This is a genomic window from Glutamicibacter sp. NPDC090743 (assembly GCF_044769125.1).
Lineage (GTDB): Bacteria > Actinomycetota > Actinomycetes > Actinomycetales > Micrococcaceae > Glutamicibacter.
In genome coordinates, this window is sequence record NZ_JBIVXE010000001.1 from 112,216 (window position 1) to 573,588 (window position 461,373).

Consider the following 461,373-nt stretch of genomic DNA (forward strand, 5'->3'; position numbering starts at 1 on the left):
CGGTGGTCCATGGTCGCAGGCAATACTGCCATCGCCGCATTTTTCACCGGCATCAAGGGGCGCAGTGACGCGGACTTGCTCTCCGGGATGGATATCCCGGCCTGGCATTTCCAGCTGCTGACCGTCCTGTGCGTAGTTCTGCTGGCGGTGTGCACCCTGACTCCGCTCAAGAACGTCCAGGGCAAATGGCTGGCTGTGGCCGGTTCATTGACTTACCCGGTGTACCTGGTGCACCAGTTGTGGGGTTGGTGGCTAATCAACCAGCTGCACGGTTTCGTGAACAAGTACGTGCTGCTGGCCGGTTTGCTGGTGCTGATGCTAGGAATTGCCTACCTGGTGGCACGCTTCGTCGAGCAGCCGCTGGGTCTGCTGCTGCGCAACGCGACGATCAAGGGATTGACCAAGTCGCAGGCCTGGGCCAAGAAGGCATTGGCTAAGCCAGGGCTGGTTATTCCGGAGTCGAAATATCAGCAATCGTGGCATCAAATCCGCTAACCAAATCCTTGGCGCGAACCAGCAGTCCATGGGCTCGGTCTCCGCTGCCCAGTCCTATCTGTTCCGATACGGGCTCTTCGAAGACGCTGGCATCGATGTAGACAGGCAGTACCGTGTGCGAGCCAAAAGGCGTAATGGTTCCGCTCTCGTAGTGCGTGACATCCCAAGCGATATCTGAAGATGGCAGGGAGAGCTTATTGACGCCCATGACTCCGCGCAGCTTCGCCCAGTCCAGTTTCCGCCCGCCGGGGATCAGCGCGAAGACAAAGGTGCCGTCTGTGCGTTTGATAACCAGCGTCTTGAGCAAGGCCGAGGCCGAGATTCCCAAGGCGTCCGCAGCCTCTTCCAGCGAGCGGACCTTGTCGCGCGGCACAATCTCGATTGGGATGTTCCGGCGCGAGGCGTCCAGGGTAACTCGGGTCAGTGCTTCATCTGACTGCAGCTTATTCACTTCGTCTCCTAACCGTGGATGTTTGCTCGATCATAGCTAGTGGCGAAAGAAGAAGCCACCGGACACACGAGGTCGCAAAGGCTTATATCTGCTGGGGGAGCGTGTAGCTTCAAGCCTCCCGGATACCCGGAAAAAAATCTCCAAGAACGTTCGCCATGCGGCTGAAGCGGAGAAAAATTGGGGTTTCTGATGCCTGCTGAGGAGAATGTGACAGAAAGCATAACGTTGCCTGATGCCCGGAATCCGGAGACTGCGTTCAGCGGGCCGAGACCTTTGGCAATTCGCAAGAATCCGCGAAAACAAGGGTATCAGTTGGGAAAATGCATGCACTTTTCGGTGCGCGGTACGACCGGGTTGCGCGCTGGCGCGGTGCTTGGAAACCTGAGTGGCAGCCCGCGCGAAAGTGGGGGCGAAAACTATAGCACGAATTTCTGCACCGAGTATCGACAACCGGATTTTCCTCCGGTAGAGTAGAAATTTGCGCCTTACTGTTTGCGCGCGCGGCCTTCATATAGCGGTGGGTTCGTGCGGACGAAAAAAGAGGAACTGTCCTATGGCAGGAACCTTAGCACGGTAAGCGTTCGGAAACCTGACGGTCTTTGGAAGGATCCATCTTGGTCGCCTCGAGCAACCCTAACAACCAAACCGCTAGTTCGGCTCGCGATGCTGCATACGCTGGCCGACTTTCTTTTGCAAAGATTCACGAACCCCTTGAAGTGCCTAACCTGCTGGCATTGCAGACCGAGAGCTTTGACCGCCTCGTCGGCAACCAGAACTGGGTAGAGCGCCTGGCCAAGGCAGAAGCCGCTGGTGACTTCAGCGTGCCCAACACCTCGGGCCTGGCAGAAATCTTCGAGGAAATCTCCCCAATCGAGGACTTCCAGGACACCATGTCCTTGAGCTTCTCGGATCCGGAGTTCGCTGATCCTAAGTACTCGATCGCAGAGTGCAAGGACCGCGACGCCACCTACGCGGCACCGCTGTATGTCAAGGCCGAATTCATGAACAATGAAACCGGCGAAATCAAGCAGCAGACCGTGTTCATGGGCGATTTCCCGCTGATGAGCGAAAAGGGCACCTTCATTATCAACGGCACCGAGCGTGTCGTTGTGTCCCAGCTGGTTCGCTCCCCAGGTGCGTACTTCGAGTCCACGCCGGACAAGACCAGTGACAAGACGATCTTCTCGGCACGTATCATCCCATCGCGTGGTGCATGGTTCGAGCTGGAAATCGACAAGCGCGACCAGATCGGCGTACGCCTTGATCGCAAGCGCAAGCAGTCGGTCACCGTCTTGCTCAAGGCCCTTGGCTGGAGCGAAGAGCAGATCCTGTCCGAGTTCGGCCAGTACGATTCGATGCGCGCAACCTTGGACAAGGACAGCATCAAGGATCAGAACGAAGCCTTGCTGGACATCTACCGCAAGCTGCGTCCAGGCGAGCCTCCTACGGTTGAGGCCGCCCAGGCACTGCTGAAGAACATGTACTTCGAGCCTAAGCGCTACGACCTGGCAAAGGTTGGCCGCTACAAGATCAACCGCAAGCTGGGCGTGGAGACTCCGGTCAACGCCGAGAACGCTTCGGTGCTCTCGCTGGACGACCTGGTAGCGATGATCCGCTACCTCGTTGCGCTGCACGCAGGCGAGAAGACTGTTCAGGGCACCCGCAAGGGCGAGATCGTTGACGTTCCCGTTAACGTCGACGACATCGACCACTTCGGCAACCGCCGCATCCGCGCCGTGGGCGAACTGATCGAGAACCAGGTCCGCACCGGCCTGTCCCGCATGGAGCGTGTTGTGCGCGAGCGCATGACCACCCAGGACGTCGAGGCGATCACCCCGCAGACCCTGATTAACATCCGCCCTGTCGTGGCTGCCATCAAGGAGTTCTTCGGAACCTCGCAGCTTTCGCAGTTCATGGACCAGAACAACCCGCTGGCCGGCCTGACCCACAAGCGCCGCTTGTCGGCTCTGGGCCCAGGCGGCCTGTCCCGTGACCGCGCAGGCATGGAAGTACGAGACGTCCACCCGTCCCACTACGGACGCATGTGCCCAATTGAAACCCCTGAAGGCCCGAACATCGGCCTGATCGGTTCGTTGGCTACCTACGGACGCATCAACTCCTTCGGCTTCATCGAAACCCCGTACCGCCGCGTCGCCAATGGCGTCGTGTCCAACGAGGTCGACTACCTGACCGCCGATGACGAGCTGCAGCACTACATCGCACAGGCCAACGCGCCACTGGATGAGAACGGCCGCTTCGTTGAAGAGACCGTTCTGGTTCGCGAAAAGGGCGGTGGCGGCGAGCCTGTTATCGTCGACTCCGATGAAGTGACCTTCATGGACGTTTCGCCGCGCCAGATGGTTTCGGTGGCAACCGCGCTGATTCCATTCCTCGAGCACGACGATGCCAACCGCGCACTGATGGGCGCCAACATGCAGCGCCAGGCTGTGCCGCTGCTGAAGTCCGAGCGTCCGCTGGTGGGTACCGGCATGGAGAAGTTCGCCGCGGTTGACGCCGGCGACTCCGTTGTCGCCGCCAAGCCAGGCGTGGTCACCGAGGTATCCGCTGACCTGGTTGTCGTCATGAACGATGACGGCACCGAGTCGATGTACCCGATCATGAAGTTCGCCCGCTCGAACCAGGGCAACGCCTACAACCAGCGCGTTCGCGTGTCCGAAGGCGACCGCCTGGAATACCAGTCGATCATCGCTGACGGTCCTTCGACCGACTCCGGCGAGCTCTCGCTGGGCAAGAACCTGCTCGTGGCATTCATGTCCTGGGAAGGCTACAACTACGAGGATGCGATCATCCTCTCCCAGCGCATGATCTTCGACGACGTGCTCACCTCGATTCACATCGAAGAGCACGAAGTCGACGCCCGCGACACCAAGCTCGGTGCCGAGGAAATCACCCGCGACATCCCGAATGTCTCGGAAGACATCCTCTCCCAGCTCGATGACCGCGGCATCGTCTACATCGGTGCCGAGGTCGAGGCCGGCGACGTGCTGGTAGGCCGTGTCACCCCTAAGGGCGAGACCGAACTGACCCCGGAAGAGCGCCTGCTGCGTGCCATCTTCGGTGAGAAGTCGCGCGAAGTGCGCGACACCTCGCTGAAGGTTCCGCACGGCGAGTCCGGCACCGTCATTGGTGTTCGCATCTTCGACCGCGACAACGACGATGACCTTTCCCCTGGTGTCAACCAGCTGGTCCGCGTCTACGTTGCCCAGAAGCGCAAGATCTCGATCGGCGACAAGCTCGCAGGTCGCCACGGTAACAAGGGTGTCATCTCGCGCATCATGCCGCTGGAAGACATGCCATTCCTGGAAGACGGCACCCCGCTGGATGTCATCCTGAACCCGCTAGGTGTGCCAGGTCGTATGAACGTCGGCCAGGTTATGGAAATCCACCTGGGTTGGGCTGCCAAGCAGGGCTGGAAGATCGAAGGCGAGCCTGAATGGGTCCGCGATCTGCCGAACCTGCCACGCGAGTCCGGTTCCACCACCGTGGCAACCCCGGTCTTCGATGGCGCTTCCGAAGAGGAAATCCGCGGCATCCTGGATTCGACCAGCAAGACCCGTGACGGTGTGCGCCTGATTGGCAACTCCGGCAAGGCGAAGCTGTTCGACGGCCGCTCCGGCGACCCGCTGCCGGATCCGGTTTCCGTGGGCTACATGTACATCTTGAAGCTCCACCACCTGGTGGACGACAAGATCCACGCCCGTTCCACCGGTCCATACTCCATGATCACCCAGCAGCCACTGGGCGGTAAGGCCCAGTTCGGTGGCCAGCGCTTCGGCGAGATGGAAGTTTGGGCACTGGAAGCATACGGTGCCGCTTACACGCTGCAGGAAATCCTGACCATCAAGTCGGATGATATCCACGGCCGCGTGAAGGTCTACGAAGCTATCGTCAAGGGCGAGAACGTTCCAGAGCCTGGTGTTCCAGAATCGTTCAAGGTGCTCATCAAGGAAATGCAGTCGCTGTGCTTGAACGTCGAGGTACTCGGTACCGACGGCAACACTATCGAAATGCGTGAGTCGGACGAGGAATCGTTCCGCGCCGCTGAAGAGCTGGGCATCGACCTTTCACGGTCGGAGCCGAACTCCGTAGAGGAAGTGTAATCTGGCGCCCTGCCTGCAGGACCTGCAGGCAGCGGCGGCAAATTCCCACCCTCATTCGTATCGACTTCAGACACCACAGAAGAGAGAAAAGGACCATATGTCCAGCGATTCCTCATTCGGCCTCATGCGAATCAACCTTGCCACCGCGGATGAAATCCGTGGATGGAGCTACGGCGAGGTCAAGAAGCCGGAAACCATTAACTACCGCACCCTGAAGCCGGAGAAGGACGGTCTTTTCTGCGAAAAGATCTTCGGCCCTTCCCGCGACTGGGAATGCTACTGCGGCAAGTACAAGCGCGTGCGCTTCAAGGGCATCATCTGCGAGCGTTGCGGCGTCGAGGTGACCCGCGCGAACGTACGCCGTGAGCGCATGGGCCACATCGAGCTGGCAGCTCCTGTGACCCACATCTGGTACTTCAAGGGCGTTCCATCGCGCTTGGGCTACCTGCTCGATCTGGCTCCGAAGGACCTCGAAAAGGTCATCTACTTCGCTGCCTACATGATCACCGGTGTCGACGAAGCACGCCGCCACGCCGAAATGCCTAACCTGCAGGCCCAGCACGACCTGGAACTGCGCAACCTTGCGAACAACTCGGAAGCTGACAAGAAGGCTGTTGCAGCCGACCTGGAAGCCGAGCTGGAGCGCATGGAAGCTGACGGCGCCAAGAATGCCGAGCTGAACAAGGCCCGCACCTTGGCCGAGAAGACTGTTCTGCAGATCGACAAGCGCGCCAAGGCCGAAGCCGAGCGCCTGCGTGCGGTCTGGGAGCGCTTCAAGAACCTGAAGGTCGCCGACCTCGAAGGCGACGAAGGCCTGTACCGCACCATGCGTGAGAAGTACGGACTGTTCTTCGAAGGCTCCATGGGTGCAGAAGCTATCCAGAAGCGCCTTGAGAACTTCGATCTGGCGGCTGAAGCTGAAGAGCTGAAGACCATCATCGAAAACGGCAAGGGCCAGAAGAAGGCTCGTGCGCTCAAGCGCCTGAAGGTCGTCAACGCGTTCCTTGTCAACGGCAACTCGCCTAAGGGCATGGTCCTTGACGCCGTTCCGGTGATCCCGCCAGAACTGCGCCCGATGGTCCAGCTCGACGGTGGCCGTTTCGCTACCTCGGATCTGAACGACCTGTACCGCCGCGTGATCAACCGCAACAACCGCCTCAAGCGCCTGCTTGATCTCGGTGCGCCAGAGATCATCGTGAACAACGAAAAGCGCATGATGCAGGAAGCTGTTGACTCGCTGTTCGATAACGGCCGTCGTGGCCGTCCGGTGACCGGGCCAGGCAACCGCCCGCTGAAGTCCCTGAGCGACATGCTCAAGGGCAAGCAGGGTCGTTTCCGCCAGAACCTGCTGGGCAAGCGCGTTGACTACTCGGGCCGTTCGGTCATCGTTGTCGGCCCGCAGCTGAAGCTGCACCAGTGCGGTTTGCCAAAGCAGATGGCCCTGGAGCTGTTCAAGCCTTTCGTGATGAAGCGCCTGGTTGACCTCAACCACGCACAGAACATCAAGTCGGCTAAGCGCATGGTCGAGCGTTACCGCCCGCAGGTTTGGGATGTTCTCGAAGAGATCATCACCGAGCACCCGGTACTGCTCAACCGTGCACCTACCCTGCACCGCTTGGGTATCCAGGCCTTCGAACCACAGCTGATCGAAGGCAAGGCCCTGCAGCTGCACCCATTGGTTTGCGGCGCGTTCAACGCTGACTTCGACGGTGACCAGATGGCAGTCCACCTGCCGCTGAGCCCAGAAGCACAGGCTGAAGCCCGTATCTTGATGCTGTCCTCGCACAACATCTTGAAGCCTTCCGATGGCCGCCCAGTGGCACAGCCTTCGCAGGATATGATCATCGGCTTGCACCACTTGACCACCAAGCGTGCAACCGAAAAGGGCGCCGGCCGCGTGTTCGCTACCGTATCCGAGGCCATCATGGCCAAGGATCTGGGCGAACTGCACCTGAACGCACCGATCAAGGTCCGCGTGGAGAACTTCGTTCCTTCCGCAGACCAGCCAGCCCCTGAGGGCTGGGAGCCAGGTACCCCGGCATTGCTGGATACCTCGCTTGGCCAGGTGCTGTTCAACGACACCCTGCCTGCGGACTACCCATGGGTAGCCACCGTAGCGGGCAAGGATGCGCTCTCGGAGATCGTCAACGATCTGGCAGAGCGCTACCCGAAGATCATTGCCGCAGCTACCCTGGATAACCTGAAGGACGCCGGTTTCTACTGGTCGACCCGCTCGGGTGTCACCGTGGCGATCTCGGACATTACCTCGAACATGGATAAGGCAGCCATCTTGGCTCCTTACGAGGTAAAGGCCGCCAAGGTCCAGGCTTCCTACGACAAGGGCCTGATTGCAGATACCGAGCGCCGCCAGGACCTGATCGACATCTGGACCAAGGCTACCGACGAGGTTGCCGAGGCAATGAAGAACGGCATGGAAGAGCTGAACACCATTAACCGAATGGTGACTTCCAAGGCTCGTGGTAACTACCTGCAATTGCGTCAGATCGCGGGTATCCGTGGTCTGGTGTCCAACCCTAAGGGTGAAATTATTCCTCGCCCGATCAAGTCTTCCTACCGTGAAGGCCTGTCGGTTCTGGAGTACTTCATCGCGACCCACGGTGCCCGTAAGGGCCTGGCGGATACCGCGCTGAAGACCGCTAACTCGGGTTACCTGACCCGTCGTCTGGTGGACGTTTCGCAGGATGTTATCGTTCGCGAAGAGGACTGCGGCACCAAGCGCGGCTTGACCGTTGCCATTGCAGATAACTCTGCCGGCATCCGCGTCAAGCACGAGACCGTGGAGAACTCGGCGTACACCCGTACGCTGGCTACCGACGTCAAGAACACTGAAGGCACCGTGCTGGCTACCGCCGGTTCGGATGTCGGCGACGTGCTGATCGACGAGCTGTACGCTGCAGGCGTGGATGAAATCCGCGTTCGCTCCGTGCTGACCTGCGACTCGGCTGTTGGAACCTGTGCTCTGTGCTACGGCCGTTCGCTGGCCAGCGGCAAGACCGTGGACATCGGCGAGGCTGTTGGCATTATCGCCGCGCAGTCCATCGGCGAGCCTGGTACCCAGCTGACCATGCGTACCTTCCACACCGGTGGTGTAGCGTCGGCTGACGATATCACCCAGGGTCTGCCTCGTATCCAGGAACTGTTCGAAGCCCGTACCCCTAAGGGTGTGGCTCCGATGTCCGAGGTTTCCGGTCGCGTGTCGATCGAAGACGACGAGAAGCAGCTGCGTGTTGTAGTGACTCCGGACAACGGCGACGAGAAGCAGGCCTACCCGGTTCTGCGTCGTGCTCGCCTGTTGGTTGAAGAGGGCGAAAGCATCGTTGCCGGTACCCAGCTCACCAGCGGTACCTTGGATCCGAAGCAGGTTCTTCGAGTCCTCGGCCCACGTGAGGCACAGAAGTTCCTGGTCCGCGAGGTCCAGGATGTGTACCAGTCCCAGGGTGTGGGCATCCACGATAAGCACGTGGAAGTCATCGTCCGCCAGATGCTGCGCCGCGTCACTGTCATCGAGTCGGGCGAGACCGACTTGCTGCCAGGCGAGTTGGCCGATCGTTCGCGCTTCACCGCGGCGAACCGCAAGGCTGTCTCGGAAGGCAAGCGTCCAGCTGCCGGCCGTGACGAGCTGATGGGCATCACCAAGGCATCGCTGGCCACCGATTCGTGGCTGTCGGCTGCTTCCTTCCAGGAAACCACTCGCGTCCTGACCCAGGCTGCGATGGAAGGCAAGGAAGATCCACTGCGCGGTCTGAAGGAAAACGTGATCATCGGTAAGCTGATCCCGGCCGGTACCGGTCTGGATCGCTACACCCAGGTCAACGTCGAGCCAACCGATGAAGCAAAGGCAACTTTGTTCACCGGCACCTCGGCCTTCTCCTCGGGCCTGTACGACGATGCGCTGGAAGGCGGGCTGTCGCCTGAATTCCGTGCCATCTCGATGGATGACTACGATCACGGCTCGGACTTCCGCTAAACCGGAGAAGCCCGAATCGAGCAGTAGCTAGCCGGCAGGGCCCGTTGCACGCAGATGCGTGCAACGGGCCCTGCCGCATTTAAGCTGTTTCGCTTCTGTTCACCCTCGGGACACGCAATTATCACCGGTGCATGAAAAAGTTCAGTTGCCGGAGCGATGCGTTCCATGGGACGCCTTCCACCCATGCGGCGCGGCCGAGCCGGCCAGACCTCGGGGACATCAGCAAATTCCGCTCCCGTCGCCGATTGATGCCAGAAAAAGGTGAGAAGTTGAGTAAAACATTGAAAGCCGCTGCAACCGGCGCCATGATCCTCGCGCTGCTGTTCAATTCCATGCCGGCCCATGCCACGCAGCGGATCGAAACTGGCAAGCAGCCCGAGACCCCCTGCGCGGCAGCGCCGTTGGCCAAGGTTGAAACCGGAGCGGTCTTCTCCGATCCGCTAGAAGGCCGGGCCGGAGCAGTGTCCGAGCGCCTGTGCTCGTACTTCAAGCAGGCCGATGCAGGATCAACCATTAAGCTGGCGGCTTTCGTGATTTCGGGGGAGAGCGGCGAAGACTACGTGGACCAGTTGCTCGCAGCACATGCGCGCGGGGTAGAAATACAGGTGGTCATCGACGGGTGGCAAATCTCCAAGGCTCCGGCAGCGAGGCTCATCAATACGCTGGGCACAGATATGAGCTCAGGATCGTGGGTAGCGGTGTGCTCCCACCAGTCGCCTGAGGGAAACACCAGTTCTTGCCAGGGAACCAAAGGCATGCACAACAAGTTCGTGCTGTTCTCAGCGCTGGGTGGGCAGGAAAATGTTGTAGTGCAGGCTTCTGCCAATGTCACCGACGTGAATCACACCAGCTACTGGAACAACGCGCTGACCGTGACCGGCGATGATGGTTTGTACGATGCCTATCGGTCCTACCATGCCGATTTGGCGCGCATGGAACAGTCGCCAGACTACAACAAGACAGTGGCTTCGCGCGGCCCGGCTGGGGCATCGGTAGTCCGGTTCTTCCCAGCTGCCGCCGATGATCCGGTAGCGCAGCGGCTCGCGCGGCTGGAGTGCAAAAACAGGAACAGCTCGGCGGCAGTGGTCATGAGCGAATGGGACGATACACGCACCGCCATCGCTGAGGAACTGGCCCGGCTGAAAACCCAAGGCTGCGCTGTCTCAGTAGCTGCTGGGCCGGTCGGGGCGCAGGTTGCCAATATCCTGGATGCCGCAGGGATCAGCCGTCGCTCAGTAGAGGACAGCTCGACTACAGGGCGCATTCATTCGAAGTATCTGGTGGTTTCCGGCCTTCGGGAGGTGGCTTCTTCGGAAGGCTGCCGCGGGGATGCGTCTTTCGTCTTCACCGGTAGCCATAACTACAACTCCACCAGCCTGCGCCGCAATGACGAAGCCATCCTGGAACTGCATAACCGGAATGTCGTGAAAGACTACCATGCTAATGCCCAGCGTCTGATGCAGATTGGCGTGCCTGCCGCCGGCTAGTAGAGCAAGTTTAGGGTGATTTGTCCTCTGGGCGATGAAACATCTGGTGTGACGTGGCTACGGCCACAACACGCCATTGGCGGCGGCTGTGGATTCAGGTGGTTTTCATCTGGCGGTCCCGTGGCGTTCAGCTGGGGTCGATAGCGTAGTCACTACCCAAACCGTCTCGATGGCGGCGGGGGCCAAGAGTTGCCAGGTCGGTGAGATAGCTTACTGTACATGGTGGCTCGGTGGATTAATGCTAGACTGGGATCAATTGTTTTATGTGTGGCAAAATGGACTCCGTCCGGGTTGCGGGTAGGTTGCGCAACGAATGCCACACTTTCGCACGCCTAGGGACTTTTGATTCTGAGTGCGCGGTAAAGCAAGCAGCTAGCTACATTGCGAAGCGCTAAAACTTTTCTAGGCTTAGGCGTTTTCGTCGTGTTGCCGAAGAACTTAGACAATGGAAGGACACGAAAGTGCCTACTATTCAGCAGCTGGTCCGCAAGGGCCGCTCGCCTAAGGTCGTCAAGACCAAGGCCCCTGCCCTTAAGGGCAACCCAATGCGCCGTGGCGTGTGCACCCGTGTGTACACCACCACCCCGAAGAAGCCAAACTCGGCTCTGCGTAAGGTCGCACGTGTGCGCCTTGCCGGTGGCGTCGAAGTGACCGCTTACATTCCAGGTGTCGGACACAACCTGCAGGAACACTCCATCGTGCTCGTTCGCGGTGGTCGTGTAAAGGACCTTCCAGGTGTTCGCTACAAGATTGTTCGTGGTGCTCTGGATACCCAGGGTGTGAAGGATCGTAAGCAGGCTCGTTCCCGCTACGGTGCAAAGAAGGATGGTAAGTAATGCCTCGTAAGGGTCCGGCGCCAAAGCGCCCACTAGTTTCTGATCCAGTCTTCGAATCCCCATTGGTCACCCAGCTGATCAACAAGGTTCTCGTAGACGGCAAGAAGTCCACTGCAGAGCGCATTGTTTACGGTGCACTCGAAGGTGCCGCAGCAAAGTCCGGCGCCGACGCTGTTTCGACCCTCAAGAAGGCTATGGACAACATCCGTCCAGCCCTCGAGGTTCGTTCCCGCCGCGTCGGTGGCGCTACCTACCAGGTTCCTGTTGAGGTCAAGCCAGGCCGTGCAACCGCACTGGCTCTGCGCTGGCTGGTTGGCTACTCGAAGGCTCGCCGCGAGAAGACCATGATCGAGCGTTTGATGAACGAGATCCTGGACGCATCGAACGGTCTGGGTGCCGCTGTGAAGCGTCGCGAAGACACTCACAAGATGGCCGAGTCCAACAAGGCCTTCGCACACTACCGCTGGTAAGAACCGCTCGGAAAAGCTGGGCATCAACCGATGCCCAGCAATTCCGGCCTCACCTTATAGGGAGACAACGTGGCACAGGACGTGCTTACTGACCTTAACAAGGTCCGCAATATCGGCATCATGGCTCACATCGATGCCGGTAAGACCACTACTACTGAGCGCATCCTTTTCTACACGGGTGTGAACCACAAGCTCGGTGAAACCCACGACGGTGCTTCGACCACCGACTGGATGGAACAGGAAAAAGAGCGCGGTATCACCATTACCTCCGCTGCTGTTACCTGCTTCTGGAACAAGAACCAGATCAACATCATCGACACCCCGGGCCACGTTGACTTCACCGTTGAGGTGGAGCGCTCGCTGCGCGTGCTCGATGGCGCCGTTGCCGTCTTCGATGGCAAGGAAGGCGTTGAGCCTCAGTCCGAGACCGTTTGGCGCCAGGCTGACAAGTACGACGTTCCACGTATCTGCTTCGTCAACAAGATGGACAAGCTGGGCGCTGACTTCTACTTCACCGTAGATACCATCATCCAGCGCCTTGGTGCCAAGCCGCTGGTTATGCAGCTGCCAATCGGCTCCGAGTCCGAGTTCACCGGTGTCGTTGACCTGCTGTCCATGAAGGCATTCGTTTGGGAAGGCGACTCCAAGGGTGACGTCACCATGGGCGCTGCTTACGAAACCCGCGAAATCCCTGCCGACTTGGTTGAGCGTGCTGAAGAGTACCGCGCCAAGCTGGTTGAAGATGTCGCTGAGGCATCCGAAGAGCTCATGGAGAAGTACCTCGAAGGTGAAGAAATCTCCGTTGAGGAACTCAAGGCTGGCATCCGCAAGCTGACCGTGAACTCGGAAGCTTACCCAGTATTCTGTGGTTCGGCCTTCAAGAACCGCGGCGTTCAGCCAATGCTGGATGCAGTCATCGACTTCCTGCCGAACCCACTGGACGTTGGCGCCACCATCGGTCACGATCCGAAGGACGAAGAAGTTGAGCTGACCCGCGAGCCTTCGGAGGACGCACCGTTCTCGGCACTTGCGTTCAAGATCGCCGCTCACCCGTTCTTCGGCCAGTTGAACTTCATCCGCGTTTACTCCGGCAAGGCAGAGTCCGGCGCACAGCTGCTGAACTCCACCAAGGGCAAGAAGGAACGCGTAGGCAAGCTCTTCCAGATGCACTCCAACAAGGAGAATCCGGTAGACGAGATCCACGCAGGTCACATCTACGCTGTAATCGGACTGAAGGCCACCACCACCGGTGACACCCTATGTGATCCAGCCCACCCAATCGTTCTCGAGTCGATGAGCTTCCCGGATCCAGTGATCTCTGTGGCCATCGAACCAAAGACCAAGGGTGACCAGGAAAAGCTGTCGACCGCTATCCAGAAGCTGTCGGCGGAAGATCCAACCTTCACCGTGTCCCTGAACGAAGACACCGGCCAGACCGTCATTGGCGGTATGGGTGAGCTTCACCTGGACATTCTGGTTGACCGCATGAAGCGCGAATTCCGTGTGGAAGCAAACGTTGGCAAGCCACAGGTTGCATACCGCGAAACCATCAAGAAGGCTGTGGAGAAGGTTGACTTCACCCACAAGAAGCAGACCGGTGGTTCGGGTCAGTTCGCAAAGGTCCAGGTCTCGTTCGAGCCTCTGGAAGTTGTTGACGGCGTCACCTACGAGTTCAAGAACGCCGTGACCGGTGGTCGTGTTCCTCGTGAGTACATCCCATCCGTTGACGCTGGTATCCAGGACGCAATGCAGTACGGTATCCTCGCAGGCTACCCACTGGTCGGTGTCAAGGCTACCCTCATCGATGGTGCTTACCACGATGTCGACTCCTCGGAAATGGCCTTCAAGATCGCTGGTTCGCAGGTATTCAAGGAAGGCGCACGCCGCGCTAACCCTGTTTTGCTTGAACCGCTGATGGCTGTTGAAGTCCGTACCCCGGAAGAGTACATGGGCGACGTTATCGGCGACCTGAACTCCCGTCGTGGTTCGATCAGCGAGATGTCCGACGCTGCTGGCGTCAAGGTCATCCGCGCTGGTGTGCCACTGTCGGAAATGTTCGGTTACATTGGTGACCTGCGTTCGAAGACCCAGGGTCGCGCAGTTTACTCGATGACCTTCGACAGCTACTCTGAGGTCCCGAAGGCAGTTGCCGACGAGATCATCCAGAAGTCCCGCGGCGAGTAATCGCCTCGGTATAAAAACCTGGCCGTGACCCCCTTAGCGGGGAAGTGGCCGATCGCGGGCCGGTTCCGTTGAAAAACGGAGCCGGCACCGCAAACGGCCAACGAGGGATTTGCATCACAATGCAGGCCCCGCAGAGGACCGGAATTTCCTAAATTATCCAAGCCCCCAGTAGACTATTTCTAGTTCGTTTGCGAACCGCGCAGACGAAGAATGTCTTCTGTAAATGTTTCTAGGAGGAACTTGTGGCAAAGGCAAAGTTCGAGCGCAACAAGCCGCACGTCAACATTGGTACCATCGGTCACGTTGACCACGGTAAGACCACTCTGACCGCGGCAATCTCCAAGGTTCTGGCTGACAAGTACCCAGACCTGAACGAACAGCGCGACTTCGCTAACATCGACTCGGCACCGGAAGAGCGCCAGCGCGGTATTACCATCAACATCTCGCACATCGAGTACCAGACCGAGAAGCGCCACTACGCACACGTAGACGCTCCAGGTCACGCTGACTATGTCAAGAACATGATCACCGGTGCTGCTCAGATGGACGGCGCAATCCTCGTTGTTGCCGCTACCGATGGCCCGATGGCTCAGACCCGTGAGCACGTTCTGCTGGCCCGTCAGGTTGGTGTTCCAACCCTGATGGTTGCACTGAACAAGTCGGACATGGTTGATGACGAAGAGCTGCTCGAGCTCGTGGAGATGGAAGTTCGCGAACTTCTGTCCTCGCAGGGCTTCGATGGCGATGACGCTCCAGTGATCCGCGTTTCGGGCCTGAAGGCTCTGGAAGGCGACGCAAAGTGGGTTGCAGCTATCGAGGAACTGATGGATGCAGCTGACAGCTTCATTCCAGACCCAGTTCGCGACCGCGACAAGCCATTCCTGATGCCAATTGAAGACGTCTTCACCATCACCGGCCGCGGTACCGTTGTTACCGGTCGCGCCGAGCGTGGCACCCTGGCTATCAACTCGGAAGTTGAGATTGTTGGCATCCGCCCAATCCAGAAGACTACCGTTACCGGTATCGAGATGTTCCACAAGCAGCTCGACGAAGCATGGGCTGGCGAGAACTGTGGTCTGCTGCTTCGCGGTCTGAAGCGCGACGATGTTGAGCGTGGCCAGGTTATCGTAGCCCCAGGCTCGATCACCCCACACACCAACTTCGAAGCTAACGTCTACATCCTGTCGAAGGACGAAGGCGGACGTCACAACCCGTTCTACTCGAACTACCGTCCGCAGTTCTACTTCCGCACCACCGACGTAACCGGCGTTATCACCCTCCCAGAGGGCACCGAAATGGTTATGCCTGGCGACAACACCGAAATGTCGGTTGAGCTGATCCAGCCAATCGCCATGGAAGAGGGCCTCGGCTTCGCAATTCGCGAAGGCGGCCGCACCGTTGGTTCGGGCAAGGTAACCACCATCACCAAGTAGTCTCTACTTGATGAGGTAGTTCCCTAGTGAACTGAAAAGAATCCCCCAGCACTTTTGTGCTGGGGGATTTTTTTCGTTAAATACGAGCCTCAGCTAGTGAATATATCTAGAAGGTGGTCTAATTGGAGGGCGCGACAATTCGCTAAGTGGGGGAGTGGCATCAATGATGGGCTGGATCATCGTTTCTATCATCTTGGTCCTATTGGCTTTCGGCCTCGGCCGGCGCCAGGGGAGTCGGGATAAATCGCAAAGCCAGCAGCAGCTTGATGCGCTGGGCGAAGCGTGGCAGCAAGGCTACGACGAGGCAGTGAAGTACCTGGGGCAACCCGGGCCGCCGGGTGCCTCGGCACCGGCTGCTGCCCAAGCGCCGGGGGTCCCCGCACAGCCGCTCGAAGCGCAGCCTGCAAGCCGCAAAGATGCAGCGCCGGCCGCATCGATGGCACCTTCCAGCCAGCCATACCTCCAGCCATCGGCGGCCGGTGCTGCCCCCGCGTACCGCGCGCCGCTCCCCACGGCCACTCTCCAGCCTGCTGCACCGGTTAAGCCAATCAAGGTGCTCACCAAACGCGAGCGCGAAATGCGCAACATCAACATCACGCTGTACGTCGCGGCCCTGATGATCGTTGCCGCCGGCGCACTCTTCCTGAGCTTCGCGCTTCCGCCACTGTCAAAGCTCATCGCCTTATTCCTGCTGTCTGCCGCTTTCTACGGCGGAGGCCTGGTCACCTTCGCAGTGAAACCGTCCTTGCGTCCGGCAGGAGCCGCCTTTGCCGGCACCGGGCTGGCTTTGTTGCCGCTGTGCGCCATCGCTACCTACAGCACGGTGAACATATCCGGCCCGGCGACCTGGCTGGTTTTCTCAGCCATCGGCACATTAGCCGTGGGCTACGCAACACTGACGTTCAAGTCCCGTGTTCTGGCGTGGGTTGCCGTGCTGATTCTGGTCAGCAGCGCCATGGCCGGCGCGGCCGCGATGCAGCGTGGCGTCCTCTACTACATGCTGATCCTGCTGGTGCTCTCAATTGCGCTGATGCTCTTGGCGGTACGCAGCGAAAGGATCCGCCACTCAATCTTCTTCCGGGCCCTGCACGGCACCGCGCAGCTGCTGCCTGCGTTTGTCTTTGCGCTCTCGGTGATCCTCTTGGAGATGCTCGCCAGCCGGGATTTGTTCTGGATCTTCGCGTTGCTCACCGCCCAGTTGCTGCTCAGCGTCAGGCTGTTGCCCAACCTGCGGCTGCTGCGCACCTACGCTGCCCGCGCTGCTTTCATGGCGATGCTCGTGGCCGGCTGCAACTACCTCGGTTTCTCCGCAACGAGCAGCTGGCTGGTGCTCGCCTTCGCCTTCGGGCTCCAAGCCGTAGCGGTATTGCTCTGCTCCACCGGCTACCAGCAGAGGCTGGGATTGGCACGCAGGCACCTGCAAAGTGAACGTGCGGTGCTGTGGTGCTTAGCGGTGGCTTCGGTGATCGGCGCGTTTCTCTACGCGCAGGGCTTCGAGGCCTTCGTGCTCAGCTACATCGCGGTTCCGATCTTCATGGCGCTGGGCATTCCCGGCTTGCTGCGCAGCGCCAAGCTGGAAGTTGGAGTCATCGCGGTTCTTCCCCTGGTGGCGCTGGTAGATATGCAGAACCACAGTTGGCGCCCGCTGGTGGTATTCGCCCTGGCCCTGCTCGGGCTTTCGCTGGCTCAGCGCAACGCCCGGAACCTGCGCGGGGAAATGACGCTCCATGCGCGCTGGGTCGTTACCCTGGTTGGCGCAGGCGTGCTTGGTGCTGCGCTTGATGAGCTCACGGCTGGGGACTATGGAAATCCTGACGGCTCATCCCCGTTGATTGCGGTGCTCTTCGTGCTGTTCATCTTGTGGGCGGCGAATCTGGCGAGCCGTGCCGTGCTGGATTCCGGCATGGCGCAGGGGCACCGGCTGGGACGGGTGGGCGCTTCGGCTTTGCTTGGCGTGGTGCTGCTCTTCAGCCTGCGCCTGCTGACAACCGCTGGCGACTATTCCTACGCCAGCGAAAGCACCGTGGTGTTCCTGGGTATCGGCGGGCTGGCGTGGTTCATCACTGGCCTTGTGCTCGCAGTTGGCCTGGTCATTGCCTCGGGTTGGCGGCTTCGCGATATTCCTGCACAGCGCCCCGAGCTGGAACAGCCGATCAATGTCGTTGCGGCCTGCCTGCTGATGGGGCTTTATGCGCTCAGCTTCGGCAAGGAGATCTGGCCGCTGGCAATCCTCATCGGGGCGGCAACCTTGGGCTATTTCATCTGGAGCTTGCGCCGCAGCACAAATACGCGGTGGAAGATCCTCTATGCAGCGTTGGCCCAAGTGCTCTTCAGTTCCATGGTGTGGTGGATTGCCTACAGCATGGAATTCGACATCCATGGCCGGTTCTGCCTGCTGCTGGTTTCGATAGCCGTCCCGCAGCTGCTCCGCTTGCTGGCTAGCATCCGCGACGGCAAAGCACTGCGCCGGGAATTGCGCTGGATGGCAGTGGGACTGCTGGCTGGCATTCCACTGGCGACGCTGCCCTACGGGCAGTTCGCGGGCGGCATGGATCGGGGAACGATCCTCTTGGCCTGCTTATTCTTCGGGCTGCACGGGCTGGCCGCGTTCAAGGCCGAGACCAGCTTGACGGTGGCCAAGCGACAGCTCTATCTATTTGCCCCGATCCTGGCACTGATCCTGCTGATCAGCATTCCGGCACTGGCCATGGAAGATGCGACCGGATGGGTCCGCTCTACGTGGTGGAGTTCCCAGGTTGCTTGCGCCATGCTGCTGGCCCTGAGCCTGGCGGCACTCGTGCTTGAACGGCGGTTGCGCGCCAACAAGTCGTACTCGATAGCCCTGGGCCTGGCCATCTTCCTTCCGGCGGCGTGGGCCGCCGCGTGGCAGGCGGGGTCGTGGTGGGCAGTGGGTGCGCACCTGCTGCTGGCCCTCGGCTTCATCCTGCTGGTGCACACGCGCAAGAGCGCCTGGTACGCGGCCGGAGCCGCCATCATGCTGTGCGTCGCTATCCTGCGTGCAGTCTTCGAGGTGCGGCAAGCCGGTGGGGCAGTGGTGCTAGCACCGATGGATGCCGCATGGGCGCTGGTTGGCGCGGGCCTCGCGCTGTACCTGCTGGCAATCTTCCATGGGCGAATGAAGGATCCAATTCCCGGCTATCCGGAATCCGGCTACCTCCATGCCGATCCGCCCGGCAGCTCCTCGCGCTTGTACTTCGCGGCAATGCTCCTGGCCCTGTTGCTGGCCGGTGGCATCGCCCATCTGGATGGCGGTGCGATTTGGCAGGTGGCTGGCGGAGCGCTGCTGGTCTTCGGCGTTGCGGTGCTGGTGCGGCTCTTTGAACTTCCGCGGCGGCTGGTGCCCTACGCGGTGGACGGCTTCATCCTCCTGGGCGCGCTGCTGGCGCTGGGCAGCTATGCCCAGATCCTTGGCACACCGCGGGCCAGCAACTTGGCGGCCTACGCCTGCATTGTTGCAGTAGTGCTGGTCGCGTGGCGCAATATCAGGGCCAACGCGCGATTGGAGAGGGCATACCTGCTGGCCGCCTCGGTGGCCGGCAGCCTGGCCTTGCTCGCCGCACTGGTCCAATCCAATGGTGTTGCGCAGGCGATCGGCCTGGTCTTCTTCGGTGGATTGGTGGCCTGGGGCTTGAAGCTGGGGGAGCGGTTGTTCATTTGGTGGGGTGCGGCGGCTATCACCTTGTCCGTCTTGTGGTTCCTGCGCGATTTGGCATTCCTCTGGCTGGTGGTCATTGGCTTGGGGCTGATTGCGGCCGCGGTCTTCAAGCTGGTGAAGGTCGACAAGCAGAATTCGCTGCCGGTGAGGCCGCAAAACCCTGTTGATCCACCGATCCCTGCGGGGCAGGAGCCGTCCGGGCAGGACGGGCCGCGCCAGGTGTGAGGTCAAGATCACGGGCGCGGATAGGCATAAAAGATTTGCGCGATCGTTGCCGACCTGTCAGACTAGATAAGTTGCTTCAATGCAACCCGGTCCCCATTTATGGGGTAACCGGTCTGGTTTGAACGACCGGGATCGACTCTCACGCAGGATAATGCCTGGGGTTCGGGATCGATACGACTGCTTCAAACTATAAGGCCCTTCGATAAAGTGAAAACTTTGTGGGAGTGTTGTGACTGAAAATTTCACGACACGCCCGAGCGCGGGGGTCGGAGCCTCCTGCGGGTGAGGAACCCGGATCTGATCCGGATTCAGCCGCAGAGCAAGGCGTGCCGGTCTGCAAGGACCCGTATATAGGCACAGAAACTTTAGATAGTGCTAACAGAAAGAGGCATGACGCCATGGCGGGACAGAAAATCCGCATCCGGCTGAAGTCGTATGACCACGAGGTCATTGACGTTTCGGCCCGGAAGATCGTTGAGACGGTCACGCGCGCAGGCGCAACCGTAGTCGGCCCAGTGCCGCTGCCAACGGAGAAGAACGTGTACTGCGTTATCCGTTCGCCACACAAGTACAAGGACAGCCGTGAGCACTTCGAAATGCGCACGCACAAGCGTCTGATCGACATCGTCGATCCGACCCCGAAGGCTGTTGATTCGCTGATGCGTCTCGACCTGCCAGCGGATGTCAACATCGAAATCAAGCTTTAAGGGGAGGTGGCGAGAAAACTATGACCGCAACCCGTAATTTCAAGGGCCTGCTGGGCACGAAGCTCGGCATGACCCAGGTTTGGGATTCGAACAACAACCTGATCCCTGTCACCGTCGTGCAGGCTGATAGCAACGTTGTCACCAAGCTCATCAACGAAGAGCGCGATGGCTACACCGCAGTTCAGATCGGCTACGGCCAGATCGATCCTCGCAAGGTCACCAAGCCACTGGCTGGTCACTTCGAGGCTGCTGGCGTCACCCCACGTCGCCACTTGGTAGAACTGCGCACTGCAGACGCTGCCGAGTACACCGCAGGCCAGGAACTTTCCGTAGAGGTCTTCGAAGCCGGCCAGAAGGTCGACGTCGTAGGCACCTCGAAGGGTAAGGGCTTCGCCGGCGTTATGAAGCGTCACAACTTCCACGGTGTTGGCGCATCGCACGGTGCTCACAAGAACCACCGTAAGCCAGGTTCCATCGGCGGCGCATCGACCCCAGGTCGCGTTTTCCGTGGACAGAAGATGGCTGGTCGCATGGGTGCTGAGCGTGTTACCACTCAGAACCTGACCATTCACGCTATCGACGCTGAGAAGAACCTCCTGCTGATCAAGGGTGCCGTTCCAGGCGCCCGCGGCCGCGTCGTTCTCGTACGCAACGCCGTGAAGGGAGCATAAGTAAATGACTAAGGCACTTAACGTCGAACTGCCTGCAGAGATCTTCGACGTACAGACCAACGTCCCGCTGCTGCACCAGGTTGTCGTTGCACAGCTTGCTGCTGCCCGCCAGGGTACCCACAAGACCAAGGACCGCTCCGAGGTTTCGGGTGCAGGTCGCAAGCCGTTCAAGCAGAAGGGTACCGGCCGCGCCCGTCAGGGTTCGATCCGTGCTCCGCACATGACCGGCGGTGGCATTGTCCACGGTCCAACCCCACGTGATTACTCGCAGCGTACCCCGAAGAAGATGAAGGCTGCTGCACTGCGCGGCGCCCTGTCTGATCGCGCACGCTTCGATCGCGTTCACGTGATTGAGAACTTGGTTGCTGGCGAAACGCCTTCGACCAAGGATGCTCTGGCTACCTTGCGTTCGCTCACCGAGCGCAAGAACCTGCTTGTCGTCATCGATCGCGCCAACGATGTTGCAGCCCTTTCGGTTCGCAACCTCGTCAATGTGCACGTTCTGTACGTCGACCAGCTGAACACCTACGATGTTCTGGTTTCGGATGACGTAGTCTTCACCAAGGCTGCCTTCGATGCCCTGGTCCAGAAGGAGGAAGCCAAGTGAGCGCGTTCTCAAAGGCTCCACACGACGTGGTCATCGCACCTGTCGTATCGGAAAAGAGCTACGGTCTGATCGATCAAGGTCAGTACACCTTCGAGGTGGCACCAAGCTCCAACAAGTCGGAAATCAAGTACGCCGTTGAAGCGATCTTCAACGTCAAGGTTGACTCCGTAAACACCATCAACCGAGCTGGTAAGCGCAAGCGCACCCGCTTCGGGTGGGGATCGCGCAAGAGCACCAAGCGCGCCATCATCACCTTGAAGGACGGCTCGATTGACATCTTCGGCGGTCCGCTTTCCTAAGCGGAGACCACTTTAACGAGGAATATTAATAATGGGAATTCGTAAGTACAAGCCGACTACCCCGGGCCTTCGCGGCTCGTCGGTAGCCGACTTCGCAGAAATCACCCGATCGACTCCGGAAAAGTCGTTGGTTCGTCCCCTGACCAAGTCAGGCGGCCGTAACAACACCGGTAAGATCACCACCCGTCACAAGGGTGGCGGACACAAGCGCGCCTACCGTGTTATCGACTTCCGTCGTCACGACAAGGACGGCGTTCCGGCAAAGGTCGCTCACATCGAGTACGACCCGAACCGTACCGCTCGTATCGCACTGCTCCACTACGTGGACGGCACCAAGCGCTACATCATCGCACCGAACAACCTCAAGCAGGGTGACCCAATTGAGGCCGGCGCAAGCGCCGACATCAAGCCAGGCAACAACCTGCCACTGCGTAACATCCCGGTTGGTACCGTGATTCACGCTGTTGAGCTTCGCCCAGGCGGCGGCGCTAAGATGGCTCGTTCCGCTGGTGCATCGATCCAGCTGGTAGCCCGTGAGGGCCGCTACGCCCAGCTGCGTTTGCCTTCGGGTGAAATCCGCAACGTTGATGTGCGCTGCCGCGCAACCATCGGCGAAGTTGGCAACGCTGAGCAGATCAACATCAACTGGGGCAAGGCCGGCCGTATGCGCTGGAAGGGCGTACGCCCAACCGTTCGCGGTGTTGTCATGAACCCAGTTGACCACCCACATGGTGGCGGTGAGGGCAAGACCTCCGGTGGTCGTCACCCGGTCAACCCTAACGGTAAGCGTGAGGGACGCACCCGTCGTCCAAACAAGGAAAGCGACAAGCTCATTGTGCGTCGCCGCAAGACCGGCAAGAACAAGCGATAGGAGCCTGGAAACATGCCACGCAGCCTGAAGAAAGGCCCCTTCGTCGATCAGCACCTGTTCCTAAAGGTCGTTGCTGAAAACGATAAGGGCACCAAGAACGTCATCAAGACGTGGTCCCGCCGTTCGATGATCATCCCGGACATGCTGGGACACACCATCGCCGTACACGACGGTCGCAAGCACATTCCTGTGTTCGTAACCGAATCGATGGTTGGACACAAGCTCGGAGAGTTTGCCCCAACCCGTACGTTCCGTGGCCACGTGAAGGACGACAAGAAGGGCAAGCGCCGCTAGGCCCCGCAAGGGTACTAGTATCGCTTAGCACTTCTTCGATAGACGAGAGAAGGATAGCAATGGAAGCCAAGGCAATTGCGCGTCACATCCGCGTAACGCCTATGAAGGCCCGGCGCGTCGTCAACCTTGTTCGTGGTCTGCAGACCAACGAAGCACTGGCCATCTTGAAGTTTGCCCCACAGGCAGCTTCGGAGCCGGTATACAAGGTTGTCGCATCGGCAGTGGCTAACGCCCGTGCCGCCGCGGACCGCGCAGGTGAAGCATTCAATGAGGACGAGCTGTTTATCAGCGAAGCGTTTGTTGACGAAGGTCCGACCATGAAGCGGTTCCAGCCGCGTGCACAGGGTCGCGCATTCCAGATCAAGAAGCGCACCAGCCACGTGACTGTGGTTGTTTCAACCACGCAGAAGGGTGGGGAGAACTAAATGGGACAGAAGATTAACCCGAACGGTTTCCGTCTCGGCATCACCACCGATCACGTTTCCCACTGGTTCGCTGATTCCAGCAAGCCAGGCCAGCGTTACGCTGACTACGTGAAGGAAGATGTCCAGATCCGCGCCCTGCTGTCTAACGGCATGGATCGCGCTGGCATCGCCCGCGTCGAGATCGAGCGTACCCGTGACCGCGTACGTGTGGATATCCACACTGCACGTCCAGGTATCGTCATTGGTCGTCGCGGCGCAGAAGCTGACCGTATTCGTGGCGAGCTGGAAAAGCTCACCAAGAAGCAGGTTCAGCTGAACATCCTCGAGGTCAAGAACCCTGACATGGAGGCCATGCTGGTCGCCCAGGGCATCGCCGAGCAGCTTGCTTCCCGCGTGGCTTTCCGCCGTGCGATGAAGAAGGCAATGCAGTCGGCAATGCGCGCTGGTGCCAAGGGCATCCGCGTTCAGTGCTCCGGTCGACTTGGCGGCGCAGAAATGTCCCGCAAGGAGTTCTACCGCGAAGGCCGTGTGCCACTGCACACCCTGCGCGCGAACATCGACTTCGGCAAGTTCGAAGCCAAGACCACCTTCGGCCGTATCGGCGTGAAGGTCTGGATCTACAAGGGTGACGTAACCGCCAAGGAACTGGCTGCACAGCAGGCTGCTGCTCCAGCTCGTGGCGGCCGCGGTGGCGGCAACGACCGTCCACGTGGCGGCGAACGCCGTCGTCGTAACGATCGCAAGGGCGCTGCAGCTCCGGCTGCGGAAGGAGGACAGGCTTAAATGCTTATCCCACGTCGTGTGAAGTTCCGCAAGCAGCACCACCCAAAGCGTTCGGGTGCTGCCAAGGGCGGTACCACCGTTGCTTTCGGTGAGTACGGCATCCAGGCGTTGACCCCGGCTTACGTGACTAACCGTCAGATCGAAGCCGCTCGTATCGCCATGACCCGTTACATCAAGCGTGGCGGTAAGGTCTGGATCAACATCTACCCAGACCGTCCGCTTACCAAGAAGCCTGCCGAAACCCGCATGGGTTCCGGTAAGGGTTCGCCGGAGTGGTGGGTCGCCAACGTAAAGCCAGGACGAGTCATGTTTGAACTCGGTGGCGTCAGTGAAGAGGTAGCTAAAGAGGCATTGCGTCTTGCAATCCACAAGCTGCCAATGAAGGCACGCATCGTGCGTCGTGAAGGTGGTGAATAGGGATGTCTATCGGCTCGAAAGACCTTAGCATTGAGTCCCTGGACGGCTTCGATACCGCTCGTTTGAACGAGGAATTGAAGAAGGCCAAGGCAGAACTGTTCAACCTGCGTTTCCAGTCGGCTACCGGCCAGCTGGATTCCCACGGGAACCTGAAGACCATCAAGCGCGATATTGCACGCATTTACACTGTGCTGCGCGAGCGCGAGCTGGGCATTCGTCAGGATGTCGTTGTTCCGGTTGAAGAAACCAAGAAGGATTCCAAGTAATGAGCGAGAAGGAGAACGGTGTGGATAACGCTACCGAGCGTAACGACCGCAAGACCCTCCGTGGTTACGTGGTATCTGACAAGATGCAGAAGACCATCGTCGTTGACGTTGAGGACCGTGTTAAGCACGCCCTTTACGGCAAGGTCATGCGTCGCAACAAGAACGTGAAGGCTCACGACGAGAACAACGACGCCGGCATCGGCGACTTGGTTGTCATCGCTGAGACCCGCCCGCTGTCTGCTGACAAGCGCTGGCGTCTCGTTGAGATCGTGGAGAAGGCTAAGTAAGCTTTCGCTTCGATTTCACGGATCTCGTGATTGAAGAATGCCCCGAACACTTCGCAAGAAGAGTTCGGGGCATTTCTGTCTTAAAAAGCAGTGAATAAAATGCCACACTGGACTATGGAACAGATCAGGAAACTGCGTCCCGCTGGCCTTGTCAACTCCCCAGCTTTCAGCCACGTAGCCATCGTCCCGCCGGGTGCCACGACTATCTATGTTGGCGGGCAGAACGCTGTAGACGGCACAGGGCAGCTGATCGGAGCCGGGGATGCCGCAACGCAGGCGACCAAGGCACTGGGAAACGCCAAGCTCGCACTGGCGGCGGCCAGCGCGGGATTCCAGGATGTTGTGCAGTGGAACGTGCTGCTGGTGGAAGGAACCGACGTCATCAGCGTCTATGGAGCCATAGGCGAACAGTTGGCAGCCACTGAACCACCCCTGGTGTCTGCAGCCTTCGTCGCGAAGCTCGGTGTGCCAGGTGCGCTGGTTGAAATCAGTGCCGTGGCGGCGGTACTGCCGGACTAGGTCCGGCCCTTTCGATAGGTATCAGGGGAGTAGCCCAAGACTTTGCGGAAGTCTGCCGCTAGATGGGCTTGATCCGCATACCCCATTTCCGCTGCGATGCCAGCGATAGAAACTGCAGTGTCTGCGCGCAGCCGATGAGCAGCCTCTTGCAAACGGTACCGCCGAATCACCGCCAGCGGAGCCAGTCCCAAATACCTTTCCGAAATCCGTTGCAGACTTCGTGTACTGAGCGACAAGCGATGGGCCAGTTGGGAGACCCTTACGATTCCGCGCTCCGCTGCGACGGTGTCGAGCAGCTTATTAGCTTGGAGGCCAGAACTTGTGGCTGCTGGAAGGTGAGCGGTGAGCCACGAATCGAAGAGCTCGGCACAGGCCGAACCGGAGTTCCCGTGGCCGGGTTGAGTCTTCATCCTTGTTATCGAGGCCAGCAGCCCAGGTGCGCTGAACTGGATTTCCTGGTCCAGCATCTCTGCGGGGGACACATTGAGAGCCTGCGCAGCCGCTGGGCGCAACAAGGCGGAGACTGCCCAACTGCTCCCGGCCAGGTCGCGGTGCGAAGCGCCGCTGGCCGGGCCGGAAAGCGTAATGCCTCCTGGCTCAATAACCAGATTCATTTGCGGAAAGGGCAGGAGTTCTTGCCGTGAGGTACGTCCGGGCGCGATGTTCCAATCCACCAGCCAAAACCAGGAGACCAATTCCTGCAGTCCTGGACCGGGGGAGAATCGCTCGATTGCCGGTAGCCGGGCAGGATAGAGAACGCCTCGCGGATCCGGTGCTGATTCCATGGCCTCTACCACCCGTGCAGGTTGTCGCATATCTACAAGAACCAGCGTGCCACACAGACTTAGCCTAGGGACATGGAAAATCAAGATGAAGTCACGCAAGGTGTGACGGGAATGCATACAACTGCCGGTGTCCCTCATGGATTCACCAGTCTGACGCCATTCTTGGCTGTGCCCAACGCAAGGGCAGCGCTGGGATTCTATGAAGAAGTATTCGGTGCGACAATGGTAGATTCCACCGAAATGGGAGGCGTTGTCGTGCATGCAGAAATTGCATTCGGCAATGGCCGTTTGCAGATCGGGGAACCTTCGCCGGCCTACGGACTAGTCAGCCCGCCAGCTTCGCCGAATGCCTGCTATTCCTTGGGTTTCTACTGCGAAAACGCAGATGAGGTGGTGGCCAGGGCCGAGGCTGCCGGTTCCAGTATCCGAGAACCACTGGGCAACTTCGTCTCGGGTGACCGCTTCGCTTCGATTCTGGATCCCTTCGGTGTGCGCTGGTCCATCATGTCCAGGGTGGAAGACCTGTCGCTGGAAGAGAGCGCCCAGCGCGTCGCGCAGTGGGCCTCGCAGCAGTCATGAAGAAGCCAAGGGCAGTCGCAATCGCATCGAGCCGCTATCGTACCTAGGCGGAAGTGTCCTTGCCGGAATTGTCATCTGCTTCGAATAGGCTCGGATGATGATGACGATGACGCGTGCCCGAAAACCTTCCCTGGGATGGCCTATGGGTTCGCTTCTTGTTGCTTCCCTAGCTATTGGCATACTCCCGTATCTGGGTTTCCCCGGTGCAGGATTGATTCCCAAGCTTCAGGCATTCCAGCCATATCTGTTGCTCTTCCCGGCAGTGGTTCTGGTTATCGGGCTACTGCGCAAGCAATGGCTCATCAGCGGGTTCGTGCTGGTGTTCCTGCTCTGCGGTACACTGCCCAACGTGCAATGGAGCTCTCCCGCTGGCCAGACCGGAAACGGCAGCTCCGAGCTGGTTCTCCTATCGTTCAATGCCCTGAAGGCAGGAGCGAATCCGGCGCAGCTCGCTGAACTGATCAGGGACACGGATCCGCAGATTCTCGTCCTTGTTGAAACCAGCGAACCAATGCACCAGCAACTCGCAGGGCTGGACGCGCTGGATGGATTTGGCTATCGGAGCCAAGAGGCACCCGCCGGGGGAGAACGGGATACCGTGATTTTCTCAAAGTACCCATTGCAGGAACGCTCCACCGATCTGGATTCAGCGGACACCGGTTGGTACTCCTTGCCGGTTGCCGATGTGCAGGCACCCGGTGGGATCGTGCGGGTGGCCGGCATCCATGTCTATCCGCCGGTTGGCGATGCGCAACGATGGAGGCAGGGCTTGGAAGCAGTCATCGACTGGTCGAATCAGCAGCGTGATCATCCCGTTATCCTTGCTGGCGACTTCAACTCAGTTCGCTCCCATCCAGGATTCTGTGCCCTGGGACACGGGTATGCGCAGGCTGATGGAATCTGGCCCCGCGCGACCTGGCCAGCCAGCCGGAGCTTCCCGCCATTGATCGGCATTGACCATATCGTGGCGAGGGGCCTGTCCATCACGGGCTCTTCTTCTCACATCATCGACGGCTCGGATCATCTTGCGGTGAGCGCCACGGTCGAATTCCGTCGCTGAGCAATGATTCCTGCCGGTGACGGCCGGATGCTGGAGCTGCCCAGGGCTGACCGAAAAATAGTTTCACTTTTGGCGATTCAGCCGCTTTTTATCTTCTGTGGCGCATGGGCTACCTCGAATGGCACTCTGATGCCACCGCAAGCGACCAGTTGCCCAGCTGGATGGCAGTACCAAAACCCCGAAATTCAGCGAATCTGCGGTGTCCTTGGTGTGACGAACGACGCTCGCTTTTCTCTTACCACACCATTTCGGATTCGCGCCACTCTAGGCTAGACTTAAGAATCTGTGCGCATCATGCCCGGGGACTATCCACCTTCGACATAATGCAGTGCGGTCCAAATCCGTTTGGCCGCGCAAGTGCAGCCTCGATATTTTACGCCTCGGCCCTGCCGGCATTTGGGATCAGCATTCGGTGCGCCCGCGCCAGTGGGGGTAAGCGATACGTATCGTGGAGACCATATCCGTTCCGCAAGGCTCATTCATGAGAACCAGCGAGACGACAGGAGTAAGAAGTGATTCAGCAGGAGTCGCGACTTAAGGTTGCCGATAACACTGGTGCTAAGGAAATCCTTACCATTCGTGTTCTTGGTGGCTCGAAGCGTCGCTACGCAAGCATTGGCGACACCATTGTCGCTACCGTCAAGGATGCAATTCCTGGCGGCAACGTAAAGAAGGGCGACGTCGTAAAGGCAGTCGTCGTTCGCACCAAGAAGGAAATCCGTCGTGCAGACGGTTCCTACATCAAGTTCGACGAGAACGCTGCAGTGATCCTCAAGGGTGACGCTGCCGATCCTCGTGGTACTCGTATTTTCGGCCCAGTGGGCCGCGAGCTTCGTGACAAGAAGTTCATGAAGATCGTTTCGCTGGCTCCGGAGGTGCTGTAACCATGGGCGCAAAGATCAAGAAGGGTGACCTGGTTCAGGTCATCGCTGGCAAGGAACGTGGCTTGCAGGGCAAGGTCCTGAAGGTCATTACCGAGTCCAACCGCGTGCTGGTCGAAGGCGTTAACCGCGTCACCAAGCACACCAAGGCAGGTCAGACCGAATCCGGTTCGACCACCGGCGGCATCGAGGTTGTCGAGGCTCCAGTGCACGTTTCCAACGTTGCAGTGGTTGACCCAGAGACCAAGAAGCCAACCCGCGTCGGCTTCCGCGAGGAAACCGTAGAAAAGAACGGCGTGTCCAAGACTGTACGCGTTCGTTACGCCAAGGCTTCCGGAAAGGATCTGTAATGACTGAAGCAGCCACCAAGATCCAGCCACGTCTGAAGGCTAAGTACGCAGCTGACATCCGCCCTGCCCTGCAGGAGCAGTTCAACTACGCCAACCCAATGCAGGTACCATCCCTGACCAAGGTTGTCGTGAACATGGGTGTTGGCGAAGCAGCCAAGGACTCGAAGCTCATTGAAGGCGCCGTACGCGACCTGACCGCAATTACCGGTCAGAAGCCAGTGGTTACCAAGGCCCGCAAGTCGATCGCACAGTTCAAGCTGCGCGAAGGCATGCCAATCGGTACCCACACCACCCTGCGTAACGATCGCATGTGGGAATTCGTCGACCGCCTGATCACCCTGGCACTGCCTCGTATCCGCGACTTCCGCGGCTTGAGCGACCGCCAGTTCGATGGCAATGGCAACTACACTTTCGGTCTGACCGAACAGTCGATGTTCCATGAAATCGATGTGGACAAGGTTGACCGCGTACGTGGAATGGACATCACTGTCGTTACCACCGCCAAGACTGATGACGAAGGCCGTGCCTTGCTTAAGGCTCTGGGCTTCCCATTCAAGACCAACAACTAATCTCACTACGTTACAGGTCCGCTAAGGAAACCGTAACGAGGAAGGGCTGAAGCCCACATGTCTATGACAGATCCAGTCGCAGATATGCTGACTCGTCTGCGCAACGCCAACTCGGCTTACCACGACACTGTGTCGATGCCGTCGAGCAAGCTGAAAGTGCGCATTGCTAACATCCTCAAGGAACAGGGCTACATCGCCTCGTTCGAGGAAGTAGCAGCAGAAGTCGGCAAGACTCTGACTATCACTTTGAAGTACGGCCCATCGCGCGAGCGTTCGATCGCTGGCGTACGCCGTATCTCCAAGCCAGGTCTTCGCGTTTACGCAAAGTCCACCAACCTGCCTCACGTGCTCGGTGGTCTTGGTATCGCTATCCTGTCCACCTCCTCCGGTCTGCTTACTGACCGTCAGGCTGCAAAGAAGGGCGTGGGTGGGGAAGTCCTCGCCTACGTCTGGTAACGGGAAAGGGGAAACATACAATGTCACGTATTGGACGTCTTCCGATTTCCGTACCTGCCAACGTTGAGTTGAACGTCGACGGCCAGCTGGTCGCCGTCAAGGGTCCTAAGGGTGAACTTTCGATCACCGTTAAGGCTCCAATCACCGTTGCCAAGGACGAGAACACTGTTACCGTCAGCCGCCCGAACGACTCCCGCGAGGCTCGTTCGCTGCACGGTCTGACCCGTACCTTGATCAGCAACATGATCACTGGTGTAACCGATGGTTACGAGAAGAAGCTCGAAATCCACGGTACCGGTTACCGCGTACAGGCTAAGGGTGCCGAGCTGGAGCTTGCTCTGGGCTACTCGCACCCAGTGAAGGTTGCTGCCGTTGAAGGCATCACCTTCTCGGTCGAGGGCAACAACAAGATCACCGTTGCCGGTATCGACAAGCAGCACGTCGGTGAAGTTGCCGCTAACATCCGCAAGCTGCGCAAGACCGAGCCTTACAAGGGCAAGGGCATTCGCTACGCTGGCGAGATCATCCGCCGCAAGGTCGGAAAGGCTGGTAAGTAATCATGGCTATCGGAATCAAGGGCAAGAGCAAGTCCGCTCAGCGCGGTCGTCGTCATCAGCGTTTGCGCAAGCACATCGTTGGTACCTCCGTTCGTCCACGCCTGGTTGTCAACCGCTCGGCTCGTCACATCTTCGTACAGATCGTAGACGACTCGCAGGGTATCACCCTGGCCAGCGCATCGACCATGGAAGCAGATCTTCGCGCAAGCGATGCCGACAAGACCGCAAAGTCCAAGCGCATTGGTGAGCTCGTTGCAGAGCGCGCCAAGGCTGCTGGCATCGAAGCAGTTGTCTTCGACCGCGGTGGCAACAAGTACCACGGTCGCGTGGCTGCTGTTGCTGACGGCGCACGTGAAGGTGGGCTGGCACTGTGAGCGAAGCAACTAACAAGAAGGAAACTCAGGTGTCTGAAGCTACTGAAGCAGTCGAGACTGCATCGGCTCCCGCTACCGAGAACGCAGGATCCCGTCGCGGCGAAGGCCGCGGTCGTGGTGAAGGCCGTGGACGTGGCGAAGGCCGCGGTCGTGGTCGCGACCAGAAGGATAGCCGCAACGAAGACAAGGACAAGTTCCTTGAGCGCGTTGTAGCTATCAACCGCGTCTCCAAGGTCGTCAAGGGTGGTCGTCGCTTCAGCTTCACCGCACTTGTGGTCGTTGGCGACGGCAACGGTATGGTCGGCGTTGGCTACGGTAAGGCCAAGGAAGTTCCTGCTGCTATCGCAAAGGGCGTAGAAGAGGCCAAGAAGTCCTTCTTCCGCGTTCCACGCGTTGGCACCACCATTCCACACCTGGTCAAGGGTGAGGCCGCCGCTGGCGTTGTCTTGCTCCGTCCAGCAGCTCCTGGTACCGGTGTTATCGCCGGTGGCCCAGTGCGCGCCGTGTTGGAATGCGCAGGCATCCACGACATCCTGTCGAAGTCGATGGGTTCGCAGAACCAGATCAACATCGTTCAGGGCACCATTGCTGCACTGAAGGCTCTGGAAGAGCCTGAAGCTGTTGCAGCTCGCCGCGGTCTTCCGCTGGACGAGGTTGCACCAGCAGCAATGCTGCGTCACATCCAGGCCCAGAAGGCAGGTGCTTAATCAATGGCTAAGAACATTGTTCCAAGCGATGCCAAGCTGGCAATCACCCAGGTCAAGTCCATCATTGGTGGAAACCAGAGCCAGCGCGACGTTGTTCGCTCGCTGGGTCTGAAGCGCATCGGTCACACCGTTGTTCGCACCGCCGATCCTGTGACTGTTGGCATGGTCAACAAGGTCCCACACCTGCTGAAGGTCGAGGAGGCGAAGTAGAGATGGCTGAAGAAAAAGCACTTAAGGTTCACCACCTGCGCCCAGCTGAGGGTGCCAAGACCGCTAAGACCCGCGTGGGTCGCGGTGAGGGCTCCAAGGGTAAGACCGCAGGTCGCGGTACCAAGGGTACCAAGGCTCGTTACCAGGTGAAGGCAGGCTTCGCAGGTGGTCAGCTTCCGCTGCACATGCGTCTGCCAAAGCTGCGCGGCTTCAAGAACCCATTCCGCGTCGAGTTCCAGGTTGTAAACCTGGACAAGATCTCGGAACTGTTCCCAGAAGGTGGCGAAGTCACCGTCGAGGCACTGGTTGCCAAGGGCGCCGTTCGCAAGAACCAGCCTGTCAAGGTGCTGGGCACCGGCGACATCACGGTTAAGGTTGACGTGAAGGTTAACGCCTTCTCGACTTCCGCTTCCGAGAAGATCGCTGCTGCTGGCGGCTCGGCAAACACCCTCTAATACAGGGTCAAGCCTTTGAATGGTCCCGGTTCGCGTTGAGCAATCAACGTGAACCGGGACTTTCTTTTTCTCTCGGCGAAACATTCTAAGATTTCTTATAATTGCTTGGCTGATTAGTCGGTTTAGGATCATTCCTGCAAACATTTGTGTGCATTTCGTGTGGCGCATTTGGCAGGATTGCCTAACAGACCGCTAGAATCGTTAGGTCTGGGAAGAATCTCTTCCTCAGGCTCAAGCACTTACTTCAGGAGGACGCTTGTTCAGCGCCATAGCCCGAGTTTTTCGGACGCCTGATCTGCGCAACAAGTTGCTGTTCACGCTTGGGATCATTGCGATCTATCGTGTCGGTGTATTCATTCCCGCTCCGGGCATTGATTACAGCAACGTTCAGCAGTGTCTGGCAATGGGTGAAACCACCGGTGGACTTTATTCATTCGTGAACCTGTTCAGCGGCGGCGCCCTGTTGCAGGTCTCGGTTTTCGCAATGGGAATCATGCCGTACATTACTGCGGCAATTATCGTCCAGTTGCTGCGTGTGGTGATCCCGCACTTCGAGGCCCTGCACAAGGAAGGCCAGGCCGGCCAGGCCAAGATGACGCAGTACACGCGTTACCTGACCATCGCCTTGGCACTGCTTCAGGGAACCACCTTGGTCACCCTGGCCCGTACCGGCAGCCTGTTCCCAAGCTGTACCCTTCCGCTGGTCCCGGATGACTCGTTGATTGTCATCCTGCTGATGATCATCACCCTTACCGCAGGCACCGGCCTGATCATGTGGATGGGCGAGTTGATCACCGAGCGTGGCATCGGCAACGGCATGTCCATCCTGATCTTCATCTCCATCGCTTCGGGTTTCCCATCCTCGATGGGCGCCATCTTCCAGGCGCAGGGCATCATGACCTTCATTGGCGTGCTGCTGGTGGGCTTGTTGATTGTTGCTCTGGTGGTCTTCGTCGAGCAGTCCCAGCGACGTGTTCCGGTGCAGTACGCCAAGCGCACCGTGGGACGCCGCACCGTGGGCGGCACCTCCACCTATATTCCTTTGAAGCTGAATATGGCGAACGTGATCCCAGTGATTTTCGCCAGCTCCATCCTGGCTTTGCCGCAGATGATCGTTCAGTTCAACCAGAACGATGATGGCACCTTGCCCCAGTGGGCGATGTGGCTGCAGGAGCACTCGGCGACTTCATCGCCGTGGTACATGCTGGTGTACACCTTGATGATCATCGGCTTCACCTACTTCTATGTTGCGATTACCTTCAACCCTGAAGAGGTCGCCGACAACATGAAGAAGTACGGCGGATTCATTCCGGGCATTCGTGCTGGTCGTCCGACCGCCGATTACCTGCAGTACGTGATTTCCCGTATTACCTTCCCGGGCGCGTTGTACCTTGCGTTCGTTGCGTTGATCCCGCTGATTGCCTTCGTGCTGTTCAACGCTGACCAAAGCTTCCCATTTGGCGGTACATCGATCCTGATTATGGTTGGTGTGGGTTTGGAAACCGTCAAGCAAATCAATGCTCAAATGCAGCAACGGAACTATGAAGGGCTTCTGCGATGAGTCGACTGCTTATTATTGGACCACCGGGTGCCGGCAAAGGCACCCAGGCCGTAAAGATCTCCGAGCGCTTGGACATTGTCGCCATCTCGACCGGCGACATCTTCCGTGCCAACGTCAAGGGCGGCACCCCGCTGGGTCTCGAAGCCAGCAAGTACATTGACAACGGAGACTTTGTACCTGATTCGGTCACCAACAACATGGTTGAAGACCGCCTGAACCAGGACGATGTCGCCAAGGGCTTCCTGCTCGATGGCTACCCGCGCACCAGTGCGCAGGTGGACGCGCTGGATGCGATGCTGGCCAACAAGGGCATCGCCCTGGACGCAGTGCTGCAGCTGACCGCTGATGACGACGAGCTGGTAGCCCGTCTGCTGAAGCGTGCGCAGATCGAAGGCCGCGCCGATGACACCGAAGAGGTCATCCGCCACCGCCTGGGCCTGTACAACGACGAGACTCGCGTCGTTGTGGAGCGCTACGAGGAACGCGGCATCGTGCGCAAGGTCGACGGCCTGGGCGCTATCGACGAAGTCACCGAGCGTGTTCTTGCAGCGTTGAACGTCAACGCCTAGACACAAGCGTTACAACGCGCAGGGACCGTGCAGCAACAATGGATGTTGCAGCCCGGTCCCTGCGCACTTTTTGCATTGATGGACCTTGCGGTTGCCGGCAGCGGCACGCGGCAAGGACATCACACTTTGAGGCAGGGGAATCACATTGGCTTTAGGACAGCCGAAAATCGAGTACAAATCCAACTCCGAGATCCTGAAGATGCGCCAGGCCGGATTGGTGCTGGCTGAAGCGCTGGACGAAGCCGTTGCGATGGCTCGGCCCGGGGTGCGGACCGAAGAGATCAACCAGGCCTTTGGCAAGGTGCTCGAACGCCACAACGCGACCAGCAACTTCCTTGGCTACCATGGCTTCCCAGCGAACATCTGCGCTTCGGTCAATCACGAGGTAGTCCACGGCTTCCCATCGGACTACGAGCTGAAGGACGGCGACGTGCTGAAGATCGATGGCGGCGCCATTATCGACGGCTGGCACTCCGACTCGGCACGCACCGTGCTGGTGGGCGAGAACATCGACCCAGCTGACCAGCGCCTGAGCGACATCACCGAGCAGGCCATGTGGGCCGGCATCGCCGCGGCGGCCAACGCACGCTTCATCGGCCAGATCGGCCAGGCCATCGATGACTTCGTCACCAGCCAGCCAGGCGACGAGCTGGGCATCCTCGAGGATTACTGCGGCCATGGCATCGGTTCGCAGATGCACATGGCACCGGATGTGCTGAACTACAACTCGGGGCACCGCGGCCCGCGCATCAAGCCGGGCATGTGCTTGGCCATCGAGCCAATGCTGGTTCGCGGTGGCATCGAGACCTCCGTGCTGGAAGACGACTGGACCGTTGTCACCAACGACAAGTCCAACGCCTCGCAGTGGGAGCACACCGTGGCATTCCACATGGGCGGCATCTGGGTATTGACCGCGCACGATGGGGGAGCGGCCGGGCTGGCCCCATTCGGCGTCACCCCATCGCCGATCCAGGGCTAGCACCAGCCGGCAAATCATCGGATCCAGTACGCCACATGGCTGTGGCGTGCTGGATCTAACATTTTAAATGTCAATGAACGATTGGCACTGTGTGGACTAATGCCGTATCGTTGTTTGTTGGTTCCTGATTTAATTGCGCCTAAAACCCTCGGGTTTTCGGTACAGGGATCAAGGACCAGAACCAATTACTTGTTGGTGGAAATTGCCAACAAAAAAAGTTAGCGGGGAAAATGGGCAAGAAGGAAGGCGTCATCCAGGTAGAGGGCACCGTCTCGGAAGCACTGCCGAACGCGATGTTCCGCGTGGAGCTGCCGAATGGACACGTAGTGCTCGCCACTATCTCGGGTAAGATGCGTCAGCACTACATTCGAATCCTCCCAGAGGACCGAGTGCAGGTTGAAATGAGCCCATACGACCTCAACCGAGGTCGCATCGTTTACCGCTACAAGTAAATCTGCAGAATCCAAGACTTTCCCAGCGTGCGAAGCACAATCTTGTGCTACGGCCGCTGAATGATGTTCTTGGACAAAGCTTTTTACTGCTCCACATTTAACTGCAACCGCAAAAGGACAAAGCCTTGAAGGTTAACCCTAGCGTGAAGCCGATCTGCGACAAGTGCAAGGTGATCCGTCGTAACGGCGTGGTCATGGTGATCTGCGAGAACCCACGCCACAAGCAGCGTCAGGGCTAATTCCGTTTTTACGGGATTCCCACGCGTAGTCAATTAGGCAGTATCAGCTAGGACGAAAGTCCTGGTGTACCCCCGGATTCGGAGGCCGGGGCCGTGAGCAATCACGGAAGGTACTGCTCCAGACCTCCGTTCGTTGAAAGGTAGCCACTTGGCTCGTTTAGCAGGCGTGGACATTCCACGCGAGAAGCGCGTAATTATCGCGCTGACTTACATCTACGGCGTGGGCAAGACCCGTGCAGAAGAGACCATCGCAGCGACCGGCATCAGCCCGGACACTCGCGTCAAGGATCTCACCGATGACCAGCTCGTGCAGCTGCGCGACTTCGTCGAAGGCACCTACAAGGTTGAAGGTGACCTGCGCCGTGAGGTTCAGGCTGACATTCGCCGCAAGGTTGAGATCGGATCCTACGAAGGTATTCGTCACCGTAAGGGCCTGCCGGTCCGCGGTCAGCGCACCAAGACCAACGCACGTACCCGTAAGGGCCCGAAGCGTACCGTCGCAGGTAAGAAGAAGACTCGCTAAATCTTAGCGATCTAGTTCAAATACTTTTTTCGTAGGAGAAGAAATGCCCCCAAAGACTCGTGGAGCGGTACGTAAGCCGCGTCGCAAGGACAAAAAGAATATTGCGCAGGGACAGGCGCATATCAAGAGCACCTTCAACAACACCATCGTATCGATCACCGATCCGACTGGCGCTGTTATCTCGTGGGCTTCGGCCGGCGAGGTAGGCATGAAGGGTTCGCGCAAGTCGACCCCATACGCTGCCCAGATGGCTGCTGAGTCCGCTGCAAAGCGCGCTCAGGAGCACGGCATGCGCAAGGTTGACGTTTTCGTCAAGGGCCCAGGCTCGGGACGCGAAACCGCGATCCGTTCGCTGCAGGCTGCTGGCCTTGAGGTTGGATCCATCCAGGATGTTTCCCCAAGCGCTCACAACGGTTGCCGCCCATCGAAGCGTCGCCGCGTCTAATTGATTCGCTAGGCTTAGCCTAAGAAGTCACCGAAGCATTCACTCGTGGGTGCTCCGGTGACTATCTTGGACTTATTAGCCTGCAAAAAGACGAACGGCCACCTCAGGCTACCGTCGTTTCCACCCCCGTGAGGCGTCATATAGCGGACGCTCGCTGAAAGGAAATGTAAGTGCTCATTACGCAGCGCCCAACCCTGACCGAAGAAGTAGTTGCCGAAAACCGCTCCCGGTTCGTTATCGAACCACTGGAGCCAGGCTTTGGCTACACCCTTGGTAACTCGCTCCGCCGTACCCTGCTCTCTTCGATTCCTGGTGCTTCTGTCACCAGTGTTCGAATTGACGGTGTACTGCATGAGTTCACCACCGTAGCCGGTGTCAAGGAAGATGTCACCGAACTGGTCTTGAACATCAAGAACCTGTCGGTATCTTCCGAGCACGACGAGCCAGTCGTTGCCTACCTGCGCAAGCAGGGCCCGGGCATCGTTACTGCAGCGGACATCACCCCTCCAGCAGGTGTGGAGTTCCACAACCCTGATCTGCACATCGCCACCCTCAACGCCAATGGCAAGTTCGACATGGAACTGACCATTGAGCGCGGCCGTGGCTATGTGTCTGCCGCTCAGAACAAGAACATTGATGGCGAGATCGGTCGAATCCCAGTTGATTCGATCTACTCCCCAGTGTTGAAGGTGACCTTCCGCGTGGAAGCAACCCGTGTCGAGCAGCGCACCGACTTCGATCGTTTGATCGTTGACGTGGAGACCAAGGAATCGATCACCCCGCGCGATGCAGTTGCATCCGCAGGTACCACCCTGGTTGAGCTGTTCGGTTTGTTCCGCGAACTGAACACTCAGGCTGAAGGTATCGAAATCGGTCCATCGCCAACCGATGCAGCTATGGCTGCTGACATGGCGCTGCCGATCGAGGATCTGGAACTCACCGTTCGTTCGTACAACTGCTTGAAGCGTGAGGGCATCCACTCTGTGGGTGAACTCGTAACCCGCTCCGAGGCCGACTTGATGGACATCCGCAACTTCGGTGCGAAGTCCATTGACGAAGTCAAGGCCAAGCTGGTTGAACTGGGTCTGGCCCTGAAGGATTCCCCTCCAGGCTTCGATCTGGCCGCTCGTAGCGCCATCGACGATGGCGACGAATACGACGAAGGTCTGTAAGACCCGCGTCTAGCGACACACTACTTCATCCGACTGAACGAAATATTCGTCCAGTACGGGTTATTCATCTAGGAGAACCACAATGCCTACCCCTACCAAGGGTCCGCGTCTCGGCGGCAGTGCAGCACATGAGCGATTGATTTTCGCTAACATGTCGGCACAGCTCTTCGAGAACAAGAAGATCACCACCACCCTGACCCGTGCCAAGCGTCTGCGTCCACACGCAGAGCGCCTGATCACCTTCGCTAAGCGCGGAGACCTGGCTTCGCGTCGCCGCGTCCAGGCCGTCATCGCTTCGCGTTCGCGCACCAACAAGTCGATCGTTCACGAACTGTTCGAGAACATCGCACCAGCAATGGCAAACCGCGAGGGTGGCTACACCCGCATCACCAAGATCGGTAACCGCAAGGGCGACAACGCTCCTATGGCTGTTATCGAGCTCGTGATGGAGCCAGTTTCGCCAAAGCAGGCTGTCGTCAAGGAAGCCACCAAGGCTACCGAGAAGGCTGCTGAGACCGAAGAGGCCTAAGCCCCTTCGAGCTAATGCTCTCTCGCCTGCAAAGGCGAAAAAGATTCCCGTTGGATCCGCAAGGAACCAACGGGAATCTTTTTTTATGCCTGTTTGCGTGAAGACGCGGGTGATCTTGCCCGTCAGTTGGAGGGCAGGGGCATCCGCATCTTGGAATTGCCTAGCTGAACGAATCCATGTCCGGGCAAGCCGTATTCAGGTATTCGGTAGCCTCGGAAGCCTCAGCCGTATCCAGTTCGGCGATCTTCTGCGAAATTTCCATCATGTTGCTGCTGTTGCCCTCAGCCATCAGGCCAGCCATTTTCTTGGTCTGTTCCGATGCCGCATTCAAGGACGTGGCAAGCTTGTTGTCCTTCGTGTTCTCAGCGGCTTCGCCCAGGATGGAATCGAACTCGTTCATGATCTCGGCATAAGCCGATGTATCGCCAGCCAAGAGCTCTGCGCTGGAGTCCTCCGCCTTCTTCTGCAGTCCGCGTTCAGCCACCTGGTCGTTGATGTAAACGCAGGTTTCCTCGGTGGACAGTTTGCCTGCACTGCAACCAGTGAGCATGACAGATGCAAGGGTGAGCGCAGCGGCAGATGCCGCGAACTTTTTCGACATTGAGATCCTTAGACGATGATGATCCGATGGCCCAGCACGTGAGGCACCGATAAGTACCTGTTTATTCTATAATCAGGAGTTATTACAGGCAGTGTATGACATGAGCGGATCGGCAAGCAGCGGTTTCCTAAGAAGCGGACCGATCAGGTTCAGAAGCGGAAGCTGGGCACGTTTCACGCACATAGTCGGTGTATTGATCTTGCAGTCCGCCCTCGGCTGCCTCAACGTCTGACGCGAGCGTTGGATCGTCAAAGGAGCGATTGGCAATGAGGTCAATGAAGTCTTGGTAGTTTTCGATTTCGGACCGCAATGCAGTGCGCAAGTGCCTATCGCCAGTTTGCTCGGAGACTTCCCGGTAGATGCCGATGGCTGTTTCCATAGCCTCAATCGCAGGTTGTGAATTCTGCGCAAGAATTCCCATATATGCCAGCGCCCACTTTTCCTCTATGGAATGCTCTACGGCCAGTTCATTAATGAGGGCGCATGATTGCTTTGTGCTCAGCTGTCCCGAACTGCAACCGCTTAAGCAGAGCGGGACAGCAGCGGATATCGCGATAAAGCTAACTGCATTCCTGAACATGGCGAGTCCTTAGAATGGTGCTGGTGAACCAGCCGCCTGCGTGGCAGGTCCGTGGAATGCACATCGGCTACTTCCGGCAGCAGCTCTCGTTTTGGCGCCTGTGGATAACGGCGTGAAGGCGGGCACTTGATTCGACGGTTGCGCGTCTGCTTACGCATAATTGAATACATGAGTACTCAGCCAGAAAGCATCGATCCAATGGGCACCACCGCATTGGGGGCCACTGCAGCACCAGCATGGATCCGCATGCGCATGGTGCTCGGATACGACGGTGCCGCCTATAGCGGTTGGGCTCGCCAGCCCAATGTCTTGGGCGTGCAGCAGCTGGTTGAAGAGGCCCTGGAAATGATGATCCGGCGCCGCGTGCGCGTGGTTGTTGCCGGACGCACCGATGCAGGTGTGCATGCCCGCCACCAGGTGGTGCACTTCGATTTGACCGAGGAAGAATACGCGGGACTGCCACGCAAGGCGCCCTTGGCTCCCGGTCCTGCGCTCGTACGCCGCATCAACGGCATCCTTGGCCGTCAAGATGGTGCCGTTTGGGTGCATGAAGCCGAACGCGCACCAGAAGGCTTCGATGCCCGCTTCTCCGCGCTGGCCCGCCGCTACTCCTACCGGATTGCCGATGGGCAGCAGCGCTGGGATCCACTGACCCGGCACCTGACGACGTGGCACCGTGAAGAGCTGGATGTCGAGGCGATGAATCGCGAGGCGCAAAGCGTGCTGGGCCGCCACGACTTCTTGACCTACTGCAAGCCCCGTCCGCATGCCACGACCATTCGTACCCTGCAGGAATTCACCTTCACCCGTGGAGCCGACGGCTTGGTACTGGCCCATTTGAAGGCCGATGCCTTCTGCCACAACATGGTCCGTGCGCTAATCGGTGCCGCGATGATGGTGGGGGACGGGCGTGAGCAACCGGGGTTCCTGGCCCAGCGGCTGGAACAGATGGTCCGCGACTCCAAGACCAAGCTTTCGCACCCGCGGGCCCTGGTCCTCGAAGAGGTCTACTACCCAGAGGCTGAAGAACTGGCAGAACGAGCACTCCTGACCCGCGCACGGCGAACCGAAGCTGAGGTTGACGAAGCCTGCATGGAAAGCTGATTAGCCGATAATCCCCGGGATCTTAAGGGTGTTGTTGCTCACGACGTACATGCTTTTTTGGCCGGAAACACTTTAATCCGCTAAACTTTTATGAGTTGTGTATGTCCACGTTCGACACTACACGCCCAAGCGTGACGGCTTAGTTGCATAGTCGCTGGTCTGCTGGGTGTGCGAACAATATATGGACGGCCGGTTATCATCAGTCCTCACCTGGCGTACTGGTCTAAACACAAGAACAACACGACAGTGCCTGTCACTGGGGGATCTCACCGCCTTCAGCCAAGCGACTGTTTGACCAGAAACGAATCAACGTAAGGCAATTACTGTGCGTACGTACACCCCAAAGCCGGCTGACCAGACTCGTCAGTGGTTTGTCATTGACGCCACCGACGTAGTACTCGGCCGTCTCGCCGTCCAGGCCGCAACCCTGCTGCGCGGCAAGCACAAGCCAACCTATGCTGCACACATGGACATGGGCGACCATGTCATCATCATCAATGCAGACAAGGTTGCACTGACCGGTAAGAAGCTGCTGAACAAGCGCGCTTACCGCCACTCCGGTTTCCCAGGTGGCCTGAAGAGCATCAACTACGCAGACCTGCTGGAAAAGAACCCAGTACTGGCTGTTGAGAAGGCCATCAAGGGCATGCTGCCTAAGAACAAGCTTTCCGATGCCCAGCTGTCGAAGCTGAAGGTCTACCGCGGCGCCGAGCACCCACACGCTGCTCAGTCGCCAAAGGCACTGGAAATCACCCAGGTCGCTCAGTAGTCCTGGCCCCGAGAAGAAATACTTAATAGGAGATTATCGTGGCTCAGAACGCTGAAGAAACCACTGAATTCGAAGGCGAGACCCCTTCGACTTACACCACCGAGACCTCTGCTTCGGCTGTAGTTGCCGAAACCGAGCGCGCTCCGCTGACCGTTCCAGGTGCAGCAGTTGGCCGTCGCAAGCAGGCTATCGCCCGCGTTCGCCTGGTACCAGGCACCGGCAAGTGGACCGTTAACGGTCGCACCCTGGAGAACTTCTTCCCTAACAAGCTGCACCAGCAGGACGTCAACGAGCCTTTCAAGATCCTTGGTCTTGAGGGTGCTTACGACGTTATCGCTCGTATCAACGGTGGCGGCATTTCCGGCCAGGCCGGTGCACTGCGTTTGGGTATCGCTCGCTCGCTGAACGAGATCGATCGCGATGCAAACCGCGCAACCCTGAAGAAGGCTGGCTACTTGACCCGTGACGCACGCGTCATCGAGCGCAAGAAGGCTGGTCTGAAGAAGGCACGTAAGGCTTCGCAGTTCTCGAAGCGCTAAACCTTGCTTCAAGGTCTTTCCAAAGGCCCTGGCATCCTGCAAAGGACGCCGGGGCCTTTGGCCTTTTAACGCAGAAGACTGCAAGATCCCATTAATCTTTTTTCATCTCACTGCCAATGCGGGACCTTAAGCCGTTTAAATCAATGCAGAGGGCATATGATTGAAGGCGATGGCAAGGTTATTTGGGACCGATGGGGTCCGAGGAAAAGCAAACGAACTGTTAACTCCCGAGCTCGCGCTGGAACTGGCGCAGGCGGCATCGGTGGTGCTGGGCTTGAGCCAGCCAGAGGACGGCTACAAGCCGGTCGCTGTGGTTGCCAAGGACCCGCGCATCAGTGGTGACTTCCTGTCTGCCGCAATTGAGGCCGGCCTGGCCGCCTCCGGCGTAGACGTCATGGATGCCGGCACGCTGCCGACTCCTGCGGCGGCATTCCTGGTAGGGGACCTGAACGCCGATTTCGGTGTCATGATCTCCGCCTCGCACAACGCGGCTCCGGATAACGGTATTAAGTTCTTGGCCCGTGGCGGCAAGAAGCTGGACGATGCGCTGGAAGATGCCATCGAAGCCTGCTTGAAGATGCCAAAGCCACGCCCAACCGGTGGTGAGGTAGGTCGGGTCTCGCGTTTCGCCGACGCTGAGGACCGCTACATCATGCATCTGCTGCAGGCACTGCCCAACCGGCTGGATGGCATGAAGGTAGTTCTGGACTGCGCCCACGGCGCTGCTTCGGGCTGCTCCCCAGAGGTGTTCAAGGCTGCCGGCGCCGAGATCGTCGTGATTGGCGCAGATCCAGACGGCATCAACATCAATGATGGCTACGGCTCCACCCACCTGGAGAAGCTGCAGGCCGCTGTGCTGGAGCACGGCGCGGACCTGGGCATCGCGCACGACGGCGACGCTGACCGCTGTCTTGCAGTAGACCATGAAGGCACCGTCGTCGACGGTGACCAGATCATGGCCGTGATGGCACTGGACATGAAGGACCGCGGCGAACTCAAGGACAACACCCTGGTTGCCACCGTGATGAGCAACCTCGGCCTGACCCTGGCCATGGAAGCAGCAGGCATCACTGTTAAGCAGACCGGCGTGGGTGACCGCTACGTGCTCGAAGGCATGCGCGAAGGCGATTACTCCCTGGGTGGCGAGCAATCCGGCCACGTGATCTTCTCCAAGCACGCCACCACCGGCGACGGCGTGCTGACCGGCCTGATGATTGCGGCCCGCGTGAAGGCTACCGGCAAGACCCTGAAGGAACTTGCTGCCGTGCTGACCGTCCTGCCACAGGTGCTGATCAACGTACGCGGCGTAGACAAGGCCAGCGTTCCAGAATGCGAACCGCTGCAGCGGGCAATTGCCGCTGCTGAGGCACGCTTGGGCACCACCGGCCGTGTGCTGCTGCGTCCGTCGGGGACCGAGCCAGTAGTTCGCGTCATGGTCGAGGCGGCTACCCACGAGCAGGCCCAGGCCGAAGCCGAAGCTCTGGCAGGATCGGTCAAGGAGCATCTGGCCCTCTAGGCCCAGTAGCTTCCCAGCAACCAACACGTAAATATCAAGAAAACTCACACCCCCGCAGCGCGTTCCACGCCGGAACAGGCTGCGGGGGTGTGGCATGCTAACTAATAGAAACTGATATCGGTTCGCGTTCTCGGAGAGAAGGACTTTCGTGACTTTACGCATCAGCGTGATCGGCACCGGCTACCTCGGTGCAACCCATGCCGCCTGCATGGCTGAACTGGGCTATGAAGTCATTGGACTGGACGTAGACAAAGCCAAGCTGGAAGCACTGGCCGCTGGCGTTCTGCCCTTCCACGAGCCAGGCCTGCCAGAACTGCTGCGCAAGCATGTGGCCTCCGGACGCCTGCGCTTCACCGACAGCTACGCAGAAGTCGCTGCCGGCGCGGATATCCACTTCATCACCGTGGGCACCCCGCAGCGCGCCGACTCGCAATCAGCAGACATGTCCTACGTAGACGGTGCAGTGGATTCGCTGCTGGAGCACATCACCGGCGAAGCGCTGATTGTCGGCAAGTCCACCGTGCCGGTGGGCACCGCACGCCGGCTGAGCGAGAAAATTGCCCAGGACGCCAAGAACGGAAGCAGCATCGCGCTGGCATGGAATCCGGAGTTCCTTCGCGAAGGCTTCGCCGTCCAGGATACCCTGCGCCCCGATCGCCTCGTCTACGGCCTGGAGCATAAACGCGGACTGGAACTGCTGCGCAAAGTCTATGCACCGATCCTTGCCTTGGATACTCCGGAGATCGCCACGGACCTGGAGACTGCAGAACTGGTCAAGGTTGCAGCCAACGCCTTCCTGGCTACCAAGATTTCTTTCATCAACGCCTTTGCGGAGGTGACTGAAACCGTAGGCGGCGACATCAAGGTCCTTGCCGACGCCATTGGCCACGATAAGCGCATTGGACGCCGTTTCCTGAACGCTGGAGTGGGCTTCGGTGGCGGTTGCCTGCCCAAGGACATTCGAGCCCTCCAAGCACGCGTCAGCGAACTTGGCCTGAGCCAGACCATGGGCTTCTTGGCTGAAGTCGACCAGATCAATTTGCGACGCCGTGACCGCGTGGTCTCGCTGGCCTCGCACATGCTGGGCAATGAGCTGGCAGGCAAGCATGTCTGCGTACTCGGCGTGACTTTCAAGCCGAACAGCGATGATGTGCGGGACTCGCCAGCACTGGATATCGCCGTCCGCCTGTACAACGAGGGCGCTGAAGTCTCGGTCTACGACCCAGAAGGCAACGCCAACGCTGCCGGCCGTTTCCCGCGCTTGAACTACGTTGATTCCTTCAAGGAAGCGGCGAAGGATGCGGACCTGACCTTGGTGCTGACCGAATGGAATGAATTCCGCGAACTGAATCCGTCGGATCTGGCGGATGTAGTGGCCAACAAGCAGCTGATTGACGGGCGCAACGTCCTGGACCGCCCTGAATGGCGGAATCAGGGCTGGACTGTTACCGGTCCGGGTGAATACTTCGAGCTGGGCAACATGGCTCTGGCAACTACCTCGATTCCGGTACAGGCTTCCTGAAGCTAGCTGCGGTACGCGACCGCAACTGCAAGAGAGAGCGAGCCTCATGGCATACACTGTGGTCACCGGCGGTGGTCGTGGCTTAGGAGCCGCGATTGCGGTGCGTCTAGCCACCGACCGCAACTTGATCATCGGCTACAGGCAGGATGAGAAATCGGCGCAGGCAGTGGCAGATAAAGTCCGTGAGCTCGGCGCTATTTGCCATGTCCTGCAGATCGACTGCGCCAATGAAGAATCAGTGGCAAGGTTCTTCGCCCGAGTGAAGGACATTGGTGAACTTGAAGGACTGGTAAACAACGCGGGATCAGCGACGGCCATCGGAAATCTGGCAGACAACGAGTTGACCGATATCGCCGCGGATCTGAACGTGAACCTTCTGGGCCCAATTACCTGCATTAAATATGCGCTGCCCCTGCTCCGGTCACATGGCGGTGGTGCAATCGTGAACATTTCATCGGTGGCGGCTGAATCCGGAAGCCCCTTTACGTACGTGCATTACGCTGCAGCCAAGGCCGGAGTAGAAGCCTTGACAGTGGGACTGTCCAAGGAACTGGCTAAGGACGGCATCCGAGTGAATGCGGTTAGCCCGGGAACGCTTTGGACTGAATTCCATGAGGATCCACAGCGCCCTGCGCAAATCGCCGAGACGATCCCGATGGGACGCGCAGGCAAGCCGACAGAAGTAGCCGGTGCGGTGGCTTGGCTATTGTCTAGCGAAGCCGCCTACACCACCGGCAGCGTTCTCAAAGTTTCTGGCGGCCTCTAGAGGGACCCAGAGCCTAGAAGCCGAACTGCTTCATGACCTTAGGCAGGTTCTCGATCAGGCGCGAAGCATTGACAGTTCCCTCTGAAGCGGTCACCCGGCCCAGGTGGCCATGAATGTAAGCGGCACACGCGGTCAGTTCCATCATGCGGCGGTTAGGCACGGTTCGCAGGCCTTCGGTGCCCGTGAGCGAGCTGTCGGAGAGCATGTAGCCCAGGATGCCGGTCAGGACATCGCCGCTGCCTGCAGTGGCCAATTCTGGTGCCGAGTGGCTCACCATCAGGCTGTCGCCATTGGGGGCCACAATGTAGCTGGTTGGTCCCTTGAGCAGGACCACGGCGTTGTATGCCAGGGCGGCCCACCGGGTCCAGCGAATCGGGTCCTGGGAAATCTCATCGGGAGTGATCTTCACTCCAGCGCGGCTGAGCAGCATGCGCAGTTCCTTGGCATGAGGCGTCAGCACGCGAGGCTGCTCGCTTGGGCCGGCAGGAACGACTTCCAATCCGGACGCGTCAATGACGGCCGGCTGCGGGCTGGCAAAGACATCAGCGATGGCGCCAGTCGGGGGAGTGCGTCCATCCAAGCCCGGGCCAATGGCCCAAGCCTTGATCTTGGCGCCCTTGCCGTGAATCTGACGGCGGGAGGAAGACAGCGCTTCCTTGATCTGCTCATCATCCAGTGGCACGGACTCCGGCACGGCGACGGCCATGAGCGGCTGAATGGATTCTGGCACGTGGGTGCGAAGCAATCCGACGCCGCAGGCTACAGCGGCCTTGGCGGTCAGCTGAGCAGCTCCGGGATAAAGGCCGGAACCGGCGATGAGTCCCAGGACTCCACGCTGGTACTTGTGCCGTCCGGCATCCCGCCAAGAGCGGTGCTGGTCCAGCAGCTCGCGAGTGGCCACCTCGTCCACAAGCTGCGTTCCAGCTTGGACGGAAGAAAAGTCGAATTCGAGATCTGCCACGGTAATGTCACCGGTAACCAGCGGTCCGTCTACAGACAGAAGACCGGATTTCATGGCACCGAAAGTTACCGTGCGTTCTGCGCGAAGAACAGAGTCCTGCGCAACGCCCGTTTCAGGATCCAGGCCTGAAGGAATATCGCAGGCCAACACCCGTGCGCCAGCAGGAAGCTTCGGCAAATCAGAGCCGGCACGGTATCCAAGGCCGTAGATGGCGTCAATAATGAGCGAGGCATTAGCTAATTCGCCTTGACCGTCGGAGAGGTCCAGCACGGTACCGCCGGCAGCTTGATATGCTGCAGCACCTTCGGCATGGATCTGTTCGTGGCACTGCAGAGCCAGAGTGGAAATCTTCTGCAGTTGGAGCTCTGCCAGTGCATACAAGCCATCTCCACCGTTGTTGCCCGGGCCGATAAGCGCCACCACGAAAGCCGGATCGGCGCTGGAATTCTCGATCAGCATGGCGACTGCCGTTGAAGCCAAATGGGCGGCTGCTTGCTTCATTAAGCTGGTCTCGCCCCGCTTGGAGTTCTCCTGGGCTTCAACCGCACGAATTTGCGCAACACTGTAGACAGGAATCATAAGACAAACAATACTCAAGGCACCTGTGCGATGCCCTATTTAATGAGATGCGTGTCGTTATTCTTTCGTCGTGGCGTTGGTGCCTAGCGTTCTGCAACCACCATTGCGATAGCCATATCTCCATCGTGGGACATGGTCAGATGCCATGATTTGATGCCACGCAGCTCGCTGGCAGCGGCCACTGAACCAGTGTTGTGAACCTGGGGATCACCGGCTTCATCTTTGCGGATAGTGCAGTCCTGCCAGTTCATGCCCGCAGGAGCTCCCAGCGCCTTGGCGATGGCTTCCTTGGCCGCGAAGCGGGCCGCCAGGGATCGCAGGGGCAGGCCCCGCTCTTCTTCGGTGAAGAGCCGTTCACGCAAGCGTGGAGTCTTCTCGAGCTGGCGGCCAAAACGCGGCACATCAACGATGTCCACTCCAATTCCTGCAATCATGCCTATCAGTTTATCCAGTGCTTGCAGGGCATAAAAATTGCGGGCATTCTCGGAAAGGGAATGCCCGCAATTCTGGTGCTCGGTGGATTACTCCACGGTCACCGACTTGGCCAAGTTGCGTGGCTGGTCGACATCGAAGCCCTTGGCGGATGCCAGTTCGCAAGCGAAGATCTGCAGTGGCACGGTGGCCAGCAGAGGCATCAGCAGGGTTGGGGTTTCTGGCACGTAGAAGACCCACTCGGAGAAGTCCTTGACCGCAGCATCGCCATCTTCGGCAATAACCAGGGTCTTAGCGCCACGGGCGCGCACTTCCTGGATATTGGAGACAACCTTGGAGTGCAGCGAGTCGCGACCACGAGGGGAAGGAACTACGACGAACACTGGCTGGCCATCGTCGATCAGGGCGATAGGTCCGTGCTTCAGCTCGCCAGCGGCGAAGCCTTCAGCATGGATGTAGGCGATTTCCTTGAGCTTCAAGGCGCCTTCCATTGCTACCGGGTAGCCTACGTGGCGGCCCAGGAACAGCACGGAGTTGGCATCTGACATGTTGCGTGCCAGATCCTTGATCTCTTCCGCGCGGTCCAGGACGTCCTGGATCTTGGAAGGGATCTTGCCCAGGTCGGCAAGGATGTCCTTGATCTGGCCCTGGAACAGGTTGCCGCGCAGCTGCGCCAGGTACAGGCCCAGCAGGTAGGTTGCGGTGATCTGTGCCAGGAATGCCTTGGTGGAAGCCACAGCAATTTCCGGACCAGCGTGGGTGTACAGCACCGCATCCGATTCGCGTGGGATGGTCGATCCGTTGGTGTTGCAGATCGACATGGTCTTGGCGCCCTGCTCCTTGGCGTAACGCACAGCCATCAAGGTGTCCATGGTTTCGCCGGACTGGGAGATCGAAACGATCAGGGTCTTCTCGTCCACGATTGGCTCGCGGTAGCGGAACTCGTGGGAGAGCTCAACTTCTACCGGGATACGGCACCAGGACTCGATAGCGTACTTGGCCACGGAGCCGGCATATGCCGAGGTGCCGCAAGCAAGAACAACAATCTTGGAGATTTCGGCCAGTTCCTCTGGAGCGATACGCAGTTCGTCCAGGGTCAGTCGGCCATCAGCGTCCGAGCGGCCCAGCAGGGTGTCGGCAACAGCTGCAGGCTGGTCGAAGATTTCCTTCTCCATGAAGGATGGGAAGCCGCCCTTTTCAGCGCTGGCTGCATCCCAGTCAACGGTGAATTCCTTGCCTTCGGCCGGGTTGCCGTCGAAGTCGGTGATGGAATGGTTATCCGGGGTGATGGTTACGATCTGGTCCTGGCCCAGTTCTACGGCACGACGGGTGAAGTCGATGAAGCCGGAGACATCCGAACCCAGGAAGTTTTCGCCATCGCCCAGACCGAGAACCAGAGGGGAGTTGCGGCGAGCCGCAACGACAACACCTGGGTGGTCCTGGTGAACTGCCAAGAGGGTGAAAGCACCTTCGAGCTGCTGAACAGCAAGCTGCATGGCGCGGGTCAAATCGCCTTCGGCCTCGGAGCTGTAGAGCTTGCCCAGCAGAGCTGCGGCAACCTCGGTATCGGTATCCGAGAGGAATTCAACGCCCTCGGCTGCCAAGCCGGCCTTGATGCCGGCGAAGTTTTCAATAATTCCGTTGTGGATCATGGCAAGCTTGCCACCATCGGCCAGGTGTGGGTGAGCGTTCTGATCGCTCGGACCACCGTGGGTTGCCCAACGGGTATGCCCAATGCCGGTCATCGACTTAGGCAATGGGGACTCGGCAATTTCATTTTCCAGATTGACCAGCTTGCCGGCCTTCTTACGAGAATGAATTGCGCCATCGGCAACAACAGCGACACCAGCCGAGTCGTAGCCGCGGTATTCCAACCGACGCAAACCTTCAATTAGAACGTCGAGGGCGCCATGATCGGCGACCTGGCTCGAGGTTCCTGCATATCCAACAATTCCGCACATGGGAAAAATCCTACCGGTTCAATGCCCATCGATGGGAATAATCGTGTCGGAGCACTCAAAATTACCTATGTCTTAGATCACCAGTCGGCCGTTTTTTGACTAATCCAATTGCCTTGTTGATGTTGTTAATTGGGATGTGGAGCATATTCTTGGCAGAATTTACCCTCGTGGAACCACACGGAACACTTGAAACGCCTATCTCGCCTTTCGTTGAACTGGAGCGCGAGACATGGGCGCGCCTGTCCAATCAAATGGAACAGCCGCTGAATTATTCGGACATTGAGCGGCTACGCGGCCTCGGCGACCAGCTGGACTTGCAAGAGGTCCGGGACGTCTACCTGCCACTGAGCCGCCTGCTGTCGCTTTATGTTGAGGGTGCCGGCGCGACGCATCAGGCAACCACTACCTTCTTGGGCGAGCAGACCAGCCGCACACCTTTTGTCATCGGCGTCGCCGGCTCGGTTGCCGTGGGAAAGTCCACAACTGCCCGTGTTCTGCAGGAAATGCTGCGCCGCTGGCCGCATACGCCTGATGTCCAGCTCATAACCACTGATGGCTTCTTGTACCCGAATGCCGAGCTTGAGCGCCGCGGGATCATGCACCGCAAGGGGTTCCCCGAATCCTATGACCGGCGGGCGCTGCTGCGCTTTGTCTCGGCGGTAAAGTCTGGTGCCCCAGAAGTAAGTGCTCCGGTCTACTCGCACCTGACCTACGACATCATCCCGGGGGAGCGCAATGTAATCCGCTCACCGCAGGTATTGATTGTCGAGGGACTGAACGTATTGCAGCCTGCTCGAACCCGTTCCGATGGAACCGTGGGCCTGGCCCTGAGCGACTTCTTCGACTTCTCCGTCTATGTGGATGCGCGTACCGCGGATATCGAAGAGTGGTACATCAAGCGGTTCATGCGTCTGCGCTCCGGTGCCTTCTCCGACCCTGCCAGCTACTTCCACCGCTATGCCCAGCTCACTGATGTCGAGGCACGGGAAACTGCTCACGGTATCTGGAAGCGCATTAACGAGCCGAACCTCAGGGAAAACGTCTTGCCTACGCGCGGGCGGGCGCAATTAGTACTGCGCAAGGCGGCGGATCACTCGGTGCGCAGGATGCTATTGAGGAAAATCTAGGCTTCTTCAGCTGATATTTAAGCTAACGATTTCTGTGAGCTTGCCGAACTATTACAGATCGGAGCCCAAATTCGTAGTCGTGCTGTGATTTTCCTGTGTATGCTCTAACCATGCTAAAAGGTTTCCGCGATTTTATTATGAAGGGCAACGTTGTCGATCTGGCCGTTGCTGTTGTTATCGGCGCTGCCTTCGGCGCCGTAGTCACCGCCTTGGTCGATAATGTGCTGATGCCATTGATCGCCGCCCTGGTTGGATCTCCAAACTTCGACAGCTTCTTGTTGCTAACCATTGACGGCGTTGACATCAAGTTCGGTGTCTTCCTGACTGCACTGGTCAACTTCCTGCTGATTGCTGCAGCTGTCTACTTCGCGCTGGTTCTGCCAATGACCAAGCTCAACGAGCGACTGGCTGCACGCCGCGCTGCCGGTGCAGAAGAGCCAGAGGAAGAAGTAGATCCACAGCTGGAGCTGCTCGCCCAGATCCGCGACGAGCTGAAGACTCTGCGCTAAGCCCTGACAAATATCCGTCTCCAAGGGGCGGACCCAGCAACACAGTTGCTTGGGTCCGCCCCTTCCGACTTTAACTCGCACTATGTGCCGAACTGCGCACGGGTGGACAAGGCAAGCGGAACCGAAAAGTGCGAAGATGATTAGGTGAACTCTGAAGCGCTTGAAGAAAGCAACCTGACAAACAGCACCAGCGGTGCACAGGCTATCGGATTTGAACGTCGTGCAGTCATTGACTTGTCGGCCATCCGCAACAACGTCAAGCAGATTTCTGATGTTGTAGCCCCAGCTGCAGTTATGGCCGTCGTCAAAGCAGACGCCTACGGCCATGGAGCTATTCCCGTAGCCAAGGCCGCCTTGGAGGGCGGCGCCCGCTGGATCGGGTGTGCCCATGCCACGGAAGCTCTCGCCCTGCGTGAAGCGGGCATCGATGCTCCCATGATGGCCTGGCTGCACACCGAGGACACCCCATTCGAGGCCGCCATTGATGCCGGTCTTGATCTGGGAGTCTCAGGCTGGGAGCTGGAATACGTTGCCGCCGCAGCACGTGCCGTGCAGACACCGGCACGTATCCACATCAAGGTGGACACAGGACTTGGCCGCAATGGCTCCACTATGGATGCCCTGCCTGATCTGTTGAACCGCGCCAGCGACTTCCAAGAAGAAGGACTGCTGCGCGTAGTTGGCATCTTCTCCCACCTCGCGGTCGCAGATGAGCCAGAGCGGCCCGAAACGGACGAGCAGCTGGAAATCTTCAACAAGGCCATAGAACTGGTAGAAGCAGCCGGCTTCGATCTTGAAGTGCGCCATATCGCCAATACGCCGGGTATCCTTTCGCGACCTGATTCGCACCACGACATGGTGCGCTTGGGGTTGGGCCTGTATGGCCTGAGCCCCTTTGAAACCGACTCGCCAGAAAGTTTCGGCCTGCGTCCAGCCATGACAGTGAAGACCCGCGTGGCTAACGTCAAGAAGGTCCATCCGGGGCAGGGCGTGTCCTACGGCCTTAATTACAAGACTGAAGCGGAGACCTACCTCGGGCTGATCCCCATGGGCTATGCAGACGGTTTGCCGCGCATCGCAACAGGTGCGCCGGTAACAGTTAACGGACGCACCTACCCGGTACGCGGACGCATCGCCATGGACCAGTGCGTCATTGATCTGGGCGCGGACATCAAGCCTGAGGACTTCCTCGGCGCCGAGGCGATTATCTTCGGTAAAGGCGGGCAGTCGGTGAACACTTGGGCCTATGCGGCGAACACCATCAACTACGAAGTGGTAACCCGCATTTCTCCGCGCGTGCCCCGCTACTACATCGAGGGCAGCTGGGGTGAAGCCGGTGAGTAACCCGGTGCGGGAATTCTCCTGCCAACTAGATGACCTCACTGTTACCGAAGCGCTGGGGGAAGCTCTTGGTGCCCAGCTCAAAGCCGGAGACTTGGTGATTCTTACCGGGGCCTTGGGCGCTGGTAAGACGACCCTGACTCAGTCACTGGGCGTGGGACTGAATGTACGCGAGGGAATCATCTCGCCTACATTCGTTTTGGCCCGCCAGCACCCGGCGCTAGGCGATGGCCCCGGACTGATCCACGTGGATGCCTACCGCTTGAAGGGCCACGACGACGTGGACACCCTGGATCTCGAATCAACGCTGGCTGATTCAGTCACCGTTGTGGAGTGGGGGCTGGGCAAGGTGGAACATCTCACGGACTCGCGTCTGGAAATCCAGCTGGACCGCGAAGCCCTGGCCGCACCGAGTGCCAACCCGTGGGAAGAATCGGAGGAAGAGCTGGACGAGCCGCGGTTGTTCAGCCTGAAGGGGATCGGCCCGCGCTGGGACGAGGACACCTTTGCCCAGTTGAAAGACACTTTGCTGTCTGCAGTAACTGCGCAGCACACGGAAGAGAAGCATGCCTAACTACTTAGCTATCGACACCTCCGCCAACGCATCGGTGGCACTGGTTGACAAAGCCACCGGTTTAGTTGTCGACCAGCGGGTTTCATCCAAGGGGAACGACCAGACCGAAACCCTGTCGGCATACGTCAAGGAACTCTTGGACGCTCATGGAAAGAAAGGCCAAGACCTTGCTGGCATTATCGTTGGCGTAGGGCCGGGCCCGTTCACCGGCCTGCGCGTTGGCTTGGTTGCCGCGCGTACCTTCGGCTTCGTATGGCAGGTACCCGTGCATGGTGTGATGTCCTTGCATGCGCTCGCCGAACAGGTGCTGGATGCAGGCGAGGCTCCGGCACAGTTCATTGTGGCTTCCGATGCGCGCCGCAAAGAAGTGTACTGGGCTCGCTACGACCAGGACGGAGCCATGGTTGATGGCCCGCATGTTTCAGCTGCTTCAGCCCTTCCTGCATTCCCGGTCTACGGCATTGGCGCCGGAATCTATGCCGAGCAATTGGAAGAAGCCGGGGCCAAGCCCATGCCTGAGTCCTTTGAATGGATTGCAAACGCTGGCTACCTCGTCCGCCGAGGCATAAGCGATCTGGCTGCGGGCAAGGATCTGTCTGACACTTCGCCGCAGTACCTGCGTGAATCCGATGCACAGGTTCCGGCGTTCATGAAGCAGGCTAAGTGATGAACGAGGCGAACCAGGTCATCCTGCGTCCCATGGTTGCCGAGGATCTGCTGGCCGTCCACGAGCTGGAACAGCAGCTGTTTCCCGAGGATGCATGGCCACTGGCTGGTTTCGAATCCGAGCTAGCGCAGCGCGACACCCGCACCTACTGGGTCTATGAAGACTCTGGTCGAGTTATCGGCTATGCCGGCCTGTGCGTGGTTTTGCCGATTGCCGATGTGCAGACCATCGCCATGCACCCTGATTACCAAGGTCGAGGCCTGGGACGCAAGCTATTGTCCCTGCTGATCAAGACGGCTGGTGAGAAAAATGCACTGGATGTGATGCTCGAAGTCCGCTTTGATAACCCCACTGCTATTGGCCTGTATGAATCCATCGGATTCACCACCATCCACCGCCGCAAGGGGTACTACAAAGGCGGGGTTGATGCACTAATTATGAGACTCCCGCTGGATGCACAGCAAGGACAAGAGGAAGAACGCAACGCATGAGCATCACCGAACCCGTAGTACTAGGCATTGAGTCCTCCTGCGATGAAACCGGCGTGGGCATCGTACGCGGCAACAAGCTTCTGGCTAACGCTGTCTCCAGCTCCATGGATGAGCATGTACGCTTTGGTGGCGTGATTCCCGAGATCGCTGCGCGAGCTCATTTGGAAGCCTTCGTGCCTACCTTGCAGTCCGCCTTGGATACCGCGGAGCTGACTCTTGAGGACATTGATGCCATCGCCGTGACCAGCGGTCCCGGCCTGGCCGGCGCCCTCATGGTTGGCGTATCAGCGGCCAAAGCCTTGGCCCTGGCTACCGGCAAACCGCTGTACGGGATCAACCACTTGGTTGCTCACGTAGGTGTTGGCGTTCTCGAAGGAACCGTATTGCCGCCTACTTTCGGGGCACTGCTGGTCTCAGGCGGGCATACCGAAATCTTGAAGGTCACTTCGCTGACTAACGACGTGCAGCTGTTGGGCTCCACAATTGATGATGCAGCCGGTGAAGCCTATGACAAGACTGCTCGTTTGCTGGGTCTTGGGTATCCAGGTGGACCGGCTATCGACAAGGCGGCCAAGGATGGAGACCGAAAGGCATTCCGGTTCCCTCGTGGCTTGTCGCTGCCGAAGTTCGTGGGCAGTGCCGAGAATCCTGGCAAGCACCGCAACAACTTCTCGTTCTCAGGACTGAAGACTGCTGTAGCCCGCTGCGTCGAGCACTTCGAGGCCAACGGAGAAGAAATTCCTGTCGCTGATATTGCTGCGTCATTCCAGGAAGCAGTCGTTGACGTGATCACGTCGAAGGCAGTCCGGGCGATGAAGGAACAGGGACTGAAGACTCTGCTTCTGGGCGGGGGAGTGGCGGCGAATACCCGCTTGCGTGAACTTCTGGCGGCCCGATGTGCCTCTGCGGGCATAGCCTTGGTGGTTCCTCCGTTTAGCTTGTGCACGGACAACGGCGGAATGGTTGCAGCTCTCGGCGCGCAGCTGGTTGCTGATGGCGTTTCTCCGTCTGGGCTGGAATTCGCAACCGACTCTTCGCAGCCGGTAACGAACATCGTTTTGAATTCTCGAAGCTAGACACCTGAGCAACCTCAGTTTGGGGCCACCACGTACAGGCGGTGGACCCCAAACTAATTTCTAGGGTTGTCCATCCTAATCGGCATTCGTAGTCAAGATCTGTCGGTCCAAGACTAAACAAAACTCCTAACGGGGTCATGAGCCACTGAGTGGAAAAGCGAACAGCAAGACCTCTTGCACCTATGTACGTCTATGTGTCTCAGGGTAATGATTCGTCATAGCATCACGTTGCGAAGGCTTCCTAGCCCGATCTTGCAAACCAGTCGCAAGAAGAAAATGAACTATCTCGTCCGGGGCATCCACCTCTAGCTAGGCATTGATTGCCTTTTGCGTCCTTCTCCCGAGGTGTAGGTGATCTTGTCAATAGTCTCGGGAAGACTTGGCGATGAACTGAAATCTATCGGTCCATTTGCAATCGCTTCACGTTGTAACTGCTCGTGTGGTTCGGCGTGCGCATGATCGATTCGACGGCATTGATTTGGTCGTCGTCGCTGATTCCGGTGTCTTCGAATAGCTCGTTGATCTGCTTAATCTGTCCGTCGAAAGTGCGTAGGGTCGTCTCCCGCACAACGCCCGAATCGGCTGCAGTCACCTCTCGATTCCCTTGCCTTGCCCACCCACTAGCTCCAGGTCCTGTGCTTCTTGCACCTCAGGGCATAGTGGGTGAGCGCCGCATCGGAAAGGTCCAAGCTGTTGCCGGTGGCTGTGGTCTGCAGTGCCTTGGCCAGTAGCTTCAGGTAGATCGCGAATTTCTCGATTCGGGTGCTGCCGTAGTCGATGACCTGCGAGAAGAAGTCGTAGGACTTGTTGAAGGCGCCCGCGGTTTTGCGGAATTCGACTGGTTGTTCCGGTTCCAGAGTGTTGTTATCCTGCGTGGCATTCCTGCGGCGGTCGTGGAATACGTCGATGGGAGGTTGCAGGTGTGAGTCCGAGCCCTTGTGGTTGTGTTGGGCTACCCACTTCGTGGCGACCTGGTCCACGTCCTTGTCGCTGTAGCTCCCCATCGAGTCCGGTTTCATGATCATGTCGAAGATGATGCCGGGTTGGATTCCTCGTGGATGGAGGCGTCTTCGTAGAAGGTCTGGAACGCTTTACAAATACGCCGGCCATGGTTTCCAGCTGTTCGATAATTTGCCGTTACCAGTTTCGCTGCGGTAAAAAAGTCTGGGCAAGACGAAATCGCTCATTCGTCGGTCGGTTTCGTCTTGCTCAGAACTTGTCTTGGCTATGGAAGCGGCAGTGGCCCTTCGATCGGTTGTCCCTGAGTACCCATGTCGATACCCAGATCCTTGGAGAACACGGTGCGGGTTCCGGCGTAAACGCTGTTCTTGTTCTCGTCGAGTTCGAAGACCCGGGCGCCGCGTAGGTGATGGTTCTCGGTCCCACCGAGGCCGTAGGTGCCGAAACCGGTACCTGGACCGTAGCCGAGCTCGATGCCGTAGTAGTCACCCATGTAGGTGTTGATGTGGTTGTGCTCCCACAGTGGTATGTGGAAGAACATTAGCGACTGAACCTTGCCGTAGCGGTTTTCGGTGGCTATGGAAGCTTCGCGATACCAAGCGATCTGCTCGGGACGGATCCAGTCGTAGGACATGAGGCCCTCGAAGTCCTGGCCGCCAACAGTCTTTGGAGCGTAGCGGTTCGAATCAAGCAGCCAGATGCCAAAGACAGGTTTGGCGCTCTTCGAGGAAGCGAGCAGCAACTGGGAATTCGATTCGCCAACAATCTTGTCATTCTTCGAGTTGGCATTGAACTCATAGCCTCGGATGAAGTTCAGGATCTTTGCCTCGTCCATGCCTGTGCCATTGGGCATTGAATCTTCATCGTGATTGCCGAAGGTAAGTGCCCAAGGGATACCGCGGGACTCCATCGGCTGCACGACGTTGTTGATAGCCTGCTTGCCTTCGGTAACTGTTTGAGAGGAGCCATTGATTACATCGCCGTTGATCAGGGCGAAGCCGGGCTTCTCGGCATCCAGAACCTTCTCCATCAGCTCAATGGTGCGACGATCGGTGCGCGGTCCATCCTGGGTGTCATTGAACTGAACGATCTTGAACTTGCCATCTGCCGCGAATTTCAGTTTTGGCCTGGGACCCGTTCCCGGATTCTCAGCCGGTGCTGGGGATGCAGTTGCGCTGTTGGCGGCGAAGAGTCCAGTGATAGCGGCTGCGGTGCCGGCAACCAATATCCCGCGACGTGGAACAGAAGACGATGTTTTCATGGAGACCTTTCAAAATGATTCTGTGATTCGCCGTGTAATTATCGTGGCGACAATGTTTAGATCGTAGGAAGCCAGAGTGACGAAATGAAGAAATTAAGTCATCGACAATAGGTGTGCAACATAAATAAACCCAATGCAGAAGTTGCGCATTTTTGACATTCCTTACTCAAACGAGAGCGGGGTGGGATGTCGTCGAATTCGACAACATCCCACCCCGCTTCGCCTAATAGTCAGCTATGAGTTCATGGCAGCTTTTGAATGACGCATGAACGGGTCACCATCTACCTGCTGATCATCTTTTTTGAGAGCGAAGAATCCGTAGATCCCAGCTAATAGCACAACTAGAGAAATCACGATGAAGGTCTGCTGGTAGCCCATACGGTCATGGAGCGCACCGAGGGGAGTGGACAGAATGACGTTGCCAATCTGTGCCGATACTTGGAACCCAACCATGTATAGGGTTGCCGACAGTGCCGGATTGAAGTGCAGCGTGAAGTAACGGAAGATCGGCAAGATGAATAGCGGTGTCTCAATGGCATGCAACATCTTGATTGCCGAGACCAGCACCGGATCGTCAACCAGGGCGCAGCCGATGATGCGGACAAACATGATGGCCACTCCCAGTAGCAATGCTGAACGAATGCCTATCCGGCGCATGACCAGGGGGATGATGCCAAGCATGGCTGCTTCAACGAACACCTGAACTGAGTTCAAGATTCCGTATACCCGCTGTCCGGTCTCGGGTGATTCAAATAGGCCGGTGTAGAACTCGGGGAACATCTGCTGGTCGAAGACGGTGTAGAACGTCCAAGAGAGCATGACGAACAAGATGATCAGCCAGAGACTCGGCAGACGGAATAGCCTGAACATTTCACGAATTGTCGGTGTAGTTGCGGGGGAAAGAATTTTCCTGCCGGAACCGGCGGCGATCACTGGCTGTCTATTGGTACGGCCCAGCACCAGCAGCAGGAGATGGGCCAGGCCCAGAACGGACCCGATCCAGAAGTTCAGCATGGGGTTGATAGTGAACAGGAAGCCGGCCGCCAATGCGACCAGAGCGTAGCCAAAGGACCCCCACATGCGGGCCTGCCCGTATTCAAAGTTGAAACGGCGACTGTAGCGTTCGGTCAAGGCTTCAAATAGCCCAACTCCGGCTAGGAAACCAGTTGACAAGACAATGGCGCCAATGAGCACGCCGGCCATGAACTGGGACTGCAATAGTGGCTGGTAGACCCACGTGCAGAATGGCCCGATCAGGGCGGTCACCGAGGCAAGAATGGTGGCCAGATGCTTTCTGTCGCCAAGCCGATCCTGAATGGCCCCGTAGGCAAACATCAGGATCAACGTTGCCAGCGAGTTTACCGAGTAGAGCGTGCCGACCTGTGCCCCGGTGAGCCCCAGACCTGCTGATTCGCTGGTGAGCCAGATCTGGAAGAAGGACCACCAAATGCCCCACGATGCGAAGAACAGGAGCATCGAGAAGGAACTCTGGAGGTAAATAGGATTCTTGTAAGTAGTCGTAATGCCAGCCATCTTTGTCCTGGATTCTTTCGTGAACGCTGCGAAGCGTAGTTACTGAGCGATTGCGAGGGAGAAGTCTTTAATCCACGGGGGATTGGCTCCGGCTTGTGCCACTGTCAGTGCAGCTGAGGTTAAGGCCTGACGAAGTGTCTCTTCAACATCTTGAGACTTAGCCGTTGCGCCGTGACGAAGAGCTTGAGCGAATTCTGGATTAGCCAGCACTCCAAAGAGCAGCCCGGACATGAAGGCGTCCCCGGCACCTATGGTGTCCACAAGATTGGTGGGAGAGGCAGCGACATCAAATTGCCGTCCCGAGGAAAGCGCCACGCAACCATCGCCGCCCTGAGTCATCACTGCCAAGGCTGGGCCGAGGCTGGCTACGTGCTTCAGAACCTCCCATGGCTCTAGGCCTGGGTATAGCCACTGACCATCAACGTCGCTGAGCTTCACGATGTGGCTCAGGCCCATCAGCAGCTCAATGCGTTGCAAAGCCGAGTCCCTGTCCTCGACAAGATCCGGACGGAGGTTAGGGTCATAGCTTCGAAGTGAATCGTCTGATGCATTCTTGAAAGCATCGACAATAATTTGACCCGAGGGTTCAATCCAAGCAGCGATGGAACCGGTGTGCAGCAATTCGCTGGAATCATCAGCGGGGACAGCAGGAATCTGCTGGTGGATGTCGAAGTTGTAACGAGCATTGAAGTGCTCATCCATCACTACCTGGGCTACGGACGTGGGATGCCCAGTTACTGAGCCGGCGGCAACATGCACTCCCGCCTGATCCAGGTGCTCCGCAATTTGAATGCCGTAGGAATCCTGACCGAATTCCGTATAGAACTGAACATCATGTCCCAGCCGGGCAAGCCCGACGGCGACATTCAGCGGTGATCCGCCAGGATGCGCAGTTTCTTCAACAACGTCGACGAGGGATTCGCCCATTACGCTAATGCGGCTCATGCCTTGGGCTCCAGTGCGTTATCAGAGAGTTCTTGAACTTTGAAAGACGCATTCGCACCAGTTGCGACGCGCAAGGTCGCGTAGGCCAGCGCTGCCTCACCGGTGAGCTGATCCGTAAGGGAACGTCGACCACCAGCAGCTAGGATTTCGATAGATCCGTGATCCACGAGAACTTTCACATCTAGTTCATCCGAACCAGCGGGCAGAGGCATGCGCTGGTTGGAGGCGTAGAGCTCGTGGTCTACCTTGCCTGCTTCGCGGCGGTGCTGAATCAATTCGGATTCAACGGTGAGTTCGCTGATAAGAGTGTCATCGGCGCGGAATAAGGAAAGGACTGCTGGTTCGGTTGGGCTGGTAGCAAACGTCAGTTCAACCAGAGCGGGGGAGCCCAGCTCAATACGATTTTCGCCAGCGTTGGCCTTGCTTGATGCAACGTCGGCTTTTGGCAATCCGAGAATGCGCTGGCGAATGTCAAACTTGCCGTTGGAGTCTTTCACCAAATCCAGCCGGCGTGCGGCGCTCATGGATCCGCGCCATCCGTCGTGGGGGAGCTCGCGGGCGTAGTCCCAGTTGCTCATCCAGGCAATGAGAGTTTGCTCGTCTAGTGGCAAGCCGTGGAAGCTGACACCTGCATAGAAGTCGCGTCCCCAGTCCAGCCAGTCGCCCTGCTTCAAGGATTCGTATCCGAAGCTATCCCAAGTTTCCTGAGTCTCATCAGGAGTGAAGGTGGTGCCGTTGAATTCACCAATGAAGTACTGGGTACCTGAGCCGCCGGCCACGCCGCCTGGGTTCAGCGAAACAATTAGAACCCACTTCAGCTGGTCTGTGCCGGCAACTGGTAGCTGGAATAGATCTGGGCATTCCCAGATTCCGGCAACAGCAGCCTGGGGTCCGAAGCTGGAGAGCTCGGTCCAGTCCTTGAGGTTCTCAGAACGGTAGATCATCACTCGGCGATCAATGGCTTCAACAGCAACCATGACCCAGAAGGAACCCTGCTCGGATTCGTATCGGATGACCTTTGGGTCGCGGAAGTCCTTGGACCCTCGATCCAGAACTGGATTCTGCCCGTATTTGGTGAAAGTGATTCCACCATCCAGCGAGTAGGCGATGGCTTGGGACTGGTTGGTCTCATCCTTGGCTGCCGCGGTGTAGATGGCAACGACCGGCGCAACCGTGCCGTCGCCGAAGCCGCTGGTATTTTGGTGGTCCACCACGATGGAGCCGGAGAAGATATCAGCCATGTCGCCGTGCAGAATCGCGATAGGAAGTTCTTCCCAGTTCACCAGATCGGTGCTGACCGCGTGGCCCCAAGACATGAATCCGTGGCCTACGCCGTGAGGATTGTGCTGGAAGTACAGGTGGTATTGCTTTCCGTCAAAGAACAATCCATTGGGGTCATTGATCCAGTTTTTCTTCGCAGTGAAATGTAGCTGTGGTCGCTTCACCGCGACCTGTTGAGTTTCGGGCAACGCTGCCATCCTTCGATATGAGTTGGCTAAATGGATTTAGCACAAGACTCTAACAGCGTGGCCGAATCACTGCAATAGGCTAGGGTCGAATAATTGCATTCGAACTGTCTCAAGAGGGAAATGTGGAATCGCCTAAAGCCAAGCGGATAACAATTGCTGACGTTTCAGAAGCTTCGGGGATGTCCAAGGCTGCCGTCAGCATGATCCTGAACAATAAGCCGGGCACGCGACTGTCCGCCGAAGCCACGGAACGAGTGCGCGCGGCCGCCAAGAAACTGGGTTACCGGCCAAATGCGGCAGCCCAATCCTTGCGAAGCGGGAAGACGCGCACCCTGGGGTTCATCTCTGATCAAGTTACCGTGACTCGTTTTGCTTCCGAAATGATCACCGGCATCCTGCGCGCAGCGGAAGAGCGAGACCATACGGTGCTCATTGCTGAGACCTTCGGCAAGCCAGAGCAAATGGCTGAAGCAATAACGCAGATGACCCACCGGGACGTTGACGGGCTGATTCTTGGGTTCATGGATTCTCGCCAACGTGATTTGAAGATCCCGAAAACTGGATTGCCCACCGTGCTGGTCAACGGCATTGACGACAGCCCTTGCGTCGCAGTGCTTCCCAATGAGATGGATTCGGGGGCTAAAGCCGTGCAGAGGGTTATCGAATCCGGGGCGAAGGGTGTTGCGGTCATCGGTGAACTTGAAAACGCCGAAAAGGATCCGCGAACCTATCCAAGTATCTCTCGCCGCTTCGGCTCCCTGCGCAGAGCCTTAGCGGAATCAAACCTCGAAGTACTGGGCCACTGGGTGCTCGACGACTGGAACCCCACCGACGGATATGAAGCAACAATCCGGATGCTAGCCGACGGGTACAACCCTGACGCCATCATTTGCGCCAATGACCGCGTGGCCATGGGTGTCTTCCAAGCGCTCGCCGAAAATGGCCTGAAGCCAGGAACGGACCTGTCCGTGCTGTCTTTCGATGACGAGATCATTGCCAGCTACCTTCGCCCGCAATTGACCTCTATTCGACTTCCATATGAGGGGATGGGTGCTCTGGCCGTTGAGCTTCTGCTCGATGGAAAGCTGGAGCCCGGGGAGCATCAGATCGACATGCCGCTCATTGAGCGCGAGTCCATGAAATCCCGCTGACTCGTGGGCACAACCGAGCCGGCCGGTTCCGCGAACCTGATTTCCACGATTTCCTTTGTGTCCACCAGTGCCATTTCGGGGAATGGCTGCCATGCTTCGGGGTGCTGATTACGCCTCTGCCCTGTGGCATCGTGCCCCATTTGCCCTACTCAGCTGAATGAAGCAAGGGATTCCCATGTCTTGGATCCATGGCCTTGACGGTCAGGAATCGATCCTGTCAATGATTTTCACTGCCGCAAAACTTCTTCCTTGACAGCCGTAAGTGATGTAGGTTACCTTATTTCACAGCGTAGTAACGCGCGTTACTGAATCGTGTTAGCAAACCGTTGGCACGACGCGAAACGCACTGATCTCGAAGGGGAGGAGGGGCATGTCTCAGCAGTCAGTGACCATGGCCGACGTTGCCAAAGCAGCCGGGGTGAGCCGAACAACCGTCTCATTCGTACTCAACGGCCGGATGGAATCAAGCATCCCCGAAACCACAAGAGAACGAATCAACCAAACGGCGCGCGAACTGGGCTACCGCCCCAACGCAGCCGCACGAACCTTGGCCAGCAAACGCAGCTCCTGGTTCGGGCTGGTGACCGAAATTGCCACCTCGCCCTTTGCCACTGACGTGATCAAGGGAGCGCAGCAGGCAGCTTGGAAAGACGGCAACTTCCTCCTTATCGCACCCAGCGACGATGATCCAGGCATGGATAACCTCGCCGTTGAGAAGCTGCTTGAACAGCAGGTTGGCGGATTGATCATCGCGACTTCCTGGCACCGCCAAATCACGGTGCCGGAAAATGCAAAATCAGTTCCCTGCGTACTGGTCAACTGCTTCGATGCCGGAGGCCAATTGCCATCAATTGTTCCGGATGAATTCGGCGGCGGATACGCTGCCGCTGAAATCCTGGCCAAGGCCGGGCACACCAGCATCGGGCACATCACTCTCAAAACAGGAATTCCTGCGCAAATCGGACGCCAAGCCGGTATGAAGCAGGCCCTGCGCGATCACGGAATTGAATTCGATGATTCCCGGATCGTGCCTGGTGATGGAACTGCCGACAGCGGGTACCACGGTACGCAAACGCTGCTAAGCCAACTGGATCCGCCTACCGCAATTTTTTGCGGAAATGACCGGATCGCCATGGGCGCCTATGACGCAATCAAGGAACGCGGATTGCAGGTGGGAAAAGACATTTCAATCGTCGGATTCGATGATCAGGAAATTCTGGCACCGCATATGCGGCCAAAGCTGACAACCATTGCCTTGCCCTTCGAAGAACTGGGCATGGCGGGGGTGTCCCTATTGAATCAAATGGTAGAGGGCTCGCCGATCGAGAATCGCCAAATTACCATCGGCTGCCCCCCACGCATTCGTTCGTCTGTGGCCATGCACGGCCGCAGATGAACTTCCCCTCCGCTACACATCACATGAATGGATGAGGAACTTCAATGATAATCAAATACTTACGTCGCGCGCACCTTGCCGTGGCCGCGACCGCTGTGGCCGGCACCCTCGCCTTGAGCGGATGCGTCTCATCGAATCCAGGCGGAACTGAAGGGGGCGACGGATCAGCCAACGCCGCGTTCCTGACCATTCCGCGCGAGGACATGGGAACCTTCTCAAAAAACTTCAACCCCTTCTCGCCCAATGCTGCGCCAATGACCGGGCAGTCCATTTACGAATCCATGCTGGTCTACAACCCGGCAGGCGGCGACACCGTGCCTTGGCTGGCCACGGAGTGGAGTGCAGGCAAAGACGGAAAGTCGCTGGCCTTCAATCTGCGTCCGGGCGTTAAATTCTCCGATGGCACCCCGCTGACGTCCAAGGACGTCAAGCTCTCAGTTGAACTGCAAAAGGAACTGCTCGGCGGCTATGACTACCTGAAGTCCATCAAGACTCTCGATGACTCGACCATCGAGTTCCACTTCAAGCAGGCATTCACCCCGGCCCTCTACGAACTGGGCCAGCAGGTGATTGTCCCGGCCCACATCTGGTCCAAGTTCGACAAGCCCGGAAATGAAGAGAACCCGAAACCGGTAGGCACCGGACCATACACCGAAGTAGCCAATTTCCAGGCGCAGTCCTTCGAATTGGGCAAGAACCCATACTATTGGCAACCCGAGAAGCAGAATATCGGCGGCATCCGCATGCTCGCTTTCGCCGGCAACGACGGAGCCAACCTCGCCGCCATCTCCGGCGATGTTGACTGGACGCAAACCTACATGCCGGATATCCAATCGACCTACGTGGACAAGGATCCGGAGCACCGTCATTTCTGGTTCCCGACCACTGGCGCCGAAATCAACTGGCAGCTGAACACTACCAAGAAAGAATTCTCGGATGTTCGCGTACGCAAGGCGTTGAGCATGGCCGTAGACCGCGAACAGGTTGTCAAGGTCGGCATGTCCGACTACGCCAAACCAGCGGACTGCACCGGACTGTCCGGCAACTATGACAAGTGGCGCGACGCTGCGGTCGTCGAACAGTGCGACTGGACCACGCGGGATGTGGAAGGCGCAAAGAAGCTTCTTGATGAAGCAGGCTTCAAGGAGAATGCACAGGGGCAGCGCACCACCGCCGCTGGCAAGCCATTCACCTTCGATATCTCCGTGGGTTCAACCTCCTCGGATTGGCTTTCGGTAGCGAATATCATCGCCCAAAACCTCCAGGACGTGGGCATCAAGGCGACTGTTGATTCGCCGGATTGGGCCGCGGTGACCGCAAGCTACGAAACCGGTGAATTCGACACCGGAATCGTTTGGACCGCTAACGCTCCGACTCCTTACCAGTACTACCTCAACCTCATGGGCAGCCAGAACGTCAAGCCCGTGGGCAAGCAGACCTTTGACAACTACCACCGGTTCAGCGATAAAAAAGCAGATGAGCTGTTGAACAAGTTCGTGGCTGCCGGCGATGAGGGAGAACAGAAGCAGATCGTTAACGACCTGCAGGCTCGCTACAGCGAACTGGCACCGGTAGTACCGCTATTCGCCGGACCGGAATGGGGTGCCTACACCACTGAGAACTTCGTGGGTTGGCCAACCGAAGATAACCCGTATGCCACGTTGAGCAACCGGGCCCCGACCACCGTTCTGGTGCTCACCAGCCTGGAACCAGCGAACTAGCAACATTTTCCCTTCGCAGCGGGCGGATACCGTCCGCCCGCTGCGTTGCGATCCTTAGCCAAGGACACACAACATGAGTTTCCTCCTACGGCGCTTGGGCTTTTATCTCCTAGCCTTCTGGGCGTCAATCACCCTGAATTTCCTTCTACCGCGGCTGATGCCAGGCGATCCCGTCACCCGCATGCTGTCCCGCTCGCAGCAACGGCTTGAGCCACAACAAGTCGAAGCACTTCGAACCCTGATGGGAGTGGACGGCGGCCCCATCATCCCCGAATACTTTGGCTATCTTAGCCGTGTCTTGACCGGCGACTTTGGGATGTCGATTTCCCGTTTCCCCACTCCAGTCTCCGAGGTCATCGCCTCGCAGCTGCCGTGGACCTTGCTGCTGGGACTGACTTCATTGATTTTCGCCGTGATCCTCGGAAACCTCCTGGGCATCCTTGCCGCCTGGCGCCGTGGCGGCTTCTTGGACTCGGTTGCTCCACCGCTGCTGGTGTTCATCGGTTCTTTCCCGTATTTCTGGCTAGCCATGGGGGCCTTGTACATCTTCGGCATCAACATGGGCGTCGCCCCGATGCGCCATGCCTTCTCCGTAGGCCTGGTTCCCGGATTCAATCTCGAATTCATCCTGGACGTTGCAGCGCACCTGGTCCTGCCCGCGCTGACCATCGTGCTGGTTTCCCTGGGCGGCTGGATGCTGGGCATGCGCAACACCATGATTGCCACCAACTCCGAAGACTACATTTTGATGGCCGAGGCCAAGGGGCTGCGACCGCACCGCATCATGCTGAACTACGCGGCACGCAACGCGATGCTGCCATCGGTCACCAGCATGGGCATGAGCATCGGCTTCATCGTCGGCGGCGCACTGCTGACCGAAGTGGTATTCGCCTACCCAGGCGTCGGCTACCAGCTGCTCGGCGCTGTCCAAGGCCTTGACTACCCGCTGATGCAGGGCATGTTCCTGACCATTACTGCCGCGGTGCTGATAGCCAACTTCCTCGTAGACCTTGTCTACGTCCGACTCGACCCTCGCGTGCGGAAAGGCTGATCGCCATGACCCAGAATGCTACAGATCCACAGACTCTGGCTGCCTCGCAACCAGCGGAGGAAAGCGGATCCGCGCGTGCCAGAGTCAGTGCTACCCGGTTGCTGCGGACTTTGCTCCGCAACGGCAAGGCCGTGGCTGGGCTCAGCATCCTGCTTGCCTTTATCATCCTGGCCTTGCTTGCCCCGGCGCTCTTCCCCGGGGATCCGTCGCGGATTACCTCGGCCGGTGCCAGCGCACCAAGCATGGAGCATTGGCTGGGTACCACCAGCAAGGGCCAAGACGTTTTGGGGCTGACCCTGTGGGGTGCCCGCTCGTCGCTCTTCGTCGGCTTCGCCGCCGGCATCCTCTCCACCATTGTCGGCGTGCTGGTCGGGTTGAGCGGGGCCTACTTCGGCCGCGGCCTGGACGAGGTGCTCTCCCTGGTTACCAACGTCTTCCTGCTGGTGCCCGGCCTGCCGTTGCTGGTGATCCTGGCGGCATTCATGCCGCCTGGTCTTGGCACGGTGATCGTGGTGCTGATGATTACCGGATGGGCAGGCAGTGCACGCGTCATGCGTTCCCAGGCCATGTCCATCCGCGGAAAAGACTATGTTGCCGCGGCTTTGGTATCGGGCGAGCGCCCGCTGCGCATCATGGTCCGCGAAATGCTCCCCAATATGGCCTCGGTCGTCATGACCACGCTGCTTGGCTGCATCATCGGCTCCATCGGCGCACAGGCTGGGCTTGAATTCCTGGGCTTGGGCGACGTGAACACCATCTCCTGGGGTACCAACCTGTTCTGGGCGACCAGCGACGGATCGCTGATGCTGGGCCAATGGTGGATTTTCGTGCCATCGGGCCTGGCCATCGCCTTGGTCGCCTTCGCCTTGGCCCTGTGCAACTACGCGGTGGATGAAATCACCAATCCGCGCCTGCGCCGCCCGAAGCATGCAACGAAAAGCACCGCGGCGACTACCGTGGTGCGAAAGGAAGAAAAATGAGCGTCCCGGTATTGGAAGTCCAGGACCTGACCGTCGAGTACGTCAGCGACGAGAGAGCTGTGCGCGGCGCTGACCGGGTCAGCTTCGCCATCCACTCCGGTGAAATCTTCGGTTTGGCGGGGGAGTCCGGCTGCGGCAAGTCCACCATTGCCAACTCGATCATGCGCTTGCTGAAAGATCCTGCGCGGATCACCCACGGCAAGATCCTCTTTGAAGGCCAAGATGTGCTGGGCATGGACGAAGCGGAACTGCGCGCCTGGCGCTGGAACAACGTCGCCATGGTATTCCAGTCGGCGATGAACTCATTGAACCCGGTCACCCGAATTGGCGAGCAGTTTGTCGACGTGATCCGCACGCACCGTGGCGGCACCCGTGCTGCCGCGGTGCAGCGCGCCGAAGAGCTGCTCACCATGGTGCGCATCGATCCGGCGCGATTGCGGGCCTATCCGCACCAGCTTTCAGGCGGACAGCGCCAGCGCATTGTCATTGCCATGGCCTGTGCGCTGAACCCGCGGTTGCTGATCCTGGATGAGCCCACCACGGCGCTGGACGTAGTGGTTCAGCAAGAAATCCTGGAGCAGATCAGGGAACTGCAAAGCGAACTCGGATTCGCCATCCTGTTCATCACCCATGACATGTCGCTGATGCTTGAGCTCTCCGATCGCATTGGCATCATGTACGGAGGGCGCATCGTGGAGCTGGCACCGGCGCCGTCGTTGCGCCATGGTTCGAAGCACCCCTATACGCAGGCGCTGCTCGGGGCGTTCCCGCCCCTGCACGGACCGAAAGTCAAGCTCACCGGCTTGGCCGAAGGCACCAGATTCACCAACATCAAGGACCTTAGGCAGGTAGGCGAAGGCCATTGGGTCGCCCCGACCCAAGCCCCGGTCCTCACTCAAGGAGAACTGCCATGACCTCGACAGCTGCCAAGCACGCCTCTATGGTGCCAGTGGTGCGTATCCGTTCGCTGAGCAAATCTTTCACCAGCACCGCACTGTTCCGTCGCACGAAGGTTCCGGCCCTGAGGGGTATCGACCTGGATCTGCACCGCGGTGAAATCGTGGCGCTGGTGGGCGAATCAGGTTCCGGTAAATCGACGTTGGCCCGCTGCTTGGCATTGCTTGAGGCACCGGATTCCGGGGAAATGCTGGTCAATGGAAAGGACATATCCGGGCTCAAGGGATCAGCGGCCCGGAACTACCGCAGCGAAGTGCAAATGGTGTTCCAAGACCCTTTCGGTTCGTTGAACCCGGCCTTCCGAGTGGAGCACATCCTGGAACGCGCCTTGGCGCTGCACCAGCCAAGCATCAAGTCCAAGCGCGCAGAAATGGCCAAGCTGGTGTCCACCGTCGGGCTGAGCCCGGATGTGTTGTCCTCATTCCCGCACGAGCTCTCCGGCGGACAGCGCCAGCGCATTGCAATCGCCCGCGTGCTGGCCGCCAAGCCGAAAGTCATCCTGGCCGATGAGCCTACCTCCATGCTGGATGTCTCGGTGCGGATCGGCGTGCTGAATCTGCTGCACAAGCTGCGCGATGAGCATGGGATCTGCATCCTCTATGTCACCCACGACTTGGCATCCGCCCGCTATCTCTCGGACCGGATCGCGGTACTTAACGAGGGGCGAATAGTCGAGTCGGGCGAGTCCGTGCAGCTGCTGGACAATCCCCGGCATCCATACACCCGGCTGCTGGTGGGCGCGGTACCCGACCCGGACCGCGACAGCAGCCAGGATGCGTCGAAGCGCGCGGACCTGCGTGAACAGATCCACCGCTGGTCGGCCAGCACCACCCTGAAAAAGCACATGATCGATGAATCACGCCAGCACTGGGTGCTGGCCGGCGAAAGCGAAATGAATTGAATCTGGATATGAATGCCGCCTACGGCAGCGCCTCCCGGAGAAATGTTGTCAAAACCCTGGCTGCAGCCACCGCTTTGGGGCTGGCCGGGGTTGGCCCAGATGCAGCCCATGCCGCTCCCGCAGGCAGCTCCAAGACCAAGAAGGGCGTTTCCCCGGCCATGAGCTACCGTCCCAGCTACCACTTCAGCGTCCCCGACAATTGGAAGAACGACCCGCAGCGTCCGGTGTATCTTGATGGCGAATACCTGTACTACTACCTCTACAACGAGGACTACATTCTCGGCGGCAATGGGACCAGCTGGCGCATGGCGAGTACCACTGACCACGTGAATTTCACTGACCGCGGCGTAGCTATCAGCAAGCATGAGAGCCCCAACGGAGACTGCTGGTCCGGATCAATTGTCATCGACCAGCAAAACACCGCAGGATACGGGAAGGGCGCATTGATTGCGTTGGTCACCCAAGCACCCAATGGCATGCAGGCCCAGTACCTCTGGTACTCCACCGACAAGGGGCGCAGCTTCAAGCCCGGAGGGACCGAACCGGTTCTGGCCAACCCGGGCACCGATGCCTTCCGAGACCCGAAGGTGATCTGGCATGAGCAGAGCTCTCAGTGGGTCCTGCTCAATGCCGAGGGAGACCGCATCGGAATCTATGCTTCGGCGGATCTGAAGCAGTGGACGAGAACCAGCGAATTCGTGCGCACCACGCTGGGCATTCTTGAATGCCCGGATCTCTTCCAGATCCAGGCTTCGGATGGTTCCAGGCATTGGGTGCTGGGAACCAGCGCTAACGGCAAGCCCCGCGATTTGCCCGCTACCTACGCCTACTGGATTGGCGACTTCGACGGAAAGGCCTTCACTGCTTCTCAGGCCGAGCCGCAATGGCTGGATTGGGGCTTCGACTTCTACGGCGCGGTGACCTATCCAGACCACCACGTTGATGGCAGCGAAAATCCCGGAATGCGCCGCGCCATTGGCTGGAACAACTTCTGGGATTATCCGCATAATGCTCCGAGCATGGCCACCGATGGCTACAACGGAGACGACATGATTGTGCGCGAGGTGCGGATGGTTGCCGGACCGAATGGCAACTACCTCGCTTCTGTTCCGGTGGCGCAACTGGACAGGCTAGCCCGTGCAACCACCAAGTTCGGCAGCCCTGTGGTTTCGGGGGAGAAGATTCTCCCGTTCTCCAGCAGTGCTTATGTGCTGCAGTGCGAATTGCGGTGGGACCCGGCCAATCCGCCGGAAAACATCGGTTTCGAGCTGTGCCGGGCCGTATCCGGAACGCGTCATGTGGCAACCGGGCTCTATTTGGCCGGCGGGTTCGCCTATGTGAATCGCAAGCCGGGCTTCCATCCGGGGGATAAGGGCGAATCCAAGAGCCCATTGGAGGTACCGAGCGGGAAACTCGACGTGCGCATCCTGGTGGATCGCTCTAGCGTCGAGGTGTTCTTCGGCGACGGGCGGCTCGTCCACTCTCATCGCGTGTTCCCGCTGTCCACTGATGCCGGGATCAAGCTCTTTGTCTCCGGCGGGAAAGCGTCATACAAGAATCTCACGGCGCGCGAGCTGGGCTTCGCATAGGAGGCTGGCTGCTGCCAGGATCCAGGAAGCCCGAGGGTGGCTTGGGGTAAATCGGGTCGCGGGCCATCCTGCGGTGCTTGCCAAGTGCACGACGTAGCCGGCGTTCTGTCCCGAGCAGCAGCACTTGGCGGACGGAAGCGGGCACGCCGCGAGGTTCTGATGCGCTGGATCACAGGATTCGCCGCGTGAAACATCAAACGTCTAATGTTTAAACGTGATCGACAACGCATCAGAATCCGCGGCCCCGCCTCCTGCCAGCAAAGCCGCCAAGCATCCCTGGCGGGCAAGCGCACTGGCAGTTGCGGCGGTGATCCTCGTCGGGCTGAACCTGCGCATGGGTATTGCCTCGGCATCTCCGCTCTTCCATGACCTGCAGGAGATGATGGGGTACGGCACGTTCATCGCTTCGCTGCTGCCGACGATCCCAGTTTTGTGCTTTGCCGTGGCTGGCGCGGCAACGAGCTTGGTGATCCGCAGGACCGGACTGGAACTGGGCATCGCCCTGTCCTTGCTGCTGCTCACCGCTGGGCTGGCCTTGCGCATTGTCGATTCAACTTGGGCTTTGCTGGCCGGCACCGTGGTAGGCATGTGCGGCTTGGCCATCTGCAATGTGGCCATGCCCTCATTTATTCGAGAGCACCATGGGAACCGCGCCGCGTCGATGACCGCGGCCTACACGACCACCATGTCCATCGGCGCGACGCTGGCCTCCGCAATCAGCGTCCCGCTGGCGGTGAAGGCGGGTTCGCCGACGACGGCATTGGCTTTGTGGGCGATTCCCGCCGGCCTGGCTTTGCTGGTCTTTGTGCCGCTGTCCATCTCCGGGAAGCGTTCCGCTGTTCAGAAGGGCACGCATGTTTCTCCATGGCCGCTACTGGCCACGCGCAAGGGCTTGCTGTTCACCACTGTTTTCGGCATCCAGTCGCTGCTGGTCTATACCGTGGTCAGCTGGTTGCCGCATATCCTCATTTCGCGCGGGCTGGAGCCAGTTGATGCCGGCTTGATGCTGGGCATCGTGCAGGGAGTCAGCATCCCGGCAGTCATGATCATGCTCTGGATGGCTTCGAAGCCGGCCCTGCTGCGCAGTGCCTTCGTGCTGACTACCAGCTGCTCGGTACTCGGTTTTATCGCTCTGCTGCTCTTGCCGGTAGAACTGTCCTTGATCAGCTCGGTCTTAATTGGCCTGGGCTTCGGGGTGTTCCCGCTGGTGATGCTCATGCTCAGCCGCAGTGGCGGCAGCGCAGAAGAAACGACAGCAATGTCCACGGTGGCCCAATCTGTCGGCTACCTGATTGCAGCCATTGGACCCTTCGCCCTGGGGCTCATGCAGGGCGCATTGGGATCTTGGACGGTTGGCTTGGTGATCATCCTCGCCTTCGCTGTGGTGCAGCTTCTGTTCTGCTACAAGCTGGGCGGCCTGCGTACCGAAGCCGATTCGCATCCGTTGATCGAAGTGGACGGCTCGGCTGAAGCGGAGCGGCCATGAGCAAGACCCCATTGCGTCCGCCCTTGTCCGAAGAGGTTGTGGCGAAGCTGCAGAGCGCCGTAGCGCAGGGCCGCTGGAAGGTGGGGGACCGCATTCCGGCTGAACCCGAGCTGATGGCGGAAATGGGCGTCTCCCGCGGGACCTTGCGCGAAGCCATCAAGGCGCTGGCCAGCACGGGGATCTTCGAGGTCCGCCGTGGAGATGGCACCTACGTGCGCGCGACCAGCGAGATCAGCGGCACCGCCCAACGGGTGTACCGCGACCACTCCGACCAGGACGTGCTCCAGGTGCGATTCGCCCTGGATACCCAGTCGGCCCGGCTCGCTGCCAAAGCCGCTGATGCAAAAGTAGTCGAACAGCTGCGCGCTTTGCTGGGCCAGCGAAGCGAAGCATGGGGAAACCGGGATTATCCTGCGTGGGCGAAAGCCGACTGGAAATTCCATCTGGAAGTGGCGCGGGCTTCCGGTGTTCCGCTGATGCATGAGATCTATGAGAGCTTCGGGGATGTTTTCCACGGAACCAAGATGGTCCAGAGGCTTTCCGACGGATTCGATGGCTGCCTGCACGAGGGCCACGAATCACTGGTAGACGCAATCGAAGCAGGCGATCCCGAAGCAGCAGCTCGAACTGTTATCAAGAATCTTGATTACTGCATGAGCTGGATGCCTTAATTCCTGACTTCAAGGGCTCTGCCCGGACTAAACAGCCTTCATGCGCCGGACGTTTTCCTGCACCACTGCCTTGAAATCCCCGCCCGAAGCCGCAAAGGTATTGCGCTGCAACTGGTATTCCGCCCCGCGTTCGATCAAGCGGATGATGCCCTGCAGTTCCTCGGCGCATCCCAGCTGCTCGGCAATCGGTGCCAGGCGCTTGACCTCTGAGCGCAGGTGGTCGGTCACGAGCATCTCGTCGCCTTGGGCGTTGAGGATGATGATGGCATCCAGCCCGTAGCGGGCGGCGCGCCACTTGTTCTCCACTCGGAACCAGGCCGGCATGACAGGAATCTTGTAGCCGGCTTCGATTGATAGCGACATGTCGTGCACCAGGCACTGGGTCAGTGCGGTAAAGGCGGCAATGTCATCCAGAGAGCTCACGCCATCGCAGATGCGCATTTCCACGGTGCCCAAACGAGGTACCGGACGCACATCCCAGCGGATCTCGGAGACATCATCAATAACCCCGGTGTGCAGCATGTCTGTAACGTGGGATTCGTATTCGGACCATGAATCGAAGTGGAAGGGGATCCCGGCAGCTGGCAGCTGCTGGAACATCAGCGAACGCTGCGAAGCGTAGCCGGTGTCTTCCCCGCCCCAGTAGGGGGAGGAGGCGCTGAGTGCTTGGAAATGCGGCTGGTAGTTGATCAAACCGTCAGTGATTGGAAGCGCTTTTTCGCGATCGTCCAAGCCCACGTGCACGTGCACGCCGTAGATCACCATCTGGCGGCCCCACCACTGGGTGCGGTCAATCAGCTTGGCATAGCGGTCCTTGTCCGTCACCGGCTGCAAGGTCGGCGCGGCAAAAGGATGGGAGCCCGCGGAATACAGGTCCACGCCGTGGTTTCCGGCGACCTCGTTGAGCATGCGCACGTTGGTGCGCAGTTCCTCAGCCGCGTCTGCCACGTTGGTATGGACACCGGTGACCACCTCCACGGTATTCATCAACAATTCCGGCTTCACTGTCGGATGCTCATCTTCGCGGTCAAGACCGGCCTCATCCTTGAGCTGGTCAAGGATACTCTCGGCAACCGAGCACAAGTCCGCACTTTCGCGATTGACCAAGGCGATTTCCCATTCGACACCGATAGTGGATTGGGAAGAGTGGGCGAACTCGATTTTCTGCACGGCGCTCCTATTGATGACGTCTCGGACGGAATGCTCCGGAGCCGAACAAAGTGGATGGAGCGTCCACCGATTCCTCGATGTTTCTCCATACTCATTGTATGTATTGCGCCGCTCCTGCCGGGACAATGCTCCGGTGGGACCTGCGTCACCCCAGACTAGTGCGGGATGACCTCGAAAGCTACGCGTTTGTCGCCGAGGCGAGCCAGGATCAGCGTTGCCTTGTTCTTGGCGCTCTTGGGGGAGCCTGCCAGCAAAATGCGGCGCAATTCTTCGGGCGTGACGTCGACTCCGCGCTTCTTGATATCCAATGTGCCGATGCCGTTGGATTTCACCCAGCTGCGCAGCTTCTTCACGTTGTAGTCATGCACTGCCATGACTTTGTATCCGCGGGCAAACGGCGTGGAGATCTGCTGGTTATGGGTGAAGTAGGCGATGTGCTCATCGAGCAGGTGGCCGCCAGTGCGCTCCAGCAAGGTCGAGATCAGGTGGGAACGGATCACTGCGCCATCGGGTTCGTAGATGTGCGCTTCCAATTCGCCTACCGGGGCTGGCTGATCATTTGCCGCGGCAGCTGCACTGGCCAACTCGTGGGCGCCGTCCTTGTCGATGACCAGCGCGGCACGGGCGATGTCCTTGCGCTTGAGCTTGCCGAACCAGAGGCAGGCCTCGATGACCGAGCCGTGGTCCGAAATCCAGACAGCCTCGGCGTTCGCCGGAATCGCTTCATGGGGCAGGCCCGGACCAAGTTTCACTCCGACGTCCAGCCCGGAGTCCACCAGCTTCTCCACGAAAGACAGGGGCGGGGAAAACGCCTCGGGGTCAAAGAGTCGGCGGGTGCTTCCCTTCACGTCGGTACGCCGGGCTGGATCCAGCCAGACGCCGTCAACCCCGGTCAGATCGGTGTCCTCGGCGCTGCCGTGGATCACAGTGGCATTGTCGAAGGGCATCAGGTTCAGTGTTGTGGCTGCCGCGGTGGTTTCATCCATCTCTACTGCGGTGACCTGCACGCCAGCGCTGGCCAGCGCAATGGAGTCGGTGCCGATGCCACATCCGAGGTCGGCGACGTGGGTGGAACCGGCATTGGTGTAGCGGCGGGCATGCAGCCCGGCGATGGTCAGGCGCGTGGCCTGCTCCAGTCCGGCCGGGGTCAAGATCAACGAGTCTGCAAAGGGGCCGAATTTCACCCTCGCCCGGAAACGCAGCTCGGCCTGCGCCATGACGGCGCGAACCACCTGGGCGTCGTGGCCTTCCTTGCGCAGCTTCTCATTCAGCGACCAAGCAGCATCCTTGGTGGCCACCATGGACGGGTCGATGGTGGAAAGCAGCTTCCAGCCGTCTTCCGAAAGCAGGGCGGCGAATTGTTCATTGAGCGTGGAGTCATTTGAAGCCTGGGCCATGATCCAAGACTATCGTTGATGCGTCTTGGAACAGACTGGCCCTCTCGGTGTGCCCAGCCCGCAGGGCCAGTGATCTATGTGACAAAAACGCGTCACATTCAGAATTCGCAGAATTGCCAAGCGGGCTTCGCCAAGCTCCGGGATCCGGCCGCCCAGCAGTTGCGCCAAGAGCAGTTCGAAGCCGGGAGGTGTGAAGCACTGAAACCAAAAGACTAAGTATCACTATCTCATGGGCATTGATTTGGTTAGAGAGAGTAATGCTTGTTGCTAATTGGATCATCTGGCTAACGAGTAGCCCTATCGCTGTTTTACAGTTCTCCGCCACTAGGAAACGGTTCGCTGGACCAACTCGCCCCGCTTGCTGCAAGCGGCTGCATGTCCTCCGCAAGACCTGAAGTGATCCACGTCGCATTCCCCTGTGGAACTGGTGTTGTATGGCACCTGTGATGAAACCTATGCAGCGAACGACAGTGACGTCGACAACCGGTCCAAAGGCCGTGGATCCCGCACCCCTGGTGCAGAACCAGCTTAAGCGCGGCATGAGCAGCCGCCACCTGCAGATGATCGCCATTGGCGGTTCCATCGGCACCGGGCTGTTCGTGGCCTCCGGCGGCACTATTGCCCAGGCGGGTCCCGGCGGCGCGCTGCTGGCCTACGCCGCGGTGGGTCTCATGGTGTACCTGCTCATGCAGTCCCTGGGCGAGATGACCGCGAAGATCCCGGTGGCCGGATCCTTCCAGACCTTCGCTACCCGCTTCGTTTCCCCCTCCTTCGGCTTCGCCATCGGCTGGAACTACTGGTTCAACTGGGCCATCACTGTCGCGGCGGAACTGGTGGCCGCTGGCATCGTGATGAGCTTCTGGTTGCCTGATGTCCCCGGTTGGGTCTGGGCCGGCTCTTTCCTGGTGGCCTTGACCGCCTTGAATGCTTTGTCCGCCAAGGCCTTCGGCGAAGGCGAGTTCTGGCTGGCCATGATCAAGGTGGTCACCGTCATCGCCTTCCTGGCCGCCGGCGTGCTGATGATCTTCGGGGTGCTCGGCGCGCACACCGATCCGCTGGCCAACTGGCGCGAAGGCAACGATGTCTTCCATGGCGGCTGGCTGTCCATCGTCTCGGTCTTCATGATTGCCGGATTCTCCTTCCAGGGCACCGAGCTGGTGGGTGTCGCCGCAGGCGAAGCCAAGGATCCGCGCCGCGAAGTGCCCAAGGCCATCCGCCGGGTGTTCTGGCGCATCATGCTCTTCTACATCGGTGCCATCTTCATCATCGGCTGCCTGATTCCGTTCACCGACCCGAGCCTGCTGGCCAGCGGCGAAGCCGACGTGGCTTCCTCGCCCTTCACCCTGGTCTTCGAGCGGGCCGGCATCGCTTTTGCCGCTGCTGCCATGAACGCGGTCATTCTCACCGCCATCCTCTCGGCTGGCAACTCGGGGCTCTACGCCTCAACCCGCATGCTCTACTCCATGGCCCACGATGGCAAGGCTCCGAAGATCTTCGGGCGCACCAACTCCCGCGGCGTGCCGATCATGGCTCTGCTGGCCACCGCTGCGGTAGGCCTCTTCGGGTTCCTCACCGCCCTGGTGGGCCAGGGTGCGGCCTATACCTGGCTGCTGAATGTCTCGGGGCTGTGCGGGTTCATCGTCTGGGTGGGTATTGCCGTATCCCACTACCGCTTCCGCCGCGGTTATCTCGCCCAGGGCTACAGCGTGAAGGACCTGCCCTACTTGGCCCCGCTCTTCCCGCTAGGACCCATCGTGGCCTTCCTGATGCTGATTGCCGTGATCGTCGGTCAGAACTACCAAGCGGTGCTGGCCGGCCACGGGCTGGAAGTGCTCTCGGCCTATATCGGGCTGCCGCTGTTCCTCGGACTGTGGCTGGTGCACCGCATGGTGACCAAGTCCAAGATGGTCAAGCTCACCGAGATGGATCTGGACGCTCCGGAGGATATCGAAGAGTCCGCGGCTGTGCGCTCTGCGCGAACCGGTGTGAAGAAGTAGGGCAATGATTAGCACTCGCCTTGACCGAGTGCTAAAGCTCGTCCTAAAGTCATGTGTGGGTGTCACGATGGAAGTCGCATCTGCAGCTTGCAGCGTTACACACCGCCTGACTGGATACCACCAACTGGCACCGCGACGACGGTTGGTCCAATGCCATAGGGCGCACCCCTACAACCATTGGTTCATACACGAAAAGGAGAGACCATGTCTGTCTCCATCAAGCCGCTCGAAGACCGCATTGTCATCAAGCAGGTCGAAGCCGTAACCACCACCGCTTCGGGCCTGGTCATCCCAGACTCCGCTAAGGAAAAGCCACAGGAAGGCGCCGTAGTCGCCGTAGGCCCAGGCCGCATCGATGACAACGGCAACCGCATTCCCCTGGACGTTGCAGAAGGCGACGTAGTCCTGTACTCGAAGTACGGCGGAACCGAGGTCAAGGTCGGCAACGAAGAGTACCTGGTGCTCTCGGCTCGCGACGTACTGGCAGTCGTCGTAAAGTAACGCCAACCTCTCTAAAGTTTCAGGAGAAAATGCATGGCTAAGCAGCTAGCATTCAACGAGGAAGCGCGACGCGCCCTCGAAGCGGGCATTGATAAGCTCGCAAACACGGTGAAGGTCACCCTCGGCCCACTCGGCCGCAATGTGGTGCTTGCCAAGACCTGGGGCGCCCCGACCATCACCAATGACGGTGTCACCATTGCGCGTGAGATCGATCTGGAAGATCCATACGAGAACCTTGGCGCGCAGCTGGCCAAGGAAGTAGCCACCAAGACCAATGACGTAGCAGGCGACGGCACCACCACCGCCACCGTGCTCGCTCAGGCCCTGGTCAAGGAAGGCCTGAAGAACGTCGCCGCAGGCGCCGCTCCGGGCGATGTCCGCAAGGGCATTGAACTGGCTGTGGAGATCGTCTCGGACGCATTGGCCGCTAACGCCGTTGCCGTAGAGGACAAGGTTGCTAACGTAGCCGCGATCTCCGCGCAGTCGGATGAAATCGGCGAATTGCTGGCCAAGGCCTTCAAGACCGTGGGCACCGATGGCGTGATCACCATCGAGGAGTCCTCGACTACCGCTACCGAGCTGGTCCTGACCGAAGGCATGCAGTTCGACAAGGGCTACCTCTCGCCACAGTTCATCACCGACCAGGAGCGCCAGGAAGTTGTCCTGGAAGACGCACTGATCCTGATCAACCCAGCCAAGATCTCCACCGTGGCAGAATTCCTGCCACTGCTGGAAAAGGTCCTGGAAGCGAAGAAGCCGCTGCTGATCATCGCCGAGGATGTCGAGGGCGAAGCCCTTTCCACCCTGGTGGTCAACAAGCTGCGCGGCCTGCTGAACGTGGTAGCCGTCAAGGCTCCAGGCTTCGGCGACCGCCGCAAGGCAATGATGCAGGATCTGGCTATCCTCACCGGTGCCCAGGTTGTTTCCCCGGAACTGGGCCTGTCCCTGGACCAGGTTGGCACCGAGGTACTCGGCTCGGCACGCCGCGTGACCATCACCAAGGATTCCACCACCATCGTTGATGGCGCTGGCACCGAGGAAGATGTCGCAGAGCGCGTAGCCCAGCTGAAGGCTGAGCTGAACCGCACCGATTCGGAGTGGGACCGCGAGAAGCTGTCCGAGCGCCTGGCCAAGCTGTCCGGCGGCATCGGCGTGATCAAGGTGGGCGCTTCCACCGAGGTCGAGCTGAAGGAACGCAAGCACCGCATCGAGGATGCTGTGTCCTCCACCCGTGCTGCCCTGGAAGAGGGCATCGTTGCCGGCGGCGGTACCGCCCTGGTTGACGCGCTGGCTTCGCTGGATACCGATGCCCGCATCGCAGCCACCGAAGGCGACGTAGCAGCAGGCGTTGCGATTGTCCGCCGCGCGCTGGTGCAGCCGCTCTTCTGGATCGCTACCAACGCCGGCTTCGACGGTGCGGTAGTTGCTTCCAAGGTGGCGGAGTCCCCAGCCAACGAAGGCTTCAACGCCAAGACCGGTGTCTACGAGAACCTGCTGCACGCAGGCGTCATCGACCCAGTCAAGGTAACCCGCTCGGCACTGCGCAACGCAGCATCGATCGCGGCCTTGGTTCTGACCACCGAGACCTTGGTGGCAGAGAAGGCTGAAGAAGCTGAAGAGGCGCACGGCCACTAGGGTTTAGCCCGTCACCGAAGCATTGCTTCGTGAGCGAAAGCCGCCGTTGGATCCAGGATTTATCTCCTGGATCCAGCGGCGGCTTTTTGTTCTCAGAAAACGATCCACCCGGGGTGACCCAGCTCATTGACACGATAAATGAGTGCGCTCATAATTGAACTCAGTCAAAGATTGATGCCCATTTCATATCCGTACAGGAGATCTTCCATGCACGCGTTCGTTCTCGAAAACTACAAGGGTGCCCTGGTGCAGGCCGAGGTCGCTGAACCTGAGTTGGGGGAGCGGGAGGTACTCATCGAGATTGCGGCCGCTGGCGTCAACCAGCTTGACGAGAAGATCCGCGCAGGCGAATTCAAGGCAATCCTGCCATACAAGATGCCGCTGGTTCTCGGCCACGACGTCGCAGGGACCGTGATCGGGCTCGGCTCAGGAGTCCGCGGCTTTACGGTAGGGGACCAGATTTTTGCCCGCCCTCGAGATCATCGGATCGGAGCTTTCGCCCAGCGCATTGCCGTGAATGAAATGGATATTGCGAAGGCGCCTGTCTCCATCGACCTGGTGCAAGCGGCCTCGCTGCCCCTGGTTGCACTGACTGCGTGGCAGGCACTAGTTGAGCGGGGAAATCTGCAGCCGGGGCAGCGAGTACTCATCCACGCTGGCGCTGGCGGCGTCGGAACCATCGCCATCCAGCTGGCCAAGCACCTGGGCGCTTACGTCGCGACAACAGCGTCGGCGACGAACGCCGAATTCTTGCAGGATCTCGGAGCCGATGAAGTCATCGACTACAAGACCGAGGATTTCCAGGTAAGTATCTCGGGCTATGACCTGGTGCTTGACAGCCTGGGCGGCGAAACGCTTGCCAAGTCGCTGGGAGTCCTGCGCCCTGGAGGGAAGGTCATCGGCATCTCGGGTCCGCCGACTCCGGCATTCGCCAAGGAAGCAGGGCTGAATCCGGTGATGGGCTTGGCGGTCCGCGCGCTAAGCCGGTCAGTTCTCAAGAAGGCCAAGAAGCTGGGTGTCGGGTACGAGTTCCTCTTCATGAAGCCCAGCGGCCAGCAGCTGCGAGGCATTGCCGAACTGGTGGACTCCGGGGTCCTGACGCCCGTGGTGGGCCAGGTCTTCGGTTTTGCGCAAACTGCAGAGGCCCTTGAATCGATGGAGGCTGGTGGCCGGCGCGGCAAGACCGTCATCTCCATGCAGCAGAAGTAAAGCGAGCGCGTTCGCCTGGGCGGTGGGCGCGCTTTGCTCGTCAGTGGGGGAGGATTGCAGCAATCTGAGCGCGGATGCCCCGGGCGACTTCAGCTGTGGCCAGTGCCGGGTCCGCAGCAGTAGCCATGGCCAGGAACTGGATGGAAGTGATGGCCCGCGCAATCGTGGCTGCCTCCGGCGCCTCCAGATTCCTATGCGTGCCCAGGAGCTCGGCAATCGCCTGTTCGGTCAACGCCGCTATGCGCAGGGCTTCGGCATGATGCGGTTCCGCCGAATCGCCAAAAACCATTTCGCGCAGATAAAAGCGCCCGTTGTCGACATGCTTCCGATTGCAGTCGATGATCGGTACCAAAAGGGCCATGGTTGCCTCCAGCGCGGTCTTTGCTGATTTAGAGGCCTCGATGCCTTGCTCCAAGGAGCGTTCGTAGCGGTGGTTCTGCACCATGAGCAGCAGCTCGGATTTGGACTTGGCGTAGAGGAAAAGGGTTCCGGTTCCGATATCCGCCGCGTCGGCGATCTGCTGCGTGGTGACCTCATCGACACCGTGTGCCGCGAAGAGTTCGCTGGCCGCGGAGATGATCCGTTCAAGCTTCTGCTGCTTGTTGCGTTCGCGTCGTCCTGGCATAGGAGTTGAAGACGTCACCCGGGAGCCTCTCGGCTAGAACTGATCAGAGTTATTCATGAGTCTAATCAAGAAAGCTGCTGTTTCAGAATGCGCGGATTGACTTCGCTCACCTGGCCAAGCAACAATTTGCCGCCGTGCCGACGATGGCTGGGCGGCAAACCGCCGTGGAACTTTGCGCCAGTTCTCGAATTTCGACAGCTAATCCTGAGCAGGTCAGGCCAATACGGTCAATCTATATACGCTGCTTTACAGCGGCAGCAGCGTCAACTCGCACGGTGTGGCCATGGCGAATTGATAAGATGGTTGGTTGTCTGACGTGAATCAAGTAGAAAACGCCGAGGACAATAACCTGTCCCCGACGAAAGCGCAGCCAGTGAGCCATACCTTGGATCAGTCTCGGACAAGCACCCAGCGTGCCGGTTTCCGAGTTGATTTGCAGGGACTTCGCGCCCTCGCAGTCCTGCTGGTGATGTGCTACCACATCTGGTTCTCCCGGGTCTCCGGCGGTGTGGACATCTTCTTGATGCTCTCCGCCTTCTTCCTCACTTCTTCCACCGCACGGCGCATCGCCCGCGGGCAGCGCCCGCCTCTGCTCGACGGCTGGCTGCATCGATTCTCGCGCCTGATACCGCAAGCGGCGGTAGTCATCATTGGCGTGGTCATCGCGGCATGGATCATCCTGCCTAGTACGCGCTGGCTGGAGCTGATCGACCAGTCCAATGCCGCGCTGTTCTACTGGCAGAACTGGTACCTCTCGGATCACCAGGTGGACTACTACGCCTTCAACACAGCCGCCGCCTCGCCGCTGCAGCACTTCTGGTCCCTGTCTGTCCAGGGACAGATCTTCATCATCTGGCCGCTGGTTCTTGCCGGCAGCGCACTGCTCTGGAAGAAGTTCTTCTCCCGGCACAGCTTCGCCGCCGTAGCAGGCGGCGCCTTCGGAGCCATCTTCCTCGGCTCGCTCGCGTATTCCATTCACATCACCGCCACCAACCAGCAGGTGGCCTACTTCCACACGGGCGCGCGCCTATGGGAATTCGCCCTCGGTTCGCTGCTCGCCTTGGCATTGCCGTGGCTCTCCAGCCTGCCCGAGAAGATCCGCCGCATCGGAGGCTGGGCCGGCCTGGCCACCGTCATAGGCAGTGGCGCCGTACTGGATGTGCAGGGGCAGTTCCCGGGCTTCATGGCTTTGGTGCCCACGGTCGCCGCCGCCTTGGTGATCTCGGCTCCGGCACCGCGCAGCTGGGCCAACCCGTCGGGCCTGCTTTCCTTGCCCCCGCTGGTAAAGCTGGGCGACCTGTCCTACGGCATGTACCTGTGGCACTGGCCGTTGCTGGTCTTCTACCTTGAGGTCTCCGGGAACGAGAAGGCCTCCTTCGCTGCCGGCAGCGTCTTGATTCTTGCCTCGATTCTCGCTTCATGGGCTACCACCAAGTTCGTCGAGAAACCGGCCATCGCCTGGCAAGCCAGTGCCAGCTTCTCGCGCCTGATTCCGCAAACCGGGTTCAAGCTCATTGCCCAGTTTGCCGTGGTCGCCGTGGGGCTTGGCGTAGCCAGCCTTCCGGTGATGGCCTGGGAGAACAACGTCGAGCACCGCAGGGCCATGGCCGCGGCGCAGACCGCCACCGACAACCCCGGGGCCAACGCCGAAGATGACTGGGATCCGTCACCTGCGGCTTTGACCCTGCCGCTGGCGACCGAACTGGATAGCGAATGGCAGACTCCCGGCGATGTCTGCGAAGGGGCGAACGCTCCAGATGACGAGCGCATCCACTTCTGCGAGCAGGGCGGCACTTTCGACGGGGGAGCGCCGGACCTGGTAATGCTGGGCGATTCGCACATGCAGCACTGGTCTGCGGCGGCTTCGGCAATGATCGAGGAAGCTGGCGGCAGCTGGATCTTGGTGTACGAACCGGGTTGCCGCTACGGCTCCGATGCTGACCGCGTGGAAGAAGCCTGCTCCGGTTTCCAGGACGCGGCGCAGGAATACGTAGCGGATCTGGCTCCGCAGATGGTGCTGACCACGGCCAGCAAGACCGTAGCGGACCCTGATGACATGCTTCGCAGCCCGGGGGAGCAGGAGATCCTGGTGGACAACTACGCCGAGATGATCCAGCCGCTGCTCGATGCCGGAAGCCGGGTCATCGCGATGCGCGATACCCCGCGCTATACCTACTCCATTCCGGAATGCGTGGATTCGAACAAGGGACTTCCTGCCAACTGCGATGGTTCGGCCGGCTACGCCTTGAACAGCGTGAATCCAGTGGAGCAATTCCTGGATTCCAATGATTATGGCGACCAGGTTGTTTCCCTGGACATGACGGGGTTGCTCTGCCCCGAGGGGGTCTGCAAAGCTGTCATAGGCAACGTCTTGACGTACCTGGATGATTCGCACCTGTCCAAGACCTTCGTGCTCAGTGCCAAGCGCCAGTTCGCTTCTTCTTTCAAGGATGCAACAAACTGGGAATAAATCACCCCTGATGCGGGATGGGACATGAGGTTGAACACAGTGCGCCAAGAAGGAATAACCGGAACGCCAAAAGAGCTCTACCATTTAATCAACCTCCGCTGTCGCCCCGAAAGGTTCCCCCGTGACTGAGTTCAACCCCTTTGCCTTTGAAGGACTCACCTACGACGACGTTCTGCTGTTGCCTGGCCCGACGGATGTGATTCCTTCGGAGGCGGACACCACCACCCGCTTCACCAAGCGCATCAACATCCAGGTGCCCATCAGCTCCGCTGCAATGGACACGGTGACCGAAGCACCCATGGCAATCGCGCTGGCACGCCAGGGCGGTATCGGCGTGATCCACCGCAACCTTTCCATTGAGTCCCAGGCCAAGCAGGTTGACCAGGTTAAGCGCAGCGAGTCGGGCATGATCACCGACCCAGTCACTGTGCACCCGGGTGCCACCTTGGCTGAATGGGATGAGCTGTGCGCTCAGTACCGCGTCTCCGGTCTGCCAGTGGTAGATGAGAACCGCAAGCTGTTGGGCATCATCACCAACCGCGACACCCGCTTTGTTCCTCGCGAACGCTACATGACCACCAAGGTCTACGAAGTGATGACCGGCATGCCGCTGGTGACCGCTCATGACGGTGTAGCTCCAGAGAAGGTAATCGAGCTCCTGTCCAAGAACCGCATCGAGAAGCTTCCACTCATCGATAACGACGGCAAGCTCACCGGCTTGATCACCGTCAAGGACTTCGACAAGGCCGAGCAGTACCCGCTGGCGACCAAGGACGACGAAGGCCGTCTGCGTGTTGCAGCTGCTGTTGGCTTCTTCGGCGAAGGCTACGAGCGTGCCATGACCCTGATCGACGCCGGAGCTGACGCACTGGTTGTCGACACCGCCAATGGCCACTCGCAGGGCGTGCTGGAGATGATTGCACGCCTGAAGAAGGATCCAGCGGCCGCGCACGTGGACATCATCGGCGGCCAGGCAGCCACCTATGACGGTGCCAAGGCACTGATCGATGCTGGCGCTGACGCCATCAAGGTCGGCGTTGGCCCGGGCTCCATCTGCACCACCCGCATCGTTGCCGGCGTGGGCGTTCCCCAGGTTACCGCTATCTACGAAGCAGCCAAGGCAGCTATTCCAGCTGGCGTTCCATTGATCGCTGACGGCGGCCTGCAGCACTCGGGCGATATCGGCAAGGCCCTGGTGGCCGGCGCCGACTCGGTCATGCTCGGCTCCCTGCTGGCAGGTACCGCTGAGTCCCCTGGCGATCTGGTCTTCATGGGCGGCAAGCAGTTCAAGGCCTACCGCGGCATGGGCTCGCTGGGCGCAATGGAAACCCGTGGCAAGAACACCTCGTACTCCAAGGACCGCTACTTCCAGGCTGACGCGCCATCGAACGAGAAGCTGATCCCTGAAGGCATCGAAGGCCAGGTCCCTTACCGCGGCCCGCTGTCGGCTGTCACCCACCAGCTCGTGGGCGGCCTGCGCCAGACCATGTTCTACGTTGGCGGACGCACCGTTCCCGAGCTGAAGGCACGCGGCAAGTTCGTCCGCATCACCGCAGCAGGCCTGAAGGAATCGCACCCGCACGACATCATGATGACCGTTGAGGCACCGAACTACCGTTCGCGCTAAGGCTCATCTGATGCGGAAAACCCCATCACCACTGGCGCATTGCCAGAGGCGATGGGGTTTTTCGCATCTCTGCTAGCTGATTCAGGAGGCCAGCCAGCCACCGTCGACGTTGAGCATCTGTCCAGTGATGTACCGGGATGCTTCCGAAAGCAAGAAAACCACCGGTCCGGCAAAGTCATCAGTGTGCCCCAGCCTATTCATCGGGATCCGTGAGAGGATTCGTTCTCTGTCTGCCGGTTTGGCCAGGAGATCTGAAGTGAGCTGCGTTTGGACGTATCCGGGAGCAATGCCGTTCACGCGGATGCCTTGTTGCGACCATTCCCGGGACAGCGCGCGGACAGCTCCGAGTACGGCTGACTTCGACATGACGTATGGTGCGACATTGGGCAGCCCAATGGTGCTTGCCAGGGAGCAGAGGAAGACGTGGCTTCCGACCGCGCTGCCGCGGGAGATCTCCCGCCGCGCGATCTCGGTGCTGAGGAACAGAGGGGCTTCGGCATTGACCTTCTGTACCCATCGCCATTCCTCAGGATCCAAATCGATGGCCTGCTTGCGCAGCTGCACACCCGCAGCATGGATCACGGAATCAACCGGACCGTTGCCTTCGGCAAGGTCTACAAGTTCATTGGCTTTGCCGGTTTGCGCTACATCCCAGGTATAGGTGTGCAGGCGTTGCCCATCGAGTCCGGCAAGCTGCCGTGTTTGCTCCAGCTGGGACTCCGTGCGGGACACTGCGCTGACACGTGCGCCGGCTTTGACGGCTGCCAGTGCCATAGCCTGCCCGATGCCGCGGCCAGCTCCGGTCACCAAAACGTGACGGTTGGCCAGTGAAAACTGTTCAAGACTCATGGGAATTCCTTGTTTGCGTGCTCGTTAGAAAATGTAGGTGGGCAACAGCAAGATGAAGAGGAATACCGCACCGCTGATGACCAATGAAACAAAGGTGTACTTCAAGATGGATCTCACTCCGAGCCCCGCGATCGCCAAGATCGGCAATGCGAAGAACGGCTGGATCATGTTGGTCCAGGTGTCGCCGTAACCGATTGCCATGATGATCAAGGCGGGATCCGTGCCCAAGGCGTTGGCCGCTTCGATGAAAATCGGTCCCTGAATGGCGAATTGGCCGCCACCACTGGGCACGAAGATGTTTACCAAGCCGGCGGCGAGGAAGGCGACAATCGGCAATGAGTTCGCGTTGGACATCGAGATGAACGCATCGCTGAGCACGGTGATCAGTCCCGTCGTTGTCACGATCCCCAGGATGCCGGCGTACAGCGGATACTGCAGCAGCACTTCGCCGGTGACTGTCGAAGCGTTCTTGATCAGCCCGGCCAACGCTACAGGGGAGTCAACCAGCAAGAGGATGATCGCGAGCATCGACCAGTTCACGATGTCGAAGGTCAAAACGAAGCCCAGGCGCATGAAGTGCCCGACGATGAAGACGCTGAGCAGTAGTCCCAGTCCGGTCGTGACGTAGCGCTTGGATTCAATCCAATCTGCCGGGCTTTCCGGTTTCCCAGCTTGACGGGCCTCCGTCTGGGAATCCGGGTTGCTGAGCGGGATCTCCAGGATCTCCTCGTCGGTCTTAGGCCGGGACATCGCCATGCCGATGACCAGCGCGGGAATCATGATGAGCAGGCCAGTCATATTCCACCAGCTGAAGACCGTTTCCGTAACCGGGACCGGAGCACCCAGGAATTCCTCGATGAAGCTGCCAGGAGTGGCCGAAGTCAGCGGGGCTGCCCCTGAATATCCCATATGGTAGGGAATAAAGCCGGTGTAGGCGGCAGCGACCAACAAAGGGAAGTGGACTTTGATGCCGCGTTCGCGGCAGCTGGTGGCGATACCCTTGGCCAGAATCGCTCCGACGATTAGTCCCAGGCTCCACTGGGCCCAGGACACCAAGCAGGTCAGCAGGGTGACCCAGGCGTAGGCCTGCACCGCGTTCTTTGGAATGCTTGATACTTTCGACAGCACCCCCTGGACCTGGCGGGTATGGGCCAGTGCATGCCCGAAGAGCAGGGCCAGGCACATCTGCGTGATGAAGGCCAGTAGCCCTGTCAATCCTTCGCCCCAAGCATTCACCACGGCGACCGGAGACGAGTCGGTCATCGTCAAGGCCATGAGCATCACGATCAACGTCAGCAGGACGGCGAATACCATTGCTGAGGGCATCCATCGTTCGACAAGACGAGTCACAGGCTTCATTGCGGTTGTGAGCATCGTGCACCTCCAAGAGTAGGCCGATCAATTTGCTGGAGAGGAATATGACTGCCGTCACATCCTTTCGAGGACGCTACTAGTGCGGTTCGGCATTAAGCAATCGTAAGTGGCTAGGCGTCCTATCTCCGGTTGCACCCGGTGCTTCAGGTGCATGAATAAGGTGATTCAGAAGATTTAGCTTTTGAAGCTTAATGTTGCTTAACGTATTTCCATGCCATGTAATGGTGATCACAAGCATTCGCAGGTTCTTATCCGATTTCACCAATGGAGGTGCGCGTTGACCACCCAGTCGCATTTATCGCTTCGACCAGCGCGTGTCTCTGCTGCTGCTGTTGCCCGAGCTGCAGGGGTCTCTTCTGCAACGGTCAGCTACATCATGAACGGTCGACCCGGTGCCTCGCCTGAGACCCGGCGCCATGTGCTGAAGGTGGCGAACGAACTTGGCTACCGTCCCGCCAACCATGGGCAGCAGCAGGACCCGCTTCTGACCCGCGTGGTCGGCCTAGTGCTGCCGAACATCGTGAACCAGATGTATACGATCTGGGCACAGCACATCATCAATGCCACCGCCGCGGCCGGGTTCGATGTCTTTGTCGCAACAACGGGGGACGACCCCGAGGCGCTGGATCAAGTTGCTCGTACCCTGGCTGCCCGGAATGTTGATGGCGTCATTATCGCCGCTGCAATCAAGGAAGATTCGCGTTCTCTGAGGACCTTTCGCCAGAAACGAATTCCCTATGTCTGCCTGTCGCGCAATTCCGAGCATCTGCCTGGTGATTTCGTCGGGATCGATGACGACGCGGCTGCGGGGGAACTCATGTCCCACGTTCTGGATCACGGCTATTCGGAGGTGGCCACTGTCATCGGGCCGCGTTCCTCTACTGCGTCTTTGTTGCGCGAACAGGCTTTTGTCCGGGTTGCCCAACAAAGGGGTGTCCGGGTTGCGGGAGAACGCCTGATCAGTACCAAGCTCAGTTCGGAAGGCGGGCAGCTGGCCGCCAAAAGATTGTTCAGCTCGGCGCATCCGCCACGGGCTGTGGTCTGCGGATCGGATGAAATTGCCATTGGTGTCATGGAGCATGCGCTGTCGCTGGGCCTGCGCATTCCACAGGATGTCGCGATCGTCGGCTGTGACGGACTCAGGCACAGCCGCTCGAAAATCATCGGGCTGACAACAATTGTCCAGCCGGTGAAAGACATGGCGGAAAGGTCCTTCGAGCTACTCCTGGAACAGATCGTCGAGCCGCGGAACACCTACAAGCACACGATCTGCGAGCACAGCCTCCATATCGGTAGGACTTGCGGGTGCCCTGCTACAGGGCGAATGCCTGCCCTCTAGCTCACCACTAGACATTCTCAAAGCCAAGGGCCTGGTGCCCTCTACTCGTCATGCCTGCATGCGGAAGGAACTGACCGTGCAAACTACCAACGCGACACGTCGGATGCGCTCACCGGAAATGCTCAACAAGCTGATTTTCCGGCGCATCATGCCGCTGCTGATCGCAGCCTATGTCATGGCTTTCATTGATCGCACGAATATCGGCATGGCCAAAGACCGGTTGGAAATCGATCTGGGTATCTCGGCTACAGCGTACGGCGTGGGTGCCGGGCTGTTCTTCTTGACCTACGCGCTTTCGGAGATTCCCTCAAACCTGATCATGCACAAGGTCGGCGCACGGTTCTGGATCATGAGGATCATGATCACTTGGGGAATCCTGTCTGCCTGCATGGCACTGGTCCAGGGGGAGTGGTCCTTCTATATCCTGCGCATGCTGCTGGGCATCGCTGAGGCGGGCCTATTCCCGGGAGTCATCTACTTCATCACCCAGTGGTTTGTCGTCAAAGACCGCGCCCGGGCCAACGGACTCTTCTTGCTCGGCGTAGCCCTGGCGAACGTCATCGGGGCGCCGCTGAGCGGCCTGCTGCTGACTATGGACGGCGTTGGCGGGTTGCACGGATGGCAGTGGATGTTCATCATCGAGGGGTTGCCAGCGTGCTTCTTGGCTATCGCAGTTTGGAAACTCCTGCCCAACAAGCCCACCGAAGCTAAATTCCTCACCCAGGCCGAGGCCGAGGACTTGGAAGCGCGAATCGCGGCTGAGGAAATCGCCGGCGCGCAGGCTGCTGGAAATTCCAAGCTTCTCCATGTTCTCAAGGACAAGCAGATCCTGTTGGTCGTTGCGATCTACTTCTCCCACCAGATCGCAGTCTACGCATTGAGCTTCTTCTTGCCTTCGATCATCGGTACATACGGAGAGCTATCCACCATCCAGATCGGCTTGCTCACCTCGATACCGTGGGTCTTCTCTGCCGCAGGCGCCTTGCTGATCCCCAAGCTTGCCACCAATGGCTCGCGATCGCGGATCGTTGCCAGCGCAACCATGACCGGCATCGTTGCCGGGTTCACCCTCGGTGCGCTTGGCGGACCGGTGCTCGGACTGATCGGCTTCTCGCTAGCCGCGTTCAACTTCTTCGCGTTGCAGCCGATCCTGTTCACCTACCCGGCAACCCGCCTTTCCGGTGCGACTCTGGCTGGCGGCATTGCTTTCGTGAACACCGTCGGGCTGTTCGGCGGATTCCTTGGTCCCTACATCATGGGGCTGATGGAAGAAGCTACTGGAAGCAAGATGTCGGGCCTCTGGTTCATTGTCGCGATCTGCGCCGTTGGCGCACTGCTCACTCTCAAGCTCAAGCAAGGCACCGAGGATCCCGCTAAAGCCGCTGTGTCCGGCCACTAGGCATCTAACTAAGGAGCAACGAACTCTAATGAATACCCATAACATGAAAATGGACTTTGACGGACTCCGGGTTCTCGTCACGGCTGGAGCTGCGGGCATCGGCCTGGCGATCGCTCAAGAGTTCAGGAACCATGGCGCACAAGTCTTCGTTACGGATATCAATCCTGAAGCAGTGCGTGCCGCCGCGTCGGCGGGTTTTGCCGCCTCCGTGAGCGACGTGTCGGATGAAGATCAGGTACGTGGATTGCCCGATCAGATCCAGCAGTCTCTAGGGGGACTGGACGTCCTGGTGAACAATGCCGGAATCGCCGGTCCTACCGGGCCTATCGAGACTCTTGAATCCGAAGATTGGATGACGACTTTCGATATTAATGTCCACGGACAATTCTTCTGCATCAAGCACTTGCTCCCGTTGCTGCGCCAGTCCACCCGCGGATCCATCATCAACTTGTCCTCGGCCGCTGGCCGTCTGGGCATGGCAGGTCGCAGTCCGTACTCGGCATCGAAATGGGCAGTGATCGGGCTGACCAAGACGCTTGCCATCGAGCTCGGCGGTGAAGGAATCAGGGTCAATGCCATCTGCCCGGGGGCAGTCAATGGCCCGCGCATCCAATCCGTCATCGAGGCGAAGGCGCGAATGCTCCAGCGTCCGGTGGACGAAGTCTCCGATCTGTACCACGCGCAGTCATCGCTCAACAAGCTGGTCGAGGCCGAGGACATCGCCAATATGGCGGTGTTCCTGGCCAGCCCGATGGCACTTCGGATCAACGGCCAGGCCATGGCAGTCGATGGCAACACCGAGAAACTGTACTAGGAAGGCGTATTGTGAAAAACAAGCGAAAAGTCATCATTACCAGCGCTGTCACCGGCGCTATCCATACCCCCAGCATGTCGCCGCACCTGCCGGTGAGCGCCGATGAGATTGCCGAAGCTGCGCTTGGCGCCGCCAAGGCTGGCGCGGCCATAGTCCACATGCACGCGCGTGATCCCAAGGACGGCCGCCCATCTCAGGATCCCAAGCATTTCGAACCGATCTTGGAGAAGCTCAAGAACGGCACCGACGCCATCGTCAACATCACCACCGGTGGCTCCCCGCATATGACCGTCGAAGAACGCATGCTTCCGGTGGCAACCTTCGAACCTGAACTCGCTTCGCTCAATATGGGATCAATGAACTTCGGACTGTATCCCATGCTGGACCGGTTCACGGAGTTCGAACACGATTGGGAACGAGAAGGCCTGGAAAATTCACGGGATCTGGTCTTCAAGAACACCTTTGCCGATATCCAGAGGATCCTGGAAATCGGTAACGCCAATGACACCCGGTTCGAATTCGAATGCTACGACATTTCCCACCTAAATAACCTGAGTCACTTCCACCAGCGCGGGCTGGCCCGTGGCCCGCTTTTCGTGCAGTCGGTTTTAGGTCTGCTCGGCGGCATCGGGGCGCATCCGGAAGACTTGATGCATATGCGCCGCACGGCTGACCGCCTGCTGGGAGAGAACTACGAATGGTCCATCCTCGGTGCAGGCAAGAACCAGATGCCGTTAGCTACCATTGGAGCGGCCATGGGATCGCATGTACGTGTTGGGCTGGAAGATTCCTTGTGGATCGGACCGGGGCAGCTCGCCGCTTCCAATGCCGAGCAAGTGACCCGTATCCGGACCATACTGGAAGCACTGAATTTCGAGGTCGCGACTCCCGAGGAAGCCCGGGAGATGCTGGAGCTCAAGGGGCGCGACAAAGTCGGTTTCTAGGCGCCAAATGCCTTCGGCCTGAATAGCAGCACAAAATCAAACAGACTCGAGGCTCCATCTGTCCTGCCCCATGCAGGCATAGATGGAGCCTTGTTTTGTCCTAGTCCCAGTTTGACGCCGCGCATTGGCGCGCGCCGTGGCGTATCCAATCCCACTAGAACATCGCGGGACTCGCTCGCCGCGGACACGTAGACTTGTTCGATGGCGGCGCTTCCCTGCGCGTGCGGGAAACCTCGCGCCAATGCGCCGGTGACGGAAGGACAATCAGTACATGGGCCAGCCAGCCAACCTGAAGAAGCAAACCCGACAGCGTATGGAACGCACGGGGGAGAGCTACACCACCGCGCGCAAGAACATCTTGGCCGGCAAGCCTGAAAGCCCTCGGGCCGCTCGCGCTGCCGCCGCACGCGACTACGCCAAGGAAGCACGCGAAAAGGCCAAGGCGCAGGAGCAGAAAGGCAAGAACGCTCCGGCTGCTTCGCCAGCTGACGAACTGCCTGAGTACCCAGCGCCAAAAGATGTCATCCAGTACGATGCTGCGCTCTGGCACCGAGTCCTAGTCCAAGCTGGCGTCACCAACAAGCACACCGGCGAACCGCTGAGCCAGGCATTGCTCGCTGGCCTTGCCGGCGGTATCGGCTTCATGGCTTTTACCCATGAAGGCGGCGAAGAGACTGCAGTAACCTTGGTGACCCGCCACAACCCGGAACCCTATACACAGAACCTGCTGGCTCGTTGCGGTGCTACGGTGACCGAACGTACCACCGGCTCAGCCGAACGCGCTGTCGAATACATGGACGCTGCCCTGGACGCAGGCCGCACCGTGGTGGTTCGCGTGGCAATCAGCGCGCTGCCATGGATTGACGGCAACACGGTTGATGAGGCCGAGACCCTGGATCTCGTCGTCGTTGGCGAGCACAAGAAGGACCTGATGGTAGATGACGGTTCAGGTGCGCTGAACCTTATAAGCCCCAAGGAACTGGCCATCGCCCGTGCGATGCGCAAGAAGGAAAAGCACTGGCAGGCATGGATCCCGTCCTCGCGCTCGCCGAAGGCCGAGACCCTGGCCGCCAATGCTGTCGAGGCGATTGGGGAAACCACCGCTCGCCTGCTGGGCACCAGCGAGCTTTCCGGGGTTCCAGTGCACTTTGCCAAGAACTTCGGCATTACCGGCATGCGCACCTTGGCCACGCGACTGCGCGATAACGAGTCCAAAACCGGTTGGTCCCAGATCTTCGCAAGCCAGCAAGCGCTGGCCAACGGCTTGGACCAGCTCGCAGGTTTCTTCTCCGACACGCGTTTCAGCGGCGAGGGCGCGTTGCGCGGCCTGTACGCGGAGTTCCTTTCGGAAGCGGCGGAACTTCCAGGCCTGGCGGCGCTGGCAGCTCACGTAGATGCTTACCGGCAGCTCTCCACCCAGTGGGATGAGTTCGCGGACCTGATTGATCCAGAGACCGAGTTCGCCAAGCGTGCTGAGCACTTCGCCGTATTGGCTGACGCGATTGAGCGCATTGCCGATTCTGAAGAGCGGGCCGCCACCTCCTTGGCCGCGACCGCCAAGAAGCTTGCATACGAGGCAGCCAAGTAAACCTGGCTCAACATAGGCCCTGCCATCCGGTGATCTTACTCACCGGATGGCAGGGCATTGTTGTCCCGGTGTGCCACTTGCGGCCCCATGCGCCAGAGCCAGCGCAGAAACATCGCCTAAAGCCAATGCGCTATCAAAAGCGGGATTATCCGGGAATCTTGATAACCTAGTTAGGTGAGTAACGAGATTGAGATCGGCCGCGGCAAGCGGGCAACTAAGGCATATTCCCTGGACGACGTAGCGATCGTACCGAATCGCCGTACCCGTGATCCGAAGGACGTATCGGTGTCCTGGCAGATCGACGCCTTCCAGTTCGACACCCCTATCCTGGGCGCACCAATGGATTCGGTGACCTCCCCATCTACTGCAATCGCCTTGGGCAAACTCGGCGGCCTGGGCGTGCTGAACCTCGAAGGCCTGTGGACCCGCTACGAGGACCCGGAAGCAGTGCTGGCTGAAATTGCCGGCCTGGAGTCCGAGGCGGCAACCCGCAACGACCCGAAGATCACCGCAAAGCTGCAGGAACTGTACTCGGCTCCCATCCAGCCTGAGCTGATCACCTCGCGCATCTCCGAGATCCGCGACTCCGGCGTTGTCGTTGGAGGCTCGTTGACCCCGCAGCGCACCCAGGAGCACTACAAGACCGTTGTCGCTGCCGGCGTGGACATCTTCGTCATCCGCGGCACCACCGTTTCGGCCGAGCACGTCTCGAAGACCACCGAACCGCTGAACCTCAAGCAGTTCATCTACGAACTCGATGTCCCAGTGATCGTGGGCGGCGCAGCAGGATACACCCCGGCCATGCACCTGATGCGCACCGGTGCAGCCGGCGTGCTCGTTGGCTTCGGTGGCGGCGCGTCCTCCACCACCCGCCGCACTCTGGGTATCCACGCGCCGATGGCTACTGCCATCGCCGACGTTGCAGCCGCACGCCGCGACTACATCGAAGAGTCCGGCGGACGCTATGTCCACGTCATCGCCGATGGCGGCATGGGGAACTCCGGCGACATCGTCAAGGCCATCGCCATGGGCGCCGACGCAGTGATGCTCGGTACCGCACTGGCCCGTGCCGATGAAGCACCAGGCGCCGGCTACCACTGGGGCATGGAAGCAGTTCACGAGGCCAGCCCACGTGGCGACCGCGCCAAGGTCGGCACCGTCGGCTCGCTGGAGAAGGTCCTGCACGGCCCATCGCACGAGACCAACGGCACCTCGAACCTGGTTGGTGCACTGCGCCGCTCGATGGCCACCACCGGCTACTCGACCCTCAAGGAATTCCAGCGCGTCGACGTCGTGCTGTCCCCGTACGAATCCGATCGCTTCTAGCGGATCCTGATCTGGCCCTGCTCTTCTTTCGAAGGGTGGGGCCAGTGTCGTTTAAGCGCTTGGTCTCAACGAATGAATAAGCAAGTTGGTTCCACCAGCGGAAAATAAGGCAACAGGGCTAATCTCACGCCATCGCATTTCGAGTTCTACGCCAAATAGAAGTACCGTTAGAGTGTGCTTAAAACCGCTCTGAAGCCCAAATGGATCGGCGCCCTCTTTGCCGCGCTAGCTCTCGCCACCGGATTCGTTCTCTTGTCCGGATGGCAGTTCGGCGCCTCCGAAACCGAGCCGCCGGTCAAGATCGACAAGACCGAGAAGCCGGTCGCGCTGATCGAGCATCAGGAAGTCGGCAAGGAGCTGCTGGGTATCAAGGCAGACCAGATCGTCACCATGTTGGGCGAATTCGTCCCCGGCACCGATCAGCTGATTGCGCCTCGGCTGAATGGCGATCAGCGCGGTGTCTGGGTCATCACCCAATTCAAGGTCGAGGGCGCGGCCCAGGACGCCGGTATTGCGGTGGTACGCGGCTGGCAGCCTGAAGCAACCAAGCCAGCTCCGGCACCTGAAGGCGAACTGGAGATCACCGGGCGCCTGCTGCCTAGCGAAGGCCCGGAATTCCGCGAAGACCTGCGCAGCGCAACGCTGCCAACTCTCGCCTCGGCACAGCTGGCGAACATCTGGGATTCGGTCCTCTTTGAAGGATTCGTCACGGCCCACGAAATCACCACTGCCAAGGGCGAGACCGTAGCGCAGCCGGGCCTGGAAATTGTCGACGTCGGTCCGCAGCCCCAGGAAGCGCAGATCAACTGGCTGAACGTTTTCTACGGCTTGGAATGGGTCCTCTTCGCAGGGTTCGCCATCTTCCTCTGGTACCGCATGGTGCGCGATGATTACCAGCGGGATCTTGACGAGATTGCTGAGCGCGCTGCCGAAACACATATCAAGGGCGGCAACGCCACCCAAGCTGGAAACAGCAACGAATAGCATTTCACGCACACCGCACTTCTTACCGAAATCGGAAGGAATCACCAACGATGTCCAGCACCACCCCGGCACCGAAGCCCCGGAAATTCGGCGGCACCCCTAAGCAGATCCGTGCAGCCGCAACCTTCTACAAGGTCTTCGCCTACATCACCGGCGTGATGCTGCTGCTGCTCGTGCTGGAAATGATTTTCAAGTACTTCTGGTCCCTGGAACTCTTCGTGGGTGGCACCTTGGTAGATGGCACCTCCAACGCCGTCGGCATGTACAACCGTGCCGAGGTGGCCGGGGGACTGAACCTCTCGCTGGGCATCCTGATCGCCCACGGCTGGCTATACGTGGTGTACCTCTTTGCAGACTTCCGCCTGTGGACCTTGATGCGCTGGCCATTCATGCGCTTCATTACGATCGCCCTCGGCGGCGTCGTCCCGTTCCTTTCCTTCTGGACCGAAGCCAAGGTGCACGCAGAAGTAGACCGCGAGCTGGCCGCGCATCCAAAGGCCGCCAAGCGCTACTGACACGTGGCTGCATTCATTGCCAAAGGGCAGATCCGTTCATCGAAAATGAACAGATCTGCCCTTTGCCTTTGCCAAAAATCCACTAGGTGACGCTGATGACATCACCTTGGCTGTCTCGCGCGCAGTGAACCGCGTAGACTGTAACGGTGACTACTGCTCCCCTCAATCCAGAACATAAGCCGGTTCTGGTCGTCGACTACGGGGCCCAATACGCGCAGCTTATCGCTCGCCGCGTACGTGAGGCCCGTGTGTACTCGGAGATCGTTCCGCACACCCTGTCCACCGAAGCCATCCTGGCCAAGAACCCTGCAGCGATCATCCTCTCCGGTGGTCCTTCCAGCGTTTACGCCGATGGCGCCCCTTCCGTCGGGGCTGACCTGTTTGAAGCCGGCGTGCCGGTCTTGGGCATCTGCTACGGCTTCCAGGCCATGGCTAACGCCTTGGGCGGTACCGTGGCCGAAACCGGCCTGCGCGAGTACGGCCGCACCGCAACCAACTTTGAGGGCGATGCCCGCTCCATCCTGGCAGGTGCCGCTCAGGCCCCTACCGTCTGGATGAGCCACGGCGACTCCGTCTCCAAGGCCCCAGAAGGCTTCGAAGTGCTGGCCACCACCGCTGGTGCTCCGGTTGCCGCTTTCGCAAATGAAGCAAAGCGACTGTACGGCGTGCAGTGGCACCCAGAGGTGAAGCACTGCGAGTTCGGCCAGGATGTCCTGGAGAATTTCCTGTACAACGGTGCTGGCCTGAAGGGCGACTGGACCGCTGACAACATCGCTGACGAGCAGATCGAGCGCATCCGCGCCCAGGTCGGCACCGGCAAGGCCATCTGCGGCCTGTCCGGCGGCGTGGACTCCGCTGTTGCAGCTGCCCTGGTGCAGCGCGCCATTGGCGACCAGCTCACCTGCGTGTTCGTCAACCACGGCCTGCTGCGCGAAGGCGAAGCCGAGCAGGTTGAGAAGGACTTCGTAGCTTCCACCGGCGCCAAGCTGTACATTGCCGACGAGCGCGAGCGCTTCCTGACTGCTTTGGACGGTGTCACCGACCCGGAGACCAAGCGCAAGATCATTGGCCGCGAATTCATTCGCGCCTTCGAAGCAGCGGAAGCGGCGATCATCGCCGAGGCCGCTTCCGAGGGCGAGCCAGTGAAGTTCCTGGTCCAGGGCACTTTGTACCCGGACATCGTCGAATCCGGCGGTGGCGAAGGCACCTCGAACATCAAGAGCCACCACAACGTGGGCGGCTTGCCAGAGGACCTGGACTTCGAGCTGGTTGAACCACTGCGCACCCTGTTCAAGGACGAGGTCCGTGCAGTGGGCCGCGAGCTCGGCTTGCCTGAGGAAATCGTTGGCCGCCAGCCATTCCCTGGCCCAGGCCTGGGTATCCGCATCATCGGTGCCGTCAACGAAGAGCGCCTGTCCATCCTGCGCAAGGCTGACGCGATCGCTCGCGCCGAGCTGACTGCTGCAGGACTGGATGACGAAGTTTGGCAGATGCCAGTAGTGCTGCTCGCTGACGTACGCTCGGTAGGCGTACAGGGCGATCACCGCACCTACGGCCACCCAATCGTGCTGCGTCCGGTTTCCTCCGAGGATGCCATGACCGCTGACTGGTCGCACCTGCCATACGATCTGCTCTCGAAGATCTCCAACCGCATCACCAACGAGGTAGATGGGGTGAACCGCGTGGTGCTGGACGTTACGTCCAAGCCACCTGGAACCATCGAGTGGGAGTAAATCCCCAAGACTGCTAATTCACTGCGCTTTGGCGAGTGAATGGGAAGCGGATCCGGTACGCCGGTTCCGCTTCCCGCAGTTAAAACGTGTTTCGCGCACCGGTTCTGCACGGTGCGTGCACTACGTTAGAAAGAGGCGTATCTGCACCTGTGGTGCGCCCGAATGTGGTCGGTTCAGTGAAGGGAATGACTGTCGTGACTAGTGGACAGAATGCTGCCGCCGAGCGTGTAGCTGCCTGGGTGAAATCCCTGGGACAGAGTGCCGGGGCGGATACCACCCTGCGATTTGCTCCGTCGACCTCCAATAGCATCGACATAACCCATGCCAATCCATCGGGATTGGCCCAGTTCCTTGCCGGACGGCGTACCCGCCTGTCCACGCTGCTGCACGATGCGGACCAGTACGCTACCGCGCGCCGCACTGCCCGTGCGCTCTCGGCCAAGATCAATGAACTGTGGGAAGAACGCGGCATCGACGTCGGCTACCTGGCCGCCGGTGTCGCCAACTGGCGCGCGGTCCACGATGGCAAGAGCGAGCCTGTCTCGGCTCCCATCATGCTCGGCCGCATCACACTGACCAAGCACGTTGATGCTGACGACTACGACCTGCAGCTGGTCGGCCGCGCCACCGTATCCCCGGCCTTCGTGCGCCAATTCGAAGCCGACCACAACGCCAAGGTCGATGTCGCCGCGGTGGACGCCGAAGCGTACTCCATCGCCCGTTTCGACCCGGTCCGCGGAATGGATGCCCTGCGCCACCAGATGTCCGAGGTTCCCGGCGTAGTGGTGGGCCACCGCCTGCTGCTCTCCACCTTCTCCGAGCTGATGGACCCAGCTGACCCGGCCAAGCTCAATGGGTCCCACCCGGTCATCGAGGCGCTAATTCGTCACGACTCCGCGGAAAAGCAGGCTGGGAACAGCCAAAGCAGCAAGACCTCCGAAGCGCTGGCCAACCTGGTCGCTTCCAAGCCGGGCGCTTCCAAAACCGAGGGCTCAAAGCCTGAAGAAGCCAAGGACGAGTCTGCCGCTGAAAAGAAGCAGGACGAAGAGCAGCCTGAAGCGCAGGCCGCCGATGCCAAGGGCCATGAAGCTGCCGGCTCCCGCCTGAGCCGCGTGAAGAACATTCTCAAGGAAACCGCGCGCTCGCGTAAGCAGAGCCTTGCCTCCGAAGGATCTTCTGCCCGCAAGGTCCACACCGGAACCACCACCATTGCCAAGTCTTCTGATGACCGTGATCCGGAAGATGAACTGTTCTTGCTGGACGCGGATGAGTCCCAGTCCAAGATGCTTGACTACATCGCTGCCGGTGAATCGGTGGCCATCAACGCCGCTGCCGGTACCGGTGCTACCCAGACCGCGCTGAACGCAGCCGCGCTGCTGGCCGCCCAGGGCAAGCGAGTACTGGTGGTTGCGGAACAGCGTTCTGCCGCCGAAGAATTCGTGACCCGCTTCAACGAGCACCTGGATGCAGGCAGCATGCTGCTGGAACCCAACGAGGATCCAGAAGCGCTGCGCGCGATGATGACCAAGGCAATTCTGCGCAACGAACGCGCTGCCGAGCCGCAGCTGGGCTCCATGTTCAAGCGCCTGCGCGAATCCCGCCACGCACTGCACGAGCACGTGAAGTCGCTGCACTCGGTGCGCAGCCGTTGGGGTTGCTCGCCATACCAGGCAATGCAGGAACTGGCACGTCTCTCCGCACTGGAACCAGCGCCATCCACCACCGTGCGCCTGAAGCGTTCGGTGCTGGATTCCATGGGCCAGCGCGGACATGTTGCCGCACAGCTCAAGCGCGCAGCGCAGCTTGGCGCCTTCTCCAAGATGCACACCACCAGCCCATGGCATGGTGCACCGCTGCGCAACACCGAAGCCACCGAAAAGGCCTTGAACCTGGCCAGCGGGCTGGGCCGCGACCTGCCCATCCTGCATGAGCACATGCTGCAGATCGCCGAGCGTTCGCAGATCCGCCTGGAAGAAAGCTACGACAAGTGGGGAGACCAGCTGCAGTTGCTGGTCGCCGTCCGCGGATCGCTGGACAAGTTCGAGGCCGACATCTTCGAGGGCGACATCGATGATTTGATCGCCGCTACCGCAACCAGCGCATGGCGCCGCGAGCACGGCGTGGAGATGGGCTCCATTGTCCGTTCCCGGCTGCGCAAGATTGCCAAGGAATACGTCCGCCCGGGCATGCACGTAGCTGACCTGCAGTCCGCTCTGCAGGCGGTGGCGGTCCAGCGCGATGCCTGGCGAGCCATTGCCACCAGCCAGCGCAACCCGCAGGTCCCAGGCGGCCTGCTGGATGTTGAAGCCGGATACCACGACGCCGGTGCCCGCATCGACAAGCTGGCCGAAATGCTGCCGTCCTCCCTGGGCTCGCGCCTGCGCGAAATGCCCATCAAGGAGCTGCTCTCGGTGATTGCAGCGCTGGTCGAGCGCCGCGAGGACCTGGGCGAGCTGCCCGAGCGCACGTTGATCTCCGAGCAGCTGGCTGAAGCCGGGCTGGGCGACCTGCTCGATGACTTCGCCGAACGCGAGATCGACGCCGACCAGGTAGACAGCGAATTGGAGCTTGCCTGGTGGCAGTCCGTGCTGGATGCCATGATCTCCGGTGACGACTTCCTGGCCATGAATGACGGCTCCAAGCTGGAGAAGATCGAGGCTGACTACCGACTGGCTGACGGCGCGCACATCGCTGCCGGCCCGCAGCGCATCCGCTGGGCGCTGACTCGCAACTGGAAGGCAGCGCTGGCTGACCACCGAGCCGGTTCCCGCGCGCTGCGCGAGATGCTCAAGGGCGGAACCCCGAGCATTGCCGGGCTGCTGGATCTTGGAGCACCGCTGGCCAATTCGCTGACCCCGGTCATCGTCTCGGCTCCGCTGCTGCTGGGCAGCGCCCTGCCGGAGGACACGAAGTTCGATGCGGTCATCCTGCTGGAAGCCAACTACCTCACCCTGCGTGAAGTCCTGGATGCGATCCGCCGCTCCGGCCAGGTCATTGCCATTGGCGATGAAATGCTGGGCGGTCCGAAGCGCTTCGAGGTCTCCGTAGACCCGACCGCACGAGTTCGCGAGCAGAGCGTGGACCGTTCCGCGCTGGAAGCCCTGAACAAGGTCCTGGTGACCGGTTCGCTGTCCACCGTGTACCGCGGCATTGACGAAGGCCTGGTGGAACAGCTGTCCGCCACCTACTACGATTCGGCGCTCTCGCGCCTGCCAATGGCGGTGAACCTCACCGGCGACTCCTCGCTGCTGCGCGGCGAATACGTGCCAGATGCCACCGGCTCACTGTCCAGCAGCGAAGACGGTGTGCAGACCACCGCAGCAGAAGTGGCGCGCGTGGTGGATCTGGTCTTCGGCCACTTCAAGAACCACGGGGGCGAATCGCTGGCAGTCATTGCCTCGAACCGCAGCCATGCCTCGGCCATCGCCGAAGCGATCCGTGTCCAGCTGCCAAACCACAAGTACGCGATGGAGCACCTGCGCTCCAAGCGCGAACCATTCGTGGTGACCACCATGGACCGGCTGATCGGCCTGCGCCGGGACTCGGTCATCTTCGCTTGGGGCTACGGACGTACTCCGCACGGCAAGACCCTGCACGAATTCGGTGCACTGTCCCGCGAGGGCGGCGAACAGCTGTTCGTCGCCGCCATGACCCGATCGCGGACCCGCATGACCTTGGTGTCCAGCCTGTTGCCCGAAGACGTGGACCTGAACCGCGTCTACCGTGGTGCCCGACAGTTCTTCGAACTGTTCGGACGCGTGCAGGCAGGGGATTCCGGAGTCAGCTCGATGCGCAATCCGCGCTTCGATCCATTGGTCTCCGATCTGGCCCGCCGCCTGCGCGAAAGCGGTGCCATCGTTTCCGAGGACTACCGCGGTGTGCTGGACCTGTCGGCTCACGCCTACGACTCTGCGCACAGCGGCATCCGCCCATTGGCAGTGGTCTACGACGGCACCGAGCACTATGCCGGACTGACCGTGCGTGAACGCAGCCGACTGCGCCCGGAATTCTTCGAGAAGCACGGCTGGCGCTATGTTCCGCTGTGGACCATTGACGTCTTCACCGATCCGGGTGCTGTCACCGATCGCCTGGCCCATGCACTGGGATTGAAAAAGCCTGCGGCCCCAGCCCAGGCTTCGACCCGTACCGGTGTGGCCGCCGCTCGGCCGGTGTCGGCCCGTGAAGTCACCACCGAGGCGGAAACGCCGAAGGAAAAGTCCAATCTGCTCAAGTCCGCCAAGGCACGACTGGAACCAAAGGCCGAGACCAAGCAGGAAGCGCCAGCTGCTGAAAGCGGTGCCAAAGCTGAAGCTGCCCAAGCACCTGCAAAGGACAGCGCGGATAAGCCACTGACTCCAGCCCCTGTCCCGGCTACCAGCAAGAACGAGGATCCGGAGCCAAAGAAGTAATGACTTCTGAGCAAGAACCAACGCGCGGCCGCCGCAAGCGGCCGCGCGTTGTCGCACCCCCGCAGCATCTGACTGCTCGCGTTGAACTCACCGGCAGCTACGCGCCAGTGCCGCATTCAGACTCCGTGAACCGGGCACTAGCCGGCCACCAGCCCGCCGAGACTTCTGCTGCGGCGACGGCGTCCCGCGCTAAGCAGCCGGCCGCCGATCCGCTGTCCGAGTTGCTGGCCAAAGACCAGGACCCGAGAAACTGGGGCGACGCCAAGGAAGACCTGGCTGAGATGATGAAGCGCGAGAAGCCGCCGCACTGGGGCTGATTTCCTAATTCACCAAGACGGCTGAAACCTTGCCGCGCGATACTGCCCCGGCCAGATCATCCGAGAGGCTGCTGGCAGCCGCGACCACCACAATTCCTTCACCGGTCGGAGCCGCGCCGCTGAGCATGCCGAATTCGGAACTGCTGGCATTATCCGGAACCCAGAGCACCGGCACCGCCTTGGCGATGGTCTGCGAGCTGATTTCCTTTTCAAAGCCATCTCCGGTGGTCAATACGATATCCACCAGTTGCCCTGGATGGAGCAGCGTCACGGTGGCAGGATCGCTCAAGCGCAAGGGAACGGCCACGGTGCCTTCCGGCGAACCGGTCAAAAGTTGAGGCCCCACCAAGGAATAGTTGCGCAGCACCGTTCCGGCAGTCAGTGCCACGGCTGCCCGTTGCCCCGAGATGGCATCGATGCTTTCAAAGACTTCGGCATCTTCCGGGGCCAGCCGCACCGTTTGCACCGTCAGCTGGTTGGCGGATATGCGGGACCCGGCAGGAATGTCGCTCAGCGCCACCACGACTTCGCGCTGCGCTAATTGCCCGGAGGAAAACACATTGAGCACGCCCGCCAAGGCCAGCAGCGCGCAGGCGATGGCCAAAGGCTTCCGGTAGCGGCGCAACAATTCATTGCGGTTGCGCACGGGACGGATCTTCGGCTTGGGAATCACCGGGGGCCGGGAGGCAGCATGCGGTCTGGAGAAGAAGCTCATAACCCCATGCAACCTTCAGGTCCAGCGGCCCACTGCGAGCTGCCAGCGAGCTGTGGGTAAATCAGATGATTTGATGCACCTGCTGCGGAGTGAACACCAAGTCCACGGGTTGGTCATGCTCATCGATCTGGAAGGAACCGGCCGGAACATACTCGTGCTCATAAACCACGGCCGCCACACGGACCGGCGCATCGTCGATCAAGGGCAGGAAGCGATCGTAGTAGCCACCGCCTTGGCCTAAACGCAGCCCGTTCGAATCGATGGACAGCGCAGGCATGATCAGCGTATTGATCTCGTCAAAGAGCTCTGTGCCCATCCGCTTGCCCACCGGCTCCATCACCGGGGCCAAGGTACTTGGCTGGAATTCCATGCCGGGGGAGTACTCAACCCACGAGAGCGCGTACTCCGGTTCGCACACTGGCAGGTAGACTTCAATGCCTTCCTTGGCCAAAGCATCCAAGAGCGCCTCGGTGGACGGTTCATCCGGACCCGAGCAATAGGCCGCGACCTTCTGGACGACACCGGTGCTCTGGCTCAGATAGCCAATCACCGTGTGCGCCAGATCCAGTCCGAACTGCTCACGCTTGCTCGGATCAAGTGCCCTGCGCCAAGTGCGCACAGCGGCACGCGCGGCCTTCTTGCCTGCGCCAGAATTCAGATCAGCGGTGGGATTCATGCCTACAGCTTACGTGCAAGAAACGAAACGCTGCCTGCTAGCGCTGTTGCCAGCTGCAAGCATGACGAAGTAATACGATGTGCACATGTTCTTCTCTCGTCGAGCAAAGCGCCTGGTTCCGGATCTGGCCTCGGAACGGCTGTTGTTGCGCCAACTGACTGCCAGTGACGAAGCCGAGTGGATCAATCTGCGCTACGCCAATTCCAAATGGCTCAAGCCATGGGATCCCACCAGTCCCTTGGGCCCGCCAGAAGCCATGACTTTTCGCGAGATGCTCAGGGCCAAGGATGAATCAGCAGTTGACGGCAGCGGATTCACCTGGGCCTTGGCTCTTCCCCAGCTGCACAAGGGCCGCCCGCCATTAATCGGGCAGGTTTCCGTGGCGTCGGTGCAATATGGTGCCGCGCGCACAGCGTCCATCGGCTACTGGCTGGATCGCAACCATGCCGGCTTCGGCCTGATGCCCGAAGCCTGCGCCTTGGTCATAGACCATTGTTTCGAGCAACTGCAGCTGCACCGCCTGGAAATCAACATCCGTCCGGAGAATTCGGCCAGCCTGCGGGTGGTGGACAAGCTCGGGTTCCGCGATGAAGGGCTGCGCAAAGGCTATCTGCACATCGATGGGCAGTGGCGGGATCACCGCACCTTTGCGTTGACCCGTGAAGAGGTGGAAACGACGCTGCTCGAACGCATCTACGAATACTGAGGCGGATTTCGTGCTATTTCGTTCAATCGAGCTCTGATATGAGAGAACTGCATTGAAAACATGCAGACACGCCAAGGGATGTGCATGAGCGCGCACCCAAGGTTGCATAGTGTTGATTCGAAGGAACCATATTTAGTTCCACAACGATTTGACCGACTCAATCGGTGATGGAGGACCCACATGGCTGGCACGTCACAGAGCGCTTCGCAGGAAAGTGCTGCGACCAAACTCAAGATTCGTGTGCGCTATGGCCGGTTGTCCGTCGCGCTCGTCGGTGCCTTGGCTGTCCTCGCGACCGTCTTCGGTCTCATCCTGGCTCCTTTCACTGCTCTGACCTTCGGCACCGTAGGCCTGTTCGCGCTGATTGCTGTAGCATCCTTCGCCACCCTGCGCGGGCTGGCTGTCCGCGACCGCAATCGCAAGCTGCTCGAGCACCTCGAAGCCACCCGGCAGCAGGCGCTGCGGACTCCCGCTTTTGACGACGCGGCTAACCAGGTCATCTCGCGCAAGCATGAGGATGACGAGGTCTTCGACGCTCGCCCGGGTTCGTCCCGCCGCGCTCCAGCGATTACCGCTGAAGAGCTGCGCGCCGAAGCGCTGCGAGTGGCCCACGGCTATGGCGGTGTAAAGCAGCCAGGTACTTGGGAACCAACGCACGTGCCCAAGCCAACGTACGTGGAAGCCAGCGAGCGCATCGCCAAGACCGCGGAGCTGGCAGCTGAACAGGGTGCCAAGCGGACCCACAAGGCAGCACTGCCGGTGGAAGAACCGCTGCGTCCGAGCAAACAGATCAGCCTGAAGGCATCGGAAGATGCAAAGCGCCTGGCCACCGAAGTTTCGGCCGAAGAGCGCGCAGCGGTCGCTTCGGTAGTTGCCAAGCGTACCGAGAGCGCACCAGCTGTCAAGGAAACCGTTGCAGCGCCATCCCCCGCACCGGAAGCCGCACCCGTGGCTGCCGCGGGTACCAAGCCTCGCCTGAACCTGGACGCGGTCATGCAGCGCCGCCGCGCATAAGCATTCCAAGCACAAAGACTTGTGGCCCGGACCTCGCGAGGTCCGGGCCACAAGTCGCTTAAGCGCTGCTAGCTGATCATGTCATCGAATGGCAGCGGGCCGCGGTTGCCGCGGTGGTGCGCGAAGACCAAGGTGGTTTCGGTATGGCCCACCGACTCGTCGGTGGCGAGGTTGTCCAGCACCCAGTCACGCAGTGCATCGGTGGAACCGACCGCGATATGCAGCAGGTAATCGGTGCCGCCGGAAACATGGAACATGGACAGCACCTCGGGCAGCTGCGGGATGCGTGCCACGAAAGCGTCAATCTTCTCGCGGTCGTGGGCGCGCAGCTTGACCGAGATCAGTGCCTGCACGGTACGGCCTACAGCGCCCAGCGATACCTCGGCGTGGTAGCCGGTGAGGATGCCGCGCTCGACCAGCGAACGGGTGCGCAACAGTGCGGTGGATGGAGCGATGCCCGCACGCTGTGCGAGGGTCGCATTGGAGATACGTGCATTAGCGACCAATTCGTCGATGATGATTCGATCGATTTCGTCCAGATCGACGTTTGATGAAAGCTCTGATTGCTGGGCCATAAGAATATTTCATCATATTCGCGAGATATCAGTGGGATCTTTGGCAGAAAAATCGGCGTATGCCGTCCGCGTACGAGTAAATAATCGGTGAACAAACGGATATATTGGGGATATGACACGTCGTTCTGAGCACACCGGTGAATCCTTTGATACCAGGCTGGCGGCCTATTGCTTGGTGGAACATGAAGGAAAGGTACTGCTTACGCTCTGGGATATGCGTCATCGCGATCCACGCTTCACCCCGCGCTGGTCCCTTCCCGGCGGCGGCATCGACTTGGGGGAGCCTATCGAAGAAGGCGCGCGCCGTGAAGTCTATGAAGAGACCGGCTACGCAGTGGGCGAGCTGGCGCTTCTGGATGTCAGCACGGGAGTTATTCCCGGTTCCAAGCGCTACTCGGGCGAAGGCCATGCCATGCAAACGGTGGCGGTCACCTATCGGGCCAAGCTGACCGGTGGAGAACTGCGCCATGAAGTCAACGGTTCTACCAGCCAGGCCGCCTGGTTTACCCGCGAGGAGATAGCCAAGCTGAACTGCATTGAACGCGTTGAGAGCATCTTGCGACTGACCGCACCCGGCAAGTAGCGGCGGATCGCCGCTGGCCTGCCCTAGAATCAATAGGGACATGAACTTGCGAAATACCATCACCGTTGGCGCACTCAGCGCAACCCTGCTGCTAACCCTGTCTGCTTGCACCGAAGAGGCAACGCCGACGGCCGAGCCAAGCAAGGCCATCACCTTGCAGATTGCTGCCGGTTCTCAACCTGCAGACCAGGCCTTGGTCCATGTCTATGCCAATGCGCTGAAAGCCGAAGGCTATAAGGTGTCGTTGAACAAGCCCAGTGCTGATCCTTACCAGCAGGTGGTCGACGGAAAAGCCGATTTGGCGGTGGACCAAGCGGCCAAGGCGCTACCCCTGGTTGCTGACCCGGCGGCCATCACTGGTGAAGATCAATTGCTGAGCGTCGAGGAATCCAAGAACCTGCGCAGCGCCATCAATGACGCTGAGGGGGAGCTCTCTGCCTTGGAACTCAGCCCAGCTGATGCGGGAAAGGTCTTGGTCATGAGCCAGGCCCAGGCAACCTTGCACAAGGTCGATTCGGTGGAAACCCTGATTGCGGCTTGCACAGATCTGACGATCATTAGCGATGAAGCCAACGCCGCATCCTTGAAGGCATCATTGGAGGACGCTGGCTGCGAGAAGCCGAAGGTCGTGGCTGAGGAGCCGGCGAAACTGGCCAGCAAGCTGCGTGCCTCGGTGGACAGCGCGGTGGCGCTCGGGTCGGGAGATGCAGTCATCTCCGATGAAGGCTTCTACAGCATTCCGGGAAGCGCCGCCTTCTTCAACGCCGAGCAGTACATGGTGCTGGCCAACGGCGACGTGGATGACAAGGCCCAGGCAGAACTGGACAAGATCACCGGCGAATTCTCGCAGCAGTCCCTCGTGGACCTGAACCGCATGGTCAGCCAGGCCGACGGACTGAGCCCAGAGCAAGCGGCCACCCGTTGGGAATGGATCATCGAAGAGTAGGCCCCAGCCAGCTCTCCCAGGATTTCGACCGCTGACCATAGCGGTCGAGTAACAAGGTGTGTCGATCGCACCTGACGTGAGAAAGTGTAACCATGGCAGAATTCAAACAATCAACGAAACTGCACAACGTCCTCTACGACATCCGCGGCCCGCTGCTTGAGCACGCCACGCGCATGGAGTCCGAAGGACACCGCATCCTGAAGCTGAACATCGGCAATCCCGCGCCGTTCGGCTTCGAGGCCCCCGACGCGGTGCTCGTTGACATGATTCGCAACCTGCCTAACGCCCAAGGATACTCCGACTCCCGCGGCATTCTCTCGGCACGTACCGCCGTCTCGCAGTACTACCAGACCCGTGGCATCCAGACCATCGGCGTGGATGACGTCTACCTGGGCAACGGTGTCTCCGAGCTGATCACCCTCTCGTTGAATGCGCTGCTGAATAACGGCGACGAGATCCTGATTCCCGCCCCTGACTACCCGCTGTGGACCGCTTCGGTTTCACTGGCCGGCGGCACCCCGGTGCATTACATGAATACCGAGGAAGAAGGCTGGCTTCCTGATCTTCAGGACATGGAAGCGAAGATCACCGATCGCACCAAGGGCATCGTGATCATCAACCCCAATAACCCGACCGGTGCGGTGTACCCCAAGGAAACCTTGGAGGGGATCCTCGAGCTGGCGCGCAAGCACAACCTGATTGTGTTCTCGGACGAGATCTACGAAAAGATCCTCTACGAAGACGCCGTGCACATCAACACCGCTTCGTTGGCAGATGACGTGCTGATACTGACCTTCTCCGGCCTGTCCAAGGCCTACCGCGTGTGCGGCTTCCGTGCTGGGTGGATGGCTATTTCCGGTCCCAAGCACCAGGCCGGCGACTACATCGAGGGCATCAACCTGCTGACCAACATGCGCCTGTGCGCCAATGTGCCGGCACAGCACGCAATCCAGACCGCCTTGGGCGGCTACCAGTCGATCAATGACTTGATCCTGCCTGGCGGACGCCTGCTTGAACAGCGCGATGCGGCCTACAACCTGCTCAGCGCGATTCCTGGCGTGAGCGTCCAGAAGGCCAAGGGCGCGCTCTACATGTTCCCGAAGCTGGATCCCGAGGTCTACCCGATCCACAACGATGAGACCTTCGCCCTTGAACTGCTCAAGGCGCAGAAGATCCTGATCTCCCAGGGCACCGCCTTCAACTGGATCCGTCCGGATCACTTCCGTTTGGTCACCTTGCCCAACGTGCGCGACCTGACTGATGCGGTTGGACGCATCGGACAGTTCCTGGAGGACTGGCGCGCTCGCGCATAGGCTGCCCGGATGCTGAACCGGCCCAGAATCACCCACGTGATTCTGGGCCGGTTGTGCGTTAAGGCGGCCACCGGGGAATGCGGCCCCCGGAACTTCAGGGATATCGCCTGCCAGCGACTGCGACCGGAGAATTTGGTGTCCTGAGGATTTGGCGTATCGGCCCGTTGCCGGCGCTTTCGCGAGGCTTAGCGATCCTGTGCATCGAGCCGTGATGGGTGCTTCGCCGTTGACGAATACCGCTTCTCACGGCGCCTGCAGTGGCAGTAGGCTGGCAACAACGAATCGCATCACTTCGACACACGCGTGAGGACTTAATGATGAGCGCCTATCCTGCCAACCTGTTAGAAGCGCTACGTGCAGAACCGGGCGTGAAGCTTTCAGAGCGCGCAACCAAGGATGCTGATTGGTGGCCCGGCGACGCCCCGCAGGATAAGAAGGCCGCCGAGAAGCGCATGGAGCAGCTGGCTGAACTGCTCTCGGATCTGCAAGAGAGGCTCTTCGCCGCCTCGGTAGCTGGCGGGCAAGGCCCAGCAGTCCTGCTCATTTTGCAGGGAATGGATACGTCCGGCAAAGGAGGGACTGTTCGCCACGTCCTTGGCATGCTGGATCCGCAGGGCGTCAAGCACCATGCCTTCAAGGCGCCAACCGAGGAAGAAGCAGCCCATGACTTCCTCTGGCGCATCACCAAGCAATTGCCCGCCGGGGGACTAGTGGGAGTCTTTGACCGTTCCCACTATGAAGACGTTCTGGTCGCCAAGGTGAAGGGCTTCGCCACCCCGGAGGCGGTCGAGTCCCGCTACGGGAAAATAGTCGACTTCGAGAAGCAGCTGATCGAGCAGGGCATCCACCCGATCAAGGTGATGCTCCACATCAGCCGAGAAGAACAATTCGAGCGCCTCTCGGCACGCCTGGAGCGTGCCGACAAGCATTGGAAGTACTCGCCGGGCGACGTCGATGATCGCCTGCTGTGGGATGACTTCCAGTCCGCCTACGAGGTGGCGATTAACCGCACCGATAACCAGGGCGCACCATGGCATATCGTTCCCGCTGACCAGAAGTGGAAAGCCCGCTTGTGCGTCGCCGAGCTGCTGCTGGCTACCCTGGAGCGCGTCGCTCCCGACTGGCCCGTTGCCACCTTCGATGTGGAGCAGGAGAAGGCCCGGCTGGTGGCCACGAAGTAGGTCCGGGTGAGGACAGGCTATTCGCCGGCGGCCTGCTCGTGGTTGGCGCGGGCCTGCTCCAGACGCTGAGAGACACCGTTGAGCCAGTTCTCGCAGTGGGCTGCCAGTGCTTCGCCACGCTCCCACAACGCCAGCGAGGCTTCCAGCGCAACTCCGCCGGTCTCGAGCTGGTTGACCACGGCCAGCAGTTCTTCGCGAGCCTGCTCGTAGGAAAGCTTGGCAATGTCTTCAGGGATTTGTGCAGTCATGATTACTCCAAATTGGTATTCGTGGTGATTAGCTTGCGTTGTCGCCGGCAGGGAGGGATTCAAGGGTTCGTGCAACCAGCTGCCCGGAAGCCACCCGGATGAGCACCTTACTGTCTGCTGGCGCCTGGGCTGCCTCGCGCACGATGCTTCCGTCCTCCAGCTGGGTGACCGAATAGCCGCGGTCCAGGGTCTGCTGCGGGGACAGGGCACGCATCTGGTTCTTCAGATGGTTGATCTCGTCGTTGGCGCGCATCACTCGGTGGCGCAGCAGATCCGTCGAGCGCTGCTTCCAGCGCTCCAGGTCTTCGGCACGGGAGGTGACCATCACCTGCGGGTTGGCCAGCACCGGGCGTTCGCGCACCGAGGCCAGCAGCTGGGCTTCGCGCTGGAGAAGATTGTTGATGGAACGGTCCAAGCGATTGCGGGCGATTTCCAAGCCGGCGAATTCTTCTTGCAGATCCGGGACAATGCGCTTGGCTGCATCGGTGGGGGTCGACGCGCGAAGATCGGCCACATCATCCAGGATCGGGCGGTCCGCTTCGTGGCCGATGGCCGAAACCACCGGCGTCTGGGCTGCGAAGACCGCACGCACCAGATCCTCATTGGAGAAGGGCAAGAGGTCTTCCAGGGCTCCGCCGCCACGGGCGATGACGATGACATCGATGTCCGGGTCCGCATCCAGCTGCTGCAGGGCTGCGATGACCTGGTTGGCGGCATCCATTCCCTGCACGGCGGTATTGATGACCTTGAATTGCACGGATGGCCAGCGCAGGCTGGCATTGCGCAGCACGTCCTTCTCCGCATCCGAATCACGCCCGGTAATCAGGCCGATGCGGTGGGGAAGAACAGGCAGCGGGCGCTTGTGCTCAGGGGAGAAGAGGCCTTCTGCTCCCAGCGCCTGGCGCAATCGTTCCAGGCGCACCAGCAGCTCGCCCAAGCCTACCGGTCGCAGGTCCGTGGCATTCAAGGAAAGCCGGCCGGTTTTCGCGTAGAAGCTCGGTTTCACCTGGGCCACCACGCGGGAGCCCACCTGCGGGGTGGCATCCAGCTTGCGCATCGTCGAGGCCCAAATGGTCACCGAGAAAGAGAAGTCCGCATCGACATCGCGCAGGGTGAGGTAGGCGTGGCCGTTGCGCACATTGGCTTCCAGCAATTGGCCTTCAACCCAAACCACCGGAGAGTTCTCGATATGGATTTTCAGCTTTTCCGAGAGCAGCCGCAGCGGCCAAGGATTGTCCGCGGTGGTCTGCCCGGCGGTCGCCGGCAAACTGGCGGGGGCTTGGGGATCCATCGGTGCCGCTCCTTGGAAAGTCGAATCTCTGGTGCATCTGTGAGACTACCGCATGGCACCGACGGCTGGCCGGATCCCCGGGGGCTGGGGCTAGGCCGCGGCAGGTGGAGCGCAGGTATCGCAATGGGCGATTTTCATACCCGATTGGCCCCGCAAGACCCGGGGAAACGGGGTTTTCCAACGATTGGGACAAGCCTGCCTGCGGGCATTGCGAGGGGCAATGTGCGGGTGGACACTATTGAGCATTGGGGAAGCACTCGAGAAGGATGCAGGGCCATGCGTGGGGCATTGGGGAATAAGAATATTGCGCGTTCTGGGTGGACTTGGGTGGCAGCGCTCAGCTTGCTGGCCGGTTCCATTCCGCTCTCCGCCGCGGCCCCGATGCCCGTGCTGGCGGCTGCGGCAGTGCCGGCCGCAACGGTGGGCGTTGCCAGTGCCATATCCATCGACTTGCCGGTCCGGGTGCGCACCACGGCGGATCTGAATATGCGCACCGGCGCCTCGACCAGTTACCGGATCCTGGTGCAGATACCCACGGGGACCTCGGTTCCTGTATCCGGGCGTGCCTCCAACGGCTGGTACAAGGTCAGCTACAACGGGTACACCGGGTACGTCAGCGGCTACTACGTGGTCGCCGCTTCGGTGCGCACGCTCGATGACCTGAATCTGCGCACCGGCACATCCACCAGCTACCGGGTCCTGCTGAGCATCCCGAAAGGGAAGACGGTTCCCGCCTACGCCCGCGCCTCCAACGGATGGTACAAGGCCAGTTACGGAGGGTACACCGGCTGGGTCAGCGGCAGCTACGTGACCACCTATCCGAAGCCGCCCTCCGCCCCGCAGTCCACCGGTCCCAACCGGACATCGAGGGTGGTGCTCACCTTCGATGACTGCCCGCGCACGCTGAGCGCCTTCACCTCGGTCATCGATTACGCCGCCAGCAGCAACATCGGCCTGGTGATCGCTCCCACCGGCGATTGCCTCGGCTCGTTCAAGTCGCGCTACGGCGTGGACCTGGCCGCGCTGGCCCGGGCCAAGGGCCAATGGGTGATCAACCATTCGATCAGCCACCCGGATCTGCGCCCGCTGTCCTGCCAGCAGGCCGGTGCGCAACTGGGCGGCTCCGGCGTGCACACGAATTTCGGGCGCCCGCCCTTCGGAGCCATCGACGCTTCGGTGCGTTGCGGCTACGACAGCCGCGGGATGGCCATCTGGACCTGGTCCCGCGACACCCGCGACTGGGACGTGAAATCCAAGTCGATTACCGTCTCTCGGGCCTCGGCCGCGGTGCCCGGGGATACAGTGCTGATGCACATGCAGTGGTACGGCTTCTCGCCCGATGCGCTGCGCCAGATCAAGGCGAACCTCGGCGCCCGCTCGGTGGGCGTGTGCCGGGCCTACCACGGGTCCGATGGCACCGGCGCGGTGGTGCGCACCCCGGTGCTGCTGCCCAGTTCGCTGCCCTGCTGAACCGGCAAGCACCCTTCGGAGGCAGATCTCACAGTCCCCGGAGGGTGGCGCGCATCATATGAGCATGGGCTAACTTGCATGCACTTCGTAGACTAGAGGTATGGCTACTTCCACTTCCACTACGGTCTCGCTGTCAATGCCTCGGATCCCGCGGGTGCGCCGCACCCCGGCCGAGATTGCAGCTGCCTCCCCAACGGTCACCGAGCGCAAGGTCCTGCTGGCCGCTCCTCGCGGCTACTGCGCAGGCGTGGACCGGGCAGTGGTTGCCGTTGAAAAGGCGCTGGAGCACTACGGTCCTCCGGTGTACGTGCGCAAGCAGATCGTGCACAACCTGCACGTGGTCTCCGAGCTGGAATCCCGCGGAGCGATTTTCGTCGAGGAGAACGAGGAAGTGCCCGAGGGCGCCCTAGTGGTCTTCTCCGCCCACGGCGTCTCCCCGGCCGTGGTGCAGTCCGCGGCGGACCGCAACCTGCAGACCATCGATGCCACCTGCCCGCTGGTCACCAAGGTGCACCGCGAAGCCGTGCGCTTCGCCAAGAACGACTACGAGATCCTGCTGATCGGCCACGAAGGCCATGAAGAGGTCGAGGGCACCTACGGCGAAGCCCCGGAGGTCACCACCATCGTGAACAACCCTGAGGAAGCCGACACCGTCCAGGTGAAGAACCCGGACAAGCTGATCTGGCTCTCGCAGACCACCCTGAGCGTGGACGAGACCATGGAAACCGTGCGCCGGCTGCGCGAGCGCTTCCCGAACCTGCAGGATCCACCCAGCGATGACATCTGCTACGCAACCACCAACCGCCAGGCCGCGATCAAGAACATTGCGCCGCAGTCGGATCTGGTGATCGTGGTCGGTTCGGCGAACTCCTCGAACTCGGTGCGCCTGGTCGAGGTGGCACTGGACCACGGGGCAAAGGCTTCCTACCGCGTGGACTTCGCCAACGAAGTGGACGAGGCCTGGTTCGAGGGCGTCTCCACCGTCGGCGTGACCTCCGGTGCCTCGGTGCCAGAGGTGCTGGTCCGCGAAGTCGTGGCGCTGCTGGCAGAGTACGGCTTCACCGACGTTTCCGAGGTCACCACCGCGCAGGAAGACATCATCTTCTCGCTGCCCAAGGAAATCCGCGGAAAGCTCAAGGAAGCCGGGGACGAGGAACGTGCCCTGGGCGGACACGCCCGCCCGCAGGCCTGATTTCTCCATAAGAATTCAAGCGCCAGTACACCATTGCGCGCTCATCACTAGTAAAAGGTAGAATTTCCTCCCGTGGCTCTTACTATCGGAATCGTCGGACTGCCAAACGTCGGCAAGTCCACCATGTTCAACGCGCTGACCCGTGCCCAGGTGCTGGCAGCCAACTACCCGTTCGCAACCATCGAACCCAATGTGGGTGTCGTGCCGTTGCCTGACTCGCGGCTGAAGGTGCTCGCCGGAATCTTCAATTCCGAGCGCATCCTGCCTGCGACCGTCTCCTTCGTGGATATCGCCGGCATCGTCAAGGGCGCTTCGGAAGGCGAAGGCCTGGGCAATAAGTTCCTGGCGACAATCCGCGAAGCTGATGCGATCTGCCAGGTCACCCGCGCATTCGTGAATGACGACGTGATACATGTGAACGGCAAGGTGGACCCGGCCTCGGATATCGAGACCATCGCTACCGAGCTGATCCTCGCGGACCTGCAGACCATCGAGAACCAGCTGCCTCGCCTGGAAAAGGAACTGCGCACCAAGAAGATCGAGAAGTCGTTCCTGGACGCAGTGCTCAACGCGCAGAAGGTGCTCGAAGAAGGCATCACCTTGTTCGCCGCCGCGAAGACCAAGGGCGTGGACCTTGAAGAGCTCGCGCCGATGCAGCTGATGACCACCAAGCCATTCATCTACGTGTTCAACACCGATGAGGCTGGCCTGGCCGATACCGAGATGCAGGCCAAGCTCTCCGAGCTGGTTGCCCCTGCCGAGGCGATCTTCCTGGATGCCCAGTTCGAATCCGAACTGGCTGAACTGGAAGAAGACGAAGCGGCCGAAATGATGGAAGATGCCGGCATCGTCGAGTCCGGCCTGGGCAAGCTGGCCCGCGTCGGCTTCGACACCCTGGGCCTGCAGACCTACCTGACCGCTGGCCCGAAGGAAACCCGCGCATGGACCATCGCCAAGGGCGCCACCGCGCCTGAGGCAGCCGGTGTCATCCACACCGACTTCCAGCGCGGCTTCATCAAGGCCGAGGTCATCGGCTTCGAAGACCTCGTTGCCGCTGGTTCGGTGGCTAATGCCAAGTCTGCGGGCAAGGCCCGCATCGAAGGCAAGGAATACATCATGAAGGACGGCGACGTCGTGGAGTTCCGCTTCAACGTGTAGTCGCGTTCCGCTTCAATGTCCCGCTCAAGTGCCCGGATCTCCCTGTGGAGATCCGGGCACTTGATCTATGTGCGACCAGCAGGCGAGTCGCCGTGCCTGGGACTAGCGAAATGTTCGGCTGATCGCGCTGCCGGTCTGGAACAGGGTGATCCACACTAGGAACTTCTGGACTGGACGCAGCGGCCATGCGACAAGTCCTCGCCACCCTTGGCGTCGCGACCAGGACCTGCTGATCCGCAGCTGTGTGCCACCGGTCGCGTTCGCCAAGGTGAATTCAGCCAGAATCGAATTACCCTGCGCGACGTCGGGATAGCCAAAGCTCCATGCGATCCTGTCCGGTTGGTGAATTGCGATGAGCTCAACACTGCGTCGACGAAACTGAGGCTTGATCTTCACAGGTTTGCCGTCTGGATAGATTGCGGGTGCCGTGCCCTCCCAGACCGTACCCGGCATCGCTTCTTGACCGGTCTGGTCGAGGGTGCCGATGCTCGGTTCCCACTCGGGGATACGTGCGGGATCTGTGAGGAACGCCCACACTTCGTCCAGTGGTGCGGATACGAAAGTCTCAATCGTTCCCGTGGTCCGCCCCTTCACTTTCGCTGCAAAGGGCATGGACTTCATAGAGGGCGAGTCGGCCCGATCGAGGCGTTCGATGAGCGCATCGGATGTTGTGCCAAGGCGGCCGAGGATATCCGTGATCAGGCCGCTGGGCTCTCCGACGAGTTCCCGGAGAACGGCGGCAGCGTCGCCCGACTTGCCTTTGCTGCTGGATTTCGCGATGAGGTCCCGAGCGGGACGAGTCCACTCGTACCCATCCGTCTCATGGAACACGATGCGCCCGGCCTCGGGGAACGACGCCTCGATGCCGAGTGAAGCCAGCTGTGCATCACGTTGGTCCTCGACGGCGAGACGGGCGCTGTCAATGTCGATACCCAGCTCGCGCAGTGCGCGGCCGGCAGACTGGTCGTTGATGACCAATGCGAGGAACAGGTGGTCGATGTCGGCTTCGCGGAGCCCGAGCCGGGATGCTTCCTCCATGGCGGCCAGGGAAAGCGATTGGCTGGTCTGAGCGGCGCGGACGAGTTTGTTCATCTGTTCCTCCTGGGTGTCGAGATCGCGGGGTCAATTCTTTTGGAGTGCTTCTTGTGGGCAGCTTGTCGCGTCACTCCGAGCGCGTCGGCGATCTCCTGCCAACTCATGCCCGAACGCAACGCGGCCTCGACCTGCCGAAGTTCCAAGGTGTCCGCAAGCACGCGCAAGGACGCTACGGCCCGCAATCCTGCTTTCGGGTCGCTGGTATCGGCTGCTACTGTTGCGATCCGCGGAGACTCCATGTCGTCAACCTATGTTGCTAAGTGGCCGGATGTCAACCTGGGTTGCCTATTTGCTCGGCGAGTTTGGTGTTCGCAGGGCCAAGAGAGGGTCGACGCTTCGGGGATTCGCCGGGTACTGAGAGGTTGGTAAGAGCGGCGACGTGGTGGAGTTTAGATTTTCGAACTAGAGTGCGGACTTGAGGACAGCCCAGAAGCGCGCTTCCGGGCCTGTCGAGCCCGGACGCTCTTCAAGCATCAGCCTGAGCGCGGTTGAGCCCCATGGAGACATACGCGGAGAACCCCGCTCGCTTCGCGAACTTGATGCGTCGCCGCTGTGTCTCGGTGAAGCCGAGCTTGGCGTACAGCCCGAGGGCGGGGGTGTTGGTGTCCTTGATGTCGCGCAGCACGAACTTGTCGGAGGGCAGTTCCAGGAGCCGGCGCATCAGCGCAGTGGCTACGCCTTTGCCCTGATGCTGCGGCGCTGTCGTGACGAACGCAATCTCCGTCAGACCGGTGCGGGCACCGTCATAGGCCCCCATGAATCGACTGCGGATGATCCGATAGCTGATCATGCCGTGTATTGGACCGAGCACGCGCTGGAGCTCGCGCCGATCCGGCTCGAAGCACTCCTGCTCGCCTTCGGTGACGACCGCGACCGCGGCGGGCTCGCCGTCGACGAGCGCGACGTGGAAGCGCTCCAGGATGAGCATCGGGGCGAACGCGTCGGCAAGCACACTGGGGTCCTTGGAGAAGAACGCGAAATCCTCGGCGAACCCTTGCGTGAGAACTTCAGCGATCCTGTGCCGATACCCCTCACCCAGTTCGTCTGCGCGCGCGACTTCGATCTTCATCGGGGTCCTCCTGTGAACATTCGTAGGATCAGCTCGACATCGGGCTCCGCAAATCCCTCCCGAAGAGCAACGTGCATCGTCGTTATACCGGCAAGCATGGCGAAGTAGTGAGAAGTCATTCGGGTTGGGTCTCCCGCGGTGATTTGGCCTGCGGCCTGGCCTCGACTGATGAGCAAGGCGAAGGCCCGCCAGAGCGTCCCCTGCGTTGCGGCCAGTCGCGCCGCAGTCCCCTCAGGAGTGTCCGTCGAGAAGCCCTGGTTGATCACCATGTAGAACTCGGCCGCGCCGTTGTTCGCTGCGAGGTCTGCCACGTATACCTCGGTGAAGGATCGGATCATGGAGAGCGGATCCCCTTCGGTCGAGAGCTGAACGGCGACAGCCCCGAGCCCGCGTGAGGCCTGATCGATTAGTTCATCGAACAGTTCTTCCTTGCTCGCATAGTGCCGGTAGATCGACCCAGTGCTGATCCCCGCCTCGACGGCGATCTGACGCATGTTCGTGGCCGCGAAACCACGGTGCGCGAAGACCCGGACGGCGGCCGTCTCCACAGCAGCGCGTGTGGCTGAACGCAACGCTTCATTCTGTTCCGTCGTCCGCGGCACGAAAATCCTTTCAATGAATTTCTGTTCATTTTATGCTTCGATCGCAGACGGCACAACTCTGTGCTCTTCCTGGGCTGGTGCCCGCGAGGTGCCAGGTGGTCGGTGGATTGATTCGTGGCACCGGTTCGGCACCCAGCGGTTGGTAGTGCCGGAACTCGGTGGAGTTCCGCTTCAACGTGCAATTCTCATGTCTCAATCGCCCTCGATTTCTTTTGGAGCCGGGGGTGATTTTTTGCCTCGTGCCATTGATTCATCACGAAGTGGCGCCGGAAGGAAAGCTCCTCCACATTAGCGATGCCGTTCAAGGTGCATGGGCCTTTTCCCTTATGGGGCAACGCCGCAAGCAGGCTGAGGAACCAGGTCCCGCGTTGCGGCGATTTAACCGACGGTCTGGGAGCCGGATCCGCGCGGCAATCCGGACGAACTCCGCCCTGCGCTCTAGAGCTCTTACTTGGGTGGAGCCCCGAAGCGCGATTAGGGACCTGTTGAATTCATGGGCACTCAAGTATCGGCCTGAGCTCCCTGCGGCCACTGCCCGCGGCGCGCAAGGAGCTGCCCTGCCGATCATGCCCCGCAGGGGACGGGATTCTCCGGCGCCTTGTGCGTGCGGAAGTCAGGCGCGATCCATCGCGTCGATGTATCGCGTCAGCGCGTCGCTGTTCTGCTGGAGCAGGACGATGCGCTCGGCCAGCTTGTCGCGCTGTTCGACGAGCATCGCGCGCAGTTCGGGATCGGGATCGGCAACGATCGTGCTGCCAATGTCGTTCAGGCACGGCAGCATGTCGCGGATGATCCGGGTGGGGACCCCTGAGTCGAGCAGCCTGCGGATTTTCAGCACGCGCTCCACGAGATATTCGTCGTAATCGCGGTACCCGTTCTCCAGCCGCAGCGGCGTGATGAGTCCCTGCTCCTCGTAGTACCGGAGCATGCGCGTGGGCACCCCAGTTCGATTGGCCAGCTCGCCGATCCGCATTCCAGTTCTCCTTCACATCCATGTCAAGGATAGGGTCGGAACCGCCTCCCGGCCACGGCAGCTCTCCGCGAATCCGCCCGCAGGCTGCGCAGTCTGCCTTGGTGCCAGAGTCCGCGGGCCTGCAGGCACGGTAATTTGACCTTTACATGGATGTCAATCTTCGATGATGGTTCCATGAACAAGGAACAACGCAAGATGATTCTCGGCTTGTCGCTGACTGACGGCTACGGCACCCTGCCCGGTGCCTGGCGGGCACCGCACGTCGACCCCGGAAACTACTCGAAGGTCGAGGCGAACATTCGCTACGCCCAAGCCGCCGAGCGCGGTGGCTTCTCGTTCGTATTCACGCCCGACTTCCCGGCCGTGCGGGGCAGCCTCGAGCATTCGACCGTCAGCAACATCATGGATCCGCTCATGGAGGCGGCCGCGATCTCGCAAGCGACGAACAACATCGGTTTCGTGCTCACGGGGTCCACAACGTTCCAGGAACCGTTCAACACGGCCCGGCAGTTCAAGACGCTGGACATCATGAGCCGTGGCCGCGCCGGCTGGAACGCCGTCACGACGAGCGACCAGCTCGTCGCGTCGAACTACGGCAAGCCCGTCGCGGACCGTGCCGAGCGATACCAGCGCGCCCATGAATCGATCCAGATCGTGCAGTCGCTCTGGGGCAGCTGGGAGATGGATGCCTGGATCAAGGACCAGGAATCGGGCCGCTTCATCGACCCCGCGAAGCTGCAGCCGATCAACCTCAGCGGCGAGTACGTCGCGTCCCGCGGGCCGCTCGCGTTGCCGCCGTCGGAGCAAGGCCAGCCCGTCGTCTTCACCTCGGGAGGACCGAGCCCGCATCTGCTCGAGCTGGCGGGGCGCTATGCGAGCGGCTTCATCACGGAGGTGTGGACGATCGAGGAGGCTCGCGCTGCGCGCAGGGCGCTGCGCCGGGCCGCCGAGGAAGCTGGCCGCAACCCCGACGACGTGAAGTTCATCGTCGGCATCATGACCACAGTGTCCCCAACGGTACGTGAAGGGCTCGACCGGCGCCTGTCGATGTCAGGCAAGGTCATGGAGGCGCGCCTGCCGCACCTCAGCGCGATGATCGGTGTGCCGATCCTGCCCGAGCGCATCGACAAGCCGCTCACGCCCGAACAGCTGGCCAGCGCTCACGCCTCACCGCAGGACCCGCGCTCCGGGATCGCGCTCAAGGTGGCGCGCGAGGGGTGGTCGCCGCGCGACATCCTCGCGCACGGCGTGATCGACTACCATCCCGTGACCGTAGGGCCGGGAACGGTGCACGCCGATCACCTGCAGGAATGGTTCGTGGCCGGTGCCGCCGACGGCTTCTGGCTGTCGCCCGATGTCTATGAGGACGGCGTTGACGCGTTCGTCGACGAGGTCGTGCCGATCCTGCGCGAACGCGGCCTGTATCCCGAGGACTACGTGGGATCCACGTTGCGCGAGAACCTCGGCGTCCCCGGCCAGTACGGACTCGGCGAATGGCTGAAGTAATCACGTCTGATCGGATGCCTGCGAACTCGCTCGTGTTGGTGCCGCTGGTCGCGCCGCTCGTCTGATTGCGGGTCGTGAGAGCCGAGGTTGGCCTGTGCCGGAACCTCGTGGAGTCCAGGGATAATGTATAGTCGCGTTCCAGGCTGACTACTGGATGAGCTGCGCCAGACAGAGGGCAGGATCCGCGCATTGGTGCGGGATGCGGGCAAGGGAAATATGGCAGGAGACAGGAATCCGTATCGCACGCATACTCCTGATACTTGAAGCAGTTACCGGAATCCAAAAGGAGGCCTGTCGTTGACGCGAGCAGACGATTCGAGCGAAGCCCCGATACTTGAAACTGCGCTGGAGATTGTTGCGCACGCAGAACTGGCAGAACAAGATGCCGCAGAGCTTCGCAGACTGTTCGATGCCGAGTACCTGCGGGATGCCGGCATCTGGGATCCGGATCTGCCATATGGCTATGCCCCGCATGATTTCCACATCATGGCCCGGTGCAAAGGCGAGGTTGTCGGCCATGTCGGGTGGGCGCGACGCACGATCGGTGTGGGAGGCCGCGGCCTTGTCGTTGCAGGTGTGGGTGGAGTGCTGGTTTCCGAGCGCGCGCGGGGCCGCGGCCTAGGCGGGATCCTGATGAATCTCGTGGCTTCGTCGATGGTTGATGCCGGCGGGATTGCGTTCGGCTATCTCGGTTGCCGCGAGGAGGTGGCCGCTTTCTACAGCTCGTGCGGATGGACTCGGATTTCCGCTGCCGAGCGTTCGATTAGCCGTGGAGGCCACGCAATTTACGACCCGCCGGGCCAACCTCTGCTTATTCTGCCCATCGAGTCCCAGCTTGCTTCCTGGCCAGAAGGTGAAGTCGACCTTCGCGGGCGGGCGTGGTGACGCCCAAGCGGTATCCTGCGCAGGATATGACCGGGCTTGGCGATAGCCCGGGCTATTTTTCACGGTCGATGTTGTCTATCCCCACAGCTCAACATACCGTTGGAAGAAATAGGACCGAGCGCTAGGGAAGTGGAGGCAGATCGAATGAGGAAACTTCCCAAGGTAGCCTGGCTACGAGTCTCGGTGTACCTTGGCATCTCGATTTTGGGGCTGGCCTTGTTCCTTGCGTGCTATTGCATGATTTCCGGCCGGTCGCTCGCCGAGGCTCTTGGCAGCTTCTGGATCGCGATAGCAATTGCTCTTGCTACATCCGCTATCACTGCGGTCCGCGACCAACGGCAAGACACTGGAACCGAGTACTCCGAGCCGGAACTATAGCCCCTGCCTTTCGGCTGGTTCAGTTGGAAGGCTTAGTTGCGATGCCGTCGAGCCACAGAACATCTGATTCGTCATTGTGCTTGCCTCCGGATCCAACGTGCTTGCTGGAGATATTCGGTCCCTTTTGAATGACATGGACCATCGCCATGCCGTGGCCCCGGCCCAGCTGGTAGTCCTCCTTGAGCCATGCCAGGATCTCTGCTGCTTTGACCCCTTCTTGGCCAAGGCCTTTCTCACGGGCGATCTCGATTAGCTGGCGAGCAGTGAGCCCGGTCTTCATTTCTATGGTGTCCAGATAGGCTTGAAATGACATGGAGAAACCTCTCGAAGGCATGAATAGGTGCCTCGAATACTAGACCTAATCCCACGCCGCGCATAGAAGTAGTAGCCGGAGGATGCCACGCGGCCAGCGCACGAGAACCACGGTGTGCTCCACGACTGGCATCCTTGCGGCCTTCCGCGTCTAATCGCCACCAGTGATGGCGCCCTGATCGGCAGCAACCAGGCTGGTTGAAATGACCCGCAGGCAAGTAAAGACGCATTTCTCGGGACAGTGGAGAACAGCTGCCCGCAAGTGCTGAAGCCTAGTTCCGTTCGCTGAATTCCAACGTGTAATTCTCCGCCGTTGGCAGGTGCCCGGGATCGTCTTCAAACGGCCTGTAATCGACTGAATGCAGGTATCCGGCAACAACCCAGAGATCCAGATGCCCCAGCTCCTTGCCATCTTTTGAAACGAGAACAGTGGAGAATGGGCCACCACCATGCCGGACGCTTTGGCAATCGCGTTTGCTTGTGAAGGAAATCGAGAAGCACTCGCATTCTTTGAACTGGTAGCCGCCCCAACGCGCAAACTTCAGTTGCTGTCGAGCCTTTGCTGATACAGCATCTGTGCCGCTGCAGAGCAAGGCCAGCAGCTCTAGTTCAGCAGGTCGAAGTTCTCCGCCTGGGACTCGCTTAGGTCGGTTATCCATGGGGACAGCCTATATTGCCCTGTGACTAGGAATTGCATCGCTACGTTCCTAGAGCAGCAGCATCGAAGAAGCTACCTCGGGGATCGCCGAAGACGGAATGGCAGTTGAAGCGTTTTCAAGGACGAGCAAGGAAGCGTTCGGGATTTCTTCGGCTAGCACTATGCCGTTGCCGACGGGGAAGAACGGATCCTTTGCACCGTGAACCACCAAGGTGGGGATATCGAGCTCGGACAGCCGCTCGCGCCAGCGCGGAGTGCAGTCCAGCTTGGAAAAGACGATCCCGATTTGGTTTGCCAGATGGGCTTCTGCCTCTGCGCTTGCCGTACGGTCCCAGATGCGGGAGGCCAAGTCCATGGCAACTTCTGGATCATTGCCTAGAATTTGCGAACCCTCGGCGGAGAATTGGGCAACGGCCGCGCGGTCTGCCCAATCCGGCATAGGGCGGGAAAACAGCTTGCCCATGGTTGCCTGGTCATGATCTGGCAAATCTTTGTCTACCGGTCCGGGAGCTACTGGTCGTGTGCCTATCAGCGTCAGGGCGCCGAATGATTCGGGATGATCCAGCGCCGCAATCTGCGCGATCATGCCGCTGACTCCGATACCGGCTACATGCGCTGGACGGCTATCCAGTAATCTGGCCAGCGCTGCGGCATCAGAGGCCAGATCGCGCAGGTTGTATTCGGGTTTCATCGGGTTCCCGGCCGTTGATTCACCGCAATCCCGCAGGTCGTAGCGAACCACATGGCGCCCGCCAGCGGCCAGGGCCTGGCACAGGGCATCTGGCCAAGCAAGCATGGTGGTTCCGCCGATGAGGAGAACCAATGGATCACTTTTGCTGCCGAAGGATTCGGCACCGAGCTCCACACCGTTGGCTTCAACCGTTCCCATGCGCGACCTGCCTTTGCTATCAGAATCCAAGGATGGCTTGCCTGCCGCCTTGAGGTCAATAGGAATCGGAGTTCTAGAAGAGCGGCCAGGGCACGGCGGGCATCTGCCCCCTATGAGCAGGGAAGTGCCCTTCGCTGCGCAGGGTAGCGCAGCGCTCGGCGAGCGCCGCGATTTCTTCATCGGCTAGCAGCTGGGACAGTTCTTGGCCAAGTTCTGCGTCCAGGGCATCGCTGACCGTCCGGAGGCCGGCCAGTTCTTCTTCACCCAGCGGTTGGCCAACCCAACCCCAAAGCACGGTGCGCAGCTTGTGCTCTGCGTTGAAGCAGAGCCCATGATCGACTCCGTAGCGGTGGCTACCTGGCATGGCTAGAATGTGGTCGCCCTTGCGGTCTGCGTTGTTGACCAGTGCATCGAAGACCGCCATGCGCCGCAGCACAGGTGTATCCTCGTGGATCAACGTCATCTGCTGCCCCGATTCATCCTGCCCATGCAGAATGGTCTTCCAACCGCCAGCTGGCACCATGTCCGCGGCTACGATGTCTACTGGGCGCTGTCCTCGATCAACATCTTGCCATAGCTGCACCATGCCTTCGCCAAACTGCCCTTCGCGCAGCCAAGTGCGCGGGACGAGGTTCCAGCCCAGGGCTTCAGATACGAGGAAGGCGGCAACTTCGCGGTATGCGAGGGTGCCATGGGGAAAATCCCAGAGGGGTTTCTCGCCAGCAATGGGCTTGTAGACCACGCTGTTCTCGCCGATGCTGCCCAGGAAAGTTGCATTGGAGGCGGTGGTGATGCGGCCGGTGAGTTCCAGCTGCGCGGTCAGCAGATCGGGCGAGCTCATTCGCCAGTCTCATCTTTGCAAGTATGCCCATCCGGATCAATCGGATAACCGCAGTTGGCGCACATAGGCCGCCCAGCAGCCACGATCTCATGGGTGCGCATGGCGAAAGCGCGTGCAGTGCCTACGGGCATGCGCACGCGCAGCAGCGCGCCCGGTCCATCTGGATCAAAGTCGGCTTCATCTTCTTCGTTCAAGGAGAAGGCTTCCAGAACTACCTGCGCTACGGTGGCATCCCATCCGAGATTCATGGAACCCACCCGGAAGGACTCGTTGACTTCTTCCAGCGGATCGTTGTCAACCAGTTCCACCGGAGTATGTTCGGGAACGCTGAAGGGGTTGCCCTTGACGGTGGAGAGCTGATCGAGAATCTCGTCAATCATCTCGGCAACCACCGCGGCTTGCTGTTTTTCCAAGGCGATGCTGGACAGTTCCTTGCCGGCTCTTGCCTGGAGGTAGAAGGTGCGGGACCCGGGCTCGCCGATGGTGCCAATGACAATGCGGTCTGGCCAATTGAATTCGTTGACTGTTGCCGTCATTTCGCTCTCCTTAGTGTCCTGCTCCGCCGCCGACTGGGGCATCGGTTGTCTTGATTCCTGGGGCTAGCCAGGAGAGGTCTCCGGCGTCGGTGTTGATGGAATACACGCGAGGCGCACCGGTCCCGTAGTGCACAATTGATGCGGAAGCCGGGCCCACATTCAGTCGCTGGAACAGATCCAAATGCATTCCCAGCGCGTCAGCCAGTACCGACTTGATGATATCGCCATGGCTGAAGGCCGCCCATACCGCTCCGGCACCATGCTCGGCCTCGATGGCCGCGTCATGGCGCCTGATGGCTGCTACTGCCCGGGATTGCATTCCGGCCATGGATTCGCCATCCGGGAAGGTCACCGAGGACGGAGCTGACTGCACTGCTTTCCAGAGGTCTTCGGCGGCCAAGTCCTGCAGCGTGCGGCCTTGCCACTGGCCGTAGTCGCATTCCGAGAGTTCGGGTTCAATCAGCAATTGCGCCGCTGGGCTTTGCCGCTGCATGGCGAACTCCGCCGTCTGCACACAGCGTTCCAGCGGGCTTGAGACAACGCCAGCCAAGGGGAGCGCTGCTAGGCGTTCGGCGGTACGAATCGCCTGTTCTTCGCCGGTTTGGTCGAGGAATACTGAGGGGGTGCGTCCGGCCAGTACGCCGGTGGCGTTGGCGGTAGTGCGTCCGTGCCGCACAAGGATTACTGTGGCCATGAACCCAGCCTAGTCATGGAGATGGTGGCAAGCGACTCCTGGGCTGAAAACAGGACCGGGGCTTCGAAGAGCCCGGCAGGTTCTGGAGGTGCGGTACCTTCACCCGTTGCACCCTTGCTGCAACGCGAGGGTCAGGGCTGATCATTGGTTCGCCGAGCGAACGCTATGGCTCGATGAGCGCCGGGCGAGGTGTGAGTTCAGTCCTCATAACAGCGCCTTTGTTCGTACCGGCTCACGGCATCGGGGTACCATGAAAGTTGGCCAATTCGGGGCGGCAGCTCCCGGAAGTCCCTTGCAAATGACTCGTCGAAAGCGGCGACGCCATGATCCACCACTGGATGTGGCCTTATAAACGGAGTGATAATTCTTGTCTGGAGTCCTCCAGCAGCCAGCGTCAGAACAGCGGTCTGATTCCAAGACACGCACCATCCTTGTCGACGGCGAGCATGCTGGCCGGCGGATCGAGAAGTTCCTCCGGGTCCAGCTCAAGACGGTGCCCGCCGGGCAGCTTTTCCGGCTGATGCGCAAAGGGCAACTGCGTGTTAACGGCAAGAAAGTCCAGGAAGGCTACCGGCTAGCCGTAAACGACCAGATCACGCTGCCGGCGCTATATGCAGAACAGGGCGTGGCACCAGCCTTCGATGTCCCGGCACCATTGCTCAATCGGCTACGCAACTGCGTCCTGCACGAAGACCGGGACGTCCTGGTGATTGACAAGCCTGCCGGCGTCGCCGTGCACCGGGGAACCGATGTTCCTGCGGGGGTTATCGAAGCTTTCCGCCAGTTGCGCCCCGAGCTGCCGGACCTGGAATTGAGCCACCGGCTGGATCGCGATACTTCCGGGCTGCTGGTGTTGGCGAAGACCCCGAGCATGCTGCGCTACCTGCATGAGATGCTTCGGGAGAGCGAAGAGGAGATAGAACGCCACTACCTTGCGCTCGTTGCAGGGCATTGGAGCGAAAAGACCGAAACGATCCACTCGCCGCTGCTGCGCCGTGCCGACAAGGTCGTGGTTGATCCGAACGGTCAGCGAGCCGAAACCCATGTCACCGTGAAGCAGCGCGTAGGCCAGCGCGCCACCATTCTGGATGTGCAGCTGATGACCGGACGCAAGCACCAGATCCGGGTCCACCTGCAAAGCGAAGGCCATCCGATTGCAGGAGACGACCGGTATGGCTTCGCGAAGTTCAACCGCCGCGTCGAACAGCTTGGGGGTCGCGGGCTGTTCCTGCATGCGACTAAGCTGGTGATTCCCAAGCCCGACGGCCAGGAACTGGTGATCGAGGCACCCATGCCGCAGCGCTGGAAGCAGTTGCTGAAGGCAGGGCTATAGCCCGAGCAAGGCTGGCAAGAGGGGAAAAGATGGCTGAAGGACCCTGGAAGCACGTTGCCGAGGGAGTATTCCAGCGCAGATATGATCCGTTGGATATTACCGTGGGAGCGGTGCACGGCGGGCAAGGCGTGACGATCATCGATACCCGCAACAACGCACCCGAAGCACAAGAAATCCTTGACGAAGCCACAACGCAATTCGGACTGCCGATCGTTGCCGTGATCAACACCCACGCGCATTATGACCACACCTTCGGCAACCAGCTCTTTGCCCAGCGGGGAATCCCGATTTACGGCCATCACCGGATCCCCGCGCACTTCGAGCAGTTCGAGAAGCCCCGGCTTGAAATGGTGCAGCGCTCGCCGGAAATCGAGCCTGAAATGAATTGGGGCGGTGTAACGCTGACGCCGCCTAGCCACTTGCTGGCCGAACCCTGCACGGCAAATCTAGGCGGACGGGAAGTTGAACTGATCCCGCTGGGTGCTGGGCATACCGACACCGACCTTGCGATCCATATTCCTGATGCCAAGGCATGGTTCCTTGACGACATCATCGAGCAGTCTGGTCCACCGATGTTCGACTCGGACGCCTATCCGATGAAGTGGCCTATGGTGCTCCAATCCCTGCTAGCGCGCATCCAGCCGGGAGACGTGATTGTTCCAGGCCATGGAGAGCCCGTCGACCGGGAATTCGTCGTTCGGCAAATGCACTGCTTCGAGCTGCTCGCCACGACCCTGGGTTCGGCTCATGAGAACGGTGCGGCAATCACGGACATTGCGTTCCCTGCAGAGCTGCAAGAACTGTGGCCTGCCGATTTCCTTCTCGAAGCTGCCAAGGATGCCTACGCGCAGCTGCCGGGTAACGCGAAGGAATCAAGAAAGCGCGGCGATTGAAGCCAGAGCACTAAATGACCTCACGGCCGGCACGCGCCTGAGGGCAGCGGCGGAATGGGCGAAATGTCAGTATTCGTTCTTGATCACGAAGTACGAGCCGCGGATGGTCCCTGCAAGCTTGGACTTCTGGCGGGCGAACTTGAACTTCCCTTCCAGCTCGTTGGGCACAGCCATGCCATCGGAAAGCTTGAAGCCCACGGCGCGCTTCTCGCTGGGATCCAGGCCGTAGAGAACATTGATGGATAAGCCGGACTCGTAGAAGACATAGGCGCGCTTGGCGCCATCCGCCTCGAACACAGTTGCCTGCAATGGCTTCGATGCGATGTGCAAGTCGCGTTCCTGCGCCAGAATCGTGTGCACCCAAGCTATGGCTTCCCTAGCGTCGTCTGCTTGCTCCACGGCAAAGTCGTGGTTGAACTTGTTCTTCAGATAGCGCGCTTCGTTGGCGCGCAAGCCTGCCAGCGCGTCAGCAACAGGCGAAGTCTCAAGACCGTGGGTGGATACGTCTTTGAAATCGACAAGGTATGGCATGGGCATCCCTTCCGGCGTTGGCCCCGTGGATTCGGTAATTCGTTGTTATCGTACTCCGCGAAGCTAGCCGAAGGCACTGAATCCGGTCAGATCCCTGCCGAGGATCAACGCCTGCACAGACTCGGTTCCCTCATAGGTATGCAAGGCTTCGATATCGCCGAAATGGCGAATCACGTGATTTTCCAGCAAGATTCCATTGCCGCCGAGCAGGTCGCGGGCGGCGGCTGCCACCCGGCGGGCAGCCCTGGTGTTGTGGTACTTCAGCAGCGAAGCTTGCGTGTCTTTCAACCGGCCGGCAGCCTGGGCGCCGGCCACGGCCACGCACTGCAACTGCATATTGGTGATTTCGGCGAGCATCTGCGCCAACCGTTCCTGCACCATCTGGTGCGCGCCCAGGGGTTTGCCGAACTGCGTGCGCTGCTTGGCGTACTGCAGGGCCGCTTCGAAGACGAACTGGGCATGGCCTAGCGCCGACCAGCCAACATTCACCCGGGTTTCAACCAGCGCCCGCGAGACATCCTTGAATGCGCCGGCCCCGGTGAGCCTGGCGGATTCTGGAACGCGAACGTCCGTGAGCCGGATCTCTGCCTGTTCGATCGCGCGAAGCACGCCCTTGCCGCGCACCGGGGAAGCCTCGTAGCCAGGGGCCTGCTGGTCGAGAATGAACCCCTTGACCCGGGAGTCGGCGACGTCGCGTGCCCACACAATGGTGATGCCTCCGGCGGCTCCATTGCCGATCCATTTCTTGTGTCCATTGATGATCCAGTGATCTCCATCGCGCCGGGCACTGGAATCCAGGCCAACAGAGTCCGAGCCATGATGCGGCTCGCTGAGGGCGAAACCACCGAGCAGCTCACCGGAGGCCACGGGTTCCAGATACCTCTCCTGCTGTTCGGGGCTGCCGAAGAATTTCAGGCTGCGCAGCACCAGGCCGCCCTGCACCGCGGCGGCCGCGGCCATCGAACCGTCCGCGCGCGAAAGCTCCATGGCCACTAGGCCCGCGGCCAGCGGGGACAAGTGGGCATGGCCTGGAATCTCAAGACCGTCGGTGAACAAATCGAGTTCGCCCATACGGCGAACCAGATCCAGCGGATAATGCGCGTTCTCCCAATGCTGGTTGATGCTGGGCAGGATCTCTTCTCCGTAGTGCCGGGCGCGGGCCCAATGCTTGCGATCCTCGTCGGTGGCAGCATCGAAGGTGGATAGATAATCGATGTCCAAAGCCGAGGCCAGGTCGTAGGGTGCCCATGGGTCCCGGGTCACTGGGCGCCGCCCGAAGTCTTGTTGCGTTCGGCACGCAGCTGGCGCTTGAGCAATTTGCCCGATTGGTTGCGGGGCAGCTGTGCGGCAAAGTCCACGCGCTTGGGAACCTTGTAGTGCGCCAGCTTGGACTTGACGTGCTCGCGCACCTCTTCGGCGGTGAGCGTGGCGCCGGCCTTGAGCACAATGACCGCGGTCACCGCCTCGATCCAGCGTTCATCATCGATGCCCACCACCGCGACTTCCGCAACTTCGGGCAATTCGTAGATGCAGTCCTCCACTTCGCGCGGGGCCACCAGCACCCCGCCGGTATTGATGACGTCCTTGATGCGATCCACCACCTGGATGTAGCCGCCCTGGTCCATGACCACTTGGTCGCCGGAGCGGAACCAGCCGTCGGCAAATGCCTGCTCGGTTTCCGCCGGCTTGTTCCAGTAGCCGCTCATGACCTGTGCAGAACGGTATTGGATCTCGCCGGGCTCACCGGCACCGGCGAGCTTCCCCTCGGCGGTCATCACGCGCGCCTCGATGAAGAACACCGGGCGGCCGCAGGACGCGGGGCGTGCATCGTGCTCCTCGGGGCGCAGCACCGTGCACAACGGGCCGAGCTCGGACTGGCCAAAGCAGTTGTAGAACCCGATCTGCGGATAGCGGTCGCGCAAGCGGGCCAGCACGGTCACCGGCATGATCGAGGCACCGTACTGCGCCTTGGCCAACGAGCCCAGATCGCGGGTGTCCAGATCCGGGTGATTGCTCAGAGGCACCCAGACGGTGGGGGCCAAGAACAGCGAGCCGATACGTTCGGCTTCCACACGGTCCAGAATTTCGCCGATATCGGGTTTGGCGAGCAAGCGGATGCTGGCACCCAATGACAGATAGGGAAGCAGGAACACATGCATGGCCGCCGAGTGGTAGAGCGGCATCGCGATCAGCGGCCGGTCCGTGCCCTCCAGATCCAAAGCAATAATGGCTGAGACGTACTGGGCCACCAGCGCCGAATGGGTCATCATTGCGCCCTTGGGTGCCGAGGTGGTTCCGGAGGTATAGAGCAGCTGGGCCAGATCCGTGCCGGCCACCGCAGCTCCAGGCGGCGCGGCCTCCACGCTTTCATCCATCGCCGTTTCCAGCACGCTGGTTCCGGTTCCGGGCAGCAGCGGCCAAACATCCTTGACTGCCGGCAGGCCACCGGCATCACGCAGTTCCTGGACCAGTTCGAGGCGGGACTCATCGGCGATGACCAGTGCGGCCCCGGAATCGTGCAGCAGGTAGCGCAACTCGTCGCCCCTGAGCGCGAAGTTCACCGGCACGTGGACCAACCCGGCACTGGCGCAGGCGAGGAACAAGATGGCATAGGCGTCGCTGTTCGCTGCATAGGCAGCAACGCGCGAACCGGCCGGCAGGCCTGCCTGCCGCAACCGGGCAGTCACCCGATTCACCCCGCCGGCCAGCTGGCTGTAGGTCCAGTTCCGTTCCCCGAAGGCCAGAGCATTGTCCGCGGGGCAGCGGGCCACCGAGCGGCGCAGCAGCGCGCCAATGGTGTTCTGGTCATCGGGATTCATCGCCGAGGTGGCGCGCAATGCACTCATGGTAGTTTCCTTTGCGGCGGGTGCGGGTAGCTAGAGGCGTTCGATGATGGTGACGTTGGCTTGGCCGCCGCCCTCGCACATGGTCTGCAGGCCGAAGCGGGTATCGCTGCGTTCCAGCTCATGGAGCAAGGAGGTCATCAGCCGTGCACCGGTGGCACCGATGGGGTGGCCCAGGGCGATGGCGCCGCCATTGACGTTGACCTTGGACATGTCGGCGCCGGTTTCCTGCTGCCAGGCAAGCACTACCGCGGCGAAGGCCTCATTGATTTCAATGCGGTCCATGTCTTCGATGCCCATCCCGGCGCGTGCCAGGGCATGCTTGGTGGCGCGGATCGGGGCCGAAAGCATCATGACCGGGTCATCGCCTCGGGCCGAGATGTGGTGGATGCGGGCGCGGGGTTTCAGCCCATAGCGTTTGACCGCGGCCTCGGAAGCAATGAGCAGCATCGCGGCGCCGTCAGACATCTGCGATGCTGTGGCTGCCGTATGCGCGCCGCCTTCGGCAATCGGTGCCAATGACTGCATCTTGGCACGGTCCACGGGGCGTGGCCCCTCATCTGCAGCCAGGGAATCCAAAGCAAGGATCTCGCGGTCGAAGTATCCTTGCGCCTGGGCGTTCAATGCCCGCTCATGGGAGGCCGCAGCGAAGTCCTCTAGCTGGGTGCGGGTGAGGCTCCAGCGTTCTGCCATCATCTCTGCGCCGCGGAACTGCGAGATTTCCTGCTCGCCGTAGCGCGACGCCCACAGCGTGGAGCCGGTGTAGGGATCGGGGAAGCCGAAGTCCTTGGCGGCGGAGTTGGAATAGGACAGGGGAATGCTCGACATGGACTGGACGCCACCGGCAACCACGAGGTCGCTGCTTCCGCTCATGACTGCTTGGGCCGCGTAGGAGATCGCCTGCTGCCCGGAGCCGCACTGGCGTTCTACCGTTGTCCCGGGGACGTGTTCGGAAAGGCCGGCGGCCAACCATGCGTTGCGGGCGATGTCCATGGCCTGGGGTCCCAGCTGGTCGATGCAGCCGAGGATGATCTCGTCGTATTGCTCGGAATCAATGTTGTTGCGGTTCACCAGTTCGGCCAGCGGCGCGGCGGCGAGATCCAGCGGATGCGTCTGCGCCAGCGATTTCCCACGGCGTCCGACAGGTGTACGCAGCGCATCGATGATGTAGGCCTCGGGCATGGGCTCCTCCAGGAAGTTTTCGAGAAGACTGGAAACGTCTGTTGAACCAACAATGCCCAATTCACCACCGGTTGTCTAGGTCACAATTGCCACGCTTGGCTTGGGAAAATGCCATTGCGCCAAATCCGCTTCCGATAGGCGCGGCTTGGCTGGGGAATATGCTCCGGAACGGAAAACGGATGCGCGGGCGAAGCGAGCCGGGAAATTGCCTGCGACCGGAATAGCGCCCAGTCCGGGTTCAGCGACCCCAACCCGGACCTGCTAAACGTCGCCGAGTCACGGGCACAAGACCGTCTGATCGTTTTTGCTTCGGGAAGCCTGCAGCCGATGCCGGGACTCATCCGGCCTCCGCTGGACCTGCGGTGCCCAAGGCCGCGGTCAACTCGTGGCGCGATTCCGGGGACTGCCAGGTGGAGACAGGGCATGGAAGGCAGCCAATTCGGTTCCGCGTTTTGCCAAGGCTGCAGTCCTGGAAGGTCAAAGCAGGAGCGTGGTGCCCTCGGTGTTGACGCGAGGACTCGGCGTGGTGTCCGGCGAATTGAACACGCCTGATGGAAGTACTTGCCAATGGGCGGGCTGCACCTAGGCAATGCAAGAATTGATGGAGCACGCTGCACCTCGACGGAAAACTCTGAGAACGGAACAGGCCCAAGTGAGCTTCGCTGACTACGATCCACGAATCATTGCGCTCTACGATACGGATAATCCCGACGGACCGGATCATGACTATTACCGTGCCTTGGCGGCTGAAACCAAAGCGCACCGGATACTGGATCTGGGCTGCGGCACCGGCCTTTTGACGGTTACGCTTGCCATTACGCAAAGAACTGTCGTTGGAGTTGACCCCTCACCGGTAATGATGGACTACGCCAGACAACGGCCCAACGCTGAGCAAGTCACATGGATTCACGGTGACGCTTCGGCAATCGACGGCGGACCCTTTGACCTGATGGTGATGACCGGCAACGTAGCCCAGCACATCCCGGATCCGCAGTGGGCGCAAACCCTGGAACAACTACGCGCTGCCGCGGCGACCGGGGCCGTGCTGGCCTTTGAAAGCAGGAACCCATCGACTCGCGCCTGGGAGCAATGGAATGACGAAGAAGCAGTAACCCGGGACACGCAATTCGGTCCGCTGACCGAGTGGAGCGATGCGGAAGAAACCAGTCCTGGCCTCGTCAAACTACGCTTCCACAACAGGTTTGAGGAGACATGCGAAGTGCTGGTTGAGGAGCTGGACCTGGCTTTCCGCAGCGTCGAGCAGATCAGTGCAGATCTAGTTGCCGCAGGGTTCAGAGTTCGCGCAATTTGGGGTGACTGGCAGAAGAACCCCTTCAACGGAGAACAACCCCTGATGATCTTCGAAGCTGAAGCGATCAGGAAAGTGGCCGGGGAGACTGCTCATGGATAGGCAACCTTCCAAGTTGCCGGTTACCCTGCTTTCCATCGAGCATTCAGCTTGCCTGCAACGGCTGATGGAAAGCAACCCGGGATATTCGCAACGTGTCACCGGTGCCGGGCCTGCATCCGATGCCGCAATTCAGGCATTGAGCGCCCTGCCGCCGAAGGCGCAATCCGAGCAGAAAATTGATCTTGGCCTTTGGGAAGGCGAAGAACTGTCCGGATTCGCGGATCTGATTGTCGGCTGGCCGAGATCAGATACAGTCCACATCGGATTGCTCATGGTCGACGGCGCCAGGCAGGGACAAGGCCTGGGGAAGCGGATCCATGAAGCGGTGCTCACTGTGATCCAGGATCATCCGTCAATCACCGCCTGCCGGATTTCGATTGTCGATACAAATGCCGCAGAAGCGGAACCGTTCTGGAAGAGCCTTGGCTATGAGCCTACCGGAGAAGCCAGCAACTATGCGGTGGGGGACAAGCAGTCATGCGCACGCACGTGGTCGCGCCCGATCACCAGCATGAGGAAGGAGAACCTTGATGAGTAGGTCCCCGGACAACATTTTGCTGCACCTTCCAGCAGAGCAGGAGCAGCAAGTGCAGGAGATCTTTGCCCAGTTGGAGATGCGCGGCTTCCCCACCCAACACCAGACTCCACATATCACCATCACCTTTTCGCCCAGCATGAGCGAGATCGTGACGCAGCGGGCCGCAGAATCACTGCCTGCGCTTATCCCCGCGAGCTTCCAACGGGTGGGCACTATTGTCTTTGGCACGAAGCGCAAGCAGACGGTTGCGTGGCTGCTGGAAACCACGGATGCCTTGGAAATGGCAGCCCGGGAAATCAGCGCACTGAATCACGATGGACGCGGACCACGGTGGACCCCGCACCTGACCATGGGGTTGCGGCTGCCACGCGAAATTGTTCCCGACTATATCCGGGCACTTGATGAGCTGGCCTCAACACAGCTCAGGGAACTGAGTGCCTGCCGGGCAGCCTTGTGGAAGCCGCGAATACCCGAACTGACGCTCCTGGCCGGAGCAATGCAGCAGGAAAACCGCGACTAGTTGGCCGATGCCCCTTGCTCTTTGGCAGAAGCACGCATGATGCGCAGATAGCCGAACCCGACAAATAAATGCAGCACCGTACCGGCAGTCAAAATGGCTACGCCCGGGATTGCCAGCACCGAAAAATCGGGGATCCTGCCACACGCCACGCAGGCCAGCCCCAGCATCATGATGGCGGTGCGGATCTTTCCCAGCCACGTGGAAGCCGGCGGGGAGCCCAGGCGCAAGAAGAAATAGGTGCACAGCAGGATCAGGTCAGTGATGAAAATGGCCAGGCCAACCCATACGGGGATCGCCCCATTGGCCACCAGGGCGATCGCGATAGCCACGATGCCCAAACGATCAGCTATGGGATCCAGCAGGACGCCCAGATGCGAAACCTGATTGAACTTGCGGGCAATAAACCCGTCAACCCAGTCGCTCAGGCCGAAGGCAAGAAGCAGAACCGCTGTCAGTGCCGGTTCGGTATCGGCCAGCAAACAGCCGATGATGGGAACCACCAGGAGAAAGCGAATAATCGTGATGGCGTTCGGAATCGTCGCCCACTCATGTTTGCGTACCGCGCGCGTTTCCACTGCTTTCCCCTTTCCCTTAGTTGAACGATGACGCACTGCGTCGCAATATACAAGGGTGCGGGGCATCTGGCCTGCAAATATGATCCGTCCAGCGTACCGGTGCAGGGAGATTGTTAACGAACTGCGGGGGCCGTCCCGAAGGACGGCCCCCGCAGCCAAAGCTAAAGAGCAGGGTGCAGAATTAGCCCTGCTCAAGGAGCTGGAAGCTTACGCCACCCTGCTCATCCACCGCCGCGTCGAGTACTTTGCCCTCCAAAGCGTCGGCAATCGCTTCATCCACGTAGACTGGGCTGCCTTCGGAAGCCACGACGCCGTCGGTGCTTTCGGGAGCGGGGACAATCTGCAGGCCGAAAGCGGCATCTTCCGGGTGTGTGCTGTCTGCCTGCATGATGCGCAGACCAGCGGTTTCTTCCTCGGCCTGGTTGGTGACGATCGCGGTCACGATCGATGCTGCTTGGTCGGTCAGTGCGAGCACGAGGCTCTCCTTCCGGTTGAGGACATACCAAGTTCAGGGCATGTGGGTGCCACGATTCCAAAAAACGCAACGAATCTCAACACCGCTTAACAGCTGCGCAACATGCTTGGACTTGAACCCCGCCAGCCCGATAGGGTCCGCCCCAACACATAGACTGGCGTTGCCCTGCAAAGGAGAAATAGTGCGCGACGCTCAGGCAGCCAGCGGCAGGAGTGCCGCTGGGCACGGAATACGCTTGGCTGATTTTCAACCGCAGGACTTGCCTGCAATCCATGCCTTTGCCGCTGACCCAGTGGTGTGCCAGTACTCGACATGGGGACCCAACCAACTGGCCGACACCCGGGAATTTCTCGCCGATGCACTGCTCGAGCAACCGCATAGGGTCCTGCAGGCGGTCATGCTCGGTGATGTTCTCATCGGTTCAGCGTCGGTGTGGGTCACCGACCGGAAAGCCAAGGCAGGGGAGATCGGCTACACCCTGAATCGAGAATACTGGGGAAACGGATACGCCACCGAAACCGCTGGACTCCTGCTCCGTCGGGGATTCGAGGATCTTGGTTTGGAACGGATCAGTGCAACCTGCGATGCGAGAAACGCAGCTTCCATCCGAGTCCTTGAAAAGACCGGATTCAAGCTGGAAGGACGCCGGGTTGAAGATCCAGACAGTGACGCAGCACGGGCTGAAACCCTGATCTTCAATATTGGCCGAACCTAGCCCTGGGCAGTCTCCTTGCAGGTATATTGGCAGCAACAGCGACGAGGAAGGCCCAGATGAGACTCCATCACGTTCAGTTGCCGATGCCACGCGGCCAGGAAGCTGAAGCCCGCCGGTTCTACGGTGAAGCCCTGGGCCTAAGCGAAGTCCCCAAGCCGCCTTCCCTTGCCGGCAGGGGAGGTTGCTGGTTCCGCGCTTTCAACGCAGATGCCGTTGTGGCGGAAATCCATCTGGGCATAGACGATCCATTCATTCCAGCCAAGAAAGCGCATCCTGGAATGGTCTGCGACTCGGTAGAGGAGTGGGAAACCCTCGCTGGCCGTATCGATTCCATGGGCTATGAACTGTCTTGGGCAGAGCGCGAAACCTTTGAAGGATATCTGCGGTTCCATGCCCGCGACGGTTTCGGGAATCGTCTGGAAATCATGACCCCACTCTAGCTAGCGCAAGTACTATCCGGTCAGGAGCCATCGTGGAACAATCCAGCTTTGCAGCAACCAGGGACCATCCCGTGCCAGACGACGTTGCGCGGTTGCTTGCCACCGTTCCTGAATGGTTTGGCCAACCTGAATCAAACGCAGAGTACATCCAGTCCGCGCGGACCAAGGAAACCTGGACCGTTCGCAATGCCCAAGGCGCAGTGCTCGGTGTGCTCTTGGCAGAACGGCACTACCACCACTCCGTTGAGATCCATCTGATGGTGGTCGACCGTGGATACCACGGCGGTGGAATCGGTTCGGCTTTGTGCGCAGCCATTGAAGCCGAGGCGCTCGCCGGCGGAGTGCAGCTCTTGCAGGTCAAGACCCTGGGTCCTTCGCACCCGGATGCCGGCTACGCGAAAACTCGGCGATTCTATGAAAAGCAGGGCTTCCTTCCCCTGGAGGAAGCTAGCCTCTGGGGAGCTGGGACGCCCTGCTTGATCATGGTTAAACCGCTACCTGGCAAGTAGCAATAGAATTGAAATGATGCCTGGTTCCAGCGCTCATGCCGAATCCTGGGAGTTCATCTTCCAGTTGTTTCCATCGTGGACTCCGAGCCGTAGACTGGGTGGATTCCGTCACGACTCTAGGAGATATCCTTGACTGAAATTTCAGCTCTCGCCCAGAACCTCGCCAAGCAGCACGCCTCAGGTGAACTGCTGGTCATGCCAACCGTGTGGGATGCCTTCAGCGCCAACATCGCGGCATCCGCTGGCTTCGCCTCGCTGACTGTCGGAAGCCACCCCGTCGCCGATGCCTTGGGCAGTGAAGATGGCGAGAAGATGGACTTCGCAGACTATCTGGCCGCGGTTCAGCGAATCACCAGTAGTGTCGATGTGCCGGTCAGCGCTGACGTTGAATCCGGCTACGGCCTGGATCCGAAGGAACTCTTCGAACGCGTTGCGGCAGCGGGCGCTGTCGGCGTGAATATCGAAGATGTTCTCCACCGTGAAGGCGGCCGTGTCCGTGAACGCCAGGAGCATGCGGACTACATTAACGGCGTCCGCCAAGCAGCAGATGCAGCAGGCATCGAATTCGTGATCAACGGACGCACCGATGCAGTGAAGCTGGCCGATAAGTTCGCAGACCCGCTGGGCGAGGCAATCGAGCGCATTAAGCTGATGGAGCAGGCTGGTGCGCGTAGCGTGTATCCGGTGGCCCTGGCCAATGCCGATCAGGTTGCGCAGGCCGTGCGAGCAGTCAGCATTCCGGTGAACGTGACGGCCCACCCAGTCAACGCGCACCCCGCCGGGGACCTCGGAACCTTGCGTGAGCTAGGGGTTCGTCGCGTGAGCTTCGGACCGCTGTGGCAAATGTGGTTGGCGGAGATGTCCGGCAAGCAGCTCGGACCTTGGCTCTAGGCCTTCCCCGGATCAGGCAGTGCGCGCCAGGCGGGCGACGGCCGCACGCGGGTTGCATCAAGGAACGGCAACCCGGGCACAGCCCGGCACCTCTCAGGACATTTGTGTTCTGTGAATAGTTGGAAAATCTGCCGCCAGGGCATTTCGCCTTGGCGGCAGGCTCCGGCATTGCCGGGACTGGCCCGCACCAAACGGGTGTCAAGGGCCCCTGGCTTTCCGCAGCCGAACTAGTTGCTGATGCCGTAGGCCTTGCTGATGCTCTGGTTGCTTTGAAGTGTTTCGAGCATGAACGCGGCAAGATCATCACGCGTAATGCTTCCACCCAGCCGGCCTGGTTCACCAACTTGCAGTGCGGTCCACTTGCCGAGGGCAGGCTTGCTGCCCAATCCGGTGGGGCGCACAATGCTCCAATCCAAGCCAGAATCTTCCACTAGCTTTTCCTGCTCGGTGTGGTCGGACAAAGGCTTGGCCAATAGCATTTTGGAGAGGAAACCGATGACGCCGGGAAGTTGCGAACCGGAGTTTCCGGCGCCCAGGGAAGACTGGATCAACAGGCGCTGGGGACCGTTCGCCTGCATCGCGTGGACAACACTGCGAGTCACGCTAGTGCGGGCATTTTTCTTTCCCTTGCTGCCACCCACGGTGATAGCTACGGCGTCGGCGCCGGCAATCGCCTGCACCGCGAATTCAGGATCAGAAGCATCGCCGTTGAGCTGAATTATTTGCCCATGCGCGGTGCGGGAACCGCTTCGCGAGACGACGGTAACTTCATGGGATGCCTGGCGCGCGAGTTCAGCCAGCGCAGCGCCGGTTCCGCTGTTGCCACCGATAATAACGAGTTTCATGAGTTCTTTCCTTGAAGCGTGAAGGCATCAGGTGCCCTGCACTATTCTCCCGCAATGCGGTTGAGAGTTTTCATCAGTTTCTTGAAGGTGCGCTGGCCAGTCTCCGACAGGCACACGAGGGTGATGCCGTAGCGGTCTTTGCGTTCCTTTGACAGGTGGATTAGTTCACGATTTTCCAGATCCTTGAGGATCTTTGAAAGGTCGGCGGTGGACAGCCCCGTCGCTGCTTGGAGTCCAGCGAAATCCGCCCGTTCGACCTGGCTCAGATGCGCCAGCGTAACGAATCTTTTGGGCGCCAGAAGCAAGGGATCAAGTTCTTGGTAATTCATGGAGCTCAGCGCCGAATTAACAGGAAGAGGTAGTATCCAAGCCACAGCACCGGTGCGAGGCCTGCCAGCAGCAGTGCTTCAGGCCAAGGTGCGGTTTCATGATGGACGATGCTTCGCCAAATAGGCAGGAACAACCAGGTGGCAAAAAGGACCAGGATCGTGCGGGCACCGCGAAAACGCGGTTCATTGATGCGGCGTTGCCGCGCAGAGAACCAGTGATTCGCTGACAATAAGGCAGTGATTGCTGGCGCTACGGCGATCCATCCGTATCCGGACAGCGCCAGCAGTCCTGCCGCCAATGATGCGGCAACGACCAAGATCGCTATCGCATGATCGACGGCCTCGAGTTCTCGGCGGGGGCGGTGGGGGACCGAGCCCAGCAGTTGCTGCGCCTTGCCGGGCGATAGCGGGGTGGATGAACTGGAATCTTTGCTCATGCCTCAATATTTGCAACTAGTTGCAATAATTGCAAGTAGTATTTTGTTTCAATTCCGTATCTGTTCATGCTTTTTATGATCGGACGGTTGAGGAACTGCTATTCTCGGACGGAGCCAGCTAAACCAACCCACGGCACCGAGGCACGTCAACATGAATGCTTTTTCTGCTCGATCTGAAACAGCCATGGGCCACCGTCGGAGTGCATTCGCGTGGCGACCTGAAGCCGATACGCTCATTGCCTTGGCCACGTTGCTGGCGTTTTCCCTGTGCTACTACGCGGGGACCGCGATTAATAGCCTTTTTCTCTGGCTCGGCATCTTGGTCTTCGGAACCTTTGTCCCCCTCTGGACGGTGCTGCACCGGCGCCGAGAGACTCTTGCAGGGGTGGGGATCACGAGAAAACTCCTGCTGGCATCCCTCGCTATTTCCCTGGTGCTGGGTGCCGGGTCCGCCTACCAGCTGGTCACCTTGGCCAACGCCAGTGGCGCCGATATCGCAAGCCATCTGGCGGCGAACTTCTTGGCCTTGTGGGAACCGTTCTTTGTCTTTGGATGGTTGTATCTGCGGTGGGAACGCGCTTTCGGATGGTTGCCAGCTATTGCGCTGACTGGCCTCGGCTTTATGGTTCAGCACCTCGGTTCGGTTCCGGCGGCAGCTGCAGCAGGATTCGGTGCTTTCGCGATCTTGTTCGCGATTGCCTTTGCCATGATGCGCAACCTCGCGGTGTTGTGGCCGCTGTTCTACCCAGTAGCCAGTGGAATCGGGACCTTGCAGGCTGGGTATTCGATGGGATGGGGCGATGCCGGCATCTCGGCTATCGTACTGGTGCTCCAGCTGGTGATCTTCTGGTGGATCGCCAAGAGGGCCAAAAGCCTGCCTGCAGCCTAGCCCAAGGCGCCAGCGGCATAGGCAGCCTGCCCGACATGGACCGAGGCGTCGTCAATGATCGATACCAAGCGCACCCCACGGGTAACCGCCGGGTCCCAGCTTCGATCAATGATTTCGTCGAGTTCTTCCTCGCGCAGTCTGGAGGCGTAGCCGCCGAGCGCGGAAAGGCACGCCTCCAAATAGTCCAGGAGCAGCTGCTGGTCGTTGACGATGATCGAGCGAGCCTGCTCGGCACTGTGCCCGAAGCCCATCGAATCGCCGAGCTCGCCCAAATTGAAGCGGTCCCGGAACTGCTCCCAGAGTTCAGGCTGACCGCTCAGCGCCGAGAGCTGGATATCTGCTTCGCGCCCTGAATGCCATAGAAGCCATGCAATGGAGTTGGGGTGGTTGCCCGGGTGCGCGTTGAGCTGTTCACTGCCCAGCTGCGGAAGCGCGCGTACCGCGTCACTTGTCCGCTGGGCCAAGTCTGACAGGAGCTCGGAGACTTTCATGATTCCTCGTTCTTCCCGCGATGCCAGTCGCAGGATTCGTTATCGGCAATGAATTCGGCGGCGAGATAGGTGGCAACGGCGGCAGTGTTGTCGCTGGCAGTGCATACCAAGGCGCTGGATGCTCCCATGGATCGCAGTTCTGCAGCGGCCGCCAGGCTGATCGCCGTGCCGTACCCTTGGCCGCGGGATGCCGGATGCACCGCTATGGGCTCCAGCAGCCCTGGCCGTCCGGGACCAGCAGACCAGACCGCTGCGACAGCCAGCGGGTTCATGTCGCTGTCATAGGCGGTCAGGCATTGCCCCTGGGCATAGATGGGAGTACTGGCCATGGTATGCCAGCGCTGCACCGCACGCGCCAAGTCTTCTGCTGAGAAATCGGCGCCGCGAAAGGCATTGAGGTGGACTTCCATCCATTGGCTGGCTTGGGCAGAATCCACCCGTCGAAAGGTAAGCTCCGGCAGATGCACCGGAGTGTCCAGCGAACGGCGCAAGGGAGTCCATGCTTCGCCCGGAGCCCACCCGTTGGCCTGCAGGACCTGGCCCAAGGCCGTCGCGCCGCGGGCTTCGATGCTGGCGGATGAGGAAGGGAAGATCCGCTGTTGCGGCGAGAGGAGGTCGGTGTGGATCTGCTCGGCCAGCGGCTGGATGCCGACGTAGTCCGGATGCAGGGCCATTCGCATGAGATCCGGGCCATCGAGCAGGCCAATGGCATAAATCGATTCGCGATCCGCCCAGACCCGCAGGCTTTGCGCAGTGATTTCCAGACCCCGCATTGCGTACCAGCCCACATCCCCGGGATGCAGCTGCAGGGGCAGGCCATCGCGTTGCCAACTGGCGAGCTCATCGACGAGGTCGGCAACCTGCGCCGCGGCGGGGGTAAGCATTCTAAGGCCCATTGGCCCATTCAAGCACTGGGCCTGCCATGGGACAAGGGTTCGCGACAGGCAGCGGGCCAGCAGCATCCGCCTGATGCTGCTGGCCCGCTGCCTATGGGCGTGCAAGTTGCATCGGACTACAGGTCGGCGGTGGCCTTCCACGCCGAATGCACGGCACCGTGGATGTAGTTGACCGCACTGGCATCGCCGATGACATCGACGCTGAATCCGGCACCGCGCAGCTGATCGGCTACCGGCGCGGCACTGGTGGTGCCATCGGCGTAGATGACCATGTCGACCGGGGCGCTGAACTGCTCTTCGCCTTCGGTCCATTCCACGGTCTTCTCGGTGATGCGGGTGACCGAGACATTGCGGTGGATCTTGACGCCATGCGCGAGATTCTCCTTGACGCCGGTCCAGCGGCGCGGCATGGCCAGCGGCAAGCCCAGCTGCTGGCTCTCATGGACCAGAGTGACGTTGCGGCCGCGCTCGGCCAGGAACTCGGCCAGTTCCAGTCCCACCAGCGAGCCGCCGATGACTACAACGTCCTTGCCCATCGGCAGCCAGAACTTGGTGAACTGGCGGACGAATTCCGGGGACTTGGTCAAGCCCGAGAGCCGTCCGAGCTTGCCCATGGTGCTCAGCACCAGTCCGGCTTCCTCGGCTGTAGCGGTACCCAGCATCATGGCGCGCAGGGTGTCGCCGGTCTGCACGTTGGGCAGGTCGCCGCCTGGCATGTCCGGCTTCGGGCGCACGGCGCCGGTAGCGACAATGACGTGGTCGGGGTTCAGCCCGCGGATGGTTTCCGCGGTGGCTGGGGTATTGAGCTTCACCGCAACCCGCAGGCGCTTGAGCTCGGATTTCAACCAGCGCAGCAGGCGCTCGTTATCCGGGGTGGTCATGGTGGAGAACCACATGGTTCCGCCCAAGCGGTCGGCCTTGTCGACGATGGTCACCCGGTGCCCGCGCTCGGTGAGCACGCGTGCGCTCTCCATGCCCGCAGGGCCCGCGCCAACGACAACCACATGCTTCGAGGCGCTTGCCGGCTTCAACGGCAGCAGCTTCTCGTTACCCAGTGCCGGGTTCACTGCGCAGAACGGGGTGTCATCGAAGAAGTTCTCCGCCACGCACAGGTAGCAATTGATGCATGGGCGCACCTGGTCAAGCTTTCCGTCGCGCAGCTTGTTGGGAAGCTCCGGGTCGGCCAGCAGCTGGCGTCCCATGGCAGCGAAGTCCACCTTGTTCTGGGCGATCGCCTTCTCGGAAATGTCCGGGAGCATGCGGCCCACGGCGATCACCGGAATGGAAACATGCTTCTTGATCTCTGCGGCATTCTCCAGGTAGGCCCCGACCTTGTTCGGCAGCGGCCCGTCGGTGAAGTTGTCGAAGGGGTTGCGTCCCCAACCGGTCACGTGGATGCCGTCAGCGCCTGCGGCTTCGAACATCTTGGACGCCTCGATGGATTCGGCAAGGCTCAACGCGCCTTCCTGGCCGTATTCCTCTCCGGCTACGCGCACCAGGATCGCCAAGGAATCTCCCACGCGTTCCTTGACGGCGGCGATGACCTGGCAGGCCAGGCGGGCACGGTTCTCCAGCGAGCCGCCGTACTGGTCGGTGCGCAGATTATCGCGCTGGTTCAGGAAGACGCCAAGGATGTATCCGTGCGCCGCATGGATCTCGATGGCATCTGCTCCGCCCTTGGCTACGCGTTCTGCCGCGTCGGCCCATGCGGCGATCAGCCAGTCGATGTCCTCTTGGGCCATCTCGTGGTAGCTGGCTTGCTTGCCCTTGGTGGCAGCACCCATCTTCGCGAGTTCCTCGGGGGTGCAGTCGGCCAGCGCGCTCATGGAGTAGCTGTAGTCCGGCTTGTTCGGCGCCATGACTGGACGTCCGTTGGCGGTGTCTACGCGCGCTACCTTGCCATGGTGGGTGGACTGGATGCACAGCTTGGAGCCTGCAGCGTGGATGGCGTCGGCCAGTGCCTTGATGCCCGGGACGTATTTGTCCTCTGACAGTCCCGGTTCTTTCATCGAGGCCGCTCCGTAAGGGAAGGCGATAGCGCATGCGCCGGTGATGACAAGTCCGGCTCCGCCGGCGGCACGCGCGACATAGTGGTCGATTTCCGACTGCTCGATTTCACCGCCTTCGGAAACGTTCATGTCCATAGCGGGAAGGACAATGCGGTTGGCGGTGCTCATAGGCCCGATCCGGCCTTCTGACATCAGGTGGGGAAAATCCGTGTTGCTCATGGCAACATAATACCGGCGGAAAATGCTCCAATTTCCGCCAGGAGAATCTTGGAATCGGAATTAATGGCACTAAGATAAACAACTTGCTCAAATTCAAGCATGTAATCATGGTGTTAGAAATTAGCATTGCAACTAATTCTTGTGGAAATCCTGCAAAAAGAATTCTTGTTTCCATTGCCTAAGTCAACGATAATCAATTTCCATATGTGGATATTATTGGCCGGTTCAACGAATGCGCGAAGTGACCGGAATCACCCCAGCGGTAGGCTGGAAGCATGTACTGGGAAAATATCGTCTTCGATGCCGAAAGCCCGAAACAGCAAGGGGAATTCTGGGAGGTCCTGCTCAAGTGCCAGATGCTGACCGATAACGCCGACGGCTATGAAACCCGGCTGCAGCTGGCCGGACCGAGATACCTGGATTTGTGCTTCCCCGCTGTCCGGAACCCGGACCGTGCTCAACAGCGCGTGCACCTGATCCTCGGATCCGGCACCCATTTCAGCGAACGCCTTGGCGATCGGCACCGGCATGCCATGGAGTCCAGGCTCGATGCCGCAGGCAACGAATTTCTGCTCCGTGCCCACGACCAGGACGCAAGCGGCTTGGAGCTTGAAGCCCTGCAACTGGCCTGCGTTGACCCGGCCGGAGATGCAGAATTCTGGAAGCAGCTGCTGGGATGGGACATCGTTGCGCGGTCTCCAGTGGTTCTGGCTCATCCATCAGGCGCGGGCCCGCGGCTGGTCCTTGTCCGGGAAGCTTCACCCAAGACTGCGGGGAAGAATGCGATCCATCTGGACCTGCGTCTCGAACAGGCCGAGAGCATGGAGGACGCGTTGGGAATCATCTGCGCATTGGGCGGCAAGGAACTGGACCGTCCGTGGGGTACGCTGCCATGGCGGGTATTCCAGGACCGCTCGGGCAATGAATTCTGCGTCCTGGCCCCGTCGGCTTCCAACCGGTGACGGATCCGGCAACGCCCCGAGGCCGCTAAACGCAATTATCGGCACTACCCAAGGAAGAAAGTGCAACCACACCTAGGCAATGAGCACACCGTTGCGGTGATCCCGGGGCAGTCACGCCGCGGGATCGCGGCTCTGGCGCTCCTGCTCGCAACTGCCACCCATTTGCTGGCACAACTGTTCTGGCCTTCGGGGCTGCTGGCGGACGTCACGCAGATCCTGCTGATGCCGCTGTTGGCAGGAACGGTTCTCGCCCTCACCACCTCGCCGCGTGGCACACTGATCCGGCTGGTGCTCATAGCCCTTTTCTTCTCCTGGGTCGGTGACACCTTGCCCCGGTTCATGGACGGCGATTCTGTATTCCTGGCCATGGTTAGCGCATTCCTGGTTGCGCAGTTCTTCTACATCGCCGCTCTGGCAAGATACTGGAAATCTTCGATACTGCGCCATTGGTGGATGCCGCTTCCTTATCTTGCCGCATTTGCCCTGCTGCTGGTCCTCTGCTCACCCGGTGCGGGAGTGCTGCTCGCCCCGGTGATCATCTATGGCTTGGCATTGATGATGATGGCCATCCTCAGTACCGGGCTGGGTCCGATCGCAGGCTTCGGCGGCGCAATATTCTTCCTCTCCGATTCCTTGATCGCGCTGCGCTCATTTGCGGATATCGATGTCCCCGGAATGGGATTCTGGATTATGCTCACCTACGTAGCTGGCCAATGGATGATCAGCTACGCTGCGAGCCAGCGCGAGGCACAGGAGAAGAGCACGGTGAAATGCGAGTAGCCCCAAAGAGCAGGATCCCGTTGTTCATGGTGCATGGCAACGGGGTAGACCACCGTATCCTCAAGCCGCTGGAAGCAGAGCTGGCCAACGCGCAGATCTTCGACTTGCACTACGTCGACTTGCCCGGCTTCGGAACCTGTCCACCGCTAGGGAACCCCGGGGGACTGCCAGAACTTGCAAACTGGTTGGAGGAACTGATCAGGCAAACCGCGGGAGAGGGGCCGTTCGCACTGCTGGGCAACTCTCTTGGCGCCTTGCTCTGCCAGGAGATGGCCGACAGGTTTCCCGGCCAGGCCCAAGGACTATTCCTCCTGGCCCCAGTGGTCTTTCCCGATGCCTCGCGGCGCACTGTGCCCGAAGCGCAGGTAGTCGTAGAGGATCCCGGGCTGTTGGCCCGGATAGATCCCCGCCAAGCACAGCAATTCTCCGATATTGCCGTGGTGCAATCGCAGCAGGCGTGGCAGAGCTTCGCGCAGTGGGTGCTGCCCGGGCTGGACTGCGCGAACTTGCGCTCTATGGCCAAGCTATCCAAGCGCTACTTCCTGGATCCTCTGCCCGTGGAGCGTAAACGCCAGCTGGATATTCCGGTAACCATCCTGTGCGGGAAACAAGACCACATCACCGGATACCGGGATCCCGAGCAGCTATCGCGCCGGTACCCCTCGATGAGGATCCGCGTGCTTGATTCTGCAGGGCATAACGTGCACCTTGAGCAGCCCGAGCAGGCCGCGGCCGAATTGCGGGACTGGGCCCACCGCACGGGCCGCATGAACGAGCCGGCTTGAGCCGGGGAAAAACCGCATGCTGGTGTGCCGCAACGATCCATGAAAACTTGAGGAATCGCTGGCACCCGGCTACATTTCGAATCAGCAAGTACGGATTCGCTTGAGCATGAAGGAATATGGCATGGAAGAGACTCTCCTGCTGCGCGAGCTGTCGAGCGTGGATGAAGTGCCTGACCTGCTCGACATTTGGCGCAGTTCGGTGGAACGCCGGGGAGACTTCCTCTCGGCTGCTGATATTGATGCGGTGGCCGTCGCCCTGGAAGCTGTCTATAGCCAATCGGTCTCAGTCAGGATTGCCCAGCATGGTCGACGCATTGTTGGCTTTGCGGCATGGAGCAGTACACGCATCGAACTGCTCTGGGTGAGGCACACTGATCGCCAGAAGGGTGTGGGCCGCATCCTGCTGGATGAAATCATCGCCAGCATTCCCGGGATCAGAGTTCATCTCGATTGCCAGCGCCAGCCTGCCATTGCGTTCTTTGGCGACTGCGGATTCGTGCCTGTGCCCGGGGAATCTGCATCGTCGCCGCAACGAGTCGTATTGCGCCACGTGTAGTCTTCAGCCTGGATCGTGGCACGATAGTTTCATGAGTGAAAATAGCCGTGAGATCCGTGAAGTCAGCATCGAACGCGTCGAGGCACGCAAGTACAGGGCCACTAGCCTCGAATCGGGAGCCAGCCTAGAATTCGGCCAGGGCGAAGGATTGCTAACCCCGGTGGAGTTGCTGCTTGCTGCCATCGCAGGATGTTCCGCAATTGATGTTGATGTGGCGACCACCAGGAGAAGCGAGCCTGAGAAATTCGAAGTCAAAGCGGGCGGCTACAAGGTCTCTGAGAACTCGGCGAGCCGGATGGAGGATATCCATCTTGGTTTCGATTTGAAGTTCCCCGATACCGAGGAAGGCCGCAAGGCAGCCAGCATGGTGGAGCGCATCGTCAAGCTTTCGCATGACAAATACTGCACCGTCTCCCGCACCGTTGAACTGGGCGCTTCCGTGCGGAGCGAAGTCATCAACTAGGTAGCGGGACTTCCGGCAATTCCCGGATGAATAAAGGTCAATGGCTGAATCCGCAATAGCTTCCATGGCAATTCACGGGTTTGGACGCAACCGCGAACTTTCTAACATTGCGTGGATCAGTTGTCGGCAAGGTCTTATTGTTCGGAATTCGTTGAACACATCGGGATATAGTCAGCTTTTCGCAATTCGAGCTGTGAAAGTCCAATGATTCAAGCTGGGAGCATGGGTCTTTGCCCTAGTCAGCGGAGAACCTTCATCGTAGGGTCGGACTGTCCCTACGTTGAAGGAGCAGCAATGCAGTCTGAGAACGTTTTAGGCAATATCGACTGGGCGTCGATGCTACAAAAGGTTGGCATCGCGCTAATCATCCTCATCATTACGTGGCTAGTTGCACGCATAATTCGTTGGGCTGCCGCCAAACTGGTGAACAGGGTGAAGTTCCTGCAAAAGCAGGGCAATGACGGAGAACAAATAGGCCAATCCCTAGGCAAGGTCGCGGGGTTGATTGTCTGGCTCTTCGGCCTCGTGGCAATCCTGCAGGTCTTCGCTCTATCCGAAGTGCTATCGCCGGTGCAGGGCATGCTCGGCGGCGTCATGGCCTTCATCCCCAACCTCATCGGTGCGGGCTTCATCTTCTTCATTGGCTACGTCATCGCGAATATCGTTCGCCAGCTGCTGAGGACCGGTTTGGGAACTGTCGATTTTAGCGGACTGGTCCGCAAGGTCACCCCAGGCAACGAACCAGTAGATGAAGTTCAGTCTCGCGAATCCCAAGCGAAGATCGTTGACATCATTGCCAACATCGTCTTCGCCTTGATCCTGCTAGTCGTCGCAATATCAGCCCTGCAGGTTCTGGGCATCGCGGCAATTTCGGTACCTGCCCAGCAGATGCTGCAGCTGGTCTTCACCGCAATCCCGCAGGTCATCATGGCCTTGGCGCTCTTGGCCGTGGGTATCCTGATTGCCAAGTTCGTCGGGCAGCTACTTGAATCCACCCTCCACGGCGTGGGTACCGACACTGTTGTTGCCCAGTGGGGCGTAGTTCCCGAGGGCAAGAGCGCTTCGGGAATCATCGCTGGCATCGTCAAGATTGCTATCGTGCTGTTCTTCGGTGTGATGGCGGCCCAGATGCTGAACTTCCCAGCGATCACCAATATCCTCAATGAGATCCTGGCCTTGGGCGGCAAGATCCTCTTCGGCGCAGCAATTATCGCCGCAGGTTTCGTCATCGCCAATGTGATTGGCCGCTTCTTGGGTGACACTACTGCTTCGAAGATCATCCGCTACACGGCAATTGCGCTGTTCGTGGCGATGGGCCTGAAGTACATGGGTATCGCCGATTCGATCATCAACATGGCCTTCGGCGCAATCGTCATTGGCGCAGCATTGGCAGCGGCTCTGGCCTTTGGCCTCGGCGGTCGTGATGCTGCGGCCCGCACGCTGAAAAAGATGGAGGCCCAACAGGCCACCAATGGCCCGGACTCGACGCCACCGGCATCGAACCCAGGCATCTAACCACGCATCACAAAACCTGAGGGACAGATAAGAAGTCGCGGAATCCAAAACCGGATTCCGCGACTTTTTTGATGCCCGCCAAGCTACTGCTGCGTGCCCCACGGCAAGGGCATGACCGCAGAGCCGCCATCGGTACGCAACCGCGCGTAGGTGTGCACATCGATGCGTTCTCCGGCAACCAGGAATTTGCCCCGCTCGACACCTTCGTGCAGGAAGCCGTTGCTTTCTGCCACATGCTTCGACCCGGGATTATTTGCCCGCAAGCCCAGCTCCAAGCGGTACAGTCCCAGCTCGTCGAACAGGTAATCCACCAAGGTTGCCACGGCGCGGGTGGCCAGCGACCGGCCCCGGTAATTCTGGTTCATCCAATACCAAATCCACGCGTTCCGATTGGCCGGGTCGACCGTACCGCACACCAGTCCCACCAGCCGATCCCGATATGCGACGGCCATCGCCTGCTGGCGTTCCCCGGCCTCCAGCAGTGCGCGCACATACGACTCAGCCTTTTGCGGGGAATCGGCGTCGCCTTGGCGCAGCATGTCGGGGTTCGAGGAGAATGCCTCGAAGACCGCTTCGGCATCCGAAAGGCGCAGCCGGCGCACCGTGAATTCACCGTCGGCATGCACGGTTTCCTTCGGTCCTGCAGATGGCTGCGGATGAGCGGCGACCGTGCCCTGGTGGAAGAGCAGCTGCCAGCGGCCCTGCTCATGGATCCACAGTGAACTGCGTTCGCTGGGGGAACCGGAGAGCAGCTTCCAGCGCAGCAGCACCAGCTGGTCTGAAAGCTGGAGAGCCACCGGGCTTTCGACTTTCAACGCCCCGGCAGCCCGTGCCGGCTCCTGGGCCAGCTGGGCAATGATGGCCTCGCGATCATAGACTCGCCCGCTGGCTCCCACCTCGGCGAACCGAGGATGCAAGCGCCGCTGCAATTGCTCCTGGCTATGGCGTTGGCTAGATTCCAAGAGTTCTTGCTCCAACGAGATGATGGTGCTGGATAGCGCAGAACCTTGGGAAAGCTCGATAGGGAAGTCATGGAATGCCATGTCAGCAAGTACATCACAGAAGATGACGGAACTGCGTTCAGTGAAGTTCGACTTTATGAGCTGCATCATGCTTATAATCGCTGTAATCCGCGGGAGCCTGAATCGACCAGGCTGAGAGGGCACCGAGCCGACCGCTACACCTGATGCGGGTCATGCCGCCGTAGGAAGGAAGCGTGCCCTTGTGCATGTCAACATTGTTGGCGCCGGGATAATCGGCCTGGCCGTCGCGTTCGAGCTGGATTCACGCGCACACACCGTCACCCTCATCGATCCGGCACCCGGCCAAGGTGCAAGCTACGCGGCAGCAGGAATGCTGGCCCCGGCAGCTGAAACGGTCTGGGGCAATGGCCCGTTGCACCAGCTGCTTGCCGCCTCGAATGCCGCCTATCCGCAGTTCATCGAGCGCATCGAATCGGCCACCGGGCAACGCCCGGACTACTTGCAGAACTCCACGCTCGTTGTCGCCGCAGAGCCTGCGGACCGCGAAGCCCTGCACGAGCTGGCCGAACTGCAGATATCCCTCGGCCTGTCAGCGCAAAAGCTGCTGCCCAGCCAAGCCCGCAAGCTCGAACCAGCCTTGGCCGCCAATATTGCTGGCGCGGTCCTGTGCCAAGATGACCACCAGGTCGACCCTCGATCCATCGTCAAGATCCTGTTGGAGCATCTGCGTCCGCACCTGGTCGAGGAACGGGCGCAGGCACTGGTGACCGACGGGAAGCGGACCACCGCTGTGTGCACCGCATCGGGCCGAATCTTCGAAGCGGAGCAGACCATCGTGGCCACCGGTCTTGGCACCCTCGATGGCTTGAACGAACTTCCGCTGCGTCCGGTCTACGGAGACATCCTCCGGATCCAGGGACCAGCAGGCCCGCCGCTCATCACCCGCACCATCCGCGGCATCGTGCACCGGGAACAGGTGTATCTAGTGCCGAGAAGGGACGGCAGCCTCGTCCTTGGCGCCAGTGTCCGTGAAGACCGGCAACAAGCGGTGAACATTGGCGCGATGCACCTGCTGCTGGACAACGCGAGAAAGCTTGTCCCCGGCATCAGCGACTGCACGCTGAACGAGGCAACGGCCCGGGCACGTCCCGCCACGCCAGATGACCGGCCGCTGCTTGGACGCCTTGATCCAGGGCTGCTGCTCTGCACCGGGTACTCCCGGCACGGCGTGCTGCTGGCTCCGCTGGGCGCAACGCTCACTGCGGATCTCGCCCACGGCCACCAATCCCACCCCTTGCACCAGGCTGTGGATCCCCACCGCTTTGCCAACGCAACCTAGACCGCTCACCGAACGGAGCAGCAACCATGACAAGCATCGGCATCAATTTCAATTCACGGCAACTGAACCTGGACGAAGGAACCACCCTTCGCGAATTCATCAGCACGCAAATCGGCAAGGAACTGGACGCCAACTCGGTGGCCGCTGACGGCAGCAAGCTCGGAGTTGCCGCCGCCGTCAATGGCGCTGTCGTTCCACGCAGCGCCTGGAATAGCTACCTGCTGGCCGAAGGGCACAGCATTGAACTCGTTACCGCGGCCCAGGGAGGCTAGGCATGGAAACGCGCAACATCACCGAGCTGGACATCCACAGCGACCCATTCCAAATCGCCGGACGCTCCTTGTCCTCGCGCCTGATCCTCGGCACCGGGGGAGCGAGTTCGCTGACCACCCTGGAAAGCGCGCTGCAGGCCTCCGGAACGGAGCTGACCACCGTGGCCATCCGCCACTTTTCGGCGGCCGGCGCAGGCAACGTGTATGAACTGCTGCAGCGCAACAACGTGATTGCGCTGCCCAACACCGCTGGATGCTTCACCGCCCGCGATGCGATCCTCACCGCGCACCTGGCCCGTGAAGCTCTGGAAACCAATTGGATCAAGCTCGAAGTCATTGCCGATGAGCACACGCTGCTGCCGGACCCGCTGGAACTGCATGCGGCCACCGAGCAACTAGTGGCCGACGGGTTCCAGGTTTTCGCCTACACCAATGATGATCCGGCACTTGCCCAGCGCCTGCAGGACGCCGGGGTTGCGGCAATCATGCCGGCCGGAGCACCGATCGGCTCGGGCCTGGGGATCCTGAATCCGCACAATATTTCCACCATCGTCTCGCGCGCGCAGGTACCGGTGATCCTTGACGCCGGGGTGGGCACCGCCTCGGATGCGGCCCTGGCCATGGAGCTCGGCTGCGACGCGGTGCTGCTGGCCAGCGCGGTGACCCGGGCGCACAACGCGCCGCTCATGGCCAGGGCCATGAAGGATGCCGTGCGTGCCGGGCGCGCCGCGCGGCTCGCTGGCCGGATCCCGCGCCGCGATACCGCACTGGCCTCCTCGCCGGCCGAAGGCATGATGCAAACCCTGGTCGGTGACTTCTCGTGAGCCGGGAAGCCTTGGTAGCACCCGGCGCGGAGCTGGAACCGGAAGAGCTGGCGCGCTATTCCCGGCACTTGTCCTTGCCCGGGGTGGGAGAAGAAGGGCAACGCCGCATCGCCAACGCCAAGGTGCTGGTTATCGGAGCCGGGGGCCTGGGCAGTCCCATTGCCAGCTACCTGGTCGCTGCGGGAATCGGCACCCTCGGGATCATCGACGATGACACCGTCGAGCTGTCCAATCTGCAACGACAAACCATGCACCGGCAACAGGATGCAGGGCGCCTGAAAGTGGATTCGGTGCGGCGGATGGCCCACGAGCAGAACCGGAACGTCCAGATCATCACCGTGGATGAAAAGCTGGATGAATCCAACGCAGTGGCGCTATTCAGTGAATACGACTTGGTCATCGACGGCAGCGACAACTTTGCCACGCGGTACCTGTCCAATGATGCCGCGGAAATCACCGGCACCCCGCTGGTGTGGGGAACCCTCTTCCAGTTCTCCGGGCAGGTGTCCGTCTTCGATCCGCGCACCGGCCCGATGCTGCGTGATCTTTTTCCTGAAATCCCCGACGCGGACTCCGTGCCCAGCTGTGCCGAAGGAGGAGTCTTCGGCGCACTGTGCGGCGTTATCGGTTCGGTGATGTGCGCCGAAGCCCTGAAGCTCATTACCGGAATCGGGACCACACTGAGCGGCAAGCTCTGGCTCTATGATGCGCTGGAAGCCAGTGTGCGGACCCTCGATTTCGTCAGGGATCCGCAACGTGAGCCGGTGACCGGGCTGGGGGAGTACCTGCCGGTTTCCTGCGCTGCCGAAGGGCATGTCCCGGAGCTCACGGTTCAGCAGCTAGCGGAGCTGGAAGCGGACGAACCGGTATTGCTGGTGGATGTGCGCGAATCCTGGGAGCGCGACATCATAGCGATCCCGCACAGCCAGCACCTCCCGCTCGCGCAGCTCAAAGAACGGGGTCTGGGAAAGCTCGCGCACAGCGCTTCGGCGGTCGTATTCGTGTGCAAAACCGGTGCCCGTTCGCAGCAGGCGGCGCGGATCACCATGTCCGGTCGGGATGCAGGCATTGCGGTCTACAGCCTTAGCGGCGGAACCGTGGAATGGGCCAGGCAAGTGCGGGGCCAGCAGGTGGCCTACTAGGGCTCAGGCGCATCTTTGGCGCGCAATTCACCGGTGGGAGGCGAAGGCGCTCTGGCATACTGGCGCTATGACGTTGGGAAAGACGCTGGAGATCCGTGAATTGGAAAGCCAGGACGAACAGCAGGCAATCGACGCCCACCACTTGATGCTTCGCGAAGACTTCGAGTTCTTGCCAACTTGGTCTGCCGCCGAGGACTGGGAAGACTATATCTACCGGATGAAGGCAGGGCGCCGAGGCGAGCACATTCCAGAAGGCTGGGTTCGCTCGGCGCTGTTCGCCGCCTTTGACGATGGGGATCTGGTAGGTCGGGTTTCCGTCAGATATGAAATCAACGAGAGCCTGTTTCAGGTCGGCGGACATATCGGCTATGGTGTAATTCCCGAGTATCGTCGCCGTGGTGTGGCACAGGAACTGTGCAAATTCGGGTTGCAGGAACTTCGCGAATCAGGAATTGAACATGCGCTGGTTACCTGTGATTCCGATAACATCGGTTCAAAATCCACCATAGAAAAATGCGGCGGCTTGCTGGACGCTGAACTCCCGGAAATTGAAGTCAACTTTGGGCCTAGCAAGCTGCGTTTTTGGATGCCAACGCGGTCAATCCGCTGAATTCTTTGCGACTGATACATGAAATTCCTGTATGTTCTGACACAGATCAACAGACTATGAGTCTCGAGCGCGTAAACTGGATTGTTGGGTCGACTTTGGCCCCGACTCCACAGACCCAAATTTTCGAGCGGAAGTGAGCCTTCACGCATGTCAGCAAACACCATTACTCGCGATGAACTTCGCAATGTAGCCATCGTTGCGCACGTTGACCACGGCAAGACCACCCTCGTCAACGCCATGCTCCAGCAGACTGGCGCATTCGACAGCCATGGTGAAACCGAAGATCGCGTGATGGACTCAGGTGAGCTGGAACGCGAGAAGGGCATCACCATTCTTGCTAAGAACACCACCGTGTTCTACAACGGCCCAGCAGCCGAGGGCAAGAAGATGACCATCAACGTCATTGACACCCCAGGCCACGCCGACTTCGGTGGCGAGGTGGAACGCGGCCTGTCCATGGTTGACGGCGTGGTTCTGCTCGTTGACGCATCCGAGGGCCCGCTCCCGCAGACCCGCTTCGTGCTGCGCAAGGCATTGAGCGCCAACCTGCCAGTGATCATCGTGGTCAACAAGACCGACCGTCCCGACTCCCGCATCGATGGCGTCATCTCCGACTCCATGGACCTGCTGCTGGGCTTGGCTTCGGACTTGGCTGACGAAGCTCCGGATCTGGATCTGGACGCAATCTTGAACGTTCCTGTCGTCTTCGCCTCGGGCAAGGCCGGCTACGCTTCGATGAACCAGCCTGGCGATGGCACCCTGCCGGACAACGAAGATCTTGAGCCACTGTTCGAGACCATCATCAAGCATGTTCCTGCACCGACCTACACCGAAGGTGAAGTCCTGCAGGCCCACGTCACCAACCTTGACGCTTCGCCATTCCTTGGCCGCCTGGCGCTGCTGCGCATGATCAACGGCACCTTGCGCAAGGGCCAGCAGGTTAACTGGGCTCGCCAGGACGGCACCATGAAGCAGGTCAAGATCACCGAACTGCTGGCCACCCAGGGCCTGACCCGCGTTCCAGCTGACGAAGCTGGTCCAGGCGAGATCGTTGCAGTTGCCGGTATCGAAGACATCATGATCGGCGAGACCCTCACCGACCTTGAGAACCCTAAGCCGTTGCCATTGATCACCGTTGATCCACCTGCGATCTCGATGACCATCGGTATCAACACCTCGCCACTGGCTGGCAAGGTCAAGGGTGCCAAGGTCACCGCACGACAGGTCAAGGATCGCCTGGACAAGGAACTGATCGGCAACGTTTCGCTGAACATCCTGCCTACCGAGCGTCCAGATGCTTGGGAAGTCCAGGGCCGTGGCGAATTGGCACTGGCCATCCTCGTTGAGCAGATGCGCCGTGAAGGCTTCGAGCTGACCGTTGGCAAGCCACAGGTTGTTACCAAGATGGTTGACGGCAAGGTTCACGAGCCAATGGAACGCATGACCATCGACGTGCCTGAAGAGTACCTGGGTGCTATCACCCAGCTGATGGCATCGCGCAAGGGCCGCATGACCGACATGGCTAACCACGGCACCGGCTGGGTTCGCATGGAATTCATGGTTCCAGCACGTGGCCTGATCGGCTTCCGTACCCGCTTCATGACCGAAACCCGCGGCGCCGGCATTGCTGCTTCGCTGGCTGAAGGCTACGAGCCATGGGCAGGCCCAATCGAATACCGCATCAACGGTTCGATCGTTGCCGACCGTTCAGGCGTTGTGACTCCATTCGCGATGATCAACCTGCAGGAGCGCATGAACTTCTTCGTGAAGCCAACCGAAGAGGTTTACGAGGGCATGATCGTCGGCGAGAACTCCCGCGCCGACGACATGGACGTGAACATCACCAAGGAAAAGAAGCTCACCAACATGCGTGCTGCTTCCTCGGACTCGTTCGAGAACCTGACCCCACCACGTAACTTGACTCTGGAAGAGTCGCTCGAATTCGCTCGCGAAGACGAGTGCGTTGAGGTTACCCCGGAAGCCATCCGCATCCGCAAGGTTCTGCTGAACGCCAACGACCGTGCCAAGGCTACCCGTGCACGCGCTCGCTCCTAATAAGCGCAAATCCCTCGGCAGCAACTTCTCCGCGCTCTGGCGCGGTGTTGTTGCCGCCGTGGCAGCAGGATTATTCGGGACCGCAATCCACGCCTCCATCAGCTATGTCGGAAACGACATCCCGCTGGTTTGGGGTGTGGGTCTGGCCTGGCTCCTGCTCGGAGTTCTGGTGTACTGGGCTGCGGTGTCTTCATCGAAGCTGTGGGCCGGTGCGCTGGGGTTCATCGGTTGCTATGTGACCGTTGGTCTGATTTCCTATGTGGGCGATGACCAGCTGATCTTGGGCATGGAGTACTACAAGTACCTGCCCGGGCCAACGCTGGCCTCGGCCTTGTGGATGTATGGAATGGTTATTCCATCGGTGATTGCCCTGCTGTGCTCCTTGCGAGTGCTGCGCAAGCAACAACGCCAGAACTGAAAACAGAAGGAGCTCTTCCCAACGGGAAGAGCTCCTTCTGTGTTTAATTAGGCGAAAAGCAGGCTACTGGTCTTTGCGCGCATTGCCGGTGATATCCAGGTGGTGGGCCAAGAACAACGAGGTGGCAACGCCGTCTGGATCCGGATCTCGCATCGCGTAGTCCTCGATCACAGCGCGCAGCCGGCTCATGAGATCCTTCTGGCTTTCTTCATTGAGCTTCAGGCCCAAGCGGATTACCTGTATCTCCTGGGGATCAAGTCCCTCGATTTCCTGCAGGAAGGTGTCCACCAGCATGGGGGCCGCGTCGGGAATGCGCGTGCCCCAGGACTGCTTGGTGCTGCGGTAGGGCACTTCTTTGGCGCCACGGTTGCCTCGGCGCGATTCTTCTGCCGCGAGGTAACCGTTGCTGACCAGGGTTCGCACGTGATGCAAGGAGGTGGCGGGATTCAAATCGAGAATGTCCGCAATTTCCTTGTTCGTTCGTGACTCATGGAGGCACAAGCGCAAGATGCGAAGCCTCAGCGGGGAGCTGAGAGCTCGTGCTCGCGATTGGACAAGTTTATCGGAGGGCATGGAAACAGCATACGCGAAAAGCGCTGAGTGATTGGCAGTTTCAAATCACATGTCGTCCCAAGCGGTATGGGTGTGCCCGCGGCAGCAACACCTGGAGGCAGGAAAATTGCGCGGCTTGCAGGCTGCTACTCGGCGCGAGGGGCACGGGGCCTGCGGCGCGTCGGAGCCGGCGGTACCCGCTTGGCGTGAGTGATCGCCGCGCGGGGGATGCATACCAGTTCAGCTCGGGTTTGGATGCTCACCGATTCCTCCGTCACTTCCTGCAACTCGCCCAGTGCATCGGAAAAATGCTCACCGGCCCGCCCGTCGGCCAAGCGGTAGCGGACAACAAGCCGTTCACCGGGCGTCACATCACTGAAATTAAGCATTTGGAAACGTCATCTTTTCGTAAGAAGAATTCATCTGGACCCCGGGAAGCTGAAATGTGAATGGTCGATTACGTCACAGCGAGCCAATGGGCGGTCCGATGCATGGGTATCAGGACTAGACTGTAGTTTGAGCTGGTAAAGGATTCAAAGAGCATCTGAGGAAACCACTAGCTCCTGTTGAAACCACCCAGTGCAAGGAAAGGTCTCGGCCCTCGTGACTTACATCATCGCTCAGCCGTGCGTCGACGTTAAAGACAAGGCGTGCGTCGAAGAGTGCCCGGTAGATTGTATCTATGAAGGTGAGCGCTCGCTCTACATTCACCCGGATGAATGCGTTGACTGCGGCGCCTGCGAACCTGTCTGCCCCGTTGAAGCCATCTACTACGAAGATGACGTGCCGGATGAATGGGCCGACTATTACAAGGCAAACGTCGACTTTTTCGACGAACTTGGATCCCCGGGCGGCGCCGCTAAAATTGGTAACACCGGCACTGACCACCCACTGATCAGCGCCTTGCCACCACAGAACCAAGGCTAGGTTTTCACTTTTATGCTTGAGCTCCCCGATTACCCCTGGAACCAGCTTGCCCCATACCGCGAGCAAGCATCCACGCATCCGGGGGGAGTCGTGGACCTGTCGATCGGCACGCCGATCGATGGCACGCCGCAGCTGATCCAGCAGGCGCTGGCCGAGGCGGCGAACTCGCACGGATACCCGACCACGCACGGCACCATTGAAGTTCGCCAGGCCATCGTCGACTGGTTCGCCCGTCGCCGCAATGTCACCGGTTTGAGCACCGATGATGTCATGCCAACGGTCGGCTCCAAGGAAATGGTGGCATGGCTGCCGCTGTTCCTGGGCCTGGGTGCCGGCGACATCGTGGTCCGTCCAGAGATCGCCTACCCCACCTATGACATCGGCGCCCAGCTGGTCGGCGCGACCGCCATCGCCACCGACGACCTTTCGGAATTGACTGCTGAGCAGCGTGAACGCGTGAAGCTCATCTGGGTCAACTCGCCAGGCAACCCGACCGGCAAGGTCCGTGCTACCGCCGAGCTGGCAAGCATCGTGGCCCAGGCGCGTGAAATGGGTGCCGTCGTGGCCTCCGATGAGTGCTACGCCGAACTGGGATGGGATGAATACGAGGGCCAGGTGCCAAGCATCCTGGACCCGGCGGTCAACGGAGGAAACCTCGATGACCTGTTCGCCCTGTACTCGCTGTCCAAGCAGTCGAACCTCGCCGGATACCGCGCCGCTTTCGTTGCCGGCGCCCCGAACCTGATGCCAACTCTGGTCAACAGCCGAAAGCATGCGGGCATGATCGTGCCCGGTCCAATCCAGCACGCCATGGTGGTGGCATTGAATGACGACGAGCATGTTGCGGCGCAGCGCGAGCTGTACCGGGCACGCCGGGCCATGCTGCGGCCAGCGCTGGAGAACTTCGGCTTGGCCATCGATGATTCGGTGGCAGGACTGTACCTGTGGTGCACCGCTGGGCGGCCAAGCTTCGAAACCATCGGGGCGCTGGCGGAACTGGGCATCGTTGCCGGTCCTGGCGTCTTCTACGGCACCGCGGGGGAACGCCATGTACGCGTGGCCTTGACCGCCTCCGATGAGCGGATCGCGGCTGCCGTTGAACGGTTGAATTCTTCCGCCAACCGGTGAAGATGACACCCTAATTAGCTTGAATGGGTCAAATCGCGGTATGTTCTACGGTGACGACTGACCTTTCGGAACTACACGCTTTCCGGTTAGGAGATGCAATGACAGATACCACATCTGCACAGCTACACTTTGGAGAATCCAACCTCGAGCTGCCAGTAATTCAGGCAGCAGAGGGCAATGACGGATTTGGCGTAGCCCCACTTTTGAAGACTACCGGGAACGTGACCTACGATCCCGGCTTCATGAACACCGCGGCTACCAAGTCCGCGATTACCTACATCGACGGCGACGCGGGCATCCTGCGCTACCGCGGTTACCCAATCGAGCAGCTGGCCGAGAAGTCCAGCTTCATCGAGGTAACCTACCTGCTGATCTACGGCGAACTGCCGACTGCTGATCAGCTGGCCGAGTTCGACAATTCGCTGCGCCGCCATACCCTGCTGCACGAAGAGCTCAAGGGCTTCTTCGGCGGCTTCCCGCGCGACGCGCACCCGATGCCGGTATTGTCCTCGGCTGTTTCGGCCCTGTCGACCTGGTACCAGGATTCGCTGGATCCGAAGGATGACGCACAGGTTGAGCGTTCGACCCTGCGCCTGCTGGCAAAGCTGCCGGTATTGGCTGCGTACGCGCACAAGAAGTCCATCGGCCAGGCATTGCTGTACCCGGACAACTCGATGAACATGGTCGAGAACTTCCTGCGCCTGTGCTTCGGCACCGCTGCCGAGCCCTACCTTGCGGATCCGGATGTGGTCAAGGCCCTCGACTTGCTGCTGATCCTGCACGCTGACCACGAGCAGAACTGCTCCACCTCCACCGTGCGCCTGGTCGGTTCCTCCGAAGCCAACATGTTCGCTTCGGTTTCTGCAGGTATCCATGCACTGTCCGGCCCAGCCCACGGCGGCGCCAACGAAGCCGTGCTGAAGATGCTGCGCGAGATCCAGTCCTCCGGCATCTCCCCAGAAGACTTCATGCAGAAGGTCAAGAACAAGGAAGACGGCGTACGCCTGATGGGCTTCGGCCACCGTGTGTACAAGAACTACGATCCACGCGCCAAGATCATCAAGAAGACCGCTCACGACCTGCTGGCAAAGCAGGGCAAGAACGAGCTGCTTGAGATCGCGATGAAGCTGGAAGAGACTGCGCTGAATGATGAGTACTTCATCTCGCGTAAGCTCTACCCGAACGTGGACTTCTACACCGGCTTGATCTACACCGCAATGGGCTTCCCGGAGAAGATGTTCACCGTGCTGTTCGCCATCGGCCGTCTGCCAGGCTGGATCGCACAGTGGCGCGAAATGATCAAGGACCCAGAGCTGAAGATCGGCCGCCCACGCCAGCTGTACATGGGTGAAACCGCTCGCGACTATCCCGGCTACCAGGCCTAGGGCGAGTTTCCGGATCCCGGCGGCAGGACCTGTCTTCCCACACAAGTGGGGCGACAGGTCCTTCCCTGTTTTAAGCGGTACTTCGGGAGTATCCTATGAGGCAGAGGGAACGACAAGTGTGCCGAAGAGTCAGGTGGTATGCATGTACCAACGTCGTGGAAATAATTGGTCGCTAGCCATAAATACCAATCAGAATATGCTGATGGCGTTGTACCTGCGCGAACTGTCAGGCGTCCACCCCGCGGAGGCCGGACCCAATAGCCGGCTGGCTTCCAATATCAAGAACCGCAACAAGATCGACGACTCGCATGGACAGCTCAAGCAGGAATGGAGCTCCTGGTGGGATTCGCTGACCGCAATAGCGCCGGCCAAGGAGCCGGCGGCCAGCGATGCACTGATTGAACGGCTTCAAGACGACGGCTACCCGGCCCTGGCCCGGCTGGCCCGCGCGCACTACGGCCAGGCCACGGTTTTTGCCCAGCAGCATGCCCAGGACTTTGCAGAAAACAGTGGCAAGTACGTGCCGCACCGCATGGATGAGCTGGAAAGAATCCTCATCGACCACGGGGTGGAGCACGGCATGCAATCCACCCGCCAGGAAATCCAGCTCATTGACGTGCCCCTGGACGAGCCCAGGGCATGGCTGACCGGCACGGCTACCATCGTGGCCAGTACGTCGCTGCTACGCGACTCCAAGGCCTTCCACGGCTTCATCCAGCCGATGGTGACCATCATCTTCCCCGGCGGATAGCCCAGCAATAAAAAACTGGCAGATCACTTCCGTGATCTGCCAGTTGGACTGCAGGGCAAGAACTAGTTGGCGTGCAGTGCGCTGTTCAGCTCAACGGTCTGGCCGGCGCGCGGCAACGCCTCAACGGCGCCGGTGATGGAATTGCGGCGGAAGAGCAGGTTCGGCACGCCGGAAAGCTCCAGCGCCTTGACCTGCTTCTCGCCCAGAACCACACGGGTGCCGGCGGTCACATACAGGCCAGCTTCCACTACCGAGTCGTCACCGATGGAAATGCCTACACCGGCGTTGGCGCCCAGCAGTACGCGTTCGCCAATGACAATGCGCTCCTTGCCGCCACCGGAGAGGGTGCCCATGATCGAGGCGCCGCCGCCGACATCCGAACCATCGCCGACAACGACCGAAGCGGACACGCGGCCTTCCACCATCGAAGTGCCCAAGGTGCCGGCGTTGAAATTGACGAATCCTTCATGCATGACGGTGGTGCCTTCGGCCAGGTGGGCGCCGAGGCGCACGCGGCCAGCGTCGGCAATGCGCACGCCGGCTGGGACCACGTAGTCGACCATGCGCGGGAACTTGTCCACGCCGTACACGGTGACCGCTCCACGGGCGCGCAGCTTCAAGCGAGTCACCTCAAACCCCTCTACCTGGCAAGGCCCGGAGTTGGTCCACACGACATTGGCGAGGTGGCCGAAGATGCCGTCGAGGTTGATGCTGTTCGGCTGGACCAGACGGTGCGAGAGCAGGTGCAGGCGCAGCCACACATCGGCGGTGTCAGCTGGTGCTACATCAAGATTAATGGTCAGTGAAACGACCTTCTGGGTGGTGCCGCGGGCTGCATCGTCCTGCGCGGCGGCAGCGAGTTCACCGGAGAGCCCTTCAGCCTTGGCGAGTTCGCCCAAGACTGGAGCCGGGTACCAAACATCAAGGATCGTTCCATCGGATGCGACCGTTGCCAGGCCATGGGCTGAGGCTAAACGGACAGATGATTCGCTGGATGTCACAGATTCTGAAGTCATACACTGATCGTATCTTTGTTGCCCGGAGTAACGTTGATAAATGACAAAAAAGTGAAGCTAGAGACTCAGGACGTAGCCAGCCGTGAACGAATTGGACCTGCAGCAAGACGTTGCCCTGCTTACCGAGCAGATCATGAACATTGAATCCGTTTCCGGCAACGAGCAAGAGCTGGCCGACAAGGTGCACCAGGCGCTGCGGAAGCTGGCGCACCTTGAGGTGCACCGGGACCAGGACGCCATCGTAGCGCGCACCAACTTTGGCCGCGAACGCCGCGTCGTGCTGGCCGGGCACCTCGATACCGTGCCTTTGCCGCGCACCGAGGGCGCCAAGGGCACCGTGCCCGCAGAAGTCATCGACGGGGTGCTCTATGGCCGTGGTGCCACGGACATGAAAGGCGGGGTCGCCGTGCAGCTTGCGCTGGCTGCAGAACTGACTGAGGCCAAATACGATATCACCTACGTCTTCTACGACCACGAGGAAGTAGAAGCAGCCAAATCCGGTCTGGGCCGCCTGGCCAAGAACAGCCCGGAACTTTTGGAGGCCGACTTCGCGATCCTGCTGGAACCGACCGACGGCACCGTCGAAGGCGGTTGCAACGGAACCAGCCGCTTCGTCATCCGCACCCGCGGCAAGGCAGCCCACTCGGGACGTGCCTGGATGGGGCATAACGCGATCCACGATGCGGGGGAGATCCTGCAGCGCTTGGCTGCCTACCAGCCCCGGACCATCACCGTTGAAGGCTTGGACTACCGTGAAGGCATGAACGCGGTCCGTGTTGCCGGCGGCATTGCCGGCAACGTGATTCCCGATTACTGCGAGGTGGAAGTGAACTACCGCTTCGCTCCGGACAAGACACTGGCCCAAGCTGAAGCCGTGGTTCGTGAGCTTTTCGACGGCTTCGACATTGAACGCACCGATGGCGCTGATGGCGCCAAACCCGGTTTGGACCAGGAGATCGCCGCAGACCTGATCAAGGTACTGGGCCAGGAACCGAAGCCGAAGTACGGATGGACCGATGTTTCCCGCTTCTCCGCCCTGGGCATCTCTGCCGTGAACTTCGGCCCGGGCGATGCGCTGCTGGCGCACAGCGATGATGAGCATGTGCCGCAGCAGGCCATCCGCGATTGCCTGCAGACCCTGCGCACTTGGTTGGGCTAGCGCAGAGGCTGGGATGATCAGCCTTTGAAGAGACAAAAAATCTCCGTACCGCGTGAATCATGCGGTACGGAGATTTTTTGTTTCAGCTGCTAGGCCTTGGGATCGGAAGGATCCTGTGGCGCTGGCACGTCGAGGCCGGCTGGGGCGCCGACTATAGCTGCGGCCGGGCCGGCCGGGGTATTCTTCTCCTTCTTCACCCGGCTGCTCAGCCGGCGCGAGACAATCACGGCAATCTTGCTCAAGGTGAAGTTGATGATGATGAAGATAGCTGCCGCCACAATCAGCGCCTGCAGGACGTTGCCGTTAGGCGAGGAGTAGGTGCGGGCGAAGAACAGCAACTCGTTGAAGCTGATGATGTAGCCCAAAGCCGAGTCCTTCAAGATCACAACGAACTGGCCGATCAACGCCGGCAGCATGGCGACCAGCGCCTGCGGGATCTCGATGTGGCGCAGCGACATGCCACGGGTCAGGCCGATCGCTATGCCTGCCTCGCGCTGTCCCTTGGGCAGATTGTGCACGCCGGAACGGACCAGCTCCGCAACGACCGAGCCGTTGTAGAAGATCAGCGCCGCGACCACGGCCCACATCGCCGTATCACCTGACAGCTGCAGGGAACGGGAGAAGAAGACGTTGAAGAACACGATCATCAGCAGCACTGGTACCGCGCGGAAGAATTCGACAATCACGGTGGAGATTCCGTTGATCAGCTTATTCTGCGCCAAGCGGCCGACACCGAAGATCAGGCCGAAGATCACCGAGCCGATGATGCCCAGGACTGCTGCCTTGGTGGTGTTCCACAAGCCCGGAAGCAGGTAGTTCTTCCAGGTGCTGCCTTCGATGAAGTCATCCCATTGCGAAGGCTGCATCTGGTCCTTGGCGGCCAGGCCGAGGACGATCCACGCCACGATGCCCAAGGCAATCAAGGCGCCGACTATGTTTACCGCCAAGATGCGGCGGCGGGCCTTTGGCCCGGGAGTATCAAAAAGAATCGACGCGCTCATCGTGCCACCGCCAGTTTCTTAGAAGCCCAAGTAGTCAACAGGCCCACCGGAATGACGATGATCACGAAGCCCACTGCGAAGGTCAAGAAGATCGGGATCACGATATCTGCGCGGAACTCGATCATGGTCTTCATGACCGAGGAGGATTCCGTGGCAACCGAACCGACCGCTGCGACGGTGGAGTTCTTGATCAAGGCGATCAAGGTGTTGCCCAAGGGGACAATCGCGCCGCGGAAGGCCTGCGGCAGAATCACCAAGCGCGCTGCGGGCAAGAAGCTCAGGCCGATGGCACGAGCAGCTTCTGCCTGTCCCAGGGGAACCGTGTTCACGCCCGAGCGGATCGCTTCGCACACGAACGCCGCGTGGTAAACCGCAAGGCCAAGGACGGCGAGGCGGAAGAAGTTTCCCTGGAAATCGCTGCTGAGCACGAATCCGAGCTGGCCGTAGAGGGCCAGCACGCAGAACAGGATGATGATGGTCAGCGGGGTATTGCGAATCAGGTTAACGTAGCTGGTGCCCAGGGCCTGGAAGCTCCCTACGGGGGAGATGCGCAGCAAGGCCAAGATGGTGCCCAGCACGAGGGCGCCAATGGCAGCCCAGAAAGTTAGTTGGATATTGACCCAGAAAGCTCCGGGAATGTCGTACTCAGTGAATATGGATAAGTAATTCTCCACTGCAAGCCTCTGTCTCGATGGCCGGAAAACCGGCCAAGCGGCTATGGGTCCGGTACCTGCATTAGCTGGTACCTGGGAAACGCAGATTGCAGATGGGGGCCAAACACGCTGCGTTTGGCCCCCATCGCATCAGATGCTGCTAGGCGCAGGAATCCGAAAGGGTTGGCGGGTTGGTTTCAGCGTTCGGCTTGTAACCGGTGCCTTCGGTGTTCTTGTCCAGGGCCTTCTGCCACTCGCCGGACTCGATCATCTTGGTGATTGCCGCATTGATGTCGCCGCACTTGTCGGTGCCATCAGGCAGGCCCACGCCGTAGTTCTCTTCGGTGAATGGCGCGCCGACAACCTTGAACTTGCCCTTGTAGGCAGGCTGCGCAGCCAGGCCGGCAAGGATGATGTCATCGGTGGTAACCGCGTCAATTGTGCCGCCACTCATCTGGGTGGTGCACTCTGCATAGCCCGGAAGTTCCTGCAGGTTGGTGTTCTGGGCGTAGTTGTCCTTGACCTTCTGGGCCGAGGTGGAACCGGTGACCGAGCACAGGTTCTTGCCATCGAGGTCTTCTGGGCCGGCGATATCCGAGTCGGATGGAACCAGCAGGTCCTGGCCGGCGACAAAGTATGGACCAGCGAAGTCGACAACCTTGTTGCGCTCATCGGTGATCGAGTAGGTTGCGAAGATCATGTCAACCTGGTTGTTCTGCAGCATGGTCTCGCGGTTGGCCGACGGTGCCGAAATGAATTCGATCTTGTCCTCGGTGTAGCCCAGTTCGCTGGCTACGTACTTGGCGACGTCAACGTCGAAACCGGTGTAGTTATCGCCGTCCTTGAAGCCGAGTCCCGGCTGGTCGTACTTGATGCCGATGCGGATCTTGTCGCCGTCGGCTTCGCTGTCGCCGGAGCCGCCACATGAAGTCAGGGCCAGGGCTGCGACGGCGGCCATTGCGGCTACAGTGCCGAAACGAGTCTTGCGCATTGTTCCTCCTATTGGATGCGTGATGATGAAATTAGTGGTTGGTGATCAACTTGCCAAGGAAATCCTTGGCACGGTCGGATTTGGGATTGGTGAAGAATTCCTCAGGAGTGGCCTGCTCGACGATCTGGCCGTCGGCCATGAAGATCACGCGGTCCGCCGCCTTGCGGGCGAAGCCCATCTCGTGGGTGACCACGAGCATGGTCATGCCTTCCTTGGCAAGACCCACCATGGTGTCCAGGACCTCGTTGATCATTTCCGGGTCCAGGGCACTGGTTGGCTCGTCGAAAAGCATCACCTTCGGCTTCATGGCCAGTGCGCGGGCGATCGCCACACGCTGCTGCTGGCCGCCAGAAAGCTGTGCGGGCAGTTTGCCGGCCTGATTGGCCACGCCCACACGCTCCAGCAACTGCATCGCCAATTTCCTGGCCTCCTCCTTCTTCATGCCCTTGACCTTCATCGGACCGAGGGTCACGTTCTCCAAGATCGACTTGTGGGCAAAGAGGTTGAAGGACTGGAAGACCATGCCGACATCGGCCCGGAGATTGGCCAGTGCCTTGCCCTCTTCGGGAAGGGTCTTGCCATCAATCTTGATGGTGCCTTCGTCGATGGTTTCCAGTCGGTTGATGGCGCGGCACAGCGTGGACTTGCCCGAGCCCGACGGGCCGAGGATCACAACGACCTCGCCCTTGGTCACTTCGAGATTGATGCCGTTGAGCACATGCAGCGCACCGTAGTGCTTATTGACCCCAGTCAGCTGGACGATAGGGCCTTCAGAAGAAGCTTGAGCCTGATGATCGCTTTTCATGTTGTAGACATTACTTGATGTGACGGCGACTACGCGACCCGTCGACCATGTCACACCTAGTTGTTATCAAACTGTTCTCCAATCCGCGGTAGGTCACATCCGAAGATGCGCAGGAGTAACCGATAGAGTGAAGCTATGGTTCATCAGCGTAAGAGTGAAGAAAATGCCCGGGTCGGGCAAAAGCGCCACATCGAAGCGAGCTGGCCAGGAAAGCAACCGGAAGATCAGCTTGACCACCATCTTCTGGAAAGCCCGCAGGTCGATGTCACGCATAGCGACGTGTGGCGCGTGTTGCGAATCCAATCGGAATTCGTCTCTGGCTTTGGAAATATGGCCGGCACCGGTCCTGCCATCGCGGTTTTCGGTTCCGCGCGCACGGATCCAGGCAGCCCGTACTATGCGATGGCCCAGCGTGTCGGCAGCCGCTTGGCCGAGGAAGGCATCACTACCATCACCGGTGGCGGCCCCGGCGCCATGGAAGCGGCCAACAAGGGAGCTGCTGACAAGGACGGCGTTTCCGTAGGCCTGGGCATTGAGCTGCCTTTTGAAACCGGACTGAATGCCTGGGTCAACAAGGGCCTGAACTTCCGCTACTTCTTCGTGCGCAAGACGATGTTCGTGAAGTACTCGCAGGGCTTCATTGTGCTCCCCGGGGGTTTTGGCACCCTGGACGAACTGTTCGAAGCGTTGACCTTGGTCCAGACCAAGAAGATCACCAGCTTCCCGATTGTGCTTGTGGGCACCGAATACTGGGGCGGCTTGGTGGACTGGATGACCAAGACGCTCGTTGCTGAAGGCACCATTTCCCCCGGTGATCTGGACTTGTTCACTATCACCGATGATCCTGATGAAGCGGTGGATCTGGTGCTGCGTGCGCATGAAGAAAACCTGAAGGTCGGCGACCTGGCGAAGGGGCAGTAGGCGATGCCGTTCCTCCTTGTTGCCATCGCAGTATTGCTGGTGGGTGCTGTTGCGCTGCTGCTGTCCAGCCAGCGGAAGAATGTACCGGCAGGTCGCCACTTCGAATCCACTGGGGAGCCCATCACGGGATTGGTAGAGCACCAGGCTTCGTTGCCGCCGGTGCTGCTGGCCAAGAATCCGCGCGCTGAAGATGTGGAGAAAGTTCGCTTCTCCTTGGGCTTGCGCGGTTACCGCTGCGACCAGGTGGATGAGGTGCTCGATGTCCTCGCGGCAGAAATTACCGAGCTGGAGAATACGGTTCGTGACCTTGAGTCACGGCGTGTGATTAGCGACACGGGCGAAAATTAGTAATAATAAAAGATAAGTGTCCCAACTCAGCAGGGAATCCTTGCTGAGGATGGACTAGGCATTCGGTTGTATGCACGGCAAGCGCCAGTGCATGCGTTAGCCACAGACGAAGGGAACAGCTTAATGGCTGCTATGAAGCCACGCGCCGGTGATGGACCAATGGAAGTCGCTAAGGAAGGCCGCAGCCTCATCTTGCGCCTGCCAATCGACGGAGGCGGACGACTGGTAGTCGAGTTGAACAACGACGAGGCAACCGAATTGCGTGAGTGCCTGCTCAAGGTAACTGAGTAAGCTTGCCCAAGTTCTAGCTTTGGCCGCACGGGTTGCTGGTGCGGCAATCGAGGACCGACAGAAATGTCGGTCCTTTGTCTTTCCCGAAATCAGCGGCTAGAGGCGGGTCGCGGCCTTGGCAGGAAGGACAGTGGCCACAAACAGGCCCTGCTCGGTAGGGAACAGGTGGGTCTGCAAGCGCGGGTCCTCGCGCAGCATGCGCAGGGCATCTCGGGTCGTGACGGTGGAGGGGCGGCGAACCGCGGGTTTGGCCAGGCGGTGCTCGTCATAGGCGTTGTTCACTATGATCACCCCGCCGGTTCCGACCAGCCGCTTGGCCTCGGCCACGTACTCGAGCAGCAGCTCAGCGCCGGCGTCGATGAGTACCAGGTCGTAGGCGTGGTCGGCCAAGCGCGAGAGCACGTTCTCTGCGCGCTCATTGATAATGCGGGCGCGGGCGGTGGGGATGCCTGAATCGCGCAGGCCCTGGCGCATCGCGTTGGCGTGCTCCAGATCCGATTCAATCGCGGTCAACGTCATGGCGTTGCCCATGACCTCGAGCATCGCCAGCGATGCGACACCCACACCGGATCCGATCTCCACGATATTGCGCGGCTGGCGCAGGGTGCAGAGCATCTGCAGCATCGAGCGGCCGGCCTGATCGATGCAGCGCACGCCCAGGTCTTCCGCACGTTCGCGAACCGGGGCGACATGCTCTGGTTCGTTGACGTGGTTCTGGGTGTAGGTCCAGCTCGCGAAGAGTTCTGGATTCATCGATGGCATCGGCGGAGGTCCTCAAGGGTTGAATTGGCGGGGCCAGTTCCCATCGTACCTACGTCGTTACCTGAAGTTGTTGAACTTGGAGGTTCTCGCGCAGGGTATTCTTAGCTTCAGCTCAGCTTCCCATTTCATACTTGGAGTGTGAACAATGCACGAAGTGAAACAGTTTCTTCTACGGTGACTGCCGAAACCACGACTCCGACATGGGATCAGATGGTCCAAGAACATGGGCAACGGGTCTTCCGTTTGTCCTACCGTTTGACTGGTAACCGCCAAGATGCCGAGGACCTCTCGCAGGAGGCATTCGTTCGCGCATTCAAAGCCTTGGAAAATTACACCCCCGGAACCATGGGCGGGTGGCTGCACCGCATTACCACCAACCTGTTCCTGGACCAGGCTCGGCGCAAGAGCAAGATCCGCTTCGACCGTTTCGCCGAGGGATCCGAAGACCGGATGCCCGGTACCGCGGTAACCCCGGAACGCTATTTCGAATTCAACAACTTGGATGTCGACGTGCAAGAAGCCCTGCGTGCGTTGTCGCCGGAGTTCCGTGCCGCTATTGTCCTGTGCGATATGGAAGGCTTCTCCTACGAGGAAGTCTCACGCATCCTGGATGTCAAGCTCGGGACCGTGCGTTCTCGCATCCACCGTGGCCGCGCCATGCTTCGTGATGCGCTCGCTCACCGCAATCCAGCCAACCGCCCTGCAAAGACCATGTCGTTGCCGCGCATCCCGCGAGGCTTGCGCGCCGCCAGCTAACCCCGTTCATCGCGTGTTCACCGTTGGCGTGGCGCGGTGACTTCGTCAGTGGCACTGTAACAAGGTAATCTTCTTACGTGGATCTTTTTGGTATTAATGGTGGCGAGTTTATCGTTCTCGCCGTGCTGGCGGTCGTTATTCTGGGCCCCGAAAAGCTTCCTGAGTACGCCAAAAAGCTAGCGAACCTGGTCAAGGAAGTGCGGCGCATGGCCAATGGCGCCAAGGAGCAGCTGCGCGAGGAAGTAGGCGACGAGGTTGCCGATATCGACTGGAAGAAGCTGGACCCGCGCCAGTATGATCCACGTCGAATCATCAAGGAGGCGCTTGTCGATGAATTCGACGACGCCGTGAATGCCGCAAAGGGTTCTCCAGCCAAGACCGTGGCCCCAGCACCGGTGCGCACCGCGGTCCCTTCGGCTACCGCGCAGCAGCTGCAGCTGGGCGCCAACGAACCGGCACCCTTCGACTCAGAAGCCACCTAGGCCCAGAAGTCCTCAGAAAGACATCGGCAGCGATCGCCCGGCAAGCCCGCGCGGTCGCTGTTCCAATTTCCCGGCCAATTCACGCATCGCTGCCGCGGCCGGTGCCCCCGGGGTGCTGAGCACTACCGGCTGGCCCTGATCCGAACCCACGCGTACGGACTCTTCCAGCGGAATCTGGGCCAGCATCCCAACAGGGTAGCCCAGCTGCTGGCTCAGCGATTCGCTGAGCTTGGCACCGCCACCGGAACCGAAGACCTCCATGCGCGACCCGTCGGGCAGCTGCAGGAAGCTCATGTTCTCAACCACCCCGATCACCTTCTGATGGGTCTGCAAGGCGATGGTGCCGGCGCGTTCGGCAACCTCGGTAGCCGTGGACTGCGGAGTCGTGACCACCAGCAGCTCGCTATTGGGCAGCAGCTGGGACACGGAGATGGCCATGTCCCCGGTGCCTGGCGGCAGGTCCAGCAACAAGTAGTCCAGGTCCCCGAAGTAGACATCCGAGAGGAACTGCTCCAGGGCCCGGTGCAGCATCGGGCCGCGCCAGATCACCGGCTGGTTGGAATCCAGGAACATGCCAATGGAAATGACCTTCACTCCGTGCGCCACCGGCGGCAGGATCATGTCATCAACCCGGGTGGGGTTCTGCGAAATACCCATCAGCGAGGGAATGGAGAAACCATGGACATCGGCGTCGATCAGGCCGACCTTCAAGCCCTGGGAGGCTAGCTGGCAGGCCAGATTCGCGGTAATCGACGACTTGCCCACGCCGCCCTTGCCGCTGGCCACAGCGATCACCCGGGTCAGGGAAGCAGGATCGGAGAACGGGGTGCGGCGGCTGGCCAGTGACTCGCGCAGCTCCGCGCGCTGCTGCGGATCCATGACGCCCAGGCTCACCTCAACGCGCTGCACCGCTGCTACGGTCAGCAGGGCCGCGGTGGCCTCTTCCTCGATGGTGGAGCGCATCGGGCAACCGGCGATGGTCAGCAAGATCTTGACCTTGGCGGTGCCATCGGCCAGGACAGCTGATTCCACCATGCCCAATTCGGTGATCGGCCGGCGAAGCTCCGGGTCGTTGACCTTTGCGAGGGCGGCTAGGAGTTCTGGGGTGGTGCTCAATGCTTATTTGCTCTTCCGGTGCTGGCCCTGCTGGGGCTTGACGGTTTCGATCATCCCGGTTTGCGGGTGCGAATTCTTATTGCCGCCCTTTTTCTTCGCGCGCAGGTGCAGCTCTTCGCCATCAGAGGTTTCCAGCAGCTCTTCAAGCACATTGCGCAGTTCGGAACGCACGTAGTCGCGGGTGGCAACATCGCGCAGTGCCAAGCGCAGGGAAGCCAGCTCGCGGGTCAGGTACTCGGTGTCGTACAGATTGCGTTCAGCACGGGCGCGGTCCTCGGTCAGCGAGACGCGGTCGCGGTCATCCTGGCGGTTCTGCGCCAGCAGGAGCAGCGGAGCGGCGTAGGAGGCCTGCAAGGAGAGCATCAAGGTCAGCGCGGTGAAGCCGATGGTGGCATCGTCAAAACGCCAATTGATCGGGGCGACCGAGTTCCAGATCAGCCAGAAGGCGCAGAACACCGTCATGTACAGCAGGAAGGTCGGGGTGCCCATGAAGCGGGCGAACTTCTCCGTGGCCGAACCAAAGAGGTCAGGGTTCGGGGAGAACCGGGGCCAGAAGCGTTGTCGTGCTGCAAGCGGGGTATCCAGGCCGTTACTCTTGCGCTGCTCAGCCATAGCTGGAACTCCTTTGCTGCTGATGGGTGGGTGGGGCGTTGGCTAGTCTTGGGAACGCCAGTCATCCGGGAGGATGTGGTCCAGCACGTCATCCACGGTGATGGCCCCTACAAGCCGGCCTTCCTTGTTGGTCACGCCTACGCTGGTGAGGTTGTAGGTGGCCAAATGGCGAACCACTTCGGTGATATTGGCCAGATCCGACATGGGCTCCAGCTCCGTATCAAGGATATCGCCCAGCGGCTCCGGGGGAGCGGCACGCAGCAGCGCCTGGATGTGGACTTGGCCCAGGTAGCGTCCCGTGGGCGTCTCCAGCGGCGGGCGCACCACATATACGGTCGAAGCAAGCGCCGGGCTCAATTCCTCCAGGCGCACCGAGGCCAGGGCTTCAGCGACCGTGGATTCAGGGGTGAGAATCACCGGAACCGGGGTCATGATCGACCCGGCGGTACCTTCCGGGTAGGCGAGCAAGCGGCGGACATCCTTGGCCTCTTCCTCGTTCATCAGATCCAGCAGCTGGTGCTTGGTCTCTTCGCTGACTTCAGCCAGAAGGTCGGCCGCGTCATCCGGGTCCATTTCCTCAAGCACGTCCGCGGCACGTTCCAGGCCCAGGGCGGAAAGGATCTCCACCTGCTCGCGGTCCGGAAGTTCCTGGAGCACGTCGGCCAGGCGCTCATCTTGCAGATGGGCCGCGATTTCCAGGCGGCGCTTCTCATTCATTTCATGCAGGGCGTCAGCAAAGTCGGCAGGCTTCATCTCATCGTGGGCGGCCACGAAGGTGTCAGCGGACTGCGGTTCATTCTTCGAACCGTGGCTGACCTCGTCCCAGGAGACCAGCACCTTGTTGCGGCGGCGCGAACGCAGTCCCAGCAAATTGGCCGTCGGTTCTCCACGCTGGACATAGTATTCGTTGATTTCCCAGTCCCCGCGACGGGTCTGCGCCAAACCGATGTCCTCGATGACACCGCGACCGGAACCATCAACGAAGGTGATGGTGCGGTCGAACATTTCGGCGACAACCAGAATTTCCTGGCCGCGCTGCTGGAAGCGGCGCATGTTCACCAGGCCGTTGCAGATCACCTGGTTGGCTTCCATGGACTGGATGCGGGTCATCGGAACGAACACCCGCCGTTTGCCGGGGACCTCGACGACCAAGCCCACGCAGGCGGCGGGTTTCTTGGGGCCGCGGGAGACCACCACGACATCGCGCAAGCGGCCTAAGCGGTCGCCCAAGGGGTCAAAGACATCAAGCCCGAGCAGCCGGGCGACGAAGATTTTAGACACTTGTGCGCTCACCCTCCTAGACTATCGCGTTTCAGCCCCGTTCCCGGTGTGCAAAGCCACAGGGCCAGTGCTGTTTCTTTCACCCTCAGCGATAGTTGCTTCACAACTAGGCAGGCTCACAGTAAACCTGTGCACAATATAGATATGACCTCGCCTCATGGAGTAAATTCGATTAGCACCAGCGGCCTGCCGCGCGGAGAACTGCTTGGACGTTACACCAGCTATCTCGACGCGCAGAAGCTCGTGGATTACCTGGCCGATAATGATTTCCCGGTCGCCGCGGTAAGCATCGTCGGCAATGACGTACGCACCGTGGAGCGAGTCACCGCGAAACTTTCCTACCCGCGCGTGGCGCTGGCTGGCGCGGCCCAGGGCGGCATGATGGGCCTGTTTGTCGGCCTCCTCCTGACCCTTTTCGGCGGTGGCGGCAACGGGCTGTACCAGATTCTCTCCGCCATCGGCCTGGGCATGGCTATTTGGATGATCGCCGGCGTGATCAGCTATTCGACGCGTCGCGGCAAGCGCGATTTCGCGTCCTCCAGCCAGTTCGTTGCCACCAGCTTTGACGTGGTGGTGGATTTCGAGCATGCGCAGTCGGCCCGCACGCTGGCCTCCAAGCTGCCCATGCGTCCGCAGCAGGCACCTGCGCAACCAGTTGCCCAGGCCCCGCAGCAGCAGCCTGCCGCAGCTGCCGCGCCGTCGGCCCAGGCAGCCGCCGCAGTGCCGGCCACGCCTGCGCAGCCGGCCGCCGAGGAAGAGCGCAGCTCGCAGTTCCCCGACCTGCCAGATGGGCGTCCCCGCTATGGCGTGCGCGTCAACGAGGCCAAGCCAGCTGCGCCAGTCGCGCCAGTCGAGCAGCCAGCCAAGGACGAAGCGCAAGCACCGGCCGCCGAGGCCAAGGACACGCAGGACCTGTCGCAGGTAGAGCCGCGAGTGGATACTTCGCAGCAGCCGCAGGCCCCGGTCCAGGAACCAGCGCCTCGCAAGGATCCTGAAGCATAGGGACCAGCTAGGCCAAAGAAAGGCATGGGCGCAGTTACCTCGGTAACTGCGCCCATGCCTTTCGCTGGTTAACGCTGCGGGACGAATTAGCCGCGCAACTTAGCCATCCACGCTTCAACTTCCTCAGGCTTGCGTGGCAGGGCAACGCTCAAGTTCTCGGCGCCATCGGCGGTGACCAGGATGTCATCCTCGATGCGCACGCCCAGGCCGCGGTACTCCTCGGGGATCGCCAGATCCTCGTCCTTGAAGTAGAGTCCGGGCTCGATGGTGAAGACCATGCCCTCCTCCAGCTCGGCATCCAGGTACAGCTCGGCGCGTGCCTGGGCGCAGTCGTGCACGTCCAGACCGAGATGGTGGCTGGTGCCATGCGGCATCCAGCGGCGGTGATGCTGCCCCTCCGGATCCATGGCTTCTTCCACAGATACCGGCAAGATGCCCCACTCGGAGAGCCGCTCAGCCAAAACGCGGGTAGCCACCAGATGCAGGTCGCGGAACTTCAGGCCCGGCTTGGCCGCAGCGAAGGCGGCATCGGCGGCATCCAGCACGGCCTGGTAGACCTTGCGCTGCACCTCGGTGTACTTGCCGGACACCGGCAGCGAGCGGGTGATGTCTGCGGTGTACAGGGATTCGGCCTCGACACCTGCATCCAGCAGCAGCACCTCGCCCTGCTTGACGGTTCCGGTGTTGCGGATCCAGTGCAAGATGGTGGCGTTGTTGCCCGAGGCGGCGATGGTGTCGTAGCCCAGCTCGTTGCCTTCAAGCCGGGCGCGGGCGAAGAAGGCGCCTTCGACAACGCGTTCGCCGCGTTCGTGCGCGACGGCCTTGTCCAGGTTGCGCACCACGTCTTCGAAGCCGTTGATGGTCGCGGCAACCGACTTGCGCAGTTCGGCGATTTCGTACGCGTCCTTGACCAGGCGAAGCTCGGAAACGAACTCGGCCAGCTCGGTATCCAGGGCATCGCTGGCTTCCAGGTCCTGGCCGGTGTTGATGCGCGAGGTATCCACCAGCGCCTCGATGTTCAGATCCACCTCGCGCACCAGACGGATGCGGATGCCGCCCAGGGCCTGCGGGCCGGAATTCTTGGTGATCGCGATTTCCAGCTGTTCCAACGAATCAGTGGGCATCCCGGTGCGCGCCGACAGCGAGGACAGGGTTGGGCGCGGGCCCACCCAGAATTCGCCGGAACGCGAATTCAAATAGAAATCGGTGGTGTCGCGGCCGGCCATCGGCGCGAAATACAGGGTGGAAACGTGGTTGGAGCCGTGCTCGCCCACGCCGTCATCGGTCGGTTCCATGACCAGTACGGCGTCGGGCTCGTGGTCGACGCCCAGGCCGGTCAGGTGGGCGAACGCCGAATGCGGGCGGAAACGGTAGTCCGTATCGTTGGAGCGGACCTTGAGCGGGCCTGCCGGAATGACGATGCGCTCACCGGGGAAATTCTCCGAGAGCTTGGCACGGCGAGCGGCTGCGTAGCTGGCAGCGGCATCTTGTTCTGGCAGATCAGAAGTGTCTTGCGCCCACGAGGAGGCCATGAAGTCCTGGAATGCCTTGGACGTTGGACGCTGGGAACGGTTGTTCACGCGGTCTTCCAACGGCTGATCAGTGCTTGGTGCAGATGAATCTTGATTGGTCATGTTCCAAGTGTGTCACCATCAGCTGTATCCCAGCAAAGAATCAGCGCAGGGGATAACCTAGGCATATGCGAATCGACCTGCACACCCACTCCAATGTGTCCGACGGAACTGAAACTCCGGCCGAGCTCATGCGCGCCGCTTCGGTTGCGGGCCTGGATGTCGTGGCGTTGACAGATCATGACCAGACCACCGGTTGGGCCGAAGCCGCGGCGCAAGCCGGGAAGCTGGGACTGGGATTCATACCGGGCATGGAAATCACCTGCCAGGATACCCACGGCATCAGCGTGCATCTGCTCAGCTACCTGCATGACCCCACCTACCAGCCGCTGCTCGATGAGCTGGATATTGCGCTGAACTCGCGGATCGTTCGTGCCCGCCGCATTGTCGACCTGCTGGCCGAGGACTATCCGATCAGCTGGGAGCTGGTGGGGGAGCATTGCCTGCCGGGTTCAACCGTGGGCCGCCCGCATATTGCCGATGCGCTGGTGACCGCGGGGGTGGTGGATAACCGCAATGAAGCGTTCGCCAACATCCTCTCCTCGCGTTCGCGCTACTACGTTTCGCATCCAGCGGTGAATCCTGCCACTGCGGTGCAATTGGTGCGGGAAGCCGGTGGCGTTCCGGTGTTCGCGCATCCCAAGGCCTCTGCACGCGGACGGGTAGTTCCCGATTCCACCTTCTACGAGATGATCGATGCCGGGCTAGCGGGGGTCGAAGTGCACCACCGGGACAATACCGCCGAGGGAAAGGCCTGGTTGCTCCAGCTGGCCGCAGATCGCGATCTGATTGTCACCGGATCTTCCGACTACCACGGCACCGGAAAGCTGAACCGGCTCGGCGAGAATCTCACCGAGCCGGAAATGCTGCATAGGATTATTGCCCAGGGGACCGGAACTCAGGCCTCGATATAGCTGGTGCTTCCAGGCAAACGAGCCTTCATCACCTCGATGGCCTCGGGGTTCTGGTCAATCAGCACATACTGGCGTCCCAGCTTCGCGGACACCGCACCGGTGGTGCCTGAGCCGGCAAAGAAGTCCAGCACCCAATCGCCGGGGCGCGACGACGCGGCCACAATCCGGCGCAGCACGCCTTCGGGCTTCTGCGTCGGGTAGCCGGTCTTTTCCTTGCCAGTAGGCGAGACGATGGTGTGCCACCAGACATCGGTCGGCAACTTGCCCAGGGCGCGCTTCTCCGGGGTGACCAGGCCGGGAGCCATATACGGCTCGCGGTCCACCTCGGCCGAATCGAAGTGGTACTTCTTCGGATCCTTCACGTAGACCAGGATGGTGTCGTGCTTGGCCGGCCAGCGGCTCTTGGCGCGGGCACCATAGTCGTAGGCCCAGATCAGTTCGTTCAGGAAGCAGTCCCGGCCGAAAATCCCATCGAGCAGCACCTTCACGTAGTGCACCTCGCGGTAATCGAGGTGCACATAGAGCGTGCCGTCCTCGGCCAGCAGGCGGTGGGCCTCGCGTAGCCGCGGCTCGATGAAGCTGAGGTAGTCGTCGAAGGTATCGTGATACGAACGGGCGATCCCCAGCTCGGTGTTGTACTCGCGTCCCTTGAATCCGGTGCGGTCGCCTTCGCCTTCGGCAGCGCGAACCATGGTGCGCTGGGCACGGGTCTGCTTGCGCCCGGTGTTGAACGGCGGGTCCACATAGATCAAGGTGAAGCTTTGATCGGGCAGGGTGCCAAGGATGGAGAGGTTATCACCGTGATACACGGTATTACCCGAGGCTGGAACGACGGACGCCGGGGCATCCTGCGTTCCAGCGTCGGGCAAAGCTGGTTCTTCGGGTAGAGCGAGCACCGCTGGTGTAGGTTCCTTTCGGAAAAGTTGGCTGACCGGTTGGACTGGGAATTAGTCCTGGCCGCCTGCTTCGGTGCTGCGGGTGCGACGGCGCGGACGGCGTCGGCGGGCAGCGGATGCGCCCTCGGTCGCCTCCTGCTCCCCGCCGGAAGCATGGGTTTCGCGGTGGCGCTCGTTTTCGCGTGCCGGACGGTCCTGTTTGCCCTTGGAGTGGCCGTGGCGTGCGCCCTCCTGTTCGGCGCCGGAGTCCTGCGCACCGCGCTGCTGGGTCTGCTCGCCGTTCACGGTGCGGGTGCGAGTACGCGAATTGCTGCGGCGGCGCGGGGTGCGCGCCGAATCCTCGCGGCGTGGCGAGCCATCGCCCTCAGCTGCCGCGGTCTTCTTGGCACGCTGCAAGCGGCCCTTGGTGCCCTTGGGGATTCCCAAGTCGGCGAAGAAATGCGGCGAGGACGAGTAGGTCTCTACCGGCTCGGGAACGTTCAGGCCCAGCGCCTTGTTGATCAGCGACCAGCGGGGCACCGAATCCCAATCCACGAAGGTGACCGCAATACCGGTGTTGCCGGCACGACCGGTACGGCCTACGCGGTGCAGATAGGTGTTCTCATCATCCGGGCACTGCAGGTTGACCACGTGGGTGACGTCATCCACGTCGATGCCGCGGGCCGCGACATCGGTAGCTACCAGGATGTCGACCTTGCCGGCGCGGAAGGCCTTCAAGGCCTGCTCGCGGGCGCCCTGGCCCAGATCGCCGTGCAGCGAACCGGCGTTGAAGCCGCGGTCCACCAGCTCATCGGACAGCTTGGCAGCCGAGCGCTTGGTCTGGGTGAAGATGATGGTTTTGCCGCGGCCTTCTGCCTGCAGCAGGCGGGCCACCATCTCGTCCTTGTCCATGTTGTGCGCGCGGTAGACCAGCTGGCGGATGTTGCGCTTGGTCAGCGAGTCATCATCGCCGGGATCCTGGGCGCGGATGTGGGTGGGACGGGTCATGTAGCGGCGGGCCATGGTGATCACGGCGCCGGGCATGGTGGCGGAGAACAGCATCGCCTGGCGTACCGGCGGCAAGGCGGCCAGAATGCGCTCGACATCGGGCAGGAAGCCCAGGTCCAGCATCTCGTCGGCCTCGTCCAGTACCACGGTGCGAACCTGCTTGAGGTTCAGCACGCGCTGGCGGTTCAGGTCGATCAAGCGGCCCGGGGTGCCGACAATCACGTCGGTGCCGGCCTTCAGGGCATTGATCTGCTCTTCGTAGGGGCGGCCGCCGTAGATGGTGGTGATCGAGATGTTCGAGTGCTTCGATGCCTGGGCCAGGTCGGCGCCGACCTGGATGGCCAGCTCGCGGGTCGGGGCCACGATCAGTGCCTGCGGGGCACCGGGGAATTCAAGATCCCCGTAGCCCTTGTCGCCTTCGCGGATCACGCGCTGCAGGGCAGGGATGCCAAAGCCCAGGGTCTTGCCGGTGCCGGTCTTGGCCTGGCCGATGATGTCGTTGCCGCCCAGGGCAACTGGCAGGGTCAGGGCCTGGATGGGGAACGGGTACTCGATCCCGGCTTCCGAAAGCGAAGCAACGATGTCTTCGCGAACCTTCAAATCGGCAAAGCTCTGCTTGATCGGCTCTGCGATGGTTGGCTCATTGTCTTGTGGTTCGGCCACTGGGGCCGAAAGCGTCGTGTCAGTCACGATGTCTTTGTTCTCGTTTCATGTGGGCACGGTACCTGCTCCATTCCGGCTTGCAACAAGCCAGGAGCATGCGGATACCGCACGAATCCAGCGGAGCCGATCGCTACTTTCACGTTAGGTGGCTTGGTCAAGCACCTGCGGGATGGCGGCCGCTGGGAAGTCGCCATAAAACTGTTTCATCTATCAGCCCATTGCGATCGGGCATCCTATTTACTAATAGGCCAAGCATAGCCGGTTTTGCCCGGAAACCCGGGTTTAGGAGTCTCAGGCCACGATTTCGAAGCTGATCTTGCGGGCCGCGGGATCAGCCTGGACCAGCTTTACGCGCACCAAGGTGCCCGGCTGGGCGGAACCGGAAAACTCTCCGGTGACCGGTTCATCGGCCAGCTGCAGCACTCCGGGACGAATCTTTCCATCTTCCTTTTGCTCGGCTGACTTCAGCACGATGGCCTGGAATTCTTCCCCGACACGTGTTTTGAGCACATAGGCTTCGAGCAGGTCGACGGCCGCATTGTTCACCCGGTTGGCGGCAATGCTGCTGGTACGCATCAGCCCGGGCAGCTCCTCCAGGGCCGAGGCGAGCTGCTCGGGGATCGGCTGGCCGGTGGAAAGCAGGTGGCAGGTGAGCAGCACGAAGCGGTCCACGAGCCGACGCAGCGGCGCGGTGGTGTGCGCGTAGGGTGCCGCCAGTGCCGCTTGGATCAGTTCCTCTACAGGCTGCCCGGCTATGACCCGGTAGTCCGCACCGCGGAACAGCGCGGCGGCTCGATGCATGATCACCAGTTGCTTCGGGTCGCTGACATCCAATGCATGCAGGTACTGCCCATAGCTTTGCGTTGCGTCCCACGGCGTGCCCAGCAACTGGGTCTGGGTGCGGAATTCCTGCTGGTCCGCTTCATCCGGTGCGGGCATGGTGCGCAGGATGCCCACACCGGCCTCGAGCATGATGCGGGCTGCGGCTATGCCGGTGAGCAGGGAAATCTGTGCGTTGTGCCCTTCCAGGGGCAGCGGGGTGCGGCTGACCAGCTTGTAGCCGTCGCCTGCTTCTTCAATTTCCTGGTCCGGCAGGTTCAATGAGGCTCCGCCGCGCAGTTGCTCTTGCCGCAGGCGCGCAGCACCGATTTCGGCGAGCAATTCCAGCTGCTCATCGGGTTCCCCCGAATCCAGCCGGGCCTGGGCCGAGGCGTAGTCGAGCTGGGCGCGGGAACGGATGCGCGCGCGGTTCAGCTGGACCTCGCCCAGGGCGCCATCGGCATCCAGGGAAATTTTCCAGTGGAAGGCTGGCCGGTCCTGGTCTGGCAGCAGCGAGCCCTGGTCTTCGGAAATCAGGGGCGGGTGCAAGGTGATCTTGCGGTGCGGCAGGTAATAGGTCTGACCGCGTTGGCGGGCCACCTGGTCCAGCTGGCTGCCCAAGGTCACGAATGCGGGAACGTCCGCGATCGCATAGTGCACGGTATAGCCCTGGCCGTTTCGTTCAAGGAACATCGCCTGGTCGAGATCGGTGGCGCCGAGCGGGTCAATGGTGAAGAACGGGATGCCGGTGGCGTCTTCTTCGGGGTGCTGGACCTGGGCTACCGCCAGTTCCGCGGCTTTCAGGGTTTGCTCGTCGAAGGGTGCCGGTACCTCGAACTCTGTTTCAAGGCCGAGCAGTAGCTGGGCCAGCGAGTTGGCGGGAACCGGGCGGGGGCTGCGGATTCTTCGTTCAGTCACCCCTTAGCAATACCATGACTCGGTGAGTCAAATCACCATTTAGGCGAAGAAATAGCCGGTTTCGCTTCTAAGCGAAACCGGCCACCAGCTGCCGAAGCGATGCCTCGGCGCGCAACAAGCTCTACTGTGCGAAGCCGACGCGGCGGACTTCTTCCGGGCCAACCTCAACGTAAGCGATGCCAGCAGCAGGCACCAGGACCTCGCGGCCCTTTGGATCCTTCAGTGCCAGAACGGTGCCGTCGGCGATCGCCTTCGAGACCAGCTCATTGACTTCGGCGTTGCTGAGCTCGGATTCAAGTACAACTTCGCGGGCTACATTCTGAATGCCAATGCGGATTTCCATGATTGTCGCAGATCCTCTCGAACGAAATAGGTGTCCCGTATGGGGCCTCTGAACACTAATTTAGCTAGTTTTCTTTCGGGAACTGCGAAATTCCGCGCCAAGCTAAACGGGAGATGAGATCCACGGCGGCATTCTGGTCCACCGAGGAGCTGCTGGTGGCCCAGTAACGCGCCGAAACCTGGGAGAGGCCTGCCAGGGCACGGCCTGCCAGCAGGCCTTCCTCCTCGCTCATGTCGGTATCTTCGACCACGACGCGGGCGATGGAGGAAGCCAGCGAACTGTTGAACTGCTCGATGCGATGGGCGATCAGCGGGTCCGAGAGCACATCGGATTCGAAGATCAGGCGGTACGCCTGGGATTCGCCCTTGATGTAGCTGTAGTAGGTGTTGATGGTGGCGAAGACGCGCTCGCGATTGTCGCTGGTGGAGCGGATCGCTTCATCCAACTGACGGCTGAAGTCGGCCAGGTGCGAATCCAGCAAGGCGAGGTAGAGTTCGCGTTTGCCGGGGAAATGCTGGTAGAGCACCGGTTTGGAAACCAGGGCGACTTCAGCGATTTCGTCCATGGACGCACCATGGTACCCATGGGCCACGAAAACCTGGTGCGCTGCCTGCAGCAGCTGGCGACGACGCGCTTCACGGGGCATCCGTTGCGGGCGGGTGCCTTTGATATTTTCGAGTTCCGTCATGTCGAATGGGGCCTTTCCAGCTGCAGAGTGATCAGCTCCCAAGTCATCAAAGGAATTCTCGGGTGGATAATCTACTTGGAAGTAGTATTCCATGCTTCTGTGCGGAAAGTGGAAATATGCTGGGGGAAATCAGGTTTTCTACGCTGATTTGGCTTCCGGGGCGGCTGGACAGTTGCCCGGGGCCTGCGTAGTCTCCGATTTCCCGGGCTCCGGCTGCGAGAGCTCCAAGCCGTAGAGGGTTTCCAGGGCCGAGACATATTCGCCGGTGCGGCCTTCGCCTGCCAGTTCGCGGGCACGCACGGTAGGCACATGCAAAAGCTGGCGCACCATGCGGCGCATGGCCAGCTCGACTTCTTCGGCCGCGGCGCTGCAGCCGTGCTGGGCACGGACCTTCGCGATCTCGGCATCCAGAACGGCTTTGGTGTGCTGGCGCAGCGCGACAATCGCGAAGTCGGCCTCGCGTTCACGCTGAGCGGCGGCAAATTCTGCGGTGGCTTTCTTGACGATGCGGCTAGCCGCGTGAACGGCCATGGCCTGCTCGGTCGGGGCGGCCATGCGCACCGATTCCAAGGTAATCAGTTCAACATCGGGCAGTTCGACCATGGTCGGATCGAAGTCGTGGGTGAGCGCCATGTCGATGGCGATCAGCGGGTGCTTCTTCACGCGCAGCGCTTCAAGCTCTGCACGGGCCAACTGGTGACCGCCGCCGGAGCAGCCAACGATGATGTCAGCTTCGCGCAGGGCCTGCGGCAGCAATTCGTCGCTGAGCGGGAAGCCGCCGCGCTTCGCGGTGAAATCTGCGGCGCGCCCGGAATGCGAGTAAACCGAAATGCGCTGGACGCCGCGTTCCTTGAGCAACGCCATGGTGGCGCCAGCGTAGGAACCGGTGCCAAAGAGCACAACATCCTGCTCGGACCAGTCGCGGCCTTCAGTGGCCAGTTCTTCGGCCAGATCGAGGGCCACCGAAACCACGGACTTGCCCTGGGTGCCAAGGTCGGTATTCGAACCGACATCCTTGGCCGCGCGGGTGGCGTTCTGGAACAGGCGGGTGAGGTTGCTGGTTGTGGTCTTCTCTTGCTGCGCCTGGGTCAGTGCTCGACGCACCTGGCCAGCGATTTCGCGTTCGCCGACAACGGCCGATTCCAGTCCGGCGCCTACGGAGAAGAGGTGCTCAACTACCGGGTCGCCTTCCAGCGTGGTGAGACGGCGGGCCAGGAATTCGGGGGAGAGGTCGGTGCTTGCTGCCAGCTCGTTGACCAGATGTTCTGCTGCGTCCTCCACGTGGTCCACGTCTGCGTAGACTTCGAAGCGGTTGCAGGTGGCCAGCACGACGGCGCCATTGATAGCCGCCGAACCGTTAACGGAGGCAGCTGCCAGCCCGTCGGCCGAAGCACTGATTTGTGCGACGGTCTCCAGATCGAGCTGGGAATGCGATGCGACAAGAGATAAGAAAACCACAGTGACCCCAGAATAGGCCGGAAAATACCGGCAGACAACGCAGGTGTGCCTAAATCCGCATGGTTCCAAGGGGTTAGTTTGCTCACCTTCCCCTGCGGGCGAACGCAGTAAATGGGCTTTTAATCTGAAGAGTTGGCAGAATTGGGGCATGACCCTGTCGCAGAACCATCCGTTGATTGATGGACGTACCCAAGATTCCGCTTTGATCCACGCTTTGACCGGCAAGAAGCCGTCGCATCACCCGGTGTGGTTCATGCGCCAGGCTGGCCGTTCGCTGCCTGAATACCTGAAGCTGCGTGAAGGGGTGAGCATGCTCGACTCCTGCCTTGACCCTGCCATGGCCAGCGAGATCACCTTGCAGCCGGTGCGCCGCCACAAGGTGGACGCCGGCATCTTCTTCTCGGACATCGTCATCCCGCTGCGCCTTGCAGGCATTGGCGTGGACATCGTGCCAGGCGTTGGCCCGGTGCTGGACACCCCGATTCGCACCAGGGAACAGGTAGCTGCCCTTCCGGAGCTGACTGACGAGTCGCTGGAACCCATCCGCGAAGCCGTGCGCTTGACCGTGGCCGAGCTGGGCAAGACCCCGCTGATCGGTTTCGCCGGTGCGCCATTCACCGTGGCCGCCTACATGGTCGAGGGCAAGCCAAGCCGCGACCACCTGGGCCCGCGCACCATGATGCACACCGACCCGGACGTCTGGGACGGACTGATGACCTGGGCGGCCGACGCCTCGGGCAAGTTCCTGCGGGCGCAGGTTGAAGCCGGCGCCTCGGCCGCGCAGCTCTTCGACTCCTGGGCTGGTTCGCTCTCGCTTCCGGACTACCAGAAGCACGTCGCTCCGTACTCGGTGAAGTCCCTGGACTACGTCCGCGACCTGGGCGTGCCGTTGATCCACTTCGGAACCGGCACCGGCGAACTGCTCACCGCCATGCGCGATGCTGGCGTGGATACCGTGGGCGTGGATTACCGCATCCCGCTGGAAACCGCGATTGAACGCTTGGGCCAGGACGTTTCGGTCCAGGGCAACATCGACCCGGCGTTGCTCGATGCCCCGTGGGAAGTCCTCGAGGCGCACGTGCGCGAAGTGGTTGCAGCAGGCAAGAAGGCCCGCGGACATGTGGTGAACCTGGGCCATGGCGTTCCGCCAACCACCGACCCAACCGTGTTGACCCGTGTGGTGGAGCTCATTCACTCGCTGTAATTCAACAGGTCTAAGCTAGGTTTAACGCTGTGTTCCAGCTGGCCCCCGAGGCCATGGGCAGGGAACAGGGCATCGGCATATTGTGAAGGTAGAAGGTGCTAGGCACGTGAGCGAGGAACAGCGCAATCTGCGCGCAGGGGATTCAGCTGAAGCCACCGGCGCGTCCAAACCGCGACGCGATATTGCCAACGATGCCGCAGCGCATGCCTTGCGCCTGCTGGAAAAGGTGCGCAGCGCCAGCGAAGCACGCCTAGCGAAGAGCGAATCGGCCGATCAGGCCCAGAAGCCATTGGCCCCGCATGCGGTGGTGATCGGTGGCGGCATCGCCGGCCTGGTCGCTGCCCGTGAACTTCGCCAGACCGGACACGAAGTGACCGTGCTGGAAGCAACCGCGAACTTCGGTGGCTGCGTGCGCACCACCGAAGTTGCCGGCATGGAGATTGATGCTGGCGCGGAATCCTTCGCCCTGCGTGGCGGCATTGTTTCCTCCTACCTCGACGAGCTGGATCTGGGCGGGCAGATCGCCAGGACCTCCGGAGAGCGGGCCTGGCTCATCCAGGGGGAAGAGCAGGAAATTCATGCTCACCAGATGCCTGCCACCGCAATGCTGGGCATCCCGGGCAATGTGCGCACCGACGAGGTGCGCGGCATCATTGGCCGACCGGCCACCGTGCGTGCCGCAGCGGATCTGATCACGCCAATGAACAAGAAGTGGGCCACGGAGAACCCGACCATCGCTGAAGTGGTCCGTTCCCGCATGGGACAGGCGGTACTGGACCAGCTGGTGGCCCCGGTCATCAACGGCGTCTATTCCACCGACCCTGCCAAGATTTCCATTGACGCCGCCGCGCCTGGCCTGCGCCAAGCCATGCAGGAGACCGGTTCGCTGGCCCGCGCCGTCACCCGACTGCAGGCTTCGGCTCCGGCTGGTTCCCGTGTGGCTGGCCTCAACGGCGGCATGTACACCATGGTCGAAGCCCTGGTGTCCCAGCTGGAGCAGGCTGGCGTTGCGCTGGTGCGCAATTCGCCGGTGACCTCCTTGCGCCACGATGCGCAGTCGCCAAATCCGTATGCAGTCACGACCTTGGGCCATGAACTGCTCGCTGACCGGGTAGTTCTCGCGACGCCGGCCGAGCCGGCACTGGACCTGCTGAACCCCCTGCTGGCACCAGAAGAGCGGATCGCCAGCGAAAGCGGTGCCAATGCCATTGCCTTGGCGATCCTGGTGGTCGATAAGCCGGAACTCGATGATGCCCCGCGCGGATCGGGTGTGCTGGTCTCTAGGAACGCCCCGCTGACGGCCAAGGCGCTGACCCATTCCACGGCCAAGTGGCCCTGGCTCGCCGCAGAGGCCGGCCCTGGCACCCACGTACTGCGCCTGTCCTTTGGACGAATCGGCGAACATGAGCAACTTGTCGAATCCGGAGATGATTCAGCTCTCATCGACCAGGCAATCAAAGATGCTTCAAAGATTCTCGGTGTTCAATTGCATCTTGATGATGTCTTGGGCAGCACCGTTTCACGCTTCAGCGACATGGTTCCGCTGCAGGGCCAGGCCGCTACCGCGCGCCGCGCGCAACTGCAGCGCAGCCTGTCGGGCTTCGAAGGGCTCGATGTGGTTGGCGCATGGATTGCCGGCACCGGACTGGCGCGAGTTATCGCCCAAGCCCGCAGTGCCGTCGCGATCAGCGCCCGCTAACCGCACCCGGGCCAACTATCCTGGACTTTTGTCCGAAACCAGATCAAGGAGAATATCAAGTGAGCAACGCACCGGAGCATAATTCCCCAGTAATTCGTGAACGCGAAAATGCAGGAGAAAACCCGACGTTCTTCTACACTCTCTGGACCATTTTCAAGCGTTCGGAAATTGTCGAGCGTTCCGAGGCTGCTGCCGCTGAATTCGATGCGCTGGTCGCCGAGCTGGCCGCCGAAGGCGCCACCGTGCGCGGCATCTACGACGTTTCGGCCATGCGCGAGGACGCTGACGTGATGTTCTGGGTGCACGGGCCATCGGCCCAGCTGCTGCAGGCATCGATGCGCAAGATCCGCCGTTCGGCCCTGCTGGCCGGCACCGAAATCGTTTACTCCACCATGGCCGTGCACCGTGAAGCGGAATTCGCCAAGGACCACTCGCCAGCGTTCGCGCGCGGCCTGGATCCGAAGGAATGGATGACCGTTTACCCATTCGTCCGCTCCACCGAGTGGTACACCCTGGATCCAGCGGCCCGCGGCAAGATGCTGCGCGACCACGGCATCCTGGGCCGCGAATTCCCGAACGTGCTGGCCAACACCGTAGCGGCCTTCTCCTTCGGCGACTACGAATGGCAGATCTGCCTCGAAGCCGACGACATGATCGATCTCGTCGACATGATGCGCCACCTGCGCTACACCGAAGCCCGCCACCATGTGCGTGAGGAGACTCCGTTCTACACCGGCCGCCGCATCTCGGCAGCTGAAGCGCTAGAGGTACTGAAGTGAGCCAGGCCTTTGACCCCCGCGAGGGATATGACCGCAACGGCCAGATGATTCCCAAGTTCTACGATGCCATCTTGCTGGCATCCTTCGGCGGACCGGAAGGGCAGCATGATGTCATCCCGTTCCTGCGCAAGGTCACCGAGGGCCGCGGCATCCCTGACGAGCGCCTGGAAGAAGTTGCGGTGCACTACCGCAAGAACGGCGGCGTCTCGCCAATCAACGCGCAGAACCGTGCACTGAAGGCCGCGCTGGAGGCAGAGCTGGCTACCCGCGGCATCGACCTGCCCATTTACTGGGGCAACCGCAACTGGCACCCGTTTATCGACGACACCCTCAAGCAGCTGGCTGCCGACGGCCACCGCAAGGTGCTGCTTATGGGCACCGGCGCCTACTCCGGCTACTCGGCCTGCCGCCAGTACCGCGAGGATGCGGGCATGGGCCTAGTCAACACCGGGCTGGACGGTGTGGTGGAAGTGGACAAGCTGCGCCAGTTCTTCGACACTCCTGCCTTCGTGACGCCCTTTGCACAGTCCTTGCGTTCCTCGCTGGCCAATGTGCGTGAGCAGCTGGCCGAAGCGGGCAAGGAAGACGGGGCGATCAAGATCGTCTTCGTCACCCACTCCATTCCGATGGCCGACGCCGAGGCCGCAGGACCCGAAGGTATCCGGGCCGCAGGCTACGGGAATCTCTACACCAGCCAGCACCAGGCGGTGGCCAACTACATCCTGTCCCAGGTAGAGGAGGCCAAGGGCCTGGAGCACAGCCTGGTCTACCAGTCCCGCTCCGGGGCACCGCATGTGCCATGGCTGGAACCGGATATCAACGACGCGCTGGAAGAGGATGCCGCAGCCGGTGTCGCCGGCGTCGTGGTCGTGCCCATCGGCTTCATCTCGGACCACATGGAAGTCATGTGGGATCTGGATACCGAAGCCAAGGACAGCTGCGCCCAACTGGGCCTGGCCTTTGACCGCGTCGCCACCCCGGGCACCCACCAGGCGTTCATCTCCGGACTGGTGGACTTGGTCGAAGAACGCCTGGCCGGCCCCGATGGCAAGGCCCTGCGCGCCGGCCGCACCTCGGTTCTCGAAGGCGGCCCATGGTTTGATGTCTGCCGTCCGGGCTGCTGCGAGAAGCGCGCCCTGGACGGAACCTTGCGCCCGACCATCGGCGCAGTCGATTCAGAAGTTGGTGTACCCCAGCCATGACCGAAGCATTTCGCGTAGGAACGCGCGGCAGCGCGCTGGCGACCACCCAGACCGGATGGGCCGCGCAGAAGCTGGCCGGGATTTCCGGGTTGGCCGTGCAGACCGTGCTGGTCAAGACCGAAGGCGATGTGGTGACCGGCTCGCTGGCCACCCTCGGAGGCACCGGCGTCTTCGCCGCCGCGCTGCGTCAGCACCTGCTCGATTCCGGCTGCGACCTGGCCGTGCACTCGCTCAAGGACCTGCCCACTGCGCAGCCCGAGGGCCTGGTCCTGGCCTCGATCCCGCCGCGCGAGGATGTCCGCGATGCCCTGTGCTCGCGCGACTCGCTGGGCTTGGACCAGCTGCCCCAGGGTGCGAAGATCGGTACCGGTTCGCCGCGCCGTGCAGCCCAGCTGCTGGCCTACCGCAGCGACTTCGAGATTGTCGATATCCGCGGCAACGTCCCCACCCGCTTAGGCCGGGTCGAGGGTGTCGGGAAGACGCTGGATGATGGCAGCGTGGGCCGCGGCACCCAGGGTGACCTGGACGCGGTGATCCTGGCAGCTGCCGGGATGCGCCGCCTGGGCTTGGACAAGCACATCACCGAGTACCTGGATCCCTCCATCATGCTGCCCGCCCCGGGCCAGGGCGCCTTGGCGCTGGAAACCCGTACCGCGGGCACCGGCCACGGCGCATTGGATGCGGCTCTGGCGCAGTTCGATGATGCCGCCACCCGCATGCAAGTGGAAGCCGAACGTGCGCTGCTCTCCGAACTGGAAGCCGGCTGTGCTGCCCCGATTGGCGCCTTGGCCCATATCGAGGGCGATGCGCTGGTCCTCGAAGCGGTCGCCTGCAACCCCGACGGCTCGCAGACCATGCGCCGCAGTGCGCGGATCTCCTGCAGCACGGCGGATGCAGCACAGCAGCTGGGCCGTTCGCTGGCGCAGTCGATGATCGCTGATGGCGCTGCCGTAGTTGCCGGGCTGGCCTAGTTCCGGACCATGGCTTATCAAGCACTGATCCTGCGCAACCCGGCACGTGCCGCGGCCACCGTGCAGGAATTCGATCGGCTGGGCATCACCTCGTGGTGCGCCCAGCTGATCGAAACTGTTTGGCCCGCCGACCGCAGCGCATTGCAGCGCATGGCCAGCGATCTGGTCGCCGGAGACTACTCCTGGCTGGTCTTCACCTCGGTGAATACCGTCAAGGTGGTGCAGCAGGTCCTGGCTGGAGCGCTCCTGCCGGAGCAACTGCGTCTGGCCTCGGTTGGAGAGAAGACCACCGAGGCCATCAAGCGGCACTTGGACCGCAGCGTGGACTTCGAAGCTGAAGAGCAATCGGCTGCCGGCATGCTTGCGGCATGGATCCCTGAGCCGGGTGCCAGGATCTGCTATCCGCACGGCGATCTGGCCAGCTCCACGCTGGCTGATGGGCTGGGCAAATACCCGGTGCAGGTCAACGAATTCATTGCCTATGAAACCGTGGATGCCCCGGCGCCCGGCACCCCGGTGACTGAGCCGGAAGCGGCAGCCGGACTCAACGTCCTACCGGCGAACCGGATCGGTGACAGACTGGAAGAACAGGATTTGGTGGTCTTCTCGGCGCCCAGCGTGGTCCGCCGCTTCGTGCAGCTGGCAGGGACGCAGCTGCCCGGGAAGCTGCAGACCATCGCGATTGGCCATCCAACGGCCCGGGCCATGGAGCGTGCCGGGCTGCCGGTGCATGCCGTGGCCTCCGCTCCCACCCCGCAGGGCCTGGCCCGTGCGGCCCAAGATTTGCTCCGGCACCGGTAACTCCGGGACCGGAAGCGTGCACAACGGAATAAGAAGTTATGAGAACTGGAGAAAGAGGAGCCATGGGTTTCCCTCAGCATCGCCCGCGCCGGTTGCGGCAGAATCCTGCCATCCGCCGCCTGGTGGCAGAAAATGAGCTTTCGGCACGCCAACTGATCTTGCCTGCCTTCGTGCGCGAGGGACTGGGCGAACCCAACGAGATCACCTCCATGCCAGGGGTCTACCAACACACCATGGACTCGCTGAAGGCTGCCGCGGCGAACGCGGCCGAGCTGGGCCTGGGTGGCATCATGCTCTTCGGCATCCCGGAAGTACGCGACGAGAATGGCTCGGCCGGTCTGGACCCGCAGGGCATCTTGAACCGCGGCATTGCCGCGGTGCGCGCCGAGGTGGGCGATGAACTCGTGGTCATGTCCGATGTCTGCCTGGATGAATTCACCTCGCACGGCCATTGCGGCGTGCTCGATGCCCAGGGCAACGTGGATAACGATGCGACCTTGGAAATCTACGGCCAGATGGCCGTGGCCCAGGCCGAGGCCGGCGCCCACATACTGGGTCCGTCGGGCATGATGGACGGCCAAATCGGCGTCATCCGCCAGGCACTGGATGCTGCCGGGCGCCAGGACGTCTCCATCCTCGCCTACAGCGCCAAGTACGCCAGCGCCTTCTACGGCCCGTTCCGCGAGGCAGTGGACTCCCAGCTGGTGGGGGACCGCCGCACCTACCAGATGGATTCGGCCAACCGCAGCGAAGCGGTGCTAGAAGCTGAACTGGATATTGCCGAAGGCGCGGACATGATCATGGTCAAGCCGGCCATGAGCTACCTGGATATTGTGCGCGATATTGCCGATATTTCCCCAGTTCCGGTCTCCGCCTACCAGATTTCCGGCGAGTACTCGATGATCGAGGCCGCTGCCGCCAATGGCTGGATTGACCGCAAGGCCTCCGTGCTTGAATCGCTGCTGTCGATCAAGCGCGCCGGTGCCCAGCAGATCCTCACCTACTATGCAGCCGAAGTTGCCGGCTGGCTCAAGGAAGGCAAATAATAACATGTCGAACTCTGAAAAGCTTTTCGCCGAAGCCCGCGAAGTCATGCCAGGTGGCGTGAACTCCCCGGTGCGCGCCTTCGGTTCGGTCGGCGGTGTTCCTCCATTCATGGTCGGCGCCAAGGGCGCATACCTGACCGACGCCGACGGCAAGGAGTATGTCGACCTGGTGTGCTCATGGGGTCCGGCACTGCTGGGCCACGCCCACCCGGAGATCCAGGCTGCCGTGCACGCGGCCGTGGACCGCGGTTTGTCCTTCGGCGCATCCACTCCGGATGAGGCCAAGCTCGGCGCGCTGATCAAGTCCCGCATGGGCGGGGTGGAACGCGTGCGCATGGTCTCCACCGGCACCGAAGCCACCATGACCGCCGTCCGCCTGGCCCGCGGCTACACCGGCCGTGACCTTGTCATCAAGTTCTCCGGCTGCTACCACGGCCACCTCGATGGCCTGCTGGCCGACGCCGGCTCGGGTGTTGCCACCCTGGCCTTGCCAGGTTCCGCCGGCGTGACCGCTGCCACGGCAGCAGAGACCCTGGTGCTGCCCTATAACGACCGCGCCGCCATCGAGGCCGCCTTCGCCGAGCACGGTGCGAATATCGCTGCGGTGATTACCGAATCTGCTCCGTGCAACATGGGTGTCGTAGTTCCAGAGGACGGATTCAACAAGTTCCTGAAGGAAACTACCGCCAAGCACGGCGCGCTGCTGATCCTCGACGAGGTCCTCACCGGCTTCCGCGCTTCCTCATCGGGCTACTGGGGCCTGACCGGCAAGGAGGAGGGCTGGAACGCAGACCTCTACACCTTCGGCAAGGTCATCGGCGGCGGTTTGCCCACCGCGGCCCTGGGCGGACGCGCTGAGGTCATGGACTACCTGGCACCATTGGGTCCGGTCTACCAGGCTGGCACGCTGTCGGGCAACCCGGTAGCGATGGCTGCCGGCATCGCCCAGCTGACACACGCGACCGAGGACGTCTACGCGCACCTGGCCAAGCAGTCCGAGGCGCTGCAGGGTGCCATCACCGAATCCTTCAATGCCGCTGGCCTGGACCACTCGATCCAGCGCGCCGGTACCTTGTTCTCGGTAGCTTTCGGCACCGCCGAAAGGGGAGTGCGCAACTACGCTGATGCGCAGGGGCAGGAAGCCTTCCGCTATGCACCGTTCTTCCACTCGATGCTGGACTCCGGGGTGTACCTGCCGCCAAGCGTCTTCGAAGCATGGTTCGTCTCGGCGGCCCATGACGATGCCGCAATGGAGAAGATCTTCGCGGCCCTCCCAGCAGCTGCCCGGGCCGCTGCGGCCGCCACGGCCTAATCGCAGGCTCCCGAGGGCAACAGCCAGGGCCAGGCAGGCACCGTGAGGTGCTTGCCTGGCCCTGGCTTATTTAAGCCTGGAAAGACGGCGGGAAACGGAACTGCCCGAGTTCCGTATATGGAACTCGGGCAGTCAAGGTTCACGCGTTCGGGAATGCCCCGTGGCTGGAAACCGGATTAGAAAGCGGCGATAACGCTGCCGTCGGTCCAGGTCTTCTCGATGTAATCGCGGACCTCATCGGAGTGCAACAGCTCTTCAAGCTTCGCAACAGCCGGGGTCTCTTCGCCGTCGCGCCAGGTAAGGAAGTTGGCGTTGGGGTTGTTCTCGCCCGACTCCTGGGCAAGCATCTCTGCTTTGTCCAGCTTGGCCTGGACGATGTAGTTGCCGTTGATGACCGCCAAGCCGATGGAATCATCGGACTTGTAGTACTGGACGACCTGCTCGGCGTTGGCGTCAGTGATTTCGAGGTTTAGCGGGTTCTTGTCCGCGTTGCCGTTGACGGTCAGCAGGGAATCATCATCGCTGAGGTTCTGCAGCAGCCCTGCTTCTTCCAGGACGCGCATGCCGCGGATCTGATTCACCGGGTCGTTGTTCAGCAGTACCTTGGTGCCTTCTGCGACGTCCTTGGCGTCCTTGAACTTCTTCGAGAAGACGGTCATTGGCTCCACATGGACGCCAGCGCCGTGCGCGAACTCGTAGCCCTTTTCCTTCATCTCGGTAGCCAGGTAGGCCTCGGTCTGGAAGTAGTTGGCATCCAGCGAGCCGTCGGCAAGTCCGGTGTTCGGGGTGACGTAGTCATCGATCTCCATGACTTCCAAGTCGATGCCGGCTTCCTTCGCCAAGTTCTCATCGATGAAGTTCAGGATGTCTGCCTGTGGGACCGGGCTGGCGCCTACCTTGATAACCGTAGGGTTTGCCGGATCCAGGGTCGCTGCAGCATCAGCAGTTGGTTCGCTGCTGCCGCAAGCGGTCAGGGCGAATGCGGTGGCAACACCGGTGATGGCGAGTGCGAGTTTATTGCGCATAACTTGTCTTTCCTTAGGTAGAGCCGTGAGGCACGATGCGAGTGGATTTGCCGTGTCCTCAGCGGTTCCACGGCTCCGCCGGATAGACCGGCGGAAGTTTTGACTAGCGGTGATCGACCTTGCGGGCGATCGCATCACCGATGACCTGCACCAGCTGGACCATGATCACGATAATCACGATGGTCGCAAGCATGATGGGCATGTTGTAGCGGACGTAGCCGTAGTTGTAGGCCAGACGACCCAAACCGCCACCGCCTACCAAGCCAGCCATCGCGGAGTAGCCGATCAAGGTCACCAGAGTGGTGGTGACGGCTGAAATGATGCCGGGCATGGCTTCAGGCACCAGGATCTTGCGAATGGTTTGCAGCTTGGTGGAACCCATCACCAGCGCGGCATCGACCTTGCCAGCGGAAACATCGCGCAAGGCGGTTTCCACCAGCCGGGCGAAAAATGGGACCGTGCCGATGGTCAAAGAGACCGAGGCAGCGATCGGGCCCAGCGCGGTGCCGATGAGCATCGCGGCGAACGGAATCAGGGCGACCATTAAGATGGCGAACGGGACGGAACGGGTGATGTTCACGATCACCGTGGAGAGAATCGCGTTTAGCCAGCGGACCGGCGCCAGTCCGCCTTTGCCAGTGACATGCAGCAAGATACCCAGCAGCAGTCCGATGATCACGGTGATCACACCTGAGATCAAGACCATCTGCAGGGTTTCGACGGTCGCTTGGCCTACGGCCTTGAGTACGGTGGGGGTGAAGAAATCCATTGCTTACTTGGCTCCCTTCACGGTTACGGCGATGCCGGTGGACTTCAGGTGGTTCACGATTGCATCCAGATCCGCGTCGGGAGCCAGCTGCAGGCGCAAGTGCGCGTACTGCTGGTTGCCAAGCTGCTCGACCGAACCAGCCAAGACATTGACATCGGTATTGAACAAGCGGGCAATGGAAGAGATGACAGGCTGGGTCGCCTGGCCGCCGGTGTAGAGCAGGTCCAGGATCGGTCCTTCGCCCTCGACGCGTGGTGCGTCGCCCGGAAGCGGGAGCAACGTGGAAGCCAAAGTGCCTTCGGCGTTGGTGATGACCTGTTCGATATTGCCGTGCTCCACGATCTTGCCGCCTTCCAGCAGCGAAACGGAATCGCAGGCTTGCTTCACGACGTGCATTTCGTGGGTAATGATCAGCACGGTGATGTTCAACCGATCGCGCAGCTTCTTGACCAAATCGAGGATTTCATCGGTGGTCTTCGGATCCAAGGCACTGGTCGGCTCATCACAGAGCAGGACATCCGGATCGGTGGCCAGCGCCCGGGCGATACCAACGCGCTGGCGCTGCCCACCGGAAAGCTGGGATGGGTACCCTTTGGCGAACCTGGTCAGGCCCACGAGCTCCAGGAGTTCAGCGACCTTGGCATCAATTTCGGCTTTGGGCACGCCACCAAGCTCCAGCGGGTATGCCACATTCTGCTCGGTGGTGCGCGAGTCGAAGAGGTTCGCGTGCTGGAAAACCATGCCAATTCGACGTCGCGCATTCCGTAACTCGTCGGTGCTGACGTTGGTCAGCTCCTTGCCGTTAACGGCAACGGTTCCGGATGTGGGCTGGTCGAGCAAGGTCAAGCAACGGACGAGAGTGGATTTACCCGCTCCGGAATGTCCGACGATGCCATGAATTTTCCCGGTAGGGACTTCAAGGCTGACACCATCAAGGGCAACAACATCCTTGCCGTCTTGCTGGTAGACCTTGCGCAGGTCACTGACTGTGATCACTAGGCGTGTTCCTTCAGATTCTCAAAGGGTGTAGAGAGTACCCTCCATTGAATCATCATCGAACAAAATCGCCCGAATCAAGGGGAAATTACAGTCAAGATTCTTAGTATGAGGCCTTAATGGGCGAGCCTTCGAATATAATTTGTTGATTTATGACAGAAAATGAACGATTGGCTTCCGCATGGTGGTCGCGAGGCCTGTTGACCCCATGTGAAACGGGGCACAAGAAGCTGATTATTTCAATCTTTACGACTCGGTGATAGGCCAAGCGCCGTCGACAACAGCTTCAGGCTTCGTCTTGCGCAAGTATTTCTGGAAACTTTCTGCCTGTTCTTTCGCCCAACCGATCTGCCAGCCGTGCAGCACCATCGGATCTACTTGCAACTGCGGATAGCGTTCGCCCAGCTGGCGAGCGACCTCGACGCAGGCAACTGCATCGGCCAACGAGGTGTGCGCATTTTCGAGGACTACACCGTAGAACTCGCAAGCCGCCGCAAGGGTGCGCTTCCCCTTGCGGAACTTGTCAACCTGCTTGTCGATGATGAACGGATCGATCACATTGCCCGGGAAAAACGGCTCAAGGTCGTAGCGAACGGCTTCGCTGTAGAGCACTGAGAAATCGTACGAAGCATTAAAAGCAACGATTGGCGCTTGCTCCGAGGCGAACTTCAGCAAATTCAAGATCTCCTGAACGGACTGTTTCGCCGGGGCACCGTCGGCGCGGGCTTTCTCGGTGGAGATTCCGTGAACTGCGGCCGCGGCCTCTGGAATCTCGACCCCGGGGTTTACCAGCCACTCGCGGTTGTTCACCACTTTGCCATCGGCATCCAGCAAGACAACCGATGCCGTAACGATGCGTGCAGTATTGGTATCAACACCAGTGGTTTCCAAATCAAAGCCAATTGCCAGGCCCTTGTGCCATTCAGTCATGGATATAACGCTACAGCCAAGGCGGGACAGGACGGCCCTGCGAATTGCGTGTTGTGGAGTCCTGCAAGCTAATTGGCAGAATAGGGCTATGACATCTGACGCAGCCGAAAAACCCCTGGACTATTCAGAGGCGGTGCATCGCCTCGCAGCACTCGTCCCGGCAGGGGCGGTGCTCAGCTACAAGGACGTGGCAGAACTTCTCGGAAGCGGGGGAGCACGCCAAACGGGCAAGGCGATGGCAAGCGCGCCGGAAGGGACACCATGGTGGCGGATTATCCGCTCCAACGGTTCCATGGCCGATGCGCTTGCCGAAGCAGCAGAACGGCACTGGATCGCAGAAGAACTGGCAGCACCTGGCCGTCACGTGAACATGAATAGATACCGCTGGAACCCCAACGACTGGGCGTGGGAAAAAATTGACGCGCTGCGTACGGCGCTGGGCAACCCTAAAATGTCCGAGATGGATGATCAACTATGAGTATGGAAGAGACCCGAAGCCAGCCCCGCGAAAAAGCCACCTCGGTCCGTGGCCACTTGCATTCGGTGGAAAGCCCGGTCCTGGTCACTGGGGCGCCGGGTACGGGCAAGACCCATCTGCTCATCGACACCGCCGTTGCGCACCTTGACGCCGGGCTCGATCCGCAGGCCCTCTTGATCATCGGGCCAACTCGACTGACCGCTGCCTCGATCCGTGATGAGCTCAGCCGCCGAGCAGAACGGACTTTCACCGAACCGGTGGTTCGCACCTGGTCGGCTTATGCCTTTGATTTGATCCGCCGTGCCCGCGTTGAAGGACTCTTGCCCCAGCTCGAACGCGTTCCCCGCTTGCTCTCCGGTCCGGAACAGGACACCCTCATCGGCCACCTGCTGGAGGGCCATGCCGAAGGCCTCACCGAAGGACCGCAGTGGCCAAGCGAGCTGGCGCTTGCAGTAGGGACTCGCGGCTTCCGCAAGGAAATCCGCGAGTTCTTCGACCGTGTTTCAGAGCTGGGATTGGAACCTGCCGACATCGCTGACCTCGGCCAGCAAGCCAACCGCCCCGAATGGCACGCTGCGGCGCTGTTCTACCAGGAATACCGCGACCTGCTGGACTTGGGCAGCGCCGAAGCCTTCGACCCGGCAGGGCTGATTACCCGGGCGGCACAAATTCTGGAAGACAATGAAGCGTTCCTGCACGCAGAACAGGACCGGTTGGCCCTGATCCTCGTGGATGACCTGCAAGAAGCCACCCTGTCGCAGCACCGCCTCCTGGCTCTGCTCGGCAAGGACCGCGCCATGGTCGCTTTCGCTGCACCCGACAGCGTAGTTCAGGGATTCCGCGGTGCCCGCACCGATGAATTGCATCGTTTCGCACAGAATTACTCGAGTGCTGGCGAAGCGACGTGCCTCGAACTGACCCACGGCTATCGAATGTCTGGACAGATCACCGAGGCATGGAAACGGATCGTCAGCCGCGTGCCGCTGGCTGCAGGCTTGCGCGGACGGGCTATTGAGCCGTTGAACGTGCCGGAACACGAACTGTGCCAGGTATTGGTATTCGAGAATTCCACCTTGGAAGAACGTTTCATTGCCCAGCGGATAGTGCATCTGAACCTCTATGAGAACCGCAGCCTAGCTGAAATTGCGATTGTGGTGCGCAACGGTTCACAGGTGCGCTCCTTCAGCCGTTTTCTTGAAGGCCAGGGAATCGGCGTGCAGGTGCCGCCGGCCGAGATTCCATTGAAGGATGAAGGTGCGGTCCGTCCGCTGCTTGACCTGTTGAATTTGGCGTTCAGCGATTCTGTCACCGATGACCCGCTCCTGATGCAGAACCTGCTGCTGTCGCGTTACGGGATGAGCACCGCCTTGGAAATCCGCCGGATCCGCCAGCTCCTGCGCCAGCAGGAAGCCGCAGCCGGCGGACGCCGCTCCAGCCAGGAGTTGCTTGAATCCTGCCTGCGTGAACCGGTAATGGCCGAGAAATTGGGCAAGCCGGGTTACGGACTGAACCGGCTGCTGAAAATGTACTCTGCGCTGCAAGACGAACTGGCCAGCGGAACCGCTACACCGGAAACAGCGCTCTGGGTGATGTGGGAGGCCTCGGGCCGGGCCAAAGCCTGGCGCGAAGAGGCCCTGGGCACCGGCACTGCCGCCCGCCGCGCCGATCATGACCTGGATGCTGTCCTGTCGCTTTTCCAAGCCGCAGAACGTTTTGTGGATCAGCTTCCCGGCGCCAGCGTCCAGCAGTTCATCGAGCACATCTTGCAGCAGGAATTGCCCATGGACTCCTTGGCAACCCGTGCTGCCGGTGGGCAAACCGTCACGGTTCTCACTACCGCTGCCGCTGCCGGAAAGCAATGGCCAGTGGTCTTTATCCCCGGGCTGCAAGAAGGCTCCTGGCCCAACCTCCGGCTCCGTGGCGAGCTGCTCGGTTCCAATGCGCTCGCCGACGCCGCGGAGCATGGCATTGAATTCCTGGCCACCCGAACGCCAACGCATTTGGTACGCCAAATCCGCAACGACGAATTGCGCAGCTTCAGCAATGCCGTCTCCCGTGCTGGAGACCAGCTGATTTGCACGGCGGTCGATAACGAGGACAACCAGCCTTCCTCGTTCCTGGACCTGGTCGAGCCACCGGGGCCAGAAGGCAGGGAACCAACCGCGGTTCCGCGCATCCGTTCGCTTCCAACCTTGGTGGCAGAGCTGCGCAGCACTGCCGAGAGAGCCAGGGCCGCCGGCCTTGGGGCAGTGCCAGCGCCGGACGATGTGGAAGCAGCTAGCCTGTACCAGGACGCCACCCACGTGCTTGGACGCCTGGCTCAGGCAGAGCGCCCGGTGCGAGGAGCGCATCCAAGTTCCTGGTGGGGGTTGCGCGAACTGACTACCCATGAACCGGTTATCCCGGAAGACCAGCCTCGGCGGGTGTCACCGTCGAAGGTGGAAACCCTGGTGAAATCGCCGCTGAACTGGTTTGTGCAAAGCGCTGGTGGAACCGCTGCCCGCGATTTCGCGGCCTCCTTGGGTACGCTGATCCACTCCATCGCCGAAGAGCATCCCGATGCAAGCGGAAGCGAGTACCAGCAGATCCTGGAGCAACGCTGGCCAGAGCTGGAAAAACTGGTGAACTGGGAAGGTCAAAGGGACTTCGACCGTGCCAATAGCATGCTCAAGAAGTTCGCCGCCTACTGCGTCACCATGCGCCAAGAAGGACGCGAACTGGTGGCTCGCGAGATGCCGTTCCAGATCGAGGTCCCAGCCCCTGACGGTACGCATATCCAGCTTCGCGGAATTATCGACCGCGTCGAAGCTGACGCCAACGGCAAGGTGAGGGTCGTTGACCTGAAAACCGGTTCCACTGCGCCATCCAAGGACGCAACCTTGGAACACCCGCAGCTAGGCGTCTACCAAACCGCAATCCAGCTCGGTGCATTGCAAGATCACGAGGAAACTGCAGGACTCCCGGATGAGCCAGCCGGCGCATCCTTGGTCTACGTCGGTACCAGCACCAAGGGCGCCTCGGTCCGTGAACAACCATCAATTGGTGAAGAAGATTGGGCCCGCACGCTCATCTTCGAAGCTGCCTCGCTGATGGGAAACAGTGAATTCATCACCCGGCACGTTTCGGGAGCCGCGGGAATCCTCGGCAACTGCACGCTGCCCGAAATCTGCCCTTTGTGCGCCCAAGGACGACAGGTCACCGAACCATGAGCAATATCAGATTCACTCCAGAAGAACTCTCCGCAGCCCTGGGCGAGCAGTTTCCGCCCACTGCGCAGCAGGCTGAGATAGTCGCTGCGCCATTGGAACCGATGCTGGTCATCGCCGGCGCCGGCTCGGGCAAGACCAAAACCATGGCGGATAAAGTCGTCTGGCTGGTAGCCAACCAGCTGGTCCGGCCGGAAGAGATTCTCGGGGTGACCTTTACCCGCAAGGCAGCGGGAGAGCTTTCCGTGCGTATCCGTGCCAAGATCGCGCAGCTTGTGGCCACCGGTCTGCTCAGCCCAGAAGAAACCCGGGACTTCCTGGACCCTGCGGTATCCACCTACCACTCCTACGCCAACACCCTGGTCCAAGACCATGGGCTGCGGCTTGGCCTTGAAGAAGACAGTGCCTTGTTGGGCGCGGCCCAATCATGGCAGGTGGCCCACTCGGTGCTGGAAAGATACACCGGCAACTACGAGCACCTGAACAGTGCCACCAGCACACTGATTGATGCCATCGTTTCCTTCAGTTCCGAAGCATCCGAGCACTTGGTCACCGCACCGGAGGCCCATCAGTGGATTGATGAACTGGTGGCACGCCTGCGCACCTTGCCGATGGACGCAGAGAAGCCCAAAAAAACTACCCAAGCAGCCCTCAAGCTCATCGACAAGCTGGCTTCACGTGCCACCATCGCTGAGTTGGCTGAAGAGTACGCCCGGGAAAAGAAGCGCCTCGGGGTGATGGACTACGGCGACTTGGTGGCCCACGCAGCGCGTATCGCCCAGGAGGTGCCGGCAGCTGCGCTCGCCGAACGGGCTAGCCACAAGGTGGTGCTGCTGGATGAATTCCAGGACACCTCGCACGCGCAGATGGCGCTTTTCTCTCAACTCTATGGCGAAGGCCATCCGGTCACCGCGGTGGGTGACCCTAACCAATCCATCTACGGATTCCGCGGGGCCAGTGCCGGACAGCTGTTCCGATTCCCAGAAGTCTTCCCGATTGTTCGGGACACAGGCCGGGACGTCGCCCACGTGAAGCACCTGACCATCGCATGGCGCAATACCGTCAACGTGCTCGCGGCAGCGAATAGCATCACCGCCGGCGGGCCGCAGCATCAAGGCCCGGTCTCGGTCAAGCCCTTGGATTCCTCGGCGCATGCCAAGCCAGGTCGTGTGGTGCTCAACCGTTGCGCAACGGTTCGCGACGAGGCAGAAGCCATAGCTGACATGATTGTTGCCGAGAATAGGGCATCTTCCGAGCCGAAGACCAGTGCGGTGCTCTCGCGAAATCGTGCCCAGTTGAGCATCATGGGCGAGGTGCTCGCTGAGCGGGGCATCAAATACCAGCTCGTGGGACTATCCGGATTGCTGAGCACCCCTGAGCTCACCGACCTGGTCTCGTACCTGCACGTGCTGGTTGACCCTCTGCGCTCCGACAAGCTCATGCGCTTATTGGCTGGAGCGCGCTGGCGGCTGGGTGCCGCAGACCTGATGGCCTTCGCCGATTGGTCCCGCCAGCTGGAACGGCGGCGAGCCCGCGGGCTGCAGCCAGACCCGGCAGAAAGCGAAGAGGCACAGAGCCCCGAAGAAGCAGTGACCGAGGCGGCCCGCGCCGAACTCAATGATGCGGCCAGCCTCGTCGAAGCACTGGACTTCCTGCCCAGGGAAGGGTGGACCAGCAATGACGGCAGGACCATTAGCGCAGCGGGCTACGAGCGCTTGGCGGCTCTGCGCGATGAACTCGCCGGCCTGCGGCTGCTGGCCAATGACGACCTTGAAACGCTGATTCGCGAGACCGAACGCGCCATGAACCTGGACATCGAGGTGGCTGCCCGTCCGTGGATATCTCGAGACAAGGCGCGAGCCAACCTCGATGCCTTCGCCGATGTGGTGCGCGAATACTGCCGCAATGCGCCACGCGTTGAACTGTCCGGCTTCTTGATGTGGCTGGAACAGGCCGCCGAAAAGGAAAAGGGACTACCGCTGCCAAGCGAAGATGCTGACCCCGCGGCAGTCCAATTGCTGACGGTTCACGCGTCCAAGGGATTGGAATGGGACATCGTGGCGGTGATGACCTTGAACGACGGGGTGTTCCCGGGTTCCAAATCCGACCGGTGGACCAGCGGTGACAAAGCGCTGCCCTGGGAAATCCGTGGCGACGCCCGCGACCTGCCCCAATGGGACACCGAACAGCCGGCCTTGAAGGAACTGCTGGAAGCCGAATCGGTCTTCAAGGACCAGGTAGAGGACCACCACATTGCCGAAGAGCGTCGCCTGGCCTATGTTGCGGTGACCCGCGCCAAGTCATTGCTGATTTGCAGTAGCAGCGTCTGGACGAGCACCCGTACCAAGCCAACCGAGCCATCAGAATTCTTCACCTGTTTGCTTCCGCTGGCCGAAGGCGAGGAACCCCAGGCGGAGATCGGGGTCTGGGTGAAGGACGAAGAAGCGCCGGAACAAAACCCGAGCACTTTGACGCCCCTTGAAGCGCTGTGGCCGTACGATCCATTGGAAGGCCCCGTCGTCACGGGGGGAGTGCAAAAGACTCCATACCCGTATTCACGGCGCAATGTCATTGCGGAAGTGGCGAAGGATCTCGAATCCGTTCCAACAGATCATGAGCCGCTGACCAGCTTCGGGAGGCAGTGGGCTGAAGAAGCCGAGAAACTTCTAGGCCAGCGCGAGTTCTTGGCTGGCCGTGAGCGCAGCATCGAGGCACCAGAGCATGTGCGTGCTTCGTTGTTTGTCGAGCTGGCCGAGGACCCGGTTGGGGTACTGGAAAACCTTCGACGCCCGGTGCCGCGTCGACCGGGGCTCGCTGCACGGCGCGGTACCGCGTTCCATGCCTGGATTGAAGAGTTCTACGAGAAGACGTCAATGCTTGATCTGGGAGACCTGCAGGATCCGGCAGATGGCTATCTTGATGAGGCGCTGGACCTTGAATCCATGAAGGAAGCGTTCCTATCCAGCGAATGGTCCAAGCTGCAGCCGGCCTATGTCGAGGTTCCATTGGAGACCCGTGTGGGTCCGGTGGCTGTGCGTGGCCGCATTGATGCCGTCTTCCGGATGGACGACGGTACGTGGCTGATGCTGGACTGGAAAACCGGTCGAGTTCCTAGCGGCAAGGATCTGAAGAGCAAGCTGGTCCAGCTCGCGGTGTATCGTCTGGGCTGGTCACGCCTGCACGGAATCCCGCTAGAGGAGATCAAGGCCGCCTTCTACTATGTGGCGGCGGGCATTACGATCCACGCGGAGTATCTCTCCGATGAGCAAGAACTGGAACAGATGATCAGCAGCGCGTTTGAACAGCTCGAAGGCTAGCCGCTCAGGACGCTGGGAAGTCTTTACTTCTCGGCGTCCTCAACAGGCTTGTTGTTCTTTTCAGCAGGCTCAGCCGTGCTCATTGGCCGTGCGGCAGCTGACTCGGCCTCCGCTGCATCACTATCGTGTTCGGCGGCCTTGGAGGCGGGTTCATCCTTCGCAGGCGAACTGTTCTTGGCATCAGCCTGAACAGCATCAGATTTTGGCTGGTCACCAGACTCCCCTGGCGCGGCCTGGACATTGGACGCTGTGCTTCGGGGTGTTGCGGAGTTCGGCGATTCCGCTGCCAGGGGAGTGACCTTGTCGGTGTTAATGCTTGGCGCGGCGACGGCGGCCGGCTTTTCCGGAGCCTTCTGGGCCGGTGCTTCTGGCTGGGGAGCCAAAGGGCGCGGAGCTTCCACGACCGACAATGGCTGGCCACCGTACTCCGCGATGTTCTGGTCCAATTCGCGTAGCATCTCTTCGGCCTCGGCGATGCGCTCGTAGTCCTTGGAATCCAAAGACTTCACCAGCCACTGCGCCAGCGCGAATTCGGCGGCCAGCGCGGCGCGACGCATGATGTGCGGATCCGCAGCCTTGCCGCGGGCTTCGACATAGGCGGTGAAAACGCGCTCGCTGAAGCTCTGGTCTTCTATGGCCGAAAGCCAAGCGAAGTCATCAGCGGGATCACCGACGTGCAAATCTGTCCAGCCCTTGACTGCAGTGATGCTGGAATGGGAAATCTGCAGCTGCTCTTCATCGAAGTCGCCGTGAACTACGGCAGCGTTGAAACGCCACAGCGCCACGTCCTCCATGGCGTGTTCCCAACGGCGCAGCAAACCGCTTGGCACCTTGCCCGTAGCCGCGGCGGTATCCAGTTCGTTGAGTTTGCGCTGGCGAATCTCGTCGGCAGTGTAGGTCGGCAGGCCTGCCACTTCAACAGCTTCATCTGGGATCTGGTGGATGGCAGCCATGCACTGGCCCAGCGACTTGGCCAGGTTGCTGCCGACATCAACCAATTCATCGAGGGTCGGAACGTGTCCGGGCATATCCTTGTAGACAAAGGTGCGCAGTGGGCCCTGGCGCACGGTGCCGGCTACGGCAGGCAAGGAAAACGGCAGTGAAGCGCGGACCTTGGCGGAGAAAGCGCGCAAGGCCGAAAGCTCTGCTTCCAGACGCATGCTTGCCTCGTCATGCCGAGGTGAACGAACGCGCCAGCGATGCTTGAGTGCGTCGACGATCAATGCTGAGTCAAAATCTTCTGCATCGTCGGACAGCGCCGCGAAGCCTACCGGAGTCAATCCGGGGACGGCGGCGGTGGCAATTGCGGCGAGTTCCATGGCAGTGCGTTTCACAAGTTCCACCGTATGCGAGATTCCCTTTTCTATCGTTGAATGACGCACGGAATATGGCGGGATTCACCGGCAACATTCAGAGTTGCGACGAATCTCATTGATCAACAGCTATCCACATTGAGCAAGCATCAAGATTCTGGAGCGCTACGTGCATTAGGTTAGAGGTATGGCTCTGGCAGAAACTTATCGAACCCCACTTACCGGACTCCACTTCGGACAGTCTCTGATTGAGCGCCCACTGACCGAAAAGCAAGACCCGATGCTTTTGCCTGGCCTATTTAAGCAGCGCAGCACCAAGGTGCTGCTGATCAGTGGTGGTGGCGCGGCAACTATCGGCTCTGATCTCTTCTTTCTCAACGGCACGGACTACCTCGCAAAAGACTCCGAGCGCCAGGTGTACCTGGGGCGTGCATCAGGCACGGAATACGTTCTGGCTCTCGTTGATGCCGCGGACTATGCCTCCAGCGGCATCGAGCGCTGGACGACGCTACGTGAAGGCTTCAACCTGCTCAATGAACTGCATGCAGAACTCTTCGTTGAAGCGCAGGCGATCGCCAATTGGATCCGTTCAGAGAAATTCTGCCCACGCTGCGGTTCACCCGTTAGGGCTGCCACCTTCGGGTGGGGCCAGCGTTGCGTGAACAATGACCACGAGCTTTTTCCACGTACCGACCCGGCAATCATTGCCTCGGTGATCGACAGCCAAGATCGATTGCTGCTCGGATCCAACGCCACCTTCAAGCACCGGATGTACTCGGTGCTTGCAGGATTCGTCGAAGCAGGGGAGTCCCTGGAGTCTGCTGTGCGCCGCGAGATCTTTGAAGAATCCGGTGTGCGTATTGGAGAGGTCGCCTACCGCGGTTCCCAGCCCTGGCCAATGCCGCGATCGCTGATGCTCGGTTTCGCTGCTGAAGCCTTGAGCGAAGAGCTGGTTCCGGATGGTGCAGAAATCATGGACCTTCGCTGGTTCACACGAGCCGAACTGCGTGAAGCTCTGGAATCAGGAACAATAGATATACCGCGCGGAGTCTCGATAGCCCACGCATTGATCCGTACCTGGTACGGCGAACCCCTTCCGGAGGCCCTGAGCAAGTGACCGAATACGACAATCCGCCAGCAGACAATTTGCTAGCGGGACTGGATGCTGAACAGCGGCAAGCAGCTGAAACCCTCAGCGGTCCACTGTGTATTCTGGCGGGCGCAGGAACCGGCAAGACCAGAGCAATTACCCACCGGATCGCCCACGGCGTGCATACTGGCATCTACAACCCGACCAGTGTTCTCGCGCTGACTTTCACCACGCGTGCAGCTGCGGAGATGCGTACCCGCTTGCGTCAGCTCGGCGCACCCGGCGTGCAGACGCGTACCTTCCACGCAGCTGCCTTGCGCCAGCTGCAGTACTTCTGGCCGCAGGCCGTTGGCGGTACCCTGCCGAACTTGGTAGAACACAAGGCCCCGCTCATTGCGGAGGCAGCGCGTCGCCTGCGCATTTCCAGCGACCGCGCCATGGTCCGTGATCTGGCTGCGGAAATCGAATGGGCCAAGGTCTCCATGCATACCCCGGAAAGCTACGCCAAGATTGCGTCTTCCCGAGAACTGCCCAACGGTCTCGAAGCAGTGAGCATGGCCCGCATCTTCCAGACCTACGAAGAGCTCAAAGATGACCGCGGAGTTATCGACTTTGAAGACGTACTGCTGCTGACCATTGCAATTCTTGAAGACAATGAAAAAGTCGCAGCCAGTGTACGCCAGCAGTACCGCCACTTCGTCGTCGACGAGTACCAGGACGTTTCGCCGTTGCAGCAACGGCTCCTGGATCTCTGGCTTGGCCAGCGCAACGAACTGTGCGTGGTGGGCGATGCCTCCCAGACCATCTATTCTTTCACCGGTGCACGCCCAGACTTCTTGCTGAACTTCGGCACACGGTTTCCGGAAGCAAAGGTCGTGAAGCTGGTACGCGATTACCGCTCCACTCCTGAAGTCGTGAACCTGGCGAATAAGGTGCTTGCTAATCGGCGCATTGAATCCCAAGTCCCTGACCGTAACGTGACCTGGCCTGAACCACTGGAACTCATCGCGCAACGCGATCACGGTCCGGCCCCTGAATTCTTTGAAGCGACGGATGACGAAAATGAAGCCGAGGAAGTCGCCCAGCGCATCAAGCAGCTGCTCAAAAACGGCCAGGACATCTCCGAGATTGCCATCTTGTACCGCACTAACGGGCAGTCCCAGGCTTTTGAGCAAGCACTGACGGCGTATTCCATCCCCTACGTAATGCGTGGTGCCGAGCGGTTCTTCTCCCGTCGCGAAGTCAAGGAAGGGATGCTGGCCTTGCGGGCCGGCTTGAGCGTCGCCGCAGATACTCCGGTTGCGCAGATGGTGCGCGATGTGCTCTCCTCGCACGGCTACTCGGCGAATGCCCCAAGCGGCGGCACTGGTGCGGTGCGCCAGCGTTGGGAATCGATGTCGGCACTGGTTCGCCTGGCCGACGAAGTCGTTGCGCTTAAAAAAGAACAAGACATTGATGCCACATTGCACGATGTGGTCAAGGAATTGGAAGACCGCGCAGCGATCCAGCACGCGCCAACTCTGGATGGCGTCACCTTGGCATCATTCCACGCAGCCAAGGGGCTGGAATGGGATGCTGTATTTCTGGTTGGATTGAACGAAGGCCTGGTCCCGATCTCCTATGCCAAGGACCAAGCGGGCTTCGATGAAGAACGGCGGCTGCTGTACGTGGGTATTACCCGCGCACGGAAGCACCTGTACCTGTCCTGGTCGCTGGCAAGGACCCCGGGCGGACGCGCGCACCGATACCCATCACGATTCCTCGATGGAATTAAATCGGTACGCCAAGCCAGCAGCAGGCAGCAGACCACCTACCGCAAACGCGAACAGAAAATCACGCCCGCAGTCTGCATGACCTGTGGATCCTTCTTGACCAGTGCAAAAGAGCGAAAGCTCAAACGTTGCGCCTCGTGCCCTGCTGCCTATGATGAAGCGTTGTTTGAGACTTTGCGTGAATGGCGATCGGAGGTTGCCCAATCCAACGCGGTCCCGGCATTCGTCATATTCACCGATGCAACCCTCATGTCCATCGCGGAGCACCAGCCGGATTCAATCCAGGGATTGTCGAAGATTCCCGGGGTGGGACGTAGCAAGCTTGAACGATATGGCGAGGCGGTGCTTGCGGTCGTTGGCGAGCGCCGCGCATAGGGTTCTCCACAAGTTGGCGAATTGGTCCGAAGCTGTTCAGGCTAGGACGTAGCTTAGAGATCACGTAGTGAGCGGACAGGAAGGTCCCCGGCCGCTGCCATAGATGAGGAAAGAGGCGCAATGCAATGCCAGCTTTTCCAAACTCCGTCGACTTCGTAGCGCCGGATGAGATTCCAGTGCGGGTTCTCCGCTCGGCCAAGCGCAAGAAGACCATTTCCTCCCAGTGGCGCGATAACCGGCTGATTATCCAAGTCCCTGCAGCGCTGGACGAAAAAACGGAACGCGCTTTCGTTGATGAGATGATCTCGAAGTATCGCAGGGGACGCCAAGCGCGTACCGCGGGTCATACCGATGATGCGCTGGAGCGCCGAGCGGCATCTCTTGACCAGCAGTACTTCGCCGGCGAAGCCGCGCCGCAATCCGTGCGTTGGGTAGCCAACCAGAATAAGCGTTGGGGTTCGGCTTCATATCGGCAGCGCAGCATCCGCTTATCGGTCACGTTGCAGCATATGCCCAGCTGGGTGCAGGACTATGTTCTAGTCCACGAGCTTGCGCATCTGGTGGTCCCGCGGGCCGGCCACGGACCTAGGTTCCAGGCTTTGCTGAACCGGTTCGAACGCCGAGCGCAGGCGGATATTTTCTTGGAGGCATTCCACGCAGGCTACAACGCTCACGCCAAGGAATTGGGCCGGGCCCAGGATGAACTTTCGGGTTTCGGCCATGACGAGGAACAGTAGCTCAATGCACGAAGGAGGGATGTGCACTCGTGCACATCCCTCCTTCGAGGTTTCGATCTAATCAGTTCTTCGGATCCTCTGGATTCCCTGAGCCGTCATCGCCTTCGGCTTCGGGTTCAGCGTTGTCGAAGCCGCCGTCCAGAAGCTTACCCAGTGCTGCGTCAAAGTCGTCGAACTCGGTCGCGGCAACTTCTAGGCGATGCGTGAAGCCCTTGGGATCGGTGAGGTCTTCCGCGGTAGGCATCAGATCTGGGTGATCCCATACGGCATCACGGCCCTCGATTCCACGTTCGTCGTACAAGTGCTCCCACAGGGCAGCCGCTTCGCGCAGCTTGCGTGGGCGCAATTCAAGGCCAACCAGAGATGCGAAGGCAGTCTCAGCTGGGCCACCCGAAGCACGGCGGCGACGCATCGTCTCGCGGAGGTGACCAGCAAATGGAAGGTTCTGGGCGGCCAAGGAGACCACATGATCAACCCAGCCCTCGATCAATGCCAACGTCAGTTCTAGGTTTTCTAGAGCCTTCTCCTGAGTGGGGGTGCGCTGCGGGGTGAACAATCCTTCACCCAGCATCGACTGCAGCGCTTCGGGGTTGGACGGATCGATACCGCGTACTGCTTCTTCAATGCGCGACATGTCGATATGGATGCCCCGAGCATAGGATTCCACGGCACCAATCAACTTGGAGCTTAGCCAAGGGACCCGGTTGAACAATCGTGCGTGTGCGTTCTCCCGCAGAATCACATACAGCAGGACTTCCTGCTCTGGGATTTCAAGGCCATCGCCGAACTTGCTGACATTGGCCGCGATAATGCCTGGAGTGGTTCCTGCCAAAGGCAGGCCGATATCGGTGCCGCCAAGCACATCGGTTGCCAAGCCGCCCAGTGCAGTGCCCAGCTGCATGCCGAACATGCTGGCTCCGAGATTGCGGAACATGCCATCGGAATTGCCGAGCATGCCCTTCATCTCTTCGGGAATCTGATCCTTCATCGCGGTGGTGATTGCGTTAGCTACCGACTCGGCAACAGGCTCGGTGACCTGCTTCCAGGTGGCCAGGGTCTTGTCATACCATCGTTTACGAGTCCATGCCTCGGTCGAGCGGCCGTTCGACTCGAACACCGTAGCGTTGTTCAGCCACAGTTCAGAAAGGTTTGACGCATCGCTGATGGCGTTGTTGCGCGCGTCCGATACCGCCGGATCATCGCTGGCATATGCCTGCAAAGCGGTGTCGGATGCAAGCTTCCAGTTCACCGGACCGGAAGACGCGTTATTGCTCATCATCGCGGACATCATGGCCTGGGCCTGCTGCATCATTTTCTGCATCGCAGCCGGATCGCCTTGAGCACCAAGGGCATCACGAAGCTGCGGCGGGAGGTCATTCGGGTCGAACCCGCCACCGAAGAGCTGACCAAACATTGCAGAAAATGGGTCCTGCTGATTGTTTTCGTCGTCATCGCCGTTAGGGCGGTTATTCGGGGGGTTCTGTGCCATGCCTTTAAAACTACCGCGAGTAGCTGATAGTTCCCATGAATCTGGGCTTCAGTTCGCTTTCGGCACATCGAATACGCCTTGATGCTGATGCTTTTAAACCCAGGGCTTCAGTAGGCTAAGGGTGGGGATGTCTGCAAGGACGGATCCGCGTATTTTTTGACAGTTGGCGGGAGCAGGATCAGTGCACGTACAGGAACCACAAGACTCGACTTTGGAGCCAGGCGATTCCAGCCGTACTCCGCGAGGTTCCAAAACCATGAAACGCACCAGCTCCGGCGTCGTTGCGCTCCTCCTGATCGGCGTCATGATGTTTCTCCCGACGAATTTCATGATCCGGTCGCCTGGCCCAGTGTTTAACACTCTTGGCGAGGACAACGGGCACGATGTGGTCTCCATCAAGGGAGCCCAGTCATACCCTTCGGAGAGCGTCTTGGATCTGTTGACCATTTACGTCCAGGGTGGCGGGCAGAACCGAATCACCATACCTGTCGTACTTGAAGCATTGGTCAATCCGGCCAAGGATCTAGTTCCTGAAGAAACCATCATTTCTCGTGGTGTCTCTTCGGAAGAGAAGAATGAACAAAATGATTTCATGATGACTTCATCGCAGGACTTGGCTGTGGCAGCGGCTTTGGCCGAGCTGGATCAGGGCTTTACCGAGTGGCTTACGGTCGCTGAGTTCTCCACCGGCACGAATGAAAAAGTGCTTGAGCCCAAGGATCGCCTTCTGAAATTCGAAGGAGAGAGGATCACTTCGCTGGAACAGCTGAAGGAAGAACTGAATTCCCGCGGTGCAGAACCAGCAACCTTGACCGTTGGCAGACCGGATAAGCATGGCGTCTACAGCGACGTAGATGTCACTGTGAACACCAAGGAAGCCGAGAATGGCGAACGCCAGTTGGGTGTCTTCCTGGGCAACGAATACGAGTTCCCTATCGATGTGAGCTTCGGGTTGGAAAATGTTGGCGGTCCCAGCGCCGGCATGATGTTTGCCTTGGCGATCATTGACCGCCTGACGGAAGGCTCATTGGCGGGGGACCACCACATCGCGGGTACCGGTGAGATTTCAGCCGATGGCAAGGTCGGTCCAATCGGTGGAATCGCCCAGAAGATGGTGGCGGCGAAGAATGCCGGAGCAACCGTCTTCTTGGCCCCAGCCGACAACTGCGCTGAAGCCATAGGGCGTATTCCTGCCGGACTGGATGTCATCAAGGTTGCAACCCTGTCAGAAGCTCGCCAGGCATTGGAGAAGATCGCCGCAGGTGAAGACCCGGCGACTTTCACGACATGCGAATAGATTTAGCCGGGCATCAAGGGAAGAATGTGATGCAAGGAAACCAGTCTCGTACACAACGCCCGTACAAGAATTAGGTACACGAGTTCTCTTGTTGGGAACAACGGGAAGAACCCAAAGTAAGGAATAGATAGTGTCTTTCGGATCGGATAGTCCGTTCGGGGGTCCGCCGCGGCCCCAAGAACCACAACGACCTTCCAACCCTTCGGGCAAGAAAGCCTCGCCGCTGACCCTGACCATCTTCGCGGTGGTCATTCTCGTCGCAGTCTTCGTTTTCTTGTCGAATTTCTACGCTGATATCCTCTGGTTCAACCAGCTGGGTTTCTCCGAGGTCTACTGGACTGAGCGGATCTCCAAATTAGTGATCTTCCTGATCGCTTTGGTGCTGATGGCGGTTCCAATGTGGTTCTCGATGCGCAGTGCCTACAAGCACCGCCCTGTCTATGCGCCAAACTCGACCCGACCTGATTCCATGTCGCGCTACCAGGCCCAGCTGGAACCAGTCCGCCGATTCCTGATGGTTGGCATTCCATTGGTGATCGGCATTTTTGCTGCCGTTGCCGTGGCCGGACAGTGGCAGACCATCTTGCTGTTCTTCAACCAGGTCGGTTTCGGTAGCACTGACCCCCAGTTCAACATGGATCTGGGCTTCTTCGTTTTCTCCCTTCCATTCATCGCACTGGTCAACGGCTTCCTGATCTCGGTCGTGCTGCTCAGCGGCGTGGCTGGTCTGCTGACCCACTACCTCTACGGCGGAATCCGCGTTGAAGAGCGTGGCGGCATAACCGTTGGCAAGGCCGCTCGGGTGCACACCGCAGTTGTTGTCGGAGTCTTCTTGATCTTCCAGGCTGTGAACTTCTGGATCGGCCAGTACGAGACCCTCACCGACCAGTCCGGCCGTGTCGCCGGTGCACTGTACAAGGATGTCCACGCTGTCATCCCTGCACAGATGATTCTGGCCATTGTGGCAGTCCTTATCGCCATCACCTTCGTGATTGCGGCAATCAACGGTCGCTGGCGTTTGCCATTGATCGGCACCGCCATGCTGGTAGCAACGATGATCGTTGCCAGCGGCGTCTACCCGTTCCTGATCCAGCAGTACAAGGTGGTCCCTTCCCAAAGGGCGTTGGAGAGCGACTATATTGAGCGCAACATCGAAATGACGCGCTTGGCTTTCGGTCTCGACGATGTCGAAGTTACTGACTACGATGCGAAGATCTCGACTGAGAAGAATGCGCTGGCCGAGGAAACCTCAACCACCGCGAATATCCGCCTGCTGGATCCAAACCTGGTTTCGGCTGCTTTCGCGCAGCTGCAGCAGTTCCGCGGCTACTACACCTTCGCCGAGACCCTTAACGTCGACCGTTACGAGATCGACGGCAAGGTGGAAGATACCGTTATTGCCGCCCGTGAAGTGAACGTGGACCCAACCGACACGTGGGTGAACCAGCACATCAACTACACCCATGGCTACGGCCTGGTGGCTGCCTACGGTAACCGCGTGGCTGCCGGTGGTCGTCCGGACTTCATGCTCGGTGGCATCCCGACCTCTGGTGATTTGATTACCGACGAGGATTACGAGCCGCGGATCTACTTCGGTGAGAATTCTCCGTCCTACTCCATTGTCGGCGGGCCGGATGAGGGATGGACCGACCAGGAACTTGACCGTCCAGGTACCGGTGGCGAGAACCAAGACACCCGCTATACCTTCCAGGGCGATGGCGGTCCGAACGTTGGCAACATGTTCAACCGCTTGGTCTACGCACTGAAGTTCGCCTCCACTGACCTCTTGCTCTCACAGAACGTCAATAGCGAATCGCAGATCCTCTACGATCGTGATCCTCGAGATCGCGTGAGCAAGGTTGCTCCGTACCTGACGTTGGATTCCCAGGCGTACCCTGCCATCATTGATGGCCGCGTGCAGTGGATCATCGATGGCTACACCACCTCCAACGACTTCCCGTATTCGCAGCAGCAGCAATTGGACTCGGCAGTGACCGACTCGCTGACTAATGCGCAGGACCTGTCTTTGACCGGCCGCGTGAACTACCTGCGCAACTCGGTGAAGGCCACCGTCGACGCCTATGACGGAACGGTCAAGCTTTACGCCTGGGACACCGAAGACCCGATCCTGCAGTCCTGGCAGAAGGTCTTCCCTACGGCATTGAACCCGTTGGATGACATGTCGGCTGAGTTGATGGAGCACGTACGTTACCCTGAGGACATGTTCAAGGTGCAGCGCGAAGTGCTAACCACCTACCACGTGGACAACCCGGACGCGTTCTACGAGTCCAACGATGCGTGGGCTGTACCGGATGATCCGACCTCATCCGCCGCTGGCGTGAAGCAGCCGCCATACTTCATGTCCTTGAAGATGCCGACCCAGGATGAAGCGTCGTTCTCGCTGACCTCGACGTTTATCCCTGCTGCCGCGGCCAACGGCCAGCAGCGCAACGTGCTCTTCGGCTTCCTTTCGGCCAACGCCGATGCCGGCTCCGAACCTGGGGCGAAGGCCGAAGACTACGGCAAGCTGCGCCTGCTCGAGCTGCCACGAGATACTGCGGTTCCTGGCCCAGGCCAAGCACAGCAGAACTTCGATACCAACACACGCGTGACCACTGAATTGAACCTGCTGCGTCAGGGTGCTTCGGAGGTCAAGAACGGCAACCTGCTGTCGCTGCCAGTTGGCGGCGGTATCCTCTACGTTCAGCCGGTCTACGTTCAGTCCTCGGGACAGACCAGCTACCCGACCTTGCGTAAGGTCCTGGTTTCCTTCGGCGACAAGGTTGGCTTCGCCGATACCTTGGCTGAAGCACTGGATGAGGTCTTCGGCGGTGAGTCCGGTGCAGTGACTGGTGAGACCGAAGGCGTTACGCCAGAGGATGATCCAAAGGGCGAGAAGGAACCAACCAAGACTGATACCCAGAAGCTCTCCGAAGCTCTGGCTGATGCGAATGAAGCCATCAAGAATGGCCAGGAAGCGCTGGCCAAGAGTGACTTCGGAGCCTACGGCGAATCGCAGAAGCAGTTGGAGGATGCCTTGACCCGCGCGATGGACGCAGATGCGGCCATCAACGGCACCGAGGTTGACGGGGATGTGAAACTGGACGACGGACAAAATCAGGACGCAGCCCAATCGCCAGCACCCCAGGACGGTGCTGAAGGCTAAGCACTAGCACCAGCTGACCGATTTGCTTTCACTCCGCGATGATGCAAGAATTGTCTAGTCATCGCGGGGTGGAGCAGTTCGGTAGCTCGCCGGGCTCATAACCCGGAGGTCGCAAGTTCAAATCTTGCCCCCGCCACGAATGGCAAAATGGAGATCCTAACGGATCTCCATTTTGTGTTAATCTGCAAGTTGCCCGTTGCCGGATCAGTACCCGTGAATTGATGCGGGAACTGCCGTCAACCCATGTACGGGAGGGGGCGGTCGTCGGCATATGTGTAAGTTGGGGCCGAAGGCTGACGCAGTTCCAGGCCGACCGCAGTGCCCCGGGCGCTGGAAGGCCCGAGAATCTTCCCCTGAGCGGGCTAGGGCGATCGCAGCAGACTCTCAGGCACCTTGTGGCGACGGGCTACCCGCCGGAGTGTGCAATCATGCGGCGGAAGACCCTGGGGTCTTTGAAACCCGGGTAACGCCGGGCCGAGGCATCTGGATATAACCAAAGGATAATTCGGATCAGGTCGGACATTTAGGCGTAGTGCGATTAAGGACACTCTTTTCGATTCGCTATTGAGTTCACCAGTTGGTAATGTTGTATTTACCGACGCGGGGTGGAGCAGTTCGGTAGCTCGCCGGGCTCATAACCCGGAGGTCAGAGGTTCAAATCCTCTCCCCGCCACGAAAGTGGAAACGGAGATCCGGAAGGGTCTCCGTTTTTGGTTTAACCGGACTTCTCAGGCCTGCGCCAATGGGCGACCGCGGCGTTGATTTTATTTCAAGCTCGCCGGATGGGTCTGAAAAGCAATCCCTTCATCCGGGGGAGAACCTGTGCAGAGTTGGGCGGTTGCCCTGCTTCACGAGCCAGGGGTGTCCTGGTGATGCAATGCACTATCCCAGGATTGGCCAAGTCATTCACTGATTGGTAATATTGTATTTACCGACGCGGGGTGGAGCAGTTCGGTAGCTCGCCGGGCTCATAACCCGGAGGTCAGAGGTTCAAATCCTCTCCCCGCCACGAAAGTGGAAACGGAGATCCGGAAGGGTCTCCGTTTTTGGTTTAACCGGATTTCTCAGGACGGCGCCAACGGGTGAGCGTGGCCAAGCGCCAGTAGGCACATGATCGACTTCCCGATGGGGGAGCAACTAATATGTCCGCATCCACTGGGCCGAGGCGGACAGGCAGCGGACCCATGGCGTTGATTTTGTTTCGAGCCCGCCGGATGGTCCTGAAAAGTTTTCCCTTGCCCCTGGGGAGATGCCGTGGGGAGTGGGGCGATTTCCCTGCTTCACGAGCCAGGGGTCTCTTGGTGACGCAATGCACTATCCCAGGATTGGCCAAGTCATTCACTGATTGGTAATGTTGTATTTACCGACGCGGGGTGGAGCAGTTCGGTAGCTCGCCGGGCTCATAACCCGGAGGTCAGAGGTTCAAATCCTCTCCCCGCCACGAAAGTGGAAGCGGAGATCCGGAAGGGTCTCCGCTTTTGGTTTATGCATTAATGAAGTTGGCTGGCAATGCTTTCGCAATGCCAGCCAATTGAGACAGTTCAGAGAGCAGAAAGTTTAGCTCTCCAAAGCATCGGTTTGTTTGGCCTTCAGAGCGGCCAGACGGGCTTCCACCTCGGTCTGCTCACCCAGATCTTCCAAAGACTCGAACTGGGAGTCCAGGCTTGATGCCTGCAATTCTGCAGCACCGCGAACGCGGGCTTCTTCGCGACGAACCTTTTCTTCGAAGCGACCAATTTCGCTGGACGGATCCATGATGTTCACGGACTTGATGGCTTCATTGACCTGGTTTTGAGCGTGTGCCGACTTGGAACGGGCGACCAGCTCGTCGCGCTTGCTTGCCAGTTCGGTACGCTTTTCCTTCATCATGTTCAAGCCGCTTTTGAGCTTGTCCACGATCTCGCGTTGCGAAGCGATCGTCGGCTCGGCGGTCTTCATCTCGGACTCGGCCTGCATCTGGCGCTGGATGGCGACCTTAGCCAAGTTGTCGAACTTCGAGGCATCATCGGCATTGCCTGCAACACGGAACTCTTCTGCCTTGTTGGATGCTGCCAGAGCCTTGTTGCCCCACTCGGAAGCTGCCTGCTCGTCTTCGCGGAAGTCGTCTTCCAGCATGCGCAAGTTGCCGATGGTCTGGGCAATCGCCTGCTCTGCTTCAGCAATATTGTCGTTGTAGTCGCGCACCATCTGATCCATCATTTTCTGGGGATCTTCAGCTGAGTCGAGCATTGCATTGATATTGGCCTTGGCCAACTGGGAAATGCGTCCGAAGATTGACTGCTTGATCATGGTTGGACCTTTCTGTCCGTCAAGAAAACACTATGAACTTGAAACCTTCTGGTGAAACTGGTCCGGCAAGCTAGAAGTTGCCGCCTCCTCCGCCTCCGAAGTCACCTCCTCCAAAGCCGCCTCCGCCGCCACCGAAGCCACCGAAGCCGCCCCCGCCAAAGAAACCTCCACCGTCGCCGCCATCGGAATGACCGCCATGGCCTCCGCCGCCGAGGATGGTATTGATCAGGATGCCTCCGAGCATCGCGCCACCGATGCCATCAAACATCCCGCCCCCGCGGCCACGGCCGTAGTTCCCGTAACCGCGCGAGTCGCCGAAGCCGTCGAATCCGCTGACGTCGCTTTCGGCCATCTGCGCAGCTTGGTCAGCTAGCTGAATGGCACGCTGTGCGGAACCTACAGCACGCAGCGGATCGCTGCCAGAAAGCGAGCGCGCCTCATCGAAGGTGCGCTGGGCCTCAGCAAGGCGGGTTCGAGCTGAAGAGCGGACGCCGCCGCGACGGGCACGGATGTAATCGTCGGTACCGCTGATGCGCGACGCTGCGGTGTGCAGCAACGAATCCAGTTGTGCACGGGCTGATTGTTCCTGCTGGGCCTGGTTACGCGTACTTGAAAGAGCTTCTGAAAGCGGGCGAACGGACTCATCGAGCTGGGTGATCAAAGCCAGCGGGTTGTATTTGCCGCTGCTCAGTGCTTGCTTGGTATTCGCCAGAGTGCTTTCGACACCGGCCGCGGCGCTGGAAAGGCGGGGATTTGCTCCGTTGCCCACGAAGGCGTTCGCTTGAGCCAGGTCGCGTTCGGCCAGCGCCATTGCGGACTTCAAGTCTTGCTGGGCCTGCCCCAAGGCTTCGCCAGCCTTGTTGATGGCCTTGAGCAGTACATCGGCCTGGTCGTGGGCTTCTTCCGCATTCTGGATCAAGATCGCGGCATTGGATCGGTCAGTGGCCAGTTTCTCTGATGCCTGCTTCAAGGCGGAAGAAGCAAAGGTCAGGCGCTCGGCGGCCTGGTCGGCGTTGTCCTTGATCTGCGATACTGCGCTGGCGTCATATTGGCCGGCAAGGCGTTCCAAGTCTGCCACGCGGGCCGACAGCCTCTGGTTGAGCGGTTCCTGGTTCGCCGATACCTCTGTAATGCGATCCTCGGCATTCTGCTCCAGCTGGCGCAATTGCTTGAACTCGTCGGCATGGGCCTGCAGGGAACTGTTGACCTTCTGGCAACGGTCGATGATTTCATTCAACCATGAACGCTGATCTTGCTCGGTATCGGGGATATCGTCATCCAACTGCTGCTGCAGGCGGAAAGATTCAGTCAGGTGGTTCTTGGCTTGTTCAATATCCTCCACATAGACCTGGACAGCCTGCTTGCCGTATTGTGCTTCGGCGAAGCCCAATTCTTGCTGCGAAGAACGGATCGAGTCATCTGCAGCCACCAGCAATTGGTCTGCCTGCAAACGGAGCTTGTCCAGGGGGACCAGTTGCTGCTGCGGAGCAGGGGCGCCGTACTGTCCTGGGTGTTGGCCTTGGCTCTGGCCGAGCTGCGCGGTCTTCTTCTTGCTGCGCCGTGAAAGGAAAAGGAACCCAACCACAGCAACGGCACCAATGGCCAGTACGACGGTTAGGAAACCACCGCCAGAGGATGAACCATCTGGGCTGCCTCCACCTTCAACGCTGCGCATGCCAGCGATGGCCCCCTCGACTGCACCGGCCCAGTTTTTCTCACTGAGTGCCGGGCTGATTTGGCTGCTGTAGATTTCAGTATCGGCTTTGGCAATCGGACCGCCTTCGGCGCCAGCAAAATATGCTTGGCGGGTCTCGGTTGCCACCACCAGGATGGAGTCAGCGCTGCCCAAACCCTTTTGGTTGGCAACTTCGGCAGCCCATTGATCTGCCTGGTCTGGGTTGGAGAACTCGTCGACGAATATCGCAAACAGGTTTAGTCCGGTATTGCTGCGAAGTTCCTTAATTTCGGATTCCAAACGCGCTTCGTCGGAGCCGAGCACGCCTGAAGAATCGACGACGAAGTCGCCAGGTGGAATCGTTACAGGCGATTCAGCCATCGCAGGTGCCGATAAGCCGAAAGAGGCTACCGTTGCCAATATTGCTCCAGCAATGAGCCGTCGAGCTTTCATACGCATGTCTTGTTCCCCACCTGAAATGCATCAGTCAATCTAAAATCGGGAGAATCCCGATCTGGTGATCCCCGAGATTGGGTTCACACTTATGATTGATTCTATTTGCCCTAATGAACAACGTCTACGACATTCAGCTGGCAGAATAGTTAACTCACAGCCGGTGCTCAGACACCACAATTCGATGCCACAGACCAGAGTTGGATAATAGAACTCAAGAGATTCGACAGTTCGAAAGAGGCAAGCCATGAGCCAGACACCGAATGAGCCACGTGGGAACGATGCGGGCGATTCAGCAGAGCCAGATTCAGCAGAGCCAATTAACGACACCAATAACGACCCAATTGCTTCGGCCGAACCTACGGTGCGCTACCCGCGAGTGAATCAGGCTCCAAGCGCCAGCGAGAATCCAACCAGCGTTTACCCCGCGCCGTCCGTTGACAGAACGCAGAACGCGGCCCACTCCCACGGACAGAATTCCGACGCCCAGCAAGTCCAGAGCGGCTCTCCCTACGGTTCCCCTTACGGCCTTCCGTCCAACGAGCCTGCGAATTACCCGATCCCGCCCGAGAAGCCTTCCAAGGACAAGAAGTCCTTCTCTGGCAGCACGCTCATCGCCGGAATGGTTGCCGCGGCCTTGGTAGGTGGCGTCACTGCCGCTGGCACGACCTACCTGATGAATGACGACGCGGGGTCTTCCTCGGTGAGCAGTTCGCCGCGTGAGGGCGTGGTGATCAACAACCCGGACAAGGTCACCGAAGTCACCGCGGCTGCCGCCAAGGCAAGCCCCAGCGTGGTGACCATCGAGGTTTCCGGCAACGGTTCGGGCGGTTCCGGATCGGGCATCGTCATGGACGACAAGGGCAATATTCTGACCAACACCCACGTGGTTACCCTGGGTGGCGAAGTTGCCAATCCCAAAATTTCGGTCCAGATGAACGACGGTTCAGTGCATAGTGCCACCGTGGTAGGCACAGATCCTCTATCGGACCTGGCAGTCATCAATATCCAGGCCGACGGCCTGGTGCCTGCCACCGTGGGTTCCTCGGCCGAGCTGAATGTCGGGGATACCGCTGTCGCTATCGGCGCGCCGCTGGGTCTAAGCGGCACCGTCACCGACGGCATCATTTCCACCTTGAACCGCACCATCTCCATCGCTTCTTCGGCCGTTCCGAAGGAAAGTGACCAGAGCGAGGGCGGGGATGGCAACCAATTCAACTTCCAGTTCCCGGGACAGGAACAAGAGCAGCAGCGTTCAAGCGGTTCGATCTACGTAAACGTCATCCAGACTGACGCGGCGATCAACCACGGCAACTCCGGCGGCGCATTGGTCAACGCCAATGGTGAAATCATCGGTGTCAACGTTGCTATTGCCTCGGCAGGTAACAGTGAAGAAGGCGGATCGATTGGCGTGGGCTTCGCGATCCCTATCGACTACGCAAAGCGTGTTGCCCAGGAACTGATCGATAACGGCGTGGCTACCCACGGCCTGCTCGGAGCCACGGTGACCCCGCAGGGCGCAGCTGGATCCAACCAGCAGAACGCTTCGGCGTTCTCGGTGGGTGCCCGCGTTGTTGAAATTAGCCCTGACTCGGCAGCTGATAAGGCCGGCCTGAAGTCCGGTGACGTGATCACCGGCGTCAACGGCCGTGCAGTCCAGGACTCGCAGACCGTGACCGCGGCCATCCGCGAGATTCCCGCCGGGGGAGAAGTGGAAATCAGCTACCTTCGCAATGGCAAGGAACAGACCGCAACAGCAACTGTCGGAGCGCTGTCAAATAACTAAACAAATCGTCATGATGACGCTGTGAAACAAGTGTCGCGGGCTGGTGATCGACTAGCCCGCGTCACTTGTTGATCTGAGAGCGATAAACACCCAGTGAACTGCATTGTGTCGATACGATAGACACTGAAGGAATTAGCCTGCCCCGGTGCCCCGCACCGGTGCGGGCATCGAAGCTCGTAGGAAGGCGCGAATGAGCGAGGAAAGCACCACTCCACTGAAAATAGTGGTCCTGGTCAAACACGTCCCAGATGTTCAATTTGACCGTCATATCGATTCGGGAACGCTGCGCCTTGACCGTGCAGAATCAGTACTCTCCGAACTTGACGAATACGCCGTGGAAGCTGCTGTTTCCATCGTGGAAGCCAACGGCGGATTCACCGCCGGGCATGAAGTCATCGCCGCGACCATGGGCGGCAAGGGATCGGGCAACTCCGTCAAGAAGGCCCTGCAGATGGGTGCCAGCTCAGGGCTGCATCTGAACGATGACGCCTTGGCCGGTTCCGACACCGTCGCCACGTCGAAAGCGCTTGCGGCGCTGGTTGAGCATGCCGGCAACGTGGACCTGGTTATTACCGGGATGTCCTCGACCGACGCTGAAACCTCGGTCGTTCCAGCCCAGCTCGCAGAACGGCTGGGCTTTGCGCAGCTGACTCACGCGCTGGCCGTTGAGTTCGATGCCGCACAGCGTGAACTGGCCATTAAGCGTGATCACCTGGACCGCACTTTGACCCTGAAGGCGAACCTGCCGGCAGTGCTCTCGGTCACCGACCAGGCCAACGAGCCGCGCTACCCGAATTTCAAGGCCATCATGGCTGCCAAGAAGAAGACTGTCACCGAGCTGGACCTGGCCGCTATCGGCCTGGATGCAGCCGCGGTCGGCGTCCTCGGCTCGAACACCGAAGTTATCGCAGCTGAAGCCCGCCCTGCGCGCGAAGCCGGAACGGTCATCAACGACAGCGGCCAGGCAGGTATCGCCTTGGTTGATTTCTTGGCCGAACAGAAGCTGATCTAAGGAATATTGAACATGCCTTCAGCACTAGTATTTTTCACTGAGCTTTCCGCGGCTCCCTCCAAAGCCCAGCGCGAACTGCTGACCCTGGTCTCTGGTTTCGAGAACCCGGCCGTGGCCGTTGCCAACCAAGTCAGCGACGAAGCCCAGCAGGTTCTCGCTTCCTATGGCGTGGTGAAGCTATTCACCGCCTCCGGCGATGCCCCAGTTTTCGGCCAGCACGAAATTTCCGTGCTTGACGCAGCCGTGCAGGCTACTGCCGCCGAATTGGTCTTGCTTGCTAATGACAATTTCAGCCGTGAGCTCGGTGCCCGTTTGGCTGTGCGCCGCAACGGTGCGATTATCACCGACGTCATTGGCATCAGCGGGGATCTTGTAGCTACCAAGGATGAACTGGCAGGAAGCTACAGCGTTCAGGCCAGGGCAACCAACGGCACCCTGTTTGCCACCTTGAAGCCGAACAGCATCGAAGACGCGCCAGCGGCCTCCAGCACCGCCTTGGCAGTTGAGGAATTGGCTTTGGAGAACTCCAACGATGCCAAGGTCCGGATTGCTGCGACGGAGGCGAAAGTCGCAAGTGATCGACCTGCCCTGACCGAAGCGCGCGTCGTGGTTGCTGGTGGTCGTGGTGTCAACGGAGACTTCGGCCCGGTTGAAGACCTTGCCGATGCCCTGGGAGCTGCCGTGGGCGCTTCTCGTGCAGCTACCGATGCCGGCTGGATCTCGCACGATGCGCAGATCGGCCAGACCGGTGCCACCGTCGCACCGCAGCTGTACATCTCTGCCGGCATCTCGGGAGCGATACAGCAGAAGGCCGGAATGCAGACCAGCAAGTTCATCATCGCGATCAACAAGGATGTCGACGCCCCGGTGTTCGAGATCGCAGACCTGGGTATCGTTGGTGACCTGGCCAAGGTCCTGCCGCAGGCCGCCGAAGAGATTCGACGTCGCAAGGCATGATCGATACAGCGCAATTCATTGGTGCAGGCGCCCAACGGGTCCTGGCCTTCGGCGCCCATCCCGATGATCTGGACTTTGGGGCAGCCGGGACGGTAGCGGCCCTGACCGCGGCGGGGGCAGAGGTTCAGTATTGCATCATGACTGACGGCGACGCCGGCGGTTTTGATGACCGGGATCCTGAGGAAACGGCTAAGCTGCGCCACGAAGAGCAGAAACAGGCCGCCGCCAAGGTGGGTGTGAAAACGGTCCACTTCCTTGGCGAACGCGATGGCTTCCTGGAAGCCAACCACGATGTCATGCGCAAGGTGGTCCGGCTGATGCGCCAGGTGAAGCCAACCATCGTGATTGCAATGCACCCGGAGCGCAAGTGGGATCGGATACAGGCCTCGCACCCAGACCATCTGGCCTGCGGTGAAGCGGTCACCCGTGCGATCTACCCGGCGGTGGAGAATCCGTTCTCCTACCCGGAGCTGCTGCATGGCGAAGGACTGGAAGCCTACAAGGTGCCTTGGCTCTGGTTGTGCGGGGCTCCGCAGGAACGCGAGAACGCCTATGTGGACATCACCGAATTCTTCGAGAAGAAGATGGACGCCTTGCGTTCGCACTTCACCCAGCACCCGGATGTTGCCGCCATGGAAAACTACGTTTTGCAGCAGTGCGAGGAAAACGCCGAGCGTGGCCAGCTGGGAAAGGGCAAGCTTGCCGAAGCATTCCACGCAGTTGCCGTGAACGCCCGCGACACGATAGCCGGGTTCTGAGTATCCAGGCAAAGCAGACCGGAAAAGTTCGGGGCGAAGATCAAGAATTGATCTTCGCCCCGAACTTTTTGGCTGGCCAGAGGTGAGCTGCTAGCTCTCGTCTTCCGGTGCCTTGTCTTGAGCCAGTGGCAGGTCGACCGATGCTTCAGCATCTTCAGATGGAGCGTCAGGGATCTTGGATCCCTCAATGGTGATGTGGAGGGCAATCACGTCTTCAGCTGGAGACAGCCCAGCCGCGGCATCTTCACCGGTGCTGGAAACGATCACGGAGACGCTGCCGGACTCATGCACGGCCCATGCAACGTACTGTTCCGAACCGTCCAGGGCAGGCAGCTCGGAGAGCTCGACACCCACAGCGCTTTCGGACTTCGACGAGCTGAGCACCGCTTGGCCGCCGCTCTTCAATTCGACGGTCTCGGTGACTGCATCATCGGCCTTGGATGCTTTGGACGCCTTGGTGCCTCCATTGAGCAGGGAGAAAATGACCACCGCTAGGACAACGATGATGGCAAGTCCCGTGACAGCGAAGATCCAGCGCTTAGGCTTTTTCTTGGCTGCACGTGAACTGCTGGCCACTTGGCTCACCAGATCTAGACCCAGGTTCTCGTCCTGGGGCTCGTCGCGGTGCTGAGAATGGCTACCGTTCATTGTCTTGGATTCTCCCGAAATGTAGTCGGCACAGTTCAATACCCGAAAACTGCGGGTACAGACTCGAGCCTACTTTATAAAGATTAGGTAAAGCTGTATGCGTGGCGCGGGCTGGCTGGTACTTTATGCGCCAGCGAAGCCGTGCTGGCGCCAAGCTTCGAATGCTACCACCGAAGCGGTATTGGCCAGATTCATCGATCGGCGGCCTGGAAGCATCGGCAAGCGGACCAGGTCGTTGATGCGCGGATGCTTCTTGTCTTCTGCGCTCAAGCCAACCGATTCACGGCCGAAGAGCAGGATGTCGCTGGCCTCGTAGCTGATATCCGAATAGACAGTAGTTCCTTCGGATGTGAAGGCAAAGACCCGGCCTTCTCCCAGTGCTTCAAAGGCTGCGTCAAGATTTTCATGCACCGTGACGTAAGCCAGATCGTGGTAGTCCAATCCTGCGCGACGCAGGTTGGCATCCTCGAAGTTGAAGCCTAATGGCTTGACCAAATGCAGTTCTGCGCCGGTGATGGCGGCTAGTCGGATAGCGTTGCCGGAATTACCCGGGATCTCTGGGGCATTGAAAACGATACGAAACACTCAACCAGTTTAAGCTCTCACCAACAAGAAATAGGCCATTGACCTTAGTACATCGCTTCACGTAACTGCGCCAGGGCTAGGCGATCGACGACATTCGGCGATGGGCCAGAGCCCAAGAAGAGTTTCAACTCGCGAATCAATCCCGCTGCATTGAGCACATTCGGAGTCGATGCAAGTGTTGGATCGGCATTGCGCCGGTACTCAATGACCGGTTCGTGGTGATTGCCGTTGGCAGAAAGCACCAAGGTGAACGCAACTACGTTCATCTGCATGAATTGCCGTTGCAAACCGGAGATGGAGAACTGCGGAGGCTGCGTCAGTTTATTGCCGTGGCGCAAGACATTGCCATCGAATGAATAGTAGCCATCGGGCAGAGTCATCGTATTGATCACCGCCATGCGGTAACCGGCAATCAGCACATGATCGTAGTGCCCCGACGCGGGCGAACGCAGGCCGTTGACCAAACGGGCAGCTGGCAAGATATTCAGGACGTTCTTGGAAAGCAGGTTGATGGTCTGCGCCTCGCGGATCAGCCGTGCACGGTTGGAGAACAGACCGCGTTTTCGGGGTTCTCCATGAACGCGCTGCTCACAGACTTTTCTGTCCAGCAATGTAGGAGACGTATCCGAGAACGGTGGAACATATTCGGTGGGCAACTGCGCCTTGGGCTGCTGAGGGCTCTTGCGCAGGCGCTCGTCAAAAGGACGGGCGCTGAACCCGGCGCGTGGAGCGTTGCCCGGAGACTGGAAGGTCTGCTCATAACCCAGCGGAGACGCCATCTCGCTGAGCTGCTGGAAAGCGCGCTGTACTTCTTTGAACTTTTCTTCGCTGCCACCGAGATCGGGATGGGTCGCGCGAGCGGCCCTTCGGTAAGCGACCTTGATATCTTCCATGCTCGCAGTAGGCGCGACACCAAGAATTTCGTATGGGCTTGGTGTACTCATTGAACGGAGGAATCCTCTCGGTGAAAAAGACCGGATGGCCAGTGTTCCCCAGTTTAGCGAATCCAACCCAGCAAATTCTTTGTAGAAGCGTCAAGTTGCTGGGTAATCTCTATGGTCATGAGCTCGTTTGGTCGCACCGCAGAAATCCGCGTCATCTTCCACCCCGCCTCAGGCCGAGGCCGGGGGATGCGCCTTGCCCAGCAGCTTGCCTACGCGCTTGGCAAGCTCGGGCTGGAACATGGGCTAGTTGATACTTCAAGGACGAGCGTGGAACTGGTGGGGGACCAGCTCAGAGCTTCGCGGGCGATCGTCATCATTGGCGGTGATGGGCTGATCCACCACTGCATCCAGCACGTTGCGGGAACTTCGATTCCCATCGGTGTCATCCCCGCAGGCAGCGGCAATGACTTCTGGCGCATGACAGGGGACGCGAATGCAGAAGAATCCTTGGCCAAGGTGATTGCGTTTTGCAAGCAGCCGGGAGCAACTATGCCCATTGACGTGCTGGAGCTGCGGTTTGACCAGGCCGGCAGAACACCGCGCTATGCACTGGGTGCCGTGTCCTGGGGATTTGAAGCCACCGTCAACGCGAAAGCCAACGCGTTGCCGCGGCAGCTGGGAGCACTGCGGTATATCGCCGGTTTGATCCTGTGCCTTCCCCAGCTGCGCGGATGCCCCAGTGAGGTGAGGGCCGACGGGCTGCGATTCAGCGGAAGCGTCCTGGCCGCCAGCGTCGCGAATATCAAGTCCCTTGGTGGCGGCATCAAGCTCTTTCCGCATGCTGATTTCACCGACGGTACCGCGGAATTGGCTATCGTACGCGGACCAAATATTCTGCGTGTCCTTCCGTATCTGGCAAGGATCCTCACCGGAGCGCCGCATCCATGGAAGGTCAGCGCAAACCTCACGCGGGCCCGCATCGAGACATCCCGGGACAGCTATGCTGACGGGGAATGCATGGGGGCCGGGTCCTTTGAGCTAGCTGTTATTCCCGCGGGGATCCAGCTGATTTCCTAAGTCGATAGTCGCAGAAGAGCATGCTGTCCTCTTCAAACAAGGAATGCAGCTCGAAGGCGTGGAACCCCTGCCGATCGTGAACCGCTATTCTCATGCCATCACCTGCCACAAGGACAGGGGAGTAGCTGATGCAAACCGAATCCACCGCGCCAGCCGAGGCGAACTGCCCAAAAACGTGAGGACCGCCTTCAGCGTGGATGAAGCCGTATCCCTTGGAATGCAGATATGCGATGATTTCGGTCGGATCACACCCGCCCTCGGTTTCGGAAACCTGCACGAGAGTGGCATTGGGTCCAAAGGACCGACGCTGTTCGTCGGTGACCTGAACGCTGGTGAAAAGCAGAACCGGAACCGGGGATTGGGCAAACACCGGGGCCGTTGGCTCCAGATGCAATCCTCGTGAAATGAGCGCCAGCACGGGCTGTGGCGGCAGGCCATGTTCGATACGCCACGCCATGTCCTCCGCGGACAGGAGCTGGCCTTCGTAGCCCTCGGCACGAACCGTTCCAGCACCCACCATGATCACGTCGGCAAGCCGGCGCAAGAGTGCGAAAACCCTCTGATCGCCTGGAGAGCCCAATGCTTTGGAGAGCCCATCAACCTGGGCACTTCCGTCAATGCTGCTGACGAAGTTGAAACGCACGAATGGGCGATGCTCGCTGGAATAGCGCTCAAGCAGGAACTGGTCATCAACCTGATCTGCTGGTTGGGGAAGCAGGGCACGCATCTGGGAAACTCCTTACTTGCTGACTTCGGGTTCTGGGTGAGCAGGAGGATTGATATCCCCCATGTTGTGTATCTGGTAGGCAGGCTCCCGCCACCCTTGTGCTGCTTCGAGCAGGCGTACTGTCTGCACCGATTCAGGAATATTGTGCATCCGCAATATGCGGGCACCGTTCATGGCACAGATCGTTGCTGCCACCATAGAACCAACCATGCGCTCAGTCTTCGGCAAGTTCAAGGTTTCACCGATGAAGTCCTTGTTCGAGACCGCTGCCAAGGCCGGATAGCCCAAATCAGCAAAGGCCTGGAACCCAGCGGTCAAATCCAGAGTGTGGCGGGTGTTCTTGTTCAGATCGTGCCCCGGATCAACAATGATCTTTGCCGGAGAAACACCAGCGTCCAACGCAATCTGGATTTTCTCCAGCAGATATTCGCGGATCTCGGCCACCACATCGTCGTAGCTAGGGCGAGGGTAAACGGTGCGGGGCTTGGCTAGCGAATGGGTGATCACCACATGCACGTTGTTCTTGGCTACCACCCGGGCCAAACCGGGATAGGAAAAGCCTGTGGTGTCATTGATGACATCAGCGCCGGCATCAATGGCAGCCTGCGCCACCTGTGGATGGAAAGTGTCTGCAGAAATAATCACCGAACTGCGGCTACGCACTTGACGGATAACCGGCACAATTCGCTCTGCTTCCTCCTGCCACGGGAGCTCCGGGCCCGGAGAGAAGGGGACTCCGCCGATATCCACCCAATCAGCACCTGCCTCGACCGCACGCATGGCAGCGGCCACAGCATCATCCAAGCCAAAGGTCGACCCGGCATCGTAGAAAGAATCCGGGGTGCGGTTGATCACGGCCATCACCGCGATCCGCTGTGAGAAATCCAGGGAGCGCTGGGAGAAATCATGGACTGGAACCAAGAAATCAGGCTTGAACATGCAGGAAGGCTCCCTTAGCTGGAATCGACACGTCATCAGTTGTTCCTCTATTCATACCACCGACCACGGTTCGGAGGAGGAATCCGCCCGTTGCTCTCGCTAGGCTTGGACCATGCAGTTTTCACACCTCTCCGCAGCCCACGGGCAATGGATCGCCGCAGCTTGTGCATCAGCCGACCCCAGCACGGTAGTAGCCCAGATCCCGCATGGCTACGAACGCTACGTCCGCATCCTTCACCCAGCACTGGATGAAGATGACCAGTTGGTGCGCTGGGAGACGGTGGCACAGAGCCGCAAGCACATCATCACCGCCGCGGATCTTTTTGAAACCGTGGCCGGACTGGACGCGCAAGGCAATCCTGCGACCGAAGACGCCTGGGTAGATACCGACCTGCCGCTGGACCAGCTCCCGGAATCGCAATGGCAAGCACTAGCCGCCGAAATGGTCCGGGTTTCTGCCAAAGACCAGAAGTTCGTGGTGGGCTTGTGGGCCGGTTATGCATTTATCGAGGGCGGAGAACGCATACAGATTGAGCGCGAGCCGGATCCTGCATTGAGCGATGACGAGAACCAGCGGGTGTACGAGTTGGCGCTCGCCGAGGCGCAGAAACCTGCCTTTGGCCCCGAGATCATCCAGGCAGAACCGTTCGACCTGGGTGGCGGATACCGGAACTACCACCTGTTCGAAGCGGACGCGGAGTTCCTGGCGCAGCCCGAATGGGCGAGAACTGCCGACGGCGCCCAACGCCAGCGCCCGGCGCTGGCGTTTGCGGCGGACCATTCCTGGATGCTGTCGACTGAACCGTTTGATGATTGCACCATCCTGGGTGGTCCTGCTTCATTGATTGAGGCGGTCTTGAACAATCCGGCGCTGGAGGCCATTGAGGTTGGCCAATTCACACGGATCGGCCATTCAAACTAGGGCGCCCCACCCCGTACCATTGAAGTGTTATGAAAACTTCCGCCGTATACCTGGATCACGCGGCAACCACCGATCTGAATCCAGCAGCTCTGGCTGCCATCACCGAACAGTATTCCCGCACCGGAAACCCGTCTTCTTTGCATGGGGCCGGACGTCGCGCCAACCGTGCGGTGGATGATGCCCGCCAAGCTATCGCCATGGCCGCCGGGGCGCACTCCAGCGAATTGATCTTCACATCTGGTGGGACTGAATCGGATAACTTGGCGCTGAAGGGACTGTTCTGGAACCGCGTGGCGGCCAATGAACAGGCGCGGGCCATCGTGCTCACCGGCATTGAGCACCACGCGGTCCTGGATACGGCTACCTGGCTGCAGGACCATGAGAATGCCACCTTGCTGTGGCTCGCCGTGGATGAAGACGGTGTCGTTGATCTGCAGGCGGCCGAAAAGCTATTTGAAGAGCAGCACGAGCAGATCGCTTTGGCCACCTTGATGTGGGCCAACAATGAAGTCGGCACCGTTCAGCCGATCCGTGAATTTGCTGCCCTAGCTGGCAAGTACGGGGTCCCGGTGCATTCGGATGCGGTGCAGGCCTTTGGTGCGCTCGCGGTCGACTTCGGCTCCTCGAATCTGGCCACCATGGCGATTAGCGCGCATAAGATCGGTGGCCCGGTAGGCATCGGCGGGCTACTGGTTCGCCGCGATATTGTGCTCACCCCGGTCCAGCACGGCGGTGGACACGAACGCAAGCTGCGATCGGGAACTTTGAATGCTGCCCACGCGGCCGGCTTTGCCGCCGCGGCTACCGCGGTGCGTTCTGGATTGCGGCAGGAAGCTGCGCGGCTGAGCGAACTGCGTGAATATGCGATTGAGAAGATCACCGGCTTGATTCCGGAAGCGGTGCTGAACGGACCACGGGATCAGGGCAATGAGGGCCAGCGCCTCCCGGGCAATCTGCACTTCACCTTCCCGGAATGCGAGGGGGACTCCTTGCTATTCGGCTTGGACATGGTTGGCATCGCATCATCCACCGGTTCGGCGTGCACCGCTGGTGTTCCGCAGCCTTCGCATGTTTTGCTGGCTATGGGACGCGATGCGCGCACCTCGCGCAGTGTGCAACGCTTCACATTGGGGCATACATCCACACGCGCCGACGTTGACGCATTATTAGAGGCTTTGCCCCAAGCGTATGCTCAGGCAAAGAAGGCTGGCATGGCAGCCGATGAAAGCAGCATCCACACGGCAGGAACAGGTTTTACACGATGAAAGTACTAGCAGCGATGTCCGGAGGCGTGGACTCGGCGGTAGCCGCGGCCCGCGCAGTTGAAGCCGGCCATGATGTGGTCGGCGTGCACCTGGCCCTGTCTCGCATGCCGGGGACCCTTCGCACCGGTTCGCGCGGTTGCTGCACCTTGGAAGACTCCAATGATGCATGGCGTGCCTGCGACAAGCTGGGCATCCCATACTACGTCTGGGACTTCTCGGACCGCTTCGCAGAAGACGTGGTGCAGGACTTCGTGGATGAATACGAAGCTGGCCGCACCCCGAATCCCTGCATGCGATGCAATGAGAAGATCAAGTTCGCTGCCTTGCTGGAAAAGGCATTGGCCCTGGGCTTCGACGCGGTATGCACCGGGCACTACGCCAAGGTGCTGCGCGATTCCGAGGGCAACCCGGAGCTGCACCGAGCCGCAGACTGGGCCAAGGACCAGTCCTACGTTTTGGGCGTGCTGACCCACGAACAGCTGGAACACTGCATGTTCCCGCTAGCCGAGACTCCCTCCAAGGCGGAAGTTCGCGCCGAAGCCGCAGCGCGCGGACTGACCGTGGCGAACAAGCCAGATAGCTATGACATCTGCTTCATTCCCGATGGCGATACCCGCGGTTGGCTGGCTGAACGCATCGAGATGAAACCAGGCGAGATCGTTGACCACGAGGGCAACCAGCTCGGTGAGCACGAAGGCGCCCAAGCCTTCACGGTTGGCCAGCGCAAGGGTCTTCGACTGGGTCGCCCGGCCGCCGACGGCAAGCCGCGCTTCGTCTTGGAAATCCGTCCGAAGGACAACAAGGTCATCGTCGGTCCAGAGGCCCTGCTGGCTGTGGACCAGCTGCGCGGCATCCGCATTTCCTGGGCTGGCCTGCCGATCGCTGAAGTTTTCAGCGGAGACAAGTTCGACTGCATGGTGCAGGTGCGCGCGCACGGCGATCCGGTCCCCGCGGTAGCTCACATGGAGCGCTCGGAAGAAGGCCGCGACGAGTTGGTTGTCAACCTTCCCGAAGGCATGCGTGGAGTCGCGCCGGGGCAGACCATGGTCGTCTACCAGGACAGCCGCGTGCTGGGCCAAGCGACCATCGATTCTGCTCGTTCCAGCGAATGGGACTCCAGCATGGTCAATTAATTAGCCATCCAAAAACCCTTGGTCCAGTTCAAGATAATGAACTGGACCAAGGGTTTCTTCGCGTCGTGATCCAAGTTAGACGAACGGCTGGTTGCAACGGACCTCGGCCGCCATCCGTTTCGGCCATGGGCGTCCGGCACGTATTCGCCCGGCATTGCCGGCGATTACCGGTGGTGTGTGGGATTCGGCCTGTCTTCAAGGGCCGCTTGGGGCTTGCTGGCTCACTGCATTGGTTCGACCCTCTTGGTCTCGCTATTGAAGTGGGCTGCCGACCCTGTTGCGCCACCGGATGTCCTGGCTTCCAATGCGCTCGCTGCGGTCTTCTCGAGAATGCTCACCAGCGATAGCTGGGCGGATAGGGGTGCATCGGCCAGAACAACGGATCATTCCAGTCGGCAGAACCAATTCGTACCAATCCGGAAGGCCTCAACGAGCTAGATGCCCGAGGGGCTCGGGTGGCAGTACTCAAGGCCTTCGCAAGCTCCGGCCGACGGCCGGTGCGTGGACCCTGCACTGGACGATGCTGGACTCTGTCTGGTTGCGCGCTGCTTGCATTCCCGCGGTGGAAATGACGCACAGGGGGATGAACCGAGTGAAGAGCACGAGCTTGCGCGACAGCGAAGGGTGCCGGACCAATATCGGTCCGGCACCCTTCGCCATTGTGTTGTCGTCAGCTTCTAGCCTTCGTCGACGATGCCGAACATATGAGCTGAAATATCTTGGTACTCCGCGCGGGTCTTGCCCTTTTCCAGCTTCGGAAGCTGTGCAGGGGAGTGGGTGTGGCAGTGCACGAAATCGAAGGCAGGCCACCACTTCTTGGGACGTTCGTACTCGCTGAAGCCGCAGACTTCGCAGACCAGATGAATCCACACAGGGCGTTTGCCGGTACGGTTGGCGCGCGACTGCTCCAACCAAGCTGGTGGATTGGTGTTCAGCTCACGGAATTCAGCCTCGCTCATTTTGGAAGGAATGCCGTGGCGCTTGGCCATTTCTACTGGGATATCCAACGCGATTGCCGCGTCTCTACGAGTCATCATTGACATCTAGCTTATGCCATCTAGCCAAAAGGCCGGAAGGAATCCCCGCGCATCTCACCGTTGAGCAAGGAGCGGTATGGGCTGAGGCACAAAAAGCGGGCGTCGAGACCGCGCTTTTGCCTGTTTCCGCCGCCCCCATTCGTATTTTGTGCCTTGCATCACTTAGGATATGTGAAGCATGTGCTAATCATCACAGCCCATGCATGTACCTAGACGAAGGATGACTCATGGCTCGCAAGAAGAACGGGCTGCGACTCGCAGCAGCCGTTGTGGGTATCTCTGCCCTGGCACTGACCGGCTGCACCCAAGCCGCAGACAGCGGCAATGAAGAGGGCGGCAATGGCGAAGCCAGCGCCCCAATCACCCTGGGCACCACCGACAAAGTGACCTCCCTGGACCCTGCCGGATCTTACGACAACGGTTCGTTCATGGTCATGAACCAGATTTACCCGTTCCTGCTCAATTCCGAGCCGGGCAGCCCGGACCCATCGATGAGCCTTGCCGAGTCCGCGGAGTTCACTACCCCGACTGAATACACGGTCAAGCTGAAGCCGGGCTTGAAGTGGGCCAACGGCCACGATCTTGACTCCAAGGACGTCAAGTTCACCTTCGACCGCCAGCTGAAGATCGCGGACCCTAACGGCCCATCCTCGTTGCTGGGCAACGTTGAATCCATCGAGGCTCCTGACGCCACCACGGTGGTCTTCAAGCTGAAGGTCGGCAATGACCAGACCTTCCCGCAGGTGCTGACCTCCCCGGTCGGCCCGATCGTCGATGATGAAGTGTTCTCCGCAGACGCAGTCATGGACGACCAGAAGATCGTTGAGGCCAAGGCCTTCGGCGGCCAGTACGTCATTGATTCGTACAACAAGAACAACCTGATCTCCTTCAGTGCCAACGAGTCCTACCAGGGCGTTCTGGGCCCTGCAGCCAACGACAAGGCAGCGATCAAGTACTACGCGGACGCCAATAACCTGAAGCTCGAAGTCCAAGAAGGCAAGATCGACGTCGCATGGCGTTCGCTGACCCCAACCGACATCGAAGACCTGGGCAAGGATGAGAATCTGGCGGTCCACAAGGGACCGGGTGGCGAGCTGCGCTACATCGTCTTCAACTTCGATTCCATGCCATACGGTGCCAAGACCGATGATGCTGATGAAGCGAAGTCACTGGCCGTACGCCAGGCCGCGGCGCACCTTGTGGACCGCGAGGCCATCGCGAAGAACATCTACAAGGACACCTACACCCCGGCTTACTCGTACGTGCCGCAAGGCTTCACCGGCGCCACCGAGCCGCTGAAGGACATGTACGGCACCGACGGCAAGCCGGATGCTGCCAAGGCCAAGAAGGTTCTGGAAGATGCCGGAGTGAAGACCCCGGTCAAGCTCGCGCTGCAGTACAACCCGGATCACTACGGCCCGAACTCCGGTGACGAATACGCACTGGTTGAAAAGCAGCTTGAAGCTGATGGCCTGTTCGAAGTGGATTTGAAGTCCACCGAATGGGTGACCTACCAGAAGCAGCGCGTCACGGATTACCCGGCCTACCAGCTGGGCTGGTTCCCGGACTACTCGGATGCCGACAACTACCTCTCGCCGTTCTTTGCCAAGGAGAACTTCCTTTCGAACAACTACGACAACCCCGAGGTTGACAAGTTGATCTCCGATCAGCGAGGAATGGTCGACGCGGCGGAGCGCACCAAGGCCATCGAAGAACTGCAGACGATGGTGGCTGAGGACTTGTCCACGCTTCCACTGCTGCAGGGTGCCCAGGTGGCCATTGCAGGCAAGGACGTCAAGGACGTTGACAAGACCTTGGACGCATCGTTCAAGTTCCGTCTCGGTGTGCTGAGCAAGTAATTCGGCTCTCGCCTCGCAGACACCAAACCTGAGGGGATCTGCCACGCGCCAACCCTTGGCGCGCGCGGTGGATCCCCTTGGCATGCGCCGTCATTGACCGCTCAAGGCGGCGCATTGCCACGCATCCTGAACCATAAGGACAGACGATGACTATCACGTCGCCACCGGGCCAAGAAGCAAGCCCGCTAGCAACACCCAAACCAGCAAAGCAAAAAGGCGGAGGATTCCTCCGCTACTTGATTACCCGATTCTTGCTGATCATTCCCACTGTCTTCATCCTCATCACAGTGGTCTTCTTCCTCATGCGCGTGACCGGCGACCCGATCACCGCAGCCCTGGGCGGACGGCTCACCCCGGACCAGCTGGCCCAGCGCATCCATGAAGCCGGATACGACCGGCCGATCCTGATCCAGTACTTCGAGTACCTGGGCCAGATCTTCACCGGCGATCTGGGCCGCACCATGAGCGATAACCGGGCGGTCACCGAGGTGCTGGCCACCTACGGCGCGGCAACTTTGGAACTGGCCATCAACGCGGTCCTTGTCGCACTGCTGGTCGGCATCCCGCTGGGCCTGGTTGCCGCGAAGTTCCGCGACCGCTACCCGGATGCCGTCCTGCGCATCCTTGCAATCCTCTCCTACGCCACCCCGGTGTTCTTCGCCGGCTTGCTGCTCAAGCTGGTCTTCGGCGTATGGCTAGGCTGGCTGCCGATCAGCGGCCGTGCCGACTGGCAGACCGAGCTTGAACTGACCGGCCTGCAGAGCCCATCGGGCATTTACTGGCTCGATGCGCTGCGCAGCGGCAATAGCGCTGCCTTCTGGAATGTCACCGAGCATGCGATCCTGCCAGCCCTGGCACTGGGCCTGCTCACCGGCGGCGTGTTCCTGCGCCTGGTGCGCACCAACGCAATTGGCACGCTGGGCCGCGAATACGTGGAAGCCGGCCGTTCGCGCGGCGTCAGCGAATTCCGCCTCACCACCAAGCACGCCTACCGTCCGGCGCTGATTCCGATTATCACTGTCATGGGCCTGCAGATTGCCATGCTGCTCGGTGGAGCAGTGCTGACCGAGACCACCTTCGAATGGTCGGGATTGGGCTTCAAGCTCGCCGAATACCTCACCGCCCGCGACTTCGTGGCTGTGCAGGGCATCGTGGTGCTGCTGGCCATTATCGTCGCCGTCACCAACTTCATCGTTGACGTGCTGGCCGCCTTGATCGACCCGAGAGTCAGGTACTAATCATGAGTACAGCTACCTTGCCGGCTTCGAACAAGTCCTGGCTGGACCGGCTCCCGGTCATCTCCCACCTGCGCATGTCCTCGGGCCTGCAGCGGGGCATGCTGGTTGCCGGTCTGGCGCTCTCCGGCCTGTTCATCGTTACCGCCCTGTTCGCGCCGCTGATTGCGCCTTTCGATTTCGCGCAGTCTTCGGATGCATCCGGGGACTTCCCGCGCCAGGCGGCTCCGGACAGCAAATTCATCTGGGGCACCACCGCCACCGGCTATGACGTGTTCTCGCGGACCCTCTTCGGTGCGCAGACGGCCATCTGGGTGATCCTGGCGGCCGTGGTCATGTCCCTGTTCCTGGGCGTATTGCTGGGCTTGATCTCCGGCTACCTCGGCGGCTGGTTCGACCGCATCGCCGTGGTGTTGGCCGATGCAATCTACGCGTTCCCATCCTTGCTGCTGGCCATCGTGATGTCCATCGTGATTTCCCAGGGCCAGTCTTCGCTCTTCGGCGGCGTGATGGCAGCGGCCATCTCCATCACCGTGGTGTTCATCCCGCAGTACTTCCGCGTGGTCCGCGCCGAAGTGATGCGGCTGAAGGCGGAACCCTTCGTGGAATCCGCACAGGTGATCGGCGCCAGTCCATGGCGAGTGATGTTCGCGCACCTGCTGCGCAACGCCACCCGCACCTTGCCGCTGATCTTCACGCTGAATGCCACCGAGGCATTGCTGACCCTGGCGGGCCTGGGCTTCCTGGGCTTCGGCATCGAACCGACCAGTGCTTCGGAATGGGGCTACGACCTGAACCGCGCGATGTCAGATGCCACTAGCGGAATCTGGTGGACCGGCCTGTTCCCGGGCTTGGCCATCGTGCTCACCGTGATGGGCTTGACCCTGGTTGGCGAGTCCATGAATGACCTCAATGACCCGCGCCTGCGCCGCTTCAGCCGCAAGAAGGCCAAGCGCATCACCCAGTCCGGACAGGTAGGAGCAAGCAAATGACCAACAGTCCTCTCCTCGACTCCGAGGCCAACATCGGCACACCCGCTGTCTTGCGCATCGAAGACCTGAACATTGATTTCGTCACGGACGCCGGCGCAGTGCCGGCAGTGCGCGGCGTTGATTTGCAAGTCAGGGCCGGCGAGATCCTGGCCATCGTGGGCGAATCCGGATCCGGCAAGTCCGTCACCGCACGCACCGCCCTGGGCATCCTGGCTGAGAACGGTGCCTCGCACGGCGGGGTCTACCTCAAAGGCAAGAACATGCTCACCCTGCGCGGCCGCGAGCTGCGCGCGGCTCGCGGCCGGGATGTGGCCATGGTCTTCCAGGAACCATCCACGGCACTGAACCCGGTGTACACCGTGGGGTGGCAGATCATGGAGGGCATCCGCGCGCACAACAGGATTTCCAAGAAGGAAGCCAGGACGCGCGCCATCGAGGCGATGCGCCAGGTCGGCATCCCGGATCCAGAGCAGCGCGTGGACTACTACCCGCACCAGTTCTCCGGTGGCCAGAAGCAGCGCGTGGTCATCGCCGCGGCGCTGGCCCTGAAGCCGGAACTGATTGTGGCAGATGAGCCAACCACCGCATTGGACGTCACGGTGCAGGCTGAAATTCTCCAGCTGCTGCGCGACCTGCGTGATCAGCTGGGTACCGCCATCGTCATCATCACCCACAATATGGGGGTGGTAGCCGATATCGCCGACCGCGTGATCGTGATGAACCAGGGGCAGATCGTTGAGCAAGCACCATCGATCCAGCTCTTCGAAGCACCGCAAGAGGACTACACCAAGTCCCTGCTGGCTGCCGTGCCGCACCTGGGGCGCGAAAGCGCCTCGGAGGGACTAGTCGAACGTCCGAACCAGGATGCTGAATTGCTGGTGGAAGCCAAGGGCCTGAAGGTGCATTTCCCGGGACGCCTCGGGGCCCCGGGCTTCACCGCGGTCGATGAGGTGGATCTGAAGATCCACGCCGGCGAAGTCTACGGACTGGTGGGCGAGTCCGGTTCGGGGAAAACCACCATCGGACGCAGCATCGCGGGATTGAACCGCATCACCGGTGGCTCGCTGAAGGTGCTGGGCTACGAGATGGCCCACTTCAAGGAACGCACCTTCAAGCCGCTGCGTGAGCAGATCGGCTTCGTGTTCCAGGATCCAGCGGCAAGCTTCAATCCGCACTTGACCGTAGGCGAATGCGTGGCCGAGCCACTGGCCGTGCACCGTGATCTGAACCCGCTGCAGACCCGCAACAAGGTGGCCGAACTGCTTGAGGCCGTGCAGCTTCCAGCCGGTTTTGCCAACCGCTACCCGCACGAACTCTCCGGCGGCCAGCGCCAGCGCGCGTCGCTGGCCCGCGCACTGGCCTTGGAGCCGAAGCTGCTGATTGCCGATGAGCCAACCAGCGCACTGGACGTTTCGGTGCAGGCCAAGGTGCTGGAGCTGTTCCGCGAATTGCAGACCGAACTGGGCTTCGCAGCCCTGTTCGTCTCGCATGATCTGGCAGTGGTGGACCAGCTGGCTACCTGGGTGGGCGTCCTGTTCCGGGGCACCTTGCTGGAAGAAGGCTTGGGCTCCAAGGTCCTGGCCAACCCGCAGCATGAATACACCCAGCGCCTGATCGCCTCGCTTCCGGTTCCGGACCCGCGCGAACAGGCGCAGCGACGCAAACTGATTGAACAGCTGAACGCCTCCTGAGCAGCTGGCAATCAAGGAACAACGGGCATGCCCCGGGCACGGTCAGGCACCGTGTCTGGGGCATGTCACCTTGTGGGTAATCCGTCATGCGAACCCGTAAACTGGTGATCATGAACGAGCCGAAGAACACTGAGACCACCCAGTCATTCGACCCGCACGCCAGCTCGTTGCAGGGCGAGGTCCAGAATGAAGTCCTCGAAGAGCTGTACGCCATCCGCGGCAGCATCGACAACTTCGATGCGCAGCTGGTTTTCCTGTTGGCTGAACGCTTCAAGGCGACCCAGCGCGTAGGGGTCCTGAAGGCCGAGCACCAGTTGCCGCCGAGCGACCCTAGCCGCGAGAAGGCGCAGATCGAGCGCCTGCGCGCCCTGGCCCACGAAGCGCATCTTGATCCAGAATTCGCCGAAAAATTCCTGAATTTCGTGATCTCTGAAGTCATCCGCCACCACCAGAACATTTCTGACTCGCACAACAATGACTGAGCAGGAACACGAGGCCGCTGAACGCCGCGATGTTCACGCCACCGCTTTCTGCCAGTTCCCGGGCAGCGACCCGTCGGCCATCCACGAAGTGGTGCGCGGGGAATTGGGAGAACCCAACCTAGCGGTCTTCCCGCAGCTGCCGGATCGTGGCGTCGGCGCCGATGCGGTAGGGCGCAGCGCCACCTTGCTGGCAGACCTCGGCTTCGATCTGCAGCCGCACGGCTGGAGGATCGGTGCCAAGGACGGTATCGATGCCCGTCGTGCCCGCAGCATCCTGCGCAGTGACGAGAATCTGCTAGCTGATGTACTCGGTGCGGAAGCGAAACCTGCCCAGCGCCTCAAGCTCACCTTGCTCGGTCCGTGGACATTGGCCGCCAGCCTGTACCTGTCGAACGGGGAGCGGGTGATCAGCGATCATGGGGCGCGCCGCGACATCATCGAGTCCTACGCCCACGGAGCACGCGAGCATCTGGACCGACTGGCCCGCATTACCTCGCTGGCGGACTTCACTATCCAGATTGATGAGCCGCTGCTGGGCGACGTGCTCGACGGCACAATCAGTACCGCCAGCGGATACCGGACCCTGCGCTCGATCCCACGCGCCGAAGTGCGAAGCGCCTATGCGCAGTTCTTCAAGGTGCTCGCTGGCGAGGCCGAAGGCCAACGGGTCACCTCGCTGCTGAATCTGCCTACCCAGGATGAACACTGGATTGAACGGGTGGATCTGCTGCACCAAGCCGGTGCCGGCGCGCTGGTCATCGACCCTGGAGGCTTGACGCACCGCAAGTGGGAGCGGGTAGCGGGACTTGTCGAAGGCGGGGGCCGCGTCTTCTTGCAGGTGCTCGCCCCCGGAACCCGGGCACAAGGTGTTGTAGAAGGGGTGAACTCCATTCTTCGTCCTTGGCGTCAGCTGGGCTTGGGCTTGGGGCAGCTAGGTGCACTAACCCTGATGCCGCGTGGAGACTTCTCGCGCAGCAGCTCGGCGCAGGCCATCGAGAACCTGCGACGGCTGGCCAGTTATGCCCAAGCGTTGGAGCAGACACGCGTCGATGCGTAGCTAACTGCCTGATTTCTGCCGGTCACAGCCCGAAAAGGGCGGTTGATCATGTATCTTAGGAATAGTGGGGTAGCGGATCTACCCGGTTTGGCCAGTTGGCTGAAACCTCAAACCTACGGTTTCAGGGGGACATGGGATGAAGGCACGGATTTTAGTCGTTGACGATGACGAAGCGTTGTCGGAAATGATTGGCATTGTCCTGCAAAATGACGGCTTCGATGCCTCATTCTGCTACGACGGTTCCGGTGCTCTGGAAGCATTCCGTGAAGCGAACCCCGACCTGGTGCTCCTTGACCTGATGCTGCCTGGCATTGACGGCATCGAGGTATGCAAGCAGATCCGCGCGGAATCCGACGTTCCCGTCGTGATGCTCACCGCCAAGTCGGACACTGCCGACGTTGTCCGCGGGCTGGAATCCGGTGCCGATGACTACGTGCCCAAGCCTTTCAAGCCAGCCGAGCTGGTGGCCCGCGTGCGAGCCCGTTTGCGTCCAAGCGAAACCCACGCCGCGGAGACTTTGCAAGTTGGCGAAGTGACCATCGACGTGGCCGGGCACCGAGTGACCCGCGGAACCGATGTCGTGTCGCTGACCCCGCTGGAATTCGACCTCCTGGTCACCATGGCCCGCAAGCCATGGCAGGTCTTCAGCCGCGAGCAGCTGCTGGAAGCCGTCTGGGGCTACCGGCACGCTGCAGATACCCGCTTGGTCAACGTGCACGTGCAGCGCCTGCGCTCGAAGATTGAAATTGACCCGGAGAAGCCGCAGATTATCGAGACCGTTCGCGGTGTCGGATACAAGGCTGGTTCGGCAAGTTGAGTTCGCACACGTCGACCGGTGCAGAGTTGGTTCCGGTCGATGTGCATGCCCAGTCGCAGTCCAAACCCGCCCGGTGGAGCAAAATCGAGCAGTGGATCAAGCGTCCTTGGCACACCGCCAAGCTGCGTTGGCAACGCCACCTGCTGTTCCGCACCGTCATTTCGACGCTGCTTTTCACCGCGCTGGCTTTGGTTGCCGCCGGCGCCTTCCTTTCCAACCAGATCGCCTCCACGCTTTTCGAAGAGCGCGTGAACCAGATATCCAAGGAATCGGAACGCGGCCTGGTCCAGGCCCGCTCCATTCTCGAATCGGCTTCCACCACCGATCGCGCCTCCACCCAGGCCCTGGTGAATTCGACCTTGGCTTCCCTGGAAGGCGATGGCGCAACCGTAGTCCGCGATTTCGTGCTGATGCCCATTGCCGGTGACCAAAGCCTTTATGTTGGGCCAATGGCTTCCGGTTCCCTGACCACCCGCGTGATCCCTGGCGATCTCGCGGAGCGGGTTGCAGGGGAGCAAGGCATCTATTGGCGTTCCATCGAGCTGGGTGCCGATACCGCAACCAAGCCCGGTCTCATTGTCGGCACCAAGGTACTGATTCCGCCTGGACGCGAGTACGGACTGTATCTGGTCTACGACCTGTCCAGCGTGCAGGATACCCTCGAATTCATCAATCGTGCGATGGCTTTCACCGGGCTGATTCTGCTGGCAGTGGTTGGCTTCGTTGCGTGGTCGGTCGCCCGTACCGTGGTCCGCCCGGTGGCCGATGCCGCGTATGTTTCGGAGAGGATTGCTTCTGGTGACCTCGACCGCCGAATGAAGGTCGCCGGCAAGGACGAGGTGGCCCGATTGGGTACGGCCTTCAACCACATGGCCCACTCGTTGCAAGAGCAGATCACCGCATTGAATAATCTCTCGGCCATGCAGCAACGCTTCGTTTCCGACGTCTCGCACGAATTGCGCACCCCGCTGACCACCGTGCGCATGGCTGCCGAAGTGATCCACGATGCCCGCGAGGACTTCGATCCGCTTACCGCGCGGTCCGCCGAACTGATGTACAACCAGATCGAGCGTTTCCAGCACCTGCTCAATGACCTGCTGGAAGTGTCCCGCTTCGATGCCGGCGTCGCGGTGCTTGACCGTGAGTCAACGGACTTGAACGTCATAGCCCGCAAGGTTATCGATACCGCCACCCCGGTGGCTGATGAATACGGTTCGCTCATCCGCCTGAACGCGCCCAGCGACGGTTGCGTCGCAGAAGTGGATCCGCGCCGCGTCGAGCGTGTGATCCGCAATCTGGTGCTCAACGCGGTGGAGCACGGTGAAAGCAAGCCAATCGATATCACCATCGGCGCCAACCAGAGCGCGGTGGCGATCACCGTGCGCGACTACGGCATCGGCATGTCCGAAGAGGCGTGTAACCACGTCTTCGACCGATTCTGGCGCGCTGATCCGGCCCGTGCACGGACCACCGGAGGTTCCGGCCTGGGCTTGTCGATCTCGATGGAGGACACCAGGTTGCACGATGGCCGATTGGAAGCGTGGGGCAAGCCAGGGGTCGGCTCGGTCTTCCGCCTGACCTTGCCACGCAGCGAGGACCTGGAGATCGCTTCGTCGCCGCTTCCACTGGAACCGCCAGTTCCTGAAAGCCTGGCTACGGTGATTTTGGGAGACAGCTTCCCGCTGACCGGTGAAGTGCCAAAGATCGGATACACGCCGCTGGTTCTTGATCCGGATTTGGATGCGGATTCGCCAGATGACGATGTCACCAATCCGAACCTGGGCAGCAACGAGCAGAAGAAGGAAGGGGAGAGCTGATGCGGAAGAAATTCTTTTCCAGCCTCGCGATCATCCTTGCTGCTGCGCTTGCGATCTCTGGCTGCGCCTCGATTCCCAGAACTTCCACCGTCCAGCAGATTGAAGCCGGAACCGACACCAGCGGGGCTGAAAGCTACAGCTATGCGGCCGATGGACCGGCAGCAGGTGCTGATGCCAGGGCCATCGTCGAGGGGTTCGTCGAGGCTGGGCGTTCGGTATCCGAAGATTATGCTGTCTCCCGCGAATTCATGGACGCGCATCTGAGCAACACCTGGCGCGGTGATACGCAGACGCTGATCTACGATGCCTTCAATGTGGTCAACGGGGCCGATGCGAACAAGTACACCATCCAGCTCGAAATCACCGGTGAAGTCGACGCGCATGGCGTGCGCACCGACTACCCGGATCACTCGACCCGTGCAGTGGATATCGAAGTCGCCAAGGTAGACGACGAATGGCGCATTACCAAAGCCCCGGACGGCACGATGCTCGAAGCCTCGACGTTCACCAAGATCTTTGCCGCGCAGACCCTGTACTTCTACGATGCGAGCTTCGCCTATTTGGTTCCCGACATACGGTGGTTCACCTCGGGTTCGGGCACCACCACGTCGATGGTGGAAGCCTTGTTGGCAGGACCAGCCCCGTACCTGCAAAATGCTGTCGTCTCCGCTTTCTCGACGGCCAGCGGACTGGTGCGTTCAGCGGTGCCGGTGCGCGATGGCGAAGCGACCATCGATTTGAACTCCAATACCTTCGCAGATGCTACCGACCGGAGCATCTTGCTGATGAAGCAGCAGATGGAAGCCACGCTGACCAGCCTAGCTCCGGTGGACTCGGTAAAGCTGCTGCGGGAGGAAAACGAAGTCAACCTTTCGACCGAAGACACTAACTTCGAGCCGGCTACGTCCAACCCCAGCACGCAAGATACGCTGATCGGCATTTCGGACCAGTACTTGGTCTACGTCAAGGGACTCTCGATCATTCCGGTGGGCGGCGTCCCGGATATTTCCGGATACAACCCACGGGACCCGGCCATGTCTCCGGTCGGCAATCGCTATGCCTTCCTCAACGGCCGCCGCACCCAGCTGTGGGGGATTGACGACAAGGGCAGCCTGCGCCTTTCGCTGGAGGGCGAGGAGCTCATCCAGCCGTCCATGGATCTGGCCGGCTGGACCTGGACCGCGGATAACGGGGCAGCTACCCCGATCAGGGCGGTCCCTGCCGACACCGAAATGAAGGGTGAAGCCCGTCCAATCGATGTGGCCTGGCTGGAAGATGCCCAGATCGATTCCTTGCGGATTTCCCGTGACGGCGCGCGAGCGCTGATCGTGGCAACCATCGGCAAGACCACGTCGGTTTACGTCGCCGGCGTGATCCGCGATGCTGAAGGTGTGCCCCGCGGACTCACGGATTCGCCAATGAAGATCTATCCAGAAGTTCCGGTGAATACCGCGCTATGGGATTCGGACAGATCCATTATTGTTGCCGAGCTCGGTGACGACCAAGCTGTTGAAGCGGCCCAGATCACCTTCGAAGGCGGCAGCGAGCACCTGCAGCTGCTGTTGGGCATGGTCGGCATCGCTACCGGTGTCGGCAGCCGCCGCGAAGTGTATGCCGAGACCAACGAGAAGCTGTATACCCGCGTGGGCAATTCCTGGCACGAGCTTGAGGATTTTGCCCAGGACGTCGCCTATCCCGGCTAAGCAGGACCTTGCTCCACAACTCGTTGGCGACCAGACCGATCGACGCGGTTCATCGGCCAGTCTGGCCGTATGGAAATTCCCGAAGAGTGGCTGCGGTGCGTCGATGAGCTGTCACGCAGCAGGCCCATGCGCTGGCTGGGATTCGGCACCAGGGAAATCGCGAACTTCCTGCTTCCGGCCTGTTGCGCGGTCTGCGCCCGGGCAGATTTTCGGCTTTGCCCCGAATGCCGCAGTGAAATCCAACGCCAACTGAGCCTGCCGCCCCTGCCGGACACGCATCATCTCTATGTCGAGCTTCCCGTGCTCGGCCAGCAGCTTGCCGTTAGTTCCTGCGGCGCTTACGGCAAGGAGCTGGCTCGGGCTTTGCTGGCATTCAAGAACAAGCAGCGCTACTTCCTCGTCTCGCTCTTCGCCCCTTATCTTGCTGCCGCGCTGAACGCCGGATGCATCCCGCAGCGCGCGAATCTTCCTACCCTGGTGGTGCCGGTGCCCAGTTCGCTCAAGGCAACAGCGCAGCGTGGCTACTCTCCGGTGAAGACGATGCTCGACCACGGCTTCGCTCGCGGGCTGCTGTCGGCAGATCTAGAGTGCCGCACGCTGCTGCACTACCGCCTCGGTTCTGCCTTGGGCGGGGCGCAGAAAACCAAGAGCGGTTCAGACCGGCGCGGCGGCCGGACCCATTTCGTAGCCGAGCGTGCCAGCGCTAATGGCCAGCCGGTCATCCTGGTCGACGACGTCCTAACCACCGGTTCTACGTTGCGGCACGCGGCCATGGCCTGCCATGAGGCAGGATATGACGTCACCAGCGCGGTGGTACTGGCTTTGACGAGACCGCCAAATAATGCACCTGAACAGTAATTACGCTTACCGCGATCGGAAATTGTGAGCCCGGATACTTGAATCTTGGCCACGGTGGCATAAGGTGAAGTATGGGATGCATCACAGATGCAGCTAAAAGCCCATCTTCAGTCCGAAAGGATGGAATTTTCGGACTGTTGTGTCACCCGACTCCCTATTGGAGGACACCATGGAGCTGAACTACAGCGGACGCAACATCACCATTTCGGATCGTTTCCGTGAGTATGTTGACGAGAAAATCACCAAGGTTGACCAGCTGGCCACCAAAATACAGCGCATCGACGTCAAGGTCCTCAAAGAAGCACACGCTCGTGATCAGAGCACTGCACTGTCCGTTGAATTGACCGTTGTTGGCCGTGGCCCAGCAATTCGAGCCGAGGCTCGCGGCGCTGACAAGTTCGCGGCTTTCGACATCGCGTTCGCAAAACTGCTTGAACGCCTGCGCAAGGCCCGCGACAAGCGCAAGGTGCATCGCGGCAACCACACCCCGCTGGCTGTCCACCAGGCAACTGGCGGCCTGCCTACCGCATCGAGCGGCAAGTCGTTGGTTGAAGAAACCATCGAAGCCCAGAAAGCCGCGGAAGCTGCCGAAGTCGAGGCCAACGCCGAGTACTCGCCAGTGGTCATCCGCCGCAAGTCCTTCCCTGCAGAAGTGATGAGCGTAGATGACGCAGTGGACCGCATGGAACTGGTCGGCCATCCGTTCTACCTTTTCATCGATGAAGCCACCGGCGAGCACGCTGTGGTCTATGGCCGCACCCAGTACCAGTACGGTGTCATCTCCTTGGATCCATCACTGAACTCCAATGAAGAAGCCACCAGGGAAACTCGCGGCTACCGTGACAAAGCCTTGGCAACAGAAGGCTAGTCATCGGAACCACAACTAGCGTGGGCGGCCAACGCATTCTCAGCCTCAAGCAGGCACGAAGAATCGCGTTGGCCGCCCAAGGCCTGTCCAAGGGCAGGAAAGAACAACCCGTCACCGCGCGGAGAATCGTCAGCGCTATCGGCAGTATCGCGCAATTGCAGATTGACTCGGTGAACGTCGTTCGCAGGGCCCATTACATGCCGATGTTCGCCCGGCTCGGCGCCTATGACACCAAGGTGCTGGACCAGCTTCTGGCCAAGCCGCTCAGCCCTATCACCGAATATTGGGCCCATGAGGCCTCGGTGGTCAGCTCCGAACTCATTCAAGACCTGCGGGTATGGCAGCGCCGAACCTGGATCGATAAATCAGATGGGTTCTCCGCCGAACAGCATGACCTCTCGGATCGCGTCCTTGAATACCTGTCCAATAATCCAGGCTCCAGCGCCCGGCAAATCAGCCAGGCTTTGGAGGTCGCCCCGGTCGGGGAGAAAAAGCATTGGGGGTGGAATTGGAATGACACCAAGTTCGTCACCGAGTCCCTTTTCGCCCAAGCCAAGATCTTGACGCTGGGACGCAACTCCCAGTTTGAACGCCGTTACGCACTAGCCGCGGATGTGGTGGGCAGGCAACAGGAACTCGATGCGGCGCAGCGGCACGAGGCCCTCGCCCGGCTGGTTGTCCGGGCCATGGATGCCCTTGGCATCGCCACCGCTCACTGCGTCGCAGAGTATTTCCGTCTTCCGGTGCGCGCGGCGAAAGAAGAGCTCGCCCAGCAGGCACGTGCTGGTCTCATCGAAGAAGTACAGGTTGCCGGCATTGCCGAGCCTTGCTATTTGCAGGCCGGCACCAAGATTCCGCGCAGGATCGATCCTGACCTGCGTTTGCTGTCACCTTTTGATTCGATGGTTTTCAATCGCCGCCGGCTGGAGAAGTTCTTCGGGTTCGAATACCGCATCGAAATCTACGTGCCGGAAAATCAGCGCCGCTACGGCTACTACGTTTTCCCGATGCTTTTCGGCGAAGAGTTCGTGGGCCGAGTGGATCTGAAAGCTGACCGGGCCAGGTCGGTGCTGCACGCAAAGCAGGTGCATTACGAGCCGGGTGTCGACGCCAGTGTCGAGGCTGGATTGCGAGCCGAGCTGGATCGCATGGCGCGCTGGCTGGAACTTGAACGAGTGGAAATCGGGCTGTGAAGGGCCTGTTGATCAAATCGCTGTTCGCTATAAGAACAGCGCAAATGGGATTGAAATAGCCAGATGTGCTGTTTTCCTCACGTAGACTGAAGACGCCAGAAATTACTGTGCTTGAGATATTGGGAGCTACCACGTGGCATCATTGCTAGAACGTATTTTGCGTACCGGCGACAAGAAGATTCTGAAGACTCTTCGTAAGTACGCCGACACGATCAATACGTTGGAAGTCGAAATTCGCGAACTTTCGGACGAAGAGCTCAAGGGTGAAACCGACAAGTTCCGCGAACGTTTGGCTAACGGTGAGACGTTGGATGACTTGCTCCCAGAAGCTTTTGCGGTGGTCCGCGAAGCCTCGGACCGGGTCCTTGGCATGCGCCACTTCGATGTCCAGCTCATGGGCGGTGCTGCCCTGCATCTGGGAAACATCGCTGAAATGCGTACCGGTGAAGGCAAGACCCTGGTCGCTACCGCACCGGCTTACCTGAACGCGTTGACCGGTGACGGCGTGCACGTGGTGACAACCAACGACTTCCTCGCCCAGTACCAGTCGGATCTGATGGGTCGCGTCTTCCGCTTCCTCGGTCTGACCTGCGGCTGCATTCTCTCCAGCCAGAAGCCTGCCGAGCGGCGCAAGCAGTATGAAGCCGATATCACCTACGGCACGAACAACGAGTTCGGATTCGACTACCTGCGCGACAACATGGCGTGGAGCAAGGACGAGCTGGTCCAGCGCGGACACAACTTCGTCATCGTCGATGAGGTCGACTCGATCCTGATCGATGAGGCGCGTACCCCGCTGATCATTTCCGGACAGGCTTCGGGAGATGTGAACCGCTGGTACACCGAATTCTCCAAGATCGTCTCGCGACTGAAGCGTGAAGACGATTACGAGGTCGACGAAAAGAAGCGCACCATCGGCGTGCTGGAGTCGGGCATCGAAAAGGTCGAGGACTACCTGGGCATCGATAACCTCTACGAAGCGAACAACACCCCGCTGATCGGCTTCCTGAACAGCGCCATCAAGGCCAAGGAACTGTTCAAGAAGGACAAGGACTACGTCGTTGTCAACGGCGAAGTCATGATCGTTGACGAGCATACCGGCCGTGCACTGGCTGGCCGCCGCTACTCCGAGGGCATGCACCAGGCCATCGAGGCCAAGGAAAACGTTGAGATCAAGGCCGAGAACCAGACTCTGGCCACCGTGACCTTGCAGAACTACTTCCGCATGTACGCCAAGATCTCGGGCATGACCGGTACGGCGCAGACCGAGGCCGCGGAATTCATGGGTACCTACAAGCTGGGCGTGGTGGAGATTCCCACCAATAAGCCAGCAATCCGCATGGACCAGTCGGACTACATCTACAAGAATGAAGTCGCCAAGTTCAATGCTGTGGTTGAGGACATTGCCGAGCGCCATGCGACGGGACAGCCGATCCTGGTGGGCACCACCAGCGTGGAAAAGAGCGAATACCTCTCCCGGCTGCTCTCCAAGAAGGGCATCCGCCACGAGGTGCTCAACGCCAAGCAGCACGCTCGCGAAGCTGCCGTGGTCGCGATGGCCGGCCGCAAGAACGCGGTGACCGTTTCTACCAACATGGCCGGCCGCGGTACCGACATCATGCTCGGCGGCAACGCTGAGTTCCTGGCCGTGGCCGAGATGGAGCGCCGTGGCCTGGATGCGGAGAACAACCCGGAAGAGTACAACACGGTCTGGGACGAAGTCTTTGACAAGGCGAAGGAAACCGTCGCCAACGAATCGAAGGAAGTTGCGGCGCTCGGCGGCCTGTACGTGCTGGGCACCGAACGGCACGAATCACGCCGCATCGATAACCAGCTGCGTGGTCGCTCCGGCCGTCAGGGCGACCCGGGCGAATCGCGTTTCTACCTGTCGATGACCGATGACCTGATGCGCCGGTTCAACTCCGGGATGGCCGAGCGCATCATGAACAACCCGTCGATGCCAGATGACGTGGCGCTGGAATCCAAGATGGTTTCGCGCGCCATTGAGTCCGCCCAGGCACAGGTGGAAGGCGTCAACGCCGAGCAGCGCAAGAATGTGCTGAAATACGATGACGTGATGAACCGCCAGCGTGAAGCGATCTACGCTGACCGCCGTTCCATCCTGGAAGGCGACGACCTCGAAGAAAAGGTCGGCCACTTCCTGGAAGATGTCGTCAAGGCAATGGTCCTGGAAGCGACCCAGGTCGGCGACCCGGACGATTGGGAGCTCAAGTCGTTGTGGACCAACCTCAAGCAGCTGTACCCGATCGGCATCACCATCGATGAAGTTCTCGAAGAGGCCGGCGGAGTGGGGCACCTCTCCGCGCAGTTCCTGGAACGCGAAATCCTCTCGGATGCCCAGTACCAGTACGAAGAGCGGGAAAAGCTTGTTGGTTCTTCCACCATGCGCGATCTGGAGCGCCGTGTAGTGCTCTCGACCATCGGTCGCAAGTGGCAGGAGCACCTGTACGAGATGGATTACCTCAAGGAAGGAATCGGACTGCGTGCCATGGCCCAGCGCGACCCGCTAGTGGAATACCAGCGTGAAGGCTACACCATGTTCCAGACCATGATGGAAGGCATCCGCGAGGAAAGCATCGGAACCCTCTTCAACTTGGAGATCCCCACCGGAGCTGAAGCAGCTGCCGCGCCAGCGGTTGACGAATCGGCGAAGCCGAAGAACCTGCAGTTCACCGGCCCGGATGAAGATGGCGAAGCCAGCACCACTCGCGCCCAGGCAACGTCGAGCAAGAAGAAGAACAAGAAGGCCAAGCGCAGCTAGATTAGCTCCACATCGGTCACCTGCCACCGTCCGTGCCAGGGCTCAATTTTCAGAGCCACGGCACGGACGCGGTATTTAAAGCCCAAGATGACTGTGCATTCCCAAGAACCTGATATGCACCGGTCCAGGTGCAATGAGATGATCTGCCCGTGTGCCGTGCCCGGCAGCGGCTCGAGCGTGTAGCACTGGGTCTCCAGGAGGGCCCGGCGCCGGAGCTTGGCAATGCAAGAGGGCTCCATCACGAATGCCAGCTGATTCACGGTGCGGTACCCAGCCACGATTTCGAAGACCGCGCGGGCTACTGCATGCGAAATCTCAACGATGGCCCGGTGCTCGCTGCGGTAGACAGCAGAGCGATGGAAGATATTGTCCATTGCCCGACGCAGGTGAGCCGGAGCCTGGCATGGATCGGCAGCCGAGGTGGCGCCAGCCGGGTTCGGGTCTGGGAGGTTGGCTGCGTAGATGTCCGGTTGATAGTAGCCGGTGTTGGCGCTACGGGGGCTGATGGCGATGGTGCTCATGATGACTCCTAGTTGGGCGTGGGGAAGTTCTTGAATGCGCTTAGCCGGCTGGCGGTAGTTCAAGTACCGTTCCAACTCGCAGCAGGTCCGGGTCGGTGCCGATGGACTTCTTGTTGCGTTGATAGATCTTTGGCCAATAGGCAGAAATTTCTTCCACGGTGGCCTGGGCACCTAGATGTTCTGCCGCTATGGTCCACAGATTCTGCCCTTTAGCGACGACAACTTCTGTGCGTTGCACCGAACGTTGGCCTGGATTCCTGGCCCCGGGGGATACCAGTGGGCTCAGGGGAACGCTCATGGATTCGGGGAACCATTGCGGGCTCGGTACGGAGTTTTGCTGCGGGCCTGCATAGCTGGCTAGTTCTTGGCTGGCGTTTTCCGCCGGGACCTGTGCCAGGGAAACTGCCAGTGGTTCACCCGCGTAGGCTGCAGCGACTGAAGAGAGGGCAATCGAGGTTCCAAGCATTGAGCCTAGAATTCTCCTGCTGAGTGCGGGGGCGATTCGTTCGAAGAACCGCGCTAGCTTCGGCTTGCGGTGGGTGAAGGCCCAGCGGATCATCTGGGCCAAGGCCACGCGCAGCAAGTACAGCGTAAGTAACGCCAGGAACGAAAGGCTGACGAGAATCCTTATGTGGTCCGCTGTGGCGAGCCCATCGACTGGGGACCGGAAGTAATCAGATATCCACTGGATTCCCACATAGATAATGACCAATGACGCTGCCGAAAAGAGCAGCAGCACGAATATTTGCCGTTGGCGAGACACCCGAATCACTTCCTTGAATGAATTTTGATGTCATTTGATGGTGTTTGATGTTCATAGTGACACTTAGAGATCGTTTTGTGAATAGGGTTACGCAAAAATGTTTATTCTCGTACAGTGGGCGCATGCGGTGGGATTCACTCTTCGACGACTTGGAGGCTCAGCTAGCAGAACAGAGCCGGGCGCAGCTGCGTGAAGAAATTGCCGAAAACATCAGGGTTGAACGGGCAACTGCCGAACTGCTGCCTACTCTGATGCGGTTCTACGGACACGAATTGAGCCTCCGGCTGGCCGGGGGAACCGAACTCCGCGCGAAGCTCGGCCCTTGCGCGACCGATTACATCTGCCTGGAAACAGAGCAGGCCCAATGGGTGATCCGCAGTGGAGCGATTGAATCCTTCGCCCTTCCGCCGGGGCGCGCACCTGCGGTGGAACGGCGCGCGCCGGGCCGCTCGGTGAAGTTTTCCTCGGTTCTTCGGGGATTGCTCCGGGACCGCGCACGATGCCATGTTTTTGGCCGTGCGGGCAGCTCCATGGCTGAAGGAACGCTGACTCAGGTAGCCAAGGATTTTTTGATAATTCTGGTGCATCCTCGCGATGAATTCGCCAGAGCACAGCAGGCCTCAACGCAATTGCTGATTCCCCTGGATGCTATCGGATGGGTCGAAGCGATCACTCTTTCGTGATCCACAAGTGCACGCAAGGTCTTTCCAGCAGGACCAAGTTGTCGTAGGATCACCATCCATAAGCACCTATGCTGGCGGAAGGTCAGAGCCTTGATCACAGAACAGATCGCCCAGGACGCGCGGACAACCTCGGCCTCGCGTGTGCGACGGCCGAGTTGGAAGGACCCACGCCTGGCTCTCGGCGCGGTGCTCGTAGTCGCTTCGGTCGCGGGAACCGTGTACCTGGTCGGCGAATTGCATCAGACGTCCACGGTGTATGTCGCCAGCACCAATATCACCCTCGGAGAAAAGCTGACCAGCGAGAACATGAAAACTCAAGAAGTCCAGCTTGGCGAAACTCTCGAGAACTACCTGCACACAGATGCGCAGCTCGGCCAGGACGCCCGAGCGAACACCTTTATCAGCGAAGGGCAGCTGATTCCAGTCACCTCGATAATGCACAGTGAAGTGGGGTCGCGCAGGCCGGTCAATGTCGATCTTCCGGCAGACCTTTCTTCGTCGATTACCCCCGGTAGCTTTGTTGACGTATGGATTGCCAAACGCGAAACCGGCGGCAGCACCTACGAAGTCCCGGAAAAGCTCTCCTCCATGGTCGAAGTCGCCGCACGCGTTGAAAGCGGCGGGGGACTGGTGGGAACCCAAGGCACCAACCTGGAACTGCTGGTGGAACCGAATCAGCTTGAACCGCTGCTTCAAGCGCTGGCCAACGAATCGAGAATTATCGTCGTCTACAACCCGGCCGGGACCGAACAATGAGTATTTCGGTCGTAGTGCTCGGCGACCAGGAGAAAATCGTCCGGCAAATCGAAGGGTACCGCGGGGAACTGATGGTCACCCGCGTCTGCTCCGGCATAGCCGAAGCCATTGCCGCTTGCGATACCGGAATGGCTGATGTGCTGATCGTTGCCGACGCCCAGCTGGTGCCGCCCATGGAACAACTTGATGCGTTGCTGATGCGCCAGACAGCGGTTGTCCTGTTCTTTGACCGGCCCGAAGACTGGAAGCCATTGCCTGATGTCCTTCATCTGCCTGCGGATTCCGGCATGGCCGAGCTGGAAGGACGCATCAGGGGCGTAGTTCAGTCATTGAATCATTCTGGAACCAACGGAACGCTCGCGGTTCCCGAACCGGAGGACGACTCTACGGGCCGGAACGGAAGAATCGTCAGCTTCTGGAGCGCCCCTGGATCTCCCGGGCGCAGTACCGTCGCGCTGAATTATGCGGTGGAAACGGCGGCAGCAGGAAAAACCGTGGTGCTTCTGGACGCAGACACCTACGCCGCCAGCATCGCCATTCAATTGGGGCTCATGGACGAATCGGCATCCATCGCGCAGTTGTGCCGTGCCATCGACGCCGGCTCGTTGGATGTTGCCCGACTCAACGCTGCATGTTCCTTGGTCCAGGTCGGGGAGGCGACCATGCGCGTGGCGACCGGAATCCCGCGTGCTAGCCGGTGGCCCGAGGTCCGGGCCTCGGCGCTGCGGCGAGCGGCCATGCTGCTCAAAGTTCACTACGACCTGGTCGTATTGGATTTGGCTCCGTACATTGAATTGGACGAACAGCTCAGTTTCGATACCCAAGCACCACAGCGAAACGCTGTCACCGTCGAGATGCTCCAGTGCTCCGATGAGCTTTTCATGATCGTGCGTGCCGACAGCTTGGGAATTCCGCGTGCACTTCGCGCCATCGACGAATTGGAGGATGCACTGCCCGGGCTGAATCCGAAAATCGTCTTCAACCGCGTGGGAGCCAGCAGTACCGGGCGCAGCCCGAAGCGCAGGTTGATTGAAGCGTGGGACCGGTTTGGGCCGACGCACCAAATCGCAGGGTATCTGCCCGAGGACAGCGCCGCGTGCAACGCGGCAGTGCTGGGAGGAAGCCCATTGCTCGAAATCGCACCTCGGGGCCTATTGCGTATGGAAATACGGTCTTTGGCCGGCATAAATTCCACGGATTCACCCAAGAAATGGAATAGTCGTCGATTTCGCTCCGAAGCTTGAACCCCAGAGGTGAAAACCGAGTAGTGTGGGTAAAACTAGAGATCCGCAAAGGCGCGGGTTGATCGAACTTTGTTCTTGGAGGCGTTCTTTTGAACTCGTCGGAATCCAGCATGTCAGAATCATTCATGGATGAGACACTCACCTCGAAATTGGTGAGCGAGTACTATGGCCAAATTGCGACCGAAGACGTGGCGGCCTACCGGCCAGACGAACTCGAAGCTCGCGTAGCAGCACATCTGGAAATCGGGTTTCAGCGTGATGCTGAAAACGCTAATGTCGCCATTACCCGCAACAACGGAATTTCAGTGGTCCACATCGTCACCGATGACATGCCATTCCTTGTTGATTCGGTAACTGCCGCACTAGTGCAGCTGAATTCACCAATTCAGCTGGTAGTGCATCCGACGTTCGTTGTCTCCCGCAAGACCGAGACCGGCGAAATTTCAAAGATCAGCCATGCTGGTCTGCAGCATGTTGCCAGCGGTGACACCGCTGCGCTCTCGGATTTGAGCACCCTGATTTCGGCCGGTGCAGAAACCCGCATCGAATCGTGGATTTCAGTCGAGCTCGCTCGCGAGCTCAGCGATGAGCAGGCCAAGGAATTTGTTGAGCGCCTCTATAGCGTTCTGGCAGATGTGCGTGTTGCAGTGAAGGACTGGCCGGCCATGCTGGACCGGGCCAAGGATATTGCGCAGAGCCTTCCGCAGACTCCGAAGGCTGAGGAAATCGCCGAGGTGCAGCAGGCATCGGAGCTGCTGGACTGGTTAGCTGACGGAAAGTTCACGTTCCTGGGCTACCGCGACTACTCGCTGGAAACCATCAACGGCGAAGACGTCCTGGTCGCCCGCCCAGGCAGCGGCTTGGGACTGATGCGCGATCTGGCGGACCAAGGTCCACAGCACCTGACCAAGCGCGGCCGCATCACCGCTCGCGACAAGCGTGCGCTGATCGTGACCAAGGCGAACTCCCGTTCCACCGTTCACCGTGGCGTGTACCTGGACTATGTCGGAGTCAAGAGCTTCGATGCCAATGGCGAAGTCAACGGCGAACGCCGTTTCATCGGCCTCTTCTCCTCCAGTGTTTACACCTCGAGCGTGAAGACCGTCCCGCTGGTACGCGAAAAGGTTGAAGCGGTGCTGAAGCGCACCGGCTTCGCGCCTGATTCCCACTCGGGCAAGGACATCACCACTATTCTGGAAAGCTACCCACGCGATGAGATGTTCCAGATCTCCGTCGACGAGTTGACCAAGATTGCCCTCGGTATCCTGCGCCTGCAGGAACGCCGCCGCACCTCGGTCTTCCTTCGCAAGGACGACTACGGCCGCTTCGTCACTGCCATGGTGTTCCTGCCACGTGATCGTTTCTCCACCGCAGTGCGCCTGCGGGTGGAGCAGGAGCTGCAGCGCAGCTTCAACGCAGAATCCGTTGAATATGAAGCGCAGCTGGGTGCGGGCGCGCTCGTTCGCTTGTTCTACCGGCTGCGCCTGCAACGCCACGGACTGGCCCCCGTGGTTGACCGCAAGGCACTGGAGAATCGTATTGCCAAGGCCGTGCGCTCCTGGTCTGACGCCATCGTTGACACCGCCCGCGCGCGTCTGGAACTAGGCGATGCCAACACGCTGTCCAACGCTTGGGCCGAAGCTTTCCCGGCTTCCTACAAGGTGCAGTTCGAAATCGAAGATGCGCTGAAGGATATTGACCTGCTCACCGAGTTGAGCAGTCCAGAAGTCGATGGCCCGGTTGTCTCCTTCTACGATGACGAGAAGCAGGATGAGGATTCTGCTGTTTCCAAGCGCATGAAGATCTATGTGACCAAGCCGCTGCTGCTCTCGCGCATACTGCCAGTTCTGCAGCATCTGGGTCTGGAAGTCGTCGATGAACGCCCCTACGAGCTGAATCCAGAAGGAATCGGCGAACGCTACATCTACGACATGGGCCTGAAGATCGATGAGGAGATCAACTTCCAGGCCGTGGAAGCCAAGCTGGCTGAGGCCTACTGCGCAGTGGTCCGCAACCTCGCCGAATCCGACAGCCTTAACGCACTGGTGCTGCACGAGGGACTCACGTGGGAGGAAGTCTCGATGCTTCGTGCCTACGCCCATTACCTGCTGCAGCTCGGGGTTCCGAACTCCACTGGCTTCATCGCCAGCACCCTGGTTGGCAACCCGTCAGTCACCCACGCCATTGTGGAGCTGTTCCAGGCCACCTTCGACCCGCAGCTGAGCTCCGTGGCTTCGGAAGCTGCTCGGCAGAAGGCGCACGCAAAGGTCGCCGAAGCGCTGGAATCCGTGCCAACGTTGGATGCCGACACCTTGCTGCGCCGTTTCGTGAAGGTGATCGAAGCGACCAAACGCACCAACTACTTCACCACCCATCAGGCACTGGCATTCAAGCTGGCCCCGGAAGAGATCGATTTCGCGCCATTCCCGCGTCCGAAGCACGAACTGTGGGTCTACTCGCCGCGTGTTGAGGGTACCCACTTCCGCTTCGGCGCCGTGGCCCGCGGTGGCCTGCGCTGGTCCGATCGCCGAGAAGATTTCCGTACGGAAGTGCTGGGTCTGGTCAAGGCCCAGATGGTCAAGAACTCCGTCATCGTGCCAACTGGTGCCAAGGGCGGTTTCTACGCCAAGCAGCTTCCCAATCCAGCTCTCGACCGCGGTGCATGGATGGAAGAAGGCAAGGGCGCGTACAAGGTCTTCATCCGCACCCTGCTGGAGCTGACCGACAACATGGTTACCGACGAAAACGGTGAGCACATCGAAGCCCCTGCCAACGTGGTTCGTCGCGATGGCGATGATTCCTACCTGGTGGTCGCTGCCGACAAGGGCACCGCGAGCTTCTCCGATATCGCCAACTCGATCTCGGCCGACAAGGGCCACTGGCTGGGCGATGCCTTTGCTTCGGGCGGCTCGGTGGGCTACGACCACAAGGGCATGGGCATCACCGCACGCGGCGCCTGGGAATCGGTGAAGCGCCACTTCTTCGAGTTGGGCATCGACACCCAGAAGGACGAATTCACCGCCGTCGGCGTGGGCGATATGTCTGGAGACGTGTTCGGCAACGGTTTGCGCCGTACCCCCACCGTGAAGCTGGTGGCGGCCTTCGACCACCGTGATATCTTCCTGGATCCGAACCCGAATCCCCAGGTCGCCTTTGACGAGCGCCAGCGCCTGTATGATCTGCCACGCTCCAGCTGGGCAGACTACAACAAGGAGCTGCTCTCGGCCGGAGGCGGCGTGTACTCGCGCAGCCTCAAGTCCGTGCCGGTTAGCGCCGAGGTCCGCGAGGTCCTGGGCTTGGATGCCGGCACCACCAAGCTGAGCCCTAACGAACTGCTCAAGGCCATCCTCTCAGCGCCAGTGGACCTGCTCTACAACGGCGGTATTGGTACCTACGTGAAGTCAGCGGCTGAAACCCACGGCCAGGTCGGCGACCGAGCCAACGACGCCATCCGCGTCGACGGCGCAGATCTGCGCGTGAAAGTTGTTGGCGAAGGCGGCAACTTGGGCATGACCCAGCTGGGCCGTATTGAGGCAGCCCGCAAGGGCGTCCTGCTGAACACCGATGCCATTGACAACTCTGCTGGCGTGGACACTTCTGACCGCGAAGTGAACATCAAGATCTTCGTGGACCGCCAGATCAAGGCGGGCAATCTCACCGAGGCAGAACGCACGGAGTTCCTGCTCTCGATGACCGATAACATCGGTGATCTGGTGCTGACGACCAACTTCGAACAGAACGTGTTGCTGCTCAATGAGAAGCATGCGGCACTGACCTGGACACCAGCGTACGAGCGCCTGATGCAGTGGCTGGAAGCCCATGCTGACTTGAACCGTGGCTTGGAGTTCTTGCCAAACGCGGATCAGCTGGAAGAGCGCCGCGCCGCTGGCGAGGCGATGACCACCCCAGAGCTCTCGGTGCTGGCCGCATACGCGAAGATCCAGCTGGCGAACGCGCTGACCGAATCCGATCTCGCCGATGATCCGTACTTCACCCGGACCCTGCGCCGCTACTTCCCAACCAAGTTGGTAGAGCGTTTCGGGGATCAGCTCGAAAGCCATCCGTTGCGCCGAGAAATCATCGCGACCGTGATCGCCAACGACATCGTGAACATGGGCGGCATCACCTACGTCTTCCGTGCCATGGAAGAAACCAGTGCCAGCGAAGTCCAGATTGCCAAGGTCTTCTGCGCGCTGCGTGAGATCTACGGATTCGACCGCCAGTTCGATGCGATCAATGCACAGCCTGCCGGAACCGATCTGGAACACTGGGGCCGCCAGCACCACGACATGCGCCGCCTGCTGGACCGTGCCACCCGCTGGTTCATCAACCGCGTCGATCAGGAACTGCTGGTCACCGAAGCGGTCAAACGCTACGAAGCGACGGTTACCGAACTGCGTGAGGCCCTGCCAACCTTGGTTCGGGGCACTGACCTCCAGAGATTCCAGGAGTGGCGTGAAGAGGCCATGGACCAGGGGATCCCGGAGCGTCGTGCCAGCATGTGGGCGACTCAGTTCGAATCCTACGCGCTGCTGGACGTGGCAGAATATGTGCACCGCACCGGGACCGCTCCGGTCAAGGTCGCAGAAACCTACTACGTGCTCTACGACTTGTTCGATGTGGACAGCCTGCTGAATCGCATCACCAACCTTCCTCGCTCGGATCGTTGGCAGGCGCTGGCTCGTGCCGCAATGCGCGATGACCTGTACACCACGATCATCGACCTGACCGGCAACATCCTGGATGCCCACGGCGATATTGCTGACCCGGCAGAGCGTGTTGCTGCATGGGAAGAGGCAAACGCGGCTAACCTTGATCGTGCGAAGACTATGTTCGCGGAAGTGAACAGCCTGGAACGAGACGACATGGCTTCACTTTCCGTGGCACTTCGCCTCTTGCGTTCCATCGTCCGAAGGTAAATACCGCCAATGGCCCTCATCACCGAAGAATTACGTCAACGTGCTGCACTAGCGCCCGGTGATGAGGATTGGCTCCACCTCCTGGTGGGGGACTGGCAACTGGTCTCGGATCTAGCATTCGCAGACCTGGTGCTCTGGTTCCCCACCGGGGACGGTTCCTATACGGCTTTGGCACACGTGCGCCCTTCTACCTCGCATACCGCCTTCCATAGCGACTTCGTGGGAGAACGGATCCGCAAGGATCTGCGCATTATGGTGGACCGCGCTTGGGAAACCAAGCAAGTGCAACGCTCGGCCGAACAAGCCGGCAAAGATATCATCATGGGGTTGACCACGGTGCAGGCGATTCCGCTAGTGCGCCAGAACCAACCGGTTGCGGTCATCACTTCCCACTTCGATCCGAACCAGTCCCGCACACCCAGCAATCTGGAATTGGTCTACCGGCAAAGCGCTGATGACCTGTTGCAGATGGGTACCCAAGGGCTGTGGCCGGACTTCGCCAGCCCTACCGGCTCCCGCCGTGGCGCGCCGCGCGTCGGTGATGGTTTCATCCGGCTCAACGTTGATGGAGCCGTCGAATTCGCCAGCCCGAACGCTGTTTCAGCTTTCCGCCGATTAGGCGCAGCTGATGTCCTCCAGGGCCAGCCACTGGCTGATCTGACGATGGCACTGGTCAGCGACCGTCGTGTAGTCGACGAAACTCTTCCGCTGGTGCTCCAGGGCAAGATGCCATGGCGTACCGAGGTGGAACATCGCGGAGTCACCCTCTCCCTGCGTGCCATTCCGCTGCGCAACGAATCAAAGCGCTGGGGCGCACTGGTGCTGTGCCGCGATGTGTCCGAACTGCGCCGTCGCGAAAAAGAACTGGTCACCAAGGACGCTACGATCCGTGAAATCCATCATCGCGTGAAGAACAACTTGCAGACTGTCGCGGCGCTGTTGCGCATGCAATCGCGCAGGATGAGCTCAGAGGACGGCAAGCAGGGCCTGGAGCAGGCAATGCGACGAGTCTCCACTATCGCTTCGGTCCACGACTTCCTGTCCAAGGGCCTGAACGAAACCGTCAAATTTGATGATCTGATGGATCGCCAGTTCCGTCTGATCGTGGAAATCGCTTCTCCGGAGCAAAGGGTATCCACGCGTCGTGAAGGCGAATTCGGCATGCTTGACGCTGATTTGGCGACACCGTTGTCACTGGTGATCAATGAGCTGGTGACTAATGCCGTGGAACATGGACTAGCGCATCGCAACGGTGAAGTCGCGCTGGTTGCCGAACGCTACAAGGGTGCCGATAGCAAGGATTGGCTCCGGGTTGTCATTGAAGATGACGGCCACGGGTTGCCAGAAGAGCCACGCCGCGAGGGACTTGGGCTGCAAATTGTCCGCACTCTGGTTACCAGCGAACTATCGGGTGAAATCCGTTGGGTACAGAGCGAGAAGGGCGGGACCAAGGTGGTAATCGACATGCCATTGGATCTTGACCACCGTACAGGCTAGGAGCAGCCTGATCAGCTGCAACAAAAAAAGAGGCGCTTCCAACACACCGTGTTGGAAGCGCCTCTCCTTTTGGCTATTTAGCGGTAATTCTTCATGTGAGCCTTGATGCTGGCTACATAATGCTTGGTGTCTTCGTACATGCCGTTGTTACGAACACCGGCCAGACCCTGGTAGTACGATGCGATTGCGTTGTCCAGGTTGTCGGTGTTGTCCAAATTGTAGGCAATTACTGCGACGCCAGCGACAACGTTATCCCGTGGGTTCAGGACGTTCAGGTCCTGGCCAATGACCGATGCGATCCAGTCACCGGTGCTTGGCAGTACCTGCATGGCGCCAACGGCGTTAGCAGGGGAGACCGCACGCATGTTGAAGCCAGACTCCTGGTACGCGTGAGCCAACGCCAGAGCCGGGTCAACGCCCATGCTCTTTGCAGTGGAACGGATGAGGTCCTGCATCTCGCCGCGGCTCGGGACGCTGATCGAGTCAAGGTAGTCCTTGTTCGAGTTAGCATCTCGCACAACGTGATCTGCGTAGGTACGACCAGCGAAGCTATTGCCGATCTTCTGCTTCTTGACCTGACCCGACGGTGCAACCGAGGAGCCCGAAACCTTCAGCTTGGCGCCGATCTTCAATGGCGTGCTCGAGCTGTACTCGGGGTTCAAGTCCAGCAAGGTGGCCAGCTTCATGTCGTGGCTGGTCGCGATGCCACTGAGAGTATCGCCGGACTTCACGGAGTAGGTCGACGTCTTGGCCTTGGGCGCAGCAGTGCTCTTCGGCGAGGAGCTCGAAGACGACGTGCCACCCGAGACCTTGATCTTGCTGCCTGGGAAGATCGGCTTGCTGGCAGAGATGTCATTGGTCTTCAACAGATCGGACAAGCTCATGCCGTGCTTGGCCGCAATGCCGCTGAGCGTGTCACCGGACTTGACGGTGTAGCTTGAAGAACCGGAGGAGGAGGACTTCTTCTGGGAGGACTTCGACGAAGAGCCAGAGGACGAAGAACCCTTGACCTTGATCTTGTCGCCAGGGAAGATCACCTTGCTGGCCGAGATATCGTTCTTGCTAAGGAGCGAAGACAAGCTCATATTGTGCTTGATGGCGATGCTTCCGAGGGTGTCACCGTTCTTCACAGTGTAGGTTGAAGAACCCGACGAAGAAGAAGTTTTCTTCGTCTGCGTCGTGTTGCTGGAGCTCGACGCCGAACCCTTGACCTTCAGCTTATTGCCGGGGAAGATTACCTTGCTTGCAGAGATGTCATTCTTCTTCAACAGATCAGACAAGCTCATGTCGTGCTTGCTCGCAATGCCGCTGAGGGTGTCACCGTTCTTGACGGTGTAAGTGGCGGTACTTGAAGATGACGAGCTCGAAGACTTGCCCTTGGAGCTGTTCTTCAAAGCATGACCGGAGACCTTGAGTGTCTTGCCGGCGACGATTGAATCATTCTTAAGATTATTGAGCTTCTTCAGCTCTGACACGGTTGTGTCATATTCCCGAGCGATGCTCCATAGGGACGCACCTGCCGGGATCTTGATTTCGGAAACATCTCGTTTAGCTGGCAATCCCAGCGTAGATACTCGCGAAGCGATCAGGTGGGCCTTGATCTGGTCTTCAGCGACCTTGATGGTCTCCGGAGTTACCGACTTGGCAAAGCTTCCTGAGGTGTTGGGAACAGTCATCGGTGCTGCCTGCGCTGCGGGAGCTAAGGCGAGGCTGCCAATGACCGCAGCGGGAATGGCCGCGCCTGCTACAACGCCTAACGCATGCTTGGAAGCATGTTTGGATTCGTGGGGCATGGAGTCAATCCTCATTTATACGGTGAAAATAACGGGCTTTGCTCCGCAGGTAACAGAGGGGAAGTGGTTCCCCATGTTGACTGTGATGCAATTGTTATCAAAGTGATACAAGAAAATTTACACTACTCCTGTGACTCATGGGAACTGCTGAGGTGAGTTTCATCCAAATTTCTGCGCGGATCAGGAATTTGTGGGAACCTTAAGGGGTGAAGGAAACCGTAGATCTCGTCGGCCAGTGGCTGACCCTGCCCGATGTGGCTGAAGAATTAGATGTAGATATTCGCCGCGTGCACCGACTGCTGGATGAGCGTGCCATTGTTTCGTTGAGAATTGGCGCTCGCAATGTCCGTTCGATCCCTGCAGATTTTCTCCAAGACGGAGTAGTGGTGGAAAGCCTGAAGGGCACTCTTTCGGTACTCTTGGATGCCGGCTTCTCCGATGAGGAATCGGTTATTTGGCTGTTCACCGAGGATGAATCGCTGCCCGGCACTCCAATGAATGCTCTGCGCACCGGACGTAAAACTGAAATCCGTCGGCGGGCGCAGGCCATGGGCTGGTAATGGCCCGGACGAACTAGCCTCAGTAATAACAAAAGGTCTCAACCGTATTCCATATCGCATGGATGGTTGAGACCTTTCGTTATGTCTTAGTAACGAATCGCTATTTACTTCTCTTTGTCACTGCATCACTGAGCTGCTGCATTCCCGCTAAGGCGAGGGGCGTGACGTGCAATGCGTTCAGGGCGAGATCTGATTGGGTGGTCAACTCACTAATGCTCTGCTCGGTGGCCGCCAGGGCGCCGCTATCGCGCAGAATACCGCTTAGTCTCAACACTTCTTCTTCGCTGAGATCCACTGCGCCGAGGCGACTCTGAATGAAGTCCTGTTCCTCAGAAGTTGATAGCAAGAGGGCGTGGGCAATCAATTCCGTGCGCTTGCCTTCTTGCAAATCGCCGCCGGTCGGCTTCCCTGTGACTGCTGGATCGCCAAACACGCCCAGAACATCGTCACGTAGCTGGAATGCCTCACCCAGCGGAAGCGCGAATGCGGAGTAGCGCTCCATAAGAGCCTCGCTGGCGTCGGCCAACGCGCCGCCAAGCAAGAAAGGGTTTTCAGTGGAGTATTTGGCTGACTTGAAGCGCACGATAGTGCGAGCTCGCTTGACCGCTTCCTTCGGATCGTAGGCGGGGCCCGCAGACTCTTCTAGAACATCAAGATACTGCCCGGCCATCACCTGGGTGCGCATCTGATTGAAGATGGTACGCGCCCGAGCGTTGAGGGAAGCAATACCTGAGAAAACTTCCTCGCTCAACGACAGGCATAGGTCGCCGGTAAGGATTGCGCTGGCCATGCCGTAGCTCGCTGCGCTCCCCGCAAGCCCAAGTTCTCGGTGCTGGGCCTCGAAGCGCTTGTGAACGCTCGGCTGACCGCGTCGTGTATCGGAATTGTCGATGATGTCGTCATGAATCAGCGCGGCTCCTTGGAAGAGTTCCAAGGCCACCCCGAGTTGGACGATGTCGCGTTCATCGGGCCGACCACCTGCACCGAGGTAACCCCAGAAAGCGAACAGGGCGCGAAGCCGCTTGCCGCCACGGGTCAGTGACGTGATCGCATTGACGATTTCGACGGCGCTGCTAGTAATCTGACCAACTTCAACGCTTTTCGCAGCCAGGAATTCTTCCAATAACTGAGCAACGTCAGAAGTGTAGGTACGGCTCAAGCTCTGGGCTTCAGTGTTGAGGTCCGGCACAGAATCAGGCATCGACATGCAAAATCATTTCTACGGGTAAACAACTAGTGGTTAGCAACAACTCTACCGGTGATTCACGCCCGGCGAAGAAGGCACCCAAAGTACACGGGGTGCGAACGGAATCCGAATATACATTCGAGTAAGCTGGTGGTGCAGCCGAACGAGGGGAGAGGAATTGAAATGGTGGATCGTGCAATCCTCCATGTCGATATGGACGCCTTCTTTGTTTCAGTGGAACTGCGGGACCGCCCCGACCTAGTAGGCAAGCCAGTTATTGTAGGCCACCGTTCAGGCCGGAGCGTGGTGCTCTCTGCGTCTTATGACTGCCGAGCTCGCGGGATCCATTCGGCGATGCCGATGAGCCAAGCCATCCCGCTGCTACCACAAGCTACCGTGATCGAGCCGAGCCATCACAAGTACTCGCAAGCCTCGGCCCAGATCATGGCGTACTTCCGCACATTGACGCCTCTGGTTGAGCAAGTCAGTGTCGACGAAGCGTTCCTAGACGTTACTGGAAGCATGCGCATGCTTGGCGGGCCAGTGCAGATCGCTCAGCAGATCCGCGAATATATACGCAAAGAAATGGGACTGCCGGCCAGCGTGGGCATTGCAAGGAATAAATTCGTTGCGAAACTCGCTTCGACGTACGCCAAGCCTGACGGCATGGCGGTAGTTGCACCCGAGCGAACCGAAGAATTCCTGCACGAATTACCCGTGTCGAAAATGTGGGGCGTGGGAAAACGAACCGCTAGTCAGCTTCACTCCTTGGGGATTGAGACCGTGGGGCAACTCGCTGGCGAGCCAGAAGCAAGATTGATTAGCCGGTTGGGGGAACACGGCCGCGCCCTTTATTTGCTCTCGCGGGGGATCGATAACCGTCCGGTGGAGGTTAGCCGGGATGAGAAGAGCATTTCATCGGAACATACCTTTGCGGTGGATATCACCGATCCCCAGGTGCTTGAGGGCGAACTTTTGCGGCTGAGCCATAAGGTCGGTCAACGGCTGCGGCGGCACGGCAAATCAGCCAACGGTGTTGGGCTCAAGATCAAGTACAAGGACTTTTCTGGAATTACGCGTTCGAAGGCGCTCGCAGCTGCGACAGATTCTTCAACGAAAATTAGCGAGTCCGCGCTGGCCCTTCTGCGAAAATTGACCCCTATGCCGCAACCGGTCCGGCTGATCGGGGTGAAAGCTGAACGGTTGCAAGATTACGAGTTGGGTCTGCAATTTAGCTTGGACCCCCGCGAAGAGAAAGCCCGAGAAGCGGAACGCATCGCTGACCAGATCGGACAGAGATTCCCGCAGTCCATCGTGACCCCAGCACGTTTTCTGCGCCCCAAGGAATAAACACATTCTGTGTAGAACGTATGGATATCTGGACAGTGGGGAAGATCAACTAGCAGGGCGGGTGCAAAAGAGACTATCCTTGAATTAAGTTCGATCGAATTCAGGGAACTTTTCCCTTCGACCCGACGTTGAACTTGAAGACGGTGGACGACCGTCGAGATTGCCTTTGGAAGGAGAAGACGATGCCGCTATCGGAACACGAGCAGCGTTTGTTGGAGCAGTTGGAAAAGCAGCTGCATGAAGACCGTCGCTTCGCTTCGAGCATGAAAGGCCCCTCGGGCACGGGACGTTTGTCGACCCGAAATATTGCTCTGGGTATCTTGCTGGTAATCGTCGGCCTAGCGGGACTCATCTTTGGAATCTCGCAGCACATCATCATCGTAGGCGTTCTCGGATTTGCGGTGATGTTCGCGGGTGTACTGCTTGCCCTGACTAAATCGGCTACTGGAAAAATTGGTCCGTCCAACGGAACGGGATCAAAATCTGCAGCCAAGAACAATTCGCAGTTCCTTTCCGGCCTGGAAGAAAAATGGAACCAGCGAAAGCGTGATCAGTCCGATAGCTGATCTGCATTGATATTGAGGTGTGACCCCTAGGGTTGCACCTCTTTTCTTGTTTAAGCCCCGCTTCTCACGTCCCTACGGTCACCGTGCACCTCATGCCGGGGCGCATGGGTTTCGTTCAATTCGGGAAGTTGGATGTCCTGGATATTCGGTGCGCCTATCTGAGGGCCGCGCGACTTTGCAAGTGATCTTGAATTCTCTGCAGATTCCAAGGTTCACGTCCACCTCGCCGGTCAGGCAGGCCCCCACTTCCCTCCCCAGGTTCCTCCACTTCCCACCACCGCGCCTAAAAATAGCTATATTCCGCGGATTTTGCGTGTGGAATCTCTGAAAAATACTGGATCATGCAGCGGGACGATTCCCATCCCTCCACCTGAACATAGGCTGAGCATCCGCTAGATTCAGGTGTTTTTTAAGTCCAGACCCTCGCGAAACCACTGAAATTGCATTGACAGTGGAGGGTTGTGGAGTAAAGTGGAGGCAAGTAGAGGAGAATGGGGCTTCTGGCCACTTCACGGGAAAGGTGGTGTGCATGTTCCTTGGAACTTACACACCGCGTCTTGATGAAAAAGGTCGGTTGATTCTTCCAGCTAAATATCGAGATGAGCTGTCCTATGGGCTGGTTCTCACTCGCGGCCAAGAGCGTTGCATATACGTTTTCAGCCAGCGGGAATTTGAGAAGCAGCACGAGCAGCTGGCGCAGGCATCCTTGACCTCCCGACGAGCACGCGACTATGCGCGTGTGTTCCTCTCAGGGGCCTCGGATGAAGTTCCAGATAAGCAGGGGCGCGTAACGATTCCGCAAGTGCTGCGCACTTATGGAGGCCTTGATCGGGAGGTCACAGTTATCGGTGCGGGTAACCGTATTGAAATCTGGGATTCGACCGCATGGCAGCAGTACTTGGATGAACAAGAAGACGTGTTCTCCGATACTGACGAAGATTAGGGCCTTGTGCCCTACACCGACAAAACACCACGTTTGTTGAGATGAGATCTCCAGCCACCTTGGGGCAGAAAATCGTCTGGCTTCACTTCCCCGGAGCCAGAAGGTTGGATCGCCACTCGGTTGGAGGGGGATCTGATCTCAACAGCAGATCGAAAGCGAAAGGGGGCGCAGTGCCAAATCAGGATTCCCAGCGACCAGCATCCGAACGCCACGTTCCAGTACTTCTGGACCGATGCGTTAATTTGCTAGCTCCAGGTATTGAGCGAGCCAATGCTGAAGGCCGTCGGGCAATTGTGGTTGACTGCACCCTCGGGATGGGTGGGCACTCCGAAGCCATCCTTAAGCGGTTCGACAATTTGCACCTGATCGGTCTAGACCGTGACGAGCAGGCTCACGAACTTGCCGGTGCACGGCTCGCCCCGTTCCAGGACCGCATCGACCTCGTGCACGCGGTGTATGACGAAATTGCGGATGTCGTAGAAGATCTGGGGTTCCCGGGGGTCGACGGCGTTCTGTTCGACCTTGGCGTTTCCTCGCTGCAGCTCGATGAGCGTGAACGGGGTTTCGCCTATTCGTATGATGCACCGCTGGACATGCGCATGGACACCTCTGTTGGCCCAACTGCCGAGGACCTGGTCAACGACTTGGAACGCGACGAACTGCTTCGAATTATTCGACAGTGGGGCGAAGAGAAGTTTGCTGGACGCATCTCGACGGCAATCGTCGAGGCACGCGCCAAGAGCCGCATCACTACCACTGCTGAACTAGTTGAAGTGATCCGCAGCGTTGTGCCCGCGGCGGCAGCTCGAAACCACGGACACCCGGCCAAGAGGACCTTCCAAGCATTGCGTATTGCAGTGAATGAGGAACTTGACGTCTTGGAACGTGCGATCCCGGCGGCAATGGGAGCTTTGAACGTCGGCGGAAGAGTCGTCGTGATGAGTTACCACTCTTTGGAAGACAAAATCACCAAGCGGCACTTCGTCCATGGATCTACCTCGTCGGCCCCTCCGGGATTCCCGGTGGAGCTGGACGAACACAAAGCTGAATACAAGGTGCTCACCAAGGGCACCGAGAAGCCAAGCGACCACGAAATAGCAGAAAATTCACGTGCAGCCTCAGCCCGCTTGCGAGCTGTGGAACGAGTGTTGAAGAGGAGCTAGCATGAGCCAACGAGCCCAGCGCCGCGTGCAGAAGACCGCAGCCGTGAACAACCAGCCTGTTGTCGACGGTAATACTGCGCGTGCAATGCGACCCGAGCCCGTCCCAGCTAGCAACCTGCCTAAAGGCGATTCGCGTCAGCGCGTAACTCTTTCGTTGGTTCCTAAGATGAACGAAACCAGCAAGCGCTCCATGTTCACAATGTCTGCGGTGCTCGTTGTCTTGGCATTCAGCGTGATCGTTACGTTGGTGCTGCTCAATACTTCTGTAGCTCAGCGGCAGTACGACATCGTGAACTTGCGTTCGCAAGAGCGTGCGCTTTCCCAAGAGAATCAGGCACTGCTGAAGGAGGCCCAGTCCTTGGCGGCGCCACAGGCACTGGCCGCCAAGGCAAAGGACCTCGGTTTGGTTTCGCCAGGTGCTCCAGGGCTGATCAGCCTGTCTGAGGGCAAGGTTGCCCAAGACGCTGAGAAGGCGGTCAAGGCAAAGAACAGCAAGCAGGAATACGGAACTATTCCGCTGCCGGGCGACAGCATCCGCAAGGGTGAAAGCAAGACTGAAGCCAACGCATCAAACACGCCGAAGACCACTGTGGGTAAAGCCTCAGCAGATTCACAGAAGGAGTCCGGTGCCACTGAAGGTTCCAAGGAACCAGAGGTGAAGCCGGAGAAAGCTGAACGTGAAGTTGCCAGTGATGGCCGCCCAGTGTTCAATGACGCTGAGCTTAACGGGGGCACGATCCCTGCACCAAGCATCAAATCCCCAGCAGAGTAGTTAGCCCTTTCTAAGCTAGATACAGGTGGCCTACGCTGCTGGAAAACCACGCTGAGGGAAAGTTAGGTTCTTTTGTGAGCTCGACGGCAATCGACACTGCGAAAAAGCGAATGCGCTTTGTGCTGCTCCTCTCCGTGGTTTTGCTGCTGGTGATCCTGGGCCGGCTGGTCTGGGTCCAGGGCATCAACTCGGCAACCATTGCCAACGCTGCACAGGAAAACCGCGAACGCGTTGAAAACATTGCGCCAAATCGAGGATCCATCGAAGACCGCAATGGCACCACCCTCGCCGTCTCAGTAGACCGCTATGATCTGGTCATCGACCAGCGCGAGCAGGGTGAGAACATTCGCCGTGCGAAGCGGGATGGAACCAATGGCCAGGAACGCATCACGTGGGACCAAGCCATTGACGAACTAGCCGATGCCCTTGACCAGGACCGTGAGGAACTTGCCACGAAGGTTCGCCCGCAGGGCGACGCCAAGCCTAAAGGGTACGTCATGCTCGCCAAGAGCGTGACCCCGGAAGTACGCAACGAAGTCCTCGAAATCGGCATTCCGCGACTTGCCTCATTGCTGCGCAGCGAACGCCAGTATCCGCAAGGCGTAATTGCAGGACCACTGCTGGGGTTCGTGCGCAACTCCGAAGACCAAACAGCCGTGGTGGGAGCCGAAGGCCTGGAACTGAGCCAGGAGGAACACCTGGCCGGCACGGCCGGCAGCCGCAAGTTCGAGATCAGCGCCGATGGCGTGCGCATTCCCGTCACCGAGGTCGAAGAAACTCCTGCCGTCGATGGCCAGGACGTCATCCTGACCATCGACTCGGACATCAACTACGTTGCCCAGCGTGCAGCAGAAAAGAAGCAAGCTCAGTTCAACGCTGAGTGGGTTTCCGTGGTCGTCATGAAAGCGGATACCGGCAAGATCCTCGCCATCGGCGACTCCGCTGAATTGGACCCGAATGATCCAGGCGCTACCAAGCCGGAGTTCCGCCGCTCCACCTCCATCACCCGTGCTTTCGAGCCAGGGTCCACAGGCAAGGCCGCGATCTTCGCGGCGGCTATCGACCAGGGCGGAGTGGATCCGCTGACCGAGATGCGTGTGCCGAATAAGAAGACGTTCACCAAGGAAACCATCAATGACTCGTTGGAACACCCAACGTACGACATGACGGTCTCGGGCATCTTCGCCCGTTCCTACAACACCGGCACCGTGATGGTCGGAAATACCATGAGCAAGCAGACCCGTTACGACTACATGCGTGCCTTCGGATTGGGTTCGCCCATCCGCGTCGGCTTGAATGGCGCTAGCGCTGGCCAATTGGCGCACCCCGATAATTGGGACCGCCGCCAGCAGTACACCACCATGTTCGGCCAGGGCTATTCGCAGACCGTGCTGCACACCGCTTCAATTTTCCAGTCCCTGGCCAACGGCGGCGTTCGCCTTTCGCCAAGCCTGATTGAGGGCTACCGCAACGAAGACGGTACCATCACCAAGATCCCCGCACCGGAAAAAAAGCGCGTGGTCAAGAAAAGCACCGCTGACGAAATGCTCAAGCTCATGGAATCGGTCGTTGACGACGGTACCGGCTACAAGGAGCGTATTCCCGGGTACCGCGTGGGCGGCAAGACCGGTACAGGCCAGGCGGCAAGCGCCAAGGGCTATGACGGATATACTTATTCCTTTGCAGGTGTCGCTCCCTTGGAAGATCCGCAGTTCGTCGTCGTGGCAACCATGTACAGGCCAAAGGGCAACTGGAAAGACTTCTCGGTAGCTGACACGTTTACCGATGTTATGAGCCATACTCTCAACACATTCAATGTGCCACCGAGCACGACAAAGTCAGAGGCGTATGACGTCTTTGTAGGTGAGGATCAGAAGAAATCTTGGTAGTCCAGAACCCCGACACTCCGCGTGAGCTAGAACGGTACCTACGCCCAGAGAGCATCGCCGGTCTTGGCTTCGACCAGCTCTGCGGCACAGCTGGCGCGGTGCGAACTGGAGCGCTGCTCAATGCCGCTCCGCAAATCCTCGGCGTCAGCCTCAACCCGCAGATCGTACAGAGTGGTGACGTCTTCCTGGGTATTTCCGGCGCCAAGCGCCACGGTGCCGAATTCGTGGAAACCGCCATCGGCAACGGTGCTGTCGCACTGATCACCGATACTGCAGGACTCGAATTCCTCAGCGATGACCTCTCGATCCCGGTGGCAGTCGTTGCAGATGTACGCAAATCCGCAGCCGTGATCGCGCAGAGCGTCTACGGAACCGACCAGCGCAGCCCGAAGCTGTTCGCTGTCACCGGCACCAACGGCAAGACCACCACAACCTTCATGATCCGCGCGATCCTGGACGCACTGGGCGAAGAAACCGGCCTGATCGGCACGATTGAGATGTCCGCCCGCGGGCAGATCATCCCCAGCGTGCTGACCACCCCGGAGTCCACCCAGCTGCACGGCGTGCTCTCGCGCATGGCGCAGCAGGAAGTCACGTCGGTGGCCATGGAGGTATCCAGCCACTCGCTGAGCTATGGCCGCGTTGACGCCCTGCGCTTTGCCGTTTCCGGTTACACCAACCTGACCCAGGACCACTTGGACCTGCACGGCACGATGGACGAGTACTTCGAAACCAAGGCCGAACTATTCACCGCGGAACGCTCCGAGCGCGCAGTGGTCATGGTAGACGATGAATACGGCCAGCGCCTGGCCGAGCGCGCCCTGGTGCCTACCGAGACCCTGAGCCTCGACGGCGAACACCCTTCGGCGCACTGGAGGGTTGCCGAACTGGCGCACTGCGGATTGGGCCACAGTTTCACCCTGGTGCACCGGGATGGGCGCCAGCTGCGGACCCGCACTCTGCTTCCAGGCATGTTCAACGTCGCCAACGGAGCGCTGGCGGCCTTGATGGTGCTGGCCGGCGGTGCGGACCTCGAAGCCCTGCAGCAGGCCTTGGACTCCAAGGATCCGCTGTCGGTCGCCGTTCCAGGGCGGATGCAGGTCGTAGCCGAATCTCCGGTAGCCGTAGTCGATTTCGCCCATAATTCGGATGCACTGGCAAAGGCTTTGGATTCCATCCGTCCGGGGGAGCAGGGACGCCGGATCGTCGTCTTCGGCGCCACCGGAGAGCGCGATAAGACCAAGCGCCCGGATATGGGAGCGGTGGCAGCCCGCCACGCGGATATCGTCATTGTGACCGACGACGACCCGCACAGCGAAGACCCGGCTCCGATCCGCGCCCAGGTTGCCGCCGGAGCACAGCAAGTTCTCGATTCCGAGCGTCCGCAGGTGCAGCTTCACAACATCGCGCCACGCGCCAAAGCCGTAGAGTTCGCTGTGAGTTTGGCCGAAGCCAACGACGCGATTCTCGTGGCCGGGCGGGGACATGAAGTCAGCCAAGACGTCGCGGGAATTGACGTGGAACTGGATGATCGAGTGGAACTAGCGAAAGCACTGAATCTTCATGGATTTGTGACCAATTCCTAGAACGTACAAGTCCACTATCGCCACCGCTCAAGTGTAAAGTCCTTATTGCCATGATTGAACTGTCTCTGACCGACCTGCTGGAAATCACCGGCGGAAAAGCGACTGCTACAGCCGCCTCCGACACGGTGATCACTTCCGTGACCACTGACTCGCGCGAAGTCGTCCCGGGTGCCTTATTCGTCGCCAAGCCCGGAGAATTCTCCGACGGGCACGCCTTTATCGACCGTGCACGCGCCGCCGGCGCAGTGCTGGCCCTAGCCGAACGCATTACCCACGATGAAGACCGCAGGGAACACCCGGCGATCATCATTGAAGACGCGGTAAAAGCAATGGGCAAAATTGCCGCGCACATCGTTGCCCTTCTCAAGGAAAAGAACGACGCTAAGGTCGTGGGAATCACCGGTTCGGCCGGCAAGACCACCACCAAGGACCTGCTCGCCGGTATTCTGTCGCAAGTGGCGCCGACCGTGTCGCCAATCGGCTCGTACAATGGCGAAGTCGGCGTCCCGCTGACGGTATTCAGCGCCACCGAAGAGACCAAGTACTTTGTCATCGAGATGGGGGCCACCGGCATTGGCCACCTGACGTACCTGACAGATATGGTGCACCCGCAGGTCGGTGTCGTGTTGTGCGTCGGTACCGCCCACGCCGGCGAATTCGGCGGGGTGGAGAACATCGAGAAGGCCAAGGGCGAACTCGTTGAAGCCCTGCCAGCCGATGGCACGGCCATCTTGAATGCTGAAGACCCCCGCGTGGCACGCATGGAGTTGCGTTCCGGGGGAGTCGTGCGCTTCTTCGGCACCGGAAAGAACAAGCCGGAAAACGCTGGGGTCTGGGCCACCGACGTTGTTGTTAATTCCCACGGGCAGCCAGAGCTCACTCTTGAATTCCCTGGCGGCTACAGCAAGCGCATCACCTCGGGCCTCCTGGGACGCCATCACGTCTCGAATATCCTCGCCGCGGCCAACGCTGCACTGGCCCTGGATATCGCCCCGGAAGTGATCGCCGCAGGCCTGGAAGGCCGCGCTGCCGGCAGCCGCTGGCGCATGGAGCGCATCGAGCGCGCTGACGGCGTGAGCATCATCAACGACGCGTACAACGCGAACCCTGAATCAATGCGCGCTGCGCTGGTGACCCTGGCCGAATTGGGCCTGGGCGCCGACGGCGCACCGGGCCGACGCACCTGGGCAGTCCTGGGCGAAATGCTGGAACTGGGCGATGACAGCATCCACCAGCACGACCTGCTGGGCCGCATGGCAGTTCGCATGAACATCAAGAAACTTGTAGTGGTAGGCCGTGGCGCAAAGCCCGCCTACAACTCCGCTGTGCTCGAAGGCAGCTGGGGCGACGAGGCCTTCTACGTTGAAGACGTAGATGAGGCTCGCGCGCTGCTGCAAGAGCAGCTTCAGCCAGGCGACATCGCCTTGTTCAAGTCCTCTAACGGGGCCGGTCTACGCTTCCTCGGCGACGACATTGCAGCATTCGCGAAGGAAGGCGACAACGCATGATCGCATTGATTCTGGGGGCCGGCATTGCCCTCGTGCTGACCATGGTGGCCATGCCGCTGTACATCCGCCTGCTCACCAAGAAGCAATACGGCCAGGTCGTGCGCGACGACGGGCCGAACTCGCACGCCATCAAGTCCGGCACCCCGACCATGGGCGGAGTGGTCTTCGTCCTGGCCGTGTTCGTGGCGTACTTCGCCACCCATGGCATCCTTTCGCTCATGGGACGCACTTCTTCGGGAATTACCGCCAGCGGAATGCTGGTCCTGATGCTCTTCGGCGGCATGGGGCTGGTCGGCTTCCTCGATGACTTCATCAAGATCTTCAAGAAGCGCTCATTGGGCTTGCGCGCCTGGCAGAAGATTGTCCTGCAGGCATTCTTCGGCATCAGCTTCGCCGTGCTGGCCTTGCAGTTCCCCAATGACCAGGGCCTGACTCCGGGCTCTACCGCGATCTCCTTCCTGCGCGACACCAACATCGACCTGGCCTTCGCAGGCCCGATGCTGGGCATGATCCTGTTCGTGCTCTGGGCGAACTTCATCGTTACCGGTGCTACCAACGGCGTGAACCTGACCGATGGCCTGGACGGACTGGCTACCGGTGCCTCGATCATGGTCTTCGGCGCCTACACCCTGATGGGAATCTGGCAGCAGAACCAGGCCTGCAGCAACATGGACTCGCTGGACGTCTGCTACTCGGTACGCGACCCGCAGGACCTGGCCCTGCTGGGGGCCACCCTCTCCGGTGCGCTGATCGCCTTCCTCTGGTTCAACGCCAAGCCGGCGAAGATCTTCATGGGCGACACCGGATCGCTGGCCATCGGCGGCGCCGTGGCTGCCTTCGCGATCCTCTCGCGCACCCAGCTGCTGCTGGTGGTAATTGCCGGCCTGTTCGTGATCATCTCCCTGTCGGTGATCATCCAGGTGGGCTACTTCAAGCTCTCGGGCGGCAAGCGCGTGTTCAAGATGGCGCCGCTGCAGCACCACTTCGAGCTTTCGGGCTGGTCCGAAGAAAACGTTGTTATCCGATTCTGGATCCTTGCCGGCCTGTTCGTGGCCGCGGGCCTGGGTCTCTTCTACTCTGAATGGGTTGTCGCACTGTGAGCGTAGACGCTGGCAAATCTCTTGACTCGCTAACCAGCTGGGATGCTGATTGGAAAGGCCTGCGCGTAGTCGTCGCCGGACTGGGACTCTCCGGATTCTCTGCGGCCGACACCCTCATCGAGCTGGGTGCCATCGTCACCGTCATCGACGGCCGCGATGACCAGCTGAACCAGCAACGTGCCGAGACGCTGAAGATCGTCGGGGCCCATGAGGTGCTGCTGGGCGACGGGAACGTCCAGGCCCTGCCGTTGGTCGATGGCAAGCCGGCCCAGCTGGTCATGGTTTCCCCAGGCTGGAATCCCCGTAATCCGGTCATCGCAGAGGCCGAGTCCGAGGGCATCGAGATCTGGAGCGATATCGAGCTGGCTTGGCGCGTGCAGAACCGTGCCGGCCACACAGCACCACAGTGGCTGGCGATTACCGGCACCAACGGCAAGACCACCACTGTGGGCATGACCGAGGCGATCCTGCGCGCCGATGGGCTGAAGGCCATCGCCGTCGGCAACGTCGGCACCCCGATCCTGGATGCCGTACGCGAACCGGTGGACTATGACGTATTCGCCGTCGAGCTCTCCAGCTTCCAGCTGCACTACACGCATAGCATTTCTCCGCTTGCCTCGGTGGTCTTGAACCTGGCCGAAGACCACGTGGACTGGCATGGCGGCTTCGACAACTACAAGGCCGCCAAGGCCAAGATCTACGAACGCACCCAGGTAGCAGCGATCTTCAACGCCGCCGATGAGCGCACCATCACCATGGTGGAAAACGCGGAAGTCATCGAAGGCTGCCGTGCTATCGGCTTCACCACCGATACCCCAGCAGTATCGATGGTGGGTGTTGTCGAAGGCCTGCTGGTGGACCGCGCCTTCATCGAAGAGCGCAAGACCAGTGCCGTGGAACTGATCGCCCTGAAGGACATCGGCGAGATTGTTCCGCGCCACACCGCCGCGAACGCGGCTGCCGCGGCGGCGCTGACCCGCGCGTACGGAGTGAATGCAGAAGCTGTCGCTGCGGGTTTGGCGAACTTCGACTCCGGCGATCACCGGATCCAGGCCGTCGCCCGCAAGAACGACATCCTGTGGATCAATGATTCCAAGGCCACTAATCCGCATGCGGCCGATGCTTCGTTGGCCGCATTCACCCGTGTGGTCTGGATTGCCGGTGGCTTGTCCAAGGGCGTGGAATACGGCGACTTGATCGCCAAGCACGCGCAGCGCCTGGCCAAGGTCTTGCTCATCGGCACCGACACCGCCGGTTTGCGCCAAGCACTCGCTGCCCACGCGCCAGAGGTTGAAGTCATCGACATCACCGGAGCAGCGCAGGGCGGTGACGGTTCGGTTCCAAGCGGCGCCCAGGTCATGACGCGTGCGGTCTCCAAGGCTGCCGAAGTAGCCGAAGCAGGGGATACCGTGCTCATGGCTCCCGCCGCGGCCTCGATGGACCAATTCAGTTCCTACGCCCAGCGTGGCAACGCATTTATCTCTGCCGTCAGTGATCTGATGGATAAAACTGGCGAAGACCAGTAATCGAAAGCTGACCGAATAAACGACACCGAGGCAGGAGGCACCGATGGCGATGAAAATGAACAAGAAGCCAGCAGGTTCCAAAGCCGAACTCCCTTGGTACGTGAGATTCGGCAGGATGCTCGGAACCGTCGAGAACTCCAGCGGCCGCATGGCCTCCACCGACTACTGGCTGGTGCTCGTGGGCTCCATCGTGCTGGCCGTTTTCGGTGTGGTCATGGTCCAGTCATCGGCGTCGGTTGAAGCGATCGCGAAGGGCAGGGACGGTTTCACCGTGGCGCTGTCCCAGGGTGGCTTTGCCGCCTTGGGTATTCTCTGCATGCTGGTCATGCAGCGGATCAAGCCGGAAACGCTGAAGCGGCTGGCCTGGCCTTCCGTTATTGCGGCAGTGGTCCTGTTGTTCCTCGTGGCGTTCACGCCATTGGGCCATACGGTGCTCGGCAACCGAAACTGGATCCGCATCGGCGGCTTCGGCCTGCAGCCCAGCGAGTTCGCCAAACTGGCGTTGTCTGTTTTTGCCGCGTTCATGCTGGAAAAGAAGCAGCATCTGCTGCACGACATCAAGCATTTGGTCGTCCCAGTGGTTGCCCCGGTGGGGGTCTTCATTGTTGGCCTCATCGTGGTCGGCAAGGACGTAGGTACAGCGCTGGTCTTGTTGATGATCATTGCCTCGGCGATGTTCTTGGGCGGCATCCGGATGAAGTGGCTGGCGGCGTTTTCGGTGGTCGGTGTCCTGGGCCTGTCCGTGGCGATCTTCGCTTCCTCCAACCGCCGCCAGCGCATCCTCGCTTGGCTTGATACCGATTGCGGCCCGAGCAGCGACCTTTGCTACCAGGCCAGCATGGGCCTTCACGCCTTCGCCTCCGGCGGCTGGTTCGGTGTGGGCGCAGGCCAGTCCCGCATGAAGTGGTCCTATGTGCCTGAGGCGCAGAACGACTTCATCTTCTCCATCCTGGGTGAAGAGTTCGGCCTGATCGGCGTGCTGTTCGTCCTGGTCATGTTCATGCTGCTGGCCTTGGCGATGTATCGCATTGCAGCACGCGCCAAGGACTTGTACACCAAGGTGCTCATGGGTTGCCTGATGTCCTGGGTCATCGGCCAGACCTTCGTGAATCTGGGTACCGTCACCGGCGTACTTCCCGTGATCGGTGTTCCGCTGCCGTTCATTTCCTCCGGCGGCTCGGCGATGCTCGCCATCATGCTGGCAATGGGCTATGTCCTCTCCTCGGCCCGGGCACAAAAACTTGAATTCGAAGCAATGCTGGAAAAGAAACCGGCAAAGAGCAAGAAAACCAAATAGTGCGCCGCTAGCGGCCGCTATCAGAAGCAGAGGCCCATCGCTGAATCTGCGGTGGACGTTGATCCTGCCCATTGGCAGGACTAAGGAGTACAGCAACAGATGAGCGAAGCACTTCGTCTAGTCGTCGCCGGCGGCGGAACTGCCGGCCATATCTCGCCCATGCTGGCCATAGCTGATGCCGTGAAGGCCGAGCATCCCGAAGCAATGGTCACAGCACTGGGTTCTCCCGGTGGCCTGGAAACCAAGCTGGTGCCGGAAGCCGGCTACCCGCTCGAACTCATCCCCAAGGCCCCGATGCCACGCAGCATCAACGTGGATCTGCTCAAGTTCCCTTTCCGTTTCATCAAGGCCATTAACAACGCCAAGAACGTTCTGCGCACTACCAAGGCCGAGGCCGTCCTGGGCGTCGGCGGTTATGTCTGCACCCCGGCATATCTTGCCGCGAAGCAGCTGAAGCTGCCGATCTTCGTGCATGAGGCCAACTCCGTTGCCGGCATGGCCAACAAGCTCGGGGCAAAGAAAGCGGCATTCGTCGGAACCACTTTCGCCAACACCGGGCTGCCCGGTGAGATGCAGGTGGGCATGCCGATGCGCTCCAACGTTGCCACCATGGACAAAGCCGCGCTGCGAGGCGAAGCACGCGGGTACTTCGGTATCACCGGGCAGAAGCCGGTACTTCTGGTCACCGGTGGATCCTCCGGAGCGCAGAGCATCAATACCGCCATCGAGCAGTCCCTGGACGAGCTGAACGCAGCTGGCATCCACACTATCCACATCACCGGACGCGGAAAGCAGATTCTGGACGCCTCGGGCAATCTGCTGTCCCATGAAGGCTACAGCCAGACCGAATACGTGGACCGCATGGACTACGCCTACGCCGTCGCGGATTTGATGATCTGCCGCTCCGGCGCGGGCACCGTCTGCGAACTGGCCGTAGCTGGCACCGCCTCGGTACTGGTTCCGCTGCCCATCGGCAACGGCGAGCAAAAGCTCAACGCCCGTGAGCTGGTCGCTGCCGGGGGAGCCGTCCTGGTTTCCGACGCGGAGTTCACAAAGTCCTATATCACCGAAAATGTCATCAATCTGCTGACCGATCAGCATAAAATTGAAAAGATGTCTCAAGCCGCTGCCTCATTGGGGCAGCGCGACGCCGCGCAGATCATGGCGCGACGGATTATTGATGAAGTTTCAACCCGCCGCCGTGCGGGTCAGGAAGGCTAGAACCATGGCACTGCGAGCCGACGAACTGAACGCCGATCTGGGCAAGGTACACCTGATGGGTGTAGGCGGGGTTGGCGTATCAGCGGTTGCACGGCTGCTGCTCGACTACGGCCTGGCTGTCTCCGGCACCGATGCCAAGGATCTTCCGGTGCTCGATGGCTTGCGTGAGCGCGGCGCGCGCATCCACGTAGGCTACGACCCAGCGAACCTCGGCGACGCCGACACCGTGGTGATCTCCTCGATCATCAAGGCCGGAAACCCGGAATACGACGAGGCACTGCGCCGCGGACTGCGAATCTTGCACCGCTCCGAAGGCCTGGAAGCTACCATGCGCGGCCACGAGAAGATCGTGGCCATCGCCGGTACTCACGGCAAGACCACCACCACTTCGCTGACCGCCCATATGCTCAAGACCATTGGCGCGCGTCCGAGCTTCGCCGTGGGAGCGAATATTCCAAGCCTGGGCACCAACGCCGAGCTCGGATCCGGATCCTACTTCGTGGCCGAAGCGGACGAATCCGACGCTTCCTTCCTCAACTACCGGCCGGATGCCATCATCGTGACCAACGTCGAAGCCGACCACTTGGATCACTACGGTACCGCTGAAGCAGTGCACCAGGCCTTCGTCGACTTCGCCCGGCTATTGCCGGCAGACGGCTTGCTGATCTGCTGTGCAGATGATGAGGGTTCCAACGACTTGGCGCACAAGATGCGCGCAGAGCGTCCGGAAATCCGCGTGCAGACCTACGGCTTCAGCGATCACGCCGACCGCCGCCTTTCCGATGCCCGCGCCACCGAAGACGGCCGCTTCACCGCAACCATCGAATGGGGCAGCGGACAAAGCCGCGTCCTGGATCTGGCAGTGCCCGGCCAGCACAACCTGCTTAATGCTGCCGCCGCATTGTCTGTCGGCATTGATGCAGGTGTGGACGTTGACGAAGCGCTGCAGGCGCTCTCCAGTTTCTCCGGGGCAGCTCGCCGATTCGAATTCAAGGGTGAAGCCGCAGAGGTCCGTGTCTACGACGACTACGCGCACCACCCGACCGAGGTGCAGGCAGCGCTGACCGCCGGCCGTACGGTGGCCGGCACCGGCCGGCTGCACATTGTCTTCCAGCCGCACCTGTTCAGCCGTACCCAAGAGTTCTTCCGCCAATTTGCCCAGGCCTTGTCCCTGGCCGATTCGGTGGCCGTGCTGGATATCTACCCGGCACGTGAAGAACCTATCGATGGCGTGGACAGCGAACTGATCGCATCGCGCATCGAGGTTCCTGCCCAGGTACTTTCGCCGGCAGCCGCTGTAGCGCACGTGGTTGAGCAGTCCGAGCCGGGCGATGTCATCATGACCATTGGCGCCGGCGATGTCACAGCGCTAGGTCCAGACATCGTCAAGTCGCTGAGCTGACGAATTCCGTCCCGAGTCCGAGGCCATCGCAGTTGGTCCACTTCCGTCTACCAAGGTGATCCATGGGTGAAGCAGCAAAAGTCGTAGAACTTCCGGAGAGCCCGGAGAAAAAACGGCGCAAGATCCTGATTATTCTCGCGGCATGCATCGTCGTGCTCAGCCTCGCTGCGGTTTTGATCTTGAGCTTCTCACCGGTGATCGCTGCCAAGAAGATCGAAGTAACCGGCACCAAGCTGGTCAATTCCGAGAAGCTGGGGAAGTCCCTTCAACCATTGAAGGGCGTTCCGCTGCCGCGGATCTCTGAATCGAGGGTCCAGGAGCTGATCGGCGAGCAGCCGGCCATCGACGAAATCGTGGTCAAGGCCCAGATGCCCAACACCTTGGTCGTTGAGGTAATCGAAGCTGTGCCGGTGGCCATCTTGCTGGAGGGCAAGAAGCAGTACCTGGTCTCCGAGACCGGCAAGAAGCTTCGCACCGTCGGCAAGAATGACAAGGACAAGTTGCCCAAGATCAAGGCCACCGACGTTACTGCTGATCCGGAGCAGTTCAAGCTGCTGACCGGAATCTTGAGCACCGTTGACAAGAAAGTGCTCAAGGAAGTCTCAACGGCATCCTTGTCCAAGGCAGGGTTCGCCGAACTGGCGTTGCCGAAGAACCGTACTTTGATTTGGGGAGACGCCAAGAAAGCGGCCCTGAAAAATGAAGTGGCGACGATCTTCTTGAAAGAGCTTGAGAAAAAGCACGCGGCCAAGACGACCATCGACGTCACCAACCCAGAAAATCCCGTGGTCTATTAAGTCGCGGTGCTCTGGGCGCGGGAAGACCAATAAGCCAAGAAATTCTGGAAAGATAGTTTTGAATAAGCGACACGCCTAGGCGGTCGTTGCAGAAAGACCACACGACTCATAGCGTTTCTAATAACGACAGCTTGACAGAATCTTAACCTTAAGGCTAAAGGTGAAGGTCTTTAGCTGGAGTCGTGAAATATGTAGCACATCTAACAAGGGAAGCGGGACGTGGCAGCTCCACAGAATTACCTCGCGGTCATTAAAGTCGTCGGAATCGGCGGTGGCGGTGTAAACGCAGTCAATCGAATGATCGAAGTCGGTCTCAAGGGCGTAGAGTTCATCGCCATTAACACCGATGCCCAGGCTCTGCTTATGAGTGATGCCGACGTCAAACTCGACGTAGGACGCGAACTGACTCGTGGCCTGGGCGCTGGCGCCAACCCTGATGTGGGACGCCAGGCAGCGGAAGATCATGTAGAAGAAATCGAAGACGTCCTGCGCGGCGCGGACATGGTCTTCGTGACCGCTGGCGAAGGCGGCGGTACTGGTACCGGCGGCGCGCCGGTCGTGGCCCGCATTGCCCGCTCGCTTGGCGCGCTGACCATCGGCGTGGTGACCCGTCCATTCACCTTCGAGGGTCGCCGCCGCGCTAACTCCGCCGAGTCGGGCATCGAAGCCCTGCGCGACGAAGTGGATACCCTCATTGTGATCCCGAACGATCGACTGCTGTCGATCTCGGATCGCAACGTATCGGTGCTCGATGCATTCCGCCAGGCTGACCAGGTTCTGCTCTCCGGCGTGCAGGGCATTACCGACCTGATCACCACCTCGGGCCTGATCAACCTCGACTTCGCCGACGTGAAGTCCGTTATGCAGGGCGCAGGCTCGGCATTGATGGGCATCGGTTCGGCGCGGGGCGAAGACCGTGCAGTGAAGGCAGCGGAGCTGGCTATTGCCTCGCCACTGCTCGAAGCTTCTATCGATGGTGCCCACGGCGTCCTGCTCTCCATCCAGGGCGGCTCCGACCTCGGCTTGTTCGAAATCAACGAAGCTGCACGCCTCGTGCAGGAAGTTGCCCACCCGGAAGCCAACATCATCTTCGGTGCCGTCATTGACGACGCCTTGGGCGACGAAGCACGTGTCACCGTGATTGCAGCCGGCTTCGACGAGCCAGATGTCACCAGCAAGCCAATGGCACCGGTCGCAGCAAAGCCAGCTGTCTCCGCGCGCCCGGCTGAGCAAGTGCCAGCGAGCATTCCCGAAACACCAGCACCTGCTGCAACCGAAGCTGCGAAGCCAGCCCAGGTTGCTCATGAGAAGCCAGCTGCCGCAGAGCAGGCTAGCTCCTTCCAGGACCTTCCAGATGTTGTCGACTCGGACCTGAACGGTTCGAACGACGACCTGGATGTCCCGGACTTCCTGAAGTAAAAACAGCAAGAAGCTGAGCAGTGCTACATTTCGCGTCGAACCTCGATCCGAGCATCCAACTGGCATTCACATCGCAGGCTGAGGGAAACCTCGCCCTGCACGTGAATGACGATCCCCGCCTTGTGGCGGAGAATCGAGCCAAATTGGAGGACTTGATCGGGGTTCGACGCTTCTCGCTTAACTTCATGAACCAGGTGCACTCCGCCGATGTATATGAGGTCACGCCGGTGCGGCGCACCTCGTGGCTAGAGCCGGCAGCGCCAACCTGCGATGGATTGCTGGACCCAACTGGCACCCAGCCCCTGGCAGTGATGGTCGCCGACTGCCTTCCGGTGCTCTTTGTCGGAAGAAACACGCGCAATGGGCAAACCCTGAGTGCCGCAACCCACGCCGGCCGGCGCGGGCTGCTCGACGGGATCCTGGCAAAAACGGTCGAGGGCCTGAAAGCTCATGGTGCCGACACAGTGGAAGCCGTGATCGGCCCTTCGATCTGCGGCCGATGCTATGAAGTTCCAGAAAGCATGGCCCAGGAATCCGAAGAGTTGCGCACCGGGATTCGCACCACGACTCGCTGGGGGACCCATGGGCTGGACCTTCCGGCCTCAGCCGAACAAGAACTGCGCGGCCTCGGGGTGGACGTGCGGCAATCCGGTGTCTGCACCTTGGAAGACGAAAGCTACTATTCCTACCGGCGTTCAAGCCGTGCAGGACGACTTGCCGGACTCATCTGGACCGCCGCGTAGGCGTGCGCGACACACCGCCAAGAATTGATCGAATGAACGATGCCTGCATTATTTTGTGCGGTAGCGTCGAAGTAGCGGAAGCGTGCAATGGGGTTGCATGCATGGGATAAACGAGGAGAAACATCGTGGCTGACGGACTGCGTAAGGCAATGGTATATCTCGGCTTGGCGGACGCCGTCGAGCAGGAAGAGACCCAGACACAACACGCTGAGCCCAAAACCCAGGTTCGGGTAGTTGAGGACACAGCTCCAAAGCGACCTGCCGAAGCCCCACGCCCACAGCCTGTTGCAAGGCAGGCTGCGCCGCAAACTCAAGCTAGAGAACCAGAGACGGAATACCGTGCTCCGGTCACCCCTATTAAGCGTGCCCCTTCAGTACGGGATGAGGATTCCGAATTGCGTCAGATTACTACCGTCCACCCTCGTTCTTATAACGATGCCAAGATCATCGGTGAGAACTTCCGTGACGGCATCCCGGTGATTATGAATGTCACCGACATGGGTGAAACCGATGCCAAGCGCCTCGTCGACTTCTCGGCAGGACTTGTTTTCGCCCTGCACGGCTCCATTGAGCGAGTCACGAACAAAGTCTTCTTGCTCTCGCCAGCGACCGTTGAGGTCCTCGGTGAAGATCGCAAGCAGTCCGAAGCGCAAGCAACCTTCTTTAATCAGAGCTAAGACACCAGGAGCAAAAGCACAAAATGGTGTTCGGGATCATCTATCTCGCGTTAGCCATCCTCCAGATTCTGCTCTTGATGAGAATTGTGTTGGATGTAACGGAAAGCTTTGCTCGCCACTGGCGACCCAAAGGCATCGCATTGATTGTCGCAAGTGCAATCGTGTCGATTACCGATCCTCCGCTGCGCTGGTTGCGCCGGAAGATCAAACCCCTGGATCTCGGCGGAATCCGCCTTGACCTGTCCTTTCTTGTGTTGTTCATCGTCGTAATCATTCTTAAAGCGGTGGTAGCCAACCTGGGCCTCAGGACAGGGATCTGATTAGGGCATTTCCGTGCTTCACGGGGATTGTCCTGAGCAGTCAAAAGCTGTAGATTCAAATAATAAGAGACTCGCGCGTAAGCTCGATTTCGTAATAATTGTCCAAATCGTTATATCCTTTAGGAAATGGTGCTCCGACTTCACCGGTCGCGACACTGACAAAAACGGTAAGTGTTTCGCAAGGCAAGACAATGGTCGTGCGGAAATGATCCCAGTATTGAGGTGACCCAATGGCTCTGACGCCAGAAGACGTAGTCAATAAGCGGTTTCAGCCGACCAAGTTCCGTGAAGGCTACGACCAAGACGAGGTAGATGACTTCCTCGACGAAATCGTTGTGGAGCTGCGTCGCCTAACCGGTGAGAACGAGGCTCTGCGCAGCCGCCTTGCCGAACTTGGCGAAGATGCGGGTTCGGTATCGAAGGAGCAGGCTGTTCCTGCACCTGTTTCGGCCGCTCCAGTTACTCCTGCTGCTCCAGCTGCTAAGCCAGCTGAAGAGAAGAAGGCAGAAGCTAAGCCTGCAGAGCCAGCGAAGGCAGAAACCCCAGCTGCCAAGCCAGCTGAGGAAAAGAAGGCAGAAGCTAAGCCAGCTGCCGCTGAGAAGGCACCTGCAGCTCCGGCCGCAGCAGCAGCGCCAGCTGCAACTCCTCGCTCCGAATCCGCAGAGTCGGCAGCCAACGTGCTGTCCATGGCTCAGCGTCTGCACGACGAGTACGTCGCTGCCGGTGTCGAGCAGCGCGACAAGATCATCTCCGAAGCGAAGACCGAAGCTAACACCTTGGTCACCACCGCTGAAGAGAAGAGCCGCAAGACCTTGTCGGCCTTGGAGCAGCAGAAGTCGGTTCTGGAGCGCAAGCTCGAGCAGTTGCGTGGCTTCGAACGCGATTACCGTGCTCGCCTGAAGACCTACATCGAAGGACAGCTGCGTGACCTTGAGTCCCAGGGTTCGATCGATGCTGGTGCGGCAGGCAAGACCAGCTAGTCGCTGACAGTTCATAACTTGATCTAGCTATCAAGTAAGATCAACGGTGGTGAACGGATACATTCCGATCACCACCGTTGACGTTTAAGAGGAAATAATGGGTACCACTGTGGACGCAGTTCAATCCGGAAACGCGGGCGCGAAGGCGAAGAAATACGTTGGCCTTGGCCTCGTGATCGCTCTGATCGCGCTGGTACTGGACCAAACCGTCAAAATTGCCGTTGAACAGAACATGCGGCTTGGCCAATCGATTGAAGTGATTCCCGGATTCTTCAACATCCACTACATCCTGAACCCTGGTGCCGCCTTCTCCATCGGCGAAGACTTCACCATAGTCTTCGCGATCCTGCAATCGGCAGTCGCGGTCTACGTCATTTACCTGTTTTTCCGCAAGGTGCTGTCCAGAAGCTGGGCCATAGCCCTGGGCTGCCTGCTCGGCGGTGTCCTGGGCAATGTCGTGGACCGGCTGTTCCGTGAACCGGGCTTCGGATTCGGCCATGTGGTAGACATGTTTTCCGTCACCCACTTCGCTATCTTCAACGTCGCCGACTCCTTCATCGTCTGTTCCATGATCGCGGTGGCGTACATGCTCATCCGCGGGCGCAACCTCGATGGCAGCATTGGCGATCCTCCAAAGAAAGACAAGTCCAACAAGGACGAAGCAGAACCAAACGCATGATCTCGAACGAAACCACCATTCACGAACTGCTTGTTGACCCAGCCGATGCCGGCGCACGCCTTGACGCCTATATCTCCCGGTCCCTGCAGATCCCGCGCACCTTGGCTTCGAGCCTTTGCAAGGATTCGCAGATCCAGGTCAACGGACGAACCATTGCCAAATCTCTGAAGATCAAGGCGGGGGACCAGCTGGTAGTCACCATCCCGCCGCAGGCAGACCCATTAGAAATTAAGGTTGAGAAAGTGGAAGAGCTGAAGATTATCGCGGACGACGATGACTATGTGGTCATCGACAAGCCCGTGGGTGTCGCAGCCCATCCATCCCCGGGGTGGGTGGGCCCGACAGTTGTCGGCGCACTCATGGCCGAGGGCTACAACATCACCACTTCCGGTGCCGCCGAACGCCAAGGCATAGTGCACCGCTTGGACGTGGGCACCAGCGGCCTGATGGTCGTGGCGAAAACCGAACGCGCCTACACCGAACTGAAGCGCGCCTTCAAGGAACGCACCCCCAAGAAGATCTACCATGCGGTGGTGCAGGGCCTGCCTGACCCGCTGGAAGGCACCATCGACGCGCCGATCGGGCGCCACCCGGGCCACGACTGGAAGTTCGCTGTCCTGGATGGCGGGCGGGACTCGGTCACCCACTACAAGGTGATCGAGGCCTTTGGCCGCGCCTCGCTGGTCGAGGTGCAACTGGAAACCGGGCGCACCCACCAGATCCGCGTCCACTTCTCAGCCTTCGGGCACCCTTGTGCCGGAGACCAGACCTACGGAGCGGATCCCAAGCTGGGTGCCGCTCTGGGCCTGACCCGGCAGTGGCTGCATGCAAAACGTCTTGGATTCTCCCATCCGGTCTCCGGCCAGTGGATGGAATACGAAAGCGAATATCCTGCGGATCTGGCAGGCGCCGTCGAGCTGCTGCGCGAAGGCGGATACTGAGTTCCAAGGTGCTGTTGACCACTGGCCGGCAGCACCTTGTGTCGTGCTAGCCACAGCACCGCGCCGGGGTGGGCCCAAGTCCGGGTTTGATCGCTAGACTGGTTGGGTGAGTGCTACACGTGACGGATTTGTCCATCTTCATACCCACACCGAATACTCCATGCTGGACGGTGCGGCGCGCCTAGGCGAACTCTTCGCCGAAGCTAACCGGCAGGGCATGGAAGCCATGGCGATTACCGACCATGGCTACCTGTTCGGTGCCTTCGATTTCTGGCGCCAAGCCACCGGAGCTGGCGTTAAGCCGATCATCGGCGTAGAAGCCTATGTCACCCCGGGCACCGCGCGCGACGACAAGACCCGCGTGAAATGGCGTACCGACGAATCGCAAAAGGGCGATGACGTTTCCGGTGGCGGCCTGTACAACCACATGACCCTGCTCTCGTACAACAACAAGGGCATGGACAACCTTTTCAAGGGTTCGTCCCGCGCCTCGCTGGACTCCGTGTTCGGCAAATACCCGCGCTGGGACCGCGAGCTGCTCAACGAGCACCACGAAGGCCTCATTGCCACGACCGGCTGCCCTTCGGGTGAAGTCCAGACCAAGCTTCGCCTGGGCCAGTACGATGCGGCGAAGGCGGCCGCGGCTGAACTGCAGGATTTATTCGGCAAGGAAAACTACTTCTGCGAGATCATGGACCACGGTCTGGAGATCGAACGCCGCATCACCAAGGACCTGCTGCGCCTGGCCAAGGAACTGGGCATTCCGCTGGTGGCTACCAACGACCTGCACTACACCCATGAATCCGATGCCAAGGCCCACGAGGCGCTGCTGGCCATCAACTCCGGCTCCACGCTTGACGAGCCCACCTATGACCAGGGCGGCAGCCGCTTCGCTTTTTCCGGCACCGGCTACTACCTGAAATCGGCGCGCGAAATGCGCGATTTGTTCAAGGAATTTCCTGAAGCCTGCGACAACACCCTGGCGATCGCCGATCGTGTCGAGGTCTCCTTCGACACGAACGCCAACTACATGCCGAAATTCCCTTGCCCGCCGGGGGAGGACGAAACCAGCTGGCTGATCAAGGAAGTCGACAAGGGACTGCACTACCGCTACCCGAACGGCATCCCAGAAGCTTCGCGCAAGCAGGCAGACTACGAGCTGGACGTCATCATCAAGATGGGCTTCCCGGGATACTTCCTGGTCGTGGCCGACTTCATCAACTGGTCCAAGGACCACGGCATCCGTGTTGGCCCGGGGCGTGGTTCGGGTGCAGGCTCCATGGTCGCCTACGCCATGCGCATCACGGATCTCGATCCGCTGGTGCACGGCCTGATCTTCGAGCGTTTCCTGAACCCGGAACGTGTTTCCATGCCCGACTTCGATGTCGACTTCGATGATCGCCGCCGTTCCGAGGTCATCAAGTACGTGACCGAGAAGTACGGTGATGAGCGCGTATCGATGATCGTGACCTACGGTTCAATCAAGACCAAGCAGGCGCTGAAGGACTCATCGCGCGTGCTCGGCTACCCGTTCAGCATGGGCGAGACCCTGACCAAGGCGCTGCCGCCGGCGGTGATGGCCAAGGACATCCCGCTGAACGACATCGAGAACCCGCAATCCAAGCGCTATTCGGAGGCGGGGGACTTCCGCAACCTGGTGGCCAATGACCCGGAGGCGGCCCGCGTCTTCGAGACGGCCAAGGGCCTGGAAGGCCTGAAGCGCCAGTGGGGCGTGCACGCCGCCGGCGTGATCATGAGCTCGGACCCGATCATCGACGTCATCCCCATCATGCGGCGCATCCAGGATGGACAGGTCATTACCCAGTTCGACTACCCGACCTGTGAAGGCCTGGGGCTGATCAAGATGGACTTCCTGGGGTTGCGCAACCTCACCATCATTTCCGATGCCCTGGAGAACATCGAGTACAACACCGGCACCAAAATCGACCTCGAGACCCTGAGTATCGAGGACCCCGAGGCCTACAACCTGCTGGCCCGCGGCGACACCCTGGGCGTGTTCCAGCTCGATGGCGGTCCCATGCGCTCGCTGCTGAAGATGATGCGCCCCGATAACTTCGAAGACATCTCCGCAGTGATCGCGCTGTACCGTCCGGGCCCGATGGGCGCCAACTCCCACACCAACTACGCCCTGCGCAAGACCGGGTTGCAGGAAGTCACCCCAATCCACCCGGAGCTCGCTGAACCGCTGGCAGAGATCCTCGGCGGCACCTACGGCCTGATCGTGTATCAGGAGCAGGTTATGGCTATTGCGCAGAAGCTGGCCGGCTACTCGCTGGGCCAGGCCGATATCTTGCGCCGTGCCATGGGCAAGAAGAAGAAGTCGGAACTGGATAAGCAGTTCGCCGGCTTCAAGCAGGGCATGAACGACAACGGCTACTCGGACGCCGCCGTGCAGACCCTGTGGGACATCTTGCTGCCATTCTCCGACTACGCGTTCAACAAGGCCCACTCGGCCGCGTACGGCGTGGTCTCCTACTGGACCGCCTACCTCAAGGCGCACTACCCGGCCGAATACATGGCCGCGCTGCTGACCTCGGTGGGCGATGACAAGGACAAGCTGGCACTGTACCTGAACGAATGCCGCCACATCGGAATCACCGTGCTGCCGCCGGATGTCAACGAATCGGCGTTGAACTTCACCCCAGTGGGCAAGGATATCCGCTTCGGCATGGGAGCCATCCGCAACGTCGGCACCAATGCGGTGGCCGGCATGGTCGAGGCCCGCACGGAGAAGGGCAACTACAACGACTTCAACGATTTCCTGGGCAAGGTCCCGGCCGTGGTCTGCAACAAGCGAACCATTGAATCGCTGATCAAGGCCGGTGCCTTCGACTCCATGAAGCATCCACGCCGGGCGCTGGTGGCCATCCACGAAGAAGCCGTGGATTCGGTGATCCAGGTCAAGCGCAACGAGGCGGCCAACCAGTTCGACCTGTTCAGCGCCCTGGGCGCGGATGAGTCCTCGGAGTCGATGCACGTGGCGATCCCCGACATGCCCGATTGGGACAAGAAGGAAAAACTGGCCTACGAGCGCGACATGCTCGGCCTGTACGTTTCCGACCACCCGCTGCAGGGACTGGGCTCGGCCCTGGACCAGTACGCTGACATGCCGGTCACGCACGTGCTCTCGGATGACGGCCCGCAGGATGGCCACATTATTTCCATCGCCGGCATGATTTCCGGTCTGCAGCGGCGCATCGCCAAGAAGAGCGGCAACCCGTATGCGCGCTGCGAGATCGAAGACCTCTCCGGTTCGATGGAGGTCATGTTCTTCGGCCAGGCCTACCAGCCGATCGCCGAGATCCTGGCCGATGACCTGATCGTGGTCATCAAGGGGCGCGTGCAGCGCCGCGATGACGGCTCCATCACCCTGAACGCGCAGGAAATGATGATCCCGGAAATTTCCGAGGATGCCAACGGGGGACCGGTAGTCATCGGCATTCCGACACACAAGGCCACCGAAACCCTGGTGCAGAAGCTGGGTGATGTGCTGCGCACGCACAGTGGCAACACCGAGGTGCGGGTGAAGCTCACCGGCAGCCGCGGCACCTCGCTGCTGCGCCTGGGCATGAACTTCAGGGTAAACCCCAATCCTGCCTTGTTCGGCGATTTGAAGGTGCTGCTGGGCCCGCACTGCCTGGACGTATAGGTAATCGGATCACGGCTTGGATGACCGTGGAAGGTAACTAATGAACCTTCCCCGGTCATCGGCGTTAAACTAGGTAGGTGAGCACTATTCCAGAAACCGAATTCTCAGCACTCGCCACCCTTGATTGGCGCAACGAATCCCTGGGCTACGCACAGCTGAAAGCCAAGCTGCCGCGCCCGGAGATGAACTCCCAGACCGCTGCCGAAACCGTGCAGCAGATCATCGATAATGTCCGCGCCCATGGCATGGAAACACTCAAGGACCTGGCCCAGCGCTTTGACCACGTTGAGCTGGAACATACCCGTGTGCCGCAGCATGAGCTGGACCGCGCCCTGGAAGAACTGGACCCTCAGGTCCGCCTGGCGCTGGAAGAATCCATTGACCGCGCCCGCGTATTCGCCAAGGCCCAGCGCCCCGACGACGCCGAAGTCCGCTACGCTACCGGGGCAACTGTCACCCAGCGCTGGGTCCCGGTGCGCCGCGTCGGCCTGTACGTGCCAGGTGGCCTGGCCGTCTACCCGTCCTCGGTCATCATGAACGCCGTACCTGCCCAGGCAGCCGGCGTCAGCTCGCTAGCCCTGGCCAGCCCGCCGCAGAAGGAATTCGCCGGACTGCCGCACCCCACCATCCTGGCTGCCGCCAAGCTGCTGGGCATCGACGAGGTGCACGCCATGGGCGGTGCCCAGGCTGTTGCCGCGTTCGCCTACGGGGTGGACCTGCCGAACGATGAGCGTGGCGGGATCGAACCGGTTGACGTGATCTCCGGTCCAGGCAACGTGTTCGTGGCAACCGCCAAGCGCTTGGTCAAGGGCGTGGTAGGCATTGACGCTGAAGCTGGTCCTACGGAAATCGCGATTCTTGCCGACAAGGGAGCTAACCCGGGCTTCGTCGCTGCCGATATGATTTCGCAGGCAGAACACGATGCCAACGCCGCGGCCGTGCTGATTACCGATTCACCTGAACTGGCTGCTGGCGTGCGCAAGGAACTCATGGTGCAGGTTGCCGCCACCAAGCACTCCGCCCGTGTGACAGAGGCACTGTCAGGATCCCAATCGGCCGTCATCTTGGTCAAGGACCTGGAACAGGGGATCGAGGTGTGCAACGCCTACGCCGCCGAGCACCTGGAAATCATGGTGGCCGAGGCGGAATCCACCGCGGCCCGCATCACCGCTGCTGGCGCCGTGTTTGTCGGCGCCTATGCCCCGGTTTCGCTGGGCGACTACTGCGCAGGATCCAACCACGTGCTGCCGACCAGTGGCACCGCGCTGCACGCCTCGGGGCTGAACGTGAATACCTTCTTGAAAGCCATCCAGGTGATCAACTACGACAAGGCCGCGCTGGGCGAAGTGGCCGCTCACGTGATTAATCTTGCCAATGCCGAGGACCTGCCAGCCCATGGAGACGCGGTCGCGGTGCGAAACGCGCAATAGACGCTAAACTGTTAGGTGACATGAGTTGATTCTTGCCACCATGGGTGAACCGAGAATGCTTCTTAGGCTACAGATGGAGGTGCCGTGAACTGCCCGTATTGCCGCAATGCGGATTCCCGAGTGGTCGATAGTCGAGTTGCCGACGACGGCGTCTCGATCCGCCGCCGACGCCAGTGCACGGCTTGTTCGCGCCGTTTCACCACCACCGAAACTGCCAGCCTCAACGTGCTCAAGCAGTCCGGTGCCGTAGAACCGTTCTCGCGCAACAAGGTCATTAACGGTGTTCGCAAGGCCTGCCAGGGCCGCCCGGTCACCGATCACGATCTTGCCGTCCTGGCCCAGGAAGTCGAAGAGGCAGTCCGGACCTCCGGGGCTGCTGAAATCCCGGCCCACCAGGTGGGCTTGGCCATCTTGGAGCCATTGTCGCGCCTCGACGAGGTCGCTTACTTGCGCTTTGCCAGTGTCTACCACAACTTCCAGTCGCTGACTGATTTCGAGACCGCCATTGCCCTGCTGCGCGATCGCCGTGGCAAGGTTCCGCAGGGAAACCAGCGTCCGCTCTCGGCCGACTAGCAGTTTTCGCATAGAGCAAACGCCAGTGCCCCAGACCTTTCGAGGTCGCGGGCACTGGCGTTTGGCGTAGGCGTCGCAGCGGCTATGGCAGGGTGAGAATTTCCGCGCCATCGTCGGTGACCAGCAGGGTGTGCTCGAACTGCGCGGTGCGCTTCTTGTCCTTGGTGGTCACGGTCCAGTCGTCTTCCCACATGTCCCATTCGACGGTGCCCAAGGTGAGCATCGGCTCGATGGTGAAAACCATGCCCGGCTCGATGGGAGTGTTGTAGGCCGGCGCCGCATCGTAGTGCGGGATGATCAAGCCGGAATGGAAGGCCTCGCCGACGCCGTGGCCGGTGAAGTCGCGGACCACGCCGTAGCCGAACCGCTTGGCGTAGGTTTCAATGCTTCGGCCGATAACATTGATCTCACGCCCTGGCATCACGGCCTTGATAGCGCGCTTCAGCGAGTTTTCGGTGCGCTCGACCAGCAGGCGCGATTCTTCATCCACGTCACCGACCAGGAAGGTGGCGTTGTTATCTCCGTGAACGCCACCGATGAAGGCGGTGATATCGATATTGATGATGTCGCCATCTTGCAACACGGTGGTGTCCGGGATGCCGTGGCAGATGACCTCGTTCAACGAGGAGCACAGCGACTTGGGGAATCCGCGGTAGCCCAGGGTTGACGGGTAGGCGTTGTGATCCATGAGGAATTCGTGGCCAAGCCGATCGAGCTGGTCGGTGGTGGCTCCCGGCTGGCAAGCCTTGCCAACTTCCTGCAGTGCCTGAGCGGCAATTCTTGAAGCTATGCGAATGCGTTCGATGACTTCTGGGCTTTTGATTTCCGAAGCCGTGTTGCTGGCAGGTTCCTTCTTGCCAACGTATTCGGGGCGTTCAATGTGTTTCGGTACCGGAAGTTCCGGGGAGACCGTGCCGGCGGTGAGATTTCCAAGGGGTGCAGTTGAAGCAATAGCCATGCTTTTATTCTAGCTTCACGTATCTGCCGCTTCGCTAGGAGATAGCCGATAGATCAGGTGGTGTTGCACCTATTTTCCGCCGGTTGGGATACCGTGGAAGAAGCAGCAAGAATCGAGAGTAGAGGAGTTTTCCATGAGCTCAGTTGGCACCCCGGGCGAGGGGCAGTACTGGTACAACGTCTCGACCAAGACCGTGGAGAATGGCCCGCAGTCTGATTGGTCGCAGTTGCTTGGCCCATATGACACGGTTGCTGAAGCCGAAGCGGCAATGGCGAAAGTCCAGGCACGCAATGAGGCGTGGGACGACGCAGAAGAAGACGACGAGTAGAAGTCAAGGGCACCGAGCCAGGCCGGTGCGGCGAATGGCAAAGCGGTGCGCTGCCACGATGGATGACATCGAGGCAGCGCACCGCTTTGCGATATGGCGTGAGCCGGCTTCTATTCCTTGAACTCGTACTCTGCCGAGGGGAAGGTGCCGGAAACTACGTCCTGGTGGTACTCGCGCACCGCGTTGCCGATAACTTCACGCAGATCAGCGTACTTCTTCACGAAGCGCGGGGTGCGCCCTCCGCCAAGACCCAGCATGTCCTGCCAAACCAGGACCTGTCCGGTGGTGGAGTTGCCAGCGCCGATGCCGATGGTCGGCACCTTCAGCGCGGCATCGATTTTGGCAGCGACCGGGCTTGGCACCATTTCCATCAGGATGCAGAAGGCGCCTGCATCCTGCAATTGCACAGCGTCGTGCTTCATCTGCTCTACAGCGTCGCCACGGCCCTGCACGCGGTACCCGCCCAATGCATGCTCGGACTGCGGAGTGAATCCGATGTGCCCGATAACGGGAACTCCGGCAAGGACCATGGCGCGGACATGCTCGGCGTATTGCGCGGTGCCCTCCATCTTGACCGCGTGGGCATGGCCTTCCTTCATCAGGCGCACCGCAGTGGCAACGGCCTGGGCAGGGGACTGCTCGTAGCTGCCAAACGGGAGGTCGGCAACGACCATGGCGCGTTTGGCCCCGTTGGCGACAGCTTTGGTGAACATGATCATTTCGTCGAGGGTAATGGGCAGCGTGGACTCGTAGCCGAGTACGGTATTGGCAGCGGAGTCGCCAACCAGCAGCATCTCGATCCCGGCCGAATCGAAAATCTCTGCCATCATTACGTCATAAGCAGTTAACATCGCGAATTTTTCGCCATTGTCCTTGGCCTGCTGCAAATGATGAAGTCGGATACGGGACGGGCCTTTTTCAGGGTTCCCTAGGTATGGTTGTGGCATGAATCGACTTTATCGCACTTGCACAGGGCGATGCTGATCGTTGGGACGGTTCTGAACCGATATAGTGTTGCCACAGGTCAATTTTCTTACCGGTTGTGATCAGCGCCGGATATCAGAATCCCAAAGGTGGTGGAAAATGGATCGTCAGCAGGAATTTGTACTGCGCACCATTGAAGAACGCGACGTTCGATTTGTGCGAATGTGGTTTACTGACGTCGTTGGTTCGCTCAAGTCGGTGGCGTTGGCTCCTGCTGAAGTTGAAGATGCTTTCGAAGAAGGTCTGGGATTCGATGGTTCCTCCATTGATGGACTGTCCCGGATCTCCGAGTCTGACATGTTGCTTCAGCCAGATCCTGCCACCTTCCAGATCCTGCCGTGGCGCGGCGAAGTCGAACCGACCTCCCGCATGTTCTGCGACATCCTGACCCCTGAGGGCCAGCCGTCAAATGCAGATCCGCGCCAGGTGCTCAAGCGCCAGCTGGCCGAAGCATCGAATATGGGTTTCACTTGCTACACCCACCCGGAGATCGAATTCTATTTGCTGGAGAACGATCAGCTGGATGCCAATGGCCGTCCCCAGCCGATCGACAACGGTGGCTACTTCGACCACGTGCCAGATGGCGTTGGGCAGGACTTCCGCCGTGCTTCCGTGACCACGCTGGAAGCGCTGGGCATTTCGGTGGAGTTCTCCCACCACGAAACAGGTCCAGGCCAGAACGAAATCGATCTGCGCTACGCAGATGCCTTGCAGACCGCCGACAACATCATGACCTTCCGTACCGTCATCAAGGAGATGGCGATGCAAAAGGGCATCCACGCAACCTTCATGCCCAAGCCATTTGCCGACCATCCGGGCAGCGGCATGCATACCCACTTCTCCTTGTTCGAAGGTGACGCTAACGCGTTCTTCGAAGCTGGCCGCGAATACCAGCTCTCCGATGTGGCCCGGTCCTTCATCGCCGGCATCTTGCACCATGCGCCGGAAATGACCGCCATCACCAACCAGTACGTGAACTCGTACAAGCGGTTGTGGGGTGGAGGGGAGGCGCCGAGCCACCGTTCGTGGGGGCACAACAACCGCTCGGCACTGGTCCGCGTGCCGCTGTACAAGCCAGGCAAGGGACAGTCCGCCCGCGTGGAATACCGCGGTATCGACTCGGCAGCCAATCCGTACCTGGCCTACGCAGTATTGCTGGGCGCTGGGCTGAAGGGCATCCGCGAAGGCTACGAGCTGGAAGAGCCAACCGAGGATGATGTCTGGAGCCTGTCCACGGCAGAACGCCGCGCCTCGGGCCACGTTCCGCTGCCTGGCAGCCTGCACGACGCATTGCGCGCCATGGAAGAGTCGGAACTGATGGCCGAGATCCTCGGCGAGCAGGTATTCAACTCGTTCCTGTCGAACAAGCGCACCGAATGGGAAGAATACCGCCAGGTCATTACCCCATACGAACTGAACAAGTATTTGGGAATCCTCTAGAGACTTCGCCGCGTGAAGCTGCGCGGCGAAATGCGGGAGAACACGAGACGCCATGCCGGAAGTACCCTCGCGAGCATTGCTCAACGCTGGCTTCAGCGACATCGAAAGGGCCAAGAAATTCCTTCAGGCCGAGGAACTGTCCCGGATTGATCCCAGCCTGATCGTGAGCAAGATGGCGCATGCGCCAGATCCGGACCAGGCACTGCTGCTGGCCCTGCGGTTGGTAGATCGGCACCCGGAAGTCATCGATATCTTCCTGGAGCCCGATAGCTGCCAAGGGCTCGTCAGGCTTCTGGGCAGCTCTTCTGCGCTCGGGGAGTTCCTCATGCGTTGTCCCGAGGCGCTGGAGATCGTCCGCCACGCCCCACCCGGTGAATTCGTCCCCGTGCCCGCGGAACAGCTGGTCGAGGACTTGCTGGCATCGATCGAGGCCAAGCAATCAGACGGCGGGCACTGGGTCTCTTCCTGCACCGGTGCTGAAGCGCGTCAGCGCTTGCGCACCGCCTACCGCAAGGCATTGCTCTCGCTGGCCCACCGGGACTTGGGTTCCACCCAGCCTCAACGCATTCTGCCCCTGGTCGCCGCCGAACTGGCCGACATGGCTGGTGCCGCGTTGGAGGGGGCATTGGCCATTGCCCGGGCCGAAGCCGCCGAACAATATGATGCTGGCGACGTTGATCGGGTTAAGATCACCATCATTGGCATGGGCAAGTGCGGTGCACGTGAACTGAACTATATTTCGGACGTCGATGTCATTTACGTCCACGATTCCACGCTGGGAATCGATGACGATCTGGCGGCCGCGATCGCGACGGTGATCTGCGGGAACACGGCACGTGCACTGATGGTCTCTGGCCCTGAGCCGATGCTCTGGGAAGTGGATGCGAATCTTCGCCCCGAGGGCAAGGACGGGGCCTTGACCCGTACGCTCTCATCCCATGAAGCGTATTACCGCCGGTGGGCCCATTCATGGGAATTCCAAGCCCTGCTCAAGGCCCGCGCGATTGCCGGCGACAAGGAACTGGGACGCTCTTATGAGCGGATGGTTTCGCCAATGGTGTGGTCCAGTTCCGAGCGTGAGGGCTTCGTTGAATCCGTCCAGGCCATGCGCCGACGCGTCAGCGACAACATCGACAAGCAAGATGTTGCGTGGCAAATCAAGCTGGGCCCCGGTGGGCTGCGCGATGTCGAATTCACCGTCCAGCTGCTCCAACTCGTCCATGGTCGAGTCGACCCCGCCATCCAGGTGCCAACCACCACCCTGGCCATCCAAGCGATGAGCGATATCGGCTACATCGGCCGTGATGATGCGACGAATTTCGATGACTCATACCGTTTCCTGCGCTTGCTGGAGCACCGGATACAGCTCAGCCAATTGCGCCGTACCCACTTGATGCCCCGGGCAGAAAGCGCCCAGCGCGTGCTTGCACGATCGATCCGTGGTGCCGGAGACCTGCAGCTCAGCAGCCCGGAGAAGCTGATGCGCCGCTGGAATGAAACCAAGCGCATGGTGCGTTCGCTGCACGAGCGTATTTTCTACCGTCCGCTCCTGGTCAGTAGTTCCAACCTCTCGGCCGATGACGTCAAGCTCACCGCCGAATCGGCGCAAGCCCGCTTGCGCGCCCTGGGCTATCTCGACCCGAAGGCGGCGATGCGGCACATTGAAGCCCTGACCGGTGGGGTCTCGCGCAGTGCGTCATTGCAACGGCAATTGCTGCCGGTACTCCTGGACTGGTTTGCCCGCGGGGTTGACCCGGATGCTGGATTGCTGGGCTTCCGCCGGCTCAGCGAAGCACTGGGCAAGTCCCATTGGTTCCTCGGCATGCTGCGCGATACCAACGCTGCCGCTGAACGGCTGAGCCACTTGCTCTCCAATACGCGCTTCCTGACCGACCTGCTGGCCAACGAGCCGGCGGCGGCCGCTTGGCTGGGCTCCGACGCCTCCTTGACGCCGCAGACATTCGAGAACCTGCTGCAGCAGAACACCTCGATCATCCATCGCACGAAGCAGCCAGAAGCTGCCATCCGCATGATCCGCATGGTGCGCCGCCGCGAATTCTTGCGTGTCGCGCTTGCCGACGGCGCTGGCCTGCTGACCGTTGAGGAAGTTGGCGTAGCACTCTCGAACATCGACGCCGCCATGGTTGACGGGGTGCTGAAGGTCCTCTTGGCTGCTGACCAGGCCAAGCACGGGGAACATGCTGTCGTTTCGGTCATTGCCATGGGCCGCCAAGGCGGTCGGGAAATCGGTTACGGCTCTGATGCGGACGTCCTGTTCGTGCAGCGCCCGGTTCCTGGCGCCACGGCCCAAGCTGCTCAAGAACAAGCGCTTCGGGTAGTTACCGACCTGGTGTCGTGGACCGCCAAACCGTTGAAACCGGCCATTCCAGCTGAAGTGAAATTGAAAGTGGATTCGGATCTGCGCCCCGAGGGCCGCCAGGGAATGCTGGTCCGTTCTCTCGACGCCTACGCCACCTATTACCAGCGATGGGTGGAAATCTGGGAACGCCAGGCGTTGCAGCGTGCACGCCCGTTTGCCGGCGATGACCAGTTGGCTGAAGATTTCATGGAATTGATTAGGCCGGTGCGCTACGGCAAGGGACTGGACGAGTCGGAGATCCGGGATATCCGCAAGATCAAGGCCCGCGTTGAATCCGAACGGCTCCCGCGAGGTGCCGACCCCAACCGCCACCTGAAACTGGGACGAGGCTCGCTCTCGGACATTGAATGGCTGGTGCAGTTCTACCAGTTGCAATACGCCTGGAAGCACGAATCCCTGCGCACCACCTCGACGCTCCAGGCGTTGGAAGAGCTGGCGAAATTGGAGCTCATTGCGCAAGACGATAGCGAACTGCTGGCGATTGCTTGGCGGCTGGCTACGCAGATTCGCAGTGCTGAAATCATCACGTCCGGACGTTCCAGCGATGTCTTGCCGAGTTCGGCGCGCGATATGGAAGCCGTGGCTCGGTGGTGCGGCTATGAGCCGCACTTTGGCGTGGAACTCGAAGAAGACTACTTGCGTGCAACCCGGCACGCGCGTGGCATCTTTGAACTGCTGTTCTACGGCTTTGAGGACTAGGAACCGCGGTGGCCGTTGAAACGCTGCTGGAACGTTCCTGGAGCCCGCTGGCTGCTTCATCCAGGCCATGGCAACGCCGCGTGCTGCTGGGCGGGGGAGCAGCCCTGTGGAACGATGCGTGCGTTGCTTTGCTCCGTTGGGAAGTCAAGACACGCAGCGGGTTCAGCCTCCAGCCGCAGTTGCCGGTCGCTGTGGGCCAGCAACCCTTGATCACCATCGGTGTCGGACCGTTGCGCATCCATGAACCTGTGGAGGTAGTTGACGTCATTGCGGAAAGTGATTGGGTAGGGTTTTCCTACCGGACGCTGCCGGGGCATCCGGTTCAGGGTGTGGAAGCTTTCATTCTTGAACGCGCGGACGAGCAAGTTTTCCTGCTGATCAGGTCGGTCACGGAACCTTCTGATGTGCCTGCTTGGCGTCGAGTCTTCAAGGTGCTGCTCCTGGCGCAGTGGGTGACACGTCAGCGTTACCTTCGTGCGCTGAAACCTTAGTCCGCAACCGGCAATTTCCTGCGCTTCCCGCCGGAACAGGATGCGGGGGACTAGGGTGGGGATTGTAATCTCTACGCGAATAATGAGTGCAGGGGAGCTTCGAAAATGCTGGACCCAAAGATGCTGCAGGCTGCCATTAATCAGTCCTTGCTGGCCCTGGAATCCAATGACAGCGGACCATTTGGCGCGGTGGTAGTCCTTGACGGAAAAGTCGTTTCCGCTGGCTACAACTCGGTGGTGGGTAGCCAGGATCCAACGGCGCACGCCGAAATCAATGCCATCCGCGCAGCGGGACAAGCACTGGGAACCTTCGATCTGTCGCAATGCGAGCTCTACACCAGCTGCGAGCCATGTCCCATGTGCATGGGTGCCATCTATTGGTCCCGCTTCAAGCATGTCTACTACGCGAATACGCGCGAGGAAGCCGCGAAGATCGGCTTCGATGATGATTTCATTTACAAGGAGCTTGAGCTTCCCATGAGCGAGCGGAAAATTCCGTTTACCAAGGTTGAAGATTCCGGTGCGCTCAGGGCATTTGAGCTTTGGGAAGCAAAGAGCGACAAGCAGGAATACTAGTACTTGTTATCGGGGCGGCACTTGCCCTGAGCGCGATGGCCGCCAATGTGCGGGCCCGCACTGATGCTTAAACAGAGGAGTCCGCACAAGTGCTAGAACATAGTTCTTGCGCTTTGTGCGGACTCCTCTGCAAACTACACGGGGCGATGCCCCGTCAGCTGATTAGCAACCGTAGTAGAGCTCGAACTCGTATGGGTTCGGGCGCAGGCTCAATGGCTTGATTTCGTTTTCACGCTTGTACTCAACCCAAGTCTGGATCAGGTCTTCGGTGAAGACGCCGCCTTCGAGCAGGAACTCGTGATCAGCTTCCAGGGCCTTGAGCGCCTCTTCGAGGCTTTCAGGTGCGCGCTGGATTTCCTTGGCCTCTTCGGCAGGAAGCTCGTAGAGGTCCTTGTCGATTGGCTCTGCAGGTTCAATGCGGTTCTTGATGCCGTCCAGGCCAGCCATCAGCTGGGCTGCGAACGCCAGGTATGGGTTCGAGGAAGCATCCGGAGCGCGGAACTCGATACGCTTCGCCTTAGGGTTCGAACCGGTGATAGGGATACGGATACCGGCAGAGCGGTTGCCCTGCGAGTAAACCATGTTCACTGGAGCTTCGTAGCCCTTGACCAGGCGGCGGTAGGAGTTCACGGTTGGGTTGGTGAACGCGAGCACGGCGTCTGCGTGCTTCAGCAGGCCGCCGATGTACCAGCGTGCGGTATCGGACAGGCCAGCGTAGCCCTTTTCGTCGTAGAACAGCGGTTCGCCGTTGGACCACAGCGACTGGTGCACGTGCATGCCCGAGCCGTTGTCGCCGAAGACTGGCTTTGGCATGAAGGTTGCGGACTTGCCCCACGCGTCAGCGACGTTCTTCACGATGTACTTGAAGAGCATCAGTTCATCAGCGGAGTGGACCATGGTGTTGAACTTGTAGTTGATTTCTGCCTGGCCGGCAGCGCCCACCTCGTGGTGGCTGCGCTCAACCTCAAGGCCAGCCTTGTCCAGCTCGACGCAGATCGCGTCGCGCAGGTCAGCCTGCTTGTCAGTCGGTGCAACTGGGAAGTAGCCGCCCTTGTACGGGGTCTTGTAACCCTGGTTGCCGCCTTCTTCCTTGCGGCCGGTGTTCCAAGGTGCCTCGTCGGAATCGATCGAGTAGAACGCGCCCTGTGGCTTGGATTCGTAGCGAACGTCTTCGAAGATGAAGAATTCTGCTTCTGGGGCGAAGAACGCGGTGTCAGCGATACCGGTCGATTCCAGGTAAGCCTCGGCGCGTTCGGCAACGCCACGTGGGTCGCGGTGGTAAGGCTCACCGGTGCGTGGGTTGATGATCGAGAAGTTGAAGGCTAGGGTCTTTTCCAGGCGGAAGGGATCGATGAAGCCGGTGGTGACGTCCGGGATCAGCTGCATGTCGGAATCAGAGATGCCGGCGAAGCCGCGGATGGAAGAACCATCGAAGAGCTGGCCGTTGACGAAGAAGTCGGCATCCACGGACTTGGCAGGCACGTTGAAGTGCTGCTGTACACCTGGTAGGTCGGTGAAACGGATATCGACGAACTTGATGTCCTCTTCGGCAATATATGCCAAGACTTCTTCTGGACTGGTAAACATGTGCAGGTGACTCCCTGGTGAGATATAAGGTTTGGTAAACGGAACCGGTAGCCGGAATGATCCGGCTGGTCCTCTTGCTTACGTATCAAGCTTACCTATAATCCATTTCTGAATGGTGTCTCTATTGTTTCCAACCTGTTACAAGCGGAGAATCCGGGCGTGTCGTATCGCGCTGATCTGCGCTGATTGCCTGCTGTAACAATCTGACTTGCATACTTGCTACCTGGTTATCGCGTTCTAACTGGCGCACAGAATCGCTGGATAGACTGTATTGGTGGAAAGAAAAGACTTCAGCTCGTGGCTTGAAGGGCCGCCGCAGCATAATACGCAACAATGGCCCGGGCAGGATATGGGGCGCCCCGAGAAGGGCCCCGGCTCAATTGCCAGATTCCCGCGACGGGTCGGTGCACTGCTCTTGGACTGGGGGCTCTCGATGTTGCTGAGCTGGTGGCTGTTTGACAGCCACGATCTGGCAACATTGAGCCTGTTCTGCGCCGGGCAGATCATCGGTGTCGGATTCACCGGGCACACGATTGGGCACCGTACCTTTGGAATGCAGGTGCAGTCGCTGGATGGAACCGCAATCAAGCCGTTGCAAGGCCTGATTCGTTCCTTGCTGCTTTGCTTGGCTATTCCGGCCTTCGTCACCGACAAGGACCAGCGTGGACTGCATGATCGTTTGCCCAAGACCATCCTGGTGAATATCTCCTAGCAATAGATCCGGACAGCAAGAAAGAAGCCGCAACTAGAAATTCCAGTTGCGGCTTCTTTAGTAGTTGTCTTTAGCGTCCGCGCGTAGCGCGGCGGTTTGGACGGACGCGGTTCGGGTCTACGCCCTTGGGGATAGGCAGACGATTCGCGGTCAACGTGCTCAAGCGCTTGTCGATTGCGCTGACTTCCAGCTTCGTAATCGACTTTGGAAGCTTCTTCATTGCCTTGCCGACTTCAGCCAACGGAGTCTGGCCTTCTTCGGAACCAGCGTTGATGATGTGCACGGGAACGTTCGGCAGAACGCGGGCGATGCGCTTGCGCTCGGAAGAGGCAAGCTCACGAACCCGGCTCTTTGGTCCCTCAGTGACCAGGACGATGCCCGGGCGACCGATGCCGAGGAACACCAGATCCTGGTGGCGGTTGTAGGCAACTGGTTCCTGCTTCAGGATCCAGCCGCGACGCAGCACGCTCATGGCGGCGCCGGCAGCGCCAGGACGGCCCTCAAGCTGCGAGAACGCAGCTTTCTCTGCGCGGCGGGACATCACGAACATTGCAGCAAGGAGCGCCAGCGGGATTGCGATGATCAACATCGTGATCCAGTTTTTGATCAAGAAGCCGATGACCAAGCAGACAGCAATGACGGCCAAGGCTGCCAATGCCATCCACCACACGACCATCGGGTCATTGCGGCGAGTCATCTGGAAGACCTGGCCAATTTGCTTCAGGCGGCCCGGTTCTTTGTTCTTCTTCTCAGCTTTTGGTTTACGCGAAAACAAGCCACGCTTAGGCGCGGCTGCGTCGTTGTCGGAGTTTTTGGCCATAGTGCCTTAATTCTACGCGATGAAGTTGATAGTTCTAAGCCGAGCCGGATCGAACACGGCATTTTCAGCTGAATTGCCCATGGACGGGCAGTGGGAAAGCCCCGGAACCCTCGATGGATTCCATCAGGAGTTCCGGGGCCTTAGCCGTGGGGTCCACTGGACCGAGCTACTGGATCAGCGAAGCTGCTTCCTGGCGCGTGTTGCCCGAGGACTCGATATGTGCCAATGCCTCTGGGATTTCGCGGCCCTTCTTGCGCATGGCGCCGGCCCACAGGCGGCCAGCGCGGTAGGAAGAACGGACCAGCGGCCCAGCCATGACTCCGGCAAAGCCGAGTTCTTCGGCTTCTTGCTGAAGCTCCAGGAACTCCTGCGGGGTGACCCAGCGGTCGACTGGCAGATGCAGGTCGGTTGGGCGCAGGTACTGGGTCAAAGTCAGCAGATCGCAGCCTGCCTCATGGAGATCACGCATGGCCTCGGAAATTTCTTCTCGAGTTTCGCCCATACCCAGAATCAGGTTGGACTTGGTGATCAAGCCACGCTTGCGGCCATGGGTGATCACATCCATGGAACGCTCGTAACGGAAAGCCGGGCGGATGCGCTTGAACAGGCGAGGCACAGTCTCTACGTTGTGGGCGTAGACTTCTGGCTCCGAATCGCAGATGGTATCCAGGTTCTCCGGCTTGCCGCTGAAATCGGGGATCAGCAGCTCTACGCCGGTGCTTGGATTCATCTTGTGGATCTGCCGCACAGTCTCGGCATACAGCCAGGTGCCCTCGTCTTCGAGGTCATCACGGGCGACGCCGGTTACGGTGGCGTAGCGCAGATCCATCTTCTTCACGCTCATGGCGACCTTGAATGGCTCTGAGCGGTCAATTGCCAAGGGCTTGCCGGTGGCGATCTGGCAGAAGTCGCAACGGCGGGTGCACTCTGAACCGCCGATCAGGAAGGAAGCCTCGCGGTCTTCCCAGCACTCGAAGATGTTCGGGCAGCCTGCTTCTTCGCAGACCGTATGCAAGCCTTCGCTCTGTACGAGATTTTTCAGGCCAACGTATTCAGGGCCAATGCTCAACTTGGCCTTGATCCATTCTGGCTTACGCTCCACAGGTACGGCAGCGTTGCGCTTTTCTACGCGCAGCATACGGCGGCCTTCTGGTTCGACGCTCATTAAACAGCTCTTTCTTTGGTGAGGGCGTGACTGTCTAGACGACTTGAGGGGTGAGCAGACGCTCTATTTCGGTTTGTACGCGGTCAACGACGTCTTCGGGGGTGACGGTACGGCCGAGTTCTTCGGAAATGGTGGTGACACCTGCATCGGAGATGCCGCAGGGGATGATCTGTTCGTAGGCGGAAAGCGCGTTCGAGCAGTTCAATGCGAAACCGTGCATGGTGACACCGTGGTTGATGCGGATTCCAATGGCTGCGATTTTGCGGTCCTGAGCGCCATCTTTGCCCGGTACCCAGACCCCGGAGCGGCCCTTGATCTGGGCCGTCGGAATGCCTAGCTCGCTGACCACGTTAATCAGGGCTTCTTCCAAGGTCTCCACGTAAAGTCGGATTGCGCTGATCTTGCGTAGCTTGACGATGGGGTAGCCAATGAGCTGTCCCGGGCCATGCCAGGTCAACTTTCCACCGCGATCCACATCCACCACGGGGGTCCCGTCCATCGGGAGATCTTCAGGTTCAGTTCGCTTGCCTGCGGTGTAAACCGCTTCGTGCTCCAGGAACAGGACTTTTGGGGTTTGCGTGTCCGCGGCTACCGCATCATGCAGTTGGATTTGGTAATCCCAAGCTTCCATGTAGGGCACAAATTTTGAGCCTAGTCCGACTCGTTCGAATTCGATCGCCATGACGGCTAGCCTACGCTCTTGAACGATCGGTCGCTAATTCAGAGCCGTCGAACCCATCTGTGGATATCCAGCTTGCAATTTACGATTCTGGGTTACAACGGAGTCATGGATGATTCTACGAATGTTCTAGCGTGGCCGACAAGCCCCGGGCATGTCACGGTAAGGCCGCTAAGTTCCAAGTCACCGTGTAAAGTTTGGCTGATCCGGAGGGAAAGCGACCAGTTGTACCTCACGCTAAAACTTAGCCTGACTATGGAAAACATCATTTCGCTTCGCCAAGAGCAGGTAACGCAGTCAAGGAAATATGTCGTTGATTTCTACGGAACCCTGTCGACACAATTGGGCGAGGGGCTGGTTATGGAATATTGCCCCGGTGGCAGCGTGGCTGATCTTGTGGCAAGTCGAAGCGCCTTTGGCCTGGGGGAGTGCGTGACCGCGCTGGCACCCATCGCGCAGACACTTTCGGTGATGCATGCGCAGGGCCAACGCCATGGAGACTTATCGCCGGCCAATATATTGCTCACTGCCAAGGGAATGCCGAAGATCATTGACTTCCAGGAATCAGCTTCAGCACGGCAGGCGCTCACCGGCTCCGGTACGCCAGGATTCATGGCCCCTGAAATGCAGGCCGGGGTACGGGAAAGCCAAGTTGGAGAGCAGGACGTGTTTTCGCTGGGCGCCTGCTTGTGGTTTCTCCTATCCGGACGGATTCCCGAAGAGGAACTGATGCGTCCACCGGCAAGCGTGATGTTCCCCGGAATCCCTTCGATCATTCATGAACTCTTGATCGATTCGCTGAATCCAGATCCGCAAGCACGACCGACCGCAGATCAGTTTGCTCGAACGTTGTTCGCAAGCTGTCCGGCAGAGCCCATCAGCTGGGAAGGGCATGTAGCTCCAGAAGCTACTCATCTGATGGAGACCATCCATCCATCCGCGGAACAGAATGCTGCGCACAAGCGCTTCAAGCGCCAGGCCGATACCGCAAGCAGGCAGCGAAGCCCCAGCCGCGATGACTCCTGGCATAGCCATCGATTGCGCCGGACCCCCGGGGCCGTGAAATTGGCCGGTGCCGCAGCACTGGGCTCGTTGGTTATTATCGGGAGCCTCGTGGGCGTCAATCATTTCCGTGCGGCTGTGGCCACCGAAACGACTGCGGCTACGGCAGTACCGTCAGCAGAGCAAAGCTGCAGAATTGAAGACGGGGCGCACGTTCCAGCTTGTGCCTTGAATCGGGACACCGTGATCTCTGCATTCCTCGCGCTTTCAAGAGAGCGCGATGAAGCGATGGGGCAGCTGGCGGGGGAGAAGCTCAAGGGGCTCTACACTTCAGGAGCGGAGCAGCTGCAACGAGATCTCGAAACAATCGATCAGCTTCGGAAAATGGGTTTGGAATTTGCGGGATTGCGCACGAGACTCACGGACGTCACGGTATCGGCGCGTGGGCAGGGGGACTCTGTCATTCTTGCTGCCACTTCTACCCAAGAGGAATACCGCTACGTGGATGCCCGCGGAGCCACGGTTCACGCCGTCCAGGCCGCGCAGCCGCAACGCATCGAAGTGGAACTAGTGCTGGAAGACGAGCGCTGGAAAATTGGCAAGGTATTGCGCCGTTAAAAGCGAAACGGCGGGAGGTGCAACCACAGCTTGCTCCAAGCTGATGGTTGCGGCTCCCGCCGTCAATGCTAATGCTGATTAGTTCCAGAGTACCGCGATGGCGATGTTGATCAAGGCCATGCCACCCACGGCGTGAGCGATCCCCGTAGGAACTTCCTCGCCGTTCTTCATCTTCTTCCGGCCAAGGAACGCTGCCACCAAGATAATGATTGCAATCAGCGACTTGATTCCAATCTTCATGTGGTTTGGCGAACCGTCGCCAGCCTCGAGAATACCGACCATGGCCAGACCCGTTACGACCTGAACGATAGCGCCATACCACTGCCATACGGAGACGGTTGGAGTCTTGAAATTAGCAAGCCAGCCGCCGAAGATAGCTGCTGCACCCAAGATATGCACGAAAATCAGGATTGAAAGAAGAATAGTCATGATACTAGCCTAATCTATTTTCGACTGATCGTAGAAAACGCAGAATCGCCCCTGTCGAATCAACGACAGGGGCGATTATCCACCTAGGCTGCGAAAGCGAAAGCTGTATCTTTACAGTCCCAGTTCGCCTTCGAAAGCGCCGCCTTCAAGGCGAGCCTTGACGGTCTGCAGGAAGCGGCCTGCATCGGCACCGTCTACCAGACGGTGATCGTAGGTCAGGCACAGGTACATCATGTGGCGGATGGCAATCGAATCGTTGCCCTCTGCGTCGGTAACGACCATTGGACGCTTCACGATCGCACCGGTGCCCAGGATGGCTACCTGTGGCTGGTTGATGATCGGGGTGTCGAACAGTGCGCCAACCGAACCGATGTTGGTGATCGAGAAGGTGCCACCGGAGAGCTCATCCGGACCGATCTTGTTGCTGCGGGTGCGTGCAGCAACATCAGCGATACGCGAAGCCATGCCAGCCAGGTTCAGATCGCCAGCGTTCGATACAACAGGAACCAGCAGGCCCTTGTCGGTGTCGACTGCGAATGCCAAGTGCTCGGCATTGTGGTAGGTGATCTTCTGGGTCTCTTCGTTGTACTCGGCGTTCAACTTAGGGTGTGCCTTCAGGCCCTCGGCAACAGCCTTGGCGATGAATGGCAAGTAAGTGAGGTTCACGCCGTTGGTGGCCTTGAAGTTGGCCTTTGCCGAAGCACGCAGCTTCACGATGCGGGTCATATCGATCTCGTGGACCTGGGTCAGCTGAGTCGATACGTCCAGGGATTCGCGCATGCGGCGAGCGATGACCTGGCGGATACGTGGAGCCTTCTCCTCGGTGCCGCGCAGCGAGGAAACCTCGACTGCAGGAGCAGCTGGCTTCGCGGCGGCAGGGGCAGGGGCGGCAGCTGGTGCAGCGGCTGGTGCAGCAGCTTCCTGGGCGGCAACAGCGTCCAGGACATCCTGCTTGCGGATGCGACCGCCAACGCCGGTACCCTTCACCGAAGCAATGTCGATGCTGTGCTGGTTAGCCAAGCGGCGGACCAGTGGGGTGACGTAGCCGGACTCATTGGTTGCCTCAGCAGCCGGTGCCTCTTCCTTTGCAGGAGCGGGAGCAGCCGGAGCGGCAGGTGCTTCTTCCTTAGCGGGAGCCGGAGCGGCCGGAGCCTCTTCCTTTGCAGGAGCCGGAGCAGCAGCTGGTGCTTCTTCCTTGGCTGGGGCGGCAGCTGGAGCAGCGCCAGCTGCACCGATAACAGCCAGAACAGCGCCAACTTCAGCGGTCTCATCTTCTGGAACGCGAATTTCCAGCAGGGTACCTGCAACGGGGGAAGGAACTTCGGTGTCAACCTTGTCGGTGGAAACCTCAAGCAGTGGCTCGTCGACGGAGACTTCCTCGCCAACTTCCTTCAGCCAGCGGGTGACGGTACCTTCGGTAACCGACTCGCCCAGAGCTGGAAGGGTCACTTCGGTGCCTGAAGCAGCGCCGGCGGCTGGTGCAGCTGCTGGAGCTTCTTCGGCTGCAGGTGCTGCTGGTGCTTCTTCGGCTGCAGGTGCTGCTGGTGCTTCTTCAGCGGCTGGTTCGGCAGGTGCTTCTTCAGCGGCCGGAGCTGCTGGTGCAGCTTCGTCAGCGCCGGAGCCATCGCCAATGCGAACCAGTGGGGCGCCAACTTCAGCGTCCTCGTCTTCGGCTACGAAGATTTCCTCGATGATGCCGGCAACCGGCGAAGGAACTTCAGTGTCAACCTTGTCGGTGGAAACTTCCACCAACGGCTCGTCTACCTCTACACGGTCGCCGACCTGCTTCAGCCAGCGGGTTACCGTACCTTCGGTAACGCTTTCACCCAGTGCGGGTAGGTTTACGGTTTCAGACATCGTCCCGTATCTCCTTGTTTTATAAAGCTTGAAAAGTGGTGGGAGGCGTTGCCTCCGAGCCTAGTGCATACAGGCAGCGCGTTGAACTAACGCGCTGCCTGTATGACCAAAGCGTGATTAACCGTGCAGCGGGGCGCCGGCCAAAGCCATTGCGGCTTCGCCCAGGGACTCGTTCTGGGTTGGGTGTGCGTGGATCAGCTGCGATACGTCCTCTGGGTAAGCTTCCCAGTTCACGATCAGCTGGGCTTCACCGATCTGCTCGCCAATGCGGCCGCCGATGCCGTGAACGCCAACGATTGGGCCGTTCTTGACGCGAACCATCTTGATGATGCCGCTGGTGCCCAGGATCGAGGACTTGCCATTGCCAGCCAAGTTGTACTCGGTGGTTTCAATCTGGTCGGCACCGAACTTCTCCTTGGCCTTCGGCTCGGAGTAGCCCACGGAAGCGATCTCTGGCTCGCAGAAAGTCACCTTCGGGATGTTGATGTCCTCGACGATGGTTGGCTTCATGCCGTGGATTTCCTCGGCTACGAAGCGGCCATGCTGGTAACCGCGGTGTGCAAGCTGTACGCCTGGAACGATGTCGCCGATTGCGTAGATGTTGCCAACGCCGGTGTGCAGGCGCTCATCGGTGATCACGAAGCCGCGGTCAATGGTGATGCCCTGCTCTTCGAAGCCGAGGCCCTCGGTTACCGGACCGCGACCCACTGCAACCAGAACGATCTCTGCTTCCAGGACCTTGCCGTCAGCCAGGGAGACCTTGGCGCCGTTAGCATCCTGCTCGACCTTCTCGAAGAAGACGCCGGTGTTGAACTTGATGCCGCGCTTCTTGAAAGCGCGCTCCAGGTTCTTGATGATGGCTGGGTCCTCGTTCGGAACCAGCGAAGGCAGGCCCTCGACGATGGTGACGTCGACGCCGAAAGACTTCCATACGGAAGCGAACTCGACACCGATGACGCCGCCGCCGAGCACGATGGCGCTCTTTGGCAGGTCTTCCATGTTCAGTGCTTCGGTGCTGGTCAGTACGCGGCCGCCGATTTCCAGACCCATGGTCTTGGAGGTGGAGCCGGTAGCCAGGATGATGTACTTGCCCTTGTAGACGGTGCCATCAACGTCGATGGAATCCTGGGAGACCAGTCGGCCGTTACCGGTGATAACGTTGACCTTCTTCATCTTCAGCAAGCCCTGGAGACCCTTGTGCTTTCCAGCAACAATATCTTCCTTGTACTTGCGCACGCCAGCCAGGTCGATCGACTCCAGCGAGGAGTTGATGCCGAACTTGGCACCCTCGCGAGCGTTCTCGGCCAGCTCTGCTGCGTGCAGGTAAGCCTTGGTTGGGATGCAGCCGGTGTGCAGGCAGGTGCCGCCCAGCTTTTCCTTCTCGATCAATCCAACGGTGTAGCCCAGCTGGATGGCGCGCAATGCTGCCGAGTATCCAGCGGATCCGCCGCCGAGGATGAGGACATCAAATTCTTGCGTTGCTGCCGAATCGGCCACGTGAACGCTCCCTCGTATTCGCTTAGTGAGGCCGGCTTAGGCCGACCAGGGGATCGGGTGTGGACTTCCTGGAGCGTGACACATGCGGGCGCGCACCATTAATCCACGGTGATGTTTCAAAACTTACCTTAGTACCGTCCAATGGTTGCAGTCACCTTCGGGGCATTAAAAGTCAGGTATGTCTCTTATTTTTAAACTCATCCCGGCATCGTGCAGATAGTTCTGGCGATACCGGGATGAGTTCCAGGACACAGGAACTGCCATTAGTCCTGCGTTGCTGCGGCTAGTTTGCTGCAGCGAGCTGCTCTGCGTAGGCAACCAGGGTGCGTACCTGGGAGCCGGTGCCGTTCTTCGGAGTGTATCCCCAGGCGCTGCCTTCGTTGAACGCAGGACCAGCGAAGTCGATGTGGGCCCAAGGGATCTTCTTGCCATCCACTTCACCCACAAACTCTTCGAGGAACACGGCGGCAGTCATCATGCCGCCCATGCGCTCACCGATGTTCGCCAGATCGGCAACCTGCGACTCGATGGACGGGCGCAGCTCCTCCGGAAGCGGCATGGCCCAAGCCAATTCGCCCACCTTGTCCGAGACGGCAACCAAGTCGCTGGCGACCTGCTTGTCGCCCATGACACCTGCGGTGCGCAGGCCCAGGGCCAGCATCTGCGCGCCGGTCAGCGTAGCGATGTCGATCATGACATCCGGCTTCTCCAAGCTGGCAGCTGCCAGGCCATCGGCCATGACCAAGCGGCCTTCGGCGTCGGTATTGAGCACTTCAACGGTCTTGCCGCCGAACATGGTCAGCACATCGCCCGGACGGGTCGAGGCGCCGCCAGGCATGTTTTCTGCCAGGCACAGCCAGGCAGTGACCTTGACGTTCAGGCCAAGCTCGGCGACTGCGGCAACGGTCTGGAAGACCGCGGCGGCACCGGACATGTCGGACTTCATGGCGTGCATGCCGGCAGCAGGCTTCAGCGAGGTGCCACCGGTGTCGAAGGTAATGCCCTTGCCGATCAAGGCGATGTGCTTGGCGGCCTTCGACGGCGCGTATTCGATCTTGACCATGCGCGGCTGGCGAACCGAACCGCCGCCAACACCGATCAGGCCGCCGAAGCCGTCCTTGGCAAGGCGCTTCTCGTCGAAAATGGTGACCTTCAGCGGCAGGGGCTTGGAGTGGTCCTTCACTGCTGCGGCGAAGGACTCCGGGTACAGCACGTTGGCTGGGGCGTTGATCAGATCGCGGGTGCCGCGTACTGCGCGGCCCAGGATGGCAGCGCGCTTGAGTACTGCTGGCAGGTCCTTGGACGTCGCTACCGAGGTGACGATCTGGGCTTCGGCCAGTACCGGCTTCTCGCTCTTCTTCGAACGGTGGTTCTCGTAGCGGTAGCTGCCCAGCGCGATGCCTTCTGCGATGGCGGCCACGCGCTCCACGCTGTCAGCAGGCAGGGCGAAAATGGCGCTCTTGGCGTTGCTAAGCTGGCGGGCAGCCGAACCGGCGGCACGGCGCAGCTTCTCCTCGGTCAGATCAGCTAGCTCGTCAACGCCCAGGCCGATGAACTGCAAGGTCTTGGTCTTGGCACCGTCTACCCCTGGCAGCGCGGTGATTTCGTCGGCCTTCCCGGCAACGCCCAAAGCTGAAAGCGACTGCTCCAGGGAAGTGGTGGTTTCGGCGGTGAATGGGGATGCCGCGATGGACACCTTTTCGCCGTTCTTGAGTACACCCAGGATGAGGGTGTCAGCGCTCTTGCGCTTGATGTCGGCGCCAATGGCGCTTAAAGTGAGATCACTGGAGTTGATCACAAAATCATTCCTTCTATGCCTTTGTAGGGTCTAAGGTCGCGACAGCCCCTGTGGTTTTCCGGAACAGGTCATGCCGGCGGGCTGTGCGTCTCCTACCCCAAGGTTATCCGAGGTTCCGCGTCATCGTGCGTTACTTCACAGCGAGCGAAAGCCAAGTAGCGATAAGATGGACCATTGATCTGTACTTGAAGTGCAGTCCCAGCCGATGGTTGCCGCTCCCGCTTTGCCGGATGCCGACCCTGAATGAGGAGAAAATGTCCAAGGAATCGTTGATGACGCTGGTCGCAGACGACTTGGATGACTCGCGCCTTCAAGGTCTTGGCATGTTCGTCTCGCTGAAGAGCATCAGCGATGCCGGGCATAACCATTCGCAGGTCTCCAACGAGCTTTTCGGACGCCTCGACTCGGAGCTCTTCGCCACTTTCGACGCCGATGAGCTGATCGCCTACACCTCCCAGCGCCCGCGGGTCTCTTTCCTGGGTGACCACTTCGCTGGATACCAGGCTCCACGCATGGAGATCTACCTGATGACCGATGAGATGGACCGCAAGTTCTGGTTCCTCACCGGTGTAGAACCCGACTTGAAGTGGGAACGCGTGATCGCGGAACTGCATTCCTTCATTGAAGCCTTCAACGTATCGCTGGTTGTGGGGACCGCATCGTTGCCGATGCCGGTGCCGCATACCCGCCCGGTAGGCGTTACCGCACATGGAAACCGCAAGGATCTGATCGAGAACATCTCGACGTGGAGTCCTACGGTGGAATCGCCAGCAGGTCTGGCCTCGCTGCTCGAAATTCGCCTGAGCGAAGCTGGCCGTGATGTCGTGGGATACTCCCTGCACACCCCGCACTACCTCGCCGAATCCGAGTACCCGGCCGTTGCCGTTGCGACGCTGGAATACGTAGGAGCGGCACTGAAGCTGGCTTTGCCAACGGACAAGCTGCGTGAGGCAGGTCGACTGGTCGACCAGCAGCTAGCCGAACAGCTTGAAACCAATAGCGATGTTCGCCAAATGGTCGACGGATTCGAAGAACGGTTCGATGCGCATGCCAAAGAGCATGAACCGCGCTCGCTGTTGCTGGATGAAGACGAGCAGATGGCGGATGCCGAGGAATTGGGCGCCAGCGCCGAGCATTTCCTTGCGGCCATTGAGAACACTGAAGATTGGTTGAAAAACGGTCACATCGAACCGTTGCCAGGTGATCACGACCAGTGAGCCAGGCCCATCTGAATTCACCAAAGTCGTGGGTTGTCTTCGGCTTCGCAATTCTTGCCTACATTTCTGCAATTTCGCAGCGCACCAGCTTCGGCGTCGCTGGCATCCAAGCCACCGAACGATTTGATGCCAGCGCGCAGATTTTGGCGACCTTCTCCGTCGTGCAGCTGGTTGTCTATGCCGGCGCGCAGGTGCCCGTAGGGCTGCTGCTGGATAAATTCGGTCCGCGCATCCTGATTACCTGCGGCGCCCTGCTGATGGCCGCAGGTCAAGCGTTCCTTGCGATTTCAGTCAACGTCCCCATGGGGTTGGCCGGGCGCGTCATGGTTGGCATGGGCGATGCGATGGTCTTCGTATCGGTGCTCAAGCTGTTGCCCCTATGGTTCTCCGGCTCGCGAATCCCGGTGCTGACCCAGCTCACCGGTACCTTCGGCCAGCTCGGCCAGCTCATCAGCCTCTTTCCTTTCCATATGATCTTGCTGGGCGTCGGCTGGTCCGCGGCGTTCTCGGTCATGTCCGGTTTCGCTTTTGCCACCTTCATCACCACGATCGCATTCGTGCGCAATGGCAGGACCTGGGAAGGGTCCGGCCAGGGGGAGCAGGAGACCGGCTCGCGGATTGCCCGGGCCTGGAAACAGCCAGGAACCCGTTTGGGGTTCTGGACCCACTTCTCCACGGCATTCATGATCAACACCTTCATGATGACCTGGGGCTATCCTTTCCTTGTCGAAGGCCAGGGCATAGACGGTGCGCTGGCATCGGGCTTGATGGCGGTGTTCGTTGTCGTTTCTATCGTGGTGGGACCGATCCTCGGCGCCCTGACCTCGCGCCATGCCAGCCAGCGTTCCAACTTTGCCCTGGGCATTGTCGGCTCAATCCTGGTGATGTGGGCAGTCGTCCTACTCTGGCCAGGGCAGGCCCCGCTATGGATTCTGGTGCTATTGATGATCGCCATTGCCGCCGGTGGCCCGGCCTCCGTAATCGGCTTCGACTTCGCCCGAACGTTCAACCCGCCGCAGGTGCTGGGAACGGCCACCGGCCTGGTGAACACCGGCGGGTTCATAGGTGCCTTTGTCACGATCTACGTCATCGGATTCATCATGGACATGCTGTATAAGGCCAACGGCTCGGTGGGCGAGCTCTACAATCTTCAGGCCTTCCGCGTGGCCCTGTCAGTCCAGTTCGCCATGGCATTGCTCGGTATGGTGTTCATGGTCGTTGAACGCCGCAAGGCACGCCGCTTCCTCGCCGAGCAGTAAGCCCGCACCGGGGCGATCCGAAAGGTTCTCCACAGCTCGCAGCCTCTGACCTCATGCGCCAAGCGCAGCGTTGCACCGTGGAGCCATGACAACTACACCGGAACGCCACCCTCTCTCGCTGTCCAGTTGCGAGGACATCTTGGCGTATGTGCCCCATGCCCTAGGTTTCTATCCTCAGAATTCGGCCGTGCTGATGCTGATAGACGAGGACCATCTGGAAGCGACCTTGCGAGTTGATCTGCCCGAGGAAAACACGGCTGCAGAGCGCGGGACGTGGACCGCGCAGCTGCTGAGCCTGCTAGAACGAATGCCCCATATCCAAGGGGTGGTTCTGGTGGTCTATGCGCCCGAAGGAACGTCGGCCGGCTCCGGTATTCCCTACGCGGATCTGGTCGCGCAGCTAGAGCAGGGGCTGACAAGCAAAAAGGTCTTGCTGCGTCACAGCTGGTGCCGGCAGGATCGTGTGGTCTGGAACTACGCGACCGATGATTACGCAGAGCCGACGCCCGTGCGCCCGGTGGAAACGAACGAAACGCATTTGTCGTTGGTCTTCGCCGGGTCGGCTCCGTTGGATATTCCATGGGACGGTAGCGGAATCCCGCAATGGCCGCAGGCTGCTGAGATCCTGAAGATCATCTCGAATCAGCAGCACAACGTCGTCAACTGCTTGGAAGCGTGGCTGCAGACCATGGACCTAGCTGAGCCAGAAGCCCGGGCCTGGATTCACGATGAGTATGAGCATGCCGCATTGCTACTGGGTTCCTTGGAAGTGAAAATCGTGCGTGACCTTCTTCCGTACCTGGCTGGTCAAGGACTTGAAGCATCACTGGATGTGTTGTTCGGCGTGATGCGCGGGGATCGCGAAGCTGCCGCCGCGCCGTTGACCAACTATTTGCTGGGACGTGGTTGGCATGCTCCGGACTGGCAGAGGATTGACCGGTTGTGGCTGGTCGCCAGAGACCTGCTCGGCGTTGCTGAAGGCAACGCGCGGCAGGCCCTGCTGTGCATTCTTGCGTGGATCGAGTGGGCGCGAGGCAGGGGATCCATGGCGTTGTGCCTGTTGGGGCGAGCGGTCGAGGAAAACCCGAATTACGAGCTGGCCAGGCTGCTGCAAAAGCTGATGTCCCATGGAATCATGCCAGAATGGGCGACCGACCAATTGCGGGCATGGCGTGCTAGTTTCAGCTGAGCAGCAACAGCCGGAGTGTCTCAAGTGGTGTCCTGGTGGCAATTCATGGATAATGGGACAACAGACCCGGTTAGGTTCGAATTGCCTATGTCTTGAAATCTCCGGATTTCGGGAACATTAGGCGGGCTTGATGCGTTGATATCAATGTGCCAGCCCTCGGTGTTTAGTCAATGATTAAACGCCATCGGACTTGACAGGGTCATAGTGGTGTTACCGGCAGGTGCATCCGGAACGCATCGTTAGAAAGGTTATTCGTGTCATCTTCTGAGACGAACGCTAATCGCAAAGCAACTGAGGCCGAGGTTGAAGCGGCCGAGGTCGAGGCAGCCGCCCCTGCAGCGAAGAAGCGCGCTACCAAGGCCAAGCCTCGGACTAAAAAGGTCGCTGCTGAAACTGCAGCGCAAGACGAATCAACCGGAGCGTCGGCTGACGCCGATGACGATGTTGAGCAAGGCACCGATTCGAAGGACTCGAAGTCTGAGGATGATTCGAAGGGCTTCACACTTTCAACCGGTGACGATGATGCTCCACAGCAGCAGGTCATGGTCGCTGGAGCGACCGCTGACCCAGTCAAGGATTACCTGAAGCAGATCGGCAAGGTCGCGCTGCTGAACGCTGAGCAGGAAGTTGACTTGGCTCTGCGCATCGAAGCGGGCCTGTTCGCAACTGACAAGTTGGAAAAGGACGACGGCTCGATGGACCAGCGCTTGCGCTGGGACTATGAGCAGATCATCCACGACGGCAAGATCGCCAAGAACCACTTGCTGGAAGCCAACCTTCGCCTCGTAGTTTCGCTGGCCAAGCGCTACACCGGCCGCGGCATGCTGTTCCTGGACCTGATCCAGGAAGGCAACCTTGGCCTGATCCGTGCAGTGGAGAAATTCGACTACACCAAGGGCTTCAAGTTCTCGACCTACGCCACCTGGTGGATCCGCCAGGCAATTACCCGTGCCATGGCTGACCAGGCACGTACCATTCGTATTCCAGTGCACATGGTTGAAGTCATCAACAAGCTGGCACGTGTCCAGCGCCAGATGCTCCAGGACCTGGGCCGCGAACCAACCCCAGAAGAGCTGGCCAAGGAATTGGACATGACCCCTGAAAAGGTTGTCGAAGTCCAGAAGTATGGTCGCGAACCAATTTCCTTGCACACCCCATTGGGTGAAGACGGCGACTCCGAATTCGGTGACCTCATTGAAGACTCGGAAGCAGTAGTCCCAGCCGATGCAGTTTCGTTCACCTTGTTGCAGGAGCAGCTCCACTCGGTGCTCGACACGCTCTCAGAGCGTGAAGCAGGTGTGGTGGCCATGCGCTTCGGCCTGACCGATGGCCAGCCTAAGACCTTGGATGAAATCGGCAAGGTCTACGGTGTGACTCGTGAACGCATTCGCCAGATCGAGTCCAAGACGATGTCCAAGCTTCGTCACCCATCGCGTTCCCAGGTACTGCGCGATTACCTAGACTAAGAATCTGAGGATGTGGCCAGTAGTTCATTCATTGAACTGCTGGCCACATTTTTATTTGCCGTTAATGCAAGAAGAAGATGACCCAGAATTGGGTCACCTTCTCGAATTAGTGGCTGGCCACGAGTTTAGTCGTTGGCGTCCACCTTGGGCTTTTCATAGAGTCGCGAGGACTCATCCTGCCAGACCGAAGTCTGCGGACGCAGTTTCGGTTCTACATCGCGGGCATGGTGAGCGCAGAAGAGCAACTCACCGCCTGTCGAAGCCAGCACGGCTCGCACGTAGGCCTGTGCGCCGCAGCGGTCGCACCGGTCGAGGGCGTTCAGTTCACGACTAGCGGTCGTAGTAGTCATTGCCAGCCTCCTAAAGTTGATGGTTACTCTATACAACCAGCTTGGGCTCCGACTTTATCCCGATTTGCCTGTTCTTTCGCTCACCGCGTAGCGCATGTGGATAAGGTCATAGGAGACCGGCGTGCTGGGCAGCACCGGAAAATAGCGGGTATTCGAACACATTAACGATTAGAATATGGAATAAGACGTACTTTCTCATGCAAGTAGGAGACAACAGCTCAGTGGCTTCATCCGACAATTACAGCGCCCGGCACCTTTCGGTCTTGGAAGGCCTGGAAGCGGTTCGTAAGCGCCCAGGCATGTACATCGGCTCCACCGACTCCCGTGGCTTGATGCATTGCCTCTGGGAGATCATCGATAACTCAGTTGACGAAGCGCTGGGCGGTTTCGGCCAGGCAATTGACGTCATCTTGCACTCTGACGGCTCCGTTGAAGTCCAGGATGACGGCCGCGGCATTCCTGTCGATGTTGAACCCAAGACAGGCTTGAGCGGTTTGGAAGTTGTCTTCACCAAGCTGCACGCCGGCGGCAAGTTCGGTGGTGGCTCCTACAGTGCTTCGGGCGGTCTGCACGGCGTGGGCGCCTCGGTCGTCAACGCCTTGTCGGCCCGTTTGGACGTCGAAGTTGACCGCGGTGGCAAGACCTACGGCCTGCAGTTCCGTCGTGGAGAGCCAGGCAAATTTACCGATAAGGGCCGCAAGAAAGCGGACGCTTCTTTCAAGGCTCATGAGACGGCGACGGCTCCGGGCGTTATCGGCAAAGCCAAGCGGGGCGTGACTGGAACGCGCATTCGCTATTGGGCGGATAACCATATCTTCACCCCGGATGCGAAGTTCTCCTATAAGGATTTGCAGGATCGAGCGCGCCAGACCTCCTTCTTGGTTCCTGGGTTGCGCATCACCCTGCGCGATGAACGTGGATTACCGGATACCCCGGGTGCGGACGGGCCTCATGAGGAAGTGTTCCAGCATGATGGCGGCATCAGCGAGTTCGTCGAATATCTGAGCAGCGACTCGCCGGTCACGGACATCTGGCGTTTCCATGGCAGCGGATCGTTCCATGAAAAGGTTCCGGTCATCGATGGCAGTGGTCGCAGCCATATTGAAGATGTGCAGCGTGTCTGCGAAGTTGACGTCGCGGTGCGTTGGGGAATCGGCTACGAAACCTCGCTGCGCAGCTTCGTGAATATCATTGCGACCCCCAAGGGCGGTACGCATACTGCCGGCTTCGAACAGGCCATGCTCAAGTCCTTCCGCAAGAACGTGGAGGCCAATGCGCGGAAGCTCAAGTTCGGCCAGAAGGACAAGCTGGAGAAGGACGACGTGCTGGCGGGCATGACTGCCGTGCTGACCGTCCGACTGGCAGAGCCGCAGTTCGAAGGGCAGACTAAGGAAATTTTGGGTACACCGCAGGTGCGCCAGATTGTTTCCAAGGTGCTGGAGAAGGCACTCAACGACCGACTGGGATCCAACAAGCGCAACGAGAAGGCTGAAGCGTCCACGCTGCTGGAGAAGGTCGTCAACGAGATGAAATCTCGCGTGTCGGCACGTATGCACAAAGAAACCCAGCGTCGCAAGACCGCTTTGGAGTCTTCTTCGCTGCCAACCAAACTGCTCGATTGCCGCAGCAAGGAAGTTGGAAAGTCTGAACTGTTCATCGTCGAGGGCGACAGCGCATTGGGCACTGCCCGTCTCGCGCGCTCCAGCGAGTACCAGGCGCTGCTGCCAATTCGAGGCAAGATCCTCAACGTGCAAAAAGCCTCGATTTCGGACATGCTCTCGAACGCGGAGTGCGCAGCGATGATCCAGGTGATTGGGGCCGGTTCGGGGCGCAGCTTCGACATTGAGCAAGCCCGATACGGCAAGATCATCTTGATGACTGATGCTGATGTTGACGGTGCGCACATTCGGACATTGCTGTTGACGTTGTTCTATCGCTACATGCGGCCCATGATCGAGCACGGTCGCGTCTATGCAGCGGTTCCGCCGCTGCACCGCATTGAGGTGATCAATCCGGGGTCGAAGCAGAATGAGGTTATCTACACCTACTCTGAGGCGGAAATGACCAAGCTGCTGGCCAACTTGGAGAAGGAAGGCCGACGCTACAAGGAGCCGATCCAGCGCTATAAGGGCCTAGGCGAAATGGACGCGGACCAGCTGGCTGAAACCACCATGGACCTGCGTCATCGTATGCTGCGCCGTGTCGGCATCGAGCATGCGCAGGCAGCCGAGGAGGTCTTTGATCTGCTGATGGGCTCCGACGTAGCGCCTCGCAAGAAGTTCATTATCGACGGCGCCGACGATCTTGAACGAGATCGTATCGACGTCTAGAGCAATGCAAACGGCGAAGTCCCTGGCCCTAACGGGGTCCAGGGACTTCGCTGTTTGCGCCAAGAGAGTGCTACCAGTCCAGCAACCGCGGTGCGATGAGCAGGACTGTCGGGCAGATCAGCAACATGATGGTGCTCAGGAGCACTAGTGCGCGCTGCGGGCGGCCCAACGGATCCTGCGGGGAGAGCAAGCGTTGCAGCCGGCGGGAGGAGACTTCACCATCTGGCATGCCAACTAGGCCGGCACTGGACGAATGATTCTTTGACGACGAATCATCCATTGCTGCGGCGGTGGCGACAGTGACAATGGCTTTGAGCAACATGTGCCTATTGACCTTTTCCAGTGCTTTGTCGTCGGCGAGCATTTCAATCAGTTGGCGCACTGCATCGAGCGCAAGGCGTGAAGTCGGTAGCCAAGGCAACGCTTCGTGCCACGCCGTGAATGCCAGGATCAGCAGATCATGCCGTTGATCCAAATGGGAGCGTTCATGGGCAATAACCGCCTGCTGCTCTTCGGCAGAGAGCTGGGTGAGCAATCCGCGCGATAGCACGGTCACTGATTGCGAGATCCCCGGCACGCAATATGCAACAGGCATGTCGTGATCAATCACTAGGGTATTTGGCCGCGTCTGGGACGGGTTGCTCAAGAGGCGCAGCAGATGCCGGTGCTTGGCTCGTTGGCGAGAGATGCGCCAAGCCGCTCGTATGAGGGTTAATACCAGGTGAAATCCGAAGAGCAGTGCTGCGCTCAAGGCGAACAGGTGCACTTCGCCGGGGTCGGGCACACTGGGATCTCCCATTATCAGGAGCCAGCCGCCATGAAGCGCGGATATGAGGTCTTCGCCCAATGGGGCCAAGCCCCAGACAAGCATCGAGCCGATCATGGAAAGTCCACCGCCTAATGCGATGGCTTGCCAAAGGAGTACCGCTTGCACTGGTGAGCGGGCGGTCCATTTAGCCTTGGATAAAGCCAACGGCGTCGGCCACGCCAATGCGATAGCCAACGCCGCTAGGAAATATGAGGTGAGAAGCACTCAGTCCCCGAAGTTCTTCTAAATTATGCGGACTTTACTGAGTCCAAGATAGCACGCAGGGATGCTGCCTCGTCGGGGGAGATGCCCCCGATGAATCGTGCCAGGACTGCTTCACGGTCCTGGGCGGTGCCCAGGGCGTCGTTGAGCAGTCCAACGGTGTGATCCTCACGGGAGGATGAAGCTGCGTACCGGTGAGGGCGGGTAGTGCGCTCGCGCTCTACCAAACCCTTCTTTTCGAGACGGGCTAGCACAGTCAGCACCGTAGTGACTGCGAGTTCTTTCGCGTCGGTGCCAAGCGCCGCCAAGTCATCACGAAGGTCATTCGCGGTGAGTGGTTCTGCAGAATCCCACAGAAGATCCATGACGGAGCGTTCCAGATCGCCAAGGCTGGCCACTAGGTCGTACCTCACTTGCATTAGTTTTGACGCGGTTGCTTGACTCATGGAGTGCAAGCACACTGCTTGGGTTCTTAATTGTAGCCATCTTTCCACAATATTTCTACGGCATGTAAAAGAGAGGGGTGAGTACATGCTTTACCCGTTTCGCCATGAGTTGCGAGAATGTGGCGGGTGAAACTTGTTGACTTGGGTTTTTTAAGAACCGTAGACACAACCCTGTCAATAGGCTTAGTATTTGCGCCCACGTGCGCGCTGGCGAAGTTTCCAGTTTCGGAAATTGCTCATCGGCTCGATTTCTACACGCTGTCGAAATCGTCTATGGTGGCCTTGGAGAACTTTTCTACGGAGTGTAGAAAAGTGATTGAACTTCGATCCCACGATAGTTGAGGAATCCATGGATGCTCTAGAGATTGCCCGCTGGCAATTCGGCATTACGACGGTCTACCACTTCCTGATGGTGCCCCTGACCATCGGACTAGGCCTGACCGTGGCCACGCTGCAAACCATGTGGCATCGCACCGGCAACGAGCACTGGCTGCGAATGACAAAATTCTGGGGCAAGCTTTTCCTGATTAACTTCATCATGGGCATCGCCACGGGCATTGTCCAGGAGTTCCAGTTCGGCATGGCTTGGAGCGAATACAGCCGCTATGTAGGGGACGTATTCGGAGCGCCGTTGGCCATGGAAGCACTGCTGGCCTTTTTCGTAGAATCTACATTCCTGGGGCTCTGGATCTTCGGCTGGAAGAAGCTTCCCAAACGCGTGCACCTGGCAACCATCTGGTGCGCATCCCTGGCAACCATCTTTTCCGCCTACTTCATCCTTGTTGCGAACTCATGGATGCAGCACCCGGTTGGAACGAAAATAGTTGACGGCCGAGCCGTGATGACCGACGCATGGGCGGTGTTCACCAACAACACCGCGCTAGTGACGTTCCCGCACACTATTTTCGGCGCCTTCGCCGTTGCCGGCGGCTTCCTGCTGGGTATCTCATGGTTCCATCTCTACCGCCGACGCAAAGAAGGCATCGACACGGTGGATGCCAACGGATATGTTGTCGTGGGCGAAGATCCCAGCCGCGGTAAAAGCCGTGACAAGGTGGACTACCAAGTCTGGATCAAGTCCCTGCGCATCGGCGCAGCGGTAGCAATGGTCGCGTTCCTCGGTGTGGCACTGAGCGGGCACGAACAAGCAAAGCTCATGTTCGAGCAGCAGCCGATGAAAATGGCTGCTGCGGAGGCAGCTTGCCATGATGGAACAGGCTTCTCGGTGCTGTCCTTGGGAGATATCACAGCCAAGGGTTCAACCAACTGCGACAACGTCGTAGCGGTCTTCGAAATCCCGGGCATTCTCTCGTATCTGGCCAATGGGGATTTCACCACCGAAATCAAGGGCGTGAACACGCTGATTCCGGAATACCAAGAAAAATACGGCAAGTACTATCCGAATGATGAATCCTTCGGCAAGTACGCAGGCCAGGAAATCAACTACCTGCCAGTGATGGAAGTGACCTACTGGGGCTTCCGCTTGATGATCACCCTCGGCGGGCTCTCGGCATTGGCTGCAGGCATTGCGCTATGGATCACCCGCAAGGGCACCGTCCCAGAAAACAAATGGCTCTCGCGCCTTGCCCTGCTAGGCATTGCCGCACCCTTCGGCGCAAACGCCACTGGCTGGATTTTCACCGAAATGGGCCGGCAGCCATTCACTGTAGTCCCCAACCCGCAGATGGGTGGCGTGGACCAGGTGTTCATGTACACCGCAGCATCGGTCTCTCCGACAGTGAGCGCAGGAGAACTGCTCTTCTCGCTGATCGCGCTCACGACAATCTACGGTGTGCTGCTGGTCGTGGAGCTGGTGCTGCTCAGTCGCTACATTCGTGGCGGCGTGGCATCGGCAATGCCAGAGCTTGAACCGTCAGATCATTCACCAGCGGACGGCCCATCGGGCCCGGACAACGATGACGACGACGTACTGGCCTTCGCCTACTAGTGGCACGGACTAAGGAGAACATCAATGGATTGGCTTCCAACACTTTGGTTCATCGTGATCGCGCTGCTCTGGTGCGGCTATCTCTTCCTCGAAGGCTTTGACCTCGGGGTGGGCATGCTCATCGGTCTCGGCCGTTCCACCGAGAAGCGCAAACGGCTCTTGCTCAATACCATCGGCCCGGTCTGGGATGGCAACGAGGTATGGCTGCTGACCGCCGGCGGTGCGACCTTCGCAGCGTTTCCGCACTGGTACGCCTCGCTGTTCTCGGCCCTCTACATTCCGCTGACCTTTGTCCTGCTGGCGTTGATTTTCCGTGCCGTTGCCATTGAGTACCGTGGCAAGGCGATTACCGCAGCAACCCGGAAAGCCTGGGACCTGGCCTTGGGGATCGGATCGCTGGTGGCCGCCTTCGGCGTCGGTGCCATGCTGGCATTGACCACCTTGGGTCTGCCTTTGAACGAGAACGGCGACCGAATCGGCGGGGCTTTCGCGTGGCTGAACTGGCATGCCGTCCTCGGCGGCGCAGCAGTGGTGGCGTTCTGCTGGATCCATGCGTTGGCATTCCTGCGGTTGAAAACCGACGGAAAGGTCCGCCATGAAACAGGAAAGCTCGTAGGCCGCTGGATGCCGCTAGCAATCCTGCCCTTAGTCGCGTGGGTCCTGCTGGTGTTGCTGGACAACGATTCCACCATCGCCTGGGCGGTGTTGGGCCTGGCAGGGGTCTGCCTGGCTATTTCGATAGCCAGCGGCCGCGCTGGGCGCGAGGGACTCTCCTTCATCGCTCTGGGCGCTACCTTGCTCGCCGGGGTCGCAGCGATCTTCACCGCCGCTTACCCGGTAGTGCTGCCATCGACCATCGACCCGGCCTTCGACCTGACCGTGGCTAATGCGTCCAGCACTGCCTACACCCTGAAGCTCATGAGCGTCGTGGCCGCCTTCGGCGTGCCAATGGTCTTGGCGTACCAGGCCTGGAGCTACTGGGTCTTCCGCAAGCGCTTGCGCGAAGAGCACATTCCAGAAACTCACCGAGTCGTCTCCATCATCAAGTAACCGCATTTCCGAGGGAAAGAAGTAGTGATGCCAGCCCCGCGATTCCTGCCGCGTGAACTGATCACGCCGCGACAATTCCTGGTTTTGGCGCTGTTCTCCGCGCTCAAAGTCGTCGGGCTGGTATTCGTCGCCTACGCGCTGGGCCAATGGATCGCCACCATGGCCGCTGGAGGCGCCAATGGATCGGACCTGCTGATCCTGGCCCTGGCCGGCGCCGCGCTTCGAGCGCTCAGCGCATGGGGATTGAACGCCGGCGCCCGCCGCATGGGCCTGGGCGCGAAGGAACGGCTACGGCTGAACCTGGTGCGCAGGCAAGCCGCGCAACCAGCCATCGTCCCCGCGGCGGAACAGCATTCCATACCGGTCACCGCCACCTTGGCCAGCCATGGCCTTGAGAAGCTCGATGACTACTTCACCAAATTCATTCCTGCGCTCATCGGCGCCCTGGCCGTCCCGCTGCTGCTTGGCCTCTACATTCTGCAGCTGGACTGGATCAGCGCGGTTGTGCTGCTCCTGACGATCCCGCTGGTGCCGGTGTTCATGGCATTGATCGGCATGCACACCCAGGACACCCTCAACGAATCCCAAGCCACCTTGGATCGGCTTGCCCACCAGCTCTACGAACTCGCCCAGGGCTTGCCCGCACTGCTGGGCTTGGGCCGGGCACGGGCGCACGGCAGCGCCATCGCCGCCGTCAGCAGCAAATACCGGGCGGCCACCATGGCCAACCTGAAAACCGTATTCATGTCCAGCTTCTGGCTGGAACTGATCGCAACCCTTTCGGTGGCGGTACTCGCGGTGATGATCGGCGTGAGACTGGTCAGCGGGAATATGGATCTCGCCGCCGGGCTGATAATCCTCATTCTGGCACCCGAGCTGTTCTCGGCACTGCGCGAAGTGGGCTCTGCCTACCATGCGGCCGATGACGGGCTGGCTGCCTACCAGAAGTACACAGCCATCACCGCTGCCACCCCGGTCCATCAGCTTCGTGCCAGCACGGCCAGGAACGCAGATAGCGTCCTGGACGTCGCGGACCTGCGGATCAGCTACGATGGCATGCATCCAATCCACCAAGCCGTGAATATTCAGTTGCGCGCGGGGGAGCGCCTGGTATTGTCCACTGCCAGCGGTTCGGGCAAGAGCACGCTGCTCAAGCTGATCGCCGAGGCGCACAGCAGCGACAACACCTTCGATCCGGCCTTGGCCACCGGGCGGGTCTTCATAGCCGGCCAGCTTGCAGTAATTAGCCAGCATCCGCAATTCAACGCAGCAACCGGCAACGGGCAACTGGACCAGGACGCCCCCGCGGCATCGGCTGAACTGCGCCGAGAGCTCAGCTCCCGGCTATCGATGGAGTCCATGCTCGAGCGCCCGATCGGTGAATATTCACCCGGCGAGCTGCGCCGCCTGGAAGTGCTGCGCGCGTTGCTGCGGGTTCACAGCGACGACCACTGCACCGTGCTGCTGGCCGATGAGCCTACCGCGCACCTCGATGAGCGCAACGCCCAGCAAGTACGCGAACTGCTGAGTGAACTTCCAGCCCGCTGCGCGATGCTGGTCGCCAGCCACGACCCCGCCTTCGGGCAGGACGAACGTGCGGGCAGCATAGCGCATGGTGCTGGCCCTGCCCACCGTGAAGAATCCGCAGGCAACCGGTCGCGAGCCACCGCGGCAACGCAGCCTGGCGCCACTGGCCAACGGCCGGTGAAGTCCAAGTTCACCCCGATGCGCGACTTGCTTGCCGGGTACAAAGCTGCCCCCAAGGGCGTGCTCTGGGGGACAGTCAGCGTGCTATGCGCCGTGGCGCTCGCGGCCCTGAGCGGTTGGCTGATCGTTGAAGCCAGCTACCAGCCTCCCATCTTGCACCTGACCGTAGCCTTCGCGATGGTCCGCGGCCTGGGCATCGGACGAGCTGCCTTCCGCTACCTGGAACAGCTCGCGATTCACGACGCGGTGCTGGCCTATGCCTCGGATTTGCGCGAGAAGATGTGGAACGCGATGGTGGCCAACCCCGCACAGTGGGGCTTGCTGACCCGTTCCTCGGTCATCCTGCGATTCTTGCTGGCCGAGGTCGATGAACTGCGCGACCTATTGGCCCGGGTGCTGTTCCTGCCGCTGCAGGCAATCGTAGTGTGGGTTGCAGCAGCAACGGCCTTGTACTTCATCCAGCCCGAATTCGGATATCTGGCCCTCGGTGCGCTGCTGGTGCTGGTCTTCCCGGTGCGTTGGCTTGTGCAGCGCATTGAAGGCGAACACCTCGTGCATCAGCTCAGCCACCGGATGCAGATGAACCAGAGCGTGCTGGGCATCTTGCGGCACAAGTCCGCACTGCGCAGCAATCAGGCCATGGAACGGACCATTGGCCGGTTCCAGGACGCCGAAGCACGCAATACGCAGCGCGCTCGCCGGCATGCCCTGGGCCAAGGCAGCGCCACGGCCCTGGCCACGTTGACCAGCGTATTGCTTGCCATTGCCATCACCGCGCTATCGCACAGCAGCGCATCGTTTACGGCACTGGCCGTGCTCCTGGGCCTGGCCTTGGGGGAGAGCGCTGGCAATGCCCTGCTGGCGGTGCAGCAGGGGCGGGCGCTGAAGGTACTGTCATCGAAGCTGGAAGAACGCGGCATGCAAAGCCACGGCGCACGAGCAGCGCAGCACAACCCGCCGGTGAAGCAAAGCAGGATCGCCGGCTTCGATGCGCAAGCGCTGAGCCTCGGGTACGAGCAGGGAACGCCAGTTCTGCAGAATCTGAACGCCCGCATCCCGGCAGGGCAATGGACGGCCATTACCGGTCCATCGGGTTCTGGCAAATCGACGTTGCTCACCGCGTTGCTGGGCGCGTTGCCAGCGCAGTCGGGCACGTTGAAGGGCATCGATGCCCGCGGGAACCTGCTGGATCTAGAGCAGGCAGACCTGTCATCGGTTGCCTGGTGCCCGCAAGAGGCGCACCTCTTCGACTCCTCGATTCGCCGGAACCTGATGCTGGGCGTCACTGAAGGCCAGCTGCGCAGCGATGCGCAGCTGGAAGAAGTGCTGGAGCAAGTCGGGCTGTCGGACTGGTTGGCAACACAGCCAGAAGGCCTCGAGGCACGCATCGGTTCCGGCGGGCACCAGCTCTCCGGCGGTCAGCGGTGCAAGCTCGCCGTGGCCCGTGCCATGGTGGGCGGCCACCAGATCATCTTGCTTGATGAACCGACTGCCCATCTGGGGGTGGATGAAGCCCAGGAGCTGCTTTCCACCTTGCATCTCGCCCTTGCCGGACGAACCGTCGTCTTGATCACCCATGACCAGATGCTTGCCGGGCAGTGCACCCACCGCATTGAACTGGGAAGCCAGAAGCCCAGGGTCAGCGCATAGGACTGCGGCGTCGCTTCCACCCACGGATAGGAGGTGGAAACGACGCCGCGTTCAGTTCTGGCGCTGCTGGATTAGAGGATTACTCCGCCGTCGTCGAAAGGCAGCGCGTCTTCGCCCGGCGTGATGGCCGGGGCCGCTTTTGCCTTGGTTGGCTCGGGAATCAACGCTTCTTGCCGCGCGGTTGCCTGGAGGTCCTGGGCAGCAGGTGCTGCAGAAGCATCGTGCCCGCCGGCAATGGTTCCGCCAATGATGTTCACTGACTGGGCCAAAGGCGCGCCCGAACCATCGCGCTTGCCATATTCGGTAGGCAAAGCACGCACTACGCCTGCCGTGGAGCTGGCACGCGCAGGACCCTGGCCGGCATAGCCTAGCTGCAGGTAGTCCTCACCCTTGACAAAACGGTGAGCGCGCACGCCCGCGGTGGCGCGGCCCTTCGCCGGGAACTCGGAGAAGTCGGTGAGCTTCACCGACTGGCCCGAGGTGCCAGGAAGGGTCTGCGAACCGGCAGCGATCGTGGCTACCACCGCGTCGCCAGCACCGGCAGGAACCACACCGAAGAAGATCACCTGGTCATCGGCGGCGAGCTTGATTCCGGCCATGCCTTGTCCGGTGCGGCCCTGGGCACGCACCGCCGAAGCGCTGAAACGCAGCAGCTGAGCCTGCCTGGTCAGGAACACCAGCTCATCGGCATCCTCGGCCGGCGCCGCGGCAATCACGACGTCGGTGTCCTTGAGCGTGATCGCCTCGAACTCGTCACGGTTCAGCGGGTAGTCCGGGGTGACCCGCTTGACCACACCGTTCTTGGTGCCCACGGCAATCACCTGGTTCAGCGGAACCAGTGCCACCGCGCTTTCGCCCTTGCCCAGCTTGAGGAATTCGGAGATCGGCACGCCGTGGGCCAGCTGCGGGAAGCCATGGGATTCGGGAAGCACCGGAACATCGATCAGCGAGATGCGAATAATCCGTCCGGTACTCGTCAGCGCTCCGATCTCACCACGGGCGCTGGAGGCAACCTGCGAGGTGAGCACGTCGTGCTTGATGCGCGCCGAGGAGTAGTCCACGACGTCCCGATCAGGAGTCCGGGCGAGCTGCCCCGTGGCCGAGAGCAATACCCAGCACGGGCTGTCGGAGACTTCCATGGCCAACTTGGCCTTCTTGCCTGTCCCGACTTCTTCAGGCAACGCGGTGCCTTTCAGCGGGGCCAGCTGAGCAGACTTCAGTAGCTTGGTCCGGCGCGGGGTGCCGAAAGTGTCGGCCATTTCCCCGAGCTCATCGGAAACCAGGGTGCGCAGCAGCTCATCGGACTCCAAAATGGCGCGCAGTTCCTCAATTTCATTGCGCAGCTGCTCGGCTTCGGTCTCCAGTTCCAGCGTGGAGTACTTCGTCAACTGGCGCAACCGCAGTTCCAGGATGTGGCTGGCCTGCGGCTCGCTCAGGTCGAAGACCGTCATCAGGCGTTCGCGTGCTTCTGCGGTCTGCTCGGAGGATCGGATAATGGCAATGACATCGTCAATATCAACGATGGCAATCAGCAGGCCCTCCACCAGATGCAATCGGTCTTCACGCTTGGCCAGGCGATGCGCGGTGCGACGGCGTACAACATCCAGCCGGTGGTCCACATACACGGTGAGCAGCTCGCCCAGCCCCATGGTGCGTGGCTGGCCGTCGACCAGGGCAACGTTATTGATGCCGAAGGAGTCTTCCATCGGGGTGTACTTGTACAGGCTGGCCAGGACAGCGTTCGGGTTGAAACCGTTCTTCAGCTCGATAACCAGCTTCAGGCCGTGATGCCGGTCGGTCAGGTCGACAACATCGGAGATGCCGGAGATCTTCTTGCTGTTGACGCCATCCTTGATCTTCTCGATGACCTTTTCAGGGCCCACGCCATAAGGCAGTTCGGTGACTACCAGGCCCGACTTGCGTGCGGAGATCTTCTCCAGGGCCACGGTAGCTCGGGTGCGGAACAAGCCACGACCGGTGCGGTAGGCATCCTTGATGCCGTCCAAACCGGTAATGCTGCCGCCCGAGGGCAAATCCGGGCCCGGAATGAACTTCATGAGTTCTTCGACGGTGGCGTCGGGTTCCTTGAGCAGGTGTTGCGCAGCAGCGACAACTTCGCCCAGATTGTGGGGAGCCATGTTGGTGGCCATGCCCACGGCAATGCCGGTGGTGCCATTGACCAGCAGATTGGGGAATGCTGCCGGCAGCACTTCGGGCTGCATGAACTGGTTGTCGTAGTTCGGGACGAAGTTCACGACGTCTTCATCCAGGTTAGCGGTCATGGCAACAGCGGAGGCTGCCAGACGGGCCTCGGTGTAACGCGGGGCTGCCGGGCCGTCATCGAGCGATCCGAAGTTTCCGTGGCCATCGATCAACGGCAGCCGAAGGGAGAAGTCCTGGGCCAGGCGGACCATGGCGTCGTAGATCGCGGTGTCGCCATGGGGGTGCAGCTTGCCCATCACTTCGCCGACCACGCGGGCGGACTTGACATGGCCCTTCTCCGGGCGCAAGCCCATTTGCGCCATCTGGAAGAGGATGCGGCGCTGAACTGGCTTCAGCCCATCACGGGCATCGGGAAGCGCGCGGGAGTAGATCACCGAGTAGGCATACTCCAAGAAGGATGATTCCATTTCATTGGTGACGTCTATATCGACGATATTTTCAACGAAATCCGCTGGAATCTCTTCAGACTTCTTACGAGCCATTACTCTGTTCGTCCTTCATCTACTGTCTTAGGGCCGGAACTGCCGAATCTTCGTGTTGCATCTGGGCGCAACGCCGAACTGCCGACTATCCTAAGCCTATGGTGGATCGTAAACTTTCGGCGGCATATCCGGCGCATTGGGAAGCAGATGTTGTGCTTCGCGATGGGACAACTGCACACCTGCGGCCAATTACTCCGCAGGATGCCCAAGCGCTCCAGGAGATGCACAAGCAGCAGTCTGAGACGTCAGTCTACTTACGCTATTTTACGTATAAGTCGTCACTGACCCCTAAAGAGCTCGAACGGTTCACCAATGTCGACCATGTGAATCGCGTCGCCTTCACAGTGGTTCGTGGCGCAAGGATCATCGGCGTCGGCCGCTACGACCGCTTGGATGACCCGCGGGAGGCGGAAGTCGCCTTCAACGTCTCGGACGAATACCAGGGCACCGGTATCGGCTCGATCCTCTTGGAGCATCTGGCCGCGGCGGCCCGTGAAAACGACATCGAGAAGTTCTCGGCCGAGGTACTTCCAGAGAACCGGAAGATGCTCACCGTCTTCTCCGATGCCGGGTACGCGGTCGCACGGCATTTTGAAGACGGCGTGGTCATGCTCGAATTTTCCATCAGTCCCACCGAGAAGTCCCGCGAAGTGACCGAGGCGCGAGAACATCGCGCCGAGGCGAGCAGTGTTGCTGCTCTTCTGGCGCCTAGGTCCGTTGCCGTCATCGGAGCCAGCCGCACCTGGGGCAAGCTGGGGCACGACGTGCTGGAACAAATTGTGGAATCCGGGTACACCGGTGCCGTGTATGCGGTGAACGATGCGGCCTTGGAAGTGGGCGGCATGGTGGCCTATGGGAAGGTCACCGAAATCCCGGGACCGGTGGATGTCGCCTTCCTGTGCATTCCGCGCGAAGGGGTCATGGAAGCCATCGGGGACTGCGCCACCCACGGGGTCAAATCCCTGGTCATCATGACCACCGGCTACGAAACTCCGGAAGGGTTGAGTGCCCAGCGTGAACTTGTGTCGCTGGCTCGTGCCAACGGCATGCGGGTGGTCGGGCCGGGTTCCGCCGGGCTGATGAATACTGACCCGCAGGTGAAGCTGTATGCCACCGGAAGCCACCACGTTCCGCCATCCGGAAACGTCGGATTCTTCACCCAGTCGGCCGCCATGGGCACAATCATCCAGGGTGTGGCCTTGCAGCAAGGTGTTGGCCCCAGCAGCGCCATTTCCGCAGGCCTGCGCGCTGACGTATCCGGCAACGACGCGATGCAGTTCTTTGAAGACGACCCGCGTACCCATGTCGTCGCGTTGTACCTGGAATCCTTTGGCAACCCACGCAAGTTCGCACGCATCGCCCGGCGTCTGGCCCGCAGCAAGCCTGTGATCGTGGCTAAATCTGATGTGATGGGCCGCCGGCTTCCACCGGGCCACTCGGTGCGCGTAGGCCAAGCGCCACCAGGTGCAATGAACGCAATTCTTCGCCAGTCTGGCGTGATTCGCGTGCGTTCATCAGAAGAGCTGCTGGATGTCACGGCCCTGCTTTCGGTCTTCCCTGCGCCGAAGGGCCCGAACGTTGCGATCCTGTCCAACTCCTCGACCATCGCAGAGGTGGTGTGCGACGTCGCCGAGGACAGGAACCTGAACACCGTCGTGCAGAGCGAAGAGCTGGACTACAGCATTGGCCAGTCCAAGGCCATTCCGGTGCTGCGCGCCCGGATCAAGGAACTGGTGGAAGACCCGCAGGTCCACACCATCTTGCTGGCGCACCTGCCCTACTCGGAGCTGGATACCAGCGCAGTTCTGAAGGTCGCCAAGGAGTTCATTGGCCAGCCAAAACCAGTGGTGGCATTGGTTCCGGGCCTGGCGGATACGAAAATTACTGGCGGCCTGAAGCAGGGGATTCCGGTATACACCTCGCCAACCACCGTCATCGGCGCCCTGGCCAAGGCCTATGGATACCAGCAGTGGGTTGACGTTCCCTACGAGCCGATGAAGGATCCAGCTGGAATCGACGTGGACGGTGCCGCGGAGTACCTTGATGAATTGGTGCAGACCATCTCGGGGACCAACCTGCTGGAATTGGACGACGCGCAGGTGCAGAAGCTGCTGGACTTCTACGGGATCAAGTTCCTGTCCCATCGGGTGGTGCACACCGCAGAAGAAGCTGTTGCGGCGGCCGAAGAATTCGGCTGGCCGGTGGCACTGAAAGCCAACGACCCTGATCTGCGCCAACGCCTGGACTTGGGCGGCGTGCGCTTGAGCATCCCGGACAAGCAGAGCCTGGAAGCGAACTTCACGCATATGAAGTCGCTGATGGCGGTTTACGGCGTGGACTCCCTGGAAGTGCAGAGCATGGCTCCTGCTGGCCAGGCTTGCGTGGTCAAGGCCGTGGAAGACCCGTTGCTTGGTCCAGTCATTTCCTTCGGGCTCAGCGGCGATCCGGTAAACCTGCTCGATGATTGGGCCCACGGCGTGGCGCCGTTCTCCACCCATGACCTGGAACAGCTCATCCGCCGTCCGCGCAGCAGCGTGCGGCTCTTCGGGTACCAGGGATTGCCGGCGGTGGATCTTGATGCCCTGAAGGACTTCATCACCCGCGTTTCGCTGTTCAAGGACAACCATCCTGAAGTGACCGTTGCCAAATTCGCGCCGATCACCGTTGCCACCGATTCGTTGAGCGTGCTGGCGGTGAACATCCAGATCAGCAACGCTGAGCAACGCACCGATAGCGTCCGCCGGGCATTGCGTAACTGAGTGCAATCGCCGAAACGTGAATTGCCTGTGGCGACTGAGTAGAATTGGGGCATGAGTTCTCCAACGTATTCGACCACTCCTGGCGCTGAGCTTCAGCATGATCTGGTCCGTGCGGGTTTTTATCCGCAGATGGTCCAGGATGTACTGGCTGAAGCCATGATGGGCCAACCAGTGCTTGACCACTATGTACATCTGGAAACTCACTTCGACCATACCGAAGTGCACCGCCATATCACCGTTATGGTGATGAGTGAAAAGGTGCTTTTCATCGTGCACGTCGATGACCAGCAGCTTGACGACCACGGCAAGGACGTCATGGCGCAGGTCTCCGTCGAAATGATTTCCCTGGCCCGCATCGCCTCGGTTGCCACCAGTTACGTCTACCACCAGCCGCAGCATTACTCGGCCGCTGATCCAGTCAAGGAATTGACCTTTGGACTGTCCTGGAACGGAACCAAGCGGATTGATCTGGCCCCTGCCGCCTGCGCCGATCCGCAGTGCGATGCCGACCATGGGCTGAATGGCACCTCGCAGCCTGAGGACTTGGTCATCCGCGTCAGCGCCGAGGCCGACGGCCAGCAGGCCGTGAACAAGGCCCGGGAATTCGCTGTCCGCCTGCGCCTGGCCACGATCGCCTGAGCATGATCGAGGAACAGAAACGCAGCAACCTGCCTGTCCCGGCACAGAAAATCCCGGACGCGCCGAAATACGGCCAAGCTACGCTGTCGGAGATCCTTCCGTCGGCAGCCGCTGCAATGGGCGTTCCGGGCTACGAGAACGCTTTGGGCTTTGCCCCGACAAAACGTGTGGCACTGATTATGGTTGACGGACTGGGCTGGAACCAGCTCAAAAGCCATCTCGGGCATGCACCCTTTCTGCGCGGCTTGTTCGAAAAGGGGCAGAAGCTGGGAACGGGATTCCCCTCGACCACCGCGACTTCCCTGAGCAGCCTGGCCACGGGCCTGGCTCCCGGTGAACATGGAATGGTTGGCTATGACGTCATCGATCCGGCCAAGCGCCGTGTAGTTAACCAGCTCGGAGGATGGCCAGGGGACTTGGACCCCGAAGCGTGGCAGACTCGCCCGACCGTTTTCCAGAAAGTCGCCGAGCACGGCATCCACGTGGCCACCGTGTCTATTCCGATGTTCGCCAAGTCGGCCCTGACTCGCGCGTCGTTGCGCGGCCCCAAATTCGTGCCGGCGAACCAGCCTGCGGCCCGTGCGCGTGCTACCCGAACCATCTTCGAGTCGAACCGCAATTCGCTGGTCTACACGTACTTCAATGAATTGGACAAGGCCGGACACAAATTCGGCGTGGACTCCAGCCAATGGCGGGACACGCTCGAAGAACTGGATTACGTCATTAAAAACCTGGTGTCCAAGCTGCCAGAAGAAACCACGGTGCTGATTACCGGTGACCATGGAATGGTGGACATCCCCGCATCCCAACGCATCGACTACAGCCAGCAGCCGGAGCTTATCGAAGGCGTGGAGCTGACCAGCGGCGAACCTCGTGGAGTCCAATTGACCTTCGACACGCAGACCGACGCGGCTAGCCGGTTACGCGTACGCGAGGCCTGGCAGCAGGCCTACGGCACTAAAGCCTGGGTGATGACGCGCGAGGAAGCCATTGAACTGGGCTACTTCGGCGCCATTACCGAAGAGCATGCAGCGCGGCTGGGTGATCTGATGATCCTGGCAGCGGAAGCTATCGCTTTCTATGACGGCCGGCGCGTTACGCCGATGGCGTTTGACATGGTAGGGCAGCACGGATCGCTCACCGCGGGGGAGCGTTTCATCCCGCTGCTGGTGCACCGCACCACCTAGTGCTCAACGGAACAAGCGCATACGGGTGCGGGAGCAGCATTGAATCAATGCTGCTCCCGCACCCGTATGCGCTCTAGCTCGGCGGCGCGTCAGGAATCGGTGTCCTTCTTGCGTTTGCCGAACATGATGTCATCCCAGCTGGGAACCGAAGACCGCTTGGCCTTGCGCGGAGCGGACTCCTCGGCAGTCTGCTCGGACGACTTGTCCTCAGTGCTGTTCGCACCGTCGGCATCCTGATCGGTGACGACCACCAGCTGCGAAGTGCGTGCCGAAATTCCTTGCGGAAGGTGCGGCAGCGAGTCCTCATCGTCGGCGTCGTACTTGCTCATGCTGCGTTCGATGATCTCGTTGTAGCGTGACTCGCGCTCCGGATCCTGGTCCTTCGTGCGCTGCCCACGACGAGCGTTCAGCAACGTGACCAGTTCTTCGGTCTCATCCGGTTCCGGGGTGCTGGCTGCAGGAGCCGGCTCAGGCTCTGGCTGGTTCAGCGCAGAGACCGGGCGAAAGTATTCAGGGGCCACCTGTTCGCTCAAGGTTTGTGCCCAGCGGTTCAGGTTTTTCAACGACTTGCGTGCCGGGGTGAATGCCCACCGCGCACTGTTCGAGGAAGCTTCAGTGGAATCCGAGCCCAGGGACTCGACATTCTCGGTCGGCAGCGGGGAATCGAACTGCACGGTGACGATCCATTGGCCTTCTGGATCTTTCCAGGCGTTCCATCGGGCCGAGTCGGCGTCGATGTGCAGCTGGTGCAGGCGGTGGACCACCATGGAACCAAGATCCGCAGGCTCTTCGCCGAATACTTCGCGGTATTCGGCATCGGTTTGTGGTCCTGAGACCTCGACACGACGTGCTAGCTCGGCGATGTGCTCGCGCTCAGCCAGGACCGGACCTTCGTACTTGACGATGTCCTCGACTGGGATATCCCACTCTAGAGACAGATCGTAGGCGGAAGCACCAGCGCGCACTCGCGCTTGAATTTCGCGCGGCGAATGGACCGAGGACTCCTCACGGTTCCTTGGAGCCCGCGAACGGGCAATTTCGGCCATTGCACTGCGCAGTGCATCGTCAACAGGTAGCTCGAAGCTCATCCCGTCGTCACTGCTGACCTGCAGGCTGGAACCATTTTCATGAATTCCTACCAGTCTCAGCTGACGCATTCCTACCCTCCACACGCTCTATTTCCTGTGTAAAACTCTGCCACCTCGAGGCCTGAATTCCTACCACCGCGCAGGGTGTGGCGCAAGATTAGTCATCAACCTCACGCAGTAACTCCTTGAACCTTCCGCCCATGGCATAGCGTGGCAAGAACGGGAATGGATGACCCGGAATAACGCTATACTTCTATGACGGTATAAGTTTTCACCTTGTGAAGCAGCCGGCTAGGACGAAGACCTGCAGGAAAGAGCGAAAAACGATTATGGCAAATGAATCTGCTGCACCCGTGGCAATGTCAGAAGCGGAACGAGCCAAGGAAATCGCTCAGCTCAAGGCAGGCAAGACCGCAGCCATGGCCAACCTGGTCGATGAAGCCGAAACACCCTTGGCTGAGGAATATGTTTTGCCCGGCGGCGAAGCATCGCAGGAAGAAGCGAGCATCGAGATCCTGCCGGAGCAGGCAGACGAGTTCACCTGCGCATCTTGCTTCATGGTGCGTCACCGCACGCAGCTGGCCCGTGAAGAAAACGGGCAGAAATTCTGCAGCGAGTGCGAAGGCTAGGAAGCTTACGCAACAGTTCTGACAGCGATGGCGTCCTGGACCGGAAGGTCCAGGACGCCATCGCTTTATTCCATGGAGCCGTGAATGCTATTCGCCTGAAGCGTCTTCTGCCTGCTCCTGCTTGGCTGCTTCGGCTTTGCCTTCCTCTGTGAATTCGTACATCACGCCCGAGAGTGCGGCAGCCAGCTCTTCGGGACGGCGGGTGGAAGTCAGCCAGTACGGCGTGGTGTCTCGCTCGTCGGTCACTTCCATGCGCACGGCACCGTCGATCCAGCCACGCAACAGCATGTAGGCCAAGCCGTGAAGCTTCTGTCCACGCTGCTTGAACGCCTCGTCGCCACGGTAGCCGACGACGTTGCCGATGTACTTGCGTTCAATGCTGGCACGGCCAACGGTGACCAGATCATCGGTGACTTCGATGGCTGGCACGCGCAGCAGGAACACCGCGACCAGTGAAATCAAAACTACGCCACCGGCAACCCATCCGAGGGTGCTGTTAATCGGTGCTACTGCGATACCTGCGGTGATGGAAATGATGATCGGCCAAATCCAGGTGCTGGCCGATGGCCAGAGCTTTTCGCTGTACAGGACGTTCGAACCCTCGGGGCTGGAATTACTCATGGTTCCAAGTTTAGGCAATATTTCCTGGTTCCATGACCTCGGGGCTGGCGGCAGGGGATTGCCCTGCGCGCGCGATAGAGTTAGCCACGAGAAACTATCGAGTGACTATTTCACATAACTCCGGGGGAAGACCTACACCGATGAGTGAGCCATCAATTTCCATTGCCATCAAGATGCTTGACACCGAACTGCCGGTTCCCAGCTACGCGCATCCGTCAGATGCCGGTGCTGACTTGCATGCTCGCGAGTCGCTGGTGCTGGAGCCTGGCGCCCGCGCGCTCATTCCAACGGGCATTGCGCTGGCCATCCCGCATGGCTATGTCGGTCTCGTGCATCCGCGCAGCGGCTTGGCTGCTAAGCACGGCATTACGGTTGTGAATGCACCGGGTACTGTTGACGCGGGGTACCGTGGTGAGATCATGGTCACCTTGCTGAATACCGACATGTCTGAGTCTTTCGAAGTCAGCCGAGGCGACCGAATCGCCCAGCTGGTAATCCAGAAAGTCGAGCAAGCAGCGTTCATCGAAGTCGATTCGCTGGACGACAGTGCTCGCGGTGCTGGCGGGTTCGGTTCGACCGGCGGATTCAGCTCCAAGTAAGTACTCTTGAGTGCAAGACGAGATTTTCTAAGGACACCATGATTTTCAAGCGCAAGAAAGCCCAAGACCAGCCAGTCGACGCACCAGCTGCTGAGGCAGGCCAGGGCGAGGCCGAGCCGAAAGACGGCCCATTCGACTACAGCGAGGTCGAGAATACGCAGGAATACCTTGACTTCGGCTCGATCCTGATCAAGCCAGTAGCAGGCTTGAAGGTCCGCATGGACGTTGAAGAGTCCAACAAGCGTGTCATCGCGGTGTCGCTGGAGATCGCCGAGTCGCGTATCCAGCTGATGGCTTTCTCTTCCTCGAAGTCCGAGTCGCTGTGGCCAGGCATCAGCGACAAGATCAAGAGCGATATCAGCGCCCAGAACGGCGAAATTTTCACCCGCGACGGCGATTACGGCCAGGAGCTGCTCGCCAAGGTGCCGCAGCAGCTGCCTGATGGTCGCGCCGGGCATGTCGCCCTGCGCTTTGTCGGCATCGACGGCCACCGCTGGTTCCTGCGTGCGGTCATTGGCGGCGCTGCCATTGGAGACGAAGAAGCGGCTGGCATCGTTGACGGGATCCTGCGCACTGTCGTGGTCAACCGCGGCGACAAGCCACTGCCACCGGCCGAACTCCTGCCCCTGAGTGTTCCGGCCAATGCGCAGGCCCGCCCGGCAGGCACTGAGCAGAACCCTGAGCAGAACTCTGAGCTGAAGCGTCCAGAACGCGGACCAGAGATCACCCAGATCGGCTAATGCATGTCGCTGAAGGACAAACCCGTCACTGCGCTGCTTGGCTCCTCGGGCCAAAAGCTCAGCTACCAGCGGCTGGACAGCTTGGAACAGCTGCCTGTCAAGGGCAGGGTGGAGCACACGGGCTACATCCAATCGGTTAGCTATTCCGCGCCACACGTCGCACCCACGCTGACCGCGGTGGTGGTCGACCGGCTCGGTGCGGTGTCTGCTCGTCGCGGGACTGTACCGCATGTGCGTTTGGCGTTCATGGGCCAGAAATCCGTTCCGGGAATCAAGCCGGGCGTGAAGGTGGAATACTCGGGAATGGTCGCTCCCGTGGATCAAGTTCCGACGATCTTTAATCCGCGCTACGTAATCGTGCCGGAGGCCCGCGGGTGATCCGCGCGTTCCCTCAAGGTCTTGGGAACGAGAGCATGCTGGCGCCTAACTGGAAGAAAACATGATGAACAACGACGAATCGCGTCCGGAAGATGGATCCACGCCGGAAGCAAAGCATCCAAGCTTCGCGGAAATGATTGGCTCGAACGCCAGCATCGCGCAAAATGCCGACGGCGGGATAGATCTGCTCTCCACCGTCGGTGGCGTGCGCGGAATCCTGGAAACGGTGCTTCCCGGTTTCGTGTTCATCATGGTCTTCGCGCTGACCTCCAATCTGGGCTGGGGGCTGATCGCTTCGATTAGTCTTGGCGTGGTGTTCATGATCATCCGCCTAGCCAAGCGCTCGACGCTGATCCAGGCCGGTTCCGGGCTGATCGGCATCCTGATCTGCGCCTTCGCCGCACGCAATTCGGGCAATGCCAAGGACTACTACATTCCAGGGTTCTACGTATCGGCCGCCTACTTGGCGGGATTGCTGATTTCGGTGATGGCCCGCTGGCCGCTGATCGGCCTGCTCTTCGGGTTCATCCGCAATGAAGGCACCGAGTGGCGCAAGAAACCCGGGCGCTTGCGCCGCTACCAGGTGGCCACCTGGATCATCATTGCTGTTTTCGCGCTGCGCCTGGCAGTGCAGATCCCGATGTACATCGCAGATGACGTCGTGGCCTTGGGCTTGGCCCGCGCCTTGATGGGAGTGCCGCTGTATGCAGCGGGGCTCTGGTTTGCCTGGCTGGTCTCGAAGCCTGCAGCAGAAGCCAGCAACGGAACCAGCCCTCCAGCACAAGCCGTCTAGCGGGTGGCGTCGCGCAGCGTGCGGCGCAACAAGGCTTCGGCCTGCGGGGTGGTGATGAAGAAGATTTCATCGCCACCCTCAATCACATCATCGGCACTGGGCGGGAACGGCGTCTTATCGCGAACCACTGCCATCATGGTGGTGTCTTCGGGCCAGGAGATGCGCCCGATGCTGCGGCCAATCAACGCCGAATCGTGCGGGACGGTGAACTCGACCATGTAGACCTCGCCGGTCTTCAGCGTCAGCAGCCGCACCAGGTCGCCAACCTCCACGGCTTCTTCCACCAGCGCGGTCATCAGCCGCGGGGTGCTGACCGCTACATCTACGCCCCAGGCGTCATCGAACATCCACTCATTCTTCGGATTGTTCACGCGGCCTACGGTGCGCCGGATGCCGAATTCGCTCTTGGCCAGCAACGAGACCACAAGGTTCACCTTGTCATCGCCGGTTGCCGAAACGACCACGTCGTACTCTTCCAGCTGTGCCTGCTGCAAGACAGCTAATTCGCAGGCATCGCCAATCAGCCACTTCACCGCTTCCAGGTCGGCGCGCTCGGCCATTTCCGGCTGCAGGTCGATAAGCAGGACTTCGTGATGGTTGATCACAAGTTCGCGGGCAATGGAGGAACCGACCGAGCCGGCCCCGGCAATCATGACCTTCATGGGGGTGCCTCTCAGATTATTCGTTGGCCTGCGCAGCCGGCGGGCTGGCAAGGATCTTTTCGATGTCCTTGGACTCATCGAGCCGCATCATCACGTGCACCAGGTCGCCGCCCTGCAATCGGGTGCGGCTCTCGGGGATGGTGCCTTCGCCGAAGCGGGTCAGATAGGCCACTCGTACCCCGGCGGCCGCTTCCAGCTCCTTGACCAGCCGTCCATACCAGTCGCGGTGCAGGGCAACTTCGGAAAGCACCAGGCGCCCCGATGGCTCCCGGAAGTCACCGCGCATCGAATAGTCGGGCAGGATCCGGCGCAGCACCTGATCGGTGCTCCAACGGACCGCGGCCACGGTGGGGATACCCAGGCGCTGGTAGATCTCGGCGCGCCCTGGATCATAGATGCGGGCCACGACATGGGGGACGTTATAGGTTTCGCGCGATACGCGAGTGGCGAGAATGTTGGAATTATCACCGCTGGATACGGCGGCGAAGGCATAGGCCTCATCGATTTTGGCAGCTTCCAGGGTGTCCTTGTCGAACCCCATGCCGGTGACCGTGGAACCTGAGAAGCCTTTGCTCAGCCGGCGGAAGGCATGCGGGTCCTGGTCAATGACTGCCACGGAATGCCCCGCTGAATCCAGCGTGTGGGCGAGCGAGACACCGACGCGTCCGCACCCCATGATCACGAAATGTGCCACCGAGAACTCCTTGGGTCTACTGCTTGCTGCATGTCCAGTGGCGCACACAAGCTGTGTGCTCCGAATGCAACAATAGCGCTGATCGCACCCAGTTTATCGGTGGTGCAGCACCCATGTGCCTTGCACCCTGCGATAACGTTGTGTCGTGCCTGCATTATTTGACGGTCTGAAGCGGATCTTGGTGGGCCGGCCTTTCAGAACTGAACAGCTGAAAAAGAAGCCGTTGCCACCTAACGTCGCGTTGCCGATTTTCTCGTCCAGCGCCCTGTCGTCCTTGGCGTACGCGCCAGACGAAATCTTGCTGACGCTGGCCATTGCGGGCATCGCGGCCACCGCGCTTTCGCCGATGGTCGGACTTGCTGTCCTTGCCGTGCTGGTGGTGCTGGTGCTGTCCTACCGGCAATCGGTCATGGAGTACCCCTCTGGCGGTGGCGACTACGAGATCGTGAAGAAGAACCTGGGTGCGCGCCCGGGAACAGCGGTCGCCGCTGCGCTGCTGGTCGACTTCGTGCTCACCGTTGCTGTGTCCAGCTCATCAGCTGCCCTGTACCTCGCCGCCATTTTCCCTGCAGTGGCCGAGTACAAGGCTTGGGTGGCTGCTGGACTTGTCGCATTCCTCGTGGTCGGTAATCTGCGCGGCAGAAGACAAGGGCGCTGGACCCTGGCCATTCCGGTCTACCTCTTCGTGATCGGCATGCTGCTGCTGGTCGCTATCGGCGGGGTGATGGCGCTGACCGGTACCCTCGGGCTTGCCCCGAGCGCGGATTTCACGATTGTGCCGGAAGAAGAGTTTGCCAATGGGCTGCACGGTGTCGTCGGTGCATTGCTGATCCTGCGTGCTTTCAGTACGGGTTCGGCGGCGCTGACCGGTATCGAGGTCCCGATCTCGAACGTGCAGACCCTGGCCAAGCCGCGGGCCAAGAACGCGGCGCGGATCCTGCTGGTGCTGGGCCTGCTCTCCGGGGTGCTGACACTTGGCACGCTGATGCTTGCCCGTGCCACCGGCATCAAGGTCGTCGCCGACCCGCAGGCCTCATTCTTGCTGGACGGTGCGCCGATCCCTGAAGGGTTCGTGCAGGTCCCGGTCCTTGGCCAGCTGGCGCAAGCCGTGTTCGGCGATTTCACCTTCGGCCTGGTCATTGTTTCGGTGCTGACCATTGCCGTGCTGCTGCTGGCCGGAAACCAGGCCTTCAACTCCTTCCCCCTGCTGGCCAGCCATCTGGCTACCGACGGCTTCCTGCCACGCCAGCTGCGTACCCGCGGTGATCGGCTGGGCTTCTCCAACGGCATATTGTCCCTGGGCGTTGCCGCGATTGCACTGGTGCTGCTGTTCCAAGGCGATGTCACCTTGCTGGTCCAGCTCTACGTGGTGGGCGTGTTCGTTTCCTTTACGCTCAGCCAGCTGGCCATGCTCAAGCACTGGAAACGCGTGCTGGTTCCCATTGCCGACCGCAGGATCCGTGCGGCCAAGCAGCGCAAGCGCCTGCTGAACCTGGTGGGCCTGGTCCTGTCGGCGCTGGTGCTGGTGGTCGTCTTGGCCACCCGCTTGGTCCACGGCGCGTGGTTGGCCGTGCTGGGCATTGCGGTCTTGATGGTGATCATGGATTCGCTGCAGCGCCACTACCAGAAGGTTGACGACGAGCTGGCGGTGGATGAGGACGTTGCCGCCACGGCCTTGCCCTCCCGGGTGCATGCACTGGTGCTGGTCTCCACCGTGCGCAAGCCGGTGCTGCGGGCCTTGGCCTTCGCCCGGGCTTCGCGTCCCTCGAAGCTCGAAGCAATCATCGTGGATGTGGAACGAAGCAAAACCGAAAAGACCCTCCGGGACTGGGAACGCCTGCAGATTCCGGTGCCGATCACCGCCCTGGCTTCTCCGTACCGCGATATCCCCGGGGCGCTGATTGAGCATATTCGTTCCATCAAGCGTGAATCCCCGCGGGAACTGATCGTCGTGTACATCCCTGAATACGTAGTGGGCCACTGGTGGGAACAGCTGGTGCACAACCAAACCGCTTTACGAGTGAAAAACCGGCTGCACTATGAACCGGGCGTCTTGATCGCCTCGGTTCCATGGCGCTTGCTCAGTGCCTCGCATGCCCTGGGCGGCGGGCCGACCGAAGAATCCTCGGCACACCGCTGAATTCAATGCTTCTGATGAAAGACAAGATCGATGACTGAAATACCAATGCTCACCGTCCTCCTGGGCAAGATTGCCCATGGCGGCCACACCGTCGCCCGCCATGAGGGCCGCGTGATCTTCGTGCGCCACGGCATTCCCGGAGAGCTGGTGAATGTGCGCCTGACGGACAGTGCGCCGGAGGCCAAATTCTGGCGTGCCGACGTCGCCGAGGTGCTCGAAGCCAGCGAGCACCGCGTGCCTCACTTCTGGGATGCCGCTGATGCCCTGAAGCATCGTGACCCGGTGGGTGGCGCAGAGTTCGGCCACATCACCCTTGAACATCAGCGTGAGCTGAAGTCGCAGGTTGCTGCCGAACAGATGACCCGTCTGGGCGGCCTGAAGGCTGAGGACTACAACTTCCCTGCGGTGCAAGCGGTCAAGGGCTCGGCCGACGGCCTGGGCTGGCGTACCCGGATGTCCTATTCGGTGGACGCCCAGGGCAAGCTCGCGATGAGCGCATTCCGCAGCAACCAGTTGACCGGCATCGCGCAGATGCCCTTGGCCCATCCGGCTATCGAGGCCACCGGCTTGTACTCTGTGGACTACAGCGGAATCGAGCGTGTCGAGGCCGCGGTATCCAGCCAGGATGACCAGACCGTGCTGATCCTGCTGGCCGAAGCAAATGCCGGCGCCGCGGCAAAGGTGGCAAAGCAGTTCCCGGAGGGTGTCAATGTCGCCGCTTTCAGCCAGCGGGGCGGCTCGGCGGCTGACGGCAAAGGCAGCTTGCAGACGTTGGCCGGTTCGGCGTTCCTGACCGAAAAGGTACTGGGGGAGAAGTTCCGGATTACCGGTGAAGGCTTCTGGCAGGTGCATCGAGAGGCGGCCAGCCTGCTTTCCCAGCGCGTAGTTGAACTGACCGAGCCAGCCGCTGGCGAGCAAATCGCCGACCTCTATGCGGGTGCTGGCTTGTTCTCCGTCCCGTTGGCTAAGGCAGTTGGCTCCCAGGGCCGGGTCTTCTCAATTGAAGGCGCTCCGGGCACGCATGCCGATGCGAAGAAGAATCTGCGCTCCTATTCGCAGGCCACGGTGATCCGAGGCCGTGTTGAGCGAGTGTTACGGCAGGTCGCCGGGGATGCCTCCCTGGACGCCGTGGTACTTGACCCGCCCCGCACCGGGATCGATAAGCAGGTGGCTGCGGAGCTGGCTTCCATTGCTGCATCCCGGATTTGTTACGTGTCCTGCGACCCTGCGGCTTTCGCCCGTGATACCGCGCGTTTGATGGGCCGCGGCTACGAATTAGAGCATATGGAGATTCACGATTTGTACCCGCATACCCACCATATGGAGTCCATCGGGCTCTTCGTGCGCCGTTAAACACCTGAAATTGTCCGATTAGACACGAATTCGGATGAAAATTTATTCCGAGGAGTCTTTTTATGAGCTTAGGCGATAGACTGTTTTTAGCTCTGCCACGCTAGGAGCCTGACTATCTCAGTTAGGAACTCCTAACTGGAATTACAGTGTGCGTGTGCAACAGAATGAGTGTCTGGCGAGAGGAGTCCCACGTGAGCAATGTGGACAGCTTCGGTGCCAAGGGCGTACTTGACGTCAATGGAACCGAATACGAAATTTACCGACTAAATACGGTTGAAGGCTCGGACAGCCTTCCTTACAGCCTTAAGGTTCTTCTTGAGAACCTGCTTCGCACCGAAGACGGCGCGAACGTAACCAACGAGCACATCAATGCACTGGGTCAGTGGGATGCTTCGGCTCAGCCGAACACCGAAATCCAGTTCACCCCTGCACGTGTGCTGATGCAGGACTTCACCGGCGTGCCTTGTGTCGTTGACTTGGCAACCATGCGCGAGGCCGTCAAGGACCTCGGCGGTGACCCAACCCGCGTTAACCCGCTGGCACCTGCTGAAATGGTTATCGACCACTCCGTGCAGATCGACACCTTCGGTTTCGAAGGCGCTGTCGAGCGCAACATGGAGATCGAGTACCAGCGCAACGGCGAGCGTTACCAGTTCCTGCGCTGGGGCCAGACTGCGTTTGACGACTTCAAGGTCGTCCCACCAGGCACCGGCATCGTGCACCAGGTCAACATCGAGTACCTGGCACGCACCGTCATGACCCGCGAGGTCGACGGCGTATTGCGCGCTTACCCAGATAGCTGCGTAGGCACCGACTCCCACACCACCATGGTCAACGGCCTGGGCGTGCTGGGTTGGGGCGTTGGCGGCATTGAGGCCGAAGCAGCAATGCTCGGCCAGCCTGTCTCCATGCTGATCCCACGCGTTGTCGGTTTCAAGCTGGCAGGTTCGATCCCAGCTGGCGCTACCGCAACCGATGTGGTGCTGACCATCACCGAAATGCTGCGCAAGCACGGTGTTGTTGGCAAGTTCGTTGAGTTCTACGGCGAAGGCGTGGCCGCAGTGCCACTGGCTAACCGTGCAACCATCGGCAACATGTCCCCAGAATTCGGCTCGACCGCCGCAATGTTCCCAATCGACGATGTCACCCTCGACTACCTGCGCCTGACCGGCCGCAGCGAAGAGAACGTGGCACTGGTCGAGGCTTACGCCAAGGAACAGGGCATGTGGCACGATCCAAGCCGCGAGATCCGTTTCTCGGAATACCTCGAGCTGGACCTGTCCACCGTGGTTCCATCGATCGCCGGCCCGAAGCGTCCACAGGACCGCATCGAGCTGTCGAGCTCGAAGGAGCAGTTCCGCAAGGACCTGCACAACTACGTATCGGACGCCGAGGACACCCAGGGCGCTGGCCGCCCATCGGTAGCCGTCGAGGTCACCAAGGAAGATGGCACCCAGTTCACCCTGGACCACGGCCTGGTTTCGATCGCTTCGATCACCTCGTGCACCAACACCTCCAACCCTTCGGTCATGCTGGCCGCAGCCGTACTGGCTCGCAACGCAGCTGACAAGGGCCTGACCTCCAAGCCATGGGTCAAGACTTCGGTCGCACCAGGCTCGAAGGTTGTAACCGAGTACTACGAGAAGTCCGGCCTGCTGCCATACCTGGAGAAGCTCGGCTTCTTCGTTGTGGGCTACGGTTGCGCAACGTGCATCGGCAACTCCGGTCCACTGGATGCCGAGATCTCCGAGGCCATCAACGCCAACGACCTCGCAGCTACCGCAGTTCTTTCGGGTAACCGCAACTTCGAAGGCCGCATCAACCCAGACGTGAAGATGAACTACCTGGCTTCCCCGCCACTGGTCATCGCCTACGCACTGGCTGGCACCATGGACTTCGACTTCGAGACCGACGCACTGGGCCAGGACGCCGAGGGCAACGATGTCTTCCTGAAGGACATCTGGCCATCGCCTGTCGAGGTCCAGGAGATCATTGACTCGTCGATCGACAAGGAAATGTTCGCTAAGGGCTACGACGGAGTCTTCGAAGGCGACGCACGCTGGAAGGCACTGGATACCCCAGAGGGTTCCACCTTCGCATGGGACGAGAAGTCGACCTACGCACGCAAGGCACCTTACTTCGACGGCATGACCGCAGAACCACAGCCAGTTGAGGACATCAACGGCGCTCGCGTGCTGCTGAAGCTGGGCGACTCGGTGACCACCGACCACATCTCGCCTGCAGGTTCGTTCAAGTCGGAAACCCCGGCTGGCCGCTACCTGATCGAGAACGGCGTGGATCGCAAGGACTTCAACTCCTACGGCTCGCGCCGTGGTAACCACGAAGTCATGATCCGCGGTACCTTCGCGAACATCCGCATCAAGAACCAGCTGCTGGACGGCGTCGAGGGTGGCTTCACCCGCGACTTCACCCAGGAAGGTGCTCCGCAGGCTTACGTCTACGACGCTGCAGAGAACTACAAGGCTGCCGGCACCCCGCTGGTCGTTCTTGGCGGCAAGGAATACGGCTCGGGCTCCTCGCGTGACTGGGCTGCCAAGGGCACCGCATTGCTGGGCGTCAAGGCCGTCATCACCGAATCATTCGAGCGTATCCACCGCTCGAACCTGATCGGCATGGGCGTTCTGCCGCTGCAGTTCCCAGAGGGCGAATCCGCTGATTCGCTGGGTCTGACCGGTACCGAGACCTTCGCGGTCTCAGGTGTGACCGAGCTGAACAACGGCACCACCCCGAAGACCCTGAAGGTTACCGCTACCGCACAAGACGGCAAGGTTACCGAGTTCGACGCAGTTCTGCGCATCGACACCCCAGGTGAAGCTGACTACTACCGCAACGGTGGCATCCTGCAGTACGTACTGCGCCAGATCGCCGCTGCCAACTAGCAGATCCACCTCGGCTCCGGTCGAAGCGAATCTCTAAGTAGTTCCGCATCGCGGGAAAACCTGAGACCCAAGGCAATTGCCTTGGGTCTCAGGTTTTTTAACCAGCCTTTTGCGCACTCAATTGACCATGGGTGCGGGCCGTGGATCGGGTGCGGGTGCCAACTTCCAGCACGCTGAAGCCTGACGTTTCCAACAGCAGCTCCAATTCCCCTGGCGGCCAATACCAGGCCGGGGCGACCTGGTGGCCAAAGGATTCTAGCTGATCCCCGGCAAAGAACCCGAGCAGCAGCTTGCCGCGTGGCTTGAGCACCCGGGCAAACTCGCCCAACAGCTGCGGAAGTTCGGCTGGAGGAGCATGGATTACCGAGTACCAGGCGAGCACCCCGGAGAAATGGTGGTCTTCGAACGGCAGCTGCGCCAGGTCTGCACGCAGGAAACCGGGCTTCAGGAAGTTGCGCCGTGCGAAGTCCAGAAACTCCGGAACGAGGTCAACGCCTGTAGCCGGCCGATGGGCATCGGCGATGAACTGTGTCCAATGCCCAGGCCCGCAGCCAGCGTCCAGGACCGGCCCCTCCAGCTGCCCCGCCCACGCCGCAATCAGCTCCCGGTCCTCAACCTCCGCCTGCTCGGGCGAAGCGAACAGATCGATATAGGCGCTGGCGAGACCCGAATAACTCGCTGAGACGTGACGAGGATCGAAGGAAGATGGCATACGCTCAGCTTAGCGTCGCCCGCAGGGAGCCTGGAGATCAATTGCTAGACTCGGGAATCACTTCCAGAAAACTGTTGACGGAGAGGAACTTCCGATGACGTCACCTGCCCTTGAAGATCTGCTGAATGCGGGCCAAGTGCACCAAGTGCGTTCCTGGCTCGGAGAGGCAACAGTCGTTTCGGACATGTCTTGGGGGCTGACAGACATTAAAGTCCTCCATTTGGATGCAACCGGAAAGCACTTCGTGCTCAAGACCGCGGGCGAAAGAAACCATCACATCATCCGGGAGCTGGAAGCACATCGCCGGTACACGCGTGTACTTGCCGAAGCTGGGCTGGCCGCGCGGCTGCGTTTTTCAAGCGATGCACACCGCTTGGCAGTGCTGGACTACCAGCCCGGAGAACTGTGCGTAGGGACAGAACATGAATACGCGCCGGATTCGCACCGACAGGCGGGACACGCGCTCAGGTTGCTGCACGATCAAGAACAGCGTGTTGCTCATGGCTACGAAGCCCGGCTGACGGCAAAATTCCTTCAGCTGCTTGAACGCAAGCACCGCATCGGTGCTTCACGGTGCCGGCAGATCAGGGACCTGTTCACCAGCTACGAGCCTAAATCCGTGGCCGTCGTCCCAACGCACGGAGACTGGCAGCCCCGTAATTGGCTCGTAGACCAAGGAAAACTGAAAGTCATTGATTTTGGACGTTTCGATTTCCGTCCAGCTTCCAGCGACTTCGCGCGGCTCTCACTACAGCAGTGGGTGGGGCATCCGGAGCTGGAACAAGCCTTCCTTCAGGGCTACGGCTATGATCCGCGCGAAGAATTATCATGGAAAATGATGCAACTACGTGAAGGCCTGGGCACGGCCGTCTGGTCTTATGAAGTTGGAGATGAATCCTTCGAAGCGCAAGGGCTGCAAATGCTGGCCGATACGCTGGACCGCAACTAGGCTCGCACGCGAACGGGCACATGCGTTCGGGGTAGTGAACGTCATTGCTAGGAAATTAGCACCAGCACGGACATTGACGGATAATGAAAGAAGCCTTGAACGCGGTAAACTAGGTATTTCGCATGGGCTTTCCAGTCTATTGTCGGCGAATTTGTGAAGGGGATGAACGTGTCTTTATTGAAGACCATCAAGAAACCAAGTGACCTGCGGGCGCTTACCCTCGAGCAGCTCGACGACTTGGCGGAGGAAATCCGCGGCTTCCTCATCGACAATGTTGCTCGTACTGGCGGCCATTTGGGTCCCAATCTCGGTGTTATCGAGCTGACCTTGGGCATCCATCGTGTCTTCGATTCCCCAACTGACTCCATCGTCTTCGATACGGGACACCAGTCGTATGTGCACAAGCTGGTTACCGGACGCCAGAATTTCGAGACCTTGCGCCAGCAAGGAGGCCTGTCGGGCTACCCTGACCGCGGTGAATCAGAACACGATGTGGTTGAGTCCTCCCATGCTTCCTCCTCGCTGTCGTGGGTTGATGGAATTTCCCGCGCCAACAAGCTGATGAATAACAATGACCGCTACGCCGTAGCCCTGGTGGGCGATGGCGCCTTGACCGGCGGCATGGCCTGGGAAGCAGTCAACAACATCGCTGCCGACAAGGACCGCAAAGCAGTCATCGTAGTCAACGACAACGGCCGCTCCTACGCCCCGACCATCGGCGGCCTGGCCAACCAGCTTTCGGGACTGCGTCAGCAGCTGGACAAGTTCCGTACCCACCCGGCCTACGAGAACGCCATGGACAAGCTCAAGGTCAAGCTCAAGGGATCCGGGCCAGTAGGCGATTTCACTTACAAGTCCCTTCACGCCACCAAGAAGGGCATCAAGGACTGGTGGGCACCGCAAGGCCTGTTCGAGGACCTGGGCCTGAAGTACATCGGCCCGATCGATGGCCACAACCAGCGCGCAGTAGAAGAAGCGCTGCAGCAGGCCAAGCAGTACGCGGGCCCAGTGCTCGTGCATGCCCTGACTGAGAAGGGCCACGGCTACGCTCCGGCCCGCGCCGATGAAGCTGACCAGTTCCACGCCGTTGGCGTGATCGACCCAATCACCGGTCTGCCGGTTTCCAAGTCCAGCGCGCAGAGCTGGACCAGCGTCTTCGGCGAAGAGATCGCGGCGGTGGCCAACGAGCGCGAGGACATTGTGGCGATCACCGGTGCCATGCTGCAGCCAGTGGGCCTGAAGAAAATGTCCCAGGAACACCCTGAACGCGTCATTGACGTGGGCATCGCCGAACAGCACGCCATGACTACTGCCGCCGGCCTTGCCTTTGGCGGACTGCACCCGGTGGTCTGCGTCTACGCGACCTTCCTCAACCGTGCCTTTGACCAATTGCTGATGGACGTGGCCCTGCATAAGGCCGGTGTCACCATCGTGCTGGACCGCGCTGGAGTCACCGGCCCGGACGGCGCCAGCCACCACGGCATGTGGGATATGGCGCTGACCCAGATCGTGCCTAACCTGCATCTGGCTGCTCCGCGCGATGCCGACCGCCTGCGGGAGGAACTGCGTGAAGCCCTGGACATCAATGATGCGCCAAGTGTCGTGCGATTCTCCAAGGGCTCGGTGGGTGAACCCATCGAAGCTGTGGACCGCCTGCCAGATGGCGTGGATGTTCTGGCACGCTTGGGGGACCGTTCCGCACCGGATGTTCTCATCGTTTCCGTGGGCGCCATGAGCGAGCTTTCGCTGGATGTCGCAGAACGACTGAACAGCCAGGGCGTATCGGTGACCGTGGTGGATCCTCGTTGGGTTCTACCAATGCCAACCTCGGTGATTTCACTGGCAGCCCGCCACCGCATTGTGGTCTGCATCGAAGATGGCGTCCGAGCCGGCGGTGTGGGTTCGCGCTTGCGCACCGAAATGCGTGCAGCGGGTGTCGATACGGCTCTGAACGAAGTAGGTTTGCCTACCGAATTCTTGGCGCACGGAACTCGGGCTGAGGTCTTGGAACGCGTTGGACTGACTGCACAGCAGGTAGCCCGCGATACCCTGGCGCAGGTTCTGGGAACCAAGGTTCCATTCGCCCGGCCCCTCCCTGGACAAGACCTACCTACCGGTCAGATTCCGAAGCTGTGAGCCTACCGTCCGGCTGCCCGGTAGACCTGCCCCGTAGCCCAGAAACTATCGCCGAGGGTTCCTTGGTGGTAGCGCGCGCCTGGAAGTATGATTCCAGCCCGCACTGGGTGGTGCCCGGATTTTATCTCGGACAGGACAAATACGGACATTGGCTTCACCAGCCGGCCGGCGCACTGGTAGCCCGTCCGGGCACCGCACACTTGGCAGCGAGTAATGCGCTCTGCCTGATTCCACACTCGGGCCAGTGGATTGCCACCCTCTATGCGGATGCACTGGAAGATTTTGATGTCTACATCGACCTGTCCAGCAACATCGGATGGCGACGGATGAAGCGTGGCGCTTGGGAAGTCAACTCCATTGACATGGATTTGGACGTGATTCGTTCACGTAGCCAAGGCGTGTTCCTTGATGATGAAGATGAATTCGCCGAACATGAAATAGGCATGAACTATCCAGCTTCCCTAGTTCGTAGTATTGGAAGAGAAGCTGGACTGTTGCTCGGCACCGTGATCAACAACGATGCACCGTTCAATGCCGAACACCGCGCCACCTGGCAATCCAAGGCTGAGCGCCTAGCCGCACAGCTTGCCGAAGCCTCCAAAAATTTAGATAACTAAGCACACCGTAGACCCAAGGGGTAATCACATGGCGATCATTCGCACCTACCGGATGAACGAAAAGAACGAACTGGAATTCCGCGAAGCATGGTTCCAGCAGTTCGAGGACGATGAATTGGGTCAGTTCGTGATCAATCACGGCACCGTGGGACATATGTCCAAGACCAATGAAGTCCAGGACGTAAACACCGACCGCGCCGACGAATTGTTCGCTGGTTTCGCTGAAGCCTGTGCTGCCGAAGGCTATGCAGAGATCAAGGAAGAAGATCAGTCGTGGGTTATCGTGCAGTACGCGCTGAAATCGGCAAATGGCACCGAACGCGACCAGTACCTGGACAAGAAGGCCAAGGAAGCGCTGACCGGCCACTTGGCATGGCGCGGACTGGGCACGGTGGAGTCCAGCGATTTCGGTAACCGAAAGCTGAACATCCGAGTCCTATCGCCAGCTCCAAAGCTTGCAGTCGCTGCGATCAAGACGTGCATCCGCGAAGCCAAGCTGGACTTCACCAAGATGAGTATCGGTGTTGCGCCCTATGCGGAATTGAACAAGCTGAAGATGGCGCACCCGATGCCACCAAAGCCGATGTCCATCGACTGATCACGAATGATAAGCCCCATAGTTGCGACGCAGCCAATGCAGGCAGCGGACCACCCGGCCATCCGTCGGCTGTCGGAGAGTTTGGGGCGTCAGGCTGAACCTGGAAATTGGGGCGCTGGTGAATGCCAGGTAGTCGTCAAGAACCCGGCCGGAGAGCTGCTTGGCTGGGCTCGAGCCCATTGGTGGGAGCCTGCTGATCCGTTGGCGCCAGCTGGCTATTACCTTGCCGGGATCGAGGTTGCCTGCGGATACCGGCAACGGGGCGTGGCACGAAGCCTAACCGAGGCCAGGCTGTCATGGATTGCGCAGCGCGCTTCGACCGCATGGTGCGTGGTCAACGCGCAGAATACTGCGTCTTTGGCGCTTCATCGTGCCCTGGGATTCGAAGAAGTAGCCCGGGCTCCACGGTTCGGTACTGTGGTTTTTAACGGCGGCAGTGGCCTGCTGTTGTCCAAGGAAGTGGTGTCTTCGCGCGGCCCCGCGAAAGCACAGGTTTAAACGAGCAGGAAACAAGGAGAAATGATTCCACAAGAAGACCGGGACGAGACCCCCGGCGCCCAGCGTAAAGTCCCGCGGATGGGAGCAACCCGCACGCCGTTGCACCTGGTTTTCCAGGCTTGCGTCGGTGTCATCATCGGCATTGGAGTGGTGTCCCTGCTTTCTGGCCTCGCCCCAGTGCAGGTTGCCTTGACCGGTGTTGTCATTGCCATATTGGTGTGGATCGTTGAACAGGGCTTCCGCCTGCCAGAACCGAATACCAAGCAGGGAGCACGTGTCCGCATGGTACTTCGACTGATTTCCTTGATTGGTTTCACCATCGCGGTGAGCCCGCTGCTGTCCTTGATCGAGGGCTGACAGCCTGCAACCCAGGCTAGTCCCGGACGTTCACACGTCTGGGACTATTTTTTTGCGCTGACCGGTTTCCGGGCAGAATAAAAGATCGGCCAGGTTCTCCCCGTGATGGGAGAACCTGGCCGATCCTCTAGCTAGGCGTTGGCGCCTAGTCGGTGCCTGCGTCGAATGCAGCAGACTCGATAGCACGGTCGGTAGCCAGATCTTCGCTATCAACCGGGGTTGCGTTCACGATGTCATCAGCGCCACCGGCTTCCAGCGAGCCGACTAGTTCAGCGGTGGTGCCGCCAACCAAGCCCATGGTGGCGTACTGTTCCAGGCGGCCGCGGGAATCGGCGATGTCCAGGTTGCGCATGGTCAGCTGGCCGATGCGATCCACTGGGCCGAAGGCTGCATCGCCTACGCGCTCCATCGAGAGCTTGTCCGGGTGGTAGCTCAGGTTCTCGCCCTCGGTGTTGAGGATGGTGTAGTCGTCGCCGCGGCGCAAGCGGATGGTGACGGTACCGGTGATGGCCGAGCCAACCCAGCGCTGCAGCGATTCGCGCAGCATCAGGGCCTGCGGGTCCAACCAGCGGCCTTCGTACATCAGGCGGCCCAAGCGGCGGCCTTCGTTGTGGTAGCTGGCTACGGTGTCTTCGTTGTGGATCGCGTTGACCAGGCGTTCGTAGGCGATGTACAGCAGTGCCATTGCCGGTGCTTCGTAGATGCCGCGGGACTTGGCCTCGATGATGCGGTTCTCGATCTGGTCGCTCATGCCCAGACCATGGCGTCCGCCGATGATATTAGCTTCGTTGACCAGAGCCACCGGATCGGTGAACTCCTTGCCGTTGATGGCTACCGGGCGGCCAGCGACGAAGGAAACCGAGACATCTTCGGTCTTGATCTCTACGTTCTCGTCCCAGTACTTAACGCCCATGATCGGCTCAACTGACTCGATGGAGCTGTTCAGCAGTTCCAGGGTCTTGGCCTCGTGCGTTGCGCCCCAGATATTGGCGTCGGTTGAGTAGGCCTTTTCAGCCGAGTCGCGGTAAGGGAAACCGTGCTCCTGCAGCCACTCGGACATTTCCTGGCGTCCACCGAGCTCTGCAACGAAGTTGGGGTCGAGCCATGGCTTGTAGATGCGCAGCTTGGGGTTGGCCATCAAGCCGTAGCGGTAGAAGCGCTCGATGTCGTTGCCCTTGTAGGTCGAACCGTCGCCCCAGACATCCACGCCATCTTCGCGCATTGCGCGGACCAGCAGGGTGCCGGTGACGGCGCGGCCCAGCGGGGTGGTGTTGAAGTAGGTCTTGCCGCCGGTGCGGATGTGGAAGGCGCCGCAAGCAAGTGCTGCGAAGCCTTCTTCAACCAGAGCAGGCTTGCAATCAACCAGGCGGGAGTTCTCTGCACCGTACTCCAGAGCACGGCCAGGTACGGCGTCGATATCTGGCTCGTCGTACTGGCCGAGGTCGCCAGTGTAGGTGTAAGGGATGGCGCCCTTGTCGCGCATCCAGGCTACTGCCACCGAAGTGTCAAGGCCACCGGAGAACGCGATACCTACGCGCTCGCCTACAGGAAGATTGGTAAGAACTTTAGACATGTTTCCATCCTAATGGATAAATATGCAATGCAGTGAATTGTGCTGTGAAATGTTGAGCAGAACTACCTACCAGATAGCCTATGGGTATAACCTCGCTCAGTGAAGCGGATGAACAAACCAACAGATGAGGTGTCCATGGAATTCCGTCAGCTAGGCCGCAGCGGCCTGAGTGTTTCCGTCGTCGGGCTAGGCTGCAACAATCTTGGCCGCGCAGGAACGGCGACCGAAACCCAAGAAGGAACCGACGCGGTTATCCACGCGGCGCTTGACGCGGGTATTACTCTCTTCGATGTCGCGGATGTCTATGGCAAGGAACCGGGGCTATCGGAAATCCGTCTGGGCAAAGCGCTTGGGCAAGTACGCAATGACATCGTGCTGGCCACCAAATTCGGCATGGATATGCAGGGCGCAAATGGCCCGGACTTCAATGCGCGTGGTTCGCGCCGTTATATCGTCAAAGCAGTCGAAGCATCGCTCAAGCGACTCGGTACGGACTACATCGACCTGTATCAGTTCCATACCCCAGATGCGAACACTCCCATCGAAGAAACCTTGCGGGCCATGGATGACCTGGTCACCAGCGGCAAAGTTCGCTACATTGGCCATTCCAACCGGACCGGCTGGCAAATCGCCCAAGCGGAGTACGTGGCCCGTGAATTGGGAACCGAGCGATTCGTCTCGGCGCAGAATCACTACAACCTGATTGACCGCCGTGCTGAACTGGAAGTGCTTCCAGCGGCTCGTGAATTCGATCTGGGCGTCTTGCCCTACTTCCCGCTGGCAAACGGCCTGCTGACCGGCAAGTACTCCAAGGGGCATGCCCCTGAGGGCAGCCGGCTGACTCACGCGCGTCAGCATCTCGTGGAAACCAGCGATTTTGAGCAGTTGGATCAATTCGACGCCTTTGCTGCCGAACGGGATCTGACGCCGATCGAATTGGCGTTCTCCTGGCTGGCAGCGCAATCGCCGGTGGCCTCTGTGATTGCCGGTGCCACCCGTCCTGAGCAGATTCGAGCCAACGCTGCAGCTGTGCGTTGGGTACCGAGCGCTGCGGAACGGGCCAAGATGGATGAGCTCTTCCCGGCCCCAGAGAAGGTTGCACTGTTCTAGGAGTATCTCTAGCAAGCACTGAAGGCTGAACCCCATCCGGGTTCAGCCTTCAGTGCTTAAAAAGTGCTGGGAAACTACTCTGCGGCGGTGACGTAGGCGACGATGTCGTCACCTTCAATTGCCGCCGCGTAGCGTGGCAGTGCTGCGATAGCTGGACCTGCGTCCACGGTACCGTCAGCGGGTGCGAATCGTGAGCCATGGCAGGCGCAGTAGAAATCTTCCTTGCTGGACTTCGGGCTCACAGCGCAGCCCTGGTGGGTACAGACGTTCGAGTAGGCCAAAACGGTCTTCTCATCCTTGCGGAAGAGCAAAACGCCTACTTCTTTTCCGGAAGGATCCTTGGCTGGAGCGAGTGCACGCGATCCGATGGCAAGGTCCGTGGCCTTCATGAGGGCCTGTCCTTCGCCTGTTGGTTCAGGAATCGGCAGTGCCTCGGGGGTGTCAGCTTCAGAATGTCCATCGCCGCAGGCGGTGAGCAGTGCGGCGGAACCAAGTGCTGCCGAGGCGCACATGAACGTACGACGGGCTGGTCGGGCAATGTCAGTCATGCACCTATTCTGGCAGAGATCTCTGTGCCGGCGCTAAGAGCAAAGCGCCCGTGTCAGGAGGATGCGGCATGTGGTGAGTTTGATCGGCGGGGAGCGGTCTGCATGCGTTCGCCAGGCGGTATCGAATACTATGAATATTTATGCAGTGTTTTCGAAGTCGCGAGAGTATCCATAGCGCCGGGTGCTCCCTCGGCATGGCTCTGAATCCCGCACTTTGGAGAGGTTAGTAATCCAGGTGGGGCATTTCGGGTGGTGTAATTGGGGCATGCCCGCCCGTCTCCCAGTGGGGAATAGAACGGCCAGAACTAGATATTTTTTATCCCGGTTTTCCGCACTTATGTGCGCACCGTTACACGCATCTGCAAGGTAGTCCCGTGATTGATACAGGCGATGGGCTGATTCAACATCGTGCCCATGCCGGCCGATCGGTGAGTGGGTTGCCCCGCTGCCTTGCGGCGGAAGATTCGAATATCTTTGCATTCATGCTAATATTTGTATGTAGTTAGTTGAAGCTACTAATTTCGGAGAGAGCTTTCGCTGTTTTCCTGTCCGGCGTTTTATCGCCGACTGAGTTACTCCGCGCAGTAATCGCGTGTTGAGTTCCGGGTAGCAGCCCTCCGATGGAAAACCGGCGGTATTCGCCAACACGAGTACCGCGCCTGAACTGACCCGAAGCGCCATTGCGCGCCAATATGGATAGCCGCAAGTGCGATGCAGGCAAACCATGGGTCCGGATTCACGTTGTGAAGCCAAAAGCGCTAGGTCTGGAACGAATCCACGAGCTGGTGCTCCCCGTGACTAGGGATGAACGATACGAATGAGAAACGAACGAAACTTGAGTGTAGGGAAGTGGTTCATGGGCCCAGGGGCTTGTGCGCGTCGGCTGAAATTTACCCCTTGCGATGAAATCTCGCAGGAAGACGTGCAGGATAAGTCGCCGGTTGAGCATTTAGCTCCCGGCGCGAATCTCATCACTGTCTATTAGAGGGAGGTGGCGCGTGAATAACGAAATAGTGCAGTTCAGCGCCCTAACTGTTGTCTTGCTATTGGTGCTCTTCTACGGAGGCACCTTCTTTATTTCCACCCGAATCGGAAAGAAAAAAGAGAACGCCGACGACTACATGACGGCGGGAAATAAAATTGGATTCGGCATTTCCGCTGCAAGTATGACGGCTACCTGGATCTGGGCTTCGTCGATGTACGCCTCAGCCACCTCCGGGTACACCTATGGAATCTCCGGTCCGATCCACTATGGGCTCTGGGGCGCGTTGATGATTCTGTTCATCTACCCATTCGGCAAGCGGATTCGCAAGGTCGCGCCCCGCGCGCACACCCTCGCCGAGGTCATGCATGCACGCCACGGCCGCTCCAGCCAGCTGATGCTGGCCGGGTCGAATATTGTCGGTTCGGTCATCTCGTTGATGTCCAACTTCATCGCCGGTGGCGTATTGATCTCGATGCTCTCGCCGTTCAACTTCATCCAGGGCGTGCTGGCCGTTGCCGGTGGCGTTCTGCTCTACACCCTGTGGTCCGGGTTCCGTGCCTCGGTACTGACCGACTTTGTCCAGGTCGTAGGCATGCTGGGCGCTGTAGCAATTATTGTCCCAGTAATCTTCTTTGCCTCAGGGTTCCCGGCCACATTCGAAACCGGTGCGAGCAATTTGACCCCGCAGCAGTCCAATTTCTTCTCTTCTGAAGCATTCTTGGGCCAGGGCGCACCATACATTGCCGCTGTTCTGGCCTACGCAATTGGCAACCAGACCATTGCCCAGCGTCTCTTCGCAGTACGCGAGGACCTGATCAAGCCAACTTTCATCACTGCAACCATCGGCTACGGCGCGATGGTCATTGGCGTGGGCATGCTCGGCGTGCTCGCCCTGTACATTGGGTTCGAGCCATCCGGTGGCGACATGAACAACCTCATCCCTGAGATGGCAGCCAGCTACCTGCCAGGTGTACTGCTGGCGCTGTTCTTCATCATGATCATTGGTGCACTGTCGTCAACTGCTGACTCGGACTTGGCAGCCCTGTCCTCGATCATGATGGCCGACGTGTACGGACAGAACGTCGCAGGCAAGGACAAGGCCGATCCGAAGAAGATGCTGCTCATTGGCCGTGCGACCATGGTCGTTGCCACCGCATTGGCCGTCGCTTTCGCGAGCATGCAGCTGAACATCCTGGACCTGCTGGTCTTCGTAGGAGCTCTTTGGGGCGCGCTGGTCTTCCCAGTTCTGGCCAGCTTCTACTGGAAAAAGGTCACCAACAAGGCCTTCACCGTTTCAGTACTCGTTGCACTGGCGATCTTCATCCCGGTTCGCTTCGAACTGATCCCAGTCAATGGCGTCACCGGCTTGCTGATCGAGCTGCTGTCGGTGATCGGCATCGGCGTGGTCTTGGCATTGATGAGCTTCGGGTTCTTCGGCCTGCGCGTTGCCAAGATTGTCGGTGTCGTCGCGATGCTGGCCAGCGCACCATTCGTCTTCGGTTTCCTGCGCGACTACACGACCTTGAGCGCCTCGCTGGTTGCCTACTCGGTCAGTACCATCGTCTGCTACCTGCTGTCGTTCAGATCGAAGATGGAATTCGACTTCGATGTCATCGCTGTACGCACCGGCGACTTCGACGCAGTACCTGGAAAGCCTGACGCTGCAGATGCCGGACACGATGCCAAGAGCCTGGGAGGCAAATAATGACGACGTTTTTCTTGAGCCTGTACGTACTGGTATGGCCAGTTATAGTGGCCGGAGTACTGTTCTTCATCAGCAGGGGCTTTATCCAGGAATGGCTGGAAGCCCGCCGCAATGGTGAAGACATCATCTAGTAACCGGGCACGCGAAGCGGCGCTCCATGGAGCGCAGGAACCCCGTACAGCAGCATTTACCAGCTGTACGGGGTTCCTGCATCTTAACGGGGCAGCAAGAAGCCGGGACCAGCTTTCCTCATGAGGGAAGCGGTCCCGGCATTTCGCATGGTTCCAGCACTCAGGGAGAAACACCGGAACCAAGAACGGCCCGGAAGGTACTAGCCGTTGAACCTCTTCCCGTTGACACGTTCGGAGGCGCCAACCTGGTCCAGGTACGGGGTGATGCCACCGAGGTGCATTGGCCAGCCGGCACCGGTGATCATGCATAGATCGACGTCGGCTGCTTCGGCAACGACGCCCTCATCCAGCAGCAGCCCGATTTCCTCGGCCAGAGCATCTTGAACACGAGCCAGGATCTGTTCCTTGCTCGAGTGCTGATCGCCGAAGGCCATCAGCTTTTCAGCCTCGGGATTCAGCACCTGGTTGCCTGCCTCATCCTTGACCCAGAGGGCAGTGATCTTGGCATCGATCAGTTTCTGCAGATTCTCCGAGACGGCAAATCGTTCGCCGAAAGCGGCGTTCAGCGACTCGTTGACATGCTGCGCGACCGGCAGACCTACCATCGCCAACAAGGTCAACGGGCTCATTGGCAGGCCCATGGGGGTCAGTGCCGAGTCAGCTGTCTTCGCGTCGGTGCCCTCGTCGAAAGCGGCCTGGACTTCACTCATCAGGCGAAGCAGTACGCGGTTGACCACGAATGCGGCAGAATCCTTGGTTTTCACCGTGGTCTTCTTCAGCTTCTTGCCCAGCACGAATGCAGTGGACAGCGAGGAATCGTTGGTCCACTCCGTAGCAGCAATTTCCAGCAGCGGCATCACGGCTACCGGGTTGAAGAAGTGGAAACCGACCAGGCGCTCTGGATGCGACAAGTCGCGGCCCATCTCGGTGACAGAGAGCGAGGAAGTGTTGGTGGCCAGGATGCACTCGGGGGAGACCACCGCTTCAACCTCTGCGAAAACCTGCTTCTTCACATTCAGCTCTTCGAAGACGGCCTCGATGACGAAGTCGGCATCCGCGAACGCCTTCTTGGTGACCGATCCGGTAACCAGAGCCTTGGTGCGGTTGACCGCATCCTGGCTCATGCGGCCCTTGGCGTGCAGCTTGTCGATCTCGCCATGGATGTAGGCAAGGCCCTTGTCCACGCGCGATTGATCCAGATCGGTGATAACCACCGGAACGTTCAGGCGGCGGGCGAACAGCAGGGCCAGCTGGCCAGCCATCAACCCTGCGCCAACGACACCCACTTTGGTGACGGGGCGCGCGAGCTTTGGATCCGGTGCGCCGGCGGGGCGCTTGCCGCGCTTCTGGACCAGGTCCAGGAAGGCGTACACGGTGTTCTGGAACTGCGGGGTGCTCATCAGCCCAGTCAGCGCTTCGACTTCAAGGACTGCTGATTCCTGCTGCGAGATGGCCAGGCCCTTGCGGAAGACCTCAAGCACCTTGTACGGTGCCGGGGCCGCGCCGGACAGCTTCGCATCGACGAACTTTTCGGCAGCGTCGGCCGCATCCAGCCAGCGGCGAGCAACCTCGGGATCGGTTGGATCGACCGCATTGGGGCGCTTGACCTCTGTGGTTCCGGAGATGACACCGTCAGCGAAGGCAATGGAGTGCTCGATGAAGTCAGCTGGTTCGAACAGGGCGTCGGCCACCCCCATCTTGGCGGCTGCCGGACCGGAGAGGGTGCGGTTGCTGTTCAGCGGGTTCTCGATCATGACCTTCAGCGCGTTCTCGGGGCCGACTAGGCGGGGCAGGCGGTATACGCCGGCCCAACCCGGAATCAGGCCGAGGAAACCTTCTGGCAGGCCCAAAGCGCCCGCGGCGGTGCTGACCGTGCGGTAGTTGCAAGCCAGCGCGATTTCCAAGCCGCCGCCGAGCGCCAGGCCGTTGATGAAAGCGAAGGTCGGAACGCCCAAATCGGCAAGCAGCTCATAGGTGTAGTGGCCCAGCGAAGCCATGGCGGTTGCTTGATCCGGTGCGCTCAGGCGGGTGACGGCCGACAGGTCGGCACCGGCAATCAGGAAGTACGGCTTGCCGGTGATCGCCATGGCATCGATCTCGCCATTCTTGGCGCGTTCTGCTTGGACTTCCAGCGCGGCGCGCAGTTCCAGCAGGCCATTGGGCCCGAGGGTGGTCGGCTTCTTGTGGTCCAGGCCGTTATCCAGGGTCAGCAGTGCCAGTGTCTTGCCGCTTGGCAAGGCCACATCCTTCACGAAGGTGTGGGTGACAGTCTCATCGTGCATCAGCTGCGCGACAGCCTGGAAATCTTTGCTCATTGCAGTCATTGTCTCTTCCTTATGCCTTGCTGCCGAAGTCCGCGTGGTTTGGGTTCTCCCAGATCACTGTGCCGCCCATGCCCAAGCCGATGCACATGGTGGTGATGCCATAGCGCACCGAATGCTCCTCGGAGAACTGGCGGGCCAGCTGGGACATCAGGCGCACGCCGGAAGAGGCCAGCGGGTGCCCCACCGCGATGGCGCCGCCGTACCGGTTCACGCGGTCATCGTCCTGGTCGATTCCGTAGTAGTCGAGGAAGGACAGCACTTGCACGGCGAAAGCCTCGTTGATTTCGAACAGGCCGATGTCGTTGATGCCAAGGCCGGCCTTGGCCAGGGCCTTTTCGGTGGCCGGCACCGGCCCGTAGCCCATCACGTCCGGGTCCACGCCGGCGAAGGCGAAGGAGACCATGCGCATCTTCGGTTCCAGGCCCAGTTCGCGCACTGCCGCGCCGCTGGCCAGCAGGGCGGCGGTGGCTCCGTCGTTCAAGCCTGCTGCGTTGCCTGCGGTCACGCGTCCGTGGGCGCGGAAGGGGGTGCGCAGTTCGGCCAGCGATTCCATGGTGGTGCCTGGCCGTGGCGGTTCGTCAGCCGAGTTCACGGCCCAGCCTTCGCCCGGCCGCTTGGCTGCCACGGGGATCAGATCGGCCTGGATCTGCTGGTTCTCGTAGGCCTTGGCCAGCTTGGCCTGCGATGCGACAGCATAGCGGTCGGCGCGTTCCTTGGTGATCGCAGGGAAGCGGTCGTGCAGGTTCTCCGCGGTATTGCCCATGTTCAATGCTTGCGGGTCGACGATGCGCTCGGAGAGGAAGCGCGGGTTCGGGTCCGCTCCGGCGCCCATTGGGTGGTTGCCCATGTGCTCCACGCCGCCGGCGACCACTACGTCGTAGGCGCCGAAAGCGATGCCGCCGGCGGTCGCGGTGACGGCGGTCATCGCTCCGGCGCACATGCGGTCGATGGCGAAGCCCGGAACGGACTTGGGGATACCGGAGAGCAGGCCCACGGTGCGGCCCAAGGTCAAGCCCTGGTCGCCGGACTGCGTAGTTGCGGCCATGGAGATCTCGTCGATCTTTTCGGCAGGAACTTCCGGGTTGCGTTCCAGCAGGCCGCGTACGGCTTTGACGGCAAGGTCATCGGCGCGGGTACCGTGGTAGATCCCCTTCTCGCCGGCTTTGCCAAATGGGGTGCGTACCCCGTCGATGAAGACGACATCGCGGTCGTCGAGCGAAGGGCGCGCATTGTTGCGCACGGTCGAAGCGTTGGCACTCACCGTCGGGCTCCTTGGGGTTGGTTCATGCTGCCCGTGAAGACCGGGCAGTGGCCAGCATCACTGTGACCTGAACCATACGTTACTCAGTAGTAACTTGAAGTGCAAGTGCATCACCTCGCAAATCCGGGAACCCGCGGTGAATCCTTCTTGGAAACCGCCTAGGCCTGCTTCAACGCGATGGCCAGCTTGTCCGCAAGAAGTCCACGCTGCCACTGGCGGGCACCGAGATTTTCCAGCATGTCCGCTACGCTTGCCTCGCTGATGCGAGCCGGCGCATTCCAGCACAATTCACGCAGGTACTTCGGGGTCAAGAGATTCTCGCCGGGAATATTCCAGTGCTCGCTCACCTCATTGACGACCAGCTTGGCCGCGTCCAGCCGGTTCGCCGCGGCCGGGTTCTTTTCGGCCCATGAGCGGGGGTGCGGCAAGTCCGGCTTGGGGGCGCGCAGGTCGGGCAGGTCCCTGGTGCTATTGCCGCGCTTGATCGCGTCGACCCAGCGTGCGGCATCGCGTTTGGCATTGCGCGTGTGGAACCCGGGGATCTGCAAGAGCGCTGGAACGCTGGTGGCGCGCTGATCCACGGCGGCCATGATTGCGCGGTCGGGAATGAGCCGACCCGGGGCAACGTCGCGGCTCTGCGCCAGGGCTTCGCGGGAAAGCCACAGTTCGCGAGCTACCGCCAGGTTGCGTCGGCTCTTGAGCTTATGGATGCCGGACAATTTGCGCCACGGCACCTGTGCCGGGGAAGGGTCAGGCAGATTGCGTTCGTACTCGAATTCCTGGAAGGCGAAATCCAGCTTGCCCTGCTCTTCCAGCACCGCGGTGATGGCCTGGCGCAGCTCTTCGAGAACTTCCACATCCAGTGCGGCGTAGTTCAGCCATGATTCAGGCAACGGGCGGGTGGACCAGTCCACTGCCGAATGTTCTTTGGCCAACTGCAGCTCGAGCAATTCGCCCACCATGGTACCCAGCGAGACGCGGGGGAATCCCGCAAGACGGCCAGCCATCTCGGTATCGAACAGCGAGGTAGGGGACATGCCCAATTCGTGCAGGCACGGCAAATCCTGGGTGGCCGCATGCAGGATCCAGGGCTGCTCGTTGACGAACTCGCGCAGCGGGGACAGATCGTCCAGGGTTTCCGGGTCGATCAGCCAAGTACCCGCACCTTCTCGGCGAATCTGCAGCAAGAAGGCGCGCTGGCCGTAGCGGAACCCGCTGGCTCTTTCGGTATCCACGGCCAGATCGCCGGTGCCGGCTTCCAGTGCGCGCACTGCACGGCGCAAGGCAGGTGCGGTGTCGATGACTTCGGGGATCCCGTCGCGCGGCGCACTTAGTGGCGTCAGAACGGGTGCGGCGGCCTCGTTGGCAGTGGTGGATGATGCGGGAGCGGAAGAGTCAGAATTCGGCATGGTGCTTCCATTCTAGGACTATTCGGCTCCATCGCATTGATAATCGCTAGCTCAGGCGGCGATGAGGCAGCTGCTGCACGCCTTCGGGCAGGGGAGGCAGGCCGGCGAAAGTGCAAACCATATCGGCCCACGCGCTCAGATGCGCTCCCAGATGGTCAGAGTCCGGGGACCAGGAAGCACGCAGCTCAATATCGATATGGTCTTGTTCCCCGGCGAGATTGCCGAAGGATTCGGAAATTACCCGGGTCGCAGTACCGCCAGCGGAATGGTATGCGGCGTCGCGATCGCGCAGGGCTTCTTCGAGCCATGACCACGCGACGGAAGCCAGCATGGAATCCTGGCCCATTTCATGATCCAGGCGGGCCCGAATGTAGGTGACGATGCGGAATTGGCCATTCCACAGTTCTTGGCCTGCGGGGTCGAAGAGGAGGATGAAGCGTCCGGTGGCCAGCTGCTCGGCTGGTTGGAGGAACGGGGTGCGGCCAATCTCCTGGCCCTGGGGGCCGTGTCCGGGAGCAACCACATCCATCACGTCGCCGCTGAGTGCCAGCGCGAACGGCGCCAGCCTGCCAGGGGCCGGAATTTCGGTGAATTTCAGTTCCTTGCGCACCTTGGCATGCGACAACTCTTCAAGGGCCGTGGCAAAGGCCTTCGGAATGGCGGAAGCAGGGCGATCATTGGTCACAATTTGAGTCTAAGCGCGCCGTACCCGAGCATGGGTACGGCGCGCCGACCGCGGGTTCATGCTAAGCGGCGGCGTAGGCGCCGAGCAGCTCGTGCAGCTTGGCAATGAACGCTGCAACATCTTCCTCGGTGGTGTCGAACGAGCACATCCAGCGCACTTGGCTGGCCGCGCGATCCCAGTCGTAGAAGCGGAAGTGCTCGCGCAGCTGGTCGCTGACCTCGGTAGGCAGCTGGGCGAAGACGCCGTTGGCCTGAGTCGGGTAGACCAGCTGGACTCCGTCAATTTCCTCAACTGCCTGCGAGAGCTTGGCGGCCATGGCGTTGGAGTGGCTTGCCAATTCGCGCCACAGATCGGTGCCGTAAAGCTCGATCAGCTGTGCGGAGATGAAGCGCAGTTTCGAACCCAGCTGCATGTTCATCTTGCGCAGGTACTTCAGGTCCTGGGCCAGTTCGCTGCGCAGAGTCAGAATGCCCTCACCGAGCAGGATGCCGTTCTTGGTGCCGCCGAGGGAAACAATGTCCACGCCGACGTCAGTGGTCAGCGCGCGCAACGGCACGCCCAGGGAGGCCGCGGCGTTGGACAGGCGCGAGCCATCCAGATGCACTTTCATGCCCAGCTTGTGCGCGTGGTCGGTGATGGCCTTGATTTCCCCAGGGGTGTACAGGGTGCCCAGCTCGGTCGCCTGGGTGATCGACACGGCCAGCGGCTGCGCGCGGTGCTCGTCGCCCCAGCCCCATGCTTCCTGGTCGATCAGCTCTGGAGTCAGTTTGCCGTCGGGAGTGTCAACCTGCAGCAGCTTGAAGCCGCCGATGCGCTCCGGCGCACCGTTCTCATCCACGTTGATATGTGCAGAAGATGCGCAGATGACAGCGCCCCAGCGTGGAAGCAAGGACTGCAAGGCGATGACGTTGGCGCCGGTGCCGTTGAAAACCGGGAAGATCTGGGCTTCCGGGCCAAAGGCATTGCGGGCGACGTTGCCTAGTTCCTCGGTGTACTGGTCCTCACCGTAGGAGATCTGGTGGCCGCCGTTGGCGCGGGCAATCGCATCCATGATGCGCGGGTGCACGCCAGAATAATTATCCGAAGCGAATCCGCGAATCGAAGCGTCGTGGGTAAAAGTCATGCTGTGGAGGTCCTTAGTAGTTCAAGGGGTGAAGTCGAAAGCTATGCCAGTGCAGCGCCCAGAGGTGTGCACCGGCCAGTAATCAGGCCTTGGGCAATGCAACCCGGGTGCCGTTGAGCTCGCGGGCATCCTGGCCAAGCAAAGCCACTGCGGCCTGGGCAAGAAACTGCACCGGGGTCTGCCCGGAAGGCGTTTCTTCGGGAGACTTGTCGCTCAATGCCTTGACGACCCAACTCACCGCGGCGGCATTTTCTGCCTGCTTGGCGAACAGGCGGGCGATGGCATTGACCCAGTGTTCCGCTGCGGCCTTGACCGCACCGTAGTTGGCATTGGACGGGGTCGGATTCAGCACTGCCTCGGAACTGACTATCGCCAAGCGGCCTGCGGGGGAGGCGACCAGATCATCGACGAAGGCGCGGGAGGTGTTGCGCAGGGTGGTCAGCACGCTGCTGTGCAAGAAATCCCAGTCCTCGTCGGTTTGGCCGGTGATCGACTTACCGCCACGCCAGCCACCTACCAGGTGGATCAGCGCATCGATGCTGCCGTGCTCTTCATGAATCCGCAGCGCCAATTGCTTGACCGCTGCGAAGTCGCCCAGATCGCATTCATAGCGGGCATGAACGAACGGGAGGCGTTCGTCGAGGCGCTCTTGGTTGCTTCCCACTGCAAGCACACGCGCTCCGGCATCAACCAGCGCGGTGGCGCTGGCAATGCCGGAGGCGGAAGTAGCACCGGCAAGGAGCACTAGTCTGGATGTCTCGTTCAAGGAGATTCTTTCTTTGCTCACATTTTCTAGCCTAGAGGAAAGGCTAGATTTTCGTTGCCCCGGTCATGCCCTTGGTCGATTCGATGACGGTGGCCATTTTCTTATTCAGAGCTTCGTAGAACATCGACAGCGGGAATTCATCGTCCATGACCTGGTCGGTGATTTCACGTAGTGGTGCGGTCAGCGGCAGGGCATCCGGACCCTTGGCCCAGACCGACGCGGGGTTCGGGGTGACGGTGGCCGAAACCAGTTCGTAGGCAGCAAGCCAGTGAGCCAGCTTCGGACGGTCGATGGACTTCCAATACAGTTCGTCGATCGCATCCCCCAAGGCTGCAACCACCTCGGGTACCTGATCCCAATCGATGCTCAACTTGGTGTCGGTCCAGTGCAGTACATGGTGCTGGTGCATCCATGCGAACAGCAACTGGCCACCGAGACCGTCGTAGTTGCGTACGCGCGAGCCGGTGATGGCGAAGCGGAAGATGCGGTCGAAGATCACCGCGTATTGCACCAGCTTGGCCATCTTGGCGCTCTTCTGATCCGAAGCCGGGTTGGCGGCGATCTTCATGCATTCGCGGAACGCGGTCAAATCGCAACGCAGTTCTTCGAGCGAGTAAAGGAAGAACGGCATGCGCTGCTTGATCATGAACGGGTCGAATGGCAGATCGCCACGCATGTGGGTGCGGTCGTGAATCAGGTCCCACATGATGAAGGTTTCTTCGGTCAGGTGCTGGTCCTTGAGCAGCTCTGCGGCGTCATCGGGCAGTTCGAGGTTGGTGATGCGTGTAGCTTCCTGCAGGACCTTGCGGAAGCGTACAGCCTCACGATCCTGGAAGATCGCGCCCCAAGTGAATGACGGAGTCTGCCGAATGGCGACCGACTCCGGGAAGAGCACCGCGGAATTGGTGTTGTAGCCTTCGGTGAAGTCGATGAAGCGCAGCGGCACGAACAGGGCGTTGGCGTAGTCCTTGCTCTCCAGGTCGGCAATGAACTCAGGCCACATGACCTGCACCAGCACGGCTTCGAGGTGGCGGTTGGTTGAACCGTTCTGGGTGTACATCGGGAAAAGCACCAGATGCAGCAGGCCGTCAATGCGCTGGGCCTGGGGCTGGAACTGCATCAGCGAATCGAGGAAGTCGGGAACGCCGAAGCCTGCATCTGCCCACTGGCGCAGGTCCGTGACCAGCTGTTCGAGGTACTCTGCGTCGTGCTCGAAGTGCACGCGCAAGGACTGCACCGACTCGATGATGGAATCAACGAGCTTGGCAGCCTGTGGTGCAGATGCGCTGTCGGCCAAGGAACCGTCCTGTGCCTGGAGGCCCTGGAACTCGGTGGCGGCAGACTTCAGCGTCAGCCAAGCTTCCGAGTTTGCGATCTGCAGTACTTCTGCGTCGGTGGCCGGTACTGGCTTGGAGGAAGTCTGAGTCATTTCATACACCTTCTTTTCATGTTTGGGGCAGCGCTCAAGTGCTTACCTTGAACGCTACGCTCAAACAACAGAAAAGGTGATGCTAAGTCGTCAGTGAATAAGCAACTCTTGCTCTAAATGTGATCCAGGCCTTGCCACCGACAAAGGCATTAGCCCTGAGCAGGACGCAGGGTCAAGCTCAAAGAGTTCATGCAGTAACGCAGATCGGTTGGGGTTTGGAAACCTTCACCCTCGAAAACGTGGCCCATATGCGAATCGCAATTGGCGCAACGCACCTCAACACGCTTCATGCCCATGGACTCGTCGCTGATATAGCGCACCCGATCTTCGGCCAACGGCGCGAAGAAGGAAGGCCAGCCGCAACCGGCATCGAACTTCGTAGTGCTGGCGAACAGTTCCGAACCGCAGGCTCGGCAGGAGTACACGCCCTCGGTAGTGGTATCCCAGTATTCGCCGGTAAATGGACGCTCGGTCCCTGCTTGGCGCAATACGCGGAATTCCTCGGAAGAGAGGATCTGCTGCCACTGCACATCGCTGCGCGCGGTTGCTTCGTCTGCTGGCTGTGCTGATTGGTTTACCGATTCATCATTCATGCAATGTAAAACGCTTGAGCAGGCTAGATGATTCCCGGGCCAGGTCATGGAAAGATGAAAACATGGCTCGGAACATCGTAGATACCATGCAACCCCGCAGCGCAGTGCCTGCAACCCTGATTGGGGTTGGGCTGGGACTGGGCGCTGGTTCCCTGGTGGCCGCCAGCGTATCAGCGCTCGCCGGTTACTTCGCCCGACGTGTAGTGACCCCGGAAGAACGCCGCACCGGCAACAGCATCATCCGGGAGGTCGTCACCGATGCCGAGGGCAAACTCTGGTTGCATTTCAACAAGGACGCCGATACCAGCGAACCTGGTCCGTGCAGCTTCCTCACCGAATTCGACTCCTGCGCGCTGCGGCTTTCCGCGCCGGAAGCCGTTCCGGGCAAATCCCGCCTGGTTGCGCGCAAAATCGAGAAGATCTATCACGGCACCCTCCAGGGAGTACGCCGCGGCAACCTATCCGGGGCAATTTACGAGCACCCCGCGGACCTGGGCTTTGACGCAGAAGACGTAGTCGTGCCCCTGGATGGCGGCGACGGTCCAGCCTGGCTGGTGCGTGGCTCCACGAACGAAGATGTCTGGGTGATTGGCGTGCACGGCCGAGGCGCCCGACGTAATGAGACCATTCGGGCGTTGCCTGCCTTGAGCGAACTCGGGGTTACGACCTTGCTGATGAGCTACCGCAATGACGGTTTGGCTCCGAGCGCCCCGGATGGCCGCTACGGTCTGGGCGATACCGAATGGCATGACGTGGAATCGGGTATCCAATTCGCACTGGACCGCGGAGCGAAGCAGATCATCTTGCTGGGCTGGTCCATGGGAGGTGCCATCAGCCTGCAGGCCGCCGATCGGAGCAAGCTGGCCCACCATATTGACTCGCTCATGCTGGTCGGCCCGGTAATCAATTGGGTAGATGTGCTTTCGCACCAGGCCCGGGCCAATAAGATCCCGCAATCGGTGGGCCTGTTTGGCCAGTGGCTGCTGTCCAATAAGGCAGGGCGCTGGGTCACCGGCCAAGCGGCCCCGGTCAATCTGCGCCGGTTGAATTGGGTGGACCGCGCGGACGAATTGAAATTCCCGACGCTGATAATGCACAGCCGTGATGACGAGTTCGTCCCTAATGGCCCGAGCTTGAAACTGGCGGCGCTGCGCCCGGATTTGGTCACGCTCAAGACCTTTGCCAAGGCAGGGCACACGCGTGAGCCGAATGTGGATCCACAGGGTTTTGCCCGGGCGATCACCGACTTCTTGAGCAAGCGCATGTCGCTGCTTCAAGTCCAGTAGTCCAAGGCGGCAAAGGGCCCTGCCCGCGAGAACGATCAACAGATCTCGATCCCGCAGGCAGGGCCCTTTTTTGGCCAATCGCTGTCTAGCCGGAGGCGATCGGCGCCCAAATGGCTCCGGTCGCCTTCGCGGCATCTCGCGGAGCGATCTCCAGGCTGAAACCGCGGCGCCCGCCAGAAATGAATACCGTCTCGAACTGCTGCGCACTGGAGTCAATGACGGTAGCGGTTTTCTGGCGCTGCCCGAACGGGGAAATCCCGCCCAGGACATAGCCGCTGCGTCGCTGGGCGGCAGCCTTGTCAGCCATCTGCGCCTTCTTCTTGCCCAACGCGGTGCCAATCGCCTTCAGATCCAGCTTCGCATTCACTGGCACCACTGCGACGGCCAGATCCTGGGTGGCGTTGGCTCCGGTGGAGACCATCAGGGTCTTGAAGACCCGGTCGCCACTGGCACCCAATTGCTCGGCTGCTTCGGCGCCGTAGCCTTCGGCCAAGTCGCTATGCGCATAGCTGTGCGCTACATAGCTGATACCTGCCGCATCCAGTGCGGCGGTCGCCGGGGTGGAGGCGGCCTGTTTCTTCTTGCCCACGTGCTTGGGGATCCTTAACTACTGCTTATTGGCTTCTAGCTGCGTTCGAGGCAAAACCTACGCAGGCAGCTGCTCTGAGATCTGGCGCTTAATGCGGCCGAGCATGGCGGTCATGCCGCGCATGCGCAACGGCGACAGCGCACGGGTCAGACCCAGCTGCTGGGGCATGTCATCGGGAACGGCGAGAATCGCTGCGGCCTCCGCGCCGTCCAGGCCGGCAGCCAGCACCGAGGCGAAGCCGCGGGTGGTTGGAGCCTCCGGGGGAGCGGAGAAGAACAGTCCCACCGGGTTATTCGCTTCGGCCGAGACCTCGACGGCCAAGAACAGCGGCGACTGGCATTCGACAACCTGCTCGAATAGTTCAGGATGATCAGCCAGGCGTGCTGGAAGCTCGGGCAGCTCGCGCGAGTACTCCAGCAGCAGTTCCAGGCGGTCGGCCTCGGGCACCTCGGTGAACTCCTCGACGATTTCGTTCAGTGCATCGGGGAGCTGGCTCATGCGCGGGCTCCGCGCTGTGCAGGCATCTCGCCGGCGGCTTCGCCGCGAACGATGGGCACGCCGACCGCGTTGCCCCATTCGGTCCATGAACCGTCGTAGTTGCGCACGGTTTCGAAGCCCAGCAGGTGCTTGAGCACGAACCAGGTGTGGCTCGAACGTTCACCGATGCGGCAGTAGGCCACCACATCGTCGCCCGGCTTCAGGCCGGCGCCGTCGAGGTAGATGGCTTCCAATTCTCCGCGCGAGCGGAAGGTGCCGTCCTCGGCCGCAGCCTTGGCCCATGGCACCGATGCGGCGGTTGGGATGTGCCCGCCGCGCAGAGCGCCTTCTTCCGGATAATTCGGCATGTGGGTACGTTCGCCGGTGTATTCCTCGGCCGAACGCACGTCGATCAGCGGGTTGCCCAGGTGCTTCAGGACCTCCGGAAGGAAAGCGCGGATCTCGGAGTCGACGCGCTCGATCACAGGGTATTCGGTGGCGGTCACGGCCGGCTTCTCGGTGCTCAGCTCGCGGCCTTCAGCGATCCACTTGTCGCGGCCGCCGTCCATCAGGCGTACATCTTCGTGGCCGAAAAGTGTGAAGACCCACAGCGCGTAGGCGGCCCACCAGTTGGACTTGTCGCCGTAGATGACCACGGTCGACTCGCGGGTGATGCCCTTGGCGGCCATCAGCTGTGCGAAGCCTTCGCCGTCAACGTAGTCGCGCGTGACTTCGTCGTTCAGCTCCGTGTGCCAGTCAATCTTCAGTGCGCCTGGCACGTGGCCAGTGGAATACAGCAAGATGTCCTCATCCGATTCCAGTACTACGAGATTCTCGGCTCCGAGGTTGTCTGCCACCCACTGGGTGGAAACCAGTCGTTCTGGGTGAGCGTAGGCTGCATATTTCTCGTTGGACTCGACGGGCAACGACATTCCTAATCACGATCCTTGCGGGTGTCAGTTTTTGCCACGCTGGAAACAGCGGGCACGGGCATTACTTCTAGCCTAGTCCTCATCCATTGCGAACCCAGTGTGCTCTACGACATTTTCGGCAATGATTCGCCGCGTTCAAGGTAAACTGGCCGATGGGAAAGCCACGGCTTCCCGACCATTTCCTGAGCAATCAACTGAAGGACTCCCACAGCCAATGGCGACGATCACCCACCTGAGCGAGACCAAGCCGAATCTTTCAATCGAAGAACTGCTGGCCGGATTCCACCCGTCCTACCGCTTTGGTGAAGTGTCCTTCAATACCTATCGCCCGGATCCTAACCAGCCTTCGCAGACCGAAGCCGTCAATAAGCTCAAGGCTTTCGCAGAAACCGTGGGCAAGAACAACTCCGGTTCGTTCTTCTCCAAGCTTTTCGGCAAGAAGAAGGAAACCAAGAACGGCATCTACCTCGATGGCGGCTTCGGCGTAGGCAAGACCCACCTGCTCGCCTCCCTGTGGCATGCAGCCCCGGGCCGCAAGGCCTTCGGCACCTTCGTTGAGTACACCAACCTGGTTGGCGCGCTGTCTTTCCGCCAGACCGTTGAAGTGCTCAGCCAATACTCGCTGGTCTGCATCGACGAGTTCGAACTGGATGATCCGGGGGACACCGTGCTGATGTCCCGGTTGATGCGCGAGCTGTCCGATGCTGGCGTGAAGCTGGCGGCAACCTCCAACACCCTGCCTGGTGCGCTGGGCGAGGGGCGCTTCGCGGCAGTGGATTTCCAGCGTGAAATCAAGACCCTGTCAGAGCAGTTCGACGTGCACCGCGTCGAAGGCGAAGACTTCCGCCACCGTGGCCTGCCCGATGCCCCCGAGCCCTTGGACGATGCGAGCATCAAGGCATTCGCCCTGGATCGCTACCCGGACAAGACCTTGGCCGATGACAACTTCGAGGATCTGGTGGCTCACCTTTCGAAGGTTCACCCGTCGCGTTACCGCCAGTTGCTTTCCGAGACTGATGTGCTGGTTCTGCACAACGTGGATACCATCACCGATCAGGCCATCGCCCTGCGTTTCGTGGTTCTTGCGGACCGCCTGTACGACAAGGACGTGCCAATCGTTGCCTCAGGCAAGCCATTCAGCGAACTGTTCACCCCGGAAATGATGTCCGGCGGCTACCAGAAAAAGTACTTCCGTGCCGTCTCGCGCCTGACCGCTTTGGCTCGTGAAGGCCAAGTTGGAGAACCAGCCCTCTAAGCCGGAAACACCTGTCCCGCCACTTCATCGTCGAGCCCTGCGCTCGACGATGAAGTGCGTTAAGAGCCCTGCCACCAAGGCCCAGAAGGCACCACCGATCCCGAAGAGCGTGAGATTGCCGGCAGCGACCAGGACCGTGGTCAATGCGCTCAACCGCCAGGAGGAATCGGCCATCGCTCCGAGCAGCGCATTGGCGAGTGTTGCCAGCAAGGCCAAGCCCGCCGCCGCCTGGAACAGCCCCTCGGGCGAGGCGCTGGCCACCGATACGATCAGCGCGCTCAAGGCACCGAAGACCAAGTAGAAGACGCCTGAACTCGCCGCCGCCCGCCAGCGCAGCCGGGGGTCCGGGCCGGCCTGCTCTCCGGCAGCCAGCGCCGCGGTGATTGCCGCCAGATTGATGGCATGCCCGCCGAAGAACGCGCCGCTAGCCGACCCCACTCCGGTCGCCAGCATGGTGGGGCGCCACGGCGCTGTGTACCCGAAGGAGCTGAGCACGGCCACGCCCGGAATATTCTGCGATGCCATCGTCACCACGAACAACGGAACGCTGATGCTGGCAATGGCCTGCCAGGAGAATTCAGGACCGATCCACTGCAGCTGCGGAAGAACTTCGAGCGAATCCCACGTCGCGGTGCGGCCAATATGCCATAGGCCGAAACCCACCGCCGCCAGCATGCTCAGCGCTACAGCGAATTTCGGAAGGATCCTGAGCCCGATGAAGAACACCAGGAGGATACCCAACGCGGGCAACGGGATGCTGGCCACGGCTGTAAATGGTTTCAGGCACAGCGGAATCAAGACACCGGCGAGCATGCCTTGGGCAATTGGGACCGGAATGCGAGTGAGCAGCCGGTGCAAGGACGGTACCAGACCGGTCAACATGATCAGCGCGCCGCTGACGATGAATGCCCCCACTGCCTGATTGAACGCGAACACTCCGGGAGCCAGTGAGGCGAGCATCGCGGCACCGGGAGTGGACCATGCAATGCTGATCGGCTGGCGGTATCGCAGCGAAAGCGCAATGGTGCTCAGGCCTACGCAGAGGGACAGGACGAATAAGCCTGAGGCCGCCTGTTCGCTCGAAGCTCCGACCTGGAATAATCCGGCCAGTACGACAGCGAAGGATGCTACAAACCCCACCATGGTGGTGATCAATCCCGCAAGCACGGAATGGAAAAGGCCAGCTCCATCTGGGGGCGTGTGACGAGTCATACTCTTTTTCTACAGGGTGGCGCCGGTTGGCCGAAAATCGGCATGAATTAATTCCCCTGATATGACGTTAAAGCAGGGAAGGCACCGACCTCGGTCGGTACCTTCCCAGGATGCTCGGGCAAGCCGAGGGGAGTGCGTCGAGGAATTAGGCCTCGTTATTCTCGCCTTCGCCTCCGCCAAGGCCATTGAGGTAGTCGCCAGCGCCCTGCTGGACACCGTCTACCTGCTCGGCGAACTTGCCGCCGGTCTTGTCATCGACAAAATCACCAGCCTGTTCGATACCCTGGGATACCTGCTCCGGGTTCTCCTTGGCGAATTCCTCTGCCTTGCCACGCAGATCATCAAATCCTGCCATGCTGCACCTCCATTCGTCTGTGGGAACCCCTGTAGCTCCACAACTATCACCCACCTTAAAGGCTCAGGCCAACGCATGGAAGTGCATTAGGGACATTTCCCCAGTTGCCTAGGTGTTTTGCTGGTGGCTGTCAGATTGCACACAGGTTAGCTATTTACTAGTCAGGGAAGTGGTGGCCGCCTGGAACGATGGTTAAAGCAAAGATGGGAATCACGAAAAGTGATTCCCATCTTTATTTGGAGCGGTCAACGAGGTTCGAACTCGCGACCTCAACCTTGGCAAGGTTGCGCTCTACCAGCTGAGCTATGACCGCAAAACTATATTCAATTATTTGGAGCGGTCAACGAGGTTCGAACTCGCGACCTCAACCTTGGCAAGGTTGCGCTCTACCAGCTGAGCTATGACCGCATATATTTAATTAGTAGATCCATGGTCTGGAGAACCATGATTCCGTGCGCGATACTGGGATCGAACCAGTGACCTCTTCCGTGTCAGGGAAGCGCGCTACCGCTGCGCCAATCGCGCCGAAGATTCGCAAGGAATCTCGACAGAATTCAAAATTGCCTTATGAATTCACAGAGCGGTCAACGAGGTTCGAACTCGCGACCTCAACCTTGGCAAGGTTGCGCTCTACCAGCTGAGCTATGACCGCATATATTTAGTTATTAGATCCATGGTCTGGTGAACCATGATTCCGTGCGCGATACTGGGATCGAACCAGTGACCTCTTCCGTGTCAGGGAAGCGCGCTACCGCTGCGCCAATCGCGCAAAAAAGATCAAGCAATCTTCATTGCGAGGTGGGGACGGGATTCGAACCCGCGTATACGGCTTTGCAGGCCGCTGCCTCGCCTCTCGGCCACCCCACCATACTGACCGAAGTCAGAGTGACTAGTTTTACCTAGTCGGTGAATCTTTTTGCGAGCGGACAACGAGGTTCGAACTCGCGACCTCAACCTTGGCAAGGTTGCGCTCTACCAGCTGAGCTATGTCCGCAAAATGTCTTGTTTTCTGAACGTTTCCGTTCGCTCCAACGAGTAAAAACTCTATACGAGTTTTCGCATCCCCACAAATCGAAACGCTGAGATCTGGTTCACATGGCCTAAAAACCGCGGAACTACGCGGAAAATTGATTTTTCCGTCTCGACTAGGAGCGAAGCAATCCGAGTGCATGCCATGATCGTGTGCATGACGTCACCAAAACTGGCTATTCAAACAGACCTGGGCCGCATGTACAGCCGAAAAGTCGGCGGGGAAGCGATTGTCCCATCCATCACCACAGTCATCGGCATGGACAAGCTCGACCTCTCCGGCTGGGCCGGGTACATGGCGGCCAAGTCGCTTTCCGATGATCATCGGCTGGTGCAAGCGGTGGGGGACCCGCGCCAATTGCGCTCACTCGTGCTAGATGCAGCCGGTGCGGCCGAAGCTTATCGGGATTCCGCGGCCATGCGCGGGGACCGGGTGCATAACTACGCGGAGCAGCGCGCCCTGCAAGCGCTGGATCTGGAACATGACCTGGGCGCAGCTCAAGCCGCGCTCGAAGCGAATAAGGAGTTGGGCTTCGCACGCCACTTTGACCAATGGTGGGAAGACTACAACGTCCAGCCCATTGCCGCCGAGGTGACGGTTTGGAATCACAGCGTCGGCTACGCCGGCACCATCGACCTGGTCGCCAAGATTGGCGGTCGAACCTGTCTCGTTGACTACAAGACCAAAAACACCGACCGCGACGGCTTCGTCAAGCGTCCTGACGACAAGGTGATCATGCAGCTCGCGGCCGCATGCAAAGCCGAAGAGCAAGTAGTCGATGCCGAACAAGGCACGTGGAAAGGGTGGGAGCACGGGACCGATGCCATGCTGCTCGCCGTAGCCCTGGGCGAGACCGGGGCACGCACCTTCATGGCCCCACCTCCAGCTTTGCCCGACTACTGGTCCAAGTTCTATGCCTTGCGCCGGAATTGGGAAGCCTCATTCAGGATCGCGCAGTCGCGTGCCTCACTGGCCGAAATCACGCCGCCAGCTCAATAAAGTCGCACGCCCACCGCGTAGACTGGAACGGTTAGCTTTCGGCATTGCGAAACCTAATACCAATGTCCACGGCAGGGAAGGTACCAGCGGATTATGGCGATTTTGGGAATTCGGATCATCGGAGACCCCGTTCTACGCACCCCAGCGCAGGAGGTGACCGACTTTGGCCCGGAGCTCCAGAAGCTCGTCGAAGACATGGATCAGACGATGGAAAACGTCACCGGTGCAGGACTTGCCGCACCGCAGGTCGGTGTTTCCCTGCGTGTCTTCACCTACCAAATTGGCGAAAAACGCGGACATATCGTGAATCCGGTGCTGGAGCTCAGCGAGGATTACCAGGAAGACCAGGTGGAGGGCTGCCTGTCCATCCCGGGCATTGCAGCACCAGTTCGGCGCCGGCGCTATGTCAGGGCCACCGGCTTCGATAAGTTCGGCAACCCGGTAGAACTCGAAGGCGCCGACATGCTCGCCCGCTGCTTCCAGCACGAAACCGATCACCTGGACGGCATCTTGTTCCTGGACCGGCTGGCACCAGAAGAAAAGAAAGCGGCGTGGCGCACCTTGCGGGCCAACAACTACTCGCAGACCGCTAACGCCACCGTAAAGAAACGTTCCGGAGCCCTGGGCTCCAGCTTTGGCGCAGGATTGGGGTTCTAACTCATGCGTATTTTATTCGCCGGCACACCACAGGTCGCCGTCACTTCCCTGGATTACCTGCACGAGGCCGGTTTTGAAATTGCCGCAGTGCTCACCCGTCCCGATGCCCCGTTGGGACGCAAACGCGTGCTGACCCCATCGCCGGTTGCCGCTCGCGCCGCAGAGCTTGGCCTGCCGATCATCAAGGCTGCCAAGATCACCGAAGAAACTACCGCCGAACTTGCGGCCTTGGACCTTGAAGCCGCGGCCATCGTCGCCTATGGAGGGCTAGTGCCGGAGGCGGCATTGGCAGTTCCAACCTATGGCTGGATCAACCTGCACTTCTCCTTGCTGCCGCACTGGCGGGGTGCCGCTCCGGTGCAGCATTCCATTATCAACGGCGATGACATCACCGGTGCAGTCACCTTCCAGCTGGAAACCGGACTGGACACAGGTCCGGTATTCGGACAGGTCACCGAGAGAATTGGTGAACTGGACACCGCAGGCATCATGCTCGAACGGCTCAGCCGGTCCGGCTCGAACCTGCTGGTGCAGACCTTGCAAGCTCTGGATTCCGGGCAGGCCATTGCCATTCCGCAGTCCGGATCGCACACCTACGCACCGAAGATTACCGACGTGGATGCGGAGCTGGACTTCACCCGGACCGCCACGGAAATCCGTCGGCGCGCCCACGGAACCACCCCGTCCCCGGGCGCCTGGGTCAAGGCCGAAGACAAGCGCTTCAAATTCGGTCCACTGCGTGAGCACCGCGAGATCACCGACCTTGCGCCAGGCGAAGTGCGCATCGAGCCAGGCAAGCAGCCGAAGGTATACATCGGCACCGCCACCTGGGCCCTGCAGCCCACCGAAATCCAGCCTCCGGGCAAGAAAATGATGAACGCCAGCGACTGGGCACGTGGAGTGCTCACCCAGGGAACGAAAGTGAGCTTCGCATGAGCGGACAGGAACCACGCGGCGGATACCGCGACAATGATCGCCGCAATGAGCAGGGCCGTACCCGCAACCGCGGCCAGGCCGGCCCGCGGAAGTATTCGGCATCCGCACCCGGCCAGCGAAAGCGCGCGGCCGACCCGGCACGCCTGCTAGCTTTCAAGACCCTGCGTGAGGTATCCGGCGCGGATGCCTATGCCAACCTGGTGCTGCCGAAGATGATCCGCGAATACCAGCTTGACCGCCGCGACGCGGGCTTCGCCACCGAACTGGCCTACGGGGCACTGCGCGGCCAGGGGTTCTACGACGCGATCCTGACCACCCTGGTTGACCGTCCGCTGGCCGAGCTGGATCCGGCCATCCTCGATGCGCTGCGCCTGGGTGCCCACCAGCTGCTGGCCATGCGTGTGCCCAAGCACGCCGCCCTGGATGAAACCGTGTCGCTGGCTCGTGCGCAGATCGGCGCCGGCCCTTCCGGCCTGATCAACGCCGTACTGCGGCGCGTTTCTGCCAAGGAAGCCGATGAGTGGACTGAGCTGCTGGGCAATGCTGCCGCTTCGGAGTCCGAGCGGCTGGCCATCGAGCACTCGCACCCGGATTGGATTGTCCGTGCCTTGCGCGGCGCGCTGATTTCCCATGGCCGCGACGCCAGCGAACTTGGAGCCCTGCTGGAAGCGGATAACCTGGCGCCGCTGGTGAACCTGGTGTCCCTGCCGGGGCTGGGCGATCTGTCCGGCGCCCTGGAATCCGGGGCGGAACCGGGCACCTTGCTGGCTGATTCGGCCACCTACAAGCACGGCGACGTCTCGCGTGTGCCAGGGGTCAAGGAAGGCACCGTGCGTGTCCAGGATGCCGGCAGCCAGGTCATGGCCCGCGCCCTGGCTACTATCGAATTGCCCGAAGCCGGCGAGGACCGCTACTGGCTGGATCTTTGCGCAGGTCCAGGCGGAAAGGCGGCGCTGCTCGCAGCGATCGCCGTGCAGCGCGACGCCCGCCTGACTGCCAACGAGCCAACACCGCACCGCGCTCGCCTGGTCGAGAACTCGTTGGCTGCGGTGCCGCATGACTACTGGATGGTCACCGGTGACGACGGGCGCAGCTTCGGCGGTCTGGACTATGCAGGGGACTACGACCGCATCATGGTCGATGCCCCTTGCTCCGGCTTGGGCGCATTGCGCCGCCGCCCGGAATCGCGTTGGCGCAAAGCCCCGCGCGACATTCCGGAACTGACCAAGTTGCAAGGCGAGCTGCTCGCTGCAGCCTTCAACGCGGTCCGCGTCGGCGGCGTCATCGGCTTCGTCACCTGTTCGCCGCATCAGGCCGAAACCCGCCTGGTTGTGGAAGACTTCTTGAAGCACCACGAAAACGCGGCACTGCTGGATACCAGCGCCGCGGTTTCCTCGGTGATGTATCAGGACGCGCCATCGGCAGGCCATGCACTGGGCGATGGGAGCACCGTGCAGCTGTGGCCGCACGTGCACGGCACCGACGCCATGTTCATGGCAATCCTGACCAAAAAAGCCTAGCCAAGCCCGAGTATTCCAAGGAGCATCCATGCGTAATGCGCGGATCAACCCGTCGATCCTGTCCGCCGATTTTGCGAACCTCGCTAGCGAGCTGGACCGCATCCACACTGCCGACGCGGTCCACGTGGATGTCATGGACAACCATTTCGTTCCCAATCTGACCTTGGGCTTGCCCGTGGTTGATGCGCTGCACAAGGTCAGCAAGCTGCCGATCGATGTGCACCTGATGATTGAGAACGCGGATCGCTGGGCCCCGGAATACGCGCAGCTCGGCGTGGATTCGGTAACTTTCCACGCCGAGGCTTCGGCAGCTCCTGTCCGCTTGGCTCGTGAATTGCGTTCCGCCGGGTCCAGGGCCGCCATGGCCTTGCGCCCGGCCACGCCGATCGAACCCTACCTGGACATGCTCGGCGAGCTGGACATGGTTCTGCTGATGACCGTGGAACCAGGTTTCGGCGGCCAGAAGTTCCTGGATCTGGTCCTTCCCAAGATCGAGCGTGCCCGGGCTGCCATTGACGGCAGCGGCAAGCCGATTGCGCTGCAGGTTGACGGCGGCATTTCGCGCGACACGATCCTGCGCGCCGCCGAAGCCGGTGCGGATGTCTTCGTCGCCGGTTCCGCGGTGTACTCGGCCCAGGAGCCATCGGTGGAAATCGATGTATTACGCAATCTTGCGCTGGGCGGTCACTAGCGGCGCACAAAGTGTGTCAGAATAAACTCAGTAAACACGAATACGTGCTCCGGGGTCGGTGAAAGTCCGAACCGGCGGTGATAGTCCGCGACCCGCAACCAAAGCCACAAGCTGAGGGAACGGTTGAACTGGTGAAATTCCGGTACCGACAGTTAAAGTCTGGATGGGAGAAGCACGAATTTGATATGCCTACTGGTACTGCCGATAGCCCGCACCGGGTCTATCTCCTAAAGCAGAGCCACAGGCCCATCAAATGCACACCCCCGGAGCCGCCGCTTCGAGAAGGGTGGAATGATGGATTTCCTGCGGTGGCTCATTGAAGCTTTCAACTCACAAATTGCGATCGGCTCGTCGGCACTTTTGGTGCGCGAAGTCGTAGGCAATATCTTCGGCCTGGCCAGCGCCGTGGGCGGCATGCGCCGCAAAGTCTGGGCCTGGCCTATCGGAATCGTCGGCAACCTGTTGCTGCTGACGGTGTTCCTGGGCAGCATTTTCGATACCGGATACACTGCCAACCTCTGGGGCCAAGCCGGCCGGCAGATCATGTTCATCGCCGTCTCGGTCTTCGGCTGGTACCGCTGGAAGCAGGCCAAGAACGGCACCGGTAGCGCCGTCACCCCTGAATGGGCTTCCAACAAGGCTCGCCTGGGCCTGATCGCCGTGCTGATCCTCGGCACTCTCGCAGTGACACCGATCTTCCGCCTCCTCGGCTCCTATGAACCTGTCTGGGCTGATGCATGGACCTTCGTTGGCTCGATGCTCGCCACGTACGGCATGGCCAAGGGCTGGGTCGAATTCTGGCTGATCTGGGTCGCCGTCGACGCCGTAGGCGTGCCGCTGCTGTTCTCCGCCGGCTACTACGCCAGCGCGTTCATGTACCTGTTCTACGGGGCATTCACCCTGGTCGGCTTCTTCGTCTGGGCCAAGTCCAAGCGCGACGCGAAACCCCAGATTGAAACCGAAATGCTCGATCCAACCATCTCGCGCCAACGCTGAAAGGGGAGCAGCACCATGATTACGACCCAGCAGCTCGACGCCGCATTGCGCACCGCGCTGGAAACCGCCGGACGCGGCCACCGCGGGGCCAACCCGCTGGTCGGCGCCTGCGTCCTGGATGCCGAGGGAAATATCATCGCCACCGGTTTTCATATCGGGGCGGGGCATCCGCACGCCGAGGTCGACGCACTGCGGCGCCTGGGCAAGATGCCTCCTGCCAAGGCCCGCGAACTAACGATGGTAGTGACCCTCGAACCGTGCAACCACACCGGTCGCACAGGTCCCTGTGCCCGAGCCATCGTGGAAGCCGGCATCGGGCAGGTGTACTACGCAGTCTCGGATAACACCGCCGCCAGCGGAGGTGCCGACTACCTGCGCAGCCACGGAACCCAAGCCACTCAGCTGGAGGATTTCTCCGCGGCGAAGCAGCTGAACCACCGCTGGTTCATCGCCAAGGCTGAAGGTCGACCGTTCATCACGGTGAAAATTGCCCAGTCGCTCGACGGCCGGATCAACGCACCGGATGGCACGAGCCAATGGATCACCTCCGAGGCCTCGCGCAACCACGCGCACACCCTGCGCTCCCGCGTGGATGGCATCCTGGTCGGTACGAACACGGCGATCATCGACAACCCGCGGCTGACCGCCCGCACTCCCGAGGGGCAGCTGCACGAGCGCCACCCCTTCCGCCTGGTCATGGGTGAACGCGATTTGCCAGCAGATCTGGCACTCGCCCAGGGAAGCGATTGGTCGCAGATCCGCAGCCACGACGTGCAAGAGGCCATCGCCCGGGCTAACGAGTTGGGCCTGGCCCATCTGCTGATTGAAGGTGGCGCCACGGTCGCCTCGGCCTTCATCGCAGCAGATCTGGCCGACGAAATCTACTGCTACCAAGCACCAGTGCTGATCGGCGCAGGCAGCTCATCGGTCAACATGCCAAGCACCACCACACTCAGTGACGCGCAGCGTTTCCGGCTGGATTCGGCCAGCAACGAATCGTTGACCCGGCTGGGCGATGATATTGCCCTGCATCTAGAACCGTTGCCCCGCGCCTAAGCGCCAGCAACCCCAAACTTTTCAAGGAGTAATCATGTTCACCGGAATTGTCACCGGCCAGGGAGTCATAGAAGGCATCGAGACCTTCAGCGGCAAGGATCTGGCAGTACTGACCCTGCGTGCCCCGGGCCACACCGAAAACCTGGGCCTTGGCGGTTCTCTTGCCGTCAACGGGGTCTGCCTGACCGCCACCGAGCTGGAAGGCGACACGCTCAGCGTCGACGTCATGGGCGAAACCCTGCGCCGCACCACCATCGGCGCCTTGAAAACCGGCGACCAGGTCAACCTCGAACGCTGCACCCCCGCCGGAGGCCGGCTCGATGGGCATGTGGTGCAGGGCCACGTAGACACCGTCGGCGAGGTGCTGGCCCGCGAAGACCACGGTCAGTGGACCACCTTCCGCATTGGAATCGACGCTGCTTACGCGCCGCTGACCGCGGAAAAGGGTTCCATTGCGCTGGACGGCATCTCGCTGACCATTACCGCAGTCTCCCCGGCAACGAATTCCGGTGGGCACTGGGTCGAGGTCGGCATCATCCCGATCACCCTCGCCGAGACCACCATGGGCACCCGCCAAGTGGGCGAGAAGATCAATATCGAGGTCGACGTGCTCGCCAAGTACGTGGCACGCCTGAATGAATTCGGTGGCCAGCAGTAATGGGCACCTCGACTTTGGATTCCATCCCTACCGCGCTGGCAGCCCTGGCCGCCGGCCGAGCCGTAGTGGTCGTCGACGACGAGGACCGGGAAAACGAGGGCGACATCATCTTCGCCGCCCAGCACGCTACGGCCGAGCTGATGGCCTTCACCATCCGCTACACCTCAGGGGTGATTTGCGTGCCCTTGGGCGCCAAGCGGGCCGACGCGCTGCGCCTGGCCCCGATGGTCGGCATCAACCAGGATGCCAAGGGCACTGCCTTCACCGTCACCTGCGACGCCGCCGAAGGGATCACCACCGGTATTTCCGCTGCCGATCGTGCGCTGACCAGCCGACTGCTGGCCGACCCGGCCACCGAACCGGCCCAGCTCTCCCGCCCGGGCCATATCTTCCCGCTGCGAGCTGCGGCCGGGGGAGTGCTGGAACGTCGCGGGCACACCGAAGCGGCGGTCGACCTGTGCCAGGCCGCCGGCTTGGAACCGGTTGGGGTGATCGGCGAAATCACCAAGGACGACGGTGAAATGATGCGCCTGGATGACCTGCGCGTCTTCGCAGCTGAACACAACTTGCCGCTGATCTCCATCGACGACCTGGCCCGCTGGCGCCGAGTCAACGACGAGATCGAGCTGACCGATCCGATCAAGCTGCCCACCGCCTTCGGGGACTTCACCGCCCGCGCTGCTACCGCAGAAGGCCACGAGCACGTCGTGCTCAGCCACGCCGGCCCCGTCGGCGCTAAGCCCGGCAACCTGGTGCGCATCCATTCGGAGTGCCTCACCGGGGACATTTTCGGTTCCTACCGGTGCGACTGCGGCGAACAGCTGCATGCTTCGATGGAAACCATCGCCCGCGAAGGCGGTCACGTCATCTACATCCGCGGGCACGAAGGCCGCGGCATCGGCTTGGCCAACAAGCTGCGCGCCTACGCCCTGCAGGAAGGCGGCATGGATACCCTGGACGCCAACCTGCATCTGGGCTTCCCTGCCGACGCACGCGAGTACTTCGCCGTCGCTGCCATCCTCAAGGCCATGGGCATGGACGAAATCCGATTGCTGAGCAACAACCCGGACAAGCAGGAACAGCTGAATGACGCGGGAATCAAGGTAGCAGAGCTGATCGGCCTGCAGATTGCACCGCGTGAGCAGAACTCGGCCTACCTGCGCACCAAGCAGACGCGCTTCGGCCACCACCTGGATCTGCCCGATACCGAAGATGACCAGCAGGCCGACGCCTACCACGGCGCCTGAACCCCACGAATCCAGAAGAATAGAAGGAGCATCAAGATGAGCAAGCATGGCGCACCTGCCGATGTCAGCGAACAGCTGAAGGCCCTGGCCGTTCAGGAGAAGTTCTCACAGCTCAAGGTGGCCATCGTGGCCGCGAGCTGGCACGAGGTGATCATGAACGGACTGATTGACGGCGCCGAGCGCGCCGCCAAGGATGCCGGTCTGGAATCGAGCACCACCCTGGTCCGCGTCCCGGGCACCTTCGAATTGCCGGTCGCTGCCTCCACCCTTGCCGGCGACTACGACGCGGTCATCGCGCTGGGCGTGGTCATCCGTGGCGGTACCCCGCACTTTGACTACGTCTGCTTGGCCGCGACCAATGGCTTAACCAATGTGAGCGTGGACACCAAAACACCAATCGGTTTTGGCGTGCTCACCTGCGATAACGAAGAGCAGGCCCTTGACCGCGCTGGCTTGGAAAACTCCAGCGAGGACAAAGGCTATGAAGCCTACTCGGCTGCCGTCACGACGGTAGCCGCACTGCCATAGCATTCGGGTGGCCCTGTCACAAAGGGCCACCAGAATACAGCCCCTGCAGAGAAAACAGCTAGGATAAGTTCCGTGAAAACTTTTGACGAGCTCTTCAGCGAACTATCGCTCAAGGCACAATCCCGCCCGGAAGGCTCACGTACCGTCACCGAACTCGACTCTGGTGTCCATGGCATCGGCAAGAAGATCGTCGAGGAAGCCGCCGAAGTTTGGATGGCTGCGGAGTACGAAACCGATGAGGCCGCGGCGGAGGAGATCTCCCAGCTGCTGTACCACCTTCAGGTCCTCATGATCGCCAAGGGAATGACCTTGGCCGACGTTTACAAGCATCTATAGCCGTCGCGCGATTGCGGCCTGATCCACTGCCGATCAGGTCGCAGTCAACGCACGGCGGCAGAAACAACGGCCAACGAATTAATCCTTGGCGCTTGTTTATGGCTAATCGCCGCAGCGCCATTCATGACGAAATGAGTCAACAATGCTCCGCGTAGCCCTACCCAATAAGGGTGCCCTATCCGAAATCGCTTCCACCATGTTCAAGGAAGCCGGCTACCTCCAGCGCCGCGATTCCCGCGAACTGGTCCTGGTCGATGAGGAAAACCAAGTTGAATTCTTCTACCTGCGTCCGCGCGACATCGCAGTCTATGTCGGCCGGGGAATCCTGGACGTAGGCATCACCGGTCGCGATCTGTACCTTGACGCAGATGTCGACGACGCTGTCGAAGAGCAGCTCTCGCTAGGCATCGGGAAATCGGCTTTCCGCTTCGCTGCCCCGGTTGGCGCCTTCAACGATGCACAGCAGCTCAATGGCAAGCGCATTGCCACCAGCTATGACGTGCTGCTGCGGCACTACCTCGAAAAGTCCGGCATCCAGGCTTCGATCGTTCGCCTTGACGGTGCCATCGAATCTTCGGTCCGGCTGGGCGTGGCCGATGCCATCGCTGACGTTGTAGAAACCGGCAATACCATCAAGGCCGCTGGCATGGAGATCTTCGGCGATCCGCTGCTGAACTCCGAAGCAGTCATGATCGGCCGTGTCGGCCACAAGCCATCCGGCTTGGACGTGCTGATCCGCCGCCTGAACGGTGTGCTCGTTGCCCGCCAGTACGTCATGCTCGACTACGACGTCCGCCGCGAGCTTGCCGACCAGGCTTGCGAGCTGACCCCTGGCCTGGAATCGCCAACCGTGTCGGACCTTGCAAACTCCGATTGGGTGGCCGTGCGCGCCATGGTCAAGAAGTCGCAGACCAATAACATCATGGACGAGCTGTACGAAGTTGGCGCCCGCGCCATCTTGGTCAGCCAGATCCACGCCTGCCGCATCTAAGTAGACAAGGAAAATTCGCTGATGAGCGTTGCAATTCGTGTTATTCCTTGCCTCGACGTTGACGCCGGACGTGTTGTGAAGGGCGTGAACTTTGCGGGGCTTCGCGATGCTGGCGATCCCGTTGAGCTTGCCCGTCGCTACAATGATGCAGGTGCCGACGAGTTGACCTTCTTGGATGTCACCGCATCCAGCGCGGATCGTGAAACTACTTATGAGGTCGTTCGCCATACCGCAGAAGAAGTTTTCATCCCGCTGACCGTAGGCGGAGGCGTCCGCGCTGCCGAAGACGTCGATCGCCTGCTGCGCAACGGCGCCGACAAGGCCTCGATCAATACCGCGGCGGTGAACCGTCCTGAGGTCATCAACGAGATTACCCAGCGCTTCGGCTCCCAGGTACTCGTGCTGTCGCTCGACGCCCGACGCACAGATGACCCGACGATTGCATCGGGCTACGAGGTTACTACTCATGGTGGTCGTACCGGCACGGGAATGTGCGCCGTAGCTTGGGCCAAGGAAGCTGCTGAACGAGGCGTGGGGGAGATCCTGCTGAACTCGATCGATGCTGATGGCACCAAGGATGGTTTCGATCTGGAAATGATCCGTGCAGTTCGCGCCGAGGTCTCGGTCCCGCTGATCGCATCGGGTGGTGCAGGAAAGCCTGAGGACTTCCCTCCAGCAATTGAAGCAGGTGCCGATGCCGTTTTGGCCGCCTCGATTTTCCACTTCGGTCCGAAGGACATGATCGCCAAGGTCAAACAGGCCATCCGCGAAGCTGGCTACCCAGTTCGCTAGGCACGTAAGCCGAAGGCCCAGCACCAAATGGTGCTGGGCCTTAGCTGTACCCGGCTAATCGTTGGCAATCAGTTCCTTCTCGGTCCGCCAGACGTCAATTTCAATAGGAACGCTGGCGACGGCAGCCTGGCCGGGTATAGCTTGCCACGCGCCACCATCGACGCTGAATTCTCCGCGGTAGAGAGTGGTCACCCCGACCTTGAAAGTTCCCGTCTCTCCATATGAGTGACTCGTGGGGGTTTCATCTCTCAGCGTATGGTGCGGCATCGGTTCGCCAGGGAAACTTAGATTTCGAGTCGTCCCATCCCCATAGTTCCAGTTCCACTGAATCGGTATCGCTTTGATTCGAACAGCGGATCCAGAAAGATCCGAGTTGAACGCTTGAGTTTCCGCGGTCGCCCAAAGATGCGTGTGGCCATTGCGTAGAGAAAATTCATTCGGCTCACTGTTGATGGAAGACGCTTTGATTGGATAAGACCTGAATCGTTCAATGTCGATTGAGATTTCGGGGATGACCTGTTCCTCGGGGATCGTGATTTTCGGGGGATCACCGAGACAATAACGATATTGTCTAATGACACGTCCGTTTTCATTTAGAAGCTGGCGTGTAATCGGAAAAGTACCATCATCACAGCGCGTCTGATCTGGAATACTGTCACAGATATTCACTGATTCTCGACCCGGTATGCAAGCGTCAAAGTCGCGGAACTTAAATTTCTTCTGTTTGGGAAGTACCTTTGGAGTATTTTCATTTTTATGTTCGCGATCGTTCCGGTCGCTAATGTTAATTTTTGGGATACGGTCAGAGTATATTGTCTCCTTGTGTCTTTCTTCGATTTTATTATTATCGAACAAGACTCGGTCCTGGTCCGAGGAAGACTTCTCGGGGGATAGAACCGTATAAGAGTATGGAAAAACCCCGACGGAAATTGTGAGTAGGCTCGTCAATAATCCTGTCCTGAACCTCATCTCTCTTCGACTCCGATGATTGTATAAATTTTCCACTGCTTGTCGAATTCCAATCCGATTCCGGCTTCTGTGGCCTCAAGCTTTGAGAATTCAGAATCGATTTCATTCGGAAGTAGGTAAAATTGGGCAGCGTCGGCAGTGTATTGAACTGTAACCACAGCGAGATTTTTGCCTGAAATGTGGGAATCTAATATTTTCGGATGGTGTTTTCCACCAACTTGCCATTTTCCGCTTTTTTCTGCTCTGGTGGCAGAATCAATAATTGATTCTGTACAAACAGTGCAGTCAGGACTAGTTACGTTCTTGATTATCTTGGGGTCATTCGTCTCGATCGTGTAATTGAGCAATTCAAAGTAGTACTTGGTGAAGGCGGCTGCTCCGTCCACGCTGTACTCGTCCGCAAGTGCTGGCCGTTCCGGGACAGGAACATTTTCTGCGGGTCCATCGGCTGAGGCAGGCTTGTACTTGAGGTTTTCGGCCGGCGACGGTTTCTCTGCTGTCGAAACCGGATTCGGTGACGTCTCGATAGCGGCGGACGGTGAGCTCTTTGGCCCTTTAGCGTTCCCTGCGTTGCAGCCTGATAGTGCGAGTGCAACTGCTGCAACGGACGCGACAACTGCAATTTTCCGAGTGTCCATTCGAACTCTCCATGATCATTGGGAATGCCAGGTTGTGCGCCATCCTATGCCCGTGTTTCAAGAAAGTGGAGAGTCTTTGAGGAATCTGTGGAAAACTCAGGGCAGCTAAATCCCGAATCCCAATTACCTGTAACCACGTTTGATGACGGTCTGGAGTGAAACGATGCGACTGGCGACGTTTGATTTCAGGACTCATGGAATCGCCTAGCCTGAAATCAGGCACGTTCAATTAGCTGAGCGGTGCCTTACTCGGGAGACTCTCAAGCGCGATGGCAGAAACTTTCCATCCGTTGTCGGTGTATTCAAGTCCCATGGTGATTTCACCCAGATTTTGTTCTTCGACAATGATGTTTTCCTGATCGGGACGAAGGAGCGAACGTTCAGACAAGGTCAGCTCGCCCATCAGATAAGCAGAATTACCGTCAAACCGGACGATATAGTCCGTGTGCAGGAAGTAGTAGCCGCCGGTTTGCATGTCTTCCGGACCTGTTCGGAGGTCTTCTTGCTCGCGGAAGGTCTTCCAGCACTGTTCCGCTTTGCATGTTCCGGTAACTATCGGGGTGAAATCGGCGGAGTCCTGGTAGATGATTTCATAATTGAGCAAGTCGAAGAAGTACGTTGCGGCGTCCTGGACTCCGTAGTCCGATTTTTCATACGTGATATCTGCCGACTCCGGAAGCTCCAGTTCGCTTGATGGAGGTGCCTGCGTGGTACTTGAAGCCGTCGGCAATGAAGCCGAGGACGCCGGATCGGCGGGTGCGACTGAAACGAAGAGCTCTGATACCAGGGCAACCAAGACGGACGCGGGCACGATGGCGATAGCGACATTGGGGTAATGCTCAAGGACTCTGCGCGTGTTCATGGCTAAGCTCCAGACCTGTTGGATATCGATTGCTCGAAATCCTAGGCCGGTGCGACGCGAACTTGGACGGCACACCCACGAATGTGGATAACCAAGGGAGCTTTATAGCCCTGGCTTGAAGCCCTTGACGATTTCCAATGCGGTTTCCCCGCCTTCGAACAAGACCAGGCTCTGGTCGATGCGGCCGAAGGAGTACATCATCAGCTCGGTGACCGGGCCGGTAATCGAAACAGCGTTCGGAGCCTTCTTGGCGACATGACGCTGGCCATCGGGACGCGTCAGGATGATGCCAATTGGCGCATGGCGGAACAGCAGGCGAGACATGCGGGTCAGCGACTGCCAGAGCAGTTCGGTGTACTCGGTGTCCAGGACCCGCGGAGCCCACTGGCCGCGGGCACGCCGCACATCTTCGGTGTGGATGAAGAACTCGGAGAGGTTCGCCGACTGGTTGACCTTGTCGATGGCGAACGGCGAGAAAGCGGGTGGACCCGATCGGAAGCTGCGGACCAACCCGGCATAGCCTTCGGGAGTCTGCGCCGCGATCACCATTTGGTTCTGCTTCGCCTCGAGCTTCTTGGACAGCGGTTTGAAGAACATGCCGGCAGAAAGCAGTGAGCTTTCGCGCAACACAAGGTGAGCGGCGAGATGGCGAGTCTGCCAACCGTCGCAAAGGGTGTCGGCGGTAGGTCCTGCCGCAAGCAGGGTCTCGGCCAACGCAAGTCTGGAAGCCTGAACTAAGTGCATCACCTCTGAAACTAGCACGCTCCAAGTGACTAATTGTGCAAGGTGAAAGAGGTGTCGCCAAGACGGCGTGGCGCGTCGACGAGCGGTACGTCACAGGTCTCTGGATTCCGCGGAAAACCAGTATGCTAATGGTGATGTCTACTTCTAACGACGGCTCGAATCCGAGCCCTGAATCCCACAGCCTCGACCCGGCTATTGCCCGGCGTCTCAAGCGAGATGCCAATGGCCTGTTTGCTGCCATCGCGCAGCAGTACGACTCCGGGAAAGTGCTGATGCTCGGCTGGATGGACGATGAAGCGTTGCACCGCACGTTGACCACTGGCCGGGTCACCTTCTACTCCCGTTCCCGCCAGGAATACTGGCGCAAGGGCGACACCTCCGGCCACTTCCAGTTCGTGAAGTCCGTTGCCCTGGATTGCGATGGGGACGCGCTGCTGGTGCAGGTCGACCAGGTAGGCGCCGCCTGCCACACCGGCACCGAATCCTGCTTCACCGATCGTGAATTGCCGGCCGTCGTGGGCCACCGCCCCGAGTAGGACTTTCGAAGCACCGGCACACGCGGTTGGCTAGCGCCGGGAATGCCGCGCCCAGCTGCGCATCGCAGCACGCGCTCGAAGAATACGTAGAAGAAGAACACAGATGAAAACCCTTGGCAAGATTTCCCCGTCCCGCGAGTCCTTCCGCGCCATGGCCGCGAACCGTCGTGTCATCCCCGTGACCATCACCGTGCTGGCTGACTCGCTCACGCCCATCGGCCTCTACCGCACCCTGGCGCAGGGCCGCCCGGGCACTTTCCTGATGGAATCGGCTGCCCCGGGCGGTGTCTGGAGCCGCTATTCCTTCATTGGAGTGAACTCCCCGGCAACGCTGAGCACCCGTGGTTCAGAAGCCTACTGGCAGGGCCATGCGCCAGCTGGCCTGCCTACCGGCGGTGCGGGCGTGGAGGTCTTGCGCGACACCGTGCGCGCGCTGAAGACCGAACCCGTTCCCGGCATGCCTCCCTTGACCGGCGGCATGGTCGGCTTCATCGGCTGGGAATGCGTGCGCCACTGGGAGAAGCTGCCCAACCCGCCGGCCGATGATCTGAACCTGCCTGAGCTGAGCATGAACCTGGTAGCGGACATGGCTGCCCATGATGCGGCCGAAGGCACCGTCACGCTGATCGCCAACGCGATCAATTTCGATGGCAGCGACGAGAACGTCGACGACGCCTACGACGGTGCCGTCACCCGCCTGCAGGCGATGCTCGACCAGCTCGCGGTGCCGGTGGATTCGGCCGCGGCGGTGCTCACCGGTACCGATGTGCCGCGCGAAACCCTGATGGAAGCTGTCACCCACTCCTGGGATGAGAACGAGTACCTCAAGGCGCTGGCCAAGTCCAAGACCGCGATCGTGGACGGAGAGGTCTTCCAGATCGTCGTCTCGCGCCGCTTCGAGCTGGAAACGCAGGCCGACGCGCTGGATGTCTACCGCGTGCTGCGCGCGACTAACCCGAGCCCGTACATGTACCTGTTCAACTTCGTCAACGAGCACGGCGAACGGTTCGAGATCGTCGGTTCCTCGCCCGAAGCGCTGGTCACCGTCAACGATTCGCACGTGGTCACCCACCCGATCGCCGGTTCCCGCCCGCGCGGGGCGAACTACGAGGACGACCAGCTGCACGAGAAGTCGCTGCTCAACGACGAGAAGGAGCGCGCCGAGCACCTGATGCTGGTTGACCTTTCGCGCAACGACCTCTCGCGGGTCTGCAAGGCCGGCACCGTGGAAGTCACCCAGTTCATGGAGGTCGAGCGCTTCAGCCACATCATGCACCTGGTCTCCAATGTGGTGGGCAAGACCCGCGATGACGTGGACGCCTACGACGTGCTGGCCGCGACCTTCCCGGCCGGCACGCTCTCCGGCGCACCGAAGCCCCGCGCCCTGCAGCTGCTGGACGAGTACGAACCGTACCGCCGCGGCATCTACGGCGGCGTGGTCGGCTACCTGGACTTCGCCGGCGACATGGACATGGCCATCGCCATCCGCTCCGCCCTGCTCAAGGGGGAACGCGCCTATGTGCAAGCCGGCGGCGGCATCGTCAATGACTCGAAGTTCGCCGACGAAGCCCTGGAAACCGTGAACAAGGCAGCCGCCCCGCTGCGCGCCGTCTGGGCTGCGCAGTCGATGCGTGCGGCCCACAACATCAACACCGAATCAGGTGAAACGAAGTGAAGAAATTGACCAGCGCCCGCACCCTCGCCCTCTTCGGCATGGCCGGCGCACTGATCGGCCTCTGGTCGGCCACCCGCACATGGATCACCGTCGATGTGGCCTCCAGCTCCGTGCAGATCCCGCAGATCGTCATCGACGGCGCCACCGCGGCCGCCTCGGTCACCGCGGTCTCCGTGGTGGTGCTGGCCGGTTCGCTGGCGCTGCTGATCGCCGGGAAGATCGCCCGCTACATCATTGCGGCGATCTGCCTGCTCGCCGGTGCCACCGTGGTTGCCGCCGGCCTCGGGGCGCTGCGCGATCCGCAGGCCGTCGCCTCCACCACCGTGGCCGAAGCTACCGGACTGGCCCAGAACGTCGGCGAGTACACGCTCAGCGCGTGGCCAGCGGTCGCGGTGTTCGCCGGAGTGCTGATGGCGCTGCAGGCCGTGCTGGTGTTCGTCTTCGCTGGCCGCTGGCCCGCTAAGGCCAGCAAGTACGATCGGCAGGCGGCAAGATCCAGCGCGGAGCCCAAGGACCAGTCCTCGCGCAACATCGCCAGCTGGGAGCAGCTCTCGGACGGCGAAGACCCGACTGCTGGCCGGAAATAACCCGAGCGGATCGTGATTCGCACCACCGGCGCGAAACGAAGGCTTCCGGAATAGGAGGTTCTCGCGCGCAGGTGGCAGAATGGAACCTGAAGACCAACGTTCCGGGCAGCAACGCCCTGCCGGGACGCAGCATCACAACATGAGGAGACATCGAACATGTCGCAGAACACCGAGCTCGATCCGGTATACACCGAAGAGATTGGCCACGGTAACTCCATCGCAGCGTGGGCCTGCGTACTGACCATGATTGCCGGTTCAATCGTGGCCGGCATCGCCTTCGCCTACTTCGCCTGGTCCATCGTCTGGGTCGGTTGCGGCATCATGGTGGTTGGCCTGCTCCTGGGCTGGATCCTGAAGGCAGCCGGTTTCGGCGTGGGCGGCGCTCGCAGCGGAGCATCGCACTAAATTGACTGTTCTTGATGAGATCATCGCGGGCGTCCGGGAAGACCTGGGCGCCCGTCGCGCAATCACCAGCCTGGAAGCGATCAAGCAGGCCGCGGCAGCGGCAGCTCCTGCGCGCGATGCTTTCGCCGCGCTCGGTGGCCATGCCGACCAGGCCGCCCGCGACACCACGCTGCGTGTCATCTCCGAGGTCAAGCGCAAGTCCCCGTCCAAGGGTGCGCTGGCAGATATCCCGGAGCCTGCCGTACTGGCCGCAGAATACGAGGCCGGTGGCGCCTCGGTGATTTCCGTGCTCACCGAAGCCCGCCGCTTCGGCGGTTCGCTGCAGGATCTCGACGCGGTACGCGCTGCCGTGCAGATTCCGGTGCTGCGCAAGGATTTCACGGTCGACGAGTACCAGATCTACGAAGCCCGCGCCCACGGCGCTGACCTCGTGTTGCTCATTGTTGCGGCGCTGAATGATGAATTGCTGGCATCTTTCCTAGAATTGACTCACCAGCTGGGAATGAACGCCCTGGTGGAGACCCACACCGAGGAGGAAATCGCCCGCGCCAGCAAGGCCGGAGCGAAGATCATCGGCGTGAACGTGCGCAACCTGAAGACGCTGGACGTCGATCCAGCCACCTTCGGCAAGCTCGCTCCGCTGCTGCCGGCCCAGGCGGTGATCGTCGCCGAGTCCGGTGTGGAATCCACCGAACAGGTCGTCCAATACGGTGCGGCCGGCGCCGACGCGGTCTTGGTGGGCGAAGCGCTGGTGAAGCATGCCGATCCGCGCGCTTCGGTCGCCGCGTTCATCAAGGCCGGTACCGGCGCCAAGCCGCAGCGCTAGCCGCGCACGGCGGCGAAGGACCCAGAACTGCTTTTCGTGCCCCGCAGGAGTTTCCGGCGGGGCACGAGACTTACCACGAATCAAGCTCCGTACGAGGAAAGAGGGAATCGATGAGCACTCCGGAAAACTCCGAGCACCGCCAGTCGATCGATGCACAGTCGCTAAGGCACGCAAGCGGCCCGTACTTTGGTGCCTACGGCGGGCGATGGATGCCCGAGTCCCTCATGGCCGCCATGGATGAGCTGAACGAGACCTTCGAAGCGGCCAAGAACGACCCCGAGTTCATCGCCCAGGTCAAGGACCTGAACAAGAACTACTCCGGACGCCCCTCCCTGCTCACCGAAGCCAAGCGCTTTTCCGAGCAGTACTGCGGCGGGGTGCGGATCTTCCTCAAGCGCGAGGACTTGAACCACACCGGCAGCCACAAGATCAACAACGTGCTCGGCCAGGCGCTGCTGGCCAAGCGCATGGGCAAGACCCGCATCATCGCCGAGACCGGTGCCGGCCAGCACGGCGTCGCCTCGGCCACCGCCGCGGCCCTGATGGGCCTGGAATGCGTGGTCTACATGGGCGCGGAGGACACCCGCCGGCAGGCGCTGAATGTCGCGCGCATGCGCCTGCTCGGCGCCACCGTCATCCCGGTCACCGTCGGCTCCCAGACGCTGAAGGACGCGATCAACGAGGCGCTGCGCGACTGGGTGGCCAACGTGGATAACACCCACTACCTGCTGGGCACCGCCGCCGGCGGCGCCCCGTTCCCGGCCATGGTCCGCTACTTCCACGAGGTCATCGGCGACGAGGCCCGCGAGCAGATCCTGGCCCAGGCCGGCCGCCTGCCCAACGCGGTGACCGCCTGCATCGGCGGCGGATCGAACGCGATCGGCATCTTCCACGGCTTCCTCGACGATCCCGAGGTGGAGATCTACGGCTACGAGGCCGGCGGCGACGGCGTGGACACCGACCGCCACGCCGCGACCATCACCCTGGGCCGCCCGGGCGTGCTGCATGGCGCGAAGTCCTACCTGATGCAGGACGAGGACGGGCAGACCGTCGAATCGCACTCCATCTCCGCGGGCCTGGACTACCCGGGCGTCGGCCCGGAGCACGCCTACCTGGCCGACATCGGCCGCGTGAAGTACGAGCCGGTCACCGACACCGAGGCGATGGACGCGTTCAAGGCGCTGTGCCGCACCGAGGGCATCCTGCCGGCGATCGAGTCCGCGCACGCCCTGGCCGGCACCATCCGCCTGGCGGCGCGCAAGATCGCCGAAGGCGCGGTCCCCGAAGAGACCATCATCATCGCGAACCTCTCGGGCCGCGGGGACAAGGACGTGGGCACCGCTGCCGCCTGGTTCAACATGATCGACGAAAAAGACGCCGAGGCCGAAATCAACGCGGCCACTGCGCAGAACTCCGGCTCGCAGAAATCCGAGGAGAAGTAGATGACCCGCGTGACCAGCGCCCAGAAGATCGCCGCAGCCCGCGCCGAGGGCCGCCCGGCCCTCATCGGCTACCTGCCTGCCGGCTTCCCAGACGTCGCCACCAGCATCGAGGCCGCCGTGGCGCTGGCCGAGAACGGCGTGGATGTCATCGAGATCGGCATCCCGTACTCCGACCCGGTGATGGACGGTTCGGTGATCCAGGAAGCAACCGTGCAGGCGCTGGCCAACGGCTTCAAGGTCCCGCAGATCTTCGACATCGTGCGCGGAATCACCGAACGCACCGACGTGGCAGTAATGGTCATGACCTACTGGAACCCGGTCTTGCGCCTGGGCGTGGACGAGTTCTCCCGGCGCTTCGCCGAAGCCGGCGGCGCCGGCCTGATCACCCCGGATCTGGTGCCCGACGAGGCCGCCGAATGGATCCAGGCCAGCGAGAAGCACGGCCTGGAGCGCGTGTTCCTCATTGCCCCTTCGTCCACCGAAGCGAGGGTGCAGCGCACCGTGGATGCGTCCTCCGGCTTCGTCTACTGCGTGTCGCTGATGGGCGTCACCGGCGCCCGTACCGAGGTGTCCTCCGCCGCGCAGGCAGTGGTCGCCGCCGCCCACAACGCCGGCGCCGAAAATGCCTGCGTGGGCCTGGGCGTCTCGCGCCGCGAGCACGTGGAAGAAATCGGCGCCTACGCCGACGGCGTGATCGTCGGCACCGCGCTGGTCGCCGCCCTGCGTGACGGGGGAGTGCCGGCCGTGGGCGCCCTGGCCGCCGAACTGAGCGGACGGGCCTGATGGCTTTTGCCGCGCAGCTGGCGCTTGCCTTGCCCGCCTCCATCCCTTCGCCGCCGCCGGAATTCGCCAGGATCTCGATCGGCCCGCTGACCATCCACGCCTACGCGCTGTGCATCCTCGCGGGCATCCTGATCGCGCTGTGGCTGACCAACAAGCGCCTCGGCGCCCGCGGCGGCAACTCCGACATGCTCTGGGACATCGCCATCTGGACGATCCCCTTCGGCATCATCGGCGGACGCCTCTACCATGTGCTGATCACCGACCCGATGTACTACTTCGGACTCGGCGGGCAAACCGCCCACCTGGCCGAGATCCCGCAGATCTGGCTTGGCGGGCTGGGCATCATGGGCGCGGTGTCGCTCGGCGCACTCGGAGCGTGGATCGGTTGCCGGAAAGCCGGCATCCGGCTCTCGGCCTTCGTCGACGCGGCCGTGCCCGGCCTGCTGCTGGCGCAGGCGGCCGGGCGCTGGGGCAACTGGTTCAACCAGGAGCTGTTCGGCGCGCCGACCGACTTGCCGTGGGGCCTGGAGATCGATGCGGACAACTACAACTTCCCGGCCGGGCTGCCCGCGGACACGCTCTTCCACCCGACCTTCCTGTACGAGTCGCTGTGGAATGTGCTGGGCGCCTTGGTGCTGATCGCGCTGGACCGGAAGTTCAAGCTGCGCCGCGGCGCACTGTTCTGCTGCTACATGATCTGGTACGGCATCGGCCGCACCTTCACCGAATCGCTGCGCCTGGACCCGGCCGAAATCATCGCCATCGGGCCGCTGGCCCTGCGCGTGCACCAGTGGCTGGCGATCGGCATCGCCATCGCCGGCATCCTCGCGCTGATCGTGGTCCTGGGCAAGCTGCGCAAGCAGCAGGTCGATCCGTTCCACCTGCCAGGCAGGGCCCCGGCGCAGCCGGTCGAAGCAGATCGCGCCAAGCCCGCCGCGCACTCACCGGCGGAGTCCAGCTCCGATCCGGGCAGCGACGCCACAGAGCGGCAGCAATAATTCCATAGCCCCATTCCGGTGGCCGGCAAGCATCCACGCTTGCCGGCCACCGGTGGTTTAAGCCGCGCCAGCAGCTGCCCGGATCCGCTTTCATGACGCGCCCTGGCCCCAATATGGCGAAATATCCGGAAAATCTGGGCAGTTCTCCGCCCCTCGGGCGCAACATGCCCGAAACATTGGGCGGCTATCAGAACCGGCTGGCAAAACCGGTTTTCGCGATCCCCGCCCGCAAAAAACTGCTTTTTCCGCGCCGGTAGCGGCAGAAGTTTTTAACATTCCTGAAACACAAGCACGCGCATGCGAGAAACAAAACCTGCGTAACGTGTGATCCACGCGCCACGCTGGTCGATCGACCCCTGGAAAGGCCAGCTGGTGCAGCACCACAACGAGGTGGGAAATGTTCGTCCCCGAAACCTCGATGCGCAAGCAGACCCCGCTTAGCACTGTCGAAAAGTTTCAGCTAGATGAAACATCCAGGCGGCCGGAAGCCCTTGCCAAGAATAAGCCCTTTACCGGGGGCTGCCGCGCGCCTATCCTGCATGAACCACAGAAAGGCACGCTCATGAGCATGACCGGAGTCCAGATGAACGCCTCGCCAGGTTTTGGCGAGGAGGTCCCCTCGCCCTACACCCGTTTTTCCGCGCTGCCTGGCGCGCAGGGTCTGTATGACCCAGCGGCCGAAAAGGATGCCTGCGGCCTGGCGATGATCGCGTCCCTGAAGAACGATGCCAGCCACGAGATCGTCGCCCACGCGCTGACCGCCCTGCGCCGGCTTGAGCACCGCGGCGCCATCGGCGCCGATGAAGGCACCGGCGACGGCGCCGGCATCCTGCTGCATCTGCCCGATGCCTTCCTGCGCAGCGTCACCGCATTCGATCTTCCCGCCGCCGGCTCCTACGCCGTGGGCATGGGCTTCCTCCCGGCCGACGCCGGCGAACGTGCCTTCGCCCAGGAAGAACTGGAAACCATGGCCGCCGAGGAGAACCTGGCGGTGCTCGGCTGGCGCGAGGTACCGGTTGATTCCGACGTGCTCGGCGCCTCGGCCCGCAAGGTGATGCCGTACATCACCCAGATCTTCATCGGCGCCCACGCTGGCGCCCCGGCCGCCACCCGCCGCGAGCTGGACGCCGCCGCCTGGCGCATCCGCCGCCGCGCGCATAACAAGATGGGCGTGTACTTCGCCTCGTTCTCCTCGCAGTCCATCGTCTACAAGGGCATGGTCTCCACCGCGCAGCTCGAGCCGTTCTACCCGGACCTGTCCGACGCCCGCTTCACCAGCCGCTGCGCGATCGTGCACTCGCGCTTCTCCACCAACACCTTCCCGTCGTGGCCGCTGGCCCAGCCTTTCCGCACCATCGCGCACAACGGCGAGATCAACACCGTCAAGGGCAACCGCAACTGGATGCGCGCCCGGCAGTCGACCCTGGAATCCGAGCTGCTCGGCGAGGTGCCCGAGGAACTGTTCCCGATCTGCACCGCCGGCGCCTCGGACTCGGCTTCCTTCGACGAGGTCGCCGAAATGCTCATGCTCTCGGGCCGCAACGTGACCGAGACCATCATGATGATGATCCCGCAGCCGTGGGAAAACGACGATCAGATGGACGCGGACCTGCGCGCCTTCTACCAGTACCAGTCCATGCTCATCGAGCCATGGGATGGCCCCGCCGCCGTCTGCTTCACCGATGGCGCGATGGCCGGCGCGGTGCTGGACCGCAATGGCCTGCGCCCAGCCCGCTGGTGGGTCACCGACGACGGCCTGGTGGTCCTGGCCAGCGAGGTCGGCGTGATCGACGTCGACGAAGAGCACATCGTGAAGAAGGGCCGTGTTGCCCCGGGCAAGATGTTCGCCGTGGACCTGGACGCCCAGCGTATTGTCGAGGACGCCGAGATCAAGGCCGAAGTGGCCGCCGCCAAGCCATGGCGCGAATGGGTTTCGCAGAACCTGAAGACGCTGGCCGACTTCCCGGACCTGGAGCACGTGCGCCACAACTCCGCCTCCGTGGCCCTGCGCCAGCTGACCTTCGGCTACACCACCGAGGAGCTGCGCGTGCTGCTCGCTCCCATGGCCGCCACCGGCGCCGAACCGCTGGCCGCCATGGGCACCGACACCCCGATTGCCGCCCTGGCTGACCGGGCGCGCCTGCTGTTCGACTACTTCACCCAGTCCTTCGCCCAGGTCACCAACCCGCCGCTGGATGCAATCCGCGAAGAGCTGGTCACCTCGATGGGCACCGCGATCGGCCCCGACGGCAACCTGCTGTCCCTGGACCGTGTCCAGCAAACCCAGATCGCGCTGGACTACCCGGTGCTGACCAACGACCAGCTGGCCAAGATCGTGCACCTGCGCGACGAATCCGGGTCCAAGTACTCGCTGAAGGTGCGCGGCCTGTACCGCCCGGCCGGCGGCGAATCCGAGCTGCGCGCCCGCCTGCAGGAAATCTGCGAGAAGGTTTCCGCCGCGGTGAACCGCGGGGTGCGCTACATCGTGCTCTCGGACCGCGATTCCTCCGCGGCCTGGGCGCCGATCCCGTCGCTGCTGCTGACCTCCGCGGTGCACCACCACCTGCTCAAGAGCTCCAACCGCACCCGCGTTTCGCTGATCATCGAGTCCGGCGACGCCCGCGAAGTGCACCACATCGCCCTGCTCATCGGCTACGGCGCCAGCGCCATCAACCCCTACCTCGCCCTGGAATCGGTCGAGCAGATGGCCGAGAACGGCGAGCTGCCCGGAGTTGACGGGCACCAGGCCAGCAGCAACCTGATCAAGGCGCTGGGCAAGGGAGTGCTGAAGATCATGTCCAAGATGGGCATCTCCACGGTCTCCAGCTACTGCGGCGCGCAGACCTTCGAGGCCGTGGGCCTGTCCCAGCGCGTGGTCGACCAGTACTTCACCGGCACCGCCACCAAGCTCTCGGGCATCGAGCTGGATGTGGTGGCCGCCGAGGCCGCCGCCCGCCATGCCCGCGCCTACCCGGAGATCGACGGCGGCGCCCAGCCGCTGGAACTGGAAACCGGGGGAGAGTACCAGTGGCGCCGCGAAGGCCCGCCGCACCTGTTCAACCCGGAAACCGTCTTCCGCCTGCAGCACTCCACCCGCACCCGCCGCTACGACGTGTTCAAGGAGTACACCAAGGCCGTCGACGACCAGGCCGCACAGCTCAAGACCCTGCGCGGGCTGCTGAAGTTCAAGACCGAGGGGATCACCCCGATCGCCATCGACGAGGTGGAGCCGGTCAGCTCCATCGTGAAGCGCTTCGCCACCGGCGCGATGAGCTACGGCTCGATTTCGGCCGAGGCCCACGAAACCCTGGCCATCGCGATGAACCAGCTGGGCGCGAAGTCCAACACCGGCGAAGGCGGCGAGGATCCGGAGCGGCTGCTCGATCCGGTGCGCCGCAGCGCGGTCAAGCAGATCGCCTCGGGCCGCTTCGGCGTGACCAGCTTGTACCTGGCCAACGCCGATGACATCCAGATCAAGATGGCCCAGGGCGCCAAGCCCGGCGAAGGCGGCCAGCTGATGAGCGCCAAGCTCTACCCCTGGATCGCCAAGACCCGCCACTCCACCCCGGGTGTCGGGCTGATCTCCCCGCCGCCGCACCACGACATCTACTCGATCGAGGACCTGGCCCAGCTGATCCACGACGCGAAGTGCGCCAACCCTTCCGCCCGCGTGCACGTGAAGCTGGTCTCCGAGTCCGGCATCGGCACCGTCGCGGCCGGCGTGGCCAAGGCCAAGGCCGACGTCGTGCTGATTTCCGGGCACGATGGCGGCACCGGCGCCTCGCCGATGAATTCGCTGAAGCATGCCGGCACCCCGTGGGAAATCGGCTTGGCCGAAGCGCAGCAGACGCTGATCCTCAACGGGTTGCGCGACCGCGTCACCGTGCAGGTCGACGGCCAGCTGAAAACCGGGCGCGACGTGCTGATCGGCGCCCTGCTGGGTGCCGAGGAATTCGGCTTCGCCACCGCGCCGCTGGTGGTCTCGGGCTGCATCATGATGCGCGTATGCCACCTGGACACCTGCCCGGTGGGCGTGGCCACGCAGAATCCTGCGCTGCGCGAACGCTTCACCGGCAAGGCCGAGTTCGTGGTGAACTTCTTCGAGTTCATCGCCCAGGAGGTGCGCGAGCTGCTCGCCTCGCTGGGGGCGCGCACCCTGGACGAGGTGATCGGCAAGGTCGAACTGCTCCAGGCCGATCCCGCCCAGTTCGCCGCGCACGACAAGGTCTCCGGGCTGGCGCTGGATGCGATCACCCACGTGCCGGATACCGAGCTGGCGGCGCGCCGCCGCCGCATCGGCCAGGACCACGGGCTGGACACGCACCTGGACCAGCAGCTGCTCGCCGCGGCCGGACCGGCGCTGGCTGACCGCCTGCCGGTCAGCATCGACGCGGCGATCGTGAATACCGACCGCTCCACCGGCACGCTGCTGGGCCACCATGTGACCAAGACCTTCGGGCTGCAGACCCTGGAGCGGGACACCATCAAGGTGAACCTCTCGGGCCGCGCCGGCCAGTCGCTGGGCGCCTTCCTTCCCGAGGGCATTACACTCAAGCTCTCGGGCGACGCGAATGACTACGTCGGGAAGGGATTGTCCGGCGGCCGGATCGCGATCCACCCGCCGCACACCACCCTGTCCAAGCCCGAGGAGCAGGTCATCGCCGGCAACGTGGTCGGCTACGGCGCCACCAGCGGGGAGCTGTTCATCAACGGCATGGTCGGCGAACGCTTCGCGGTGCGCAACTCCGGGGCCACGATTGTCACCGAAGGCATCGGCGAGCACGGCTGCGAGTACATGACCGGGGGACAGGTGCTGATCCTAGGAGCCACCGGCCGCAACTTCGGCGCCGGGTTCTCCGGCGGCGTGGCCTGGGTGCTGGACTTCGATGCAGCCAAGCTGAACCCGCTGGCTGCCGGGCAGTCGGACCTGCTGGTAGCGCCGATTACCGATGCCGAAGCCGAACGCATCCACGAGCTGCTCACCGAGCACATCGCATTGACCGCATCCCCGCTGGCCTCCCGCCTGCTGCTGGACTGGGAACGAACCCGCAGCCGGCTGACCAGCATCACCCCGCGCGACTTCGCCGCCGTGCAGCAGCTGCGCAGCGACGCAGTAGCCAACGGGCAGAACCCGGATTCGCCGCAGGTATGGAACAAGATTTTGGAGGTGACCCGTGGCTGATCCACGTGGATTCCTGAAGGTGACCGAACGCGTCACCCAGCCCAAGCGCCCGGTGCCGGTGCGCCTGATGGACTACAAGGAGGTCGTCGAGCGCCAGAAGTCCGGCATCCTGGAGGAGCAGGCCGGCCGTTGCATGGACTGCGGCGTCCCGTTCTGCCATTCGGGATGCCCGCTGGGCAACCTGATCCCGGAGTTCAACGACCTGGCCTACAGGGGCCGGATGGATGATGCGGCCGCCCGGCTGCTGAGCACCAACAATTTCCCGGAGCTCACCGGCAAGCTGTGCCCGGCCCCGTGCGAGTCCTCCTGCGTGCTGGGCATCAACCAGCCCGCGGTGACCATCAAGCAGGTCGAAGCCGAACTGGCTGGCCACCTGATGGACGCCGGCGACTTCGTGCCGCAGCCGCCTGCCCGCCACACCGAGCACCGCGTGGCGATCGTCGGTTCGGGGCCGGCCGGATTGGCCGCCGCCCAGCAGCTGACCCGTGCCGGGCACACCGTGGCCGTCTACGAGCGCGACAAAGCCATCGGCGGCCTGCTGCGCTTCGGCATCCCGGACTTCAAGCTCGAGAAGCAGGTCATCGACCTGCGCCTGGCCCAGATGGAAGCCGAAGGAACGATCTTCCGCACCGGCATCGAGATCGGCAAGGACATCTCCTGGAAGCAGCTGCGCCGCGACTACGACGCGGTCATCGTGGCCACCGGTGCCACGGTGCCGCGCGAGCTGCCGGTACCGGGCAACAAGCTCGAGGGCGTGCACCATGCCATGGAGTTCCTCACCGAGAGCAACCGCGTGGTCGCCGGCCAGCTCGATGCCCCGCGCATCGATGCGGCGGGCAAGCACGTGATCGTGCTGGGCGGCGGAGACACCGGCTCGGACTGCATCGGCACCGCCCTGCGCCAGGGAGCGGCGAGCGTCACGACGCTTGCCATCGGCCAGCAGCCGGGCACCGAGCGCCGCGAAGACCAGCCGTGGCCGATGATGCCGGTGCTTTTCGAGGTGCAGACCTCCCATGAGGAAGGCGGCGAGCGAACCTACCTGGCTTCGACCGTGAACTTCATCTCCGGCGAGGGAACTGAGCAAAACAAGGTGATCGGTGTTACAGTTGCAGAGACAGAATTTGTTGCTGGCAAGCGCCTCCCGAAGCCTGGAACCGAACGCGTAATCAAAGCGGATCTGGTTCTGCTTGCCCTCGGGTTCACCGGTCCGGAAGTTTCCGGATTGGACGAACAGGTCAGTATCGAATTCGACAACCGGGGCAACGTCGCCCGAGATGGCTACTACATGACGAACACCGAATCGGTATTCGTCGCCGGAGACGCCGGTCGGGGACAGTCGCTGATCGTGTGGGCTATCGCCGAAGGACGCGCTTGCGCGGCCGCGGTCGACAAGTTCCTCATGGGTTCGACTACCCTTCCTGCACCGGTTGCTCCAACCGATAGGGCCATCAGCATCATTTGAGTGACATAGGCTTGAATGCGGCGCACCCGGATGCCGGGTGGGCCGCATTTTGCCTATGTGAACATGAAAGGCATTTGGCTGACGGAATGAGACGCGCAAAGATTGTGGCAACCTGGGGCCCGGCCCTGGCAAGTTATGAAAATACTGTAGCGGTACTGAAGGCGGGCGTAGACGTAGCCCGCCTGAACATGAGCCATGGAGACCACTCCATGCACGCACAATCCCTGGCGAATGTGCGCAATGCGGCCGCGGAGATCGGCCGCGCGGTTGGCATCTTCGCCGACCTGCAGGGTCCGAAGATCCGCCTTGGCCGCTTCAAGGACAACGCCAAGTACATCCTCGAGGCTGGTGAGGAATTCACCATCACCATCGAGGACATCGAAGGTACCCGCAACCTGTGCTCCACCACCTTCAAGGGCCTCCCCACCGATGTCCAGCCGGGCGATTTCCTGCTGATCAACGACGGCAAGGTCAAGCTCAAGGCGCTGGCAGTTGACCAGACCTCGGTGCGTTCCGAGGTCGTCGTCGGAGGCGAGGTGTCCAATAACAAGGGCATCAACCTGCCAGGCGTCGCGGTGAACGTTCCCGCATTGAGCGAAAAGGACGAGGACGACCTGCGCTGGGCACTGCGTGCCGGCATCGACATGGTCGCACTGTCCTTCGTGCGCAACGCCGAGGACATCGAGCGCGTGCACGAGATCATGGACGAAGAAGGCCGACGCGTGCCGGTGATCGCCAAGATCGAGAAGCCGCAGGCCGTGGCCGCGCTGGAAGAAATCATCAATGCATTCGACGCCATCATGGTCGCCCGCGGGGACTTGGGCGTGGAGCTGCCGCTGGAAGAAGTTCCGGTCGTGCAGAAGCGTGCCGTGGAGCTGGCACGCCGCTGGGCCAAGCCGGTCATCGTCGCCACCCAGGTGCTCGAATCGATGATCGAATCGCCGACCCCGACCCGCGCCGAGGCTTCGGACTGCGCCAATGCGGTGCTCGACGGCGCCGACGCGGTCATGCTCTCGGGTGAGACCTCCGTGGGCGCGTACCCGGTGGAAACCGTGGAGACCATGTCGCGCATCATCTCCTCGACCGAGCAGCACGGCCTGGATCGCATTCCCCGCTTGGGTTCCCAGCCGAAGACCCGCGGCGGCGCGATCACCCGTGCCGCGGTGGAGATCGCCGATCAGCTCGACGCGAAGTACATCGTCGCCTTCACCCAGTCCGGCGACTCGGCACGGCGCCTCTCGCGCCTGCGCCCGAAGAAGCCGGTCCTGGCTTTCACCCCGCTGCAGCAGACCTACAACATCATGACCCTGATGTGGGGTGTGCAGGCACGCCTGGTGGCCTACGCCGACCACACTGACAAGATGACCGCCCAGGTGGACGAGGCGCTGCTCTCCGAAGGCCTGGCGGAGCTCAACGATATCGTGTGCATCGCCGCCGGGTCCCCTCCGGGACAGGCAGGGTCCACCAACTCGCTGCGCGTGCACAAGGTCGGCGACCTCGCCGATGCCGGCCAGCTGGTCAATGGCAAGCCGATGCCTGCTCGCGAGAAGGTCGGTCCGTGGGCACCGGAAAACGTCTCCACGCCGAAAAACCTGTAGACGCTCTTTCGCGCACTAGCTGAAGCAAGAAAATCTGCCCTGCTCCAGAATTCTGGAGCAGGGCGGATTTTTTGCCTTGGCGCCCGCAAAGCGCGATTGTGAACTCGAGCACGTGCCCTGTGGTTGCGCGCGCAAAAAAGGCCGTTGAACCGGAAAATTTCCGATCCAACGGCCTTCATGCTGGTGCCCAAGGTGGGACTCGAACCCACACATCTTTCGATACCGCATTTTGAGTGCGGCGCGTCTACCGATTCCGCCACTTGGGCTGGCACTTTGACTACTTTACTAGAGGTTTTCCAGATTTCCTAATCAGGAACCTCGCGTCTTCGCCTCAACAAGAGTACATGCCAGTAGGCTTAGATGTGAAACCGAGGCAACGTGGCTTCGCTGAACTGAAACCATCTAGATACTGCCCATTCAGCGGGCAGGATTTCTGACCATGGAGGAAGGCGCCAATGAGCGAACTACCTGAAATCACCCGCATCCCATCCGAGGTGCAATCCACTCCGCGTCGAGTGGTCGTTGCCGAGGATGAAACCCTGATCCGCTTGGATATCGTCGAAATTCTCCGTTCCGAAGGGTACGACGTCGTCGCCGAAGCCGACAACGGCCAGACCGCCCTGGAGAAGGCGCGCGAATTGAAGCCCGATCTGGTGCTCATGGACGTGAAGATGCCGGTCATGGATGGCATCACCGCCGCCGAAGCCATCGTCAAGGAACGCATCGCCCCGGTCGTCTTGCTGACCGCCTTCAGCCAGAAGGAACTGGTGGAGCGTGCCCGCGAAGCCGGTGCCATGGCCTACGTGGTCAAGCCGTTCACCCCGGCAGACCTCACCCCGGCCATCGAAATCGCGATTTCCCGCAATGACGAGCTGCGCGCGCTGGAGGAAGAAGTCAGCAACCTGGCCGAGCAGTTCGAAACCCGCAAGCTGGTTGATCGCGCCAAGTCGCTGCTCATCACCAAGATGGGCTTGACCGAGCCGGAAGCGTTCCGCTGGATCCAGAAGACCTCCATGGATCGCCGCCTGAGCATGCGCCAGGTAGCCGAGACGGTCGTCGACCAGGTCAAGTAGGGACCGCCAAGCACTGGATTGTGCGCCAAGCCACTTATGGTTTGGCGCACATTTTTTATGCCTGCGATGCGCCGATACCGCGCTTGGAGGCTAGTTAACCCTCTGGTAACCAGTTGTTCATCCGAGTTTTCCCCGGATGGGGTTGAAGTTCCGGATTGACGTACTGCGCCGTACGCCTAAGATGGAAATTGCGCTTAGAACGAAGTCCTGCACGCCAATGCCTTTCGCAGGATCCTATTTCTGGCCCGTTCTCTTTTTCCTTGCCGTTCGACCCCTCAGGCTGGTATTCAATGGATTTGACGCTTATCGTCGTCCTGGTCATTGCCTTGGCGTTGTTTTTCGACTTCACCAATGGTTTCCATGACACGGCCAATGCGATGGCCACCCCAATCGCAACCGGAGCAATTTCCCCTAAGAAGGCAGTTGCCCTCGCCGCAATTCTGAACCTGGTTGGCGCATTCCTCTCCACCGAGGTAGCGAAGACCATTTCAGGTGGCATCATCAACGAAGACCCGACCTCGGGCGTGGCTATTGGGCCGGCGATGATTTTCGCCGGCCTGATGGGCGCCGTGATCTGGAACCTGTTCACCTGGTTGCTGGGACTGCCTTCGAGCTCCTCCCACGCATTGTTCGGCGGCCTGGTAGGCGCCGCGATCGTCGGTGCAGGCTTCGCCTCGGTGAACTACAGCGTGCTGCTCTCCAAGGTGCTGCTTCCGGCCCTGTGCGCGCCGGTGATCGCCGGCATCTCCGCGTACCTGTGCACCAAGCTGGCCTACGCGATCACCAAGCGCGAGAATGGCGCGGCGCCCAAGCGCGGCGGCTTCCGCTACGGGCAGATCTTCTCTTCCTCGCTGGTCGCGCTGTCCCACGGCACTAACGATGCGCAGAAGACCATGGGCATCATCACCCTGACCCTGGTGGCTTCTGGCCTGCAGGATTCCGACTCCGGCGTGCAGTTCTGGGTTGTTGCCACCTGTGCCTTCGCCATCGCGCTGGGTACCTACACCGGCGGCTGGCGCATCATCGCCACCATGGGTTCGGGCCTGACCGACGTGAAGCCCGCGCAGGGCTTCGCAGCCGAGATGTCCACCGCTTCGGCGATCCTGACCTCCTCGCACCTGGGCTTCGCGCTGTCCACCACCCAGGTAGCTTCCGGCTCCGTGATCGGTTCGGGCATGGGCCGCAAGGGCGGCGAAGTCCGCTGGGGCACCGCGGGACGCATCGCGTTGGGCTGGCTGTTCACCCTGCCAGCAGCCGCGGCCGTCGGCGGCGTGGCCGCAGCGATCACCCACCTGGGCACCATCGGCATCGTGATCGTCGCGATCGCCGGCACCGGCGCCATGCTGACCATCTGGTTCCTCTCGCGCAAGCAGCCGCATGACCACGAGTCGAACATTTCCGACATCGATAACTCGGGTGCAGCGGTGAACATCCTGACCAAGAAGGAGCGCCGCGCCAAGGCCAAGGCGGAAGCCAAGCTGGCCAAGGCTGCCGCAGCGCAGAAGGAAGCCGATAATTCATGATTGACTGGACAGCCTTTCTCATCGTCGCCGCCATCACCTGGTTTTCCGCGATGGCGATCGTGGCGGCCTACTCCTTCGGCGTCCGCCTGCTGGCAGTTGCCAAGGACGAGGGCCGCAACCAGAGCCTGAGCAATGCCGGAGCCTACGCCTGCTTCGCGATTTGCGGCCTGATCGTCCTCTTCGGCGTGGTGCTGATCGTGCCGCAGCTGAGCGAAGCGATCCTGGGCTTCTCCTCGAGCCACTAGGAACTGCTCGCGGCTGCGGGCGGATCCGACACGATTTTCGGGTCCCTCGACAACTTGATATTGCCTTCGATGGAGGCACCCCTAGACTGGAGCCATGACTAGCTTCAAGTACTACGTGGGTGCCTCCATCGATGGTTTTATCGCCGATCGCAGCGGAAGCGTCCAATGGTTCATCCCCTATGCCACGCAGCCGGGAGTGAAAAAGCATTTCGACGAGTTCTTCGGGAGCGTCGGCGCCGTAGTGATCGGAGGCAAGACCTACGAGAACATCGTCCGCGATGCTGCCGAGGGAACCGTGCCGTGGGTGTTCGGCGAGAAGCCGGTGTGGGTCTTCACACACCATGAACTGCCGACACTGCCCGGAGCGGACCTGACCTTCATCCGCGGCGAGGTGGGCTTCTGGAGCCGGGACATCGCCCAGAGCGCGGGGGCCGGGGACGTGTGGGTGGTTGGCGGTGCCGACCTGGCTGGGGCGTTCGTCGAAGCCGATGCGCTCGATGAGCTGCTTCTGGTCACCGTTCCGGAGGTGCTGGGCGACGGGGCCAATATCTTTGGCCGCGGGATCAGCACGCAGCTCTCGGCCCTGGGGATCACCGAGCTCGGCGCGGATATCTTCCTCTCGCGCTACGCGATCGGCTAAACGGCCAGGGGGACCTGCTGGCCAGGGCCAGCGTTCCGGAAAAGCCCGATCCGCCGCGCTTGGCGCGAACGGCGCCTGCGGGGATCAGTTTTCGACCGGCAGCAGCATATTGGTGATGCGCGCGGTCGCGACACGCTGGCCCTGCTCATTGCTGATCACGATCTCATGGCAGGTGCTGCTGCGGCCCAGATGCACCGGCGTGCATACCCCGGTGACCAGCCCGGTGCGCCCGGCCTTGTGGTGGGTGATGTTCAAATCCACGCCGACCGGGTTGGCCCGGCCGGCACCGTGCAGCGCAGCGGCCATCGAACCGAGGGTTTCGGCAAGTGCCGCCGAAGCGCCGCCATGCAGGATGCCGTAGACCTGGGTGTTGCCCGCCACCGGCATGGTGGCGGCAACGCGCTGGGGTTCGAACCCGGTGAAGATGATTTCCAGTTTCTCCACGAGTTCGCCCACGCCATTGTGCAGCAGGTAGGGCCACATGGATTCGGGAATACCGTGGCGGGCCAGCTGCGCGGCAAACGGATGTGCCGAAGATTGCGTGGTTCGAGAAGTGAAATTGTCGCTCATGGCAACTAGGCTTTCAGGTGTGAGCGAAACTACCAAACCGACTGCCTCGTCGGACAAGAGACTGCTGATTATTGACGGACACTCCATGGCCTTCCGCGCGTTCTATGCGCTGCCTGCAGAGAACTTCGCAACAAGCACCGGCCAGCACACCAATGCCGTGCACGGATTCGTATCGATGCTGCTGACGATGATCCGCCAGCAAAAGCCCACCCACGTTGCGGTGGCCTTCGACTTGGACACCCCGACTTTCCGCTCGCTGGAGTACACCGAGTACAAGGGCGGACGCAATAAGACGCCCGAAGAGTTCTACGGGCAGATCGATCTGATCCAGGAAGTCATGAAGGCGATGAACATCCCTTCGATCACCCTGGAGAGCTTCGAGGCCGATGACATCCTGGCCACGCTGGCCACCCAGGGCGAAGCGGCCGGTTTCAACGTGCTGGTGGTGTCCGGCGACCGCGACGCCTTCCAGCTGATCACCGACAAGACCCTGGTGCTGTACCCGAAGAAGGGCATCAGCGATATCCCGCCGATGGATGCCGCAACGGTGGAAGCCAAGTACTTCGTGCGTCCCGAGCGCTACTCGGATTTGGCGGCTCTGGTCGGCGAAACCGCGGATAACTTGCCCGGTGTGCCAGGTGTGGGGCCGAAGACCGCCGCCAAATGGATCAACCTCTACGGGGACCTGGCTGGCATCCTGGAGAATGTGGAGAACATCAAGGGCAAGGTCGGCGAGTCGCTGCGCGAGCACGTGGACAACGTGACCCGCAACCGCCGGTTGAACCAGCTCAGGCACGACCTGGAACTCCCGGTCACGCTCGATCAGATGGAACTCGAAGCCCCGAACCGCGAAGAGATCGAGAACCTGTTCGACGCGCTGGAATTCAACACCCTGCGCAAGCGCCTGTTCGACCTGTTTGCAGCCCAGGAAGAGGAAGCGGCACCCGAAGTTGCCGAATTCTCCCGGGTGCTCGGCGCCGATGCCGACGCACTGGACGGATTCATCGGGGCCGGGAAGGGCGCGCCGATCGCAATCCAGCCTGCTGCGGTTGACGGCGAAGCCGTGGGTCTGGCCCTTTTCCGCGGGTCGGAAGCCCTCTGGCTGGAACTGGCCGAACTCGATGAAGCCACCGAAGGCGTGCTTGCGCAGTTCCTGGCCGATGAGAACGCGCCGAAGCTCTTCCACGATGCCAAGGCCGCCATGCACCTGCTCATCGAGCGCGGGCTGCAGATCGCCGGCATCAAGGACGACACCTTGATCAGCGCCTACCTGATCCAGCCCGATCGCCGCAGCCACGACCTGGTGGACGTGGTGCAGTACCACCTGAAGTACGCCGTGCCGGTGCATGAGGCCAAGAAGGGCGAACTGGATCTGGGGCTCACTTCGGATCTTGCCGAGCCAACGTTGTCCCAGGCGCAGGCCATCCACGACCTCTCCGCCTACCTGGCTACCAAGCTGGCCGAGAAGCACGCGGACAAACTGGCTGCCGAGATGGAGCTGCCGCTGATTCCGGTGCTCTTCGAGATGGAACGCGCCGGCGTGGCAGTGGACGTGGATCGCCTGAACGAACTGCGTGCCCACTTCACCGAGCAGGTGGACCAGGCCACCAACGACGCGTTCGCCGCGATCGGCCACGAAGTCAACCTCTCCAGCCCGAAGCAGCTGCAGGTGGTGTTGTTCGAAGAGCTGGATCTGCCGCGCACCAAGAAGATCAAGACCGGTTTCACCACCGATGCCGAGTCGCTGCAGGATCTGCTGATCAAGACCGGGCACCCGTTCCTGGTCGCGCTGATGGCCTACCGCGACGCGATCAAGCTGCGCCAGACCGTGGACGGCCTGCTCAAGGCCACCCACGATGATGGCCGGATCCACACCACCTATGCGCAGACCGTGGCCGCGACCGGGCGCCTCTCCAGCCTGAACCCGAACCTGCAGAACATCCCGGTGCGTTCGGAAGAGGGCCGGCGCATCCGCGACGTCTTCATGGTCGGGGCCGGTTACCAGAGCCTGCTGACAGTGGACTACTCGCAGATCGAAATGCGCATCATGGCGCACCTCTCCGAAGACGAGGGGCTGATCGAGGCCTACCAGAACGGCGAGGACCTGCACCGCTATGTCGGTTCGCGCGTGTTCAACGTCGAGCCGGAAGAGGTCACCTCGGAGATGCGCTCGAAGGTCAAGGCGATGAGCTACGGCCTGGCCTATGGGCTGAGCAGCTTCGGGCTGTCCAAGCAGCTGAAGATCGGCGTGGACGAGGCCCGCAAGCTGATGAAGGACTACTTCGACCGCTTCGGTGCCGTGCGCACCTACCTGCGTTCGGTCGTCGACCAGGCCCGCAAGGATGGCTACACCGAAACCATTTTCGGACGCCGCCGCTACCTGCCGGAGCTGAACAGCTCGGATCGCCGGCTGCGCGACATCGCCGAGCGTGCCGCGTTGAACGCCCCGATCCAGGGTTCGGCCGCCGACCTGGTGAAGGTGGCCATGCTGCGCATCGACGAGGGACTGCGCGCCGGGCAGTACAAGTCCCGGATGCTGCTGCAGGTCCATGACGAACTCATCCTGGAGATCGCCGAGGGGGAGCTGGAAGCAGTGCAGGAGCTGGTGACCCGCGAAATGGGACAGGCCGCAGATCTGCTGGTGCCGCTGGACGTCCAGCCGGGCATCGGCCGGACCTGGCACGACGCCGCGCACTAGGGGCGGCAATCGAAAGGGGCAGGGGCACCGCGGGTGTTCCTGCCCCTTTCGGCAGGATCGAATGGGCTTGGGGAAAGAGACGAACTTGGAGCACTACTCGCGCCGTTGGGCGCTGAAAACCGGCAGCCTGGGGCTGGGGGCGCTGGCCGCCGCGCTGGTCTCCGGTTGCAGTACCGGCGGACCGGCGGAACGAGCCGGGTCCGCGGCGGCTTCGGCAACGGCGAGTCCTTCGCCCACCGCCACTGCTTCGCCCCGGCCTACCGCCAGCCTCCAGACGGTGTATCCGAGCCGGAGCCAGGTCATGGAAAAGTTCAAGAATGTTCCTGCAGGGCAGTTCGGGCTGGAAGTCCCGGGCATCGAGCTGGGCCTGCCCAAGGGCAATGCCGCCGCGGCGTTGACCTTCGATGCCTGCGGGGGACCCCGGGGCTCGGGGGTGGATGGGGCCCTGCTGGACGCGTTGCGCGCCAAGCAGGTGCCCGCGACCCTCTTCGTGAACCAACGCTGGGCACGCGCCAATGCGCGGCTGATGGACGAGCTGGCCAGCGACGAGCTGTTCGAGATCGCCAACCACGGAACCAGCCACGCCCCGCTGGCCACTTCCGGGCAGGCAGCCTACGGCATCGGGGGCACGGAGTCGATCGGCCAGGCCTATGACGAGGTGATGGGCAACCAGCGGTATCTGGCCGACCAGTTCGGCATCACCGCGAAATTCTTCCGCTCCGGCACCGCCCATATGGACGAAGCCGGCGCGGCAATGTGCCGGGACCTGGGCGTGGTGCCGATGAACTTCACCGTCAACCTGGACGCCGGGGCGACCTTTGGCGCGCAGGCCGTGGCCGCCCAGGTCCGCCAGCTGGCCGCCGGGGACGTCGGCATCGGGCACTTCAACCAGCCCGCCTCGGGTACTGCCAAGGGCGTGGCGCTCGGGCTGGGGCAGGCGCTGGATTCCGGCCTGCGGTTCACCACGCTCTCCGAAGCCTGGTGAATGCACCCCTTGCGCCAGGCGGACAGGCGCATAGACTGTGATCAGCCGATTTCCTCGCCAAGGAGCACGATGAGACCAGAGACCCAGCCGCAGCTGGAAACCCGGACCTGCCAGGCTGCGATCCGCAGTCCTGAACTCGACGAATCGATCAAGTTGTTCCATCAGGCCACCGGGATCGGCTTCTACGAGCAGCTGCCCGAAGAGCCCAATTGGACGCACTACCTGGACCTGACTTATGCGCAGAAAATGCGCTTCTCCCTGGTGTTCGATCAGCAGGCCGAACCGCACTCGCGCCATGCAACCTACCCGGTGCACACCTATGGAGCATTCCCCGGGCTGCTCAATGCCGGCGGCGAGGCGCCGGTGGCAACGCACAAGATCTCCGCGGTCACCGTCGCGCCGAGCTATCGGCGCCGCGGCATCCTGTCCAGGCAAATCACCGCAGACCTGGCCTATGCCCAGCAGGCGGGTTTCCCTATTGCGGCTTTGACCGCGTCGGAAGCGACGATCTACGGGCGGTACGGCTTCGAGCCAGCGACCTACCAAAGCCGATTCACGCTCAAGTGCGCCCACGGGGTGAAGCTGCGCGTGCAGGTACCCGGCCGGGTGGTGGACGCCGATCCGCAGCATTTCGGGCCCGGTTATGCCGCGCTGGCCGTGCGCGCGCTCGAGCAGACCTTCGGATCCGTGGACAGCACCGAGTTCGACAATGGCTTTGCCCTGGGCCGCTGGGACACCTGGGAGACCCTGGAGAAGCCGAAGAACCTGCGTTTTGCCGCCTACTACGATGACGCTGGCCAGCTCGGCGGATTCGCCACCTACAAGTTCGGCGGCTGGGACGAGCTCAAGGCGAAGCTGGTGGTGCACAAGCTGGTGGCCACCAGCGACGCCGCGCGCATCAAGCTCTTCGAGTACCTGGGCAACCATGATCTGGTGGAAGAAGTGCATGGCCAAGGCCCGGTGGCCGATCCACTGCGCCAGGTGCTGGAGAACGTGCGGGACTACCACGTGCGTTCCATTGACGATGTACTGTGGCTGCGCGTGCTCGATGTTGTTGCCGCCTTCCAAGCGCGCGGCTACCAGCGCGATGCCCGGCTGCTATTGAGCGTGAGCGACCGGCTGGAGCTGATCTCCGGAACCTACCTCTTCGAGGTGTCCGATTCCCGAGCCGCGGTGAGCCGGATCGAGGACGGGCAGGCCGAATCCGGGCTGCCGAGGGTGGCGCTTTCGGAGCGGGAGCTGGCGGGACTGTACCTGGGCACCGTGCAGCTGGACCAATTGCTGGATTCGGGACGCGCCGAACTGGTCGGCGGGGGAACAGAGGGGGACTGGGTGCACTTGTTCAGCGTGGCTCGCGAGGGTTTCACGCCGCACGGTTTCTAGTGGGACGGGTCACATTATCCGGTTGATATGACGAAGTTCACAAAATGCTGGCGAGGATGTTAGCGGGTTACGCTTTGACCCGCGGTGTGCTAGGCGCGTAGACTTAAACAGCGTGCCATGGCTTCGTCATGTCCGCATTCATGTTCTACCCCCTTCGAAATTCCGGGACTTCCGGGGTTTCGACTGATCAAACCTATCCACATCGGAGTCCCTACTACATGACCATCACCTCGAACGAGAACAACAGCGCACCAGTCGTCGCAATCAACGACATTGGATCTGCTGAGGACTTCTTGGCCGCAGTCGACGCCACCATCAAGTACTTCAACGATGGTGACCTCGTCGAAGGCACCGTCGTCAAGGTTGACCACGACGAAGTTCTGCTCGACATCGGTTACAAGACCGAAGGTGTCATCCCTTCCCGCGAGCTTTCCATCAAGCACGACGTTGACCCAGGTGAAGTTGTCACCGTTGGCGACAGCGTCGAAGCCTTGGTCCTGACCAAGGAAGACAAGGAAGGCCGCCTGATCCTGTCCAAGAAGCGTGCGCAGTACGAGCGCGCTTGGGGCGACATCGAAAAGATCAAGGAAGAGGACGGCGTCGTTACCGGTACCGTCATCGAGGTTGTCAAGGGTGGCCTCATCCTGGACATCGGCCTGCGTGGCTTCCTGCCAGCATCGCTCGTCGAGATGCGCCGTGTGCGCGACCTGGCTCCATACATCGGCCAGGAAATCGAAGCCAAGATCATCGAGCTGGACAAGAACCGCAACAACGTTGTGCTTTCCCGCCGTGCATGGCTCGAGCAGACCCAGTCCGAGGTTCGCTCGACCTTCCTCAACAAGCTGGAAAAGGGCCAGGTTCGTCCGGGCGTTGTTTCCTCCATCGTCAACTTCGGTGCATTCGTGGACCTGGGCGGCGTAGACGGCCTGGTACACGTTTCCGAGCTGTCCTGGAAGCACATCGACCACCCATCCGAGGTTGTCGAGGTTGGCCAGGAAGTAACCGTAGAGGTTCTGGAAGTCGATCTGGACCGCGAGCGCGTTTCCCTGTCGCTGAAGGCTACCCAGGAAGATCCTTGGCAGACCTTCGCCCGCACCCACGCACTGGGTCAGGTTGTACCGGGCAAGGTTACCAAGCTGGTTCCATTCGGTGCGTTCGTACGCGTCGAAGACGGCATCGAAGGCCTGGTTCACATCTCCGAGCTTGCAGTTCGCCACGTTGAACTGGCTGAGCAGGTTGTCTCCGTTGGCGACGAACTGTTCGTCAAGGTCATCGACATCGACCTGGAGCGCCGCCGCATCTCGCTGTCGCTCAAGCAGGCTAACGAAGGTGTTGACCCAGAGGGCACCGAGTTCGACCCAGCACTCTACGGCATGGCTGCAGAGTACGACGAGGCCGGCAACTACAAGTACCCAGAGGGCTTCGACCCAGAGTCGAACGAATGGCTCGAGGGCTTCGACACCCAGCGCGCTGCATGGGAAGCACAGTACGCTGCTGCCCAGGAGCGTTGGGAAGCACACAAGAAGCAGGTTGTTGCCGCTATCGCTGCCGACGCAGAAGCAGAGCCTGCTGCTGCCGGTGGTTCCGAGCCAGCTCCAGCTTCGTACTCCTCGGAGGCGCCAGCCACCGATGCAGGCACCCTGGCTTCGGACGAAGCACTGGCTGCACTGCGCGAGAAGCTGACCGGCAACTAATTCCGGCTTCTGCCTCGTGCAGAGATCGTGATTAGCTTTAGCTGATTCACGAAGGTCCAACCCTGCAAGGGTTGGACCTTCGTTTGTTTAACTGGTTTTTTGCTTGCCGGCATGGCTGGCGCGTCATTATTTCTGCTGACATCCGCCGGGCAGGAATAGCTCCGAAGGAGCACTGCTCTTAATACTTGCTGAGGTTAGACTAAAAGTGCACCGATCAGGTGGACTCACTAACGGCAGGTAGTAGCACATGGCAACGACAGGAAATTCGCCGGCAGACTATGCGGCAGGCGCAACTGCCGGGCAGCAGATCCCGGTGCGCCAGGTCAGCCACGAGGAGTGGGAGACTGTACCGCGCACTATTCCCAATTTCTGGGTTGCCGCAGCGACCTGGCTTCCGCTGGTTGCACTGGTGGTCCTCGTCCGTTCGGATCTTCTGCATTCCCCGTACCTGGACAAGGGCTTCATGGACATCCTCTCCTTCTCCATGGTCGCTACCGTCCTGGCCATGATCTTTGGCGGCGGACGGCAATCACCCTGGATGGGCTTGGGCGTAGCCGCCGGAATCTATTTCCTGCTGGCTCCGGCCGGGGACCTGCAAAGGATCCTGATGCTGGCGCTGGGCTATTTCCTGCTGCTCGCACTGTCCGTAGGTCTCATGGACGCACGGTTTCGACGCCTGCTGAGAACCTGGAAGCGTGAAGCCTCAGGAGGCATCGCCTTGGCGCCGGGGCAAGAGAGCGATTTTGAAATCACCAAGCAAATGTCGCCCATGGTATGGAAGCTTGCGGTGGGAGCACTGATCTACCCGCTGCTCCGGCTGGGCTGGGAACTGGTCAGCACGGAAGTTCATTCGCTGCATGACTTGGATGAAGGCTACCGCCTTGACGTGTACGCCGCGGCCGTCCTGCTGGGCATCAGCCTGCTGCTGAGCATGCTGCGCTGGATGCGCTTGAAATCGATGGGACTTTTCGCACTCGAAGTTCCAGCGGACCACCGAATTGGTCCAACGTCATTGCGGGCCTATGGCAACGCGATCCTCATCGAAACGGAAGAAACCGGGGCCTGCCTGTGCCGCAACGACGACAAGAACGGGTCCAAGCAGAAATTTGAGGATCCGCGATTCATTTTCTGCTCAGAGGTGTGCCCGGTGCACGGGGTGCATGCGGTCAACCAGCGCTCTGCCGAAGAGTTCCTGGGCATCGCGTCCCAGCCCTGGGTCTATGGGGAGAACCTGAATGGGAAACTGCTAGAGGCAACCGGCCAGCGCTTGGTCATTGCAGGGCTCAGCGGCTGGGGCTCACGCCCGGTCGCGGTGCGCGCTTCATGGCTCTACGGCGGAGGGAAGCAGGCCAGCGCCTACTACGTCCCGGCATCGGCACGCGAGCCTCTGGCCAGAACCAAGCGCCGCCTGGCGGTCCAGACCCCTGCCGGTGATTCGGTTACGGCTGATACTTTCGAGAATAATGAGCGGGGCGAGATCGACCGGATCAACCTTCGTCCATTGGGGATCAACGCCCAAGCCGTCCGCGTGCACGGTGGACGCCCTTTCTTGATCTAGCCGGATGGCCCCGGCGCATTGCCGCGAACTAGGCGGCCTTGGCCATGTGGTAGCTGTTGCGCACCGGGGTCTGGGTGGGATCGACGAAGCTGGGCAGGATGACCTTGGGTACGCCATCGTCGGCAATGACCTTGATCAACCCGGCATGAACGTCATGATGATGCGTGTCGCAGAGCATCGCGCTCCAGTAGACCGCAGTGACACCGCCCTCGGACCAGAACCAGATGTGGTGGATGTTGCAGCGTTCGGGATCCATGGTGCACCCGGGAACTATGCAGCCGCGATCGCGCACCGCAACACCCAGGCGCATGTAGTTCGGATGCTTGCGCTGGCTGCGCCCGATATCAAGGAGCTCGCCCCTGCCGCCGAGCACCATCGGGATGATGCGTGCCCTGGCCAGGGTCTGGCGCAGGTCAGTTGCATCGAGCTTGAAACCGTGCTGGGTGATGCCATGGGTTCTCGCGCGGCCTTCCAACTCGTCCAAGGTCAGCATGACCACGACCTGCGGGGTGATGGTGGGGACATCCACGGTGCCTGCATCATTCCCATCGGCGCCCTTGGGGGTCCCGCCATTGCGCGCGGCATCCAGCAGCTCCTGGAGAAGCTTCGTGTTGATCTCCAGCAGATTCATCAGGCCGTTGAGGCGGCGTGCCGCGGGAGAAAGCGGTGGGGAAACAGGATCTTCGCTGGCGGCAGCTTCCTCATCGGTCAAGAAATCCGGATGGCCTCCGGCGTCGGCCTGGTAGGAAGTGCCAGGGGCAGCATCCTGCCCTGTACGCTGTCCCGGAGACTGGGCAAAAGCCTCCCGTGCGGCTTGGCCGGAACCGGAGCGGGGATTGTCGCTTCGCGAAATGCCCGATTCGAAGAGTTCTGCGCGCGTAGGGCGCAGGGCGAGGTCGTAGTGGACCAGGCCGCCGCGTTCGCCCCGCCGGTACAGGCCTTCCTGGGCTTCGGGCCGCTTCTTGCCCAAGCGTTCCTTCTGGGATTTCAGGAAGCTGTTGACCAACTGCCTGCGGGTGCCGGGGTCGGGTTCGTCCAACTGCTGGTTGACGATGGATTCAAGCAGCTCGCCATCTTCGGTGAGCGCCGAGGCGGTGGCCGGTGCGGCGTATTCGTCGCGTTGGGGTTCCAGAGCGCCCAGGCGGCGGGCCGCGCTGAGCACTTCGGCTGGTGGCTGGCGCAGATCGGTGAAGCGCCGCGCCAGCAGCGGGAACTGTGCCTGGTGCCGCTGATGCTGGTAGTCGTATTGCGCGAAGACATGGCTGGCGGACTGGATGCGGCGCTTGGCCTCGAAATGGTCGGTGCGCAGCCAGGATGCCAGCAGTGCCGCAGGGCCGGTGAAGCTGGGCCGCTTTCCGGTGCGCTGGGCAGGGACGGAGAAATCGGTGGTGCCCTGGCGGGCCGCGGCGAGTTCAACCTGGGCCAGGGTGTGCGCCGCGGTGTCATCGACCAGGTGGGCTGCGTAGATCTGGGTGCGAAGGGCCTGGTGGGCCGAAGCTTCTGCCGCGGTGGCCAGGGCCAAGGCGTAGCGCGGATCGTGCAGGTAGTGGGACTCGGGGCCGGTGGCTGGATCGGCGCAGAGCAAGGTCTGGTGCAGGACGGGGATGAACGCGGCGACGGCCAGGGCATCGTCCACCGCGAGGGCCGGCGCATCCTTGATCGCTTGGGCAAGCCCGGCTAGCGCCTGGCTGACAGTTCTGTTCATGGCCCCAGCATGCGCCAGGCGGTGCGCGGCGTGCCGGCCGGCAATACGGCCTGTGGAAAAGCCTAGTGCGCGCGGGTTGATGCAGCCACGGTGAAGGTCCTGTCGCGGGCCAGCTGTTCGGTGGGGCCAACGCGGCGGGCCAATTCGCTGCGGTAGCGCAGGTGCGAATTGAACACGCACAGCAGGGTGCCTCCGGGAGCGAGCACGCGGGCGGCGTCGTCGATCAGCTTGAACGCGATGTCGGCGGTGACGGTGTTGCCGATGTGGAAAGGCGGGTTCAGCGTGACCAGGGTGGCGCTGGCGTCGGGCAGGCGGCCCAGGGCGTCATCCTGCACGGCGGTGAGGCGACCGGCCAAGTTGTTGCGTTGCGCGGCGGCCAGGGTGGAGGCAACCGCGGAGGCCGAATGGTCCGAGGCGTCCACGCGCAGCTGCGGGTTTTCCAGTGCTGCGCAGATGCCGATCGCGCCGTTGCCGCAGGCCAGATCGACCAGCGTGGCGTGCCCGGAGAGGTCCGGAAGGTTTTCCAGCAGGAGCCGGGTGCCCGGATCCAGCCGGGCGGCGCCGAAGGTCCCGGCACCGGCATGCAGCGTGAAGCTGGTGCCGCGCACCTGGTGGGTGGCAGTGGCCGGGAAGCTGCTGGCGGGCTGTTCGTCACGCGGGGTGCTGGCTGTGAGCACCCGGGATTTCTGCCGGGCCAGCGAGACATCGACGCGGGTGAAATGCGCCGCGAGCACCTCGTTCATGGAACGGCTCATGTGCTTGATGCGGCCACCGGCGAAAAGCTTCGCGCCGGGATCGGCGACAGCAGCTGCCGCGGCGGCCTGTTCTCCCAGCACGTCCAGTCCGCGAGGCAGGGCCAGCAGGATCGAACTGGCGCCCTGGGCGACCTGTTCCAGGGTGCAGAATTCGAGGTCTCCGGCCCGCTCGGGCATGAGCCGGGCGAGGTTGGCCTCGATGGCCCGGCGGGCGGTGAGCGAATCGGTGTGCACGCGCACGCTCGTGCTGCCTAGTGCCAGCGCGCCCAGGGCCAGCGCGCCGTAGTGGTCGCCGATGACCGCAATGGCATCCGGCCAGCGGTCCGAGGGTCCGGCCGCGGCGGCGCAGGTGTCCAGGATGAGCCGGTCGCAGGCGTCGGCGGCGTAGAGGTTGGCGGCTTCGACATCGGGCCAGCGGCGCAGGGCGGGGAGCAGGGCCTGGAGGCTGCTGGCGGCAGCGGGCGTGCCTTCGGGATTGGCGGCGGAGTTCAAATCAGATCAACCCATTGCGTGTTGGCGGCGGCCAGTTCCCCGGCGCCGGAGGTGAGTGCGGCGATGCCGGTGCGCAGCTGCGTGGCTGCTTCGGGAGTGTCCGGGATGCCGATCTGCACGATTGCGGCATCGGCCTGCCAGAGGGTCGGTTCGACCTGGTAGCCGGCGGCGCGCAGCTCGTTCTCGTAGCGGGCCGCGTCGGCGTGGGCGGCGGCGAAGGTGAAGATTCGCATGCGCTGGCGCAGGTGCAGCTGCGCATTGTCCAGCCCGGAAGATACCGCCTCGGAATATGCGCGGACCAGTCCGCCGGCGCCAAGCTTGATCCCGCCGAAGTAGCGGACCACCACGGCCAGCACGTCCGAGAGCACGCTGCCGTCGGCGATTTCGCGCTTGGCCAGGGCATCGAGCATCGGGATGCCGGCGGTGCCCGAGGGCTCGCCGTCGTCGTTGGAGCGTTGGGCCATGCGATCGGGGCCCAGGATGAACGCGCTGCAGTGGTGGCGGGCATCGAAGTGGGTCTTGCGCAGGGCCGCGATCTGCGCGCGGGCGGCGGCCTCGGTTTCGACCCGGTAGAGGTAGGTGATGAATCGCGAACGCTTGATTTCCAGCTCGTGCACGCAATCGCTGGTCAAGGTCGTGTACCGTGTCGCGGCCGAGTCGTTGGTGTTCATCCCTCTTAGTTTATAGGGTGGGAACATGATGCATGTGGGACTGACCGGGGGAGTGGCCTCCGGAAAATCTGCGGTCGCGGCCAAATTGGCCGCCCTGGGAGCCGTAGTCATCGATGCCGACGCGTTGGCGCGCAAGGTGGTCGAACCCGGCACGCCCGGGCTAGCTGCGATCAAGGACACGTTTGGCGAAGCCGTTTTGCTGGCCGACGGGTCGCTGAACCGTCCCGCATTGGGCGCGATAGTCTTCGCCGACGAGGCGGCGCGGGCCAAGCTCAACGCGATCGTGCACCCGCTGGTGCGGGAGCAAGCGGCGAAGTTGCGCCAAGGAGCGCCAGCCGGCTCGCTGGTGGTCGAGGACATCCCGCTGCTGGTCGAGACCGGCCAGCTGGACAGCTTCGACGCGGTGGTCGTCGTGGCCGCCCCGCACGCCGAACGCATCCGCCGCATGGTCCAGGACCGCGGCTGGACCCGGGAAGATGCCGAGGCCCGGATGGCCGCGCAGGCCACGGATGACCAGCGGGCGGCCGTAGCCGACTACCTGCTGGATAATTCCGGTACCTTGGAAGAACTGGAGGCGCAGGTTTCTGCCCTCTACCGCCAATTGGCGCCAGCACAGGAGTAGGAATGTACAAGATCTGCAAGTGGAGCACCCTGATCGCTTTCGCCGTCGCCTTGGTGCTGTGGCTCGGATTTGGCGGCCGCACCGAATTCGTTGCCAGCGAATCCGGGCCGTATTCGCCCGTGGTCTACATTTCCGGCTGCCTGGCCCTGCTGGGGCTGATTGCCGCCACCATCATGACCGTGGGATTCTTCGGCAGCAGCATCCAGCGCACCGTCAAGCGCAATGCGATCCGCTACGGGATGCGCAAATAGCACCCCGGATTTAAGCTGAAAGCTGGCTAGGGCGCAGCCCCAACGGTCGGGGCAAGTGGATATGCTGGAAGCATGAGTCTTGCACAGCCGATCAAGCGCGTGGTCGCCCCCTTCGAAGTCATCAGCGAGTACCAGCCTGCCGGCGACCAGCCGCAGGCCATCAAGCAGCTGACCGAGCGGATCAACGCCGGCGAGAAGGACATCGTGCTGCTCGGTGCCACCGGTACCGGCAAGTCCGCGACCACCGCCTGGCTGGTGGAGCAGGTGCAGCGCCCCACCCTCGTGCTGGTGCAGAACAAGACCCTGGCCGCCCAGCTGGCCAACGAGTTCCGCGAGCTGATGCCCAATAACGCGGTGGAGTACTTTGTCTCCTACTACGACTACTACCAGCCCGAGGCCTACGTCCCGCAGACCGATACCTTCATCGAGAAGGACTCCTCGATCAACGAGGAAGTCGAGCGCCTGCGGCACTCGGCCACCAACTCCCTGCTCACCCGCCGCGACACCATTGTGGTCGCCACCGTCTCGTGCATCTACGGCCTGGGCACTCCCGAGGAATACGTGGCCGGGATGGTCACCGTGCGCACCGGCGAGGAACTGAACCGCGACGCGATGCTGCGCCAGTTCGTGGCCATGCAGTACACCCGCAACGACATGGACTTCCACCGCGGCACCTTCCGCGTGCGCGGGGACACGGTGGAGATCATCCCGATGTACGAAGAGCAGGCCGTGCGCATCGAGTTCTTCGGCGACGAGGTGGAAGCGATCCACACCCTGCACCCGGTCACCGGCGAGGTGATCCGCGAGGAGACCGAGATGTACATCTTCCCGGCCAGCCACTATGTGGCCGGTGCCGAGCGGATGCACAAGGCGATCAAGCGGATCGAGGACGAGCTGGCGGTGCGCCTGAAGGAGCTGGAATCGCAGAACAAGCTCGTCGAGGCCCAGCGGCTGCGCATGCGCACCACCTACGACCTGGAAATGATGGAGCAGATGGGTTTCTGCAACGGCATCGAGAACTACTCGCGCCATATCGACGGCCGCGATGCCGGCAGCGCCCCGCACTGCCTGATCGACTATTTCCCCGATGACTTCCTGCTGGTGATCGACGAGTCGCATGTCACCGTGCCGCAGATCGGCGCCATGTACGAGGGCGACATGTCCCGCAAGCGCACGCTGGTGGAACACGGCTTCCGCCTGCCAAGTGCCATGGACAACCGCCCGCTGAAATGGGATGAGTTCCTTGAGCGCATCGGGCAGACCGTGTACCTTTCGGCCACCCCGGGCAAGTACGAGCTGGGCAAGTCCGACGGGTTCGTGGAGCAGATCATCCGCCCCACCGGGCTGATCGACCCCGAGATCATCGTCAAGCCCACCAAGGGCCAGATCGATGACCTGCTCGATGAGATCCGTACCCGTGTGGATCGCGATGAGCGCGTGCTGGTCACCACGCTGACCAAGCGCATGGCCGAGGACCTGACCGACTACCTCACCGAGCACCAGGTGCGGGTGCAGTACCTGCACTCCGATGTGGACACGATCCGCCGCGTGGAGCTGCTGCGCGAGCTGCGCATGGGTTCCTTCGACGTGCTGGTGGGCATTAACCTGCTGCGCGAGGGCCTGGATTTGCCCGAGGTTTCGCTGGTCGCGATCCTGGATGCCGACAAGCAGGGCTTCCTGCGTTCGGCCACCAGCCTGATCCAGACCATCGGCCGTGCCGCGCGTAACGTCTCGGGCCAGGTGATCATGTATGCCGACAAGATCACCGATGCGATGGACCAGGCGATCGAGGAGACCAATCGCCGACGGGCAATCCAGGAAGCGCACAACAAGGAGCACGGGATCGACCCCACGCCGCTGCGCAAGAAGATCGCTGACATCACCGACCAGCTGGCGCGTGAGGATGCCGACACCCAGGAACTGCTGAACAACAACCGGTTGGCGAAAAATGCCAAGCGCACCAAGGCCTCGTCCACCGTGCGCAAGGACGGGCTGGCCGCCGCCCCGGCCGAGGACCTGCTGGCCCAGATCGGGGAAATGACCGAGCAGATGCACGCCGCGGCCGCTGAGTTGCAGTTCGAGCTGGCCGCCCGGATCCGTGATGAAGTGTCCGAGTTGAAGAAGGAATTGCGCCAGATGAAGGCTGCCGGGCACGCGTAGCCCTGCTGCTGTCCAGCGCAGTTTTGGGACATGCGCCAAGCCTGTGCAGTTCCTGTGCGCTACACTTGATCACTGGACGTAGGGGAGTATCCCAATGCTGTGGACGTCAACACGCGAACCAATGATGTTTCGCCGGGCACAGCAGCCGATCACTGAGCCAGCTATCGAAGTGTTTCGAATTCTGGTGTGGCGGCGGAGAGACTTGCGGCGATTTTCCATACCCTCCAACGAAAGGTCGCTCGTCCGTGGGCACTAATGGGTTAACTATTCAATTCGAGATCATCGCGCTGATTGTTCTGTGCGCGGTGCTCATCGCAGACCTGCTGTACGTCACCAAGCGTCCGCACATTCCTTCCATGAAGGAAGCAGGCATTTTTGTCGGCATCTACATCTCCTTGGCATTGATCTTCGGTGCCGTGATCTGGACGCAGGCTGGACCCCAGCTTGGCCAGGAATTCTACGCCGGCTGGGTCACCGAATACGCGTTGTCGGTGGACAACCTGTTCGTCTTCATCATCATCATGGCGCGCTTCTCGGTACCGCGCAAGTACCAGCAGGAAGTGCTGATGTTCGGCATCATCATCGCGTTGGTCCTGCGCGCAATCTTCATTGTGCTCGGCGCCGCGATCATCGAGCAGTGGTCGTGGGTCTTCTACATCTTCGGCGCCTTCCTGCTGTGGACCGCATGGAACCAGCTCAAGGACGACGATGAGGACGAGGAAAGCGGCTTGGTTAAGAAGCTGACCTCCAAGCTGCCGATTTCCAAGGACTTCGATGGCGCCAAGCTGCGCACCGTGGTCGACGGCAAGAAGCTGTTCACCCCGATGGTGCTGGTCTTCGTGACCATCGGCATGACCGACCTGCTGTTCGCCTTCGACTCGATCCCGGCCATCTTCGGCCTGACCAAGTCCGCGTTCATCGTGTTCACCGCGAACATCTTCGCGCTGATGGGCTTGCGCCAGCTCTACTTCCTGCTCGGTGGCCTGATGAACCGCCTGGTCTTCCTGAAGCACGCACTGAGCTTCATCCTCGCTTTCATCGGCGTGAAGCTGGTCTTCCACGCCCTGCACGAGAACAGCCTGCCGTTCATCAACGGCGGCGAGCCGCTGCATTACGCGTGGCTGGACATTTCCGTGGGTGTTTCGCTGCTGGTCATCCTGGGCGCGATCGTTATCGCAACCGTGCTGTCGCTGTGGAGCCCATGGGGCAAGCGCGCCGCTGCTTCGGCTGAAGCCGCGGAGCTCGCCGGCGCAGCGGAAGCTGCAGAGCAGGACGCCGCCAAGTAATCCGCACAATTACCCGCCGGGACCAGTTGCTTCCAACTGGCCTCGGCGGGTTTTCCGTACCCGCATAGTGTGCCTATGCTGTTCTGCTAAGGTATTTTCCATGAGCGACCTATCGACAGAAGCCAGTGGCATTGCCACCGGCGTAGCACTAGCGTCGGGCACCATGTCCCGGCTGCTTGGACGCGCGGCCGGGCAAGGCCGATCGGTGACCGCTTGGCGGGTGCTTTCCACCCTGGACCGGTTGGGCCCCCAGCGCGTGGGCGACTTGGCCATCGAGCAGCGCGTGGCCCAGCCGACCATGACCGGTCTGGTCATCCGCATGGAAAACGACCAGTTGGTCCAGCGCCAACCGGACCCTGGAGACGGGCGCGCCAGCCTGGTGAGCCTGACCGGCGACGGCAAGGAGGCCATTGAAGCCTACCGGCAACGCGCGATTTCCTCGCTGGCCGGCGGCATCGATTCCTTCAGCGCCGAGGAACGGCGGATTCTGGCGCAGGCTGTGCCGCTGCTGCAGCGGTTGAATGACCAGGTTGCCGCGAAGCTGGACCATTAGCAGCAGAAGGCTTAACGCGCAGGGCGCTTGAATCCCCGGGGGATTCAAGCGCCCTGCGCGTTAACCTAGCCGGTGCGCGGGCTAGCTGTCCTGGGCCGCGGCGTCCGGGTCTTCGCCGTTGGCCATGGCCAGCAGCCGGCGGAAGATCGCCGGGCCGTCGTCGCCGATGCCGTCATGGTGGAATTGATCGGTCACCCAGGTCTGCAACCCGGCCACCTGCGAGGCGGTGCGCAGCGAGAGCTCGCGGTCCACGTAGACGTCGTCATGGTAGACCGCGGCGGCCACCGGCACGGTGTTCTTGGCCAGGACGTCCAGATCGTAGAGCGGGCCGAAGCCTTCGTGCTCGGCCAGGATGCGGGCCACGTCCTCCAGGGGGCGCAGGGCAGGATCTTCGGCGAAGTGCCAGCTGTAGATCATCTCGCCGGTCAGCAGCGGGGTCGCCGCGTGGCGGGTGAAGTCGGCGAATTCCGGCAGGACTTGTTCGGCCGCGAAATTGGTCGGCGCGCCTTGGGCGTAGATGGTTTCATGCATCAGCGCATAGAGCGGGTTCGAGGCGAAAGAGCTCTGGGCCAAGAGCGCTTCGAGGAAGTTATCCGAGAGGCGGTCGCCGCCCGGGGTGTGGCTGAAGGCCTCCTCGAAGATGTGATGCAGCAGGTGCACCCGGGTGTTTCCGCCCAGGTACATGCCCAGCATCTGCACCAGCGGCACGGTGACGCGCTGGCCGTTGGGCAGCAGCTCATCGTCATTGGTGCGCACATGCTCGTAGATCCTGTGCAGGGTCTGGAAGTCCTCGGGGTACCAGGAGAAGTACTCGCGGTTGCGTTCTGCCATCCGCTGGTAGGTGGCGCGGTAGACGGTCTTCGCATCGGCATCCAGCGAGGCCAGCCCGCCGGTGACCAGGCAGCGGGTGAGCGACTGCGGGAAGAGCGAGAGATAGGTCAGGGTGCAGAACCCGCCGTAGCTCTGCCCCAGGGTGCTCCACTGCTCGATGCCCAGGTGCTCGCGCAGGGCTTCGGCGTCGCGCACAATCGAGTCGGCGCGGAAATGCGAGAGGTAGCGGGCCTGGGCGGCCGAGTCCCCGCGCAGCGGCAAGGACTTGCGGTTAGCCGGGGTGGACAATCCGGTGCCGCGCTGGTCCAGCAGCAGCACGCGGAAGTGCTTGGTGGCTTCGGCCAACCATCCCGACAAGGAACCGGGGCGCGGGGATTTGCCCCCTGGACCGCCCTGCAGGAACAGCAGCCAGGGCTTGGCCGTGCCGGTGCTGATCTCGCGGGCGAAGACCGAGATCTTTTCGCCCTGCGGATCGGCGTGATCCAGTGGAACCTCGATGCGATGGTCGGTGACATCCATACCGCGGTAGTGGCGCATTAGTTCGCTCCTTGCATGCCAAGTTGTTGCAGTGCTTCGCCGTCCAGGCGCCGGGTGCTCCAGCCGTCCATGGAGCTGGAACCGATGGCGTCGTAGAACCTGATGGCCGGCTCGTTCCAATCCAGCACTGACCATTCCAGGCGCTTGTAGCCGCGTTCGACGCAGATCTGCGCCAGCGTGCGCAGCAACGCGGTGCCGGTGCCTGAACCGCGCTGGGATTCGCGCACATACAGATCCTCCAGATGGATGCCGTGCCGGCCTTCCCAAGTGGAGTAGGTCAGATACCACAGGGCCATGCCCTTGAGCGTCCCGGTTTCATCCTCGGCAACATGGGCGAAGACCTGGGGATTGGGGCCGAACAGATGGGATTGGAGGTCTGCTGCGGTGTTGAGCACCGCATCAGGTTCCCTTTCATAGTCGGCCAATTCCTGGATCATCGCCAAGATCTGCGGGCAGTCGCCCGGAACAGCTTCACGCACAATACTCATGTGTTCCAGCTTACCTCCGTCGCACCGCTAAAACGTCGGTGACCAGACCTAAGGTTGAATGCATGATGGGTGGACACCACGCGGTGAGCGGCGCAGCCGCATGGTTGGCAATTACAACTGACGTCACCGTGGGTTCGGTGAACCTGGGGCTGGGAACTTTCCAGATGGACCGCTGGGAAACCCTGGCCGGCGCGATCGTCTGCGCTGGCGCGGCCCTGCTGCCCGACGCGGATCACCATGGGGCCACGATCGCCCGCTCGCTGCCCCCGTTCTCCAGCATTTTCACGCGGATTGTCGGTTCGGTTTCGGGCGGGCACCGCAACGGCACCCATTCGCTGATCGGCATCGCCTTCTTCATCTTCCTGGCCTGGCTGGCCAACGGCTGGGATGTGCAGACCGCGGCGTTGGGCACGGTCTACCCGGCCGCGGCGCTGTTCGCGATCCTGCTGATTTCCTTCGCGGTGAAGACCATGAAATTCATGCCGCCGCTGCTGTGCTGGATTATCGCCTTGGCCGCCGGGACTTTCGTCGGGATGAATGCGCCGGAGCAGAACCTCTGGTTCCTGATGGCAGTCTCCCTGGGCGCGATCGTGCACGTGCTGGGCGACATGCTGACCATCGGCGGCTGCAATCTGCTGTGGCCGATCAAGATCGGCTCGCCGCGCTGGTTCCGCCGGCTGCCGCTGATTGGCGGCTGCTGGAAGTCCAATGGGCGGGTGGCATTGCCGATTCTGGCCGAGACGGGCTCCACCGCAGAATGGCTGCTCGCGACGCTGCTCACTACCTATGTGGGCATCGCGCTGATCGTCGCCTGACGGCCCCCGGCCCGCTGCCGGCTCGCCGCAGTGCAACGCGCTTTGGCTGGCAGCCGGTGATCTGGCATGATCCGAACCATGCAGTTTCAATTCACCCGGCGCATCACCTGGGATCAGCTTCCCGGCGAACTGCGCGCGCGGATCGAATCGCACCTTGGATCCCGGGTGATCCGGGCGCTAAGCCAAGCCTCGGGGTTTTCCCCGGGCAGCGCCGATCGGCTGCTCACCGCCGATGGCCAGCGGGTCTTCGCCAAGGCGGTGCATCCGGGCCTCAGCGCCCCGGCCACGGCATTGCACGCCCGCGAAGCGGCAATAGCGGCCAAGCTCCCGGCGGCCTTGCCGGTTCCGCAGTTCCTGGGGCGCATCAGCTGGCAAGGCTGGGAGGCCTTGGTCTTCGCTGAAGGCCCAGGGGCCAGCCCGCAGCTTCCCTGGCCGGCCGGACAGCTGGAACGGGTACTGGACACGCTGGCGCAGCTGGCTCATCAGGCCCCCGATTCCCTGATTGAGCTGCTGCCGCCGCTGGAGGAGGAACTGCGCGAGGACGTAGCCGGTTTTGGGCGGATCATGCAGGACGGCTGGCTTCCAGCTGATCCCTGGGTGGCACAGAACCTGGAAGAACTCCATGGGCTGGCCATGGACGGTATCGGGGCGCTGGCCGGAGACCAGCTGGTGCATTCGGATCTGCGCTCGGACAACATCCTGCTGGGAGACGGCGGAGAAGTGCTGCTGGTGGATTGGCCCTGGGCTTCGCGGGGCGCCGCATGGTATGACGCGTTGACGGTGCTGGTTGAAGCGCGGATCTTCGACCCGGCGCTGGATGCGGATGCCATTGCCGCCTCCCACCCGATCTTCGAATCGGTGGGCGCTGACGCGGTCAGCGCGGTCTTAGCTGGACTGGCAGCCTACTATGTGGACGCGGCGCGCAGGCCCGAGGTTCCCCGGCTGCCCACGCTGCGCAGCTATCACGCGAAGCAGGCGGCCGCCACCGTTGGGTGGCTCAAGGCGCGGCTGGCCTAGCTGGCTATTGCAGGGGCTAGCTGAACCGGGCCGGCGTGGCATTTTCCCCGCGGTAGACCAGGGCCAGGCCCAGGACCAGCGAACCGAGCTGGACCAAGGTCGCCAGCCACGCGCCGGAAGCAAAGAGCTCGGACCAGCCGCTGAGCAGCCCGACCAGGACCAGCAGCAGGAGGCCTGCCCCGAGCAGGCGAAGCTTGTACCCGTTCATGGCCATACCCTACGGCACTGTCCGCGGCATTGCCACCGGACTCCGGGAAGATGCCTCGGGCATCGAGTGCGCGACTAGCCCAGATGCCGGGGTTGGTCCAGCGCCGTGCCGGATCCCATGCAGATAATTGGCGGCAAGCCGGAATCCAGCCGGGAAAGTACCAGCTGTTCCTGCGCAACGAGGTTCTGCGGCAGGGCATCGAGCGGGAACCAGCGAAGCTCGCAGGCTTTCTCCGGTTCCATGAGGCGTGGAGTACCGTCCCACTGGCGCGCCAGGAAGAAGAAATCCACAGGGGATTGGGCGCCGCTGCCCGCTTGCAGGTAGCGGTGCACCGTGCACAGCGGCTGGAGCTGGTCTGCCGCGATCCGGATGCCCAGTTCCTCGCGGGCTTCGCGAACGGCGGCGGCAACGGCAGCCTCGCCGGGCTCAACGTGCCCGGCGGCCGCCGTGCTCCAGAACCCGTCCATGTAGCCGGTTCCCGACCTCAGTTGAAGCAGGACTTCGTCGGCGCGCCGCAAGATGGCGTAGCTGATGGCGGGCATCAGGAGTCCAGGCGGCCCACCGAAGTCACCTTGACCACAGGTTCGCCGGCCTCGTCCGAGTCATCCAGGGAGATGGTGGCGGTGATGCCCCAGTCGTGGTGCTCGGATGGGTCGGCGAAGATCTGGCGCACCTCCCAGGTGCGCTGGGGCATGTCCTTGATGATGAACAGCTTCGAGCCGCGTCCGGCGGGACCGTCGTCGATGTCCTCGTGCTCGTCGAAGTAGTCGTCCATGGCATCGGCCCAGGTGTCCGCGTCGAAGCCGCTATGCCCGTCGAGCTCGCCTAGGGCCTTGTCCTGCTCGTCGGCGAACAGCTTCACGCGGCGGAACATCTCGTTGCGGACCATTACGCGGAAGGCGCGCACATTGCTGGTCAGCTTTTCCGGTGCCGGAGGCGGTGCGGTTTCGGTTGCCTCGCTCAGCTCGCCGCGGGAGAGCTCTTCCCATTCGTCCAGCAGCGAGGAGTCGATCTGGCGGATCATCTCGCCGAGCCATTCGATCAGGTCTTCGAGGTCCTCGCGCAGCGCGTCCTGGGGAACGGTCTGTCGCAGGGCCTTGTAGGCATCGGTGAGGTAGCGCAGCAGCACGCCCTCGGAGCGGGCCAGCTGGTAGTACTGGACGAAATCGGAGAAGCCCATGGCGCGTTCGTACATGTCGCGCACGATCGACTTCGGCGCCAGTTCGAAGTCCGAGAGCCACGGCGCGCCGGAGCGGTACTGCTCGAAGGCGCTTTCCAGCTTCTCGGCCAGCGGCATCGCATAGGTGATTTCATCCAGTGCGTTCATGCGGTCGTTGTAGTCCATGCCTTCGGCCTTCATCGCGGCGATGGCCTCGCCGCGGGCCTTCTTCTCCTGGCCGGAGAGCACCTGGCGCGGCTTTTCCAAGGTCGCCTCGATCACCGAAACGACATCCAGCGCATAGCTGGCCGAATCCGGATCCAGCAGGTCCAGGGCGGCCAGCGCGAAGGGCGAGAGCGGCTGGTTCAGCGCGAAGTTCTGCTGCAGGTGCACGGTCAGCTCATAGTAGTTGCCGTATTCGTCTGGCTCATTGCGGCGCACGACCACCTCGGTGGCGATCAGTTCGCGCAGGATTCCCAGGGCGCGCAGCTTCAGCTTGCGCTGGGACGCCGGGGTCTCGTGGTTTTCGCTGAGCAGGCGCTGGGCGGCCTCGAACGAATTGTCCTCGCGCTCCAGCAGGTTCAGCAACATCGAGTGCGAGACCTGGAATGAGGACTTCAGCGTCTCGGGGGCGGCCTCGACGATCTTCTCGAAGGTCTTCTCGCCCCAGGTCACGAAGTTCTGCGGCGGCTTCTTCTTCGGGATCTGCTTGAGCTTGGAAGAGCCCTCGCCGTGCTTCTTCAGCGCCTTTTCCATGGCCTTGTGGTTCTCGATCGCATGCTCCGGAGCCTGCACCAGCACGGTGCCTGCGGTATCGAAACCTGCGCGGCCCGCGCGCCCGGCAATCTGGTGGAATTCGCGGGCGTTCACGATGCGCGTACGGGTGCCGTCGAACTTGGACAGCGCGGTGATCACCACGGTGCGGATCGGCACATTGATGCCCACCCCCAGGGTGTCGGTGCCGCAAATGACCTTGAGCAGGCCGGCCTGCGCCAGCTGCTCGACCAGGCGGCGGTACTTGGGCAGCATGCCGGCGTGGTGGATGCCGATGCCGTGGCGCACCAGGCGGTTCAGCGTCTTGCCGAACCCGGCGGCAAAGCGGAATCCGCCGATCATCTCGGAGATCTTTTCCTTCTCCTCGCGCGTGGCCACATTCACGCTCATCAACCCGGTGGCGCGGTCGATGGCATCGAGCTGGGAGAAGTGCACGATGTAGATCGGCACCTGCTTGGTCTTGATCAGTTCCTCCACGGCCTCCTGCACCGGCTCCATGGAGTAGTAGAAGTGCAGCGGGATTGGGCGCTCGGTGTGCGCGACGGTCACCGTCGGGGTGCCGGTGCGCTCTTCGAGTTCCTGCTCGAAGCGGGTGACATCGCCCAGGGTGGCGCTCATCAGCAGGAACTGCGCCTGCGGCAGCTCGATCAGCGGCACCTGCCAGGCCCAGCCGCGCTGCGGATCGGCGTAGAAGTGGAACTCGTCCATGATCACGCAGCCCACGTCCGCCTTGGAGCCTTCACGCAGGGCGATGTTCGCCAGGATCTCAGCGGTGCAGCAGATGATCGGGGCGTCGGCGTTCACCGAGGAATCACCGGTGACCATGCCGACGTTCTCTGCGCCGAAGATCTTGCACAGGTCGAAGAACTTCTCGGAGACCAGCGCCTTGATCGGCGCGGTGTAGAAGCTGATCTGGTCTCGGGCCATGGCGTAGAAGTGGGCTGCGATGGCAACCATGGACTTGCCCGAGCCGGTGGGGGTGGCCAGGATGACGTTGTTGCCGCCGGCCAGCGCCATCGACGCTTCGTCCTGTGCGGGGTAGAGGTTGATGCCACGGGTTGCGACCCATTGGCCGAAAGCCTCGTAGATTTCGTCGTCGGATACGTTCTTGGCGTCTGCTGGCAGATAATCGGTGAGCAACATGATGTTCCTAGCCTATCGGTTGAGAACTATGACTGGGGGCTAGTTGTTGCGTGCGCCTCTCGTTTAGGCTCGGGAACATGAAATGGGATCCGACGAAATACACCGAATTCTCCGATTACCGGGGCCGCCCGTACCTGGATTTGCTGGGGCAGCTGGCCGCAGTTGACGCGTCGAAGGTCATCGATCTGGGGTGCGGGCCGGGAAACATGACCCGGCTGCTGGCCCAGCGCTGGCCGCAAGCGCAGGTCACCGGACTTGATTCCTCACCGGAGATGATCGCCAGGGCCACGCAGAGCGAGCACGAGGAAAACCTGGGCTTCGCGCTGGCCGATGCCACGGCCTGGACCCCTGACTCCGACACGGACCTGCTGTTCTCCAATGCGATGCTGCAATGGCTTCCGGGGCACCGCGAGTTGCTGGCCGGTTGGCTGGAGCACCTGAAGCCCGGAGCGAACGTGGCCATCCAGGTCCCGGGCAATTTCGGCTCTCCGTCGCACGCGGTGATGCGCGCAGTTGCCGACAGCCCGAAGTGGTCCGGCCAGCTGGCAGGGGTGCTGCGCCATGACGACGTGGTGGGCGAGCCCGGCGAATACCAGCGGATCTTCCTGGACGCGGGGTTCCAGGCTAATGTCTGGGAAACCACCTACCATCAGCTGCTCGCGGGGGAGGACCCGATCCTGAACTGGGTTCGCGGGACGGCGCTGCTGCCCATTCGCCACACGCTCAGCGACGAAGACAATCTGGAGTTCGAAAACGACTACCGGGCCGAAGTCTCCACGCACTACCCGTCATTTGCTTCGCAGGACGGTACCGTCCTGACGAACTTCCCGTTCCGCAGGATTTTCATGATCGGGCACAAGCTCGGCTGATTTGCTCCAGGCTCGGCATCGTCAGAGCGCTTGGAAGGTGAGCTGGCTCAGCGATTGCTTCCCGCCAGGCACCTTTGCACGATGCCGGGCAGCACACGGACGCAAACCAGGACAACCAGGATGCCCAACGCCACCCCGGAGAAGACATCGTGGACGAAGTGGGCGCCTACGCCCACGCGGGACAGGGCAATGAGCAAGACGGCCGGTATCGCGTACTTGGCCAGCTTCGGAAGGGCCAGCGTGCAGGCTGCGGCGACGCCGGCGGCGACGACCGAATGCTTGGAGGGCCAGGACCAGTCGCCTGCTTCCGGGCATGCCACTGCGGTGAGAGCATCCAGGGCGCGGCAGGGGCGTTCCTCGGCGGCCAGGATCTTGGCCAGTTCGCTCAGGCCATAGGCCGCTACGGCGCCAATCGCGCCTGAAACCAGGCGCCAAAACGCAACTCGATTACGGAAGCAGCACAGGACGGCGAGCGTGCATGCCCCGGCCATCAGCAGCAAGAGCAAGGTCTCGGAAAAGAACGCAGCCGCTGCGGAGAGCGGTGCCGACTTGGCAACAGGTCCTGAAATCCCCAGGTACAAGGCATCACGCAACGGATAGGAGGCCATCGCCAGCACGGCGAGAACCGCGACGATGATGGCTGGCCGCGAGGGGACGACGGAAATTGGTGCGGAGGACCGTGAGTTCACAAGTGGTGATTATACGGATCTGATCCGGCGGCAGGCATCAGCTGGAAGAGGTCCCGCACCATTAAACGCTGCTGCCAGCGGCACGGATGCCGCTGGCATTGCAGTCAAAGGGCTACCACCCGCGTTCGCGCCACTGCTCCAAATTCGGGCGTTCTGCCCCCAGTGTCGTCGAATCTCCGTGCCCGGGTAAAACCTTGGTTTCGTCCGGGAAGCGGTCGAAGATGCGTTCGGTGACGTCTGTGAGCAAAGAGAGGAACCGCTGCGGGTCCTTCCATGTGTTGCCCACGCCTCCGGGGAACAAGCTGTCGCCGCTGAGCACCGCCGGCTGGCCGGAGGAATCAACCAGCGCATAGCCGATCGAACCCGGCGTATGCCCTCGCAGGTGGATCGCCTCGATGATCACATCGCCCAGCTTCAGCTGGTCGCCGTGGTTCAGCGCATGGTCGATCTTGACCCCGCATTCTCCAGCGATGCCGGCCACGTCGTCTGCACCGGCGTAGGTTTGCACCGGGTACTTCTCCACGGCTTCGGCCAACGCGCGCACGTGGTCCCTGTGCTGATGCGTCGTGGCGATGCCGATAATGCGCGGGTCGCTCGCGTCTTCACTGGCCGCCTGGATGAGCCGCTCGATGGCCGGCATGTCATCCGCCGCATCTACCAGCAGCTGTTCGCCGGTCTTCCGATTAGTTACCAGGTACACGTTGTTTGCCATGTCGGATACTGAGACCCAACGGACGGTCACATCGTTCAGCAATAGTTCGTTCATGCAACCAGACTACGGTGCAGATCCCGGCTGACGCGATAGGCTCGGATAAATGCCAAACACAGTCCAAAGGATGGAGTGCAGGATGACCGAACTGGAATTCATCAAGATCGAGCCGAACTCGGGCGTGGCGCCGTATCAGCAGGTCCGTGAGCAGATCCTCTCAGCAATTGCCAAGGGCAAACTAGCTCCGGGCACCAAATTGCCGTCGGTTCGTGCGCTCTCGGGCACCTTGAACCTCGCGGTGAATACCGTCGCCAAGGTCTACAAGGAACTTGAGCTGCAGGGTGCAGTGGTCACCCGCGGCCGCCATGGAACCGTGGTCCAAGCCGCGGAGAATCGTGCAGAGCAGGAAGTCAGCGATGCGGCCGCCGATCTGGCCCGCATCGCCCAACTGTGGTCGGTCGACGAAGCAACCGCGGTAAAGTACCTGCGCGCTGCGTTCAGCTCCCTGCCAAGGTAGCCCGACGCGGTCCTGGAGTCGGCCCCGAATCCCGGCGGGGGGATGGAGCCTGGTGAATGCGAAATGGCATAGTGGTACGTTTTGCTGTGGACAGCTCCAGTATTTCCCGGGGTTGATTAGCTGCCAGCAAGGTAACGGGTGATCGATTTGTCGCATCGCCAACTTTACGACCGCCAGGGTGCCGCCGCTCGCCGTGCCTTCAGCGGGACTCCACCGAATGCTGTCGGGTTGGTGAACCGTAATGGTTCTTGAGTATCTCTATACGGTGTGTCGCGTTGCCTAGTTTGTCAGTTTCCGAAGTCGCCAGCACTGCTGCCCGTAGCCCTCGACACTGCACCTTCCGCAAGCGATAGGGTAAGTGCGAATTACCCACTTTCCCGATGGCGATTCACTTGGAGTTACGGTTGGCGGGTTTTCCCGGTATGACCTTATCGCCGTGCTCAACTCGCAATAGATACAGCTCAACGCCCACGCAGAGCATTTGCTCGGCGCTGCGGTGTTTGGAGATGCCAACAAGCAACACGTTATTAGCCTGGTTGAACGCGGTGTGAGTAACTTAGGCTTGCCAGATGGCGGAACACTTAAGCAAGTATTCGACGCGGCTCTAATGCGCCGATCGAAGCTTTGCCCTCCGACCGCTGGCCCATGTCCCCGTCTAGCTATGGACAAAATCGTCCACACACTTCGTGATGCGTCGACGGCATGCACCTGAACGTTCTTTCACAGTGGCTGCTCCGACGCTTGGCGACGACGATGAGTATCCAAGAGGTTTCTACCTCCGTGCAGTGAATGGGCAGCTCCGGGTTTGAGGCTACTGTTGCGAAGGCCCGCAGCGTTGGTTTCCTGATGACCAATTCATTTTCCACTTGCATCCGTAGCGACACGATTTCCAGGTTCGCCTTGGCATCGACTCCGCATCGATATTTCTCAGATTCTCGTGAGAAGAACAACTTGAGGAGCGCCCGCAAGTGGAACGACCAACGGGACTTAGGATTGCTAGCGACCGCTAGACCTAGTATTCACTCTGGTAGAACGGATGCATGCGATGGCTTGCGAAATGGTTCGACGAAACTGACTGGCCGAGGGACCCTCTCCTGGATGAATTCCGCGATTCAGTTTGGGAGCTCACGCTCGCCGGAGAGACCAGAGGGTGGCTGACCACCTCGATCACTATTATGCGATCGTTCCCGTTTTTCTGGGACAAGCAAGAGAACATGTGGTTCCAAGTGCACTGGTTAGAGGGCGAGCATGAATTACCGGAGGAGGACTACGCGCCAGGGTGGTACACAGTCGAAGAACTGCGGTACGGGCATTTCGTCACCGATGACCCCAGGAATGGTCAAGAGACCAGCTTTAGTGCCACCAGAGTCATCGGTACCGAGCGCGACCAATTGTGGAATCAACTGGATCACGGTGTAATTCGATAAACCGTGAGATGCCCAGATTGCTGTCCTGTTCAGGAACCTTCATCGAGACGCCAAGGACCAGATGTTTGCAGAATGAAGCGGGAGCACACTGGACTAGTTGCCATCCGCGCCTAGCGACACGGAGCGGTTGCCCAGTGACTGGAGACACCTCGGCAATAATGGTCTGCATGATCGAACGTGAACGGTGGAGCATGCGATTCCCGAATAAGTACCAGTCAGCTGGTTGGGGCATCGTCAGTGCGGTGATGTGCGCAGGCCTCTTGGCGGGATGCTCCGTAGTCCCGGATTATTCGGGTGATACCTGCGATGGACGTAAACCGGTTGGCTCTCTGGAGCAAGCCGGCAGGGACCTAGTGGCTGCCGCCTACGCCGCCGATCGGGACGGTGTATGCCGAGTGACCGCACCTTTCCCAGGCGGAGTTCTGGACGATTCAATGGTCGCCATGACTCGGGAAATCCTGGCCGAACGGGGCATCACCCCACAGAACGTCACTGTGGTAACTGGAGAACAGATGGGAAGTGGTGTGGCCGTCCAATTGACAGACGGCAGCAATAACGCTTCCCGCGCGATCGACATCAGCGGCACGGTCGTCCGCGACGACGGATTCACGGTGGGCCTGCCGCCAGAGCTGTATCCCGAGGTTCCGGAGCACCCTGCATCACCGTCTGCATCACCGTCTGCATCGACAGATTCTGCTTCCCGATAGCGCCAGTTACACAGTGAAACGTCCAACGCGACGTCAGTAACCGGAACCCGTACCGGCACGTAGAGGAAAGTACTATAGGGGAGGCGTGCGGAGATGTCATGCTTCACTTATCCGAAGCATGACACCAGCGTTGTTCGGTTAGGCCAATTCGCGGAACCCAAGTCGCTTATATAGATTTAGTGCAGCACCGGAAGTTCCATCTCCGATCCGCAAACTCAGGGTGTCCGCCCCATGCTTCTTGCACGCAGACACGGCAGCGGCAATCAAGGTGTGGCCCAGGCCATGCCCTTGATGAAGGGGATCAACGAAAAGATCGATGATGAATGGGCCGAATAGATCCTCATCCCAGATCGATTTCTCGACAACAAAGATCGCCCCAATCGGCCTTCCCTGTCGCAACGCGACAAAAGAAGCATTTTCGAGGAACTGACCAAACTCGTTGGCAAAAGTTTCTTCCATCTCGGATTGAGCTTCTTCAAGAGTCCCGGCCGCAATTCCGGGTGGGTACGCTGCGAAATACGGATCAGCTAGCTCCGTCGCGGATGAAGATTCTGCATGGCAAATTTCTGCGTACGAAGAAACAGCGGGAGCGAAATCTGCGTTCTGAAGAACAGCTTGCAAAACATCAGAGGGCATGGCAAATCCATTCGTAGGTCTTCTGAACTGATTGAGAGAAAACTTCATGAATGGAACATGACTTGAATCTAGCATCCAAAAAATCAGTGGTCTACAGAAAATTTTCCAATACTTTTGACGTGTTGAGTAGGCTCAGCTTGCTTTCGACGAAAGTGTCCCGAAAGCCGGTCACAAATAGGATCGCGCCACGTGCTGACTCGCATCGCAGAAGTTTCATGGATTTACAGGAACACCGGCTGTTCCGTATGCCCCGTCCGTGTAGTGACCGGTGAGGGGGGCGCGAAACGGAACGGTGTGGCGCTGCCTCATGATGTCGAATGCTTGCACAGAAAACAATTGCTGTCGGATGGCATGCACCGCGGACGATGCCATTGCGCGGAACATTTGGCCAGGTTCGCTATGTTGTTGCATTGCGGATCAGCGGTTGCGGTGCCCCTGGTTGGCGGCGTGAACCGAACGTCGAATTTTATCCGTTTTCCCGCTCGTGCAACACAGAGCATGCGCTCGCCGCTCATTGGCATCTGCGAGATAGCTGCGAACTTGGGGAGGGGACGCACACGTGACAGGCACAAGCGGGAATCCAAGGGCCCGGTACCTCGAATGGGACGTCGTGGTCCGATCTGGATTCATGGGGACGCCGGCTCACCGGTCGACATTCCGGGTGGATGGACGAGCACGCATTGCGCTCGCCGTGCGCAGGATCAGGGGTTTGGAGAATTAACTGTGAGTTGCGTCCATTCGTACACGTATTCGAAGTAGTTTTCGATTAGTATGGCCTCGTGGCTATTTCATCGCAGAGTAAAAGAACTGATCTGACTCGCCTGGTCGTCAAGGGTGCACGCGAGCACAACCTGAAAAACGTGGACATTGATCTCCCGCGTGACGCAATGATTGTCTTTACCGGCCTTTCCGGTTCGGGCAAGTCCTCCTTGGCCTTCGACACCATTTTTGCCGAAGGCCAGCGCCGCTACGTCGAATCTCTCTCTGCCTACGCCCGCATGTTCCTCGGCCAGGTGGACAAGCCCGATGTGGATTTCATCGAGGGCCTGTCGCCAGCGGTGTCCATCGACCAGAAGTCGACCAGCCGCAACCCGCGTTCCACCGTGGGCACGATTACCGAAGTGTACGACTACATGCGCCTGCTGTGGGCCCGCGTGGGCCGTCCGCATTGCCCGATCTGCCACGAACCGATCTCCAAGCAGACTCCGCAGCAGATCGTCGACCAGCTGATGGAGCTACCGGAGAAAACCCGCTTCCAGATCCTCGCCCCGGTAGTGCGCTCGCGCAAGGGCGAATTTGTCGACTTGTTCGCGGAGCTCTCTTCCAAGGGCTTCGCCCGTGCCCGCGTTGACGGCACCACCATCCAGCTGAACGATCCGCCGAAGCTGGCCAAGCAGGTCAAGCACACCATTGAGGTGGTCGTCGACCGCCTGGCCATCAAGGAAGATGCCCGCCAGCGCTTGACTGACTCCATCGAAACGGCCCTGGGCATCGCCGAAGGACGCGTGCTGGCCGACTTCGTGGACCTGGACGAGGATGATCCCCAGCGCGTGCGCGCGTTCTCCGAGAACCTGGCCTGCCCCAATGAGCATCCGCTGGCCATCGATGAGATCGAGCCGCGTACTTTCTCCTTCAATAACCCGTTCGGTGCCTGCTCGGCCTGTTCCGGCATCGGCACCAAGCTGGAAGTCGATGAGCACCTGATCGTCCCGGATACCGAGGTCACCCTGGCCGAGGGTGCGATCGCCCCATGGTCATTGGGCAAGGCCACCACCGAATACTGGAACCGCCTGATCGAAGGCCTGGGCCATGAGCTGGGCTTCACCATGGACACCCAATGGCAGGACCTGCCGGCTGCTGCCCGCGAAGCGATCCTGAACGGCAAGGACCACAAGGTGGTCGTGCAGTACAAGAACCGCTTCGGCCGCGAGCGCAAGTACTCCACCGGCTTCGAGGGCGTCATCTCCTACGTGCACCGCAAGCACCAGGAAACCGAATCGGATCACGCCCGCGACCGCTACGAGCAGTACATGCGCCAGATTCCGTGCCCTACCTGCGGCGGCGCGCGCCTGAACCCGGCGTCGCTCTCGGTCTTGGTGGGCGGGCGTTCCATCGCTGAAGTTGCCGCCATGGACCTGCGTAGCGCCGCGGAATTCCTCTCCACGATCGTGCTCACCGCACGCGAGGCGCAGATCGCCGCGCAAGTGCTCAAGGAAATCGACGCGCGCATGAAGTTCCTGCTGGACGTCGGGCTGGAGTACCTGACCCTGGAACGCGCTGCTGGCACCCTGTCCGGCGGCGAGGCGCAGCGCATTCGCCTGGCTACGCAGATTGGTTCGGGCCTGGTCGGCGTGCTCTACGTTCTGGACGAGCCGTCCATCGGCCTGCACCAGCGCGATAACCGCCGCCTGATCGACACCCTGCTGCACCTGCGATCGCTGGGCAACACCCTGATCGTGGTGGAGCACGACGAAGACACCATTGCCGAAGCTGACTGGATCGTGGACATCGGCCCGGGCGCCGGCGAGCACGGCGGCGAAGTGGTGCACTCCGGATCCCTGGAGGGCCTGAAGCAGAACACCAAGTCGCTGACCGGAGACTACCTTTCGGGCCGCAAGCAGATCGACATCCCGTCCAAGCGCCGCAAGATCGACAAGGAGCGCAAGCTCAAGGTGGTCGGTGCCAACGAGAACAACCTGCAGAACGTGTCGGTGGAGTTCCCGCTGGGCGTGCTGACCGCGGTGACCGGCGTGTCCGGCTCGGGCAAGTCCACCCTGGTCAACGACATCCTGTACAAGGTGCTGGCCAACAAGCTCAACGGCGCCAAGCAGGTGCCCGGCCGCCACACCCGCGTGCAGGGCCTGGAACACCTGGACAAGGTGGTCCACGTTGACCAGTCGCCGATCGGCCGGACCCCGCGTTCGAACCCTGCGACCTATACCGGCGTGTTCGACCACATCCGCAAGCTGTTTGCGGAGACCAATGAGGCGAAGCTGCGCGGCTACCAGCCGGGCCGTTTCTCCTTCAACGTCAAGGGCGGACGCTGCGAATCCTGCTCGGGTGACGGCACGCTGAAGATCGAGATGAACTTCCTGCCGGACGTCTACGTGCCCTGCGAGGTCTGCCATGGCGCCCGCTACAACCGCGAAACCCTGCAGGTGCTGTACAAGGGCAAGAACATTGCCGATGTGCTGGATATGCCGATTGCCGAAGGCGCCGAGTTCTTCAGTGCCTTCACCCCGATCGCCCGCCACCTGCGCACGCTGGTGGACGTGGGGTTGGGCTACGTGCGCCTGGGTCAGCCGGCAACCACCCTCTCCGGCGGCGAGGCCCAGCGCGTGAAGCTGGCTGCGGAACTGCAGAAGCGTTCCAATGGCCGCTCCATCTACGTCCTGGACGAGCCGACCACCGGTCTGCACTTCGAAGATATCCGCAAGCTGCTCAAGGTGCTGCAGGGATTGGTCGACAAGGGCAACACCGTGTTGACCATCGAGCACAACCTGGATGTCATCAAGTCGGCTGACTGGGTCATCGACCTCGGCCCGGAAGGCGGCTCAGGCGGCGGCACGATCCTGGCTGCTGGCACCCCGGAAAAGGTGGCCAAGGTGAGCGAATCGCACACCGGGAAGTTCCTCTCCGAGATCCTGTAATGCCTGGCGGAGAATGTTCGACATATGCGATTTCAGTTATGGATTGCTAACCCGCGTCCGCTTCATGGGAAGATGGCTAGGTGAATATGTCGGTAACAAGTGTGCTCTTCGATCTGGATGGGACCCTCGTGGACCCTGCCGGTGCCATAACTTCGGGTATCCGCCACGCGGTCACCTCCCATGGTTTGGCCGATCCGGGCGAAGCACGAGTTGAAGCGCTGGTAGGCCCGCCCCTCCAAATCGGGCTGCGTACGCTTGACGGCGTCACCGACGAGAACATCGACTCCATCATCGCGGCCTACCGCGCCCGCTATGCCGAGGTGGGCATGGCAGAATCCGTGATCTACCCGGGCATTGTGGCGCTCCTGGACGCGTTGCGCGCGGCCGGGATCTACGTCGCAGTGACCACGGCCAAGCCCATCAACATTGCGCGCCAGCTCATTGCACGCAAGGGGCTGGATGAGCATCTCGATGCGATTCACGGCAACGCGGATGAGCACGGGAGCATGGGTTCGAGCAAGACGCACATTGTCGCTGAGGCTTTGGAGCACGGGCAGCTGGACCCGGCGAGCAGCGTCGTTGTGGGGGACCGGTACTACGATTGGGATGCCGCCCGCGAGAATTCGGTGGCTTCGGTCGGTGTCGCGTGGGGCTTTGCCCAGGACGATGAACTGCAGCAGGCAGGCGCAACTGTGGCGACAACCCGGGACCTTGCTGAGCTCCTGCTCGGAGCACAGCTGGCAAACACGCTGAACCTCGACGATGACCTCATGCAGGAAGGTGCAAAGTAGATGAGCATCTACACCATGACCCGTTCGTCGATTCGGGGCGTCATCCACGGTGTCTGCCGTGCGGAAGTGACCGGGCTTGAGAACGTTCCCAAGGAAGGCGGCTTCATTGTCGCCTCCAACCACCTGTCATTCTTCGACTCCTTGATCATTCAGGCGCTGACCCCGCGCGACGTGGCGTTCTTCGCCAAGGCGGAATACTTCACCACCCCGGGACTGAAGGGCAAGGTGATGAAGACCTTCTTCGAATCCGTGGGATCCATTCCGGTGCAGCGTGGCGAACAGGCAGCTTCGGTTGCCGCCCTCGATTCCCTGGTGGAAATCGTCGAAGGCGGCAAGGGCATCGGCATCTACCCCGAGGGCACTCGCTCGCGCGATGGCAAGTTGTACCGCGGACGCACCGGCGTGGGCTGGCTGGCGCTGACCACCGGTGTACCAGTGGTACCGGTGGGCTTGATCGGCACGGAGAAGCTGCAGCCTGCTGGTTCAAAGGGTTTCCGTCCTGCCAAATTCCATATCCACTATGGCGAGCCGCTGTACTTCGACCAGCTCGGACGCAAGCACCCGTTGCCGCAGCGCCGCCAGGCCACGGACCGGATCGTTGATGCGATTGCCGAGCTTTCCGGCCAGGAACGCGTCGATTCCTACAACCAACTGCCACCGGACGCGAAATAGACCATGGCTGATCCGGCAAGTTACCGTCCGAGAACTTCGGACATTCCCACGAAACCGGGCGTGTACCGTTTCCGCGATGAACACGGCCGTGTCATCTACGTTGGCAAGGCCAAGGTCCTGCGCAACCGCTTGACCTCCTACTTCGCCAATCCTGACCGGCTCACGCCCAAAACCCGGGCCATGGTATTCACCGCCGGCAGCGTGGAGTGGACCGTGGTGGGTTCCGAATTGGAAGCGCTGCAGCTGGAGTACTCCTGGATCAAGGAATACAATCCCCGGTTCAATATTGTTTTCCGTGATGACAAGACCTACCCGTACCTTGCTGTCACATTGAACGAAAAGTACCCGCGCGCCCTGGTCATGCGCGGGGACAAGCGCAAGGGCGTGAAGTATTTCGGGCCGTTCTATCCGGCCAAGGCCATCCGGGAAACCCTCGATACGCTGTTGCGGGTCTTTCCTGTGCGCAGCTGTGCGCCGGGCGTGTTCAAGCGTGCCGAAGCATCGGGTCGCCCTTGCCTCTTGGGGTACATAGACAAATGCTCGGCGCCCTGCGTGGGGCGCATCAGCGAAGAAGACCACCGTCAACTGGCTGATGACCTATGCACCTTCATGAGCGGTGAGGCTACTAAGTTCACCAAGGCCCTGACAGCCAAGATGCAAGAGGCGGTGGCAGAACTCGAATACGAGAAGGCCGCCCGCTATCGCGATGACATTGCCGCACTGAACAGAGTTTTTGAACGCAACGCCGTGGTCCTTGATGACCGTACCGAAGCTGATATCTTCGGCATTCATGGCGATGAATTGGAAGCCGCCGTGCAGGTATTCCATGTCCGCGACGGCCGTATCCGTTCGCAACGAGGCTGGGTCGTCGAAAAGGTTGCGGATACCACCGGCGCTGAATTCGTCGAGCAGCTTCTCACCCAGGTCTACGCAGATCACGCGGACCGGATTCCCAAGGAAATCCTGGTTCCGACTCTGCCCGAAGACATTGAGGATGTCACGACCTGGCTCACTGAGCTGCGCGGTTCCAAAGTCTCCTTGCGCGTCGCCCAACGCGGCGACAAGGCGGCACTGGCATCCACCGTCGTGGAGAACGCCGAACAAGCGCTGCGCCTGCACAAATCGAAGCGAGCAGGTGATATCACCACGCGTTCGCTGGCGATGCAGGAACTTCAGGATGCACTGGGAGCCGAACAAGCACTGCTTCGCATCGAATGCTATGACGCGTCGCATACCCAAGGCACCAACGTGGTTGCTTCCATGGTGGTCTTTGAAGATGGATTGCCCAAGAAGAGCGAATATCGAAAGTTCTCCATCACCGGTGATGCAGCACGCGATGATACCGCCAGCATGTACGACGTGATCTACCGTCGCTTCAGCCGCTATCTGAAGGAGAAGATCGACCCCAAGAGCTTTGCAACCGGGGAAATGAATGAAGAAACCGGTGAGCAGGAAAAGAAGCGATTCTCCTACCCGCCATCTCTGGTGATCGTTGACGGCGGACCGCCCCAGGTGGCCGCGGCGCAGAAGGCCATGGACGACCTGGGAATCGATGACATTCCAGTGGTCGGCCTGGCTAAGCGCTTGGAAGAACTGTGGCTGCCCGACGATCCGTTCCCGGTGATCCTGCCGCGTGCCTCAGCTGCCCTGTATTTGGTGCAGCGGCTACGCGACGAGGCGCACCGTTTTGCGATCAACTTCCACCGCGCCAAGCGTGCCAAATCCATGATCGCCTCGGATTTGGACGCGATCCCGGGGCTGGGCAAGTCCAAGCAGGCTGCCCTGCGCAAGCACTTCGGGTCGATGAAGAAGATCCGTGCGGCGAGCATCGAGGAGCTGATGGACGTGCCAGGAGTCGGTGAAAAACTTGCGACTTCCATCAAAGAGTCCCTAGAAGACGCTTCATTAACCGGTGTGAATATGACTACAGGCGAAATTGTCGACTAGCCTTGTGATATGACCGCTGAGTATGAAGCAGTAAAACCCCCTGAGTCCGAACTCGTGATCGTAACCGGCATGTCAGGTGCCGGTCGCACCACAGTCGCGCATGCTCTGGAAGACCAGGGCTGGTACGTAGTGGAGAACCTTCCACCGGCCATGCTTGGACCCTTGACGGAGATGATGAGCCGTTCGCAGGGCTCCATCCCGAAGATGGCTGTCGTGATGGACGTGCGCTCCAAGGAAATGTTCCCGGAAATCCGCGATGCCTTGGCGAACCTGACAGCCAGCGGGGTGAAGTTCCGCCTGGTCTACCTCGACGCCAGCGACGAGGTGCTGATCCGCCGCTTCGAGCAGGGTCGCCGGCCGCATCCGCTGCAGGATGACGGCCGCATTGTCGACGGCATCAAGCGCGAACGCGGGATCACCGATCAATTGCGTGAAGCTGCCGAAATCATCTTGGATTCCACGACCATGTCGGTGCACGACCTGGCACGTGCAGTCAACGAACTGTTCAGCGAATCCGGGCCGATCATCCTGCGCATCAACGTGATGAGCTTCGGGTTCAAGTACGGCCTGCCCGCCGATGCCAACTACGTGGCAGATGTCCGTTTCATCCCCAACCCCCATTGGGTACCTGAACTGCGCCCGCAGACCGGCAAGGACAAGGAAGTGTCGGACTATGTGCTGAGCCAGGAAGGCACGAGCGAGTTCATCGAGAACTACCTCAAGGCATTGGAACCGGTCTTTGAAGGCTACCGCCGCGAGAATAAGCACTACGCGACCATTGCCGTGGGCTGCACCGGCGGCAAGCACCGCTCGGTAGCAACCACCATCGAGCTGGGCCGGCGCCTGGCGCAGTTCCCGAACGTCAGGGTGAACATCAGCCACCGTGATCTGGGGCGTGAGTAGCCGCCATGGCCTTTGCTACAGGTCCGATCCCGATCCAGGGACTGACTCGAAGTGATGATTACCGCAACCCATCGGTGGTTGCCTTGGGCGGGGGACACGGGCTGTCCTCGTCGCTCTCTGCCCTGCGCCGTCTGACTACCGACCTCACTGCCGTCGTAACGGTGGCCGATGACGGCGGCAGTTCCGGGCGGCTTCGGGGATCCTTCGATGTGCTGCCCCCGGGAGACTTGCGCATGGCGCTGGCTGCGCTGTGCGACGACAATGACTGGGGCCGTACCTGGCGCGATGTCATGCAGTACCGCTTTGAATCGACCGAAAACGCCGACGAGCCATTGAACGGCCATGCCGTTGGCAATTTGCTGATCCTGGCGCTGTGGGAGTTGCTCGATAACCCGGTAGCTGGCCTGCGTTGGGCAGGTGCCCTGCTTGGCGCGCGCGGGCAGGTCCTGCCAATGAGCACGGTTCCGCTGTCCATCCATGGCGAGGTTCTTGAATCCGACCCGGTGAACGACACCTTGGTGCGTCGCCGAATCGATGGGCAGGCCAAGCTGGCTCGTGCCGGTTCCGGCGGCCTGGTTACCCACGTGTACCTGGAACCGTCCGATGCGCCGGCCTGCTCCGAAGCGCTGGAATCCATCGATCTGGCGGACTGGGTGATTCTCGGTCCCGGATCCTGGTACACCTCGGTGCTCCCGCATCTGCTGCTGCCGGATATGCGCCAGGCCCTGGCATCGACCACGGCCAAGAAGCTGCTGACCATGAACCTGGCCTTTGATACGGCAGAGACTTCCGGGATGGACGCCGCGGCGCACTTGGAGGTGCTGGGACGTTACGCACCCGAGGTCAAATTCGATGCAATTATTGCCGACGAATCAAAGATTCTTAACAGGGATCGATTTGAGCTGGCAGCGCAAAAACTCGGTGCGCGTGTCTTTTTTAGTACAGTAGGAGTATCTGACGGTCGTGCTGTGCACGACCCGTTGCGACTAGCGGCGGCCTATCACGAGGTGTTTACCGCGATCGGGTCTTAGGAAGATCCAAGTAAGGGAGTTTGATTCATGGCATTGACGGCTTCCGTCAAAGACGAGCTGTCGCGGGTAGAGATTCGCAAGCCATCGGTCCGCAAGGCCGAGGTTTCGACCATGCTCCGCTTCAGCGGCGGGCTGCACATCGTCTCCGGACGAATTGTCATCGAAGCAGAAGTGGACCTCGCGGCGACGGCCCGGCGGTTGAAGATTGCTATCGGCGAGCTGTACGGCCACGATGCCGAAATCGTCATGGTTTCCGGATCGGGCATCCGCAAGGGGAGCCGCTACATTGTGCGTGTTTCCAAGGACGGCGAAGTGCTTGCACGCCAAACTGGCCTGCTTGACCAGCGCGGCCGGCCGGTACGCGGCCTGCCCTCGGTGATCGTCAACGGTTCTACCGCCGACGCTGAAGCTGTATGGCGCGGCGCATTCCTGTCCCACGGATCGTTGACCGAACCGGGACGCAGCTCCGCTTTGGAAATCACCTGCCCTGGGCCAGAAGCCGCTTTGGCGCTGGTCGGTGCAGCTCGCCGCCTGGGACTGACGGTCAAGGCGCGTGAAGTGCGCGGTGTGGACCGCGTTGTGATCCGTGATGGCGATGCCATCGCCCAACTGCTGACCCGCATGGGCGCTCACGATGCGCTCATGGTCTGGGAAGAACGGCGCATGCGCAAGGAAGTGCGCGCGACGGCGAACCGCTTGGCGAACTTCGACGACGCCAACCTGCGGCGCAGCGCCCAGGCAGCGGTAGCTGCCGGTGCCCGCGTTGAGCGTGCACTGGGCATCTTGGGCGACGAGGTTCCCGAGCACTTGCGCTATGCGGGACTGCTGCGCCTTGAGCACAAGCAAGCCTCCTTGGATGAGCTCGGCCGCATGGCCGAACCGCCAATGACCAAGGACGCCATCGCTGGCCGAATCCGCCGCCTTTTGGCTATGGCGGATAAAAAGGCGAGCGATCTGGGAATACCAGGTACGGAGTCCAGCGTTCCAGGAGATGAACTGGAACATTAAAATGTCCCCGCGGGAGCCCTCCCGCGGAGATTCAACCAATTGAGAAGATTGAGGAGAATCATGGCTGTTTATTCACTGCCAGAACTGCAGTACGACTACGCCGCACTGGAGCCGAACATCTCGGCTCGCATCATGGAACTGCACCACTCCAAGCACCATGCAACTTACGTTGCTGGCGCAAACTCGGCACTGGAGCAGTTGGCTGAAGCTCGCGAAAAGGGCGAATTCGGCAATATCCCTAAGCTGTCCAAGGACCTGGCGTTCCACCTGGGTGGCCACACCAACCACTCGATCTTCTGGAACAACCTGTCCCCAGAGGGTGGCGACAAGCCTGAGGGCGAGCTGGCAGCGGCCATCGACGACTTCTTCGGTTCGTTCGACGCTTTCCGTGGCCACTTCACCGCTTCGGCCATGAGCCTGCAGGGCTCGGGCTGGGCAGTGCTGGCTTACGACGCACTGGGCGGCCAGCTGGTCATCGAGCAGCTGTACGACCAGCAGGGCAACATCCCAGTGGCAACCACCCCGCTGCTGATGCTGGACATGTGGGAGCACGCCTTCTACCTGGACTACGTCAACGTCAAGGCTGACTACGTCAAGGCATTCTGGAACATCGTGAACTGGGCAGATGTCCAGGCTCGTTTCGAAGCTGCCCGCAACGGCGCAGCAGCGCTGATCCTTCCAGGTAAGTAAGACTTATCTGGTAAGTTAGCTCACATTCTGCGCTAATGTAGCGTAGTATGTTTCAAGTGTGTTGCGGATCCCGGCAATTCGTTGGGATCCGCAAGCACGGCACAACGGAGTGTCCTCTTAAAGAAGGCCACCTCCGCTCGCGTGCGGTCGTGGCATCATCATCCCATTTAGAGGAGATAGTCACGTGACAACCCGTGTTGGAATCAATGGTTTCGGTCGTATCGGACGCAACTTCCTGCGTGCAGTTCTGGCCCATAAGGCAGACATTGAAATCGTCGCCGTCAATGACCTTGGTTCAATCGATTCCCTTGCTCACCTGGTGAAGTTCGATTCCGTGCTCGGCCCAGTGGGCGAGCCGGTATCCGTGGACGGCGATACCATCGTCGTCGGAGAACGCCGTATCAAGGTTCTGTCTGAGCGCGAGCCAGCCAACCTTCCATGGGGCGAATTGAACGTCGATGTCGTCATTGAATCGACCGGATTCTTCACCAACGCAGAAGACGCCAAGAAGCACGTAGCTGCTGGCGCAAAGAAGGTCATCATCTCGGCTCCTGCCAAGAATGAAGACATCACCATCGTGATGGGCGTTAACCAGGACAAGTACGATCCTGCAAACCACGCCATCATTTCGAACGCGTCATGCACCACCAACTGCCTGGCTCCAGTAGCCAAGGTGCTGAACGAAGAGTTCGGCATTGTTGATGGCCTGATGACCACCATCCACGCTTACACCGCAGACCAGCGCCTGCAGGATGCACCGCACAGCGACCCACGCCGTGCCCGCGCCGCGGCGCTGAACGTCATCCCGACCTCGACCGGTGCCGCAAAGGCCATCGGCGTGGTGCTCCCAGAGCTGAAGGGCAAGCTGCACGGTTACGCTATGCGCGTACCAGTTCCAACCGGTTCGGCCACCGACCTGACCGTGAACCTGGCCCGCACCGCAACTGTGGAAGAAATCAACGCAGCATTCGAGAAGGCAGCTGCCGAGGGTGCATTGAGCGGATACCTTGAGTACTCCACCGATCCACTGGTTTCTTCGGACATCGTGACCAACCCCCACTCGGCAGTTTTCGACTCCGGTCTGACCACCGTGATGGGCAACAGCGTGAAGGTCGTCGCGTGGTACGACAACGAGTGGGGCTACTCCTCGCGACTTGTTGACCTCGTTGAATTCGTGGGATCCAGCCTCTAGTCGATAACCTAGAGACATGTCTTCTCACACCATTGACGAATTGATCGCTGACAACGGCGTCCGCGGACGGTACGTTCTGGTCCGCAGTGACCTGAACGTACCGCTCGACGGTGCAACTGTGACCGATGATGGCCGCGTCCGCGCGTCGCTGCCAGTCATCGGCAAGCTGGCTGAAGCTGGCGCAAAGGTCATCGTAATGGCCCACTTGGGACGCCCCAAGGGCCAGGTCGATGCCAAGTACTCCATCGCTCCTGCGGCTAACCGCCTGGACGAACTGGCTGACTTCGACGTAGCTGTTGCCGAAGACGTGGTGGGCGACTCCGCTCGCCAGTTGGCGGCAAACCTCGAAGAGGGCTCCGTGCTGGTTCTGGAGAACGTCCGCTTCGATGCTCGCGAAACCTCCAAGGATGATGCGCAGCGCGAAGAGTTAGCCAAGGAATTGGCTGCGCTGACCGGTCAGAACGGCGCTTACGTGAACGACGCTTTCGGTGCTGTGCACCGGAAGCACGCTTCGGTCTACGACATCGCCAGTCTGCTCCCTAGCTACCAGGGCGACCTGGTTGCTACCGAGGTCAAGGTCCTCAAGACCCTGACCGAGGCCCCGAAGCGCCCATACGTTGTGGTGCTCGGAGGGTCCAAGGTATCGGACAAGCTCGCTGTCATCGACAACCTACTGGGCAAGGCCGATCAGCTGCTGATCGGTGGCGGCATGGCCTTCACTTTCCTCAAGGCGCAGGGCTTCGCCATTGGCAGCTCGCTGCTTGAAGAAGACCAGATCGCGACCTGCCAGGAATACCTGCAGCGGGCCGAGAAGCTCGGCTGCGACATCATCGTGCCTAGCGACGTCGTAGTGGCAAGCAAGTTCGGTGCCGACGCAGAGCACGAGGTGCTGGCCGCAGACAAGATCGAAGAAGCCAGCTTCGGCTCCAACGGCCTTGGCCTGGACATCGGACCAAAGTCCGCTGAACTGTTCGCAAGCTACATCACCAGCGCAAATACCGTGTTCTGGAATGGCCCGATGGGCGTCTTCGAGATCCCTGCTTTCGCAGAAGGTACCCGTACCGTCGCGCAGGCTCTGGCGGACTCGGAAGCGTTCAGCGTCGTAGGCGGCGGCGATTCCGCTGCAGCCGTGCGCGCACTGGGCTTCTCGGAGGATGACTTCGGCCATATCTCCACCGGTGGCGGCGCTTCGCTGGAGTACCTCGAAGGCAAGACCCTGCCGGGTGTTGCCGCATTGGAAGGCTAATAATGACCATTTCGCAGAACGGCGCCTTTGTGCGCCAGCCGCTGATTGCCGGCAACTGGAAGATGAACATGGACCACGTCCAGGGCATCACCCTGGTGCAGAAGCTGGCGTGGACCTTGAAGGACCACGAGCACGATTACGATCGTGCCGAGGTCGCAGTGTTCCCTCCCTTCACCGACATCCGCGGCGTGCAGACGCTGACCCTGGGCGACAAACTGGATATTGTTTACGGTGCCCAGGATCTGTCCGCACAGGACTCAGGTGCGTACACTGGTGAAATTTCGGGGCAGTTCCTCAAGAAGCTCGGCTGCACCTACGTATTGGTAGGCCACTCCGAGCGTCGCGAGTACCACAATGAAACCAACCAGGTGATTGCCGCCAAGCTGGCTGCTGCCTACCGCCACGACCTGACCCCGATGCTCTGCGTCGGCGAAGGCCTGGAAGTACGCAAGGCCGGCGAGCATGTGGCATTCACCCTGGACCAGTTGGCTCAGTCGCTGGAAGGCGTAACCGTTGAGCAGGCCGCAAGCCTGGTCATCGCCTACGAACCAGTCTGGGCCATCGGTACGGGTGAAGTTGCCGGACCAGCTGACGCGCAGGAAATGTGCGCCGCAATTCGCGGTGCGCTGGCTGAACGCTTCGGTGCAGAGATTGCCGAGAAGACTCAACTGCTCTATGGCGGTAGTGTTAAGGCAGCAAATGCCGCATCGATCATGCGCGAACGCGATGTTGATGGCGTGTTGGTTGGCGGTGCCAGCCTGGATGCCGAGGAATTTGCTAATATTGTCAGGTTCGAGCATCATCTCGTCACCGACTGAATCTAACTAAGGAACCGTCGACTTGGATATTATCAAGATCATTTTGCAGGTATTGCTGGGCATTACAAGCGTCCTGCTGACCCTGCTGATCCTTTTGCACAAGGGCCGTGGTGGCGGTATGTCCGACATGTTCGGCGGCGGCATGACCAGCTCAATGGGATCTTCGGGTGTAGCCGAGCGCAACCTGAACCGCATCACCATTATTCTTGGTCTGATCTGGGGTGCCGTGATTATCGGCCTCGCTCTGGTCCTGCGATTCAGCATCGAAGTCTAGGCAGTACCGTTCCGTAGCAGTCAATAGGCGCCTTCCACATTATGTGGAAGGCGCCTATTGCGCGTCTCAGGCCAGTTGCCCGAACTTCTCGGTATCGGCAATCGATCCCAGCACGAGGATCTTGTCTCCGGTCTGCAGGACGGTGTTTCCGTCCGTGTTCTTCCATTCGCCGGCCGCATTGGTCGTGGCAGCGATGGTCACCCGGTATTTATTGCGTACCGCGGCATCACTGAGTTTCACACCGTGCAATGTGGCTGGTGCGCTCATTTTCACCATGGCATAGCCTGGATCGACTTCCAGGTAGTCCATCATGGATCCGCGCACCAGGTGGGCGACTCGCTTGCCCATGTCCTTCTCCGGGTAGACGATGTGGTGGATTCCGAGCTGCTCCAGGATCAGCCCGTGCCGATCGTCCTGCGCCTTGGCCCAGATCTGCGGGATCCCCATGCTGACCAAGAGCGAGCAGCACAGGATGGATGACTGCAGGTGGCTGCCTACGGCAACCACGACGCGGTCGAACTCGTGGATCGCGAGCTGTTCAAGGATTTCCCGGCTTGAGGCGTCGGCGCGAACCACCTGAGTCAATTCCCCGTTCAGGGACTGGACGATGTTCTCGTGCACGTCAATGCCCAGGACATGGGTACCGGACTTCATCAGTTCCAGGGCCAGGGATTCGCCAAATCGTCCGAGCCCGATCACGGCAACGGAGTTCGCTTTTGACAGCCCCTTGGCGTCATTTCGAAAATTCAGTAGCTTAGCCAATTGAAGGCCTTTCCTTGGGGAGTTCGTAGAGCGCTTTTCGATCGCGCAGGGCCAGCGCGGAGCCCAGCGAGAGGACCCCGACGCGGCCCAGGTACATCAATGCAATGAGGATGCCCTTGGCAGGGTCCGGCAAATCCGGGGTAATGCCGGTGGACAGCCCGACGGTGCCAAATGCGGAGGTGGCTTCAAAGAGGCAGCGGTCCAGGGAATAGCCGGTCAGCAGCAGCAGGCCCATGGTGCCGACGAATACGGCAGCTACGCCCATCAGCGCCACCGTGATGGCCTGCCGGTGCACCGAGCGGGACAGGCGCTTGCCCAGGACATTGACGGCGGTCTCGCCGCGAAGTTCGGTCATGATGATGAACAGCAGGATCGCAGCCGTGGTGATCTTGATGCCGCCGGCGGTGCCGGCCGGCCCTCCGCCGATGAACATCAGCACATCCATGCCCAGCCAGGAGGCTGGATGCATCGCGCCGATATCGATGGAATTGAAGCCAGCGGTACGCGTCTGCACCGATTGGAAGAATCCAGCCAGGATCCGCTGGGCAGGTTCAAGCTCGCCCAGCGTCTTCGGATTGGACCATTCCATGGCGGTGATGAAGATGGTGCCGCCAAGCAGCAGCAATGCGGTCATGAGCAGGACCAGGCGAGTGTTCATCGTCCACTTCAGCGAATTCCGCCAATGATGCCTGAGCTGGACCAGAACCGGGAAGCCCAAGCCGCCGAGGATGATGGCGATGCTGATGGGGATGCATAGCCATGGATCCGCCACGAAATCCATCAGGTTATTCGTGTAGAGGGCGAATCCCGCGTTATTGAAGGAAGAGACAGCATGGAACAGGCCATGCCAGATCGCCCTGGCGGGTTCGTAGTCGTAGGCCAGCCAGAAGCGGAGGGCCAAGACGAGGGCCACTGCGGATTCGATGGCCAGCGACAGCTTGATGATCATCAATGCCGAGGTGCGCACGTCGGTGCCGGAAACGGCGGAGCTTTCGCGCTGGGTGGAGAGCCGGGTCAGGTAGCCGATGCGGCCCATGACCAGCATGCTCAGCAATGATGCGACGAGCATCAGTCCCAGGCCGCCGACCTGGATCAGGACCAGGATGACGATCTTGCCGAAGAGGGTGTAGTGGGTTGCCGTATCCAAGACAGTCAGGCCGGTGACGCACACCGCTGACGTCGCGGTGAAGATCCCGTCCACCAAGGATGTGAAGGTGCCTTGCGTGCTGGCCGCCGGTGAAGACAGGAGCAACCCGCCTATGAGGATTGCGCCGGCAAAGGCGAAGGCCACTGCGCGTGCGGGTTTGGCCAGCACGCTGTGCTGCGCGGCGGACCGCGCATTGGGAAGATTCATGGAGATCGCAATGGTCGAAATAACGTCTCGCGAAACCGTGGGACGAGTAGTACGAATGAAATAATACGCTCGGAAAAGCCGGTGTCAATGGTGATTCCCGTCACCTGGCCCGGTGTTAATAGCGCGCCTGCGGGAGCGATTGGGCGGATCTGCCACAGCCGCGCCGCCGGTTAAAGCAGACCGGCAGCCACGCGGAAAACGCGTGGCTGCCGGTTGGACGCTGGTACTGCTAGGTTTCGAGCAATTCCACGACCCGCTGTGCGGTACCCCAGGAAAGGGTGACCCCAGCCCCGCCGTGGCCGTAGGCCGCAATGACAGGCACCGCGTGCCCGTCGACGCGCTCCAGGCGGATCGTCTCGCGTGCCGGGCGCAGCCCCACCTTGTGCTCCAGGATCTCGCAGCCGGCCAGCTGGGGGACCAGGCCGATGGCACGGCGCAGCATGTCGGTGGCGGTCTGCGGGTCGACCTCGGCGTTGAAGTCGTTGGCCACGTCGGTACCGCCAACAATGATGTCATCGCGGCGCGGAATGATGTAGGTAACGCCCTGGGGATGCTCGTCATAGCAGAGCCAGTGGACCAACCCTGCGGTGTTTGCCAGGCGGATCACCTGGCCTCGGATGGGGTAGACAGTGCCGTCATCCCCGGTGAGTTCGCCGCCACGCAGGCCCGTGGCCAATACGACGGCGTCGGCCTCCTCCTGCAACTCGTCGATGGATTCGATGGTGCGCTGGATGAACTTGACGCCCTTGGCCAAGGCTTGTTCATGCAGCCAGGACAGGTAGAGAGGCATAGTGATCACCGGGACGGTGGCACGCATGCCGGCGGCGGCAATGCGCGGGATGTCTTCTGCCGGGGCTTCGGCGGCGTCGGCGACGATCTGCGCCCAAGAGCGGTCTTGCTCCGGGGACGCTTCCAGATTCAGGCCGCGGCGCAGGTCGATGCCGGTTTCCTTGATGCCGGAGAGCTCCTCGAAGCGTGCCAGTGAACGGGCGAGCAGCAGATCGGCGGCAGCGGAGTTCTCCGAGTGGTACGGGAACCAGATGGCTGCGGCCACCGCGGAGACCGTCTGCAGCGGCAGCTGGTCGGCGATGACGGTGACCTGGTGGCCGGCGGCAGCCAGCTCATGGGCGGTGGAGAGCCCGATGACGCCGGCGCCGATCACCGTGACCTTGCGGGATGGCTGCGCGGCATCGGGCAGCGGGGCGGAATGCATGGGAACCTTTCGGGCAGGTGGCGAGGGGAAAGCAAAGGCCGGTGCCGCGATCCTGGAGTGCAGGATCGCGGCACCGGCGATGCGGTGCAGGCTAGAGCAAGGTGGCCGCGGCGCGGTCGATGATCCAGCGGGTCGCTTGGGTGCCGTGCACGGCCGAGGCCGGGACAGCGGTCTCGTTGACCTCGTGCTGGGCCTTGGCCAGCGCCGGCGCCTTGTCGGCACCGGCCACGATCAGCCAGACCTCCTTGGCGGTGTTGATGGTGCCCATGGTGAGCGTGACGCGGTGCGCAGGCGGCTTGGGGGAGTCGTGGACCGCGATGACTCCTGGCTCATCGGACCGGGTGTGGTTCGGGAAGAGCGAGGCGA

424 protein-coding genes, 12 tRNA genes, 1 pseudogene and 2 riboswitches (2 of these 439 cut by a window edge) are annotated in these 461,373 nt (G+C 60.5%); of the genes and pseudogenes, 293 read left to right on the forward strand and 144 right to left on the reverse strand.

Annotated elements, in window-relative coordinates:
• Positions 1-495 carry the end of an acyltransferase family protein gene (locus tag ACIQTS_RS00580; protein ID WP_400288541.1) on the forward strand. 675 nt of this gene lie to the left of the window's left edge, so 495 of the gene's 1,170 nt are visible here — the last part of the coding sequence; its start codon lies beyond the left edge, outside the window; it ends in the stop codon at positions 493-495.
• Here the strand turns inward: ACIQTS_RS00580 and ACIQTS_RS00585 are convergent.
• Complete coding sequence (locus ACIQTS_RS00585) at positions 449-946, reverse strand: aminoacyl-tRNA deacylase (RefSeq protein ID WP_105657669.1); 498 nt, start codon at positions 944-946, stop codon at positions 449-451. The two genes, ACIQTS_RS00580 and ACIQTS_RS00585, sit on opposite strands and share 47 nt — an antisense overlap.
• A gap of 614 nt (positions 947-1,560) precedes the next feature.
• On the opposite strand from ACIQTS_RS00585, the gene ACIQTS_RS00590 reads away from it, so the two are divergent.
• The 20 genes from ACIQTS_RS00590 (at position 1,561) to ACIQTS_RS00685 (ending at position 25,512) form a co-directional block, all read left to right on the forward strand.
• Positions 1,561-5,067 carry a DNA-directed RNA polymerase subunit beta gene (locus ACIQTS_RS00590; RefSeq protein ID WP_402470506.1) on the forward strand — a complete coding sequence of 1,169 codons (3,507 nt, stop codon included), beginning with the start codon at positions 1,561-1,563 and terminating at the stop codon, positions 5,065-5,067.
• A gap of 97 nt (positions 5,068-5,164) precedes the next feature.
• Entirely contained in the window at positions 5,165-9,055 is a 3,891-nt protein-coding gene (locus tag ACIQTS_RS00595) for a DNA-directed RNA polymerase subunit beta' (RefSeq protein ID WP_400288537.1), read from the forward strand.
• A 269-nt stretch (positions 9,056-9,324) separates the two neighbouring features.
• The gene (locus tag ACIQTS_RS00600; protein ID WP_402470509.1) at positions 9,325-10,542 is read left to right on the forward strand and encodes a phosphatidylserine/phosphatidylglycerophosphate/cardiolipin synthase family protein; all 1,218 of its coding nucleotides are present in this window, start codon (positions 9,325-9,327) and stop codon (positions 10,540-10,542) included.
• 461 nt (positions 10,543-11,003) lie between these two features.
• Positions 11,004-11,378 (forward strand): 30S ribosomal protein S12, encoded by a 375-nt coding sequence (gene rpsL, locus ACIQTS_RS00605; protein WP_013349694.1) that lies wholly within the window; start codon positions 11,004-11,006, stop codon positions 11,376-11,378.
• Positions 11,378-11,848 carry a 30S ribosomal protein S7 gene (gene rpsG, locus ACIQTS_RS00610; protein WP_096256908.1) on the forward strand — a complete coding sequence of 157 codons (471 nt, stop codon included), beginning with the start codon at positions 11,378-11,380 and terminating at the stop codon, positions 11,846-11,848. Before rpsL ends, rpsG begins: the two co-directional genes overlap by 1 nt.
• A gap of 69 nt (positions 11,849-11,917) precedes the next feature.
• Entirely contained in the window at positions 11,918-14,032 is a 2,115-nt protein-coding gene (gene fusA, locus ACIQTS_RS00615; protein WP_105657667.1) for an elongation factor G, read from the forward strand.
• A gap of 242 nt (positions 14,033-14,274) precedes the next feature.
• The gene (tuf, locus tag ACIQTS_RS00620) at positions 14,275-15,465 is read left to right on the forward strand and encodes an elongation factor Tu (RefSeq protein ID WP_105657666.1); all 1,191 of its coding nucleotides are present in this window, start codon (positions 14,275-14,277) and stop codon (positions 15,463-15,465) included.
• A gap of 163 nt (positions 15,466-15,628) precedes the next feature.
• Entirely contained in the window at positions 15,629-19,366 is a 3,738-nt protein-coding gene (locus ACIQTS_RS00625) for a hypothetical protein (protein ID WP_402470513.1), read from the forward strand.
• 398 nt (positions 19,367-19,764) lie between these two features.
• Entirely contained in the window at positions 19,765-20,073 is a 309-nt protein-coding gene (gene rpsJ, locus ACIQTS_RS00630) for a 30S ribosomal protein S10 (protein ID WP_013349689.1), read from the forward strand.
• A gap of 20 nt (positions 20,074-20,093) precedes the next feature.
• Positions 20,094-20,744 (forward strand): 50S ribosomal protein L3, encoded by a 651-nt coding sequence (gene rplC, locus ACIQTS_RS00635; protein ID WP_013349688.1) that lies wholly within the window; start codon positions 20,094-20,096, stop codon positions 20,742-20,744.
• A 4-nt stretch (positions 20,745-20,748) separates the two neighbouring features.
• Positions 20,749-21,351, forward strand: coding sequence for a 50S ribosomal protein L4 (rplD, locus tag ACIQTS_RS00640; RefSeq protein WP_105657664.1), 603 nt, complete (start codon positions 20,749-20,751; stop codon positions 21,349-21,351).
• Positions 21,348-21,650, forward strand: a complete 303-nt coding sequence (rplW, locus tag ACIQTS_RS00645) for a 50S ribosomal protein L23 (protein ID WP_013349686.1) — start codon at positions 21,348-21,350, stop codon at positions 21,648-21,650. The genes rplD and rplW overlap by 4 nt, the downstream gene beginning before the upstream one ends.
• 31 nt (positions 21,651-21,681) lie before the next feature.
• A complete protein-coding gene (rplB, locus tag ACIQTS_RS00650) occupies positions 21,682-22,521 on the forward strand; it encodes a 50S ribosomal protein L2 (RefSeq protein ID WP_105657663.1) in 840 nt (279 codons plus the stop codon).
• Between the two features lie 12 nt (positions 22,522-22,533).
• Positions 22,534-22,815: a 30S ribosomal protein S19 gene (gene rpsS, locus ACIQTS_RS00655; protein ID WP_013349684.1), complete on the forward strand. Its 282-nt coding sequence runs from the start codon at positions 22,534-22,536 to the stop codon at positions 22,813-22,815.
• Between the two features lie 59 nt (positions 22,816-22,874).
• On the forward strand, positions 22,875-23,240 hold the full coding sequence (gene rplV, locus ACIQTS_RS00660) for a 50S ribosomal protein L22 (protein ID WP_013349683.1): 366 nt from the start codon (positions 22,875-22,877) through the stop codon (positions 23,238-23,240).
• Positions 23,241-24,023: a 30S ribosomal protein S3 gene (gene rpsC / locus ACIQTS_RS00665; protein ID WP_013349682.1), complete on the forward strand. Its 783-nt coding sequence runs from the start codon at positions 23,241-23,243 to the stop codon at positions 24,021-24,023. It abuts the gene before it with no gap.
• Positions 24,024-24,440, forward strand: a complete 417-nt coding sequence (gene rplP / locus ACIQTS_RS00670) for a 50S ribosomal protein L16 (RefSeq protein ID WP_105657662.1) — start codon at positions 24,024-24,026, stop codon at positions 24,438-24,440. It begins immediately after the preceding gene.
• A 2-nt stretch (positions 24,441-24,442) separates the two neighbouring features.
• Positions 24,443-24,706 (forward strand): 50S ribosomal protein L29, encoded by a 264-nt coding sequence (rpmC, locus tag ACIQTS_RS00675; protein WP_105657661.1) that lies wholly within the window; start codon positions 24,443-24,445, stop codon positions 24,704-24,706.
• Positions 24,706-24,993 carry a 30S ribosomal protein S17 gene (rpsQ, locus tag ACIQTS_RS00680; RefSeq protein WP_105657660.1) on the forward strand — a complete coding sequence of 96 codons (288 nt, stop codon included), beginning with the start codon at positions 24,706-24,708 and terminating at the stop codon, positions 24,991-24,993. Before rpmC ends, rpsQ begins: the two co-directional genes overlap by 1 nt.
• 99 nt (positions 24,994-25,092) lie before the next feature.
• Positions 25,093-25,512 carry a RidA family protein gene (locus tag ACIQTS_RS00685; RefSeq protein ID WP_402470521.1) on the forward strand — a complete coding sequence of 140 codons (420 nt, stop codon included), beginning with the start codon at positions 25,093-25,095 and terminating at the stop codon, positions 25,510-25,512.
• Here the strand turns inward: ACIQTS_RS00685 and ACIQTS_RS00690 are convergent.
• Positions 25,509-26,297, reverse strand: coding sequence for a helix-turn-helix domain-containing protein (locus ACIQTS_RS00690; protein WP_402470524.1), 789 nt, complete (start codon positions 26,295-26,297; stop codon positions 25,509-25,511). The two genes, ACIQTS_RS00685 and ACIQTS_RS00690, sit on opposite strands and share 4 nt — an antisense overlap.
• Positions 26,298-26,369: 72 nt before the next feature.
• Here ACIQTS_RS00690 and ACIQTS_RS00695 point away from each other — a divergent pair, with 72 nt between their 5' ends.
• From ACIQTS_RS00695 to rplQ, 20 genes and pseudogenes are all read left to right on the forward strand, one after another.
• A complete protein-coding gene (locus ACIQTS_RS00695) occupies positions 26,370-26,876 on the forward strand; it encodes a VOC family protein (RefSeq protein ID WP_332730658.1) in 507 nt (168 codons plus the stop codon).
• A gap of 142 nt (positions 26,877-27,018) precedes the next feature.
• Positions 27,019-27,936, forward strand: a complete 918-nt coding sequence (locus tag ACIQTS_RS00700; RefSeq protein WP_402470528.1) for an endonuclease/exonuclease/phosphatase family protein — start codon at positions 27,019-27,021, stop codon at positions 27,934-27,936.
• 512 nt (positions 27,937-28,448) lie between these two features.
• A complete protein-coding gene (gene rplN / locus ACIQTS_RS00705; RefSeq protein WP_013349674.1) occupies positions 28,449-28,820 on the forward strand; it encodes a 50S ribosomal protein L14 in 372 nt (123 codons plus the stop codon).
• Between the two features lie 2 nt (positions 28,821-28,822).
• Positions 28,823-29,167, forward strand: a complete 345-nt coding sequence (gene rplX, locus ACIQTS_RS00710) for a 50S ribosomal protein L24 (RefSeq protein WP_013349673.1) — start codon at positions 28,823-28,825, stop codon at positions 29,165-29,167.
• Complete coding sequence (gene rplE, locus ACIQTS_RS00715; protein ID WP_038992189.1) at positions 29,167-29,736, forward strand: 50S ribosomal protein L5; 570 nt, start codon at positions 29,167-29,169, stop codon at positions 29,734-29,736. The genes rplX and rplE overlap by 1 nt, the downstream gene beginning before the upstream one ends.
• 57 nt (positions 29,737-29,793) lie before the next feature.
• Positions 29,794-30,192: a 30S ribosomal protein S8 gene (rpsH, locus tag ACIQTS_RS00720; RefSeq protein ID WP_013349671.1), complete on the forward strand. Its 399-nt coding sequence runs from the start codon at positions 29,794-29,796 to the stop codon at positions 30,190-30,192.
• A gap of 20 nt (positions 30,193-30,212) precedes the next feature.
• Positions 30,213-30,749 (forward strand): 50S ribosomal protein L6, encoded by a 537-nt coding sequence (gene rplF / locus ACIQTS_RS00725; RefSeq protein WP_105657655.1) that lies wholly within the window; start codon positions 30,213-30,215, stop codon positions 30,747-30,749.
• A 2-nt stretch (positions 30,750-30,751) separates the two neighbouring features.
• Positions 30,752-31,123: a 50S ribosomal protein L18 gene (gene rplR, locus ACIQTS_RS00730; RefSeq protein WP_105657654.1), complete on the forward strand. Its 372-nt coding sequence runs from the start codon at positions 30,752-30,754 to the stop codon at positions 31,121-31,123.
• Positions 31,124-31,152: 29 nt separating this feature from the next.
• The gene (gene rpsE, locus ACIQTS_RS00735) at positions 31,153-31,830 is read left to right on the forward strand and encodes a 30S ribosomal protein S5 (RefSeq protein WP_181148849.1); all 678 of its coding nucleotides are present in this window, start codon (positions 31,153-31,155) and stop codon (positions 31,828-31,830) included.
• Between the two features lie 3 nt (positions 31,831-31,833).
• Positions 31,834-32,040: a 50S ribosomal protein L30 gene (gene rpmD / locus ACIQTS_RS00740; RefSeq protein ID WP_073705901.1), complete on the forward strand. Its 207-nt coding sequence runs from the start codon at positions 31,834-31,836 to the stop codon at positions 32,038-32,040.
• Between the two features lie 2 nt (positions 32,041-32,042).
• Positions 32,043-32,495, forward strand: a complete 453-nt coding sequence (gene rplO / locus ACIQTS_RS00745) for a 50S ribosomal protein L15 (RefSeq protein ID WP_105657652.1) — start codon at positions 32,043-32,045, stop codon at positions 32,493-32,495.
• A gap of 256 nt (positions 32,496-32,751) precedes the next feature.
• Entirely contained in the window at positions 32,752-34,056 is a 1,305-nt protein-coding gene (gene secY, locus ACIQTS_RS00750) for a preprotein translocase subunit SecY (protein WP_105657651.1), read from the forward strand.
• On the forward strand, positions 34,053-34,625 hold the full coding sequence (locus tag ACIQTS_RS00755) for an adenylate kinase (protein WP_105657650.1): 573 nt from the start codon (positions 34,053-34,055) through the stop codon (positions 34,623-34,625). Before secY ends, ACIQTS_RS00755 begins: the two co-directional genes overlap by 4 nt.
• Before the next feature lie 145 nt (positions 34,626-34,770).
• A complete protein-coding gene (map, locus tag ACIQTS_RS00760) occupies positions 34,771-35,604 on the forward strand; it encodes a type I methionyl aminopeptidase (protein WP_105657649.1) in 834 nt (277 codons plus the stop codon).
• Between the two features lie 230 nt (positions 35,605-35,834).
• Positions 35,835-36,056: a translation initiation factor IF-1 gene (infA, locus tag ACIQTS_RS00765; protein ID WP_013349662.1), complete on the forward strand. Its 222-nt coding sequence runs from the start codon at positions 35,835-35,837 to the stop codon at positions 36,054-36,056.
• A gap of 125 nt (positions 36,057-36,181) precedes the next feature.
• Positions 36,182-36,295 (forward strand): 50S ribosomal protein L36, encoded by a 114-nt coding sequence (gene rpmJ / locus ACIQTS_RS00770; protein ID WP_013349661.1) that lies wholly within the window; start codon positions 36,182-36,184, stop codon positions 36,293-36,295.
• Positions 36,296-36,443: 148 nt separating this feature from the next.
• Complete coding sequence (rpsM, locus tag ACIQTS_RS00775) at positions 36,444-36,818, forward strand: 30S ribosomal protein S13 (RefSeq protein WP_105657648.1); 375 nt, start codon at positions 36,444-36,446, stop codon at positions 36,816-36,818.
• A gap of 43 nt (positions 36,819-36,861) precedes the next feature.
• Positions 36,862-37,263, forward strand: coding sequence for a 30S ribosomal protein S11 (gene rpsK, locus ACIQTS_RS00780; RefSeq protein WP_038992179.1), 402 nt, complete (start codon positions 36,862-36,864; stop codon positions 37,261-37,263).
• 170 nt (positions 37,264-37,433) lie between these two features.
• Entirely contained in the window at positions 37,434-38,435 is a 1,002-nt protein-coding gene (locus tag ACIQTS_RS00785) for a DNA-directed RNA polymerase subunit alpha (protein ID WP_105657647.1), read from the forward strand.
• 82 nt (positions 38,436-38,517) lie between these two features.
• Positions 38,518-38,958, forward strand: a pseudogene (gene rplQ / locus ACIQTS_RS00790) (50S ribosomal protein L17); the annotation flags it as partial.
• Between the two features lie 166 nt (positions 38,959-39,124).
• Here the strand turns inward: rplQ and ACIQTS_RS00795 are convergent.
• Together ACIQTS_RS00795 and ACIQTS_RS00800 are read right to left on the reverse strand one after the other, a co-directional pair.
• Positions 39,125-39,565 carry a hypothetical protein gene (locus ACIQTS_RS00795; protein ID WP_400288514.1) on the reverse strand — a complete coding sequence of 147 codons (441 nt, stop codon included), beginning with the start codon at positions 39,563-39,565 and terminating at the stop codon, positions 39,125-39,127.
• Between the two features lie 127 nt (positions 39,566-39,692).
• Positions 39,693-40,145 (reverse strand): hypothetical protein, encoded by a 453-nt coding sequence (locus tag ACIQTS_RS00800; RefSeq protein ID WP_400288511.1) that lies wholly within the window; start codon positions 40,143-40,145, stop codon positions 39,693-39,695.
• A 168-nt stretch (positions 40,146-40,313) separates the two neighbouring features.
• Here ACIQTS_RS00800 and truA point away from each other — a divergent pair, with 168 nt between their 5' ends.
• The 6 genes from truA to ACIQTS_RS00830 all read left to right on the forward strand — a co-directional run bounded on the left by truA (position 40,314) and on the right by ACIQTS_RS00830 (position 46,361).
• Positions 40,314-41,249: a tRNA pseudouridine(38-40) synthase TruA gene (gene truA, locus ACIQTS_RS00805; RefSeq protein ID WP_286134203.1), complete on the forward strand. Its 936-nt coding sequence runs from the start codon at positions 40,314-40,316 to the stop codon at positions 41,247-41,249.
• Positions 41,250-41,574: 325 nt separating this feature from the next.
• The gene (rplM, locus tag ACIQTS_RS00810; protein WP_105657642.1) at positions 41,575-42,018 is read left to right on the forward strand and encodes a 50S ribosomal protein L13; all 444 of its coding nucleotides are present in this window, start codon (positions 41,575-41,577) and stop codon (positions 42,016-42,018) included.
• A 38-nt stretch (positions 42,019-42,056) separates the two neighbouring features.
• On the forward strand, positions 42,057-42,557 hold the full coding sequence (gene rpsI / locus ACIQTS_RS00815; protein WP_060702200.1) for a 30S ribosomal protein S9: 501 nt from the start codon (positions 42,057-42,059) through the stop codon (positions 42,555-42,557).
• A gap of 169 nt (positions 42,558-42,726) precedes the next feature.
• Positions 42,727-44,073, forward strand: a complete 1,347-nt coding sequence (gene glmM / locus ACIQTS_RS00820; RefSeq protein ID WP_105657641.1) for a phosphoglucosamine mutase — start codon at positions 42,727-42,729, stop codon at positions 44,071-44,073.
• A gap of 148 nt (positions 44,074-44,221) precedes the next feature.
• The gene (locus ACIQTS_RS00825; protein WP_402470543.1) at positions 44,222-45,595 is read left to right on the forward strand and encodes a UDP-glucose dehydrogenase family protein; all 1,374 of its coding nucleotides are present in this window, start codon (positions 44,222-44,224) and stop codon (positions 45,593-45,595) included.
• A gap of 58 nt (positions 45,596-45,653) precedes the next feature.
• A complete protein-coding gene (locus ACIQTS_RS00830; protein ID WP_402470545.1) occupies positions 45,654-46,361 on the forward strand; it encodes an SDR family NAD(P)-dependent oxidoreductase in 708 nt (235 codons plus the stop codon).
• A gap of 13 nt (positions 46,362-46,374) precedes the next feature.
• Here the strand turns inward: ACIQTS_RS00830 and ACIQTS_RS00835 are convergent, their stop codons facing one another.
• From ACIQTS_RS00835 to glmS, 3 genes are all read right to left on the reverse strand, one after another.
• Positions 46,375-47,823: an NAD(P)H-hydrate dehydratase gene (locus ACIQTS_RS00835; RefSeq protein ID WP_402470548.1), complete on the reverse strand. Its 1,449-nt coding sequence runs from the start codon at positions 47,821-47,823 to the stop codon at positions 46,375-46,377.
• A gap of 161 nt (positions 47,824-47,984) precedes the next feature.
• The gene (locus ACIQTS_RS00840; protein WP_105657637.1) at positions 47,985-48,335 is read right to left on the reverse strand and encodes a holo-ACP synthase; all 351 of its coding nucleotides are present in this window, start codon (positions 48,333-48,335) and stop codon (positions 47,985-47,987) included.
• 87 nt (positions 48,336-48,422) lie between these two features.
• Entirely contained in the window at positions 48,423-50,294 is a 1,872-nt protein-coding gene (gene glmS / locus ACIQTS_RS00845; RefSeq protein ID WP_332487181.1) for a glutamine--fructose-6-phosphate transaminase (isomerizing), read from the reverse strand.
• A 167-nt stretch (positions 50,295-50,461) separates the two neighbouring features.
• Here glmS and coaA point away from each other — a divergent pair, with 167 nt between their 5' ends.
• From coaA to tsaD, 7 genes are all read left to right on the forward strand, one after another.
• Positions 50,462-51,421, forward strand: coding sequence for a type I pantothenate kinase (gene coaA, locus ACIQTS_RS00850; RefSeq protein WP_105657688.1), 960 nt, complete (start codon positions 50,462-50,464; stop codon positions 51,419-51,421).
• Positions 51,422-51,531: 110 nt separating this feature from the next.
• Positions 51,532-51,930 carry a large conductance mechanosensitive channel protein MscL gene (gene mscL, locus ACIQTS_RS00855; RefSeq protein ID WP_105657635.1) on the forward strand — a complete coding sequence of 133 codons (399 nt, stop codon included), beginning with the start codon at positions 51,532-51,534 and terminating at the stop codon, positions 51,928-51,930.
• Positions 51,931-52,074: 144 nt separating this feature from the next.
• Positions 52,075-53,274, forward strand: a complete 1,200-nt coding sequence (alr, locus tag ACIQTS_RS00860; protein WP_133833636.1) for an alanine racemase — start codon at positions 52,075-52,077, stop codon at positions 53,272-53,274.
• A complete protein-coding gene (tsaE, locus tag ACIQTS_RS00865; protein WP_105657687.1) occupies positions 53,267-53,845 on the forward strand; it encodes a tRNA (adenosine(37)-N6)-threonylcarbamoyltransferase complex ATPase subunit type 1 TsaE in 579 nt (192 codons plus the stop codon). The genes alr and tsaE overlap by 8 nt, the downstream gene beginning before the upstream one ends.
• A complete protein-coding gene (gene tsaB, locus ACIQTS_RS00870) occupies positions 53,838-54,512 on the forward strand; it encodes a tRNA (adenosine(37)-N6)-threonylcarbamoyltransferase complex dimerization subunit type 1 TsaB (protein ID WP_400288497.1) in 675 nt (224 codons plus the stop codon). Before tsaE ends, tsaB begins: the two co-directional genes overlap by 8 nt.
• Positions 54,512-55,003, forward strand: coding sequence for a ribosomal protein S18-alanine N-acetyltransferase (gene rimI, locus ACIQTS_RS00875; protein WP_400288495.1), 492 nt, complete (start codon positions 54,512-54,514; stop codon positions 55,001-55,003). Before tsaB ends, rimI begins: the two co-directional genes overlap by 1 nt.
• Positions 55,000-56,079, forward strand: coding sequence for a tRNA (adenosine(37)-N6)-threonylcarbamoyltransferase complex transferase subunit TsaD (gene tsaD, locus ACIQTS_RS00880; protein WP_400288494.1), 1,080 nt, complete (start codon positions 55,000-55,002; stop codon positions 56,077-56,079). The genes rimI and tsaD overlap by 4 nt, the downstream gene beginning before the upstream one ends.
• Before the next feature lie 397 nt (positions 56,080-56,476).
• On the opposite strand, the gene ACIQTS_RS00885 is transcribed toward tsaD, so the two are convergent.
• The 6 genes from ACIQTS_RS00885 to ACIQTS_RS00910 all read right to left on the reverse strand — a co-directional run bounded on the left by ACIQTS_RS00885 (position 56,477) and on the right by ACIQTS_RS00910 (position 62,247).
• A complete protein-coding gene (locus tag ACIQTS_RS00885) occupies positions 56,477-56,671 on the reverse strand; it encodes a hypothetical protein (protein WP_105657631.1) in 195 nt (64 codons plus the stop codon).
• Between the two features lie 28 nt (positions 56,672-56,699).
• A complete protein-coding gene (locus ACIQTS_RS00890) occupies positions 56,700-57,104 on the reverse strand; it encodes a hypothetical protein (RefSeq protein WP_400288492.1) in 405 nt (134 codons plus the stop codon).
• A gap of 200 nt (positions 57,105-57,304) precedes the next feature.
• Positions 57,305-58,300, reverse strand: a complete 996-nt coding sequence (locus tag ACIQTS_RS00895) for a metallophosphoesterase family protein (protein WP_400288491.1) — start codon at positions 58,298-58,300, stop codon at positions 57,305-57,307.
• Between the two features lie 234 nt (positions 58,301-58,534).
• Positions 58,535-59,833 carry an MFS transporter gene (locus ACIQTS_RS00900; protein ID WP_133833644.1) on the reverse strand — a complete coding sequence of 433 codons (1,299 nt, stop codon included), beginning with the start codon at positions 59,831-59,833 and terminating at the stop codon, positions 58,535-58,537.
• Positions 59,834-59,872: 39 nt separating this feature from the next.
• Positions 59,873-60,778, reverse strand: a complete 906-nt coding sequence (locus ACIQTS_RS00905) for a carbohydrate kinase (protein ID WP_402470555.1) — start codon at positions 60,776-60,778, stop codon at positions 59,873-59,875.
• Entirely contained in the window at positions 60,775-62,247 is a 1,473-nt protein-coding gene (locus ACIQTS_RS00910) for a GH32 C-terminal domain-containing protein (protein ID WP_400288487.1), read from the reverse strand. Before ACIQTS_RS00910 ends, ACIQTS_RS00905 begins: the two co-directional genes overlap by 4 nt.
• A gap of 122 nt (positions 62,248-62,369) precedes the next feature.
• Between ACIQTS_RS00910 and ACIQTS_RS00915 the strand changes: the two genes are divergently transcribed.
• From ACIQTS_RS00915 to ACIQTS_RS00960, 10 genes are all read left to right on the forward strand, one after another.
• On the forward strand, positions 62,370-63,398 hold the full coding sequence (locus ACIQTS_RS00915; RefSeq protein ID WP_400288486.1) for a LacI family DNA-binding transcriptional regulator: 1,029 nt from the start codon (positions 62,370-62,372) through the stop codon (positions 63,396-63,398).
• 370 nt (positions 63,399-63,768) lie between these two features.
• Complete coding sequence (locus ACIQTS_RS00920; RefSeq protein WP_105657624.1) at positions 63,769-64,794, forward strand: LacI family DNA-binding transcriptional regulator; 1,026 nt, start codon at positions 63,769-63,771, stop codon at positions 64,792-64,794.
• Between the two features lie 44 nt (positions 64,795-64,838).
• Positions 64,839-66,515 (forward strand): ABC transporter substrate-binding protein, encoded by a 1,677-nt coding sequence (locus ACIQTS_RS00925; protein ID WP_402470559.1) that lies wholly within the window; start codon positions 64,839-64,841, stop codon positions 66,513-66,515.
• A 73-nt stretch (positions 66,516-66,588) separates the two neighbouring features.
• Complete coding sequence (locus ACIQTS_RS00930) at positions 66,589-67,566, forward strand: ABC transporter permease (RefSeq protein ID WP_105657622.1); 978 nt, start codon at positions 66,589-66,591, stop codon at positions 67,564-67,566.
• Between the two features lie 5 nt (positions 67,567-67,571).
• Entirely contained in the window at positions 67,572-68,546 is a 975-nt protein-coding gene (locus ACIQTS_RS00935) for an ABC transporter permease (RefSeq protein ID WP_105657621.1), read from the forward strand.
• Positions 68,543-69,460 (forward strand): ABC transporter ATP-binding protein, encoded by a 918-nt coding sequence (locus ACIQTS_RS00940; protein WP_105657620.1) that lies wholly within the window; start codon positions 68,543-68,545, stop codon positions 69,458-69,460. Before ACIQTS_RS00935 ends, ACIQTS_RS00940 begins: the two co-directional genes overlap by 4 nt.
• Complete coding sequence (locus ACIQTS_RS00945) at positions 69,457-70,404, forward strand: ABC transporter ATP-binding protein (RefSeq protein ID WP_402470563.1); 948 nt, start codon at positions 69,457-69,459, stop codon at positions 70,402-70,404. The genes ACIQTS_RS00940 and ACIQTS_RS00945 overlap by 4 nt, the downstream gene beginning before the upstream one ends.
• Before the next feature lie 8 nt (positions 70,405-70,412).
• Positions 70,413-71,993 carry a glycoside hydrolase family 32 protein gene (locus tag ACIQTS_RS00950; protein ID WP_402470565.1) on the forward strand — a complete coding sequence of 527 codons (1,581 nt, stop codon included), beginning with the start codon at positions 70,413-70,415 and terminating at the stop codon, positions 71,991-71,993.
• A 214-nt stretch (positions 71,994-72,207) separates the two neighbouring features.
• Positions 72,208-73,479: a CynX/NimT family MFS transporter gene (locus tag ACIQTS_RS00955; protein ID WP_400288480.1), complete on the forward strand. Its 1,272-nt coding sequence runs from the start codon at positions 72,208-72,210 to the stop codon at positions 73,477-73,479.
• Positions 73,476-74,150, forward strand: a complete 675-nt coding sequence (locus ACIQTS_RS00960) for a FadR/GntR family transcriptional regulator (RefSeq protein WP_400288479.1) — start codon at positions 73,476-73,478, stop codon at positions 74,148-74,150. The genes ACIQTS_RS00955 and ACIQTS_RS00960 overlap by 4 nt, the downstream gene beginning before the upstream one ends.
• A gap of 27 nt (positions 74,151-74,177) precedes the next feature.
• Here the strand turns inward: ACIQTS_RS00960 and ACIQTS_RS00965 are convergent, their stop codons facing one another.
• Both ACIQTS_RS00965 and ACIQTS_RS00970 read right to left on the reverse strand, forming a co-directional pair.
• Positions 74,178-75,320, reverse strand: a complete 1,143-nt coding sequence (locus ACIQTS_RS00965) for a glutamate--cysteine ligase (RefSeq protein WP_332731262.1) — start codon at positions 75,318-75,320, stop codon at positions 74,178-74,180.
• A 155-nt stretch (positions 75,321-75,475) separates the two neighbouring features.
• On the reverse strand, positions 75,476-76,717 hold the full coding sequence (locus tag ACIQTS_RS00970) for an SAM-dependent methyltransferase (RefSeq protein WP_400288475.1): 1,242 nt from the start codon (positions 76,715-76,717) through the stop codon (positions 75,476-75,478).
• Between the two features lie 455 nt (positions 76,718-77,172).
• On the opposite strand from ACIQTS_RS00970, the gene ACIQTS_RS00975 reads away from it, so the two are divergent.
• The 4 genes from ACIQTS_RS00975 to ACIQTS_RS00990 all read left to right on the forward strand — a co-directional run bounded on the left by ACIQTS_RS00975 (position 77,173) and on the right by ACIQTS_RS00990 (position 82,059).
• A complete protein-coding gene (locus ACIQTS_RS00975; protein ID WP_400288473.1) occupies positions 77,173-78,714 on the forward strand; it encodes an amino acid permease in 1,542 nt (513 codons plus the stop codon).
• Positions 78,715-78,918: 204 nt separating this feature from the next.
• Complete coding sequence (groES, locus tag ACIQTS_RS00980; protein ID WP_133833647.1) at positions 78,919-79,215, forward strand: co-chaperone GroES; 297 nt, start codon at positions 78,919-78,921, stop codon at positions 79,213-79,215.
• A gap of 33 nt (positions 79,216-79,248) precedes the next feature.
• Complete coding sequence (gene groL / locus ACIQTS_RS00985; protein ID WP_105657612.1) at positions 79,249-80,850, forward strand: chaperonin GroEL; 1,602 nt, start codon at positions 79,249-79,251, stop codon at positions 80,848-80,850.
• A gap of 207 nt (positions 80,851-81,057) precedes the next feature.
• A complete protein-coding gene (locus tag ACIQTS_RS00990; RefSeq protein ID WP_400288471.1) occupies positions 81,058-82,059 on the forward strand; it encodes an NADP-dependent oxidoreductase in 1,002 nt (333 codons plus the stop codon).
• 40 nt (positions 82,060-82,099) lie between these two features.
• On the opposite strand, the gene ACIQTS_RS00995 is transcribed toward ACIQTS_RS00990, so the two are convergent.
• Positions 82,100-82,684: a TetR/AcrR family transcriptional regulator gene (locus ACIQTS_RS00995; protein ID WP_400288470.1), complete on the reverse strand. Its 585-nt coding sequence runs from the start codon at positions 82,682-82,684 to the stop codon at positions 82,100-82,102.
• Between the two features lie 316 nt (positions 82,685-83,000).
• On the opposite strand from ACIQTS_RS00995, the gene ACIQTS_RS01000 reads away from it, so the two are divergent.
• Together ACIQTS_RS01000 and guaB are read left to right on the forward strand one after the other, a co-directional pair.
• The gene (locus ACIQTS_RS01000; protein WP_402470573.1) at positions 83,001-85,154 is read left to right on the forward strand and encodes an acyltransferase family protein; all 2,154 of its coding nucleotides are present in this window, start codon (positions 83,001-83,003) and stop codon (positions 85,152-85,154) included.
• A 121-nt stretch (positions 85,155-85,275) separates the two neighbouring features.
• The gene (gene guaB, locus ACIQTS_RS01005) at positions 85,276-86,781 is read left to right on the forward strand and encodes an IMP dehydrogenase (RefSeq protein ID WP_402470576.1); all 1,506 of its coding nucleotides are present in this window, start codon (positions 85,276-85,278) and stop codon (positions 86,779-86,781) included.
• Between the two features lie 81 nt (positions 86,782-86,862).
• Here the strand turns inward: guaB and ACIQTS_RS01010 are convergent, their stop codons facing one another.
• Both ACIQTS_RS01010 and ACIQTS_RS01015 read right to left on the reverse strand, forming a co-directional pair.
• Positions 86,863-87,630: an SDR family NAD(P)-dependent oxidoreductase gene (locus tag ACIQTS_RS01010; protein WP_105657607.1), complete on the reverse strand. Its 768-nt coding sequence runs from the start codon at positions 87,628-87,630 to the stop codon at positions 86,863-86,865.
• 24 nt (positions 87,631-87,654) lie between these two features.
• Positions 87,655-89,004 carry a short-chain fatty acid transporter gene (locus tag ACIQTS_RS01015; RefSeq protein ID WP_400400547.1) on the reverse strand — a complete coding sequence of 450 codons (1,350 nt, stop codon included), beginning with the start codon at positions 89,002-89,004 and terminating at the stop codon, positions 87,655-87,657.
• Between the two features lie 277 nt (positions 89,005-89,281).
• Here ACIQTS_RS01015 and ACIQTS_RS01020 point away from each other — a divergent pair, with 277 nt between their 5' ends.
• From ACIQTS_RS01020 to ACIQTS_RS01070, 11 genes are all read left to right on the forward strand, one after another.
• On the forward strand, positions 89,282-90,343 hold the full coding sequence (locus tag ACIQTS_RS01020; protein WP_286134196.1) for a LacI family DNA-binding transcriptional regulator: 1,062 nt from the start codon (positions 89,282-89,284) through the stop codon (positions 90,341-90,343).
• A 76-nt stretch (positions 90,344-90,419) separates the two neighbouring features.
• A complete protein-coding gene (locus tag ACIQTS_RS01025) occupies positions 90,420-91,742 on the forward strand; it encodes an MFS transporter (protein WP_332731638.1) in 1,323 nt (440 codons plus the stop codon).
• Between the two features lie 28 nt (positions 91,743-91,770).
• Positions 91,771-92,556, forward strand: coding sequence for an SDR family oxidoreductase (locus ACIQTS_RS01030; protein ID WP_286134194.1), 786 nt, complete (start codon positions 91,771-91,773; stop codon positions 92,554-92,556).
• Positions 92,557-92,567: 11 nt separating this feature from the next.
• Positions 92,568-93,500, forward strand: coding sequence for a 3-keto-5-aminohexanoate cleavage protein (locus ACIQTS_RS01035; protein ID WP_402470582.1), 933 nt, complete (start codon positions 92,568-92,570; stop codon positions 93,498-93,500).
• A gap of 271 nt (positions 93,501-93,771) precedes the next feature.
• Positions 93,772-95,088, forward strand: coding sequence for a BtrH N-terminal domain-containing protein (locus ACIQTS_RS01040; protein ID WP_400288465.1), 1,317 nt, complete (start codon positions 93,772-93,774; stop codon positions 95,086-95,088).
• Positions 95,089-95,262: 174 nt separating this feature from the next.
• On the forward strand, positions 95,263-96,414 hold the full coding sequence (locus ACIQTS_RS01045; protein ID WP_400288463.1) for a GuaB3 family IMP dehydrogenase-related protein: 1,152 nt from the start codon (positions 95,263-95,265) through the stop codon (positions 96,412-96,414).
• Positions 96,415-96,588: 174 nt separating this feature from the next.
• On the forward strand, positions 96,589-97,398 hold the full coding sequence (locus ACIQTS_RS01050) for an SURF1 family cytochrome oxidase biogenesis protein (RefSeq protein WP_400288460.1): 810 nt from the start codon (positions 96,589-96,591) through the stop codon (positions 97,396-97,398).
• A gap of 50 nt (positions 97,399-97,448) precedes the next feature.
• Entirely contained in the window at positions 97,449-97,913 is a 465-nt protein-coding gene (locus ACIQTS_RS01055) for a DUF3817 domain-containing protein (protein WP_105657600.1), read from the forward strand.
• Between the two features lie 146 nt (positions 97,914-98,059).
• Positions 98,060-99,646: a glutamine-hydrolyzing GMP synthase gene (gene guaA / locus ACIQTS_RS01060; RefSeq protein ID WP_105657599.1), complete on the forward strand. Its 1,587-nt coding sequence runs from the start codon at positions 98,060-98,062 to the stop codon at positions 99,644-99,646.
• Between the two features lie 185 nt (positions 99,647-99,831).
• The gene (locus tag ACIQTS_RS01065) at positions 99,832-104,055 is read left to right on the forward strand and encodes a DUF4011 domain-containing protein (protein WP_402470587.1); all 4,224 of its coding nucleotides are present in this window, start codon (positions 99,832-99,834) and stop codon (positions 104,053-104,055) included.
• Positions 104,055-104,372, forward strand: a complete 318-nt coding sequence (locus ACIQTS_RS01070) for a hypothetical protein (protein WP_105657597.1) — start codon at positions 104,055-104,057, stop codon at positions 104,370-104,372. The genes ACIQTS_RS01065 and ACIQTS_RS01070 overlap by 1 nt, the downstream gene beginning before the upstream one ends.
• A 4-nt stretch (positions 104,373-104,376) precedes the next feature.
• On the opposite strand, the gene cpaB is transcribed toward ACIQTS_RS01070, so the two are convergent.
• Both cpaB and ACIQTS_RS01080 read right to left on the reverse strand, forming a co-directional pair.
• The gene (gene cpaB, locus ACIQTS_RS01075) at positions 104,377-105,087 is read right to left on the reverse strand and encodes a Flp pilus assembly protein CpaB (RefSeq protein ID WP_400288453.1); all 711 of its coding nucleotides are present in this window, start codon (positions 105,085-105,087) and stop codon (positions 104,377-104,379) included.
• Between the two features lie 61 nt (positions 105,088-105,148).
• Positions 105,149-105,763, reverse strand: coding sequence for a 5-formyltetrahydrofolate cyclo-ligase (locus ACIQTS_RS01080; protein WP_105657595.1), 615 nt, complete (start codon positions 105,761-105,763; stop codon positions 105,149-105,151).
• An 85-nt stretch (positions 105,764-105,848) separates the two neighbouring features.
• Between ACIQTS_RS01080 and ACIQTS_RS01085 the strand changes: the two genes are divergently transcribed.
• Complete coding sequence (locus ACIQTS_RS01085) at positions 105,849-106,469, forward strand: GNAT family N-acetyltransferase (protein WP_105657594.1); 621 nt, start codon at positions 105,849-105,851, stop codon at positions 106,467-106,469.
• Positions 106,470-106,649: 180 nt separating this feature from the next.
• A complete protein-coding gene (locus ACIQTS_RS01090; protein ID WP_402470591.1) occupies positions 106,650-107,483 on the forward strand; it encodes a hypothetical protein in 834 nt (277 codons plus the stop codon).
• A 68-nt stretch (positions 107,484-107,551) separates the two neighbouring features.
• Here ACIQTS_RS01090 and ACIQTS_RS01095 read toward each other — a convergent pair whose 3' ends face one another.
• Positions 107,552-108,058 carry an Lrp/AsnC family transcriptional regulator gene (locus tag ACIQTS_RS01095; RefSeq protein ID WP_105657592.1) on the reverse strand — a complete coding sequence of 169 codons (507 nt, stop codon included), beginning with the start codon at positions 108,056-108,058 and terminating at the stop codon, positions 107,552-107,554.
• A 112-nt stretch (positions 108,059-108,170) separates the two neighbouring features.
• Between ACIQTS_RS01095 and ACIQTS_RS01100 the strand changes: the two genes are divergently transcribed.
• The 4 genes from ACIQTS_RS01100 (at position 108,171) to ACIQTS_RS01115 (ending at position 112,081) form a co-directional block, all read left to right on the forward strand.
• A complete protein-coding gene (locus ACIQTS_RS01100; RefSeq protein WP_402470595.1) occupies positions 108,171-108,641 on the forward strand; it encodes an NUDIX hydrolase in 471 nt (156 codons plus the stop codon).
• A gap of 40 nt (positions 108,642-108,681) precedes the next feature.
• Positions 108,682-109,587 (forward strand): glycine betaine ABC transporter substrate-binding protein, encoded by a 906-nt coding sequence (locus ACIQTS_RS01105; RefSeq protein ID WP_400342097.1) that lies wholly within the window; start codon positions 108,682-108,684, stop codon positions 109,585-109,587.
• A 92-nt stretch (positions 109,588-109,679) separates the two neighbouring features.
• Positions 109,680-110,900, forward strand: coding sequence for a pyridoxal phosphate-dependent aminotransferase (locus tag ACIQTS_RS01110; protein ID WP_105657589.1), 1,221 nt, complete (start codon positions 109,680-109,682; stop codon positions 110,898-110,900).
• 317 nt (positions 110,901-111,217) lie between these two features.
• A complete protein-coding gene (locus ACIQTS_RS01115; RefSeq protein WP_402470600.1) occupies positions 111,218-112,081 on the forward strand; it encodes a PPK2 family polyphosphate kinase in 864 nt (287 codons plus the stop codon).
• 17 nt (positions 112,082-112,098) lie between these two features.
• Here ACIQTS_RS01115 and ACIQTS_RS01120 read toward each other — a convergent pair whose 3' ends face one another.
• Both ACIQTS_RS01120 and xseA read right to left on the reverse strand, forming a co-directional pair.
• The gene (locus ACIQTS_RS01120; RefSeq protein ID WP_388022645.1) at positions 112,099-112,329 is read right to left on the reverse strand and encodes an exodeoxyribonuclease VII small subunit; all 231 of its coding nucleotides are present in this window, start codon (positions 112,327-112,329) and stop codon (positions 112,099-112,101) included.
• 28 nt (positions 112,330-112,357) lie between these two features.
• Entirely contained in the window at positions 112,358-113,620 is a 1,263-nt protein-coding gene (xseA, locus tag ACIQTS_RS01125) for an exodeoxyribonuclease VII large subunit (protein WP_105657586.1), read from the reverse strand.
• 276 nt (positions 113,621-113,896) lie between these two features.
• On the opposite strand from xseA, the gene ACIQTS_RS01130 reads away from it, so the two are divergent.
• The 3 genes from ACIQTS_RS01130 to ychF all read left to right on the forward strand — a co-directional run bounded on the left by ACIQTS_RS01130 (position 113,897) and on the right by ychF (position 117,440).
• Positions 113,897-115,090: an SH3 domain-containing protein gene (locus ACIQTS_RS01130; RefSeq protein WP_402470605.1), complete on the forward strand. Its 1,194-nt coding sequence runs from the start codon at positions 113,897-113,899 to the stop codon at positions 115,088-115,090.
• A gap of 100 nt (positions 115,091-115,190) precedes the next feature.
• Complete coding sequence (locus ACIQTS_RS01135) at positions 115,191-116,282, forward strand: 4-hydroxy-3-methylbut-2-enyl diphosphate reductase (protein WP_105657584.1); 1,092 nt, start codon at positions 115,191-115,193, stop codon at positions 116,280-116,282.
• A 72-nt stretch (positions 116,283-116,354) separates the two neighbouring features.
• Positions 116,355-117,440, forward strand: coding sequence for a redox-regulated ATPase YchF (gene ychF / locus ACIQTS_RS01140; protein WP_105657583.1), 1,086 nt, complete (start codon positions 116,355-116,357; stop codon positions 117,438-117,440).
• Between the two features lie 102 nt (positions 117,441-117,542).
• Here the strand turns inward: ychF and ACIQTS_RS01145 are convergent, their stop codons facing one another.
• The 5 genes from ACIQTS_RS01145 to ACIQTS_RS01165 all read right to left on the reverse strand — a co-directional run bounded on the left by ACIQTS_RS01145 (position 117,543) and on the right by ACIQTS_RS01165 (position 121,179).
• Positions 117,543-118,532, reverse strand: a complete 990-nt coding sequence (locus ACIQTS_RS01145; RefSeq protein ID WP_332728460.1) for a Clp protease N-terminal domain-containing protein — start codon at positions 118,530-118,532, stop codon at positions 117,543-117,545.
• The gene (locus tag ACIQTS_RS01150) at positions 118,529-118,774 is read right to left on the reverse strand and encodes a hypothetical protein (RefSeq protein ID WP_015771057.1); all 246 of its coding nucleotides are present in this window, start codon (positions 118,772-118,774) and stop codon (positions 118,529-118,531) included. Before ACIQTS_RS01150 ends, ACIQTS_RS01145 begins: the two co-directional genes overlap by 4 nt.
• Before the next feature lie 227 nt (positions 118,775-119,001).
• Complete coding sequence (locus ACIQTS_RS01155; protein WP_402470610.1) at positions 119,002-119,604, reverse strand: GNAT family N-acetyltransferase; 603 nt, start codon at positions 119,602-119,604, stop codon at positions 119,002-119,004.
• Positions 119,601-120,206 carry a TetR/AcrR family transcriptional regulator gene (locus tag ACIQTS_RS01160; protein WP_402470612.1) on the reverse strand — a complete coding sequence of 202 codons (606 nt, stop codon included), beginning with the start codon at positions 120,204-120,206 and terminating at the stop codon, positions 119,601-119,603. Before ACIQTS_RS01160 ends, ACIQTS_RS01155 begins: the two co-directional genes overlap by 4 nt.
• 613 nt (positions 120,207-120,819) lie before the next feature.
• Positions 120,820-121,179: a MerR family transcriptional regulator gene (locus tag ACIQTS_RS01165; RefSeq protein ID WP_402470615.1), complete on the reverse strand. Its 360-nt coding sequence runs from the start codon at positions 121,177-121,179 to the stop codon at positions 120,820-120,822.
• Between the two features lie 174 nt (positions 121,180-121,353).
• Between ACIQTS_RS01165 and ACIQTS_RS01170 the strand changes: the two genes are divergently transcribed.
• Both ACIQTS_RS01170 and ACIQTS_RS01175 read left to right on the forward strand, forming a co-directional pair.
• On the forward strand, positions 121,354-122,685 hold the full coding sequence (locus tag ACIQTS_RS01170; protein WP_402470619.1) for an NtaA/DmoA family FMN-dependent monooxygenase: 1,332 nt from the start codon (positions 121,354-121,356) through the stop codon (positions 122,683-122,685).
• 297 nt (positions 122,686-122,982) lie between these two features.
• Positions 122,983-123,570: a GNAT family N-acetyltransferase gene (locus ACIQTS_RS01175; RefSeq protein ID WP_388022628.1), complete on the forward strand. Its 588-nt coding sequence runs from the start codon at positions 122,983-122,985 to the stop codon at positions 123,568-123,570.
• A gap of 397 nt (positions 123,571-123,967) precedes the next feature.
• Here ACIQTS_RS01175 and ACIQTS_RS01180 read toward each other — a convergent pair whose 3' ends face one another.
• The 5 genes from ACIQTS_RS01180 to ACIQTS_RS01200 form a co-directional block, all read right to left on the reverse strand.
• Positions 123,968-124,261 carry a DUF4287 domain-containing protein gene (locus ACIQTS_RS01180; RefSeq protein ID WP_105657576.1) on the reverse strand — a complete coding sequence of 98 codons (294 nt, stop codon included), beginning with the start codon at positions 124,259-124,261 and terminating at the stop codon, positions 123,968-123,970.
• Positions 124,262-124,967: 706 nt separating this feature from the next.
• Entirely contained in the window at positions 124,968-125,807 is an 840-nt protein-coding gene (locus tag ACIQTS_RS01185; protein ID WP_402470621.1) for an alpha/beta fold hydrolase, read from the reverse strand.
• 73 nt (positions 125,808-125,880) lie between these two features.
• Positions 125,881-126,648, reverse strand: coding sequence for an SCO1664 family protein (locus ACIQTS_RS01190; RefSeq protein ID WP_402470624.1), 768 nt, complete (start codon positions 126,646-126,648; stop codon positions 125,881-125,883).
• Complete coding sequence (locus ACIQTS_RS01195; protein ID WP_332594880.1) at positions 126,645-127,184, reverse strand: DUF3090 domain-containing protein; 540 nt, start codon at positions 127,182-127,184, stop codon at positions 126,645-126,647. The genes ACIQTS_RS01190 and ACIQTS_RS01195 overlap by 4 nt, the downstream gene beginning before the upstream one ends.
• A gap of 10 nt (positions 127,185-127,194) precedes the next feature.
• On the reverse strand, positions 127,195-127,878 hold the full coding sequence (locus ACIQTS_RS01200; protein WP_332727113.1) for an MSMEG_4193 family putative phosphomutase: 684 nt from the start codon (positions 127,876-127,878) through the stop codon (positions 127,195-127,197).
• A 367-nt stretch (positions 127,879-128,245) separates the two neighbouring features.
• On the opposite strand from ACIQTS_RS01200, the gene ACIQTS_RS01205 reads away from it, so the two are divergent.
• Both ACIQTS_RS01205 and ACIQTS_RS01210 read left to right on the forward strand, forming a co-directional pair.
• Complete coding sequence (locus tag ACIQTS_RS01205; protein WP_402470628.1) at positions 128,246-129,211, forward strand: RluA family pseudouridine synthase; 966 nt, start codon at positions 128,246-128,248, stop codon at positions 129,209-129,211.
• 29 nt (positions 129,212-129,240) lie between these two features.
• A complete protein-coding gene (locus ACIQTS_RS01210; protein WP_402470631.1) occupies positions 129,241-130,104 on the forward strand; it encodes an MBL fold metallo-hydrolase in 864 nt (287 codons plus the stop codon).
• A 66-nt stretch (positions 130,105-130,170) separates the two neighbouring features.
• Here ACIQTS_RS01210 and ACIQTS_RS01215 read toward each other — a convergent pair whose 3' ends face one another.
• The 4 genes from ACIQTS_RS01215 to ACIQTS_RS01230 form a co-directional block, all read right to left on the reverse strand.
• A complete protein-coding gene (locus ACIQTS_RS01215) occupies positions 130,171-130,635 on the reverse strand; it encodes a phage tail protein (RefSeq protein WP_402470634.1) in 465 nt (154 codons plus the stop codon).
• A gap of 63 nt (positions 130,636-130,698) precedes the next feature.
• Positions 130,699-131,898 (reverse strand): acyl-CoA dehydrogenase family protein, encoded by a 1,200-nt coding sequence (locus tag ACIQTS_RS01220; protein ID WP_402470637.1) that lies wholly within the window; start codon positions 131,896-131,898, stop codon positions 130,699-130,701.
• Positions 131,895-133,481, reverse strand: a complete 1,587-nt coding sequence (locus ACIQTS_RS01225) for a fatty acyl-CoA synthetase (protein ID WP_402470640.1) — start codon at positions 133,479-133,481, stop codon at positions 131,895-131,897. Before ACIQTS_RS01225 ends, ACIQTS_RS01220 begins: the two co-directional genes overlap by 4 nt.
• A 30-nt stretch (positions 133,482-133,511) precedes the next feature.
• Positions 133,512-134,660, reverse strand: coding sequence for an acetyl-CoA C-acetyltransferase (locus ACIQTS_RS01230; RefSeq protein ID WP_400288756.1), 1,149 nt, complete (start codon positions 134,658-134,660; stop codon positions 133,512-133,514).
• A gap of 652 nt (positions 134,661-135,312) precedes the next feature.
• On the opposite strand from ACIQTS_RS01230, the gene ACIQTS_RS01235 reads away from it, so the two are divergent.
• From ACIQTS_RS01235 to ACIQTS_RS01245, 3 genes are read left to right on the forward strand one after another with little or no spacing between them, the layout of a single operon-like run.
• Positions 135,313-136,071, forward strand: coding sequence for a class I SAM-dependent methyltransferase (locus tag ACIQTS_RS01235; protein WP_402470643.1), 759 nt, complete (start codon positions 135,313-135,315; stop codon positions 136,069-136,071).
• Positions 136,064-136,609, forward strand: coding sequence for a GNAT family N-acetyltransferase (locus tag ACIQTS_RS01240; protein ID WP_402470645.1), 546 nt, complete (start codon positions 136,064-136,066; stop codon positions 136,607-136,609). Before ACIQTS_RS01235 ends, ACIQTS_RS01240 begins: the two co-directional genes overlap by 8 nt.
• A complete protein-coding gene (locus ACIQTS_RS01245) occupies positions 136,602-137,129 on the forward strand; it encodes a 2'-5' RNA ligase family protein (RefSeq protein WP_402470646.1) in 528 nt (175 codons plus the stop codon). Before ACIQTS_RS01240 ends, ACIQTS_RS01245 begins: the two co-directional genes overlap by 8 nt.
• Here ACIQTS_RS01245 and ACIQTS_RS01250 read toward each other — a convergent pair.
• Both ACIQTS_RS01250 and ACIQTS_RS01255 read right to left on the reverse strand, forming a co-directional pair.
• Positions 137,126-137,704: a CDP-alcohol phosphatidyltransferase family protein gene (locus ACIQTS_RS01250; RefSeq protein WP_402470649.1), complete on the reverse strand. Its 579-nt coding sequence runs from the start codon at positions 137,702-137,704 to the stop codon at positions 137,126-137,128. The two genes, ACIQTS_RS01245 and ACIQTS_RS01250, sit on opposite strands and share 4 nt — an antisense overlap.
• Positions 137,705-137,885: 181 nt before the next feature.
• Positions 137,886-138,179 carry a Fe-S cluster assembly protein HesB gene (locus ACIQTS_RS01255; RefSeq protein ID WP_105657563.1) on the reverse strand — a complete coding sequence of 98 codons (294 nt, stop codon included), beginning with the start codon at positions 138,177-138,179 and terminating at the stop codon, positions 137,886-137,888.
• A 235-nt stretch (positions 138,180-138,414) separates the two neighbouring features.
• Between ACIQTS_RS01255 and ACIQTS_RS01260 the strand changes: the two genes are divergently transcribed.
• The 4 genes from ACIQTS_RS01260 to ACIQTS_RS01275 all read left to right on the forward strand — a co-directional run bounded on the left by ACIQTS_RS01260 (position 138,415) and on the right by ACIQTS_RS01275 (position 140,734).
• Complete coding sequence (locus tag ACIQTS_RS01260; protein ID WP_286172153.1) at positions 138,415-138,894, forward strand: GNAT family N-acetyltransferase; 480 nt, start codon at positions 138,415-138,417, stop codon at positions 138,892-138,894.
• Positions 138,895-138,950: 56 nt separating this feature from the next.
• Entirely contained in the window at positions 138,951-139,334 is a 384-nt protein-coding gene (locus ACIQTS_RS01265; RefSeq protein WP_402470652.1) for a VOC family protein, read from the forward strand.
• A 32-nt stretch (positions 139,335-139,366) separates the two neighbouring features.
• A complete protein-coding gene (locus ACIQTS_RS01270; RefSeq protein ID WP_402470654.1) occupies positions 139,367-139,843 on the forward strand; it encodes a GNAT family N-acetyltransferase in 477 nt (158 codons plus the stop codon).
• A gap of 129 nt (positions 139,844-139,972) precedes the next feature.
• Complete coding sequence (locus tag ACIQTS_RS01275) at positions 139,973-140,734, forward strand: isocitrate lyase/PEP mutase family protein (RefSeq protein WP_402470656.1); 762 nt, start codon at positions 139,973-139,975, stop codon at positions 140,732-140,734.
• Positions 140,735-140,961: 227 nt separating this feature from the next.
• Here ACIQTS_RS01275 and ACIQTS_RS01280 read toward each other — a convergent pair whose 3' ends face one another.
• The 3 genes from ACIQTS_RS01280 to ACIQTS_RS01290 are packed head-to-tail and all read right to left on the reverse strand — an operon-like array spanning position 140,962 to position 142,345.
• Positions 140,962-141,579, reverse strand: coding sequence for an NAD(P)-dependent oxidoreductase (locus tag ACIQTS_RS01280; RefSeq protein ID WP_402470659.1), 618 nt, complete (start codon positions 141,577-141,579; stop codon positions 140,962-140,964).
• Between the two features lie 41 nt (positions 141,580-141,620).
• On the reverse strand, positions 141,621-141,908 hold the full coding sequence (locus tag ACIQTS_RS01285) for a transcriptional regulator (RefSeq protein WP_133833678.1): 288 nt from the start codon (positions 141,906-141,908) through the stop codon (positions 141,621-141,623).
• Between the two features lie 5 nt (positions 141,909-141,913).
• Positions 141,914-142,345 carry a hypothetical protein gene (locus tag ACIQTS_RS01290; RefSeq protein ID WP_402470662.1) on the reverse strand — a complete coding sequence of 144 codons (432 nt, stop codon included), beginning with the start codon at positions 142,343-142,345 and terminating at the stop codon, positions 141,914-141,916.
• A 151-nt stretch (positions 142,346-142,496) separates the two neighbouring features.
• Here ACIQTS_RS01290 and ACIQTS_RS01295 point away from each other — a divergent pair, with 151 nt between their 5' ends.
• Positions 142,497-143,234, forward strand: a complete 738-nt coding sequence (locus ACIQTS_RS01295) for a hypothetical protein (RefSeq protein ID WP_133833680.1) — start codon at positions 142,497-142,499, stop codon at positions 143,232-143,234.
• On the opposite strand, the gene ACIQTS_RS01300 is transcribed toward ACIQTS_RS01295, so the two are convergent.
• The 3 genes from ACIQTS_RS01300 to ACIQTS_RS01310 form a co-directional block, all read right to left on the reverse strand.
• Positions 143,231-143,725 (reverse strand): DinB family protein, encoded by a 495-nt coding sequence (locus ACIQTS_RS01300; protein WP_402470664.1) that lies wholly within the window; start codon positions 143,723-143,725, stop codon positions 143,231-143,233. The genes ACIQTS_RS01295 and ACIQTS_RS01300 overlap by 4 nt on opposite strands.
• The gene (locus ACIQTS_RS01305; RefSeq protein WP_400288389.1) at positions 143,722-144,621 is read right to left on the reverse strand and encodes a GNAT family N-acetyltransferase; all 900 of its coding nucleotides are present in this window, start codon (positions 144,619-144,621) and stop codon (positions 143,722-143,724) included. Before ACIQTS_RS01305 ends, ACIQTS_RS01300 begins: the two co-directional genes overlap by 4 nt.
• A gap of 116 nt (positions 144,622-144,737) precedes the next feature.
• Positions 144,738-146,849: an FAD-dependent oxidoreductase gene (locus tag ACIQTS_RS01310; protein WP_402470667.1), complete on the reverse strand. Its 2,112-nt coding sequence runs from the start codon at positions 146,847-146,849 to the stop codon at positions 144,738-144,740.
• A gap of 275 nt (positions 146,850-147,124) precedes the next feature.
• On the opposite strand from ACIQTS_RS01310, the gene ACIQTS_RS01315 reads away from it, so the two are divergent.
• The 6 genes from ACIQTS_RS01315 to ACIQTS_RS01340 all read left to right on the forward strand — a co-directional run bounded on the left by ACIQTS_RS01315 (position 147,125) and on the right by ACIQTS_RS01340 (position 151,910).
• Positions 147,125-147,811, forward strand: coding sequence for a VOC family protein (locus ACIQTS_RS01315; protein ID WP_402470670.1), 687 nt, complete (start codon positions 147,125-147,127; stop codon positions 147,809-147,811).
• A 60-nt stretch (positions 147,812-147,871) separates the two neighbouring features.
• Positions 147,872-148,591 (forward strand): lysoplasmalogenase, encoded by a 720-nt coding sequence (locus tag ACIQTS_RS01320; protein ID WP_402470673.1) that lies wholly within the window; start codon positions 147,872-147,874, stop codon positions 148,589-148,591.
• A complete protein-coding gene (locus ACIQTS_RS01325; protein ID WP_166650723.1) occupies positions 148,582-149,376 on the forward strand; it encodes an alpha/beta fold hydrolase in 795 nt (264 codons plus the stop codon). The genes ACIQTS_RS01320 and ACIQTS_RS01325 overlap by 10 nt, the downstream gene beginning before the upstream one ends.
• A gap of 121 nt (positions 149,377-149,497) precedes the next feature.
• Positions 149,498-149,932, forward strand: coding sequence for a GNAT family N-acetyltransferase (locus ACIQTS_RS01330; RefSeq protein ID WP_402470677.1), 435 nt, complete (start codon positions 149,498-149,500; stop codon positions 149,930-149,932).
• Between the two features lie 31 nt (positions 149,933-149,963).
• The gene (locus ACIQTS_RS01335) at positions 149,964-150,395 is read left to right on the forward strand and encodes an OsmC family protein (protein WP_105657548.1); all 432 of its coding nucleotides are present in this window, start codon (positions 149,964-149,966) and stop codon (positions 150,393-150,395) included.
• Between the two features lie 294 nt (positions 150,396-150,689).
• Positions 150,690-151,910: a mechanosensitive ion channel gene (locus ACIQTS_RS01340; RefSeq protein WP_133833686.1), complete on the forward strand. Its 1,221-nt coding sequence runs from the start codon at positions 150,690-150,692 to the stop codon at positions 151,908-151,910.
• An 83-nt stretch (positions 151,911-151,993) separates the two neighbouring features.
• Here ACIQTS_RS01340 and ACIQTS_RS01345 read toward each other — a convergent pair whose 3' ends face one another.
• The gene (locus ACIQTS_RS01345; RefSeq protein ID WP_402470680.1) at positions 151,994-152,953 is read right to left on the reverse strand and encodes a GNAT family N-acetyltransferase; all 960 of its coding nucleotides are present in this window, start codon (positions 152,951-152,953) and stop codon (positions 151,994-151,996) included.
• A gap of 79 nt (positions 152,954-153,032) precedes the next feature.
• Positions 153,033-153,137, forward strand: a riboswitch (TPP riboswitch).
• On the opposite strand from ACIQTS_RS01345, the gene thiO reads away from it, so the two are divergent.
• The 7 genes from thiO to ACIQTS_RS01380 all read left to right on the forward strand — a co-directional run bounded on the left by thiO (position 153,135) and on the right by ACIQTS_RS01380 (position 159,553).
• Complete coding sequence (thiO, locus tag ACIQTS_RS01350; RefSeq protein WP_402470682.1) at positions 153,135-154,232, forward strand: glycine oxidase ThiO; 1,098 nt, start codon at positions 153,135-153,137, stop codon at positions 154,230-154,232. (Overlaps the previous riboswitch by 3 nt.)
• 26 nt (positions 154,233-154,258) lie before the next feature.
• Entirely contained in the window at positions 154,259-154,504 is a 246-nt protein-coding gene (thiS, locus tag ACIQTS_RS01355) for a sulfur carrier protein ThiS (RefSeq protein WP_105657546.1), read from the forward strand.
• Positions 154,505-154,506: 2 nt separating this feature from the next.
• Complete coding sequence (locus ACIQTS_RS01360) at positions 154,507-155,328, forward strand: thiazole synthase (protein WP_402470685.1); 822 nt, start codon at positions 154,507-154,509, stop codon at positions 155,326-155,328.
• Positions 155,325-156,470 (forward strand): molybdopterin-synthase adenylyltransferase MoeB, encoded by a 1,146-nt coding sequence (gene moeB, locus ACIQTS_RS01365; protein ID WP_402470687.1) that lies wholly within the window; start codon positions 155,325-155,327, stop codon positions 156,468-156,470. Before ACIQTS_RS01360 ends, moeB begins: the two co-directional genes overlap by 4 nt.
• Before the next feature lie 67 nt (positions 156,471-156,537).
• Positions 156,538-157,080 carry a GNAT family N-acetyltransferase gene (locus ACIQTS_RS01370; protein WP_400288368.1) on the forward strand — a complete coding sequence of 181 codons (543 nt, stop codon included), beginning with the start codon at positions 156,538-156,540 and terminating at the stop codon, positions 157,078-157,080.
• Positions 157,081-157,227: 147 nt separating this feature from the next.
• Complete coding sequence (gene typA / locus ACIQTS_RS01375; protein ID WP_105657542.1) at positions 157,228-159,135, forward strand: translational GTPase TypA; 1,908 nt, start codon at positions 157,228-157,230, stop codon at positions 159,133-159,135.
• Entirely contained in the window at positions 159,116-159,553 is a 438-nt protein-coding gene (locus ACIQTS_RS01380; protein ID WP_105657541.1) for a hypothetical protein, read from the forward strand. The genes typA and ACIQTS_RS01380 overlap by 20 nt, the downstream gene beginning before the upstream one ends.
• 63 nt (positions 159,554-159,616) lie before the next feature.
• On the opposite strand, the gene ACIQTS_RS01385 is transcribed toward ACIQTS_RS01380, so the two are convergent.
• Complete coding sequence (locus tag ACIQTS_RS01385) at positions 159,617-160,126, reverse strand: helix-turn-helix domain-containing protein (RefSeq protein ID WP_105657540.1); 510 nt, start codon at positions 160,124-160,126, stop codon at positions 159,617-159,619.
• A 125-nt stretch (positions 160,127-160,251) separates the two neighbouring features.
• The gene (locus tag ACIQTS_RS01390; protein WP_400288366.1) at positions 160,252-160,494 is read right to left on the reverse strand and encodes a hypothetical protein; all 243 of its coding nucleotides are present in this window, start codon (positions 160,492-160,494) and stop codon (positions 160,252-160,254) included.
• 214 nt (positions 160,495-160,708) lie between these two features.
• Here ACIQTS_RS01390 and fdxA point away from each other — a divergent pair, with 214 nt between their 5' ends.
• From fdxA to ACIQTS_RS01410, 4 genes are all read left to right on the forward strand, one after another.
• Entirely contained in the window at positions 160,709-161,032 is a 324-nt protein-coding gene (fdxA, locus tag ACIQTS_RS01395) for a ferredoxin (RefSeq protein WP_013349521.1), read from the forward strand.
• A 12-nt stretch (positions 161,033-161,044) separates the two neighbouring features.
• On the forward strand, positions 161,045-162,160 hold the full coding sequence (gene dapC, locus ACIQTS_RS01400) for a succinyldiaminopimelate transaminase (protein WP_402470692.1): 1,116 nt from the start codon (positions 161,045-161,047) through the stop codon (positions 162,158-162,160).
• Between the two features lie 98 nt (positions 162,161-162,258).
• Positions 162,259-163,545 (forward strand): citrate synthase, encoded by a 1,287-nt coding sequence (locus tag ACIQTS_RS01405; RefSeq protein ID WP_105657537.1) that lies wholly within the window; start codon positions 162,259-162,261, stop codon positions 163,543-163,545.
• Between the two features lie 202 nt (positions 163,546-163,747).
• The gene (locus ACIQTS_RS01410; protein WP_133833694.1) at positions 163,748-164,296 is read left to right on the forward strand and encodes a hypothetical protein; all 549 of its coding nucleotides are present in this window, start codon (positions 163,748-163,750) and stop codon (positions 164,294-164,296) included.
• A gap of 62 nt (positions 164,297-164,358) precedes the next feature.
• Here ACIQTS_RS01410 and dapD read toward each other — a convergent pair whose 3' ends face one another.
• A complete protein-coding gene (gene dapD, locus ACIQTS_RS01415; RefSeq protein ID WP_402470695.1) occupies positions 164,359-165,312 on the reverse strand; it encodes a 2,3,4,5-tetrahydropyridine-2,6-dicarboxylate N-succinyltransferase in 954 nt (317 codons plus the stop codon).
• Positions 165,313-165,394: 82 nt separating this feature from the next.
• Between dapD and dapE the strand changes: the two genes are divergently transcribed.
• Positions 165,395-166,471, forward strand: a complete 1,077-nt coding sequence (gene dapE, locus ACIQTS_RS01420; protein ID WP_402470698.1) for a succinyl-diaminopimelate desuccinylase — start codon at positions 165,395-165,397, stop codon at positions 166,469-166,471.
• Positions 166,472-166,560: 89 nt separating this feature from the next.
• Here dapE and ACIQTS_RS01425 read toward each other — a convergent pair whose 3' ends face one another.
• The 4 genes from ACIQTS_RS01425 to ACIQTS_RS01440 form a co-directional block, all read right to left on the reverse strand.
• Positions 166,561-167,472: an amino acid ABC transporter permease gene (locus ACIQTS_RS01425; RefSeq protein ID WP_105657533.1), complete on the reverse strand. Its 912-nt coding sequence runs from the start codon at positions 167,470-167,472 to the stop codon at positions 166,561-166,563.
• Positions 167,469-168,146 carry an amino acid ABC transporter permease gene (locus tag ACIQTS_RS01430; RefSeq protein ID WP_105657532.1) on the reverse strand — a complete coding sequence of 226 codons (678 nt, stop codon included), beginning with the start codon at positions 168,144-168,146 and terminating at the stop codon, positions 167,469-167,471. Before ACIQTS_RS01430 ends, ACIQTS_RS01425 begins: the two co-directional genes overlap by 4 nt.
• A gap of 139 nt (positions 168,147-168,285) precedes the next feature.
• On the reverse strand, positions 168,286-169,116 hold the full coding sequence (locus ACIQTS_RS01435; RefSeq protein ID WP_105657531.1) for a glutamate ABC transporter substrate-binding protein: 831 nt from the start codon (positions 169,114-169,116) through the stop codon (positions 168,286-168,288).
• Between the two features lie 31 nt (positions 169,117-169,147).
• The gene (locus ACIQTS_RS01440) at positions 169,148-169,879 is read right to left on the reverse strand and encodes an amino acid ABC transporter ATP-binding protein (protein WP_402471208.1); all 732 of its coding nucleotides are present in this window, start codon (positions 169,877-169,879) and stop codon (positions 169,148-169,150) included.
• Between the two features lie 177 nt (positions 169,880-170,056).
• Between ACIQTS_RS01440 and ACIQTS_RS01445 the strand changes: the two genes are divergently transcribed.
• The 3 genes from ACIQTS_RS01445 to ACIQTS_RS01455 all read left to right on the forward strand — a co-directional run bounded on the left by ACIQTS_RS01445 (position 170,057) and on the right by ACIQTS_RS01455 (position 171,481).
• Positions 170,057-170,842: a TIGR00730 family Rossman fold protein gene (locus tag ACIQTS_RS01445; protein ID WP_105657529.1), complete on the forward strand. Its 786-nt coding sequence runs from the start codon at positions 170,057-170,059 to the stop codon at positions 170,840-170,842.
• A gap of 3 nt (positions 170,843-170,845) precedes the next feature.
• Complete coding sequence (locus ACIQTS_RS01450) at positions 170,846-171,190, forward strand: DivIVA domain-containing protein (RefSeq protein ID WP_105657528.1); 345 nt, start codon at positions 170,846-170,848, stop codon at positions 171,188-171,190.
• A gap of 123 nt (positions 171,191-171,313) precedes the next feature.
• Positions 171,314-171,481, forward strand: coding sequence for a DUF3117 domain-containing protein (locus ACIQTS_RS01455; RefSeq protein WP_402470704.1), 168 nt, complete (start codon positions 171,314-171,316; stop codon positions 171,479-171,481).
• A gap of 96 nt (positions 171,482-171,577) precedes the next feature.
• Here the strand turns inward: ACIQTS_RS01455 and ACIQTS_RS01460 are convergent, their stop codons facing one another.
• Positions 171,578-172,243, reverse strand: a complete 666-nt coding sequence (locus ACIQTS_RS01460) for an O-methyltransferase (protein WP_105657527.1) — start codon at positions 172,241-172,243, stop codon at positions 171,578-171,580.
• Positions 172,244-172,381: 138 nt separating this feature from the next.
• On the opposite strand from ACIQTS_RS01460, the gene sigE reads away from it, so the two are divergent.
• Both sigE and ACIQTS_RS01470 read left to right on the forward strand, forming a co-directional pair.
• Entirely contained in the window at positions 172,382-172,999 is a 618-nt protein-coding gene (sigE, locus tag ACIQTS_RS01465; protein WP_105657526.1) for an RNA polymerase sigma factor SigE, read from the forward strand.
• Between the two features lie 77 nt (positions 173,000-173,076).
• Positions 173,077-173,481, forward strand: a complete 405-nt coding sequence (locus ACIQTS_RS01470; protein WP_133833695.1) for a sec-independent translocase — start codon at positions 173,077-173,079, stop codon at positions 173,479-173,481.
• A gap of 12 nt (positions 173,482-173,493) precedes the next feature.
• Here ACIQTS_RS01470 and ACIQTS_RS01475 read toward each other — a convergent pair whose 3' ends face one another.
• From ACIQTS_RS01475 to ACIQTS_RS01485, 3 genes are read right to left on the reverse strand one after another with little or no spacing between them, the layout of a single operon-like run.
• Positions 173,494-174,597 carry an Mrp/NBP35 family ATP-binding protein gene (locus tag ACIQTS_RS01475; protein ID WP_105661514.1) on the reverse strand — a complete coding sequence of 368 codons (1,104 nt, stop codon included), beginning with the start codon at positions 174,595-174,597 and terminating at the stop codon, positions 173,494-173,496.
• 3 nt (positions 174,598-174,600) lie between these two features.
• A complete protein-coding gene (locus ACIQTS_RS01480; RefSeq protein ID WP_105657523.1) occupies positions 174,601-175,209 on the reverse strand; it encodes a DUF1003 domain-containing protein in 609 nt (202 codons plus the stop codon).
• A 42-nt stretch (positions 175,210-175,251) separates the two neighbouring features.
• The gene (locus tag ACIQTS_RS01485) at positions 175,252-176,502 is read right to left on the reverse strand and encodes a magnesium transporter MgtE N-terminal domain-containing protein (protein ID WP_105657522.1); all 1,251 of its coding nucleotides are present in this window, start codon (positions 176,500-176,502) and stop codon (positions 175,252-175,254) included.
• Positions 176,503-176,634: 132 nt separating this feature from the next.
• Here ACIQTS_RS01485 and ACIQTS_RS01490 point away from each other — a divergent pair, with 132 nt between their 5' ends.
• Entirely contained in the window at positions 176,635-177,492 is an 858-nt protein-coding gene (locus ACIQTS_RS01490) for a general stress protein (RefSeq protein ID WP_402470709.1), read from the forward strand.
• 86 nt (positions 177,493-177,578) lie between these two features.
• Here ACIQTS_RS01490 and ACIQTS_RS01495 read toward each other — a convergent pair whose 3' ends face one another.
• Positions 177,579-179,126 carry an aminopeptidase P family protein gene (locus ACIQTS_RS01495; protein ID WP_332498433.1) on the reverse strand — a complete coding sequence of 516 codons (1,548 nt, stop codon included), beginning with the start codon at positions 179,124-179,126 and terminating at the stop codon, positions 177,579-177,581.
• A gap of 65 nt (positions 179,127-179,191) precedes the next feature.
• Between ACIQTS_RS01495 and ACIQTS_RS01500 the strand changes: the two genes are divergently transcribed.
• Positions 179,192-180,037, forward strand: a complete 846-nt coding sequence (locus ACIQTS_RS01500; RefSeq protein WP_402470712.1) for a PHP domain-containing protein — start codon at positions 179,192-179,194, stop codon at positions 180,035-180,037.
• Here the strand turns inward: ACIQTS_RS01500 and ACIQTS_RS01505 are convergent.
• From ACIQTS_RS01505 to ACIQTS_RS01530, 6 genes are all read right to left on the reverse strand, one after another.
• A complete protein-coding gene (locus tag ACIQTS_RS01505) occupies positions 180,022-180,906 on the reverse strand; it encodes a site-specific DNA-methyltransferase (protein WP_105657678.1) in 885 nt (294 codons plus the stop codon). The two genes, ACIQTS_RS01500 and ACIQTS_RS01505, sit on opposite strands and share 16 nt — an antisense overlap.
• A 78-nt stretch (positions 180,907-180,984) precedes the next feature.
• Complete coding sequence (locus tag ACIQTS_RS01510; protein ID WP_105657519.1) at positions 180,985-182,610, reverse strand: DEAD/DEAH box helicase; 1,626 nt, start codon at positions 182,608-182,610, stop codon at positions 180,985-180,987.
• A 264-nt stretch (positions 182,611-182,874) separates the two neighbouring features.
• Positions 182,875-184,320 (reverse strand): RNB domain-containing ribonuclease, encoded by a 1,446-nt coding sequence (locus ACIQTS_RS01515; protein ID WP_402470714.1) that lies wholly within the window; start codon positions 184,318-184,320, stop codon positions 182,875-182,877.
• Positions 184,321-184,441: 121 nt separating this feature from the next.
• Positions 184,442-184,663: a DUF3107 domain-containing protein gene (locus ACIQTS_RS01520; protein WP_105657517.1), complete on the reverse strand. Its 222-nt coding sequence runs from the start codon at positions 184,661-184,663 to the stop codon at positions 184,442-184,444.
• A 64-nt stretch (positions 184,664-184,727) separates the two neighbouring features.
• Complete coding sequence (locus ACIQTS_RS01525) at positions 184,728-185,351, reverse strand: TetR/AcrR family transcriptional regulator (RefSeq protein ID WP_105657677.1); 624 nt, start codon at positions 185,349-185,351, stop codon at positions 184,728-184,730.
• Positions 185,352-185,489: 138 nt separating this feature from the next.
• A complete protein-coding gene (locus tag ACIQTS_RS01530; protein WP_402470719.1) occupies positions 185,490-186,809 on the reverse strand; it encodes a glutamyl-tRNA reductase in 1,320 nt (439 codons plus the stop codon).
• 148 nt (positions 186,810-186,957) lie between these two features.
• On the opposite strand from ACIQTS_RS01530, the gene hemE reads away from it, so the two are divergent.
• The 8 genes from hemE (at position 186,958) to hemL (ending at position 195,823) form a co-directional block, all read left to right on the forward strand.
• A complete protein-coding gene (hemE, locus tag ACIQTS_RS01535) occupies positions 186,958-188,013 on the forward strand; it encodes a uroporphyrinogen decarboxylase (RefSeq protein WP_332594821.1) in 1,056 nt (351 codons plus the stop codon).
• 106 nt (positions 188,014-188,119) lie between these two features.
• Positions 188,120-189,712, forward strand: a complete 1,593-nt coding sequence (hemG, locus tag ACIQTS_RS01540) for a protoporphyrinogen oxidase (protein WP_402470722.1) — start codon at positions 188,120-188,122, stop codon at positions 189,710-189,712.
• Between the two features lie 92 nt (positions 189,713-189,804).
• The gene (gene hemQ, locus ACIQTS_RS01545; RefSeq protein ID WP_105657676.1) at positions 189,805-190,491 is read left to right on the forward strand and encodes a hydrogen peroxide-dependent heme synthase; all 687 of its coding nucleotides are present in this window, start codon (positions 189,805-189,807) and stop codon (positions 190,489-190,491) included.
• A complete protein-coding gene (locus ACIQTS_RS01550; RefSeq protein ID WP_402470723.1) occupies positions 190,488-191,693 on the forward strand; it encodes a ferrochelatase in 1,206 nt (401 codons plus the stop codon). Before hemQ ends, ACIQTS_RS01550 begins: the two co-directional genes overlap by 4 nt.
• A complete protein-coding gene (hemC, locus tag ACIQTS_RS01555) occupies positions 191,690-192,664 on the forward strand; it encodes a hydroxymethylbilane synthase (RefSeq protein WP_402470726.1) in 975 nt (324 codons plus the stop codon). Before ACIQTS_RS01550 ends, hemC begins: the two co-directional genes overlap by 4 nt.
• A gap of 9 nt (positions 192,665-192,673) precedes the next feature.
• A complete protein-coding gene (locus ACIQTS_RS01560) occupies positions 192,674-193,465 on the forward strand; it encodes a uroporphyrinogen-III synthase (protein WP_402470727.1) in 792 nt (263 codons plus the stop codon).
• Between the two features lie 62 nt (positions 193,466-193,527).
• Complete coding sequence (gene hemB, locus ACIQTS_RS01565; RefSeq protein WP_402470730.1) at positions 193,528-194,511, forward strand: porphobilinogen synthase; 984 nt, start codon at positions 193,528-193,530, stop codon at positions 194,509-194,511.
• A gap of 4 nt (positions 194,512-194,515) precedes the next feature.
• On the forward strand, positions 194,516-195,823 hold the full coding sequence (hemL, locus tag ACIQTS_RS01570) for a glutamate-1-semialdehyde 2,1-aminomutase (protein ID WP_402470733.1): 1,308 nt from the start codon (positions 194,516-194,518) through the stop codon (positions 195,821-195,823).
• A gap of 176 nt (positions 195,824-195,999) precedes the next feature.
• Here the strand turns inward: hemL and ACIQTS_RS01575 are convergent, their stop codons facing one another.
• From ACIQTS_RS01575 to ACIQTS_RS01590, 4 genes are all read right to left on the reverse strand, one after another.
• The gene (locus ACIQTS_RS01575; protein WP_400288339.1) at positions 196,000-196,848 is read right to left on the reverse strand and encodes a MetQ/NlpA family ABC transporter substrate-binding protein; all 849 of its coding nucleotides are present in this window, start codon (positions 196,846-196,848) and stop codon (positions 196,000-196,002) included.
• Positions 196,849-196,951: 103 nt separating this feature from the next.
• Positions 196,952-197,617, reverse strand: a complete 666-nt coding sequence (locus ACIQTS_RS01580) for a methionine ABC transporter permease (protein WP_402470735.1) — start codon at positions 197,615-197,617, stop codon at positions 196,952-196,954.
• Between the two features lie 3 nt (positions 197,618-197,620).
• On the reverse strand, positions 197,621-198,613 hold the full coding sequence (locus tag ACIQTS_RS01585) for a methionine ABC transporter ATP-binding protein (protein ID WP_402470738.1): 993 nt from the start codon (positions 198,611-198,613) through the stop codon (positions 197,621-197,623).
• Between the two features lie 246 nt (positions 198,614-198,859).
• Positions 198,860-199,543 carry a 3'-5' exonuclease gene (locus ACIQTS_RS01590; protein ID WP_105657505.1) on the reverse strand — a complete coding sequence of 228 codons (684 nt, stop codon included), beginning with the start codon at positions 199,541-199,543 and terminating at the stop codon, positions 198,860-198,862.
• A gap of 88 nt (positions 199,544-199,631) precedes the next feature.
• On the opposite strand from ACIQTS_RS01590, the gene ACIQTS_RS01595 reads away from it, so the two are divergent.
• Genes ACIQTS_RS01595 through ACIQTS_RS01605 form a run of 3 tightly spaced genes read left to right on the forward strand, consistent with a single transcriptional unit; the run spans position 199,632 to position 206,544 of the window.
• Positions 199,632-200,021: an MGMT family protein gene (locus ACIQTS_RS01595; protein ID WP_166650728.1), complete on the forward strand. Its 390-nt coding sequence runs from the start codon at positions 199,632-199,634 to the stop codon at positions 200,019-200,021.
• The gene (locus tag ACIQTS_RS01600; RefSeq protein WP_402470742.1) at positions 200,018-203,230 is read left to right on the forward strand and encodes an ATP-dependent helicase; all 3,213 of its coding nucleotides are present in this window, start codon (positions 200,018-200,020) and stop codon (positions 203,228-203,230) included. Before ACIQTS_RS01595 ends, ACIQTS_RS01600 begins: the two co-directional genes overlap by 4 nt.
• The gene (locus ACIQTS_RS01605) at positions 203,227-206,544 is read left to right on the forward strand and encodes an ATP-dependent helicase (RefSeq protein WP_402470745.1); all 3,318 of its coding nucleotides are present in this window, start codon (positions 203,227-203,229) and stop codon (positions 206,542-206,544) included. The genes ACIQTS_RS01600 and ACIQTS_RS01605 overlap by 4 nt, the downstream gene beginning before the upstream one ends.
• Before the next feature lie 23 nt (positions 206,545-206,567).
• Here ACIQTS_RS01605 and ACIQTS_RS01610 read toward each other — a convergent pair whose 3' ends face one another.
• Positions 206,568-207,878, reverse strand: coding sequence for a phosphotransferase (locus ACIQTS_RS01610; protein ID WP_400288331.1), 1,311 nt, complete (start codon positions 207,876-207,878; stop codon positions 206,568-206,570).
• 259 nt (positions 207,879-208,137) lie between these two features.
• Between ACIQTS_RS01610 and nudC the strand changes: the two genes are divergently transcribed.
• The 3 genes from nudC (at position 208,138) to ACIQTS_RS01625 (ending at position 211,831) form a co-directional block, all read left to right on the forward strand.
• Entirely contained in the window at positions 208,138-208,974 is an 837-nt protein-coding gene (gene nudC, locus ACIQTS_RS01615; RefSeq protein WP_402470748.1) for an NAD(+) diphosphatase, read from the forward strand.
• Positions 208,971-211,094 carry an ATP-dependent DNA helicase UvrD2 gene (locus ACIQTS_RS01620; RefSeq protein ID WP_332489282.1) on the forward strand — a complete coding sequence of 708 codons (2,124 nt, stop codon included), beginning with the start codon at positions 208,971-208,973 and terminating at the stop codon, positions 211,092-211,094. The genes nudC and ACIQTS_RS01620 overlap by 4 nt, the downstream gene beginning before the upstream one ends.
• Before the next feature lie 125 nt (positions 211,095-211,219).
• The gene (locus ACIQTS_RS01625) at positions 211,220-211,831 is read left to right on the forward strand and encodes a SprT-like domain-containing protein (protein ID WP_402470751.1); all 612 of its coding nucleotides are present in this window, start codon (positions 211,220-211,222) and stop codon (positions 211,829-211,831) included.
• Positions 211,832-211,892: 61 nt separating this feature from the next.
• Here the strand turns inward: ACIQTS_RS01625 and ACIQTS_RS01630 are convergent, their stop codons facing one another.
• Positions 211,893-213,320 carry a zinc-dependent metalloprotease gene (locus tag ACIQTS_RS01630; RefSeq protein ID WP_402470753.1) on the reverse strand — a complete coding sequence of 476 codons (1,428 nt, stop codon included), beginning with the start codon at positions 213,318-213,320 and terminating at the stop codon, positions 211,893-211,895.
• 349 nt (positions 213,321-213,669) lie between these two features.
• On the opposite strand from ACIQTS_RS01630, the gene ACIQTS_RS01635 reads away from it, so the two are divergent.
• From ACIQTS_RS01635 to ACIQTS_RS01660, 6 genes are all read left to right on the forward strand, one after another.
• The gene (locus tag ACIQTS_RS01635; RefSeq protein WP_402470756.1) at positions 213,670-214,617 is read left to right on the forward strand and encodes a PDZ domain-containing protein; all 948 of its coding nucleotides are present in this window, start codon (positions 213,670-213,672) and stop codon (positions 214,615-214,617) included.
• A gap of 130 nt (positions 214,618-214,747) precedes the next feature.
• Positions 214,748-217,783 (forward strand): UPF0182 family protein, encoded by a 3,036-nt coding sequence (locus ACIQTS_RS01640; protein WP_105657496.1) that lies wholly within the window; start codon positions 214,748-214,750, stop codon positions 217,781-217,783.
• A 62-nt stretch (positions 217,784-217,845) separates the two neighbouring features.
• Positions 217,846-217,919, forward strand: a tRNA-Met gene (locus ACIQTS_RS01645).
• Positions 217,920-218,382: 463 nt separating this feature from the next.
• A tRNA-Met gene (locus ACIQTS_RS01650) sits at positions 218,383-218,456 on the forward strand.
• A gap of 262 nt (positions 218,457-218,718) precedes the next feature.
• Positions 218,719-218,792 (forward strand) — tRNA-Met (locus tag ACIQTS_RS01655).
• Positions 218,793-219,150: 358 nt separating this feature from the next.
• Positions 219,151-219,224 (forward strand) — tRNA-Met (locus ACIQTS_RS01660).
• 116 nt (positions 219,225-219,340) lie between these two features.
• On the opposite strand, the gene ACIQTS_RS01665 is transcribed toward ACIQTS_RS01660, so the two are convergent.
• Both ACIQTS_RS01665 and ACIQTS_RS01670 read right to left on the reverse strand, forming a co-directional pair.
• Positions 219,341-220,072 carry a PspA/IM30 family protein gene (locus ACIQTS_RS01665; RefSeq protein ID WP_105656844.1) on the reverse strand — a complete coding sequence of 244 codons (732 nt, stop codon included), beginning with the start codon at positions 220,070-220,072 and terminating at the stop codon, positions 219,341-219,343.
• A gap of 70 nt (positions 220,073-220,142) precedes the next feature.
• Positions 220,143-222,128: a TPM domain-containing protein gene (locus ACIQTS_RS01670; protein ID WP_402470759.1), complete on the reverse strand. Its 1,986-nt coding sequence runs from the start codon at positions 222,126-222,128 to the stop codon at positions 220,143-220,145.
• 319 nt (positions 222,129-222,447) lie between these two features.
• Between ACIQTS_RS01670 and ACIQTS_RS01675 the strand changes: the two genes are divergently transcribed.
• The 4 genes from ACIQTS_RS01675 (at position 222,448) to ACIQTS_RS01690 (ending at position 226,713) form a co-directional block, all read left to right on the forward strand.
• Positions 222,448-223,986, forward strand: a complete 1,539-nt coding sequence (locus tag ACIQTS_RS01675; RefSeq protein WP_400288322.1) for a S1C family serine protease — start codon at positions 222,448-222,450, stop codon at positions 223,984-223,986.
• Between the two features lie 190 nt (positions 223,987-224,176).
• The gene (locus ACIQTS_RS01680; protein WP_400288321.1) at positions 224,177-224,998 is read left to right on the forward strand and encodes an electron transfer flavoprotein subunit beta/FixA family protein; all 822 of its coding nucleotides are present in this window, start codon (positions 224,177-224,179) and stop codon (positions 224,996-224,998) included.
• A 12-nt stretch (positions 224,999-225,010) separates the two neighbouring features.
• Entirely contained in the window at positions 225,011-225,955 is a 945-nt protein-coding gene (locus ACIQTS_RS01685; RefSeq protein WP_402470762.1) for an electron transfer flavoprotein subunit alpha/FixB family protein, read from the forward strand.
• On the forward strand, positions 225,952-226,713 hold the full coding sequence (locus ACIQTS_RS01690; RefSeq protein WP_105661499.1) for a PIG-L deacetylase family protein: 762 nt from the start codon (positions 225,952-225,954) through the stop codon (positions 226,711-226,713). Before ACIQTS_RS01685 ends, ACIQTS_RS01690 begins: the two co-directional genes overlap by 4 nt.
• A gap of 90 nt (positions 226,714-226,803) precedes the next feature.
• On the opposite strand, the gene ACIQTS_RS01695 is transcribed toward ACIQTS_RS01690, so the two are convergent.
• The 3 genes from ACIQTS_RS01695 to ACIQTS_RS01705 all read right to left on the reverse strand — a co-directional run bounded on the left by ACIQTS_RS01695 (position 226,804) and on the right by ACIQTS_RS01705 (position 228,890).
• Positions 226,804-227,361, reverse strand: a complete 558-nt coding sequence (locus ACIQTS_RS01695) for a hypothetical protein (RefSeq protein WP_402470765.1) — start codon at positions 227,359-227,361, stop codon at positions 226,804-226,806.
• A 123-nt stretch (positions 227,362-227,484) separates the two neighbouring features.
• Positions 227,485-227,946 (reverse strand): tRNA (cytidine(34)-2'-O)-methyltransferase, encoded by a 462-nt coding sequence (locus tag ACIQTS_RS01700; protein WP_105656838.1) that lies wholly within the window; start codon positions 227,944-227,946, stop codon positions 227,485-227,487.
• Positions 227,947-227,990: 44 nt separating this feature from the next.
• On the reverse strand, positions 227,991-228,890 hold the full coding sequence (locus ACIQTS_RS01705; protein WP_105656837.1) for a J domain-containing protein: 900 nt from the start codon (positions 228,888-228,890) through the stop codon (positions 227,991-227,993).
• A 117-nt stretch (positions 228,891-229,007) separates the two neighbouring features.
• Between ACIQTS_RS01705 and ACIQTS_RS01710 the strand changes: the two genes are divergently transcribed.
• Positions 229,008-229,907, forward strand: coding sequence for a diacylglycerol/lipid kinase family protein (locus ACIQTS_RS01710; protein ID WP_400288315.1), 900 nt, complete (start codon positions 229,008-229,010; stop codon positions 229,905-229,907).
• Here ACIQTS_RS01710 and ACIQTS_RS01715 read toward each other — a convergent pair.
• Together ACIQTS_RS01715 and folP are read right to left on the reverse strand one after the other, a co-directional pair.
• The gene (locus ACIQTS_RS01715) at positions 229,876-230,634 is read right to left on the reverse strand and encodes a pyrimidine reductase family protein (RefSeq protein WP_105661497.1); all 759 of its coding nucleotides are present in this window, start codon (positions 230,632-230,634) and stop codon (positions 229,876-229,878) included. The genes ACIQTS_RS01710 and ACIQTS_RS01715 overlap by 32 nt on opposite strands.
• Positions 230,635-230,646: 12 nt before the next feature.
• Positions 230,647-231,573: a dihydropteroate synthase gene (folP, locus tag ACIQTS_RS01720; protein ID WP_402470770.1), complete on the reverse strand. Its 927-nt coding sequence runs from the start codon at positions 231,571-231,573 to the stop codon at positions 230,647-230,649.
• A 112-nt stretch (positions 231,574-231,685) separates the two neighbouring features.
• Between folP and ACIQTS_RS01725 the strand changes: the two genes are divergently transcribed.
• From ACIQTS_RS01725 to mnmA, 3 genes are read left to right on the forward strand one after another with little or no spacing between them, the layout of a single operon-like run.
• Positions 231,686-232,495 (forward strand): hypothetical protein, encoded by an 810-nt coding sequence (locus ACIQTS_RS01725; protein WP_400288311.1) that lies wholly within the window; start codon positions 231,686-231,688, stop codon positions 232,493-232,495.
• A gap of 29 nt (positions 232,496-232,524) precedes the next feature.
• Positions 232,525-233,760 (forward strand): cysteine desulfurase family protein, encoded by a 1,236-nt coding sequence (locus ACIQTS_RS01730; protein WP_105656832.1) that lies wholly within the window; start codon positions 232,525-232,527, stop codon positions 233,758-233,760.
• A complete protein-coding gene (gene mnmA, locus ACIQTS_RS01735) occupies positions 233,757-234,893 on the forward strand; it encodes a tRNA 2-thiouridine(34) synthase MnmA (protein WP_332730890.1) in 1,137 nt (378 codons plus the stop codon). Before ACIQTS_RS01730 ends, mnmA begins: the two co-directional genes overlap by 4 nt.
• Positions 234,894-235,570: 677 nt before the next feature.
• Here the strand turns inward: mnmA and ACIQTS_RS01740 are convergent.
• A complete protein-coding gene (locus tag ACIQTS_RS01740; protein ID WP_402470775.1) occupies positions 235,571-235,930 on the reverse strand; it encodes a hypothetical protein in 360 nt (119 codons plus the stop codon).
• Between the two features lie 227 nt (positions 235,931-236,157).
• Here ACIQTS_RS01740 and ACIQTS_RS01745 point away from each other — a divergent pair, with 227 nt between their 5' ends.
• From ACIQTS_RS01745 to secA, 13 genes are all read left to right on the forward strand, one after another.
• Positions 236,158-237,789, forward strand: coding sequence for an ABC transporter substrate-binding protein (locus ACIQTS_RS01745; protein WP_402470777.1), 1,632 nt, complete (start codon positions 236,158-236,160; stop codon positions 237,787-237,789).
• 146 nt (positions 237,790-237,935) lie between these two features.
• Positions 237,936-239,027, forward strand: a complete 1,092-nt coding sequence (locus ACIQTS_RS01750; protein WP_105656828.1) for an ABC transporter permease — start codon at positions 237,936-237,938, stop codon at positions 239,025-239,027.
• Between the two features lie 2 nt (positions 239,028-239,029).
• Complete coding sequence (locus ACIQTS_RS01755; protein WP_332485961.1) at positions 239,030-240,016, forward strand: ABC transporter permease; 987 nt, start codon at positions 239,030-239,032, stop codon at positions 240,014-240,016.
• Positions 240,013-241,707 carry an ABC transporter ATP-binding protein gene (locus ACIQTS_RS01760; protein ID WP_332498152.1) on the forward strand — a complete coding sequence of 565 codons (1,695 nt, stop codon included), beginning with the start codon at positions 240,013-240,015 and terminating at the stop codon, positions 241,705-241,707. The genes ACIQTS_RS01755 and ACIQTS_RS01760 overlap by 4 nt, the downstream gene beginning before the upstream one ends.
• Before the next feature lie 110 nt (positions 241,708-241,817).
• Positions 241,818-242,189, forward strand: coding sequence for a chorismate mutase (locus tag ACIQTS_RS01765; RefSeq protein ID WP_105656864.1), 372 nt, complete (start codon positions 241,818-241,820; stop codon positions 242,187-242,189).
• The gene (locus ACIQTS_RS01770; RefSeq protein WP_402470782.1) at positions 242,182-243,246 is read left to right on the forward strand and encodes a hypothetical protein; all 1,065 of its coding nucleotides are present in this window, start codon (positions 242,182-242,184) and stop codon (positions 243,244-243,246) included. The genes ACIQTS_RS01765 and ACIQTS_RS01770 overlap by 8 nt, the downstream gene beginning before the upstream one ends.
• Positions 243,247-243,382: 136 nt before the next feature.
• On the forward strand, positions 243,383-244,063 hold the full coding sequence (gene mtrA / locus ACIQTS_RS01775; protein ID WP_105656824.1) for an MtrAB system response regulator MtrA: 681 nt from the start codon (positions 243,383-243,385) through the stop codon (positions 244,061-244,063).
• The gene (gene mtrB, locus ACIQTS_RS01780) at positions 244,060-245,880 is read left to right on the forward strand and encodes an MtrAB system histidine kinase MtrB (protein ID WP_105656823.1); all 1,821 of its coding nucleotides are present in this window, start codon (positions 244,060-244,062) and stop codon (positions 245,878-245,880) included. Before mtrA ends, mtrB begins: the two co-directional genes overlap by 4 nt.
• Positions 245,880-247,583, forward strand: a complete 1,704-nt coding sequence (locus ACIQTS_RS01785) for an LpqB family beta-propeller domain-containing protein (protein WP_402470785.1) — start codon at positions 245,880-245,882, stop codon at positions 247,581-247,583. Before mtrB ends, ACIQTS_RS01785 begins: the two co-directional genes overlap by 1 nt.
• Before the next feature lie 69 nt (positions 247,584-247,652).
• Positions 247,653-248,441, forward strand: a complete 789-nt coding sequence (locus ACIQTS_RS01790) for a ComF family protein (RefSeq protein WP_402470788.1) — start codon at positions 247,653-247,655, stop codon at positions 248,439-248,441.
• Between the two features lie 169 nt (positions 248,442-248,610).
• Entirely contained in the window at positions 248,611-249,309 is a 699-nt protein-coding gene (hpf, locus tag ACIQTS_RS01795) for a ribosome hibernation-promoting factor, HPF/YfiA family (protein WP_105656863.1), read from the forward strand.
• A gap of 20 nt (positions 249,310-249,329) precedes the next feature.
• The gene (locus tag ACIQTS_RS01800; protein WP_402470791.1) at positions 249,330-250,502 is read left to right on the forward strand and encodes a winged helix-turn-helix domain-containing protein; all 1,173 of its coding nucleotides are present in this window, start codon (positions 249,330-249,332) and stop codon (positions 250,500-250,502) included.
• A gap of 133 nt (positions 250,503-250,635) precedes the next feature.
• Entirely contained in the window at positions 250,636-253,284 is a 2,649-nt protein-coding gene (secA, locus tag ACIQTS_RS01805) for a preprotein translocase subunit SecA (protein WP_332594663.1), read from the forward strand.
• Here secA and ACIQTS_RS01810 read toward each other — a convergent pair.
• Positions 253,281-253,805, reverse strand: a complete 525-nt coding sequence (locus tag ACIQTS_RS01810; RefSeq protein WP_332485966.1) for an Rv3235 family protein — start codon at positions 253,803-253,805, stop codon at positions 253,281-253,283. The genes secA and ACIQTS_RS01810 overlap by 4 nt on opposite strands.
• Before the next feature lie 40 nt (positions 253,806-253,845).
• On the reverse strand, positions 253,846-254,568 hold the full coding sequence (locus ACIQTS_RS01815) for a hypothetical protein (protein ID WP_402470794.1): 723 nt from the start codon (positions 254,566-254,568) through the stop codon (positions 253,846-253,848).
• Positions 254,569-254,615: 47 nt separating this feature from the next.
• Here ACIQTS_RS01815 and ACIQTS_RS01820 point away from each other — a divergent pair, with 47 nt between their 5' ends.
• The 5 genes from ACIQTS_RS01820 to ACIQTS_RS01840 all read left to right on the forward strand — a co-directional run bounded on the left by ACIQTS_RS01820 (position 254,616) and on the right by ACIQTS_RS01840 (position 263,667).
• Positions 254,616-255,251 (forward strand): hypothetical protein, encoded by a 636-nt coding sequence (locus tag ACIQTS_RS01820; protein ID WP_402470797.1) that lies wholly within the window; start codon positions 254,616-254,618, stop codon positions 255,249-255,251.
• Between the two features lie 90 nt (positions 255,252-255,341).
• Positions 255,342-256,007, forward strand: coding sequence for a hypothetical protein (locus ACIQTS_RS01825; protein WP_402470800.1), 666 nt, complete (start codon positions 255,342-255,344; stop codon positions 256,005-256,007).
• Complete coding sequence (locus ACIQTS_RS01830) at positions 256,004-257,251, forward strand: CpaE family protein (protein WP_402470803.1); 1,248 nt, start codon at positions 256,004-256,006, stop codon at positions 257,249-257,251. Before ACIQTS_RS01825 ends, ACIQTS_RS01830 begins: the two co-directional genes overlap by 4 nt.
• 125 nt (positions 257,252-257,376) lie before the next feature.
• Complete coding sequence (locus tag ACIQTS_RS01835) at positions 257,377-262,170, forward strand: NAD-glutamate dehydrogenase (protein WP_402470806.1); 4,794 nt, start codon at positions 257,377-257,379, stop codon at positions 262,168-262,170.
• A gap of 9 nt (positions 262,171-262,179) precedes the next feature.
• Positions 262,180-263,667 (forward strand): sensor histidine kinase, encoded by a 1,488-nt coding sequence (locus ACIQTS_RS01840; RefSeq protein WP_105656813.1) that lies wholly within the window; start codon positions 262,180-262,182, stop codon positions 263,665-263,667.
• Between the two features lie 77 nt (positions 263,668-263,744).
• Here the strand turns inward: ACIQTS_RS01840 and ACIQTS_RS01845 are convergent, their stop codons facing one another.
• Positions 263,745-265,460 carry a LysM peptidoglycan-binding domain-containing protein gene (locus tag ACIQTS_RS01845; protein WP_402470808.1) on the reverse strand — a complete coding sequence of 572 codons (1,716 nt, stop codon included), beginning with the start codon at positions 265,458-265,460 and terminating at the stop codon, positions 263,745-263,747.
• Between the two features lie 206 nt (positions 265,461-265,666).
• On the opposite strand from ACIQTS_RS01845, the gene ACIQTS_RS01850 reads away from it, so the two are divergent.
• Positions 265,667-266,020, forward strand: a complete 354-nt coding sequence (locus tag ACIQTS_RS01850; protein WP_105656811.1) for an Rv2175c family DNA-binding protein — start codon at positions 265,667-265,669, stop codon at positions 266,018-266,020.
• Between the two features lie 100 nt (positions 266,021-266,120).
• Here ACIQTS_RS01850 and ACIQTS_RS01855 read toward each other — a convergent pair whose 3' ends face one another.
• The gene (locus tag ACIQTS_RS01855) at positions 266,121-267,227 is read right to left on the reverse strand and encodes a polyprenyl synthetase family protein (protein WP_402470811.1); all 1,107 of its coding nucleotides are present in this window, start codon (positions 267,225-267,227) and stop codon (positions 266,121-266,123) included.
• A 162-nt stretch (positions 267,228-267,389) separates the two neighbouring features.
• Between ACIQTS_RS01855 and dinB the strand changes: the two genes are divergently transcribed.
• From dinB to nrdR, 24 genes are all read left to right on the forward strand, one after another.
• Complete coding sequence (gene dinB, locus ACIQTS_RS01860; protein ID WP_400288283.1) at positions 267,390-268,556, forward strand: DNA polymerase IV; 1,167 nt, start codon at positions 267,390-267,392, stop codon at positions 268,554-268,556.
• Positions 268,557-268,738: 182 nt separating this feature from the next.
• On the forward strand, positions 268,739-269,122 hold the full coding sequence (locus ACIQTS_RS01865; RefSeq protein WP_105656808.1) for a DUF3040 domain-containing protein: 384 nt from the start codon (positions 268,739-268,741) through the stop codon (positions 269,120-269,122).
• Between the two features lie 529 nt (positions 269,123-269,651).
• Positions 269,652-270,065 carry a division/cell wall cluster transcriptional repressor MraZ gene (gene mraZ / locus ACIQTS_RS01870; RefSeq protein WP_038990697.1) on the forward strand — a complete coding sequence of 138 codons (414 nt, stop codon included), beginning with the start codon at positions 269,652-269,654 and terminating at the stop codon, positions 270,063-270,065.
• Positions 270,066-270,235: 170 nt separating this feature from the next.
• Positions 270,236-271,228, forward strand: coding sequence for a 16S rRNA (cytosine(1402)-N(4))-methyltransferase RsmH (rsmH, locus tag ACIQTS_RS01875; RefSeq protein WP_181148802.1), 993 nt, complete (start codon positions 270,236-270,238; stop codon positions 271,226-271,228).
• Between the two features lies 1 nt (position 271,229).
• Positions 271,230-272,000, forward strand: coding sequence for a hypothetical protein (locus ACIQTS_RS01880; protein ID WP_105656806.1), 771 nt, complete (start codon positions 271,230-271,232; stop codon positions 271,998-272,000).
• A 74-nt stretch (positions 272,001-272,074) separates the two neighbouring features.
• Positions 272,075-273,889, forward strand: coding sequence for a peptidoglycan D,D-transpeptidase FtsI family protein (locus tag ACIQTS_RS01885; protein ID WP_402470815.1), 1,815 nt, complete (start codon positions 272,075-272,077; stop codon positions 273,887-273,889).
• The gene (locus ACIQTS_RS01890; protein WP_105656805.1) at positions 273,883-275,475 is read left to right on the forward strand and encodes a UDP-N-acetylmuramoyl-L-alanyl-D-glutamate--2,6-diaminopimelate ligase; all 1,593 of its coding nucleotides are present in this window, start codon (positions 273,883-273,885) and stop codon (positions 275,473-275,475) included. The genes ACIQTS_RS01885 and ACIQTS_RS01890 overlap by 7 nt, the downstream gene beginning before the upstream one ends.
• Before the next feature lie 50 nt (positions 275,476-275,525).
• Positions 275,526-276,983 (forward strand): UDP-N-acetylmuramoyl-tripeptide--D-alanyl-D-alanine ligase, encoded by a 1,458-nt coding sequence (murF, locus tag ACIQTS_RS01895; protein WP_402470818.1) that lies wholly within the window; start codon positions 275,526-275,528, stop codon positions 276,981-276,983.
• On the forward strand, positions 276,980-278,083 hold the full coding sequence (gene mraY / locus ACIQTS_RS01900; protein WP_105656803.1) for a phospho-N-acetylmuramoyl-pentapeptide-transferase: 1,104 nt from the start codon (positions 276,980-276,982) through the stop codon (positions 278,081-278,083). The genes murF and mraY overlap by 4 nt, the downstream gene beginning before the upstream one ends.
• Positions 278,065-279,609, forward strand: a complete 1,545-nt coding sequence (gene murD / locus ACIQTS_RS01905) for a UDP-N-acetylmuramoyl-L-alanine--D-glutamate ligase (RefSeq protein WP_402470821.1) — start codon at positions 278,065-278,067, stop codon at positions 279,607-279,609. Before mraY ends, murD begins: the two co-directional genes overlap by 19 nt.
• Before the next feature lie 43 nt (positions 279,610-279,652).
• Positions 279,653-280,906 (forward strand): putative lipid II flippase FtsW, encoded by a 1,254-nt coding sequence (gene ftsW, locus ACIQTS_RS01910; RefSeq protein ID WP_400288274.1) that lies wholly within the window; start codon positions 279,653-279,655, stop codon positions 280,904-280,906.
• A gap of 99 nt (positions 280,907-281,005) precedes the next feature.
• Complete coding sequence (gene murG / locus ACIQTS_RS01915; RefSeq protein ID WP_402470824.1) at positions 281,006-282,127, forward strand: undecaprenyldiphospho-muramoylpentapeptide beta-N-acetylglucosaminyltransferase; 1,122 nt, start codon at positions 281,006-281,008, stop codon at positions 282,125-282,127.
• A 4-nt stretch (positions 282,128-282,131) separates the two neighbouring features.
• A complete protein-coding gene (gene murC / locus ACIQTS_RS01920; RefSeq protein ID WP_400288272.1) occupies positions 282,132-283,529 on the forward strand; it encodes a UDP-N-acetylmuramate--L-alanine ligase in 1,398 nt (465 codons plus the stop codon).
• A 62-nt stretch (positions 283,530-283,591) separates the two neighbouring features.
• Complete coding sequence (locus ACIQTS_RS01925) at positions 283,592-284,326, forward strand: FtsQ-type POTRA domain-containing protein (RefSeq protein ID WP_332730616.1); 735 nt, start codon at positions 283,592-283,594, stop codon at positions 284,324-284,326.
• A gap of 219 nt (positions 284,327-284,545) precedes the next feature.
• On the forward strand, positions 284,546-285,745 hold the full coding sequence (ftsZ, locus tag ACIQTS_RS01930; RefSeq protein ID WP_105656797.1) for a cell division protein FtsZ: 1,200 nt from the start codon (positions 284,546-284,548) through the stop codon (positions 285,743-285,745).
• 20 nt (positions 285,746-285,765) lie between these two features.
• Positions 285,766-286,488: a polyphenol oxidase family protein gene (locus ACIQTS_RS01935; protein WP_133834279.1), complete on the forward strand. Its 723-nt coding sequence runs from the start codon at positions 285,766-285,768 to the stop codon at positions 286,486-286,488.
• A gap of 125 nt (positions 286,489-286,613) precedes the next feature.
• On the forward strand, positions 286,614-287,165 hold the full coding sequence (locus ACIQTS_RS01940; protein ID WP_105656795.1) for a cell division protein SepF: 552 nt from the start codon (positions 286,614-286,616) through the stop codon (positions 287,163-287,165).
• Positions 287,166-287,188: 23 nt separating this feature from the next.
• On the forward strand, positions 287,189-287,485 hold the full coding sequence (locus ACIQTS_RS01945) for a YggT family protein (RefSeq protein WP_105656794.1): 297 nt from the start codon (positions 287,189-287,191) through the stop codon (positions 287,483-287,485).
• A gap of 230 nt (positions 287,486-287,715) precedes the next feature.
• A complete protein-coding gene (locus ACIQTS_RS01950) occupies positions 287,716-288,465 on the forward strand; it encodes a DivIVA domain-containing protein (protein WP_105656793.1) in 750 nt (249 codons plus the stop codon).
• Positions 288,466-288,562: 97 nt separating this feature from the next.
• Positions 288,563-289,144, forward strand: coding sequence for a signal peptidase II (gene lspA / locus ACIQTS_RS01955; RefSeq protein ID WP_332485981.1), 582 nt, complete (start codon positions 288,563-288,565; stop codon positions 289,142-289,144).
• Positions 289,141-290,085, forward strand: a complete 945-nt coding sequence (locus ACIQTS_RS01960; RefSeq protein WP_105656791.1) for an RluA family pseudouridine synthase — start codon at positions 289,141-289,143, stop codon at positions 290,083-290,085. The genes lspA and ACIQTS_RS01960 overlap by 4 nt, the downstream gene beginning before the upstream one ends.
• Positions 290,086-290,191: 106 nt before the next feature.
• Positions 290,192-293,755: a DNA polymerase III subunit alpha gene (gene dnaE / locus ACIQTS_RS01965; RefSeq protein WP_105656790.1), complete on the forward strand. Its 3,564-nt coding sequence runs from the start codon at positions 290,192-290,194 to the stop codon at positions 293,753-293,755.
• Between the two features lie 77 nt (positions 293,756-293,832).
• The gene (gene hisD / locus ACIQTS_RS01970) at positions 293,833-295,185 is read left to right on the forward strand and encodes a histidinol dehydrogenase (RefSeq protein WP_402470830.1); all 1,353 of its coding nucleotides are present in this window, start codon (positions 293,833-293,835) and stop codon (positions 295,183-295,185) included.
• Between the two features lie 84 nt (positions 295,186-295,269).
• On the forward strand, positions 295,270-295,758 hold the full coding sequence (gene nrdR / locus ACIQTS_RS01975; RefSeq protein ID WP_402470832.1) for a transcriptional regulator NrdR: 489 nt from the start codon (positions 295,270-295,272) through the stop codon (positions 295,756-295,758).
• An 82-nt stretch (positions 295,759-295,840) separates the two neighbouring features.
• Here nrdR and map (ACIQTS_RS01980) read toward each other — a convergent pair whose 3' ends face one another.
• On the reverse strand, positions 295,841-296,716 hold the full coding sequence (gene map, locus ACIQTS_RS01980) for a type I methionyl aminopeptidase (RefSeq protein ID WP_105656787.1): 876 nt from the start codon (positions 296,714-296,716) through the stop codon (positions 295,841-295,843).
• 133 nt (positions 296,717-296,849) lie between these two features.
• Between map (ACIQTS_RS01980) and ACIQTS_RS01985 the strand changes: the two genes are divergently transcribed.
• Positions 296,850-297,044, forward strand: coding sequence for a hypothetical protein (locus ACIQTS_RS01985; protein ID WP_105656786.1), 195 nt, complete (start codon positions 296,850-296,852; stop codon positions 297,042-297,044).
• A 110-nt stretch (positions 297,045-297,154) separates the two neighbouring features.
• Here the strand turns inward: ACIQTS_RS01985 and panB are convergent, their stop codons facing one another.
• Positions 297,155-297,991: a 3-methyl-2-oxobutanoate hydroxymethyltransferase gene (gene panB / locus ACIQTS_RS01990; protein ID WP_402470836.1), complete on the reverse strand. Its 837-nt coding sequence runs from the start codon at positions 297,989-297,991 to the stop codon at positions 297,155-297,157.
• Positions 297,992-298,127: 136 nt separating this feature from the next.
• On the opposite strand from panB, the gene glnA (ACIQTS_RS01995) reads away from it, so the two are divergent.
• The 4 genes from glnA (ACIQTS_RS01995) (at position 298,128) to ACIQTS_RS02010 (ending at position 303,614) form a co-directional block, all read left to right on the forward strand.
• Positions 298,128-299,468 (forward strand): type I glutamate--ammonia ligase, encoded by a 1,341-nt coding sequence (glnA, locus tag ACIQTS_RS01995; protein ID WP_105656784.1) that lies wholly within the window; start codon positions 298,128-298,130, stop codon positions 299,466-299,468.
• 52 nt (positions 299,469-299,520) lie between these two features.
• Positions 299,521-302,547 carry a bifunctional [glutamine synthetase] adenylyltransferase/[glutamine synthetase]-adenylyl-L-tyrosine phosphorylase gene (locus tag ACIQTS_RS02000; protein WP_400288261.1) on the forward strand — a complete coding sequence of 1,009 codons (3,027 nt, stop codon included), beginning with the start codon at positions 299,521-299,523 and terminating at the stop codon, positions 302,545-302,547.
• 8 nt (positions 302,548-302,555) lie between these two features.
• Positions 302,556-303,038, forward strand: a complete 483-nt coding sequence (locus ACIQTS_RS02005) for a DUF1990 family protein (protein WP_400288259.1) — start codon at positions 302,556-302,558, stop codon at positions 303,036-303,038.
• Between the two features lie 105 nt (positions 303,039-303,143).
• Positions 303,144-303,614 (forward strand): nucleoside deaminase, encoded by a 471-nt coding sequence (locus tag ACIQTS_RS02010; protein ID WP_402470839.1) that lies wholly within the window; start codon positions 303,144-303,146, stop codon positions 303,612-303,614.
• 162 nt (positions 303,615-303,776) lie between these two features.
• On the opposite strand, the gene glnA (ACIQTS_RS02015) is transcribed toward ACIQTS_RS02010, so the two are convergent.
• A complete protein-coding gene (glnA, locus tag ACIQTS_RS02015) occupies positions 303,777-305,201 on the reverse strand; it encodes a type I glutamate--ammonia ligase (RefSeq protein WP_400288257.1) in 1,425 nt (474 codons plus the stop codon).
• 274 nt (positions 305,202-305,475) lie between these two features.
• Here glnA (ACIQTS_RS02015) and ACIQTS_RS02020 point away from each other — a divergent pair, with 274 nt between their 5' ends.
• Positions 305,476-305,913: an RDD family protein gene (locus ACIQTS_RS02020; RefSeq protein ID WP_400288256.1), complete on the forward strand. Its 438-nt coding sequence runs from the start codon at positions 305,476-305,478 to the stop codon at positions 305,911-305,913.
• Between the two features lie 70 nt (positions 305,914-305,983).
• Here ACIQTS_RS02020 and ACIQTS_RS02025 read toward each other — a convergent pair whose 3' ends face one another.
• The 3 genes from ACIQTS_RS02025 to lipB form a co-directional block, all read right to left on the reverse strand.
• Entirely contained in the window at positions 305,984-306,733 is a 750-nt protein-coding gene (locus ACIQTS_RS02025) for a DUF4191 domain-containing protein (RefSeq protein ID WP_105656779.1), read from the reverse strand.
• A 166-nt stretch (positions 306,734-306,899) separates the two neighbouring features.
• On the reverse strand, positions 306,900-307,898 hold the full coding sequence (gene lipA / locus ACIQTS_RS02030) for a lipoyl synthase (RefSeq protein ID WP_402470843.1): 999 nt from the start codon (positions 307,896-307,898) through the stop codon (positions 306,900-306,902).
• A gap of 34 nt (positions 307,899-307,932) precedes the next feature.
• On the reverse strand, positions 307,933-308,607 hold the full coding sequence (gene lipB / locus ACIQTS_RS02035) for a lipoyl(octanoyl) transferase LipB (RefSeq protein WP_286134117.1): 675 nt from the start codon (positions 308,605-308,607) through the stop codon (positions 307,933-307,935).
• A 45-nt stretch (positions 308,608-308,652) separates the two neighbouring features.
• Between lipB and ACIQTS_RS02040 the strand changes: the two genes are divergently transcribed.
• Positions 308,653-310,197: a serine/threonine-protein kinase gene (locus tag ACIQTS_RS02040; protein ID WP_402470844.1), complete on the forward strand. Its 1,545-nt coding sequence runs from the start codon at positions 308,653-308,655 to the stop codon at positions 310,195-310,197.
• Between the two features lie 78 nt (positions 310,198-310,275).
• Here the strand turns inward: ACIQTS_RS02040 and ACIQTS_RS02045 are convergent, their stop codons facing one another.
• The 4 genes from ACIQTS_RS02045 to ACIQTS_RS02060 form a co-directional block, all read right to left on the reverse strand.
• Positions 310,276-310,626, reverse strand: coding sequence for a hypothetical protein (locus ACIQTS_RS02045; RefSeq protein WP_105656775.1), 351 nt, complete (start codon positions 310,624-310,626; stop codon positions 310,276-310,278).
• Positions 310,627-310,737: 111 nt separating this feature from the next.
• The gene (gene sucB / locus ACIQTS_RS02050; protein ID WP_402470847.1) at positions 310,738-312,483 is read right to left on the reverse strand and encodes a 2-oxoglutarate dehydrogenase, E2 component, dihydrolipoamide succinyltransferase; all 1,746 of its coding nucleotides are present in this window, start codon (positions 312,481-312,483) and stop codon (positions 310,738-310,740) included.
• A gap of 117 nt (positions 312,484-312,600) precedes the next feature.
• A complete protein-coding gene (gene lpdA / locus ACIQTS_RS02055; protein ID WP_105656773.1) occupies positions 312,601-313,980 on the reverse strand; it encodes a dihydrolipoyl dehydrogenase in 1,380 nt (459 codons plus the stop codon).
• A 283-nt stretch (positions 313,981-314,263) separates the two neighbouring features.
• Positions 314,264-315,778, reverse strand: coding sequence for a leucyl aminopeptidase (locus tag ACIQTS_RS02060; RefSeq protein ID WP_402470849.1), 1,515 nt, complete (start codon positions 315,776-315,778; stop codon positions 314,264-314,266).
• Between the two features lie 254 nt (positions 315,779-316,032).
• Between ACIQTS_RS02060 and ACIQTS_RS02065 the strand changes: the two genes are divergently transcribed.
• The 4 genes from ACIQTS_RS02065 (at position 316,033) to ACIQTS_RS02080 (ending at position 320,909) form a co-directional block, all read left to right on the forward strand.
• Positions 316,033-316,995 carry a PAC2 family protein gene (locus ACIQTS_RS02065; protein ID WP_332485992.1) on the forward strand — a complete coding sequence of 321 codons (963 nt, stop codon included), beginning with the start codon at positions 316,033-316,035 and terminating at the stop codon, positions 316,993-316,995.
• Entirely contained in the window at positions 316,992-318,254 is a 1,263-nt protein-coding gene (locus ACIQTS_RS02070) for an MFS transporter (RefSeq protein ID WP_332594676.1), read from the forward strand. The genes ACIQTS_RS02065 and ACIQTS_RS02070 overlap by 4 nt, the downstream gene beginning before the upstream one ends.
• A gap of 85 nt (positions 318,255-318,339) precedes the next feature.
• The gene (locus tag ACIQTS_RS02075; protein WP_402470852.1) at positions 318,340-319,443 is read left to right on the forward strand and encodes a DUF4192 family protein; all 1,104 of its coding nucleotides are present in this window, start codon (positions 318,340-318,342) and stop codon (positions 319,441-319,443) included.
• Positions 319,444-319,697: 254 nt separating this feature from the next.
• Complete coding sequence (locus tag ACIQTS_RS02080) at positions 319,698-320,909, forward strand: RNA polymerase sigma factor (protein WP_400288249.1); 1,212 nt, start codon at positions 319,698-319,700, stop codon at positions 320,907-320,909.
• A 125-nt stretch (positions 320,910-321,034) separates the two neighbouring features.
• Here the strand turns inward: ACIQTS_RS02080 and ACIQTS_RS02085 are convergent, their stop codons facing one another.
• Positions 321,035-321,259 carry a hypothetical protein gene (locus ACIQTS_RS02085; protein WP_105656767.1) on the reverse strand — a complete coding sequence of 75 codons (225 nt, stop codon included), beginning with the start codon at positions 321,257-321,259 and terminating at the stop codon, positions 321,035-321,037.
• Between the two features lie 221 nt (positions 321,260-321,480).
• Between ACIQTS_RS02085 and ACIQTS_RS02090 the strand changes: the two genes are divergently transcribed.
• Entirely contained in the window at positions 321,481-323,589 is a 2,109-nt protein-coding gene (locus tag ACIQTS_RS02090) for a type IIA DNA topoisomerase subunit B (RefSeq protein ID WP_400288247.1), read from the forward strand.
• Positions 323,590-323,659: 70 nt separating this feature from the next.
• On the opposite strand, the gene ACIQTS_RS02095 is transcribed toward ACIQTS_RS02090, so the two are convergent.
• Positions 323,660-324,388 (reverse strand): M56 family metallopeptidase, encoded by a 729-nt coding sequence (locus ACIQTS_RS02095; RefSeq protein WP_402470856.1) that lies wholly within the window; start codon positions 324,386-324,388, stop codon positions 323,660-323,662.
• On the opposite strand from ACIQTS_RS02095, the gene ACIQTS_RS02100 reads away from it, so the two are divergent.
• Positions 324,311-324,490 carry a hypothetical protein gene (locus ACIQTS_RS02100; RefSeq protein ID WP_402471220.1) on the forward strand — a complete coding sequence of 60 codons (180 nt, stop codon included), beginning with the start codon at positions 324,311-324,313 and terminating at the stop codon, positions 324,488-324,490. The two genes, ACIQTS_RS02095 and ACIQTS_RS02100, sit on opposite strands and share 78 nt — an antisense overlap.
• Before the next feature lie 155 nt (positions 324,491-324,645).
• On the opposite strand, the gene ACIQTS_RS02105 is transcribed toward ACIQTS_RS02100, so the two are convergent.
• Complete coding sequence (locus ACIQTS_RS02105) at positions 324,646-325,017, reverse strand: BlaI/MecI/CopY family transcriptional regulator (protein WP_066144398.1); 372 nt, start codon at positions 325,015-325,017, stop codon at positions 324,646-324,648.
• A gap of 397 nt (positions 325,018-325,414) precedes the next feature.
• Here ACIQTS_RS02105 and ACIQTS_RS02110 point away from each other — a divergent pair, with 397 nt between their 5' ends.
• Genes ACIQTS_RS02110 through cydC form a run of 3 tightly spaced genes read left to right on the forward strand, consistent with a single transcriptional unit; the run spans position 325,415 to position 331,420 of the window.
• Complete coding sequence (locus ACIQTS_RS02110) at positions 325,415-327,013, forward strand: cytochrome ubiquinol oxidase subunit I (RefSeq protein WP_402470858.1); 1,599 nt, start codon at positions 325,415-325,417, stop codon at positions 327,011-327,013.
• 24 nt (positions 327,014-327,037) lie between these two features.
• Complete coding sequence (cydB, locus tag ACIQTS_RS02115; protein WP_402470861.1) at positions 327,038-328,063, forward strand: cytochrome d ubiquinol oxidase subunit II; 1,026 nt, start codon at positions 327,038-327,040, stop codon at positions 328,061-328,063.
• Between the two features lie 27 nt (positions 328,064-328,090).
• A complete protein-coding gene (gene cydC / locus ACIQTS_RS02120) occupies positions 328,091-331,420 on the forward strand; it encodes a thiol reductant ABC exporter subunit CydC (protein WP_402470863.1) in 3,330 nt (1,109 codons plus the stop codon).
• 71 nt (positions 331,421-331,491) lie between these two features.
• On the opposite strand, the gene ACIQTS_RS02125 is transcribed toward cydC, so the two are convergent.
• On the reverse strand, positions 331,492-334,125 hold the full coding sequence (locus ACIQTS_RS02125; protein WP_402470864.1) for a DNA topoisomerase (ATP-hydrolyzing) subunit A: 2,634 nt from the start codon (positions 334,123-334,125) through the stop codon (positions 331,492-331,494).
• A 98-nt stretch (positions 334,126-334,223) separates the two neighbouring features.
• Between ACIQTS_RS02125 and ACIQTS_RS02130 the strand changes: the two genes are divergently transcribed.
• The 3 genes from ACIQTS_RS02130 to ACIQTS_RS02140 are packed head-to-tail and all read left to right on the forward strand — an operon-like array spanning position 334,224 to position 338,710.
• On the forward strand, positions 334,224-336,884 hold the full coding sequence (locus ACIQTS_RS02130; RefSeq protein WP_400288240.1) for a GNAT family N-acetyltransferase: 2,661 nt from the start codon (positions 334,224-334,226) through the stop codon (positions 336,882-336,884).
• Positions 336,885-336,935: 51 nt separating this feature from the next.
• Positions 336,936-337,523, forward strand: coding sequence for a DUF5998 family protein (locus ACIQTS_RS02135; protein WP_105656760.1), 588 nt, complete (start codon positions 336,936-336,938; stop codon positions 337,521-337,523).
• Between the two features lie 2 nt (positions 337,524-337,525).
• Entirely contained in the window at positions 337,526-338,710 is a 1,185-nt protein-coding gene (locus ACIQTS_RS02140; protein ID WP_133834268.1) for an alkaline phosphatase family protein, read from the forward strand.
• 89 nt (positions 338,711-338,799) lie between these two features.
• Here ACIQTS_RS02140 and sepH read toward each other — a convergent pair whose 3' ends face one another.
• Positions 338,800-339,867 (reverse strand): septation protein SepH, encoded by a 1,068-nt coding sequence (gene sepH, locus ACIQTS_RS02145; protein ID WP_400288237.1) that lies wholly within the window; start codon positions 339,865-339,867, stop codon positions 338,800-338,802.
• Positions 339,868-340,127: 260 nt separating this feature from the next.
• Between sepH and ACIQTS_RS02150 the strand changes: the two genes are divergently transcribed.
• A complete protein-coding gene (locus ACIQTS_RS02150; RefSeq protein WP_400288235.1) occupies positions 340,128-340,427 on the forward strand; it encodes a DUF4193 family protein in 300 nt (99 codons plus the stop codon).
• An 87-nt stretch (positions 340,428-340,514) separates the two neighbouring features.
• On the opposite strand, the gene ACIQTS_RS02155 is transcribed toward ACIQTS_RS02150, so the two are convergent.
• Complete coding sequence (locus tag ACIQTS_RS02155; protein WP_332486014.1) at positions 340,515-341,048, reverse strand: DUF3093 domain-containing protein; 534 nt, start codon at positions 341,046-341,048, stop codon at positions 340,515-340,517.
• 140 nt (positions 341,049-341,188) lie between these two features.
• Here ACIQTS_RS02155 and dut point away from each other — a divergent pair, with 140 nt between their 5' ends.
• From dut to ACIQTS_RS02175, 4 genes are all read left to right on the forward strand, one after another.
• Positions 341,189-341,647 carry a dUTP diphosphatase gene (gene dut / locus ACIQTS_RS02160; protein WP_402470869.1) on the forward strand — a complete coding sequence of 153 codons (459 nt, stop codon included), beginning with the start codon at positions 341,189-341,191 and terminating at the stop codon, positions 341,645-341,647.
• A gap of 38 nt (positions 341,648-341,685) precedes the next feature.
• Positions 341,686-342,387: a DUF3710 domain-containing protein gene (locus ACIQTS_RS02165; protein WP_105656754.1), complete on the forward strand. Its 702-nt coding sequence runs from the start codon at positions 341,686-341,688 to the stop codon at positions 342,385-342,387.
• Between the two features lie 3 nt (positions 342,388-342,390).
• Positions 342,391-342,765 carry a hypothetical protein gene (locus tag ACIQTS_RS02170; protein WP_400288232.1) on the forward strand — a complete coding sequence of 125 codons (375 nt, stop codon included), beginning with the start codon at positions 342,391-342,393 and terminating at the stop codon, positions 342,763-342,765.
• Positions 342,766-342,826: 61 nt separating this feature from the next.
• Positions 342,827-343,558: a DUF3159 domain-containing protein gene (locus ACIQTS_RS02175; RefSeq protein ID WP_400288231.1), complete on the forward strand. Its 732-nt coding sequence runs from the start codon at positions 342,827-342,829 to the stop codon at positions 343,556-343,558.
• On the opposite strand, the gene ACIQTS_RS02180 is transcribed toward ACIQTS_RS02175, so the two are convergent.
• A complete protein-coding gene (locus ACIQTS_RS02180) occupies positions 343,555-344,220 on the reverse strand; it encodes a TrkA family potassium uptake protein (protein WP_105656752.1) in 666 nt (221 codons plus the stop codon). The two genes, ACIQTS_RS02175 and ACIQTS_RS02180, sit on opposite strands and share 4 nt — an antisense overlap.
• Before the next feature lie 16 nt (positions 344,221-344,236).
• Positions 344,237-344,914: a TrkA family potassium uptake protein gene (locus tag ACIQTS_RS02185; RefSeq protein ID WP_133834263.1), complete on the reverse strand. Its 678-nt coding sequence runs from the start codon at positions 344,912-344,914 to the stop codon at positions 344,237-344,239.
• 145 nt (positions 344,915-345,059) lie between these two features.
• Here ACIQTS_RS02185 and ACIQTS_RS02190 point away from each other — a divergent pair, with 145 nt between their 5' ends.
• From ACIQTS_RS02190 to acnA, 3 genes are all read left to right on the forward strand, one after another.
• Positions 345,060-347,054 (forward strand): APC family permease, encoded by a 1,995-nt coding sequence (locus tag ACIQTS_RS02190; protein WP_402470874.1) that lies wholly within the window; start codon positions 345,060-345,062, stop codon positions 347,052-347,054.
• 30 nt (positions 347,055-347,084) lie between these two features.
• Positions 347,085-348,407, forward strand: coding sequence for a class I SAM-dependent RNA methyltransferase (locus ACIQTS_RS02195; protein WP_400288227.1), 1,323 nt, complete (start codon positions 347,085-347,087; stop codon positions 348,405-348,407).
• Positions 348,408-348,571: 164 nt separating this feature from the next.
• Positions 348,572-351,307 carry an aconitate hydratase AcnA gene (acnA, locus tag ACIQTS_RS02200; RefSeq protein WP_402470877.1) on the forward strand — a complete coding sequence of 912 codons (2,736 nt, stop codon included), beginning with the start codon at positions 348,572-348,574 and terminating at the stop codon, positions 351,305-351,307.
• Between the two features lie 97 nt (positions 351,308-351,404).
• Here acnA and ACIQTS_RS02205 read toward each other — a convergent pair whose 3' ends face one another.
• Complete coding sequence (locus ACIQTS_RS02205; protein ID WP_400288224.1) at positions 351,405-352,019, reverse strand: class I SAM-dependent methyltransferase; 615 nt, start codon at positions 352,017-352,019, stop codon at positions 351,405-351,407.
• 94 nt (positions 352,020-352,113) lie between these two features.
• Here ACIQTS_RS02205 and ACIQTS_RS02210 point away from each other — a divergent pair, with 94 nt between their 5' ends.
• The 6 genes from ACIQTS_RS02210 (at position 352,114) to ACIQTS_RS02235 (ending at position 357,174) form a co-directional block, all read left to right on the forward strand.
• Entirely contained in the window at positions 352,114-352,968 is an 855-nt protein-coding gene (locus ACIQTS_RS02210; RefSeq protein WP_402470880.1) for a phosphotransferase, read from the forward strand.
• 168 nt (positions 352,969-353,136) lie between these two features.
• A complete protein-coding gene (gene dxs / locus ACIQTS_RS02215; protein ID WP_402470883.1) occupies positions 353,137-355,104 on the forward strand; it encodes a 1-deoxy-D-xylulose-5-phosphate synthase in 1,968 nt (655 codons plus the stop codon).
• 65 nt (positions 355,105-355,169) lie between these two features.
• A complete protein-coding gene (locus ACIQTS_RS02220) occupies positions 355,170-355,721 on the forward strand; it encodes a DUF402 domain-containing protein (protein WP_286134572.1) in 552 nt (183 codons plus the stop codon).
• A 28-nt stretch (positions 355,722-355,749) separates the two neighbouring features.
• Positions 355,750-356,319: a hypothetical protein gene (locus ACIQTS_RS02225; protein ID WP_133834259.1), complete on the forward strand. Its 570-nt coding sequence runs from the start codon at positions 355,750-355,752 to the stop codon at positions 356,317-356,319.
• Positions 356,320-356,325: 6 nt separating this feature from the next.
• A complete protein-coding gene (locus ACIQTS_RS02230) occupies positions 356,326-356,817 on the forward strand; it encodes a GNAT family N-acetyltransferase (protein WP_133834258.1) in 492 nt (163 codons plus the stop codon).
• A 21-nt stretch (positions 356,818-356,838) separates the two neighbouring features.
• The gene (locus tag ACIQTS_RS02235; RefSeq protein ID WP_400288215.1) at positions 356,839-357,174 is read left to right on the forward strand and encodes a hypothetical protein; all 336 of its coding nucleotides are present in this window, start codon (positions 356,839-356,841) and stop codon (positions 357,172-357,174) included.
• Between the two features lie 145 nt (positions 357,175-357,319).
• Here the strand turns inward: ACIQTS_RS02235 and argG are convergent, their stop codons facing one another.
• Entirely contained in the window at positions 357,320-358,747 is a 1,428-nt protein-coding gene (gene argG / locus ACIQTS_RS02240; protein ID WP_400288213.1) for an argininosuccinate synthase, read from the reverse strand.
• Positions 358,748-358,882: 135 nt separating this feature from the next.
• Between argG and ACIQTS_RS02245 the strand changes: the two genes are divergently transcribed.
• On the forward strand, positions 358,883-359,857 hold the full coding sequence (locus ACIQTS_RS02245) for an aldo/keto reductase (RefSeq protein WP_400288746.1): 975 nt from the start codon (positions 358,883-358,885) through the stop codon (positions 359,855-359,857).
• Between the two features lie 74 nt (positions 359,858-359,931).
• Here ACIQTS_RS02245 and ACIQTS_RS02250 read toward each other — a convergent pair whose 3' ends face one another.
• A complete protein-coding gene (locus ACIQTS_RS02250) occupies positions 359,932-360,405 on the reverse strand; it encodes a Rieske (2Fe-2S) protein (protein ID WP_400288211.1) in 474 nt (157 codons plus the stop codon).
• Positions 360,406-361,403: 998 nt separating this feature from the next.
• Here ACIQTS_RS02250 and ACIQTS_RS02255 point away from each other — a divergent pair.
• Entirely contained in the window at positions 361,404-363,095 is a 1,692-nt protein-coding gene (locus ACIQTS_RS02255; protein ID WP_402470888.1) for a sodium:solute symporter family protein, read from the forward strand.
• The gene (locus tag ACIQTS_RS02260; protein WP_219844114.1) at positions 363,095-363,226 is read left to right on the forward strand and encodes a putative transporter small subunit; all 132 of its coding nucleotides are present in this window, start codon (positions 363,095-363,097) and stop codon (positions 363,224-363,226) included. Before ACIQTS_RS02255 ends, ACIQTS_RS02260 begins: the two co-directional genes overlap by 1 nt.
• 200 nt (positions 363,227-363,426) lie before the next feature.
• On the opposite strand, the gene ACIQTS_RS02265 is transcribed toward ACIQTS_RS02260, so the two are convergent.
• From ACIQTS_RS02265 to msrB, 8 genes are all read right to left on the reverse strand, one after another.
• A complete protein-coding gene (locus tag ACIQTS_RS02265) occupies positions 363,427-365,550 on the reverse strand; it encodes a 3-hydroxyacyl-CoA dehydrogenase NAD-binding domain-containing protein (protein WP_402470891.1) in 2,124 nt (707 codons plus the stop codon).
• Between the two features lie 10 nt (positions 365,551-365,560).
• Positions 365,561-366,811: a thiolase family protein gene (locus ACIQTS_RS02270; protein ID WP_402470893.1), complete on the reverse strand. Its 1,251-nt coding sequence runs from the start codon at positions 366,809-366,811 to the stop codon at positions 365,561-365,563.
• A gap of 158 nt (positions 366,812-366,969) precedes the next feature.
• Positions 366,970-368,220 carry an HRDC domain-containing protein gene (locus ACIQTS_RS02275; RefSeq protein ID WP_332486048.1) on the reverse strand — a complete coding sequence of 417 codons (1,251 nt, stop codon included), beginning with the start codon at positions 368,218-368,220 and terminating at the stop codon, positions 366,970-366,972.
• A gap of 46 nt (positions 368,221-368,266) precedes the next feature.
• On the reverse strand, positions 368,267-368,905 hold the full coding sequence (locus ACIQTS_RS02280; protein WP_400288204.1) for a DUF3000 domain-containing protein: 639 nt from the start codon (positions 368,903-368,905) through the stop codon (positions 368,267-368,269).
• Positions 368,906-368,966: 61 nt separating this feature from the next.
• Positions 368,967-370,028, reverse strand: coding sequence for a threonine aldolase family protein (locus ACIQTS_RS02285; RefSeq protein ID WP_402470897.1), 1,062 nt, complete (start codon positions 370,026-370,028; stop codon positions 368,967-368,969).
• 82 nt (positions 370,029-370,110) lie between these two features.
• On the reverse strand, positions 370,111-370,815 hold the full coding sequence (locus ACIQTS_RS02290; RefSeq protein WP_400288201.1) for an SDR family oxidoreductase: 705 nt from the start codon (positions 370,813-370,815) through the stop codon (positions 370,111-370,113).
• Positions 370,816-370,837: 22 nt separating this feature from the next.
• On the reverse strand, positions 370,838-372,223 hold the full coding sequence (locus tag ACIQTS_RS02295; protein WP_402470900.1) for a DUF6421 family protein: 1,386 nt from the start codon (positions 372,221-372,223) through the stop codon (positions 370,838-370,840).
• A 149-nt stretch (positions 372,224-372,372) separates the two neighbouring features.
• Positions 372,373-372,816 carry a peptide-methionine (R)-S-oxide reductase MsrB gene (gene msrB / locus ACIQTS_RS02300; protein WP_105656732.1) on the reverse strand — a complete coding sequence of 148 codons (444 nt, stop codon included), beginning with the start codon at positions 372,814-372,816 and terminating at the stop codon, positions 372,373-372,375.
• A 62-nt stretch (positions 372,817-372,878) separates the two neighbouring features.
• Here msrB and ACIQTS_RS02305 point away from each other — a divergent pair, with 62 nt between their 5' ends.
• Positions 372,879-374,102 carry an alpha/beta fold hydrolase gene (locus tag ACIQTS_RS02305; protein ID WP_332594949.1) on the forward strand — a complete coding sequence of 408 codons (1,224 nt, stop codon included), beginning with the start codon at positions 372,879-372,881 and terminating at the stop codon, positions 374,100-374,102.
• An 85-nt stretch (positions 374,103-374,187) separates the two neighbouring features.
• On the opposite strand, the gene ybaK is transcribed toward ACIQTS_RS02305, so the two are convergent.
• Genes ybaK through ACIQTS_RS02320 form a run of 3 tightly spaced genes read right to left on the reverse strand, consistent with a single transcriptional unit; the run spans position 374,188 to position 376,100 of the window.
• A complete protein-coding gene (gene ybaK, locus ACIQTS_RS02310) occupies positions 374,188-374,691 on the reverse strand; it encodes a Cys-tRNA(Pro) deacylase (RefSeq protein ID WP_402470904.1) in 504 nt (167 codons plus the stop codon).
• Positions 374,692-374,748: 57 nt separating this feature from the next.
• Positions 374,749-375,189, reverse strand: coding sequence for a SufE family protein (locus ACIQTS_RS02315; RefSeq protein ID WP_105656729.1), 441 nt, complete (start codon positions 375,187-375,189; stop codon positions 374,749-374,751).
• The gene (locus ACIQTS_RS02320; RefSeq protein ID WP_332594951.1) at positions 375,186-376,100 is read right to left on the reverse strand and encodes a sulfurtransferase; all 915 of its coding nucleotides are present in this window, start codon (positions 376,098-376,100) and stop codon (positions 375,186-375,188) included. The genes ACIQTS_RS02315 and ACIQTS_RS02320 overlap by 4 nt, the downstream gene beginning before the upstream one ends.
• Positions 376,101-376,314: 214 nt before the next feature.
• Here ACIQTS_RS02320 and zapE point away from each other — a divergent pair, with 214 nt between their 5' ends.
• The gene (gene zapE / locus ACIQTS_RS02325; RefSeq protein WP_400288195.1) at positions 376,315-377,355 is read left to right on the forward strand and encodes a cell division protein ZapE; all 1,041 of its coding nucleotides are present in this window, start codon (positions 376,315-376,317) and stop codon (positions 377,353-377,355) included.
• A 24-nt stretch (positions 377,356-377,379) separates the two neighbouring features.
• Here zapE and ACIQTS_RS02330 read toward each other — a convergent pair whose 3' ends face one another.
• The 9 genes from ACIQTS_RS02330 to ACIQTS_RS02370 form a co-directional block, all read right to left on the reverse strand.
• A complete protein-coding gene (locus ACIQTS_RS02330; RefSeq protein ID WP_402470909.1) occupies positions 377,380-378,567 on the reverse strand; it encodes a benzoate/H(+) symporter BenE family transporter in 1,188 nt (395 codons plus the stop codon).
• A 145-nt stretch (positions 378,568-378,712) separates the two neighbouring features.
• Complete coding sequence (locus ACIQTS_RS02335; RefSeq protein ID WP_133834248.1) at positions 378,713-378,922, reverse strand: antitoxin; 210 nt, start codon at positions 378,920-378,922, stop codon at positions 378,713-378,715.
• Between the two features lie 237 nt (positions 378,923-379,159).
• Positions 379,160-379,235 (reverse strand) — tRNA-Gly (locus ACIQTS_RS02340).
• A 19-nt stretch (positions 379,236-379,254) separates the two neighbouring features.
• Positions 379,255-379,330: transfer RNA gene (locus tag ACIQTS_RS02345), tRNA-Gly, on the reverse strand.
• 45 nt (positions 379,331-379,375) lie between these two features.
• A tRNA-Val gene (locus tag ACIQTS_RS02350) sits at positions 379,376-379,447 on the reverse strand.
• Between the two features lie 54 nt (positions 379,448-379,501).
• Positions 379,502-379,574 (reverse strand) — tRNA-Gly (locus ACIQTS_RS02355).
• 45 nt (positions 379,575-379,619) lie between these two features.
• Positions 379,620-379,691: transfer RNA gene (locus tag ACIQTS_RS02360), tRNA-Val, on the reverse strand.
• Positions 379,692-379,718: 27 nt separating this feature from the next.
• Positions 379,719-379,789, reverse strand: a tRNA-Cys gene (locus tag ACIQTS_RS02365).
• A gap of 54 nt (positions 379,790-379,843) precedes the next feature.
• Positions 379,844-379,916: transfer RNA gene (locus ACIQTS_RS02370), tRNA-Gly, on the reverse strand.
• Between the two features lie 192 nt (positions 379,917-380,108).
• On the opposite strand from ACIQTS_RS02370, the gene ACIQTS_RS02375 reads away from it, so the two are divergent.
• From ACIQTS_RS02375 to hisF, 13 genes are all read left to right on the forward strand, one after another.
• Entirely contained in the window at positions 380,109-380,951 is an 843-nt protein-coding gene (locus ACIQTS_RS02375; protein WP_402470911.1) for a PD-(D/E)XK nuclease family protein, read from the forward strand.
• A gap of 93 nt (positions 380,952-381,044) precedes the next feature.
• Positions 381,045-381,608, forward strand: a complete 564-nt coding sequence (gene def, locus ACIQTS_RS02380) for a peptide deformylase (protein ID WP_133834247.1) — start codon at positions 381,045-381,047, stop codon at positions 381,606-381,608.
• Positions 381,609-381,611: 3 nt separating this feature from the next.
• The gene (gene fmt, locus ACIQTS_RS02385; protein ID WP_133834246.1) at positions 381,612-382,544 is read left to right on the forward strand and encodes a methionyl-tRNA formyltransferase; all 933 of its coding nucleotides are present in this window, start codon (positions 381,612-381,614) and stop codon (positions 382,542-382,544) included.
• On the forward strand, positions 382,541-384,064 hold the full coding sequence (locus tag ACIQTS_RS02390; RefSeq protein ID WP_402470915.1) for an RsmB/NOP family class I SAM-dependent RNA methyltransferase: 1,524 nt from the start codon (positions 382,541-382,543) through the stop codon (positions 384,062-384,064). The genes fmt and ACIQTS_RS02390 overlap by 4 nt, the downstream gene beginning before the upstream one ends.
• 28 nt (positions 384,065-384,092) lie before the next feature.
• Entirely contained in the window at positions 384,093-384,755 is a 663-nt protein-coding gene (gene rpe, locus ACIQTS_RS02395; RefSeq protein ID WP_332730780.1) for a ribulose-phosphate 3-epimerase, read from the forward strand.
• Positions 384,756-384,796: 41 nt separating this feature from the next.
• Positions 384,797-384,934, forward strand: a riboswitch (FMN riboswitch).
• Between the two features lie 115 nt (positions 384,935-385,049).
• Positions 385,050-385,751: a nicotinamide riboside transporter PnuC gene (gene pnuC / locus ACIQTS_RS02400; RefSeq protein WP_105661574.1), complete on the forward strand. Its 702-nt coding sequence runs from the start codon at positions 385,050-385,052 to the stop codon at positions 385,749-385,751.
• 15 nt (positions 385,752-385,766) lie between these two features.
• On the forward strand, positions 385,767-386,807 hold the full coding sequence (ribD, locus tag ACIQTS_RS02405) for a bifunctional diaminohydroxyphosphoribosylaminopyrimidine deaminase/5-amino-6-(5-phosphoribosylamino)uracil reductase RibD (protein WP_402470918.1): 1,041 nt from the start codon (positions 385,767-385,769) through the stop codon (positions 386,805-386,807).
• Between the two features lie 34 nt (positions 386,808-386,841).
• Positions 386,842-387,465, forward strand: a complete 624-nt coding sequence (locus tag ACIQTS_RS02410; protein WP_105656719.1) for a riboflavin synthase — start codon at positions 386,842-386,844, stop codon at positions 387,463-387,465.
• On the forward strand, positions 387,465-388,712 hold the full coding sequence (gene ribB, locus ACIQTS_RS02415; protein ID WP_402470921.1) for a 3,4-dihydroxy-2-butanone-4-phosphate synthase: 1,248 nt from the start codon (positions 387,465-387,467) through the stop codon (positions 388,710-388,712). Before ACIQTS_RS02410 ends, ribB begins: the two co-directional genes overlap by 1 nt.
• A 36-nt stretch (positions 388,713-388,748) precedes the next feature.
• The gene (gene ribH, locus ACIQTS_RS02420) at positions 388,749-389,240 is read left to right on the forward strand and encodes a 6,7-dimethyl-8-ribityllumazine synthase (protein WP_402470923.1); all 492 of its coding nucleotides are present in this window, start codon (positions 388,749-388,751) and stop codon (positions 389,238-389,240) included.
• Positions 389,241-389,312: 72 nt separating this feature from the next.
• Positions 389,313-389,576 (forward strand): phosphoribosyl-ATP diphosphatase, encoded by a 264-nt coding sequence (locus ACIQTS_RS02425; protein WP_038991810.1) that lies wholly within the window; start codon positions 389,313-389,315, stop codon positions 389,574-389,576.
• A gap of 142 nt (positions 389,577-389,718) precedes the next feature.
• Entirely contained in the window at positions 389,719-390,567 is an 849-nt protein-coding gene (hisG, locus tag ACIQTS_RS02430) for an ATP phosphoribosyltransferase (protein WP_105656716.1), read from the forward strand.
• Positions 390,568-390,588: 21 nt separating this feature from the next.
• A complete protein-coding gene (gene hisF / locus ACIQTS_RS02435) occupies positions 390,589-391,359 on the forward strand; it encodes an imidazole glycerol phosphate synthase subunit HisF (protein WP_105656715.1) in 771 nt (256 codons plus the stop codon).
• A gap of 54 nt (positions 391,360-391,413) precedes the next feature.
• On the opposite strand, the gene ACIQTS_RS02440 is transcribed toward hisF, so the two are convergent.
• The 4 genes from ACIQTS_RS02440 to ACIQTS_RS02455 all read right to left on the reverse strand — a co-directional run bounded on the left by ACIQTS_RS02440 (position 391,414) and on the right by ACIQTS_RS02455 (position 394,572).
• The gene (locus tag ACIQTS_RS02440) at positions 391,414-392,214 is read right to left on the reverse strand and encodes a hypothetical protein (RefSeq protein WP_402470926.1); all 801 of its coding nucleotides are present in this window, start codon (positions 392,212-392,214) and stop codon (positions 391,414-391,416) included.
• 110 nt (positions 392,215-392,324) lie between these two features.
• Entirely contained in the window at positions 392,325-392,966 is a 642-nt protein-coding gene (locus ACIQTS_RS02445) for a DUF6318 family protein (RefSeq protein ID WP_402470929.1), read from the reverse strand.
• 229 nt (positions 392,967-393,195) lie between these two features.
• Positions 393,196-393,828: a hypothetical protein gene (locus ACIQTS_RS02450; RefSeq protein WP_402470932.1), complete on the reverse strand. Its 633-nt coding sequence runs from the start codon at positions 393,826-393,828 to the stop codon at positions 393,196-393,198.
• Positions 393,829-393,930: 102 nt separating this feature from the next.
• Entirely contained in the window at positions 393,931-394,572 is a 642-nt protein-coding gene (locus ACIQTS_RS02455) for a TIGR03085 family metal-binding protein (RefSeq protein ID WP_286134102.1), read from the reverse strand.
• Positions 394,573-394,706: 134 nt separating this feature from the next.
• Here ACIQTS_RS02455 and hisI point away from each other — a divergent pair, with 134 nt between their 5' ends.
• The 12 genes from hisI to pyk all read left to right on the forward strand — a co-directional run bounded on the left by hisI (position 394,707) and on the right by pyk (position 410,066).
• Complete coding sequence (gene hisI, locus ACIQTS_RS02460; protein ID WP_105656852.1) at positions 394,707-395,108, forward strand: phosphoribosyl-AMP cyclohydrolase; 402 nt, start codon at positions 394,707-394,709, stop codon at positions 395,106-395,108.
• A 103-nt stretch (positions 395,109-395,211) separates the two neighbouring features.
• Positions 395,212-396,783 (forward strand): anthranilate synthase component I, encoded by a 1,572-nt coding sequence (locus ACIQTS_RS02465; protein ID WP_332595100.1) that lies wholly within the window; start codon positions 395,212-395,214, stop codon positions 396,781-396,783.
• On the forward strand, positions 396,780-397,370 hold the full coding sequence (locus ACIQTS_RS02470; RefSeq protein ID WP_402470936.1) for a Trp biosynthesis-associated membrane protein: 591 nt from the start codon (positions 396,780-396,782) through the stop codon (positions 397,368-397,370). Before ACIQTS_RS02465 ends, ACIQTS_RS02470 begins: the two co-directional genes overlap by 4 nt.
• Before the next feature lie 156 nt (positions 397,371-397,526).
• Positions 397,527-397,775 carry an HGxxPAAW family protein gene (locus ACIQTS_RS02475; protein ID WP_105656709.1) on the forward strand — a complete coding sequence of 83 codons (249 nt, stop codon included), beginning with the start codon at positions 397,527-397,529 and terminating at the stop codon, positions 397,773-397,775.
• Between the two features lies 1 nt (position 397,776).
• On the forward strand, positions 397,777-398,601 hold the full coding sequence (trpC, locus tag ACIQTS_RS02480; protein WP_105656708.1) for an indole-3-glycerol phosphate synthase TrpC: 825 nt from the start codon (positions 397,777-397,779) through the stop codon (positions 398,599-398,601).
• Positions 398,602-398,711: 110 nt separating this feature from the next.
• Complete coding sequence (trpB, locus tag ACIQTS_RS02485) at positions 398,712-400,043, forward strand: tryptophan synthase subunit beta (RefSeq protein ID WP_402470938.1); 1,332 nt, start codon at positions 398,712-398,714, stop codon at positions 400,041-400,043.
• A complete protein-coding gene (trpA, locus tag ACIQTS_RS02490; RefSeq protein WP_105656706.1) occupies positions 400,044-400,826 on the forward strand; it encodes a tryptophan synthase subunit alpha in 783 nt (260 codons plus the stop codon).
• Positions 400,826-401,824, forward strand: a complete 999-nt coding sequence (lgt, locus tag ACIQTS_RS02495) for a prolipoprotein diacylglyceryl transferase (RefSeq protein WP_402470942.1) — start codon at positions 400,826-400,828, stop codon at positions 401,822-401,824. Before trpA ends, lgt begins: the two co-directional genes overlap by 1 nt.
• A 92-nt stretch (positions 401,825-401,916) precedes the next feature.
• Entirely contained in the window at positions 401,917-402,081 is a 165-nt protein-coding gene (locus ACIQTS_RS02500; protein ID WP_402470945.1) for a hypothetical protein, read from the forward strand.
• Positions 402,082-402,386: 305 nt separating this feature from the next.
• A complete protein-coding gene (gene gltB / locus ACIQTS_RS02505; protein ID WP_402470947.1) occupies positions 402,387-407,006 on the forward strand; it encodes a glutamate synthase large subunit in 4,620 nt (1,539 codons plus the stop codon).
• The gene (locus tag ACIQTS_RS02510) at positions 406,999-408,468 is read left to right on the forward strand and encodes a glutamate synthase subunit beta (protein ID WP_402470950.1); all 1,470 of its coding nucleotides are present in this window, start codon (positions 406,999-407,001) and stop codon (positions 408,466-408,468) included. Before gltB ends, ACIQTS_RS02510 begins: the two co-directional genes overlap by 8 nt.
• A gap of 86 nt (positions 408,469-408,554) precedes the next feature.
• Positions 408,555-410,066: a pyruvate kinase gene (gene pyk / locus ACIQTS_RS02515; RefSeq protein WP_133834232.1), complete on the forward strand. Its 1,512-nt coding sequence runs from the start codon at positions 408,555-408,557 to the stop codon at positions 410,064-410,066.
• A 181-nt stretch (positions 410,067-410,247) separates the two neighbouring features.
• Here the strand turns inward: pyk and ACIQTS_RS02520 are convergent.
• A tRNA-Leu gene (locus tag ACIQTS_RS02520) sits at positions 410,248-410,332 on the reverse strand.
• Between the two features lie 189 nt (positions 410,333-410,521).
• Between ACIQTS_RS02520 and ACIQTS_RS02525 the strand changes: the two genes are divergently transcribed.
• The 4 genes from ACIQTS_RS02525 to ACIQTS_RS02540 all read left to right on the forward strand — a co-directional run bounded on the left by ACIQTS_RS02525 (position 410,522) and on the right by ACIQTS_RS02540 (position 413,547).
• Positions 410,522-411,139 carry an ANTAR domain-containing response regulator gene (locus ACIQTS_RS02525; RefSeq protein WP_105656703.1) on the forward strand — a complete coding sequence of 206 codons (618 nt, stop codon included), beginning with the start codon at positions 410,522-410,524 and terminating at the stop codon, positions 411,137-411,139.
• 290 nt (positions 411,140-411,429) lie between these two features.
• The gene (locus ACIQTS_RS02530; protein ID WP_105656702.1) at positions 411,430-412,662 is read left to right on the forward strand and encodes an inorganic phosphate transporter; all 1,233 of its coding nucleotides are present in this window, start codon (positions 411,430-411,432) and stop codon (positions 412,660-412,662) included.
• Complete coding sequence (locus ACIQTS_RS02535) at positions 412,659-412,907, forward strand: hypothetical protein (RefSeq protein ID WP_105656701.1); 249 nt, start codon at positions 412,659-412,661, stop codon at positions 412,905-412,907. The genes ACIQTS_RS02530 and ACIQTS_RS02535 overlap by 4 nt, the downstream gene beginning before the upstream one ends.
• Positions 412,908-413,001: 94 nt before the next feature.
• On the forward strand, positions 413,002-413,547 hold the full coding sequence (locus ACIQTS_RS02540) for a dihydrofolate reductase family protein (RefSeq protein WP_105656700.1): 546 nt from the start codon (positions 413,002-413,004) through the stop codon (positions 413,545-413,547).
• A gap of 84 nt (positions 413,548-413,631) precedes the next feature.
• Here the strand turns inward: ACIQTS_RS02540 and ACIQTS_RS02545 are convergent, their stop codons facing one another.
• Positions 413,632-414,117 carry a hotdog fold thioesterase gene (locus tag ACIQTS_RS02545; protein ID WP_105656699.1) on the reverse strand — a complete coding sequence of 162 codons (486 nt, stop codon included), beginning with the start codon at positions 414,115-414,117 and terminating at the stop codon, positions 413,632-413,634.
• 85 nt (positions 414,118-414,202) lie between these two features.
• Between ACIQTS_RS02545 and polA the strand changes: the two genes are divergently transcribed.
• The 5 genes from polA (at position 414,203) to ACIQTS_RS02570 (ending at position 422,435) form a co-directional block, all read left to right on the forward strand.
• Entirely contained in the window at positions 414,203-416,815 is a 2,613-nt protein-coding gene (gene polA / locus ACIQTS_RS02550) for a DNA polymerase I (protein ID WP_402471213.1), read from the forward strand.
• Between the two features lie 67 nt (positions 416,816-416,882).
• Positions 416,883-417,800 (forward strand): polysaccharide deacetylase family protein, encoded by a 918-nt coding sequence (locus ACIQTS_RS02555; RefSeq protein ID WP_402470955.1) that lies wholly within the window; start codon positions 416,883-416,885, stop codon positions 417,798-417,800.
• Positions 417,801-417,869: 69 nt separating this feature from the next.
• A complete protein-coding gene (locus ACIQTS_RS02560; RefSeq protein ID WP_402470958.1) occupies positions 417,870-419,183 on the forward strand; it encodes a GNAT family N-acetyltransferase in 1,314 nt (437 codons plus the stop codon).
• Between the two features lie 218 nt (positions 419,184-419,401).
• Positions 419,402-420,877, forward strand: coding sequence for a 30S ribosomal protein S1 (gene rpsA / locus ACIQTS_RS02565; protein ID WP_013349277.1), 1,476 nt, complete (start codon positions 419,402-419,404; stop codon positions 420,875-420,877).
• Between the two features lie 247 nt (positions 420,878-421,124).
• Positions 421,125-422,435, forward strand: a complete 1,311-nt coding sequence (locus ACIQTS_RS02570) for a hypothetical protein (protein ID WP_402470962.1) — start codon at positions 421,125-421,127, stop codon at positions 422,433-422,435.
• Positions 422,436-422,463: 28 nt separating this feature from the next.
• Here the strand turns inward: ACIQTS_RS02570 and ACIQTS_RS02575 are convergent, their stop codons facing one another.
• From ACIQTS_RS02575 to ACIQTS_RS02585, 3 genes are all read right to left on the reverse strand, one after another.
• Positions 422,464-424,140 (reverse strand): HNH endonuclease signature motif containing protein, encoded by a 1,677-nt coding sequence (locus ACIQTS_RS02575; RefSeq protein WP_402470964.1) that lies wholly within the window; start codon positions 424,138-424,140, stop codon positions 422,464-422,466.
• A 62-nt stretch (positions 424,141-424,202) separates the two neighbouring features.
• Positions 424,203-425,387: a class I SAM-dependent methyltransferase gene (locus tag ACIQTS_RS02580; protein ID WP_402470967.1), complete on the reverse strand. Its 1,185-nt coding sequence runs from the start codon at positions 425,385-425,387 to the stop codon at positions 424,203-424,205.
• Positions 425,384-426,058: an IMPACT family protein gene (locus ACIQTS_RS02585; RefSeq protein WP_402470969.1), complete on the reverse strand. Its 675-nt coding sequence runs from the start codon at positions 426,056-426,058 to the stop codon at positions 425,384-425,386. The genes ACIQTS_RS02580 and ACIQTS_RS02585 overlap by 4 nt, the downstream gene beginning before the upstream one ends.
• 25 nt (positions 426,059-426,083) lie before the next feature.
• Between ACIQTS_RS02585 and coaE the strand changes: the two genes are divergently transcribed.
• The 5 genes from coaE to ACIQTS_RS02610 all read left to right on the forward strand — a co-directional run bounded on the left by coaE (position 426,084) and on the right by ACIQTS_RS02610 (position 430,930).
• Positions 426,084-426,680, forward strand: coding sequence for a dephospho-CoA kinase (coaE, locus tag ACIQTS_RS02590; protein ID WP_402470971.1), 597 nt, complete (start codon positions 426,084-426,086; stop codon positions 426,678-426,680).
• A 2-nt stretch (positions 426,681-426,682) separates the two neighbouring features.
• A complete protein-coding gene (locus tag ACIQTS_RS02595) occupies positions 426,683-426,931 on the forward strand; it encodes a hypothetical protein (RefSeq protein ID WP_402470973.1) in 249 nt (82 codons plus the stop codon).
• 72 nt (positions 426,932-427,003) lie between these two features.
• Positions 427,004-429,091 (forward strand): excinuclease ABC subunit UvrB, encoded by a 2,088-nt coding sequence (gene uvrB, locus ACIQTS_RS02600; RefSeq protein ID WP_133834225.1) that lies wholly within the window; start codon positions 427,004-427,006, stop codon positions 429,089-429,091.
• 245 nt (positions 429,092-429,336) lie between these two features.
• Entirely contained in the window at positions 429,337-430,377 is a 1,041-nt protein-coding gene (locus tag ACIQTS_RS02605) for a TerC family protein (protein WP_402470976.1), read from the forward strand.
• A gap of 100 nt (positions 430,378-430,477) precedes the next feature.
• A complete protein-coding gene (locus ACIQTS_RS02610; RefSeq protein WP_105656688.1) occupies positions 430,478-430,930 on the forward strand; it encodes a MarR family winged helix-turn-helix transcriptional regulator in 453 nt (150 codons plus the stop codon).
• An 81-nt stretch (positions 430,931-431,011) separates the two neighbouring features.
• Here the strand turns inward: ACIQTS_RS02610 and ACIQTS_RS02615 are convergent, their stop codons facing one another.
• Complete coding sequence (locus tag ACIQTS_RS02615) at positions 431,012-432,298, reverse strand: alpha/beta fold hydrolase (RefSeq protein ID WP_400288143.1); 1,287 nt, start codon at positions 432,296-432,298, stop codon at positions 431,012-431,014.
• Positions 432,298-432,786 carry a GNAT family N-acetyltransferase gene (locus ACIQTS_RS02620; RefSeq protein ID WP_402470980.1) on the reverse strand — a complete coding sequence of 163 codons (489 nt, stop codon included), beginning with the start codon at positions 432,784-432,786 and terminating at the stop codon, positions 432,298-432,300. The genes ACIQTS_RS02615 and ACIQTS_RS02620 overlap by 1 nt, the downstream gene beginning before the upstream one ends.
• A gap of 62 nt (positions 432,787-432,848) precedes the next feature.
• Here ACIQTS_RS02620 and ACIQTS_RS02625 point away from each other — a divergent pair, with 62 nt between their 5' ends.
• Both ACIQTS_RS02625 and ACIQTS_RS02630 read left to right on the forward strand, forming a co-directional pair.
• Positions 432,849-433,601 (forward strand): metal-dependent hydrolase, encoded by a 753-nt coding sequence (locus tag ACIQTS_RS02625; RefSeq protein ID WP_105656685.1) that lies wholly within the window; start codon positions 432,849-432,851, stop codon positions 433,599-433,601.
• Between the two features lie 78 nt (positions 433,602-433,679).
• Positions 433,680-434,618 carry a phosphotransferase gene (locus ACIQTS_RS02630; RefSeq protein WP_402470982.1) on the forward strand — a complete coding sequence of 313 codons (939 nt, stop codon included), beginning with the start codon at positions 433,680-433,682 and terminating at the stop codon, positions 434,616-434,618.
• Positions 434,619-434,634: 16 nt separating this feature from the next.
• Here the strand turns inward: ACIQTS_RS02630 and ACIQTS_RS02635 are convergent, their stop codons facing one another.
• From ACIQTS_RS02635 to ACIQTS_RS02645, 3 genes are all read right to left on the reverse strand, one after another.
• Positions 434,635-434,826, reverse strand: a complete 192-nt coding sequence (locus ACIQTS_RS02635) for a hypothetical protein (RefSeq protein WP_332498565.1) — start codon at positions 434,824-434,826, stop codon at positions 434,635-434,637.
• A 74-nt stretch (positions 434,827-434,900) separates the two neighbouring features.
• Positions 434,901-435,368 (reverse strand): NUDIX domain-containing protein, encoded by a 468-nt coding sequence (locus ACIQTS_RS02640; protein WP_332486769.1) that lies wholly within the window; start codon positions 435,366-435,368, stop codon positions 434,901-434,903.
• Positions 435,368-437,902 carry an RNA helicase gene (locus ACIQTS_RS02645; protein WP_105656681.1) on the reverse strand — a complete coding sequence of 845 codons (2,535 nt, stop codon included), beginning with the start codon at positions 437,900-437,902 and terminating at the stop codon, positions 435,368-435,370. The genes ACIQTS_RS02640 and ACIQTS_RS02645 overlap by 1 nt, the downstream gene beginning before the upstream one ends.
• A gap of 77 nt (positions 437,903-437,979) precedes the next feature.
• On the opposite strand from ACIQTS_RS02645, the gene ACIQTS_RS02650 reads away from it, so the two are divergent.
• Positions 437,980-438,771 (forward strand): methyltransferase domain-containing protein, encoded by a 792-nt coding sequence (locus ACIQTS_RS02650; RefSeq protein ID WP_402470985.1) that lies wholly within the window; start codon positions 437,980-437,982, stop codon positions 438,769-438,771.
• Positions 438,772-438,818: 47 nt separating this feature from the next.
• On the opposite strand, the gene ACIQTS_RS02655 is transcribed toward ACIQTS_RS02650, so the two are convergent.
• Entirely contained in the window at positions 438,819-439,460 is a 642-nt protein-coding gene (locus ACIQTS_RS02655) for a phosphatase PAP2 family protein (RefSeq protein ID WP_402470987.1), read from the reverse strand.
• Positions 439,461-439,572: 112 nt separating this feature from the next.
• Positions 439,573-440,226 (reverse strand): MBL fold metallo-hydrolase, encoded by a 654-nt coding sequence (locus tag ACIQTS_RS02660; protein WP_402470990.1) that lies wholly within the window; start codon positions 440,224-440,226, stop codon positions 439,573-439,575.
• A gap of 82 nt (positions 440,227-440,308) precedes the next feature.
• On the opposite strand from ACIQTS_RS02660, the gene ACIQTS_RS02665 reads away from it, so the two are divergent.
• The 3 genes from ACIQTS_RS02665 to ACIQTS_RS02675 all read left to right on the forward strand — a co-directional run bounded on the left by ACIQTS_RS02665 (position 440,309) and on the right by ACIQTS_RS02675 (position 442,820).
• Positions 440,309-440,686, forward strand: a complete 378-nt coding sequence (locus ACIQTS_RS02665) for a GntR family transcriptional regulator (RefSeq protein ID WP_105656678.1) — start codon at positions 440,309-440,311, stop codon at positions 440,684-440,686.
• Positions 440,687-441,726: 1,040 nt separating this feature from the next.
• Complete coding sequence (locus tag ACIQTS_RS02670; RefSeq protein WP_402470993.1) at positions 441,727-442,113, forward strand: hypothetical protein; 387 nt, start codon at positions 441,727-441,729, stop codon at positions 442,111-442,113.
• A 167-nt stretch (positions 442,114-442,280) separates the two neighbouring features.
• Positions 442,281-442,820, forward strand: a complete 540-nt coding sequence (locus tag ACIQTS_RS02675; RefSeq protein WP_402470996.1) for a hypothetical protein — start codon at positions 442,281-442,283, stop codon at positions 442,818-442,820.
• Between the two features lie 138 nt (positions 442,821-442,958).
• On the opposite strand, the gene ACIQTS_RS02680 is transcribed toward ACIQTS_RS02675, so the two are convergent.
• A complete protein-coding gene (locus ACIQTS_RS02680) occupies positions 442,959-443,504 on the reverse strand; it encodes a GNAT family N-acetyltransferase (RefSeq protein WP_402470999.1) in 546 nt (181 codons plus the stop codon).
• Between the two features lie 731 nt (positions 443,505-444,235).
• On the opposite strand from ACIQTS_RS02680, the gene uvrA reads away from it, so the two are divergent.
• The 12 genes from uvrA (at position 444,236) to secG (ending at position 457,678) form a co-directional block, all read left to right on the forward strand.
• Positions 444,236-447,106 (forward strand): excinuclease ABC subunit UvrA, encoded by a 2,871-nt coding sequence (uvrA, locus tag ACIQTS_RS02685; protein WP_402471001.1) that lies wholly within the window; start codon positions 444,236-444,238, stop codon positions 447,104-447,106.
• An 86-nt stretch (positions 447,107-447,192) separates the two neighbouring features.
• Positions 447,193-447,897 carry an HAD hydrolase-like protein gene (locus ACIQTS_RS02690; RefSeq protein ID WP_332498358.1) on the forward strand — a complete coding sequence of 235 codons (705 nt, stop codon included), beginning with the start codon at positions 447,193-447,195 and terminating at the stop codon, positions 447,895-447,897.
• Positions 447,898-448,569, forward strand: coding sequence for a 1-acyl-sn-glycerol-3-phosphate acyltransferase (locus ACIQTS_RS02695; RefSeq protein WP_105656671.1), 672 nt, complete (start codon positions 447,898-447,900; stop codon positions 448,567-448,569). It abuts the gene before it with no gap.
• A 3-nt stretch (positions 448,570-448,572) separates the two neighbouring features.
• Positions 448,573-450,516: an excinuclease ABC subunit UvrC gene (gene uvrC, locus ACIQTS_RS02700; RefSeq protein ID WP_332486786.1), complete on the forward strand. Its 1,944-nt coding sequence runs from the start codon at positions 448,573-448,575 to the stop codon at positions 450,514-450,516.
• Positions 450,517-450,525: 9 nt separating this feature from the next.
• Complete coding sequence (rapZ, locus tag ACIQTS_RS02705) at positions 450,526-451,419, forward strand: RNase adapter RapZ (RefSeq protein ID WP_105656669.1); 894 nt, start codon at positions 450,526-450,528, stop codon at positions 451,417-451,419.
• A 5-nt stretch (positions 451,420-451,424) separates the two neighbouring features.
• Positions 451,425-452,450 carry a uridine diphosphate-N-acetylglucosamine-binding protein YvcK gene (yvcK, locus tag ACIQTS_RS02710; RefSeq protein ID WP_105656668.1) on the forward strand — a complete coding sequence of 342 codons (1,026 nt, stop codon included), beginning with the start codon at positions 451,425-451,427 and terminating at the stop codon, positions 452,448-452,450.
• Positions 452,451-452,477: 27 nt separating this feature from the next.
• Complete coding sequence (gene whiA, locus ACIQTS_RS02715) at positions 452,478-453,458, forward strand: DNA-binding protein WhiA (protein ID WP_105656667.1); 981 nt, start codon at positions 452,478-452,480, stop codon at positions 453,456-453,458.
• 60 nt (positions 453,459-453,518) lie between these two features.
• Positions 453,519-454,148: a superoxide dismutase gene (locus ACIQTS_RS02720; RefSeq protein ID WP_105656666.1), complete on the forward strand. Its 630-nt coding sequence runs from the start codon at positions 453,519-453,521 to the stop codon at positions 454,146-454,148.
• 184 nt (positions 454,149-454,332) lie between these two features.
• Positions 454,333-455,340, forward strand: a complete 1,008-nt coding sequence (gap, locus tag ACIQTS_RS02725) for a type I glyceraldehyde-3-phosphate dehydrogenase (protein WP_105656665.1) — start codon at positions 454,333-454,335, stop codon at positions 455,338-455,340.
• Between the two features lie 16 nt (positions 455,341-455,356).
• Positions 455,357-456,586, forward strand: coding sequence for a phosphoglycerate kinase (locus ACIQTS_RS02730; RefSeq protein WP_400288116.1), 1,230 nt, complete (start codon positions 455,357-455,359; stop codon positions 456,584-456,586).
• A gap of 2 nt (positions 456,587-456,588) precedes the next feature.
• On the forward strand, positions 456,589-457,404 hold the full coding sequence (gene tpiA / locus ACIQTS_RS02735; protein WP_402471007.1) for a triose-phosphate isomerase: 816 nt from the start codon (positions 456,589-456,591) through the stop codon (positions 457,402-457,404).
• Positions 457,405-457,426: 22 nt separating this feature from the next.
• The gene (secG, locus tag ACIQTS_RS02740; protein ID WP_402471010.1) at positions 457,427-457,678 is read left to right on the forward strand and encodes a preprotein translocase subunit SecG; all 252 of its coding nucleotides are present in this window, start codon (positions 457,427-457,429) and stop codon (positions 457,676-457,678) included.
• A gap of 66 nt (positions 457,679-457,744) precedes the next feature.
• Here the strand turns inward: secG and ACIQTS_RS02745 are convergent, their stop codons facing one another.
• The 4 genes from ACIQTS_RS02745 to pgl all read right to left on the reverse strand — a co-directional run.
• Complete coding sequence (locus ACIQTS_RS02745) at positions 457,745-458,440, reverse strand: potassium channel family protein (RefSeq protein WP_400288113.1); 696 nt, start codon at positions 458,438-458,440, stop codon at positions 457,745-457,747.
• Positions 458,433-459,794, reverse strand: coding sequence for a TrkH family potassium uptake protein (locus ACIQTS_RS02750; RefSeq protein WP_402471013.1), 1,362 nt, complete (start codon positions 459,792-459,794; stop codon positions 458,433-458,435). The genes ACIQTS_RS02745 and ACIQTS_RS02750 overlap by 8 nt, the downstream gene beginning before the upstream one ends.
• A 229-nt stretch (positions 459,795-460,023) precedes the next feature.
• Complete coding sequence (locus tag ACIQTS_RS02755; RefSeq protein ID WP_400288109.1) at positions 460,024-461,007, reverse strand: FAD-dependent oxidoreductase; 984 nt, start codon at positions 461,005-461,007, stop codon at positions 460,024-460,026.
• A gap of 91 nt (positions 461,008-461,098) precedes the next feature.
• A protein-coding gene (gene pgl, locus ACIQTS_RS02760; RefSeq protein WP_402471015.1) for a 6-phosphogluconolactonase crosses the window boundary here: on the reverse strand, positions 461,099-461,373 show its 3' end. The gene runs 466 nt beyond the window's last position; only the last 275 of its 741 coding nucleotides appear in the window; its start codon lies beyond the right edge, outside the window — the gene reads right to left on this strand; its stop codon occupies positions 461,099-461,101.

Coding starts and splice junctions, on each gene's coding strand:
- ACIQTS_RS00595 (WP_400288537.1), top strand. CDS start 5,165: ATGTCCAGCGATTCCTCATTCGGCCTCATGCGAATCAACCTTGCCACC.
- rpsG (WP_096256908.1), top strand. CDS start 11,378: ATGCCTCGTAAGGGTCCGGCGCCAAAGCGCCCACTAGTTTCTGATCCA.
- ACIQTS_RS00625 (WP_402470513.1), top strand. CDS start 15,629: ATGATGGGCTGGATCATCGTTTCTATCATCTTGGTCCTATTGGCTTTC.
- rpsJ (WP_013349689.1), top strand. CDS start 19,765: ATGGCGGGACAGAAAATCCGCATCCGGCTGAAGTCGTATGACCACGAG.
- rplC (WP_013349688.1), top strand. CDS start 20,094: ATGACCGCAACCCGTAATTTCAAGGGCCTGCTGGGCACGAAGCTCGGC.
- rplD (WP_105657664.1), top strand. CDS start 20,749: ATGACTAAGGCACTTAACGTCGAACTGCCTGCAGAGATCTTCGACGTA.
- rplB (WP_105657663.1), top strand. CDS start 21,682: ATGGGAATTCGTAAGTACAAGCCGACTACCCCGGGCCTTCGCGGCTCG.
- rpsS (WP_013349684.1), top strand. CDS start 22,534: ATGCCACGCAGCCTGAAGAAAGGCCCCTTCGTCGATCAGCACCTGTTC.
- rplV (WP_013349683.1), top strand. CDS start 22,875: ATGGAAGCCAAGGCAATTGCGCGTCACATCCGCGTAACGCCTATGAAG.
- rpsC (WP_013349682.1), top strand. CDS start 23,241: ATGGGACAGAAGATTAACCCGAACGGTTTCCGTCTCGGCATCACCACC.
- rplP (WP_105657662.1), top strand. CDS start 24,024: ATGCTTATCCCACGTCGTGTGAAGTTCCGCAAGCAGCACCACCCAAAG.
- rpmC (WP_105657661.1), top strand. CDS start 24,443: ATGTCTATCGGCTCGAAAGACCTTAGCATTGAGTCCCTGGACGGCTTC.
- rpsQ (WP_105657660.1), top strand. CDS start 24,706: ATGAGCGAGAAGGAGAACGGTGTGGATAACGCTACCGAGCGTAACGAC.
- ACIQTS_RS00685 (WP_402470521.1), top strand. CDS start 25,093: ATGCCACACTGGACTATGGAACAGATCAGGAAACTGCGTCCCGCTGGC.
- ACIQTS_RS00690 (WP_402470524.1), bottom strand. CDS start 26,297: ATGGAATCAGCACCGGATCCGCGAGGCGTTCTCTATCCTGCCCGGCTA.
- ACIQTS_RS00695 (WP_332730658.1), top strand. CDS start 26,370: ATGGAAAATCAAGATGAAGTCACGCAAGGTGTGACGGGAATGCATACA.
- ACIQTS_RS00700 (WP_402470528.1), top strand. CDS start 27,019: ATGGGTTCGCTTCTTGTTGCTTCCCTAGCTATTGGCATACTCCCGTAT.
- rplX (WP_013349673.1), top strand. CDS start 28,823: ATGGGCGCAAAGATCAAGAAGGGTGACCTGGTTCAGGTCATCGCTGGC.
- rplE (WP_038992189.1), top strand. CDS start 29,167: ATGACTGAAGCAGCCACCAAGATCCAGCCACGTCTGAAGGCTAAGTAC.
- rpsH (WP_013349671.1), top strand. CDS start 29,794: ATGTCTATGACAGATCCAGTCGCAGATATGCTGACTCGTCTGCGCAAC.
- rplF (WP_105657655.1), top strand. CDS start 30,213: ATGTCACGTATTGGACGTCTTCCGATTTCCGTACCTGCCAACGTTGAG.
- rplR (WP_105657654.1), top strand. CDS start 30,752: ATGGCTATCGGAATCAAGGGCAAGAGCAAGTCCGCTCAGCGCGGTCGT.
- rpmD (WP_073705901.1), top strand. CDS start 31,834: ATGGCTAAGAACATTGTTCCAAGCGATGCCAAGCTGGCAATCACCCAG.
- rplO (WP_105657652.1), top strand. CDS start 32,043: ATGGCTGAAGAAAAAGCACTTAAGGTTCACCACCTGCGCCCAGCTGAG.
- ACIQTS_RS00755 (WP_105657650.1), top strand. CDS start 34,053: ATGAGTCGACTGCTTATTATTGGACCACCGGGTGCCGGCAAAGGCACC.
- infA (WP_013349662.1), top strand. CDS start 35,835: ATGGGCAAGAAGGAAGGCGTCATCCAGGTAGAGGGCACCGTCTCGGAA.
- rpsK (WP_038992179.1), top strand. CDS start 36,862: ATGCCCCCAAAGACTCGTGGAGCGGTACGTAAGCCGCGTCGCAAGGAC.
- ACIQTS_RS00795 (WP_400288514.1), bottom strand. CDS start 39,565: ATGTCGAAAAAGTTCGCGGCATCTGCCGCTGCGCTCACCCTTGCATCT.
- ACIQTS_RS00800 (WP_400288511.1), bottom strand. CDS start 40,145: ATGTTCAGGAATGCAGTTAGCTTTATCGCGATATCCGCTGCTGTCCCG.
- truA (WP_286134203.1), top strand. CDS start 40,314: ATGAGTACTCAGCCAGAAAGCATCGATCCAATGGGCACCACCGCATTG.
- glmM (WP_105657641.1), top strand. CDS start 42,727: ATGGCAAGGTTATTTGGGACCGATGGGGTCCGAGGAAAAGCAAACGAA.
- ACIQTS_RS00835 (WP_402470548.1), bottom strand. CDS start 47,823: ATGAAGCAAGCAGCCGCCCATTTGGCTTCAACGGCAGTCGCCATGCTG.
- ACIQTS_RS00840 (WP_105657637.1), bottom strand. CDS start 48,335: ATGATTGCAGGAATTGGAGTGGACATCGTTGATGTGCCGCGTTTTGGC.
- glmS (WP_332487181.1), bottom strand. CDS start 50,294: ATGTGCGGAATTGTTGGATATGCAGGAACCTCGAGCCAGGTCGCCGAT.
- mscL (WP_105657635.1), top strand. CDS start 51,532: ATGCTAAAAGGTTTCCGCGATTTTATTATGAAGGGCAACGTTGTCGAT.
- tsaB (WP_400288497.1), top strand. CDS start 53,838: ATGCCTAACTACTTAGCTATCGACACCTCCGCCAACGCATCGGTGGCA.
- rimI (WP_400288495.1), top strand. CDS start 54,512: ATGAACGAGGCGAACCAGGTCATCCTGCGTCCCATGGTTGCCGAGGAT.
- tsaD (WP_400288494.1), top strand. CDS start 55,000: ATGAGCATCACCGAACCCGTAGTACTAGGCATTGAGTCCTCCTGCGAT.
- ACIQTS_RS00890 (WP_400288492.1), bottom strand. CDS start 57,104: ATGATCATGAAACCGGACTCGATGGGGAGCTACAGCGACAAGGACGTG.
- ACIQTS_RS00895 (WP_400288491.1), bottom strand. CDS start 58,300: ATGAAAACATCGTCTTCTGTTCCACGTCGCGGGATATTGGTTGCCGGC.
- ACIQTS_RS00900 (WP_133833644.1), bottom strand. CDS start 59,833: ATGGCTGGCATTACGACTACTTACAAGAATCCTATTTACCTCCAGAGT.
- ACIQTS_RS00905 (WP_402470555.1), bottom strand. CDS start 60,778: ATGAGCCGCATTAGCGTAATGGGCGAATCCCTCGTCGACGTTGTTGAA.
- ACIQTS_RS00920 (WP_105657624.1), top strand. CDS start 63,769: ATGTCTCAGCAGTCAGTGACCATGGCCGACGTTGCCAAAGCAGCCGGG.
- ACIQTS_RS00925 (WP_402470559.1), top strand. CDS start 64,839: ATGATAATCAAATACTTACGTCGCGCGCACCTTGCCGTGGCCGCGACC.
- ACIQTS_RS00930 (WP_105657622.1), top strand. CDS start 66,589: ATGAGTTTCCTCCTACGGCGCTTGGGCTTTTATCTCCTAGCCTTCTGG.
- ACIQTS_RS00935 (WP_105657621.1), top strand. CDS start 67,572: ATGACCCAGAATGCTACAGATCCACAGACTCTGGCTGCCTCGCAACCA.
- ACIQTS_RS00940 (WP_105657620.1), top strand. CDS start 68,543: ATGAGCGTCCCGGTATTGGAAGTCCAGGACCTGACCGTCGAGTACGTC.
- ACIQTS_RS00945 (WP_402470563.1), top strand. CDS start 69,457: ATGACCTCGACAGCTGCCAAGCACGCCTCTATGGTGCCAGTGGTGCGT.
- ACIQTS_RS00950 (WP_402470565.1), top strand. CDS start 70,413: ATGAATGCCGCCTACGGCAGCGCCTCCCGGAGAAATGTTGTCAAAACC.
- ACIQTS_RS00960 (WP_400288479.1), top strand. CDS start 73,476: ATGAGCAAGACCCCATTGCGTCCGCCCTTGTCCGAAGAGGTTGTGGCG.
- ACIQTS_RS00970 (WP_400288475.1), bottom strand. CDS start 76,717: ATGGCCCAGGCTTCAAATGACTCCACGCTCAATGAACAATTCGCCGCC.
- ACIQTS_RS00975 (WP_400288473.1), top strand. CDS start 77,173: ATGCAGCGAACGACAGTGACGTCGACAACCGGTCCAAAGGCCGTGGAT.
- groES (WP_133833647.1), top strand. CDS start 78,919: ATGTCTGTCTCCATCAAGCCGCTCGAAGACCGCATTGTCATCAAGCAG.
- groL (WP_105657612.1), top strand. CDS start 79,249: ATGGCTAAGCAGCTAGCATTCAACGAGGAAGCGCGACGCGCCCTCGAA.
- ACIQTS_RS00990 (WP_400288471.1), top strand. CDS start 81,058: ATGCACGCGTTCGTTCTCGAAAACTACAAGGGTGCCCTGGTGCAGGCC.
- ACIQTS_RS00995 (WP_400288470.1), bottom strand. CDS start 82,684: ATGCCAGGACGACGCGAACGCAACAAGCAGCAGAAGCTTGAACGGATC.
- ACIQTS_RS01010 (WP_105657607.1), bottom strand. CDS start 87,630: ATGAGTCTTGAACAGTTTTCACTGGCCAACCGTCACGTTTTGGTGACC.
- ACIQTS_RS01015 (WP_400400547.1), bottom strand. CDS start 89,004: ATGCTCACAACCGCAATGAAGCCTGTGACTCGTCTTGTCGAACGATGG.
- ACIQTS_RS01030 (WP_286134194.1), top strand. CDS start 91,771: ATGAATACCCATAACATGAAAATGGACTTTGACGGACTCCGGGTTCTC.
- ACIQTS_RS01040 (WP_400288465.1), top strand. CDS start 93,772: ATGGGCCAGCCAGCCAACCTGAAGAAGCAAACCCGACAGCGTATGGAA.
- ACIQTS_RS01055 (WP_105657600.1), top strand. CDS start 97,449: ATGTCCAGCACCACCCCGGCACCGAAGCCCCGGAAATTCGGCGGCACC.
- ACIQTS_RS01065 (WP_402470587.1), top strand. CDS start 99,832: ATGACTGTCGTGACTAGTGGACAGAATGCTGCCGCCGAGCGTGTAGCT.
- ACIQTS_RS01070 (WP_105657597.1), top strand. CDS start 104,055: ATGACTTCTGAGCAAGAACCAACGCGCGGCCGCCGCAAGCGGCCGCGC.
- cpaB (WP_400288453.1), bottom strand. CDS start 105,087: ATGAGCTTCTTCTCCAGACCGCATGCTGCCTCCCGGCCCCCGGTGATT.
- ACIQTS_RS01080 (WP_105657595.1), bottom strand. CDS start 105,763: ATGAATCCCACCGCTGATCTGAATTCTGGCGCAGGCAAGAAGGCCGCG.
- ACIQTS_RS01085 (WP_105657594.1), top strand. CDS start 105,849: ATGTTCTTCTCTCGTCGAGCAAAGCGCCTGGTTCCGGATCTGGCCTCG.
- ACIQTS_RS01090 (WP_402470591.1), top strand. CDS start 106,650: ATGGCTGGCACGTCACAGAGCGCTTCGCAGGAAAGTGCTGCGACCAAA.
- ACIQTS_RS01095 (WP_105657592.1), bottom strand. CDS start 108,058: ATGGCCCAGCAATCAGAGCTTTCATCAAACGTCGATCTGGACGAAATC.
- ACIQTS_RS01100 (WP_402470595.1), top strand. CDS start 108,171: ATGACACGTCGTTCTGAGCACACCGGTGAATCCTTTGATACCAGGCTG.
- ACIQTS_RS01105 (WP_400342097.1), top strand. CDS start 108,682: ATGAACTTGCGAAATACCATCACCGTTGGCGCACTCAGCGCAACCCTG.
- ACIQTS_RS01110 (WP_105657589.1), top strand. CDS start 109,680: ATGGCAGAATTCAAACAATCAACGAAACTGCACAACGTCCTCTACGAC.
- ACIQTS_RS01115 (WP_402470600.1), top strand. CDS start 111,218: ATGAGCGCCTATCCTGCCAACCTGTTAGAAGCGCTACGTGCAGAACCG.
- ACIQTS_RS01120 (WP_388022645.1), bottom strand. CDS start 112,329: ATGACTGCACAAATCCCTGAAGACATTGCCAAGCTTTCCTACGAGCAG.
- xseA (WP_105657586.1), bottom strand. CDS start 113,620: ATGGATCCCCAAGCCCCCGCCAGTTTGCCGGCGACCGCCGGGCAGACC.
- ACIQTS_RS01130 (WP_402470605.1), top strand. CDS start 113,897: ATGCGTGGGGCATTGGGGAATAAGAATATTGCGCGTTCTGGGTGGACT.
- ACIQTS_RS01135 (WP_105657584.1), top strand. CDS start 115,191: ATGGCTACTTCCACTTCCACTACGGTCTCGCTGTCAATGCCTCGGATC.
- ACIQTS_RS01145 (WP_332728460.1), bottom strand. CDS start 118,532: ATGAACAAACTCGTCCGCGCCGCTCAGACCAGCCAATCGCTTTCCCTG.
- ACIQTS_RS01150 (WP_015771057.1), bottom strand. CDS start 118,774: ATGGAGTCTCCGCGGATCGCAACAGTAGCAGCCGATACCAGCGACCCG.
- ACIQTS_RS01155 (WP_402470610.1), bottom strand. CDS start 119,604: ATGAAGATCGAAGTCGCGCGCGCAGACGAACTGGGTGAGGGGTATCGG.
- ACIQTS_RS01165 (WP_402470615.1), bottom strand. CDS start 121,179: ATGCGGATCGGCGAGCTGGCCAATCGAACTGGGGTGCCCACGCGCATG.
- ACIQTS_RS01170 (WP_402470619.1), top strand. CDS start 121,354: ATGAACAAGGAACAACGCAAGATGATTCTCGGCTTGTCGCTGACTGAC.
- ACIQTS_RS01180 (WP_105657576.1), bottom strand. CDS start 124,261: ATGTCATTTCAAGCCTATCTGGACACCATAGAAATGAAGACCGGGCTC.
- ACIQTS_RS01185 (WP_402470621.1), bottom strand. CDS start 125,807: ATGGGAACGGTTGAAGCCAACGGTGTGGAGCTCGGTGCCGAATCCTTC.
- ACIQTS_RS01190 (WP_402470624.1), bottom strand. CDS start 126,648: ATGAGCTCGCCCGATCTGCTGACCGCGCAGCTGGAACTCACCGGCCGC.
- ACIQTS_RS01195 (WP_332594880.1), bottom strand. CDS start 127,184: ATGACGGCAACAGTCAACGAATTCAATTGGCCAGACCGCATTGTCATT.
- ACIQTS_RS01200 (WP_332727113.1), bottom strand. CDS start 127,878: ATGGCCACAGTAATCCTTGTGCGGCACGGACGCACTACCGCCAACGCC.
- ACIQTS_RS01210 (WP_402470631.1), top strand. CDS start 129,241: ATGGCTGAAGGACCCTGGAAGCACGTTGCCGAGGGAGTATTCCAGCGC.
- ACIQTS_RS01215 (WP_402470634.1), bottom strand. CDS start 130,635: ATGCCATACCTTGTCGATTTCAAAGACGTATCCACCCACGGTCTTGAG.
- ACIQTS_RS01225 (WP_402470640.1), bottom strand. CDS start 133,481: ATGAGTGCATTGCGCGCCACCTCGGCGATGAATCCCGATGACCAGAAC.
- ACIQTS_RS01230 (WP_400288756.1), bottom strand. CDS start 134,660: ATGCCCGAGGCCTACATCATCGATGCGCTGCGTACACCTGTCGGACGC.
- ACIQTS_RS01240 (WP_402470645.1), top strand. CDS start 136,064: ATGGATAGGCAACCTTCCAAGTTGCCGGTTACCCTGCTTTCCATCGAG.
- ACIQTS_RS01245 (WP_402470646.1), top strand. CDS start 136,602: ATGAGTAGGTCCCCGGACAACATTTTGCTGCACCTTCCAGCAGAGCAG.
- ACIQTS_RS01265 (WP_402470652.1), top strand. CDS start 138,951: ATGAGACTCCATCACGTTCAGTTGCCGATGCCACGCGGCCAGGAAGCT.
- ACIQTS_RS01280 (WP_402470659.1), bottom strand. CDS start 141,579: ATGAAACTCGTTATTATCGGTGGCAACAGCGGAACCGGCGCTGCGCTG.
- ACIQTS_RS01285 (WP_133833678.1), bottom strand. CDS start 141,908: ATGAATTACCAAGAACTTGATCCCTTGCTTCTGGCGCCCAAAAGATTC.
- ACIQTS_RS01290 (WP_402470662.1), bottom strand. CDS start 142,345: ATGAGCAAAGATTCCAGTTCATCCACCCCGCTATCGCCCGGCAAGGCG.
- ACIQTS_RS01295 (WP_133833680.1), top strand. CDS start 142,497: ATGAATGCTTTTTCTGCTCGATCTGAAACAGCCATGGGCCACCGTCGG.
- ACIQTS_RS01300 (WP_402470664.1), bottom strand. CDS start 143,725: ATGAAAGTCTCCGAGCTCCTGTCAGACTTGGCCCAGCGGACAAGTGAC.
- ACIQTS_RS01305 (WP_400288389.1), bottom strand. CDS start 144,621: ATGGGCCTTAGAATGCTTACCCCCGCCGCGGCGCAGGTTGCCGACCTC.
- ACIQTS_RS01310 (WP_402470667.1), bottom strand. CDS start 146,849: ATGAGCAACACGGATTTTCCCCACCTGATGTCAGAAGGCCGGATCGGG.
- ACIQTS_RS01315 (WP_402470670.1), top strand. CDS start 147,125: ATGTACTGGGAAAATATCGTCTTCGATGCCGAAAGCCCGAAACAGCAA.
- ACIQTS_RS01325 (WP_166650723.1), top strand. CDS start 148,582: ATGCGAGTAGCCCCAAAGAGCAGGATCCCGTTGTTCATGGTGCATGGC.
- ACIQTS_RS01330 (WP_402470677.1), top strand. CDS start 149,498: ATGGAAGAGACTCTCCTGCTGCGCGAGCTGTCGAGCGTGGATGAAGTG.
- ACIQTS_RS01335 (WP_105657548.1), top strand. CDS start 149,964: ATGAGTGAAAATAGCCGTGAGATCCGTGAAGTCAGCATCGAACGCGTC.
- ACIQTS_RS01340 (WP_133833686.1), top strand. CDS start 150,690: ATGCAGTCTGAGAACGTTTTAGGCAATATCGACTGGGCGTCGATGCTA.
- ACIQTS_RS01345 (WP_402470680.1), bottom strand. CDS start 152,953: ATGGCATTCCATGACTTCCCTATCGAGCTTTCCCAAGGTTCTGCGCTA.
- thiS (WP_105657546.1), top strand. CDS start 154,259: ATGACAAGCATCGGCATCAATTTCAATTCACGGCAACTGAACCTGGAC.
- ACIQTS_RS01360 (WP_402470685.1), top strand. CDS start 154,507: ATGGAAACGCGCAACATCACCGAGCTGGACATCCACAGCGACCCATTC.
- ACIQTS_RS01370 (WP_400288368.1), top strand. CDS start 156,538: ATGACGTTGGGAAAGACGCTGGAGATCCGTGAATTGGAAAGCCAGGAC.
- typA (WP_105657542.1), top strand. CDS start 157,228: ATGTCAGCAAACACCATTACTCGCGATGAACTTCGCAATGTAGCCATC.
- ACIQTS_RS01385 (WP_105657540.1), bottom strand. CDS start 160,126: ATGCCCTCCGATAAACTTGTCCAATCGCGAGCACGAGCTCTCAGCTCC.
- ACIQTS_RS01390 (WP_400288366.1), bottom strand. CDS start 160,494: ATGCTTAATTTCAGTGATGTGACGCCCGGTGAACGGCTTGTTGTCCGC.
- dapC (WP_402470692.1), top strand. CDS start 161,045: ATGCTTGAGCTCCCCGATTACCCCTGGAACCAGCTTGCCCCATACCGC.
- ACIQTS_RS01405 (WP_105657537.1), top strand. CDS start 162,259: ATGACAGATACCACATCTGCACAGCTACACTTTGGAGAATCCAACCTC.
- ACIQTS_RS01410 (WP_133833694.1), top strand. CDS start 163,748: ATGGCGTTGTACCTGCGCGAACTGTCAGGCGTCCACCCCGCGGAGGCC.
- dapD (WP_402470695.1), bottom strand. CDS start 165,312: ATGACTTCAGAATCTGTGACATCCAGCGAATCATCTGTCCGTTTAGCC.
- ACIQTS_RS01425 (WP_105657533.1), bottom strand. CDS start 167,472: ATGAGCGCGTCGATTCTTTTTGATACTCCCGGGCCAAAGGCCCGCCGC.
- ACIQTS_RS01435 (WP_105657531.1), bottom strand. CDS start 169,116: ATGCGCAAGACTCGTTTCGGCACTGTAGCCGCAATGGCCGCCGTCGCA.
- ACIQTS_RS01445 (WP_105657529.1), top strand. CDS start 170,057: ATGGTTCATCAGCGTAAGAGTGAAGAAAATGCCCGGGTCGGGCAAAAG.
- ACIQTS_RS01450 (WP_105657528.1), top strand. CDS start 170,846: ATGCCGTTCCTCCTTGTTGCCATCGCAGTATTGCTGGTGGGTGCTGTT.
- ACIQTS_RS01455 (WP_402470704.1), top strand. CDS start 171,314: ATGGCTGCTATGAAGCCACGCGCCGGTGATGGACCAATGGAAGTCGCT.
- ACIQTS_RS01460 (WP_105657527.1), bottom strand. CDS start 172,243: ATGCCATCGATGAATCCAGAACTCTTCGCGAGCTGGACCTACACCCAG.
- ACIQTS_RS01480 (WP_105657523.1), bottom strand. CDS start 175,209: ATGGCTGAGCAGCGCAAGAGTAACGGCCTGGATACCCCGCTTGCAGCA.
- ACIQTS_RS01490 (WP_402470709.1), top strand. CDS start 176,635: ATGACCTCGCCTCATGGAGTAAATTCGATTAGCACCAGCGGCCTGCCG.
- ACIQTS_RS01495 (WP_332498433.1), bottom strand. CDS start 179,126: ATGACCAATCAAGATTCATCTGCACCAAGCACTGATCAGCCGTTGGAA.
- ACIQTS_RS01500 (WP_402470712.1), top strand. CDS start 179,192: ATGCGAATCGACCTGCACACCCACTCCAATGTGTCCGACGGAACTGAA.
- ACIQTS_RS01520 (WP_105657517.1), bottom strand. CDS start 184,663: ATGGAAATCCGCATTGGCATTCAGAATGTAGCCCGCGAAGTTGTACTT.
- ACIQTS_RS01525 (WP_105657677.1), bottom strand. CDS start 185,351: ATGACGGAACTCGAAAATATCAAAGGCACCCGCCCGCAACGGATGCCC.
- hemE (WP_332594821.1), top strand. CDS start 186,958: ATGACCCTGTCGCAGAACCATCCGTTGATTGATGGACGTACCCAAGAT.
- hemC (WP_402470726.1), top strand. CDS start 191,690: ATGACCGAAGCATTTCGCGTAGGAACGCGCGGCAGCGCGCTGGCGACC.
- ACIQTS_RS01560 (WP_402470727.1), top strand. CDS start 192,674: ATGGCTTATCAAGCACTGATCCTGCGCAACCCGGCACGTGCCGCGGCC.
- hemB (WP_402470730.1), top strand. CDS start 193,528: ATGGGTTTCCCTCAGCATCGCCCGCGCCGGTTGCGGCAGAATCCTGCC.
- hemL (WP_402470733.1), top strand. CDS start 194,516: ATGTCGAACTCTGAAAAGCTTTTCGCCGAAGCCCGCGAAGTCATGCCA.
- ACIQTS_RS01575 (WP_400288339.1), bottom strand. CDS start 196,848: ATGCGCAATAAACTCGCACTCGCCATCACCGGTGTTGCCACCGCATTC.
- ACIQTS_RS01580 (WP_402470735.1), bottom strand. CDS start 197,617: ATGGATTTCTTCACCCCCACCGTACTCAAGGCCGTAGGCCAAGCGACC.
- ACIQTS_RS01590 (WP_105657505.1), bottom strand. CDS start 199,543: ATGACTGAATGGCACAAGGGCCTGGCAATTGGCTTTGATTTGGAAACC.
- ACIQTS_RS01595 (WP_166650728.1), top strand. CDS start 199,632: ATGACATCTGACGCAGCCGAAAAACCCCTGGACTATTCAGAGGCGGTG.
- ACIQTS_RS01600 (WP_402470742.1), top strand. CDS start 200,018: ATGAGTATGGAAGAGACCCGAAGCCAGCCCCGCGAAAAAGCCACCTCG.
- ACIQTS_RS01605 (WP_402470745.1), top strand. CDS start 203,227: ATGAGCAATATCAGATTCACTCCAGAAGAACTCTCCGCAGCCCTGGGC.
- nudC (WP_402470748.1), top strand. CDS start 208,138: ATGCTTTTGCCTGGCCTATTTAAGCAGCGCAGCACCAAGGTGCTGCTG.
- ACIQTS_RS01625 (WP_402470751.1), top strand. CDS start 211,220: ATGCCAGCTTTTCCAAACTCCGTCGACTTCGTAGCGCCGGATGAGATT.
- ACIQTS_RS01630 (WP_402470753.1), bottom strand. CDS start 213,320: ATGGCACAGAACCCCCCGAATAACCGCCCTAACGGCGATGACGACGAA.
- ACIQTS_RS01665 (WP_105656844.1), bottom strand. CDS start 220,072: ATGATCAAGCAGTCAATCTTCGGACGCATTTCCCAGTTGGCCAAGGCC.
- ACIQTS_RS01670 (WP_402470759.1), bottom strand. CDS start 222,128: ATGGCTGAATCGCCTGTAACGATTCCACCTGGCGACTTCGTCGTCGAT.
- ACIQTS_RS01675 (WP_400288322.1), top strand. CDS start 222,448: ATGAGCCAGACACCGAATGAGCCACGTGGGAACGATGCGGGCGATTCA.
- ACIQTS_RS01680 (WP_400288321.1), top strand. CDS start 224,177: ATGAGCGAGGAAAGCACCACTCCACTGAAAATAGTGGTCCTGGTCAAA.
- ACIQTS_RS01685 (WP_402470762.1), top strand. CDS start 225,011: ATGCCTTCAGCACTAGTATTTTTCACTGAGCTTTCCGCGGCTCCCTCC.
- ACIQTS_RS01690 (WP_105661499.1), top strand. CDS start 225,952: ATGATCGATACAGCGCAATTCATTGGTGCAGGCGCCCAACGGGTCCTG.
- ACIQTS_RS01695 (WP_402470765.1), bottom strand. CDS start 227,361: ATGAACGGTAGCCATTCTCAGCACCGCGACGAGCCCCAGGACGAGAAC.
- ACIQTS_RS01705 (WP_105656837.1), bottom strand. CDS start 228,890: ATGAGTACACCAAGCCCATACGAAATTCTTGGTGTCGCGCCTACTGCG.
- ACIQTS_RS01710 (WP_400288315.1), top strand. CDS start 229,008: ATGAGCTCGTTTGGTCGCACCGCAGAAATCCGCGTCATCTTCCACCCC.
- ACIQTS_RS01715 (WP_105661497.1), bottom strand. CDS start 230,634: ATGCGTGCCCTGCTTCCCCAACCAGCAGATCAGGTTGATGACCAGTTC.
- folP (WP_402470770.1), bottom strand. CDS start 231,573: ATGTTCAAGCCTGATTTCTTGGTTCCAGTCCATGATTTCTCCCAGCGC.
- ACIQTS_RS01725 (WP_400288311.1), top strand. CDS start 231,686: ATGCAGTTTTCACACCTCTCCGCAGCCCACGGGCAATGGATCGCCGCA.
- ACIQTS_RS01730 (WP_105656832.1), top strand. CDS start 232,525: ATGAAAACTTCCGCCGTATACCTGGATCACGCGGCAACCACCGATCTG.
- mnmA (WP_332730890.1), top strand. CDS start 233,757: ATGAAAGTACTAGCAGCGATGTCCGGAGGCGTGGACTCGGCGGTAGCC.
- ACIQTS_RS01740 (WP_402470775.1), bottom strand. CDS start 235,930: ATGATGACTCGTAGAGACGCGGCAATCGCGTTGGATATCCCAGTAGAA.
- ACIQTS_RS01745 (WP_402470777.1), top strand. CDS start 236,158: ATGGCTCGCAAGAAGAACGGGCTGCGACTCGCAGCAGCCGTTGTGGGT.
- ACIQTS_RS01750 (WP_105656828.1), top strand. CDS start 237,936: ATGACTATCACGTCGCCACCGGGCCAAGAAGCAAGCCCGCTAGCAACA.
- ACIQTS_RS01755 (WP_332485961.1), top strand. CDS start 239,030: ATGAGTACAGCTACCTTGCCGGCTTCGAACAAGTCCTGGCTGGACCGG.
- ACIQTS_RS01760 (WP_332498152.1), top strand. CDS start 240,013: ATGACCAACAGTCCTCTCCTCGACTCCGAGGCCAACATCGGCACACCC.
- ACIQTS_RS01765 (WP_105656864.1), top strand. CDS start 241,818: ATGAACGAGCCGAAGAACACTGAGACCACCCAGTCATTCGACCCGCAC.
- ACIQTS_RS01770 (WP_402470782.1), top strand. CDS start 242,182: ATGACTGAGCAGGAACACGAGGCCGCTGAACGCCGCGATGTTCACGCC.
- mtrA (WP_105656824.1), top strand. CDS start 243,383: ATGAAGGCACGGATTTTAGTCGTTGACGATGACGAAGCGTTGTCGGAA.
- ACIQTS_RS01785 (WP_402470785.1), top strand. CDS start 245,880: ATGCGGAAGAAATTCTTTTCCAGCCTCGCGATCATCCTTGCTGCTGCG.
- ACIQTS_RS01790 (WP_402470788.1), top strand. CDS start 247,653: ATGGAAATTCCCGAAGAGTGGCTGCGGTGCGTCGATGAGCTGTCACGC.
- hpf (WP_105656863.1), top strand. CDS start 248,611: ATGGAGCTGAACTACAGCGGACGCAACATCACCATTTCGGATCGTTTC.
- ACIQTS_RS01810 (WP_332485966.1), bottom strand. CDS start 253,805: ATGAGCACCATCGCCATCAGCCCCCGTAGCGCCAACACCGGCTACTAT.
- ACIQTS_RS01820 (WP_402470797.1), top strand. CDS start 254,616: ATGTTCATAGTGACACTTAGAGATCGTTTTGTGAATAGGGTTACGCAA.
- ACIQTS_RS01830 (WP_402470803.1), top strand. CDS start 256,004: ATGAGTATTTCGGTCGTAGTGCTCGGCGACCAGGAGAAAATCGTCCGG.
- ACIQTS_RS01835 (WP_402470806.1), top strand. CDS start 257,377: ATGGATGAGACACTCACCTCGAAATTGGTGAGCGAGTACTATGGCCAA.
- ACIQTS_RS01840 (WP_105656813.1), top strand. CDS start 262,180: ATGGCCCTCATCACCGAAGAATTACGTCAACGTGCTGCACTAGCGCCC.
- ACIQTS_RS01845 (WP_402470808.1), bottom strand. CDS start 265,460: ATGCCCCACGAATCCAAACATGCTTCCAAGCATGCGTTAGGCGTTGTA.
- ACIQTS_RS01855 (WP_402470811.1), bottom strand. CDS start 267,227: ATGTCGATGCCTGATTCTGTGCCGGACCTCAACACTGAAGCCCAGAGC.
- dinB (WP_400288283.1), top strand. CDS start 267,390: ATGGTGGATCGTGCAATCCTCCATGTCGATATGGACGCCTTCTTTGTT.
- ACIQTS_RS01865 (WP_105656808.1), top strand. CDS start 268,739: ATGCCGCTATCGGAACACGAGCAGCGTTTGTTGGAGCAGTTGGAAAAG.
- mraZ (WP_038990697.1), top strand. CDS start 269,652: ATGTTCCTTGGAACTTACACACCGCGTCTTGATGAAAAAGGTCGGTTG.
- ACIQTS_RS01880 (WP_105656806.1), top strand. CDS start 271,230: ATGAGCCAACGAGCCCAGCGCCGCGTGCAGAAGACCGCAGCCGTGAAC.
- murF (WP_402470818.1), top strand. CDS start 275,526: ATGATTGAACTGTCTCTGACCGACCTGCTGGAAATCACCGGCGGAAAA.
- mraY (WP_105656803.1), top strand. CDS start 276,980: ATGATCGCATTGATTCTGGGGGCCGGCATTGCCCTCGTGCTGACCATG.
- murD (WP_402470821.1), top strand. CDS start 278,065: ATGGGTTGTCGCACTGTGAGCGTAGACGCTGGCAAATCTCTTGACTCG.
- ftsW (WP_400288274.1), top strand. CDS start 279,653: ATGGCGATGAAAATGAACAAGAAGCCAGCAGGTTCCAAAGCCGAACTC.
- murG (WP_402470824.1), top strand. CDS start 281,006: ATGAGCGAAGCACTTCGTCTAGTCGTCGCCGGCGGCGGAACTGCCGGC.
- murC (WP_400288272.1), top strand. CDS start 282,132: ATGGCACTGCGAGCCGACGAACTGAACGCCGATCTGGGCAAGGTACAC.
- ACIQTS_RS01925 (WP_332730616.1), top strand. CDS start 283,592: ATGGGTGAAGCAGCAAAAGTCGTAGAACTTCCGGAGAGCCCGGAGAAA.
- ACIQTS_RS01945 (WP_105656794.1), top strand. CDS start 287,189: ATGGTGTTCGGGATCATCTATCTCGCGTTAGCCATCCTCCAGATTCTG.
- ACIQTS_RS01950 (WP_105656793.1), top strand. CDS start 287,716: ATGGCTCTGACGCCAGAAGACGTAGTCAATAAGCGGTTTCAGCCGACC.
- lspA (WP_332485981.1), top strand. CDS start 288,563: ATGGGTACCACTGTGGACGCAGTTCAATCCGGAAACGCGGGCGCGAAG.
- ACIQTS_RS01960 (WP_105656791.1), top strand. CDS start 289,141: ATGATCTCGAACGAAACCACCATTCACGAACTGCTTGTTGACCCAGCC.
- map (WP_105656787.1), bottom strand. CDS start 296,716: ATGGCTATTGCTTCAACTGCACCCCTTGGAAATCTCACCGCCGGCACG.
- ACIQTS_RS01985 (WP_105656786.1), top strand. CDS start 296,850: ATGAGCTCAGTTGGCACCCCGGGCGAGGGGCAGTACTGGTACAACGTC.
- panB (WP_402470836.1), bottom strand. CDS start 297,991: ATGCCACAACCATACCTAGGGAACCCTGAAAAAGGCCCGTCCCGTATC.
- glnA (WP_105656784.1), top strand. CDS start 298,128: ATGGATCGTCAGCAGGAATTTGTACTGCGCACCATTGAAGAACGCGAC.
- ACIQTS_RS02000 (WP_400288261.1), top strand. CDS start 299,521: ATGCCGGAAGTACCCTCGCGAGCATTGCTCAACGCTGGCTTCAGCGAC.
- ACIQTS_RS02010 (WP_402470839.1), top strand. CDS start 303,144: ATGCTGGACCCAAAGATGCTGCAGGCTGCCATTAATCAGTCCTTGCTG.
- glnA (WP_400288257.1), bottom strand. CDS start 305,201: ATGTTTACCAGTCCAGAAGAAGTCTTGGCATATATTGCCGAAGAGGAC.
- ACIQTS_RS02025 (WP_105656779.1), bottom strand. CDS start 306,733: ATGGCCAAAAACTCCGACAACGACGCAGCCGCGCCTAAGCGTGGCTTG.
- lipA (WP_402470843.1), bottom strand. CDS start 307,898: ATGAGCGTCGAACCAGAAGGCCGCCGTATGCTGCGCGTAGAAAAGCGC.
- ACIQTS_RS02045 (WP_105656775.1), bottom strand. CDS start 310,626: ATGACTATTCTTCTTTCAATCCTGATTTTCGTGCATATCTTGGGTGCA.
- sucB (WP_402470847.1), bottom strand. CDS start 312,483: ATGTCTGAAACCGTAAACCTACCCGCACTGGGTGAAAGCGTTACCGAA.
- ACIQTS_RS02065 (WP_332485992.1), top strand. CDS start 316,033: ATGTCCAAGGAATCGTTGATGACGCTGGTCGCAGACGACTTGGATGAC.
- ACIQTS_RS02075 (WP_402470852.1), top strand. CDS start 318,340: ATGACAACTACACCGGAACGCCACCCTCTCTCGCTGTCCAGTTGCGAG.
- ACIQTS_RS02085 (WP_105656767.1), bottom strand. CDS start 321,259: ATGACTACTACGACCGCTAGTCGTGAACTGAACGCCCTCGACCGGTGC.
- ACIQTS_RS02095 (WP_402470856.1), bottom strand. CDS start 324,388: ATGGGAGATCCCAGTGTGCCCGACCCCGGCGAAGTGCACCTGTTCGCC.
- ACIQTS_RS02110 (WP_402470858.1), top strand. CDS start 325,415: ATGGATGCTCTAGAGATTGCCCGCTGGCAATTCGGCATTACGACGGTC.
- cydB (WP_402470861.1), top strand. CDS start 327,038: ATGGATTGGCTTCCAACACTTTGGTTCATCGTGATCGCGCTGCTCTGG.
- cydC (WP_402470863.1), top strand. CDS start 328,091: ATGCCAGCCCCGCGATTCCTGCCGCGTGAACTGATCACGCCGCGACAA.
- ACIQTS_RS02125 (WP_402470864.1), bottom strand. CDS start 334,125: ATGGCTCGTAAGAAGTCTGAAGAGATTCCAGCGGATTTCGTTGAAAAT.
- ACIQTS_RS02130 (WP_400288240.1), top strand. CDS start 334,224: ATGGTGGATCGTAAACTTTCGGCGGCATATCCGGCGCATTGGGAAGCA.
- ACIQTS_RS02135 (WP_105656760.1), top strand. CDS start 336,936: ATGAGTTCTCCAACGTATTCGACCACTCCTGGCGCTGAGCTTCAGCAT.
- ACIQTS_RS02140 (WP_133834268.1), top strand. CDS start 337,526: ATGATCGAGGAACAGAAACGCAGCAACCTGCCTGTCCCGGCACAGAAA.
- sepH (WP_400288237.1), bottom strand. CDS start 339,867: ATGCGTCAGCTGAGACTGGTAGGAATTCATGAAAATGGTTCCAGCCTG.
- ACIQTS_RS02150 (WP_400288235.1), top strand. CDS start 340,128: ATGGCAAATGAATCTGCTGCACCCGTGGCAATGTCAGAAGCGGAACGA.
- ACIQTS_RS02155 (WP_332486014.1), bottom strand. CDS start 341,048: ATGAGTAATTCCAGCCCCGAGGGTTCGAACGTCCTGTACAGCGAAAAG.
- dut (WP_402470869.1), top strand. CDS start 341,189: ATGAGTGAGCCATCAATTTCCATTGCCATCAAGATGCTTGACACCGAA.
- ACIQTS_RS02165 (WP_105656754.1), top strand. CDS start 341,686: ATGATTTTCAAGCGCAAGAAAGCCCAAGACCAGCCAGTCGACGCACCA.
- ACIQTS_RS02170 (WP_400288232.1), top strand. CDS start 342,391: ATGTCGCTGAAGGACAAACCCGTCACTGCGCTGCTTGGCTCCTCGGGC.
- ACIQTS_RS02175 (WP_400288231.1), top strand. CDS start 342,827: ATGATGAACAACGACGAATCGCGTCCGGAAGATGGATCCACGCCGGAA.
- ACIQTS_RS02180 (WP_105656752.1), bottom strand. CDS start 344,220: ATGAAGGTCATGATTGCCGGGGCCGGCTCGGTCGGTTCCTCCATTGCC.
- ACIQTS_RS02195 (WP_400288227.1), top strand. CDS start 347,085: ATGACTGAAATACCAATGCTCACCGTCCTCCTGGGCAAGATTGCCCAT.
- acnA (WP_402470877.1), top strand. CDS start 348,572: ATGAGTGTCTGGCGAGAGGAGTCCCACGTGAGCAATGTGGACAGCTTC.
- ACIQTS_RS02205 (WP_400288224.1), bottom strand. CDS start 352,019: ATGCCATCTTCCTTCGATCCTCGTCACGTCTCAGCGAGTTATTCGGGT.
- ACIQTS_RS02210 (WP_402470880.1), top strand. CDS start 352,114: ATGACGTCACCTGCCCTTGAAGATCTGCTGAATGCGGGCCAAGTGCAC.
- ACIQTS_RS02225 (WP_133834259.1), top strand. CDS start 355,750: ATGGCGATCATTCGCACCTACCGGATGAACGAAAAGAACGAACTGGAA.
- ACIQTS_RS02230 (WP_133834258.1), top strand. CDS start 356,326: ATGATAAGCCCCATAGTTGCGACGCAGCCAATGCAGGCAGCGGACCAC.
- ACIQTS_RS02235 (WP_400288215.1), top strand. CDS start 356,839: ATGATTCCACAAGAAGACCGGGACGAGACCCCCGGCGCCCAGCGTAAA.
- argG (WP_400288213.1), bottom strand. CDS start 358,747: ATGTCTAAAGTTCTTACCAATCTTCCTGTAGGCGAGCGCGTAGGTATC.
- ACIQTS_RS02245 (WP_400288746.1), top strand. CDS start 358,883: ATGGAATTCCGTCAGCTAGGCCGCAGCGGCCTGAGTGTTTCCGTCGTC.
- ACIQTS_RS02250 (WP_400288211.1), bottom strand. CDS start 360,405: ATGACTGACATTGCCCGACCAGCCCGTCGTACGTTCATGTGCGCCTCG.
- ACIQTS_RS02260 (WP_219844114.1), top strand. CDS start 363,095: ATGACGACGTTTTTCTTGAGCCTGTACGTACTGGTATGGCCAGTTATA.
- ACIQTS_RS02265 (WP_402470891.1), bottom strand. CDS start 365,550: ATGACTGCAATGAGCAAAGATTTCCAGGCTGTCGCGCAGCTGATGCAC.
- ACIQTS_RS02275 (WP_332486048.1), bottom strand. CDS start 368,220: ATGCCGAATTCTGACTCTTCCGCTCCCGCATCATCCACCACTGCCAAC.
- ACIQTS_RS02285 (WP_402470897.1), bottom strand. CDS start 370,028: ATGACTTTTACCCACGACGCTTCGATTCGCGGATTCGCTTCGGATAAT.
- ACIQTS_RS02295 (WP_402470900.1), bottom strand. CDS start 372,223: ATGACTCAGACTTCCTCCAAGCCAGTACCGGCCACCGACGCAGAAGTA.
- msrB (WP_105656732.1), bottom strand. CDS start 372,816: ATGAATGATGAATCGGTAAACCAATCAGCACAGCCAGCAGACGAAGCA.
- ACIQTS_RS02305 (WP_332594949.1), top strand. CDS start 372,879: ATGGCTCGGAACATCGTAGATACCATGCAACCCCGCAGCGCAGTGCCT.
- ACIQTS_RS02315 (WP_105656729.1), bottom strand. CDS start 375,189: ATGAGCCAGCTCCCCGATGCACTGAACGAAATCGTCGAGGAGTTCACC.
- ACIQTS_RS02320 (WP_332594951.1), bottom strand. CDS start 376,100: ATGTCGTTGCCCGTCGAGTCCAACGAGAAATATGCAGCCTACGCTCAC.
- zapE (WP_400288195.1), top strand. CDS start 376,315: ATGGCGACGATCACCCACCTGAGCGAGACCAAGCCGAATCTTTCAATC.
- ACIQTS_RS02330 (WP_402470909.1), bottom strand. CDS start 378,567: ATGACTCGTCACACGCCCCCAGATGGAGCTGGCCTTTTCCATTCCGTG.
- ACIQTS_RS02335 (WP_133834248.1), bottom strand. CDS start 378,922: ATGGCAGGATTTGATGATCTGCGTGGCAAGGCAGAGGAATTCGCCAAG.
- ACIQTS_RS02375 (WP_402470911.1), top strand. CDS start 380,109: ATGACGTCACCAAAACTGGCTATTCAAACAGACCTGGGCCGCATGTAC.
- def (WP_133834247.1), top strand. CDS start 381,045: ATGGCGATTTTGGGAATTCGGATCATCGGAGACCCCGTTCTACGCACC.
- fmt (WP_133834246.1), top strand. CDS start 381,612: ATGCGTATTTTATTCGCCGGCACACCACAGGTCGCCGTCACTTCCCTG.
- ACIQTS_RS02390 (WP_402470915.1), top strand. CDS start 382,541: ATGAGCGGACAGGAACCACGCGGCGGATACCGCGACAATGATCGCCGC.
- rpe (WP_332730780.1), top strand. CDS start 384,093: ATGCGTAATGCGCGGATCAACCCGTCGATCCTGTCCGCCGATTTTGCG.
- pnuC (WP_105661574.1), top strand. CDS start 385,050: ATGGATTTCCTGCGGTGGCTCATTGAAGCTTTCAACTCACAAATTGCG.
- ribD (WP_402470918.1), top strand. CDS start 385,767: ATGATTACGACCCAGCAGCTCGACGCCGCATTGCGCACCGCGCTGGAA.
- ACIQTS_RS02410 (WP_105656719.1), top strand. CDS start 386,842: ATGTTCACCGGAATTGTCACCGGCCAGGGAGTCATAGAAGGCATCGAG.
- ribB (WP_402470921.1), top strand. CDS start 387,465: ATGGGCACCTCGACTTTGGATTCCATCCCTACCGCGCTGGCAGCCCTG.
- ribH (WP_402470923.1), top strand. CDS start 388,749: ATGAGCAAGCATGGCGCACCTGCCGATGTCAGCGAACAGCTGAAGGCC.
- hisG (WP_105656716.1), top strand. CDS start 389,719: ATGCTCCGCGTAGCCCTACCCAATAAGGGTGCCCTATCCGAAATCGCT.
- hisF (WP_105656715.1), top strand. CDS start 390,589: ATGAGCGTTGCAATTCGTGTTATTCCTTGCCTCGACGTTGACGCCGGA.
- ACIQTS_RS02445 (WP_402470929.1), bottom strand. CDS start 392,966: ATGGACACTCGGAAAATTGCAGTTGTCGCGTCCGTTGCAGCAGTTGCA.
- ACIQTS_RS02450 (WP_402470932.1), bottom strand. CDS start 393,828: ATGAACACGCGCAGAGTCCTTGAGCATTACCCCAATGTCGCTATCGCC.
- ACIQTS_RS02455 (WP_286134102.1), bottom strand. CDS start 394,572: ATGCACTTAGTTCAGGCTTCCAGACTTGCGTTGGCCGAGACCCTGCTT.
- hisI (WP_105656852.1), top strand. CDS start 394,707: ATGTCTACTTCTAACGACGGCTCGAATCCGAGCCCTGAATCCCACAGC.
- ACIQTS_RS02465 (WP_332595100.1), top strand. CDS start 395,212: ATGAAAACCCTTGGCAAGATTTCCCCGTCCCGCGAGTCCTTCCGCGCC.
- ACIQTS_RS02475 (WP_105656709.1), top strand. CDS start 397,527: ATGTCGCAGAACACCGAGCTCGATCCGGTATACACCGAAGAGATTGGC.
- trpB (WP_402470938.1), top strand. CDS start 398,712: ATGAGCACTCCGGAAAACTCCGAGCACCGCCAGTCGATCGATGCACAG.
- trpA (WP_105656706.1), top strand. CDS start 400,044: ATGACCCGCGTGACCAGCGCCCAGAAGATCGCCGCAGCCCGCGCCGAG.
- lgt (WP_402470942.1), top strand. CDS start 400,826: ATGGCTTTTGCCGCGCAGCTGGCGCTTGCCTTGCCCGCCTCCATCCCT.
- ACIQTS_RS02500 (WP_402470945.1), top strand. CDS start 401,917: ATGACGCGCCCTGGCCCCAATATGGCGAAATATCCGGAAAATCTGGGC.
- gltB (WP_402470947.1), top strand. CDS start 402,387: ATGAGCATGACCGGAGTCCAGATGAACGCCTCGCCAGGTTTTGGCGAG.
- pyk (WP_133834232.1), top strand. CDS start 408,555: ATGAGACGCGCAAAGATTGTGGCAACCTGGGGCCCGGCCCTGGCAAGT.
- ACIQTS_RS02525 (WP_105656703.1), top strand. CDS start 410,522: ATGAGCGAACTACCTGAAATCACCCGCATCCCATCCGAGGTGCAATCC.
- ACIQTS_RS02530 (WP_105656702.1), top strand. CDS start 411,430: ATGGATTTGACGCTTATCGTCGTCCTGGTCATTGCCTTGGCGTTGTTT.
- ACIQTS_RS02535 (WP_105656701.1), top strand. CDS start 412,659: ATGATTGACTGGACAGCCTTTCTCATCGTCGCCGCCATCACCTGGTTT.
- ACIQTS_RS02540 (WP_105656700.1), top strand. CDS start 413,002: ATGACTAGCTTCAAGTACTACGTGGGTGCCTCCATCGATGGTTTTATC.
- ACIQTS_RS02545 (WP_105656699.1), bottom strand. CDS start 414,117: ATGAGCGACAATTTCACTTCTCGAACCACGCAATCTTCGGCACATCCG.
- polA (WP_402471213.1), top strand. CDS start 414,203: ATGGCCTTCCGCGCGTTCTATGCGCTGCCTGCAGAGAACTTCGCAACA.
- ACIQTS_RS02560 (WP_402470958.1), top strand. CDS start 417,870: ATGAGACCAGAGACCCAGCCGCAGCTGGAAACCCGGACCTGCCAGGCT.
- rpsA (WP_013349277.1), top strand. CDS start 419,402: ATGACCATCACCTCGAACGAGAACAACAGCGCACCAGTCGTCGCAATC.
- ACIQTS_RS02570 (WP_402470962.1), top strand. CDS start 421,125: ATGGCAACGACAGGAAATTCGCCGGCAGACTATGCGGCAGGCGCAACT.
- ACIQTS_RS02575 (WP_402470964.1), bottom strand. CDS start 424,140: ATGAACAGAACTGTCAGCCAGGCGCTAGCCGGGCTTGCCCAAGCGATC.
- ACIQTS_RS02585 (WP_402470969.1), bottom strand. CDS start 426,058: ATGAACACCAACGACTCGGCCGCGACACGGTACACGACCTTGACCAGC.
- coaE (WP_402470971.1), top strand. CDS start 426,084: ATGATGCATGTGGGACTGACCGGGGGAGTGGCCTCCGGAAAATCTGCG.
- ACIQTS_RS02595 (WP_402470973.1), top strand. CDS start 426,683: ATGTACAAGATCTGCAAGTGGAGCACCCTGATCGCTTTCGCCGTCGCC.
- uvrB (WP_133834225.1), top strand. CDS start 427,004: ATGAGTCTTGCACAGCCGATCAAGCGCGTGGTCGCCCCCTTCGAAGTC.
- ACIQTS_RS02610 (WP_105656688.1), top strand. CDS start 430,478: ATGAGCGACCTATCGACAGAAGCCAGTGGCATTGCCACCGGCGTAGCA.
- ACIQTS_RS02615 (WP_400288143.1), bottom strand. CDS start 432,298: ATGCGCCACTACCGCGGTATGGATGTCACCGACCATCGCATCGAGGTT.
- ACIQTS_RS02620 (WP_402470980.1), bottom strand. CDS start 432,786: ATGAGTATTGTGCGTGAAGCTGTTCCGGGCGACTGCCCGCAGATCTTG.
- ACIQTS_RS02625 (WP_105656685.1), top strand. CDS start 432,849: ATGATGGGTGGACACCACGCGGTGAGCGGCGCAGCCGCATGGTTGGCA.
- ACIQTS_RS02630 (WP_402470982.1), top strand. CDS start 433,680: ATGCAGTTTCAATTCACCCGGCGCATCACCTGGGATCAGCTTCCCGGC.
- ACIQTS_RS02635 (WP_332498565.1), bottom strand. CDS start 434,826: ATGAACGGGTACAAGCTTCGCCTGCTCGGGGCAGGCCTCCTGCTGCTG.
- ACIQTS_RS02640 (WP_332486769.1), bottom strand. CDS start 435,368: ATGCCCGCCATCAGCTACGCCATCTTGCGGCGCGCCGACGAAGTCCTG.
- ACIQTS_RS02645 (WP_105656681.1), bottom strand. CDS start 437,902: ATGTTGCTCACCGATTATCTGCCAGCAGACGCCAAGAACGTATCCGAC.
- ACIQTS_RS02650 (WP_402470985.1), top strand. CDS start 437,980: ATGAAATGGGATCCGACGAAATACACCGAATTCTCCGATTACCGGGGC.
- ACIQTS_RS02660 (WP_402470990.1), bottom strand. CDS start 440,226: ATGAACGAACTATTGCTGAACGATGTGACCGTCCGTTGGGTCTCAGTA.
- ACIQTS_RS02665 (WP_105656678.1), top strand. CDS start 440,309: ATGACCGAACTGGAATTCATCAAGATCGAGCCGAACTCGGGCGTGGCG.
- ACIQTS_RS02670 (WP_402470993.1), top strand. CDS start 441,727: ATGCGATGGCTTGCGAAATGGTTCGACGAAACTGACTGGCCGAGGGAC.
- ACIQTS_RS02675 (WP_402470996.1), top strand. CDS start 442,281: ATGATCGAACGTGAACGGTGGAGCATGCGATTCCCGAATAAGTACCAG.
- ACIQTS_RS02680 (WP_402470999.1), bottom strand. CDS start 443,504: ATGAAGTTTTCTCTCAATCAGTTCAGAAGACCTACGAATGGATTTGCC.
- ACIQTS_RS02690 (WP_332498358.1), top strand. CDS start 447,193: ATGTCGGTAACAAGTGTGCTCTTCGATCTGGATGGGACCCTCGTGGAC.
- ACIQTS_RS02695 (WP_105656671.1), top strand. CDS start 447,898: ATGAGCATCTACACCATGACCCGTTCGTCGATTCGGGGCGTCATCCAC.
- uvrC (WP_332486786.1), top strand. CDS start 448,573: ATGGCTGATCCGGCAAGTTACCGTCCGAGAACTTCGGACATTCCCACG.
- rapZ (WP_105656669.1), top strand. CDS start 450,526: ATGACCGCTGAGTATGAAGCAGTAAAACCCCCTGAGTCCGAACTCGTG.
- yvcK (WP_105656668.1), top strand. CDS start 451,425: ATGGCCTTTGCTACAGGTCCGATCCCGATCCAGGGACTGACTCGAAGT.
- whiA (WP_105656667.1), top strand. CDS start 452,478: ATGGCATTGACGGCTTCCGTCAAAGACGAGCTGTCGCGGGTAGAGATT.
- ACIQTS_RS02720 (WP_105656666.1), top strand. CDS start 453,519: ATGGCTGTTTATTCACTGCCAGAACTGCAGTACGACTACGCCGCACTG.
- ACIQTS_RS02730 (WP_400288116.1), top strand. CDS start 455,357: ATGTCTTCTCACACCATTGACGAATTGATCGCTGACAACGGCGTCCGC.
- tpiA (WP_402471007.1), top strand. CDS start 456,589: ATGACCATTTCGCAGAACGGCGCCTTTGTGCGCCAGCCGCTGATTGCC.
- ACIQTS_RS02750 (WP_402471013.1), bottom strand. CDS start 459,794: ATGAATCTTCCCAATGCGCGGTCCGCCGCGCAGCACAGCGTGCTGGCC.
- ACIQTS_RS02755 (WP_400288109.1), bottom strand. CDS start 461,007: ATGCATTCCGCCCCGCTGCCCGATGCCGCGCAGCCATCCCGCAAGGTC.